At 51.3% G+C, this 461,373-nt stretch carries 414 protein-coding genes, 13 tRNA genes, 2 other RNA genes, 2 pseudogenes, 1 riboswitch and 1 other annotated feature (2 of these 433 only partly in view); of the genes and pseudogenes, 225 read left to right on the top strand and 206 right to left on the bottom strand.

Features of this window, described 5'->3' with window-relative positions; genetic code table 11:
• Together LG384_RS07535 and bssR are read right to left on the bottom strand one after the other, a co-directional pair.
• Positions 1-681, bottom strand: the 5' portion of a protein-coding gene (locus LG384_RS07535; RefSeq protein ID WP_225760695.1) for a PQQ-dependent sugar dehydrogenase. It extends 429 nt beyond the left edge of the window; the window shows 681 of its 1,110 coding nt (coding positions 1-681); the start codon lies at positions 679-681; its stop codon lies off the left edge, out of view.
• A gap of 102 nt (positions 682-783) precedes the next feature.
• Positions 784-1,167 (bottom strand): biofilm formation regulator BssR, encoded by a 384-nt coding sequence (gene bssR, locus LG384_RS07530; protein WP_045441216.1) that lies wholly within the window; start codon positions 1,165-1,167, stop codon positions 784-786.
• Between the two features lie 239 nt (positions 1,168-1,406).
• Between bssR and LG384_RS07525 the strand changes: the two genes are divergently transcribed.
• Positions 1,407-2,354 carry a LysR family transcriptional regulator gene (locus LG384_RS07525; protein WP_045441215.1) on the top strand — a complete coding sequence of 316 codons (948 nt, stop codon included), beginning with the start codon at positions 1,407-1,409 and terminating at the stop codon, positions 2,352-2,354.
• Positions 2,355-2,364: 10 nt separating this feature from the next.
• Here the strand turns inward: LG384_RS07525 and glgP are convergent, their stop codons facing one another.
• Entirely contained in the window at positions 2,365-4,815 is a 2,451-nt protein-coding gene (gene glgP, locus LG384_RS07520) for a glycogen phosphorylase (protein ID WP_200010692.1), read from the bottom strand.
• 68 nt (positions 4,816-4,883) lie between these two features.
• On the bottom strand, positions 4,884-5,054 hold the full coding sequence (locus LG384_RS07515) for a glycine cleavage system protein T (RefSeq protein WP_225760694.1): 171 nt from the start codon (positions 5,052-5,054) through the stop codon (positions 4,884-4,886).
• Between the two features lie 225 nt (positions 5,055-5,279).
• Between LG384_RS07515 and rimO the strand changes: the two genes are divergently transcribed.
• On the top strand, positions 5,280-6,587 hold the full coding sequence (gene rimO / locus LG384_RS07510; protein ID WP_045441212.1) for a 30S ribosomal protein S12 methylthiotransferase RimO: 1,308 nt from the start codon (positions 5,280-5,282) through the stop codon (positions 6,585-6,587).
• 95 nt (positions 6,588-6,682) lie between these two features.
• On the opposite strand, the gene gsiD is transcribed toward rimO, so the two are convergent.
• The 5 genes from gsiD to iaaA are packed head-to-tail and all read right to left on the bottom strand — an operon-like array spanning position 6,683 to position 12,954.
• A complete protein-coding gene (gsiD, locus tag LG384_RS07505) occupies positions 6,683-7,594 on the bottom strand; it encodes a glutathione ABC transporter permease GsiD (RefSeq protein WP_225760693.1) in 912 nt (303 codons plus the stop codon).
• 2 nt (positions 7,595-7,596) lie between these two features.
• Complete coding sequence (gsiC, locus tag LG384_RS07500; RefSeq protein WP_045441210.1) at positions 7,597-8,517, bottom strand: glutathione ABC transporter permease GsiC; 921 nt, start codon at positions 8,515-8,517, stop codon at positions 7,597-7,599.
• A 47-nt stretch (positions 8,518-8,564) separates the two neighbouring features.
• Positions 8,565-10,103 (bottom strand): glutathione ABC transporter substrate-binding protein GsiB, encoded by a 1,539-nt coding sequence (gene gsiB / locus LG384_RS07495; protein ID WP_225760692.1) that lies wholly within the window; start codon positions 10,101-10,103, stop codon positions 8,565-8,567.
• A 27-nt stretch (positions 10,104-10,130) separates the two neighbouring features.
• Entirely contained in the window at positions 10,131-12,002 is a 1,872-nt protein-coding gene (gene gsiA, locus LG384_RS07490) for a glutathione ABC transporter ATP-binding protein GsiA (protein ID WP_048221784.1), read from the bottom strand.
• Entirely contained in the window at positions 11,989-12,954 is a 966-nt protein-coding gene (gene iaaA, locus LG384_RS07485; protein ID WP_045441207.1) for a beta-aspartyl-peptidase, read from the bottom strand. Before iaaA ends, gsiA begins: the two co-directional genes overlap by 14 nt.
• A 201-nt stretch (positions 12,955-13,155) precedes the next feature.
• Here iaaA and moeA point away from each other — a divergent pair, with 201 nt between their 5' ends.
• Together moeA and moeB are read left to right on the top strand one after the other, a co-directional pair.
• The gene (moeA, locus tag LG384_RS07480) at positions 13,156-14,391 is read left to right on the top strand and encodes a molybdopterin molybdotransferase MoeA (protein WP_045441206.1); all 1,236 of its coding nucleotides are present in this window, start codon (positions 13,156-13,158) and stop codon (positions 14,389-14,391) included.
• Entirely contained in the window at positions 14,391-15,140 is a 750-nt protein-coding gene (gene moeB / locus LG384_RS07475; RefSeq protein ID WP_225760691.1) for a molybdopterin-synthase adenylyltransferase MoeB, read from the top strand. The genes moeA and moeB overlap by 1 nt, the downstream gene beginning before the upstream one ends.
• A 50-nt stretch (positions 15,141-15,190) precedes the next feature.
• On the opposite strand, the gene LG384_RS07470 is transcribed toward moeB, so the two are convergent.
• Positions 15,191-16,132, bottom strand: coding sequence for an Rpn family recombination-promoting nuclease/putative transposase (locus LG384_RS07470; RefSeq protein ID WP_225760690.1), 942 nt, complete (start codon positions 16,130-16,132; stop codon positions 15,191-15,193).
• A gap of 177 nt (positions 16,133-16,309) precedes the next feature.
• Positions 16,310-16,972 carry a fructose-6-phosphate aldolase gene (gene fsa / locus LG384_RS07465; RefSeq protein ID WP_200010680.1) on the bottom strand — a complete coding sequence of 221 codons (663 nt, stop codon included), beginning with the start codon at positions 16,970-16,972 and terminating at the stop codon, positions 16,310-16,312.
• A gap of 130 nt (positions 16,973-17,102) precedes the next feature.
• Here fsa and LG384_RS07460 point away from each other — a divergent pair, with 130 nt between their 5' ends.
• The 4 genes from LG384_RS07460 (at position 17,103) to LG384_RS07445 (ending at position 22,918) form a co-directional block, all read left to right on the top strand.
• On the top strand, positions 17,103-18,002 hold the full coding sequence (locus tag LG384_RS07460; protein WP_225760689.1) for a glycyl-radical enzyme activating protein: 900 nt from the start codon (positions 17,103-17,105) through the stop codon (positions 18,000-18,002).
• Positions 18,003-18,007: 5 nt separating this feature from the next.
• The gene (locus LG384_RS07455; protein ID WP_048221788.1) at positions 18,008-20,440 is read left to right on the top strand and encodes a glycyl radical protein; all 2,433 of its coding nucleotides are present in this window, start codon (positions 18,008-18,010) and stop codon (positions 20,438-20,440) included.
• 248 nt (positions 20,441-20,688) lie between these two features.
• Positions 20,689-21,504, top strand: a complete 816-nt coding sequence (locus tag LG384_RS07450) for a Cof-type HAD-IIB family hydrolase (RefSeq protein WP_048221789.1) — start codon at positions 20,689-20,691, stop codon at positions 21,502-21,504.
• 151 nt (positions 21,505-21,655) lie between these two features.
• Positions 21,656-22,918, top strand: coding sequence for a DUF1479 domain-containing protein (locus LG384_RS07445; RefSeq protein ID WP_225760688.1), 1,263 nt, complete (start codon positions 21,656-21,658; stop codon positions 22,916-22,918).
• Here LG384_RS07445 and LG384_RS07440 read toward each other — a convergent pair.
• Positions 22,915-23,988 carry a LacI family DNA-binding transcriptional regulator gene (locus tag LG384_RS07440; protein WP_045441198.1) on the bottom strand — a complete coding sequence of 358 codons (1,074 nt, stop codon included), beginning with the start codon at positions 23,986-23,988 and terminating at the stop codon, positions 22,915-22,917. The genes LG384_RS07445 and LG384_RS07440 overlap by 4 nt on opposite strands.
• 287 nt (positions 23,989-24,275) lie before the next feature.
• Between LG384_RS07440 and LG384_RS07435 the strand changes: the two genes are divergently transcribed.
• On the top strand, positions 24,276-25,577 hold the full coding sequence (locus LG384_RS07435; protein WP_045441197.1) for an MFS transporter: 1,302 nt from the start codon (positions 24,276-24,278) through the stop codon (positions 25,575-25,577).
• 17 nt (positions 25,578-25,594) lie between these two features.
• A complete protein-coding gene (locus LG384_RS07430) occupies positions 25,595-27,958 on the top strand; it encodes a TIM-barrel domain-containing protein (protein WP_225760687.1) in 2,364 nt (787 codons plus the stop codon).
• Positions 27,959-28,044: 86 nt separating this feature from the next.
• Here LG384_RS07430 and LG384_RS07425 read toward each other — a convergent pair whose 3' ends face one another.
• Complete coding sequence (locus LG384_RS07425; RefSeq protein ID WP_048221791.1) at positions 28,045-29,640, bottom strand: ABC-F family ATPase; 1,596 nt, start codon at positions 29,638-29,640, stop codon at positions 28,045-28,047.
• A 221-nt stretch (positions 29,641-29,861) separates the two neighbouring features.
• Here LG384_RS07425 and ldtB point away from each other — a divergent pair, with 221 nt between their 5' ends.
• Entirely contained in the window at positions 29,862-30,782 is a 921-nt protein-coding gene (gene ldtB, locus LG384_RS07420; RefSeq protein ID WP_045441194.1) for a L,D-transpeptidase, read from the top strand.
• A gap of 62 nt (positions 30,783-30,844) precedes the next feature.
• Here ldtB and LG384_RS07415 read toward each other — a convergent pair whose 3' ends face one another.
• Both LG384_RS07415 and mntR read right to left on the bottom strand, forming a co-directional pair.
• Positions 30,845-31,954: an anion transporter gene (locus LG384_RS07415; protein WP_225760686.1), complete on the bottom strand. Its 1,110-nt coding sequence runs from the start codon at positions 31,952-31,954 to the stop codon at positions 30,845-30,847.
• Entirely contained in the window at positions 31,951-32,424 is a 474-nt protein-coding gene (gene mntR, locus LG384_RS07410) for a manganese-binding transcriptional regulator MntR (RefSeq protein WP_045441192.1), read from the bottom strand. The genes LG384_RS07415 and mntR overlap by 4 nt, the downstream gene beginning before the upstream one ends.
• A 186-nt stretch (positions 32,425-32,610) precedes the next feature.
• Between mntR and mntS the strand changes: the two genes are divergently transcribed.
• Both mntS and LG384_RS07400 read left to right on the top strand, forming a co-directional pair.
• A complete protein-coding gene (mntS, locus tag LG384_RS07405) occupies positions 32,611-32,739 on the top strand; it encodes a manganase accumulation protein MntS (RefSeq protein WP_045441191.1) in 129 nt (42 codons plus the stop codon).
• Positions 32,740-33,015: 276 nt separating this feature from the next.
• Complete coding sequence (locus LG384_RS07400; protein ID WP_136345462.1) at positions 33,016-34,602, top strand: phosphoethanolamine transferase; 1,587 nt, start codon at positions 33,016-33,018, stop codon at positions 34,600-34,602.
• Between the two features lie 64 nt (positions 34,603-34,666).
• On the opposite strand, the gene ompX is transcribed toward LG384_RS07400, so the two are convergent.
• Entirely contained in the window at positions 34,667-35,182 is a 516-nt protein-coding gene (gene ompX, locus LG384_RS07395; RefSeq protein ID WP_048221793.1) for an outer membrane protein OmpX, read from the bottom strand.
• A 411-nt stretch (positions 35,183-35,593) separates the two neighbouring features.
• Here ompX and rhtA point away from each other — a divergent pair, with 411 nt between their 5' ends.
• The 6 genes from rhtA to ybiO all read left to right on the top strand — a co-directional run bounded on the left by rhtA (position 35,594) and on the right by ybiO (position 42,262).
• Entirely contained in the window at positions 35,594-36,481 is an 888-nt protein-coding gene (rhtA, locus tag LG384_RS07390) for a threonine/homoserine exporter RhtA (protein ID WP_045441189.1), read from the top strand.
• A 304-nt stretch (positions 36,482-36,785) separates the two neighbouring features.
• Positions 36,786-37,289 (top strand): DNA starvation/stationary phase protection protein Dps, encoded by a 504-nt coding sequence (dps, locus tag LG384_RS07385; protein ID WP_045441188.1) that lies wholly within the window; start codon positions 36,786-36,788, stop codon positions 37,287-37,289.
• A gap of 365 nt (positions 37,290-37,654) precedes the next feature.
• Complete coding sequence (gene glnH, locus LG384_RS07380) at positions 37,655-38,401, top strand: glutamine ABC transporter substrate-binding protein GlnH (RefSeq protein WP_045441187.1); 747 nt, start codon at positions 37,655-37,657, stop codon at positions 38,399-38,401.
• A 130-nt stretch (positions 38,402-38,531) separates the two neighbouring features.
• Positions 38,532-39,191: a glutamine ABC transporter permease GlnP gene (glnP, locus tag LG384_RS07375; protein WP_003035248.1), complete on the top strand. Its 660-nt coding sequence runs from the start codon at positions 38,532-38,534 to the stop codon at positions 39,189-39,191.
• Positions 39,188-39,910, top strand: coding sequence for a glutamine ABC transporter ATP-binding protein GlnQ (gene glnQ / locus LG384_RS07370; RefSeq protein WP_045441186.1), 723 nt, complete (start codon positions 39,188-39,190; stop codon positions 39,908-39,910). Before glnP ends, glnQ begins: the two co-directional genes overlap by 4 nt.
• Before the next feature lie 117 nt (positions 39,911-40,027).
• Positions 40,028-42,262: a mechanosensitive channel protein gene (gene ybiO / locus LG384_RS07365; protein ID WP_225760685.1), complete on the top strand. Its 2,235-nt coding sequence runs from the start codon at positions 40,028-40,030 to the stop codon at positions 42,260-42,262.
• Here the strand turns inward: ybiO and rlmF are convergent.
• Positions 42,259-43,185, bottom strand: coding sequence for a 23S rRNA (adenine(1618)-N(6))-methyltransferase RlmF (gene rlmF / locus LG384_RS07360; protein WP_225760684.1), 927 nt, complete (start codon positions 43,183-43,185; stop codon positions 42,259-42,261). The two genes, ybiO and rlmF, sit on opposite strands and share 4 nt — an antisense overlap.
• 219 nt (positions 43,186-43,404) lie before the next feature.
• On the opposite strand from rlmF, the gene mcbA reads away from it, so the two are divergent.
• The 5 genes from mcbA (at position 43,405) to ybiJ (ending at position 47,869) form a co-directional block, all read left to right on the top strand.
• Positions 43,405-43,665 carry a DUF1471 family periplasmic protein McbA gene (gene mcbA / locus LG384_RS07355; protein ID WP_225760683.1) on the top strand — a complete coding sequence of 87 codons (261 nt, stop codon included), beginning with the start codon at positions 43,405-43,407 and terminating at the stop codon, positions 43,663-43,665.
• Positions 43,666-43,957: 292 nt separating this feature from the next.
• Positions 43,958-46,243: a catecholate siderophore receptor Fiu gene (locus LG384_RS07350; RefSeq protein WP_225760682.1), complete on the top strand. Its 2,286-nt coding sequence runs from the start codon at positions 43,958-43,960 to the stop codon at positions 46,241-46,243.
• Between the two features lie 43 nt (positions 46,244-46,286).
• Positions 46,287-46,964, top strand: coding sequence for a PKHD-type hydroxylase YbiX (ybiX, locus tag LG384_RS07345; protein WP_045441182.1), 678 nt, complete (start codon positions 46,287-46,289; stop codon positions 46,962-46,964).
• Between the two features lie 76 nt (positions 46,965-47,040).
• The gene (locus LG384_RS07340; RefSeq protein WP_225760681.1) at positions 47,041-47,307 is read left to right on the top strand and encodes a DksA/TraR family C4-type zinc finger protein; all 267 of its coding nucleotides are present in this window, start codon (positions 47,041-47,043) and stop codon (positions 47,305-47,307) included.
• A gap of 301 nt (positions 47,308-47,608) precedes the next feature.
• Entirely contained in the window at positions 47,609-47,869 is a 261-nt protein-coding gene (ybiJ, locus tag LG384_RS07335) for a DUF1471 family protein YbiJ (protein ID WP_045441180.1), read from the top strand.
• A 97-nt stretch (positions 47,870-47,966) separates the two neighbouring features.
• Here the strand turns inward: ybiJ and LG384_RS07330 are convergent, their stop codons facing one another.
• From LG384_RS07330 to pcaB, 5 genes are all read right to left on the bottom strand, one after another.
• A complete protein-coding gene (locus LG384_RS07330; protein ID WP_225760680.1) occupies positions 47,967-49,052 on the bottom strand; it encodes a malate/lactate/ureidoglycolate dehydrogenase in 1,086 nt (361 codons plus the stop codon).
• A 163-nt stretch (positions 49,053-49,215) separates the two neighbouring features.
• Positions 49,216-50,184, bottom strand: a complete 969-nt coding sequence (gene ybiB / locus LG384_RS07325) for a DNA-binding protein YbiB (RefSeq protein WP_225760679.1) — start codon at positions 50,182-50,184, stop codon at positions 49,216-49,218.
• A 29-nt stretch (positions 50,185-50,213) separates the two neighbouring features.
• Positions 50,214-52,364: an ATP-dependent DNA helicase DinG gene (dinG, locus tag LG384_RS07320; RefSeq protein ID WP_045441177.1), complete on the bottom strand. Its 2,151-nt coding sequence runs from the start codon at positions 52,362-52,364 to the stop codon at positions 50,214-50,216.
• Positions 52,365-52,541: 177 nt separating this feature from the next.
• On the bottom strand, positions 52,542-53,963 hold the full coding sequence (locus tag LG384_RS07315) for a DASS family sodium-coupled anion symporter (RefSeq protein ID WP_048221798.1): 1,422 nt from the start codon (positions 53,961-53,963) through the stop codon (positions 52,542-52,544).
• Between the two features lie 33 nt (positions 53,964-53,996).
• Positions 53,997-55,349 carry a 3-carboxy-cis,cis-muconate cycloisomerase gene (pcaB, locus tag LG384_RS07310; protein ID WP_200010650.1) on the bottom strand — a complete coding sequence of 451 codons (1,353 nt, stop codon included), beginning with the start codon at positions 55,347-55,349 and terminating at the stop codon, positions 53,997-53,999.
• A 202-nt stretch (positions 55,350-55,551) separates the two neighbouring features.
• On the opposite strand from pcaB, the gene LG384_RS07305 reads away from it, so the two are divergent.
• Complete coding sequence (locus LG384_RS07305) at positions 55,552-56,286, top strand: GntR family transcriptional regulator (RefSeq protein ID WP_048221800.1); 735 nt, start codon at positions 55,552-55,554, stop codon at positions 56,284-56,286.
• 34 nt (positions 56,287-56,320) lie between these two features.
• Here LG384_RS07305 and rhlE read toward each other — a convergent pair whose 3' ends face one another.
• Positions 56,321-57,667: an ATP-dependent RNA helicase RhlE gene (gene rhlE, locus LG384_RS07300; RefSeq protein WP_225760678.1), complete on the bottom strand. Its 1,347-nt coding sequence runs from the start codon at positions 57,665-57,667 to the stop codon at positions 56,321-56,323.
• Positions 57,668-57,895: 228 nt separating this feature from the next.
• Here rhlE and cecR point away from each other — a divergent pair, with 228 nt between their 5' ends.
• The 5 genes from cecR to LG384_RS07275 are packed head-to-tail and all read left to right on the top strand — an operon-like array spanning position 57,896 to position 63,537.
• Entirely contained in the window at positions 57,896-58,573 is a 678-nt protein-coding gene (gene cecR, locus LG384_RS07295) for a transcriptional regulator CecR (protein ID WP_045441172.1), read from the top strand.
• The gene (gene hlyD / locus LG384_RS07290; RefSeq protein WP_048221803.1) at positions 58,570-59,565 is read left to right on the top strand and encodes a secretion protein HlyD; all 996 of its coding nucleotides are present in this window, start codon (positions 58,570-58,572) and stop codon (positions 59,563-59,565) included. Before cecR ends, hlyD begins: the two co-directional genes overlap by 4 nt.
• Positions 59,558-61,294 carry an ATP-binding cassette domain-containing protein gene (locus tag LG384_RS07285; RefSeq protein WP_048221804.1) on the top strand — a complete coding sequence of 579 codons (1,737 nt, stop codon included), beginning with the start codon at positions 59,558-59,560 and terminating at the stop codon, positions 61,292-61,294. The genes hlyD and LG384_RS07285 overlap by 8 nt, the downstream gene beginning before the upstream one ends.
• The gene (locus LG384_RS07280) at positions 61,287-62,420 is read left to right on the top strand and encodes an ABC transporter permease (protein ID WP_200041972.1); all 1,134 of its coding nucleotides are present in this window, start codon (positions 61,287-61,289) and stop codon (positions 62,418-62,420) included. The genes LG384_RS07285 and LG384_RS07280 overlap by 8 nt, the downstream gene beginning before the upstream one ends.
• 10 nt (positions 62,421-62,430) lie before the next feature.
• Positions 62,431-63,537 carry an ABC transporter permease gene (locus LG384_RS07275; protein WP_200010645.1) on the top strand — a complete coding sequence of 369 codons (1,107 nt, stop codon included), beginning with the start codon at positions 62,431-62,433 and terminating at the stop codon, positions 63,535-63,537.
• Here LG384_RS07275 and LG384_RS07270 read toward each other — a convergent pair.
• Positions 63,499-63,909 (bottom strand): YbhQ family protein, encoded by a 411-nt coding sequence (locus LG384_RS07270; RefSeq protein ID WP_045441167.1) that lies wholly within the window; start codon positions 63,907-63,909, stop codon positions 63,499-63,501. The genes LG384_RS07275 and LG384_RS07270 overlap by 39 nt on opposite strands.
• Positions 63,910-64,039: 130 nt before the next feature.
• Between LG384_RS07270 and LG384_RS07265 the strand changes: the two genes are divergently transcribed.
• From LG384_RS07265 to LG384_RS07255, 3 genes are read left to right on the top strand one after another with little or no spacing between them, the layout of a single operon-like run.
• Positions 64,040-64,801 (top strand): endonuclease/exonuclease/phosphatase family protein, encoded by a 762-nt coding sequence (locus tag LG384_RS07265; protein ID WP_200041971.1) that lies wholly within the window; start codon positions 64,040-64,042, stop codon positions 64,799-64,801.
• Positions 64,798-66,039, top strand: a complete 1,242-nt coding sequence (clsB, locus tag LG384_RS07260; protein ID WP_045441165.1) for a cardiolipin synthase ClsB — start codon at positions 64,798-64,800, stop codon at positions 66,037-66,039. Before LG384_RS07265 ends, clsB begins: the two co-directional genes overlap by 4 nt.
• A complete protein-coding gene (locus LG384_RS07255; RefSeq protein WP_225760677.1) occupies positions 66,039-67,001 on the top strand; it encodes a lysylphosphatidylglycerol synthase domain-containing protein in 963 nt (320 codons plus the stop codon). The genes clsB and LG384_RS07255 overlap by 1 nt, the downstream gene beginning before the upstream one ends.
• 55 nt (positions 67,002-67,056) lie before the next feature.
• On the opposite strand, the gene LG384_RS07250 is transcribed toward LG384_RS07255, so the two are convergent.
• The 6 genes from LG384_RS07250 to moaA all read right to left on the bottom strand — a co-directional run bounded on the left by LG384_RS07250 (position 67,057) and on the right by moaA (position 70,506).
• Positions 67,057-67,761: a Bax inhibitor-1/YccA family protein gene (locus tag LG384_RS07250; RefSeq protein ID WP_040230421.1), complete on the bottom strand. Its 705-nt coding sequence runs from the start codon at positions 67,759-67,761 to the stop codon at positions 67,057-67,059.
• A gap of 41 nt (positions 67,762-67,802) precedes the next feature.
• Complete coding sequence (moaE, locus tag LG384_RS07245) at positions 67,803-68,255, bottom strand: molybdopterin synthase catalytic subunit MoaE (protein WP_045441163.1); 453 nt, start codon at positions 68,253-68,255, stop codon at positions 67,803-67,805.
• 1 nt (position 68,256) lies between these two features.
• Complete coding sequence (gene moaD / locus LG384_RS07240; RefSeq protein WP_045441162.1) at positions 68,257-68,502, bottom strand: molybdopterin synthase sulfur carrier subunit; 246 nt, start codon at positions 68,500-68,502, stop codon at positions 68,257-68,259.
• The gene (moaC, locus tag LG384_RS07235) at positions 68,495-68,980 is read right to left on the bottom strand and encodes a cyclic pyranopterin monophosphate synthase MoaC (protein WP_045441161.1); all 486 of its coding nucleotides are present in this window, start codon (positions 68,978-68,980) and stop codon (positions 68,495-68,497) included. The genes moaD and moaC overlap by 8 nt, the downstream gene beginning before the upstream one ends.
• A 2-nt stretch (positions 68,981-68,982) precedes the next feature.
• Positions 68,983-69,495 carry a molybdenum cofactor biosynthesis protein B gene (moaB, locus tag LG384_RS07230; RefSeq protein ID WP_045441160.1) on the bottom strand — a complete coding sequence of 171 codons (513 nt, stop codon included), beginning with the start codon at positions 69,493-69,495 and terminating at the stop codon, positions 68,983-68,985.
• Positions 69,496-69,516: 21 nt separating this feature from the next.
• Positions 69,517-70,506, bottom strand: coding sequence for a GTP 3',8-cyclase MoaA (moaA, locus tag LG384_RS07225; RefSeq protein ID WP_045441159.1), 990 nt, complete (start codon positions 70,504-70,506; stop codon positions 69,517-69,519).
• Positions 70,494-70,639, bottom strand: a riboswitch (molybdenum cofactor riboswitch). It overlaps the preceding gene by 13 nt.
• Positions 70,640-70,903: 264 nt before the next feature.
• Here moaA and yvcK point away from each other — a divergent pair.
• Entirely contained in the window at positions 70,904-71,812 is a 909-nt protein-coding gene (gene yvcK / locus LG384_RS07220; protein ID WP_045441158.1) for a uridine diphosphate-N-acetylglucosamine-binding protein YvcK, read from the top strand.
• 95 nt (positions 71,813-71,907) lie between these two features.
• Here the strand turns inward: yvcK and uvrB are convergent, their stop codons facing one another.
• Entirely contained in the window at positions 71,908-73,929 is a 2,022-nt protein-coding gene (gene uvrB, locus LG384_RS07215) for an excinuclease ABC subunit UvrB (RefSeq protein WP_045441157.1), read from the bottom strand.
• Positions 73,930-74,700: 771 nt separating this feature from the next.
• Between uvrB and LG384_RS07210 the strand changes: the two genes are divergently transcribed.
• Positions 74,701-75,423, top strand: a complete 723-nt coding sequence (locus LG384_RS07210; protein ID WP_045441156.1) for an ABC transporter ATP-binding protein — start codon at positions 74,701-74,703, stop codon at positions 75,421-75,423.
• Here LG384_RS07210 and bioD read toward each other — a convergent pair.
• Genes bioD through bioB form a run of 4 tightly spaced genes read right to left on the bottom strand, consistent with a single transcriptional unit; the run spans position 75,389 to position 79,013 of the window.
• Complete coding sequence (bioD, locus tag LG384_RS07205; protein WP_045441155.1) at positions 75,389-76,087, bottom strand: dethiobiotin synthase; 699 nt, start codon at positions 76,085-76,087, stop codon at positions 75,389-75,391. The two genes, LG384_RS07210 and bioD, sit on opposite strands and share 35 nt — an antisense overlap.
• Complete coding sequence (bioC, locus tag LG384_RS07200) at positions 76,080-76,835, bottom strand: malonyl-ACP O-methyltransferase BioC (RefSeq protein ID WP_048221810.1); 756 nt, start codon at positions 76,833-76,835, stop codon at positions 76,080-76,082. Before bioC ends, bioD begins: the two co-directional genes overlap by 8 nt.
• Positions 76,822-77,976, bottom strand: a complete 1,155-nt coding sequence (bioF, locus tag LG384_RS07195; protein ID WP_200010637.1) for an 8-amino-7-oxononanoate synthase — start codon at positions 77,974-77,976, stop codon at positions 76,822-76,824. The genes bioC and bioF overlap by 14 nt, the downstream gene beginning before the upstream one ends.
• Positions 77,973-79,013, bottom strand: coding sequence for a biotin synthase BioB (gene bioB / locus LG384_RS07190; RefSeq protein WP_200010631.1), 1,041 nt, complete (start codon positions 79,011-79,013; stop codon positions 77,973-77,975). Before bioB ends, bioF begins: the two co-directional genes overlap by 4 nt.
• A 76-nt stretch (positions 79,014-79,089) precedes the next feature.
• Between bioB and bioA the strand changes: the two genes are divergently transcribed.
• The gene (bioA, locus tag LG384_RS07185; RefSeq protein WP_225760676.1) at positions 79,090-80,379 is read left to right on the top strand and encodes an adenosylmethionine--8-amino-7-oxononanoate transaminase; all 1,290 of its coding nucleotides are present in this window, start codon (positions 79,090-79,092) and stop codon (positions 80,377-80,379) included.
• 57 nt (positions 80,380-80,436) lie between these two features.
• A complete protein-coding gene (locus tag LG384_RS07180; protein ID WP_225760675.1) occupies positions 80,437-80,913 on the top strand; it encodes a kinase inhibitor in 477 nt (158 codons plus the stop codon).
• 40 nt (positions 80,914-80,953) lie between these two features.
• Here LG384_RS07180 and hutH read toward each other — a convergent pair whose 3' ends face one another.
• The 5 genes from hutH to hutI form a co-directional block, all read right to left on the bottom strand.
• Positions 80,954-82,474: a histidine ammonia-lyase gene (gene hutH, locus LG384_RS07175; protein ID WP_200010629.1), complete on the bottom strand. Its 1,521-nt coding sequence runs from the start codon at positions 82,472-82,474 to the stop codon at positions 80,954-80,956.
• Position 82,475: 1 nt separating this feature from the next.
• The gene (gene hutU / locus LG384_RS07170; RefSeq protein ID WP_045441148.1) at positions 82,476-84,161 is read right to left on the bottom strand and encodes a urocanate hydratase; all 1,686 of its coding nucleotides are present in this window, start codon (positions 84,159-84,161) and stop codon (positions 82,476-82,478) included.
• 138 nt (positions 84,162-84,299) lie between these two features.
• Positions 84,300-85,025 carry a histidine utilization repressor gene (locus LG384_RS07165; RefSeq protein WP_045441147.1) on the bottom strand — a complete coding sequence of 242 codons (726 nt, stop codon included), beginning with the start codon at positions 85,023-85,025 and terminating at the stop codon, positions 84,300-84,302.
• Between the two features lie 85 nt (positions 85,026-85,110).
• Positions 85,111-86,052, bottom strand: a complete 942-nt coding sequence (gene hutG / locus LG384_RS07160) for a formimidoylglutamase (RefSeq protein WP_225760674.1) — start codon at positions 86,050-86,052, stop codon at positions 85,111-85,113.
• Positions 86,049-87,272, bottom strand: a complete 1,224-nt coding sequence (hutI, locus tag LG384_RS07155; RefSeq protein WP_200010626.1) for an imidazolonepropionase — start codon at positions 87,270-87,272, stop codon at positions 86,049-86,051. The genes hutG and hutI overlap by 4 nt, the downstream gene beginning before the upstream one ends.
• Before the next feature lie 224 nt (positions 87,273-87,496).
• Between hutI and LG384_RS07150 the strand changes: the two genes are divergently transcribed.
• A complete protein-coding gene (locus LG384_RS07150) occupies positions 87,497-88,780 on the top strand; it encodes a putative acyl-CoA thioester hydrolase (protein WP_200010625.1) in 1,284 nt (427 codons plus the stop codon).
• 70 nt (positions 88,781-88,850) lie between these two features.
• Here LG384_RS07150 and LG384_RS07145 read toward each other — a convergent pair whose 3' ends face one another.
• The 3 genes from LG384_RS07145 to pgl form a co-directional block, all read right to left on the bottom strand.
• The gene (locus LG384_RS07145; protein WP_045441144.1) at positions 88,851-89,162 is read right to left on the bottom strand and encodes a CcdB family protein; all 312 of its coding nucleotides are present in this window, start codon (positions 89,160-89,162) and stop codon (positions 88,851-88,853) included.
• A 2-nt stretch (positions 89,163-89,164) separates the two neighbouring features.
• Positions 89,165-89,404 carry a type II toxin-antitoxin system CcdA family antitoxin gene (locus LG384_RS07140; RefSeq protein ID WP_045441143.1) on the bottom strand — a complete coding sequence of 80 codons (240 nt, stop codon included), beginning with the start codon at positions 89,402-89,404 and terminating at the stop codon, positions 89,165-89,167.
• Between the two features lie 126 nt (positions 89,405-89,530).
• Positions 89,531-90,526, bottom strand: coding sequence for a 6-phosphogluconolactonase (gene pgl, locus LG384_RS07135; protein WP_045441142.1), 996 nt, complete (start codon positions 90,524-90,526; stop codon positions 89,531-89,533).
• A 164-nt stretch (positions 90,527-90,690) separates the two neighbouring features.
• Between pgl and LG384_RS07130 the strand changes: the two genes are divergently transcribed.
• On the top strand, positions 90,691-91,509 hold the full coding sequence (locus LG384_RS07130; protein WP_045441141.1) for a pyridoxal phosphatase: 819 nt from the start codon (positions 90,691-90,693) through the stop codon (positions 91,507-91,509).
• Here LG384_RS07130 and modC read toward each other — a convergent pair whose 3' ends face one another.
• The 4 genes from modC to LG384_RS07110 all read right to left on the bottom strand — a co-directional run bounded on the left by modC (position 91,510) and on the right by LG384_RS07110 (position 94,419).
• A complete protein-coding gene (modC, locus tag LG384_RS07125) occupies positions 91,510-92,568 on the bottom strand; it encodes a molybdenum ABC transporter ATP-binding protein ModC (RefSeq protein WP_200010618.1) in 1,059 nt (352 codons plus the stop codon).
• Between the two features lie 2 nt (positions 92,569-92,570).
• The gene (modB, locus tag LG384_RS07120; RefSeq protein ID WP_045441139.1) at positions 92,571-93,260 is read right to left on the bottom strand and encodes a molybdate ABC transporter permease subunit; all 690 of its coding nucleotides are present in this window, start codon (positions 93,258-93,260) and stop codon (positions 92,571-92,573) included.
• The gene (gene modA, locus LG384_RS07115) at positions 93,260-94,033 is read right to left on the bottom strand and encodes a molybdate ABC transporter substrate-binding protein (protein WP_045441138.1); all 774 of its coding nucleotides are present in this window, start codon (positions 94,031-94,033) and stop codon (positions 93,260-93,262) included. Before modA ends, modB begins: the two co-directional genes overlap by 1 nt.
• A gap of 236 nt (positions 94,034-94,269) precedes the next feature.
• Positions 94,270-94,419, bottom strand: a complete 150-nt coding sequence (locus LG384_RS07110; RefSeq protein WP_045441137.1) for an AcrZ family multidrug efflux pump-associated protein — start codon at positions 94,417-94,419, stop codon at positions 94,270-94,272.
• A 130-nt stretch (positions 94,420-94,549) separates the two neighbouring features.
• Between LG384_RS07110 and modE the strand changes: the two genes are divergently transcribed.
• From modE to gpmA, 7 genes are all read left to right on the top strand, one after another.
• A complete protein-coding gene (gene modE, locus LG384_RS07105; protein ID WP_048221822.1) occupies positions 94,550-95,338 on the top strand; it encodes a molybdenum-dependent transcriptional regulator in 789 nt (262 codons plus the stop codon).
• A 67-nt stretch (positions 95,339-95,405) separates the two neighbouring features.
• Positions 95,406-96,878, top strand: coding sequence for a molybdate ABC transporter ATP-binding protein ModF (gene modF, locus LG384_RS07100; RefSeq protein ID WP_045441135.1), 1,473 nt, complete (start codon positions 95,406-95,408; stop codon positions 96,876-96,878).
• 217 nt (positions 96,879-97,095) lie between these two features.
• Entirely contained in the window at positions 97,096-98,112 is a 1,017-nt protein-coding gene (gene galE / locus LG384_RS07095) for a UDP-glucose 4-epimerase GalE (protein WP_045441134.1), read from the top strand.
• Positions 98,113-98,121: 9 nt separating this feature from the next.
• Entirely contained in the window at positions 98,122-99,168 is a 1,047-nt protein-coding gene (galT, locus tag LG384_RS07090; RefSeq protein WP_225760673.1) for a galactose-1-phosphate uridylyltransferase, read from the top strand.
• A gap of 3 nt (positions 99,169-99,171) precedes the next feature.
• A complete protein-coding gene (galK, locus tag LG384_RS07085; protein WP_225760672.1) occupies positions 99,172-100,320 on the top strand; it encodes a galactokinase in 1,149 nt (382 codons plus the stop codon).
• Positions 100,314-101,354, top strand: a complete 1,041-nt coding sequence (gene galM, locus LG384_RS07080) for a galactose-1-epimerase (protein WP_225760671.1) — start codon at positions 100,314-100,316, stop codon at positions 101,352-101,354. Before galK ends, galM begins: the two co-directional genes overlap by 7 nt.
• 232 nt (positions 101,355-101,586) lie before the next feature.
• The gene (gene gpmA, locus LG384_RS07075) at positions 101,587-102,339 is read left to right on the top strand and encodes a 2,3-diphosphoglycerate-dependent phosphoglycerate mutase (protein ID WP_045441130.1); all 753 of its coding nucleotides are present in this window, start codon (positions 101,587-101,589) and stop codon (positions 102,337-102,339) included.
• 60 nt (positions 102,340-102,399) lie between these two features.
• Here gpmA and LG384_RS07070 read toward each other — a convergent pair whose 3' ends face one another.
• The 5 genes from LG384_RS07070 to aroG all read right to left on the bottom strand — a co-directional run bounded on the left by LG384_RS07070 (position 102,400) and on the right by aroG (position 108,654).
• Positions 102,400-103,176 carry an ABC transporter ATP-binding protein gene (locus LG384_RS07070; protein ID WP_225760670.1) on the bottom strand — a complete coding sequence of 259 codons (777 nt, stop codon included), beginning with the start codon at positions 103,174-103,176 and terminating at the stop codon, positions 102,400-102,402.
• Positions 103,173-104,243: a FecCD family ABC transporter permease gene (locus tag LG384_RS07065; RefSeq protein ID WP_370637064.1), complete on the bottom strand. Its 1,071-nt coding sequence runs from the start codon at positions 104,241-104,243 to the stop codon at positions 103,173-103,175. Before LG384_RS07065 ends, LG384_RS07070 begins: the two co-directional genes overlap by 4 nt.
• 17 nt (positions 104,244-104,260) lie before the next feature.
• Positions 104,261-105,247, bottom strand: a complete 987-nt coding sequence (locus LG384_RS07060) for an ABC transporter substrate-binding protein (protein WP_225761287.1) — start codon at positions 105,245-105,247, stop codon at positions 104,261-104,263.
• 11 nt (positions 105,248-105,258) lie between these two features.
• Entirely contained in the window at positions 105,259-107,427 is a 2,169-nt protein-coding gene (locus LG384_RS07055) for a TonB-dependent siderophore receptor (protein WP_225760669.1), read from the bottom strand.
• Between the two features lie 171 nt (positions 107,428-107,598).
• Positions 107,599-108,654: a 3-deoxy-7-phosphoheptulonate synthase AroG gene (gene aroG, locus LG384_RS07050; protein WP_225760668.1), complete on the bottom strand. Its 1,056-nt coding sequence runs from the start codon at positions 108,652-108,654 to the stop codon at positions 107,599-107,601.
• 323 nt (positions 108,655-108,977) lie between these two features.
• On the opposite strand from aroG, the gene LG384_RS07045 reads away from it, so the two are divergent.
• Entirely contained in the window at positions 108,978-109,352 is a 375-nt protein-coding gene (locus LG384_RS07045) for a YbgS-like family protein (protein WP_045449506.1), read from the top strand.
• A gap of 112 nt (positions 109,353-109,464) precedes the next feature.
• On the top strand, positions 109,465-110,406 hold the full coding sequence (zitB, locus tag LG384_RS07040) for a CDF family zinc transporter ZitB (RefSeq protein ID WP_225760667.1): 942 nt from the start codon (positions 109,465-109,467) through the stop codon (positions 110,404-110,406).
• Here the strand turns inward: zitB and pnuC are convergent.
• From pnuC to cydA, 19 genes are all read right to left on the bottom strand, one after another.
• Positions 110,403-111,122, bottom strand: coding sequence for a nicotinamide riboside transporter PnuC (gene pnuC / locus LG384_RS07035; protein ID WP_225760666.1), 720 nt, complete (start codon positions 111,120-111,122; stop codon positions 110,403-110,405). The two genes, zitB and pnuC, sit on opposite strands and share 4 nt — an antisense overlap.
• A gap of 27 nt (positions 111,123-111,149) precedes the next feature.
• Positions 111,150-112,193, bottom strand: coding sequence for a quinolinate synthase NadA (nadA, locus tag LG384_RS07030; protein ID WP_225761286.1), 1,044 nt, complete (start codon positions 112,191-112,193; stop codon positions 111,150-111,152).
• Positions 112,194-112,439: 246 nt separating this feature from the next.
• Positions 112,440-112,565, bottom strand: a non-coding RNA gene (locus LG384_RS07025) — RtT sRNA.
• A 29-nt stretch (positions 112,566-112,594) separates the two neighbouring features.
• Positions 112,595-112,670: transfer RNA gene (locus LG384_RS07020), tRNA-Lys, on the bottom strand.
• Positions 112,671-112,703: 33 nt separating this feature from the next.
• Positions 112,704-112,779, bottom strand: a tRNA-Lys gene (locus tag LG384_RS07015).
• A 148-nt stretch (positions 112,780-112,927) separates the two neighbouring features.
• Positions 112,928-113,003 (bottom strand) — tRNA-Lys (locus LG384_RS07010).
• Between the two features lie 3 nt (positions 113,004-113,006).
• A tRNA-Val gene (locus LG384_RS07005) sits at positions 113,007-113,082 on the bottom strand.
• Positions 113,083-113,218: 136 nt separating this feature from the next.
• A tRNA-Lys gene (locus LG384_RS07000) sits at positions 113,219-113,294 on the bottom strand.
• 165 nt (positions 113,295-113,459) lie between these two features.
• Positions 113,460-114,248: a cell division protein CpoB gene (gene cpoB, locus LG384_RS06995; protein WP_048221832.1), complete on the bottom strand. Its 789-nt coding sequence runs from the start codon at positions 114,246-114,248 to the stop codon at positions 113,460-113,462.
• 9 nt (positions 114,249-114,257) lie between these two features.
• Complete coding sequence (pal, locus tag LG384_RS06990; RefSeq protein WP_006685431.1) at positions 114,258-114,776, bottom strand: peptidoglycan-associated lipoprotein Pal; 519 nt, start codon at positions 114,774-114,776, stop codon at positions 114,258-114,260.
• Between the two features lie 34 nt (positions 114,777-114,810).
• Positions 114,811-116,103, bottom strand: a complete 1,293-nt coding sequence (gene tolB / locus LG384_RS06985) for a Tol-Pal system beta propeller repeat protein TolB (RefSeq protein ID WP_225760665.1) — start codon at positions 116,101-116,103, stop codon at positions 114,811-114,813.
• A 127-nt stretch (positions 116,104-116,230) separates the two neighbouring features.
• Positions 116,231-117,502 carry a cell envelope integrity protein TolA gene (gene tolA / locus LG384_RS06980; protein ID WP_048221834.1) on the bottom strand — a complete coding sequence of 424 codons (1,272 nt, stop codon included), beginning with the start codon at positions 117,500-117,502 and terminating at the stop codon, positions 116,231-116,233.
• 64 nt (positions 117,503-117,566) lie between these two features.
• A complete protein-coding gene (gene tolR, locus LG384_RS06975) occupies positions 117,567-117,995 on the bottom strand; it encodes a colicin uptake protein TolR (protein ID WP_045441118.1) in 429 nt (142 codons plus the stop codon).
• 3 nt (positions 117,996-117,998) lie between these two features.
• Positions 117,999-118,691, bottom strand: a complete 693-nt coding sequence (tolQ, locus tag LG384_RS06970) for a Tol-Pal system protein TolQ (RefSeq protein ID WP_136345302.1) — start codon at positions 118,689-118,691, stop codon at positions 117,999-118,001.
• Complete coding sequence (gene ybgC / locus LG384_RS06965) at positions 118,688-119,092, bottom strand: tol-pal system-associated acyl-CoA thioesterase (RefSeq protein WP_045441116.1); 405 nt, start codon at positions 119,090-119,092, stop codon at positions 118,688-118,690. The genes tolQ and ybgC overlap by 4 nt, the downstream gene beginning before the upstream one ends.
• 271 nt (positions 119,093-119,363) lie before the next feature.
• The gene (ybgE, locus tag LG384_RS06960) at positions 119,364-119,648 is read right to left on the bottom strand and encodes a cyd operon protein YbgE (protein ID WP_045441115.1); all 285 of its coding nucleotides are present in this window, start codon (positions 119,646-119,648) and stop codon (positions 119,364-119,366) included.
• Positions 119,649-119,784: 136 nt separating this feature from the next.
• The gene (cydX, locus tag LG384_RS06955) at positions 119,785-119,898 is read right to left on the bottom strand and encodes a cytochrome bd-I oxidase subunit CydX (protein WP_071828905.1); all 114 of its coding nucleotides are present in this window, start codon (positions 119,896-119,898) and stop codon (positions 119,785-119,787) included.
• Between the two features lie 14 nt (positions 119,899-119,912).
• Entirely contained in the window at positions 119,913-121,052 is a 1,140-nt protein-coding gene (cydB, locus tag LG384_RS06950) for a cytochrome d ubiquinol oxidase subunit II (protein ID WP_045441114.1), read from the bottom strand.
• Between the two features lie 15 nt (positions 121,053-121,067).
• Complete coding sequence (gene cydA / locus LG384_RS06945) at positions 121,068-122,636, bottom strand: cytochrome ubiquinol oxidase subunit I (RefSeq protein WP_045441113.1); 1,569 nt, start codon at positions 122,634-122,636, stop codon at positions 121,068-121,070.
• Between the two features lie 1,218 nt (positions 122,637-123,854).
• Between cydA and glmS the strand changes: the two genes are divergently transcribed.
• The 10 genes from glmS to cobO all read left to right on the top strand — a co-directional run bounded on the left by glmS (position 123,855) and on the right by cobO (position 135,150).
• Complete coding sequence (glmS, locus tag LG384_RS06940; protein ID WP_045441112.1) at positions 123,855-124,304, top strand: methylaspartate mutase subunit S; 450 nt, start codon at positions 123,855-123,857, stop codon at positions 124,302-124,304.
• Complete coding sequence (gene glmL / locus LG384_RS06935) at positions 124,304-125,692, top strand: methylaspartate mutase accessory protein GlmL (RefSeq protein ID WP_045441111.1); 1,389 nt, start codon at positions 124,304-124,306, stop codon at positions 125,690-125,692. The genes glmS and glmL overlap by 1 nt, the downstream gene beginning before the upstream one ends.
• Positions 125,693-125,710: 18 nt before the next feature.
• A complete protein-coding gene (locus tag LG384_RS06930; RefSeq protein ID WP_045441110.1) occupies positions 125,711-127,156 on the top strand; it encodes a methylaspartate mutase subunit E in 1,446 nt (481 codons plus the stop codon).
• Entirely contained in the window at positions 127,156-128,397 is a 1,242-nt protein-coding gene (locus LG384_RS06925; protein WP_045441109.1) for a methylaspartate ammonia-lyase, read from the top strand. Before LG384_RS06930 ends, LG384_RS06925 begins: the two co-directional genes overlap by 1 nt.
• Positions 128,398-128,400: 3 nt before the next feature.
• Entirely contained in the window at positions 128,401-129,771 is a 1,371-nt protein-coding gene (locus tag LG384_RS06920; protein WP_045441108.1) for an acyclic terpene utilization AtuA family protein, read from the top strand.
• On the top strand, positions 129,768-130,085 hold the full coding sequence (locus LG384_RS06915) for a DUF4387 domain-containing protein (protein WP_045441107.1): 318 nt from the start codon (positions 129,768-129,770) through the stop codon (positions 130,083-130,085). Before LG384_RS06920 ends, LG384_RS06915 begins: the two co-directional genes overlap by 4 nt.
• 169 nt (positions 130,086-130,254) lie before the next feature.
• On the top strand, positions 130,255-131,559 hold the full coding sequence (locus LG384_RS06910; protein ID WP_045441106.1) for a dicarboxylate/amino acid:cation symporter: 1,305 nt from the start codon (positions 130,255-130,257) through the stop codon (positions 131,557-131,559).
• Between the two features lie 122 nt (positions 131,560-131,681).
• Positions 131,682-132,683 (top strand): glutaminase A, encoded by a 1,002-nt coding sequence (gene glsA, locus LG384_RS06905; RefSeq protein ID WP_045441105.1) that lies wholly within the window; start codon positions 131,682-131,684, stop codon positions 132,681-132,683.
• A 202-nt stretch (positions 132,684-132,885) separates the two neighbouring features.
• Positions 132,886-134,538, top strand: a complete 1,653-nt coding sequence (locus LG384_RS06900) for a class I fumarate hydratase (RefSeq protein ID WP_045441104.1) — start codon at positions 132,886-132,888, stop codon at positions 134,536-134,538.
• A 9-nt stretch (positions 134,539-134,547) separates the two neighbouring features.
• Complete coding sequence (cobO, locus tag LG384_RS06895) at positions 134,548-135,150, top strand: cob(I)yrinic acid a,c-diamide adenosyltransferase (RefSeq protein WP_045441103.1); 603 nt, start codon at positions 134,548-134,550, stop codon at positions 135,148-135,150.
• Positions 135,151-135,229: 79 nt separating this feature from the next.
• Here cobO and LG384_RS06890 read toward each other — a convergent pair whose 3' ends face one another.
• A complete protein-coding gene (locus tag LG384_RS06890) occupies positions 135,230-136,138 on the bottom strand; it encodes a LysR substrate-binding domain-containing protein (RefSeq protein WP_045449505.1) in 909 nt (302 codons plus the stop codon).
• A 405-nt stretch (positions 136,139-136,543) separates the two neighbouring features.
• Here LG384_RS06890 and cobA point away from each other — a divergent pair, with 405 nt between their 5' ends.
• Entirely contained in the window at positions 136,544-137,332 is a 789-nt protein-coding gene (gene cobA, locus LG384_RS06885) for a uroporphyrinogen-III C-methyltransferase (RefSeq protein WP_225760664.1), read from the top strand.
• On the opposite strand, the gene LG384_RS06880 is transcribed toward cobA, so the two are convergent.
• From LG384_RS06880 to sdhC, 9 genes are all read right to left on the bottom strand, one after another.
• A complete protein-coding gene (locus tag LG384_RS06880) occupies positions 137,311-138,204 on the bottom strand; it encodes a PocR ligand-binding domain-containing protein (protein WP_225760663.1) in 894 nt (297 codons plus the stop codon). The two genes, cobA and LG384_RS06880, sit on opposite strands and share 22 nt — an antisense overlap.
• A gap of 382 nt (positions 138,205-138,586) precedes the next feature.
• Entirely contained in the window at positions 138,587-139,456 is an 870-nt protein-coding gene (sucD, locus tag LG384_RS06875) for a succinate--CoA ligase subunit alpha (protein ID WP_048221836.1), read from the bottom strand.
• Positions 139,456-140,622: an ADP-forming succinate--CoA ligase subunit beta gene (gene sucC / locus LG384_RS06870; protein ID WP_045441099.1), complete on the bottom strand. Its 1,167-nt coding sequence runs from the start codon at positions 140,620-140,622 to the stop codon at positions 139,456-139,458. Before sucC ends, sucD begins: the two co-directional genes overlap by 1 nt.
• A gap of 114 nt (positions 140,623-140,736) precedes the next feature.
• Positions 140,737-141,960 (bottom strand): 2-oxoglutarate dehydrogenase complex dihydrolipoyllysine-residue succinyltransferase, encoded by a 1,224-nt coding sequence (gene odhB, locus LG384_RS06865; RefSeq protein WP_225760662.1) that lies wholly within the window; start codon positions 141,958-141,960, stop codon positions 140,737-140,739.
• 14 nt (positions 141,961-141,974) lie between these two features.
• Entirely contained in the window at positions 141,975-144,776 is a 2,802-nt protein-coding gene (sucA, locus tag LG384_RS06860; RefSeq protein ID WP_045441097.1) for a 2-oxoglutarate dehydrogenase E1 component, read from the bottom strand.
• 315 nt (positions 144,777-145,091) lie between these two features.
• The gene (sdhB, locus tag LG384_RS06855; protein ID WP_045441096.1) at positions 145,092-145,808 is read right to left on the bottom strand and encodes a succinate dehydrogenase iron-sulfur subunit SdhB; all 717 of its coding nucleotides are present in this window, start codon (positions 145,806-145,808) and stop codon (positions 145,092-145,094) included.
• Between the two features lie 15 nt (positions 145,809-145,823).
• Positions 145,824-147,590, bottom strand: a complete 1,767-nt coding sequence (sdhA, locus tag LG384_RS06850; RefSeq protein WP_045441095.1) for a succinate dehydrogenase flavoprotein subunit — start codon at positions 147,588-147,590, stop codon at positions 145,824-145,826.
• Positions 147,590-147,937 (bottom strand): succinate dehydrogenase membrane anchor subunit, encoded by a 348-nt coding sequence (gene sdhD, locus LG384_RS06845; protein ID WP_045441094.1) that lies wholly within the window; start codon positions 147,935-147,937, stop codon positions 147,590-147,592. The genes sdhA and sdhD overlap by 1 nt, the downstream gene beginning before the upstream one ends.
• Positions 147,931-148,335 carry a succinate dehydrogenase cytochrome b556 subunit gene (gene sdhC, locus LG384_RS06840; RefSeq protein WP_045441093.1) on the bottom strand — a complete coding sequence of 135 codons (405 nt, stop codon included), beginning with the start codon at positions 148,333-148,335 and terminating at the stop codon, positions 147,931-147,933. The genes sdhD and sdhC overlap by 7 nt, the downstream gene beginning before the upstream one ends.
• 383 nt (positions 148,336-148,718) lie before the next feature.
• Here sdhC and LG384_RS06835 point away from each other — a divergent pair.
• The 3 genes and pseudogenes from LG384_RS06835 to LG384_RS06825 all read left to right on the top strand — a co-directional run bounded on the left by LG384_RS06835 (position 148,719) and on the right by LG384_RS06825 (position 151,492).
• Positions 148,719-148,826, top strand: a pseudogene (locus LG384_RS06835) (hypothetical protein).
• A gap of 206 nt (positions 148,827-149,032) precedes the next feature.
• Positions 149,033-150,316, top strand: coding sequence for a citrate synthase (locus LG384_RS06830; protein WP_045441092.1), 1,284 nt, complete (start codon positions 149,033-149,035; stop codon positions 150,314-150,316).
• A 129-nt stretch (positions 150,317-150,445) separates the two neighbouring features.
• Positions 150,446-151,492 (top strand): AbrB family transcriptional regulator, encoded by a 1,047-nt coding sequence (locus LG384_RS06825; protein ID WP_048221839.1) that lies wholly within the window; start codon positions 150,446-150,448, stop codon positions 151,490-151,492.
• On the opposite strand, the gene nei is transcribed toward LG384_RS06825, so the two are convergent.
• The 8 genes from nei to ybgI are packed head-to-tail and all read right to left on the bottom strand — an operon-like array spanning position 151,489 to position 157,785.
• Entirely contained in the window at positions 151,489-152,280 is a 792-nt protein-coding gene (gene nei / locus LG384_RS06820) for an endonuclease VIII (RefSeq protein WP_045441090.1), read from the bottom strand. The genes LG384_RS06825 and nei overlap by 4 nt on opposite strands.
• Before the next feature lie 14 nt (positions 152,281-152,294).
• A complete protein-coding gene (pcp, locus tag LG384_RS06815; protein WP_048221840.1) occupies positions 152,295-152,939 on the bottom strand; it encodes a pyroglutamyl-peptidase I in 645 nt (214 codons plus the stop codon).
• 9 nt (positions 152,940-152,948) lie between these two features.
• Positions 152,949-153,944: a DUF979 domain-containing protein gene (locus tag LG384_RS06810; protein ID WP_200010599.1), complete on the bottom strand. Its 996-nt coding sequence runs from the start codon at positions 153,942-153,944 to the stop codon at positions 152,949-152,951.
• Positions 153,941-154,663 carry a DUF969 domain-containing protein gene (locus tag LG384_RS06805; protein ID WP_045441087.1) on the bottom strand — a complete coding sequence of 241 codons (723 nt, stop codon included), beginning with the start codon at positions 154,661-154,663 and terminating at the stop codon, positions 153,941-153,943. Before LG384_RS06805 ends, LG384_RS06810 begins: the two co-directional genes overlap by 4 nt.
• Positions 154,664-154,718: 55 nt before the next feature.
• Positions 154,719-155,453, bottom strand: a complete 735-nt coding sequence (gene pxpA, locus LG384_RS06800) for a 5-oxoprolinase subunit PxpA (RefSeq protein ID WP_048221842.1) — start codon at positions 155,451-155,453, stop codon at positions 154,719-154,721.
• Positions 155,443-156,375, bottom strand: a complete 933-nt coding sequence (gene pxpC / locus LG384_RS06795; RefSeq protein ID WP_045441085.1) for a 5-oxoprolinase subunit PxpC — start codon at positions 156,373-156,375, stop codon at positions 155,443-155,445. Before pxpC ends, pxpA begins: the two co-directional genes overlap by 11 nt.
• Positions 156,369-157,025, bottom strand: a complete 657-nt coding sequence (pxpB, locus tag LG384_RS06790) for a 5-oxoprolinase subunit PxpB (protein WP_045441084.1) — start codon at positions 157,023-157,025, stop codon at positions 156,369-156,371. The genes pxpC and pxpB overlap by 7 nt, the downstream gene beginning before the upstream one ends.
• Before the next feature lie 16 nt (positions 157,026-157,041).
• Positions 157,042-157,785 (bottom strand): radiation resistance protein YbgI, encoded by a 744-nt coding sequence (gene ybgI, locus LG384_RS06785; RefSeq protein WP_045449503.1) that lies wholly within the window; start codon positions 157,783-157,785, stop codon positions 157,042-157,044.
• A 289-nt stretch (positions 157,786-158,074) separates the two neighbouring features.
• On the opposite strand from ybgI, the gene LG384_RS06780 reads away from it, so the two are divergent.
• On the top strand, positions 158,075-159,556 hold the full coding sequence (locus LG384_RS06780; protein ID WP_225760661.1) for an MFS transporter: 1,482 nt from the start codon (positions 158,075-158,077) through the stop codon (positions 159,554-159,556).
• 52 nt (positions 159,557-159,608) lie between these two features.
• Here the strand turns inward: LG384_RS06780 and LG384_RS06775 are convergent, their stop codons facing one another.
• The 4 genes from LG384_RS06775 to LG384_RS06760 all read right to left on the bottom strand — a co-directional run bounded on the left by LG384_RS06775 (position 159,609) and on the right by LG384_RS06760 (position 163,389).
• Entirely contained in the window at positions 159,609-160,523 is a 915-nt protein-coding gene (locus LG384_RS06775; RefSeq protein WP_225760660.1) for an Rpn family recombination-promoting nuclease/putative transposase, read from the bottom strand.
• Between the two features lie 161 nt (positions 160,524-160,684).
• Positions 160,685-162,103, bottom strand: a complete 1,419-nt coding sequence (gene phrB / locus LG384_RS06770) for a deoxyribodipyrimidine photo-lyase (protein ID WP_225760659.1) — start codon at positions 162,101-162,103, stop codon at positions 160,685-160,687.
• Positions 162,104-162,127: 24 nt separating this feature from the next.
• Positions 162,128-163,084, bottom strand: a complete 957-nt coding sequence (locus tag LG384_RS06765) for a DUF523 and DUF1722 domain-containing protein (protein WP_225760658.1) — start codon at positions 163,082-163,084, stop codon at positions 162,128-162,130.
• 98 nt (positions 163,085-163,182) lie between these two features.
• A complete protein-coding gene (locus tag LG384_RS06760; RefSeq protein WP_225760657.1) occupies positions 163,183-163,389 on the bottom strand; it encodes a YbfA family protein in 207 nt (68 codons plus the stop codon).
• 308 nt (positions 163,390-163,697) lie between these two features.
• On the opposite strand from LG384_RS06760, the gene kdpF reads away from it, so the two are divergent.
• Genes kdpF through kdpE form a run of 6 tightly spaced genes read left to right on the top strand, consistent with a single transcriptional unit; the run spans position 163,698 to position 171,479 of the window.
• Complete coding sequence (gene kdpF, locus LG384_RS06755) at positions 163,698-163,787, top strand: K(+)-transporting ATPase subunit F (protein ID WP_001670793.1); 90 nt, start codon at positions 163,698-163,700, stop codon at positions 163,785-163,787.
• Positions 163,787-165,466: a potassium-transporting ATPase subunit KdpA gene (gene kdpA / locus LG384_RS06750; protein ID WP_225760656.1), complete on the top strand. Its 1,680-nt coding sequence runs from the start codon at positions 163,787-163,789 to the stop codon at positions 165,464-165,466. The genes kdpF and kdpA overlap by 1 nt, the downstream gene beginning before the upstream one ends.
• Before the next feature lie 20 nt (positions 165,467-165,486).
• A complete protein-coding gene (kdpB, locus tag LG384_RS06745; protein WP_225760655.1) occupies positions 165,487-167,535 on the top strand; it encodes a potassium-transporting ATPase subunit KdpB in 2,049 nt (682 codons plus the stop codon).
• A gap of 8 nt (positions 167,536-167,543) precedes the next feature.
• Positions 167,544-168,110, top strand: a complete 567-nt coding sequence (gene kdpC, locus LG384_RS06740) for a potassium-transporting ATPase subunit KdpC (protein WP_045441076.1) — start codon at positions 167,544-167,546, stop codon at positions 168,108-168,110.
• 10 nt (positions 168,111-168,120) lie between these two features.
• On the top strand, positions 168,121-170,805 hold the full coding sequence (kdpD, locus tag LG384_RS06735) for a two-component system sensor histidine kinase KdpD (protein ID WP_045441075.1): 2,685 nt from the start codon (positions 168,121-168,123) through the stop codon (positions 170,803-170,805).
• On the top strand, positions 170,802-171,479 hold the full coding sequence (gene kdpE, locus LG384_RS06730; protein ID WP_045441074.1) for a two-component system response regulator KdpE: 678 nt from the start codon (positions 170,802-170,804) through the stop codon (positions 171,477-171,479). The genes kdpD and kdpE overlap by 4 nt, the downstream gene beginning before the upstream one ends.
• A gap of 52 nt (positions 171,480-171,531) precedes the next feature.
• Here kdpE and pgm read toward each other — a convergent pair whose 3' ends face one another.
• Both pgm and seqA read right to left on the bottom strand, forming a co-directional pair.
• Positions 171,532-173,172, bottom strand: a complete 1,641-nt coding sequence (pgm, locus tag LG384_RS06725) for a phosphoglucomutase (alpha-D-glucose-1,6-bisphosphate-dependent) (RefSeq protein ID WP_225760654.1) — start codon at positions 173,170-173,172, stop codon at positions 171,532-171,534.
• A 24-nt stretch (positions 173,173-173,196) separates the two neighbouring features.
• Entirely contained in the window at positions 173,197-173,739 is a 543-nt protein-coding gene (seqA, locus tag LG384_RS06720; protein ID WP_045441072.1) for a replication initiation negative regulator SeqA, read from the bottom strand.
• 195 nt (positions 173,740-173,934) lie between these two features.
• Here seqA and ybfF point away from each other — a divergent pair, with 195 nt between their 5' ends.
• The 9 genes from ybfF (at position 173,935) to LG384_RS06675 (ending at position 181,580) form a co-directional block, all read left to right on the top strand.
• Positions 173,935-174,708 carry an esterase gene (ybfF, locus tag LG384_RS06715; protein WP_045441071.1) on the top strand — a complete coding sequence of 258 codons (774 nt, stop codon included), beginning with the start codon at positions 173,935-173,937 and terminating at the stop codon, positions 174,706-174,708.
• Positions 174,709-174,836: 128 nt separating this feature from the next.
• A complete protein-coding gene (gene ybfE, locus LG384_RS06710) occupies positions 174,837-175,124 on the top strand; it encodes a LexA regulated protein (protein ID WP_045441070.1) in 288 nt (95 codons plus the stop codon).
• 155 nt (positions 175,125-175,279) lie between these two features.
• A complete protein-coding gene (fldA, locus tag LG384_RS06705) occupies positions 175,280-175,810 on the top strand; it encodes a flavodoxin FldA (protein WP_045441069.1) in 531 nt (176 codons plus the stop codon).
• A gap of 210 nt (positions 175,811-176,020) precedes the next feature.
• Positions 176,021-176,107 (top strand): ryhB-regulated fur leader peptide, encoded by an 87-nt coding sequence (locus tag LG384_RS06700; RefSeq protein WP_100247215.1) that lies wholly within the window; start codon positions 176,021-176,023, stop codon positions 176,105-176,107.
• The gene (gene fur / locus LG384_RS06695; protein WP_045441068.1) at positions 176,100-176,546 is read left to right on the top strand and encodes a ferric iron uptake transcriptional regulator; all 447 of its coding nucleotides are present in this window, start codon (positions 176,100-176,102) and stop codon (positions 176,544-176,546) included. The genes LG384_RS06700 and fur overlap by 8 nt, the downstream gene beginning before the upstream one ends.
• A gap of 129 nt (positions 176,547-176,675) precedes the next feature.
• Positions 176,676-177,602, top strand: a complete 927-nt coding sequence (gene tcuR / locus LG384_RS06690; protein ID WP_048221850.1) for a tricarballylate utilization LysR family transcriptional regulator TcuR — start codon at positions 176,676-176,678, stop codon at positions 177,600-177,602.
• A 97-nt stretch (positions 177,603-177,699) separates the two neighbouring features.
• Positions 177,700-179,103, top strand: a complete 1,404-nt coding sequence (gene tcuA, locus LG384_RS06685; RefSeq protein ID WP_045441066.1) for an FAD-dependent tricarballylate dehydrogenase TcuA — start codon at positions 177,700-177,702, stop codon at positions 179,101-179,103.
• A complete protein-coding gene (gene tcuB / locus LG384_RS06680) occupies positions 179,090-180,229 on the top strand; it encodes a tricarballylate utilization 4Fe-4S protein TcuB (protein ID WP_225760653.1) in 1,140 nt (379 codons plus the stop codon). Before tcuA ends, tcuB begins: the two co-directional genes overlap by 14 nt.
• 55 nt (positions 180,230-180,284) lie before the next feature.
• Positions 180,285-181,580 carry an MFS transporter gene (locus tag LG384_RS06675; protein WP_045441064.1) on the top strand — a complete coding sequence of 432 codons (1,296 nt, stop codon included), beginning with the start codon at positions 180,285-180,287 and terminating at the stop codon, positions 181,578-181,580.
• A 50-nt stretch (positions 181,581-181,630) separates the two neighbouring features.
• On the opposite strand, the gene chiQ is transcribed toward LG384_RS06675, so the two are convergent.
• The 4 genes from chiQ to nagE all read right to left on the bottom strand — a co-directional run bounded on the left by chiQ (position 181,631) and on the right by nagE (position 187,686).
• Positions 181,631-181,963 carry a ChiQ/YbfN family lipoprotein gene (gene chiQ / locus LG384_RS06670; RefSeq protein ID WP_045441063.1) on the bottom strand — a complete coding sequence of 111 codons (333 nt, stop codon included), beginning with the start codon at positions 181,961-181,963 and terminating at the stop codon, positions 181,631-181,633.
• A 49-nt stretch (positions 181,964-182,012) separates the two neighbouring features.
• Positions 182,013-183,419 carry a chitoporin gene (gene chiP / locus LG384_RS06665; protein ID WP_045441062.1) on the bottom strand — a complete coding sequence of 469 codons (1,407 nt, stop codon included), beginning with the start codon at positions 183,417-183,419 and terminating at the stop codon, positions 182,013-182,015.
• 436 nt (positions 183,420-183,855) lie between these two features.
• Entirely contained in the window at positions 183,856-185,523 is a 1,668-nt protein-coding gene (gene glnS, locus LG384_RS06660; RefSeq protein ID WP_045441061.1) for a glutamine--tRNA ligase, read from the bottom strand.
• Positions 185,524-185,736: 213 nt separating this feature from the next.
• On the bottom strand, positions 185,737-187,686 hold the full coding sequence (gene nagE / locus LG384_RS06655; RefSeq protein ID WP_045441060.1) for a PTS N-acetyl glucosamine transporter subunit IIABC: 1,950 nt from the start codon (positions 187,684-187,686) through the stop codon (positions 185,737-185,739).
• Positions 187,687-188,030: 344 nt separating this feature from the next.
• Here nagE and nagB point away from each other — a divergent pair, with 344 nt between their 5' ends.
• The 12 genes from nagB (at position 188,031) to LG384_RS06595 (ending at position 194,929) form a co-directional block, all read left to right on the top strand.
• Positions 188,031-188,831, top strand: coding sequence for a glucosamine-6-phosphate deaminase (gene nagB / locus LG384_RS06650; RefSeq protein WP_003022803.1), 801 nt, complete (start codon positions 188,031-188,033; stop codon positions 188,829-188,831).
• A 60-nt stretch (positions 188,832-188,891) separates the two neighbouring features.
• Positions 188,892-190,040 carry an N-acetylglucosamine-6-phosphate deacetylase gene (nagA, locus tag LG384_RS06645; RefSeq protein ID WP_225760652.1) on the top strand — a complete coding sequence of 383 codons (1,149 nt, stop codon included), beginning with the start codon at positions 188,892-188,894 and terminating at the stop codon, positions 190,038-190,040.
• 8 nt (positions 190,041-190,048) lie between these two features.
• Positions 190,049-191,269 (top strand): N-acetylglucosamine repressor, encoded by a 1,221-nt coding sequence (locus LG384_RS06640; RefSeq protein ID WP_048221855.1) that lies wholly within the window; start codon positions 190,049-190,051, stop codon positions 191,267-191,269.
• A 57-nt stretch (positions 191,270-191,326) separates the two neighbouring features.
• Positions 191,327-192,079: a ribonucleotide monophosphatase NagD gene (gene nagD, locus LG384_RS06635; RefSeq protein ID WP_038638796.1), complete on the top strand. Its 753-nt coding sequence runs from the start codon at positions 191,327-191,329 to the stop codon at positions 192,077-192,079.
• A 253-nt stretch (positions 192,080-192,332) separates the two neighbouring features.
• Positions 192,333-193,997 (top strand): asparagine synthase B, encoded by a 1,665-nt coding sequence (gene asnB, locus LG384_RS06630; RefSeq protein ID WP_045441057.1) that lies wholly within the window; start codon positions 192,333-192,335, stop codon positions 193,995-193,997.
• A 224-nt stretch (positions 193,998-194,221) separates the two neighbouring features.
• Positions 194,222-194,298 (top strand) — tRNA-Met (locus tag LG384_RS06625).
• Positions 194,299-194,306: 8 nt separating this feature from the next.
• Positions 194,307-194,391, top strand: a tRNA-Leu gene (locus tag LG384_RS06620).
• Positions 194,392-194,414: 23 nt separating this feature from the next.
• Positions 194,415-194,489, top strand: a tRNA-Gln gene (locus LG384_RS06615).
• Between the two features lie 37 nt (positions 194,490-194,526).
• Positions 194,527-194,601 (top strand) — tRNA-Gln (locus LG384_RS06610).
• A gap of 21 nt (positions 194,602-194,622) precedes the next feature.
• Positions 194,623-194,699 (top strand) — tRNA-Met (locus LG384_RS06605).
• 44 nt (positions 194,700-194,743) lie between these two features.
• Positions 194,744-194,818: transfer RNA gene (locus LG384_RS06600), tRNA-Gln, on the top strand.
• Between the two features lie 36 nt (positions 194,819-194,854).
• Positions 194,855-194,929 (top strand) — tRNA-Gln (locus LG384_RS06595).
• Positions 194,930-195,036: 107 nt separating this feature from the next.
• Here LG384_RS06595 and ubiF read toward each other — a convergent pair.
• Positions 195,037-196,212 carry a 3-demethoxyubiquinol 3-hydroxylase gene (gene ubiF / locus LG384_RS06590; protein ID WP_045441056.1) on the bottom strand — a complete coding sequence of 392 codons (1,176 nt, stop codon included), beginning with the start codon at positions 196,210-196,212 and terminating at the stop codon, positions 195,037-195,039.
• Positions 196,213-196,357: 145 nt separating this feature from the next.
• Here ubiF and miaB point away from each other — a divergent pair, with 145 nt between their 5' ends.
• The 16 genes from miaB to LG384_RS06510 all read left to right on the top strand — a co-directional run bounded on the left by miaB (position 196,358) and on the right by LG384_RS06510 (position 213,575).
• Positions 196,358-197,788: a tRNA (N6-isopentenyl adenosine(37)-C2)-methylthiotransferase MiaB gene (gene miaB, locus LG384_RS06585; RefSeq protein ID WP_045449497.1), complete on the top strand. Its 1,431-nt coding sequence runs from the start codon at positions 196,358-196,360 to the stop codon at positions 197,786-197,788.
• A 266-nt stretch (positions 197,789-198,054) separates the two neighbouring features.
• Positions 198,055-199,101 (top strand): PhoH family protein, encoded by a 1,047-nt coding sequence (locus LG384_RS06580; protein WP_019076268.1) that lies wholly within the window; start codon positions 198,055-198,057, stop codon positions 199,099-199,101.
• On the top strand, positions 199,098-199,565 hold the full coding sequence (gene ybeY / locus LG384_RS06575) for an rRNA maturation RNase YbeY (RefSeq protein ID WP_045441055.1): 468 nt from the start codon (positions 199,098-199,100) through the stop codon (positions 199,563-199,565). Before LG384_RS06580 ends, ybeY begins: the two co-directional genes overlap by 4 nt.
• 98 nt (positions 199,566-199,663) lie before the next feature.
• The gene (corC, locus tag LG384_RS06570; protein WP_045441054.1) at positions 199,664-200,542 is read left to right on the top strand and encodes a CNNM family magnesium/cobalt transport protein CorC; all 879 of its coding nucleotides are present in this window, start codon (positions 199,664-199,666) and stop codon (positions 200,540-200,542) included.
• Positions 200,543-200,566: 24 nt separating this feature from the next.
• The gene (lnt, locus tag LG384_RS06565) at positions 200,567-202,105 is read left to right on the top strand and encodes an apolipoprotein N-acyltransferase (protein ID WP_225760651.1); all 1,539 of its coding nucleotides are present in this window, start codon (positions 200,567-200,569) and stop codon (positions 202,103-202,105) included.
• 404 nt (positions 202,106-202,509) lie between these two features.
• The gene (gene gltI, locus LG384_RS06560) at positions 202,510-203,418 is read left to right on the top strand and encodes a glutamate/aspartate ABC transporter substrate-binding protein GltI (protein ID WP_045441052.1); all 909 of its coding nucleotides are present in this window, start codon (positions 202,510-202,512) and stop codon (positions 203,416-203,418) included.
• A 162-nt stretch (positions 203,419-203,580) separates the two neighbouring features.
• A complete protein-coding gene (gltJ, locus tag LG384_RS06555) occupies positions 203,581-204,321 on the top strand; it encodes a glutamate/aspartate ABC transporter permease GltJ (protein ID WP_045441051.1) in 741 nt (246 codons plus the stop codon).
• A complete protein-coding gene (gene gltK, locus LG384_RS06550) occupies positions 204,321-204,995 on the top strand; it encodes a glutamate/aspartate ABC transporter permease GltK (protein WP_045441050.1) in 675 nt (224 codons plus the stop codon). The genes gltJ and gltK overlap by 1 nt, the downstream gene beginning before the upstream one ends.
• On the top strand, positions 204,995-205,720 hold the full coding sequence (gltL, locus tag LG384_RS06545; RefSeq protein ID WP_045441049.1) for a glutamate/aspartate ABC transporter ATP-binding protein GltL: 726 nt from the start codon (positions 204,995-204,997) through the stop codon (positions 205,718-205,720). The genes gltK and gltL overlap by 1 nt, the downstream gene beginning before the upstream one ends.
• Before the next feature lie 118 nt (positions 205,721-205,838).
• The gene (gene rihA / locus LG384_RS06540) at positions 205,839-206,774 is read left to right on the top strand and encodes a pyrimidine-specific ribonucleoside hydrolase RihA (protein WP_045441048.1); all 936 of its coding nucleotides are present in this window, start codon (positions 205,839-205,841) and stop codon (positions 206,772-206,774) included.
• Between the two features lie 525 nt (positions 206,775-207,299).
• Entirely contained in the window at positions 207,300-207,866 is a 567-nt protein-coding gene (locus tag LG384_RS06535; RefSeq protein WP_045441047.1) for a fimbrial protein, read from the top strand.
• Between the two features lie 95 nt (positions 207,867-207,961).
• Positions 207,962-208,525: a fimbrial protein gene (locus tag LG384_RS06530; protein WP_370637062.1), complete on the top strand. Its 564-nt coding sequence runs from the start codon at positions 207,962-207,964 to the stop codon at positions 208,523-208,525.
• A gap of 44 nt (positions 208,526-208,569) precedes the next feature.
• Complete coding sequence (locus LG384_RS06525) at positions 208,570-209,250, top strand: molecular chaperone (protein ID WP_045441045.1); 681 nt, start codon at positions 208,570-208,572, stop codon at positions 209,248-209,250.
• A gap of 37 nt (positions 209,251-209,287) precedes the next feature.
• Positions 209,288-211,861 (top strand): fimbria/pilus outer membrane usher protein, encoded by a 2,574-nt coding sequence (locus LG384_RS06520; protein WP_225760650.1) that lies wholly within the window; start codon positions 209,288-209,290, stop codon positions 211,859-211,861.
• Complete coding sequence (locus LG384_RS06515) at positions 211,861-212,946, top strand: hypothetical protein (protein WP_048221860.1); 1,086 nt, start codon at positions 211,861-211,863, stop codon at positions 212,944-212,946. The genes LG384_RS06520 and LG384_RS06515 overlap by 1 nt, the downstream gene beginning before the upstream one ends.
• A gap of 17 nt (positions 212,947-212,963) precedes the next feature.
• The gene (locus LG384_RS06510) at positions 212,964-213,575 is read left to right on the top strand and encodes a hypothetical protein (protein ID WP_225760649.1); all 612 of its coding nucleotides are present in this window, start codon (positions 212,964-212,966) and stop codon (positions 213,573-213,575) included.
• Positions 213,576-213,643: 68 nt separating this feature from the next.
• On the opposite strand, the gene LG384_RS06505 is transcribed toward LG384_RS06510, so the two are convergent.
• Complete coding sequence (locus LG384_RS06505; RefSeq protein ID WP_048221862.1) at positions 213,644-214,126, bottom strand: zinc ribbon-containing protein; 483 nt, start codon at positions 214,124-214,126, stop codon at positions 213,644-213,646.
• A 235-nt stretch (positions 214,127-214,361) separates the two neighbouring features.
• Here LG384_RS06505 and leuS point away from each other — a divergent pair, with 235 nt between their 5' ends.
• The 4 genes from leuS to nadD are packed head-to-tail and all read left to right on the top strand — an operon-like array spanning position 214,362 to position 219,226.
• On the top strand, positions 214,362-216,944 hold the full coding sequence (gene leuS, locus LG384_RS06500; RefSeq protein WP_136345292.1) for a leucine--tRNA ligase: 2,583 nt from the start codon (positions 214,362-214,364) through the stop codon (positions 216,942-216,944).
• A gap of 14 nt (positions 216,945-216,958) precedes the next feature.
• Entirely contained in the window at positions 216,959-217,552 is a 594-nt protein-coding gene (lptE, locus tag LG384_RS06495; RefSeq protein WP_048221864.1) for an LPS assembly lipoprotein LptE, read from the top strand.
• Positions 217,552-218,583: a DNA polymerase III subunit delta gene (gene holA / locus LG384_RS06490; RefSeq protein WP_045441039.1), complete on the top strand. Its 1,032-nt coding sequence runs from the start codon at positions 217,552-217,554 to the stop codon at positions 218,581-218,583. The genes lptE and holA overlap by 1 nt, the downstream gene beginning before the upstream one ends.
• Before the next feature lies 1 nt (position 218,584).
• Positions 218,585-219,226, top strand: coding sequence for a nicotinate-nucleotide adenylyltransferase (gene nadD / locus LG384_RS06485; RefSeq protein WP_225760648.1), 642 nt, complete (start codon positions 218,585-218,587; stop codon positions 219,224-219,226).
• Here the strand turns inward: nadD and cobD are convergent.
• Positions 219,201-220,295, bottom strand: coding sequence for a threonine-phosphate decarboxylase CobD (cobD, locus tag LG384_RS06480; RefSeq protein ID WP_225760647.1), 1,095 nt, complete (start codon positions 220,293-220,295; stop codon positions 219,201-219,203). The genes nadD and cobD overlap by 26 nt on opposite strands.
• Before the next feature lie 96 nt (positions 220,296-220,391).
• Between cobD and LG384_RS06475 the strand changes: the two genes are divergently transcribed.
• From LG384_RS06475 to lipA, 10 genes are all read left to right on the top strand, one after another.
• Complete coding sequence (locus tag LG384_RS06475; RefSeq protein ID WP_045441038.1) at positions 220,392-221,003, top strand: adenosylcobalamin/alpha-ribazole phosphatase; 612 nt, start codon at positions 220,392-220,394, stop codon at positions 221,001-221,003.
• A 254-nt stretch (positions 221,004-221,257) separates the two neighbouring features.
• Positions 221,258-221,575 carry a ribosome silencing factor gene (rsfS, locus tag LG384_RS06470; RefSeq protein ID WP_045441037.1) on the top strand — a complete coding sequence of 106 codons (318 nt, stop codon included), beginning with the start codon at positions 221,258-221,260 and terminating at the stop codon, positions 221,573-221,575.
• 3 nt (positions 221,576-221,578) lie between these two features.
• Positions 221,579-222,046 carry a 23S rRNA (pseudouridine(1915)-N(3))-methyltransferase RlmH gene (rlmH, locus tag LG384_RS06465; protein ID WP_003022725.1) on the top strand — a complete coding sequence of 156 codons (468 nt, stop codon included), beginning with the start codon at positions 221,579-221,581 and terminating at the stop codon, positions 222,044-222,046.
• Between the two features lie 30 nt (positions 222,047-222,076).
• On the top strand, positions 222,077-223,978 hold the full coding sequence (mrdA, locus tag LG384_RS06460; protein ID WP_045441036.1) for a peptidoglycan DD-transpeptidase MrdA: 1,902 nt from the start codon (positions 222,077-222,079) through the stop codon (positions 223,976-223,978).
• A 2-nt stretch (positions 223,979-223,980) separates the two neighbouring features.
• On the top strand, positions 223,981-225,093 hold the full coding sequence (mrdB, locus tag LG384_RS06455) for a peptidoglycan glycosyltransferase MrdB (protein ID WP_045441035.1): 1,113 nt from the start codon (positions 223,981-223,983) through the stop codon (positions 225,091-225,093).
• 10 nt (positions 225,094-225,103) lie between these two features.
• Positions 225,104-226,198: an endolytic peptidoglycan transglycosylase RlpA gene (rlpA, locus tag LG384_RS06450; RefSeq protein WP_225760646.1), complete on the top strand. Its 1,095-nt coding sequence runs from the start codon at positions 225,104-225,106 to the stop codon at positions 226,196-226,198.
• A gap of 142 nt (positions 226,199-226,340) precedes the next feature.
• Entirely contained in the window at positions 226,341-227,552 is a 1,212-nt protein-coding gene (gene dacA, locus LG384_RS06445) for a D-alanyl-D-alanine carboxypeptidase DacA (protein ID WP_045441033.1), read from the top strand.
• A gap of 106 nt (positions 227,553-227,658) precedes the next feature.
• Positions 227,659-227,922, top strand: coding sequence for a DUF493 family protein YbeD (gene ybeD, locus LG384_RS06440; protein ID WP_003022706.1), 264 nt, complete (start codon positions 227,659-227,661; stop codon positions 227,920-227,922).
• Positions 227,923-228,146: 224 nt separating this feature from the next.
• The gene (gene lipB / locus LG384_RS06435; protein ID WP_045441032.1) at positions 228,147-228,788 is read left to right on the top strand and encodes a lipoyl(octanoyl) transferase LipB; all 642 of its coding nucleotides are present in this window, start codon (positions 228,147-228,149) and stop codon (positions 228,786-228,788) included.
• A 261-nt stretch (positions 228,789-229,049) separates the two neighbouring features.
• Entirely contained in the window at positions 229,050-230,015 is a 966-nt protein-coding gene (gene lipA, locus LG384_RS06430) for a lipoyl synthase (protein WP_045441031.1), read from the top strand.
• An 85-nt stretch (positions 230,016-230,100) separates the two neighbouring features.
• Here lipA and tatE read toward each other — a convergent pair whose 3' ends face one another.
• Positions 230,101-230,304, bottom strand: coding sequence for a twin-arginine translocase subunit TatE (gene tatE / locus LG384_RS06425; RefSeq protein ID WP_045441030.1), 204 nt, complete (start codon positions 230,302-230,304; stop codon positions 230,101-230,103).
• Positions 230,305-230,431: 127 nt separating this feature from the next.
• Complete coding sequence (locus tag LG384_RS06420; RefSeq protein ID WP_225760645.1) at positions 230,432-231,220, bottom strand: deaminated glutathione amidase; 789 nt, start codon at positions 231,218-231,220, stop codon at positions 230,432-230,434.
• 205 nt (positions 231,221-231,425) lie between these two features.
• Between LG384_RS06420 and crcB the strand changes: the two genes are divergently transcribed.
• Positions 231,426-231,809, top strand: coding sequence for a fluoride efflux transporter CrcB (gene crcB, locus LG384_RS06415; RefSeq protein ID WP_045441028.1), 384 nt, complete (start codon positions 231,426-231,428; stop codon positions 231,807-231,809).
• Between the two features lie 52 nt (positions 231,810-231,861).
• Here the strand turns inward: crcB and cspE are convergent, their stop codons facing one another.
• Both cspE and pagP read right to left on the bottom strand, forming a co-directional pair.
• Complete coding sequence (gene cspE / locus LG384_RS06410) at positions 231,862-232,071, bottom strand: transcription antiterminator/RNA stability regulator CspE (protein ID WP_000034826.1); 210 nt, start codon at positions 232,069-232,071, stop codon at positions 231,862-231,864.
• 188 nt (positions 232,072-232,259) lie between these two features.
• Positions 232,260-232,823, bottom strand: a complete 564-nt coding sequence (pagP, locus tag LG384_RS06405) for a lipid IV(A) palmitoyltransferase PagP (protein ID WP_045441027.1) — start codon at positions 232,821-232,823, stop codon at positions 232,260-232,262.
• 459 nt (positions 232,824-233,282) lie between these two features.
• Between pagP and dcuC the strand changes: the two genes are divergently transcribed.
• A complete protein-coding gene (gene dcuC, locus LG384_RS06400) occupies positions 233,283-234,665 on the top strand; it encodes an anaerobic C4-dicarboxylate transporter DcuC (protein WP_045441026.1) in 1,383 nt (460 codons plus the stop codon).
• Between the two features lie 148 nt (positions 234,666-234,813).
• On the opposite strand, the gene dpiA is transcribed toward dcuC, so the two are convergent.
• Both dpiA and dpiB read right to left on the bottom strand, forming a co-directional pair.
• Positions 234,814-235,494, bottom strand: coding sequence for a two-component response regulator DpiA (gene dpiA / locus LG384_RS06395; protein WP_045441025.1), 681 nt, complete (start codon positions 235,492-235,494; stop codon positions 234,814-234,816).
• The gene (dpiB, locus tag LG384_RS06390; RefSeq protein WP_225760644.1) at positions 235,463-237,124 is read right to left on the bottom strand and encodes a sensor histidine kinase DpiB; all 1,662 of its coding nucleotides are present in this window, start codon (positions 237,122-237,124) and stop codon (positions 235,463-235,465) included. The genes dpiA and dpiB overlap by 32 nt, the downstream gene beginning before the upstream one ends.
• 385 nt (positions 237,125-237,509) lie before the next feature.
• Between dpiB and citC the strand changes: the two genes are divergently transcribed.
• From citC to uspG, 10 genes are all read left to right on the top strand, one after another.
• On the top strand, positions 237,510-238,586 hold the full coding sequence (gene citC, locus LG384_RS06385) for a [citrate (pro-3S)-lyase] ligase (RefSeq protein WP_045441023.1): 1,077 nt from the start codon (positions 237,510-237,512) through the stop codon (positions 238,584-238,586).
• Positions 238,583-238,879: a citrate lyase acyl carrier protein gene (citD, locus tag LG384_RS06380; protein WP_045441022.1), complete on the top strand. Its 297-nt coding sequence runs from the start codon at positions 238,583-238,585 to the stop codon at positions 238,877-238,879. The genes citC and citD overlap by 4 nt, the downstream gene beginning before the upstream one ends.
• A complete protein-coding gene (locus LG384_RS06375; RefSeq protein WP_045441021.1) occupies positions 238,876-239,784 on the top strand; it encodes an aldolase/citrate lyase family protein in 909 nt (302 codons plus the stop codon). The genes citD and LG384_RS06375 overlap by 4 nt, the downstream gene beginning before the upstream one ends.
• A 9-nt stretch (positions 239,785-239,793) precedes the next feature.
• Positions 239,794-241,326, top strand: a complete 1,533-nt coding sequence (gene citF / locus LG384_RS06370; protein WP_048221871.1) for a citrate lyase subunit alpha — start codon at positions 239,794-239,796, stop codon at positions 241,324-241,326.
• A gap of 3 nt (positions 241,327-241,329) precedes the next feature.
• A complete protein-coding gene (gene citX / locus LG384_RS06365) occupies positions 241,330-241,881 on the top strand; it encodes a citrate lyase holo-[acyl-carrier protein] synthase (RefSeq protein WP_048221872.1) in 552 nt (183 codons plus the stop codon).
• On the top strand, positions 241,853-242,758 hold the full coding sequence (gene citG, locus LG384_RS06360) for a triphosphoribosyl-dephospho-CoA synthase CitG (RefSeq protein WP_045441018.1): 906 nt from the start codon (positions 241,853-241,855) through the stop codon (positions 242,756-242,758). The genes citX and citG overlap by 29 nt, the downstream gene beginning before the upstream one ends.
• 23 nt (positions 242,759-242,781) lie before the next feature.
• Complete coding sequence (gene citT / locus LG384_RS06355; RefSeq protein ID WP_045441017.1) at positions 242,782-244,245, top strand: citrate/succinate antiporter CitT; 1,464 nt, start codon at positions 242,782-242,784, stop codon at positions 244,243-244,245.
• Between the two features lie 110 nt (positions 244,246-244,355).
• Complete coding sequence (gene rna, locus LG384_RS06350; protein ID WP_225760643.1) at positions 244,356-245,162, top strand: ribonuclease I; 807 nt, start codon at positions 244,356-244,358, stop codon at positions 245,160-245,162.
• A gap of 146 nt (positions 245,163-245,308) precedes the next feature.
• Positions 245,309-245,719, top strand: coding sequence for a nucleoside diphosphate kinase regulator (gene rnk, locus LG384_RS06345; protein WP_045441015.1), 411 nt, complete (start codon positions 245,309-245,311; stop codon positions 245,717-245,719).
• A gap of 202 nt (positions 245,720-245,921) precedes the next feature.
• A complete protein-coding gene (gene uspG / locus LG384_RS06340; RefSeq protein WP_005120854.1) occupies positions 245,922-246,350 on the top strand; it encodes a universal stress protein UspG in 429 nt (142 codons plus the stop codon).
• Positions 246,351-246,419: 69 nt separating this feature from the next.
• Here the strand turns inward: uspG and LG384_RS06335 are convergent, their stop codons facing one another.
• The 6 genes from LG384_RS06335 to ahpC form a co-directional block, all read right to left on the bottom strand.
• Complete coding sequence (locus LG384_RS06335) at positions 246,420-247,187, bottom strand: DmsC/YnfH family molybdoenzyme membrane anchor subunit (RefSeq protein ID WP_225760642.1); 768 nt, start codon at positions 247,185-247,187, stop codon at positions 246,420-246,422.
• On the bottom strand, positions 247,187-247,744 hold the full coding sequence (locus LG384_RS06330; protein ID WP_045441010.1) for a 4Fe-4S dicluster domain-containing protein: 558 nt from the start codon (positions 247,742-247,744) through the stop codon (positions 247,187-247,189). The genes LG384_RS06335 and LG384_RS06330 overlap by 1 nt, the downstream gene beginning before the upstream one ends.
• On the bottom strand, positions 247,741-250,017 hold the full coding sequence (locus LG384_RS06325; RefSeq protein WP_200010516.1) for a molybdopterin-dependent oxidoreductase: 2,277 nt from the start codon (positions 250,015-250,017) through the stop codon (positions 247,741-247,743). Before LG384_RS06325 ends, LG384_RS06330 begins: the two co-directional genes overlap by 4 nt.
• Positions 250,007-250,567 carry a molecular chaperone gene (locus LG384_RS06320; protein WP_225760641.1) on the bottom strand — a complete coding sequence of 187 codons (561 nt, stop codon included), beginning with the start codon at positions 250,565-250,567 and terminating at the stop codon, positions 250,007-250,009. Before LG384_RS06320 ends, LG384_RS06325 begins: the two co-directional genes overlap by 11 nt.
• Before the next feature lie 225 nt (positions 250,568-250,792).
• On the bottom strand, positions 250,793-252,358 hold the full coding sequence (gene ahpF, locus LG384_RS06315; protein WP_048221878.1) for an alkyl hydroperoxide reductase subunit F: 1,566 nt from the start codon (positions 252,356-252,358) through the stop codon (positions 250,793-250,795).
• A 154-nt stretch (positions 252,359-252,512) separates the two neighbouring features.
• A complete protein-coding gene (gene ahpC / locus LG384_RS06310; RefSeq protein ID WP_002894394.1) occupies positions 252,513-253,076 on the bottom strand; it encodes an alkyl hydroperoxide reductase subunit C in 564 nt (187 codons plus the stop codon).
• Between the two features lie 373 nt (positions 253,077-253,449).
• Here ahpC and dsbG point away from each other — a divergent pair, with 373 nt between their 5' ends.
• The 4 genes from dsbG to LG384_RS06290 all read left to right on the top strand — a co-directional run bounded on the left by dsbG (position 253,450) and on the right by LG384_RS06290 (position 257,298).
• On the top strand, positions 253,450-254,196 hold the full coding sequence (gene dsbG, locus LG384_RS06305; protein ID WP_225760640.1) for a thiol:disulfide interchange protein DsbG: 747 nt from the start codon (positions 253,450-253,452) through the stop codon (positions 254,194-254,196).
• A gap of 202 nt (positions 254,197-254,398) precedes the next feature.
• Complete coding sequence (locus tag LG384_RS06300) at positions 254,399-255,304, top strand: LysR family transcriptional regulator (RefSeq protein WP_045440998.1); 906 nt, start codon at positions 254,399-254,401, stop codon at positions 255,302-255,304.
• Positions 255,305-255,472: 168 nt separating this feature from the next.
• Positions 255,473-256,696 carry a phosphoadenosine phosphosulfate reductase gene (locus tag LG384_RS06295; RefSeq protein WP_045440996.1) on the top strand — a complete coding sequence of 408 codons (1,224 nt, stop codon included), beginning with the start codon at positions 255,473-255,475 and terminating at the stop codon, positions 256,694-256,696.
• Positions 256,681-257,298, top strand: a complete 618-nt coding sequence (locus tag LG384_RS06290; RefSeq protein ID WP_045440994.1) for a ParB/RepB/Spo0J family partition protein — start codon at positions 256,681-256,683, stop codon at positions 257,296-257,298. Before LG384_RS06295 ends, LG384_RS06290 begins: the two co-directional genes overlap by 16 nt.
• Here the strand turns inward: LG384_RS06290 and LG384_RS06285 are convergent, their stop codons facing one another.
• Complete coding sequence (locus LG384_RS06285; protein ID WP_225760639.1) at positions 257,299-258,459, bottom strand: pyridoxal phosphate-dependent aminotransferase; 1,161 nt, start codon at positions 258,457-258,459, stop codon at positions 257,299-257,301. It abuts the gene before it with no gap.
• Between the two features lie 132 nt (positions 258,460-258,591).
• Here LG384_RS06285 and LG384_RS06280 point away from each other — a divergent pair, with 132 nt between their 5' ends.
• Positions 258,592-259,680, top strand: a complete 1,089-nt coding sequence (locus LG384_RS06280; protein ID WP_225760638.1) for an oxidoreductase — start codon at positions 258,592-258,594, stop codon at positions 259,678-259,680.
• A gap of 11 nt (positions 259,681-259,691) precedes the next feature.
• Here LG384_RS06280 and LG384_RS06275 read toward each other — a convergent pair whose 3' ends face one another.
• The 7 genes from LG384_RS06275 to entC form a co-directional block, all read right to left on the bottom strand.
• Complete coding sequence (locus LG384_RS06275) at positions 259,692-259,889, bottom strand: YbdD/YjiX family protein (RefSeq protein ID WP_225760637.1); 198 nt, start codon at positions 259,887-259,889, stop codon at positions 259,692-259,694.
• A gap of 63 nt (positions 259,890-259,952) precedes the next feature.
• Complete coding sequence (gene cstA / locus LG384_RS06270; RefSeq protein WP_225760636.1) at positions 259,953-262,058, bottom strand: pyruvate/proton symporter CstA; 2,106 nt, start codon at positions 262,056-262,058, stop codon at positions 259,953-259,955.
• Between the two features lie 184 nt (positions 262,059-262,242).
• A complete protein-coding gene (gene entH / locus LG384_RS06265) occupies positions 262,243-262,656 on the bottom strand; it encodes a proofreading thioesterase EntH (RefSeq protein WP_045449489.1) in 414 nt (137 codons plus the stop codon).
• Positions 262,657-262,658: 2 nt separating this feature from the next.
• Positions 262,659-263,414, bottom strand: coding sequence for a 2,3-dihydro-2,3-dihydroxybenzoate dehydrogenase EntA (gene entA, locus LG384_RS06260; protein WP_225760635.1), 756 nt, complete (start codon positions 263,412-263,414; stop codon positions 262,659-262,661).
• Complete coding sequence (locus LG384_RS06255) at positions 263,414-264,271, bottom strand: isochorismatase (protein WP_225760634.1); 858 nt, start codon at positions 264,269-264,271, stop codon at positions 263,414-263,416. The genes entA and LG384_RS06255 overlap by 1 nt, the downstream gene beginning before the upstream one ends.
• A 13-nt stretch (positions 264,272-264,284) precedes the next feature.
• Positions 264,285-265,895 carry a (2,3-dihydroxybenzoyl)adenylate synthase EntE gene (gene entE / locus LG384_RS06250; RefSeq protein ID WP_045440980.1) on the bottom strand — a complete coding sequence of 537 codons (1,611 nt, stop codon included), beginning with the start codon at positions 265,893-265,895 and terminating at the stop codon, positions 264,285-264,287.
• 156 nt (positions 265,896-266,051) lie between these two features.
• Positions 266,052-267,227, bottom strand: a complete 1,176-nt coding sequence (gene entC / locus LG384_RS06245) for an isochorismate synthase EntC (RefSeq protein WP_225760633.1) — start codon at positions 267,225-267,227, stop codon at positions 266,052-266,054.
• A gap of 189 nt (positions 267,228-267,416) precedes the next feature.
• On the opposite strand from entC, the gene fepB reads away from it, so the two are divergent.
• Positions 267,417-268,376, top strand: a complete 960-nt coding sequence (gene fepB, locus LG384_RS06240; RefSeq protein WP_045440976.1) for a Fe2+-enterobactin ABC transporter substrate-binding protein — start codon at positions 267,417-267,419, stop codon at positions 268,374-268,376.
• Positions 268,377-268,450: 74 nt separating this feature from the next.
• Here fepB and entS read toward each other — a convergent pair whose 3' ends face one another.
• Entirely contained in the window at positions 268,451-269,695 is a 1,245-nt protein-coding gene (entS, locus tag LG384_RS06235; RefSeq protein ID WP_225760632.1) for an enterobactin transporter EntS, read from the bottom strand.
• Positions 269,696-269,849: 154 nt separating this feature from the next.
• Between entS and fepD the strand changes: the two genes are divergently transcribed.
• Genes fepD through fepC form a run of 3 tightly spaced genes read left to right on the top strand, consistent with a single transcriptional unit; the run spans position 269,850 to position 272,640 of the window.
• Positions 269,850-270,857 carry a Fe(3+)-siderophore ABC transporter permease gene (gene fepD / locus LG384_RS06230; protein ID WP_045440972.1) on the top strand — a complete coding sequence of 336 codons (1,008 nt, stop codon included), beginning with the start codon at positions 269,850-269,852 and terminating at the stop codon, positions 270,855-270,857.
• Positions 270,854-271,846 (top strand): iron-enterobactin ABC transporter permease, encoded by a 993-nt coding sequence (fepG, locus tag LG384_RS06225; protein WP_225760631.1) that lies wholly within the window; start codon positions 270,854-270,856, stop codon positions 271,844-271,846. Before fepD ends, fepG begins: the two co-directional genes overlap by 4 nt.
• Complete coding sequence (fepC, locus tag LG384_RS06220) at positions 271,843-272,640, top strand: iron-enterobactin ABC transporter ATP-binding protein (protein WP_225760630.1); 798 nt, start codon at positions 271,843-271,845, stop codon at positions 272,638-272,640. Before fepG ends, fepC begins: the two co-directional genes overlap by 4 nt.
• A gap of 45 nt (positions 272,641-272,685) precedes the next feature.
• Here fepC and wzz(fepE) read toward each other — a convergent pair whose 3' ends face one another.
• The 4 genes from wzz(fepE) to fes all read right to left on the bottom strand — a co-directional run bounded on the left by wzz(fepE) (position 272,686) and on the right by fes (position 279,508).
• Complete coding sequence (wzz(fepE), locus tag LG384_RS06215; RefSeq protein ID WP_045440950.1) at positions 272,686-273,819, bottom strand: LPS O-antigen length regulator Wzz(fepE); 1,134 nt, start codon at positions 273,817-273,819, stop codon at positions 272,686-272,688.
• A 344-nt stretch (positions 273,820-274,163) separates the two neighbouring features.
• Positions 274,164-278,045, bottom strand: coding sequence for an enterobactin non-ribosomal peptide synthetase EntF (gene entF / locus LG384_RS06210; protein ID WP_225760629.1), 3,882 nt, complete (start codon positions 278,043-278,045; stop codon positions 274,164-274,166).
• Positions 278,042-278,260: an MbtH family protein gene (locus tag LG384_RS06205; protein WP_045440946.1), complete on the bottom strand. Its 219-nt coding sequence runs from the start codon at positions 278,258-278,260 to the stop codon at positions 278,042-278,044. The genes entF and LG384_RS06205 overlap by 4 nt, the downstream gene beginning before the upstream one ends.
• A gap of 30 nt (positions 278,261-278,290) precedes the next feature.
• Positions 278,291-279,508 (bottom strand): enterochelin esterase, encoded by a 1,218-nt coding sequence (fes, locus tag LG384_RS06200; protein WP_225760628.1) that lies wholly within the window; start codon positions 279,506-279,508, stop codon positions 278,291-278,293.
• 251 nt (positions 279,509-279,759) lie between these two features.
• On the opposite strand from fes, the gene LG384_RS06195 reads away from it, so the two are divergent.
• Both LG384_RS06195 and entD read left to right on the top strand, forming a co-directional pair.
• A complete protein-coding gene (locus LG384_RS06195) occupies positions 279,760-282,033 on the top strand; it encodes a TonB-dependent siderophore receptor (RefSeq protein ID WP_225760627.1) in 2,274 nt (757 codons plus the stop codon).
• Positions 282,034-282,083: 50 nt separating this feature from the next.
• A complete protein-coding gene (gene entD / locus LG384_RS06190; RefSeq protein ID WP_048221885.1) occupies positions 282,084-282,707 on the top strand; it encodes an enterobactin synthase subunit EntD in 624 nt (207 codons plus the stop codon).
• 3 nt (positions 282,708-282,710) lie between these two features.
• On the opposite strand, the gene LG384_RS06185 is transcribed toward entD, so the two are convergent.
• Both LG384_RS06185 and LG384_RS06180 read right to left on the bottom strand, forming a co-directional pair.
• A complete protein-coding gene (locus tag LG384_RS06185) occupies positions 282,711-283,646 on the bottom strand; it encodes a transketolase family protein (protein ID WP_225760626.1) in 936 nt (311 codons plus the stop codon).
• On the bottom strand, positions 283,639-284,469 hold the full coding sequence (locus LG384_RS06180) for a transketolase (RefSeq protein ID WP_045440938.1): 831 nt from the start codon (positions 284,467-284,469) through the stop codon (positions 283,639-283,641). Before LG384_RS06180 ends, LG384_RS06185 begins: the two co-directional genes overlap by 8 nt.
• Positions 284,470-284,830: 361 nt before the next feature.
• Between LG384_RS06180 and LG384_RS06175 the strand changes: the two genes are divergently transcribed.
• The 8 genes from LG384_RS06175 to LG384_RS06140 all read left to right on the top strand — a co-directional run bounded on the left by LG384_RS06175 (position 284,831) and on the right by LG384_RS06140 (position 293,676).
• Entirely contained in the window at positions 284,831-285,781 is a 951-nt protein-coding gene (locus tag LG384_RS06175) for a sugar-binding transcriptional regulator (protein WP_045440936.1), read from the top strand.
• Positions 285,782-286,124: 343 nt separating this feature from the next.
• A complete protein-coding gene (locus LG384_RS06170; RefSeq protein ID WP_225760625.1) occupies positions 286,125-287,645 on the top strand; it encodes an FGGY family carbohydrate kinase in 1,521 nt (506 codons plus the stop codon).
• Positions 287,646-287,773: 128 nt separating this feature from the next.
• Entirely contained in the window at positions 287,774-288,709 is a 936-nt protein-coding gene (locus LG384_RS06165; RefSeq protein WP_045440932.1) for a D-ribose ABC transporter substrate-binding protein, read from the top strand.
• Between the two features lie 43 nt (positions 288,710-288,752).
• Positions 288,753-289,373, top strand: coding sequence for a DUF2291 family protein (locus LG384_RS06160; protein ID WP_045440931.1), 621 nt, complete (start codon positions 288,753-288,755; stop codon positions 289,371-289,373).
• 1 nt (position 289,374) lies between these two features.
• On the top strand, positions 289,375-290,919 hold the full coding sequence (locus LG384_RS06155; protein WP_225760624.1) for a sugar ABC transporter ATP-binding protein: 1,545 nt from the start codon (positions 289,375-289,377) through the stop codon (positions 290,917-290,919).
• Between the two features lie 17 nt (positions 290,920-290,936).
• On the top strand, positions 290,937-292,004 hold the full coding sequence (locus LG384_RS06150; RefSeq protein ID WP_045440927.1) for an ABC transporter permease: 1,068 nt from the start codon (positions 290,937-290,939) through the stop codon (positions 292,002-292,004).
• A gap of 53 nt (positions 292,005-292,057) precedes the next feature.
• Positions 292,058-292,855, top strand: coding sequence for an SDR family oxidoreductase (locus LG384_RS06145; protein ID WP_225760623.1), 798 nt, complete (start codon positions 292,058-292,060; stop codon positions 292,853-292,855).
• 35 nt (positions 292,856-292,890) lie between these two features.
• Complete coding sequence (locus tag LG384_RS06140; RefSeq protein ID WP_045440923.1) at positions 292,891-293,676, top strand: SDR family oxidoreductase; 786 nt, start codon at positions 292,891-292,893, stop codon at positions 293,674-293,676.
• Between the two features lie 42 nt (positions 293,677-293,718).
• Here LG384_RS06140 and LG384_RS06135 read toward each other — a convergent pair whose 3' ends face one another.
• A complete protein-coding gene (locus tag LG384_RS06135; protein ID WP_225760622.1) occupies positions 293,719-294,423 on the bottom strand; it encodes a GNAT family N-acetyltransferase in 705 nt (234 codons plus the stop codon).
• A gap of 144 nt (positions 294,424-294,567) precedes the next feature.
• On the opposite strand from LG384_RS06135, the gene LG384_RS06130 reads away from it, so the two are divergent.
• The gene (locus tag LG384_RS06130) at positions 294,568-295,686 is read left to right on the top strand and encodes a YbdK family carboxylate-amine ligase (RefSeq protein ID WP_045440919.1); all 1,119 of its coding nucleotides are present in this window, start codon (positions 294,568-294,570) and stop codon (positions 295,684-295,686) included.
• A gap of 64 nt (positions 295,687-295,750) precedes the next feature.
• A complete protein-coding gene (locus LG384_RS06125; RefSeq protein WP_045440916.1) occupies positions 295,751-295,999 on the top strand; it encodes a DUF1158 domain-containing protein in 249 nt (82 codons plus the stop codon).
• Between the two features lie 22 nt (positions 296,000-296,021).
• Here LG384_RS06125 and LG384_RS06120 read toward each other — a convergent pair whose 3' ends face one another.
• Together LG384_RS06120 and LG384_RS06115 are read right to left on the bottom strand one after the other, a co-directional pair.
• Positions 296,022-296,363, bottom strand: a complete 342-nt coding sequence (locus LG384_RS06120; protein ID WP_045440915.1) for a RamA family antibiotic efflux transcriptional regulator — start codon at positions 296,361-296,363, stop codon at positions 296,022-296,024.
• A 16-nt stretch (positions 296,364-296,379) separates the two neighbouring features.
• Positions 296,380-297,492, bottom strand: coding sequence for an MBL fold metallo-hydrolase (locus tag LG384_RS06115; RefSeq protein ID WP_225760621.1), 1,113 nt, complete (start codon positions 297,490-297,492; stop codon positions 296,380-296,382).
• 190 nt (positions 297,493-297,682) lie between these two features.
• Here LG384_RS06115 and LG384_RS06110 point away from each other — a divergent pair, with 190 nt between their 5' ends.
• The 3 genes from LG384_RS06110 to nfsB all read left to right on the top strand — a co-directional run bounded on the left by LG384_RS06110 (position 297,683) and on the right by nfsB (position 299,406).
• A complete protein-coding gene (locus LG384_RS06110; RefSeq protein WP_225760620.1) occupies positions 297,683-298,264 on the top strand; it encodes a TetR/AcrR family transcriptional regulator in 582 nt (193 codons plus the stop codon).
• Complete coding sequence (locus tag LG384_RS06105) at positions 298,264-298,632, top strand: MmcQ/YjbR family DNA-binding protein (protein ID WP_045440911.1); 369 nt, start codon at positions 298,264-298,266, stop codon at positions 298,630-298,632. The genes LG384_RS06110 and LG384_RS06105 overlap by 1 nt, the downstream gene beginning before the upstream one ends.
• 120 nt (positions 298,633-298,752) lie before the next feature.
• On the top strand, positions 298,753-299,406 hold the full coding sequence (gene nfsB, locus LG384_RS06100; protein ID WP_045440910.1) for an oxygen-insensitive NAD(P)H nitroreductase: 654 nt from the start codon (positions 298,753-298,755) through the stop codon (positions 299,404-299,406).
• A gap of 40 nt (positions 299,407-299,446) precedes the next feature.
• Here the strand turns inward: nfsB and LG384_RS06095 are convergent, their stop codons facing one another.
• Positions 299,447-300,313 (bottom strand): helix-turn-helix transcriptional regulator, encoded by an 867-nt coding sequence (locus tag LG384_RS06095; RefSeq protein WP_048221893.1) that lies wholly within the window; start codon positions 300,311-300,313, stop codon positions 299,447-299,449.
• 107 nt (positions 300,314-300,420) lie between these two features.
• Here LG384_RS06095 and LG384_RS06090 point away from each other — a divergent pair, with 107 nt between their 5' ends.
• Positions 300,421-301,857, top strand: a complete 1,437-nt coding sequence (locus LG384_RS06090; RefSeq protein WP_225760619.1) for an MFS transporter — start codon at positions 300,421-300,423, stop codon at positions 301,855-301,857.
• Between the two features lie 73 nt (positions 301,858-301,930).
• Complete coding sequence (locus tag LG384_RS06085) at positions 301,931-303,175, top strand: mechanosensitive ion channel family protein (RefSeq protein ID WP_045440904.1); 1,245 nt, start codon at positions 301,931-301,933, stop codon at positions 303,173-303,175.
• Between the two features lie 3 nt (positions 303,176-303,178).
• Here LG384_RS06085 and LG384_RS06080 read toward each other — a convergent pair whose 3' ends face one another.
• From LG384_RS06080 to pheP, 5 genes are all read right to left on the bottom strand, one after another.
• Entirely contained in the window at positions 303,179-304,159 is a 981-nt protein-coding gene (locus LG384_RS06080; protein ID WP_045440902.1) for a LacI family DNA-binding transcriptional regulator, read from the bottom strand.
• A 77-nt stretch (positions 304,160-304,236) separates the two neighbouring features.
• Positions 304,237-305,388, bottom strand: a complete 1,152-nt coding sequence (locus LG384_RS06075) for a Gfo/Idh/MocA family protein (RefSeq protein ID WP_225760618.1) — start codon at positions 305,386-305,388, stop codon at positions 304,237-304,239.
• Positions 305,385-306,413 (bottom strand): sugar phosphate isomerase/epimerase, encoded by a 1,029-nt coding sequence (locus LG384_RS06070; RefSeq protein ID WP_225760617.1) that lies wholly within the window; start codon positions 306,411-306,413, stop codon positions 305,385-305,387. Before LG384_RS06070 ends, LG384_RS06075 begins: the two co-directional genes overlap by 4 nt.
• Before the next feature lie 15 nt (positions 306,414-306,428).
• Entirely contained in the window at positions 306,429-307,670 is a 1,242-nt protein-coding gene (locus LG384_RS06065; RefSeq protein ID WP_045440896.1) for an MFS transporter, read from the bottom strand.
• Between the two features lie 163 nt (positions 307,671-307,833).
• Positions 307,834-309,228 (bottom strand): phenylalanine transporter, encoded by a 1,395-nt coding sequence (pheP, locus tag LG384_RS06060; protein WP_045440895.1) that lies wholly within the window; start codon positions 309,226-309,228, stop codon positions 307,834-307,836.
• Between the two features lie 385 nt (positions 309,229-309,613).
• Here pheP and LG384_RS06055 point away from each other — a divergent pair, with 385 nt between their 5' ends.
• From LG384_RS06055 to LG384_RS06045, 3 genes are all read left to right on the top strand, one after another.
• A complete protein-coding gene (locus LG384_RS06055; RefSeq protein ID WP_048221897.1) occupies positions 309,614-310,789 on the top strand; it encodes a DnaJ family molecular chaperone in 1,176 nt (391 codons plus the stop codon).
• Positions 310,790-311,402: 613 nt separating this feature from the next.
• Positions 311,403-311,981, top strand: coding sequence for a LuxR C-terminal-related transcriptional regulator (locus LG384_RS06050; protein ID WP_048221898.1), 579 nt, complete (start codon positions 311,403-311,405; stop codon positions 311,979-311,981).
• A 195-nt stretch (positions 311,982-312,176) separates the two neighbouring features.
• A complete protein-coding gene (locus LG384_RS06045) occupies positions 312,177-321,515 on the top strand; it encodes an autotransporter-associated beta strand repeat-containing protein (protein WP_225760616.1) in 9,339 nt (3,112 codons plus the stop codon).
• Between the two features lie 172 nt (positions 321,516-321,687).
• Here the strand turns inward: LG384_RS06045 and LG384_RS06040 are convergent, their stop codons facing one another.
• From LG384_RS06040 to rclA, 4 genes are all read right to left on the bottom strand, one after another.
• On the bottom strand, positions 321,688-322,455 hold the full coding sequence (locus LG384_RS06040) for a bifunctional diguanylate cyclase/phosphodiesterase (RefSeq protein WP_045440887.1): 768 nt from the start codon (positions 322,453-322,455) through the stop codon (positions 321,688-321,690).
• Between the two features lie 102 nt (positions 322,456-322,557).
• Complete coding sequence (locus tag LG384_RS06035) at positions 322,558-323,139, bottom strand: LuxR family transcriptional regulator (RefSeq protein WP_190284553.1); 582 nt, start codon at positions 323,137-323,139, stop codon at positions 322,558-322,560.
• Between the two features lie 21 nt (positions 323,140-323,160).
• Positions 323,161-323,856, bottom strand: coding sequence for a flagellar brake protein (locus LG384_RS06030; protein WP_048221901.1), 696 nt, complete (start codon positions 323,854-323,856; stop codon positions 323,161-323,163).
• Positions 323,857-324,505: 649 nt separating this feature from the next.
• Positions 324,506-325,834: a reactive chlorine resistance oxidoreductase RclA gene (gene rclA / locus LG384_RS06025; RefSeq protein ID WP_200010473.1), complete on the bottom strand. Its 1,329-nt coding sequence runs from the start codon at positions 325,832-325,834 to the stop codon at positions 324,506-324,508.
• Between the two features lie 233 nt (positions 325,835-326,067).
• Between rclA and rclR the strand changes: the two genes are divergently transcribed.
• Positions 326,068-326,922: a reactive chlorine-specific transcriptional regulator RclR gene (rclR, locus tag LG384_RS06020; protein ID WP_048221903.1), complete on the top strand. Its 855-nt coding sequence runs from the start codon at positions 326,068-326,070 to the stop codon at positions 326,920-326,922.
• 36 nt (positions 326,923-326,958) lie between these two features.
• Here the strand turns inward: rclR and LG384_RS06015 are convergent, their stop codons facing one another.
• The 4 genes from LG384_RS06015 to LG384_RS06000 form a co-directional block, all read right to left on the bottom strand.
• The gene (locus LG384_RS06015) at positions 326,959-330,102 is read right to left on the bottom strand and encodes a CusA/CzcA family heavy metal efflux RND transporter (RefSeq protein ID WP_225760615.1); all 3,144 of its coding nucleotides are present in this window, start codon (positions 330,100-330,102) and stop codon (positions 326,959-326,961) included.
• A gap of 11 nt (positions 330,103-330,113) precedes the next feature.
• Positions 330,114-331,406, bottom strand: a complete 1,293-nt coding sequence (locus tag LG384_RS06010; protein ID WP_048221905.1) for an efflux RND transporter periplasmic adaptor subunit — start codon at positions 331,404-331,406, stop codon at positions 330,114-330,116.
• A 77-nt stretch (positions 331,407-331,483) separates the two neighbouring features.
• Entirely contained in the window at positions 331,484-331,831 is a 348-nt protein-coding gene (gene cusF / locus LG384_RS06005; RefSeq protein ID WP_045440871.1) for a cation efflux system protein CusF, read from the bottom strand.
• A gap of 50 nt (positions 331,832-331,881) precedes the next feature.
• A complete protein-coding gene (locus tag LG384_RS06000; protein ID WP_225760614.1) occupies positions 331,882-333,264 on the bottom strand; it encodes an efflux transporter outer membrane subunit in 1,383 nt (460 codons plus the stop codon).
• A 195-nt stretch (positions 333,265-333,459) separates the two neighbouring features.
• On the opposite strand from LG384_RS06000, the gene cusR reads away from it, so the two are divergent.
• From cusR to LG384_RS05970, 6 genes are all read left to right on the top strand, one after another.
• A complete protein-coding gene (gene cusR, locus LG384_RS05995; protein WP_045440867.1) occupies positions 333,460-334,143 on the top strand; it encodes a copper response regulator transcription factor CusR in 684 nt (227 codons plus the stop codon).
• On the top strand, positions 334,133-335,584 hold the full coding sequence (locus LG384_RS05990) for a Cu(+)/Ag(+) sensor histidine kinase (RefSeq protein ID WP_045440865.1): 1,452 nt from the start codon (positions 334,133-334,135) through the stop codon (positions 335,582-335,584). The genes cusR and LG384_RS05990 overlap by 11 nt, the downstream gene beginning before the upstream one ends.
• A gap of 126 nt (positions 335,585-335,710) precedes the next feature.
• Positions 335,711-336,037 (top strand): copper-binding protein, encoded by a 327-nt coding sequence (locus LG384_RS05985; RefSeq protein WP_370637138.1) that lies wholly within the window; start codon positions 335,711-335,713, stop codon positions 336,035-336,037.
• 380 nt (positions 336,038-336,417) lie between these two features.
• Positions 336,418-336,909, top strand: coding sequence for a hypothetical protein (locus LG384_RS05980; RefSeq protein WP_225760612.1), 492 nt, complete (start codon positions 336,418-336,420; stop codon positions 336,907-336,909).
• A gap of 14 nt (positions 336,910-336,923) precedes the next feature.
• On the top strand, positions 336,924-337,157 hold the full coding sequence (locus LG384_RS05975) for a membrane lipoprotein lipid attachment site-containing protein (protein ID WP_045440851.1): 234 nt from the start codon (positions 336,924-336,926) through the stop codon (positions 337,155-337,157).
• 86 nt (positions 337,158-337,243) lie between these two features.
• Positions 337,244-338,044, top strand: coding sequence for an MBL fold metallo-hydrolase (locus tag LG384_RS05970; protein ID WP_225760611.1), 801 nt, complete (start codon positions 337,244-337,246; stop codon positions 338,042-338,044).
• A 109-nt stretch (positions 338,045-338,153) separates the two neighbouring features.
• On the opposite strand, the gene LG384_RS05965 is transcribed toward LG384_RS05970, so the two are convergent.
• Both LG384_RS05965 and LG384_RS05960 read right to left on the bottom strand, forming a co-directional pair.
• Entirely contained in the window at positions 338,154-340,598 is a 2,445-nt protein-coding gene (locus LG384_RS05965) for a trimethylamine-N-oxide reductase 2 (RefSeq protein ID WP_225760610.1), read from the bottom strand.
• 21 nt (positions 340,599-340,619) lie between these two features.
• Positions 340,620-341,714, bottom strand: coding sequence for a NapC/NirT family cytochrome c (locus tag LG384_RS05960; RefSeq protein ID WP_045440845.1), 1,095 nt, complete (start codon positions 341,712-341,714; stop codon positions 340,620-340,622).
• 447 nt (positions 341,715-342,161) lie between these two features.
• Between LG384_RS05960 and uspF the strand changes: the two genes are divergently transcribed.
• Positions 342,162-342,590 (top strand): universal stress protein UspF, encoded by a 429-nt coding sequence (gene uspF, locus LG384_RS05955; protein WP_045440843.1) that lies wholly within the window; start codon positions 342,162-342,164, stop codon positions 342,588-342,590.
• Positions 342,591-342,738: 148 nt separating this feature from the next.
• Here uspF and LG384_RS05950 read toward each other — a convergent pair.
• Together LG384_RS05950 and LG384_RS05945 are read right to left on the bottom strand one after the other, a co-directional pair.
• Positions 342,739-342,815: transfer RNA gene (locus tag LG384_RS05950), tRNA-Arg, on the bottom strand.
• 39 nt (positions 342,816-342,854) lie between these two features.
• Positions 342,855-343,034, bottom strand: coding sequence for a hypothetical protein (locus LG384_RS05945; protein WP_225760609.1), 180 nt, complete (start codon positions 343,032-343,034; stop codon positions 342,855-342,857).
• Between the two features lie 37 nt (positions 343,035-343,071).
• On the opposite strand from LG384_RS05945, the gene fimW reads away from it, so the two are divergent.
• From fimW to fimZ, 4 genes are all read left to right on the top strand, one after another.
• Positions 343,072-343,665 carry a fimbria biosynthesis transcriptional regulator FimW gene (gene fimW, locus LG384_RS05940; RefSeq protein WP_045440839.1) on the top strand — a complete coding sequence of 198 codons (594 nt, stop codon included), beginning with the start codon at positions 343,072-343,074 and terminating at the stop codon, positions 343,663-343,665.
• Between the two features lie 166 nt (positions 343,666-343,831).
• A complete protein-coding gene (locus tag LG384_RS05935; RefSeq protein WP_225760608.1) occupies positions 343,832-344,557 on the top strand; it encodes an EAL domain-containing protein in 726 nt (241 codons plus the stop codon).
• Complete coding sequence (locus tag LG384_RS05930; protein ID WP_304522403.1) at positions 344,527-345,288, top strand: fimbriae Y protein; 762 nt, start codon at positions 344,527-344,529, stop codon at positions 345,286-345,288. Before LG384_RS05935 ends, LG384_RS05930 begins: the two co-directional genes overlap by 31 nt.
• Positions 345,289-345,880: 592 nt before the next feature.
• Entirely contained in the window at positions 345,881-346,513 is a 633-nt protein-coding gene (fimZ, locus tag LG384_RS05925) for a fimbria biosynthesis transcriptional regulator FimZ (protein WP_045440834.1), read from the top strand.
• A 93-nt stretch (positions 346,514-346,606) separates the two neighbouring features.
• On the opposite strand, the gene sfmF is transcribed toward fimZ, so the two are convergent.
• The 6 genes from sfmF to fimA all read right to left on the bottom strand — a co-directional run bounded on the left by sfmF (position 346,607) and on the right by fimA (position 352,676).
• Positions 346,607-347,143: a fimbria assembly protein gene (gene sfmF, locus LG384_RS05920; protein WP_370637058.1), complete on the bottom strand. Its 537-nt coding sequence runs from the start codon at positions 347,141-347,143 to the stop codon at positions 346,607-346,609.
• Positions 347,136-348,143: a type 1 fimbria D-mannose specific adhesin FimH gene (gene fimH, locus LG384_RS05915; protein ID WP_048221911.1), complete on the bottom strand. Its 1,008-nt coding sequence runs from the start codon at positions 348,141-348,143 to the stop codon at positions 347,136-347,138. Before fimH ends, sfmF begins: the two co-directional genes overlap by 8 nt.
• A 4-nt stretch (positions 348,144-348,147) precedes the next feature.
• Positions 348,148-350,769, bottom strand: coding sequence for a fimbrial biogenesis usher protein (locus LG384_RS05910; protein WP_225760607.1), 2,622 nt, complete (start codon positions 350,767-350,769; stop codon positions 348,148-348,150).
• Between the two features lie 7 nt (positions 350,770-350,776).
• The gene (gene fimC, locus LG384_RS05905; protein ID WP_045440826.1) at positions 350,777-351,469 is read right to left on the bottom strand and encodes a type 1 fimbria chaperone FimC; all 693 of its coding nucleotides are present in this window, start codon (positions 351,467-351,469) and stop codon (positions 350,777-350,779) included.
• A 41-nt stretch (positions 351,470-351,510) separates the two neighbouring features.
• Positions 351,511-352,044: a type 1 fimbrial protein subunit FimI gene (fimI, locus tag LG384_RS05900; RefSeq protein WP_045449483.1), complete on the bottom strand. Its 534-nt coding sequence runs from the start codon at positions 352,042-352,044 to the stop codon at positions 351,511-351,513.
• 77 nt (positions 352,045-352,121) lie between these two features.
• Positions 352,122-352,676: a type 1 fimbrial major subunit FimA gene (fimA, locus tag LG384_RS05895; protein WP_045440823.1), complete on the bottom strand. Its 555-nt coding sequence runs from the start codon at positions 352,674-352,676 to the stop codon at positions 352,122-352,124.
• 574 nt (positions 352,677-353,250) lie between these two features.
• Between fimA and folD the strand changes: the two genes are divergently transcribed.
• The 3 genes from folD (at position 353,251) to LG384_RS05880 (ending at position 354,976) form a co-directional block, all read left to right on the top strand.
• Positions 353,251-354,117, top strand: coding sequence for a bifunctional methylenetetrahydrofolate dehydrogenase/methenyltetrahydrofolate cyclohydrolase FolD (gene folD / locus LG384_RS05890; RefSeq protein WP_045440822.1), 867 nt, complete (start codon positions 353,251-353,253; stop codon positions 354,115-354,117).
• 1 nt (position 354,118) lies between these two features.
• On the top strand, positions 354,119-354,331 hold the full coding sequence (ybcJ, locus tag LG384_RS05885; RefSeq protein WP_045440819.1) for a ribosome-associated protein YbcJ: 213 nt from the start codon (positions 354,119-354,121) through the stop codon (positions 354,329-354,331).
• 123 nt (positions 354,332-354,454) lie between these two features.
• Positions 354,455-354,976: a metal-dependent hydrolase gene (locus LG384_RS05880; RefSeq protein ID WP_200012255.1), complete on the top strand. Its 522-nt coding sequence runs from the start codon at positions 354,455-354,457 to the stop codon at positions 354,974-354,976.
• Between the two features lie 90 nt (positions 354,977-355,066).
• On the opposite strand, the gene cysS is transcribed toward LG384_RS05880, so the two are convergent.
• Positions 355,067-356,452, bottom strand: a complete 1,386-nt coding sequence (cysS, locus tag LG384_RS05875) for a cysteine--tRNA ligase (protein WP_048221915.1) — start codon at positions 356,450-356,452, stop codon at positions 355,067-355,069.
• A 172-nt stretch (positions 356,453-356,624) separates the two neighbouring features.
• Between cysS and ppiB the strand changes: the two genes are divergently transcribed.
• A complete protein-coding gene (gene ppiB / locus LG384_RS05870) occupies positions 356,625-357,119 on the top strand; it encodes a peptidylprolyl isomerase B (protein WP_003021875.1) in 495 nt (164 codons plus the stop codon).
• A gap of 2 nt (positions 357,120-357,121) precedes the next feature.
• Complete coding sequence (lpxH, locus tag LG384_RS05865) at positions 357,122-357,844, top strand: UDP-2,3-diacylglucosamine diphosphatase (protein WP_225760606.1); 723 nt, start codon at positions 357,122-357,124, stop codon at positions 357,842-357,844.
• A 293-nt stretch (positions 357,845-358,137) separates the two neighbouring features.
• Here lpxH and LG384_RS05860 read toward each other — a convergent pair whose 3' ends face one another.
• From LG384_RS05860 to LG384_RS05845, 4 genes are all read right to left on the bottom strand, one after another.
• Positions 358,138-359,487, bottom strand: a complete 1,350-nt coding sequence (locus LG384_RS05860) for a GntP family permease (protein ID WP_225760605.1) — start codon at positions 359,485-359,487, stop codon at positions 358,138-358,140.
• Positions 359,488-359,594: 107 nt separating this feature from the next.
• Positions 359,595-361,562, bottom strand: a complete 1,968-nt coding sequence (gene yjhG, locus LG384_RS05855) for a xylonate dehydratase YjhG (RefSeq protein ID WP_200041953.1) — start codon at positions 361,560-361,562, stop codon at positions 359,595-359,597.
• Positions 361,563-361,572: 10 nt separating this feature from the next.
• Positions 361,573-362,478, bottom strand: coding sequence for a dihydrodipicolinate synthase family protein (locus tag LG384_RS05850; RefSeq protein ID WP_144243052.1), 906 nt, complete (start codon positions 362,476-362,478; stop codon positions 361,573-361,575).
• A gap of 4 nt (positions 362,479-362,482) precedes the next feature.
• Positions 362,483-363,271, bottom strand: coding sequence for an IclR family transcriptional regulator (locus LG384_RS05845; RefSeq protein ID WP_045440798.1), 789 nt, complete (start codon positions 363,269-363,271; stop codon positions 362,483-362,485).
• Positions 363,272-363,929: 658 nt separating this feature from the next.
• Here LG384_RS05845 and purE point away from each other — a divergent pair.
• The 3 genes from purE (at position 363,930) to mnmH (ending at position 366,686) form a co-directional block, all read left to right on the top strand.
• The gene (purE, locus tag LG384_RS05840; RefSeq protein ID WP_045440795.1) at positions 363,930-364,439 is read left to right on the top strand and encodes a 5-(carboxyamino)imidazole ribonucleotide mutase; all 510 of its coding nucleotides are present in this window, start codon (positions 363,930-363,932) and stop codon (positions 364,437-364,439) included.
• Entirely contained in the window at positions 364,436-365,503 is a 1,068-nt protein-coding gene (gene purK / locus LG384_RS05835; protein WP_225760604.1) for a 5-(carboxyamino)imidazole ribonucleotide synthase, read from the top strand. Before purE ends, purK begins: the two co-directional genes overlap by 4 nt.
• Before the next feature lie 97 nt (positions 365,504-365,600).
• Entirely contained in the window at positions 365,601-366,686 is a 1,086-nt protein-coding gene (mnmH, locus tag LG384_RS05830) for a tRNA 2-selenouridine(34) synthase MnmH (RefSeq protein WP_225760603.1), read from the top strand.
• A gap of 54 nt (positions 366,687-366,740) precedes the next feature.
• On the opposite strand, the gene LG384_RS05825 is transcribed toward mnmH, so the two are convergent.
• From LG384_RS05825 to ybbA, 6 genes are all read right to left on the bottom strand, one after another.
• A complete protein-coding gene (locus tag LG384_RS05825) occupies positions 366,741-367,400 on the bottom strand; it encodes a methionine ABC transporter permease (RefSeq protein ID WP_045440727.1) in 660 nt (219 codons plus the stop codon).
• The gene (sfbB, locus tag LG384_RS05820; RefSeq protein ID WP_045440724.1) at positions 367,393-368,409 is read right to left on the bottom strand and encodes a virulence-associated ABC transporter ATP-binding protein SfbB; all 1,017 of its coding nucleotides are present in this window, start codon (positions 368,407-368,409) and stop codon (positions 367,393-367,395) included. The genes LG384_RS05825 and sfbB overlap by 8 nt, the downstream gene beginning before the upstream one ends.
• 62 nt (positions 368,410-368,471) lie before the next feature.
• Positions 368,472-369,302, bottom strand: coding sequence for a MetQ/NlpA family ABC transporter substrate-binding protein (locus tag LG384_RS05815; protein WP_045440722.1), 831 nt, complete (start codon positions 369,300-369,302; stop codon positions 368,472-368,474).
• Between the two features lie 301 nt (positions 369,303-369,603).
• Positions 369,604-370,737, bottom strand: coding sequence for a porin (locus LG384_RS05810; RefSeq protein WP_225760602.1), 1,134 nt, complete (start codon positions 370,735-370,737; stop codon positions 369,604-369,606).
• A gap of 186 nt (positions 370,738-370,923) precedes the next feature.
• Positions 370,924-373,338, bottom strand: coding sequence for a putative ABC transporter permease subunit YbbP (ybbP, locus tag LG384_RS05805; protein ID WP_225760601.1), 2,415 nt, complete (start codon positions 373,336-373,338; stop codon positions 370,924-370,926).
• On the bottom strand, positions 373,335-374,021 hold the full coding sequence (gene ybbA / locus LG384_RS05800) for a putative ABC transporter ATP-binding protein YbbA (RefSeq protein WP_225760600.1): 687 nt from the start codon (positions 374,019-374,021) through the stop codon (positions 373,335-373,337). Before ybbA ends, ybbP begins: the two co-directional genes overlap by 4 nt.
• Here ybbA and tesA point away from each other — a divergent pair.
• Genes tesA through LG384_RS05785 form a run of 3 tightly spaced genes read left to right on the top strand, consistent with a single transcriptional unit; the run spans position 373,989 to position 376,328 of the window.
• Positions 373,989-374,615 (top strand): multifunctional acyl-CoA thioesterase I/protease I/lysophospholipase L1, encoded by a 627-nt coding sequence (gene tesA / locus LG384_RS05795; RefSeq protein ID WP_136345285.1) that lies wholly within the window; start codon positions 373,989-373,991, stop codon positions 374,613-374,615. The two genes, ybbA and tesA, sit on opposite strands and share 33 nt — an antisense overlap.
• Positions 374,616-374,643: 28 nt before the next feature.
• Positions 374,644-375,414: an SDR family oxidoreductase gene (locus tag LG384_RS05790; protein WP_225760599.1), complete on the top strand. Its 771-nt coding sequence runs from the start codon at positions 374,644-374,646 to the stop codon at positions 375,412-375,414.
• A gap of 59 nt (positions 375,415-375,473) precedes the next feature.
• The gene (locus LG384_RS05785) at positions 375,474-376,328 is read left to right on the top strand and encodes a co-chaperone YbbN (RefSeq protein WP_045440715.1); all 855 of its coding nucleotides are present in this window, start codon (positions 375,474-375,476) and stop codon (positions 376,326-376,328) included.
• Positions 376,329-376,394: 66 nt separating this feature from the next.
• Here the strand turns inward: LG384_RS05785 and fetB are convergent, their stop codons facing one another.
• Complete coding sequence (fetB, locus tag LG384_RS05780) at positions 376,395-377,174, bottom strand: iron export ABC transporter permease subunit FetB (protein ID WP_045440713.1); 780 nt, start codon at positions 377,172-377,174, stop codon at positions 376,395-376,397.
• Positions 377,161-377,838 carry an iron ABC transporter ATP-binding protein FetA gene (fetA, locus tag LG384_RS05775; protein ID WP_225760598.1) on the bottom strand — a complete coding sequence of 226 codons (678 nt, stop codon included), beginning with the start codon at positions 377,836-377,838 and terminating at the stop codon, positions 377,161-377,163. Before fetA ends, fetB begins: the two co-directional genes overlap by 14 nt.
• 227 nt (positions 377,839-378,065) lie before the next feature.
• Here fetA and LG384_RS05770 point away from each other — a divergent pair, with 227 nt between their 5' ends.
• From LG384_RS05770 to LG384_RS05755, 4 genes are read left to right on the top strand one after another with little or no spacing between them, the layout of a single operon-like run.
• Entirely contained in the window at positions 378,066-378,983 is a 918-nt protein-coding gene (locus LG384_RS05770; RefSeq protein ID WP_045440701.1) for an SPFH domain-containing protein, read from the top strand.
• Positions 378,980-379,438 (top strand): NfeD family protein, encoded by a 459-nt coding sequence (locus LG384_RS05765; RefSeq protein WP_045440699.1) that lies wholly within the window; start codon positions 378,980-378,982, stop codon positions 379,436-379,438. Before LG384_RS05770 ends, LG384_RS05765 begins: the two co-directional genes overlap by 4 nt.
• Before the next feature lie 20 nt (positions 379,439-379,458).
• Positions 379,459-381,603, top strand: coding sequence for a hypothetical protein (locus tag LG384_RS05760; RefSeq protein ID WP_225760597.1), 2,145 nt, complete (start codon positions 379,459-379,461; stop codon positions 381,601-381,603).
• Positions 381,573-382,289 carry a DUF3142 domain-containing protein gene (locus tag LG384_RS05755; RefSeq protein ID WP_200012234.1) on the top strand — a complete coding sequence of 239 codons (717 nt, stop codon included), beginning with the start codon at positions 381,573-381,575 and terminating at the stop codon, positions 382,287-382,289. Before LG384_RS05760 ends, LG384_RS05755 begins: the two co-directional genes overlap by 31 nt.
• Here the strand turns inward: LG384_RS05755 and cueR are convergent.
• A complete protein-coding gene (gene cueR / locus LG384_RS05750) occupies positions 382,286-382,696 on the bottom strand; it encodes a Cu(I)-responsive transcriptional regulator (RefSeq protein ID WP_045449474.1) in 411 nt (136 codons plus the stop codon). The genes LG384_RS05755 and cueR overlap by 4 nt on opposite strands.
• Before the next feature lie 291 nt (positions 382,697-382,987).
• On the opposite strand from cueR, the gene LG384_RS05745 reads away from it, so the two are divergent.
• The 10 genes from LG384_RS05745 (at position 382,988) to ybaK (ending at position 394,467) form a co-directional block, all read left to right on the top strand.
• Positions 382,988-385,129: a TonB-dependent siderophore receptor gene (locus LG384_RS05745; RefSeq protein WP_225760596.1), complete on the top strand. Its 2,142-nt coding sequence runs from the start codon at positions 382,988-382,990 to the stop codon at positions 385,127-385,129.
• A gap of 2 nt (positions 385,130-385,131) precedes the next feature.
• A complete protein-coding gene (locus tag LG384_RS05740) occupies positions 385,132-385,968 on the top strand; it encodes a hemin ABC transporter substrate-binding protein (RefSeq protein WP_045440690.1) in 837 nt (278 codons plus the stop codon).
• A gap of 6 nt (positions 385,969-385,974) precedes the next feature.
• Complete coding sequence (gene hutW, locus LG384_RS05735) at positions 385,975-387,312, top strand: heme anaerobic degradation radical SAM methyltransferase ChuW/HutW (RefSeq protein WP_048221925.1); 1,338 nt, start codon at positions 385,975-385,977, stop codon at positions 387,310-387,312.
• 12 nt (positions 387,313-387,324) lie between these two features.
• Positions 387,325-387,819, top strand: coding sequence for a heme utilization cystosolic carrier protein HutX (hutX, locus tag LG384_RS05730; RefSeq protein ID WP_045440686.1), 495 nt, complete (start codon positions 387,325-387,327; stop codon positions 387,817-387,819).
• Positions 387,819-388,442 (top strand): anaerobilin reductase, encoded by a 624-nt coding sequence (chuY, locus tag LG384_RS05725; protein WP_225760595.1) that lies wholly within the window; start codon positions 387,819-387,821, stop codon positions 388,440-388,442. Before hutX ends, chuY begins: the two co-directional genes overlap by 1 nt.
• Positions 388,443-388,493: 51 nt before the next feature.
• Positions 388,494-389,486 (top strand): iron ABC transporter permease, encoded by a 993-nt coding sequence (locus LG384_RS05720; RefSeq protein WP_045440681.1) that lies wholly within the window; start codon positions 388,494-388,496, stop codon positions 389,484-389,486.
• The gene (locus LG384_RS05715; protein ID WP_045440679.1) at positions 389,483-390,253 is read left to right on the top strand and encodes a heme ABC transporter ATP-binding protein; all 771 of its coding nucleotides are present in this window, start codon (positions 389,483-389,485) and stop codon (positions 390,251-390,253) included. The genes LG384_RS05720 and LG384_RS05715 overlap by 4 nt, the downstream gene beginning before the upstream one ends.
• 137 nt (positions 390,254-390,390) lie before the next feature.
• The gene (gene copA, locus LG384_RS05710; RefSeq protein WP_225760594.1) at positions 390,391-392,892 is read left to right on the top strand and encodes a copper-exporting P-type ATPase CopA; all 2,502 of its coding nucleotides are present in this window, start codon (positions 390,391-390,393) and stop codon (positions 392,890-392,892) included.
• A 99-nt stretch (positions 392,893-392,991) separates the two neighbouring features.
• A complete protein-coding gene (locus LG384_RS05705; RefSeq protein ID WP_225760593.1) occupies positions 392,992-393,786 on the top strand; it encodes a TraB/GumN family protein in 795 nt (264 codons plus the stop codon).
• 201 nt (positions 393,787-393,987) lie between these two features.
• Positions 393,988-394,467, top strand: coding sequence for a Cys-tRNA(Pro)/Cys-tRNA(Cys) deacylase YbaK (ybaK, locus tag LG384_RS05700; RefSeq protein WP_045440673.1), 480 nt, complete (start codon positions 393,988-393,990; stop codon positions 394,465-394,467).
• A gap of 115 nt (positions 394,468-394,582) precedes the next feature.
• On the opposite strand, the gene ushA is transcribed toward ybaK, so the two are convergent.
• Positions 394,583-396,235 (bottom strand): bifunctional UDP-sugar hydrolase/5'-nucleotidase UshA, encoded by a 1,653-nt coding sequence (ushA, locus tag LG384_RS05695; protein WP_048221930.1) that lies wholly within the window; start codon positions 396,233-396,235, stop codon positions 394,583-394,585.
• Between the two features lie 161 nt (positions 396,236-396,396).
• Here ushA and LG384_RS05690 point away from each other — a divergent pair, with 161 nt between their 5' ends.
• On the top strand, positions 396,397-397,617 hold the full coding sequence (locus tag LG384_RS05690; RefSeq protein WP_045440668.1) for an MFS transporter: 1,221 nt from the start codon (positions 396,397-396,399) through the stop codon (positions 397,615-397,617).
• A gap of 226 nt (positions 397,618-397,843) precedes the next feature.
• On the top strand, positions 397,844-399,520 hold the full coding sequence (ybaL, locus tag LG384_RS05685; RefSeq protein ID WP_045440666.1) for a YbaL family putative K(+) efflux transporter: 1,677 nt from the start codon (positions 397,844-397,846) through the stop codon (positions 399,518-399,520).
• A gap of 64 nt (positions 399,521-399,584) precedes the next feature.
• Here the strand turns inward: ybaL and LG384_RS05680 are convergent, their stop codons facing one another.
• Entirely contained in the window at positions 399,585-400,889 is a 1,305-nt protein-coding gene (locus LG384_RS05680) for an inosine/guanosine kinase (RefSeq protein ID WP_045440663.1), read from the bottom strand.
• A gap of 152 nt (positions 400,890-401,041) precedes the next feature.
• Between LG384_RS05680 and aes the strand changes: the two genes are divergently transcribed.
• Entirely contained in the window at positions 401,042-402,001 is a 960-nt protein-coding gene (gene aes, locus LG384_RS05675; RefSeq protein ID WP_200012215.1) for an acetyl esterase, read from the top strand.
• On the opposite strand, the gene hemH is transcribed toward aes, so the two are convergent.
• The 8 genes from hemH to LG384_RS05635 form a co-directional block, all read right to left on the bottom strand.
• Positions 401,998-402,960, bottom strand: a complete 963-nt coding sequence (gene hemH, locus LG384_RS05670; RefSeq protein ID WP_045440655.1) for a ferrochelatase — start codon at positions 402,958-402,960, stop codon at positions 401,998-402,000. The two genes, aes and hemH, sit on opposite strands and share 4 nt — an antisense overlap.
• A gap of 181 nt (positions 402,961-403,141) precedes the next feature.
• Positions 403,142-403,786: an adenylate kinase gene (adk, locus tag LG384_RS05665; RefSeq protein WP_045440652.1), complete on the bottom strand. Its 645-nt coding sequence runs from the start codon at positions 403,784-403,786 to the stop codon at positions 403,142-403,144.
• 235 nt (positions 403,787-404,021) lie between these two features.
• The gene (htpG, locus tag LG384_RS05660; protein WP_045440650.1) at positions 404,022-405,896 is read right to left on the bottom strand and encodes a molecular chaperone HtpG; all 1,875 of its coding nucleotides are present in this window, start codon (positions 405,894-405,896) and stop codon (positions 404,022-404,024) included.
• Positions 405,897-406,003: 107 nt separating this feature from the next.
• Positions 406,004-406,609, bottom strand: a complete 606-nt coding sequence (recR, locus tag LG384_RS05655; protein WP_045440647.1) for a recombination mediator RecR — start codon at positions 406,607-406,609, stop codon at positions 406,004-406,006.
• A complete protein-coding gene (locus LG384_RS05650; RefSeq protein WP_003021764.1) occupies positions 406,609-406,938 on the bottom strand; it encodes a YbaB/EbfC family nucleoid-associated protein in 330 nt (109 codons plus the stop codon). Before LG384_RS05650 ends, recR begins: the two co-directional genes overlap by 1 nt.
• A gap of 62 nt (positions 406,939-407,000) precedes the next feature.
• Positions 407,001-408,926: a DNA polymerase III subunit gamma/tau gene (gene dnaX, locus LG384_RS05645; protein ID WP_045440644.1), complete on the bottom strand. Its 1,926-nt coding sequence runs from the start codon at positions 408,924-408,926 to the stop codon at positions 407,001-407,003.
• Positions 407,604-407,668 (bottom strand) — a sequence feature (DnaX frameshifting element). (Overlaps the previous gene by 65 nt.)
• 120 nt (positions 408,927-409,046) lie before the next feature.
• Complete coding sequence (gene apt / locus LG384_RS05640) at positions 409,047-409,598, bottom strand: adenine phosphoribosyltransferase (RefSeq protein ID WP_045440640.1); 552 nt, start codon at positions 409,596-409,598, stop codon at positions 409,047-409,049.
• 276 nt (positions 409,599-409,874) lie between these two features.
• The gene (locus LG384_RS05635) at positions 409,875-410,252 is read right to left on the bottom strand and encodes a DUF454 family protein (RefSeq protein ID WP_048221933.1); all 378 of its coding nucleotides are present in this window, start codon (positions 410,250-410,252) and stop codon (positions 409,875-409,877) included.
• Positions 410,253-410,321: 69 nt separating this feature from the next.
• On the opposite strand from LG384_RS05635, the gene priC reads away from it, so the two are divergent.
• Together priC and rsmS are read left to right on the top strand one after the other, a co-directional pair.
• Positions 410,322-410,849, top strand: coding sequence for a primosomal replication protein N'' (priC, locus tag LG384_RS05630; protein WP_200012209.1), 528 nt, complete (start codon positions 410,322-410,324; stop codon positions 410,847-410,849).
• A gap of 13 nt (positions 410,850-410,862) precedes the next feature.
• Positions 410,863-411,018, top strand: coding sequence for a pleiotropic regulatory protein RsmS (gene rsmS, locus LG384_RS05625; protein ID WP_071828900.1), 156 nt, complete (start codon positions 410,863-410,865; stop codon positions 411,016-411,018).
• 78 nt (positions 411,019-411,096) lie between these two features.
• Here rsmS and mscK read toward each other — a convergent pair whose 3' ends face one another.
• Positions 411,097-414,459, bottom strand: coding sequence for a mechanosensitive channel MscK (gene mscK, locus LG384_RS05620; RefSeq protein ID WP_225760592.1), 3,363 nt, complete (start codon positions 414,457-414,459; stop codon positions 411,097-411,099).
• A 125-nt stretch (positions 414,460-414,584) separates the two neighbouring features.
• Positions 414,585-415,229, bottom strand: a complete 645-nt coding sequence (gene acrR, locus LG384_RS05615; protein WP_045440631.1) for a multidrug efflux transporter transcriptional repressor AcrR — start codon at positions 415,227-415,229, stop codon at positions 414,585-414,587.
• Between the two features lie 141 nt (positions 415,230-415,370).
• Here acrR and acrA point away from each other — a divergent pair, with 141 nt between their 5' ends.
• From acrA to LG384_RS05585, 6 genes are all read left to right on the top strand, one after another.
• Positions 415,371-416,564, top strand: a complete 1,194-nt coding sequence (gene acrA / locus LG384_RS05610; RefSeq protein ID WP_045440628.1) for a multidrug efflux RND transporter periplasmic adaptor subunit AcrA — start codon at positions 415,371-415,373, stop codon at positions 416,562-416,564.
• Between the two features lie 22 nt (positions 416,565-416,586).
• Positions 416,587-419,736: an efflux RND transporter permease AcrB gene (gene acrB / locus LG384_RS05605; protein WP_045440626.1), complete on the top strand. Its 3,150-nt coding sequence runs from the start codon at positions 416,587-416,589 to the stop codon at positions 419,734-419,736.
• 486 nt (positions 419,737-420,222) lie between these two features.
• Positions 420,223-420,597: an Hha toxicity modulator TomB gene (gene tomB / locus LG384_RS05600; RefSeq protein WP_003021733.1), complete on the top strand. Its 375-nt coding sequence runs from the start codon at positions 420,223-420,225 to the stop codon at positions 420,595-420,597.
• A 27-nt stretch (positions 420,598-420,624) separates the two neighbouring features.
• Positions 420,625-420,843: an HHA domain-containing protein gene (locus tag LG384_RS05595; RefSeq protein ID WP_002892050.1), complete on the top strand. Its 219-nt coding sequence runs from the start codon at positions 420,625-420,627 to the stop codon at positions 420,841-420,843.
• Between the two features lie 187 nt (positions 420,844-421,030).
• The gene (gene maa / locus LG384_RS05590) at positions 421,031-421,582 is read left to right on the top strand and encodes a maltose O-acetyltransferase (protein ID WP_045440624.1); all 552 of its coding nucleotides are present in this window, start codon (positions 421,031-421,033) and stop codon (positions 421,580-421,582) included.
• A 116-nt stretch (positions 421,583-421,698) separates the two neighbouring features.
• Positions 421,699-422,169 carry a YlaC family protein gene (locus LG384_RS05585; RefSeq protein ID WP_045440622.1) on the top strand — a complete coding sequence of 157 codons (471 nt, stop codon included), beginning with the start codon at positions 421,699-421,701 and terminating at the stop codon, positions 422,167-422,169.
• Positions 422,170-422,235: 66 nt separating this feature from the next.
• Here LG384_RS05585 and ykgO read toward each other — a convergent pair whose 3' ends face one another.
• Positions 422,236-422,376, bottom strand: a complete 141-nt coding sequence (gene ykgO, locus LG384_RS05580) for a type B 50S ribosomal protein L36 (RefSeq protein WP_005125190.1) — start codon at positions 422,374-422,376, stop codon at positions 422,236-422,238.
• Position 422,377: 1 nt separating this feature from the next.
• Positions 422,378-422,638, bottom strand: a complete 261-nt coding sequence (locus LG384_RS05575; protein ID WP_045440619.1) for a type B 50S ribosomal protein L31 — start codon at positions 422,636-422,638, stop codon at positions 422,378-422,380.
• A 187-nt stretch (positions 422,639-422,825) separates the two neighbouring features.
• Between LG384_RS05575 and LG384_RS05570 the strand changes: the two genes are divergently transcribed.
• Positions 422,826-424,379: an EAL domain-containing protein gene (locus LG384_RS05570; protein ID WP_225760591.1), complete on the top strand. Its 1,554-nt coding sequence runs from the start codon at positions 422,826-422,828 to the stop codon at positions 424,377-424,379.
• Positions 424,380-424,434: 55 nt separating this feature from the next.
• On the opposite strand, the gene LG384_RS05565 is transcribed toward LG384_RS05570, so the two are convergent.
• The gene (locus LG384_RS05565) at positions 424,435-424,788 is read right to left on the bottom strand and encodes a DUF1428 domain-containing protein (RefSeq protein ID WP_045440607.1); all 354 of its coding nucleotides are present in this window, start codon (positions 424,786-424,788) and stop codon (positions 424,435-424,437) included.
• An 82-nt stretch (positions 424,789-424,870) separates the two neighbouring features.
• Positions 424,871-425,482 (bottom strand): YitT family protein, encoded by a 612-nt coding sequence (locus LG384_RS05560; RefSeq protein ID WP_200012197.1) that lies wholly within the window; start codon positions 425,480-425,482, stop codon positions 424,871-424,873.
• Positions 425,483-425,570: 88 nt separating this feature from the next.
• Here LG384_RS05560 and LG384_RS05555 point away from each other — a divergent pair, with 88 nt between their 5' ends.
• Complete coding sequence (locus LG384_RS05555; protein WP_200012195.1) at positions 425,571-426,998, top strand: PLP-dependent aminotransferase family protein; 1,428 nt, start codon at positions 425,571-425,573, stop codon at positions 426,996-426,998.
• Positions 426,999-427,051: 53 nt separating this feature from the next.
• On the opposite strand, the gene LG384_RS05550 is transcribed toward LG384_RS05555, so the two are convergent.
• The 3 genes from LG384_RS05550 to ffs all read right to left on the bottom strand — a co-directional run bounded on the left by LG384_RS05550 (position 427,052) and on the right by ffs (position 427,813).
• Positions 427,052-427,270 carry a hypothetical protein gene (locus LG384_RS05550; RefSeq protein WP_045440600.1) on the bottom strand — a complete coding sequence of 73 codons (219 nt, stop codon included), beginning with the start codon at positions 427,268-427,270 and terminating at the stop codon, positions 427,052-427,054.
• On the bottom strand, positions 427,267-427,518 hold the full coding sequence (locus LG384_RS05545; protein WP_225760590.1) for a hypothetical protein: 252 nt from the start codon (positions 427,516-427,518) through the stop codon (positions 427,267-427,269). Before LG384_RS05545 ends, LG384_RS05550 begins: the two co-directional genes overlap by 4 nt.
• 198 nt (positions 427,519-427,716) lie before the next feature.
• An RNA gene (ffs, locus tag LG384_RS05540) (signal recognition particle sRNA small type) lies at positions 427,717-427,813 on the bottom strand.
• Between the two features lie 84 nt (positions 427,814-427,897).
• On the opposite strand from ffs, the pseudogene LG384_RS05535 reads away from it, so the two are divergent.
• Positions 427,898-428,287, top strand: a pseudogene (locus LG384_RS05535) (MGMT family protein).
• 32 nt (positions 428,288-428,319) lie between these two features.
• Here the strand turns inward: LG384_RS05535 and LG384_RS05530 are convergent.
• Positions 428,320-428,889, bottom strand: coding sequence for a YbaY family lipoprotein (locus tag LG384_RS05530; protein WP_045440593.1), 570 nt, complete (start codon positions 428,887-428,889; stop codon positions 428,320-428,322).
• A 212-nt stretch (positions 428,890-429,101) separates the two neighbouring features.
• On the opposite strand from LG384_RS05530, the gene tesB reads away from it, so the two are divergent.
• Positions 429,102-429,962: an acyl-CoA thioesterase II gene (gene tesB / locus LG384_RS05525; RefSeq protein ID WP_048221941.1), complete on the top strand. Its 861-nt coding sequence runs from the start codon at positions 429,102-429,104 to the stop codon at positions 429,960-429,962.
• Positions 429,963-430,022: 60 nt separating this feature from the next.
• On the opposite strand, the gene amtB is transcribed toward tesB, so the two are convergent.
• From amtB to decR, 5 genes are all read right to left on the bottom strand, one after another.
• Positions 430,023-431,309, bottom strand: a complete 1,287-nt coding sequence (gene amtB, locus LG384_RS05520; protein WP_048221942.1) for an ammonium transporter AmtB — start codon at positions 431,307-431,309, stop codon at positions 430,023-430,025.
• 31 nt (positions 431,310-431,340) lie between these two features.
• Positions 431,341-431,679 (bottom strand): P-II family nitrogen regulator, encoded by a 339-nt coding sequence (glnK, locus tag LG384_RS05515; RefSeq protein WP_002891893.1) that lies wholly within the window; start codon positions 431,677-431,679, stop codon positions 431,341-431,343.
• A 244-nt stretch (positions 431,680-431,923) separates the two neighbouring features.
• Complete coding sequence (locus LG384_RS05510) at positions 431,924-433,702, bottom strand: SmdB family multidrug efflux ABC transporter permease/ATP-binding protein (RefSeq protein WP_045440582.1); 1,779 nt, start codon at positions 433,700-433,702, stop codon at positions 431,924-431,926.
• Positions 433,695-435,467 (bottom strand): SmdA family multidrug ABC transporter permease/ATP-binding protein, encoded by a 1,773-nt coding sequence (locus LG384_RS05505; protein WP_225760589.1) that lies wholly within the window; start codon positions 435,465-435,467, stop codon positions 433,695-433,697. Before LG384_RS05505 ends, LG384_RS05510 begins: the two co-directional genes overlap by 8 nt.
• Positions 435,468-435,511: 44 nt before the next feature.
• On the bottom strand, positions 435,512-435,970 hold the full coding sequence (decR, locus tag LG384_RS05500) for a DNA-binding transcriptional regulator DecR (RefSeq protein WP_045440577.1): 459 nt from the start codon (positions 435,968-435,970) through the stop codon (positions 435,512-435,514).
• A gap of 112 nt (positions 435,971-436,082) precedes the next feature.
• Between decR and LG384_RS05495 the strand changes: the two genes are divergently transcribed.
• Entirely contained in the window at positions 436,083-437,138 is a 1,056-nt protein-coding gene (locus tag LG384_RS05495) for a PLP-dependent cysteine synthase family protein (protein ID WP_225760588.1), read from the top strand.
• A gap of 52 nt (positions 437,139-437,190) precedes the next feature.
• Here LG384_RS05495 and cof read toward each other — a convergent pair whose 3' ends face one another.
• Positions 437,191-438,009: an HMP-PP phosphatase gene (gene cof, locus LG384_RS05490; RefSeq protein ID WP_045440571.1), complete on the bottom strand. Its 819-nt coding sequence runs from the start codon at positions 438,007-438,009 to the stop codon at positions 437,191-437,193.
• A gap of 270 nt (positions 438,010-438,279) precedes the next feature.
• Here cof and LG384_RS05485 point away from each other — a divergent pair, with 270 nt between their 5' ends.
• Both LG384_RS05485 and queC read left to right on the top strand, forming a co-directional pair.
• A complete protein-coding gene (locus tag LG384_RS05485; protein WP_225760587.1) occupies positions 438,280-439,980 on the top strand; it encodes an SgrR family transcriptional regulator in 1,701 nt (566 codons plus the stop codon).
• A 64-nt stretch (positions 439,981-440,044) separates the two neighbouring features.
• Positions 440,045-440,740 carry a 7-cyano-7-deazaguanine synthase QueC gene (gene queC, locus LG384_RS05480; RefSeq protein WP_045440563.1) on the top strand — a complete coding sequence of 232 codons (696 nt, stop codon included), beginning with the start codon at positions 440,045-440,047 and terminating at the stop codon, positions 440,738-440,740.
• Between the two features lie 99 nt (positions 440,741-440,839).
• On the opposite strand, the gene fadM is transcribed toward queC, so the two are convergent.
• The 9 genes from fadM to bolA form a co-directional block, all read right to left on the bottom strand.
• Positions 440,840-441,238 (bottom strand): long-chain acyl-CoA thioesterase FadM, encoded by a 399-nt coding sequence (gene fadM, locus LG384_RS05475; RefSeq protein ID WP_045440562.1) that lies wholly within the window; start codon positions 441,236-441,238, stop codon positions 440,840-440,842.
• 252 nt (positions 441,239-441,490) lie between these two features.
• Positions 441,491-441,865, bottom strand: a complete 375-nt coding sequence (locus LG384_RS05470) for a helix-hairpin-helix domain-containing protein (RefSeq protein WP_045440561.1) — start codon at positions 441,863-441,865, stop codon at positions 441,491-441,493.
• A gap of 146 nt (positions 441,866-442,011) precedes the next feature.
• Positions 442,012-443,886: a peptidylprolyl isomerase gene (gene ppiD / locus LG384_RS05465; protein ID WP_045440559.1), complete on the bottom strand. Its 1,875-nt coding sequence runs from the start codon at positions 443,884-443,886 to the stop codon at positions 442,012-442,014.
• A gap of 202 nt (positions 443,887-444,088) precedes the next feature.
• Positions 444,089-444,379, bottom strand: a complete 291-nt coding sequence (gene hupB / locus LG384_RS05460; protein WP_219352570.1) for a nucleoid-associated protein HU-beta — start codon at positions 444,377-444,379, stop codon at positions 444,089-444,091.
• 190 nt (positions 444,380-444,569) lie between these two features.
• Positions 444,570-446,924, bottom strand: a complete 2,355-nt coding sequence (lon, locus tag LG384_RS05455) for an endopeptidase La (protein WP_045440556.1) — start codon at positions 446,922-446,924, stop codon at positions 444,570-444,572.
• Positions 446,925-447,108: 184 nt separating this feature from the next.
• Complete coding sequence (gene clpX, locus LG384_RS05450; RefSeq protein ID WP_045440553.1) at positions 447,109-448,383, bottom strand: ATP-dependent protease ATP-binding subunit ClpX; 1,275 nt, start codon at positions 448,381-448,383, stop codon at positions 447,109-447,111.
• Positions 448,384-448,635: 252 nt separating this feature from the next.
• Positions 448,636-449,259 (bottom strand): ATP-dependent Clp endopeptidase proteolytic subunit ClpP, encoded by a 624-nt coding sequence (gene clpP / locus LG384_RS05445; protein ID WP_003021624.1) that lies wholly within the window; start codon positions 449,257-449,259, stop codon positions 448,636-448,638.
• A gap of 247 nt (positions 449,260-449,506) precedes the next feature.
• Entirely contained in the window at positions 449,507-450,805 is a 1,299-nt protein-coding gene (gene tig / locus LG384_RS05440; RefSeq protein ID WP_045440551.1) for a trigger factor, read from the bottom strand.
• A 346-nt stretch (positions 450,806-451,151) separates the two neighbouring features.
• A complete protein-coding gene (gene bolA, locus LG384_RS05435; protein WP_045440548.1) occupies positions 451,152-451,475 on the bottom strand; it encodes a transcriptional regulator BolA in 324 nt (107 codons plus the stop codon).
• 306 nt (positions 451,476-451,781) lie between these two features.
• Here bolA and LG384_RS05430 point away from each other — a divergent pair, with 306 nt between their 5' ends.
• From LG384_RS05430 to LG384_RS05395, 8 genes are all read left to right on the top strand, one after another.
• Entirely contained in the window at positions 451,782-452,360 is a 579-nt protein-coding gene (locus tag LG384_RS05430; RefSeq protein ID WP_045440546.1) for a lipoprotein, read from the top strand.
• A gap of 46 nt (positions 452,361-452,406) precedes the next feature.
• Positions 452,407-453,882, top strand: a complete 1,476-nt coding sequence (ampG, locus tag LG384_RS05425; RefSeq protein ID WP_225760586.1) for a muropeptide MFS transporter AmpG — start codon at positions 452,407-452,409, stop codon at positions 453,880-453,882.
• A gap of 459 nt (positions 453,883-454,341) precedes the next feature.
• The gene (gene cyoA / locus LG384_RS05420; protein WP_045440542.1) at positions 454,342-455,289 is read left to right on the top strand and encodes a cytochrome o ubiquinol oxidase subunit II; all 948 of its coding nucleotides are present in this window, start codon (positions 454,342-454,344) and stop codon (positions 455,287-455,289) included.
• A gap of 19 nt (positions 455,290-455,308) precedes the next feature.
• Positions 455,309-457,300, top strand: coding sequence for a cytochrome o ubiquinol oxidase subunit I (cyoB, locus tag LG384_RS05415; protein WP_003831008.1), 1,992 nt, complete (start codon positions 455,309-455,311; stop codon positions 457,298-457,300).
• Entirely contained in the window at positions 457,290-457,904 is a 615-nt protein-coding gene (locus tag LG384_RS05410; protein WP_045440539.1) for a cytochrome o ubiquinol oxidase subunit III, read from the top strand. Before cyoB ends, LG384_RS05410 begins: the two co-directional genes overlap by 11 nt.
• Complete coding sequence (locus LG384_RS05405; protein ID WP_045440536.1) at positions 457,904-458,233, top strand: cytochrome o ubiquinol oxidase subunit IV; 330 nt, start codon at positions 457,904-457,906, stop codon at positions 458,231-458,233. Before LG384_RS05410 ends, LG384_RS05405 begins: the two co-directional genes overlap by 1 nt.
• Before the next feature lie 11 nt (positions 458,234-458,244).
• On the top strand, positions 458,245-459,135 hold the full coding sequence (gene cyoE, locus LG384_RS05400; protein WP_144243050.1) for a heme o synthase: 891 nt from the start codon (positions 458,245-458,247) through the stop codon (positions 459,133-459,135).
• A gap of 148 nt (positions 459,136-459,283) precedes the next feature.
• Positions 459,284-460,648, top strand: a complete 1,365-nt coding sequence (locus tag LG384_RS05395) for an MFS transporter (protein WP_045440531.1) — start codon at positions 459,284-459,286, stop codon at positions 460,646-460,648.
• Between the two features lie 47 nt (positions 460,649-460,695).
• Here the strand turns inward: LG384_RS05395 and LG384_RS05390 are convergent, their stop codons facing one another.
• The gene (locus LG384_RS05390; protein ID WP_045440528.1) at positions 460,696-461,187 is read right to left on the bottom strand and encodes a YajQ family cyclic di-GMP-binding protein; all 492 of its coding nucleotides are present in this window, start codon (positions 461,185-461,187) and stop codon (positions 460,696-460,698) included.
• Between the two features lie 174 nt (positions 461,188-461,361).
• Between LG384_RS05390 and panE the strand changes: the two genes are divergently transcribed.
• On the top strand, positions 461,362-461,373 hold the beginning of the coding sequence (panE, locus tag LG384_RS05385) for a 2-dehydropantoate 2-reductase (RefSeq protein ID WP_045440527.1). 900 nt of this gene lie beyond the right edge of the window; 12 of the gene's 912 nt are visible here — the first part of the coding sequence; the start codon lies at positions 461,362-461,364; the stop codon falls past the right edge of the window.

The following is a 461,373-nucleotide window of genomic DNA, read 5'->3' as shown; positions in this document are numbered from 1 at the left end:
CACCTCACTCCAGGGATTCATCGCCATGCCCTGCGGATTACGAATGCCGTACGACCAAATTTCAGGACGAGCACCAGCCTGATTCACAAAGGGATTGTCTGACGGAATTTTGCCCTGCTCGGTCAGACGCACAACCTTGCCTTGCAACTTATCCAGATCCTGAGCGGTAGAACGCTGATTATTCTCTCCCAGTCCAATAAACAGATAACCTTTGCCATCAAATACCATGCGTCCGCCAAAATGGTTTCCGGTTGAGAGTTTAGGCATTTGGCGAAAAATCGCCTTGAATCCCTCCAGATGCTTGAGGTCATCACTCAGTCGTCCGTAGCCTACGGCTGTCCCTGCTTTCCCTTCATGGTTGGCTTCAGCATAACTGAGCCAAACCCGCCGGGAGTGTTCAAAATCCGGCGCTAACACCACGTCGAGTAATCCTCCCTGTCCATTTACCCAAACCTTTGGCACACCGGTCAGCGGATCTGAAAGCCCCTTACCGGGTTGCCAGAGTCGAAGTTGTCCTCCCCGAAGCGTAATGAGTATGCCGCGATTATCAGGTAAAAAAGCAAGTGACCAGGGATGGTCAAGTTTGGTTTGCAACACTTCAACCTTCACAGCAGACAGTTCAGCACCGGCAAAAGGGGAAAGTAACGCAAACGAGGCAACACAGAGAAAGAGTCGACGCATAACACCTCCTTAATGGCTCTGCATAAAGCGTAGCCAGCAGGAGGAGATATCCTGCTACTTTTACATAATATTAACGAAAAGGGGGAGCGTCCTCCCCCTGGTTCAGACGTGTTCCAATGTTGAGTAGCTCTGCAAGCTTTGGATACTCAGCGTCAGCGTTGTCAGGCAGTTTTCAAGTTTCTCTGCGTTAACAGCAATAAAATTTGGACAGTCATGATGTCCACTCATAAGACAAACAGCGGCGGCGGCTAACGCCCCTTCAGCACGATGAAGGGCATTCCACTCTTCCTGATCAAGATGCATACCGTGGAGCTGTGATTGATCGTGTAGTTCGCGATTCAGTGCAAAAAAACCATCACGCAGACGATCGTTCTCGCTGACTGACATGTAGCCTTTCGCCTTCCTCAACAACAGATAAGCGGCGAGGTCGATGCGGGCGTTTATCAACTTGTTGAGAAGATCGGTTCTCAGTCTGTCAACAACCATACTTTGTTCCTCCTCTTTCCAACCATAGTGCAACTTAATAGTATGGTTGTTTTTTGAACAAATTGATGCTCTATATCAATAAACCCTAATTGATTAACATAATTTACAATGTTACAACCTGTAGCTGCGGACAGAGTCGTTGTGCTCACGGAGAGACAACCTCCCTCAGATCTCTGACTTACCGGTCATTTTTTGCTATACCTGTGGGATTACTGCGCGACGCTTAGCATGAGGGGACTATGTCAAAAGCAAATGATGCAGAAAAAATACGCACGCTATCAAAGATAGACCTCAATCTGCTGACGATTTTCTGTTTGATCTATAGCGTAGGCAGTATCAGCAGGGTCGCTGACATGCTGAATATTTCGCCCTCTGCCGTCAGCCAATCATTAAGGAAGCTACGCGAATTAATGGGGGATAACTTATTTGTCCGCAGCGGCAATGCTCTGTTGCCGACAGTCTATTCCGACGAGCTTTATGACAATACGATCCCAATTATCGACAAACTCTCACTGCTGATGCCACATTCGTCCCCGGCAACAAAAAAAAGACTCACTCTGTACACTGAATCTTTTATTTCTCCGATCGTTATTCCCGATGTCACAGCCAAAATAATCAACACTGACGCTGATATTAGCCTCCTGCATCTTACCGCCGATTTAAATGAGCAAAGCATTATTGAGTTGTTAAACATGCGGCAGGCGGATGTTGTTTTTTCAACCTTTTCGGTTGAATCAGGGGGGATCTCCTGTCAAAAAATATGTGATATGCGCCTGGTACTGGCCGCTTCACAGAATAATACGTTGTATGAGAATTCGATTAGTGAAGAAATGTTCCGACGCGCAAATCTCGTCGGCTATAACACAAAAAATGAAAAGATTATTTACCACAGAAGCATCGTTGATAAGAAATTCAGAACTGGAGAGCGCTGCCTGCTAACCTCTTCTTTTACAGCAATACTCACCATTGTATCTAATACACAATGTGTAGGCGTGATCCCGGAAAAAGTATTTAACACTCACGCAAAACTTTACGGGTTAAAAAAAATAAACACACCATTCCCGTTACCGCAATTTAGTATTTATGCTTCATCGCGTAAAGAAACCAGTACCCATAAGATACTGGCTCCCATTCTGGCTGAATTACAAGCGCCTCCCGGTCCTGAAAACCTGGAAGGACACCTGTAGTCATTAAAGGTTAAACGTGTATTTTGGTAATACGCCAGATGTTATCAGCATATTCCTGTACCGTTCTGTCTGAAGAAAAGTAACCCATATTGGCGATATTATGCAGCGTTTTTGTCGTCCATTCACGAGGATTACAATACAAATCGTCCACCGCATCCTGGCAATCTACATAGCTACGATAATCCGCTAAAACCTGATAATGGTCGCCAAAGTTAATCAACGAATCCAGTATATTCTGATATCGCCCTGGTTCCTGTGGACTGAACATGCCAGTACCTATTTGAGTCAGTACCTGGTGCAGCTCAATATCGTTCTCAAAAATAGCTCTGGGGCTATAACCGCTTTGTCGTAAGGCTTCTACTTCTTGTGCCGTATTCCCAAAGATAAAGATGTTATCTTCGCCGACATACTCCCGCATCTCAATGTTCGCCCCGTCCAGCGTACCGATTGTTAACGCGCCATTAAGCCCAAACTTCATGTTACTGGTCCCGGAAGCCTCAGTACCGGCCAACGAAATCTGTTCAGACAGATCTGCGGCCGGAATGATCAATTGCGCCAGGCTGACGCTGTAATCCGGTATAAACACCACTTTCAACCTGCCACCAATTTGCGGATCGTTATTGACCCGCTGCGCCACATCGTTAATTAAGCGAATAATTTGTTTCGCCATGTAGTACGACGAAGCGGCTTTTCCCGCAAAAATATTCACACGAGGTACCCAATTGGCATCCGGCGCAGCTTTAATGCGGTTATAACGGGTGATGATGTGGAGCACATTCAGTAATTGCCGCTTGTACTCGTGGATACGCTTTACTTGCACGTCAAACAAAGCATCAGGATTCACTACCACACCAAATTGTGTGGCAATGTAGTGTGCCAACCGCTGTTTATTTTCCCGCTTCGCCCGATGCACCGCCTCATTCACGGACGGATAATCGATGTACTGCTTCAATTCGCCAAGCTGAATAAGTTTGGTACGCCAGGTATGACCAATATGCTCATCCAGCACGCTGGCAAGTGGAGGATTCGCCAGGGCCAGCCAACGCCTGGCCGTAACACCATTAGTCACATTAGTAAAACGCATAGGGAAAATACGTGCGAAATCAGCAAACAAGGATTCCGTCATCAGTTTTGAATGCAATGCCGACACGCCATTGACTTTATGGCTGACAACTACAGCCAGCCAGGCCATACGCACCACGCGACCATTAGATTCATCAATCAGCGATACACGTTTTAGTAACTCACTATTATCGTGATATTTATCGCTCACCGATTTCAGGAACCGCTCGTTAATTTCAAAAATAATCTGCAAATGACGAGGCAGGAGTCTGCTCAGCATCTCCACCGGCCATGTCTCCAGCGCTTCGCTCATCAGGGTATGATTGGTATAGGAAAAGATCTGACAGGTCACATCAAACGCATCTTCCCAGCAAAACTGATGCTGATCGATCAATAAACGCATCAGTTCAGGGATCGCCAGTACCGGATGAGTATCATTAAGATGGATTGCGATTTTATCTGCCAGATTATGGTAGGTTTTGTGCAACTGATAATGACGACTCAGAATATCCTGAACTGTTGCGGACGCCAGGAAATAAGCCTGTCGTAAGCGTAATTCACGGCCAGCATCGGTAGAGTCGTCCGGGTATAGCACCCGCGAGATCCTCTCAAAGTGGTATTTGTTTTCCACTTCAATAGAAAAATCATCATTCAGATTCAGTTTGCCAGAGTTAACCTCGCTGTTAACCTGCACATTCCACAAGCGTAATGTATTGGTGGTGTCTGTCGCGTAGCCGGGCACAATTTGATCGTGCGCCACAGCCAGAATATCCTCGGTTTCAATCCACCGGGTTTTATTCCCTTCCTGCTGAATGCGACCACCGAAACGCACTTTATAATGCGTATTATGTCGTTTGAATTCCCACGGATTCCCGTATTCCAGCCAATAGTCCAGAGACTCTTTTTGTACTCCATTTACGATATTTTGTTTGAACATACCGTAATTATAACGAATACCATATCCGCATCCCGGCAGCCCAAGCGTCGCCAGCGAATCGAGGAAACAGGCAGCCAGACGTCCGAGACCGCCATTACCTAACCCAGGGTCATTTTCTTCATCGATCAGTTCTTCCAGATCCAGCCCCATAGCTTCAAGCGCGCAGTTCACTTCATCGTACAGACCTAAAGAAAGCAACGCGTTGGAAAGAGTGCGTCCAATCAGAAATTCCATCGATAAATAGTAAACCTGGCGGGCATCCTGAGAAAACTGGGCCCGGTTAGAGCGGTGCCAGCGTTCGACCATTCGATCGCGCACGGCGTATAACGTTGCATTTAGCCACTCCCGTTTTGTCGCGATTGCGGGATCCTTACCAATCGTAAATAAGAGTTTATTCGCAATATCATCTCTAAGTTTATCAACATCAGAATCTGCAGCGACCGGAAGTGGCGAAATATACATATCAACATTACCTTTCAGAATATTGTAGGATGGGACATCGACAGGCGAATTATTTAAAGCTTAGGTTTTCAAGTTTTACTTTTTTGCAGGATAACTTCGTGGCGAGTAATAAAACTTAATTCTGCCATTAAAATACGCCAGGTTAGACCTGTCGCGAGAGAGATATAATATAAACTCACGCCATTAGCATAAAGTGTTTTAGCCATTTCAAGTTTGGCCTGCAAAACAATATCTTTCAAATTTAACCTCATTGATAACGCTCGACGGAATAAAATTTACGCCAATGCCTTTCTATAGCCAAGAAGTAGCACTTAAAGCCGGAATTAGACTCTCTAAACACCTTTCACCAGCAGATATTCTATTAATTCCCCTTTATTCTGTTCGTCTTCTCGCTATCAGATATAGATGTAGCGTGAAGGCATCTGTATAATCCCCCGATTACGAGCAATGTACAGTATAAGAAAATGGCAAAAATTGGTTTTATATCACTAGGTTGTCCGAAAAACCTCGTCGATTCCGAACGCATCCTGACTGAACTTCGTACTGAAGGTTATGATGTTGTACCGAGCTACGACGACGCGGATATGGTTATCGTTAACACCTGCGGCTTTATCGACAGTGCGGTACAAGAGTCACTGGAAGTGATTGGCGAAGCGCTGAACGAAAACGGCAAGGTGATTGTCACCGGCTGTCTGGGCGCGAAAGTCGATCAGATCCGTGAAGTTCACCCGAAGGTGCTGGAAATCACCGGGCCACATAGCTACGAACAGGTTCTTGAGCATGTTCACCACTATGTGCCAAAGCCGAAGCATAACCCCTTCCAGAGCCTGGTACCTGAGCAGGGCGTCAAACTGACTCCGCGTCACTACGCCTATCTGAAAATATCTGAAGGCTGTAACCACCGCTGCACATTCTGCATTATTCCATCTATGCGTGGTGATCTGGTGAGCCGTCCGATCGGCGACGTACTCAGCGAAGCTAAACGCCTGGTTGATGCCGGTGTGAAAGAGATCCTGGTAATCTCCCAGGATACTTCTGCTTACGGCGTGGATGTGAAGCATCGCACTGGTTTTCATAACGGCGAACCAGTAAAAACCAGCATGGTTGACCTGTGTGAGCAACTGTCAAAACTGGGTATCTGGACCCGTTTGCATTATGTCTACCCGTACCCGCACGTTGACGACGTAATTCCACTGATGGCGGAAGGTAAAATCCTGCCGTATCTGGACATCCCACTGCAGCATGCCAGCCCGCGTATTCTCAAGCTGATGAAGCGACCTGGCTCTGTGGACAGACAATTAGCGCGTATTAAACAATGGCGTGAAATCTGCCCTGAGCTGACTCTGCGATCGACATTCATCGTCGGCTTCCCGGGTGAAACAGAAGAAGACTTCCAGATGCTGCTTGACTTCCTGAAAGAAGCTCGCCTGGATCGCGTTGGTTGCTTTAAGTACAGCCCGGTTGAGGGTGCTGGCGCAAATGATCTGCCGGATCAAATCCCGGAAGAGGTGAAGGAAGAGCGCTGGAACCGCTTTATGCAACTTCAGCAGCAGATCTCTGCTGAACGTTTGCAGGAAAAAGTAGGTCGCGAAATTATGGTCATCGTTGATGAAGTTGACGAAGAAGGCGCCATTGGCCGTAGCATGGCAGACGCACCTGAAATCGACGGCGCGGTGTACATGAATGGGGAAACCAACGTGAAACCAGGCGATATCATCCGCGTGAAAGTTGAAAACGCAGACGAATACGATCTGTGGGGCTCCCGCGTCTAAACACACGTAACAGAACCGTAGGCCGGATAAGCCATTTATGCTGACATCTGGCAATGCCTGATAGCAATGCTAAAGCATCTTATCAGGCCTACGGTTTATCCCTTTATCTTAGGGTCCAGCGCGTCGCGCAGGCCATCTCCCAACATATTAAACGCCAGTACCGTCAGGAATATAGCTACTGCCGGGAAAATCGCCACGTGCGGCGCGATCACCATATCTGCCCGCGCTTCGTTAAGCATAGCCCCCCACTCCGGCGTTGGCGGCTGAGCACCTAACCCAAGAAATGACAAACTCGCGGCTGAAATAATCGATGTCCCGATACGCATGGTAAAAAAGACCACAATCGAGGAGACGGTTCCCGGCAGAATATGGTTGAAGATGATAGTTGTATCGCTGGCGCCGATGCTACGCGCCGACTCAATAAACGTCTGTTGCTTAAGTACCAGCGTATTCCCTCGCACCAGACGGGCGAAGGCCGGAATGGAGAAGACTGCGACAGCAATGATGACGTTAGCAATGCCACTTCCCAGCACCGCCACCACTGCAATTGCCAGCAAAATACCAGGAAAGGCGAACAGCACATCGCAGATGCGCATAATCAGCCGATCCCACCAGCCTTCGTAATAGCCCGCCAGCAGTCCCAATACCGTCCCTATCGCCGCGCCAATAAAGACGGCAAAGACTCCCGCAGCCAGCGAGATTTGCGCACCGACCAACACGCGGCTGAAAATATCTCTACCCAATGAATCGACGCCAAACCAGTGCATCATCGACGGGCCGTCATTCAGACGGTCATAATCGAAGTAATTCTCGGCATCAAACGGCGTCAGCCAGCGGGCAAATATCGCGACCAGGATCAAGGCCAGCACAAATATCCCGGCGATCATCGCCACGTGCTGGCGACGAAAACGACGCCAGAACTCATGCCATGGCGTACGGATCTGTTCAGGCTTCACGAGGGGCATCGCATTTAAAATCGCCTGCCGGCGCCAGTTAAAAAATCGCATCCTTACTTGTACCTGATAGCGGGATTAATGGCGGCATAGAGCACATCCACCACTAAGTTAATAAGAATAAACTCCAGAGAAAATAACAGAACCTCGGCCTGAATCACCGGATAGTCTCGCATTTCAACAGAGTCTACCAACAATCGCCCAAGCCCGGGCCAGTTGAACACTTTCTCAACCACAATTGAGCCACCAAGCAAAAAACCGAACTGCAATCCCATCATCGTAACGACCGGAATCATTGCGTTTCGCAGACCGTGTTTTAACACCACCCAGGTTTCACTTACCCCTTTCGCACGAGCAGTGCGCATGTAATCTTCGCTAAGCACATCGACAAACGAGGCACGGGTAAAACGTGCAAGCACCGCCGCCACCGCTGCACCGAGAGTGATGGAAGGCAGGATATAATGCAGCCAGGTGTCTGCGCCAACGGTCGGTAACCAGCCCAGCTCAACGGAGAATATCTGCATCAACAGCATACCAAGCGCAAAGGCCGGGAAAGATATCCCCGTTACCGCCAGCGCCATGCTCACCCTGTCCGGCCAACGGTTGCGCCATACGGCGGCGATGATCCCCGCCGTCATACCAAATAAAACCGCCCACGCCATACTGGCGATCGTCAGCCACAGGGACGGCATAAAGCGGCTGGCAATCTCTTCAGCCACCGGCCGACGGGAGACCATTGATGTCCCGAAATCGCCCTGCAAAACGTTAGTGATGTAATGCCAGAACTGAACATGCAGCGGCTGGTCCAGACCCAACTGCTGGCGCACCAGTTCAATAACCTCAGCGTCGGCCTCCGGCCCGGCAATCAGTCGGGCAGGGTCGCCTGGCAGCAGGTGGACAAATAAAAACACCAGCACCGCGACAATCAACAGGGTTGGAATTAGCCCCAGCAGGCGCTTGAAAACATAGTTAAGCATCAGACTCCCTTCGGCGGCCCCCGTTATTCAGGGGCCAAATGAATAGCTTATTGCAAATCCGCATCATCAAAACTAAATCCGGTATCCGGCATAATCCAGAATCCGGTCAAATTTGTACTGTGCGCAGAGATCAGTTTTTCCACCACTAACGGGATCCACGGCGACTCTTTCCAGATGATATCTTGCGCGTCTTTGTACAACTGCGCTTTTTGCGCCGGATCGTTGGTCTGCAATGCTGCCGATAAATCGCTGTCCACCTGCTTGTTACTGTAGAACGCCGTATTAAACAAGGTTGGCGGCCAGTTTTGTGAAGCAAACAGCGGCGACAGCGCCCAGTCAGCCTCGCCCGTAGACGCTGACCAGCCGGTGTAGAACATCCGCACCCCACTCTCTTTCTGCGCCTTCCCTTCAACTTCGGCGGCTCGCTGTCCGGCATCCATCGCAGTGACCTGTGCTTTAATGCCCACCTGCGCTAACTGCTGCTGCGTAAATTGCAGAACTTTCTGCGCGGTGCTGTGGTTATGCGACGACCACAGTGTGGTGGTAAACCCGTTGGGATAACCCGCCTCTTTTAACAATTCACGTGCCTTTGCCGGATCGTAAGGCCACGGCGTATAGCTTTGTGCGTAGGCAATCGCCGGAGGAAGAACACCTGTCGCTGGCGTCGCGTAACCGGCAAAAGCTACTTTCACCAGCGCCTGACGGTTGATGGCATAATTCAGCGCCTCACGCACCTTCGGGTTGTCGAACGGTTTTTGCGTGACGTTCATACTGATATAACGCTGCATTATTGACGGGCTGGCAACCAGTTGCAGATTTTTGTTCTTCGCCAGTAACGCAGCCTGCTCGTAAGGGATCGGGAAAGCAAACTGGGCTTCACCCGTCTGCAACATTGCCGCACGGGTATTGTTGTCCGTTACCGGACGCCAGGTAATCGTATCAAGCTTTGGCAATCCCTGCTGCCAGTAGCCTGGGAACTTCTTCACCTTAACAAAATCGGTCTGATTCCAGGTATCCAGTTGATAAGGGCCGGTACCAACAGGATGGAAACCAATATCCTTGCCGTACTTTTCCAGTGCTGCTGGTGAAATCATCGCCGTTGCCGGATGCGCCAGGATATTGATAAATGCAGAGAACGGTTGTTTTAGCGTGATCTTCACCGTAGACGGATCGACGGCCTCGGTTTTATCAATATTCTTATACAAATTGTAGCGTTTAAGATGGTTTTCCGAATTACTGGCTCGATCAAGGTTGGCTTTTACCGCAGCGGCATTGAAGTCGGTCCCATCCTGAAACTTCACGCCCTGGCGCAGTTTGACGAGGTACGTCAGGCCATCGGCGGAAACGGTGTAGCTTTCCGCCAGCACGTTTTTCAGTTTCATCTCTTTATCAAGACCGAACAATCCCTGATAAAACGACTTCGCCACCGCCTGTGACAGCGTATCGTTCGCATCATACGGATCGAGCGTAGTGAAATTAGACCCTACCGCCACCACCACATTTTTGGCAGCCCAGGAAGGAGACGCAGCCAGTGCAGAGGCTACCCCCAGAGCAACCAGCCATTTTCGAGCAACAATTTTTGTCATGTTATTCTCCTGAACCCTGCCTGCCTGTTATAAACGCGAAAGCGCATTATCCGCTTGCGAACGCGCAACATAATGCCCCGGCCCAACTAACTGGAGTGAGACGGGGAAGATTTCTTCACCGCGTTTGCGGATATTGCTGGGGATATCATCCGACAGCAGTACGCGCTGCGGCCGGTGATGAGATGGGTCGGCGACTGGTACTGCCGACATCAATTTTCGGGTATAGGGATGTTGAGGATTTTCAAACACCGCCCGCCGGGTCCCAATTTCTACAATTTGTCCCAGATACATCACTGCCACACGGTGACTGATACGCTCTACTACCGCCATATCGTGAGAAATAAACAGGTATGCAATACCCATTTCGCGCTGCAGGTCGAGCAACAGGTTGATAATCTGTCCACGAATTGAGACATCCAGTGCGGAAACAGACTCATCGGCGATAATCACTTTCGGATTCAGCGCCAGCGCCCGGGCAATGCAAATACGCTGACGCTGCCCGCCCGAAAATTCATGCGGATAACGCCAGGCATGCTCAGGAAGCAACCCAACACGCTCCAGCAACCATGCCACGCGTTTTGCCGCTGCATCGCCTTGCAGTAAACCATGAACCCGCAGCGGTTCCAGAATCGAATATCCCACCGTCTGGCGAGGATCCAGTGATGCATAAGGGTCCTGGAAGATAAATTGTATATCCCGGCGCAGCGGCTGCAGCTTGCTGGCCGCCAGCGTATCAATACGTTGGCCGTTGAACGTTATCTCCCCACGCTGGGACTCCACCAGACGCAACAACGCGCGCCCGGTGGTGGACTTACCGCAGCCTGACTCCCCAACCAGCGATAGCGTTTCACCGGGCCAGAGATCAAAGCTGACGTTTTCTACTGCATGAACTTCGCGAGTTACGCGATTAAGAATGCCGCTACGCAATGGAAAACGCGTCACCAGATTGCGTACCCGCAAAATCGGCTCCCCCTCAACCACGGTGTCCTGTTCAGTCTCTGGTTCAATATGGTCAGGATCATGCAGGGAAATAAGCGGAAACCGACGCGGAAGGTCATGCCCGCTCATCGCTCCAAGCTGCGGTACGGCTGCCAGAAGCGCTTTAGTGTAGGGATGTTGGGGAGCGTGAAAAATCTGTTCAACGCTGCCGGTTTCTACAGCTTCCCCCTGATACATTACCAGCACACGATCGGCTATATCGGCAACAACCCCCATATCGTGGGTGATAAATATCACCCCCATGGACATATCCTGCTGTAACACTTTAATCAGCTGAAGGATCTGTGACTGAATAGTGACATCCAGCGCAGTTGTCGGCTCATCAGCAATCAATACCGCAGGACGGCAAGAGAGCGCCATCGCAATCATCACCCGCTGACGCATGCCGCCGGAAAGCTGATGCGGGTAGCGCGATAAAATGGCCCTCGACTCGGGAATACGCACCTGGTCGAGCATTCGTTTGGCCTCCGCCATCGCATCTTCACGATTTGCGCCCTGATGTAAGCGAATAGACTCGGCAATCTGTTCGCCAACGGTAAACACCGGGTTGAGTGACGTCATCGGCTCCTGGAAGATCATCGCGATATCCGCACCGCGTACATGACGCATCTGCGAGGCGCTTTGTTCACCGAGCTCAATTACCTGTCGGTTACGTCGCCGAAGCAGCATCTCATCGCAACTTACTTCACCGCCCGCCTGTTCTATCAGACGCATTAGTGACAAAGCAGTTACTGATTTCCCTGAACCGGATTCGCCAACAATCGCCAGCGTTTCTCCACGCTTCAGGCGAAATGACAGATTACGCACCGCGCTGATACGTTGCTGCTCCTGCTCAAAGGCAATATTCAGGTTGCTGACCGCCAGCACATCGCTGACATCAAGCTCATCACTGTGTGGCAACGGTATCTCCTTTCTCCCGGTAAATACCGGTAGTTGGCGTATCGCCGGCATATCCCCAGGCACGGTACATGCCTTCACTATTAAACGGTAAAGCGACGTTACCTTCATGATCGACGGCGATTAGCCCACCGCTGCCGCCCAACGCCGGTAATTTCTCCATCACCACGCGTTCGCACGCCTCTGATAAGCTCAGACCGCCATAATCCATCAGCGCCGCAATGTCATAAGCAGCCAGCGCACGAATAAATACTTCGCCAGTTCCCGTACAGGAGACAGCAACACTGGCATTATTGGCATAACACCCCGCACCGACCAGCGGACTGTCACCGACGCGCCCCGGCAATTTGTTGGTCATACCACCCGTTGATGTCGCAGCAGCCAGATTGCCGTACTGATCCAGCGCTACCGCACCGACGGTCCCCATTTTATTGCGTTCGTCCAATGGCGAACCACTATGATCAAGTATCGTCTCATCCGCCGTACGCGCCGCCACAAGCTGTGCAAAACGCTCTGGTGTAGAGAAAATATCGGCAGCAACGCGCGTCATTCCCTGCGCAATGGCAAAATTTTCCGCCCCTTCCCCCACCATCATGACATGCGGACTGTGCTCCATCACCAGACGAGCAGCAAGGATCGGGTTTCGCAGGTGGCTAACCCCGGCAACAGCTCCCGCCTTCAGCGTATTACCGTCCATAACGCAAGCATCCAGCTCATGGGTTTCATCACGGGTAAACACCGCACCAATTCCGGCATTGAACAGAGGGCACTCTTCAAGCAGACGTACGGCTTCGGTGACGACATCCAGCGCGTTTTGACCCGCTTCAAGCATCCGTTGCCCCACCTCAACGATATCTGACAGCGCCTGTATATAACGTAACTCCTGCTCCTGACTCAGTTGTGAGCGGGTTATTGCGCCAGCACCACCGTGAATTGCAATGACTGCTTTGCTCATTTTTATCGTCCATTAAGGTGGCTGGTATCGGGGTTATAAATATCAGAAATTCTGTGAGTTATTGATTCGATTTTTGAATATAGAAAGATGCAGACGTCATGTAAAGATAAAGCCCCGCACCTAAGACTGAGGTGGCATACTGTCGACGCCTGTTTTCTGACATAATGGCCAGATTCGATTTTGCCTCGCAGGAGTCTTCTCATGGAATTTACCACCGGACTGATGCCGCTCGAAACGGCACTCACTCAGATGCTGTCGTCTATTACCCCACTCACCGCAGTCGAAACGTTGCCCCTGGTTCAATGCTTCGGTCGTATTCTGGCAACTGACGTAGTCTCCCCTTGTGATGTACCGGGATTTGATAACTCGGCAATGGACGGCTACGCGGTACGTGTAGAGGATCTACAATCCGGTCAGCCGCTCACTGTTGCAGGTAAAGCCTTTGCCGGTCAGCCTTACCATGGTGAATGGCCAGCGGGAACCTGCATTCGTATTATGACTGGCGCACCGGTTCCTGCCGGTTGTGAAGCGGTGGTGATGCAGGAACAAACCGAACAAACTGACGGCGGCATCCGTTTTACTGCGGATGTCCGCACCGGGCAAAATATCCGTCGGCGCGGCGAAGATATTTCCAACGGCGCTGTTGTCTTTCCCGCAGGAACTCGCCTGACGACGGCTGAACTCCCCGTGCTGGCATCGCTGGGTATAGCTGAGGTCCAGGTGGTTCGCAAAGTGCGCGTAGCACTCTTCTCCACCGGTGATGAATTGCAGTTGCCAGGCCAACCACTGGGCGACGGACAAATTTATGACACCAACCGCCTGACCGTGCATCTCATGCTGCAACAGTTGGGCTGCGAAGTAATCAACTTAGGCATTATCCGCGACGATCCAAATGCGTTACGCGCGGCGTTTATCGAAGCTGACAGCCAGGCCGACGTGGTTATCAGTTCCGGCGGTGTTTCTGTGGGTGAAGCAGACTACACCAAAACCATACTGGAAGAACTGGGAGAGATCGCGTTCTGGAAGCTGGCGATCAAGCCAGGCAAGCCATTTGCTTTCGGTAAACTAAGCAATAGCTGGTTTTGCGGCCTGCCAGGCAACCCGGTTTCTGCAGCCCTCACCTTCTATCAACTCGTGCAGCCACTTTTAGCGAAACTCAGTGGTAATACGGCCAGCGGGCTTCCACCTCGCCAGCGCGTGCGCACCGCATCACGCCTGAAAAAAACGCCAGGGCGCCTGGATTTCCAACGCGGAGTATTGCAGCGCACGGCAGAGGGCGAACTGGAGGTCACCACCACCGGTCATCAGGGCTCGCATATTTTTAGCTCCTTCAGCCAGGGTAACTGTTTTATTGTACTGGAGCGCGACCGCGGTAACGTGGAGGCCGGAGAGTGGGTAGAGGTCGAACCGTTTAACGCACTGTTTGGAGGCCTGTAATGGCAGAACTCAGCGACCAGGAGATGATGCGCTATAACCGGCAAATCATCCTGCGCGGCTTTGATTTTGAAGGTCAGGAAGCGCTTAAAGAGGCGCGGGTACTGGTCGTTGGTCTGGGAGGACTTGGTTGTGCTGCTACCCAGTACCTGGCGGGTGCGGGTATCGGGCATTTGACCCTGCTCGACTTTGATACCGTTTCAGTTTCTAACCTCCAGCGCCAGACGCTTCACAGCGATGCTACGGTAGGGATGCCAAAAGTAGAGTCTGCTCGAGACGCACTGGCGCGGATCAATCCACATATTACGATTACGCCAATCAATGCGCTGCTGGATGATGCCGCTATTCATACGCTAATTGCTGAGCATGATCTGGTGCTGGATTGTACCGATAATGTCGCGGTGCGTAATCAGCTAAATGCCGCCTGTTTTGCCACTAAGATTCCACTTGTGTCCGGTGCGGCAATTCGCATGGAAGGGCAAATCAGCGTATTTACCTGGCAGGACGGAGAGCCCTGCTATCGCTGCCTGAGCCGACTGTTTGGCGAAAACGCCTTAACCTGCGTGGAAGCCGGGGTGATGTCTCCGCTAATTGGCGTGATCGGTTCATTGCAGGCAATGGAAGCAATTAAGTTACTGGCAAACTACGGTAAACCAGCGACAGGAAAGATCGTGATGTACGATGCAATGACCTGCCAGTTTCGCGAAATGAAGCTAATGCGTAACCCAGGCTGCGAGGTGTGCGGGCAGTAATATGTAGCCCCCGGTGACACACACTCGCCGGGGCTGCATAAAGCCAGTGTTCAATGCCTCTGTGATTTAACATCATCCTCAGAAAGCCCGGTGATTCTGACGATCAACTCCCGTGGAAGACCGTCTTCCAGCATTGAGCCAGCAATACGCAACGCTTCCTCACGGCGCCCTTCGGCTAAACCTTTTTCAAGACCACGTTGCATACCTTCCCGCAGCCCTTTCCTCTGTCCCGCCCTGCGTATTTTTTCTACAATGTTCATTGTACTCTCCTTGTATCCGGGTACCTGCTGCGCCAGTTTACGCATAAATCGACTAAATCTCGGTTTGTGTCCGTGCTGGATAAGCAGGTAATTAAACAGCGCTTTTAGCTGGCTGTCATTAGTGGTTCCAGTAGTCAGGAGCGAGGCCACTTTGTCTGCCAGCCCCATCAGATCACGCCGACGAATATATTTTTGCATCAGCTCCAGAAGCGCTACGCGTCGGTGCTGCATGATGTCATCATCCGGAACGACTGTGATATCCACTAATGGAAATGCCGACAGGTAAAGCTGATGTGCCAACGCCGGATTATCGAACTCATCCAGCCAGCACAACGAGAAAGGGTAAGGCGTGTCGATGCCGTGATAAAACAGCATCGGTACCACTAACGGTAACGTGTCATGCCCAGCGTCGAGATGGCTTTGCATTGCCGCTATCGCATAACGCATCAGGCGAAACGCCATATGAGTATCGGGACTGCTTTGATGTTCAATCACCACATAGATATAACCATCACCCTCACTGGTTTTCATCGACCAGAGCACATCGGAATAATAGGCGCGCAAGTTTTCTTCGATGAAACTGGCGGGTTTCAGTTCTAATGTCGTAAGATCGCATAATGTACGTAACCTGGAGGGAAGATGAATTTCAATAAAGTCGCGGACAGTCTCCGGATACTTTAAAAATGTTTTAAATAGCGCATCGTGCGGTGTGGAAGTGGGCGATTTCTTCATGGTGGTCCGTCACCTGATTCACATAATGACGCGACTGTACTCGCCATCGTGACGGATAACACCCAGACTTTATCGGATATACGAACACAGTTCGGAGATAAACCGCCTCAACTGTAACGGATTCATTTTTGCGGGATAGTGTACGCAGAAATGCCGGGCCAACCCGGCATATTCGGCTTAAAGAGATGTCCGACCAAACGCCCCCTGCCAGTCGTGCTCAAACTTGGCTACAGCGGCATCAACAGCTGGGGAACTTATCATCTGCTGAGCAACATCCAACGGCAGTGTGATGGCTTCGCAGCCGACCAGCAGGCAATCCAGCGCCTGACGTGGCGTTTTAAAGCTGGCAGCCAGAACTTTGGCGTGCGGAGCGTGCATTTTCAGTAAGTTCTGCAGATCGGCCACCATCTGAATCCCATCGCCCCCCTGCGCATCCACGCGGTTAACATAAGGTGCAACGTATTCTGCTCCCGCCAGCGCAGCTAACAATCCCTGTGCCGCACCATATACTCCCGTGCCCAGCGTCGGGATCCCTTCTTCCTTCAGTAACTTAATCGCCGCCAGACCTTCTGCTGTGACCGGTACTTTCACCACGATATCAGGAATAATGGCCCGAAGTTTACGCGCATCGCTAACCATACCCTCAGCGGTCGTCGCCATTACCTGAGCAAACAGACGCCCCCGGCCTCCCATCGCGTCATACAAAGCCGGTAGTAACATCTCCAGCGTCTTCTTGCCTGCTGCCACAATGCTCGGGTTTGTGGTCACTCCTGCCAGCGGAAAAATACGCGCCAGGGCTTTCACCGCGTCAATGTCAGACGTATCTAAATAGAGTTCCATAACCTTTCCTCAACGAATATTTGCCTGGATAAAAGGTAGCACGGCAAAACCTCGCAGTTAGTTGACGCACGTCAATATAACTTTCATTCGAAAGTAATTTAATCTTTATATGAAAGAAAAGAGGCCGCTTATGATTTTCAATATTCAGCGCTATTCCACTCACGATGGTCCCGGTATCCGTACCGTAGTGTTCCTTAAAGGATGCTCCCTGGGCTGTCGCTGGTGCCAGAATCCAGAGAGTCGCGCCCGTACACAGGATCTGTTATACGACGCGCGTCTGTGCCTGGACGGCTGCGACCTGTGTGCTCAGGCCGCACCCGCGGTGATTGAGCGTGCGCTGAACGGCCTGTTAATCCATCGCGAAAAACTAAGTGATGAAGCGATCACTGCACTGACCCACTGCTGCCCAACTCAGGCACTGACCGTTTGCGGCGAAGTCAAAAGTGTGGAAGAAATCATGTCCACCGTGCTGCGCGATAAACCGTTTTACGATCGCAGCGGTGGCGGGATAACGCTTTCCGGCGGCGAACCGTTTATGCAGCCGGAACTGGCGGCAGAATTATTGAAAGCCAGCCACGACGCAGGTATTCACACGGCCGTCGAAACCTGTCTGCATGTACCCTGGAAGTATATTGAACCTTCATTACCAGACATCGATCTGTTTCTTGCCGATCTAAAACATGTGGCCGATGCGCCGTTTAAACAGTGGACCGATGGTAGCGCCGCACGCGTACTGGAAAATCTGAAAAAACTGGCCGCGGCCGGTAAAAAAATGATTATCCGCGTGCCGTTAATTCAGGGATTCAACGCTGACGAAGCAGCCATCAAAGCCATTACCGATTTTGCCGCCGATGAACTTCACGTCGGTGAGATTCATTTTTTGCCCTACCACACCCTGGGCATCAACAAATACCACTTACTCAGTCAACCCTACAACGCCCCGGATAAACCGCTTGATGCGCCTGCATTGCTTGAATTTGCCGAGCAGTATGCCTGCCATAAAGGTTTAACCACGACCCTACGAGGATAACCGCCATGACCACACTGAAACTGGATATACTCAGCGATCGTATCAAAGCGCACAAAACGGCCCTGATCCACATCGTGAAACCGCCAGTCTGTACTGAGCGCGCCCAACACTACACCGAGATGTATCAGCAACATCTGGATAAGCCTGTCCCGGTTCGGCGCGCGCTGGCACTGGCGCATCATCTGGCGGAACGAACAATCTGGATCAAGCATGACGAGCTGATTATAGGTAACCAGGCAAGCGAAGTGCGCGCCGCGCCTATCTTCCCGGAATATACCGTTTCCTGGATTGAAAAAGAGATCGACGACCTGGCGGATCGCCCGGGCGCAGGCTTTGCGGTTAGCGAAGAAAACAAGCGGGTACTGCATGAAATTTGCCCGTGGTGGCGTGGTCAGACCGTGCAGGATCGCTGCTACGGTATGTTCACCGACGAACAAAAAGGTTTGCTGGAAACCGGTATTATCAAAGCCGAAGGCAACATGACCTCTGGTGATGCGCATCTGGCGGTAAACTTCCCGCTGGTGCTGGAAAAAGGTCTTGATGGTCTGCGCCACAAAGTCGACGAGCGTCGTGCCCGCATTAACCTCACCTGCCTGGAAGACCTGCATGGCGATCAGTTCCTGAAAGCCATTGATATCGTCCTCGACGCGGTGAGTCTGCACATTGAGCGTTTTGCCGACCTGGCGCGTGAAATGGCGGCCACAGAGACCCGCGAAAGTCGCCGCGATGAACTGCTGGCAATAGCGGAAAACTGCGATGTTATTGCCCACCAGCCACCACAGACCTTCTGGCAAGCGCTGCAATTGTGCTACTTCATCCAGTTGATTCTGCAAATTGAATCAAACGGTCACTCGGTATCGTTTGGTCGCATGGACCAGTATCTCTATCCGTTCTATCGTCGTGACGTGGAGCTGAACCAGTCACTGGATCGTGAGCATGCCATTGAACTGCTGCACAGCTGCTGGCTGAAACTGCTGGAAGTGAACAAAATCCGCTCCGGGTCCCACTCAAAAGCGTCAGCAGGCAGCCCGTTATATCAAAACGTTACCATTGGCGGGCAAAATCTGCTTAACGGTCAACCAACAGATGCGGTCAATCCGCTCTCTTATGCCATTCTGGAATCTTGCGGTCGTCTTCGTTCAACTCAGCCAAACCTCAGCGTGCGCTATCACGCGGGAATGAGTAACGATTTCCTTGATGCCTGCGTACAGGTAATTCGCTGCGGTTTCGGGATGCCGGCCTTTAACAATGATGAAATCGTCATCCCGGAATTCATTAAGCTCGGTATTGAACCTCAGGACGCTTACGACTATGCGGCGATTGGCTGCATCGAAACCGCCGTTGGCGGTAAGTGGGGCTACCGCTGCACCGGCATGAGCTTTATCAACTTTGCCCGCGTAATGCTGGCTGCACTGGAAGGTGGTCGTGATGCCACCAGCGGGAAAGTGTTCCTGCCACAGGAAAAAGCACTCTCCGCGGGTAACTTCGATAATTTCGACGAAGTAATGGCTGCCTGGGATACGCAGATCCGCTATTACACACGTAAATCCATCGAGATTGAGTACGTAGTCGATACCATGCTGGAGGAAAATGTTCATGACATTCTCTGCTCCGCACTGGTAGACGATTGTATTGAGCGTGCAAAAAGCATTAAGCAAGGCGGCGCAAAGTATGACTGGGTATCTGGCTTGCAGGTCGGTATTGCTAACCTCGGCAACAGTCTGGCGGCAGTGAAAAAGTTAGTCTTCGAACAGGGGGTTATTGGTCAGCAACAGCTGGCTGCCGCACTGGAAGATGACTTTGACGGTCTGACTCATGAGCAGTTACGCCAGCGTCTGATCAACGGTGCGCCAAAATACGGTAATGATGATGACAGCGTCGATACTCTGTTGGCCCGCGCTTATCAGACCTATATCGACGAACTGAAACAGTACCATAACCCACGTTACGGCCGTGGCCCGGTTGGTGGCAATTACTATGCCGGTACCTCTTCCATCTCCGCAAACGTGCCGTTTGGTGCAGCAACTATGGCGACGCCGGATGGCCGTAAAGCCCATACTCCGCTGGCGGAAGGCGCGAGCCCGGCCTCCGGCACCGATCATCTCGGTCCGACTGCGGTTATTGGTTCGGTTGGCAAGTTGCCTACCGGCTCGATTCTCGGCGGCGTACTGCTCAATCAGAAACTGAATCCAGCGACGCTGGAGAATGAGTCTGATAAGCAGAAACTAATGATCCTGCTGCGCACCTTCTTTGAAGAGCACAAAGGCTGGCATATCCAGTACAACATCGTTTCCCGTGAAACGCTGCTGGAAGCCAAAAAACATCCGGATCAGTATCGTGATCTGGTGGTGCGTGTCGCTGGCTACTCCGCCTTCTTCACCGCCCTGTCTCCGGATGCGCAGGACGATATCATCGCCCGTACGGAACATATGCTGTAGCACCACTCGGATAACTACCGTGTTTATCCAGTCTTGAACCATTCCCCAATGGATTTCAAGTTGCAGGAACGCGGCAAGGCGGTACGTCCCCAGGAGCTTACATCAGTAAGCGACTGGGGCGAACCACCACTGCCAACGCACCTGTGGCGTGAAAGACGAAGTGGAAACTTTCATTCGAAATTAAATTTGTGCTGTAGGTCACATTGTTATTAGAATGTTGCTGGTTGCAGTGAAAGCCAGGAGCATTTATGACCATCAAAGTTATCGTCACCGATATGGACGGAACTTTTCTCGACGACGCCAAGCAATACGATCGTGAACGATTTATGGCGCAGTATCAGCAATTGAAAAAACAAGGCATTGAATTTGTTGTCGCCAGCGGTAACCAATATTACCAGCTCATTTCCTTTTTCCCGGAACTCAAAGATGAGATCTCTTTTGTCGCAGAGAACGGTGCGCTGGTGTATGAGCATGGTAAACAGCTGTTTCACGGCGAGCTTACCCGCCATGAATCCCGTATCGTCATTGGCGAGCTGCTAAAAGATAAACAGCTCAACTTCGTAGCCTGCGGTCTGCAAAGCGCCTACGTCAGTGAAAATGCGCCGGACGCCTTTGTCTCCCTGATGTCGAAACACTATCACCGGCTGAAACCGGTAAAAGATTATCAGGATATCGATGATGTGCTGTTTAAGTTCTCACTAAATCTGCCCGATCAGCAAATCCCGTTGGTAATTGACCATCTGCATACCTCGCTGGACGGCATTATGAAGCCCGTCACCAGCGGCTTTGGCTTTATTGACCTGATTATTCCAGGTTTGCACAAAGCGAATGGTATCAGCCGCCTGCTAAAACGCTGGAACCTGTCTCCGCAGAACGTGGTAGCAATTGGCGACAGCGGCAACGATGCAGAAATGCTGAAAATGGCACGCTACTCTTTCGCCATGGCAAACGCAGCCGAGAGCATCAAATCCATTGCCCGTTATCAGACCAGTGATAACAACCATCAGGGTGCTCTGAACGTGATTCAGGCCGTGCTGGATAACACCTCCCCCTTTAACGCCTGAGCCTGTCTACCGGAGTACTCCACTCCGGTTTTCTCTCTTTTTGCATTCTGCGCCCCTCATCAAATTATTAAACTTGCATTAACTTATTTATAACTTATATTGTCATATGTAAGTTAAATTAGTTTCGAATGAAGATTTATGTGAGGTGGTTATGGCTTTTACTTTTACCAGCGGCACATTGCCTGCTGATCATAAAGCAGCAATCCGTCAGATGAAGCAGGAACTGCGGGCGCAACTTGGTGATGTCCAACAGATCTTCAATCAGCTTAGCGATACCATTGCCACGAGGGTGGCAGAGATCAACGCCCTCAAAGCGCAGGGTGATGCCGTCTGGCCGATGCTCTCTTATGCCGATATCAAAGCAGGTACTGTCACATCAGAACAGCGTGAACTGATTAAACGTCGCGGATGCGCGGTTATCAAAGGCCATTTCCCCCGCGAACAGGCTCTCGGCTGGGATCAGTCAATGTTGGACTATCTGGACCGCAACCGCTTTGATGAGGTCTACAAAGGACCGGGAGACAATTTCTTCGGTACCCTGAGTGCATCACGTCCTGAGATCTATCCGATTTACTGGTCACAGGCGCAAATGCAGGCCCGCCAGAGCGAGGAGATGGCTAATGCGCAGTCGCTTCTCAACCGGCTGTGGACGTTTGAAAGCGAGGGTAAACAGTGGTTTAACCCGGACGTCAGCGTCATCTATCCGGACCGTATTCGCCGCCGCCCACCGGGAACCACCTCTAAAGGCCTTGGAGCACATACTGACTCAGGTGCACTGGAACGCTGGCTGCTTCCGGCCTATCAGCGCGTTTTCGCCAACGTCTTTAATGGCAATCTGGCGAAATACGATCCGTGGCATGCGGCGCACCGCACTGAAGTCGAAGAGTACACGGTGGATAACACGACCAAATGTTCGGTGTTTCGTACATTCCAGGGCTGGACAGCGTTGTCCGATATGCTGCCAGGCCAGGGGCTGTTGCACGTAGTGCCTGTTCCTGAAGCCATGGCCTATATCCTGTTGCGGCCACTTCTGGATGATGTCCCGGAAGATGAACTGTGCGGCGTAGCCCCAGGAAGAGTGCTGCCAGTTTCAGAACAATGGCATCCGCTGCTGATCGAAGCGCTAACCAGCATTCCACAACTGGAGGCCGGAGATTCCGTCTGGTGGCATTGCGATGTGATCCACTCCGTAGCCCCTGTAGAAAATCAACAGGGCTGGGGTAATGTGATGTACATTCCCGCCGCACCGATGTGCGAGAAAAATCTCGCCTACGCCCATAAGGTGAAGGCGGCACTGGAAAAAGGCGCATCACCGGGCGATTTTCCGCGTGAAGATTATGAAACCGACTGGGAAGGACGCTTTAGGCTGGAGGATTTGAATATCCACGGCAAACGCGCACTGGGAATGATTTAATCATCATACAGGCCTTCTCTCTCTACGGCGGTGCGTCGTTTTCCCTGACGTATCCGCCGGACTGATTCACGTATTGTCAACGCGCCATTAAGCAACAGAGTGCCAATCGGGGCATCGGGTCGCACCAGCCGTTGCTGGAGCATATGTACCGCCTCAATGCCCAACTCATCACGTGGAACGTGTACTGCAGTTAAGAGAACATCCTGAACTGCCGCCAGATTAAAGCCATCAATACTCATCACCGAGACATCCTGTGGTACCCGTAGCCCGTGCTTTTGCAGGGCACTGATCGTCCCTGCCGCCATAAAATCCCCGCCAACCAGAAACGCGGTCGGTAGCGTTTTCGCCGACGTCTGCTTCAGCCATTCGCTTATTTGTAGCTCCGTTTCTTTTGCACTGAAACTGGGCACCACCAGTAGATCGCGTTTGTCATTAAATTTCAGATTTCGCGATTGCCACGCATCGCGGATCCCTGCCAGCCGAAGCTCCATGGTGTAACGACGCAGACAAAGCACGTTGATGATTTCCCGATGTCCCATTTCAAAAAGGTATTCGGCCGCCAGTTCGCCAACCGCGCGATGATCGGGAGCGATTGCAGGCAAACGAACATGCCTGTCGCGACAATTGATCAACACACACGGTTTGCCGACATCAACCATAAGATCATGAATATGCGGATCGTCAATGCCCAGCAAAATCACCGCCTGCGTTTCCGGCTCATTGATGCGTGTCAGAAAAAGCTGTGCATCACTATCCAACTCCTCCAGCGCGCAGTAACGCAGCCGTACTTCATGGGAAGCCAAGCCTTTACTTAAACTTTGCAGAACGCGGAAATAAAAGATATCAGACCGCTCATCGAATGCCCGTTGCGGTGCAAAAACCAACAGATTATTCAGCAGCAGTCGACCCGCAGCCATTCCCTCCATCACCCCCAGTTCCCGCGCACATGCCAGCACCTTACTCCGTGCTTTTTCGCTGGTGTTGGCCTTCCCTGCGAGAACGCGGGAAACAGTGCTGATAGAGAGCTGCGTCCGGGCAGCAATTTCTGCGATTTTTAACCTTTTATCCATTTTGTGATCTCGGTCCACCAGGTAAATGAAAAAATTTTCACAGCGTTCAGATTAAGCAGTAACTGACCTCGAAAGCATGATGCCAAATTCAGATGCATGGTTATGAGAAAGCTTGCACAAATTCTGCTATTACCGACCAAATTTCTCGCTTAAGGTTAATTTGCACAACGCTTCCATACTAGTTTGATATCAGTATTAATTAAAAAAACAATTAACTATCAAAGTGATAGATATATATCAATCGAAATGGATTTCCCCCTACATCGTCCGTCTTGTGGAGAGAAAAAATGAGTCAGGACATTAACAACACGGTTGCGGCAAATAAAACTCGCCGGGTGATTAAAAATTTGCGCTGGTATGTGCTGGTGCTTTTTTTACTTGGCGTGACGGTTAACTACATCACCCGAAACTCTTTGGGTATTCTGGCTCCGGAGCTAAAACTGAGCCTGGGTATTACCACCGAACAATATTCCTGGATTGTCGGTGCCTTCCAGCTCGCCTATACACTTTTTCAACCTCTGTGCGGCTGGTTAATTGATGTAATCGGTCTGAAGCTCGGCTTTATGGTCTGCGCATGCTTGTGGGCCATTGCTTGTATCGCTCACGCGGGTGCTGGTAGCTGGCTGCATTTGGCGATCCTGCGCTTCTTTATGGGTGGTGCGGAAGCCGCCGCCACCCCAGCCAACGCCAAAACCCTTGGCGAATGGTTCCCGAAAGCTGAACGTCCTGTTGCTGCCGGTTGGGCTGGTGTGGGTTTCTCGATTGGCGCAATGCTGGCTCCACCAATTATTTATTTCGCGCACGCCTCATTTGGCTGGCAGGGCGCATTCATGTTCACTGGTGTGCTGGCGCTGCTGTGGGTCATTCTGTGGTGGGTGTTCTACCATAATCCGGAACAGCACCCGAATCTTAGCAAAGACGAGCTGGCCTGGATCAAGCAGGATAATGAAGCCGCCCCGGTAAAACTGCCCTTTTTCACCTCTCTGAAAGATGTCGCTAAAAACAAACGTTTTTACGGTATTGCCATCCCTGCTTTTATGGCCGAACCGGCCTGGGCAGTGTTCAGTTTTTGGATGCCGCTCTACTTCGCCAAAGAATACGATATGGATCTGAAGCAGATTGCCTTATTCGCCTGGCTACCGTTTCTCGCCGCCGACCTGGGTAGCGTAGCAAGTGGTTATCTGACCAAACTCTATACCCGCCTGTTCGGCTGTTCACGAGTTAACTCAACCATCGCCAGTTCTGTCACCGGCGCATTCCTGATGATTTCACTTGCCGTGGTAGCGCTCACCCGGGATCCGATTATTGCCGTGATCCTGATGTCCATTGGCGGCTTCGGGCATCAGATCATCTCCTGCATGTTAAGTGCGCTGGTCGTAGAGTCGTTTGATAAAGGCCAGATGGCGACCGTGAACGGCATGCGTGGTTCGGCGGCATGGATCGCCAGCTTCCTGTTCTCCCTTTTAATTGGGGTTACCGCTGACAAAATCGGCTTTAACCCGCTATTCATCGCCATGGGTTTCTTCGACCTGATTGGCGCTATTTTCCTGGTGGCATTTATTGCTGAACGTCGCGCCAAGCGCGCTTGATAGTGGATGTATTGCATATGAAAACCCTGAAGACCTGGACCGTTAATAAGCAGTCGGCTCATCATCTGGAACTGCTGGTGGATAACCAGCACCACCTGTGCCTGTACGTACTGGAAGACAATCTGTTCCGCGTACTGATTAGACGCAAAGGTGAACTGGCGCTGGACAGAACCTGGAGCATCGCCCCGCAGCAAGATGTCCCCTGGGAGGGGCGTCATCGCGATGATTTAAGCGGTTTTACCTGCCCTGCGTGGACTCTGGAACAACAGGATGAAACGGTGACAATCAGCACTGAACAGCTAAGGGTCACTGTACATCACCCCCTGTGGCTGGAATGGCACTATCGTAATGACGCCGGAGAATGGCAACCGCTTGCCAGCGATCGCGCAACCAGTGCCTACCTGCTAAATGCGCACGGAGATGGCGTGGCACACTACCTGAGTCGTCGCAAAGATGAGCGTTTTTATGGCTTAGGTGAAAAAGCAGGTAATTTGCAGCGCAATGGCAAACGCTATGAAATGCGTAATCTTGATGCAATGGGTTATAACGCTGTCAGCACCGACCCGTTGTACAAACATATTCCGTTTACTATTACCCGTCGTGATGATGTGAGCTACGGTCTGTTTTATGACAATCTGAGCAGTTGCTGGCTGGATCTGGGAAATGAAATCGACAACTATCACACCGCGTATCGCCGCTGGCAGGCAGAAGCTGGTGATATTGATTACTACATGTTTACCGGAAAACGCGTCCTGGACGTCACCAAAGCGTTTGTACGTTTGACCGGAAAAACCCTGTTCGGACCTAAGTGGAGCCTGGGGTATAGCGGCTCGACAATGCATTACACTGACGCCCCGGATGCACAGAATCAGCTAATGAACTTCATTCGCCTGTGCGATGAGCATGCAATACCGTGCGATTCATTCCAGCTCTCTTCCGGCTATACCTCGATCAATGGTAAGCGCTACGTCTTCAACTGGAACTACGATAAAGTGCCGCAGCCGAAAGTGATGTCCCGCGCCTTCCATGAAGCTGGACTGAAACTCGCGGCAAACATCAAACCGTGCTTATTGCAAGACCACCCACGCTATAACGAAGTCGCCGAAAAGGGCCTGTTCATTCGTGATTCAGAAACGAATGCGCCGGAACGCTCAAGTTTCTGGGATGACGAAGGGTCTAACCTCGACTTTACCAACCCACAAACCATTCAGTGGTGGCAGGAAGGAGTTACTACCCAACTGCTGGAAATGGGCATCGACTCGACCTGGAACGACAACAACGAGTTTGAAGTCTGGGACGGTGAAGCACGCTGCAACGGCTTTGGTCAGGAGATTGCTATCAAGCACATTCGACCAGTGATGCCACTGCTCATGATGCGCGCCTCGCTGGAAGCACAACAGCGATTTGCCCCGGAAAAACGTCCCTATCTGATCTCGCGTTCAGGCTGCGCCGGAATGCAACGCTACGTGCAAACCTGGAGCGGCGATAACCGTACCAGTTGGGACACACTGCGCTATAACACGCGGATGGGGCTGGGGATGAGTCTTTCCGGGCTGTATAACGTCGGTCACGACGTTGGCGGTTTTTCAGGCAACAAACCAGATGCCGAACTGTTTGTACGCTGGATACAAAACGGCGTGATGCACCCACGCTTTACTATCCATTCCTGGAATGATGACCATACAGTCAATGAACCCTGGATGTACCCAGCCGTCACCCCGGCTATTCGCAGCGCGATTGAACTACGTTACCGTCTGCTGCCCTACTTTTATACGCTGCTCTGGCAGGCGCATGCCGACGACGAACCAATGCTGCGTCCTACGTTCCTCGACCATGAACACGATGAGCAGACATTCGAAGAGTGCGATGACTTTCTGCTTGGCCGCGATATTTTAGTCGCCAGCGTGGTTGAGGCGGGCCAACGCCAGCGTCGCGTCTGGTTACCGGACAATGAAACCGGCTGGTACGATTTCTACACCCACGAATGGTTCTCCGGCGGTCAGTGGATCACCCGCGATGCCCCGCTGGAAAAACTGCCGCTACTGGTGCGTGCAGGTGCCGGTTTGCCAGTCAGCGAACGTATCAGTCACGTCAGTGTAGAGGAAGACAATAAGCGTGAGCTGAAGTTGTTCCCACTCAAAGGTGTGGGAACGGCAACAGGTCTGCTGTTTGAAGACGATGGTGAAAGCTGGGGCTATCAGAACGGTAATGCCTTGTGGGTTGAATGGGAGATGATATGTGACAGTTCAACCATTAACCTCAAGGTTAAATCCCGTGGCGATTATCGTCCGGCGTGGAAAGCGCTGAAAGTTTCGTTACCGATAGGGGAACAACGCCAACTGTTGGTGAATGGTAAAGACGGGAGTGAGTGGGTGGTGTAATTGAATGCCGGGTGGCAACTTCGCCTTACCCGGCTTACAAGGCAGACTATTGGCCCGGTCAGCGTAGCGCCACCGGGCCACAATGTTTAGCCGTCGATCCCTTTACTACGCAGATAATCTTCGTAGTTACCGGTGAAGTCGATTACGCGTTCCGGCGTAATTTCAATCACGCGAGTTGCCAGCGAACTCACGAACTCGCGGTCGTGAGAAACGAAGATCAGCGTGCCCTGATACATTTCCAGCGCCATGTTCAGCGATTCAATCGATTCCATATCCAGGTGGTTGGTTGGTTCATCCATCACCAGAATATTCGGTTTCTGCATCATCAGCTTACCGAACAGCATGCGTCCTTTTTCACCACCGGACAGCACCTTCGCAGGCTTTTTGATATCGTCCTGGCTGAACAGCAGGCGACCGAGGAAGCTACGTACAACTTGCTCATCGTCCCCTTCCTGTTTCCACTGGCTCATCCACTCGAATACGGTCAGATCGTTTTCAAACTCATATTCGTGATCCTGCGCGTAGTAACCTACTTGCGCGTTTTCAGACCACTTCACCGTACCGTTATCCGGCTGCAGTTCACCCACCAGCGTTTTCAGCATGGTTGATTTACCCACGCCGTTAGCGCCCAGGATGGCAATCTTCTCGCCCACTTCCAGAAGCAGGTTGAAGTTTTTAAACAGTGGGCCTTCATCAAAGCCTTTAGCCAGCGCTTCCACTTCCAGCGCGTTACGGAACAGTTTCTTATCCTGCTCGAAACGGATGAATGGGTTCTGGCGGCTGGAGGCCTTCACTTCATCGAGTTTGATCTTATCAATCTGGCGCGCACGAGAGGTCGCCTGACGAGATTTCGACGCGTTAGCACTGAAGCGGCTGACGAAAGATTGCAGATCGGCAATCTGCGCTTTTTTCTTGGCGTTATCTGCCAACAGACGCTCGCGAGCCTGCGTTGCCGCCGTCATATATTCGTCGTAGTTGCCTGGGTAAACACGCAGCTCGCCGTAGTCCAGATCCGCCATGTGCGTACAGACCATGTTCAGGAAGTGACGGTCGTGCGAAATGATGATCATGGTGCTGTCACGCTCGTTCAGCGTCTGCTCCAGCCAGCGGATGGTATCGATATCCAGGTTGTTCGTTGGTTCGTCGAGCAACAGAATATCCGGGTTAGAGAACAGCGCCTGTGCCAGAAGCACACGCAGTTTCCAGCCAGGAGCGACTTCGCTCATCGGTCCGTAATGTTGTTCTACCGGAATACCCACACCCAGCAGCAATTCGCCCGCACGTGCTTCTGCGGAGTAACCGTCCATCTCGCCGTATTTCACTTCGAGGTCGGCAACTTTATAGCCGTCTTCTTCGCTCATTTCCGGCAGCGCATAGATACGATCGCGTTCCTGCTTCACTTCCCACAGTTCAGCGTGCCCCATAATAACGGTGTCCAGCACAGTGAACTCTTCAAAAGCAAACTGATCCTGACGCAGCTTACCGATGCGTTCATTCGGATCGAGTGAAACGTTACCCAGCGTCGGCTCAAGATCGCCGCCGAGAATTTTCATAAAAGTGGATTTACCGCTACCGTTCGCGCCAATCAGGCCGTAACGGTTGCCGCCGCCAAATTTGACGGAAATATTTTCAAACAGCGGCTTACTGCCGAACTGCATGGTGACGTTGCTGGAAACTAACACTGGCGTATCCTGAAAGAAATATGTGACAAACCGCTTATTATGCCATAACTCTAAAATAAGATCGCGCCTTCGTGCTGAAGGGATAAAGTGAAAGCAAACGGAAAAAAATGTGATTTAGTACACATCCGAATTCCTTGTTGCTCAGAATGCACATATAATGCGTGCCCAACACTACATAAATCTCAACCCACTAGCCTGCTTGGCTTCAGAATCTCGCAAAAATGAATATGAAATTGACAACGCTTTTCGCGGCGGCGCTCGCGGTAGTTGGTTTTTGTAATACCGCTTCAGCCGTCACGTATCCGCTGCCTACCGATGGTAGTCGCTTGATTGGCCAGAACCAGGTCATCACCATCCCTGAAGGTAATACCCAACCGCTGGAGTATTATGCGGCTGAATACCAGATGGGTCTGTCCAACATGCTGGAAGCAAACCCAGGCGTGGACACCTTCCTGCCGAAAGGCGGTACCGTACTGAACATTCCGCAGCAGTTGATTCTGCCGGATACCGTACATGAAGGTATTGTTATCAACAGCGCTGAAATGCGTCTGTACTACTATCCAAAAGGCACCAATACCGTGATCGTTTTACCAATTGGTATCGGCCAGTTAGGCAAAGACACGCCTATCAACTGGACCACCAAAGTGGAACGTAAGAAAGCGGGTCCAACCTGGACGCCAACGGCGAAAATGCACGCTGAGTACCGCGCTGCGGGTGAACCGCTGCCAGCCGTAGTTCCGGCAGGCCCGGATAACCCGATGGGCTTGTACGCACTGTATATCGGTCGTCTGTACGCTATCCACGGGACCAACGCTAACTTCGGCGTCGGCCTACGCGTCAGCCACGGCTGCGTGCGTCTGCGTAACGAAGACATCAAATTCCTGTTTGAAAATGTTCCGGTCGGCACTCGCGTACAGTTTATCGATGAACCAGTGAAAGCCACCACTGAACCAGATGGTAGCCGTTACATTGAGGTGCATAACCCACTGTCAACCACTGAAGCGCAGTTCGAAGGCGGGGAAATTGTTCCGATTACCCTGAACAAGAGCATTACCAGCATCACCGGTCAGTCTGATGTTGATCAGTCCGTCGTTGAGCAGGCAGTACAAAACCGTTCCGGTATGCCGGTTCGTCTGAACTAAGCAGACCAGAAACGAAAAAGGCGGATGAATCATCCGCCTTTTTTATTGCCTCTTTGCCGCTATCACATCAGCAACAACAATCCATATCCTACCAGCATCGCCCATATCAGCATCGGCACCGAGTACAGATGAAAACGCCACCAGATACGCCGGTCGTTTGCCATCCGTAATGCAATAATATTCGCCAGCGATCCCTGCAACAGGCCAAAACCGCCAATATTAACAGCCCAGGCCAGCAACTGCGTCGGTTGCACATAGTTCAACAGCAAAATCGTACCGGGAACATTACTGATAAACTGTGACAAGCCGATTGCCGTCAACCATAGCCCCGGCGCTGAGAGCGCCCCAATCTGGTTAGCTATCCCTTGCAACAGGGGTAATTGCGTCAGCAAATGTACATCAATGAACATCGCCATAAACACCAGCAATAACGTCCAGTCCACGCTGAGTATCACGCGACGAGCCAGGACCGTGAACCCCGCAGCCACAATCGCCAGCCCCCAGAGTTCCTGCTTCAATTCCAGAGCCGTCAAAAAGACGATATAGAACACCAGACAACTCCACACCAGCCGAGGTTGCCAGTCAGGCGCAGATGTACCGGTATGATAATGCAAGGCTTTATGCGGAAAACTGAACCAGCAGAGCACCACCAGCGTCAGCATCATGGCGCCAGCAAGCGGTGCCATTTGCCAGGTAAACGCCGCAAATGAAAGGCCAGAGCGTCCCCACATCAGGATGTTCTGCGGATTTCCTATCGGCGTCAGCAACGATCCGGCGTTAACCGCCAGTGCCTCAAAGATGATGAGGCGGTTAACCGGGATAGCGCACAGTTTTTTCAGGGTAATCGTCAGCGGAACGACAATAAATAAAGCAACATCGTTGGTCAAAAACGTCGACAGTAACGCCGCAGCCAGCACCATAAATATTGCCAGCTGACGTTCCGTGTTGAAACGGCGAGTCATTTTTCGCCCTAACACGTCAAAGTAACCGCTTAACTCCACGCCTTTGGTGAGTAGCATCAGACCACTGAGCGTAATGATCGTGTGCCAGTCAATTACCCCCGGCCAGCTCCGGGGCGCAAACGGCGTCAACAGACTTAGAATAATCCCGACGATGATTAGCAACTGGAAAAAGCGATCGCGCTGCAAAGCGCGTAGTAAAGGAAAACTCATTCAGAGCCTGTTCCATGTTGTTGCGTAAACCGGCTAAAAGCCTCCAGCGTTTCCTTGCTCACGTGGTGTTCCATGCCCTCCGCATCACGACGGGCAATTTCTGGACTGATCCCTAACATCAGCAGAAAATTTTCCACAATCTGATGACGCTCGCGACTCTCCTGAGCCAGTTTCTCGCCCTCTGCGGTTAAAAACACACCGCGCCAGGGGATCATTTCAATCAATCCTACTGACGCCAGGCGCTTCAGCATTTTGGCAACGGTGGGCTGGGAAACCCCAAGACGTGCCGCCATATCCACCTGGCGCGCTTCACCGACTTCGATAATGAGATCGGAAATCAGCTCAACGTAGTCATCAATCAGTTCGCGTCGATGCGCCTCCCTGACCTGGCGAAACCCTTCAACGTGTTCTTCAACATTCACCAATTGCGTCACTTTTTTTGTTGTTGGCGTACCTGCGCGACGACTCATTCTGCTTCCTCGTTACTGTGACGCGTTAACGGCATCTGATTAGAGAGCGCTCATTGTAAACCAGAGTTGCGTGGGCACAAAAAATTAACGTTTTAGCAATAGCTATATAATATAGCCTGTGCTATATCTGTATATAATAAAGACATCCCTCAAGGACTGATGGGATCGTGAAGTCAGGAGGTTCATATGAATGAATTCAAGAGGTGTATACGCGTGTTTAGCCATTCTCCCTTTAAAGTACGGTTGATGCTGATCTCTATGCTGTGCGACATGATTAACAGCAAACCAGAGCAGGAAAAACCTTCAAGTAAATAATGCGGCGTCGCGGTACGCCGCTTCATTTTCCTGCTGTAACGTAGTTACGGTGACAGATTACGCCCCAATAACCCTTCTTTTTGTCCGTTTTGCCACTGCCATCCCAAAACAATTTCTTTGTAGTAGTTGACCTTCTCCTGCGCACACTCTATCTTTTCGCAGCCCTGCGTATATTGCGGCTCGCAGATGCGGACCTCATCCCTCTTCTCGCTCTCTCAGGCAGGCAATGACCCTTTGCGCCAGGGTAAGCACATGGCGTTTTTGCAACAGTGGCATATGAATTTAACCCTCAAAGACTCACTTATTGCTCGTAGCCGGGCTATTAGCCCGTGGACTGGCCTTTATTTCTTACAGTCTCTGCTGATCAACCTTGCACTGGGCTACCCGCTTAGCCTGCTCTATAGCGCCGCTTTTACCTGTATATTGCTGCTACTTTGGCGTTATGCGCCGCGCACGCAGAAAGTGCTGATTGGCATTTGTTCATTGATTGCGGCGATGTACTTTCCGTTCGGCCAGGCTTACGGCTCGCCAAACTTTAATACCTTGCTGGCGCTGCACTCGACCAACATGGAAGAGTCCACCGAGATCCTGACGATCTTCCCCTGGTACAACTACCTGGTTGGGGTATTTATTTTTGCGCTTGGCGTTATCGCCGTTCGCCGTAAAAAAGAGATGAACAGACCACGCTGGAATAAGCTCGATAGCCTGTGCTTGCTGTTTAGCATCGTGGCGTTCTTTGTTACTCCCGTGCAAAACCTGGCCTGGGGTGGTGTATTTAAACTGAAAGACACTGGCTACCCGGTATTTCGTTTTGCTAAAGACGTCATCGTTAACAACAACGAAGTGCTCGATGAACAGGAGCGGATGGCGAAACTGGCAAGCGTCAAAGATAGCTGGACAGTGACAGGGGTAAAACCCAAATACCATACCTATGTCGTGGTGATTGGTGAGAGCGCCCGACGCGATGCGCTAGGTGCGTTTGGCGGTCACTGGGATAATACCCCATTTGCCAGTAGCGTTAATGGCTATATCTTTGCCGATTACATTGCCGCGAGCGGTTCAACGCAGAAGTCACTTGGCTTAACACTGAATCGGGTGGTCGATAATAAGCCTCAGTTCCAGGACAACTTTGTCACCCTGGCTAACCGCGCTGGCTTCCAGACATGGTGGTTCTCTAATCAGGGGCAGATTGGAGAATATGATACAGCGATAGCAAGCATCGCGAAGCGGGCCGACGAAGTACATTTCCTCAAAAACGGTGACTTCGAAGCCGATAAAAACACCCGTGATGAAGCGCTGTTGAAGATGACCGCTCAGGTATTGGCAACCGAGCGCACCCAGCCACAACTGATTGTGCTGCATTTAATGGGTTCACATCCGCAGGCCTGCGATCGTACACAAGGGAAGTACGAAACATTCGTCCAGTCGAAAGAGACCTCCTGTTATCTGTACACCATGACGCAAACGGATGACCTGCTGCGCCAGCTTTACGATCAGCTACGTAACAGCGGGGATAGCTTCTCGATGGTCTATTTCTCCGATCATGGACTGGCCTTTAAAGAACGTGGAAAAGAGGTGCAGTATCTGGCACATGACGATCAGTTCCAGCAGAACTTCCAGGTTCCTTTTATGGTACTGTCCAGCGATGATAAAGCACATCGGGTGATTAAAGCCCGTCGCTCCGCGAATGATTTCTTGAGTTTCTTCTCTCAGTGGACAGGGATCAGTGCGAAGGAAATTACCAACAGCTACCGTTTTATCTCAGAGAAAAAAGCCGGGCCGGTTTACATCACCAACTTCAAATTGCAGAAGGTGGATTACAACCATCTGGGTACCGACATTTTCGAGACAAAATCACGCTAGCATCCAGAACCGCACGCAAAAAAAATCCGCCCCAAGAGGCGGATTTTTTATATCACCGAAGTGATTAGAAGCGGTAACCAACACCCGCGATCCAGGTACCTACGTCAACGCTACGAATACGGCTCTGCTCGTAAGAGAAGTCCAGAGCAACGTTTTCGATCGGGTTGAACTGCACACCGGCACCGTAAGAGAAACCGTAGTCGCTGGTGGTGTGGTTGTCAGCAGGAGTTGCTGCATCCTGGAATTTACCGTAACCAACACCTACAACACCGTAGATGCTCGCCCAGTCATTCAGACGGTACGCAGGACCAGCAGTGATGCCGTAGTACTGAGTTTTGTTGTAGTCGCCAGAAGCGTCGGTACGATCTTTTTCAGTGTAAGTGAAGGAACCGATTACGCCCAGCGGGCTGTTGTCCTGCTCGTAGCGATACTTCAGGTTAAAACCGTTCATTTTGTTCGCTGCGCCCTGAGCATCGCTCTGAGCGTAACCACCGGTAACGGTAGAAGTAGCAGCTACAGCGGTACCTGCGGAGAAAGCCAGAACAGCGGCCAGTGCTGAAAGACATGCAATTTTTTTCATAACCACCTCAAATGTGCTTCAAGTAAATCCTAAGTTTTAAATATACCAAAAATTGATGGGAAACTCTTTGCGATTAGCGATGTCTAACGAGGCTTTTCATGTAACAGAACATTTCAAAACACCGCTATCTCTTTCAATTAACATCACTTTTCCAACGAATTATGCCATTATTGCGCGCACAACATGGCACATTCATCCAGATGATTCCTAATCACGCAGATTATTAATCCATCATTTTCATGCCATTGTACGGATCTCAGTAATTTTTTTTTCAACGAATACTCAACCAGCTGAGCGTATTTCCATTACACTCGCTCTTTTACTTTTCTATACACAAACTCATCCAGGCCGCAGTCCAACAGAGGCGGCCCGCAGGAGCAGGTGTATTAACATCATTTGACAGGAGAAAGGATGCCGGGGTCGTCACGTAAAGCGCCAGTATGGTTGCCTATTTTGGTTTTGCTTATTGCTATGTCCTCCATTCAAAGCGGAGCATCGCTGGCGAAATCACTGTTCCCCCTTGTCGGCGCGCCTGGTGTTACCGCGCTGCGTCTTGCACTGGGAACGATAATCCTCATCGCATTCTTTAAACCCTGGCGTTTACGATTTGCAAAAGAACAGCGTCTTCCTCTGCTGTTTTATGGCCTGTCACTAGGCGGGATGAACTATCTTTTCTACCTGTCAATTCAGACCGTGCCGTTGGGTATTGCCGTGGCACTGGAATTTACCGGACCGCTCGCGGTGGCGCTGTTCTCTTCCCGACGTCCCGTTGATTTTATTTGGGTTGCGCTGGCCGTACTCGGACTCTGGTTCCTGTTGCCGCTGGGCCAGGACGTATCACACGTTGACTTAACCGGTGCTGCGCTTGCGCTGGGTGCTGGCGCCTGCTGGGCTGTCTATATTCTGACTGGGCAGCGGGCCGGCGAAGAACATGGACCTGCAACCGTGGCGGTAGGTTCATTGATAGCAGCACTCATTTTTGTTCCGATTGGCGTGATGCAGGCTGGAGATGCGCTGTGGCACTGGTCAATACTCCCGCTAGGTTTGGCGGTGGCTGTTCTCTCCACGGCCCTTCCCTACTCACTGGAGATGATCGCGTTGACCCGATTACCGACGCGTACCTTTGGTACGTTAATGAGCATGGAACCCGCGCTGGCCGCCGTTTCCGGGATGATTTTCCTTGGAGAAACGCTGACGATGGTACAGACGCTGGCCTTAGGGGCAATCATTGCCGCCTCAATGGGGTCGACACTTACCATCCGCAGAGAGCCACAAATTAAGGAACTAGACGTTAAATAACCTTCCATTATTCTGCATGGTTTGCATAACCATGCAGAATATCCTGCTGTTTATCGCAGTAATTATTATTCTTACACTTAATCCATTCTCATAATCATATTCATCTGCATCAGATGCACGCAAAATAAATATCCGATACTGACACAATAACAATATATCCAAATGATTTTATTGAACATTTTATATTCACCTCGCTCTCCACTATTAAAGTGATAGGTAAGGCCAGAAAAATAAATCCAAAATAAGGTCTATACTTACTCCCGTTGAATGACCTGGGACGTAAATATCAAGAGGATATGAAATTATGACTACCGCAAAACTGGTAAAAACAAAAGCATCCACTCTCCTTTATACCCGCAACGATGTATCCGACAGTGATAAAAAAGCTACTGTGGAGCTGTTGAATCAGCAGGTGATCCAGTTCATCGACCTGTCACTCATCACTAAACAGGCTCACTGGAATATGCGCGGTGCCAATTTTATAGCCGTACATGAAATGCTCGATGGCTTCCGTACTGCGCTAACCGATCACCTTGATACCATGGCTGAGCGCGCCGTACAGCTGGGCGGTGTTGCACTGGGTACAACGCAGGTAATTAACAGCAAAACGTCACTAAAAAGCTATCCGCTGGACATCCACAGCGTTCAGGATCACTTAAAAGAGCTGGCCGAACGTTATGCCGTGGTCGCTAACAGCGTGCGTAAAGCCATTAACGAAGCAAAAGACGAAGATACTGCCGATATCTTTACAGCAGCATCACGCGATCTCGACAAATTCCTGTGGTTTATCGAAGCTAACATCGAATAATAACTGTCATAAGTATTCCCTATAACACCCTCGCTCCCGCGGGGGTTTTGCACTTTTATGGTGCACAACATTGATCGTTCGTCACTTCAAAGTAAAATATTTGTAATAATCACCTCACACAATCGTTAACGAAAGATTGTTTTATCTACAATTTTTACGCTAAATAGTCATACCGTTTGTACTGCACTATTCATGCACCAAATCAGTGCCCCGAAACGGTGCAAATCACCAGCATTGCCTTACTTATTGTGCAGTAAAACGAAAGGTCTCCTTTTTAAAACAATAAGTTGCAAAACTGGCACGATTTTTTCATTACGTTTTAAGCTCTCGCAGGGGATCGCCCCGTGGATATAAAAGGAAATGCTATGAAGTCTGTATTTAAAGTTTCACTGGCTGCACTTACCCTGGCTTTTGCGGTGTCATCTCATGCCGCGGATAAGAAACTCGTTGTCGCAACCGACACCGCCTTTGTTCCATTTGAGTTTAAACAAGGTGATAAATACGTTGGTTTTGATGTGGATCTGTGGGCTGCCGTAGCTAAAGAACTGAAGCTGGATTATGAACTGAAACCTATGGATTTCAGCGGCATCATCCCGGCGCTGCAAACCAAAAATATCGATTTGGCTCTGGCTGGTATCACCATCACCGAAGAACGTAAAAAAGCGATCGACTTCTCTGACGGCTACTACAAAAGCGGTCTGTTAGTGATGGTTAAAGCAAACAATAACGACGTGAAAAGCGTGAAAGATCTGGATGGTAAAGTCGTTGCAGTGAAGAGCGGCACCGGTTCAGTGGATTACGCGAAAGCGAACATTAAAACCAAAGATCTGCGTCAGTTCCCGAACATCGATAACGCATATATGGAACTGGGTACAAATCGCGCAGATGCAGTACTGCACGATACACCAAACATTCTTTACTTTATCAAAACCGCGGGTAATGGCCAGTTCAAAGCTGTAGGCGACTCTCTGGAAGCCCAACAGTACGGTATCGCCTTCCCGAAAGGCAGCGACGAACTGCGTGAGAAGGTAAACGGTGCGCTGAAAACACTGCGTGAAAACGGCACCTATAACGAAATCTACAAAAAATGGTTCGGTACTGAACCTAAATAAAACAGCCTGAACATCGGCTCGTCGAGCCCGGTAGCACTTACGCATACCGGGCCTACGTTTTGGCCCCAGGTCGGATAATCCGACACTGCTGGCTGTTTGAATATTTTCACCACGGTAACAGGAACGACATATGCAGTTTGACTGGAGTGCCATCTGGCCCGCCATTCCGCTTTTGATAGAAGGCGCCAAAATGACCCTGTGGATTTCGGTCCTCGGTCTGGCAGGCGGTCTGATCATCGGACTAGCAGCGGGATTTGCGCGTACCTTCGGAGGTTGGATTGCCAACCACGTTGCGCTGGTCTTTATCGAAGTCATCCGCGGTACGCCGATCGTCGTACAGGTGATGTTTATCTACTTCGCCCTGCCAATGGCGTTTAACGACTTGCGTATTGATCCCTTCAGCGCCGCCGTTGTCACCATCATGATTAACTCAGGGGCCTACATCGCGGAAATCACGCGCGGCGCGGTACTCTCAATCCATAAAGGCTTCAGCGAAGCCGGACTGGCGCTTGGCCTCTCACGTACTGAGACCATTCGCCACGTTATTTTACCTCTCGCACTGCGTCGTATGCTGCCACCGTTGGGCAACCAGTGGATCATCAGTATCAAAGATACTTCGCTGTTTATTGTCATTGGCGTCGCTGAACTTACACGTCAGGGTCAGGAAATCATTGCCGGTAACTTCCGCGCACTGGAAATCTGGAGCGCCGTCGCGGTGTTCTATCTGATCATTACGCTGGTGCTGAGCTTCATTCTGCGTCGTCTGGAAAGAAGGATGAAAATCCTGTGATTGAATTTAAAAACGTCTCTAAGCATTTTGGCCCAACCCAGGTGCTGCATAACATTGACCTGAATATTGGTCAGGGTGAAGTGGTAGTGATTATCGGGCCTTCCGGTTCTGGTAAATCCACGCTACTACGCTGCATTAACAAGCTGGAAGAAATCACCTCGGGTGAACTGATCGTCGATGGCCTGAAGGTAAATGACCCGAAGGTAGACGAACGATTGATCCGCCAGGAAGCGGGAATGGTATTCCAGCAGTTCTACCTTTTCCCACACCTGACGGCACTGGAAAACGTCATGTTTGGTCCACTGCGCGTACGTGGAGCGACGAAAGAGCAGGCAGAGAAACAGGCCAAAGAATTATTAGCGAAAGTTGGTCTGGCCGAGCGTGCTCATCACTATCCTTCTGAGCTTTCCGGCGGTCAGCAGCAGCGCGTAGCTATCGCCCGCGCACTGGCGGTGAAGCCGAAAATGATGCTGTTCGATGAGCCGACTTCAGCACTTGACCCGGAACTGCGTCACGAAGTATTGAAGGTCATGCAGGATCTGGCGGAAGAAGGTATGACGATGGTGATTGTGACCCACGAAATCGGCTTTGCCGAAAAAGTGGCCTCTCGTCTGATTTTCATTGATAAGGGCCGTATTGCTGAAGATGGTAATCCGCAAGCTCTGATTGAAAATCCGCCAAGCCAGCGTTTGCAGGAATTTTTACAGCACGTTTCCTGATACAAATACCTCCCTTCCCCGAAGGGAGGTTCTACACCAGAATCCTCTCATTTCAATTTTCTCCCGCACTGACATCTATACTTATCCTTTTGAATTTCTTTTCTCATGGGAGGAGTCATGCGGTGGATCCTGTTCATCTTCTTTTGTCTGCTGAGCGTCCCGGCTCAGGCGGTGACAATACCCGGTGTGACGTCAACAGCGTCCACCAGCCCACAAACAGAACCAGCGCCTGAACCTGACGTTGAACAAAAGAAAGCCGCCTACGGTGCGCTGGCAGACGTTCTGGAGAATGAAGCTTCCCGTCAGGAGTTGATTGGCCAGTTGCGAAAAGTCGCGGCAACTCCCCCTCCCGATCCCGTACCAACTATCGTCCCACCCACACTGACTGAAGAAAAAACGGTTCTGGAAAACGTTACTGATATCAGCCGTCATTACGGTGAAGCTCTCTCCGGCCGCTTTGCTCAGCTTTATCGCAACATCACTGATGCGCCGCATAAAACTTTTAATTCGCAAACGTTCACCAATGCCCTGACCCATTTTTTAATGCTGGCTGTTTCGGTATTCGGATTTTACTGGCTGATACGCCTGTGTGCGTTGCCGTTATATCGAAAAATGGGGCAATGGGCGCGGCGGAAAAACCGCGAACGCAGCAATTGGCTACAACTTCCCGCAATGATCATCGGCGCGTTTATCATTGATTTACTACTGCTGGCGCTCACGCTGTTTATCGGACAGATACTGAGTGACAGAATGAACGCCGGTAGCCGTACCATCGCTTTCCAGCAAAGCTTGTTTCTCAATGCTTTCGCGCTGATTGAGTTTTTCAAGGCTATTCTGCGCCTGATATTTTGCCCGACAGTGGCAGAACTACGCCCCTTCAACATTCAGGATGCGGGCGCACGCTACTGGAATCGGCGTCTGAGTTCATTAAGCAGTCTGATTGGCTATGGACTTATCGTGGCGGTTCCCATCATTTCTAATCAGGTCAATGTGCAGGTCGGCGCCATGGCTAACGTTATCATCATGTTATGTATCACGCTGTGGGCGCTGTATCTGATTTTCAGGAACAAGAAAGAGATAACACAGCATTTGCAGAATCTGGCGGAGCGCTCGCTGGCTTTTTTTAGCCTGTTTATCCGCGCCTTTGCGCTTGTCTGGCACTGGCTGGCCAGTGCTTATTTTATTGTGCTGTTTTTCTTTTCACTGTTTGATCCAGGCAACAGCCTGAAATTTATGATGGGCGCGACGCTACGCAGCCTGGTGATTATCGGTATTGCGGCGTTTGTATCCGGTATGTTCTCCCGCTGGATAGCCAAAACGATTACGCTATCGCCACACACCCAACGCAGCTATCCGGAACTACAAAAACGACTCAATGGCTGGTTGTCGACGGCGTTAAGCGTTGCGCGGATCCTGACCGTCTGCGTTGCGGTAATGCTGCTACTTAATGCCTGGGGTCTGTTCGATTTCTGGAACTGGCTGCATTACGGCGCGGGAGAAAAAACGGTTGATATCCTGATCCGCATCGCGCTGATATTATTCTTCTCCGCCATCGGCTGGACGATCCTCGCCAGCCTGATTGAAAACCGACTGGCATCGGATATTCATGGCCGCCCGTTACCCAGCGCACGAACCCGAACTCTGCTCACACTGTTTCGCAACGCGCTGGCGGTGATTATCAGCACTATCACAATTATGATCGTACTGTCAGAAATTGGCGTCAATATCGCTCCGTTACTGGCGGGCGCAGGTGCACTGGGTCTGGCGATTTCTTTCGGCTCACAGACGCTGGTGAAAGACATTATTACCGGGATTTTTATCCAGTTCGAAAACGGTATGAACACCGGTGATTTAGTTACCATCGGTCCGTTAACCGGTACGGTTGAGCGCATGTCTATTCGCTCGGTAGGCGTGCGGCAGGACACCGGGGCGTACCATATCATCCCCTGGTCTTCGATAACGACCTTCGCCAACTTCGTGCGGGGGATTGGGTCAGTAGTCGCCAATTACGACGTTGACCGCCATGAGGATGCTGATAAAGCCAATCAGGCGCTAAAAGATGCAGTCGCCGCTGTGATGGGCATGGAGGATATCCGGGGACTCATCATCGGTGAGCCGTCATTCGCCGGAATTGTCGGCTTAACGAATACGGCGTTTACGCTACGGGTCTCCTTTACCACACTACCGCTGAAGCAATGGACCGTACGTTTCGCGCTCGACAGTCAGGTGAAAAAATATTTTGATCTGGCCAATGTTCGCGCGCCGGTGCAGACCTATCAGGTACTGCCTGCACCGGGAAATAGCCCAACGCAGTCAGGTGGGCAACTGCCGCCAACTGAGCCTACGATTTAGCGTTTACGCGTCATAAAACGTCGGCGCTGATCGTTATCCATAAAGGTCCAGGCAATAAAGCGACTCTGCTTTTGCCCCTGGGCCATCTCTTTTTTAACCACTTTCACCGCACCTGCGTCCGTTAACGCATGATACAGCGGTGGCAAATTTTCACCGCGCGATACCAGCGTTGTGAACCACATGACCTGCCGACCAAAGGTCTGGCTTTCAGCGATCATTTTCTTGATGAATGCCACTTCACCGCCTTCACACCACAGCTCCTGCTGCTGTCCGCCAAAGTTCAGCGCATCATCTTTGTCCTGCCCCAGATTGCGGCGTTTGCGCTCGCTTCCTGCACGGGCGGAGGCTGCAGAATCGTGGAATGGCGGATTGCAAAGCGTGGCTTCGTACTGTTCATTTTTATGAATAATACCGGTGAAGATAGCCGACGCATCTTTCTGACGACGCAAACGGATAGCTCGGGTTAACCCAGGGTTAGCGTTGATGATCGCCTGTGCGCTACTAAACGCTTCGTCACTGGTCTCACTACCGGTAAATCGCCAGCCATATTCATGCACGCCGATAAGCGGATAAATACAGTTTGCCCCCACCCCGACATCCAGCACGCTCGCATTGGCAGGAATAGTTCCCGTCGTTTCCCCCAGTAGATCGGCCAGATGATGAATGTAATCCGCGCGCCCCGGCACTGGCGGACACAGGAAACCTTGCGGAATATCCCAGTTTGCCACCGCATAATAATGTGCCAGCAATGCTTTGTTCAGCGCCTTCACAGCCTGGGGATTCGCGAAATCAACGCTCTGCTCACCACCCGGTGTAAGGGTGAGAAATTGCGTCAGTTCGGGCGTAACCTGGCATAAAGTCGCAAGATCATAACGGCCATTGTGGCGGTTTCGTGGGGGTAATCCCGGTTTCTGGGGGGGCATAGCTTTCTCCTTTTAACAGCGGCGTAAGATACCCGCATAACGCTAAGTGGTAAACACACACAACAGGGAATCTCGAATTAATTAGGGTATAGCGCTGATTAACACAAAATGAGTTGTTCAAAAAATGCGCAGTTCAACATCAATTTTTTGCGTTAATTGTCATGTGATGACGTCCTAAACTTATCAGGTACTACCTGTTGTTTCTCAGAGGATATCATCATGAAAAAATGCCTCACATTTCTTGCCGCTACCGTACTCACCGGCATGACATTTGCTTCTTTTGCTGCACAGCCCATCACCAGTCCTGCCACCGGTCCACTACAGGCTTCCGGCACAGTATCCGCTACAGGGGCGTCCAACCTGAGCGATCTTGAAGATAAGTTAGCGGAAAAAGCGAAGGAGCAAGGCGCAAAAGGCTTTGTGGTTAATTCTGCTGGCGGCAAAAACCAGATGTATGGTACAGCAACTATCTATAAGTAACTCACCCTCAGCTCAACTGCATTCGCCCTGAATGCAGTTTTCTTTTTGATGTTCTCACCACTACCCGCACAAAATGTGACCATCATGTTGGAATTTTGAATCCAATGTAAATAAATGTATTTATTTTTGAATTAATGAATGCTAAAAAGCTGCACTGATTAGCAATGCTAATCAAAATCATTATCAATTACATCTTTCATTCCGGCGAGACCTGCAGGGCACAACATCCACAGAGATGTCCCTTCGCATGAGTGAAACCTTCTACTCAAAAAATAATAAGTTACTCATTAATATGGATAAAAATCGCAATTTGCCGTCCAGTAGTTTTCACTCCCTCACCTTTTTTGCCGGGTTGTGCATTAGCCTGACTCCGGTAGCTCAGGCTGTCGCCGCGGGTGATCAAGATAAGAAACAGGAAGATACGCTGGTTGTAGAAGCGGCTAAGCCATCGCTGTATGCCCCTACGCAGTCTGCCGATCCGAAATTTTCTCGTCCGATTGCGGATACCACACGCACCATGACGGTAATTTCTGAGCAGGTTATCAAGGATCAAGGGGCAACAAATCTGACCGATGCGCTGAAAAACGTACCGGGTGTGGGCGCATTTTTCGCCGGTGAAAACGGAAACTCCACCACCGGTGACGCTGTTTATATGCGCGGAGCTGATACGTCAAACAGCATTTATATTGACGGTGTTCGTGATATCGGTAGCGTCACACGCGATACTTTTAACACCGAACAAGTTGAAGTGATTAAGGGCCCTTCCGGTACCGATTATGGTCGCAGCGCGCCAACCGGCTCTATCAATATGATCAGCAAGCAGCCGCGCACCGACTCTGGAATTGATGCGTCTGCCAGTGTAGGCAGCGCCTGGTTCCGTCGGGGTACGCTTGACATTAACCAGGTCATCGGTGACACCACTGCGGCACGTTTAAATCTGATGGGCGAAAAAACGCACGATGCCGGACGCGATAACATTAAAAACGAGCGCTATGGCGTTGCCCCATCTATCGCCTTTGGGCTAGGCACCGAAAATCGACTTTACCTGAACTATCTGCATGTCACCCAGCACAACACACCAGACGGAGGCATTCCCACAATTGGTCTGCCGGGCTACTCTGCGCCTTCTGCAGGGACTTCCGCCCTGAACCATTCCGGGAAAGTGGATACAAATAATTTCTACGGTACCGACTCAGATTACGACGACTCGACGACCGACACCGCGACTATGCGGTTTGAGCATGATCTGAACGACAGCACAACCATTCGTAACACCACGCGCTGGTCACGTATTAAACAGGATTACCTGATGACTGCGGTAATGGGTGGTGCGTCAAACATTACGCAACCGACCAGCAGCGTCGATACATGGACCTGGTCACGCCTGTCGAATACCAAAGATGTCAGCAATAAGATCCTGACTAACCAGACTAACCTGACCTCAAAATTTTATACCGGCTCTGTCGGGCATGACATCAGCACTGGCGTAGAGTTGACGCGCGAAACACAGACCAACTACGGCCTGGTTCCACTCACGCCTCCACCGGTTAATATTTACCATCCCAACAGCAACGTGAACCTGGGCGGATTGTCCCGCAATGGCGCAAACGCCAACGGTCAGACTGACACCTTCGGCATTTACGCCTTCGACACCCTGCAAATTACCCGTGATATCGAACTGAACGGCGGTATCCGACTGGATAATTATCGTACCGAGTATGACAGCGCGACTGCATGCGGCGCTTCTGGTCGTGGCGCAGTTGCGTGCCCGGCAGGGGTAGCTAAAGGGTCACCAGTCACCACCATTGATACCGCAAAGTCAGATAATCTGGTGAACTGGAAAGCCGGTGCGCTTTATCATCTGACCGATAACGGCAACGTTTACATTAACTACGCCGTTTCTCAGCAACCGCCGGGCGGCAGCAACTTCGCCCTTGCCCAGAGCGGAACAGGTAACAGCGCAAACCGTACCGACTTCAAACCGCAAAAAGCGAAAACCAGCGAGATCGGCACCAAGTGGGAAGTACTGGATAAACGTCTGCTGTTAACCGCAGCGATTTTCCGCACGGATATTGAGAACGAAGTTGAACAGAATGACGACGGGACCTGGTCCCAGTACGGAGAGAAACGTGTTGAAGGGTACGAACTCTCTGTCGCAGGTAATATCACTCCTGCATGGCAGGTGATTGGGGGTTATACCCAGCAGCGTGCTACGGTGCACAACGGTAAAGATGTTGCCCAAGATGGCTCATCCTCGCTGCCGTATACTCCGGAACATGCGTTCACGCTGTGGAGCCAGTATCAGGCCACTGATGATGTTTCCGTAGGCGCAGGCGCACGCTACGTTGGCAGCATGCATCGCGGCTCTGACGGTGCGGTGGGTACACCATCCTATACCGAAGGGTACTGGGTAGCCGACGCCAAGCTGGGTTACCGAGTGAACCGCAATCTCGACTTCCAGTTGAACGTCTACAACCTGTTCGATACCGATTACGTATCCTCAATCAACAAGAGCGGATACCGTTACCATCCAGGTGAACCAAGAACCTTCCTGCTCACCGCCAACATGCATTTCTGATCCATTACGTGGGGCGCAAGCCCCACTCTCAGGAGAGACACTAATGATGTACCACATTCCCGGCATCCTGTCGGCGCAGGATGTAACCTGGTTTCGCGAACAACTGAGCACCACAGGGTGGGTTGATGGCCGCGTAACCACGGGCGCTCAGGGGGCGCAGGTTAAGAATAACCAACAGGTTGATACACGCGACGAACGCTATGCAGCATTGCAACAAGCAGTGCAGAACGCCGTTAACAACAACGCGCTTTTCTTTGCCGCTGCACTGCCAAAAACACTTTCAACTCCGCTGTTCAATCGCTATCAGAACAACGAAACTTACGGTTTTCACGTCGATGGTGCGGTACGCAGTCACCCGGAAAACGGCTGGATGCGTACAGATCTGTCTGCCACCTTATTCTTAAGCGATCCCGACAGTTACGAAGGTGGAGAACTGCTGGTGAATGACACCTACGGTCAACACGCGGTGAAGCTCCCGGCAGGCGATCTGGTTCTCTACCCCTCCAGCAGCCTGCATTGTGTAACGCCGGTCACTCGCGGCATTCGCGTCGCTTCATTTATGTGGATCCAGTCTATGATCCGTGATGATAAAAAACGCGCAATGCTCTTTGAACTGGATAAAAACATCCAGTCCCTGAAGTCACGCCATGGAGAAAACACAGAGATCCTTTCCTTGCTCAATCTCTACCATAACCTGCTGCGTGAATGGTCCGAAATCTGATGCGTCTCCCTGATGGTCGTTTTTCACCCATAGCATTCGCTATACTTATTTGTATACCGACTATGGGGAGGCATATATGGCATCCGGATGGGCAAATGACGACGCGGTAAACGAACAGATCAACAATACTATTGAAGATGCTGTTGCCCGCGCCCGGGGTGAATTACCCACGGGAGAAAGTCTTTATGAGTGTGAGGAATGTGGTGATCCTATCCCTCAGGCCAGACGTGAGGCCGTTCCTGGCGTGCGCTTATGCATCACCTGCCAGCAGGACAAAGATTCACATGATTCGGCTTTCTCAGGATATAATCGCAGAGGTTCGAAAGACAGCCAGCTACGTTGACCTATCTTTACCGAAAGTTTCAGCGCATACGATTTACTTTACGAGCACGGTTTTTCACACACTGTGTAGCAAAATGTGCCGTCCAGACTTTCTCTGTAAAGTGCAATGGCAAGAACTGTAAATCTCCCCTTCTAATTTATTAATATTCAATAAGTTATTTGTCATTCAATTTATTTGATGGATGCCGTCAATTCTATTCGATTTTCTCTCACATAAAAAAGCGTGATACTTCTCACATCGACAGAACAACGTCTACTTAACAAAACAACTGACTAACAGAACAACCTGCGAGAGATTAATCATGAAAAATATCAAATATGCTGTTGCCGCCATCGCCCTCTCTACCCTGTCATTTGGCGCTTTTGCTGCCGAGCCGGTTACTTCAACCCAGGCACAAAGCATGAATAAAATTGGTGTGGTATCCGCTGATGGTGCCAGTACGCTGGATGGCCTGGAAGCAAAACTGGCTGAAAAAGCTGCTGCCGCAGGCGCTAGTGGTTACAGCATCACCTCCGCTGTCGGCAAAGACAAAATGAGCGGCACCGCGGTTATCTACAAATAACCAACAGAATTTTTGTAGTACCCAATGCTCCAACCCTCATTGACCCTGTTTGTTACCCTTTGTTTGCCCGTCCGTCACTGGACGGGCTTTTTTTTGCCTACTGTTCCAGTTGTTGATGGAATTCCTGCAACACGGCATCCGACATGCCTATTTGCTGTGCCGCTTCGCAAATAGCCTGCCAGCTTCCGGCGTCAAGCGGGATCCCCTGAGCCAGTCGCTCCTGACGGGTATTCACCTCCCACTCACCCGGTAACAGAATGGGCGCATCCTCAGCATGCGGCGACGCTTTTACCCATTCAGCAAAGGCCGAAACCTGATTATCGCAGTCCGGTGCGCCAAATAATTCCGGGTTAATAATGATAGTCGTCATGCAGTTAATAATGGCGTCAGCGCTATCCTGTAAACTTTCTTTGTGCGTTGTTTTACCACCAGAAAGTGCACCACCCATGATTTCGCACATTGCTGCCAGCGCATAGCCCTTGTGCTGGGCGAAAGTCAGTAGCGACCCAAGCGGCGAAACCTGCATGACAGCCGGATCGGTGGTCGGTACACCATCAGCATCGATCAGGCATCCCGCTGCAACCGGCTCCCCTTTATGCCATGCCACGCGCGTTTTTCCGAAGGCAATGGCGCTGGTAGCGTAGTCCAGCAGCAGCGGGAAGGCATTTTTACGCGGAAAAACAACGCAGAAGGGGTTGGTGCCAAAACGACTATCACGACCATTGAATGGTGCGACCATCGGAATCCCCACCACATTCACAAAGTGAACAGAGACAAAACCCGCTTCCGCACATTGCTCCGCCCAGTAGCCAATTCGCCCAATATGATGAGAGTTATGTAGCGCCACAGCTGCAATACCGTACTGGCGTGCTTTTTCAATACCCAGCGTGATGGCTTCATGCGCTGCCACCTGACCAAATGCACAATCGCCATCAAGCGTGATCACTGCCCCCGCATCTTTCACCACTTTCGCATGACGGTTGATCTGCAAATGCCCCTGAGAGAACGAGCGGATATAGCTTGGGATCATCCCAATACCGTGAGAGTCATGTCCGGCCAGGTTCGCGGCAATCAGATGATCGGCAACCAGTCGCGCTTCTTGCTCAACGCTTCCCATTTGGCGGAAAACGGCCTGAATAAAAGCGTGCAACGTTGGCACATGGAAGCGATGTCCACTGTTCATTGTTATCTCCTGTTATGTTGCGTGTTTGTTGTGTTTCTTATTTTTCAACAAACTATGCTGCGCCACGATGACCAGGAGATCAATAAACGTGCAGAAATTTCACGTTACAGGAAGGGGGAAGAGCCGACGGGTCAGGCAACGACCCGTCGGAAGAGTCAGATAATCAGAAGCATTGTTCGACGCGGTTAACCCCTTCAGCCAGCGTCCCGACTTCGCCGGTTGCCACCAGGCAGCACGCCATCTGAATTTTCAACGAGGCCGGTATCGGCTCGCTTCCGGCAAGACAACGCTCAATCCAGCGAGCCGTTGTTTCAGGATCTTTTGCCACTGGCAATGGCACCGGCTCGTCCGGCATATCACTCTGCCTGTCCTGCAATACCCGAACGCCGGAATAGTCTATCAAGCTTATCTGTGGGCAACGCTGAGGGTTGGCATACACTTCACCTTCCGTACCATGCATCAGCAGGCCACGCCCCCCGATATCGCCAAAGAATTTCGCCACCCGCGACACATATTCCGGGTGCGAAACACTGGAAAGGCGCAGCGCAACGTCCTCAGCAAACGGCGTGGCTAATTTCGCCAGCGTATGCGCACTGTTGCGTACGCCCATCCGCCAGCGCATCGCCAGCTGTTTCTCCAGTGGAGGGCATAAGGCACTCACCGGGATAAACACCGGCTCATGTCCATCCAATTTTGCCTGTGCCTGCCCGGCATGCAGCGTTGGCGCAATGCCCAGCAGTTCAAAAATGGTTTCCGTCAGTACGCGAGTCGGATCCTCACTGACACCGTGTACCACCACCGGGAAGCCCAGCTTATGCAGCAAAATGGCCAGCAGCGGGGTCAGGTTCGCCTGCTTACGCGCCCCGTTGTAGGTGGGAATAACAATTGGCATGGGTTTGGCGACAGGCGGTGTCAGACGAATAGTATGGTTTTGCATCGCCTCATAAAAACCGAGCATCTCCGCTTCCCCTTCCCCTTTGATACGCAGCGCAATTAATACGCCGCCCATCTCAAGATCGGGCACGTCGCCATTCAACATGTGGGTATACAGTCCGCGAGCGGTATCCTGGTCCAGGTCACGCGCGTGATTTTTTCCTCGCCCAATCTCTTTAATGATTTTGCGGTAATCCATCGAAAACTCCTTGCCTGTTGCTCACATCGTTAACGCCGCCGACGGCGCGTGGGTTTCGCTTTTTCTTTTGGTTTTACTATAACGTCTGGCACAGCAGGTTGCTCTATAGGAAAAATGGGTAACGCATTCAGTAAACGCTTACCATAGTTTTTGGTCAATAAACGCTTGTCATAAATAACCACTTCACCCCAGCAGCCGTGGCTACGAATGAGTCGCCCGACCTGCTGGATCAAATTGAACGACGCCGCAGGTAAACTCTGCACCTCAAAGGGATAACGATTCAGGCTTTTCAGCCACTCGCCTTCGGTAATCACCACCGGGCTGTCGATAGGTGGAAACGCAATTTTGTGGATATGCACCTGAGTCAGCAACTCGCCTTTCAAATCTAAGCCTTCGGCGAAAGACTGTAAGCCAACCAGCACGCTACGTTCACCGCTTTCCACTCGCTTACGGTGCAGCTCCACCAGACGATAACGCGGTTGATCGCCCTGTACCAGCAACAACAGGCGCAGATCGGTCACATGCTCAAGAAAACGCTGCATCGCGCGCCCGCTGGCAAACAGCACCAGCATGCCCTGATGTTTTTTGCTTTCCAGTTGCTCGCGAAAATAGGCCGCCATTTCCGCTATATGCTGCTCTTCATTATCAATCAATGGCTCATAGCGCATCTGAGGAATAACGATCTTGCCTTGCTCGACATGATTAAACGGTGAATCGAGCGCGACAAACCTGTCTCCTGCTTTTTCTTTCAGGCCGCTCATTTCCTGCAGGCGCGAGAAACTGTTGAGCGAGCGTAAGGTAGCTGAAGTGACAATAATATGCGGTACGCTGCGCCACAGCAGCCGTTCAAGCTGATCGCTGACGCGGATCCCCACGCAGTGGAACCAGACATGGATCTGTCCGTCACGCACATCGCGCGTCACCCATTTAGTCACCGGCGCACCTGATGATTGCGCAAGCGACGCCAGCCGCCACAGTTTACTCTGCGCTTCGAACATACCCAGCGCCCGGTTCATCTGTAAAATGACCCGATGCAGACGCACGATATCGTGGCTGCCGGTCTTTTCACTCAAGTCATTGAGGAACAGTTCCGCCAGACCGCGCAACATTTCCGTCAACTTCGCCAGACGCTGACAAATTTCCATCACTTCCGCAGGCAACTCGCCCATTGCAAAGCGGTGTTCGGCCTCCTGCGTGGCGGGCAGATACAGATTGAGAATGTTGTTTAATGAAGCGATCAGTTCGTACAGTTCTTCGCAGTGGGCGTTCAGCCGCTCAGGATTAGCCAGCGGTGGCGTGGTTTTCGGACGGAACTGCTCCAGGCAGGTAGCGACTAATTTGCTGAACAGATCCAACTGGAGTCGATACCAGGGTGCCGTAATTTCCGCACTCATTTCCAGCGCATCGCGTGCAACATCTGGCAAGTGGTGACCTTCATCAAGAACCAGCAACAGGTTTTTCGGTTCCGGTAAAACGGCCTCGCTTTCCATTGCCGCCATCACCAGTGCGTGGTTCGCCACCACCACTTCAGCTTCCTGAATTTCCCGGCGGGCAACAAAAAATGGACATTCACGATAGTAGTGACAGTTACGGTTCAGACAACTGGCTTTATCGGTGCTCAGACGCTGCCAGAGTCCGTCGTCAATGGCGATATCCGTATGGTCGCGAAGCCCGTCCCACTTGTAGCTGTCGAGATCGCCTTTCAGCCTGGCACAGCGCTTTTGTTCTTCCTGGTTATTTGGCGTCAGTTCATCGTCGAGGAACGCCAGCAGATCCTGCTGATTAGGTTCGGTACTGGCTAATGCAGCTAAATTTCGTGGACAGACATAGCGTCCGCGACCAAAGGCAGCGGTAAAACGCAGATCAGGGATAATTTTTCGCAGCAGCGGCAGATCTTTACTGTAGATTTGATCCTGCAACGCAACGTTGGCGGTGCTGACCACCAGCGTTTTTTGTTCTTCACGCGCAATGGCAATACCGGGTATCAGGTACGATAACGTTTTCCCTACGCCAGTCGGTGCTTCAATCGCCAGATGCCGCCCTTCTTCTCCAGTCAGCGTTTTAGCGACATCAGCAATCATCTGCCGCTGTGGTGCACGGGGAATAAAGTCGGGGATCTGTTCCTGAAGCGCCTTATACCAGGCGGCAATTTGCGCTTTTAGCGCAGCAGTTAATGCCATGAGAAAACCTGAAATACTGTATAAACAGCCACTATTGTGGCACATTTCAGGCGCTGGATGTACCTTTTTCCCCCATACTGGAAAGCGCTTCGCAACTCGGGTTCACTTTGCCGGATGGCGGCTTACGCCTTATCCGGCCTGCATTTATACATATTGCAGGCCGAATAAGCGTATCGGTTAATAGTATCCCAGTAGCTTCCACCACAGCATACCCACGGCAAAAATGATAATCACATTCACCGTCACCACGCAGAGGTTGATTTTGTAAAAGCGCGGTCGTTCAAAATAACCTTGCGCAAAATAGATTGGGCCAGGTCCGCCGCCATACTCCGTATTACCCCACATCAGATTGCTGAAAATACCGAAGCAAATAGCCACCATCATCGGCGGTGCGCCTGCAGCGATCGCGGTGGCCGCAAAAGGTGCGTACAGCGCCGCTACATGTCCGGTCGCGGTTGCAAAGAGATAATGGACGTAAATATAGAGGATCCCCAACATAATAAAGGACTCTATCGCGCCAAATCCCTGAATACCGCTACCCAGTTTGATCGTCATCCATTTAATGAAGCCCAGATCGGCAAGCCCGGTCGCGAGGCTGATAATGACGCTAAACCAGATCACCGTATCCCAGGCCGCATGGTCATTGAGCAGGCTTTTCCAGCTCACGGCGCCCGAGGCGAACAGATAAGCAGCCAACCCCAGTCCGACTGACGTCGCAGACAATCCTGTGATCAAACTGGTGCCCCAGCCAACCAACGCCAGCACAAAGCCGAAAGCGACTTTTTTCTCGTTGCTGCTCATCGCGCCGAGTTCCCCCAGCGCCTGCTTACCCATCGCTTTTGCCTCTGGCGTACGCTTAAGCTCAGGATCCAGCAACTTATAAACCAATAGCGGCATCAGGCAAAAACAAACCATCGCCGGGACCACTGCGGAAACAAACCACCCGCCCCAGGTTATCTCAACGCCTAATGAGGATTTCGCCAGGCTCGCCACCAGCGGATTCGCCGCCATCCCGGTGAGAAATATCGCCCCGGTAATCGGCGTAAACTGAAAGCACACCATGGTTAAGAAATCGCCAATACGTTTGCCCGTTACCCCAGGAGCCGAGCCCAGCACATCATTAATTGAACGCGTGATAGGGAAAATAATCCCCCCGGAACGCGCGGTCACCGACGGCATTGCCGGGGCCATAATCAGATCGGAAACCCCCAGCGAGTAGGCGATACCCAGACTGCTACCGCCAAAAAGCGACAGCATCTTATACGCAATACGTTTCCCCAGACCCGAGGTGACAAACCCCAGAGAAAGGACATAGGCGCAGAAGATGAGCCATACCGTGCCGGAAGCGAACCCGGAAAGCGCTTTCGCCTCTGGCAACGTTTTGGTAAAAATCACCACGCAAAGCGCAATCAACATGACCGCCCCCGAAGGGAGCGGTTGGGTCAAAATGGCGGCAATAGTGGCGGCAAAAATAGCAAACATATGCCAGGCCTGAGGCGTCAGCCCCTCAGGTACGGGATAAAACCAAATGATTCCGCCAATCGCCAGCGGTATCAGGAATGACAGAATGGATTTTCCCGTGACAGAATTCGTTGACATAAAAATATCCTTATTCCGTTAGCCCGAGATAATTCATTTCCGCGACATATATTTGGCCAGCACCTGATCGACCATCGCGGGTGCCATCCCCAGGTAATTTGCCGGGTCGGTCAGCTCCTCAATCAACTGCGGATCCAGACGTTCTGAGACTGACGGCATCGCATTCAGTACATCGGCCAGTCGTCCCCCCTGTTCATTAACGATACGGCAGGCGTCGTACACTACGTCATGCGCATCCTGACGGCCAATATATGGCGCCAGACCCATCATGACCGCTTCGGCCACAATCAAACCATTGGTCATACCTAGGTTACGTTTCATCGCCGCTTCATCAACCACCAGCCCCGCCAGCATAAAGTTGGCCTGATGCAACGCCCCCGCGCTGAGGACGAAACTTTCCGGGATAGCAATCCACTCGGCATGCCACGGCCCGGTTGCCCGTTCCAGGTCCTGTACCATCGCATCCAGCATGAGCCCTGCTTGCTGACGTACGCCTTTGGCACAGGCCAGCATCAGCTCACTGGAGATAGGGTTTCGTTTCTGCGGCATGGTGCTGCTGGCGCCGCGTCCTTTAACAAACGGCTCGTACAGTTCGCCAAACTCGTTTGATGCCATCAGCATCACGTCATAAGCGATCTTGCCCAGAGAACCAGTCATAACCGCCAGCAGGTTTACGGCTTCAGCAAAACCATCGCGCGCGACGTGCCAGGTAGATGTAGGTACATTGAGTCCCAGCTCTTCCATCATGGCTTTTTGTACCGCCAGCCCTTTATCGCCCAACGATGCCAGCGTACCGGCTGCGCCAGCAAATTCACCGACCAGCACACGTGGACGCGCCTGAGCAAGACGCTCGGCATGGCGTTCGAACATATCCAGCCAAATGGCAGCTTTATAACCGAAGGTCACTGGCAGCGCCTGCTGCAGATGAGTTCTCCCCGCCATTGGCGTATCGCGGTACCGACGAGCAAGATCGGCCAGCGCCGCACGAAGTTTGTCCATATCGGATTCGATTAATGCAAAAGCATCACGAATTTGCAGCACTACCGCAGTGTCCATAATGTCCTGGGTGGTCGCCCCCCAGTGCACGTAACCGCCGGACTCTCCGGCCTGTTTTGAAATCTGATGCACCAGCGGCAGGATCGGATAACCCACAATTTCGGTTTCATGACGCAGCAAATCAAAATCAAGCGTATCGGCATTGCATTTCTCAGCAATTTCCTGCGCCGCAGCTTCGGGTATCACGCCACAGCGTGCCTGGGCTTTAGCTAATGCCACTTCCACTTCCACGTATTTGCGCACCAGTTCGCGATCGTCAAACACCGCGCGCATTGCAGGTGTACCGAAAGAATCCCTGAACAGAACAGAATCAAGCACATTCGAAGCCATAAATCCCCCTGGAAAATCTGATAATGATAAGATGCGTGTTTCAGGCCGTTTGTTGGAAGAACAAAGACCGCCACAATGTCCAGACATACAACAATGTCCGTACATTTAAATGTACGGACATTTATAGTATTCACGAGGAATGTATGGAATAGTCCGTACATATTTTTGTGATGAAGATCATTAATTTTTTGATGAAACTGCGATGAAAGAATCTCTGTACAAGCGAATAGCACGTGAACTGGCGCAGCAAATATCGGTGGGTACTTTTGCCCCAGGCTCGCTGTTTCCCACAGAAATGGAGCTGTGTGAAACATGGCAGGTCAGCCGCCACACCATACGAGAGGCATTGAGGGAATTAACGGAACAGGGGTTGATTTCACGCCGTAAAGGCGCAGGAACCCGCGTTTGCGAACCACAGGCAAACGGCGTCAACCACCCATTATCGCATCTTGAAGATCTGTTACTGCTGGCGAAAAACAATCTGCGCGTGATAAAAAAAATCGATGAAATTGTCGCGGATATTGAGCTTTCCCAGATGATTGGTTGTCCGCCGGGCTCCCGCTGGCTGCACATTGCCAGCACCCGCGAAGATGCGCAAAACCCGGACGCGCCAATCTGCTGGACCGACAGTTATGCCAGTACGGATTACGCCAAGCTGCGCGCTTACATCCGCAACGATCCACACTCGTTAATTAGCGATTTGATCGAAACCCATTACGGTATTAAAAGCCATGAGGTACATCAGACGATTACAGCCGTGGGCGTGCCTAAAAAGGTGGCGAAAATCCTCAACGTAGAACCTGATTCACCGGCGATGAGAATTGTGCGTCGCTATATGGACAGGGAAGGAAAGGTATTTGAAACGACGATTTCGATTCACCCGGCAGGACGATATACCTGCTCAATCGTGCTGAAACCGCAGAGTTCAGGTGAGTAAAAAAACCTGCCGACATGGCAGGTTTTTCATTCGATTACTGTGCTGAAGACGGTCTGCGAGGACGACGTGGCGGACGAGGCTTATCGCCTGCCGGTTTGCCTTCACTGCTGCGCGGCTTCGCTTTTGGCGCTCCGCCATCCTGACGACGCGGTTGCTGCCCACGCCCTGCACCACCCTGTCCGCGGCCACCACCACCGCCACGCTGTTGGCGTCCGTTCTGGATCGGCTCAGCTTTGATGGACGGGTCCGGCTCGTAGCCCGGGATAGCAATACGTGGGATCTCTTTTTTCAGTAGCTTCTCGATATCACGCAACAGTTTGTGCTCATCGACGCACACCAGAGATAACGCTTCACCCGTTGCCGCCGCACGGCCGGTACGACCAATACGGTGTACATAATCTTCCGGCACGTTCGGCAGCTCGTAGTTCACTACGTGCGGCAGTTCTTCAATATCCAGTCCGCGCGCGGCGATATCGGTCGCCACCAGAACCCGAATATCACCGGATTTAAAATCGGCCAACGCACGCGTACGCGCACCCTGAGATTTGTTACCGTGAATGGCTGCACTGCGAATGCCGTCTTTATTCAGCTGTTCTGCCAGGTGGTTAGCGCCATGTTTGGTACGGGTAAAGACCAGTACCTGCTGCCAGTTACCCTGGCCAATCATCTGCGACAACAATTCGCGCTTGCGTTTTTTATCAACAAAATGAACGTGTTGAGTAACCTGCTCAGAAGCGGTATTACGACGGGCCACTTCAATTTCCAGCGGGTTATGCAGCAGCTTTTCAGCAAGCGCTTTGATGTCGTCAGAGAACGTTGCAGAGAACAGCAGGTTCTGACGTTTTGCCGGCAATTTTGCCAGTACGCGACGAATGTCATGGATAAAGCCCATATCCAGCATACGGTCCGCTTCATCCAGCACCAGGATCTCAATCTGATCCAGTTTGACCGCGTTCTGATGTTCCAGATCGAGCAAACGACCGGGAGTCGCCACCAGCACATCAACGCCGCCACGCAGTTTCATCATTTGCGGGTTAATACTCACACCGCCAAAAACCACCAGTGAGCGGATATTCAGATACTTACTGTAATCGCGGACGTTTTCACCAATCTGCGCAGCCAGTTCACGTGTTGGTGTCAGAATCAGCGCACGCACCGGGCGACGGCTTTTGCCATGCGGCTGATGGGTAATAAGATGTTGTAGCATCGGCAGGGTAAAGCCTGCTGTTTTACCTGTACCAGTCTGGGCGCTGGCCATCAGGTCACGGCCTTCCAGCACTGCGGGAATTGCCTGCTGCTGAATAGGGGTTGGTTCACGGTAACCCTGCTCGGCAACGGCGCGCAAAATATCAGGATTTAAACCAAGGGAATCAAAAGACATAACTACTCCGAACCGCCCCGACCGTTACCGGTGTCGTTTTCAGGGAGATACTCGCAAAAGAGATGACAAAAACCACAATGTCATGAAGGGGCGGAGTGTAGCAGTTTTTGTGATGTACCGCATAAATTATCCCGCCAGCCGAAAAAACAAAATAAACCACCACACTGGACAATATCGAACATCAGTCATAATCTTAATCAATCGATTGATTAAGATTATGACCGTGCAATGAATACACCAACCATGACAACAAAAGGTGAACAGGCAAAGAACCAGCTCATTGCCGCCGCGCTGGCACAATTCGGTGAGTATGGCCTGCACGCGACGACGCGCGATATTGCCGCCCTGGCCGGGCAGAACATTGCCGCAATTACCTACTATTTTGGTTCAAAAGAAGATTTATATCTTGCCTGCGCCCAGTGGATTGCTGATTTTATCGGTTCACAGTTTCGTCCCCACGCAGAGGAAGCTGAGCGCCTGTTTGCCCAGCCAGAGCCGGATCGGGCGGCAATGCGCGAACTTATTCTGCGCGCCTGCAAAAATATGATCATGCTGTTAACCCAGGACGACACCGTTAATCTGAGTAAATTTATTTCGCGTGAGCAGCTTTCGCCCACCGCCGCTTATCAACTGGTGCACGATCAGGTACTCAATCCTCTACATACACACCTGACACGCCTGATTGCTGCCTATACTGGCTGCGATGCCAACGATACCCAAATGATCCTACACACCCACGCCATACTCGGCGAGGTACTGGCCTTCCGGCTGGGTAAAGAAACCATACTGTTACGCACGGGCTGGTCACAATTTGATGAGGATAAAGCCGCGCTGATTTCCCAAACGGTCATCTTTCACATCGATCTTATTCTGCAAGGTTTAACGCAAAGGAGTCTGGACTCATGAAAAAACCTGTCGTTCTTGGGCTGGTTATCGCGACACTCGTGGCCGTGATTGCCGGTGGAACGTGGTGGTATCAAAGCCGACAAGATAACGGCCTGACCCTGTACGGCAATGTCGACATCCGTAGCGTCAACTTAAGTTTTCGTGTTGGTGGCAGACTGGCCTCGCTGGCCGTTGACGAAGGTGATGCCATTACCGCCGGTCAGGTGCTGGGCGAGCTGGACCATGCCCCATACGAAAACGCACTGATGCAGGCAAAAGCCAATGTTGCCGCTGCACAGGCGCAATACGACCTGATGCTGGCAGGGTATCGTGAGGAAGAGATCGCACAAACCGCAGCAGCCGTGAAACAGGCTCAGGCGGCATACGATTACGCACAAAACTTTTACAACCGCCAGTCAGGATTGTGGAAAAGTCGCACGATTTCCGCCAATGACCTGGAAAACGCCCGTTCTGCACGCGACCAGGCGCTGGCCACACTGAAATCTGCCCAGGATAAACTTTCGCAATATCGCAGCGGTAACCGCCCACAGGATATCGCCCAGGCGAAAGCAACACTCGAACAAGCTCAGGCCCAGCTGGCACAGGCTGAACTTGATTTGCATGATACAACTCTCACCTCACCGTCTGACGGCACGTTGCTAACCCGAGCGGTCGAACCCGGCAGCATGCTGAACGCGGGCGGCACCGTGCTTACACTATCGCTTACCCGTCCGGTCTGGGTTCGCGCCTATGTTGACGAACGTAATCTGAGCCAGGCACAGCCAGGACGAGAAATTCTGCTCTATACCGATGGCCGTCCGGATAAACCGTATCACGGTAAAATAGGCTTTGTATCTCCTACCGCAGAGTTTACGCCCAAAACGGTTGAAACCCCGGACCTGCGTACCGACCTGGTTTATCGCCTGCGTATTGTTGTGACAGATGCGGATGATGCATTACGCCAGGGGATGCCTGTCACGGTGAAACTCAGTGACGAGGCGCGGCATGAATGACGCCGTCATTACGCTTAGTGGACTGGTCAAACGCTTCAAAGGCCTGGAAAAGCCGGCGGTTGCACCGCTCGACTGTACCATTCACGCTGGCTATGTCACCGGTCTTGTAGGGCCAGACGGCGCAGGGAAAACGACCTTAATGCGTATGCTGGCGGGCCTGTTGAAGCCAGATGACGGTAGCGCGACAGTGATCGGTTTTGACCCGATAAAAGACGATAGCGCGTTGCATGCCGTGCTGGGCTACATGCCGCAAAAATTTGGCCTGTATGAAGACTTGACCGTCATGGAGAATCTCAATCTCTATGCCGATTTACGTAGCGTGACCGGTGAAAAACGCAAAGAGACCTTTGCCCGTCTGCTGGAGTTTACCTCACTGGAGCCATTTACCGGACGTCTGGCAGGAAAGCTCTCCGGCGGGATGAAACAGAAGCTGGGTCTTGCCTGTACCCTGGTTGGTGAGCCAAAAGTTCTGTTGTTGGATGAACCAGGCGTTGGTGTGGACCCCATTTCTCGTCGCGAACTGTGGCAAATGGTGCACGAACTGGCCGGGGACGGCATGCTGATCCTCTGGAGCACTTCCTATCTTGATGAAGCCGAGCAGTGTCGTGATGTGCTGCTGATGAACGAAGGTGAACTGCTGTATCAGGGCGAACCGACCCGACTTACGCAAACCATGGCGGGACGTAGCTTTTTAATGAGCAGTCCGCAGGAAAACAACCGGAAGCTGCTGCAACGGGCGTTAAAACTGCCGCAGGTCAGCGACGGGATGATTCAGGGCAAATCTGTTCGACTGATCCTGAAAAAAGAGGCGACAGCGGATGATATTCGTCATGCCGATGGCATGCCGGAGATTAATATCACCGGGACTGCCCCACGCTTCGAAGACGCCTTTATCGATTTGCTCGGCGGAGCGGGAACCTCTGAATCTCCGCTGGGCGCCATCCTGCACACCGTGGAAGGAAAAGCGGGTGAAACGGTCATTGAGGCCAAAGCGCTGACCAAAAAATTTGGCGACTTTGCCGCCACCGACCATGTGGATTTCGCCGTACAGCGCGGTGAAATTTTTGGCCTGTTAGGGCCAAACGGGGCTGGCAAATCCACCACCTTTAAAATGATGTGTGGCCTGCTGGTCCCCACTTCCGGTAAAGCACTGGTGCTGGATATGGACCTGAAAGTCAGTTCAGGGAAAGCGCGCCAACATTTAGGCTATATGGCGCAGAAATTCTCCCTGTATGGCAACCTGACGGTTGAACAGAATCTGCGCTTTTTCTCTGGCGTTTACGGCCTGCGCGGTCGTGCGCAGAAAGAAAAAATTGATCGTATGAGCGAGGCGTTCGGCCTGAAAAGCATCGCCTCCCATGCCACTGACGAGTTGCCTCTGGGGTTTAAGCAGCGTCTGGCGCTGGCCTGCTCACTGATGCATGAACCCGATATCCTGTTCCTTGATGAACCGACCTCCGGGGTCGATCCCCTCACCCGCCGGGAGTTCTGGCTGCATATCAACAGCATGGTGGAAAAAGGCGTTACGGTGATGGTTACCACCCATTTTATGGACGAGGCGGAATATTGTGACCGTATCGGACTGGTGTATCGCGGTAAGCTGATTGCCAGCGGCACGCCGGACGATCTGAAAGCACAAGCCGCCGATAATGATACGCCGGACCCGACCATGGAGCAGGCGTTTATCACGCTTATCAATGACTGGGATAAGGAGCATGCGCATGAGTAACCATACTCTTTCCTGGCGACGCGTGCGGGCGCTGTGTGTGAAAGAAACGCGCCAGATCGTTCGCGACCCCAGTAGCTGGCTGATTGCCGTGGTGATCCCGCTACTGCTGTTGTTTATCTTCGGCTACGGCATTAACCTCGACTCCAGCAAGCTTCGGGTTGGGATTCTGCTCGAACAACAGAGCGAAGAGGCGCTGGACTTTACCCACGCCATGACCGGCTCGCCATATATTGACGCCACCATTAGCGATAGCCGCCAGGAATTGATTGAGAAGATGCAGGCCGGGCGAATTCGCGGACTGGTGGTTATCCCGGTAGATTTTGCTCAGCAGATGGCGCGGCCAAACGACATCGCCCCGATCCAGGTGATCACCGATGGCAGCGAACCCAACACAGCTAACTTTGTGCAGGGCTATGTGGAAGGCATCTGGCAGATTTGGCAAAAACAACGGGCGGAAGATCGGGGAGAATCATTCGAGCCGCTGATTGACGTGCAAACGCGCTACTGGTTTAACCCGGCGGCCATCAGCCAGCACTTTATTATTCCTGGCGCAGTCACCATCATTATGACGGTGATTGGCGCGATCCTCACCTCATTAGTGGTTGCGCGAGAATGGGAACGCGGGACAATGGAAGCACTGCTCTCTACTGAAGTGACCCGCGTCGAATTACTGCTGTGCAAACTGATCCCCTATTACTTTCTTGGCATGCTGGCGATGCTGCTCTGCATGCTGGTGTCGGTGTTTATTCTTGGTGTTCCCTACCGCGGTTCGCTGCTGATCCTGTTTTTTATCACCAGCCTGTTCTTGCTCAGCACGTTAGGGATGGGATTGCTGATCTCCACCATCACCCGCAATCAGTTTAACGCCGCACAGGTGGCACTGAACGCCGCTTTCCTGCCGTCGATTATGCTGTCGGGATTTATCTTCCAGATAGACAGCATGCCGGCAATTATCCGCGCGGTGACCTACATTATCCCCGCCCGTTATTTTGTCAGTACCTTGCAAAGCCTGTTTCTGGCGGGAAATATTCCGGTAGTGTTGATTATCAACGTGCTGTTTTTAATCGCTTCGGCGGTGATGTTTATTGGTCTGACGTGGCTTAAAACCAAACGTCGGCTGGATTAAGGGGACAGGCATGTTTCATCGCTTATGGACATTAATTCGCAAAGAGCTGCAATCGCTACTGCGCGAGCCGCAGACACGCGCAATCCTGATTTTACCGGTGCTGATTCAGGTCATCCTGTTTCCTTTCGCTGCAACACTGGAAGTGACCAACGCCACTATCGCCATCTATAACGAAGACAACGGCAAACATTCGGTGGAGTTAACCCAGCGTTTTGCCCGCGCCAGCGCCTTTACTCATATCCTGCTGCTGAAAAATCCGCAGGAGATCCAGCCCACCATCGACACGCAAAAAGCACTACTGCTGGTGCGTTTTCCGGCCGATTTTTCGCGCAATCTGGATACCTTCCAGCAGGCGCCCATGCAGCTAATCCTCGACGGGCGTAACTCTAACAGCGCGCAGATCGCCGCAAATTATCTGCAGCAGATCGTCAAAGAATACCAGCAGGAGCTGATGGAGGGTAAAGCTAAACCGAACAACAGTGAACTGGTGGTGCGTAACTGGTATAACCCGAATCTGGATTATAAATGGTTCGTGGTGCCGTCACTGATCGCCATGATCACCACTATCGGCGTAATGATCGTCACCTCGCTGTCGGTTGCCCGCGAGCGCGAACAAGGTACGCTGGACCAACTGCTGGTTTCCCCGCTCACCACCTGGCAGATTTTCATCGGTAAAGCGGTGCCTGCGCTGATCGTTGCCACTTTTCAGGCCACCATCGTGCTGGCAATTGGCATCTGGGCGTATCACATCCCCTTTGCCGGCTCGCTGGGGTTGTTCTACTTTACGATGGTGATTTATGGGTTGTCGTTGGTGGGCTTTGGTTTACTGATTTCATCGCTGTGCTCAACACAGCAACAGGCATTTATCGGCGTTTTTGTCTTTATGATGCCCGCAATTTTACTCTCAGGGTACGTCTCTCCGGTCGAAAATATGCCGGTATGGTTGCAGAACCTGACGTGGATAAATCCTATCCGCCATTTCACGGACATCACGAAACAGATTTACCTGAAGGATGCGAGTCTGAAGATTGTCTGGGGAAGTTTGTGGCCGCTTTTGGTTATTGCGGCCACAACCGGTTCAGCGGCGTATGCGATGTTTAGACGCAAAGTGATGTAGTTTCTTGTCTTTCGCCAGCAGTGAGACCACTGCGGGGCCGGCAAGGATAACCAGTCCCGCCAGTGCCAGTAACACGTTATTTTGCAGCACGCGGGACAGCAGCCACAGTACGATCATCGCCGCACCGAAATACCACGTGGTCGTAAGCTCTTCCAGCACATCGGCCACATCGCGCCAGCGCTGCTCATGATGACGCTGTAACGCCAGCATCAGTAAAACTGTTACGCCATAAATGACGCATAATCCCAGACCGACGCGCACCAGCGTGCCACTCATCCAGCCCATTACCAGCAACGCCACTACCAGTAAATGCAACACAATCTGCCAGCAACTAAGACCCGTTGCGACACGAACACGTTGTTGCCACCTCATGGCTTTTCTCCTGAAGGATTTTTAACTAATTATTCAGAGTACCGGACTTTACGGAAAATTCCGTAACACCGCATCCTTTTGTGACGCCGACTACACTATTTAAAAGAAAAATGACGCCGACAGGAGACACATGACCGAACCAACCGATCGATTTTCATTCAATGTGCTCACTATTAATACGCATAAAGGTTTTACCGCCTTTAACAGACGCTTTATTTTGCCTGAGCTACGTGATGCCGTCAGGACGGTCGGTGCGGATATTGTGTGTCTGCAGGAAGTGATGGGAGCGCACGACATTCACCCGCTGCATGTGGAGAACTGGCCGGATACCACACACTACGAATTTCTGGCTGATACGATGTGGAGCGACTTTGCTTACGGGCGTAATGCCGTTTATCCACAAGGGCATCACGGCAATGCGGTATTGTCACGTTATCCCATCGAACATGATGAAAATCGCGATGTTTCAGTCGGGGGAAGCGAAAAACGCGGCGTGCTTTACTGTCGCATCGTGCCGCCAATGTTACCTCGCCCTATCCATGTGATGTGCGTACATCTTGGGTTACGTGAAGCTCATCGCCAGGCACAGTTGTCAATGCTGGCCGATTGGGTGAATGCCCTGCCCGATGACGAACCTGTCGTCGTCGCCGGGGATTTCAACGACTGGCGGCAAAAGGCTAATCATCCGTTGAAAGCCCAGGCCGGTCTTGAAGAGATTTTTACCCGGGCCCACGGACGACCGGCGCGAACCTTTCCGGTGCATCTGCCGCTACTACGCCTCGACAGGATCTACGTAAAAAATGCCAACGCCAGTACGCCAACTGCGCTGGCGCTCCACAACTGGCGACATTTGTCTGACCATGCCCCCCTCAGCGCGGAGATTCATTTATGAAAAATGGCTGGCGTGAAGGCAATCAAATTCAGCTACTGGAAAATGGCGACCAATACTATCCCGCCGTCTTTGAAGCTATTGAGCAGGCACAACAAAAGATAATCCTTGAGACCTTTATCTGGTTTGAAGATGAAGTCGGAATACGGCTGCATGCTGCGCTGCTGAGAGCCGCTCAACGCGGGATCAAAGCAGAAGTGCTACTGGACGGCTACGGTTCACCAGATCTCAGCGATCGTTTTGTCGACGAATTGACCGCCGCCGGAATTGTTTTTCGTTATTACGATCCGCGCCCTCGCCTGCTGGGCATGCGCACTAACCTGTTTCGGAGGATGCATCGCAAAATAGTCGTGATTGACGATCGCGTCGCCTTCGTCGGCGGAATTAATTATTCCGCCGAACATATGTCTGATTATGGCCCTGAAGCTAAGCAGGATTATGCCGTGCGGGTTGAGGGTCCTATCGTGGTCGATATCCTGACATTTGTACTGGAAAACCTGCCAGGACAAAGCGCCGTACGCCGCTGGTGGCGGCGCCATCATCGGGCGATTGAGAATCGTCAACCTGGCGAAGCGCAGGCGCTATTTGTCTGGCGCGATAACGAAGAACATCGCGATGATATTGAACGCCATTATCTGAAAATGCTGACTCAGGCCAGACGGGAAGTGATCATTGCCAATGCCTATTTCTTCCCAGGTTATCGACTGCTGCATGCGCTGCGCAAAGCTGCACGACGCGGGGTACGGGTGAAGCTTATCGTCCAGGGGGAGCCGGATATGCCGATTGTAAAGGTTGGTGCTCGCCTGCTGTACAACTATCTGGTGAAGGGCGGCGTCCACGTTTATGAATACCGACGCAAACCTCTTCATGGCAAAGTGGCACTGATGGACGATCACTGGGCAACGGTTGGCTCCAGCAATCTCGACCCACTCAGCCTGTCGCTCAACCTGGAAGCAAATATCATTATTCATGACCGCGCCTTTAACCAGACCCTGCGTGACAATCTGGACCCTATTATTGCGCAAGACTGCAAACGCGTTGATGAATCCATGCTTCCAAAACGCACCTGGTGGAATCTGACCAAGAGCGTGATGGCATTCCACTTTTTGCGCCATTTTCCGGCGCTGGTCGGCTGGTTACCCGCACACACTCCGCGCCTTGCCCAGGTTGAGCCGCCTGCCCAGCCCACTATGGAAACACAGGATCGCATTCAGGCAGAAGATGCCGGAGGGAAACCCTGATGGCAAAATCTCATCCGCGTTGGCGGTTAGCGAAAAAAATCCTCACCTGGCTATTTTTTATAGCAGTCATCGTGTTACTGGTTATTTATGCCAGCAAGGTGAACTGGGAAGAGGTATGGACGGTTATCCGTGATTACAATCGGCTCGCCCTGCTCAGCGCGATTGGACTCGTGATCGTCAGCTATTTGTTCTATGGCTTTTATGACCTGCTCGGACGGTATTATTGCGGGCATAAACTGTCAAAACGCCAGGTAATGCTGGTATCGTTTATCTGTTACGCCTTCAACCTGACATTAAGTACCTGGGTCGGTGGTATTGGGATGCGCTATCGGCTCTACTCGCGCCTTGGATTGCCGGGAAGTACTATCACGCGCATTTTCTCGCTCAGTATTACCACCAACTGGCTGGGCTACATCCTGCTGGGCGGTTTTATTTTTACCTTCGGCGTCGTTCAGTTACCCGCGCATTGGTATATCGATGAGCTTACGCTACGCATTCTGGGCGTGTCGCTGCTGCTGATTATTGTCGTGTATCTGTGGTTTTGCGCATTTGCCAAACATCGCCACATCACGATTAAAGGTCAAAAACTGGTACTTCCATCATGGAAATTCGCCCTTATTCAGATGGCAATATCCAGTACCAACTGGATGGTCATGGGGGCAATTATCTGGCTGCTGTTAGGCCAGGGCGTGGATTATTTCTTTGTACTCGGGGTGCAACTGGTGAGCAGTATTGCCGGGGTGATCGTGCACATTCCTGCGGGGATCGGTGTACTTGAAGCCGTATTTATCGCCTTGCTGGCAGGAGAAGAGACCTCGCAAGGCTTGATCATCGCCGCCCTGCTCGCGTACCGGGTGCTCTACTATTTTCTTCCGCTGCTGCTGGCACTGGTGTGCTATCTGGTACTGGAGAGTCGGGCGAAAAAGCTGCGGGTAAAGAACGAGAAGGCGATGGCAAAATAGCCGTGAGATTTATTGCCGGATAGCATTGTTAACACCGCCATCCGGCAACAGATATTTAACGACGATTGCCGAAAATACGCAGCAGCATCAGGAACAGGTTGATGAAGTCCAGATACAGCGTTAACGCCCCGAGAATCGCGTATTTACGCAGGTTAGAGCTGTCACGCAAGTCGATCTGCTCGCCGATATTTTTCAGCTTTTGCGTGTCATAGGCAGTCAGGCCGACAAACACGATCACTCCAATGTAGGTCACCGCCCACATCAGCGCTTCACTCTTCAGCCAGAAGTTAACCAACGAAGCCAGCACTATGCCGATCAACGCCATAAACAACATATTGCCGAAACCACTGAGATCGCGTTTGGTGGTGTAACCATACAGACTCATGATGCCGAACATTCCGCCGGTAACCACAAAGGTGCTGGCGATAGACGAGTAGGTATAAACGATAAAGATACTCGACAGCGTTAGACCGGTTAATGCCGAGTAGAGCATGAACAGCGTGGTCGCCATTCCGGCACTGAGCTTTTGCACCATGCCCGAAAGAACAAACACCAGCGCAAGCTGGGCAATAATCAGCCCAAAGAAGGTAATTTTGCTTGAGAAGACAAACATCATTACCGCTGGCGTATTCGCCGCATACCACGCAATAAAGGCCGTCAGTAACAACCCACAGGTCATCCAGCCGTACACCTGCGCCATATACGTTTGCAGACCGGAACGGGCCTGTACAATAGAATCGGATCGTGGGAATCGGTCCATGACAATCTCCTGAATCAGTATGAGCCTACAACAATTGTACTCTACCAGCGTTTTGCTGCTTGTTTATCGCTGTCACGGGCGTCCACCCAACGTTCGCCTTCCGGCGTTGCTTCACGCTTCCAGAACGGCGCGCGAGTCTTCAGATAATCCATAATGAACTGGCCGGCATCAAACGCGCTGCTGCGATGTGCGCTGGTTATGCCGACGAAGACGATTTCATCCCCAGGCCACAGTTCGCCGATGCGATGTATAACCGTTACGCGACCTAACGGCCAGCGTTCACGCGCCTCTTCGACGATTTCTGCCAGCGCTTTCTCGGTCATGCCTGGATAGTGTTCCAGCGTTAACGCCTTTACGCTGTCGCCGAGGTTGTGGTTCCGGACTTTACCGGTGAAAGTGACCACCGCGCCATCTTCGTCGCGCTCTGCCAGCCAGGGATATTCTTCCCCGACGCTAAACGGGGCATGTCCAACAACAATTCGCGTTTCAGCCATCTCAGCCTCCGGTTACCGGCGGGAAGAAGGCGACTTCATCTCCCGCTTTAACGGGATAATCAAAGCTGACCAGCGTCTGGTTAACCGCAGCCAGCAGTTTGCCGTCTTCGAGAGCCAGCGCCCAACGATCGCTTTTGGCGGCCAGATGCTGGCGCAGCGCCTCTACCGTAGGAAATTCTGCTGTGACGTCTAACGCATCCGTGTCCACCAGTTCACGTACCTGGGCAAAGAAAAGAACTTTAATCATGCGCATCCACCTTAAAATCTCCCGACTTGCCGCCGCTTTTCGCCAACAGCCGCACCGGACCAATCACCATATCCTTTTGTACCGCTTTGCACATGTCGTAGATGGTCAACGCAGCCACCGATGCCGCCGTTAAAGCTTCCATTTCGACACCGGTTTTACCCGTCAGACGACACAGCGACTCAATGCGCACACGGTTGTGCTCCGGCTCGGCGCGCAGATTAACTTCAACCTTGCTGAGCATCAGTGGGTGGCACAACGGGATAAGATCCCAGGTGCGTTTGGCCGCCTGGATACCGGCAATTCGGGCCGTAGCGAAAACGTCGCCTTTATGGTGGCTACCGTCGATAATCATTGCCAGAGTTTCGCTGCGCATGGTGACGAATGCTTCAGCACGCGCTTCACGTACGGTTTCCGCTTTGGCGGAGACATCCACCATGTGCGCTTCGCCAGCGGCGTTAATATGAGTCAGTTGCGACATACTTATTTCTTCAAATGTGGGTGGAAATTACACGGACGTGTACGGGCATCAAGCTGCGGCGCAATAATGTTTTCCCAGGCGGTACGACACGCTTTAGTCGAACCCGGCATAGCGAAAATCAGCGTTTTATTGGCGACCCCGGCAATCGCACGGGATTGCAGCGTCGCAGTACCAATCTCTTCAAAAGAGAGCATACGGAACACTTCGCCAAAACCTTCGACTTCTCTGTCAAACAACGGCTGCAGCGCTTCCGGCGCCTGGTCTCCTTCAGTCAACCCCGTGCCACCAGTAATGAGCACTACCTGCACGTCGTCGCTGGCAATCCAGGCAGACACCTGGGCGCGAATAGCGTAACGGTTCTCTTTGACAATTGCCTTATCAACAATCTGATGACCTGCTTCCAGTGCAGAGTCACGCAAATAATGACCTGAAGTGTCGTCTTCTTCACCACGACGGCTGGAAACAGTAAGAATAGCAATGCGTGTCGGGATAAATTCAGCGCTTACCTGACTCATCTTTAATCTCCTTTTTGTAGATTATCCACCGATATATGAGAGGTTCTGGGTTATGCCGGTATTGTTCTGATGCAGGAAGTGGGTTTGCTTTTTCTCTAGCAGCGCGGCAGAGATGCGCTCTTCCAGCGCTTGCTGCTGCGCATCATCCTCCAGCAAATCACGCAGGCTAACGCCGCCTTCACCAAATAAACACAAATGAAGTTTGCCGACAGAAGAAACGCGCAGACGGTTACAGGTGGCGCAGAAGTCTTTTTCATAAGGCATGATCAGGCCGATCTCGCCGGCATAATCAGGATGACAGAAAACCTGCGCCGGACCGTCGCTGCGCTGGCGTAGCTGGTGGATCCAGCCGCGACGCAGCAGTTCATCGCGCAGAACCTGCCCGGAGATATGGTGTTTACGAAAGAGAGAACTGCCTTCGCCGGTTTCCATCAGTTCAATAAAGCGCAACTGGATTGGACGCGGCTGGATCCAGGCAAGGAAGGTATCCAGTTGATGATGGTTCACGTCGCGCATCAGCACGGTGTTCACTTTCACTTTTTCAAAACCGGCATCAAATGCAGCATCAATACCAGCCATTACCTGCTGAAATTTGTCCTGTCCGGTAATGGCGTGAAACTGGCGAGCATCAAGGCTGTCGACGCTGACGTTCAGCGCCGTGAGTCCCGCTTCGCGCCAGGTAGCGGCATCCCGCGCCAGACGGTACCCGTTGGTGGTTACCGCAATCTGACGGATAGCGTCATTTTCACGCACGGCGGCGATGATGTCGGTAAAGTCGCGACGCAAGGACGGTTCGCCTCCCGTCAGACGCACTTTTTCCGTTCCCAGGCTGGCGAACGCACGTGTGACACGACGAATTTCATCAACGGTCAGAAAGCCGTTATTGGTAACGCCGCCGGGCTTATAGCCATCCGGCAGACAGTAGGTGCAACGAAAGTTACACACATCGGTAATCGACAAACGTAAGTAGTAAAACTTACGAGCGAAAGCATCAGTAAGTTGAGAGCCCATGTACACCTTTCCAAATACGGGAGGCGAAGTCATTTCTTCCTGCGCCCTGGTGACAATCTCATATAAGCATTGTCACGGCCAAAGCACCGTATCATTTGACCCAGGTGCAGTGGCTAGAGTGTTTATTGTGGTTATGCCGATACTAGCGTGTAAATGGTAGTTTTGCCATGTACACTTTCGCTGTATAAACATGTATATAACGACATGATCGTGCATTTTCGCTACAGAATAAGTAAAAACCACACTTTTGCATTGATATACATCATCTTGTCGTAAGGTGAGCCTCGTCAGAAAGAGGTAGATCACAGAAAATTTTTTCTCTGAAACCCGCTGGCTAATTGCTGAAAACACGCAATTTACGCTACTGTACGCTGATCAATTGATATCAGGAAAATATATGCGTACTCGCACGCTGGCGGATCTGGATCGCGTTGTCGCTCTCGGCGGAGGGCATGGATTAGGACGCGTTCTCTCTTCACTTTCCCCTTTAGGCTCACGCCTGACGGGCATTGTTACCACCACCGATAATGGCGGTTCCACAGGCCGCATTCGGCGCTCCGAAGGGGGTATTGCCTGGGGAGACATGCGTAATTGCCTGAACCAGTTAATTACCCAGCCAAGCGTCGCATCCGCCATGTTTGAGTACCGTTTTGGCGGTAATGGCGAGCTTTCCGGGCATAACCTCGGAAATCTGATGTTAAAGGCGCTGGATCACCTGAGCGTGCGGCCTCTGGAAGCCATCAATTTAATTCGCAGTCTACTGAAAGTGGATGCACATTTAATTCCGATGTCAGAGCTGCCGGTGGATCTTATGGCTATCGACGATCAGGGACATGAGGTCTATGGCGAAGTGAATATTGATCAGCTCACTATTCCCCCTCAGGAGTTGATGCTTTCGCCAAAGGTCCCGGCCACGCGGGAAGCGATTGAAGCTATCGCGGAAGCGGATTTGATTCTGATAGGACCGGGCAGCTTTTACACCAGCCTGATGCCGATCCTGCTGCTCGATGAACTGGCGCAGGCATTGCGTCGCACTCCGGCACCGATGGTTTATATTGGCAATCTGGGGCGTGAATTAAGCCTGCCAGCCGCCAGCCTGACGCTCAGAGATAAGCTGGCAATCATCGAACAGTACGTCGGGAAGAAGGTCATTGATGCGGTAATTGTGGGGCCGAAGGTGGATGTTTCAGCCGTTACTGACCGCATTGTGATTCAGGACGTGCTGGAAGCCAGCGATATTCCTTATCGCCACGACCGCCAGCTATTGCACACCGCGCTGGAAAAAGTAGTACAGGCTTTAGGCTGAGCGAATTTGCCTGATGACGCTGACGCTTATCAGGCCTAACCGACCTTGACGTTTGTAGGCCGGATAAGGGGTTTACCCCGCCATCCGGCAACGCGTTAAGACGCCGCAATAAACAGCTCGCGAAGCTGATGCAACTGGTCACGGATCTGCGCTGCCTCTTCGAACTCCAGGTTCTGCGCATGCTGCATCATCAGCCCTTCCAGCTCATGGATTTTCTGCTGCAGCGCCTTCGGCGTCATATCCAGCTCAACCACTTCAGACTTCGCCCCGGCGCGAGACTTCCCTCTGCCTTTGGCTTTTGTTTTGGCAATATTCTGACCCAACGCCAGAATATCGACCACTTTCTTGTTCAGCCCCTGAGGAGTAATACCGTGCTCTTCGTTGTACTGCTGCTGCTTCTCGCGACGACGTTCGGTTTCACTAATCGCCTTCGCCATCGAGGCGGTAATTTTATCGCCGTAGAGAATCGCTTTTCCGTTGATGTTACGTGCCGCACGACCAATGGTCTGGATAAGCGATCGCTCAGAACGCAGGAACCCTTCTTTATCTGCGTCCAGAATCGCCACCAGAGAGACCTCAGGCATGTCCAGGCCCTCACGTAACAGGTTGATGCCGACTAACACGTCAAACTCGCCCAGGCGCAGGTCACGGATGATTTCCATCCGCTCCACGGTGTCGATGTCCGAGTGCAGATAGCGTACTCGCTCGCCGTGCTCTTCGAGGTATTCCGTGAGATCTTCCGCCATCCGTTTGGTCAGCGTCGTGACCAGTACGCGCTCATTAATCGCCGCGCGGATACGAATTTCAGAGAGCAGATCGTCGACCTGCGTCGCTACCGGACGCACCTCAATAACCGGATCCAACAGACCGGTTGGTCGTACGACCTGATCGACCACTTCATCACCGGATTTCTCCAGTTCATAATTACCTGGTGTCGCAGACACATAGATGGTTTGCGGCGCCAGTGCTTCAAACTCTTCAAACTTCAGCGGGCGGTTATCCAGCGCAGACGGCAGACGGAACCCGTACTCGACCAGCGTCTCTTTTCGCGCCCGGTCGCCGCGATACATCCCGCCAATTTGCGGAATGGTGACGTGGGACTCATCCACTACCAACAGACCGTCGGCTGGCAGGTAATCAAACAACGTCGGCGGCGGCTCGCCTGGCCCTCGCCCGGACAAATAACGGGAATAGTTTTCAATGCCAGAGCAGTATCCCAGTTCGTTCATCATTTCCAGATCGAACTGCGTACGCTGGCTTAAGCGCTGTTCTTCCAGTAGTTTGTTGTTCGCCAGCAGGTTTTTACGTCTTTCGGCCAGCTCGACTTTAATGTCTTCCATGGCCTGCACAATGCGTTCGCGAGGCGTCACGTAGTGTGTTTTAGGATAGATGGTGTAGCGCGGGATGGTTGATTCAACCTGCCCGGTCAGCGGGTCAAACAGTGACAGACGCTCAACTTCTTCATCAAACAGCTCCACGCGCAGCGCAATATCGTCAGACTCAGCCGGGAAGATGTCGATCACTTCACCGCGCACACGGAAAGTACCGCGCTGGAATGCCTGATCGTTACGGGTATATTGCAACTCCGCCAGACGGCGCAGAATGGCCCGCTGATCGATAATCATCCCCACCGTCAGGTGCAGCATCATTTTCAGATACAAGTCCGGGTCACCCAAACCATAGATCGCGGAAACCGAGGCCACGACCACCACATCCCGACGCTCCAGCAGCGCCTTGGTCGCCGACAGTCGCATCTGCTCAATATGCTCGTTTACCGACGCATCTTTCTCGATAAACGTATCAGAACTCGGCACATACGCTTCCGGCTGATAATAGTCGTAGTAGGAGACAAAATACTCAACCGCATTATCCGGAAAGAACTCTTTCATCTCACCATATAGCTGGGCTGCCAGCGTCTTGTTAGGCGCCAGCACCATTGTGGGACGCTGTAAGTCAGCTATCACGTTGGCAATGGTGAATGTTTTTCCCGACCCCGTTACGCCCAGCAGCGTTTGATGCGCAAGCCCATCCTCCAGCCCTTCTTCCAGGCGACGAATCGCCTCAGGCTGATCGCCAGAGGGTTTAAAAGCGGAATTCAGTTTGAACGGTTTACTCATGAGCAGCTACCTGAAGCAATGGGCGGGCAGGTGTGTAATTTTACTCGCAGTCGTACATTTTGCCAGTAAAATATACTGGATGAAAAAACAGTAACGCGCCAGAATATATCTGTTACGCCATCAGAAAGCCCGTCACTGTGGACGAAAATTTTGGCGCTGACGAGATAAAACACCAGTAAAAATGTGTTATCCCCAGACCAATGACTTTTTTAACATTTGTCAAGCTACCGGATGAAAGTTTTGTGGCAACGCATGACACTTCTGCGACAGCCATTGATTTTATCTAACAATTTGTATTTAAATGACTATTCTCTCGAGACGTCTTTCGCACCAATTTAGTCGCAAGCCGCGTCTTCTCTCGCTTACATTGTGTTTTCTAACTCTAATGCACAAGGTTATCCACAGGAATAGTGGATAACTGCCTCCAGCCCGTACTGACTGCCGCCTGGCGAAAACACATCTATGGTCTTTTCTGGGGTAATAAAAAAAAATTATCGCTAATTTTTGATATTTATCAGCTAACGAAGCGACCTGCAGCAGCCGAGATCTTGCTCGCATTTTCATCATTTTGCTATCTGCACCACTATGACGCTCACAAGCACTGGCAATGTGCACCCTGGTGCAGGAAATCATCTCTGTGCTTTGTCATTTAATGTACGCAAATCGCTTATCACGCTGTTTATCTCCCTGGCTCCTCTTCTGGCAAGAGATTTGCACTTTTCTTCCCACTCCCTGCTCGTGGGGCGGATAACATCATGATGGAGAAAATCTATGCTAAGTCTTCGCGCAGTGAATCACTATTACGGTAATCAGCACACGCTATGGGATGTGGATCTCGACCTGATGCCCGGTAAGTGTACTGGCGTGCTGGGACTGCCAGGTATGGGAAAAACCACACTGGTGAATTGCATCACCGGTAATTTACCTATCGAAAGTGGCACCATGTTCTGGCATCAGGCCGGTGCGCCACCGCGCGATCTGCGTCCAATCCCCGCGGCCAGTCGCATCGCGCTGGGTATTGGCTACGTTTCACAAGAGCGGCGTATTTTTTCGCAGTTGACGGTAGAAGAGAATCTGCATATTGCGCGTAAGGCGGTTGGCGAAAGCGAGGCAATGAGCAGCAGCGATATTTACCGCCTCTTCCCACAGTTGTACGTTCTGCGTCGCAGCAAAGGGGCGATACTGTCAGATGACAATCAGTACCAGCTGGCACTCGCCAGCGCTCTGGTCACGCGCCCACGTCTGCTGATCCTCGATGAACCGACGCGGGGAACGGGCCAAGCGTATATCCACAAGCTGGGAAATTTGATCGTGCGGCTGAGCCAGGAGCTGGGCATCGCGATTATGCTTGCGGAGCAAAGTTTGCCATTCATTCGCCGGGTCGCCGACTGCTATTGCCTGTTGCATCGCGGGCGCAATGTCGCACAGGGAGCGATGACACAACTCAACGATCCGCTTCTCAACGACTGGGGGACGCCAGAGATAAAACGCTAAGATCGATATATTGCCCTGTCGATACCCGCAGCGGATCTTCCGCCAGCCATGGGATCTCTCCTAGCAACGGTGCCGGGAGAGAACGCGTCAGCGTCGCCATATATTCAGCGTGACGTTTACCCGGCGGCATCACGTCATTAGCGACCCATCCGGCAAGCGTCAGGCCAGCCTGCAGCACCGCCTGCGCGGTCAGGATGGCGTGGTTGATACAACCAAGCTTCACGCCAACGACCAGAATGACCGGCAATTGCTCCGTTTGTACCCAGTCAGCAAAACTCAGCGTCGGCGAAAGCGGTGTAAACCATCCACCAGCCCCTTCCACCAGCACCCAGTCAGCCTGCTCTTCAAGCGCACGTAAACCGGCAGACATCACCGGGGCCAAAATCGGTCTTCCTTCGTCAGCGCTGATAATATGTGGCGAAGTGGGTTCAGCGAAGGTATACGGATTAATATCCACATACTCTATCTCCAGCGTACTGTTGCGCTGCAGCGCCAGAGCATCACTGTTACGCAGGCCATCAGCGGTCATTTCACTCCCCGAAGCCACTGGCTTATACCCGACTGCCCGGTACCCCCTCTCTGCGGCTGCCTGTAACAGTGCGCAGCTGGCGACGGTTTTACCTACCTCGGTGTCCGTCCCGGTGACAAAATACGTTTTAGTCACGTTGAATCACTCCCAAAAAAAGATGATACGTCAGCGGATATCTCCCCTGCTGACAGGGCCAGGCTAACTGTAACTGGTGTAGCTGTGAGCGGGTCAGCACACGCTGTTCACGACCTTCATGCAAATGCGTTGCTCCGATACCTTTGAGCGAACGCATCGCGCTCAGTGCGTCGTCAAACCATAACGTCACGGCATGGGTGTGGTAGCCAGCATCCCAGCCATGCAGGGCATTTTTAAGTTGCTCCACAGACAAAAAATTATTGGCATGCGCCCGGTTATCTACAGCCTGCCATGCCTGACGCAACTCCGGCATGGAGCCGTGTACCAGCGTACTAAAAGCCACCGTCCCGCCAGGGCGTACAACCCGGTAAAGCTCGCTTAACGCGCTGCGTAAATCACCACACCACTGCACAGCCAGGTTGCTCCAGGCCAGGTCGAAGGTCGCTGTATCCTGCGGAATGGCTTCGATATCCGCCATCAGATAGTGATGGGCAACATTTTGTCGTTGCGCCTCCGCCAGCATCTGAGGCGAAAGATCCAGGGCGGTGACATCACACCCCCGCTCCCGCCAGTAAAGACTCATGCGTCCGGGTCCACAACCGGCGTCCAGTACATGTGCATATTCACGACCCGCCAGTAGCGCCAGTAACGCATCAGCGCTCTGGCGCTGTAACCCGGCGTGTTGTTCATAATAGGTAGCAGCACGTCCGAACGCAGCCGCAATGGCTTGCTTATTAACCAGCGTCATGCAATACCTCCAGCAAACGATCGATATCCTGGATTTCATGTGCCTGCGTCAGCGTCAGTCGCAGTCTGGCTGTACCGGCGGGTACGGTGGGAGGACGGATTGCTGTCACCCAACATCCCTGCTGGCGCAGGGCATCGGCCAGCCGTAAGGCTTTATGGTTATCACCAACGATCAGCGGCTGAATGGCGCTGTCTGAATTCACCAGTTTTAAATCTGGGGTATCCACTCCTGCCCGAAAACGTTGAATTAGCATCGCCAGCTTTGCTCTCCGCTCATCACCTTCACGGCTGCGGATCACTGCCAGCGCAGCACGCAACGCCTGAGCTTGAGCCGGAGGCATACTGGTGCTGTAGATCAAGTGACGGGCAAACTGCAGCAGATAATCGGCTACACTGTCAGAGCAGAGAATTGCCGCACCGCTGACGCCAAACCCTTTCCCGAACGTCACTACCAACAGCTCAGGCTTAACCTGATGCCGCCAACACGAACCGCGCCCTTCTTCACCGGTCACGCCAATGCCGTGCGCATCATCCACCAACAGCCAGCCATTATGCTGTTGCGCCGCCGCGTGGATTTCCGCCAGTGGTGCACTGTCACCATCCATGCTGAACACACCTTCAGTCACCACCAGTTGCTGCCCCGGACAGGGGGTAGCCAGCAGGCGGGCCAGATGCTGCGGATCGTTATGGCTAAAACGGCGCAACACTGCCGGGCTCAGGCTTGCGGCCTCCAACAGTGAAGCATGACTGAGGCGATCGGCGACGATACGATCGTTTTTTTCCATCAGTGCGGTAATGACCGCCTGATTGGCGGCAAAACCGGAGATAAATAACAGCGCACGTGAATAGCCCAGCCACTGCGCCAGCTCCTCTTCCAGTGCCTGATGCGCGATGGAATAGCCGCTTACGTGACCTGAGCCACCGCTGCCAACGCCAAAGCGTTCTGCTCCCTGCTGCCACGCGCACACAATCTGCGGATGGTGGCTTAAACCGAGATAATCATTACTGGAGAAATTCAGATACTGGCGACCATCGGCCTGTAGCCAGCGTCCTGCCCCCTGCGTCACCGCATAACGGCGGCGCAGGGCATCGGCAGAACGACGCACCGCCAGCGCATCGTCTATTTTTTGCTGCCAGGTCATACTGTCGCCGCATTGTAGTAATCATCAGTGTCCGGCGTACGCAGAGCCTGCTCCAGACGCTGTTGCTGTTCGTTATCGCCCGCCAGTACCGCCGTTTGCTGCGGGTTAAGCCCCAGCTTGCGGAACAGCAGCAGATCTTTATCTTCGTTCGGGTTCGGCGTGGTCAACAGTTTGCAGCCGTAGAAAATAGAGTTGGCCCCGGCCATAAAACACATCGCCTGAGTTTGCTCATTCATCTGCTCGCGGCCAGCGGAAAGACGCACGTACGAGGTCGGCATCATGATCCGCGCTACAGCGATAGTGCGGATAAAATCAAATGCATCCACATCGTCGTTATCCGCCAGTGGAGTACCTTTCACCTTCACCAGCATGTTGATGGGCACGCTTTCCGGCGGCGTGGGAAGATTCGCCAGTTGCAGCAACAACCCGGCACGATCGGTGACCGTTTCACCTAACCCGACGATACCGCCTGAGCAGACTTTGATCCCGGCCTCACGCACTTTATCCAGCGTATCAAGACGTTCCTGATAGGAACGAGTCGTGATGATATTGCCGTAGAATTCTGGCGAAGTGTCGAGGTTGTGGTTGTAGTAATCCAGCCCCGCACGGGCAAGACGTTGGGCCTGCGTTTCATCCAGCGTTCCCAGCGTCATACAGGCTTCCAGTCCCAGTTCTTTCACGCCCTGTACCATCTGCTCCAGATAAGGCATATCGCGCTCGTGCGGATTCTTCCATGCCGCCCCCATGCAGAAACGTGTTGAACCCGCTTGCTTGGCTTTACGCGCAGAGTCCAGTACCTGCTCAACTTCCATCAATCGTTCTGTTTCCAGACCGGTTTTATAGCGGGAACTTTGTGGACAGTATTTACAGTCTTCCGGGCAGGCACCGGTTTTAATCGACAGCAGTGTACTCACCTGTACCTGCCGCGGGTCAAAATGCTGACGGTGGATCTGTTGCGCTTCGAACAGCAGATCCAGCAGGGGTTTTTCAAATAATTCGGTGACTTGCGACATTGTCCAGCGAGAAGAGTGAGCCATATTGTTGTACGTTTCGTTGTTAGTTTGGTGTAGACTTGTAAACCTAAATCTTTTTAATTTGGTTTACAAGTCGATTATGACAACTGACGATATTGCCTTTGACAAACGCCATATCTGGCACCCTTACACCTCCATGACCTCCCCGTTACCGGTGTATCCGGTAGCGCGTGCCGAAGGTTGCGAACTGATTTTATCCAGCGGTGAGAGACTGATTGACGGCATGTCATCCTGGTGGGCGGCAATCCACGGTTACAACCACCCGCAGTTGAACGCCGCAATGAAAACGCAGATCGATGACATGTCACATGTGATGTTTGGCGGCATTACCCATGCCCCTGCCATTTCACTGTGCCGCCAGTTGGTCGCCATGACGCCAGAGGCACTGGAATGCGTTTTCCTCGCGGATTCAGGCTCTGTTGCTGTCGAAGTGGCAATGAAAATGGCGCTGCAATACTGGCAGGCAAAAGGCGAATCTCGCCAGCGTTTCCTGACATTTCGTAACGGCTATCACGGAGACACCTTCGGCGCAATGTCGGTCTGCGATCCCGACAACTCAATGCACAGCCTGTGGAAAGGGTATCTGCCGGAAAACCTCTTCGCCCCTGCCCCGCAGAGTCGGATGGACGGCGAATGGAATGAGCTGGACATCGTGCCCTTTGCCCGTTTGATGGCCGCGCATCGCCATGAGATTGCAGCCATTATCCTGGAGCCGATTGTGCAGGGTGCAGGCGGCATGCGCATGTACCATCCTGAATGGTTAAAACGCATTCGCAGGATGTGCGACCGCGAAGGGATCCTGCTGATTGCCGATGAAATCGCCACCGGGTTTGGCCGTACCGGGAAGCTGTTTGCCTGTGAACACGCCAACATTGCGCCGGATATTTTGTGCCTTGGTAAAGCATTAACCGGCGGGACGATGACACTTTCCGCCACTCTGACCACCCGTCAGGTTGCGGAAACCATCAGCAACGGCGAGGCTGGCTGCTTTATGCACGGCCCGACTTTTATGGGTAACCCGCTGGCCTGCGCCGTCGCCTCCGCCAGTTTGTCTCTGCTGGAAACAGGCGAGTGGCGTGCGCAGGTCGCAGCTATTGAAGAACAATTGCGCAGCGAACTGGCACCTGCAGCTGATTCCGCATATGTCGCCGATGTACGCGTACTCGGCGCCATCGGTGTGATAGAAACCACGCATCCGGTGAATATGGCGGCGTTACAAAGGTTCTTCGTTGAACAAGGCGTGTGGATCCGGCCGTTTGGCAAACTCATCTACCTGATGCCGCCGTACATTATCCAGCCAGATCAACTGCGTCGCCTGACGCAGGCCGTGAACGATGCTGTGCGCAATGAAACATTTTTTAGCCAATAATCGGCGGTAAGTTATGAGGTTTCTGGCTACACTTTTTGGCTAACGAGAGGAGTCAGCATGAAACTAATGAGTAACGATCTGCGCGACGGGGAGAAGCTCCCGCATCGCCATGTATTTAACGGTATGGGGTATGACGGAGATAATATCTCCCCGCATCTGCTATGGGATGATGTACCTACCGGGACCAAAAGCTTTGTCGTGACCTGTTACGATCCTGATGCGCCAACCGGCTCCGGCTGGTGGCACTGGGTGGTAGTCAACCTGCCTGCAGATACCCGTGTGCTGACACAAGGATTCGGCTCCGGTCTGGTTGCGCTGCCGGAGGGAGTCATTCAGACTCGCACGGATTTTGGTAAAGCGGGCTATGGCGGCGCGGCGCCACCGAAAGGGGAAACGCATCGTTATATCTTTACGGTTCATGCGCTGGATGTGGAGCGTCTTGATGTTGATGAGGGCGCCAGCGGAGCGATGGTCGGATTTAACGTCCATTTCCACTCGCTCGCCAGCGCGTCAATCACCGCACTGTTCAGTTAATCTCTGAGCCGGATAAGCGTCAGCGCCATCCGGCATTTTCTTACAGAAACTCGGGCACCAGCTTCAGCAAGGTTCCCTGCGCTAACAACTCGGTCGCGCACTCAATATCCGGAGCGAAAAAACGGTCCTGTGTATAGTGTGAAACCTGTTCACGCAATGCCTGACGCGCCTGTTCCAGCAGCGGGCTTGAGGTCAGTCCTTCTCGCAAATCGATTCCCTGACAGGCCGCCAGCCACTCCACGGCAATCACCCCGCGCGTATTGGCCGCCATCTCCCACAGTCGACGACCGGCCGCAGGCGCCATTGACACATGGTCTTCCTGGTTAGCCGAGGTCGGCAAACTGTCTACGCTGTGCGGGTGCGCCAGTGCTTTGTTCTCGCTGGCAAGCGCGGCGGCTGTGACCTGAGCAATCATAAAGCCGGAGTTGACCCCGCCGTTTTTGACCAGGAAAGGCGGTAACTGTGACATGTGCTTATCCATCATCAACGCAATACGTCGCTCTGATAAAGCACCTATTTCCGCAATCGCCAGCGCCAGATTATCCGCCGCCATCGCCACCGGTTCCGCATGGAAATTGCCGCCAGAAATAACATCGCCCTCTTCGGCAAACACCAGCGGGTTATCTGAAACTGCATTGGCTTCCACCAGCAGCACCTCCATAACCTGGCGCATTTGCGTCAGGCACGCCCCCATCACCTGCGGCTGACAGCGCAAAGAATATGGATCCTGCACTTTTTCGCAGTTATGGTGCGACTGCGAAAGCGCTGTGGAATCGGTCAGCACGTGGCGATAAAGAGAGGCGGCATCAATTTGTCCACGCTGTCCCCGGGCGGCATGAATACGGGCATCAAACGGACGTCGGGAGCCCAGCACCGCTTCGGTGGTCAGCGCCCCGCATACTGTCGCCGAGGCAAACAGTTCCTGCGCTTCAATCAACCCGCGCAGAGCAAAAGCCGTGGATGCCTGTGTACCATTCAGCAACGCCAGTCCTTCCTTCGCCTCCAGCGTGATCGGCTCCAGCCCAGCCTTCTTCAGCGCTTCTGCGGCCGGAAGCCATTCTCCCCGCCAGCGTGCCTTACCCTCACCCAACAAGGTGAGCGACATATGCGCCAGCGGAGCCAGATCGCCCGATGCCCCGACCGAGCCTTTCGCCGGGATCAACGGGTAAACCTCCGCATTCACCAGTGCAATCAGCGCTTCAATCACGCTCAGGCGAATACCGGAGAAACCGCGCGCCAGACTGTTGATTTTCAGCACCATGATCAGACGCACCATCGCATCATCCAGCGGTTCACCGACGCCCGCCGCATGAGAAAGCACCAGCGAACGCTGGAGATTTTGCAAATCTTCAGTGGCAATACGGGTCTGGGCCAGCAGGCCAAAACCCGTATTGATGCCGTAAGCCGTGCGGCCTTCGGCAACAATTTTATTGACGCAGTCCACACTGGCATTAATGGCGTCAACCGCGCTGGTATCCAGTCTCAACTGTACCGGCTGCTGCCAGATATCGCGCAACTGTGCAAAGCTCAGATGGCCCGGCGTTAAGGTAATGGTATTCATATCAGCGTTTCCCCTGCGTTGCGGCAACCATCGGCAAGTTCAGCCCTTCTTCGACAGCACATTCCACAGCAATGTCATACCCGGCATCGGCATGACGCATCACGCCCGTCGCCGGATCGTTATGTAATACCCGGGCGATACGTGCGGCGGCTTCATCAGTACCATCGCAGACAATCACCATCCCGGCATGCTGGGAGAAGCCCATTCCTACCCCGCCGCCATGGTGCAGTGATACCCAGGTCGCACCGCTGGCAGTATTAAGGAGCGCGTTCAGCAGCGGCCAGTCGGACACGGCGTCTGAACCGTCACGCATGGATTCGGTTTCACGGTTAGGGCTGGCAACCGATCCAGAATCCAGGTGATCGCGACCAATGACGATAGGTGCGGAAACTTCACCACTACGCACCATCTCGTTAAACGCCAGACCCAGCTTTTGTCGCCACTCCAGCCCTACCCAACAGATACGCGCAGGTAACCCCTGGAAATTAATCCGCTCACGCGCCATGTCCAGCCAGTGATGGAGATGCTTATCATCGGCCACGATCTCTTTTACTTTGGCATCGGTCTTATAAATATCCTGCGGATCGCCGGAAAGCGCCACCCAGCGGAATGGGCCAATGCCGCGACAGAACAGCGGCCGAATGTAGGCCGGCACAAATCCAGGGAAATCAAAGGCATTTTCCACACCCATCTCTTTTGCCATCTGACGAATGTTATTGCCGTAGTCAAATGTCGGAACGCCCAGTTTGCTAAATGCCAGCATCGCCTGCACATGCGTCGCCATCGAACGTTTCGCTGCCTGAACCGTACCCTGCGGATCGGATATTGCTTTCGCCTGATACTCTTCCCAGCTCCAGCCGGACGGCAAATAACCGTGCAGCGGGTCATGGGCGCTGGTCTGGTCGGTAACCATATCCGGACGCACACCACGCTTGACCAGTTCAGGCACAATGTCAGCGGCGTTGGCACACAGCGCAATGGAAACCGCTTTCCCCGCGCGGGTGTATTTTTCGATACGCTCCAGTGCGTCATCAAGCGAAGTAGCCTGCTCATCCACATAGCGGGTACGCAGACGGAAGTCGATACGGCTTTGCTGACATTCAATGTTCAGCGAACAGGCGCCCGCCAGGGTTGCGGCCAACGGTTGCGCCCCGCCCATCCCCCCCAATCCGGCGGTCAGCACCCAGCGCCCGCTCAGGTTTCCTTGATAATGCTGACGTCCTGCTTCGACGAAGGTCTCATAGGTTCCCTGCACGATGCCCTGACTGCCAATGTAGATCCAGCTCCCGGCGGTCATCTGGCCGTACATCGCCAGCCCTTTCGCGTCCAGTTCGTTAAAGTGCTCCCAGGTCGCCCAGTGCGGGACCAGATTGGAGTTGGCGATTAAGACCCGTGGTGCATTGTCATGGGTTTTGAACACGCCGACCGGTTTACCGGACTGCACTAACAAAGTTTCGTCGGCTTCCAGTCCGGTCAGCGCCTTGATGATGGCGTCATAACATTCCCAGTCACGCGCGGCGCGACCAATCCCGCCGTAAACCACCAGCTCGTGGGGATTTTCCGCCACCTCGGGATCAAGGTTATTCATTAACATGCGCAGCGGCGCTTCGGTCAACCAGCTTTTGGCTGTTAAGTTCGTGCCTCTTGGGGCCCGAATATCCTGCTGACGATACTTGCTTTGGGGCATGGTAAAACACTCCTCACGAACGATCGGACAGATAAGTAACATATACTTGTCTATACAAGTTGTCGCAAGGCTGTATTTAACAATTGAGATACATTTTTGTTATATTGCGTCAGCAATCACGGTTTTTGCGTCCTCGTATCAGGACATAAAACGTCCCTGCAGACGGTAGCGGGAACCCGGAAAGAGCAAGTGGGCATGGGAGACAATATGTGACGCCGACCAGGTCCGGCGACGGATTAGCAGACAGGGATCATGTTCTTTAATGTTCAGTAGCGCACACTCTTCTGCACTGGCTCGCACGGCTTCCACAATATGCTCACCTTCTGTCAGCGGCGCAATCAGCGACAAGTAAGCGTGCGGCGTAGTCTGGCTGTAATCCTGCGTCAGGTATTCCGGCACAATTTCTGCATTCACACAGCGATCTTCAATCTGCACCGGCTGATCGTTTTCATAGTGCACCATGATGGAGTGAAAAATGGACGTGCCCTCTGCAACGTTCAACGCCGTAGCCTGCAGAGCACTTGCCTGAGTTCTTTCCAGCGTCAAAACCTCGCACCGGTGCTGATGCTGCCGGGCAATGATTTCATCCGCGATACTGCGAATTTCGAACAGCGCAGACTGACCTTTTGGCTCGGCGACAAATGTCCCGACCCCCTGCAAGCGCACCAACAATCCTTCATCCGTTAGCTCACGCAGCGCCCGGTTAATGGTCATTCGACTAAAACCATACTGCGCCACCAGTTCCGCTTCCGACGGGATACGGTCGTGCGCTTGCCAGATGCCACTGGCAATTTTGTCGCTGATCTCCTGTTTGACCTTTTCGTAAAAAGGGGCCGGAGCTGAACGGTTGCGGGATGGGAGCATGCGTAAGCCTTCCTTAAGCAGAGAGTTTTAATTGCCAGATAGCGACCACGGCATCGGCCTGATAAGCGAACCACTATCAGGCATGTCAGCGCCACCAGTGCGCGATTTGCCAGCCAAGCCGCGCCGCAACGCGTGCTGCCCTGCCATCATCGTCAAAGCGGGGATTAAATTCAACCATGTCCACCGCCTGTAATTTACCACTGCAACAAAGAGGTTCAATTAAACCCAGTACCGTCGCCAGCGGAACGCCCAGCGCAGCAGGCGCAGACACCGCCGGCATTTCCCAGACCGGTAAAACGTCGAGGTCAATCGTCAGATAGATAACATCTACGCTGGCGACAAACTGTGCTATCTGTGCCTGCGCCTGATGGCAATGCAAATCTTCCACCACAGTGACACCGCGGCGTTGCGCTTCATCCCATAACGCCTGAGTGTTTGCCGCCCGGCTGACACCCACGCAGGCGTAATAAAACTCGCGCTGCTGCTCGTCGCAAAGCTCTGCCAACTGGCGAAACGGCGTCCCTGATGTGGCCTGTTCGGCATGACGTAAATCCAGATGTGCATCGAGATTCACTATACCCACTTTTGAACGCGGGAACGCATCCAGTAGACCTGCACCGTGAGCGAATGCGGTTTCGTGCCCGCCACCTAATACAAAGGTGCGCATCTCTGCCAGCTGACAGCGTTGTATCGCACTGCGTAGCGCCTGCTGTGCACCTTCAAGGTCCGGGGACTGCGCTACAATATTTCCCAGGTCCACCAGTCTGTCATGACCACTGTGACTGGCTAAATTTGCCAGCGCCTTACGCAGCGCGTCGGGTGCACCGGCCGCCCCCGCACGCCCCTGATTACGTTTCACACCTTCGTCGCAGGCAAATCCAAGCAGCGCAATCTGTTCACGATACATTTCAGGGGCGAACGCTGGACTGAGCGTGATGGTTTGAAACAGACGCAACGCATTCGCTGACTCAACACGATCATCGCGTCCCTGCCAGAGCGCAGGTGATGCGGGTTGCCAGTTCATCATGATATTTGCCCTCTGAATACACGTTGATAAAGTGGGTTGCGGCCAGGTTCGTAGAGAATTTCCACCGGCAGTTGCGCATCCCAGACCACAAAATCGGCAACGAATCCGGCCTTCAGTTGTCCGTGAGTGTCATGACGACCAAGCGCACGAGCCGCATGACGGGTTACGCCAGCCCAGGCCTCCTCTGGCGTTAAGCCAAACTGTACGCAGGCCATATTCATCGCCCAGTGCAGGCTAATAAACGGACTGGTGCCAGGATTGAAATCCGTTGCCACCGCCATTGGCACCTGATAGTGACGCAGCCATTCCACTGGTGGGCGCTGCTGTTCTTTGAGGAAGTAAAATGCCCCCGGCAACAGAACCCCGACCGTACCACTTTGGCTCATCGCCACCACTCCGGCTTCATCCAGGTATTCAATATGATCGGCTGACAAACCGTGGTAGCGGCTTACCAGTTGCGCACCACCAAGCAATGAGAGTTGCTCAACATGACCTTTCACCGGGATGCCCAGTGCCTGAGCGGCCTGAAATACACGCTCACTCTGTGTCAGCGTGAACCCGACGCTTTCACAAAACAGATCGACGGTCTCAAACAGACCTTTTTTCCACAACTGCGGCAAAATAGTCTCGCATACCAGTGTAATGTAGCCATCAGGGTCGTCACGGTACTCCACAGGCGTGGCATGCGCAGCCAACAGCGTAGGGCTGATTTCGATGATATTTTCCGCCGCCAGTGCTGACACCACGCGTAATATCTTCTCTTCAGTCGCTAAATCCAGGCCGTAACCTGATTTAATCTCCAGTAGCGTAACGCCTTCGTTTTTTAGCTGCGCCATCCGCGCCTGCGCTACGCGAAAGAGTTGTTCGGCTGAGGCTCGACGAGTCGCAGAGACGGTAGCATTGATTCCTCCCCCCTGGGCGCTGATTTGCTGATAGGAAACTCCGTTCAGTCTCTGTTCCCATTCGCCTGCGCGATTCCCGCCAAACACCAGGTGCGTATGACAGTCAATCAGACCCGGTGTAATCAGCCGCCCCTGCATATCAAATGTATTATCGTGGGTAAGGTATAACGATGATTCAGGCACAATATCTCGAATCTTACCCTGACGGACGATCAGCGCATGGCCATCCACCAGGCCATACGGTGTATCACGTTCAGGATCCATGGTCGCCAGGCGGACATTGCGCCAGATAGCATCATCAGGGAAAAACTGCTGCATTCGACTCACCACTTGTCATAGGTTGTATAGACATTTATTTTGCATCCTGCGGATGTTGTCAACCTGATGGACCACAATTGTTATCTAATTGTGATATAAGGACTCTCAACGCCAGACATTGCTGCGATAAAAAACAACTTTTTACCTTTTCGCCTTCCCGTTTCGCTCAACTTAGTATAAAAAAGCAGGCTTCAATGGATAACTTTCAAAGCCCGGAGCAACCTGTGAACATATCATCAGTTTCCCGTCTGGCGCTGGCTATGGCTTTTGGCGTGACGCTGACTGCCTGTAGCTCAACCTCGCCCGATCAAATTCCTTCCGATCAGACCGCGCCTGGCACCTCCTCGCGCCCGATTCTGTCGGCGAGTGAAGCCAAAAATTTCGTTGCCGCACACTATTTTTCAGCACTGACGCCAAATACTGCGCCGTGGACCCCTTCTTCTATTTCCCTGCCAGCGCAGCCTGATTTTGTTGTCGGCCCGGCAGGTACGCAAGGCGTTACCCACACCACCATTCAGGCGGCGGTTGATGCAGCAATCATAAAACGTACCAATAAACGTCAATATATCGCCATTATGCCGGGTGAATATCAGGGCACGGTCTACATCCCTGCTGCCACGGGTAGCCTGACCTTATACGGTACAGGCGAAAAACCGCTTGATGTGAAAATCGGCCAGGCCATTGACGGTGATATGAGCACCGCAGACTGGCGTCGTTCAGTGAACCCGGGTGGTAAATATATGCCAGGCAAACCGGCGTGGTATATGTTCGATAACTGCCAGAACAAGCGCGGTCCGAATATTGGCGTGATGTGTTCTGCGGTGGTTTGGTCACAAAACAACGGCCTGCAATTGCAGAATCTGACCATTGAAAACAATCTGGGTGACAGCGTTGATGCAGGTAATCACCCGGCAGTTGCGCTGCGTACCGATGGCGATAAAGTTCAGATTAACAACGTCAATATCCTGGGTCGCCAGAATACCTTCTTCGTTACTAACAGCGGCGTGCAAAACCGTCTGGAAAACGATCGTCAACCGCGTACACTGGTCACTAACAGCTACATTGAAGGCGATGTGGATATCGTGTCTGGTCGCGGTGCGGTGGTGTTTGATAATACTGATTTCCGTGTGGTGAACTCACGAACTCAGCAGGAAGCTTACGTATTTGCCCCGGCAACGCTGTCGAACATTTACTACGGCTTCCTCGCCACCAACAGCCGCTTTACGGCAAGTGGCGATGGTGTGGCGCAACTGGGCCGCTCGCTGGATGTTGATGCGAACACTAATGGTCAGGTGGTTATTCGTGACAGCGTGATCAACGAAGGCTTTAACATGGCGAAACCATGGGCTGACAGTGTTATCGCCAAGCGTCCATTCGCGGGTAACACCGGTGCGGAAGATGATAAAGGTGAAATTCAGCGTAACCTGAACGACACCAACTTTAACCGCATGTGGGAATACAACAACCGCGGTGTCGGTAGTAAAGTGGTTGCAGAGCCGAAGCAGTAATTGTTTAGCGCGATCAAAAAGAGGGCCTGGAGCCCTCTTTTTGATTTCTGTACACCATTCTTACGTCTGCTTACTGAATCCCATAGAAAAGAAAATTCAGCGCTGATTTAATCGTATTTTCATAATCTGCCGCGCTACAAAATTCACAGCCCAACACATGCTCAGGAATGCTGGCAAGCTCGTGTGTCATAAGCACAAAATCTTCCCCCTCTAAATTGAGCATCGGCGTCAATTGTTCACTACGTGGACCTATGTAGTTTCCAGCTGGAAATAAAGGAATCACAACGCGTGTATTTCTCCGCCCTATAATATCGCTCTGAACATCAAGCAAATAGGGGTAGGCTGTCGGTTTCCCCGTATTTTTGTAGGCCATAAATTGCATCGTCAAAACGTCCTGTAGGTATCCGATAGCAGTCCATTCTCTTCCGTTAACTGGTTAAGATAGTCAATGGCAGACTCATTCTCTTTCTTCCAACGGGCAACTTCCAGTTGGTGAATTTCAGCTTTGAGTGCATTCGTCAGGGTCTTTGACATATTGATCCCCGCCGCGCGCGCTTCCTGAATCAGTTGCGGCTCAATTGTTACAGTCACCGTTTTTTTAGTGCGCATTTTCGCGACTGGCATACGCCCCCCTAATACGTGTATTGATATGTGTCTCCTACACACAATATTATCACATATTGCAACGCTTACAGAAAAAAAGCCAGCCCCGAACCAACGGGACTGGCTTAAGATAAGTGATGCGAATGCTTAATACGCGTTAACCACTACCCACATTGGGCCTTGTCCTACCGCATAGCGACCTTTCTCAGTCAGAAGTCCCTGCTCACCAGCGATTTCATACACCGCAATATGGTGTGACTTCTGCCCGGCAGCAATCAGGTATTTACCACTGTGATCGATATTGAATCCACGCGGCTGCGCTTCGGTTGGCTGGAAGCCCTCTTTATTCAGCACGCTACCGTCTTCTGAAACGCTGAACACAGTAATCAAGCTGGCGGTACGGTCACAGGCATACAGATGGCGGCCATCCGGCGTAATATGGATATCCGCAGCCCAGCGGGTATCAGAAAAATCAGCAGGCATCATATCCAGCGTCTGTACACACTCAATTTTGCCGTGCGGATCTTTCAATTCCCAGACGTCAACCGAACTGTTCAGCTCATTGACACAGTAGGCATATTGCTGATTCGGATGGAACGCCATATGGCGTGGCCCTGCACCTTCGACGGTGGTCACTTCCGCGGGATCCTGCGCTATCAGTTTGCCATCATCACAGAGGCCAAACAGGCAGATACGATCCTGCTTCAATGCGGGAACCCACAGAGTGCGATTATCCGGTGAGATATTAGCCGAGTGGCATCCGTCCAGACCTTCCACCACATCCACCAATTCAACCGGCAAACCATCCTCCAGACGCGTCACACTAACGCTACCGGCGTTATACGATCCAACAAAGACAAAACGCCCCTGATGGTCGGTGGAAATATGCGTCGGGCTTCCCGGCAGTGCGGATTCCGCAGCGAAGGTCAACGCACCGTCATCTGGCGCAATACGGTACGCCAGCACACGAAACTCCGGGCGCACACCAACATAGAGGTAGCGCTTATCCGGGCTGACAACCATCGGCTGTACCTGACCCGGTACATCAACCACCTGCACAAGCGTTAGCGAACCTTCGTGATTCAGGCTCCAGACATGGATTTGCTGACTCTCAGGGCTGGCGGTATAAACGGTTTGCTTCATGAATACTCCTTTGCTTTTGGCAAGTGGCTGCAATTGCCTGATACACGCCTAAAGTAGACGCTTTTAACGGGGAATGCTTAATTAAGGCTCATAATTTTGTCCGGCTCCCGACTCGGTGTACCATTCCTGCAGACAAAATTATCAACCTTAATCTGGAAAAACCTATGACCGCACGCGTGATTGCCCTGGATTTAGACGGTACCTTGCTGACACCGAAAAAAACCTTGTTACCATCCTCCCTCGAGGCCCTTTCTCGTGCAAGGGAAGCAGGCTACCAACTTATCATTGTCACAGGTCGCCATCACGTTGCTATTCATCCTTTTTATCAGGCACTGGCGCTGGATACACCTGCAATTTGCTGTAACGGTACTTACTTGTATGATTATCAGGCAAAAAACGTACTGGAATCCGATCCGCTTCCTGTGGAGCAGGCATTGCAGCTGATCGATATGCTGGATGAGCATCAGATCCATGGTCTGATGTACGTAGATGAGGCCATGTTGTATGAGCGCCCGACCGGGCATGTGGTTCGTACCGCTAACTGGGCGCAAACCCTGCCGCCGGAACAGCGTCCAACATTCACTCAGGTGTCGTCGTTGGCACAGGCCGCACGTGACGTTAATGCCGTGTGGAAATTTGCTCTGACCGACGAAGATATTCCAAAACTGCAGCAGTTTGGTAAACACGTTGAGCAACAACTGGGGCTGGAATGCGAATGGTCCTGGCACGATCAGGTCGATATTGCCCGTAAAGGCAACAGCAAGGGAAGACGCCTTACCCAGTGGATTGAAGCGCAAGGCGGCTCAATGGAGAATGTGATAGCTTTTGGCGATAACTTTAACGATATCAGCATGCTGGAAGCAGCAGGAACCGGTGTTGCGATGGGTAATGCAGACGATGCCGTCAAAGCTCGCGCCAATATTGTGATTGGCGACAACACCACTGACAGCATCGCGAAGTTTATCTATTCTCACCTGTTGTAATCAGGCGGTAATCGATACGCTCTTAATTTGCGCGTACAACCACAGGCCAGGTTTGATGCCCAGCTCATCTCTGGCCCATGGGCTGATTCTTGCCCACAACGTTTTACCGCCCACCTCAAGCTGAACTTCCACCTGCCCGTTATCGTCATAACACTGCGCGACCTTCGCGCGTAATACGTTGCGAATACTGGTTTGCTGCGGCGGTTGTAATACCAGTGAAACATCAGATGCCTGAATGCGGATACGCAGCACGCTTTGCAGCGGCTCATCGAGCTTGTTTACCCACAGATGCTGATCGCCGAGCGCCAGCGCGGTCATGGCATAATGCGGGTGGTGCTCCAGCACACTGACTTTCAGAATACTGCTCTGTTGTTCCTTTGGCAGCCAGGGGTGCATAACGCTACTGCCCCAGACATCTTCCAGCGAGCCAAACGCTTTTACCTGCCCGTTTTCCAGCACCATCACTTTATCGGCCAGATGCAAAATCTCATCCAGAGAGTGGCTGACATATAGCATAGGAATATTGATTTCACGCGCAAGGCGTTGCAGGTAAGGCAACAGTTCCCGTTTACGCGGAATATCCAGCGACGCTAACGGTTCATCCAGCAGCAACAACTCCGGTGCGGTAAGCAACGCCCGACCAATAGCTACACGCTGTTTTTCACCGCCGGAAAGGCTACCCGGCAAACGGTCAAGCAACGGCTCAATTCCCAGCAGCGCCACCAGCTTATCAAACTGTCCGGTCATGCTTTTCGCCATGCCGTAGCGCAGATTACCGCGTACCTTATAATGCGGGAACAGTCGCGCATCCTGGAAAACGTAGCCCACCCGGCGTTTTTCAGGAGTTAAGCAGACTCCCTTTTCAACGTCATTCAACACCCGACCGTTGAGTACAATGCGTCCGGATTGCGGCTTAGTCAGTCCGCTAATCGCGTTAATCAGCGATGTTTTACCTGCGCCGGAAACGCCAAAAATAGCCGTAATACCGCTGGCAGGCAGCGTTTCATTGAGCGTCAGACAGTGGGTTCCTAACGTCTGAGAGAAATTAAGTTCCAGCATGATTATCGCCCCGTCCGCTCGCGGCTAATCCGCGCCAGCCATTCAGAAATAAGCAGTGAAATCAGGGCCAGCACAATAGAAATAATGCATAACCTTGCCGCCGCGCTTTCGCCACCAGGCGTCTGGATTAGGGTATACATCGCAGAAGGGATCGTGCGAGTTTCACCTGGAATGTTGGAAACAAAGGTAATGGTCGCACCGAACTCACCGAGTGATCGGGCAAACGCCAGTACTGTACCAACAATGATCCCAGGCAGCATCAATGGTAATGTGATGGTCAGGAATACGCGCCAGCGTCCAGCGCCCAACGTTCGAGCCGCCTGCTCCAGTTTGACGTCGACTGCCTCAAGCGCCAGACGGATAGCCCGCACCATGAGTGGGAAGGACATCACTGCCGCGGCAAGAACTGCACCGCGCCAGCTAAACGCAAAGGTAATACCAAACCAGTCATACAACCGCTCGCCGATAAATCCGCGCCGCCCCATGGCGATCAACAGCAGATAACCCACTACCACCGGCGGCAGAACCAGAGGCAAATGCAAAACGCTGTCGAGCAGCGCTTTACCTGGAAACTTGCATCGCACAAGCAACCAGGCAAAGAAGATCCCAAACGGCAGACTAAACAGCACGGCCAGGGAAGAAACTTTCAGGCTCAGTATAACGGCCTGCCATTCAGGATCGCTGAGTATCATTACTTGGTCGTAAATCCATAACGTTTAAAGATTTCAGAAGCCTGCGGTCCTTTCAGATAGTCATAGAACGCGCTGACCGTTGCGTTTTTGTGCCCATCAACAATCGCGACAGGGTATTCCACTTTTTTGTGTGAATCTTCCGGGAAAGTCGCCACAACTTTTACGCCTTTGCTGGCAACAGCATCGGAACCGTAAACGATCCCCAGCGGCGCTTCATTACGCTCTACCAGCGCCAGCGCACCACGGACGTCTTCAGCAGGCGCCAGTTTTGGTGCCAGGGTATCCCATGCTCCCAGTTTTTGCAGCGCTTCTTTGGCATAAATGCCCGCCGGAACATGTTCCGGGTCACCAACAGCCAGACGTCCACCGTTCAACAGACTGGTCCAGTTAGTTTTACTGTCGATGGTAAAGTCTTTCTGTTCACTAGCTTTAGGAGCCACAACAACCAGGCTGTTCCCAAGCAGCGTCTTACGCGTTGCAGTATCGATAGACTTCTTCTCTACCGCATAATCCATCCATTTCTGGTCGGCAGAAATAAATAGATCGGCTGGTGCTCCAGCTTCAATCTGACGCGCCAGCGTAGAAGATGAGGCAAAAGAGGAGACAACATCGACATTCTTTTCTTTTTTATAAACCGCTGCAATGTCCTGCATCGCGTTTGTCAACGAAGCCGCTGCGAACACCGTAATTTTACCTTCATCCGCCAGCGCATGCCCGGCAACAGAAAGAGAGAGCGTTGCCCCTGCAAACAAGCGTAACCATGAACGTGCCATCTGTAACTCCTTTGAGTTTCGTTATGTATGCAACAATATAACGATTAAACCAGGGTTTTCCCAGTGGTTATTGATACCAATTAGAGGTTACACAAAGAAAATATCGGCAAGAAAAGCAGGATCTTGAGGAACGATGCACAAAGGATTTCGAGTGATATTGAGCGGAGGCAAATAACAAAAATGCGACTTAAAGGACGAAGAAGATAAAACGCCCGACTGAGCGGGCGTTTGGGGAATCAATGATTCTGTCTGGACTGGTCTTTCTGACCGATACCGGAAAAAATGTTGAACACTTCACCCAGTCCGTAAATCAGACCCAGAATGACGGCCATTACCACAGGTACCATGATTACGGCGAATACCAGACTTTTCAATAACTCTAACATGGTCAACTCCAGATATAGTCCTTAGTTGTATTCTAACCACATAACGTAGAAAAGCACTCCCCTTTTGTGCTGTCGGCTTTGCGCGCGCGCGGTTTTCCGTCACAATACCCTTTTTTGCCAGGAGCTCGTTATGCAGGCCGAAATCCTCCTTACCCTGAAACTTCAGGAAAAACTGTTTGCCGATCCCCGCCGCATTTCTCTGCTAAAGCACATTGCGCTTTCCGGCTCCATCAGCCAGGGCGCGAAGGATGCGGGCATCAGTTATAAAAGTGCCTGGGATGCCATTAACGAAATGAACCAGCTCAGCGAGCAGACGTTGGTTGAGCGTGCTACTGGTGGCAAAGGCGGCGGCGGCGCGGTATTGACCCGTTATGGTCAGCGCCTGATTCAACTGTATGATTTACTTGCACAAATCCAACAAAAAGCGTTTGATGTTCTGAGCGATGACGATGCGCTCCCGCTCAATAGCTTGCTGGCGGCTATCTCCCGTTTTTCACTGCAAACCAGTGCCCGAAATCAGTGGTTTGGCACTATTACCGCTCGCGACCACAATCAGGTTCAGCAGCATGTCGATGTCCTGCTGGCCGATGGCGAAACGCGGCTAAAAGTCGCACTGACGGCGCAAAGCGGTGAACGTCTCGGGCTTGAAGAAGGCAAAGAAGTTCTGGTTCTGCTTAAAGCACCGTGGGTAGGGATTACGCAGGATAAACGCGTGGCTCAGGCCGCTGACAACCAGTTGCAAGGGACAATTAGCCATATTGAGCGCGGGACAGAACAGTGCGAGGTGTTAATGACCCTACCCGATGGCCAAACGCTATGTGCCACCCTGCCACGTGAAGAGGCGGCAGACCTGACAGAAGGCACCGCTGTGACAGCGTATTTCAATGCCGACCGAGTGATTATCGCCACGTTGTGCTAAGTCGATTGACATCGACCCGCAGAACACGTATCCCTGTTATTAATCGCTGCAATAAATGGGATACAAAATGTCATCGTTGCAAATTTCGCAAGGCACGTTTCGTCTGAGTGACACGAAAACGCTGCAGTTGAATACCTTTGTTTTGAACGCAGGTGATAGCTGGGCGTTTGTTGGCTCTAATGGCAGCGGGAAATCCGCACTGGCCCGGGCACTGGCGGGAGAGCTACCGCTACTCAAAGGTGAACGCCAGTGCCACTTCACGCGTATAACCCGACTCTCATTTGAGCAGCTACAAAAGCTGGTCAGCGATGAATGGCAGCGTAACAATACCGATCTTCTTAGTCCGGGTGAAGACGATACCGGACGAACCACCGCAGAGATTATCCAGGCTGAAGTTAACGATCCCGCCCGTTGTTCAACGCTGGCGCAACAGTTTGGTATTACCTCCCTGCTCGACCGACGTTTCAAATACCTCTCTACCGGTGAAACACGCAAAGCTTTACTTTGTCAGGCGCTGATGTCGGAACCGGAGTTACTGATACTTGATGAACCGTTTGACGGGCTGGACGTTGCGTCACGTCAACAGTTAGCGGATCTGCTCGCTTCGTTGCATCAGACGGGCTATACGCTGGTACTGGTCCTCAACCGCTTTGATGAAATTCCAGACTTCGTGCAGTTTGCAGGCGTGCTTGCCGATTGCACATTGACAGAAAGCGGCGAGAAAGCCGACTTACTGCAACAGGCGCTGATTGCCCAACTTGCTCACAGCGAACAACTTGACGGTATTACGTTGCCCGAGCCTGATGAACCTTCAGTCAGCCTCGCACTTCCCACAGACGATGCCCGCATTGTGCTCAAAGATGGCGTAGTCTCTTATAATGATCGTCCTATTCTCCATGGCCTGAGCTGGCAGGTAAAGCCGGGTGAACACTGGCAAATTGTCGGCCCTAATGGCGCAGGGAAATCGACCCTGCTCAGTTTAATCACCGGCGATCATCCGCAAGGTTACAGCAACGATCTGACCCTGTTCGGCCGCCGACGTGGCAGCGGTGAAACCATCTGGGATATTAAAAAGCACATTGGCTATGTCAGCAGCAGTCTGCATCTGGATTACCGGGTGAGTACCACGGTGCGCAACGTTATTCTCTCGGGTTTCTTTGATTCAATCGGCATCTATCAGGCGGTTTCAGACCGGCAACATAAGCTGGCGCAACGTTGGTTAGACATTTTGGGAATGGATAAACGCACTGCGGATGCCCCGTTCCACAGTCTTTCCTGGGGACAGCAACGGCTGGCACTGATTGTCCGCGCGCTGGTCAAGCATCCTACTCTGCTGATCCTCGACGAACCGTTGCAAGGGCTGGACCCGCTAAATCGTCAGTTGATCCGCCGTTTTGTCGATATCCTTATCAGTGAAGGAGAAACTCAGTTGTTGTTTGTTTCTCACCACGCCGAAGATGCGCCAACCTGTATAACTCATCGACTGGAGTTTATCCCTGAGGGCGATATCTATATCTATCGACAAACATCCCTGCGTTAGTTTTCATTCGCTGGCATTTAGAGGCGCCTTTTTTCACGATCTTTTTCGGATAAAAGGCGCAATCATTAAGAAACTCTATGAGTTACAATCAAATAATTGACGTCAATTTGTGATTTTATCCAAGTGTAAACGATTCCACTAATTTATTCCATGTCACACTTTTCGCATCTTTGTTATGCTATGGTTATTGCATACCATAGGCTTAACGGAGCGAATTATGAGAGTATTGGTTACAGGTGGTAGCGGTTACATAGGAAGCCACACTTGTGTGCAGTTACTGAAAAACGGTCACGACGTCGTGATCCTTGATAACCTCTGCAACAGTAAGCGCAGCGTCCTGCCGGTGATCGAACGTTTAGGTGGAAAGCATCCGACCTTCGTTGAAGGTGATATTCGTAACGAAGCACTGCTCACCGAAATTCTGCACGATCATGCCATTGATACGGTCATTCACTTTGCTGGCCTGAAGGCTGTTGGTGAATCTGTCACCAAACCGCTGGAGTACTACGACAACAACGTGAACGGTACTCTGCGTCTGGTAAACGCTATGCGCGCTGCTAACGTGAAGAACTTCATATTCAGTTCCTCCGCAACAGTCTATGGCGATCAGCCAAAAATTCCTTACGTTGAAAGTTTCCCCACTGGTACTCCGCAAAGCCCGTACGGCAAAAGCAAACTGATGGTGGAGCAGATCCTGACCGATCTGCAAAAAGCACAACCAGAGTGGAGCATTGCCCTACTGCGCTACTTCAATCCGGTTGGCGCACACCCATCAGGTGATATGGGTGAAGATCCGCAAGGTATTCCAAATAATCTGATGCCTTACATCGCTCAGGTTGCCGTTGGCCGCCGCGAGTCTCTTGCCGTATTTGGCAACGACTACCCTACCGAAGATGGCACTGGCGTTCGTGATTATATCCACGTGATGGATCTCGCTGACGGTCACGTTGCCGCCATGGAAAAACTGGCTGGTATTCAGGGCGTGCATATTTACAACCTCGGAGCCGGCGTCGGCAGCAGCGTTCTGGACGTGGTCAACGCCTTCAGCAAAGCCTGCGGTAAACCAGTTAACTACCATTTTGCGCCACGCCGTGACGGCGATCTTCCTGCTTACTGGGCTGATGCCAGCAAAGCTGACCGCGAACTGAACTGGCGGGTTACCCGTACGCTGGATGAAATGGCACAGGATACCTGGCACTGGCAGTCACGCCATCCGCAAGGATACCCGGACTAAGGATTTGTCATGACACAATTTAATCCCATCGATCATCCACATCGCCGCTTTAACCCACTTACCGGGCAGTGGATCCTCGTTTCGCCACATCGCGCTAAGCGTCCCTGGCAAGGGGCGCAGGAAACACCGTCTAAGCAGGTTTTGCCCGCTCATGATCCGGACTGTTTCCTGTGTGCGGGCAACACACGCGTCACTGGCGATAAAAATCCGAATTACACGGGTACCTTTGTCTTTACCAATGATTTTGCTGCCCTGATGTCCGATACCCCGGACGCGCCAGACGGCCACGATCCATTGATGCGTTGCCAGAGCGCACGCGGTACCAGCCGCGTTATTTGCTTCTCGCCCGATCACAGTAAAACGTTGCCGGAACTCAGCGTTCCTGCGCTGACGGAAATAGTGAAAACCTGGCAAGAACAGACAGCAGATCTGGGGAAAACCTACCCCTGGGTTCAGGTGTTTGAAAATAAAGGCGCGGCGATGGGCTGCTCAAACCCGCATCCACACGGGCAGATTTGGGCCAATAGTTTCCTGCCCAACGAAGCCGAACGCGAAGACAGGCAGCAAAAAGCATATTTCACCGAACAGGGCACGCCAATGCTGTTCGATTATGTCCAGCGTGAACTGACGGATGGCAGCCGTACGGTTGTGGAGACCGAACACTGGCTGGCGGTAGTACCTTACTGGGCAGCATGGCCGTTCGAAACGCTACTGCTGCCGAAAGCACATGTGCTGCGTATTACCGATTTGACCGACGAGCAACGTACCGACCTGGCGCTGGCACTGAAAAAACTGACCAGTCGATACGACAACCTGTTCCAGTGCTCTTTCCCCTATTCCATGGGATGGCACGGTGCGCCATTTAATGGCGAAGAAAATGAGCACTGGCAGTTGCATGCGCATTTTTATCCGCCCCTGCTGCGTTCCGCTACCGTACGTAAATTTATGGTCGGTTACGAAATGCTGGCGGAAACCCAGCGCGACCTGACGGCAGAACAAGCCGCTGAACGTCTGCGTGCGGTCAGCGACATCCATTTTCGCGAATCCGGAGTTTAAATAATGAGTCTGAAAGAAAAAACACAATCTCTGTTTGCAGAAACTTTTGGCTACCCTGCCACCCACACTATTCAGGCTCCGGGTCGCGTTAATTTGATTGGCGAACATACCGATTATAACGACGGTTTCGTCCTGCCTTGCGCCATCGACTACCAAACCGTTATCAGTTGTGCGACGCGGGACGATCGCAAGGTCCGCGTGATCGCAGCTGACTACGACAATCAGATTGATGAGTTCTCTCTTGATGCACCGATTATCGCCCATGACAGCCAGCAATGGTCAAACTATGTGCGTGGCGTCGTGAAACATCTGCAAAAGCGTAATAACACCTTTGGCGGTGCCGATCTGGTGATTAGCGGCAATGTGCCACAGGGCGCGGGCTTAAGTTCCTCCGCCTCGCTGGAGGTGGCCGTAGGCACCGTGTTCCAGCAGCTTTATCATCTGCCGCTCGATGGCGCACAGATTGCCCTGAACGGTCAGGAAGCCGAAAACCAGTTTGTTGGTTGTAACTGCGGCATCATGGATCAGCTAATCTCCGCACTGGGCAAAAAAGATCATGCGCTACTGATCGACTGCCGTACGCTGGGCACTAAAGCGGTTTCCATGCCTGAAGGTGTTGCTGTCGTGATCATCAACAGCAACTTTAAACGTACGCTGGTTGGCAGTGAGTACAACACCCGTCGTGAACAATGCGAAACCGGCGCGCGTTTCTTCCAGCAACCAGCACTGCGTGATGTCAGCCTTGAGACATTTAACACCGTCGCGCACGAGCTTGATCCGATCGTAGCCAAACGCGTTCGCCACGTGATCACAGAAAATGCCCGCACCGTTGAAGCGGCAGACGCACTGGAAAAAGGCGACCTGCTGCGTATGGGCCAACTGATGGCAGAATCTCATGCTTCAATGCGCGATGACTTCGAAATCACCGTGCCGCAGATTGATACGCTTGTCGAGATTGTTAAAGCGACCATCGGCGATCAGGGCGGTGTGCGCATGACCGGCGGCGGTTTTGGCGGCTGCATTGTGGCGCTGATCCCGCAAGCTCTGGTTCCTGCCGTACAGCAGGCTGTCGCCACACAGTACGAAGCAAAAACAGGTATCAAAGAGACCTTCTACGTCTGTAAACCTTCACAAGGAGCCGGACAGTGCTGAATGAAATTCCCGTACTGGCCCCCGACGGCCAGCCGTTTCGCCTGCTAACCCTGCGTAATGACGCAGGGATGGTTGTCACCTTGATGGACTGGGGCGCGACTCTTTTGTCTGCCCGCATTCCGCTCAGCGATGGTAGCGTGCGCGAAGCATTGCTTGGCTGTGCCAGCCCGGAGCAATACCCGGATCAGGCCGCGTTTCTGGGCGCTTCAATAGGTCGCTATGCTAACCGTATCGCTAACAGTCGTTACACTTTCTCTGGTGAAATTATCGAATTACTGCCAAGCCAGGGTGAAAACCAGCTACATGGCGGGCCAGACGGTTTCGATAAACGACGCTGGCAGATAGTGAATCAAAACGACCGTCAGGTGTTGTTTGCATTAACGTCTGAAGATGGCGACCAGGGCTTCCCTGGCCATCTTTGCGCAACGGCGCAGTACCGTCTGACTGACGATAACCGCATTTCGATCACCTACCGCGCGACGGTCGATAAGCCCTGCCCGGTGAATATGACGAATCACGTTTATTTTAATCTCGACGGTGACAAAACCGATGTTCGTCAACATAAGCTACAGATTTTGGCCGATGAGTACCTGCCGGTTGATGAAACAGGGATCCCACGCGCTGGCCTGAAATCCGTTGCGGAAACCTCTTTTGATTTCCGCGCACCAAAAGTTATCGATAGCGAATTTTTGGCCGACGACGACCAGCGCAAGGTTAAGGGATACGATCATGCCTTCTTGCTACAGGCACAGGGCGATATCCGCAAACCGGTCGCTCACCTGTGGTCGCAGGATGAAAGACTGCACATGGAGGTCTATACCTCTGCTCCGGCATTGCAGTTCTACTCCGGGAATTTCCTCGGCGGCACCCCCTCTCGTGGACCAGAAGCTTATGCCGACTGGCAGGGTCTGGCGCTGGAAAGTGAATTCCTGCCGGACAGCCCGAATCATCAGGAATGGCCTCAACCAGACTGCTTCCTGCGCCCTGGCGAAGAGTACGCCAGCGTGACGGAATATCGATTTATTCCTGCCTGATAATTAACCGTAACGAGTCCGATAGCGTAAGTTTATCGGGCTCGTTGTTTATTACCCACATCAAACCCGCTCATAATCCCACCGTTCAAAGACAAAATAGCAACCTTGAGTTCACAAGAACCTTACACTGTGTCGCTATTTTCGCTATGGTTATGCGTAAGCATTGCCGCTGACGCATCACGGCAATATAATGAGAATTATTATCATTCGATAAAGCTTGAGGAGTGAGAGTATGGCTGTAACTAAGCTGGTTCTGGTACGTCACGGTGAAAGTCAGTGGAACAACGAAAACCGCTTCACCGGTTGGTATGATGTCGATCTGTCAGAGAAAGGCGTGGGCGAAGCAAAGGCAGCAGGTAAACTGCTGAAAGAGGAAGGCTACAGCTTCGATTTTGCTTACACCTCTGTGCTGAAACGTGCCATCCACACCCTGTGGAACGTGCTGGATGAACTGGATCAGGCCTGGCTGCCTGTTGAAAAATCCTGGAAACTGAATGAGCGTCACTACGGTGCGCTGCAGGGTCTGAACAAAGCAGAAACCGCAGAAAAATACGGTGACGAGCAGGTTAAACAATGGCGTCGTGGTTTTGCGGTAACCCCGCCAGAACTGACCAAAGACGATGAGCGCTATCCGGGTCACGATCCGCGTTATGCACAACTGACCGACAAAGAGCTACCGCTAACTGAAAGCCTGGCGCTAACCATCGATCGTGTTATCCCATACTGGAACGAAACCATTCTGCCGCGCATGAAAAGCGGTGAGCGCGTGATTATCGCCGCTCACGGTAACTCCCTGCGTGCGCTGGTGAAGTACCTGGATAATATGGGCGAAGATGAAATTCTGGAACTCAACATTCCGACCGGTGTACCGTTGGTGTATGAGTTTGACGAAAACTTCAAACCAATCAAACATTACTATCTGGGTAACGCCGACGAAATCGCAGCAAAAGCTGCTGCCGTTGCCAACCAGGGTAAAGCGAAGTAATGTATTTTGCCCGGTAGCGCAAGCTTACCGGGCCTACTATTGCTTATTCTGCTGTTCTTTTTATACGTCAATCACGCCGTCGAGTATCACCTGCGGCCTTCCCTGTGAACACCGTTCCACACGACCCCGAACATTGTACACTTCAGCCAAACTCTCTGCGGTAATGACCTCCTCAGGCTCACCGCTGGCAACCAGTTTCCCGTCTTTGAGCATTAACACGTATTCGCTATGGCGCAGCGCGATATTAATATCATGTACCACAACTACGGTGACCATATTGCGCGCCAGTGTTTCGCGATGGATTAAATCCATCACGTGGAACTGATAGTTTAAATCCAGTGCACTGAGTGGTTCATCTAACAACAGCAGGTCAGGTCGACGGATCAAAGACTGCGCCAGACCGACCAGTTGTCGCTGCCCACCAGAAAGTTGATCGAGGTAGTGCAGCGCCAGATGCGCAATCCCAAGTTGTTCAAGTATTGCCAGCGCCTGAGCGTTTCTGCTTTCATCATCTCTTCTACAGGACGCCCGCTGTGCAGCGATAATTGACTCCAGCACATGCAAATGAACACCCTGCGGCAGCGACTGTGGTAAAAACACCACCTTCTCAGCACGTTTAGCAAACGGCAACGATGTTAAATTCTCATCGTCAAGAATCACCTCACCGCTGGCTTTATTCAACCCTGCCAGCGAACGTAGCAATGTTGACTTCCCGCAACCGTTAGGTCCCAGTAATACAGTGATTTTACCGCGTGGCAGCTCGGCGACATTGAGATTATGAATCACTGGTTGTTTAGGATATCCCGCGTCCACTCCCCGGAGAATTAGTCCACTCATGACATGCTCCCCCGATGCCGCAGAATAATGCTCAGGAAAAAAGGGACCCCCACCAGCGATGTGACTATTCCAACAGGGATAATGATACCGGGAATAATGTTCTTCGACGCAATAGAGGCCAGCGAGAGCACCAGTCCCCCCGTCAGTACACTTCCGGGCAGGTAAAAACGATGGTCTTCACCAAATAACATGCGTGAAATATGCGGTGCAACCAGCCCGATAAAGCCGATGGGGCCTACAAAAGCCACCGACAACGCCGACAATAAGCTGATGCGCAGAAGCGATGACAGGCGTAGCCGCCGCACATCAATGCCAAAACTCATCGCCCGATCTTCGCCCAGGCGCAGCGCCGTGAGTTGCCAGGCGCTACGCATTGACCATGGAAAGACAATGACAACAGCGACGGCCAGTACGCCAAGTTTTTCCCACGAAGCGCGGGCCAGACTACCCATTGTCCAGAAAACCAGTCCCTGTAGTGTGTCTTCATCGGCAACAAACTGCATCATTGACACCAGCGCGTTAAAGGTAAAGACCAGCGCAATGCCAAACAGCACCACACCGGATGTTGCTACACGGGTCCAGCGGGTGATGCCGTCAAGCAGTAAGGCGGAGAGCAGCGCAAAAATAAAGGCATTCGCAGGGATAAACCACGTGGCGGATACCCCCGGAATACCAATACCCAATACAATCGCCAGTGCCGCACCAAAGGCTGCCGCAGACGAGACACCAAGCGTAAACGGGCTCGCCAACGGGTTATTTAAGATAGTTTGCATCTCCGCCCCCGCCAGTCCGAGCGCCATTCCCACCAACAACGCCATTAGCGCGTAAGGTAAGCGGATATCCCAGACTATTACGCGGGTTCCGGCGTTGACACTTAGCGGATGGAGTAGCGCTTGCCAGAGATCGGCAAGAGCCAGGCCAGACGGGCCAAGGGTCGAATCCAGCACCAATGAGGCTGCTATCGCCAAAATAATCACCAGCGCCAGCACCCATCGCTTACGGATAACAAGACGATAGCGTTCGTCAATTGACTCCCGCATCTGTATATCAGCAGATGACGACATCATTTTCCTTATCTGCCGAATCATTTCGGCGGAGTGAGCACATCACTGACCTGTGAGTCACTGAGCGAGATACCAAAAAAATCGTGATAAAAATCACGAACTTCCTGGCGCATATCTATGTCAACAAAACGTTGTGGGTAAAGCGTTTTAGCCAGCCAGAGAAATTGCAGCGCCTCTTCGCTGGTCTCCCGACACCACCAGAACATACCTTTCGGATTAACATAGACTCGATGATGAATCACTGCATCGACTTGCGCCCACTGAGGGGAAGCCATAATGGCTTCTGCGTCGCGTTTATTCATTGCTACAATAACCGCCGGATTAGCCGCAACGATCTGTTCCAGCGCCACCTCCCCCGTTCGGTTTGATTTGCTGTCAAACCAGTGCTCAGCAATATTCCTTGCCCCAGCCAGATCCATCCAATCCTGATTAAGAGAGGGGCGACCGCTGGTTGTCAGCGGGTTGCCCATACTGTGATATATCGTCACTCGCTGATTGTCAGAGAGATCTTTTAAACGGTCCTTCACCAGCCCCACGTTATGGTCAAAATAGCGTTGGTAACGCAAGGCTTTCTGCTGAGCATCAGGTCCAAGAACATCCGCCGTTTTCTGTACCCGGGACGTTAATGCAGTCATGGAATTCGCTTCGAAGGCAAGAATACGCACACCAGCCTGCTGGAGTAATGATTCGCCTGGTACAGTCATCGATTTCGGCACGAATAAAAGTTGCGTACCAAGCGAGATAATTTGCTCCGGATCCAACTCATGACCGCTGTTAACACTGACGACAGCGACATCATCAATACGCGGTAAACTCTGGCGGAGAAGCGGTATTTTCTTCGCTATCATTGATGTACCAACAATATTTTCGCCATAACCTAACATAGTGATAATGGTGTTTTGTGCGGGCCATGGCGATGCGATACGGACATCGCTTTGCGGTTGCGCGGCAAATAAGCTCCCCGCAACCAGACAGATCAGTGCGGGCAAAATACGGGTTAACGTCATCATTCCAGCCTTTAGAAATCTAACGTCACGGAAGCACGAACTTCGCGTCCGCTGCCGATAAATGCGCTCGGCGAACCGTTATCACCATCAGTCCCTGACGGGAAGATGGAGGCCCAGTAATGCTTATCGAACACGTTGTTCACGACAACCCGGAAGGTGGTAGGCACATTGCTGATTTTGGTTGTATAGCGAGTTCCTAAATCCCACGTGGTGTAGCTGCCAGCCCACGCGGTATTAGTGTCGTTAGCCGCTCGCTTACCGGTGTAGTGAATATTCGCGCTATAAACCCATTGCGGTATAGAAGGTAAACTGTATTCAGCCAACATATTAGCCTGTACTTTGGGAACCCCGACCACCTGCTTGTCGCTGGTTGAATCGCTGGCCGTATCTTTCAATTTTGGATTGAGGAACGTCACACCACTATAAACGTTTAATCCCTGCCAGACGTTTCCGGATGCAGTCAGTTCCAGACCATTATTTACCTGATTACCCTGTTCTTTATAGACATCATCATTGGGATCTACATAGGCAAAAGGACGTTCGAGCCTGAACAGAGCCGCGCCCAAATTCAACCCTGAAACATCCGCTTTAAGCCCTACTTCATATTGCTTACTGCGGTACGGATCCAGCGTTTGTCCGGCATTTTTCACATCGCTGTTGATTGGTGCGGTTCCCCCCTGTTCCAGGGACTCTGCATAGCTAATATAGGTCATCACATTTGGCGTAATTTTATACATCAGCGCCGCATTCGGACTTAATCCATCCTCATCAATCTGGCTGGTTTTATGCCCGTTCTTATTATAACTCTGTGACTGGATCCAACTCTGGCTGAGGTAAAACATTGTTGACCATTTCGGTGTCAACGTGATCGTATCGCCCACGGTAATACTCTGTTGTGTATTCACTCCGGATTTATAGCGGTCACCGCTGGTTCTGATTTTTCCGTCGCCTTTCTCCGTCATCTCCGAAGGGTCATACATGTTAGTGGTGCCCCAGTTATAAGAAGAGCCGGTGCCTTTTGCACTGTACAAAGACCAAACATAACCCGTAGTTGAAAGTGCAATATCGTGCCCAATGGAGCCAGTATCCACATGACCATTGAGAGTGGCAGTATTGCTCAGTACACGAAAACGCCCCGCTGCAGTGGAGTCTTTCATCGTGCGGCTGATATCACCCTGATCATTTATTATTTTGCTCGATACGCTGCGCATCGCGCGATCCGCCTGCTGCCAGCCAACACCAGCCGTTACCGACCAGTCATCATTCAGATAATGAATCAGCCGTGTACTGACGGTATCCGTCGTCAGATCGTTACCGGCAGTACTGAGTGCAAGATTCTTATTTTTGGGATCAGGCGCAGAAGGTAATTTAATACCTGGACCATAGCTGAAGCTGCCCGGATATCCTTTCTGGACAAACTCATAGTGACTGGCATCCAACTGCAACTGCGTACCGGGTTGAATATTCCAGTCCATCGCCACAGAGAGAAGCTTACGACGCAACGTACTATCGTCCAGGTTTCCTTCCCCTTCCTCATTCAGGATATTAACGCGATAGCCAAAACGGTTGTCATCATCAATATGCCCTCCCAGATCAATGTGCCCGGTGAACGCACTGCGACTCTGATAACCCAGAGTCACTTCACGTAGCGTCTCTTCCGTCGGACGTTTTGCAATAAAATTAAATTGCCCCGCCGGGCTGGCCGGGCCATACAATGCCCCCGTCAGGCTATTCAGTACATCCAGACGTTCCAGTGTTTCAACCGGGAACGCAGTTGTTGAAACAATATTCAGGCCATCCAGGCGACTGTTGGCAACGACGCTACCCTGCATACCACGGCTTTGCGGCCTACCAACATCCATACCGCCACGTGCCTGCATTTGCGTACTGGGTGAATATTTCAACAACTCACTCACGCTTTGCGCCTGCTGATTTTCAATCATCATTTTAGTGACCGTGGTCGTCGAATATGGCGTATCGACCCAGGCTTTATTTCCCTGCGGACCAACATCAATATCATTCGTTTTAAATCCTGCACCGGAAGGCGCAGAAGCTGGATTGCCGGAAGGCTGACTGGTGACGACAATTTCATCTTCAGACGCCGCTTCAGCGTGGACACTTTGGGATGCCAGAGTAATGAGAACAGGCAACAGTGTTGCTAAGTAAGTAGGTTTATTCATTTGTATTATCAATCGTTATGTAAAAATTTATATTACGATCGATATAGGTGTAAAATTTTGATCTCAGTCACGTCAAAACTTTTAAGAGCGTATCTAACTCTTTGTGATTATGAGAAATCAGAGATAAAAAAACCGGCCTGTTTAGCCGGTTTATAAATAAAGAAAAGGGTATTACTCGCCGCGACGAACCTTCACCGCTTTTGCCAGTTGGCGCAGCACAGAGTCAGTATCTTCCCAGCCAATGCAGGCATCGGTAATGCTCTTACCGTAAGTCAGCGGTTCGCCGTTATCCGGGTTCTGATTACCTTCAACCAGATGGCTTTCAATCATCACGCCAATAATCGCTTTTTCGCCATCGGCAATCTGCCCGCACACGTCTTTAGCAACATCCATCTGCTTTTTAAATTGCTTGCTGGAATTCGCATGGCTAAAGTCGATCATGACCTGCGGAGACAGACCCGCTTTGACCAGCCCTTCTTTCACGTCAGCAACGTGTTGAGCACTGTAATTCGGCTCTTTGCCCCCGCGCAAAATGATATGGCAATCGCCATTACCACTGGTATTCACAATTGCGGAGTGACCCCATTTGGTCACAGACAGGAAACAGTGCGGCGCACCTGCGGCATTGATTGCATCAATGGCGACTTTAATTGTGCCATCGGTACCATTTTTGAATCCAACCGGGCAGGAAAGACCAGAGGCCAGCTCACGGTGCACCTGGGACTCGGTAGTTCGCGCACCAATCGCGCCCCAGCTCATCAGGTCCGCGAGATATTGCGGGGTGATCATATCAAGGAATTCACCCGCAGCCGGTAAGCCGCTATCGTTAATATCCAGCAGCAACTTACGCGCTATGCGCAGACCGTCGTTGATCTGGAAGCTGTTGTCCATATGCGGATCGTTGATTAGCCCTTTCCAGCCCACGGTAGTACGCGGCTTTTCAAAATAGACGCGCATGACGATTTCAAGCTCATCTTTCAACTCTTCACGCAGTGCCAGCAGGCGAGCAGCATACTCTTTGGCTGCGGCCGGATCATGAATAGAACACGGTCCGATAACGACCAGCAAACGATCGTCGCTCCCTTTCAGGATCTTATGGATCGCCTTACGGGCGTGAGCAACCGTATTTGCGGCATTTTCAGTAGCAGGGAATTTTTCCAGCAGTGCGACTGGCGGTAATAACTCGTTGATCTCTTTAATACGTAAATCGTCGTTCTGATAATTCATGATTATTCCAGCGTTGCCATACTTATATAAATGAATGCAATCCCTCCAATCTATATCTTCAATCATAAAGTGTAAACGGGGTTTTACAGTTTGGACGGATTAATCCTGGAATCAATCAAAAAAACGCAATAAAGTAGCGAAAAACGAGATCTAAACTACAATTTTTAACTGTAACAACTTACTTTTTCATTATTTTCAAGATTCTATGCTGGTTTTTATTTCCATACTGAAACATTAAACCACACCCTGACGATTTAACTGGCACATGCACTGTTGGAAGAGGTTATCCGACATATTGACCATTACAGGAGCATATTATGCAAATGACAATGACAAAGCTGGCCTCACTCTTTCTTACTGCAACTCTTAGCCTCGCCAGCGGCGCAGCGCTGGCTGCAGAAACAAACGCTCAGTCCAATAACGGCCAGGCAAATTCTTCGGCGGATGCTGGTCAAGTAGCACCTGACGCCCGTGAAAACGTTGCACCAAATAACGTCAACAATAACAAAATCAATTCGGGTGGAACCATGCTGCACCCGAACGGTTCATCGATGAACCATGAAGGAATGACAAAAGACGAGGTGCACAAAAACTCTATGTGTAAAGACGGTCGCTGTCCGGATGTGAATAAGAAGGTCGAGACCGGAAACGGCATCAATAATGATGTCGATACCAAAACTGATGGTACCACCCAGTAAAGCTAAAATATGGCTAATAACAGGAGAGCAAAAGCTCTCCTTTTTAATTTTGTCAGCCCAAACCCGGTATGATGTCATACAGTAAAGATGAGAATAACAAAGGGATGACACTATGGCTCACTCGCACACTCATACTTCCCCGGACCAGCACAAAGATAACAATGCCCGTCGACTGCTGTTCGCATTCTGTATTACAGCAGGATTTATGCTGGTTGAGGTGGTGGGAGGAATACTTTCAGGCTCTCTGGCGCTACTGGCGGATGCCGGGCACATGCTTACCGATGCGGCTGCGCTACTTTTCGCACTGCTGGCCGTCCAGTTTTCCCGTCGTCCTCCCACTATCCGCCACACATTCGGCTGGCTGAGACTCACCACACTGGCCGCGTTTGTTAACGCTATTGCGCTGGTGGTGATCACTATTTTAATCGTCTGGGAAGCGATTGAGCGCTTCCATACGCCCCGACCAGTAGCTGGCGGAATGATGATGGTTATCGCCGTCGCGGGTTTGCTGGCTAATGTACTCGCCTTCTGGGTTCTGCATCGCGGAAGTGAAGAGAAAAACCTCAACGTCCGCGCCGCTGCACTACACGTGATGGGCGATTTACTCGGTTCGGTAGGTGCGATTATCGCTGCGCTGATCATTATATGGACCGGCTGGACGCCTGCGGATCCCATTCTTTCTATCCTGGTTTCCGTGCTGGTACTGCGCAGCGCCTGGCGTTTATTGAAAGATAGCGTGAATGAATTGCTGGAAGGTGCGCCACTTGCACTGGATATTGCTGCACTACAGCGCCATCTTAGTCGGGATATTCCTGAAGTTCGCAATGTGCATCACGTGCACGTCTGGATGGTGGGAGAAAAACCGGTAATGACATTGCATGTGCAGGTGATCCCACCGCACGATCATGATGCCTTGCTGGAGCGCATTCAGCACTTCCTGACGCATCACTATCAAATTGAACACGCGACCATTCAGATGGAGTATCAGCCATGTAATGGACCGGACTGTCACCTTTATCAGGGACTGTCCGGTCATTCACATCACCATCACTAATGGGAAAGCGCGCGTGAGCCGCGTTCGCGCGCGCTGTTTATCCACATCCTGCTACCGTTGAGGGCGATAACCGTCAGGATCATATATTCCAGCGACATGGCATACACGCCTTGCAGGGCAAAGATCACCACACTAATAACGTTAATGATCACCCACAAAAGCCAGTTCTCGACGTATTTGCGTGTCATCAGGATCATCGCCACAATTGACAGCACCATCATGCAGGAATCCCAGAACGGGAAAGCGTCGGGTTGAAGTTCTGGTGCGGCAACCTGTAACCCCAGCCCCTGCATAATATTCACTGCCGTGCGGGTCAAAAACGCAAACACCGGATCGATATACACCGTCATCAAACCAATCGCCACCACGCAAGCAGCCAGCCAGCTTAGCGCTTTTGGTAACGGCAGCCAGCGAATTTTCAGTTCAGCCTCATACTGACTGGTTTGCCGGGACCATGCATACCAGCCGTAGATGTTGGCGGCAAAAAAGAACACCTGTAACAACAGGCTGGCGTAGAGTTGGATCTGAAAAAAAATAATCGCAAATAACGTAACGTTGATCAGACCAAAGAAATAATTGCTGATTTTCTCCAGGCTAGCCAGGCCAATACACAGTAAACCAGCGACAGTACCTACCGCTTCAATCCATGACAGGTCGTAACCACCTGCACCAATCGGAATATGAACCAGAATATTCTGCGTGCTAAAAAAATCCATCTTTCCCCCCAGAGCGAAACGCGATAATTAAGCTCGTAGTGTAGCCGCAAATTCCAGCATGCGGTTTAACGGCAATAGTGCCCCTTCTCGCAGTGCTGCATCAACCTGTATCTCATGAGCCACTCCACCCTGCTCAAGACCTTCAGCGATCGCCTTAAGGCCGTTCATCGCCATCCACGGACAATGTGCACAGCTGCGACAGGTTGCCCCCTCACCAGCCGTCGGAGCCTCGAGCAACTCTTTATCAGGAACAGCCTGCTGCATTTTGTAAAAAATGCCCCGATCAGTCGCCACAATAAGTTGTCTGTGCGGTAACGTTTTAGCTGCGTTAATTAGCTGACTGGTTGACCCCACTGCATCGGCCATATCAACAATCGACTGAGGGGATTCAGGGTGTACCAGAACAGCCGCGTCAGGATAAAGCCCTTTCATGCGCGTTAATGCCTGGGTCTTAAATTCGTCATGGACAATGCAGGCTCCCTGCCAGCAGAGCACATCCGCACCGGTCTGTTTTTGCACGTAGTTGCCGAGATGTCTGTCCGGTGCCCAGATGATTTTTTCACCTAAACTATCAAGATGTTCAATAAGTTCAACGGCGATACTGGATGTTACCACCCAGTCAGCACGCGCTTTAACGGCGGCTGACGTATTAGCGTAAACCACTACTGTGCGATCCGGGTGAGCATCACAAAATGCGCTGAAGGCGTCGATCGGACAGCCCAAATCTAATGAACACTCCGCCTGCAACGTTGGCATCAGGATAGTTTTTTCCGGGCTAAGAATTTTGGCCGTTTCTCCCATAAATCTGACGCCCGCAACCAGCAGTGTGGATGCTGGGTGTTTTGATCCGAATCGCGCCATCTCAAGTGAGTCAAAAATACAACCGCCGGTCTCTTCAGCCAACTGTTGGATTTCAGGATCGGTATAATAGTGCGCAACCATCACTGCATCGCGCTCTTTCAACAGGCGCTTGATTTTTTCGCGATAGAATTGCTTTTCATCCACACTCAGCGGTGCAGGCTTCGGCGGAAACGGATAGATTGCAGCTTCAGGGTCAAACATCACGCTCATCATGCTTTCTCGTTTTACTGGCTTAACGAAACAACCGACTTAAAGCGAGATGCACGCTGCAATCGGCTATATTTGTTTTATATGCTAAACAAGATAGCGGATTGGCGTATAAAAGTCACAATAATTGCGTTTGATGAATGCCAGATATGTTTTGTAAGCCTGATAAGCGAAGCGCATCAGGGAAGCAGGTTCGAATCTTATAAATCGCAGATAGTAAAAAGGCGCCTTTAGGGCACCTTTTTACACTGGTGGGGCGTGCAGGATGACTCGCTTCGCTCGCCCTCCGGGCCGTCGCCGCAAACGGCTCCGTTGTCTCACTTCGTGAGACCCGAACCTGCTGCAGGTTCGAATCTTATAAATCGCAAATAGCAAAAAGGCGCCTTTAGGGCGCCTTTTTACACTGGTGGGGCGTGCAGGATTCGAACCTGCGACCAATTGATTAAAAGTCAACTGCTCTACCAACTGAGCTAACGCCCCCATATGGGGTTTACTACTTTAACCTTTTCAGGATGGTGGGTCGTGCAGGATTCGAACCTGCGACCAATTGATTAAAAGTCAACTGCTCTACCAACTGAGCTAACGACCCTTTCGGGTATCACCTGAAATATTTTTACTCGACACCAATTTAATAAATTGGTGGGGCGTGCAGGATGACTCAACTTCGTCTCGCCCTACGGGCCGTTGCTGACGCAACGTTATCCTTCACGGCTAACATCTGAGTACGATGTTAATATTGGTGGGGCGTGCAGGATTCGAACCTGCGACCAATTGATTAAAAGTCAACTGCTCTACCAACTGAGCTAACGCCCCGAGTGGTGGGTGATGACGGGATCGAACCGCCGACCCCCTCCTTGTAAGGGAGGTGCTCTCCCAGCTGAGCTAATCACCCGATACTACGCTGGATACTGCTTACTGCTAAGTTAGTGGTGGGGCGTGCAGGATGACTCGGCTTCGCCTCGCCCTTCGGGCCGTTGCTTACGCAACGTTATCCTTCACGTTTTACTACCACTACCTACTTCAATTGTTGGTGGGGCGTGCAGGATTCGAACCTGCGACCAATTGATTAAAAGTCAACTGCTCTACCAACTGAGCTAACGCCCCACTTTTCTCGCCGCTTTCGGGCTGTTTGATATCCCTTGGCAACGGCGGCATATATTACTGATTTCAGATTTTAGCGCAACAAAAATTTCGATGTAAATAACTCAACTGCTTAGGAATCACACGACGCGACCAGAAATAACGCGATTTCTGGTCGCATGGTGTGCATTACATCGCGCCAAGGCGTTTTTGCGCTTGTTTAGCGCCATCAGTGCCAGGATATTTAGTGATAACCTGCTGATAAACTGCTTTAGCTTTTGCTGTGTCGCCTTTGTCCTGCATGATGACGCCAACTTTATACATTGCGTCTGCAGCCTTTGGTGATTTCGGGAAGTTTTTAACTACCGAAGCAAAATAGAACGCCGCATCATCTTTTTTACCCTTGTTGTAATTCAACTGACCCAGCCAGTAATTTGCATTAGGCAGGTAAGTCGAATCCGGATATTTTTTGATGAAGTTCTGAAATGCCACAATCGCGTCATCCTGGCGGGATTTATCCTGCACCAGAGCAATTGCTGCATTGTAATCGGTATTAGCATCGCCAGTTTGCGCGGGCACACCTGACGCTGCGGTAGCACCTGCATCAGGCGCAGGGGTTGCTGCCCCGCCCTGATCGCTATCCACAGACTGCGCTGCCGGCGCACTACCGCTGCCAAGATTATTCATCTGCAACAAAATCTGCTTCTGGCGCTCAACAACCTGATTCAGCTGATACTGACTTTCCTGAATTTGACCACGCAGGGAATCAATATCGGACTGATTATCGGAGAGTTGTTGCTGGAGTTGGGTTAAAAGCTGACTGTGAGCGTTAGAAATACGCTCGAGTTGAGTGACACGGTCTTCGACCGAGCCTGAGCCGACACTACTGATTGGCGCCTGAGCAAAAGCGGCCCAGGGGGCCGCTATGCCAACCAGTAACGACAGACTCAACAGGTGATGTCTGAAGTTACTGCTCATGCAATTCTCTTAGTAAACCAGTACGGCACGACGGTTTTTGGAGTAAGCCGCTTCGTCATGACCCAGTACTGCAGGTTTTTCTTTACCGTAAGAAACGATGGAGATCTGGTCAGCAGAAACGCCTTTACCCTGCAGGTACATCTTAACGGCGTTAGCACGACGCTCACCCAGGGAGATGTTGTACTCAGGAGTACCACGTTCGTCCGCATGACCTTCTACGGTGACTTTGTAAGACGGGTTGCTACGCAGGAAGTTAGCGTGCGCATCCAGCATTGCAGCGAAGTCAGAACGGATATCGTACTTATCCAGATCGAAGTAAACGATGTTGTTCTGCTGCAGCTGTTGCATCTGCAGACGCGCTTGCTCTTCGGAGGACATGTTGCCGCTGCCGTTTGCATCCATACCAGTGCCGGCACCCAGCATGCCTTCGCTGCCGTCATTGCTGGCGTTCTTGTTAGAAGAACATGCCGCAATTGCCATAACAGGCAGAGCGATCATCAGCCCTTTCAGCACTTTGTTCAGTTGCATTTCAATGATTCCTTTATTAATCAATTATTTATTATCACAGATACGGCGACCAGGCAGGGAATTTAACCTGTCCATCGGTTGCCGGAAGACGCGCCTTGAAACGCCCATCTGTAGAAACCAAATTCAGCACGGATCCCATCCCCTGAGAAGAGCTGTAGATTACCATAGTGCCGTTAGGTGCCAGACTTGGCGTTTCATCCAGGAACGTTGACGACAGAACTTGTACGCCACCCGCTACCAGATCTTGTTTGGCAATGTGTTGCTGCCCACTATTTGAGCTTACCATTACCATAAACTTACCGTCACTGCTTACATCAGCATCCTGGTTTTGCGAACCTTCCCAGGTAATACGCTGCGGAGCACCGCCGTTAACGTTAACTTTATACACTTGCGGACGACCTGCCTGGTCAGAGGTAAAGGCCAGGTTTTGGCTATCCGGGAACCAGGTCGGTTCGGTGTTATTGCTACGACCATCAGTCACCTGACGGATTTGGCCTGAGCCAATATCCATCACATACAGGTTCAGGCTACCCGTTTTAGACAGAGCAAACGCCAGTTTGCCGCCATCCGGAGAGAATGCCGGAGCACCGTTGTGACGCGGGAACGAAGCCACCTGACGAACCGCACCGTTAGACAGCGTCTGGATAACCAGCGCAGAACGTCCGCTTTCAAAGGTTACATAAGCCAGTTTAGAACCGTCCGGAGACCATGCCGGCGACATCAAAGGCTGCGGAGAACGGTGAACAACGAACTGGTTGTAACCATCGTAGTCAGAAACACGTAATTCGTACGGGAACTGGCCGCCGTTGGTCTGAACGACATAAGCAATACGGGTACGGAACGCGCCCTTAATACCGGTCAGTTTTTCAAACACTTCATCACTGGCAGTATGGCCCGCGTAACGCAGCCACTGCTTGTTCACTTTATACGTGTTCTGCGCCAGTACGGTACCCGGTGCGCCGCCAGTGTCTACCAGTTGATAAGCAACACTGTAGGAACCGTCCGGATTAGGCGTAACCTGACCCACAACCACAGCATCAATACCCAGCGCAGACCATGCAGCCGGCTGAACTTCTGCCGCAGTACCCGGCTGCTGTGGCAGACGAGACCTGTCTAACGGGTTAAATTTACCGCTGTTACGCAGGTCTGCACCTACGATACCACCGATATCTTCGGGAGCAGCGCCCGGCCCAGCCCACTGGAACGGGACTACACCAATCGGGCGCGCCGAGTCCACCCCTTGGGTGATCTCGATACGTACTTCTGCATGCAGCACCGCTGCCCACAGCATCAGAAAACCAAATGCTACTCGTAATGCCTGCTTCATCATATCTCCCTTATCTGGACGGAAAGCCCACGATAATTTAGCAGAATGTTAACAAACTCAAATACACAAAACTACCAGAACTCTGTCTCAACCTTAGACCGTTTTCCCCGAAATCTCGGGGAAATGATTACAGTTTAAAGTCCAGTTTGGCATCTTTTACTTTTTCATAAACAGCCTGGCTAGGCGGTTTAGGAATTCTGGCTGTTTTTGCAGCCGTCAACGCAGCCTGACATAATGCTGGATCGCCACCTTCTTCGGTCACATCCAATAACAGTCCATCTGGTGCCAGCTTGATATGCAACACACAAGATTTGCCTGCATACAAATCAGCACCATACAGACGGCTCTGAATCGCATTACGAATTTGAGATGCGTAAGCACTGATATCAGCACCTGATGCGCCACCGTTTGCACCACTTGTACCACTATCTTTCGCTGGCTGACCGTTTCCTTTCGCTCCACCGCCCGATTTCGGCGCATTCTTACCGGAGCTTAAGTCACCTAACAAGTCGTCAACACCAGAGGCTGCGGCGGCTTTCTCTGCTGCAGCTTTTTTAGCGGCAGCCGCTTTATCTGCGGCGGCTTTTTTATCAGCAGCCGCTTTTTCGGCAGCAGCTTTCTTGTCTGCTGCAGCTTTTTCCGCAGCCGCTTTCTTATCGGCAGCGGCCTTTTCAGCGGCAGCAGCTTTTGCAGCAGCGGCTTTTTCTGCTGCAGCGGCAGCTTTCTCAGCAGCAGCCTTCTCGGCTGCAGCTTGCTTAGCGGCCTCAGCCTGTGCTTTCTTCGCAGCTTCAGCGGCGGCTTTAGCAGCCTGCGCCTCAGCGACTTTCTTGGCATCTGCAGCTGCTTTTGCAGCGGCTTCAGCCTCGGCTTTCTTCTGTGCGTCAGCAGCCGCTTTCTTCGCGGCTTCAGCGGCTTGTTTCGCCTGAGCATCAGCTTTGGCCTTCGCATCCGCAGCAGCCTTCGCTGCAGCTTCTTCAGCCTGTTTCTGTTGTTCTTGCGCTTTCGCAGCCGCGGCTTCCGCCTGCTTTTGCTGTTCCGTCTGCTCGCGCACTTTTTCCTGCGCGGCTAAACGTTCTTTCTCCAGCTGCTTCAGTCGCTCTTGCTCTGCCGCCTGCTTCTCACGAAGCTCTTCGGCTTGCTGCTGCGCCTGTTTTTCACGCTGTTCTTCTGCACGTTTCGCACTTGCCTGCTGTTGCTGCTGGCGATCGTACTGTTGGACAACGGCGCCAGGATCGACCATAACGGCGTCAATGGACGAACCGCCACCACCGCCGGCTGAAGCATCAATGTGCTCATCGAACGAACTCCAGATCAGTACTGCAAATAAAATAACATGCAGCACCGCTGAAATAATTATCGCCCGTTTGAGCTTGTCGTTTTGTTCGGTTGCCTTTGACACTCTCGGTTCCCAAAAAACTGTTCGCCTGTTACGCGCTATCTTTCAAGCCAGGAATACGCAGACATCAGATTGGCTGCGTCATCAAGCCAACAGATTTCACGCCCGCACTGTGTAACAAGTTCAGCGCTTTAATTATTTCATCATAAGGCACGTCTTTCGCACCACCGATTAAAAAGACCGTTTTCGGATTGGCCTGCAGGCGGCTTTTCGCTTCTGCGATAACCTGCTCTGGCGGCAGTTGATCCATACGATCTTTTTCAACTACCACGCTGTATTGCCCAATACCGGAAACTTCAATAATGACCGGCGGCTCGTCGTTGCTGCTGACGGCTTGCGATTCAGTCGCGTCCGGCAGATCGACTTCCACACTCTGGGTAATGATCGGCGCTGTTGCCATAAAGATCAGCAGCAGCACCAGCAATACGTCGAGCAGCGGTACAATATTGATTTCGGACTTGAGTTCGCGACGACCTCGTCCACGCGTTCTGGCCATGGCTTACCCCTTGTTGCTCTCGCTAACGGTAAACGCCTGGCGGTGCAGAATCGCGGTGAACTCTTCCATAAAGTTGTCGTAATTCTGTTCCAGCTTGTTTACGCGCTGATTCAGACGGTTATAAGCCATAACCGCCGGGATTGCCGCAAACAGGCCGATAGCTGTTGCAATCAACGCTTCCGCGATACCCGGAGCGACCATTTGCAGGGTTGCCTGTTTTACAGCACCGAGTGCGATAAATGCGTGCATGATCCCCCAAACCGTACCGAACAGACCGATATATGGGCTGATAGAGCCCACGGTTCCCAGGAACGGAATATGCGTTTCCAGCGTTTCGAGCTCACGGTTCATGGAGATACGCATCGCACGGGACGCCCCCTCAACAACCGCTTCCGGCGCATGATTATTTGCCCGGTGCAAACGAGCAAATTCTTTGAACCCGCTGTAGAAAATTTGTTCCGATCCCGCCAAATTATCACGACGACCCTGGCTTTCCTGATACAGGCGCGACAATTCAATACCAGACCAAAACTTGTCTTCAAACGCTTCCGCTTCACGCGAAGCGGCATTAAGAATACGGGTTCGCTGGATAATAATGGCCCAGGATGCGATTGAGAAACCAATCAAAATCAACATGATAAGTTTAACCAGAAGGCTTGCCTTCAGGAACAAATCAAGGATATTCATGTCAGTCACTGCTTAAACTCCGCGACAATAGACTTGGGAAGCGCACGAGGCTTCATCTTGAGTGGATCAACGCAAACAATCAGAACTTCGGCTTCATTCAGCACGGTGTTCTCTGCGTTGACAATGCGTTGCGTGAAAACCAATGAGGTGCCACGCATTGACGTAATTTCGGTTTGGACTTCGAGCATATCGTCAAGCCGGGCAGGCGCAAAATACTCCAGGGTCATCTTGCGCACCACAAAGGCTACACGTTCGGCCAGCAGTACCTGCTGGCTGAAGTGATGATGACGCAGCATCTCTGTGCGTGCTCTTTCATAAAAAGCGACATAACTGGCGTGGTAAACCACCCCACCGGCATCGGTGTCTTCGTAGTAGACACGAACCGGCCATCGAAATATATACTTATTCATTCCTGCTACCTCTTTGGCTTTGTCCACTGCCCCCGGGCACTTACTTCTGTAAGCGTCTGGAGATTCCTGACCTTGCCGTCTCGATGCTTCAAGAATGCTGTTGTATATAGCGTTGTATTCACTTTACATCCCGGTAATGCAACAAAAGTTAGTACTTTTAACCGGTGCTACTATACGCGCGGGAATGATGCTTTGGAATGGGGGAAAGTAAACGGAGAGTAAAAAATTATGGGCTTATGCAAGCCCATAAATATTTAAGGATGTTTCTTATTCAAAAGAAGAAGAAAATCAGACCAGCAACAAGCACGATATCCGCTATCAGCGGGCAGAAGATGCCCTGCCAGTGAACCGCACGAGGACGAAATCCAACGCCGTGGATTACGCCAGTACAAACCGCCCACATCAACAAAAATCCATGCCAGATTTCCAGCTCACTGGTTTTTGCCGCGAAGCGTGTGGGATCCCAGAATATGCAGCCAGCCAACACGATTGCCAGCACAAAGGAAAGCGCCCGCAAGGGGCGCTTATCCATTACCGCATAAATATACTTTATCATCCTTTAAGCTGCCTCTTTGTTGGCTGCACCTGCTCACCCCAGTCACTTACTGATGTAAGCTCCTGGGGTTTCGCAGCCTTGCCGCCGCGATGCACCTAAAACGATGTTGTATATTGCATCGCGATAATGTTGATCATTAACTTTCTTCTTGTCCGGCCTTGCCTGCTTCAACGTGCTCAAGCGCCAGCGCTGTGATTATCCCAAATGCACAGGCAAGAAGCGTTCCCAAAATCCATGCGAAATACCACATTTTTAGCTCCTTACTTAGTACAGAGAGTGGGTGTTGCTTTCAATATCTTCTTTGGTGATGCGACCGAACATCTTCCAGTAACACCAGCTGGTGTACAGCAGAATGATTGGTACAAACACCGCCGCAACCCAGGTCATCAGGTTCAATGTTCTCTGGCTGGAGGTAGCATCCCACATGGTCAGGCTCGCGTTCATCATGGTGCTGGATGGCATTACAAACGGGAACATTGCAATACCAGCAGTCAGGATGATGCAGGCCAGGGTCAGTGAAGAGAAGACAAACGCCCAGGCCCCTTTCTCCATACGAGAAGTCAGGATGGTCAACAGTGGCAGAACCACACCCAGAGCCGGAACCAGCCACAGGATTGGTGCATTGTTAAAATTCACCATCCAGGCACCCGCAACACGCGCCACTTCTTTAGTCATCGGGTTAGAAGCGGCATGGTGATCCAGTGCAGAAGTCACAACATAACCGTCAATACCGTAGATCACCCAGACTCCAGCCAGAGCGAAGCAGACCAGAGTGACCAGCGCAGCAACCTGAGAAGTCGTACGTGCACGCAGGTGAAGCTCGCCTACGGTACGCATCTGCAGATAGGTCGCGCCCTGGGTGATGATCATCCCAACACTCACGATACCTGCCAGCAGACCAAACGGATTCAGCAACTGGAAGAAGTTACCGGTGTAGTACAAACGCATGTACTCATCCATGTGGAACGGAACCCCTTGCAGCAGGTTACCGAATGCCACACCAATCACCAGAGGCGGAACAAAGCTACCGATGAAGATGCCCCAGTCCCACATGTTGCGCCAGCGCATATCTTCAATCTTCGAGCGGTAATCGAAACCGACCGGACGGAAGAACAATGCCGCCAGTACAAGGATCATCGCCACATAGAAACCGGAGAACGCAGCGGCATAAACCATCGGCCAGGCAGCGAACAATGCGCCACCAGCGGTGATCAACCAAACCTGGTTACCGTCCCAGTGCGGGGCGATGGAGTTAATCATAATTCGACGCTCGGTATCATTACGACCGAGGAAACGGGTGAGCATGCCCACCCCCATGTCGAAACCATCGGTGACCGCAAAACCAATCAGCAGAATGCCAACCAGCAGCCACCAGATAAAACGCAATACTTCATAATCGATCATTTGACGACTCCTGTCTTAGCGTGCCGGCTGAGAAGTCACAGTGGACTGCTCGTAGTGATAACGACCGGTTTTCAGGCTGCTCGGACCACGGCGTGCGAACTTGAACATCAGGTACAGTTCAGCCACCAGGAACAGGGTATACAGGCCGCAAATCAACAGCATCGAGAAGATGAGGTCGCCAGCAGTCAGCGAAGAGTTCGCCACGGCTGTCGGTAACACTTCACCAATCGCCCACGGTTGACGGCCGTACTCTGCCACAAACCAACCGGACTCAATGGCAATCCACGGTAATGGAATCGCATACAGCGCCGTGCGCAGCAGCCATTTTTTCTCACCGATACGGTTACGGATTACGGTCCAGAAGGATACAGCGATAATCGCCAGCATCAGGATGCCGCACGCCACCATGATACGGAACGCGAAGTACAGCGGAGCAACACGAGGAATGGAATCTTTCGTTGCCTGCTGAATTTGCGCTTCGGTCGCATCGGTAACTTTATCGGTATAGCGTTTCAGCAGCAGACCATATCCCAGATCTTTCTTCATGCTGTTGAACTGGTCGCGAACGGCCTGATCGGTGGAGCCAGCACGCAGTTCTTCCAGCAGCTGATACGCTTTCATCCCGTTACGGATACGCTCTTCATGCTGCACCATCAGATCTTTCAGACCAATGACGGGTGTATCAACAGAACGGGTGGCAATGATGCCCAGCGCATAAGGAATTTGGATAGCGAAATGGTTCTCCTGCGCATCCTGGTCCGGGATACCGAACAGCGTAAAGGATGCAGGGGCAGGCTGAGTTTCCCATTCAGCTTCAATTGCGGCAAGTTTGGTTTTCTGCACGTCACCCATTTCGTAACCGGATTCATCACCCAGAACGATAACAGAGAGAATGGCAGCCATACCGAAGCTGGCAGCGATAGCAAAGGAGCGCTTAGCAAACGCGAAGTCACGACCGCGCAGCATATAGTAGGAGCTGATCCCCAGAACGAACATCGCGCCACAAACATAACCAGAAGCCACGGTGTGTACAAATTTCACCTGTGCAACCGGGTTAAGCACCAGTTCGGAGAAGCTCAGCATCTCCATGCGCATGGTTTCAAAGTTGAAATCTGCTGCAATTGGGTTCTGCATCCAGCCGTTCGCAACCAGAATCCACAGAGCGGACAGGTTAGAACCCAAAGCCACCAGCCAGGTGACGCACATATGCTGGACTTTACCCAGACGGTCCCAGCCGAAGAAGAACAGACCTACAAAGGTGGATTCGAGGAAGAAGGCCATCAAGCCTTCGATCGCCAGTGGCGCACCGAAGATATCCCCTACATAGTGGGAATAATAAGACCAGTTAGTCCCGAACTGGAACTCCATGGTCAGACCGGTAGCCACACCCAGAGCAAAGTTGATACCAAACAACTTGCCCCAGAACTTGGTCATATCTTTATAAATCTGTTTGCCGGAAAGGACGTAGACCGTTTCCATTATGGCCAACAAAAACGCCATACCCAGCGTTAGTGGCACAAACAGGAAGTGGTACATCGCGGTCAAGGCAAACTGTAAGCGCGACAGTTCGACTATATCTAACATCATGACTCCTTGCTCATCGCATGAAGACTCCGAGAGTGAACCCCGTTAGAAAGGGTCACACGCATGCCCCAATACAAATTTATTTGCTTCCATCCGCCGTTGCTCTTTCTTCTCATTTGAAGAAAAGGCAATGCCGAAAAGTTACAAACATGTTAATAAAACACTCAAATTGATCCCGCAATTATATTACGCCGTAAAATCCTTACAATAAACAGGTTTTTATCGAGGTAAATTTGCATTTTTCGATAGTGATCAATTTATAGCTAATTTATCACTTCCAGACCAATTTGATCTGCAGCAATTTAACCTCATTTTGTAGTGTTTACCAAGTTTTAAACATTGATTTAAATCAATTTTCAATTTTAATGTTAACAATGTTTACCACGAGAGTAACTAGTAAACATCATGTTAACGATTTGTTTTTCAATGAGTAATTGCCGTTACTACAAATGATAGATTATTTATTTAAATCTACACGATCTTTTAACCAGCTCAGACGGCAAAATGCGGTAGCAGATAAAGAGTAACTATTGTTAGGTAGCTCACAGATTTTTTTTAGCAAGTCGTGGAATTTTAAATTTATACAAATTATTCATTTTAATTTTACCTATAATTAACACCCAAATGTAACTATCTCAGCTGGAAGAGAAACTCACTGCATTCTCAACCTCAATGAAGATACCTCCCCTTCTCAAATGCCATGCTTTCCTGTCCGAATCATCACCGCAAGTTATCACTCCCTCCCCTTTTGCGCATATGGTCCAAAGATTAAATATGTTCTGAACAATCTATTATCATTTTTATCTTAAATTTAACAAATAATATTTTTGACATATAAGATCAATAAATAAAAAACCGTTAGGTTGTTCACAAGTTATTTAGTAAGCATAAGTTTTTAAATTATTTAAAACGACACTTAAAAAAGGCTCACAACAAAATAAGATTTCGATCACAAACATAGCAAGTCATTTATTAGCGAATTCGCAAACAAATTAAGAAAACCTCAAAAGACAAAACTCAATGTATTGTTTTTAAAGCCATTTATTAAAAACGAAATATAACAATCATTTTATGAAGGTTATTTTGAAAATAGATCAATTGCTTCCTTTTTCGCTTACACAGACACTCCAATCCTATTAAGAGGTTGCCACAATCCATGCTTTAAATATTAAAAAATAATTTTTACTTATTGACCATCAGCCCTACAGAGGATTACCCATGAAGAAATCTACACTTGTTATTGGCGTCATCGGTGCTGACTGCCATGCAGTAGGCAATAAAGTTCTGGATCGCGTTTTTACTGCTCATGATTTTCACGTAATCAACCTTGGGGTGATGGTGAGTCAGGATGAATATATTGATGCTGCGATTGAAACCGGTGCCGACGCCATCGTGGTGTCATCCATCTACGGTCACGGTGATATCGACTGCCTCGGTTTACGTGAGCGCTGCATCGAACGCGGCCTCGGCGACATTCTGCTCTATGTCGGCGGCAACCTGGTCGTAGGTAAGCATGACTTCGCCGAAGTGGAAATGAAGTTTAAAGAGATGGGCTTTAACCGCGTCTTCGCACCAAGTCACGATCTCGAAGATGTCTGTGCGCTTATCACCAATGATATCCATCAACATAATGGCCTCGAACAGCGTTGCCTTGAAGAGGCCATCTGATGCAAACAGTTTCTGTCGATATCGGCTCGACATGGACCAAGGCAGCCCTCTTCGCGCATGAAGGAGAGGAATTAACCCTGGTAAACCATGTCCTGACCCCAACCACCACACATCATCTGGCAGACGGTTTTTTTGCCAGCCTGAATCAGGTGCTGAATGTTGCCGATGCTCGCCCGTTACTGAAAAGTGGTGAAGTGCAGTTGAAATACTCCTCGTCTGCCAAAGGTGGGCTCGCCGTTGCAGCAATGGGGCTGGTGCCTTCCATTACGCTGGAATCGGCGAAAGTTACCGCTCATTCGGCAGGAGCAAAAATCGCGCAATATTATTCATACAAGCTGAACCGCCATGACATTCGGGAGCTGGAGTCATCACCGCCAGACATCCTGTTGTTTACCGGCGGCACGGATGGTGGTGAAGAAAGCTACGGCCTGGCTAATGCGCATGCGCTGGCAGAGTCCACGCTTGACTGCGCCATTATTTACGCCGGAAACCGGGACATCCAGGACGATATACAAACGATTCTGGGGCATAAGGATCTGACCACGGTAGATAACATTCTGCCGGATCTCGATCACCCGAACCCGTTTGCCGCTCGTCAGGCTATCTGTGATGTGTTCTTGTCTCGCATCGTTAAAGGCAAAGGTCTGGACGTCATCGTTGGAGAAACCGGCGAAGAACCCATGCCGACGCCGTGGACAGTCTATGAACTGGTAAAAGCGATTAGCGATTACGACAGTGCATGGAAAGAATTCATGCTGATTGATATGGGCGGCGCCACTACGGACGTCTATTCAGCCAGCGCGAATATCCTCTCTCCCGACACCGTCCTGCATGGTGTTCCTGAACCTTTCGTCAAACGTACCGTTGAAGGCGATTTGGGAATGCGCGTTTCCGCCGTCGTGGTCGGAGAAAGCACGCAGGATATGGTGAAAGTTATCTTTGCCCAGCAGCCACAACGTGAGGAAGCATTTTATCGCTACCTGCGTCATCTGGTTGGGCATCCGGATTACCTGCCACTCAGCGAGGAGGAGAAATATTTCGACACTCTGCTGGCAGGTTTGTGCGTGGGCTATGCCACTGAGCGCCACGCGGGCACTAAAAAGCAGGTTTGTACCTGCGTAGGTAACGTGGATTTACAGATGGGTCGCGATCTCACCACCGTACGCAAAGTTGTCGGTTCAGGTGGATGGCTCTCGCGCGCCAGCCAGTTCGATATTCATAACTGGCTCAAATACCGGGAGCTGGACGACCAGGGTAAAAGAATTTTGTTACCTAATCAGTTTGAGTATTACCGCGATTCAAATGGCCTGCTCCCGCTACTGGCAAACGTCGCCAGGCTGTACCCGCAAGCCGCAGCTCGCACCAGCATTCAGTGTTTAACCCTATAACAATTAAGGCAGCTACGAATGGAACTTCGAAATAAAAAATTGACCCATGACGAATTCATGACCGAAAGGCATCAGGTGCTGCAAACCTGGGAAACCGGCAAAGACGTTGAGAACTTCGAAGATGGCGTGAAATACCAGCAAGCAATTCCAGATAAAAAACGCTTCTCCCTCGCGCTATTGAAGGCCGATCAGGAAGGTAAAACCCTGAGCCAGCCACGTGCAGGTGTTGCATTAATGGATGAGCACATTGAGTTGCTCAAAACCTTGCAGGAAGAGTGCGACCTTCTGCCAAGTACCATCGATGCCTATACCCGTCTGAATCGTTATGAAGAAGCTGCCGTCGGGATCCAGAAATCCATCGAAGCAGGAACCTCCAAGCTTAATGGTTTACCGGTGGTCAATCACGGGGTTGCTGCCTGCCGCCGTATGACTGAATCGCTGGAAAAACCTATCCAGGTTCGCCACGGTACCCCGGATGCACGCTTGCTGGCAGAGATCGCGATGGCCAGTGGCTTTACCAGCTACGAAGGCGGTGGTATCTCCTACAACATCCCTTATGCCAAACGTGTCACCCTGGAAAAATCCATCCGTGACTGGCAGTACTGCGACCGTCTGATGGGGCTGTACGAAGAAAACGGCATTCGTATTAACCGCGAGCCGTTTGGCCCATTGACCGGCACCCTGATCCCGCCGTTTATGTCTCACTCGGTCGCGATTATCGAAGGTCTGCTGGCGCTGGAACAAGGAGTGAAATCCATTACCGTCGGTTACGGCCAGGTGGGTAGCCTGACTCAGGATATCGCGGCGATTCAGGCTCTGCGTGAACTGTCCCACGAATACTTCCAGAATTATGGCTTCGATGATTACGAGTTGAGCACCGTATTCCACCAGTGGATGGGCGGTTTCCCGGAAGATGAAGCAAAAGCGTTCTCCGTTATCGCCTGGGGTGCTGCGGTTGCAGGTATGTCCGGTGCAACTAAAGTCATCACCAAAAGCCCGCATGAAGCGTTCGGTATCCCAACTGCTGCGGCTAATGCCCAGGGACTTAAAGCTTCACGCCAGATGCTCAACATGGTCAGCGACCAGAAATTCCCGCAATGCGCAGCTGTAGAGCAGGAAGTCGATCTGATTAAGAGCGAAGTTCGCGCGGTACTGAAAAGAGTATTCGAGCTGGGTAATGGCGACATTGCACGCGGCACCGTACTGGCTTTTGAAGCCGGTGTGCTGGATGTACCTTTCGCCCCTGCCGCCTGTAACGCCGGCAAAATCCTGCCAGTTCGTGATAACACTGGCGCAATTCGTATTCTCGAAGCCGGTGCGGTTCCGCTGCCGAAAGATATTCTCGCCCTGCACCACGACTACGTCGCAGAGCGCGCACATTTTGAAGGTCGTAAACCTTCTTTCCAGATGGTCATTGATGACATCAACGCCGTATCCCACAGTAAATTAATAGGAAGACCATAATGAAAATTAAACAGGCCCTTTTCACCGCTGGCTACTCCTCATTTTATTTTGACGATCAGCAAGCTATTAAAGACGGAGCTGGTCACGATGGGTTTATCTATACCGGCTCTCCGGTGACGCCTGGGTTTACCTCTGTTCGTCAGGCGGGTGAATGCGTTTCAGTGCAGTTGATTCTGGAAAACGGCGCGGTGGCCGTTGGTGATTGCGCGGCCGTACAGTACTCCGGTGCAGGCGGTCGTGACCCACTGTTCCTGGCTGAGAACTTCATTCCTTTCCTGAACGATCACATCAAACCGCTGCTGGAAGGTCGTGACGTAGATTCGTTCTTACCGAACGCCCGTTTCTTTGACCAACTGCGTATTGACGGTCATCTGTTGCATACCGCTGTACGTTACGGTTTGTCTCAGGCGTTGCTTGATGCCGCAGCACTGGCCACAGGACGCCTGAAAACAGAAGTTGTTTGCGATGAATGGCAGTTGCCATGTGTACCGGAAGCAATTCCATTATTTGGTCAAAGCGGTGATGACCGTTATATCGCCGTCGACAAAATGATCCTCAAAGGCGTGGACGTACTGCCGCATGCGCTGATCAACAACGTAGAAGAGAAGCTGGGCTTTAAAGGCGAAAAACTGCGTGAGTATGTGCGTTGGTTGTCTAACCGCATCTTAAGCCTGCGTACCAGCGATCGTTATCACCCAACGCTGCATATTGATGTGTACGGCACTATCGGTCTGATTTTTGATATGGACCCGGTTCGTTGCGCCGAATACATCGCCAGCCTGGAGGCAGAAGCACAAGGTCTGCCGCTGTACATTGAAGGTCCGGTTGATGCTGGTAACAAGCCGGATCAAATCCGCATGCTGACCGCAATCACCAAAGAACTGACCCGTCTGGGATCCGGCGTGAAAATCGTTGCTGATGAATGGTGTAACACCTATCAGGATATCGTGGACTTCACTGATGCTGGCAGCTGCCACATGGTGCAGATCAAAACTCCGGATCTCGGTGGCATTCATAACATTGTTGATGCCGTGCTCTACTGTAACAAACACGCAATGGAAGCCTACCAGGGCGGAACCTGTAACGAAACCGAGATCAGTGCTCGCACCTGCGTACATGTCGCGCTGGCTGCGCGTCCAATGCGCATGCTGATCAAACCGGGTATGGGCTTCGATGAAGGTCTCAACATCGTGTTTAACGAAATGAACCGCACCATCGCGTTGTTGCAGACTAAGGATTAAGAAATGGCTCGCACATTTAAGATCTTATCGCCTACAGCTATTCTGGGTTATGGCTTCCCGGAAGAGAGTTTTCGTAAAGCCATGGAAGAATCGCCGGATCTTATTGCTGTTGACGCAGGCTCCTCCGATCCTGGCCCCCACTACCTGGGGGCAGGTAAGCCTTTCACTGACAGGGCCGGTGTGAAACGCGATCTGCGCTATATGATCGTGGCAGGCGTTAAGAATAACATCCCGGTCGTGATCGGTACCGCCGGTGGTTCCGGCGCAGCTCCGCACCTGGAGTGGTGTCGCCAGATAATCCATGAGATCGCCCAGGAAGAAAAACTGTCTTTCTCCATGGCGTTGATCCCGTCCGATGTCGACAAAGAAGTCGTTCATCAGGCCCTGGATAACGGCAAAATCACCGCACTGGATTTTGTGCCTGAACTGACTCACGAAGCTATCGAAGATAGCACCTACATCGTTGCACAGATGGGCGTTGAGCCTTTCCAGCGCGCACTGAAAGCCGGTGCACAGGTTGTACTGGGCGGACGAGCCTACGATCCGGCATGCTTCGCTGCACTGCCGATTATGCAAGGCTTTGATGAAGGTCTGGCGCTTCATTGCGGTAAGATCCTTGAGTGTGCTGCCATCGCCGCCACCCCGGGTTCTGGCTCGGATTGTGCGATGGGAATCATCGACGACAACGGCTTTACGCTGAAAGCGTTCAATCCGAAGCGTAAGTTCACTGAAACTTCTGCTGCGGCACACACCCTGTATGAGAAGTCAGATCCGTACTTCCTGCCGGGACCGGGCGGCGTGTTGAACCTGAAAGCGTGTACCTTTACAGCGGTTAATGAAGGTGAAGTGTACGTCAGCGGTTCGCGTCATGAAGAGACACCGTATGCGCTGAAACTGGAAGGTGCGCGTCAGGTTGGTTTCCGCTGCCTGACCATCGCCGGAACGCGCGATCCGATTATGATTGCCGGTATCGACACCATTCTTGAAGAGGTACAGGCCAGCGTGGCACGTAACCTTTCACTGAATGACGACAGTATCCGCATGACGTTCCACCTGTATGGTAAGAACGGCGTGATGGGCAATCATGAGCCGATGAAAACTGCCGGTCATGAGCTGGGGATTTTACTGGACGTGGTCGCGCCAACCCAGGATATCGCCAACAGCGTTTGCTCACTGGTGCGTTCTACGTTGCTGCACTACGGCTATGAAAATCGTATTGCGACTGCGGGCAACCTCGCCTTCCCGTTCTCACCATCTGACATTCAGAGTGGGCCTGTGTATGAGTTCTCAATCTATCACCTGATTGAAGCAAGCGATGCACTGCGTTTTGATTTCCACATTGAACAGGTGACGCCAGAAGGAGTTCAGGCATGAAACAGTCTATTTGCTCACTGGCGCAAGTAATTCGCTCCAAAAACGCCGGACCGTATGAACTGGTATTAGATATTTTATTTAAAACCAGGGAAGACTATCAGCGAGTAAAAGCCTCGGAGCAATTAACACCGCAACTTATTGCTGGGTTATATAATGTCAAACCTGACTTTATTCATAATATTGTGTGGTTCGACCCAGCGAATGCAGTAAAAATCGTCATGCCGCGCGATATTATTTCCGGCAATGTCGGTGACAATGATGTTTATGGTGCGCAACAACACGCTCCATTATTAAGTATTGAGTTCGATCTGTAACAAAAAAACACAATAACAGCCATTGGAGCACAGAATTCAGCTGTATCACAGTGCTTCGAATTATTCATGCGGTTGGTCACAACAGGCGTGCATCTGAGCTGCTGTCCAGGCTCAGGTGCTCGCCACCCTACACAATTTCAATTACCAGCCTTTATCCGATGGAGTAAACATGAAGAAAATTAGTTTAACGAAGATGATCATATTAGGCCTGTTACTCGGCATGGTTGCCGGGGTGCTCATCAATAATATGGCCGCAGCTGAAACAGCTAAATCATATGCTCAGGATATTTCCATTTTCACCACTATATTTTTACGTATGGTGAAAATGATTATCGCTCCATTAGTTATATCAACTCTGGTTGTCGGCATTGCCAAAATGGGTGATGCAAAAACGCTGGGACGTATATTCTCCAAAACCTTTTTCCTGTTTATTTGCGCCTCACTGCTGTCAATCGCATTGGGTCTGGTTATTGTTAATATCTTCCAGCCGGGCGCAGGCATCAACTTTGTTCCGCATGATGTCGGCGCTGTCGCCGCCGTTAAGTCAGAGCCGTTTACGCTGAAGGTATTTATTTCGCACGCAGTACCGACCAGTATCGTTGATGCGATGGCGCGTAACGAAATCCTGCAGATCGTCGTGTTCTCGATTTTCCTGGGTTGCAGCCTGGCTGCGATTGGCGAAAAAGCTGAGCCTATCGTTAAGGTTCTCGACTCACTGGTCCACGTCATGCTGAAGCTGACTGGCTACGTAATGCTGTTCGCACCTCTGACCGTTTTTGCCGCTATTTCAGGTCTGATTGCCGAACGTGGTCTGGGTGTGATGGTTAGCGCCGGGATCTTCATGGGTGAGTTCTACCTGACGCTGGGTATGTTGTGGGCAATTCTGATTGGCCTGTCGACTATGATCGTCGGTCCTTGCATCAGCCGTCTGACTAAAGCCATCCTCGAACCTGCTCTGCTGGCCTTTACCACTTCCAGTTCTGAAGCAGCCTTCCCAGGCACGCTGGATAAACTGGAAAAGTTCGGCGTTTCTTCAAAAATCGCCAGCTTTGTTCTGCCTATCGGTTACTCCTTTAACCTGGTCGGTTCCATGGCCTACTGCTCATTTGCCACCGTGTTTATTGCCCAGGCGTGCAATATCGAGCTGAGCATGGGCGAACAAATCACCATGTTGCTAATCCTGATGCTGACCTCTAAAGGGATGGCGGGTGTGCCTCGTGCCTCTATGGTGGTTATTGCCGCAACCCTGAACCAGTTCAACATTCCGGAAGCCGGTCTGATCCTGCTGATGGGCGTCGATCCATTCCTCGATATGGGTCGTTCAGCCACTAACGTAATGAGTAACGCAATGGGTGCTGCCATTGTGGGTCGCTGGGAAGGCGAACACTTCGGCCAGGGTTGTCGCGGCACTGCGCCAGTAAAAACCCCGGAACAGGAACGCCCGGTTACCGAAACGGAAGTTGCTTTGTCTTAATACCACAGTGAAACCGGATAGCGGCCGCGCTATCCGGTTTTCGAGACGGTTAATAACCCGTAAGCCGGAAGGTGGTAAGCCGCCCTCCGGCACCATGATGAGCACACCAACAGGAATGCACCATGAATAAAACTCTTCTCGGCGTGGGTATTTTTTCCTTCAGCGTATTATTTAGCGCAACCACATTCGCGCAAACCACGCCGGACTACGCCAGACTTATCGAACAGGCGCATCAGAAATACAAAAGTAACAATGACGGAAAAGTCGCCGACTATATCCCTGCCCTCGCGACCTACAGCCCCAACAATTTTGCTATCACCATCGCAACGGTTGACGGAAAAATCTTCCAGGTTGGCGATGTTAAAAAAGCATTCCCGATGGAATCACTGAGTAAAGTTTTCACCATGGCGCTCGCCATGGAACAGCACGGCCCTCAGGTTGTTCTGGATAAACTCGGTGCCAATGCCACCGGCATGCCATTCAATTCAGGCTTAGCCGTCGAACTGACCAAAGGCGCGCCGGAAAACCCACTGGTTAACGCAGGCGCGATGAGCACCGTTAGCCTGATTGAAGCCAAAGATAAAACCGACCGCTGGAACAAAATCCTCGACAACCTGAACGCGTGGGCAGATGCAAGTCTCACTGTTAACGAACCTGTTTTCAAATCCGAAATGGAGACCAATCAGCACAACCAGGCACTGGCCAAACTGATGGAATCCTATAACAGCTTTTATGGCAACACGGATGAAGCCGTCGAAATTTATACCCGTCAGTGTTCCGTGGATATCACCGTTGAGCAACTGGCCAAAATGGGTGCCGTACTCGCCAACAAAGGTAAATCTCCGTTTAACGGCAAGCAGTTACTGAATGAAAGTTATGTACCTCAGGTGCTGGCGGAAATGGCGATTGCCGGGCTGTACGACGGCAGTGGTAAGTGGCTGTACACCGTCGGCGTCCCGGCAAAGAGCGGTGTCGGCGGCGGAATGGTTGCGGTCGTCCCAGGTGAATATGCGATTGCCGTCTATTCCCCACCGCTGGATGAAGCGGGCAACAGCGTTCGCGCCCAGAAAACCATCGAATATGTCGCCGACGCGACAAAAGCCAATGTCTTTTTAGCGCATTAAGCCAACGTCAGATAACGCTTATCTGGTATTGAAATCAGGCTCGAAATTTATACACAAAATAATTCAAGCTGCATCAAAGCGGCAACTACGTGAACCCCGGGAGCTTACATAAGTAAATGACTGGGGTGAACGCAGACAGCCAACAAAGAGGCAGCGTGAAGGATGACGTGTATCGGCAAAACACGAAAAGGTGAGAAGTACTATGTCTAAACCATTTGTCTGGCAGGAACTCTTTGTTCAGAGTAAAGATAATACAGAATACGAATTACTCAGTAACCAACACGTTACGGTAACAGAGTTAGACGGAGAGGAAGTGATCAAGGTTGCGCCCGAGGCGTTAACCCTGTTGGCACAGCAGGCATTTTATGAAGCTTCATTTTTCCTGCGCGCCGGACATTTGAAACAGATCGCCAGTATTCTGCACGATCCGCAGGCCAGCAGTAATGATAAATACGTCGCACTCCAGCTACTGCGCAATGCAGAGGTTTCGGCTAAAGGCGTATTGCCTAACTGCCAGGATACAGGGACCGCAACCATTGTGGCAAGCAAAGGGCAGAATGTCTGGACCGGGTGTGATGATGCCGAAGCATTAAGCCATGGCGTATATGCCACATTCACGGAAAACAACCTGCGCTATTCGCAAAACGCACCGCTGGATATGTATTCCGAGGTCAATACTCAGACTAACCTGCCCGCCCAAATCGACATTAGCGCCACCCCGGGTAATGAATACCGGTTCCTGTTCGTCAACAAAGGTGGTGGCTCAGCTAACAAAGCAGCGCTGTACCAGGAAACCAAATCAATTTTACAACCGGAAAAACTCACTGCCTTCCTGATTGATAAAATGAAATCACTGGGAACAGCCGCCTGCCCGCCATATCACATTGCATTTGTCGTTGGCGGTCTGTCTGCCGATCAGGCGCTGAAAGTCGCAAAACTGGCATCAACTAAATATTACGATAACCTGCCCACCAGCGGGAACGAACTGGGTCAGGCGTTCCGCGATACGGCACTGGAAGCCACTCTTCTCAATGCCAGCCGTGAGTTTGGCATCGGCGCACAATTTGGCGGCAAATACTTTGCGCACGATATTCGTGTTATTCGCCTGCCACGCCACGGCGGCTCCTGCCCTATCGCTATGGCACTCTCCTGCTCTGCTGACCGCAATATTAAAGCCAAGATTAATAAACAGGGTATCTGGCTGGAAAAACTCGAACATAATCCGGGCAAATTCATTCCCGATTCTCACCGCGTAGAAAATGGTGCTCAGACCGTACAGCTCAATCTGGACCGCCCGTTGCGCGACATTCTGCATGATCTGTCCACACTGCCGATTGGAACCCGACTATCGCTAAGTGGCCCGATTGTCGTCGCCCGTGATATCGCCCACGCCAAAATCAAAGAACGTCTGGATAACGGCGAACCGATGCCGGAGTACATGAAAAACCATATCGTTTATTACGCTGGCCCGGCAAAAACCCCAAATAATCAGGCTTGTGGCTCAATGGGTCCCACCACCGGCGGGCGCATGGATGGGTACGTCGATGCCTTCCAGGCAGCGGGTGGCAGTCTGATCATGTTGTCAAAGGGCAACCGCAGCAAGCAGGTAACCGATGCCTGCCACACGCATGGCGGATTTAACCTTGGCAGCATAGGAGGCGCAGCAGCCTTACTGGCACAGCAGTACGTGAAAAGCCTGCGCTGCCTTGAGTATCCGGAACTTGGCATGGAAGCGGTCTGGATGATGGAAGTCGAAAACATGCCGGCCTTTGTGCTGGTGGATGACAAAGGCAATAACTTCTTCAGTCAGTTTGAACAGCAACATCGCTGCTCAACCTGTCCGGCAGGGAAATAAGGAGCAACAATGGAAGCGCGAGTCAACAATGACAGACACCGCCAGCGCCAGCAGAAACTGAAAGAACAGGTTGATACCCGCGTGGCGGCGGCAACGGAGAAGAAAGGAATTCTGATAGTCTTCACCGGCAACGGTAAAGGTAAATCCACCGCAGCCTTTGGGACGGCAACGCGCGCGGTAGGTCACGGAAAAACCGTTGGCATCGCGCAGTTTATTAAAGGCCAGTGGGATAATGGCGAGTACAACACGTTACAGCCGCTCGGTGTTGAATTTCATATTATGGGTACCGGTTTTACCTGGGAAACCCAGAACAGGGAAGCCGACATCGAGGCGGCAACAGCGGTCTGGCAGGAAAGTAAGCGCATGCTAGCCGATGCACATTACGACCTGGTGGTGCTGGATGAACTCACCTATATGCTGGCTTATCACTATCTGGATACGCAGGAGGTTATCAGCGCTATCGAGAATCGCCCTGCAGAACAGAGCGTGATCGTCACAGGACGTGGATGCCACACGCAATTACTGGAACTTGCCGATACGGTGAGTGAAATTCGCCCGGTTAAGCACGCGTTTGATAGTGGTATTCAGGCACAGGTCGGGATCGACTGGTAACGAGACTTTTGCCGGATAACATGTTCGCTTATCCGGCCTACCATTTCTTCAGATAGCAGACCGGCGTTATCATCCGGTATCAGCAGCCCACTTTAGAGACCACGGATTTATTCAATAACCAGTTGCGGAAAATCTGTAAATGCAGGGACTCCGATTTTTCTTCACGCCACGTCATAATGAAACGGTTCCCGGTACGCATAGGAACGTCGCAGGGAATGACCATATCACCACTGTCCAGATCGTGCTGAATAGCAAAACGGGGTAACAGAGCCACGCCCAAATTAGAACGCACGGCGGCGATCAGCATCGACAATAAATCAAAACGCGGACCTTTATTCACCAGTGGGCTACTGACATTGGACAGCGCAAACCACTCCTGCCAGCCTTTGATACGCGTGCTTTGGTGCAACAGGGTAAACTCATTTAGCAGATCATCGACAGCCAGTTTCTGATTGGATTCAGAGAGCAGACATCTGCTGCATACCGGCAAAATTTCCTCTTCAAAAAGATACTCAACCTCTGACCATGGCGAGTAAAAATCTTCCCGCATGATCGCGGCATCATACTCACGATTGAGAAAATCACCGATATTCGCCAAAGAATGGATATTAACGATAATATCAGGGTTAAGTTTGTTGAATTCGCGCAGGTTGGGGATCAACCAATGTGTACTGAAGGTAGGATTAACCGCCAGTTCGATAACCTGCACGGTCGGTTGCCAGGTCATTATTGTTGTCGTATCACGTTCAAGTTTGTTTAGCGTTTCCTTAACAATACTTAAATAATGTTTCCCAGCCGCATTTAAAAAAATGCGCTTTTTGGCATGATTAAATAACGATGTATTGAGAAAATCTTCCAGAGCATTAACCTGGCGGAAAACTGCGCTTTGTGTCAGAGCAAGCTCTTCTGCCGCCCGGGTATAACTTTCATGACGCGCAACCACTTCAAAAGTTACCAGCAACTCCGTCTTGGGTATTTTTCCTCTCATAACCTCTTCCATATGCAGCGTACAAAAATAGTTTAATTTATAAAAAATAATTCGATTCACCCAGATGAGCATCGAGAGTTATATTTTATTTTGTCCATTGATGTCATTGATCCAATCCATGATTTACTCACACTGGCGGCGGATAAATATTAACCAATAATACTCAAGCGCAGCAATAAACACAATTTAAATAAGGTTAAATCCAGGCAAATAGTGCCAATAAGTTCTTAATAATTTTTCATGTTATCTTGTTTATTGCAGAAAAAACTTTGCGAGTTTAATCAATATTGTCCCTGCGATAATTTAGGACAATTTAGCGTTATAACTTATGGGCAAACGACTGCTTTTAATCATTCCGCAATGTAGTTTCTGCCATTTTTTGTTAGCCGTGATAAAGGACACAATGTGAAAACTTTCGGAAAGGTCTGGCTCGTCGGAGCAGGTCCCGGTGATATTTCATTACTCACCCTCAAAGCGATGATGTGCATTAAACAAGCTGATGTCATTATTTACGATCGTCTGGTCAATCCTAAAATTCTGGAATGGGCATCCGCTGAGTGTAAACTTGTCAATGTCGGAAAAAACCCTGGCTTTCATTGTGTGCCACAAGATGAAATCAACCTACTGCTTATTCAGTACGCTGAAACGCATGACAACATCGTGCGTTTAAAAGGCGGTGATCCTTACGTTTTTGGTCGTGGAGCTGAGGAAGTTGAGGGACTCGTAGAGATCGGGATTCCATTTGAAGTCGTGCCCGGTATCAGTTCCACCATTGGCGGCCTTGCCTGCGCCGGTATTCCGGTCACTCATCGCGATTTCGCATCCGGGTTTCACGTAGTGACAGGCCATACACGAGAAGGCAACCAGCAGCAGGACTGGCGTCAGTTAGCCAGACTCAACGGTACGCTGGTTATCGTGATGGGTATCGCCAACCTGGCATTTATCTGCGAAGAACTGTTGATGGGCGGAAAATCGGCAGACACGCCCGCCGCCGTTATCATGTCTGCCACGCGGGAAAATCAGCGCCGCCTGACCTGTACGCTCGGTGCATTATTGAATAAAGCACAGGAAGCAAACGTTGTGCCACCTGCGCTTATCGTCATAGGTGATGTCGTCACCCTCAGCGATCGACTCTCTTTTATTCCCGAAGCCATCACGCTGCCGAAAAACCTTTACTGCGAGAGTCTGGCGTGACGAAAAGACTGAGGTGACGTTTGATGCGCTGCCCGGAATACGCGGCAAAAATAACTGGTTTGTGCGTAGTGAAGTTTCCGGGCAATGCTGTCTATCGAATGAACAGGGTCGTGCAATAACTCCCCCGCCTTTTGCATTTTTTTCTGATTCACCCAGGTTTTAAAATTAACACCCTGACGTTTCTTAAAAAAACGACTGAAATAATTCGCACTTAAACAAACGTGCGCAGCCACAGTCTCCAGAGATAATTCACCATATAAATTATCATCAATATAGCGAAGTGCCGCTGATAGTTTTCTCTCGTGACGAGAAAGCTCCGTATAATATGGGCGAATAGTATTAATTTGCGATCCGAAGGAAGCATCAACCTGTTGTTCCTGATGTTCAAAGTTATCAACAATAAACCTCAGTAAATTTGCCGATGCCACCAGTGTGTTATTATCCACTACAGTAACCCGTTCCCACTCAGCTTTTATCCGAGGTTCATTCATCCATTGTGGTTTGTCATCAACTACGATTGTTTTATATTCCTGATGTTTTGCCCGTACCTGACCACAAATAATAAAGCCGTACAGATTGCCCTCATGGATTAACGGCATTGAGAATAGGCTTAATCCTGCATAACAGCAGAGTATTCTGGGTTTAACCTGCTTTAACCCCTCAAAAGCACAATACTTATCACACTTTTGACAACTCGGGCGATACAGTTCATTGGTACGCATTAATGAACAAAATGAATTGAAGCCATGACAATCAGATATTGCCTTACCTGTAACATCAACGACTACCGTTGCTAATCCGGTCGCACCAGAGAAGATCTCAGCTATAGAGAAAAAACTCTGCAAGTAGTCATCCTGAATTTTCAGCGGCACGCCTTCCTCCGACATTCATGATATTTAAGCCGGTAATATGCAGAATTTAGCCTAAAGAAAGAATGATGCTTACCGCAAAAAATAATCTTATTTATGAAGATGATTATGATCAAATTGCAAGATGAATAATGTGTCGTCTTAACCACAATAGCGCGGTGAGTACGACTGCGTCACTGGGCCATCTTTTAATTTATTATATTCTGCCTTCAGAGAACGGGTGACGGGTTACAGATATTCGGCAGGAACAAAAAACGAAAAAGACATAAAAAAGGCCATCATCAGATGGCCAACCATGTCGAAAACGGACCAGCCCTGCGTCCTTCGCACAACGCATACAGCCGGTTGCACGAAGGGGTCGGGCTTTATTACTACTTTTTGAGAATTACTTAATCACAGTTTTCAGCGCTTCACCGATATCGGCCAGGCTGCGCACGGTTTTCACCCCCGCTGCTTCCAGTGCGGCGAATTTCTCATCAGCCGTACCTTTACCACCAGAGATAATCGCACCCGCGTGCCCCATACGTTTGCCTTTCGGCGCGGTCACGCCCGCGATGTAGCCAACAACTGGCTTGGTCACATGATCTTTAATGTACGCCGCCGCTTCTTCTTCCGCGCTACCGCCGATCTCACCGATCATCACGATCGCTTCAGTCTGCGGATCTTCCTGGAACAATTTCAGGATGTCGATAAAGTTTGAGCCAGGGATCGGGTCACCACCGATACCTACGCAGGTAGACTGGCCAAAACCATAGTCAGTCGTCTGCTTAACCGCTTCATAGGTCAACGTACCAGAACGAGAAACGATACCCACTTTACCCGGCTTGTGAATGTGACCCGGCATGATGCCGATTTTGCATTCGCCTGGGGTGATAACGCCAGGACAGTTCGGCCCAATCATGCGCACGCCCGCTTCATCAAGCGCCACTTTCACGGTCAGCATATCCAGCGTCGGGATGCCTTCAGTGATGGTGATAATCAGTTTAATACCTGCGTTGATGGCTTCCAGAATGGAGTCTTTGCAGAACGGAGCCGGTACATAAATAACAGACGCAGTCGCGCCAGTGGCTTCAACCGCTTCACGCACGGTGTTAAACACTGGCAGGCCCAGGTGAGTTGTACCGCCTTTACCCGGCGTTACACCACCAACCATTTGCGTACCGTAAGCAATCGCTTGTTCAGAGTGGAATGTCCCCTGGCTACCGGTGAAGCCCTGGCAGATAACCTTGGTATCTTTATTAATTAAAACTGACATTATTTCCCCTCCACTGCGGCAACAACCTGCTGAGCTGCATCCGTCAGACTTTTCGCTGCAATAATATTCAGGCCGCTGTCAGCCAGTTTTTTCGCGCCGAGTTCGGCGTTGTTACCTTCCAGACGCACAACCACCGGAACGTTAACACCAACTTCCGCTACCGCGCCGATGATACCGTCAGCGATCAGGTCGCAACGAACGATACCGCCGAAGATGTTAACCAGAACGGCTTTCACGTTGTCATCAGAGAGGATAATTTTGAACGCTTCGGTCACGCGCTCTTTGGTTGCGCCGCCGCCCACGTCAAGGAAGTTAGCCGGTTCGCCACCGTGCAGTTTAACGATGTCCATGGTGCCCATTGCAAGGCCAGCGCCGTTAACCATACAACCAATGTTACCGTCCAGCGCGACGTAGTTCAGTTCCCACTGTGCAGCCTGAGCTTCACGCGGATCTTCCTGAGACTGGTCGCGCATTTCACGCAGATCCGGCTGGCGGAATAGTGCGTTGCCGTCAGCACCCAGTTTGCCATCGAGGCAGATCAAGTCGCCTTGTTTGGTCACCACCAGCGGGTTGATTTCGATCAGCGCCAGGTCGCGCTCAAGGAAAATGGTCGCCAGACCCATGAAGATCTTGGTGAATTGCTGAACCTGCTTACCTTCCAGACCCAGTTTGAACGCCAGGTCACGGCCCTGATACGGCATTGGACCCGTCAGCGGATCGAGCGCCACTTTATGGATCAGGTGCGGGGTTTCTTCCGCCACTTTTTCGATTTCCACGCCGCCTTCGGTAGAGGCCATAAAGACCACGCGACGGGAGCTGCGATCAACTACTGCACCGAGGTAAAGTTCTTTACCAATGTCGGTCGCAGCTTCAACCAGAATCTGATTTACCGGTTGACCGTTGGCATCTGTCTGGTAGGTCACCAGACGTTTGCCCAGCCAGTGTTCAGCAAAAGCGCGAATGTCTTCTTTGCTGTTAACAACCTTCACACCGCCCGCTTTACCACGGCCACCAGCGTGAACCTGACATTTCACTACCCACGGGCCTGCGCCGATTTTTGATGCGGCTTCTTCGGCTTCACGCGGAGTAGTACAGGCATAACCCACCGGTGCCGGTAAGCCATAGCGGGCAAAAAGTTGTTTTGCCTGATATTCATGTAAGTTCATGTGTTCTGTCCATCCTTCAGGTAATCGTTATCTTTAAACCTGTAGGCCGTTGCGTTTTTCATGCCGGATGGCGCAACGCTTATCGGCCTACAGGGCAGGTGATACTCTCAGGTACTACACGTCCAGCAGCAGACGCGTTGGATCTTCCAGCAACTCTTTAATGGTCACCAGGAAGCCTACTGACTCACGACCATCGATCAAACGGTGGTCATAAGACAGCGCCAGATACATCATCGGCAGGATTTCAACCTTGCCGTCTACAGCCATCGGACGATCTTTGATGGCATGCATACCCAGGATGGCGCTCTGCGGCGGGTTAATGATTGGCGTAGACATCAGGGAACCGAACACACCACCGTTAGTGATGGTGAAGTTACCCCCCGTCAGATCTTCAACCGTCAACTTGCCGTCGCGACCTTTTACTGCCAGCTCTTTAATGTTTTTCTCGATGTCAGCCATACCCAGCAGATCCACATCTCGCAGAACCGGAGTTACCAGGCCGCGCGGCGTAGATACCGCCATGCTCACATCAAAGTAGTTGTGGTACACCACGTCATCGCCATCGATAGAAGCGTTCACTTCCGGATAGCGTTTCAGCGCTTCAACAACCGCTTTAACGTAGAAGGACATAAAGCCCAGACGGATACCGTGACGTTTTTCGAACGCGTCGCCGTACTGCTTACGCAGATCCATAATCGGCTTCATGTTGACTTCGTTGAACGTCGTCAGCATTGCTGTCGAATTTTTCGCTTCCAGCAGACGCTCAGCTACGCGCTTACGCAGACGGGTCATCGGTACGCGTTTTTCACCGCGAGCACCCAGTGCAGGCTGTGCTGCAGGCGCCGCTGCCGGGGCTTTCGCTTCCGCTTTTGCTGCCGGAGCTTTAGCCAGATGTTTTTCAACATCTTCACGCGTGATACGACCACCGACACCGGTACCATTGATGGCACTGGCTTCAAGATTATGCTCACCCAGCAGGCGACGGATCGCCGGGCTCAGGGCATCGTTATTCTGCTCGGCAAGAGACGCCTGTTGACGCTGTGCCGGGGTAGAATCTTTCTCTTCAGATTTAGCACTGGTCTCTTTACCACTGCTATTGCCTTCACGCAGGCGACCAAGGATCTGGCGAGAAGTAACAGTGGTCCCTTCATCTTCCAGAACTGCATCAAGAATACCGTCCGCTGATGCCGGTACTTCCAGTACCACTTTGTCAGTTTCGATTTCTACCAGTACTTCGTCACGACGTACTGCATCGCCCGGTTTTTTGTGCCAGGTTGCAACCGTTGCATCTGCTACGGATTCAGGCAGGTCGGGAACAAGAATATCTACGCTACTCATTATTTATCCTTTATTTAATCGACGTTCAGCGCGTCATTGACCAGATCTTGTTGCTGTTTCTGGTGAACGGACATATATCCTACTGCCGGAGAGGCAGAGGCCGGGCGACCTGCATAACGCAGAGCAGACCCAAATGGAATCACTTCACGGAAATGATGCTGGCTGCAGTACCATGCGCCCTGGTTGAGCGGCTCTTCCTGGCACCAGACAAAATCATGCACATGAGCAAAAGGTTTCAGCGCTTCCTGTACCGCTTTATGCGGGAACGGATAGAGCTGTTCGATACGCACAATGGCGACATCTTTCTGGTTGTTCTTGCGGCGCTGCTCCAGCAGGTCGTAATAAACCTTACCAGAACACATCACGACGCGCTTCACGGCTTGCGGATCAAGTTCATCTATCTCGCCGATGGCTGGCAGGAACGTACCATTAGCCAGTTCGTCGAGCGTAGACACTGCCAGCGGATGACGCAGCAATGACTTCGGCGACATCACCACCAGCGGACGACGCATACCGCGCAGCGCCTGACGACGCAGCATGTGGTAAACCTGTGCTGGGGTAGACGGAACGCACACCTGCATGTTTTGCTCAGCGCAAAGTTGCAGATAACGCTCAAGACGTGCGGAAGAGTGCTCTGGTCCCTGCCCTTCGTAGCCGTGTGGCAGCAGCATCACCAAGCCACACATACGACCCCATTTCTGCTCACCAGAGGAGATGAACTGGTCGATAACAACCTGCGCACCGTTGGCAAAGTCACCAAACTGCGCTTCCCAGATAGTCAGCGTGCGCGGCTCTGCTGTGGCATAACCATATTCGAATGCCAGTACCGCTTCTTCAGACAGCACGGAGTCCCAAACGCGGAATGTGCCCTGACCGTTATGCACATGCTGCAGTGGCGTGTAGGTAGAACCGTTTGCCTGGTTGTGAATAACTGCATGGCGGTGGAAGAAGGTACCGCGACCTGAGTCTTCACCAGACAGTCGTACCGGAATGCCCTCGTCAACCAACGTTGCGTAAGCCAGGTTCTCAGCACCACCCCAGTCGAACAGCTTCTCGCCTGCTGCCATCGCCTGACGGTCGCCGTAAATCTTGGCAACGCGCGACTGCATTTCAACCGCTTCTGGTACAGTACTGATGCGTTTTGCCAGTTCCTGCAAACGCTTCATTTCAACCTTGCTCGGGTAGTTTTCATCCCATTCATGGTTGAGGTACGGCGACCAGGTGAAGGAGTGCATATTCATTGGACGCCACTCTTTCACTACGCATTCGCCGGCATCCAGCGCGTCACGATAGAGGTTGACCATTTCGGTGGCGTCTTCCAGCGTTGCGACTTTATCGGCTTCCAGCTTATCAGCGTAGATTTTGCGCGGAGTCGGATGCTTTTTGATTTTCTGATACATCAGCGGCTGGGTCGCACTCGGCTCGTCGGCTTCGTTATGGCCATGACGGCGGTAGCACACCAGATCGATGAAGACATCACGTTTAAAGGTATTACGGAAATCCAGTGCCAGACGGGTCACGAAAGCGACGGCTTCCGGATCATCCGCATTGACGTGGAAAATAGGCGCCTGGACCATCTTACCGATATCAGTGCAATACGGCGTAGAGCGTGCATCCAGTGGGTTAGACGTTGTAAAGCCGACCTGGTTATTGATAACGATGCGAACGGTACCGCCCACTTCGTAACCACGCGCTTTCGACATGTTCAGGGTTTCCTGAACTACGCCCTGTCCGGTCACTGCGGCGTCACCGTGAATGGTGATCGGCAACACTTTATTGCTGCTCGGCTCGTCCAGTCTGTCCAGACGCGCGCGAACGGAACCGATAACCACCGGGCTGACGATTTCCAGATGCGACGGGTTAAACGCCAGCGCCAGGTGAACCAGACCGCCTTCGGTTTCGATATCAGATGAGAAGCCCATGTGGTACTTCACATCACCCGTACCGAGGTGTTCTTTATGTTTGCCTGCAAATTCGTCGAACAGATCCTGTGGTTTTTTACCCAGCACGTTGACCAGCACGTTCAGACGGCCACGGTGCGCCATGCCCAGAACCACTTCGCGCGTGCCGCTGTTACCGGCATGGCGAATCATCTCTTTAAGCATCGGAATTAACGCATCGCCGCCTTCCAGCGAGAAGCGTTTTGCACCCGGGAACTTCGCGCCCAGATAGCGTTCCAGGCCTTCTGCTGCGGTCAGTTCGCTGAGAAAACGTTTCTTCTCTTCGCTGCTGAATGCGGCACGACCAGATTCGATACGCTGCTGAAGCCAGCGTTTTTCTTCGGTACTGGTGATGTGCATATACTCGGCGCCAATAGGGCCGCAGTAGGTTTGTTTCAGCGCCTCAACCAGGTCGCTCAGCTTCATGGTGTCTTTGCCGCCGGCAAAAGAACCTACGTTAAAGCTTTCCTGGAAATCAGCATCGGTCAGATCGTGGAAAGTTGGGTCCAGATCGGCCACATTCTCTTGCTGCCACAGTCCCAGCGGATCGAGATTCGCATGCTGATGACCACGGAAACGATATGCGTTGATGAGCTGCAGGACTTTAACCTGCTTCACATTGGCATCAGGGTCGGAGATAGAAGAAGAATAACGTGGGGTAACCAACGCCTGTCGACGGAAATAATCACGTGTTTTTGAGTGGAGTTGATCCGGTTTGACTCCGGTACCAGGTAACTGCTGGAACGTCGAACGCCAGTTAGCATCTACCGAGTCAGGGTCGGTTAAGAAGTCTTCATAGAGCTGTTCTATCCAGCTCTGGTTTGAACCAGAGAGGTAAGAAGAGTCCAACCAGGCTTTCAAAGCGCTGTTCTGCATCGTGATCCCTTAAGCATCTATATGCTTATTTCGCCGTGGATACTACCACGCACACCGCTGTGCGTGCCGGGGTTCACTTGCGAGCTCTTGTTTAATCTGGCTCGCGAAGGAACCTTTAAAAACTGTCTAATAATCTTCGTCGTTCAGACCGCGCCTTGTATCGCGCCGAACGCCTCGATTATTGCTCTCTAATTCATGGCAGTTTTTAGAGGTTTCCTGCATATATCATGCCTGATGACGCTGTGCTTATCCGGCCTACAGTGACTCACCTGTAGGCCGGATAAGGCATTTATGCCGCCATCCGGCATCTGTTACTTACGCACTACGTTTCAACAGCATCGACTTAATATGGCCGATGGCGCGCGTCGGGTTCAGCCCCTTAGGACATACGCTGACGCAGTTCATGATGCTATGGCAGCGGAATACGCTGAAAGCGTCACTTAAACCTTCGAGGCGGCTGTCGGTTTCGGTATCGCGACTGTCAATCAGGAAGCGATACGCGGCCAGCAGTCCTGCCGGGCCAATAAACTTGTCCGGATTCCACCAGAATGACGGGCAGGACGTTGAGCAGCATGCACACAAAATACATTCATACAGCCCATCGAGCTTCTCACGCTGCTCTGGCATTTGTAAATGCTCACGAGCAGGAGGATTTTTCCCATTATTCAACAAGTAAGGCTTAATCTTCTCATACTGTGCGTAGAATTGTCCCATGTCTACCACCAAATCGCGTACGACCGGTAAACCTGGCAGCGGGCGAATGACAATTTTCTTGCCCGGCTGATTCAGCGCAGAAATAGGAGTGATACACGCCAGCCCATTTTTGCCGTTCATATTCAGACCATCAGAACCGCACACCCCTTCACGGCAGGAGCGACGGAACGACAGCGACGGATCTTTTTCTTTCAGCTGCATCAATGCATCCAGCAGCATCATGTCGCGCCCTTCTTCCGCTTCCAGGGTGTAATCCTGCATACGCGGAGCATCATCGATATCCGGGTTATAGCGATAAATCGAAAACTCGAGTTTCATTGTCCTGTCTCCGCATTAATAAGTACGAATCTTCGGCGGGAATGCCGGGCGCAGTTTCGGTTCCATATTGACCTGACGTCGAGTCATGGATTCCGATTCTGGCAGGTACAGGGAATGGCACAGCCAGTTTTCATCATCACGTTCCGGATAGTCGAAGCGGCTATGCGCGCCGCGGCTTTCGGTACGGAAGTTGGCGGACACCGCCGTGGCGTACGCGGTTTCCATCAGGTTATCCAGCTCCAGACACTCAACGCGCTGGGTGTTGAACTCGCTGGACGTATCATCCAGACGGGCGTTTTTCAGACGCTCGCGAATTGCTTTCAACTCTTCAAGCCCCTTCGCCATCGCATCACCTTCGCGGAAGACCGAGAAGTTATGCTGCATACATTCTTGCAGCGCTTTGCGAATAACTACCGGATCTTCGCCGTCGCGGTTACCGTTCCAGCGGTTCAGACGGGCCAGAGAAGCATCGATCTCTTCTTCGGTGGCATCCAGCAGGTCACCCTGCTCAGTGATAGATTCCTGCAGATGCAGGCCAACCGCACGACCGAATACCACCAGGTCCAGCAGCGAGTTGCCGCCCAGACGGTTAGCACCGTGGACCGATACGCAGGCGATTTCGCCAACCGCAAACAGCCCAGGAATCACCACATCTTCACCCTGCTCATTCACAGTCAGTGCCTGGCCGGTCACTTTGGTCGGAATACCGCCCATCATGTAGTGGCAGGTAGGGATTACCGGAATCGGCTCTTTCACCGGATCAACGTGGGCAAAGGTGCGGGACAGTTCCAGAATGCCCGGCAGACGGGATTCCAGCACTTCTTTACCCAGATGGTCAAGTTTCAGCTTGGCGTGTGGACCCCACGGACCGTCACAGCCACGCCCTTCACGAATTTCGATCATGATGGAACGCGCCACCACGTCACGACCCGCAAGGTCTTTCGCATTCGGGGCATAACGCTCCATAAAGCGTTCGCCATGTTTATTTAACAGATAACCGCCTTCACCGCGGCAACCTTCTGTTACCAGTACACCTGCACCGGCGATACCGGTTGGGTGAAACTGCCACATTTCCATATCCTGCACCGGCACACCGGCACGGATAGCCATACCAACACCATCACCGGTATTGATGTGGGCGTTGGTGGTGGACTGATAAATACGGCCTGCCCCGCCGGTTGCCAGCACGGTAGCGCGGGCTTTGAAGTAGACGACTTCACCGGTTTCGATACACAGTGCGGTACAACCCACCACTGCGCCATCGGCGTTTTTCACCAGATCCAACGCATACCACTCCGAGAAAATGGTGGTGTGGTTTTTCAGGTTCTGCTGATACAAGGTGTGTAACAACGCATGACCGGTACGGTCCGCCGCCGCTGCGGTACGTGCCGCCTGCTCGCCGCCGAAGTTTTTCGACTGACCGCCAAACGGGCGTTGATAGATAGTGCCATCGTCGAGGCGTGAAAACGGCAGCCCCATATGATCCAGCTCCAGAATCGCTTCCGGACCGGTCTTGCACATATATTCAATAGCGTCCTGGTCACCAATGTAATCCGACCCTTTTACGGTGTCGTACATATGCCATTCCCAGTTATCTTCATGGGTATTACCGAGCGCAACGGTGATGCCACCCTGCGCAGAAACGGTATGGGAACGGGTTGGGAACACTTTGGAAAGCAGCGCACAGGTCTGGCCGCTTTGGGAAATTTGCAGCGCCGCGCGCATACCTGCGCCGCCGGCACCAATCACAACAGCATCAAATTCTCTGACTGGCAGTTTCATTACACACCCCACACCACAACAAATCCATAAATGACGTAAACCACCAGCGCAACGACAATTGCCAGTTGCAGAATCAGGCGCACGGCCAGAGGTTTAACGTAGTCGGTCAACACCTGCCACATGCCGATCCAGGCATGAATCAAGATGGAGAAAAGTGCCAGCAGGGTGAAGACTTTGGTGAATGCCGATGAGAAAAAACCGGTCCAGACTTCCCAGGTCAGCTCGCCGCTGGTGGCGAAGAAGCCGACCATATAGATGATGTATAACGTCAGAACGATAGCGGTAGCACGGACCAGAATGAAGTCATGTACGCCGTTGCGTCCTAATGCGGAGGCGTTGCTTACCATACGAGGACTCCTGCGAGAAGTGAAAGCACGACAATGATAACAAAAGAAATTTTGGCGGAACGCGTCCCTGCTTCGAGGGTTTCTTCAAGGTAGCCAAAATCCATCAACAGATGGCGAATGCCCATTACAGCGTGATATGCCAGCGCGACCAGAATTCCCCACATAATTAACTCCACAAAGAAGTTATTCATAATGGATGACGCCGCGAGGAAACCTTCAGGGGAGGAAAGGCTGGTACCCAATAACCACAACAGTATCCCGACCGCCACGAAGGTGATCACTCCAGATACGCGATGGAGAATGGACGCTATCGCCGTGATTGGGAACCGGATCGTTTGCAGATCCAGATTGACAGGTCTTTGTTTTTTCACATTTCTTATCATGAATAACGCCCACATGCTGTTCTTATTATTCCCTTTGGACTTCGGGTACAGAAGATGAAGACACCTGTAGCCTGAAAGACGACGGGATTTCCTTCCTCCGGTCTGCGTGCGGGTCAGACAGCGTCCTTACTATAACTACGCGTCATATAAAACACTGCTTCCAGTTGCTAAAACGACACGTTACAACGCTGGTTGGCTCGGGATTGCAGGGTATTCCGGAGACCTGGCGGCAGTATAGGACGTTCACAAAATCATTACAATTAACCTACATATAGTTTGTCGGGTTTTATCCCGAACAGTGACATAGGTCACGATAACAACATTATTTTAATTTTTAATCATCTGATTTGACAAACATTAAACAAAGTTGTTACAAACGACACCAGAAAAGGCATATAATGCGTAAAAGTTATGGGGTCACTCTTTCACCGGAGATTTAGTTATGCAACAGTGTGGAAGTATTGACCAATACCTTCAGGACAGTTATTAGTGATAGACAGGTTTAATAATTCGGATTGCTAAGTTCTTGATTTGCTGTTTATTCGCCATGAACAGACCGTTTTACCTGCAAGCGCCCATAGCTCTGTACCCAGGTTGTCCCCTCTTCCACAGAGCGGCGAGCCAAATAACAAACTGGTAACGGTTCACCAATGTACGAAGGCAAATGTAAGTTCCGGCAGTCTTAAGCAATAAGGCGCTAAGGAGACCGTAAATGGCTGATACTAAAGCAAAAATCACTCTAAATGGTGACTCTGCTATTGAACTGGATGTGCTGAAAGGTACGCTCGGTCAAGATGTTATTGATATTCGTAGCCTTGGCTCAAAAGGGATGTTTACTTTTGACCCAGGTTTCACCTCTACTGCATCCTGCGAATCCAAAATTACTTTCATCGACGGTGACGAAGGTATTTTGCTGCATCGCGGCTTCCCGATTGACCAGTTGGCGACCGAGTCCAACTATCTGGAAGTGTGTTATATCCTGCTGTACGGCGAAAAACCGACGCAGGAAGAGTACGACGAGTTCAAAACCACGGTCACTCGCCATACCATGATCCATGAGCAGATTACCCGTCTGTTCCACGGTTTCCGCCGCGACTCTCACCCGATGGCCGTCATGTGCGGTGTTACCGGCGCACTGGCCGCGTTCTACCACGACTCGCTGGATGTGAATAATGCGCGTCACCGTGAAATCGCTGCTTTCCGTCTGCTGTCCAAAATGCCTACCATGGCAGCGATGTGCTACAAATACTCCATCGGCCAACCGTTTGTTTATCCGCGTAACGACCTCTCCTACGCCGGTAACTTCCTGCACATGATGTTCTCCACGCCGTGCGAAAAATACGAAGTGAATCCAATCCTGGAACGCGCAATGGACCGTATCCTGATCCTGCACGCCGACCACGAGCAGAACGCTTCTACGTCTACCGTACGTACGGCGGGTTCTTCTGGCGCTAACCCGTTTGCCTGTATCGCAGCAGGTATTGCTTCCCTGTGGGGACCGGCACACGGCGGTGCAAACGAAGCCGCACTGAAGATGCTGGAAGAAATCAGCTCGGTTAAACACATTCCGGAATTTGTTCGCCGCGCGAAAGACAAGAATGATTCTTTCCGTCTGATGGGCTTTGGTCACCGTGTCTATAAAAACTATGACCCACGCGCAACCGTTATGCGTGAAACCTGTCATGAAGTCCTGAAAGAGCTGGGCACCAAAGATGACCTGCTGGAAGTGGCCATGGAGCTTGAGCACATCGCACTGAATGACCCGTACTTCATCGAGAAGAAACTCTACCCGAACGTAGACTTCTACTCCGGTATCATTCTGAAAGCGATGGGTATTCCGTCCTCCATGTTCACCGTGATTTTCGCCATGGCGCGTACCGTTGGCTGGATTGCTCACTGGAACGAAATGCATACTGATGGCATGAAGATCGCCCGTCCTCGTCAGCTGTACACCGGCTACGACAAACGCGATTTTAAGTCTGACATTAAGCGTTAATTCCTGTTGCCGGATGGCGATGCGTCACCATCCGGCATATTCCCTTTTTCTTGACATGCATTGTGTTAATCCTCTCATCCTTTCTCTATGATTTACTGAGACTTGCTTAATTCTACTCAGGAGTATGGGATGCCTGTTTTGCAGTGGAGTGCACTGTTTTTACTGTCACTTCTTCTTTCCCTGCTCTTTCTGTTTATCCATCTTCCGGGGCCATTACTGCTCGGGTCGATGATCGTCGGTATTATTTTCAGTATGCGCGGTATTTCGCTGCATCCCCCTCGCTGCACGTTTCTTGGTGCGCAAGCCATCCTCGGCTGTATGATTGCGCAAAACCTCACTGGCTCCATTTTTACGACGCTGGCAGCGCATTGGCCGGTGGTGATTGTCATTCTGCTGGCAACCCTTATCAGCAGTGCAGCAATAGGCTGGTTGTTAGTACGTTACAGTAAACTTCCCGGTAATACGGGCGCGTGGGGCTCATCTCCAGGCGGAGCGGCGGCGATGGTTGCCATGGCGCAGGATTATGGCGCTGACATTCGTCTGGTGGCATTCATGCAGTATCTGCGGGTTTTACTTGTGGTAGGCGCGGCGGCGCTGGTCACCCGACTGGTGATGGGTGACCTGGCGCAAACGGTCAGCGAGCAAATCATCTGGTTTCCGCCACTGAGTGTTAACCTGTTCAGTACCCTGGCACTGGCCGCCGTTGCCGGAATTGCCGGGCGCGTACTGCGCATCCCCTCTGGCGTCATGCTGCTGCCAATGCTGGTGGGTGCATTGCTGAACGCTGGCGGTGTAATGGTGATTGAACTGCCGGAATGGCTACTGGCCATAGCGTACATGGCCATCGGCTGGCAAATTGGTCTGGGTTTTGACAAGCAAATCTTTTTTATGGCACTACGTCCCTTGCCACAGATCCTGTTGTCTATTTTTTCACTGATGGCGATTTGCGCGGCTATGGCCTGGGGACTGGCGCATTACATGCGGATCGACTTCCTCACCGCTTATCTGGCTACCAGCCCGGGAGGGGTGGACAGTGTCGCGGTGATTGCCGCAGGAAGTCACGCCGATATGGCGCTGATCATGGCGATGCAGACCCTGCGGCTGTTCAGTATTTTATTGACTGGTCCGGCGGTGGCGCGGTTTATTTCACAGCATGCCCCCAGGCAGCCAGCTTAATGCTGACATCCCGGACACCAGTAAAAAGGTCGTGAAGAGAGCATCGTTTTCTCGATAATACCGCCACAACGTTCGCATGCTTCACCGTCCCGATGGAAAACCTTAAAGCGAAACAGCGCGCCGTGATGTTTATTCTCATCAACCAGACCGCGCGTATTGTAAGATAAACGCGGAATATCGAGCAGTGCATGCGCCAGCCTGTCGAGCTGTTCATCGCTGAGTTGCGAGGCTTTATGTTGCCCTGTCAGTTCCACCTGCCAGAGAATTTCTACCCGTAAATAGTTACCCAACCCCGCGAGAAACGCCTGATCCAGGAACAGACCGGAAAACTGCCGATTGCGAAAACGAGGTGAAAGCAGACGCGCTTTCACATCATCAGGCGTTAAGCGCAGATCCAGCACATCAGGTCCAACCCGTTGCAGGAACGGATGGTTGGTTAGCTGTTCAGGCGTAAGGATTTCAATGTCAGAGGCGCTGTAGAGCAGAATAGTTTTATCGAGCGTTTGCAGCCTGACGCGTAATACCCGGTTGGTTTCCGGGATTTTCCCCGTCTCAATCACTCGCCATACGCCATAAAGCTGATTATGGCTATATAACGTCAGACCATTCGAAAAGTGGGTCAGCAATGCCTTACCCCGGGTTTCAATATGGGTAACCCTCTGTCCAGTCAGTCGAGATTGATACGGTTTTAACTGCTCAAAGGCAAACCAGACATCCGTCAGAGGTTTGCCTTTGACTGCCGCCTCCAGGTTATCCGCCGCACGGCGGATCTCCGGGCCTTCAGGCATAATACTGTCCTTTGTTAATGAGTTGCTCCGCCCGTCACTGCGATATCACGATCCACCTGCAAGGCGGTAACAATCGCAATCTCCAGTGCATGACGCACCGTTTCTGCCGCCATACTCGGCGCACCTGGATGCGCCGCCGCTTGTTCCGGCAGATAGGGAATATGAATAAATCCCCCCTTCACTGTCGGCGTGTTACGTAACTTATGCAGCAGCCCATACATCACGTGGTTGCAGACGAAGGTACCCGCAGTCTGAGAAACCGATGCAGGAATACCTGCGCTGCGCATGGCAGCAACCATCGCTTTAATCGGCAACGTGCTAAACCATGCCGCCGGGCCATCCGCTACGATCGGTTCATCAACGGGCTGCTGCCCGTGGTTATCCGCAATACGTGCATCGTCAACATTGATCGCCACGCGCTCAACGGTGATATCTGTACGGCCTCCAGCCTGACCTACCGCCAGTACCAGCGACGGCGACAGCGCGTCAATCGCAGCATTGAGTACGGCAAGAGACTCACCAAATACGCACGGAAGCTGGCGTGCCACAACGCGACATTCACCGATAATAGCATTGTCGAGACCCGAGACCACTTCCCAGGAAGGGTTAACTGATTCGCCGCCAAAAGGTTCAAATCCGGTGATAAGTACCGTTTTCATCCTTCCTCCTTACAGGAACATCAGGAAATACATCAGGAATACGTTGACCAATAGCAACAGCACGCCGGTTGGCACCTGTGCTTTAATCACTGCGTTCTTATCCGGCAGTTCCAGCAATGCCGCCGGCACAATGTTAAAGTTCGCCGCCATCGGTGTCATCAGCGTACCGCAATACCCGGAGAACATGCCGATTGCCGCCATCACCGCAGGGTTACCTCCATGCTGCAACACGAGTATCGGAATACCAATCCCGGCGGTCACAATCGGGAAGGCCGCAAACGCATTACCCATAACCATCGTCAGCAGTGCCATACCGATGGTATACACCGCCACCGCGATAAAGCGGCTATCCACCGCGAGGTATTCCTGAGTCAGATAAGAGATACCACTGCCGACGCCTGCCGCCGTAAACAACAACCCCAGCGTGGCCAGAATCTGTGGCAGGATGAACGCCCAACCAATAGAGTCCAGCAGACGACGAGCTTCCTGAATTGGCTGATGTACCCGTTCATGGGTCATTTTTATCGCCATTGCCAGGCCGATCAACGAGCCAGCTGTCATCGAAAAGAGTGTCACCAGCGTGGCGTGGTTACCCGGCCCAAACAACGCATCCTGTAAGCCCGGAATATGATTAAACATCAACACGCCAATCACGGTAACCACCGGAATGGCCAGCGCCGGGAAAAACAGACGATTGCCCAACCGGGTGGCGCTTTCTTCGCGCTGTTGTTGCGTACGTTGATGATAGCTACCCAGTTTGACGCCGCCGAAACCGGCGATTAGAGCCAGTAACACGACCGCGACACCGACAGCGATATGCACAGTGCGTTTATCGCCAAAAAGTGAATACGTCCAGTCACCCAGCAGAAACAGCAGACCGTACACGCCCCAGAACAGACCGGTGGTTAAACGCCGGGGGTTCGCTTTGTCCTGCCAGGACATGACGGCCACAATCAGTAATACCGCACCCGCCAGCCAGTAGAGATAGCTTTGCTGAAAATTCATTTCGCTTCTCCTTTTGCTGCGGCATTCGCTTTCGCCACTTCGCGTTGCAGGTAGTTATCAAGGCGCCATAAGCGAGCACCGTGGATCAGGAACGCACAAATCGCCGTTGGGATCCCCCACAGGGCAATATGCAACGGCTCCGTCTGGATCCCGCCTGACTCCAGCATAAAGTTGTGCATGAAAATGATCGCGCCAAAGGCAACAAAGATATCTTCACCAAAAAACAGCCCGACGTTATCGGTCGCCGCCGACATTGCACGCAACCGATAGCGCACTGACCCGGGCAATTCACCATGGTTTTTCTCAGCGGCCCCTTCAGCCATAGGAGCCAGCAGCGGGCGAACCATTTGCGGATGGCCACCCAGACTTGTCAGCCCCAGCGCCGCGGTCGCTTCACGAATAAAGAGATAGACAATTAACAGACGACCGCTGGTGGCGCTGCGGATTTTCGCGATCCATGCCTGAGCACGTTCTTTCAGACCGTGGCGCTCCAGCAGACCGATAACCGCCAGAGGGATCAGCAGGATAAACGGCAGGTTGCGGGTGTTGAGAAAACCTTCTCCCAACTTTTCGAGGATCGTGGCGATCGGCATATGCGCCGCCAGCCCCGTGACGATCCCGGCAATGATAACCACCAATACCGGGTTAAAACGTAAAAGAAATCCGACCACAATGACAGCAATCCCCGTCAATGGCCAGAGAGAAATGACCTCTCCCATAATATATTCCCGTCTATGTTGTTGTGTAATATGTTATTGTTTTGTATGTAAAAAATTATGCGCTAATTTGAATCTTCTCTGCTTCGAACGCGGTACGTAAGCGGCGGGCAAAAGCGAGTGCGTGCTCACCATCACCATGAATACATACCGTCTGCGCAGTCACGCTCGCCCATTCTCCGGTCTGGCTTTTCACTCTGCCGGACTGCACCATTTCTAAGGTTTGAGCCAGTGCCTGTTCTTCATTTTCAATCAGCGCGCCCGGCTGGCTACGGGGAACCAGACTGCCATCTGCCTGATAGCCTCGATCGGCAAAAACCTCCTGGCGTGTCACCAGGCCATAATGTTCCCCGGCCCGAATCAGCTCGCTCCCCGCAAGTCCCACCAGCACAAGTGATGGATCGCAGGCATGAACCGCTCTGGCAATCGCGTCAGCCAGTTGTGGGTCTTTCGCCGCCTGGTTATAGAGCATCCCGTGTGGTTTGACGTGGCGCATGACGCCGCCTTCAGCCCGAGTGATGGCAGCCAGCGCGCCGATTTGATACAGCGTCTGCGCATATACCGTTTCAGTGGGCAAAGTCATGGCACTACGACCAAAGTTTTCCCGATCCAGGAAACCTGGATGAGCCCCCACCGCCACCCCATTTTTTAGCGCTTCACGCACGCTTAAAAGCATGGTTTGCGCGTCCCCGGCATGGAATCCACAGGCAATGTTGGCTGATGACACCAGTTGCAACAGCGCGGCGTCATTTGCGCAGCCTTCGCCGAGGTCTGCATTCAGATCAATTTTCATCGTTAAGTCGCCATGTTAACTGTTCCAGATAACGTTGCTGATCGGCACGCGCCTTCAGCGCCTCCTCCAGCGAACACTGAACAAAATGAATCGGCTGGCCGAGAGGGATTTGCGCCAGATGGTACATATCCGCCTCGATGATACAGGCAATTCGTGGATAGCCACCCGTCGTCTGAGCATCGTTCATCAACACAATCGGCTGACCATTGTGCGGTACCTGAACCACGCCGGGGAGCAGACCGTGCGACAACAGCTCACGATCGGTGGTACGTGTAAGTGGCTGACCCTGCAATCGATACCCCATCCGGTTACTCTGTGGGCTGAGCTGCCACGGAGATCGCCAGAATGATGCCTGTGATGCATCATCAAATTCGTGATATTCAGGTCCGGGTAACGCGCGAATACGGTTGCCCCACAAAAGCTGTTTGACCCCCTGCGGCCCGCTGAACTGTCGCGTTGAAACACCAATCGCCAGCCGATCGCCATCGCGTAACAGACGCCCTTCCAGCCCACCGATACCTACTTTCAGATCGGTACTGCATGAGCCCATCACCTCGGGAACATCAATGCCACCCGCCACCGCCAGATAACTGCGCATCCCGCGATGCGGGCGTTTTAGCATCAGGCGTTGCCCGGCTTTAACCGGCAGTCGCCATCCGCTCCACACAGGGGTACGGTCTAAATGCGCTTCACACCCCGCGCCGGTTAATGCAAACCAGCCATCCGCCTCAAATTCCACCACCAACTGACCGAGCGTCACTTCAAGTGCTGCGGCATTTGCGTCATTACCCACCAGCAGGTTGGCTACGTTCAGCGCCGGTTTGTCCAGCGCCCCACAGTGGCTTATTCCTGATTGCCGAAAACCGTAGCGGCCACCGTCCTGCACGGAGGTATACATGCCCGCACGAATGATTTTTAACATACCCCCTCCTTCTGCGGGACAAATCGCACGGTATCCCCTGGCCGTAACAGGATCGGCTCATCCCGCTGCGGATCGAACAACTTAACCGAGGTATGCCCTATCAGTTGCCATCCTCCAGGTGTTGATAGTGGGTAGATACCGGTTTGTGAGCCACCGATGCCAACTGAACCTGCCGGAACAAGCAGGCGCGGTTCAGCACGTCTTGGTGTATGCAGTTGCTCCGGTAAGCTCCCGAGATAGGGGAATCCCGGCTGAAAGCCGATAAACCAGACTACATAGTCAACTGACGCATGCAGTTCGACAACCTGCTTCTGGCTTAATCCACTGTGCTGCGCAACTTCTGCCAGATCCGGTCCGCACGTACCGCCATAAGTAACCGGTATTTCAATAAAGCGCGAATCCGGTTCCAGCGCTTCACTCTCTTCCCACCAGCGCTGCAGACGTTCAATTGCATCCAGCGCCAGCGTTTGTGGGTTGCGCAGAGTCACCGTGATGTTGTTCATTCCAGGAATGACTTCCAGCACATTCGGAGCATCTACCAGACGCTGGGCCAGGCCCCAAATACGTTTCTGACTCGCCAGCGTAATCGGTGGTTCCAGTTCCAGAACCACCGCAGTTTCACCTAACAGATAACAACGCGCTCGCTGCACTTTCGCCCCTCTTTAATTACGCCGGATTGGGTATATCAATGAAAGAAACATCCAAATCAGTATTTTCATTCAGCCATTCACTTAACGCGCGAATACCGCCACGTTCGGTGGCATGATGTCCGGCTGCATAAAAATGCAGCCCCTGCTCACGGGCTGAGTGAATGGTTTGTTCGGAGACTTCACCGGTAATAAAAGCATCGACGCCAAAACGGGCCGCGCTATCAATGAAACTTTGGCCGCCACCGGTACACCAGGCGACGCGCTGAACTTTTTCCGGCCCTGTATCACCACACCATAACGGTTTACGTCCCAGGCGCGCCTCTATCCAGGATGCCAGCTCTAACCCCGGAACCGGCATAGCGAGTTCGCCCCACGGCACCAGAGGCTCAATTTCCCCCATCACGGTAATGCCTAGCAGCGCAGCTAACTGCGCGTTATTCCCCAGTTCCGGGTGCGCATCCAGCGGCAGGTGCCAGCCATACAGGTTAATATCATTTTCCAGCAGTGTTTTCAGACGATGGCGCTTCATGCCGCGAATAACCGGGGATTCGCCTTTCCAGAAGTAACCGTGATGAACGATGACCGCATCAGCCCGCAGACGCACTGCCTCGTCCAATAATGCCTGGCTTGCGGTCACGCCGGTCACGATTTTATGCACCGTCTCTTTGCCCTCAACCTGCAAACCATTCGGCGCGTAGTCGCTAATGGCCGCGCTGTTCAGTTTGTCGTTGATCAGTTGTTCCAGTTCGGTGTTTTTCATCATCGCCCTCGTTGTCAAAAATTCTGCATGCCCAATCAGCAACACAGCTTAAGCTAAAATAGCGTCCCCGCCTCCGTTCGTCGATAGCCATTTCACTGACACATCAAGAAACAATCACATGGACTTTGAAGGTAAATTGCTTACCACCAGGAGATTTTATTCATGTATATTTATGCAATCAGACAGCATATTGCAAAAATAATCAGATCTGTATCAAAGTTACCATTTCAAGGAAACACGCTCACACAGTACGTTCATCCTGTCGTGAGGCATTCACTTCGAGAATAGAATGAATAAACAAGCATCTCAGCCGCGCGCTATCTATTACGTCGTCGCACTGCAAATTTGGGAATACTTCAGTTTTTACGGCATGCGTGCACTGCTGATCCTGTATCTCACTAACCAGCTTAAGTACAACGATAATCATGCATATGAACTCTTCAGTGCCTACTGCTCGCTAGTGTATGTCACCCCAATTCTGGGGGGATACCTGGCGGATAAAGTGCTCGGCAACCGTATGGCAGTCATGATTGGCGCATTTTTAATGGCAGTGGGGCACCTGGTGCTGGGTGCCAGTGAAATGGCGCCGGCGTTCCTCTATTTGTCTCTGGCAATTATCGTCTGCGGTTACGGTCTGTTTAAATCCAACATCAGTTGCCTGCTGGGCGAACTGTATCAGCCGGAAGATCCGCGTCGCGACGGCGGTTTCTCTCTGCTTTATGCCGCAGGTAACATCGGTTCGATTATCGCCCCTATCGCCTGTGGCTATGTGCAGGAAGAGTACAGCTGGGCCATGGGCTTCGCGCTGGCCGCAATCGGCATGCTGGCAGGACTGGTGATTTTCTTATGCGGAAACCGCCATTTCGCCCACACCACTGGTGTCAACAAAGCTGTCCTGTGCGCCAGAACGTTTATTCTGCCAAACTGGGCCTGGTTGTTGGTATTACTGGTGGCAGCTCCGCTGCTGATTACCGTCCTGTTCTGGAAAGAGTGGTCCGTGTATGCACTGATCGTTGCCACCTTCATTGGTCTGGCTGTTCTGGCAAAAATCTACCGTCAGGCACAAACACAGAAGCAGCGTAAAGAACTGGGGCTTATCGTTACTCTGACTTTCTTCAGCCTGTTGTTCTGGGCCTTTGCTCAACAGGGCGGCAGTTCTATTAGCCTCTATATCGACCGCTTTGTTAATCGCGACATTCTGGGATATTCCGTTCCTACCGCGATGTTCCAGTCGGTCAACGCCTTCGCCGTGATGCTGTGCGGCATCGTGCTGGCCTGGGTGGTTAAAGAAAGCGTGGGTGGCAACCGCACTGTGCGTATCTGGGGTAAATTTGCCCTCGGTCTGGGATTAATGAGCGCAGGTTTTTGTATTCTGACCTTAAGCGCCCGCTGGTCAGCAGCTTACGGGCATTCTTCTATGCCACTGATGATCCTTGGGCTGGCGGTGATGGGATTTGCCGAATTGTTTATTGATCCGGTCGCGATGTCGCAAATTACGCGCATTGAGATCCCGGGCGTTACCGGCGTATTAACCGGTATTTATATGCTGCTTTCGGGTGCCATTGCCAACTACCTGGCGGGAGTGATTGCCGACCAGACATCCCAGGGCACATTTGATGCCTCCGGGGCCATCAACTATTCCATCAATGCCTATATTGATGTCTTTAGCGAGATTACCTGGGGAGCCCTGGCCTGTGTCGCGCTGGTACTGCTAATTTGGTTGTATCAGTCACTTAAGTTTAGAAACCGTCCACTGGCGGTAGAGTCCTGAGTTTACAGGCCCGATGATGTACTACGACTCGGGCCTGTTTTTTATCAAGAGATTACGAATTATTAACTGCCAGATCCTCTTCCGACAGACCTGTAACCAGTAACACCATTTCACGAGCTATTCCTTGCGCCAGCATTGTTTGCGCTATACGTAATGCAGCCTCGTGTTTACCTTGCTGTAACCCTTGCTGTACCCCTTCCTGTAATCCCTCTAACCGTAATCGCTCCGCAATAGTCATCAGCCTCTCCTTGTGTTGGGGGATCCGTTGCGCCATCTCTTGCATAAATTCATTAAAGCGAGATGCATCGCCGGATTGCAGAATGTAATTAAACATCGCCTGTAGTTGCGTGTCATTAGCGCATCCTGTAAGTAACAGCGTAGCCAGTTGTTCTACCAGTCCCATCAAATCCCGCTGACGGATATATTTTTGCATGAGTTCCAGCAACGCCATTCGCCTGTGCGTCAGGATTTCATCATCGGGTACTACCGTTATATCCACCAGTGGAAATGCACTGGCATAGAGTTGCCTTGCCGCCACAGGATCTGCAAACGCATCCAGCCAACACAGTGAATACGGGTACGGGCTGCGGTTACCGTGATAAAACAACATCGGTATTACCAGCGGCAGTTCCTTGTGTCCGGCGTCCAGATGGCGCTGCATGGCCGTCATCGCATAACGCAGCAAACGAAAAGCCATATGCGGATCGGCTGAACTCTGATGCTCTATAACAACATAGACATACCCGTCACCGTCGCGTGTGTGCAGCGACCAGAGCACATCGGAGTAGCAGGAACGTAAATCCGCTTCAATAAAGCTCTCTGACTCCAGCTTCAACGTATTAAAATCGCAAAGCTTTTGCAGACAAGCCGGAAGGTGAATCTCGAGGAAATCCCGCGCAGTTTCGGGATGGTGTAAAAACGTTTTGAATACCGCATCATGCGGAGTGGAAGTCGTTGCCGTTGTCATCGTGTTCCGTCACCTGAAAGAAGATGACGGGACTTTACTGCCCAGGCGTAACTGGTGCATTCAGGCAGTAACGGTCTTACGCACACGATTCAGCGCTAAATGCGCCCGCTAGCAACATGTGCATTCTGCTGGAATGCATTACGCAGAAATCCACCACGCACTCACCCTTTTCGCGCCGCCTCATAGGCCGCGAGCGTGGCTAATCTCGCCTGCTTATGGTCGACAATGGGGCGAGGGTAATGGAGAGTCACCTGCGCTTTTTCCGCCCAGTTCCACGGCTCGTGGATTGCTTTTCCTGGCACCTCGCGTAATTCCGGCACCCACTGGCGGATAAACTCACCGTCACGATCGAATTTTTCCCCCTGAGTCGTTGGATTAAAAATACGAAAATACGGCGCGGCATCAGTTCCGGTTGACGCCGCCCACTGCCAGCCACCGTTATTGGCTGCCAGATCGCCGTCGATCAGTTGCGACATGAAATACTGCTCTCCTTTACGCCAGTCAATCAGCAGATCTTTCACCAGAAAGCTGGCGGTAATCATGCGTAAACGGTTATGCATCCATCCTGTGGTGTTAAGCTGGCGCATGGCGGCATCCACAATGGGATATCCCGTTTGCCCCGTCTGCCACGCCTGAAAATGTGCAGGATTATCCTGCCACTGAACACGATCGGTCCAGCGAATAAAGGGACGATGACGACACAGTGCCGGGTGGTATGTCATTAAATGGCGGTAAAACTCGCGCCAGATAAGCTCATTCAACCAGACGCTTCCGCTCCCGCCCTCAAGTGCCTGCGGCTGTTCTGCTAACAACCGGTTCAGGCATTGACGCGGCGATAATCCACCGGTTGCAAGACTTGCGGATAACCGGCTGGTGCCATCAATTGCCGGAAAGTCACGCTGTTGTTCATATTCCGCGACAGCCTGCTGGCAAAACTGACGTAATTGCGCGATAGCCGATTTTTCTTCCGGTTGGAAATGTCGCACATCAAAATCCTGCTGCGGATAACTCAGCGTAATTGCGGTTAACAGTGTGGAAATAGTGCTGCTGTCTCGTCTCTTTGGCGCGGCAACACTCTCAGGAACACCGTCTTTTAGACGTTTCAGCCAGGCATTTTTAAATGGCGTAAAGACTTTATACATTTCATGATTGCCGGTCATCACCGCCCCCGGAGGCAGGATCACGCTGTCGTCAAAACCCTCACAGATCACGTGTGGCAATGACTTTTCCACACTTACATCACGCTGTCGTTCGTTTATTTCATACTGATAGTTATAAAAAAGTCGGCTGACATCATGCTGCGCACAGACGTTTTTTACTGTATCCACGCTGGCGGAAAAATCGGTAACTTCATGAAACAGAAGGGGAATGCCTTTTTCTGCCAGTGCCGTTTGTAGCATATTTAATTGAGCGCTAATAAACGCCGCCTGGCGTGGAGCCATGTTATGTGACGTCCACTGTTCGGGAGTGGCAATATATAACGCCAGTACCTGAGCAGAAGGATCACGGCACGCGGCGGCGAGGGCGAGATTATCGTGCAGACGTAAATCACAACGAAACCAGACCAAATGGGTGGTCATAAAGCTCCCAAATCAATAAGACAATTAGCTTCCATAGCGCAAACGTAACGTTGCGGGCCAGGGATCAAAGTAGCGCTGTCCGGAAAGCCAGGTATCCGGGTATTCTGCCATATAGTGTTTGAGCAGCGTCACGGGAGCAAGTAGTGGCTGCGTTGCGCGCCGATAATCATCAATCAGCGTTGCGAGTTCCTGACGCTGACGAGCATTGAGCTGCTTACGAAAATACCCCTGAACGTGCATCAAAACATTAGTATGGTTACGCCGGGTAGCCTGATGCGACATCAAAGCCATCAACTGCTGGCGATAAGCGATAAAAAAGGCATCCAGACTTTCCCATTCGTGAACCGCTGCCACAAAACGCCCGAGCTCCCGATATGCTGGCTGAGAATGCGTCAACAGCAGCAGCTTATAGCGACTGTGATAGTCAATCAGTGCTCCGCGTGTCAGTCCTTGCTCACGAATACCATTTAGTTCATTCAGCGCATACATTCGTTCAACAAAGTTTTCGCGGATTTGCGGGTCATGCAACCGCCCATCCTCTTCTACTGGCAACCACGGATATGCGTCCATCAATAATGATGTGTAGATACCGCGTCCCGCTTTGCGGTTATTTTTACCGTCAGCATCGTACACGCGGACACGTTCCATTCCGCAGGTGGGGGATTTTGCGCAGACGATGTAGCCGCACAGATGTTCAAACTGCCCGATCTGTTGGTTACTGAAAACCGTCATGGCATCAGTAAGGTTCCCTTCCCGCTTATCGCTAAAACGCAGAGAAATAGCACCATCATCGTTTTTTACCAGACGTAACGCAGGACGAGGCACTGGCAATCCAATGGCCATTTCCGGACACACTGGCTCAAAGCGCACCCACGGAGACAGGTCTTCCACGGCAAAAGCCAGCCGTTTATGTCCGCCATCAAAGCGAACGTTAGCACCTAGCAAGCAGGCACTGATACCCACCGGGATTTTCTCGTTCATCACAACTCCTTATCCGTTATCTGAATAAGTGTAGACGTCGGAGCATAAAAAAAACCGCTACATTACTGTTAGCGGTTTTCTTGAGCAATTTCGATAAATTAATAGAAATCGCAGGTCGCTTTTTCAGCCTGATCCATCCACACCGGCTTATCGCTGGTTTTCGACCAGACGCGGTGCAGGTAGCTGAAAAAACGGGCGCGGTCTTTCCAGAACAGCATGACCGGTAGCGCCAGCACGCCCGCCACAACGGCGAAAGTACGGCGTAATAAGACAACATGTGCTGGATATTCTTTGTAAAGATCCATACTTTTCTCCCCTATATCTGTTCGGTGAATCGCACCGGAAAAATAAACTTGGTTAACTGATGAAAATAATACCGCCTTGTGTGTAATTTTACTACTCATCCGACCACTTATTTTTATCTATTGATGCTTCGTTTAACTTAAATTCGTAATTTAGTTACATAAAAGTTAAATTAATACTAATCATTAGTTAAATAATGGCCTTTGCCATTTTTATACTTTTTTTACATCCCGCCCGCCGATTTTTGCGAAATCTTTGCAACCAAAAAACTACGCTCTGGTTATCACATTTATGCCACTGGAGGTGCACCGTGAGTGCAGGCGTGATAACCGGCATTGTGCTGGTGTTTTTATTATTAGGTTATCTGGTGTATGCCCTGATCAATGCGGAGGCGTTCTGATGGCGGCACAAGGATTTTTACTCATCGCCAGTTTCTTACTGGTTCTTTTTGTTGTAGCCAGACCATTGGGCGCAGGGCTGGCAAGGCTTATCAATAACGCATCCTTGCCGGGCGTGACCGGCATTGAACGTGTGCTCTGGCGTGGGCTGGGCATTTCGCAACACGAAATGAACTGGAAGCAGTATCTGCTGGCAATTCTTGCACTCAATATGTTGGGTCTGCTGGTGCTGTTTTCGATGCTGATGGCGCAAGGTTTGCTGCCACTGAACCCTCAGCAATTGCCGGGACTCTCATGGCATCTCGCGCTGAATACCGCCGTGAGTTTTGTCACCAATACCAACTGGCAGTCATACAGCGGCGAAACCACCTTAAGCTACTTCAGCCAAATGGCCGGGCTGACCGTACAGAATTTCCTGTCAGCGGCGACCGGCATCGCGGTGATTTTCGCCCTGATCCGCGCCTTCACACGCCAAAGTATGAACACGCTGGGTAACGCCTGGGTGGATCTGGTGCGCATTACGTTATGGATCTTGCTGCCCATTGCTCTGCTCATCGCCCTGTTTTTTATACAGCAAGGCACGCTGCAAAACCTGTTGCCTTACCAGGCGTTCACCACGCTTGAAGGCGCTAAACAACTGCTGCCGATGGGTCCGGTCGCCTCGCAAGAAGCCATTAAGATGCTCGGCACTAACGGTGGCGGCTTCTTTAACGCTAACTCATCACATCCGTTTGAAAATCCAACCGCACTGACCAACATGGTGCAGATGCTGGCGATCTTTTTAATTCCCGCCGCCCTGTGCTTTGCTTTTGGCGACGTCGTGGGCGATCGCCGTCAGGGACGTACTCTGCTGTGGGCAATGTCGCTGATTTTTGTCATCTGCGTGGCGGTCGTGATGTGGGCTGAGATTCAGGGTAATTCACATCTGATGGCGTTTGGCGCAGACAGCAATATCAACATGGAAGGTAAAGAGAGCCGCTTTGGCGTGCTGGTCAGCAGTCTGTTTGCGGTCGTCACGACGGCAGCATCCTGCGGGGCGGTCATCGCTATGCATGACTCTTTCACCGCACTGGGCGGGATGGTGCCAATGTGGTTGATGCAGATTGGCGAAGTGGTGTTTGGCGGCGTGGGTTCAGGTTTATACGGCATGCTGCTGTTTGTTCTGCTGGCCGTATTTATCGCCGGACTGATGATTGGCCGTACCCCGGAATATCTGGGTAAGAAAATCGACGTGCGCGAAATGAAAATGACAGCGCTGGCGATTCTGGTTACCCCTGCACTGGTGCTGCTTGGTACAGCGATTGCCATGATGAGCGACGCCGGGCGCAGCGCGATGCTCAACCCTGGGCCACACGGTTTCAGTGAGGTGCTGTACGCCGTATCGTCTGCAGCGAACAACAACGGTAGCGCCTTTGCCGGGTTAAGCGCCAACAGCCCATTCTGGAACTGCCTGCTGGCCTTCTGCATGTTCTTCGGGCGCTTCGGCGTCATTATTCCGGTGATGGCAATTGCCGGGTCGTTGGTCGGTAAAAAGAGCCAACCCGCAAGCCCAGGCACTCTGCCCACACACGGTGCGCTGTTTGTCGGGTTGTTAATCGGTACGGTGTTACTGGTTGGCGCTCTTACCTTTATTCCTGCTCTGGCGCTTGGTCCGGTCGCAGAATACCTCTCTTTACGTTGAGCGATGCGGAGCACATTATTATGAGTCGCAAGCAACTGGCGCTGTTCGAACCCTCTCTGGTCGCGCAAGCGCTTATGGACGCCGTCAAAAAATTAAGCCCACATACCCAGTGGCGCAATCCGGTCATGTTTATCGTCTGGATCGGCAGCCTGCTGACCACGCTGATAACCGTAGCGATGGCAACCGGGCACATGATCGGGAACCCAATGTTTACCGGGGCGATAAGTCTCTGGTTATGGGTGACCGTTCTGTTCGCCAACTTTGCCGAGGCGCTGGCGGAAGGACGTAGCAAAGCACAGGCCAACAGCCTGAAAGGGGTGAAAAAAACAGCTTTCGCACGTAAATTACGCGAACCCAAATACGGCTCGTCAATGGATCATGTTCCTGCCAGCGAACTGCGTAAAGGGGATGTGGTGCTGGTTGAAGCAGGCGATATTATCCCCTGCGACGGCGAAGTCATCGAAGGCGGCGCATCGGTGGATGAAAGCGCCATTACCGGTGAATCTGCGCCGGTTATCCGCGAATCCGGCGGTGATTTCGCATCAGTTACCGGAGGAACTCGCATCCTCTCCGACTGGCTGGTGATCGAATGCAGCGTGAACCCCGGCGAAACATTCCTCGACCGAATGATCGCAATGGTCGAAGGCGCCCAACGGCGGAAAACGCCAAATGAAATCGCGCTGACGATCCTGCTGATCGCCCTGACTATCGTCTTTTTGCTGGCAACCGCTACGCTGTGGCCGTTTTCCGCCTGGGGCGGCAGCGCGGTCAGCGTCACAGTTCTGGTTGCATTGCTGGTCTGCCTGATCCCCACCACTATCGGTGGCCTGCTCTCCGCAATTGGCGTCGCCGGAATGAGCCGCATGCTGGGTGCGAATGTCATCGCCACCAGCGGGCGAGCGGTAGAAGCAGCAGGTGACGTGGACGTACTGCTGCTGGATAAAACCGGCACCATTACGCTGGGCAACCGTCAGGCTTCAGATTTTCTTCCCGCCCAGGGCGTTGATGAAAAAACGCTGGCCGACGCCGCACAGCTTTCGTCACTGGCGGATGAAACGCCAGAAGGTCGTAGCATCGTGGTGCTGGCAAAACAGCGCTTTAATCTGCGCATACGCGACGTGCAATCGCTGCACGCCACATTTGTACCGTTTACCGCACAAAGCCGGATGAGCGGTATCAATATCGACAACCGCATGATCCGCAAAGGTTCAGTAGACGCCATTCGTCGTCACGTCGAAGCCAACGGAGGGCACTTCCCTGCCGATGTTGAGCAGAAGGTCGAAAACGTCGCTCGCCTTGGTGCGACGCCGCTGGTCGTTGCCGAAGGTTCGCACGTACTGGGTGTGATTGCGCTGAAAGATATCGTTAAAGGCGGGATCAAAGAACGTTTTGCCCAGTTGCGCAAAATGGGTATCAAAACGGTGATGATCACAGGCGACAACCGGCTAACCGCCGCCGCGATTGCGGCAGAAGCCGGGGTGGATGACTTTTTAGCGGAAGCCACACCGGAAGCCAAGCTGGCACTTATTCGTCAGTACCAGGCGGAAGGTCGTCTGGTGGCGATGACCGGCGACGGAACCAACGACGCCCCCGCACTGGCTCAGGCAGATGTGGCGGTAGCCATGAACTCCGGGACCCAGGCCGCGAAGGAAGCGGGCAACATGGTCGATCTGGACTCTAACCCCACTAAACTGATTGAAGTGGTGCATATTGGCAAACAGATGCTGATGACACGTGGCTCGCTGACCACCTTCAGTATTGCCAACGACGTAGCGAAATATTTCGCCATTATCCCGGCTGCGTTTGCCGCAACCTACCCGCAGCTCAACGCACTTAACGTGATGCGCCTGCATTCGCCGGATTCGGCAATCCTGAGCGCGGTCATCTTCAATGCGCTGGTTATTGTCTTTCTGATCCCACTGGCGCTGAAGGGCGTGAGCTATAAACCGTTATCGGCTTCCGCCATGCTGCGCCGTAACTTGTGGATCTACGGTCTGGGCGGTCTGGTTGTGCCATTTATTGGTATCAAAGTGATTGATTTATTGCTGACCCTGCTGGGTCTGGTGTGAGGTTTCAGATGAGTGGATTACGTCCTGCACTATCAACATTGATTTTCCTGATACTTATCACCGGCGGAGCATATCCATTGCTGACAACCGCACTGGGGCAATGGTGGTTTCCCCATCAGGCTAACGGGTCACTGCTCCGTGAGGGTCAGGTCGTTCGCGGCTCTGAACTCATCGGCCAGAACTTTACCGCCGCCGGTTATTTTCAGGGACGCCCTTCAGCGACGGCGGAAATGCCCTATAATCCAATGGGTTCAGGCGGCAGTAACCTGGCGGCCAGCAACCCGGAGCTGGATAAACAATTGCAAAGCAGGATTGCCGCGCTGCGTGCTGCAAATCCGCAGGCTAACCCAGTTGTTCCGGTGGAACTGGTCACGGCGTCTGCCAGTGGACTGGACAATAATCTGACACCGAACGCGGTAGCCTGGCAGATCCCCCGCGTGGCGCAAGCCCGTAACCTCAGCGTTGAAGAGGTAACGCAGTTAGTTGCACAATACACGCATAAGCCGCTGGTCGGGTTTATCGGCCAGCCGGTAGTGAACCTGGTGGAACTTAATTTAGCGCTGGATAAGCGCTGAGAAAAAGGTCATGACAGAAGAACCCTTGCGCCCCAATCCGGATCGCTTACTGGAACAGACCGCCGCCCCACACCGGGGAAAACTAAAAATCTTCTTCGGTGCCTGCGCTGGAGTCGGGAAAACCTGGGCTATGCTGGCTGAGGCCCAGCGGTTACGGACGCAAGGGCTGGATGTGTTGATCGGCGTGGTGGAAACTCACGGGCGTAAAGAGACCGCCGCACTGCTGGACGGACTCGCCGTGCTGCCGCTGAAACGCCAGTCACACCGTGGGCGGCACATCAGCGAGTTTGATCTCGATGCCGCCCTTGCCCGTCGCCCGGCCCTGATTTTAATGGATGAACTGGCGCACAGTAATGCGCCAGGCTCGCGTCACCCTCGCCGTTGGCAGGACATCGAAGAACTGCTGGAAGCTGGCATTGATGTCTTTACCACTGTTAACGTTCAGCATCTGGAAAGCCTGAACGATATCGTCAGCGGCGTTACCGGTATTCAGGTCCGCGAAACCGTCCCCGATCCGTTTTTCGATGCGGCTGATGATGTGGTACTGGTCGATCTCCCCCCTGACGATCTGCGCCAACGTCTGAACGAAGGCAAAGTCTATATTGCCGGTCAGGCAGAACGGGCTATCGAACACTTCTTCCGCAAAGGCAATTTGATCGCACTGCGCGAACTGGCCCTGCGACGTACAGCTGATCGGGTAGACGATCAAATGCGCGCCTGGCGAGGTCACCCTGGAGAGGAAAAAGTCTGGCACACCCGCGATGCCATCCTGCTGTGTATCGGACACAACACCGGCAGCGAAAAGCTGGTGCGTGCCGCCGCACGTCTGGCTGCACGTCTCGGTAGTGTCTGGCATGCCGTGTATGTCGAAACACCCGCACTGCATCAGTTACCCGAAAAGCAACGTCGCGCAATTCTTGGCGCCTTGCGACTGGCACAGGAATTAGGAGCAGAAACAGCCACCCTCTCCGATCCCGCAGAAGATAAAGCGGTCGTCCGCTACGCCCGGGAGCACAATCTGGGAAAAATCGTGCTGGGGCGTCCGACAACTCGACGCAGGTGGCGCAGTGATTCTTTTGCCGACAAGCTGGCCCATCGCGCACCGGATCTCGATCTGATGATTGTCGCGTTGGACGATCCCCCTCCACGTCCGGCGGTTCAGGCTGCTGACACGCGTACCTTTAAAGATAAGTGGCGGGTACAGATTCAGGGCTGTCTGGTTGCAGCTGCACTGTGCGCCTTCACAACGCTGATAGCCATGCAGTGGCTGGTTGCCTTTGATGCCGCCAATCTGGTAATGCTCTACCTGTTAGGCGTGGTAGTGATCGCCCTGTTCTACGGACGCTGGCCGTCTGTGGTGGCGACCTTTATTAACGTCGCCAGCTTCGATCTGTTCTTTATTGCCCCGCGCGGTACGCTGGCCGTTTCGGACGTCCAGTATCTGCTCACATTCGCCGTTATGTTGACGGTCGGTCTGGTCATCGGGAATCTGACCGCAGGAGTGCGCTATCAGGCACGAGTCGCTCGCTACCGGGAACAGCGCACGCGGCATCTGTACGAGATGTCCAAAGCCCTGGCCGTGGGGCGGAGTCAACAAGATATCGCTGCCACCAGTGAGCAGTTTATTACCTCAACCTTTCAGGCCCGCAGTCAGGTTTTATTGCCCGATGAGAACGGCAAACTGGCTCCGCTGACGCATCAACAAGGCACGACGCCCTGGGATGATGCCATTGCCCGCTGGAGCTTTGATAAGGGACAACCGGCCGGGGCCGGCACCGATACCTTACCGGGCGTACCGTATCAGATCTTACCGTTAAAAAGCGCCGACAAAACGTATGGACTGTTGATAGTAGAACCGGGGAATCTTCGACAGTTGATGATCCCGGAACAACAACGACTGCTGGAAACCTTTACCTTGTTGGTTGCCAGCGCCCTGGAGCGACTGGCGCTGACTGCCAGCGAAGAGCTGGCGCGATTTGCCAGCGAACGCGAGAGCATCCGCAACGCCCTGCTCGCCGCCCTTTCTCATGATTTACGCACGCCGTTAACGGTGCTGTTCGGTCAGGCGGAGATTTTAACATTGGATCTGGCAACGGAAGGCTCGAAGCACGCCCGTCAGGCCAGCGAAATTCGCCAGCATGTCCTTAACACGACCCGGCTGGTAAATAATCTGCTGGATATGGCGCGAATTCAGTCTGGCGGCTTTAATCTTAAGAAAGAGTGGTTAACGCTGGAGGAAGTGGTGGGCAGCGCCTTACAGATGCTGGAGCCTGGCCTGGCTGCACCAATTAATCTGTCACTTCCTGAGCCATTGACGCTGATACACGTTGATGGGCCACTCTTTGAACGAGTGCTGATTAATCTGCTGGAAAACGCCGTCAAATACGCAGGCCCGCAGGCACAAATAGGAATTGAAGCACAGGTTGAGGGCGAACACCTGCAACTGGACGTGTGGGATAACGGGCCTGGCATTCCGTCAGGCCAGGAACAACGTATTTTCGACAAGTTTTCCCGGGGGAACAAAGAGTCATCAGTACCGGGCGTTGGGCTGGGACTGGCAATTTGCCAGGCTATTGTCGACGTGCATGGCGGGACCATTACCGCCCATAATCGACCGCAGGGTGGCGCTTGCTTCCGTGTTACACTGCCGCAAGAATTACCCCCTGAACTTGAAGATTTTCATGAGGATATGTGACAAACGTATTGATTGTTGAAGATGAACAGGCCATTCGTCGCTTTCTGCGCACCGCGCTGGAAGCCGATGGTCTGCGCGTGTATGAAGCAGAAACGTTGCAACGTGGCCTGCTGGAGGCCGCAACGCGTAAACCCGATCTCATCATTCTCGATCTCGGCCTGCCAGACGGTGACGGCACTGATTTTATTCGCGACCTGCGACAATGGAGCGCTATTCCCGTTATAGTGCTTTCAGCTCGCAGTGAAGAGAGCGACAAAATCGCCGCACTGGATGCCGGTGCTGATGATTATCTCAGCAAGCCGTTTGGCATTGGCGAACTGCAGGCGCGTTTGCGTGTGGCATTACGCCGCCACGCTATTGGACCCGCACCCGAGCCAGTCGTGCATTTTTCCGATGTGAAAGTGGATATTGCCGCGCGTCTGGTACATCGTGGCGAAGAGGAAATTCACCTGACGCCAATTGAATTTCGCCTGCTGGCGATACTTCTCAATAACAGCGGGAAGGTGCTGACCCAGCGTCAGCTGTTGAATCAGGTTTGGGGTCCCAACGCCGTCGAGCACAGCCACTACCTGCGAATTTATATGGGGCACTTGCGCCAGAAACTGGAAGTAGACCCGGCGCGCCCTCGTCACTTTATAACCGAAACCGGGATTGGCTATCGGTTTATGCCGTGATATTTCACCGGGTACCAGATGTAAAAAAGGAGCCTTTCGGCTCCTTTTCTGGTTACGCGTTTTTCAGCACTTCGCTGACAATCTCAACCGCTTCTTTTTCAATCTGCTTGCGGTGTTCTTCACCCAGGAAGCTCTCGCAGTAGATTTTATAGGCGTCTTCAGTACCTGACGGACGTGCGGCAAACCAGCCATTGTCAGTCATCACTTTCAGACCGCCGATAGAAGCACCATTGCCTGGCGCCGCCGTCAGACGCGCGGTGATCGGATCACCCGCCAGCGTGCTGGCACTGACCATCTCCGGAGAGAGTTTAGACAGCGCTGCTTTCTGCGCGGAGGTCGCTGCTGCCTGCAAACGGTTATAGCTCGGCGCACCAAAACGCGCGGCCAGCTCGTTGTAATGCTCTTGCGGGTTCTTACCGGTCACGGCAGTAATTTCGGCCGCCAGCAGACACATAATGATCCCGTCTTTGTCGGTCGACCACGGTGTACCGTCGAAACGCAGGAAAGAAGCCCCCGCGCTCTCCTCGCCGCCGAAGCCGAAGCTACCGTCGAACAGGCCATCAACAAACCATTTAAAGCCAACCGGTACTTCAACCAGTTTACGTCCTAAATCATTCACCACACGGTCAATCATCGCTGAAGACACCAGCGTTTTGCCAACGGCAACGTCTTCGCCCCACTGCGGGCGATGCTGGAACAGATAGTTGATCGCGACTGCCAGATAGTGGTTCGGGTTCATCAACCCGGCCGGAGTGACGATGCCGTGACGGTCATAATCTGGATCGTTAGCAAATGCCAGATCGAACTTATCACGTAGCGCCAGCAGACCCGCCATCGCACACTCGGAAGAGCAGTCCATACGGATAGCACCGTCTTTGTCGAGATGCATAAAGCGGAAGGTCTGATCAACCTGATCGTTAACAATGGTCAGATTCAGTTTGTAGTGCTCGGCAATACGCTTCCAGTATTCGATACCGGAGCCACCCAGCGGATCGACACCCAGCGTCAGACCCGCTTTTTGAATCGCTGCCATATCGACAATATCTGCAAGCCCTTCCACGAACGGCTGCACAAGATCCTGTTCTTTCACATGACCCGACGCCAGCGCCGCATCCAGTGAAATTCGCTTAACACCGTTAAGTCCATCAGCCAGCAGCGCGTTGGCACGATCTTCCACCACTTTAGTGACGTTAGTATCTGCCGGACCACCGTTTGGCGGGTTGTATTTAATGCCACCATCTTCCGGCGGGTTGTGCGACGGCGTGATGACAATGCCATCAGCCAGCGGGCCGCCTTTTTTGTTATGGACCAGGATTGCATTTGACACGGCAGGGGTTGGCGTAAAGCCGTTATTTTCCTGCACGATGACATCAACACCGTTTGCCGCCAACACTTCCAGTACAGAGATAAATGCCGGTTCAGACAGCGCATGGGTGTCTTTGCCCACATAACAAGGCCCGGTAATCCCGTTTTTCGCACGTTCTTCGGCAATGGCCTGGGCGATTGCCAAAATATGCGGCTCGTTAAAACTGTGACGACCTGCACTACCACGATGCCCGGATGTCCCGAACTTAACGGCATGCTCAGCATTCCCGGCTGTTGGTTTAAGTACATAGTACTGTGCCGTCAGTTGGGCGACGTTAATCAAATCACTCTGTTGTGCAGGCTGACCTGCACGCTTGTGGATTGCCATTGCCTGGTCCCTCTAATGCAAGGATTAAATTGTTCCGCAAACCTTTTCAATCAATTCCGCAGGGAATTGCATTGACTGCATGATGTGTTCAACCATGCTGCATTTGCGGCCGGTATTCGTGTTGGTGATCACCCAGTACGGTGTGCCAGGCACATGTTTCGGCTTGGTTTGATTACCATTTTTCAGCAGCGTCTGTTCATCCGCTGCAAAATAGACGCGTGTGCGACCGTGTAACGACTCCGTTGCTTCAGCAAACGCGTGCTGATCCAGTGAATAGAGTGTAGACAGCACCAGCATAAAGCGATTCACTGCTTTTTTCTGTTCCGCATATTCATCGGAAAGCAGCAGTTCACGCATGGCGCGCACTTTATCTTTAACGGGGTCGACCGGCTTGGCTTCCACGACAGGTTGCACGGCGCGGACTTCTTTTACCACCGGAGTGGCAGGCTGTGATGCGGCAGAAAACTTCAACATACGCCGTAAAATGTCGGATGCGCTCTCGCCGATATGCTTGGTGTGGCTGGCAATATAGCTATAGAGTTCATCATCAACTTCAATCGTTTTCATCTTAATCCAGTGCGGTGTCTTAGCTGAATACAAGTTGTTGGGATTATTACACCTAGTGTAAAGGCAAATCCCAACAGCGGATAGCGTCAAGCCTGATGGCCAGAAAAACTCGGAGTAACCGTAGTTGTTGCAGCCCTGTGGCAGAATGGTCAACATGATACCCTAACCCGCTAGTGTGAAAAAAAGAACTTTGCCATGAAATTGAATATCCGAGCGCAATCTGCACAAAACCTGCACAATAATTCCCCCATCGTCCTGGTTCACGGTCTGTTTGGCAGCCTGGATAACCTGGGCATACTGGCACGTGACCTGGTAGTCGATCACGACATCATTCAGGTTGATATGCGAAATCACGGGCTCTCCCCTCGTTCGCCAGAGATGAATTACCCGGCCATGGCGCAAGACCTGTTGGATACACTGGACGCCCAACAAATAGAAAAAGCGACTTTTATTGGTCACTCAATGGGGGGCAAAGCGGTGATGGCGTTAACCGCGCTGGCACCTGAACGTATCGATCAACTGGTGGCTATCGATATTGCACCGGTTGACTACCATGTCCGTCGTCACGATGAGATCTTTGCGGCGATTAATGCCGTGACGGATGCACAAGCCGCATCACGCCAGCAGGCGGCAAGCGTGATGCGCCAGTACCTGAAAGAAGAAGGCGTAATCCAGTTTCTGCTGAAATCCTTTGTTGACGGCGAGTGGCGTTTCAATGTCCCCGCATTGTGGGACCAGTATCCTCATATTGTGGGCTGGGAAACCATACCTGCATGGGATCATCCGGCGCTGTTCATCCCTGGTGGAAACTCGCCGTATGTTACCGAAGCGTACCGTGACCAATTACTGGCGCAATTCCCTCAGGCAAGGGCGCATGTTATTGCAGGTGCAGGTCACTGGGTACACGCAGAAAAACCAGATGCGGTCCTACGCGCCATCCGTCGTTATCTGACGGACAAGGCCAACTGATTAAAAACTCAGCGTCCGCGCGCGATTACGTGCGTGGGCGTTGGCGCGCCCCCCCTGCTGATGTATGATGGCGCGCTATCCATCCGGGCAGACGCCTGGCTGATTGTTTCCCCGAAGTCACCAAGATCATGGCCAAAGAACAAACGGACCGTACGACATTAGATCTGTTCGCGCAGGAGCGTCGCCCGGGACGACCCAAAACCAATCCGCTTTCGCGTGATGAACAGTTACGTATTAATAAACGTAATCAGCTTAAACGCGACAAAGTTCGCGGGCTTAAGCGTGTCGAACTGAAACTGAATGCCGACGCCGTTGACGCTCTGAACGAGCTGGCGGACGCACGTAACATGAGTCGCAGTGAACTCATCGAAGAGATGCTGATGAACCAACTCACCACGTTGCGTGGTCAGGCATAGTCTTAATTTCTGCTCTAAATCATAAATCGTGTAGCACAGAGTGCAGTCCCGCGTGTTTGCTGTTTCCGCATGCCTGACTGTTCTGCTATGATTGCCCTTATCCGTGGGCATTGCGCCACCACCATTTCAATAAGTTTCAAGAGGTTATTTTACTCATGGCAATCACTGGCATCTTTTTCGGCAGCGACACCGGTAACACCGAAAACATCGCAAAAATGATTCAAAAACAGCTTGGTAAAGACATTGCCGATGTACATGACATTGCAAAAAGCAGCAAAGAAGACCTGGAAGGGTATGACATTCTTCTGCTCGGTATCCCAACCTGGTATTACGGTGAAGCGCAGTGTGACTGGGACGACTTCTTCCCTACTCTCGAAGACATTGATTTTAACGGTAAACTGGTTGCGCTGTTTGGCTGCGGCGACCAGGAAGACTACGCAGAATATTTCTGTGATGCGTTAGGTACCATCCGCGACATCATCGAACCACGCGGCGCAACCATCGTCGGTCACTGGCCAACGGCGGGTTATCACTTTGAAGCGTCTAAAGGCCTGGCTGATGATGACCACTTTGTCGGTCTGGCTATTGATGAAGATCGCCAGCCTGAGCTGACCGCTGAACGCGTAGAAAAATGGGTTAAACAGATTTCTGAAGAGCTGCATCTCGACGAAATCATTAACGCCTGATTTCATGCGGCGTAGAAACGTATCTACGCCGCATCAATAGATAAAACCAATCAAAATAATTGCTACAAATTTGTAACTTTCTCGCCTGACCCTGTACAATGGCTGGATGCCAATCGGGTATTGCACAGAGTGTTTGTCGGCGATACCACGTTTTGATTAACAATATTTGCCAGAGACTTGCTGTTTTCATTTAGACATGGCAGTTCTATAATGATACGCATTATCTCAAGTGCAATTTCTGTCACTTCTGTTAATGAAGTGAACCGCTTAGCTACAGGACAGATTCCGCATGACTGACAATAATACCGCATTAAAGAAGGCTGGCCTGAAAGTAACGCTTCCTCGTTTAAAAATTCTGGAAGTTCTTCAGGAACCGGATAACCATCACGTCAGTGCGGAAGACTTATACAAACGCCTGATAGACATGGGTGAAGAGATTGGTCTGGCGACCGTGTATCGCGTGCTGAACCAATTTGATGATGCCGGTATCGTAACCCGCCATAATTTTGAAGGTGGCAAATCCGTCTTCGAATTAACCCAACAGCATCATCACGATCACCTGATTTGCCTCGACTGTGGCAAAGTGGTCGAATTTAGCGATGATTCCATCGAAGCGCGTCAGCGTGAGATTGCGGCTAAACATGGTATTCGCTTAACCAACCATAGCCTCTATCTGTACGGTCACTGCGCTGAAGGCGATTGCCGCGAAGATGAGCATGCGCACGACGCCAAATAATATGATGTTTTCTGAAAAGCCAACCCTGCGGTTGGCTTTTTTTATGAGCTAAACCTGGCCGGGGGCCTCTTCCTTTCGAGTCAATGCAGCTTTAATGTAAAATTCACCCTACCTCATCGGAGAGCCGAAATGGAGCTTCGCCAGCTACGCTATTATGTTCGTATTGTAGAAACCGGCAGTATGGGCAGCGCGGCGCTCGATCTCAATATTGGTGTTTCGGCTCTCAGCCAGCAAATGACCCGGCTGGAAAACGAACTCGCTATTCGCCTGCTGCAACGAACCTCTCGTGGCGTGACGCCCACCAGCGCCGGACTGGCTTTTTACTCCCAGGCACAACTGGCATTACGTCACGCAGACGATGCGATCCTCGCGGCTCGAGAGGCCCGGCTTTCCGGTCACGTCAGCGTCGGAATGGCTCCCAGTACCGCATCCGTGCTCGGTGTGCCTTTCATTAATGCAATGCGGGAAAACTATGCAGATGTCCGCCTGCATGTGGTGGAAAGCCTCTCCGGTAACCTGGAGCGGATGATTAATACCCGCCAAATTGATTTAGCAGTGGTGTTTCAAAAGGAAAAAATCCTGCGCTGGAGTGCCAGACCGATTCTCGAAGAACGGCTATTTTTGATTGGCACCCATGCTTTACTGGATGATATTACGGATGACAATATCGCCCCTGCCCAGCTGGTTAATATTCCATTGATAATGCCAAGCCCGGGTCACGGCCTGCGTGGCAGACTGGATGCCATCTGCCAGGAACATGCTCTGAACATTGAGATCACTACAGAAATTGATGGTCTGACGCTGTTGATGAGCGCCGTTCGCAGTGGAATCGGTGCCACACTACAACCCGGCGCGGCGATTTCGCATCTCGATAAAGAGACGCTAAGAGTGATCGGCGTCCATAATCCAATACTTAGCCGCCCTAATTTTCTTGTCAGCCTTTCTGATGATGAACTTACCCCCGCAGGTCTCGCTGCCCGCGTGATACTGACCAAAGTGATGTGTCAACTGGTGGAAGCGGGAAGCTGGCCAGGTGCGATTCTTTACAATAACTAAAGGGCTATTTAGCATCACAGCGTAGCGCCCACACAACTTACACGTATACATTTCAATTACAAATTTAACAATTAGTTAAATGGTAATGGAGTATACGATGGTTGATGTTCTGGTGATTGGCGGCGGCAATGCCGCATTATGTGCCGCCTTAACCGCCCGGGAGCAAGGGGCTTCTGTATTACTGCTCGAAGCAGCCCCCCGAGAATGGCGCGGAGGGAATTCCCAACACACGCGTAATTTACGCTGTATGCATGATGCCCCACAGGATGTCCTGGTGGAGAGCTATCCAGAAGAGGAGTTCTGGCAGGATCTCTGGCGTGTAACTGAAGGAAATACCAACGAAGCACTGGCGCGGTTGGTGATACGTACCTCTTCGCAATGTCGCGACTGGATGCGCCAGCACGGCGTTAATTTTCAACCCCCTCTTTCCGGTGCTTTGCATGTGGCGCGCACTAACGCCTTCTTTATGGGCGGCGGAAAAGCTCTCGTGAATGCCTATTATCGCAGCGCAGAAAAGCTGGGCGTGCAAATTCGCTATAACACACCGGTCCAGGCGCTAGAACTGCATAATGGCGAGTTCGTAGCGGCACTGGCAGGCAAAGAGCGCATTGTGGCTAAGTCCTGCGTGCTTGCCGCCGGGGGGTTTGAATCTAACCGCGAATGGCTGCGGGAGGCGTGGGGCAAGAATGCCCGCGGCGAGTGGCCTGCGGATAACTTTCTTATTCGCGGCACACGCTTTAACCAGGGCGTACTGCTTAAATTTATGATCGATGCCGGGGCGGACATTGTCGGCGATCCCTCCCAGTCACACTGCGTGGCGATTGACGCCAGAGCACCATTATACGATGGCGGAATTTGCACCCGTGTGGACTGTGTCTCGCTGGGCATAGTGGTAAATCGTGATGCTGAACGTTTTTATGATGAAGGCGAAGATTTCTGGCCAAAACGTTACGCTATCTGGGGACGGCTGGTTGCCCATCAGCCCGGACAAATTGGCTACTCCATTATCGACAGTAAAGCGATCGGCCACTTCATGCCTCCGGTCTTTCCTGGCGCACAGGCCAATACGCTGACAGAGCTTGCTCGCCAGTTGGGACTGGATGCCGAACGCTTTACCCACACCATCATGCAGTACAACAGCGCCTGCCTGCCTGGGCAATTCGATCACACCACGCTGGATAACTGCGCAACACAAGGTCTGACACCGGCGAAAACCCACTGGGCACGACCATTAGATACGCCACCTTACTATGGCTATGCCTTACGCCCGGGGATCACCTTCACCTATCTGGGGCTGAAAGTGGACGAACATGCCGCAGTACACTTTGCCGGACAGCCAAGCCGCAACCTGTTCGTTGCCGGAGAGATGATGGCGGGCAACGTGCTGGGTAAAGGCTATACCGCTGGTGTAGGAATGTCTATCGGCACAACTTTTGGCTGTATTGCCGGAAAAGAGGCCGCCCTGGCTGCACAAAAGGAGGCTCATCATGAAGCAGCTTGAGAAATTGATCATTGAAGCGCAAATTCTCACCGAGCCGGAAGCAGAGGTTGAACGTGTGATGCAGGTCTGTAATGCCTGCCGCTATTGCGAAGGTTTTTGCGCAGTTTTTCCGGCGATGACTCAGCGCCTGGAATTTGGTAAAGCGGATATAAACTATCTGGCAAACTTGTGCCATAACTGTGGTGCTTGTCTGCACTCCTGCCAATATGCTCCGCCCCATGAATTTGCTCTCAATGTACCGAAAGCGATGGCGGAAGTACGGCTGGAAACCTATCAGCACTACGCCCAACCCGCGGCCTTTGGCGCGCTTTATCATCGGGCAGGCGTAACCACGACGCTGTCGCTGGTTTTCGGCCTTATCGTGTTTCTGCTCCTCGCCATGGGTTTAAAGGGTTCATTACTCCATCCTCCACTGGCCGGGGATTTCTATCAAATTTTTCCGCATAACCTGCTGGCATGGATGTTTGGCTCTGTTTTTATCCTGGCAATAGGTTTGCTTATGGCAGGCGTGATCCGCTTCTGGCGAGAGATCTCCCCGGGTATGCCGCGTTCCGCGGAAATTGCTGAAGCCTCACACAATGCGCTGACGTTGAAATATCTCGACGGTGGGCACGGCAAAGGTTGTAACGAAGCGGATGATGCCTTCACTCTGATGCGTCGCCGTTTCCATCACTTCACCTTCTACGGTTTTATGCTCTGCTTTGCCGCCACCATCGTAGCGACGGGCTATCACTACTTCGCAGGTATAGAAGCACCCTACCCGTTCTTCAGTCTTCCAGTGATCCTTGGCACCTTGGGCGGTATTGGTTTAGTTGTGGGCCCTGCTGGCTTGTTATGGCTGAATCTTAAGCGCTCACCGCTACATGGTGACGCGCGGCAAAAACCAATGGATCGCGGTTTTATTTTGCTGCTGCTACTGACCAGCCTGACTGGTTTAGCGTTGCTGGCAGGTAGAGACACCTCCTGGATGGCTATTCTGCTGGCCATTCATCTCGGCGTGGTCATGGCACTCTTTCTGACCATTCCTTACGGAAAATTTGCCCACGGATTTTACCGCTGCGCTTCCTTACTCAAGTGGGCAATAGAAAGACGGCGCGGAAAACAGGCGGGAGTCGCAGGCGACTAACCCACACACTCTTACCTCTATAAAAACAAGATAAAGACAATGGAGAGCAAACCCAATGACACAACAACCATCGCGCGCTGGTACTTTCGGCGCAATACTGCGGGTAACCAGCGGTAATTTCCTCGAACAGTTCGACTTTTTTCTGTTCGGTTTTTACGCCACCTATATTGCAAAAACGTTCTTTCCCGCAGAGAGTGAATTTGCTGGCCTGATGCTGACCTTTGCCGTTTTCGGTTCAGGCTTCTTAATGCGACCTGTTGGTGCAATTGTACTGGGAGCTTACATAGACAGAATTGGTCGCCGTAAAGGGCTGATGGTGACGCTCGCGATTATGGGCTGCGGTACCCTGCTGATTGCCCTGGTTCCCGGCTATCAAAGTATCGGTCTGTTGGCCCCTGCGCTGGTATTACTGGGACGATTATTACAGGGATTCTCTGCTGGTGTGGAGTTAGGAGGCGTCTCTGTTTATCTTTCTGAAATTGCCACACCGGGGAATAAAGGCTTCTACACCAGTTGGCAGTCTGCCAGTCAACAGGTTGCCATTGTGGTGGCGGCTCTGATTGGTTACGGTCTGAACGCCACGCTGGCGCACGATGAGATCTCTGAATGGGGATGGCGCATTCCATTTTTTATTGGTTGCATGATTATTCCTTTGATTTTCGTTCTCCGCCGCTCGCTTCAGGAGACTGACGCATTTTTACAACGCACGCACCGTCCCGACACCAGGGAAATTTTCACCACTATCATCAAAAATTGGCGTCTCATCACAGCGGGTACGCTGCTGGTGGCAATGACCACTACCACATTTTACTTTATCACCGTTTATACCCCGACCTACGGCAGAGCCGTGCTACACCTCAGCGCCCGCGACAGCCTTATTGTCACCATGCTGGTCGGTATTTCTAACTTTATCTGGCTGCCAATTGGAGGTGCAATTTCAGACCGAATTGGCCGTCGTCCGGTGCTGATGGGTATTACCGTGCTCGCATTGATCACCACCTGGCCTGTAATGCACTGGCTGACTGCCGCGCCAGATTTCACCCGTATGACGTTGGTACTGCTTTGGTTCTCGTTCTTTTTTGGCATGTACAACGGGGCAATGGTTGCAGCGCTCACTGAGGTGATGCCTGTTTATGTACGTACAGTGGGTTTTTCACTGGCTTTCAGTCTTGCCACTGCTATTTTTGGCGGTCTGACGCCAGTAATATCAACGGCGTTGGTTCAGTTAACAGGAGATAAAAGTTCACCTGGATGGTGGCTGATGTGTGCAGCACTTTGCGGGCTCTCCGCCACGGCAATGCTGTTTGTCCGTTTAAGCCGAAATTATCAACCGGCAGACAATAAACTCTGAAATGCAGACGGGCGGAGAAATATCTCCGCCCGTTTTGTTCGAACCGCGTTTTATTTTGCCGAGTTCTTGCTGCGAATTTCCTGCCAGACCTTGTCACAATCGGCAGAGACAGCCTGATCGTTGCCCGTGCGCGTAGCCTGAATACACTGCTGGTAATCCAGCACGCGAACACTTTCTTCATTGGCAAACTGCTGGTGCTGCTTTTCTTTCTTCAGCACGTTTAACACGCTTTGGCAGGCCTCTATTTTCTCCGGTGAGCCCTGCGCGGTATTAATGCATGCGCTGTAGGCTTCTTTAAGACGGCTATCTTCTTTCGGTGCCGGTGATTGTGCACAGGCCACCAGCCCCGATGCCATAACGGTGATGAGTATCAATTTTTTCATAGCACACTCCTCAACAATGCGGCAGGCACCAGGCCCGCCGCTGTTGGCATTAGAAGATGGTGAACGGAGCAATAACGATGAACTTCACGTCACGCTCATCCTGGAAGATGTTGCCGTAACCACCACCCCAGCTCGGAATGTTTGAATGGTTGTCGTACTCGGTGAAGTGCAGTTTAAACATAGTGCCCTTCGCACGACCGTCCTGCAGGGTGTAGACCGCATCCAGGCTGTAAGATGATTCTTCGATGGTACGATTTTTGTCGTAGTACGCATCCGGGTTGATCTGCCAGGTAGATGGCTTAGCATCCCATGCGTAAACGTATGATGCACCCACAGCCCAGCCAGGCAGGTTCCAGTTCTTCAGGTCGTACATCGCACCGAAGAAGACGGCCTTTTCACCGTTGGCGTTGAAGTCAGAACGGTTATCCCACCAGATATCCAGACGACCGTTTGAAGACGCATACGTCGGGGTCATACGCTGCAGGAAGTAACCTTGCTGCCCGTCTGCTTTAACCCAGGTTCCTTCCAGTCGCAGATCAACCACTTCCGCCACTTTGTAGCCGAAGGTCAGCGCCTGCAGCCAGGCTGTACCGTCATAAATGTTGCTAGCGGTGCGGTCATCAACCTTGTCACGCGCACCATAGAACTGATAGCTGGTAGTAAACGGATTGCCGCCTAAATCAAATTTGTAACTGGCTTTCGCGAAGTATTGATCAACATAGCCTTCGGACTGACCAAATGCCGCTTCAAGCAACAGGTTATTTTTGAAATCATATTTAGCGCCGATGGAATGGAGGTAATCAACTTTAGTCTTTTTATCGGCCTGATAGAATTTATCGACTTCGGTGTGCCACGGAGCCTTATATTCGTTTGCCCACATATAGGAGAAGCTCAACGCGCCAGCATCGCCGTAGTCAAAGTTGGCACCAGCTTCAGCACCCTGATAGGTCCCTGGCATAAAGCTCCAGTGCGGAGCCAGCAGAGTCTGCCCGGTAGGTTGAATATAACCGGCGCGCGCCCAGGTCGGGCCAAACTTAAATTTCGCCGCCGCTTTATACAGACTTATTCCGCTCTTATCGCCGGAATAATCTTCGTCATAGCCTTTATTTTTTTTCGAGAATGCAATTTCGTTTGGATGCCCGCTGTCGCCATTTTCCGCCATTTCAATTGCGGTAAAAGCAGCCACATCAAGGCCGAACATATCGGCCACATAACCGGACTGGAAATCGAGGTTAGCGTTCCAGGTGGCGTGAGAAAGGTTGGTTTTGTATTTGTCGTCATCGGTAACATCTTTACGGTCACGCTCACGCTGCCAGTAATAGATGCCGCCAGTCAGTGTTGAATCATCAAAAAAACCTTCGGCTTGCGCCTGGGGAACGACAACCAAACCCGACATTGCTGTAATACCGGCGATAGCCAGCGCCAGCGTACTACGTTTGCCACTAAACGTACGCATATGTTAATCCTCTTTGACGTATAAAATGCTGCCGACTAAAAGCGAACAGCGAAAAAACAAAAATTAAAAAAGTAGCGCTGAGAAAACCTCATTGACTACAATGGATAGACTATTTTTCGCGACGCGAATTATCAATCTCTTTTTGTAACCATTATGTAAGAACATGAGCAACCGCACATATTTCATTGCTTTCTGTTACATTTTCATCGAGAAATAAAAAAGCGTTGAAAAAATGAAAAAATGCTTGTTTTCCATGAAGATGAAATCGGTTTCAGCCCAGAGAAGCTCTTCACTCAAGGTTTTGATTCAAAAATAAGAAATGGAAAAATTCATTCCTGAATAATAATTATTTTGCTCCGCAAACAGAGTTGTTACGTGTTTTCTGGCAAAAAAAACGCCGCAGAATGCGGCGTTTGAAAGGATGTATTGCTGCGGTTTATTCGCCCGCTTTCGCCCACGTATCACGCAGACCAACGGTACGGTTAAATACCAGCTTGTCCGCTGTTGCGTAGCGGCTGTCGAGGCAGAAGTAACCTTCACGTTCAAACTGGAACGCTTTGCTTGCAACTGCAGACTTCAGCGACGGCTCGCCGTAACCCTGTTTGATAACCAGTGACTCAGGATTAATGACGGACAGGAAGTCGTCCGCGGCGCCTGGGTTTGGTACGCTAAACAAACGGTCATACAGGCGGATTTCAATCGGCAGCGCATGTGCAGCGCTAACCCAATGAATAACGCCTTTTACTTTACGCCCATCAGCCGGATCTTTGCTCAGCGTATCAGCATCATAGGTGCAGAAAATAGTGGTGATATTACCTTCTGCATCTTTCTCTACACGCTCGGCTTTAACAACATAAGCATTACGCAGACGGACTTCTTTGCCCATTACCAGACGCTTGTACTGCTTGTTAGCTTCTTCGCGGAAGTCAGCACGATCGATCCAGATTTCACCGCTGAACGGCACTTCACGGCTGCCCATTTCCGGTTTATTCGGATGGTTCGGCATGGTAACCAGTTCGCTTTCACCCTGCGGATAGTTTTCGATAACCAGTTTCACTGGATCAATAACTGCCATCGCGCGCGGAGCGTTTTCGTTCAGATCTTCGCGAATACAAGATTCCAGAGAGGCTATCTCAATGGTGTTGTCCTGCTTGGTCACGCCGATGCGTTTGCAGAACTCACGAATAGCAGCGGCCGTGTAACCACGACGACGCAAACCAGAGATAGTCGGCATACGCGGATCGTCCCAGCCTTCAACATGCTTGTCGGTAACCAGCAGGTTCAGCTTACGCTTGGACATCACGGTGTATTCCAGATTCAGGCGCGAGAATTCGTACTGGCGCGGATGAACCGGAATAGTGATGTTATCCAGCACCCAGTCATACAGACGACGGTTGTCCTGGAATTCCAGCGTACACAGTGAATGCGTGATACCTTCCAGCGCATCGCTGATGCAGTGGGTAAAGTCGTACATCGGATAGATGCACCACTTGTTACCGGTCTGATGATGCTCGGCAAACTTAATGCGGTACAGCACCGGATCGCGCATAACGATAAACGGTGAGGCCATGTCGATTTTCGCACGCAGGCAGGCTTTACCTTCTTCAAAGCCACCGGTACGCATTTTTTCGAACAGTTCAAGGTTCTCTTCGACGCTACGATCGCGGAACGGACTGTTTTTGCCCGGCTGGGTCAGCGTACCGCGGTATTCACGGATTTCGTCAGCAGACAGTTCGTCGACGTACGCCAAACCTTTGTTGATAAGCTCTACCGCATAAGCGTGCAGTTGATCGAAGTAATCCGAAGAGTAGCGAATATCGCCAGTCCAGTGAAAACCTAACCATTCAACGTCATTTTTAATCGATTCAACGTACTCGATGTCTTCTTTAACCGGGTTCGTATCATCAAAACGCAGGTTGCACTGGCCCTGGTAGTCTTGCGCAATACCAAAGTTCAGACAGATGGATTTCGCGTGGCCAATGTGCAGATAGCCATTTGGCTCCGGCGGAAAACGGGTATGGATAGTGGTGTGCTTACCACTGGCCAGATCTTCATCGATGATCTGACGAATAAAGTTACTCGGGCGGGCTTCAGCCTCACTCATCGTGGATTCCTCAAAGCGTAAACAACGTATAACGGCGTATGATCTTATAACCCGGACAGACTGACAACCCTTAGTTACGCAAAATACGTATCAGACAGGCATTATGGGGGCAATTGCTGCAAAAAAAAGCGGCGGAGGATAATCCCCCGCCGCTTAAATATCGCGTGTTAGTTGTCGGATCGCGGCGCTTTGCGCCTTATCCGGCTACAGCGATTATTTACTTTTAATTTCGTACAGTGGCGTTTGACCTGCAACCACATGACCTTCGGCTTTGATCACCAGACCACCGAAATCATCGCTGTTGCTGCAAACAACCGGGCTAATCATTGAACGTGCATTGGCGTTCAGATACTCCAGATCCATTTCCAGAATAGGTTGACCTGCAGTAACTTCCGCACCTTCTTCAACCAGACGTTTAAAGCCCTTGCCTTCCAGCGCGACGGTATCGATACCCATATGGACAACGATTTCCGCGCCTTTTTCTGTTTCCAAACAGAACGCATGGTTGGTGTTAAAGATCTTCACGATGGTGCCTGCTGCCGGGGATACAACGATTTTATCCGTCGGTTTCACTGCCACACCGTCACCAACCGCTTTGCTGGCGAAAGCTTCATCAGGAACTTGCTCCAAGGCAACCACATCACCGGTAATCGGAGAAACCAGTGCTTCGACAGTTACCGCATTCGCGACCGCCTGCGGTTTGACAACCGGAGCCGCTGCTGCTGGTGCACTTTCACCAGACGCTGCTGCAACCGGACCACGGGCCACAACTTTCTTCATCTCGTCGCCGATGGATTCTGCTTTCGCACCCACGATGACCTGGATAGTTTGCTTGTTCAGTTTCACCACACCGGATGCGCCTAAACGTTTACACATCGCATCGTTGACGCGACCAGAGTCGACAACGGTCAGACGCAGACGAGTGATACAGGCGTCAATCGCTTTCAGGTTATCCGTACCGCCAACCGCAGCAATGTAGTTGGTGGCCAGTTGCGCTAAACCTTCTTCGGTATTGCTGTTTGCTTCGTCAGTAACAATTTCGTCTTCTTTATCTTCGCGGCCCGGCGTTTTCAGGTTAAACATGCGAATAACCGCGCTGAACAACACAAAGTAGATGACGAAGAACACCAGCCCCATCGCTACCAGCATCCAGACGTTCTGGCTTGCTGCCGGCAAGTTGTACATCAACACGTAGTCGATAGCACCTGCGGAGAAGGAGAAGCCCGCGTGGATCCCCAGCAGCGTTGCGACGAACAGGCTGATACCCGTTAACAGTGCGTGCAGGAGGTACAGCAATGGTGCCAGGAACATGAACAGGAATTCCAGCGGCTCGGTAACACCGGTCAGGAACGCAGTGATCGCCACAGACAGCAGCATACCGCCAACCATCGGACGACGTGCTTTCGGTGCTGCAAAGTACATCGCCAGCGCCGCACCCGGCAGACCAAACATCATGATCGGGAAGAAGCCTGACATGAACATACCCGCAGTGCCGTCGCCCGCATAGAAGCGGTTGATGTCACCGTGGAATACTGCGCCTGCCGCATTGGTGAATTCACCAATCTGGAACCAGGCAATGGTGTTCAGAACCTGATGCAGACCGGTTGGGATCAGCAGACGGTTGATGAAACCAAAGATACCGGAACCCAGCGCGCCAGCGCCCACGATCCACTCACCACCTGCATGGATAGCGTTCTGCACCGGCGGCCACACGTAGCCGAAGATAGCAGCCAGCACCAGGCAAAAGAAACCGGTGGCGATTGGCACAAAGCGTTTACCGCCGAAGAAGCTCAGGAAGTCAGGCAGTTTGATACCAGACCAGCGGTTATACACCGCACCACCGACCAGACCGGTAATAATACCTGCCAGCACGCCCATGTTGATCGCCGGGTTGATGGTAACCATTGCTTTGGTCAATATGAAATAACCGACCGCACCTGCCAACGCTGCAGCACCTGCGCTGTCTTTAGACCAGCTGGATGCCACACCGATGGCAAATATTAACGCGAGGTTATCAAAGATGGCCCCACCCGCTTGCGCGATGAAGGGTACGTTAAGCAAATCTGGTTGGCCAAATCGCAGCAACAGTGCCGCGACAGGCAGCACAGCGATGGGGAGCTGTAACGCCCTACCCAGCCGCTGGAAAAAACCTAAAATATTCATTTTATTCCCCCTACGAGACCCCGATTAGGCTCCTTTGAAGCCATATTTTTATTGTGCGACCATTACCAACAACAAGATTTTCTGGAACAACGATATTAACCATTCATCTACATTCAGAGTGTGTGAAAAATTAATTCGTATCGCAAATTAAAAGCATGTTTTTTGTGATTCCAGTCACCAAATATCGTTATAAACCCTCCCTTTCACTGGCTAACTACGAAAACTTATTTTATCATTCAAAAAATCGAAACGGATTGATCCTTACCGATGCAAAACCAGGTTACGCTTAATACAGCACAGCGACTCAATCCGCCAATTGCTTACATTTACTTTTGAGGTGAAGAATGAGACTGATCCCCCTGAATACCGCTGAACAAGTCGGCAAATGGGCTGCTCGCCATATCGTTAACCGTATTAACGCGTTTAAACCAACGGCAGATCGTCCGTTTGTTCTGGGCCTGCCAACTGGTGGTACACCGCTGACAGCCTATAAAGCATTAGTCGAAATGCACAAAGCGGGCCAGGTGAGCTTCAAACATGTTGTCACTTTCAACATGGACGAATATGTAGGTTTGCCGAAAGAGCATCCGGAAAGCTACCACAGCTTCATGCACCGTAACTTCTTTGATCATGTTGATATTCCAGCAGAAAATATTAACCTCCTCAATGGTAACGCGCCGGATATTGATGCAGAATGCCGTCAGTATGAAGAAAAAATCCGTTCTTACGGTAAAATCCATCTGTTTATGGGTGGTGTAGGCAACGACGGACATATCGCGTTCAACGAACCTGCCTCTTCTTTGGCTTCCCGCACACGTATCAAAACGCTGACTCATGACACTCGCGTAGCTAACTCACGCTTCTTTGATGGCGACGTAAGCCAGGTGCCTAAATATGCGCTGACCGTAGGTGTTGGCACCCTGTTGGATGCTGAAGAAGTGATGATCCTGGTGCTGGGCCATCAAAAAGCACAGGCGCTGCAAGCAGCCGTTGAAGGTAACGTCAACCATATGTGGACCATCAGTTGCCTGCAGTTGCATCCGAAAGCCGTCGTTGTCTGCGATGAGCCTTCAACAATGGAACTGAAAGTGAAAACGCTGAAATACTTCAACGAGTTAGAAGCGGAAAATATTAAAGGTCTGTAATGGTATCTCCGCCCTGCCGAAAAAGTTGCAGGGCGGCATTTTTTGAAATCGGGGGTCGGAATGTATGCTTTAACCCAGGGCCGGATTTTTACCGGTCACGAAATTCTTGATGACCATGCGATTGTTGTCGCTGATGGCCTGATAGCCAGCGTCTGCCCACTGGCGGAATTACCGTCCGGGATTGAACAACGCTCACTGAATGGGGCCATTATTTCCCCCGGTTTTATTGATGCGCAGTTAAACGGCTGCGGCGGCGTACAGTTTAACGATACGGCAGAAGCCGTCACCGTTGAGACGCTGGAAATCATGCAGAAAGCCAATGAAAAATCAGGCTGCACTAACTACCTGCCCACGCTTATTACCACCAGCGATGACCTGATGAAACAAGGCGTTCGCGTAATGCGCGAATACCTGGCGAAACACCCCAACCAGGCATTAGGACTTCACCTTGAAGGTCCGTGGCTGAACCTGGTGAAAAAAGGTACCCATAATCCGGGTTTTGTCCGTCAGCCTGACGCTGCGCTGGTCGATTTCCTGTGCGATAATGCGGACGTCATCACCAAAGTGACGCTGGCACCAGAAATGGTCCCAACCGAAGTGATAACAAAGCTGGTAAATGCAGGTATTGTCGTTTCAGCAGGCCACTCTAACGCAACGGTAAAAGAAGCCAAAATTGGATTCCGTGCGGGTATCACCTTTGCAACGCACCTGTTCAACGCGATGCCTTATATTACTGGCCGCGAACCAGGTCTGGCAGGCGCAATACTTGATGAGGCCGATATTTATTGCGGTATCATCGCCGACGGTCTGCATGTTGACTACGTTAATATTCGTAACGCCAAGCGCCTGAAAGGTGACAAACTGTGCCTGGTGACCGACGCAACCGCCCCGGCAGGTGCAAATATTGAACAGTTCATTTTCGCTGGTAAAACAATATACTACCGCAATGGACTGTGTGTGGATGAGAACGGCACGCTGAGCGGCTCTTCGTTAACCATGATCGAAGGCGTACGTAATCTGGTTGAACATTGCGGTATTGCACTGGATGAAGTCCTGCGCATGGCGACTCTCTACCCTGCTCGCGCAATCGGCGTCGACAAACAACTCGGCAGCATCGCGCCAGGCAAAGTAGCCAACCTGACCGCGTTCACGCACGACTTTAAAATTATCAAGACCATCGTTAATGGCAACGAGGTCGTTACTGAGTAAGAGAAAGAATGACACCAGGCGGACAAGCTCAAATAGGTAATGTTGATCTCGTAAAACAGCTTAACAGCGCGGCAGTTTATCGCCTGATTGACCAGCATGGGCCAATCTCGCGAATTCAGATTGCCGAGCAGAGTCAACTTGCCCCCGCCAGCGTAACAAAAATTACGCGTCAACTGATTGAACGCGGGCTGATCAAAGAGGTTGATCAGCAGGCCTCCACTGGAGGCCGCCGCGCTATTTCTATCGTCACCGAAACCCGCAATTTCCACGCTATCGGCGTACGCCTGGGCCGCCACGACACCACGCTCACACTCTATGATATGAGCAGCAAAGTGGTCGCAGAAGAGCATTATCCTCTTCCCGAGCGCACACAGGAAACGCTGGAGTATGCGCTGCTCAATACGATTTCCACCTTTATTGATAGCTGCCAACGGAAAATCCGTGAACTGATTGCTATCTCTGTCATTCTGCCAGGGCTGGTTGATCCCGAAAGCGGCGTTATCCGCTACATGCCGCATATTCAGGTTGAAAACTGGGGGTTGGTCGAAGCGCTGGAGAAACGTTTTCAGGTAACCTGCTTTGTCGGCCACGACATTCGCAGTCTGGCGCTTGCCGAGCACTATTTTGGGGCAAGTCAGGATTGCGAAGACTCCATTCTGGTGCGCGTCCATCGCGGGACCGGGGCTGGGATCATCTCAAATGGCCGAATTTTCATTGGTCGCAACGGCAACGTCGGTGAAATTGGTCATATTCAGGTTGAGCCGCTGGGTGAACGCTGCCACTGCGGGAATTTTGGCTGTCTGGAAACTATTGCAGCTAACGCATCCATTGAGCATCGCGTACAAAACTTACTCAAGCAAGGCTATCCGAGTCGACTGACGCTGGATGATTGCAACATTAAAACCATCTGTAAGGCTGCGAATAAAGGCGATAACCTGGCGTCGGAAGTCATTGAGCACGTTGGTCGCCATCTGGGTAAAACCATCGCTATCGCCATTAACCTGTTTAACCCGCAAAAAATCGTCATTGCCGGTGAGATTACTGAGGCAGATAAAGTGCTGCTTCCGGCAATAGAAAGCTGCATTAATACCCAGGCGTTGAAGGCGTTTCGCCACAATCTGCCCGTGGTTCGCTCCACGCTGGACCACCGCTCAGCCATTGGCGCATTTGCGCTGGTGAAACGCGCTATGCTCAACGGTTCGTTGCTGCAACGTTTGCTGGAAAATTAATGCTCTCATAGAATATTGGGTTACTATCAGACTCCTGACAAATTCCCTGGGTAGTTCATGACCATCAAGAATGTAATTTGTGATATCGACGGCGTGCTGATGCACGACAATGTTGCCGTACCGGGTGCGGCAGAGTTTCTGACCGGCATCCTAGAAAAAGGTTTGCCGTTAGTCCTGCTGACTAACTACCCTTCTCAGACCGGGCAGGATCTGGCGAACCGCTTCGCCACGGCTGGTGTGAATGTCCCCGATAGCGTCTTTTATACTTCCGCCATGGCCACTGCCGATTTTCTGCGTCGCCAGGAAGGGAAAAAAGCCTACGTCGTGGGTGAAGGTGCGCTGATCCACGAACTGTATAAAGCCGGCTTTACCATTACCGATGTTAACCCCGACTTCGTGATTGTCGGCGAGACGCGCTCCTACAACTGGGACATGATGCATAAAGCGGCATATTTTGTTGCCAATGGCGCGCGCTTTATCGCGACCAACCCGGATACCCATGGCCGCGGTTTTTATCCCGCCTGTGGTGCGCTCTGCGCCGGTATCGAAAAGATCTCCGGGCGTAAACCATTTTATGTCGGCAAACCCAGCCCATGGATTATTCGCGCGGCACTCAACAAAATGCAGGCGCACTCCGAAGAGACCGTTATTGTCGGTGACAACCTGCGTACAGATATTCTGGCAGGCTTCCAGGCTGGCCTTGAAACCATCCTGGTGTTGTCTGGCGTATCCACGCTTGACGATATCGACAGCATGCCGTTCCGACCAAGCTGGATCTACCCTTCCGTTGCCGAGATAGATGTTATCTAAGCACTTCTGTGCCGGAGATCAGCGTAAACGCGCCATCCGGCACACAAAATCACTCCATTCAATAAAACTGCCGATTTACTGATAATTCATCAATAAATACGCTTATTACGTAATCTTTTTTCACCATTCAATAATCATCATTGAGTTTTTTACTTTCAGTACGCCAAACTCCTTGCGCCCCCACCGCCTTTGCGGCATTTTCTTAATCAAGCAAACACAAAAAGCATCACGCAACAGGTTAACGGAGAAGGTTATGTGTTCTATTTTTGGCGTATTCGATATTAAAACAGACGCAGTTGAGCTGCGTAAAAAAGCCCTGGAATTGTCCCGTCTGATGCGTCATCGTGGCCCGGACTGGTCGGGTATTTACGCCAGTGATAACGCCATTCTGGCACATGAGCGTTTGTCGATTGTCGACGTCAACGCAGGTGCTCAGCCGCTGTACAACATGAAAAAAACACATATTCTGGCGGTGAACGGTGAAATCTATAACCACCAGGCGTTACGCGCTGAATACGGCGACCGCTACCAGTTCCAGACCGGTTCTGACTGTGAAGTTATCCTCGCGCTGTATCAGGAAAAAGGGCCAGAATTCCTCGACTCCCTGCAGGGTATGTTTGCCTTTGCGCTGTACGACAGCGAACAAGACGCCTACCTGATTGGCCGCGATCATCTCGGGATCATCCCGTTGTATATGGGCTATGACGAACACGGTAACTTCTATGTTGCCTCAGAAATGAAAGCGCTGGTTCCGGTGTGCCGCACGATTAAAGAATTCCCGGCCGGTAGCTATCTGTGGAGCAAAGATGGCGAAATTCGTCAATACTACCAGCGCGACTGGTTTGAATACGATGCGGTAAAAGACAATGTGACGGATAAAAACGAACTGCGTCAGGCGCTGGAAGACGCCGTCAAAAGCCATCTGATGTCAGATGTCCCTTACGGTGTACTGCTGTCCGGCGGCCTGGACTCCTCCGTTATTTCTGCCATCACCAAAAAATACGCGGCGCGTCGTGTTGAAGATCAGGAACGCAGCGAAGCCTGGTGGCCTCAGTTGCACTCCTTCGCTGTGGGTCTGGAAGGCGCACCAGATTTGAAAGCCGCGCAAGAAGTGGCGAACCATTTAGGCACCGTGCATCACGAGATCCACTTCACCGTGCAGGAAGGTTTGGATGCGATCCGCGACGTCATCTATCACATCGAAACCTACGATGTAACAACAATTCGCGCCTCAACGCCGATGTACCTGATGTCTCGTAAAATTAAAGCGATGGGCATTAAAATGGTGCTGTCGGGTGAAGGTTCAGACGAAGTCTTTGGCGGCTATCTCTACTTCCATAAAGCGCCAGACGCGAAAGAGCTACATGAAGAAACCGTGCGTAAACTACAAGCGCTGCATATGTTTGACTGTGCTCGTGCCAACAAAGCGATGTCTGCCTGGGGTGTCGAAGCCCGCGTTCCCTTCCTGGATAAAAAATTCCTCGATGTGGCGATGCGCATCAACCCGCAGGATAAAATGTGTGGCAACGGGAAAATGGAAAAACATGTCCTGCGCGAATGCTTTGAATCTTACCTGCCAGCCAGCGTGGCGTGGCGTCAGAAAGAGCAGTTCTCTGACGGCGTCGGTTACAGCTGGATTGACACGCTGAAAGAAGTGGCAGCAGAGCAAGTTTCCGACCAGCAACTGGAAACCGCCAGCTTCCGCTTCCCGTATAACACGCCATCATCGAAAGAGGCGTACTTGTACCGTGAGATTTTCGAAGAACTGTTCCCGGTAGCAAGCGCTGCTGAATGCGTGCCTGGCGGCCCGTCTGTCGCCTGTTCTTCAGCAAAAGCAATTGAATGGGATGAAGCGTTCAAAACCATGAACGATCCATCAGGCCGTGCAGTTGGTGTGCATCAGTCAGCTTATAAGTAAGCAAATCATCAGAAAAGAGCCCTGCGGGGCTCTTTTTTTATGTCGATTTAACGTGCGGAAAAACAATTAATAACTAATAATTGCCGAATATTGCGTCATGCTGTTCGCAACCTAACCAAACAGTCACATTCCAGCTATTTTCCATGAAAAAGGGGTTGACGCTTCAAAGCTCAATACGCATAATGCGCCCCGCAACGCCGATAAGGTAACGCGAAAAAAAAGATGGCTACGTAGCTCAGCTGGTTAGAGCACATCACTCATAATGATGGGGTCACAGGTTCGAATCCCGTCGTAGCCACCATCTTTTTTGCGGGAGTGGCGAAATTGGTAGACGCACCAGATTTAGGTTCTGGCGCCGCAAGGTGTGCGAGTTCAAGTCTCGCCTCCCGCACCATTCACCCGTAAGCGTTGCACGGATGGGGTATCGCCAAGCGGTAAGGCACCGGTTTTTGATACCGGCATTCCCTGGTTCGAATCCAGGTACCCCAGCCATTTTTTCTTCGATATAGCGGTTCACCGCGACGGTCATTGGGGTATCGCCAAGCGGTAAGGCACCGGTTTTTGATACCGGCATTCCCTGGTTCGAATCCAGGTACCCCAGCCATCGAAGAATATGATAATATATGGCTACGTAGCTCAGCTGGTTAGAGCACATCACTCATAATGATGGGGTCACAGGTTCGAATCCCGTCGTAGCCACCATATTAAGGACGTATCGATTTAATTCGGTAAATCCAAAAAATTGTTGGGGTATCGCCAAGCGGTAAGGCTCTGGTTTCTGATACCAGCATTCCGAGGTTCGAATCCTCGTACCCCAGCCAATTTCAAAAAGTCGTCCACTTTGTGGGTGCACCCGTTGGGGTATCGCCAAGCGGTAAGGCTCTGGTTTCTGATACCAGCATTCCGAGGTTCGAATCCTCGTACCCCAGCCATATTAAAAAAGCTCGCTTCGGCGAGCTTTTTGCTTTTCTGCGCTCTCAATATCGTATGGCAAAAGGCTTATCGGGCCTACGGCGAATTGCGTAGGCCCGCATACGCACTACAACCCTAACGCATACTTCAGCGCCTGACGCTTCAACACACCGGCTCGTTCTGCCGCCATTAACCCGAGGTTACGCATAATACGCAGCGGCTGCAGATTGTTGCTAAACCCGGCGTAGAACAGATCCATCCCACTCTGCATAATGAAGTTATCGGTCATACGACGGTTTTGGTAGCGTTTCAGCACCTGTTGACTGGCCCAGGATTCACCATAGCTACGGGCATTAACCAGCACATCAATCAGGGCATCAACGTCGCGGTATCCCAGATTAACCCCCTGCCCTGCCAGCGGATGAATGGTATGCGCGGCATCACCCACCAGCGCCAGACCTGGCTGCACATATTGCAACGCATGGCGACGAGTAAGCGGAAACGCGCCCGCTGCGACTGGTGTAACGTGTCCGAGCCGTGCAGGAAAGTGTTTGGTGATCTCGGCCTGTAGCTGCGGCATGCTGAGACTCTGCAACTGGCGGATCCTTGCCGGAGAGTCATACCACACCAGCGAAGCCCAGTTATCGAACAGCGGTAAAAACGCGCGAGGACCGTCAGGGGTAAACTGCTGCCAGGTGCTGTCTCCTGGTGAGTTCTCGCATTTAACGGTTATCAACATACAGGATTGCGCATACTGCCAGGCATGAATGCCAATTCCGGCCATTTGGCGTACCTGAGAATTCGCTCCATCGGCACCGATCACCAGCTTCACAGTGATCTTTTCACCGCCTGCCAGCTCAAGCTCATGCCGGTCATTATGGCGATGCAGAGAGATCAGTGATGCCGGCACGCGCAAAGTCACCTTTGGATGGGCTTCCAGCGCCTGCCAGAGCGCCTGTTGCAGGACATTGTTTTCCACCATATAGCCCAGCAATGGCAGTTTAAGCTCAGCGGCATCAAACACCACATGAGCGTTTTCCCACTCCCAGGTTTCCAGGCGACGATAAGGATGACTGCGCATACCCTGTACCGCATCCCAGACGCCCAGCCCTTTCAACAGCGACACAGATGCCGAGCTAATCGCCGAAATACGCACATCAGGTTGTCCGTCAGCCACGAACGGCGCAGGAACGGCATGTTCAATAACCGTTACCGAGAATCCATGCTGCGCCAGTCCAAGCGCCAGCGCGCCGCCGACCATCCCCCCGCCGACAATGGCAATTTCCGTTGGTTGATTTGTCATGGTCAATCATCCTGTTACATGTATTGTGTAAGTTTACAGGATTTTTTACCCCTTGAGGCTGACATCGGTCATACTGGTCACAACCGCGCCAAAGCAGTACACTATGCGCCCTGCATTTCAGCCACAATTTCGCAAGAGCAAGTCGATGACCAAAAAACTCCATATTAAAACCTGGGGCTGTCAGATGAACGAATACGATTCATCGAAGATGGCCGATCTGCTGGATGCCACTCACGGATATCAACTGACCGACGTGGCGGAAGAAGCGGATGTGTTGCTGTTGAATACCTGCTCAATCCGCGAGAAGGCTCAGGAAAAAGTTTTCCACCAGTTAGGTCGCTGGAAACTCTTAAAAGAGAAAAATCCCGATCTTATTATTGGTGTCGGTGGCTGTGTTGCCTCTCAGGAAGGTGATCACATTCGTCAACGTGCACACTATGTCGATATTATTTTTGGGCCACAAACGCTTCACCGCCTGCCGGAAATGATCAATAAAGTGCGCGGTAGCAACACCCGTAGCCCGGTGGTGGATATCAGCTTCCCGGAAATCGAAAAATTCGACCGTCTGCCTGAACCGCGTGCTGAAGGTCCAAGCGCGTTTGTATCCATCATGGAAGGCTGTAATAAATATTGTACTTACTGCGTGGTGCCGTACACCCGTGGTGAAGAAGTCAGCCGCCCGGCGGATGACATTCTGTTCGAAATCGCCCAGCTTGCAGCTCAGGGCGTACGTGAAGTGAACCTGCTGGGGCAAAACGTCAACGCCTGGCGTGGTGAGAACTACGACGGCACAATTGGTTCGTTTGCCGACCTGCTGCGTCTGGTTGCCGCTATCGACGGGATCGATCGCATTCGCTTTACCACCAGCCATCCGATCGAGTTCACCGATGATATCGTTGAAGTCTATCGTGACACCCCGGAGTTGGTGAGCTTCCTGCACCTGCCGGTACAGAGTGGTTCGGATCGCGTCCTGAACCTGATGGGCCGTACCCATACCGCGCTGGAATATAAAGCGATCATCCGTAAACTGCGCGCCGCGCGCCCGGACATCCAGATTAGCTCTGACTTCATTGTTGGCTTCCCTGGTGAAACCACGCAAGATTTCGAGCAGACCATGAAGCTGATTGCTGACGTCAATTTCGACATGAGCTACAGCTTTATCTTCTCTGCGCGTCCTGGCACACCAGCCGCCGATATGGTTGACGACGTTCCGGAAGAAGAGAAAAAACAGCGTCTGTATATTCTGCAGGAACGTATCAACCAGCAGGCGATGGCCTGGAGTCGCCGTATGCTCGGCACGACTCAGCGTATTCTGGTTGAAGGCACGTCGCGTAAAAGCATTATGGAACTGTCTGGACGTACCGAAAATAACCGTGTGGTGAACTTTGAAGGCACCCCGGAAATGATTGGTAAGTTCGTAGACGTTGAAATTACCGACGTCTGGACCAACTCTCTGCGCGGTAAAGTGGTACGCACTGAAGACGAAATGGGCCTGCGCATCGCAGAAAGTCCTGAGTCAGTCATTGCACGCACCCGCAAAGAAAACGATCTCGGCGTAGGTATTTATCAGCCTTAATCTTAAGGCATCACCTCCCCTGAATAATTCGAGCTGCAGAAAGGCGGCAAGAGCGTGAATCCCCAGGAGCATAGATAACTATGTGACTGGGGTGAACAAGCGAAGCCAACGCATCTGCAGCCTGAAGTATGACAGGCGGCCTTGCAATTCCTTACCCAATCCCCATATTTATCGCAATGCTTGCGCCTTTTCTCTGTGGCGTGAATAATTTCCTTACATGCCGGTGAATGTTCAACGTCCGGCGATACATGCATAAGAGGAACGGTTTGAACATAGACACTCGAGAAATCACCCTTGAACCCGCAGACAACGCCCGTTTGTTGAGTCTTTGCGGTCCGTTTGATGACAACATCAAACAGCTGGAACGTCGCCTCGGCATCGAAATTAACCGCCGCGATAACCACTTTAAACTGACCGGTCGTCCGATTTGCGTCACCGCTGCGGCAGATATTTTACGCAGTCTCTACGTTGATACCGCCCCGATGCGCGGCCAGACGCAGGACATCGAGCCAGAACAAATTCACCTGGCGATCAAAGAAGCGCGTGTTCTTGAACAGAGCGCAGACAGCGTGCCTGAGTTTGGCAAAGCGGTGAACATCAAAACCAAACGCGGGGTGATTAAACCGCGTACGCCGAATCAGGCGCAGTATATCGCCAACATTCTTGACCACGACATCACCTTCGGCGTTGGCCCTGCAGGGACGGGTAAAACTTACCTTGCCGTTGCCGCGGCGGTAGATGCGCTTGAGCGTCAGGAAATCCGCCGTATTCTGCTGACCCGTCCGGCGGTTGAAGCCGGTGAAAAGCTGGGCTTCCTGCCAGGCGATCTGAGCCAGAAAGTCGACCCGTATTTACGCCCGCTGTATGACGCTCTGTTCGAAATGCTCGGTTTCGAGAAAGTAGAGAAGCTGATTGAGCGTAACGTCATTGAGGTCGCACCACTGGCTTATATGCGCGGTCGTACGTTGAACGATGCGTTCATCATTCTTGATGAGAGTCAGAACACCACCATCGAACAAATGAAAATGTTCCTGACTCGTATCGGCTTTAACTCCAAAGCCGTTATCACTGGCGACATTACCCAGATTGACCTACCGCGCAGCACCAAATCCGGCCTGCGTCATGCCATCGAAGTGCTGGCTGAAGTCGACGAGATTAGTTTTAATTTCTTCCATAGCGAAGACGTGGTGCGCCACCCGGTAGTTGCCCGTATCGTGACGGCGTATGAGGCCTGGGAAGAAGCAGAACAAAAACGAAAAGCCGAGCTGGCTGCGGAACGTAAACGCGAAGCTCAGGAACAGGAACAAAAATGAGTCAGGTTATCCTCGATTTACAGCTGGCATGTGAAAATGAATCCGGCTTACCGCAAGAGAGTCAGTTTCAGGCATGGCTGGATGCAGTGATCCCGCAGTTCCAGGAAGAATCAGAAGTGACTATTCGCCTGGTTGATGACGCCGAAAGTCACGAACTGAACCTGACCTATCGCGGAAAGGACAAGTCTACCAACGTGCTTTCCTTCCCGTTTGAAGCGCCTCCGGGGATTGAGCTGCCGCTGCTGGGTGACCTGATCATCTGCCGCCAGGTGGTTGAAAAAGAAGCGCAGGAGCAAGGCAAACCGCTGGAAGCCCACTGGGCGCATATGGTGGTGCATGGTAGCCTGCATTTGCTGGGTTACGACCATATCGAAGACGACGAAGCGGAAGAGATGGAATCCCTTGAAACAGAGATTATGCTTGCTCTGGGCTATGAGGATCCGTACATTGCCGAGAAAGAATAAGCTGCCGGGCTAACGCCCGGCGGTTGTTGTTGCCGTCTGACGCAGAGTATTTGCTCGACGTGCTTAATATTAACTAACATGAGAACCCATACGACGCCATGAGCGACGACAATTCACACAGTAGTGACACCTTAAACAGCAAAAAGGGATTTTTTTCCCTGTTACTGAGCCAACTTTTCCACGGTGAACCTAAAAACCGCGACGAACTGTTGGAGCTGATCCGTGATTCCGGGCAGAACGACCTTATCGATGAAGATACGCGCGATATGCTCGAAGGGGTGATGGACATTGCGGACCAACGCGTTCGCGACATCATGATCCCCCGCTCCCAGATGATTACCCTCAAACGCAACCAGACCCTGGATGAATGCCTCGATGTTATTATCGAGTCTGCTCACTCGCGTTTCCCGGTGATCAGCGAAGACAAAGATCACATTGAAGGGATTCTGATGGCCAAAGACTTGCTGCCGTTCATGCGCAGCGATTCCGAAGCCTTCAGCATGGAAAAAGTGTTACGCCAGGCAGTTGTCGTACCTGAGAGCAAGCGTGTTGACCGCATGCTGAAAGAGTTCCGTTCTCAGCGTTACCATATGGCTATCGTCATCGACGAATTCGGCGGAGTGTCTGGTCTGGTGACTATTGAAGACATCCTTGAACTGATCGTCGGTGAAATCGAAGATGAGTACGACGAAGAAGACGATATTGATTTCCGTCAGCTCAGTCGCCATACATGGACTATCCGAGCGCTCGCGCCAATTGAAGACTTCAACGAAGCCTTTGGCACCCACTTTAGCGACGAAGAAGTGGATACCATTGGCGGGCTGGTCATGCAGGCCTTTGGTCATCTGCCCGCTCGCGGTGAGACTATCGACATCGATGGTTACCAGTTCAAAGTAGCAATGGCCGACAGCCGTCGTATTATTCAGGTTCATGTCAGAATTCCGGACGACTCACCCCAGCCCAAACTGGACGAATAAACCCGATACTGGATCAAAGACTACATGGCATTTGCCCCATTAATTGAACGCCAGCGCATTCGCCTGCTGCTGGCGTTATTATTCGGTGCCTGCGGGACGCTGGCTTTCTCTCCGTATGACATCTGGCCTGCAGCGATTGTTTCGCTGATGGGCCTGCAGGCTCTCACCCTCAACCGCCGCCCACTCCAGTCTGCCGCTATTGGCTATTTATGGGGAATGGGGCTTTTTGGCTCCGGCATCAACTGGGTCTACGTCAGCATCGCGCAATTTGGCGGTATGCCGGGACCGGTTAACGTTTTCCTCGTGGTACTGCTTGCCGCGTACCTCTCGCTCTACACCGGTCTGTTTGCCGGTATTTTGTCGCGATTGTGGCCGAAAACCACCTGGCTACGGGTGGCAATCGCCGCACCGGTTGTCTGGCAGATAACCGAATTTCTGCGCGGTTGGGTGCTGACCGGCTTCCCGTGGCTGCAGTTTGGCTACAGTCAGATTGATGGCCCGTTGAAAGGGCTGGCACCGGTAATGGGCGTTGAGGCGATTAACTTCCTGCTGATGATGGTCAGCGGTCTGCTGGTACTGGCGTTAGTCACGCGTAACTGGCGTCCTCTGGTGGCGGCCGTCGTGCTTTTCGCCCTGCCCTTCCCGCTACGCTACATTCAGTGGTATACCCTCGAACCGGAAAAAACTACCCAGGTTTCCATGGTACAGGGCGACATTCCGCAGTCACTGAAGTGGGATGAGGGCCAACTCCTCAACACGCTGAAGATTTATCTCGATGCTACCCAGCCCGAGATGGGTAAATCACAGCTGATTATCTGGCCGGAGTCCGCCATCCCGGATCTGGAAATCAATCAGCAGCGTTTCCTCAGCATGATGGATGACCTGTTAAAATCCAAAAACAGTACCTTAATCACCGGGATTGTTGACGCTCGCCTCAACAAACAGAATCGTTACGATACCTACAACACCATCATCACGCTGGGTAAAGACAGTCCGTACAGCTACGATTCCACAAATCGCTACAACAAGAACCATCTGGTACCGTTTGGTGAATTTGTTCCGCTGGAATCGATTCTGCGCCCGTTAGCGCCGTTCTTTGACCTGCCAATGTCCTCGTTTAGCCGTGGCCCGTATATCCAGCCACAGCTGCACGCACACGGTTTTAAACTGACTGCGGCAATCTGCTACGAAATTATCCTTGGCGAACAGGTACGCGATAACTTCCGTCCGGATACGGACTACTTGCTGACCATCTCCAATGATGCCTGGTTTGGTAAATCCATCGGCCCGTGGCAGCACTTCCAGATGGCACGTATGCGTTCCCTGGAGCTGGCGCGTCCGCTGCTGCGTAGCACCAATAACGGGATTACCGCGGTGATTGGTCCGCAGGGTGACGTGCAGGCCATGATCCCGCAGTTTACCCGCCAGGTACTGACCACCAGCGTCACGCCGACAACGGGTCTCACACCTTATGCCCGTACCGGCAACTGGCCGCTGTGGCTTATCACCGCACTGCTTGGTTTTGGCGCAGTGTTGATGAGTCTGCGTCAACGTCGTAAGTAAAGCGGCTGTACCGTCGGATGACGGCGCGAAAACATTTTATCCGGCTTACAACCTCACTGTAGGCCGGATAAGCTAAATACTATCTTGCATCGAAACCCACCGAACTTCCCATTCTGGCACGTCAATTGCTTTATTAAATAACACAATAGCAATTTGGATGAATGTGCAACCTGGTCGCACCAAAGCGGATCACTGGTAGCACCTAAAAAGTGCAACAAGATATTTTTGCCCCTAAACGGTGCGGCGCACTTCGCAAAAATAAACAATAACACAGCAAATTCTTTACATTCATCCAAACTAAATGTTAACAAACACACACAAGACTGCACATTTAAGTTGCAAACAATAACAACATCACAATGGGTATCAATGCGTCCCTGGCGCAGACGATAAAGGAGTTGGATATGCAATTACGTAAGCTCGCCACTGCCATGCTGGTTATGGGAATGTCCGCCGGTCTGGCGCATGCAGAAGACGCAGCGCCCGCAGCAGGCAGCACGCTGGACAAGATCGCAAAAAATGGCGTGATCGTCGTCGGGCACCGTGAATCATCGGTTCCGTTTTCTTACTACGATAATCAGCAAAAAGTGGTCGGTTATTCACAGGATTACTCCAACGCGATCGTTGAAGCCGTGAAGAAAAAGCTGAACAAGCCTGACCTGCAGGTAAAACTGATTCCGATTACCTCGCAAAACCGTATTCCCCTGCTGCAAAACGGGACCTTCGACTTTGAATGTGGCTCCACCACCAACAACGTTGAACGCCAGAAGCAAGCTGCTTTCTCTGACACCATTTTCGTTGTAGGCACGCGTCTGCTGGCGAAAAAAGGCGGCGATATTAAAGACTTCCCGGATCTGAAAGGCAAAGCCGTGGTCGTTACTTCCGGTACTACCTCTGAAGTGCTGCTGCACAAGCTGAACGAAGAACAAAAAATGGATATGCGCATCATCAGCGCGAAAGACCACGGTGACTCTTTCCGTACCCTGGAAAGCGGTCGTGCCGTTGCCTTTATGATGGATGACGCACTGCTGGCTGGCGAGCGCGCGAAAGCGAAGAAACCGGACAACTGGGAGATCGTCGGTAAGCCGCAATCTCAGGAAGCTTACGGCTGTATGCTGCGTAAAGACGACGTCGCATTCAAGAAGCTGATGGATGACACCATCGCTCAGGCTCAGACCTCCGGTGAAGCAGAAAAATGGTTTGATAAGTGGTTTAAAAACCCAATTCCACCGAAAAACCTGAACATGAATTTCGAGCTGTCAAACGAGATGAAAGCCCTGTTCAAAGAACCGAATGACAAAGCACTTAACTAACTAAAATAAATGGGGCGAGTTTACCTTGCCCTCTCGATTGTTTTTCAGCACGGACAGACTATAAGCCTGATGGTCGTTCCCCATCAGGCTCGAAAACCGAAAAACGCTGGATAACAATCTTCGAGGGTAGCGCTGCTACCCTTTTTTTTCTGGAGTAGATTTATGTCTATAGACTGGAACTGGGGCATTTTTTTACAACAAGCCCCGTTCGGCAACACCACCTATCTCGGCTGGCTCTGGAGTGGTTTCCAGGTTACGGTCGCGTTATCTATCACTGCCTGGATTATCGCTTTCCTGGTGGGTTCTCTCTTCGGTATTTTACGTACTGTTCCCAACCGCTTCCTTGCCGGGCTCGGCACGCTGTATGTTGAACTGTTTCGCAACGTTCCGCTAATTGTACAATTCTTCACCTGGTATCTGGTGGTCCCTGAATTGCTGCCGGAGAATCTCGGCATGTGGTTCAAGGCTGAACTGGATCCCAATATTCAGTTCTTCCTTTCATCGATGATCTGTCTGGGGCTGTTTACTGCCGCTCGCGTCTGCGAACAGGTTCGCGCTGCGATTCAGTCTCTGCCTCGCGGGCAGAAAAATGCAGCGCTGGCGATGGGTCTGACTCTGCCACAGGCATACCGCTATGTTCTGCTGCCTAACGCCTACCGCGTGATCGTTCCGCCGATGACTTCAGAGATGATGAACCTGGTGAAAAACTCAGCCATCGCCTCGACCATCGGTCTGGTCGATATGGCGGCACAGGCAGGAAAACTGCTGGATTACTCAGCCCACGCATGGGAATCGTTTACGGCCATTACCCTGGCCTATGTACTGATTAACGCCTTTATTATGCTGGTGATGAATCTTGTCGAACGTAAAATCCGCCTGCCTGGCAACATAGGAGGCAAATAATGTACGATTTTGACTGGAGCTCGATTGTCCCTTCCCTGCCGTATCTGTTGGATGGGCTGCTCATCACGCTGAAAATTACCGTTACGGCGGTCATCATCGGTATCGTCTGGGGAACCATCCTGGCGGTCATGCGTCTGTCCAGCTTCGCGCCAATTGCCTGGTTTGCGAAAATATACGTTAACGTATTCCGTTCCATTCCGCTGGTGATGGTGCTGCTGTGGTTCTATCTGATCGTGCCTGGCTTCCTGCAAAACGTGCTGGGTCTGTCACCGAAAACCGATATTCGTCTGATCTCAGCAATGGTCGCGTTTTCGATGTTTGAAGCCGCCTACTACTCGGAGATTATCCGCGCAGGGATCCAGAGTATTTCCCGCGGGCAATCCAGCGCTGCGCTGGCACTGGGGATGACCCACTGGCAATCGATGAAGCTCATCATATTGCCACAGGCATTTCGCGCCATGGTTCCGCTGCTGCTTACCCAGGGCATCGTTCTGTTCCAGGACACCTCCCTGGTCTACGTATTGAGTCTGGCAGACTTCTTCCGCACCGCCTCCACCATTGGCGAGCGTGACGGCACTCAGGTTGAGATGATCCTGTTTGCTGGCGCCGTCTATTTTGTATTCAGTCTGAGCGCATCGTTGTTGGTCAGCTATTTGAAGAAAAGGACAGTTTAATGATTACCCTGAAAAATGTTTCTAAATGGTATGGTCACTTTCAGGTGCTGACCGACTGCTCCACAGAAGTGAAAAAAGGTGAAGTGGTGGTGGTCTGCGGCCCGTCAGGTTCCGGTAAATCAACGCTAATTAAAACGGTAAACGGGCTGGAGCCTGTGCAGCAGGGTATCATCACCGTTGATGGTACCGTTGTGAATGATAAAAAAACCGATCTGGCAAAACTACGTTCCCGCGTCGGCATGGTGTTCCAGCACTTTGAACTGTTCCCCCATCTGTCGATCATTGAGAACCTGACTCTGGCCCAGGTAAAAGTGCTCAAACGCGATAAAGCGCCCGCTCGAGAAAAAGCGCAAAAGTTGCTCGAACGCGTAGGGTTATCAGCCCATGCCAATAAGTTTCCGGCGCAGCTCTCCGGTGGTCAGCAGCAGCGTGTTGCTATCGCCCGCGCGCTGTGTATGGACCCTATCGCCATGCTGTTTGACGAACCCACATCGGCACTTGATCCTGAAATGATCAACGAAGTACTGGACGTTATGGTTGAACTGGCCAATGAAGGCATGACCATGATGGTGGTGACTCATGAAATGGGCTTCGCGCGTAAAGTGGCTAACCGGGTTATCTTCATGGATGAAGGGAAAATTGTTGAAGACTCGGAAAAAGAGGCCTTCTTCGCCAACCCGAAATCAGACCGCGCCAAAGACTTCCTCGCTAAAATTCTGCATTAATTCTTCCTGCGCGCACTCGGTAGAGTGCGCGTTACATCACGCTTTAGCATTTCTATTCTCGTTCATTTCATTAGTCAGCTTTAACCTTGTTGCAAAATCACGCGAACAAGGAATTGCTATGGCACTGCCGATCATTCTTGATTGCGATCCCGGTCATGACGACGCGATCGCCATTGTTCTTGCACTCGCCTCTCCCGAACTTGAAGTGAAAGCCATTACCTCCTCTGCCGGTAACCAGACGCCGGAGAAAACCCTGCGTAACGTGCTAAGAATGCTGACGCTGCTGAAACGCCCTGATATCCCAGTGGCGGGCGGTGCGGTAAAACCGCTGATGCGTGAACTGATTATCGCCGACAACGTTCACGGCGAAAGCGGTCTTGACGGCCCAGCTCTGCCGGAACCCTCATTCGCACCGCTTAACTGTAACGCCGTCGAACTGATGGCAAAAACACTGCGCGAAAGCCACGAACCGGTGACGCTTGTATCAACCGGACCACAAACCAACGTCGCCCTGTTGCTGAATAGCCACCCGGAACTGCACGATAAAATCGCGCAAATTGTGATCATGGGCGGTGCAATGGCGCTCGGTAACTGGACACCTGCCGCCGAGTTCAACATCTACGTTGACCCGGAAGCCGCAGAAATCGTCTTCCAGTCTGGGATCCCTATTGTCATGGCCGGGCTGGACGTCACGCACAAAGCGCAGATTTATCATGAAGACACCGAGCGCTTCCGCGCTATCGGCAACCCGATTTCCACCATCGTGGCCGAATTACTGGATTTCTTCCTCGAATACCACAAAGACGAAAAATGGGGCTTTATCGGCGCGCCATTGCATGACCCGTGTACCATCGCCTGGCTTCTCCAACCCGAATTGTTCACCACCGTAGAACGATGGGTTGGCGTGGAAACGCAGGGGAAATACACGCAGGGCATGACGGTCGTAGATTACTACTTCCTGACGGGGAATAAACCGAACGCGAAGGTGATGGTCGATGTTGATCGCCAGGGGTTTGTCGATTTACTGGCGAAAAGATTGAAATTTTACGCGTAATGAATGTCTTGATTAAGACCATCGTAATAAAATGCGATGGCCTTGTTTCGTATTAGTCGAGAGAATACATAGCTTAATGAATCGTTTTTCCGGATCTTAGCCCGAAGAGAAAAGAAGGCCAAAAGGTACGAAGCTATCCTACTTTTACCTGTAATCTCATTATCAAGAACAAAGACCTACAGGGCCAGAATCTAAATATATTCTTAAAAACAACTTTCTGATATGTTCTTAAAAGCGTTCATATTACATCGATTAATAAACATATCATCTACATAGCCTTGTTTTCTTGTGGTATCAACTCAGAAAAAAGCCAAATTCCTTTTCACGGTGAATATTATTTCTTTTTACCTAATTGCTGTGTGCGATATATTTGGTTAAACAATTTTATTGTATGAATCTCCATGGCTACAATCTTTTCGTTGCAGATTTACTATTTATTATCTGCATCAATATATTTACGAGAAAGATAAATATCTTTTTGCATCGTTAGTACCATGTTTTTGACATGAAAAAATGGAGTTTTAATTGAAAAAGGTACTTTTAGCAGCATCCGTAATGGCCGCACTGATTTCTGGTCATGTTATGGCAAGCGACACCATCACCATTAACGGTGAAATCATCGAAAAAGGTTGCACCATTGGTGAGAACGGTAATGCGAATATCGATCTGCGTACCGTGACCGTTGCACAGGTGAAAGAAACCGGTATAGGTAGCGAACTGGCAAACCAAGCTGACTATTTCATGATTAAAGATTGCCCGGCAGGCTACGAAGTTGAATTAAACTTCATTGCTGACATCCCGCCAGGGTATGATAACGGTATTGTGAACACTGAAGCACCATCAAATACAGTTGTTGCGCATTACCTGCGAGATGCGCGTCCTACTCATATATCAGACCACGTATATTTGACTAACCCATCCAGAAACCAGGTATACCTTGATAACGATGAACGCACTAAAGCACAATCAAGTACGGGCTTTAGTTTCCCGATTGAATCAGGTTATCTGAAAACGGCTGAAGTTGATGGTGAAAATACGCCAGCCGGTCTCACCAAATCTGTGGTAACGCTGAACGTATATTATCGTCAGTAATTTGCACAAACGGGTGTAATCAATATATCCCCTCCTTGAGGGGATATATCCGCAACATTGTGTTTTCACACGCCTGTTTGAGGGAGATATCCAGGATGATACAAACCAGGAAAATTGTTCTCGCGACGATTATTCCCCTAATGCTGATAAGCAATTCACCAGCATGGGCTGAAGAAGAAGTAGATTCTATCAGGTTGGATGTATACGCCAGGTTGGTAGCATCAGCTTGCAAGATCATATTAGAGGGCGGGCCGGTGATTGATCTTGCCTCCGTCAGCAAGAAAGATGTCAATGAAGTGAGCTTAGGCGCGCCTGTCCCTGAAGGTCGCGAGACGATTAATGCATCCATCAGCCAGTGTGGGCAAAACGGTCAGTACACATTGACGTTTAGCGGAATGCCGGTCAGTAATTACCCAAATGCAATAGCCAGCAGCGGCGAAGCCGAGGGCGTAGCGCACTACCTGAAATATGTTGACTCCACCGGGGCTTTTTATCCGGACGGCACATTTCTTGGCGATGGTGAGCCATCGTCACTGCACTATATAGATACCACCAAAGACGTTAAGTTTCAGCTTGAGGCCGGATATATGCGCATTGGTGACACAGTTACCAGCGGGAAAACGGCCACTACCGTTACCGTTGAAATCAAGCAAAATTAACGAGCTTTGGTGTAATTATATTTTGGTTTTCGAGGAAATAAGCAATGAAGGGAATTCAAAAAATCATTATCGGTATGCTATTAGGCGCATTCACCTTATCCAGTGCCTATGCCAACGTGTCGTTAATGGGAACGCGGGTCATTTATAACGGCGCGAAAAAAGAGGCATCCATTAACCTGGAAAACCCTGACAGTTCTCCTTATTTAGTACAGTCATGGGTTGAGATGCCGGATGGTAATAAAGCGCAGAAAGCGCCATTTATCATTACACCGCCGTTGTTCCGCCTTGACCCTAAGCAAAAGAATGTACTGCGCATTATTCTCACCACCCCACTGCCAGAAAATAAAGAATCTTTATTCTGGCTGAATGTTAAAGGCATACCCAGCGAGTCAAAAGCGGACAACAGCATTCAGATCGCGATAAATACGGTAATTAAATTAATTTACCGTCCAAAGTCATTAGATAACTTCATTCCGGCTAACCAAAAAAATAAACTCACCTGGCAACGCAGCGGAAATCAGATTCAGGTGAACAATGCTTCCGCCTACTATTTTAACTTCAGCAAAATAACCGTCGCTGGCAAAAAGGTGGAACACGTCACCTATGTGGCCCCAGGCGAAAGTGCCCGTTTTGATTTACCGAAAGGCGTAACCGGGGGAGATGTATCGTTCGCAATAATAAATGACCAGGGTGGTGTTGGCGAAGATTTCCATACACATATTTGACTGATGGATTAGTTATCCTTATTGATGGATGGTTGACATGAAAATAATAACCACATCTGCGCCGCTTCATAAAACCCAGCTGGCGCTGGGAATTATGCTGGCCTGTGGATTAAGCTGTACACCTATTTACGCGGCTGAAAACAACACGGATACGAAAAAGGCGATGTCCACGCCTTCGCGTTTCAACTCGGCATTTTTTAAGCACTCCGGCTCCGGCGAGATGCCGGTAGATCTCTCGGTATTTGAAAAAGGCGGTCAGCCTCCTGGCAACTATCGCGTTGATATTTTGGTCAACAAGCGTCGGGTTGATACCCAGAATATAAACTTCTCCGTTGATAATGACGGCCAGCTAACCCCTTGCCTCAGCGTCGCGCAGCTAAAAAAATACGGCGTCAATGTTTCCGCCTACCCTGCGCTGACGCAGAAAGGCAATGACTGCGCGAATCTGCTGGCGATTGAAAGCCTCTCCACCCTCTTTGATTTTAATAAACAGCAATTACAGATAAGCGTTCCGCAGGCAGCGCTGGCCAACGACATCCGGGGATATATTCCACCGGAAGACTGGGATGAAGGTATCAACGCGCTGATCCTCAACTATGACTTCACCGGCGATGAAACCCGCCAGCGACACGGCGGCGACATATCTGATAGCCGGTACGCCAACCTGCGGCCGGGGATGAATATCGGTGCCTGGCGTATCCGCAACTACTCGACGTGGAACCACAATGACGACGGCAGCGAGGAATGGGATTCTGCGTACACGTATGCCCAGCGCAATATTCCGGCCTGGGGTAGCCAACTGACCCTTGGCGAGAGCATGACCAATTCCGATGTGTTTACCAGTGTGCCGTTTACCGGTGCGCAAATCGAAAGCGACGATAGCATGCGGCCCGACTCGCAGCGTGGCTACGCACCGGTAGTACAGGGGATTGCCCGTACTAACGCGCAGATTATCGTCCGGCAAAACAATTACGTTATTTATCAGAATTATGTCTCTGCGGGTGCATTCTCCATCAAGGACTTGTACTCAACGGGCGGCTCCGGGGATTTATACGTTACGGTAAAAGAGCAGGATGGCTCAGAACAGAACTTTGTCGTGCCGTACGCATCGCTGGCCAACCTGCAGCGTGAAGGCACGCTGGATTATGCAATAACCACCGGGCGCTATCGCCCGGATGATTCAGGGGTGAATGAAACGTCGTTTACCCAGGCCTCGGCGAGCTACGGCCTGCCCTGGGGGCTAACCCTGTACGGCGGTGGGCAGTTCGCCAGCCATTACCAGTCGCTGGCCATTGGGCTGGGTAAAAATATGGGGGGCTGGGGGGCGCTGTCTGTGGATGTCACGCAATCCTGGGGTACGCCAGAAGAACCGATTGATGAAGAGGTAAAAGAGAGCGGGCAATCATCACGCATTCGCTACAGCAAATCTATCCAGGAAACGGGCACAACCCTCACCATGGCAGGATACCGCTACAACAGTGACGGTTACTATGAGATGGCGGACATCCTCGATACCTGGGGTAACAGCGGCCCTATCCTTCCTGACCGGCGTCGTAACCGGGGTGAAATCAGCCTGAGCCAACCGTTTGGCGGTAACTTTGGTTCAATATCCGGCTCGCTGGTACGCGAGGATTACTGGAACACCGGGCAACAGATGAACTCCTGGCGGGTAAGCTGGAACAACCACTGGCGCGCGGTGAGCTACAGCCTGGGCTACAGCTACAACAAGAACACCCAATCCTATGACCGGCGCGAACGCTACAGCAAAGATGAAGTCTTCTCGCTGAGTATCTCCGTACCGCTGGAAAAACTGCTGCCGAAGTCATGGGCGACCTACAGCATGAACTCAACCAAAGGTGGCGACACGGTTCACTCTGCCACACTTAGCGGCTATGCCCTGGAAGGCGACGCGCTGAACTGGAGTGTGCAACAAGGTTACGTCGACGTTGACGACGACGATAACACCTATAACGGCAGCCTGCGCGCAACCTACAACGGGACCTACGGTACGGTTCAGGGCGGCTACAGTTACGATGATTATAGCAAAAGGACCGACTACGGTATGTCGGGGTCGGTGATCGCTCACGCCAACGGGGTAACGCTGGCACAGGAGCTGGGTGAAACCAACGCGCTGGTGAAAATTCCAGGAGCGTCCGGTGTGCGGGTAGCGAATAACGACGGGGTTCGTACTGACTTCCGGGGGTATACGGTGGTGAACACCATGACGCCATACCGTGAAAACGAAGTGAATCTGGATACCGAAACGCTGCCGGAAGATATCGATCTGACAGAAACCAGCCAGACGCTGGTGCCAACGCGAGGCGCGCTGGTGCGGGCAGAATACAAGGCAAATGTCGGTGAAAGAGCGCTGGTTACCTTGCTGCGCAGCAACGGCAGCGTAGTGCCGTTTGGTGCGATGGTGACGCAGGAAAGCGGCGCCGGGCAAAGCGCGATTGTCGGTAATGACGGCGAGGTGTACCTCGCAGGGCTGAGTGATAACACCACGCTGCTGGCGAAGTGGGGCAATAATCAATCCTGTCGCATGGTGTACCACAGTGCGGCGACACCGCCGGTCACCGGGGTAACGATGGCCAAAGGAGAATGTAAATAATGAAAGGGAAGCTGGTTTTACTCATGGTGGGCGCGCTGGCAGTAGGATGCTCCCAGAGCGCGTTGGCGGACTGTCAGATTGATCCGGTATCAGATGCAGGCTTATTTTATGGGGGGGTGTGGCTGGATTATAACAAGTACGACGAGCCGAGCCCGGGGATAGTCTCATATGAAGTGGGTGACGGCTTTGCCGGTAGTGTCAAGTGTAATAAAGATGGCGGGTGGATAGAGCTGGAGATGGTGTCCTCCTACGCCCCTGCGGGGGTGTACGATGCGCAGCAAACGTCGATTTCCGGCATCGGGGTGAAGCTTACGGCGGATATTGCAATGAATAACTTTTCCGGTATGGAAAAGGACGTGGTGTTAACCAACGGGTCATTTACCTCCAGGCGTTGGGAGATTCCTGCCTCAGAGGACACCCTACCTCGGTACTTCACTGTTGCCAAATACCCGAAGTATGAGTTTTTGGCTATTGGCCCAAAGGACCCAAAAGGCGGGGTTTTTAGCGAGCAACCCATACTTAAATTGCGCGCTGGGGGAGCTGGGGGAGAGGAGGGTACCCCTTCTGAATCGGTTATCTTTGGTATTAGCGGCGGCTCCCGTGCTGTTGCAACATGCAATGTACCATCAACATCGGAGCTTAGCTTTACTATGCGAACCGCCATGGCCAACCATTTGGCAGAGGACCCAGGCGAACACGGTGGTCTTGGAAGGCTTAGCTCAACGAAGGTACGTCAATCGATAGGACCTATTAGGTGCGACAGCGATCTGAATGTGCAATTCACAATCAGTGATACGGGCAATCTTCATCCGGGGATGGATAACGTTCTGGATTCAGTAAAAGGTGACGGTTACACAGAGGGGCTCGGCGCCACATTCCAGTACAACATTACTGAGGATGGAAATACGAGCGAAGAGAACAAAGTCGATGTGATATTCGGCCAACCGATCTATTTGCGGGATGGCGATATCGACTCTGTCTCACCGAAGCTTGTGTTTAAGCTCTACGCCTACTACTACCGATTTGGCGACATAAAACCCGGCCAGTTTCAATCCACTGCGGTGTTGAACATTAAAATTCAGTAATGCGCGAGGGACACGCTATGAACAATTATTTATTCAAATACTCTGGCGCTGCGCTTCTTCTGTGGGTCAGTTGTCTGCCCCTGGCGGCTGGGGAGTTTATGGGTGGGGCGTATATGCAAAAGGGGGAGAGTGTCGATATTCCCATCAGCGTCACTGGGGTGATTAAGGCCTCCTGTGAAATTAAGGGCAATGTAGAAATTATGAATCTCGATATGGGCGAGGTGGCAATACAGCCAACCTTTAATTGGGTCTCATTTAACAACAGCACGCTCACCATAACCGGGGACTGTGTGAAAAACGGTCCGGATGGCAACGGGGCTATTATCCGTTTTGAAGGCGAAATGGTTGACGGCTATAATGGCACTGTTTTCGCCAATGAGCTGGATGATGCGTATGGTGAGAATCCGGCGAAAGGCGTCGGGGTACAAATGAAGGTGATGGGCACGGGAGGGGATATTAGTGACGGTGCGATTCGCAATCTCGCTGCTTACACGCTACCGGCCGCGAGCGGAAGCGATGATTCTATCGTGTTAACCTTTGCCGGGAAATTAACCTATCTGACCGACCAGTCGGCGGCGGTACCGGGAAATGTCAGAACCAATATTTACATGACGCTGATTGTTCCCTGAACCCGGTTAGCGTCCCCTCGTATAAAACATATGGCCCGGAGAGTATCCGGGCCATTTTTTACGCCGCATTACGGCTCAAATGGCCGCCGCTGGAATTGGTCATGCCCGCACTTCGGGCATAACGGCAGCACGTCCGGCGTGTACACCGCCAGATGATAATGACATTTCTCGCACACCAGATTGCCCAGCCCCACCACTTCACCGCTGTGATACACGCCGTGATGGCTCAGATCCTGGAATACCTCACGCCACTCCAGCTGCGTTTTATCAGTAATATCCGCCAGCTCCTGCCAGATGCTCTCTTTAATCACTCGCATAAAGACGCTGTCAGTCTCCTCGTCGAGACTCTCTTCATAACTCAGCGCAAACTCTTCCAGATCGCGCCTGACCGCCCGCGTCAGCTCATCGATTTCGGTTCGCGTTAACTCCCCGGTCTGCATAACGCGCTGGCGCGCCTGGTCTACCAGCGCATCAATGTCGCGTTCGCCATTGCGCAGACGTTCGCTAAGTGACGCCACCAGTTCACGGTAATATTGAGCAACCTTGTTCATCGCTTCGCCTCCTGGGTCGTTAACTGTCTATAATAATAGACGTTATTTACGAAACGCTTTGCAAGACTGTCCACAGAGTATGTAAATTCGTGCAAGATTTATCCTTGCGAGAATTCAATGCTGAATGCGCGAAAGGCTGTTTTGACGCGGGCGTTTGGGCTATGCTATGCGGATCTGAAACACCACATCTAAAGCTACGTTTGTAGCTGTATTGAAAACAGGACCACTGGCTGCCATGCAAGAGCAATACCGCCCGGAAGAGATAGAATCCAAAGTACAGCTTCACTGGGATGAGAAGCGCACATTTGAAGTTACCGAAGACGAGAGCAAAGAGAAGTATTACTGCCTGTCTATGCTTCCCTATCCTTCTGGTCGACTACACATGGGCCACGTACGTAACTACACCATCGGTGACGTGATTGCCCGTTACCAGCGTATGCTGGGCAAAAACGTCCTGCAGCCCATTGGTTGGGATGCGTTCGGCCTGCCAGCTGAAGGCGCGGCGGTTAAAAACAACACTGCCCCGGCACCATGGACGTACGACAACATCGCCTACATGAAAAACCAGCTCAAAATGCTGGGCTTCGGTTATGACTGGAGCCGCGAGCTGGCGACCTGCACCCCGGAATATTACCGCTGGGAACAGAAGTTTTTCACCGAGCTGTATAAAAAAGGCCTGGTGTACAAGAAAACCTCTGCGGTCAACTGGTGCCCGAACGACCAAACCGTACTGGCGAACGAGCAGGTTATCGACGGTTGCTGCTGGCGCTGCGATACCAAAGTTGAGCGTAAAGAGATCCCACAGTGGTTTATCAAAATCACCGCTTACGCTGACGAACTGTTGCGCGACCTGGATAACCTGGATCACTGGCCTGACACAGTGAAAACGATGCAGCGTAACTGGATCGGTCGTTCTGAAGGCGTGGAAATCACCTTCGATGTCACCGGTTATGACAACACGCTCACCGTTTACACCACCCGCCCGGACACCTTTATGGGTGCCACTTACCTGGCGGTTGCAGCGGGTCACCCGCTGGCGCAGAAAGCGGCGGCAAACAATCCGGAACTGGCGGCTTTCATCGACGAATGCCGCAACACCAAGGTTGCCGAAGCCGAAATGGCAACCATGGAGAAGAAAGGCGTCAACACTGGCTTTAAAGCGATTCACCCGCTGACTGGCGAAGAGATCCCGGTATGGGCAGCGAACTTCGTGCTGATGGAATACGGCACGGGTGCTGTAATGGCCGTTCCTGGCCACGATCAGCGCGACTACGAATTTGCCACCAAATACGGTCTGAACATTAAGCCGGTCATTCTGGCTGCTGACGGTTCAGAACCGGATCTGTCCGAACAGGCTCTGACTGAAAAAGGCGTGCTGTTCAACTCAGGTAAATTTGACGGTCTGTCCTTTGAAGACGCGTTCAACGCCATTGCCGACGAACTGGTCGCTAAAGGGGTTGGTGAGCGCAAAGTCAACTACCGTCTGCGCGACTGGGGTGTTTCCCGTCAGCGTTACTGGGGCGCGCCGATCCCGATGGTTACTCTGGAAGATGGCACCGTACTGCCAACCCCGGAAGATCAACTGCCGGTTATTCTGCCGGAAGACGTGGTCATGGACGGTATCACCAGCCCGATCAAAGCCGATCCTGAGTGGGCGAAAACCACCGTTAACGGTATGCCTGCGCTGCGTGAAACTGACACCTTCGACACCTTTATGGAATCTTCATGGTACTACGCGCGCTATACCTGCCCGCAGTATCAGGAAGGCATGCTGGACTCTAAAGCCGCGAACTACTGGCTGCCGGTTGACATCTACATTGGCGGTATTGAACACGCCATCATGCACCTGCTCTACTTCCGCTTCTTCCACAAACTGATGCGTGACGCGGGCATGGTGAACTCTGACGAACCAGCGAAACAGTTGCTGTGTCAGGGCATGGTGCTGGCAGATGCCTTCTACTACGTTGGTGCAAACGGCGAACGTAACTGGGTTTCTCCGGTTGACGCGATCGTTGAGCGCGACGAAAAAGGCCGTATCGTTAAAGCGAAGGACGCGGAAGGTCATGAGCTGGTGTATACCGGCATGAGCAAAATGTCCAAGTCTAAAAACAACGGTATCGACCCGCAGGTGATGGTTGAGCGTTACGGCGCGGACACCGTACGTCTGTTTATGATGTTTGCCTCTCCGGCTGATATGACCCTGGAATGGCAGGAGTCTGGCGTTGAAGGGGCAAACCGCTTCCTGAAACGTGTCTGGAAACTGGTTTATGAGCACACCTCCAGGGGTGATGTTGCCAGCCTGAACGTTGAAAGTCTGAGCGAAGATCAGAAAGCTCTGCGCCGTGACGTTCACAAAACTATTGCTAAAGTTACCGATGATATCGGCCGTCGTCAGACCTTTAACACCGCGATTGCGGCAATTATGGAACTGATGAACAAGCTGGCGAAAGCACCGACCGAAGACGAACAGGACCGCGCCCTGATGCAGGAAGCGTTGCTGGCCGTTGTACGTATGCTGAACCCGTTCACCCCTCACGTTTGCTTCACCTTGTGGCAAGCGCTGAAAGGCGAAGGCGATATCGACAACGCGCCATGGCCTGTTGCTGACGAAAGCGCAATGGTCGAAGACTCTACGCTGGTTGTTGTCCAGGTTAACGGTAAAGTACGTGGCAAAATCACCGTTCCGGTAAACGCCACTGAAGAGCAGGTTCGTGAACGTGCTGGCCAGGAACACCTGGTGGCAAAATATCTTGATGGCGTTACCGTACGTAAAGTGATTTATGTACCAGGTAAACTCCTCAATCTGGTCGTTGGCTAAGCGCGGGAGGAAGCGTGCGACATCTGACAACATTGTTGTTATCCCTGGTGGTGCTGGTCACCGCCGGGTGTGGCTGGCATCTGCGTAGTACCACGCAGGTGCCCCCCACGATGAAAACTATGATTCTGAACTCAGGCGATCCGAACGGCCCCTTAAGCCGCGCGGTACGTAATCAGCTGCGTCTTAACGGCGTGGAGTTGCTTGAAGACGGTTCAATGCGTAAAGATGTCACGTCCTTACGTCTTGGTACGGTCAGCATCTCTCAGGATACGGCGTCTGTGTTCCAGAACGGTCAAACGGCTGAATACCAGATGGTGATGTCAGTCAATGCCTCGGTATTGATCCCTGGACATGATATTTATCCGATCAGCGCTAAAGTCTATCGTTCGTTCTTTGACAACCCACAAGCGGCACTGGCGAAGGATAACGAGCAGGATATGATCATCAAAGAGATGTATGACAAAGCAGCCGAACAGTTGATTCGTAAGCTGCCAAGCGTACATATCGCCGATGCTCAGTCATCCAGTGATGATGTACAGCCTGCTGTGACGAAAACAGCAGCGCCAGCATCTTCTCCGGCGCGTGTTTCCACCACGCTGGGTAACTGATGCTCAAGTTGTACCCTGAACAACTCCGCGCACAGCTCAAAGAAGGGCTGCGCGCGGCGTATTTACTACTGGGCAACGATCCCCTCCTGTTACAGGAAAGCCAGGACGCGATTCGTCTGGCTGCCGCTACGCAAGGGTTCGAAGAACACCACGCTTTCACCATCGACACCAGCACCGACTGGGGCGCTATTTTTTCACTGTGCCAGGCAATGAGCCTGTTTGCCAGCCGTCAGACCTTGCTCCTGCAGCTGCCCGAAAATGGTCCAAATGCAGCGATTAACGAACAGCTTGCCACGCTCGTCACCCTGCTCCATGACGATCTGCTGCTGATTGTTCGCGGCAATAAGCTGACCAAAGCGCAGGAAAATGCCGCATGGTATAGCGGACTGGCAAGCAATGCGGTCCAGATCAGTTGCCAGACACCAGAGCAGGCACAGCTTCCGCGCTGGGTTGCTGCAAGGGCGAAGCAAAATAACCTGCAACTGGATGACGCCGCCAACCAGCTATTGTGCTATTGCTATGAAGGCAATCTGTTAGCGCTGGCACAGGCGCTGGATCGATTATCATTACTCTGGCCCGATGGCAAACTCACGCTTCCGCGCGTGGAGCAAGCCGTTAACGATGCCGCGCACTTTACCCCCTTCCACTGGGTGGATGCGCTGCTGATGGGCAAAAGCAAACGCGCGTTGCACATTTTGCAGCAGTTGCGCCTTGAAGGTAGTGAACCGGTCATTCTGCTGCGAACTCTGCAGCGTGAACTATTGCTGCTGGTAAATCTTAAACGCCAGTCTACCCATACGCCGTTACGCACATTGTTTGATAAACATCGGGTGTGGCAAAATCGTCGTGGCATGATGGGAGATGCGCTAAATCGGCTGTCTCCTGAGCAGCTACGTCAGGCAGTGACGCTGCTAACACGTACGGAAATAACGCTTAAACAAGACTACGGTCAGTCAGTATGGGCTGAGCTTGAGGGACTTTCCCTTTTGCTGTGCCATAAACCACTGGCCGATGTATTTATTGATGGTTGATATGAAATCATTGCAGGCTCTGTTCGGTGGCACCTTTGATCCGGTGCATTATGGTCATCTTAAACCCGTTGAAATTCTGGCTAATCTGATTGGCCTTTCCCGGGTCATCATCATGCCTAATAATGTGCCGCCCCATCGTGCACAACCTGAGGCCTCCAGTGCACAGCGTAAGCATATGGTTGAACTGGCAATCGCCGATAAGCCATTGTTTATCCTGGATGAACGTGAATTGAAACGTGATACCGCCTCCTATACCGCACAGACGCTAAAAGAGTGGCGCGCGGAGCAAGGTCCGGAGGTTCCGCTGGCCTTTATTATTGGTCAGGACTCGCTGCTCACCTTCCCTTCCTGGCACGACTCCGACACCATCCTGGACAATACCCACCTCATCGTATGTCGACGTCCGGGGTATCCGCTGGAAATGGTTCAGGAACGGCATCAACAATGGCTGGAACGTCATCTGACCCACACGCCAGATGACTTACACAGCCTTCCCTCAGGAAAGATTTATCTGGCAGAAACGCCGTGGTTCAATATTTCCGCCACGCTTATTCGCGAGCGTATCGAAAAGGGCGAGCCATGCGACGACTTATTGCCCGGTTCCGTTCTGGACTATATCAATCAGCAAGGGCTGTACCGTTAAGCGTGAGGCTTAATGCCGCCAGCAGACGGTTATTCTCCTCCTCTCCACGAACAGCTACCCGGTAATAACGCGCATCCAGCCCCGGGTAGTTAGCGCAACTGCGGATCAAAATATGCTGCTCGAGTAGCGATCTTTGCAGATCAATACCAGCCCGATCGCAACGCAACAGGCGATAATTTGCCAGACCAGGATAAACCGTTAAACCGGGCTGATTTTTCAACTGCTGATCAAAACGCTTCCCTTCTTGCTCCAGCCATTTCCATGTTGCCTGTTGATAGGCGCTATCCCGCAGGATCATCTCTCCCGCAAGGGCGGCAAATGCATTGATTGACCAGGGCATTTGCCGACTGCGCATGTGCGCGACGGCCTGCTCATTGCTGTTGATCAGATACCCCAAACGCAGTCCAGGGATCGCATAAAACTTGGTTAGTGAGCGCAGTACCCAAATATGTGGATTCGCTTGCAACAGCGGGATGAATCCCTGCTCACCGGCAATAAAATCAATAAACGCTTCATCAAGGATCAGGGCAATTCCGAGGGTTTCACAACGTTTTGCGATCTCTTGTAGCAGGTGGTTATCGGGCAACAGCCCGGTAGGGTTGTTGGGCGTACAGAGAAAAAGGCAGTCCAGTTGCGGCGTTAACGCATCAAGAATGGCATCAGTAAGCTGCCAGCCGTCTTCTTCACGCAACGCAAATTCATGTATTGCGCATTCACCCCATTGCAGCGCCCGGCGGTATTCAGCAAATCCTGGGATAACGATCATCGCATGGCGCGGCTTCAGGCTATTAACCAGCGTAAAGATTGACTCTGTTTCACCATTTCCGGCGAGGATCCACGAGGACGGAATGTGGTGATGCTCCGCCAGTGCAGCGTGCAGATGGGCGTATTCGACATCCGGGTAACGTTCAGCGCAATCCAAATTGTCGATCAGCGCGCGTTTTAAACTTGCTGGCATACCCAGCGGATTAATATTCGCGCTAAAATCCAGCAATTGCTCAGGCGGGATGCCCAACAATGCTGCGGCTTCTCGTGTGTTCCCGCCATGCGCGCTCTTCAATAAAGACATCGTGCCGCTCCACTTAAAAAAGAGTATTTTATTGAAAAATCTCTGCGCAATCAGGGCAAACATCATATTTTGTGCGAATAGCCTCACGAGGAAACAATGAGACTTTGGTTAGTACGCCACGGAGAAACCGAAGCCAATGTGGCCGGGTTATACAGCGGCCATGCGCCTACGTCGTTGACTGAGCGGGGAATTGCTCAGGCCAAAACGTTATCGACGCTGTTACGCAACGTTCCTGTTGAACACGTGCTGTGCAGTGAACTTGAGCGAGCTCGCCATACGACACAGTTGATCCTGGCGGATCGCGACGTTCCGCTACGTATCATGCCTGAGCTAAACGAGATGTTCTTTGGCGACTGGGAAATGCGTCATCATCGCGACCTTGCGCGTGAGGACGCAGAGAATTACGCCATATGGTGTAACGACTGGCAAAATGCAACGCCGACCAATGGCGAAGGATTTCAGGCGTTTTCACAACGCGTTGAACGGTTTATTGCACAACTGGCTGATTATAAAGAAAGCGAGAACCTGCTTGTGGTCAGCCATCAGGGTGTTTTGAGCGTGTTGATCGCCCGTCTTCTGTCAATGCCTGCGGCGTCAATGTGGCATTTTCGCGTCGAACAAGGTTGCTGGAGCGCGATTGATTTCTGTGACAATTTTGCCGTGCTGAAAGTCCTGAATAGCCGGGCAGTTTGGCACGAAGGTGAGTGAAAGCTCTGTTTTTTCTGCTCAGGAGCCTTTCGCCCATTGACACCCCATGACAGGCTGCTATTCTCCGCAGCCTGACTTTTCCCGCCCTTCAGAGCTTTGCAGAAATTGTTTTACAAAAATGGCGATGCATTCTGTTGCGTGGGGTGGGATGATAGCGCACTTCAAAAGCGCTTTCGGAGACATTTGTCCCGATATCGCCTCTGGTTCAGGTATACTAACAGACGTTTTTAACTCTTTTCACCCAGGGGGAACACTTGCAGGGTAAAGCACTCCAGGATTTTGTAATCGACAAAATTGATGACCTGAAAGGTCAAGACATCATCGCCTTAGACGTTCAGGGCAAATCCAGTATCACTGACTGCATGATTATCTGCACTGGCACGTCCAGCCGCCATGTCATGTCTATCGCTGACCACGTTGTTCAGGAATCCCGCGCAGCTGGCCTGTTGCCGCTTGGCGTAGAAGGCGAGAACGTAGCTGACTGGATCGTTGTTGACCTCGGCGATGTGATTGTCCACGTTATGCAGGAAGAGAGCCGTCGCCTGTACGAACTGGAAAAACTCTGGAGTTAATGCGTGAAGCTGCAACTTGTCGCTGTGGGTACAAAAATGCCTGACTGGGTGCAAACCGGGTTTACGGAGTATCTCCGCCGGTTTCCAAAAGACATGCCCTTTGAGCTTATCGAAATCCCGGCAGGAAAACGCGGCAAGAACGCGGATATAAAACGCATTCTCGACAAAGAGGGTGAACAGATGCTGGCTGCCGCAGGCAAAAATCGCATCGTCACCCTCGATATTCCCGGAAAACCCTGGGATACGCCACAGCTGGCAACCGAGCTGGAACGCTGGAAACTGGATGGTCGTGATGTCAGTCTCCTGATTGGCGGACCGGAAGGACTGTCCCCAGCCTGTAAAGCCGCAGCGGAACAAAGCTGGTCACTCTCTGCATTAACCCTTCCTCACCCGCTTGTTCGGGTACTGGTAGCAGAGAGTCTGTACAGGGCGTGGAGCATTACCACCAACCATCCATATCACCGTGAGTGATCATTGAGTCTTGAGTAGATTAAGCAGCGGATGAAACTACAGAATTCTTTTCGCGACTATACGGCTGAGTCCGCGCTGTTTGTGCGTCGGGCGCTGGTTGCTTTTTTGGGGATTTTGCTGCTCACCGGTGTGCTGATCGCCAACCTTTATAATCTGCAAATCGTTCGTTTCACTGATTATCAGACCCGCTCAAACGAAAACCGTATCAAACTGGTGCCTATCGCGCCCAGCCGCGGCATCATTTATGACCGCAACGGCATTCCCCTCGCCCTAAACCGCACCATCTATCAAATAGAAATGATGCCGGAGAAGGTCGATAACGTTCAGCAAACACTGGACGCGCTACGGAGCGTGGTTGATCTGAATGACGACGATATTGCCGCCTTTAAGAAAGAGCGTTCACGTTCCCATCGCTTCACTTCAATCCCAGTGAAAACAAACCTGACGGAAGTGCAGGTGGCGCGATTCGCCGTTAATCAGTACCGTTTTCCTGGCGTCGAAGTAAAAGGCTACAAACGCCGTTACTATCCCTACGGCTCAGCGCTGACTCACGTTATTGGCTACGTATCAAAGATCAACGATAAAGACGTTGAACGCCTGGATAAAGACGGCAAGCTGGCCAACTATGCTGCCACCCACGATATTGGCAAACTGGGTATCGAGCGCTATTACGAAGATGTACTTCACGGCCAGACCGGTTATGAAGAAGTTGAAGTAAACAACCGTGGTCGCGTCATTCGCCAGTTAAAAGAGGTCGCACCGCAGGCCGGGCATGATATTTATCTCACGCTTGATTTGAAGCTTCAGCAGTATATCGAAACGCTGCTGGCGGGTAGCCGCGCCGCCGTTGTCGTAACAGACCCGCGCACCGGTGGTGTACTGGCGCTGGTTTCAATGCCCAGCTACGATCCTAACCTGTTTGTAGATGGTATCTCCAGTAAAGATTATTCAGGGTTACTTAACGATCCCAATACCCCGTTGGTTAACCGCGCGACGCAAGGTGTTTACCCCCCTGCTTCAACGGTTAAACCTTACGTGGCGGTTTCCGCGTTAAGCGCGGGCGTGATTACCCGTAATACCGGCCTGTTCGATCCAGGCTGGTGGCAGTTGCCCGGCTCTGAAAAACGCTACCGTGACTGGAAAAAGTGGGGCCATGGTCATCTGAATATCACCCGCTCTCTGGAAGAGTCGGCAGATACGTTTTTCTATCAAATCGCCTATGATATGGGGATAGATCGACTTTCGGAGTGGATGAGTAAATTTGGCTACGGCCATTACACTGGCATCGATCTCGCCGAAGAGCGCGCAGGTAACATGCCTACCCGCGAATGGAAGCAAAAACGGTTTAAAAAGCCGTGGTACCAGGGTGATACAATTCCGGTCGGTATCGGTCAGGGCTACTGGACAGCAACCCCTATCCAGATGAGTAAGGCGCTGATGATCCTTATCAATGACGGCATGGTCAAAGTCCCACATCTGCTGATGAGCACAGCGGAAAACGGCAAGCAAGTGCCGTGGGTACAGCCGCATGAACCTCCCGTCGGTGACATTCACTCCGGTTACTGGGAAATCGCCAAAGACGGTATGTACGGCGTAGCGAACCGCCCCAACGGTACCGCACACAAATATTTTGCTGGCGCACCGTACAAAATTGCCGCGAAATCCGGTACTGCGCAGGTCTTTGGTCTGAAAGCCAACGAAACCTATAATGCGCATAAAATCGCCGAACGTTTACGCGACCATAAGCTGATGACGGCATTCGCGCCCTACGATAAACCAGAGGTCGCCGTCGCGATGATCCTCGAAAACGGTGGCGCCGGTCCGGCTGTAGGTACGCTCATGCGCCAGATCCTTGACCACATTATGTTGGGCGACAACAACACCAATCTGCCTGCGGAAAACCCAGCGGTTGCAGCAGCTGAGGACCAATAATCGTGACGGATAATCCGAACAAAAAGACATTCTGGGATAAAATTCATATCGATCCCACTATGTTACTCATTTTGCTGGCGCTGCTGGTTTACAGCTCGCTGGTTATCTGGAGCGCCAGCGGCCAGGATATTGGCATGATGGAGCGCAAGGTAGGCCAGATCGCGATGGGTCTGGTGATCATGGTGGTAATGGCGCAAATCCCCCCCAGGGTTTATGAAGGCTGGGCGCCCTATCTCTATATCATCTGTATCATCCTGCTGGTCGCGGTGGATGCATTCGGCGCGATTTCCAAAGGCGCGCAGCGTTGGCTCGATTTGGGCATCGTGCGTTTTCAACCCTCTGAAATTGCCAAGATTGCCGTTCCACTGATGGTGGCTCGCTTTATTAACCGTGATGTTTGTCCGCCATCGCTGAAGAATACCGCCATTGCGCTGGTATTGATTTTCATGCCTACCTTGCTGGTTGCCGCGCAACCTGACCTGGGAACCTCTATCCTGGTTGCCCTTTCCGGTTTGTTCGTTCTGTTCCTGTCAGGCTTAAGCTGGCGTTTAATCGGCGTCGCCGTTGTACTGGTCGCAGCGTTTATCCCGATACTCTGGTTCTTCCTGATGCATGATTACCAGCGCCAGCGTGTAATGATGCTTCTCGATCCAGAAACCGATCCGCTGGGTGCGGGTTATCACATTATTCAGTCTAAAATTGCTATTGGTTCCGGCGGTCTGCGCGGTAAAGGCTGGCTACACGGAACGCAGTCGCAGCTGGAGTTTTTACCTGAGCGTCATACGGACTTTATCTTTGCCGTTTTAGCCGAAGAGCTTGGCCTGGTCGGGATATTAATACTGCTGACGCTGTACATTCTGCTGATTATGCGCGGATTATGGATCGCTGCCCGAGCGCAAACGACCTTTGGTCGCGTCATGGCTGGCGGTTTAATGTTGATATTATTCGTTTATGTCTTCGTAAATATTGGTATGGTGAGCGGTATTCTGCCCGTTGTAGGGGTTCCACTCCCACTGGTCAGTTACGGAGGCTCTGCACTGATAGTGCTGATGGCCGGGTTCGGGATTGTCATGTCGATCCACACCCATAGAAAAATGTTGTCGAAAAGCGTGTAAGGGGTACGCAATGCGTAAGCAGTGGCTTGGAATCTGCATCGCAGCAGGAATGCTCGCGGCATGTTCGAATGATGATGGTCAGCAACAGGTTGCTGTCGCGCCGCAGCCTGCGGTGTGTAATGGTCCGATTGTTGAAATCAGCGGGGCCGATCCGCGCTTTGAACCCCTGAACCCGACGGCGAATCAGGATTATCAGCGTGACGGTAAGAGTTACAAGATAGTCCAGGATCCCTCTCGCTTCAGTCAGGCCGGCCTGGCTGCTATTTACGATGCGGAACCTGGTAGCAATTTAACCGCTTCAGGGGAAGCGTTCGATCCGATGCAGTTGACTGCGGCGCATCCGACACTACCGATCCCAAGCTATGCCCGGGTAACTAACCTGGCCAATGGCAGGATGATCGTGGTGCGCATTAACGATCGCGGCCCTTATGGTAACGATCGCATCATCTCTCTTTCGCGTGCATCCGCCGATCGCCTGAACACCTCGAACAACACCAAAGTGCGCGTAGATCCTATTATCGTCGCGCCGGATGGTTCTTTGTCAGGACCCGGTATGGCCTGTACGACTGTTGCGAAACAAACATACGCCCTGCCCTCACGTCCGGATTTGAGCGGTGGTGGCAGTATGCCTTCCGCGCCGGATGCAGGTCAGCCGCAAACGGATATCCGCCCTATCAGTAATTCAACGCTGAAAAGCGATGACCCAACCGGCGCGCCGGTTAATAGCGGTGGTTTCCTCGGTGCACCAACGACGCTCGCCGCTGGTGTGCTGGAAGGCAGCGAACCAACGCCTGCTCCACAGCCCACTGTCGCTACGCCAGTCACCTCAACCGCTCCGGTATCTGCTCCCGCTGCCGCCATCACTCCTGCGGCAACAGCCAACGGGCGTTACGTGGTTCAGGTTGGTGCCGTCAGTGAGCAGAGCCGCGCGCAGCAGTATCAGAAACGTTTAAGCCAGCAGTTTGGCGTTCCGGGCCGTGTGGTACAAAACGGTGCCGTTTGGCGTATTCAGATGGGGCCGTTCGCCAGCAAAGCTGAAGCCTCTACGTTGCAGCAACGTCTTCAATCCGAAGCACAATTACAGTCCTTCATCACCGGCGTGTAGTAACGTAAACCAGGTATCCGAGTTGTCAATTTCTGTAAATGACATTAACAAAGTCACGCGGAAAGTCGGATGCCTGTAAGTTACGCATTTGCTATAGTAGGGCACTTTTTTTAATTTCATCACGGACGTCGTAGTTCAGACCATGAAGACCACTTTTTCCGCTCGTTTCGTGCAGCGCATGGCGCTCACCGCGGCTCTCTGCGCAGCCTCTCTCTCTGCTGCCCATGCCGATGACCTGAATATCAAAACCATGATCCCGGGCGTTCCGCAGATCGATGCGGAGTCGTATATCCTGATCGATTACAATTCAGGCAAAGTTCTGGCAGAACAAAATGCTGACACACGCCGCGATCCCGCCAGCCTGACCAAAATGATGACCAGCTACGTCATCGGCCAGGCAATGAAAGCAGGCAAGTTCAAAGAAACCGATCTGGTCACCGTCGGCAATGACGCGTGGGCTACAGGAAACCCGGTATTTAAAGGTTCATCCCTGATGTTCCTCAAGCCGGGTATGCAGGTTCCCGTTTCACAGCTGATCCGTGGGATTAACCTGCAATCAGGTAACGATGCCTGTGTAGCAATGGCCGATTTCTCTGCCGGTAGCCAGGATGCTTTCGTCGGTCTGATGAACAGCTATGTGAATGCACTGGGGCTGAAAAACACCCACTTCCAGACCGTTCATGGCCTGGATGCTGAAGGTCAGTACAGCTCTGCACGCGATATGGCGTTGATTGGTCAGGCACTGATCCGCGACGTGCCTAATGAATACTCTATCTATAAAGAAAAAGAGTTCACTTTTAACGGCATCCGTCAGCTAAACCGTAACGGTCTGCTGTGGGATAACAGCCTGAATGTTGACGGGATTAAAACCGGTCACACCGATAAGGCTGGTTATAACCTCGTGGCATCGGCAACCGAAGGTCAGATGCGTCTGATCTCCGCAGTCATGGGTGGTCGCACCTATAAAGGCCGTGAAACCGAAAGCAAAAAACTGCTAACCTGGGGCTTCCGTTTCTTTGAAACCGTAAATCCGCTGAAAGTCGGCAAAGAGTTCGCTTCTGAACCAGCCTGGTTTGGTAATACCGATCGTGCATCGTTAGGCGTTGATAAAGATGTCTACCTGACTATTCCGCGCGGCCGTATGAAAGACCTGAAAGCGAGCTATGTTCTGAATACAACTGAACTGCATGCTCCGCTGCAGAAAAACCAGGTTGTCGGCACTATTAACTTCCAGCTGGATGGGAAAACCATTGAACAACGTCCACTGGTTGTACTGCAGGAAATCCCGGAAGGTAACTTCTTTGGTAAAATCATTGATTACATTAAATTAATGTTCCATCACTGGTTTGGCTAAAAATTGAACACTTGAAAGTGTGATTTACGTCCCCATATACTAGGTATCCAGATAACTCCCACTCAGCGTGGGAGTTATTATTTTTTGATGTAACGCCGGAGCTGACATGAAAACCAAACTTAACGAACTGCTTGAATTCCCTACTCCATTTACTTACAAAGTAATGGGGCAGGCGTTGCCTGAGCTGGTTGATCAGGTGGTTGAAGTGGTACAGCGCCATGCGCCAGGTGATTACTCCCCAACGGTAAAACCGAGCAGCAAAGGCAACTACCACTCGGTCTCTATTACGATCACTGCTACGCACATTGAGCAGGTTGAAACACTGTACGAAGAATTAGGCAATATCGACATCGTTCGTATGGTGCTGTAAAAGCCTGTCGGTTACCCGGAGCACTCCGCTCGGGTAACCTCTCTCCCCCACCCCTGTGATATACTTTTCCCCTCTTTTACATTCTCTACTCTGAATTTCGAGTTGCAGCAAGACGGTAAGACAGCGAATCCCCGGGAGCTTATTCAAGTAAGTGACTGGTGTGAGTTAGCGCCAACACCCTACCTGCCACTTGAAAGACGACGAGTATCTACGGAGATGCCGTTTTGTATCAGGATAAAATTCTTGTCCGCCAGCTTGGTCTTCAGCCTTACGAGCCAGTCTCTCTGGCCATGCACGAATTCACCGATACCCGCGATGAAAACAGCCATGACGAAATCTGGCTTGTAGAGCATTATCCTGTCTTTACTCAGGGTCAGGCAGGTAAAGCAGAGCACGTACTGATGCCGGGGGATATTCCGGTTATCCAGAGCGACCGTGGCGGTCAGGTGACATACCACGGACCAGGCCAGCAGGTTATGTATGTTCTGTTGAACCTGAAGCGACGTAAGCTGGGTGTACGCGAACTGGTCACGCTGCTGGAAAACACTGTTGTTAACACCCTTGCTGAAATGGGCATCGACGCTCACCCGCGAGCCGACGCGCCAGGCGTTTATGTTGGTGAAAAGAAAATCTGCTCGTTAGGGTTACGTATCCGTAAAGGATGTTCATTTCACGGTTTAGCGTTAAATGTGGATATGGATTTGTCACCTTTCCAGCGCATCAATCCTTGCGGCTATGCCGGGATGGAGATGGCGAAGGTATCGCAGTGGGATAGTAATGCAACAACAGAGAGCGTCCGCCCTCGCTTGTTAGCAAACATCTTAGCGCTGCTGGGCAACCCGCCTCATGAATATATATCGGACTAAACGGGCGCATTGAAGGACCTGGATATGACAGGTCATACGATCAAAGTGACGTCTGAAAAGCGGGGCATACTTTGCCACAGCAAATGTTGGGCAAATGGCACAAAACAACAACTATTTTACATTTTGCCAGCCTGTCAGGCTGCTTTATGGCCCGTTTCAATGATATACTGCGTATCACTAATTCAAAAATAGTTGATAAATACAACATTCCCTTGAATTGAAACGCTTTCCTTCGTTATTCGCAACTGGAACACGCACGCTATGAGTAAACCCATTGTGATGGAACGCGGTGTTAAATACCGCGATGCCGATAAGATGGCTCTTATCCCGGTAAAAAATGTGGCAACAGAGCGCGAAGCCCTGCTGCGTAAACCGGAATGGATGAAAATAAAACTTCCAGCGGACTCCACTCGCATCCAGGGCATCAAAGCAGCAATGCGCAAAAATGGCCTGCACTCTGTGTGCGAAGAAGCTTCCTGCCCTAACCTGGCTGAATGTTTCAATCACGGAACCGCAACCTTTATGATCCTCGGCGCAATTTGTACCCGCCGGTGTCCGTTCTGTGACGTTGCCCATGGACGTCCGGTTGCCCCTGATGCCAACGAACCATTAAAACTGGCTCAGACAATTGCAGACATGGCGCTACGCTATGTCGTCATCACCTCAGTCGACCGTGACGATCTGCGTGATGGTGGCGCTCAGCACTTTGCTGACTGCATCACTGCTATCCGTGAGAAAAGCCCTACGATTAAAATCGAAACGCTGGTACCGGACTTCCGTGGTCGTATGGATCGCGCGCTGGATATCCTTACGGCAACCCCGCCAGATGTATTCAACCACAACCTCGAGAACGTGCCGCGTATTTACCGCAACGTTCGTCCGGGTGCTGATTACAACTGGTCGCTGAAACTTCTGGAACGTTTCAAAGAAGCGCATCCGGAGATCCCAACCAAATCAGGTCTGATGGTGGGTCTGGGTGAAACCAATGCCGAAATCATTGAAGTTATGCGCGATCTGCGCCGTCATGGTGTAACGATGTTGACGCTGGGGCAGTATTTGCAGCCAAGCCGTCACCATTTGCCGGTTCAGCGCTATGTTAGCCCGGATGAGTTTGATGAAATGAAAGCCGAAGCAATGGCGATGGGCTTTACCCATGCCGCCTGCGGTCCGTTTGTTCGCTCTTCTTACCATGCAGATATGCAGGCAAAAGGGCTGGAAGTTAAGTAATCGCGTAATACTCGCTTACATTTCAGCAATAAAAAACCGGCAAATTGCCGGTTTTTTTTCATCCAGAGCAATGGTCTTCCAGACATTACTCTTTATGAGAAAGCTTCTCAGCCTGAACGCTACCGTCAGCATCTTTCTTCGCATCGGCATTTTCATCGTTCATCGCTTTTTTGAAGCCTTTAATTGCCGTTCCCAGGTCTCCACCCAGTGTACGTAACTTCTTGGTACCAAACAGCAGAACGACCAGTGCGGCAACCACCAGCAGTTTGGTAATACTAATCTCACCCATAGATACCTTCTTGACTTAAACCAGGCTGCATAAGCGCCATATTAACCTGAGAATATTAACGGCCTTTCGACGCGCGCACACAATAGCAATCTGTAACAAGGTGAATCAAGCCTTGTTTAAAAAAACGTCATAATAATTGCGGTGGCGCAAAGCGCCGGTTACGTAACACCGGAAGTTGCGCCCTGACTTGCCTCACCCGCTCAGCAGAAACCTCAGTCATAATCAGCGCGGGTGTCTCTGCAGCGGCAGCAATGGTCACGCCAAAGGGATCGATCACCCGGCTTTGACCGATATTCTTATTACCGCACTCTCCTGCCGCAATCAAGTAGCAGGTGGCATCCAGCGCTCTTGCCGCCAGCAGCGTAGCCCAATGATGTTCTTTCATAGATCCCCTAACCCATGCCGCAGGTAAGACGAGGATTTCTGCCCCCTGCAAAGCGAGGGCTAACGCCAGCTCAGGAAAGCGTAAGTCATAACAGGTCATTAACCCTACCTTTAACCCGTCTACGTCCAACAGCGGCGCTATGGCGTCGCCTGCATCCACATTACGCGACTCCTGAATCGAAAAGGCATCGTAGAGATGCAATTTCGCATAATGGGCAACAACCATTCCTCTTCGTAACGCAACTAACATGTTAAACGCCCGGGCAGGCAATGAAGGTACATGAATGGTCAGAATCGTTGTCATATCGTTTTGTGCGCTTTCACGTAACAATCGCGTCAGAAATCCCCCCTCTAATAGTTGAGCAGACTTCACGGACAGATCCGGGTCAAGATCGTCACGAGCCAGCAGTGCTTCAGGCAGTACCAGCAACGATACGCCCTCTCTGGCAGCCTGTGACATCAATAAGGCGCACGTTTCTGCATTTTTCTCCCATGAGGGACCGACGGCAAATTGCCCTGCTGCAACGAACATATTCCCTCCAGAAAAATTTGTTAAGCTCATCAACAATAATGACTCAGCGTTACATTCGCCCTGTATACTCTACATACTTCAGGTTGCGGCAAGCGCACGAGTCCCCTGGCGCATTGACAACTATGTGACTGGGATGAAAGTACGCAGTCAACGCATCAACAACCTGAAGTATGATGAGTATAAAATCAAATAGCAGGATTATGCCGTGTTACAACTTCTATTAGCTGTTTTTATAGGTGGTGGTACAGGTAGCGTTGCAAGATGGATGTTGAGTATGCGGTTTAACCCGCTTCATCAAGCCATTCCCTTAGGTACGCTGGCTGCAAACCTTATTGGCGCGTTTATCATTGGTATGGGGTTGGCGTGGTTCAATCGCATGACCCACATTGACCCAATGTGGAAAGTGCTAATTACCACGGGCTTTTGTGGAGGGCTGACAACATTCTCTACATTCTCCGCAGAAGTGGTGTTTTTACTGCAGGATGGACGCTTTGGCTGGGCGATGGTGAATGTGCTGATTAATCTGCTGGGGTCGTTTGCGATGACGGCACTGGCATTCTGGTTGGTTTCTGCCTCCACCGCACATTGAAGACAAAAAAAACCCGCAATTAAGCGGGTTTTGAATTCTTGCTGTCGTATGCTTACAGAGCGGTTACGTTTGCAGCAGAAGGGCCTTTGGCACCGTTAGTGATTTCGAACTCTACACGCTGACCTTCAGCCAGAGTTTTAAAACCATTGGTCTGGATTGCAGAGAAGTGTACGAACACGTCTTTGCTGCCATCTTCCGGAGTAATGAAACCGAATCCTTTGGACTCATTAAACCACTTAACGTTACCTTTAATCTTAGACATCAAAATTACCTTTACATGAAAAATAGACACAAATGCTGTGTCGGGTATCAGTACAACAATTGTGGTGCTGTTTGTCCAGTCAAACCTTGCCAAAAAGTGATAAATGTCGCGTTATTTTTCAGGTAAAGTTCATATCATTTTGTTATTAAAGGGATTTTAATATTCCAACTGACAATACAGGTAGCCCCTTAAAACTGGAAACGTAGCCAGGCAAAGTAGACATTTCCGTTGTTATACGTTCCTGGAATGTAGGTCATCTGAAACGTTGCCGGGCCATAACCGATTGATGCCAGCGGCAGCAACACGGGCACCGGGATGTAGTTCCAGTTATCACGAGCAGTCATGCCCGCCGTAAAACCCAATCCCATATGGAAGTTATCATCAACCAGTGGTCGCCAGGTTTTTTCCCAGCCATAGCCGCCAATCGGCTCCCACTTATTGTAGGAGTCCTTAAAGGCCATAATATAAAGTCCGTGCCAGTTGCCTTTATCGTCCCAACGCGACTGACCAAATCCAGCCCCCCAGGGACGTTCATTGTAGCGATCTGTTTTATCTTTATCGTAGGCAAAGCGCGCATGCCAGGTAATAGCGGGCACATACAGCTCATAATGTTCCGGCTGCTGCCAGGTTTCACTGACATTATCTTTAAAAGTATCAAACCAGCCTTTATCTTCCGCATAGGCCTGAGGAATAATAGTTAACTGAATAAAAAGAAATGAAAAAATGAATAAATATCGTTTAGCGACAATCACAACTTAATTACCGTCCAGAAATTTAAGATTAATTGTAGCAAACTCAACCTTAATGACAGCTTAACAAAAAATACTATTTTAAAAAATCAGATTATTCTATAGCGTATAATTTAATGGTTATTATCCATATATTTACTAAGCCTTTTCGCATGTAACTCGTAACTTTTATTAACCTGGATTGCTTGTTTTACGAGTACCCTCCAAATAATTCTACAATTTATTAACACAATAATATCAATAACGCATCAAATAACGTACAACAACTGCACCTCACTCTTTTTTTATTGCGATATTCCCTTTTCATCGGCTATGTTTGAAAAATGCCTTGGCCATCGGTTTAATCCGTATCTTTATTGATTTTAATCAGCAAGAGATGACCGTTTATTAGGCACATTCTGACTCCACTTTATGCTCTTTTTTATTTTTTACTTTCTGGGCGTTTACGCGACAGGGGAAACAATGTTGACATTTATTGAACTCCTTATTGGGGTTGTGGTTATTGTGGGTGTAGCACGCTACATCATTAAAGGTTATTCGGCGACCGGTGTACTGTTTGTCGGTGGTCTGGTTTTACTGATTGTCAGCGCCCTGATGGGACACAAAGTTCTGCCTTCCAGCGCGGCAACGACTGGCTATACAGCGACAGACATTGTTGAATATATTAAAATTTTGCTGATGAGCCGTGGTGGCGATCTCGGCATGATGATTATGATGCTATGCGGTTTTGCCGCCTATATGACGCATATTGGCGCGAACGATATGGTCGTTAAGCTGGCCTCGAAACCTCTGCAATATATCAACTCGCCTTATATTCTGATGATTGCCGCTTATTTTGTTGCCTGCCTGATGTCACTGGCGGTCTCCTCCGCGACAGGGCTGGGTGTATTATTGATGGCGACGCTATTTCCGGTCATGGTTAACGTTGGAATCAGCCGCGGTGCTGCAGCAGCCATTTGTGCATCTCCTGCCGCCATCATTCTTTCTCCAACCTCAGGGGATGTGGTTCTGGCAGCAAAAGCAGCAGAAATGCCGCTGATCGACTTCGCGTTTAAAACAACATTGCCAATTTCCATCGCCGCCATTATCGGTATGGCGATTGCGCACTTTTTCTGGCAGCGCTATCTGGATAAAAAAGAGAACATCTCACACGAAATGTTAGACGTGGCCGAGATCACCACAACTGCTCCGTCTTTTTATGCCATTTTGCCGTTTACCCCTATCGTTGGCGTACTGATTTTTGATGGCAAATGGGGCCCACAATTGCACATCATCACTATTCTGGTCCTCTGCATGCTCATCGCTGCGGTTCTGGAGTTTGTGCGTGGATTCAATACCCAGAAGGTGTTCTCAGGTCTGGAAGTCGCCTATCGCGGAATGGCGGATGCCTTTGCTAACGTGGTTATGCTGTTAGTCGCGGCCGGTGTTTTTGCCCAGGGTCTGAGCACTATCGGCTTTATCCAGAGTCTGATTTCTATCGCTACATCGTTTGGTTCAGCAAGTATTATTCTGATGCTGGTACTGGTTATTCTGACCATGTTGGCAGCAATGACCACCGGCTCCGGTAACGCGCCATTCTATGCCTTCGTTGAGATGATCCCTAAACTGGCACACTCTTCCGGTATTAACCCGGCATACCTCTCCATCCCGATGCTGCAAGCATCAAACCTTGGACGCACAATTTCCCCGGTATCTGGCGTGGTTGTGGCTGTCGCGGGCATGGCGAAGATTTCACCGTTTGAAGTGGTAAAACGGACTTCTGTTCCGGTCATGGTCGGGTTGTTGATTGTGATTATCGCAACTGAAGTGATGGTGCCTGCAACGTCCGCTGTAATTGGTGGTTAACGCGATCAGTTAATATCCGACCTTGATACGCAAAATCATTTAAGCTGCATTGAGGCAGCAAGTGAGGACATCCCCAGTCACATAGATAACGATGTGACTGAGGTTTCTAAAGGCAGCCAGCAAAGAGGCAGCTTAAAGGATGACGGTATCAGCCACCGTGGTAAATACGCTGCGGCCTTCCTACCTTACCGTGAATAATCTCCGCAATAATCAAATGGCGGCCGGCACAATATTCCAGGTAACGTCTTGAGGTTGTGCGACTGATGGTTAACGCCTGTGCTACCGTTTCCGCTGTATGATGTACCGTTGGGTCGGTAAATAATTTCAACACCGCATTCAGCGTTAAGGCATCAATACCCGTGGGCAGATCCCCTTTCGGCTCTCCGCGCGCGTAGGCATTAAACATTTCATCAATCTGTCGCTGACTGGCGCTGTCGTTGCCTGCCAGCATGCGTCTGCGCTGCTGATAGCGCGTAAGCGTCTGTCCCAGGCGCTCATAAGCAATCGGTTTAACCAGGTAATCAAAAGCCCCGCTACGCACGGCTTCTGAAACTGTGTCCATATCGCTGGCAGCCGTCGTAAACACCACACCGCCAGGATAACGCGCCTGGGTCAGCTCATGTAGTAAGGTGATGCCCTTGCCGTCCGGTAAATAGTTGTCCAGAAGAATCAACCCCGGCTTGAAACGCTCAATCATCATCCTCGCCTGCTCAAGATTACCCGCCAGCCATATCTGGCTGAAGCCAGGTATATGGCGAATATATTCAGCATGCATTTCCGCCAGTAGCGTTTCATCCTCAACGATCAATAGCGTTAATGGTTCCGTCATCGTTTTTTTTCACTTTCGGAAGAAATAGAGAAAATAAAGTACCGCAGGGATCATTATCTTCGAGTGTAATAACCCCGTCACAGCGCCTCACATAACTTGCAATCAGATACAAACCGATGCCATGTTCACCTGGTTCATCGGTACGGGTACTCACACCCTGTTCAAATATTTTTTCACGCAATGCTTCCGGCACACCGCAGCCCTGATCGGCCACTTCTATGATCACCTCATCCCCTTCATCGCTCAAAAAGAGTTCGATGACCTTATTCCCTTGCTGGGTACGTAAGCTGGCCTCGAATGCATTATCAAGCAGATTACCAACAATTGCTGCAAACTCTGTGCTATCCAGCCCCTCAGGGAGTTGATGTAGTTGACTACCGGGAACAATGATCATTTTTAACCCTAATTCCCGCGCACGCTGCACTTTACCAAACAGCAAACCAGCAACCTGACGATCGGCAAATGAGCCGCGTAAACTATCGATGAGCTGCTGCTGAGCCTGAGATTCTCCCTGAACCATCTCCAGCACCCGATCGTACTCTTTCATCTGCAGCAGGCCGTTGAGCGTAGACATCCAGTTCAGGTGTTCATGGCGTAGCGTTCTCAGGCTCTCAACGTATTGTTTAATTTGCGTTAATTGCGCATTGAGGGTAGCAATTTCATCTTTGCTGCGAAAACTGATAATCGCCCCAAGTAATTCGTCACCAGAGCGGATAGCTTCACGGTTGGCAATAACGCTCAACCCATTAAAATTCACCATCGCATCCTGACGTTTCTCCGCAATCTGCTGAGTAAAGAAATCCGCGGGCTGAACAACCTCATCAATCGGTTTTCCCAGCCATTGCCGTCCTGGCGATGACAGCCCCAGCATTTTTCTCGCACTGCGATTAATTGCCGTGATGAATCCTTCAGGATCAACGGCAATCAAACCTTCATACACTGAGCTAAACAGCGCTTCCTGCTGACGGACCACGCGAGCAATTTGCTTGGGTTCCATACCGAGCATCTGACGGCGGATGTGTGCAGCAAAAAACCAGGAGAGCAGCATGAGTAACAGTAGCAGCAGAATAAACACCCCGGCCATCGGCAATAAGAAATCCGAACGCCAACTATCAATTTTGCTAATCAGGTATCCTATTGAGACAACACCAATAATCTTGCCATCCTCATCAAAGATGGGGGTTTTCGCTCGCATCGCCATCCCGATAGATCCTTTACCGGTAATGAAATAGCTTTCCCCTTTTTCCAAAGCTCCCGGCTTGGTGAACTGCATCGGGTAGCCAATCTTTTCCGGGTTCGGATGGTAAAGGCGAATCGAGTGATTGTCTCCGATTACGACATAGTCAAAATCCGTTCCACTTTGCAGTTTGTCGGCAATGGTCGCAAGACGCTGATAATCGCGGTGTTTGACTGCGGCGATAACGCTGTCATTGGAAGCGATGATCTTCGCCTGGTTCATCGCCATGTCGCGGACATGCGTCGCCAGATAATCTTCAAAGCTGGCGGTGAAGTATTTTGCCAGTGCCGCAATGATAAGAATGGAAACTACCAGGATAAGCAGAAAAATACGTAATGGAAACGCCAGCCTGCGAAAAAAAGAAAACCGTGTTTTATTTTTCTGGATTGCCATAAACTTTCCTTGCCGACGTTAACCAACAACTTATTTTGTATTTGTAATAAAAATGTTCTATTCACAAGTTGAAGAATAAAGCAGGATCGTTACAGATTCCCCACCTTAAATCAATTAAACAAATAAAAACCACACCGCAAATGGTGATTAAATTAATTAAAAAACTTAAAACCATAAAACACATTAAAACCTTCTAACTTATTGTGAAATAAATCAAAATTTGCCTCCAAAATACTCCTTACGATGTATACAGCAGGGAAAAAAAGAAATACTCCGTAATAAAAAACAATTCCCTTCAATTGCAAAAAAAACGTTATCAGGTTGCTAAACAGAGCAACAAAAACAGAAACCCAGTAACAAATATAGCATCGGGGCTCTTTTTACTATGTTAGGTAATAATATATTCACGCAAGTTAAACGCTCAGAAAATAAAAAGATGGCGGTTATCGCTCAATTTCTGAAAGAGAATGATTTGAGCGTTGACACTACCGTTGAAGTATTTATCACCGTCACCCGTGAAGACCGCCTCATTGCCTGTGGTGGCATCGCTGGAAATATCATTAAATGCGTCGCGATCTGTGAATCCGTACGCGGTGAAGGCTTAGCGCTGACGCTGGCTACTGAGCTAATCAATCTCGCCTATGAGCGGCACTGCACTCACCTCTTCATCTATACCAAAACCGAGTATGAGTCGCTGTTTAAACAGTGTGGTTTTTCTACGCTCACCAGCGTACCAGGCATTATGGTGCTGATGGAAAACAGTACCACTCGCCTGAAACGTTACGCCGAATCGCTGGCCAAACAGCGCCATGAAGGGCAAAAAATTGGCTGCATCGTCATGAACGCCAACCCGTTCACCAACGGCCACCGTTTTCTGATCCAGCAGGCAGCCGCGCAGTGCGACTGGCTGCATCTGTTTTTAGTAAAAGAAGACACCTCACGCTTTCCCTATGAAGATCGGCTGGACCTGGTACTCAAAGGAACCAAAGATATTCCGCGTTTAACCGTGCATCGCGGATCGGAATACATCATTTCCCGTGCCACTTTCCCATGCTACTTCATTAAAGAGCAGAGTGTTATTAACCACTGCTACACCGAAATAGACCTGAAAATCTTCCGCCAATACCTGGCCCCGGCACTTGGCGTCACGCACCGCTTCGTCGGTACTGAACCGTATTGCACCGTCACCTCCCAGTACAACAACGATATGCGTTACTGGCTGGAGACCCCAACGCTCCCCGCCCCACCGATTGAACTGGTGGAAATTGAGCGGCTGTGCTTCCAGGAGATGCCGATTTCCGCCTCCTGGGTGCGCAAGCTGCTGGTTAAAAAAGATCTCACGGCTATCGCCTCCCTGGTACCAGAAGCCACTCTGCACTATCTGCAAAGCATGGTTGAACGGGCCTCATCGGGCGCGGTAGTCCGCCAAAATACCCCCGCATTAGCAACAGGTGAAAAATGAAAATAAAGCAGGCAGCCGTCGCAGGCACTCTTGAGTCTGGTGATGTGATGATACGCATCGCCCCTCTCGATACGCAGGATATTGACCTGCAGGTCAACAGTAGCGTTGAAAAACAGTTTGGCGATGCCATCCGCACCACCATTCTGGACGTACTGTCCCGCTATAACGTAAGCGGCGTGCAATTAAATGTTGATGATAAAGGCGCACTGGACTGCATTTTACGTGCGCGACTGGAAGCTTTACTGGCCCGCGCCAGCGGTATTCCGGCACTGCCATGGGAGGATTGCCAGTGATTTCCGCTTCTTTGCAACAACGTAAATCCCGCACACGCCGCAGTATGCTGTTCGTGCCGGGCGCCAATGCCGCAATGGTCAGCAACTCGTTTATCTATCCAGCCGATGCGCTGATGTTCGACCTTGAAGATTCCGTCGCGTTACGTGAGAAAGATACCGCGCGTCGTCTGGTGTATCACGCTTTGCAACATCCGTTGTATCACGACGTTGAAACTATCGTACGTGTTAACGCCCTTGACTCCGAATGGGGCATTAACGACCTGGAAGCGGTCGTTCGCGGCGGCGCTGACATTGTTCGTCTGCCGAAAACCGATACCGCCCAGGATGTTATCGATATCGAAAGCGAAATCCTGCGCATTGAAAAAGCCTGCGGTCGCGAGCCAGGCAGCACCGGTCTGCTGGCCGCTATCGAATCGCCTTTAGGTATTACCCGCGCAGTGGAAATTGCCCATGCTTCCGAACGCCTGATCGGTATTGCTCTCGGTGCGGAAGACTACGTGCGTAACCTGCGAACTGAACGCTCACCGGAAGGTACCGAACTGCTGTTTGCCCGTTGCTCAATTTTGCAAGCCGCGCGCTCTGCGGGCATTCAGGCTTTCGATACCGTCTATTCCGACGCTAACAACGAAGCCGGTTTTCTGCACGAGGCCTCGCACATTAAACAGTTGGGTTTTGACGGTAAGTCGCTCATCAACCCACGTCAGATTGAACTCCTGCACAACCTGTATGCGCCAACGCGCAAAGAACTGGCTCATGCACGCCTGGTTGTAGAAGCCGCTGAAGCTGCTGCCCGCGAAGGCCGTGGCGTTGTTTCCCTGAACGGCAAGATGGTCGACAGCCCGGTAATCGAGCGCGCCCTTCTGGTTATCTCCCGTGCAGAACTTTCCGGCATTCGCGAAGAATAAGGCAAAAAAATGACGCAGAAAATCGAACAATCTCAACGACAGGATCGCGTGGCGACCTGGAGTCGTCATGCAGAAAGCGAACTTTCCGCTTATCAGAGCACCGCAAAACGGGATTTGCAGGCGCAAAAACCGCGTGACAAAAAGCTGTGCGCTAACCTGGAAGACGCCATTCGTCGTTCCGGTTTACAGGATGGGATGACCATCTCTTTCCACCACGCATTCCGCGGTGGCGATCTGACGATCAACCTGGTGATGGATACCATCGCCGCGATGGGCTTTAAAAATCTGACACTGGCTTCCAGTTCCCTGAGCGACTGCCACGCTCCGCTGGTTGAACATATTCGCCAGGGTGTAGTTACCCGCATTTATACTTCCGGTCTGCGCGGACCGCTGGCTGAAGAGATCTCCCGCGGTCTGCTGGCTGAACCCGTACAGGTCCACTCTCACGGCGGTCGTGTACATCTGGTACAGAGCGGCGAGTTAAGCATTGATGTGGCATTCCTTGGCGTACCGTCCTGCGATCAGTTTGGTAACGCTAACGGCTACACCGGTAAAGCGTGCTGCGGTTCACTGGGCTACGCCCGTGTTGATGCTGAAAACGCCAAACAGGTTGTCCTGCTGACCGAACAACTGCTGACCTATCCGCACAATCCGGCCAGCATCGCACAGGATCAGGTCGATCTGATCGTACAGATCGAAAGAGTCGGCGATGCTGACAAAATCGGCGCCGATGCAACTCGCATGACCACCAACCCGCGTGAACTGCTGATTGCCCGTAGCGCGGCGGACGTCATTGCCAACTCCGGTTACTTCAACGAAGGCTTTTCCTTGCAGACGGGAACCGGCGGGGCTTCACTGGCCGTTACCCGCTTCCTGGAAGACAAAATGCGCAGCCGCGACATCCGTGCTGACTTTGCCCTGGGCGGCATCACTGCCACCATCGTTGACCTGCATGAAAAAGGCTTAATCCGCAAACTGCTTGACGTACAGAGCTTCGACCGTAACGCCGCAGAATCCCTGGCGCGTAATCCGAACCACATCGAAATCAGTGCCAACCAGTATGCCAACTGGGGTTCGAAAGGTGCATCGGTTGACCGTCTGGACGTTGTGGTACTGAGCGCCCTGGAAGTAGACACCAACTTCAACGTTAACGTGCTGACCGGCTCTGATGGCGTACTGCGCGGCGCATCCGGTGGTCACTGCGATACCGCCGTCGCTGCAGCGCTTTCAATCATCGTCGCGCCGCTGGTGCGTGGTCGTATCCCGACGCTGGTTGATAACGTACTGACCTGCGTAACGCCCGGTTCCAGTGTTGACATTCTGGTCACTGACCACGGTATTGCCGTTAACCCTGCTCGTCCGGAACTGGCTGAACGCCTGAAAGAAGCCGGTATGAAAGTGGTATCCATCGAATGGCTGCGCGAACGCGCGCTGCAGCTCACCGGTCAACCTCGTGCCATCGAATTCACCGACCGCGTGATTGCCGTTGTGCGTTATCGCGATGGTTCGGTGATTGACGTTGTGCATCAGGTGAAGGAATAAGCCATGCACCTGCTCCCTGAACTGGCCACCCGCCATGCTGTTTCTATTCCCGAGCTGCTCACCAGCCGTGATGAGAGACAAGCCCGGCAGCATGCCTGGCTGGCGCGCCATCGTGCGCCGCTGGTCTCATTTACTGTGGTAGCGCCAGGTCCGATTAAAGACAGCGAATTAACCCGCCAGATCTTTAACCACGGTATGACCGCCCTGCTCACGCTGGCGGAGAAATCAGCCTGGACGGTCAGGGAGCAAACCGCACTGGTCTCAGCCAGTGGGCCGGAAGGCTTATTGTCCATTGCAGCACCGGCCAACAACCTCAAGCTCGCCACTATCGAGCTTGAGCATTCGCACCCGCTGGGACGGTTATGGGATATCGATGTCCTGACCCCTGAGGGGGAAATACTGTCTCGTCGTCACTTCGCGCTCCCTGCCCGCCGCTGTCTGCTGTGCGGACAAAGCGCTGCCGAATGCGCGCGGGGTAAAACCCACGCGCTTTCTGACTTACTTATTCGCATGGAGGAACTGCTACATGATGCCGATTCCCGCAACATCGACTGATACCGCAGTCCTTCCTGTAGATTTACCCGACGCCTACGCCACGCTGGCGTGGCGCGCCATGCTGACTGAAGTCAACTTATCGCCAAAACCCGGTCTGGTGGATCGCATTAATAACGGCGCACATAAAGACATGGCGCTGGAGGATTTTCACCGTAGCGCACAGGCCATTCAGGCCTGGCTGCCGCGTTTCGTTGAATATGGGGCATTTAGTGCTCAGTCGGCGTCTGAAGATGTGCTGAAAGGACTGCGTCCATTAGGCATGGCCTGCGAAGCCGATATGTTTCGCGCCACCGCAGGGGTGAACACCCATAAAGGCAGTATTTTTTCACTGGGATTGCTGTGCGCCGCCATCGGCCGCCTGCACCAGCGGAGTGAGGCTGTTACAGCAGAAACCATTTGCTCTACGGCGGCAACTTTTTGCCGCGGCCTGACCGAGCGCGAACTGCGCCATAACAATCAACAACTCACGGCTGGCCAACGTCTTTATCAGCAACTGGGATTAACCGGCGCACGGGGTGAAGCCGAAGCGGGATATCCGCTCGTCATTGAGCATGCCCTGCCACATTACCGCGCACTGCTGGCTCAGGGTCGCGATCCTGAACTGGCGTTACTCGACACATTATTGCTGCTGATGTCTATCAATGGCGACACCAATGTCGCTTCACGTGGTGGCGCTGAAGGTCTGCGCTGGCTACAGCAGTACGCCGCCAAATTATTGCAGCGAGGGGGAATTCGTACCTCCGCCGATCTCTATTACCTGCACCAGTTCGACCAACAGTGCATCGAACGCAATCTCAGTCCTGGAGGCTGCGCCGATCTGCTGATCGTCACCTGGTTCTTAGCCCAGATTTCGCAAGTTCATCATTATCACAATTAAAGATCCTTTCCGGAGAATCATTCATGTCTTTATCAAAAGATAGTATATGGAAGTTATTCGCTCCATTGATTGTAATGGGCGTCATGTTTCTTATCCCCGTCCCAGATGGAATGCCTCCACAGGCCTGGCACTACTTTGCCGTGTTTGTGGCGATGATTGTCGGTATGATCCTCGAGCCAATCCCGGCAACGGCGATTAGCTTCATTGCCGTCACAATTTGCGTTATCGGCAGTAATTACCTGCTTTTTGATGCCAAAGAGCTGGCTAACCCGGACTTCAACGCCGGTAAACAGGCTCTGAAATGGGGGCTGGCAGGCTTCTCCAGCACCACTGTGTGGCTGGTATTTGGTGCTTTCATTTTCGCACTGGGTTATGAAGTCACCGGCCTGGGCCGTCGTATCGCGCTGTTCCTGGTGAAATTCATGGGTAAACGTACCCTGACGCTGGGCTATGCGATTGTTATTATCGACATTCTGCTGGCACCGTTTACACCGTCCAACACCGCGCGTACCGGTGGTACCGTATTCCCGGTTATCAAAAACCTGCCGCCGCTGTTTAAATCATTCCCGAACGATCCTTCCGCTCGCCGTATCGGCGGATATCTGATGTGGATGATGGTTATCAGTACCAGCCTTAGCTCCTCTATGTTCGTTACCGGCGCTGCGCCGAACGTGTTGGGCCTGGAGTTCGTTAACAAAATCGCGGGCATTCAAATCAGCTGGCTGCAGTGGTTCCTGAGCTTCCTGCCGGTCGGGATTATTTTACTGATCGTAGCCCCGTGGCTGTCCTACGTTCTGTACAAACCGGAAGTAACGCATAGTGCCGAAGTTGCCGCATGGGCCGGTGACGAACTCAAAACTATGGGTAAACTGACCCGTAAAGAGATGACCCTGATCGGTCTGGTTCTGCTCAGCTTAGGGTTGTGGGTCTTCGGTGGTGAACTGATTGATGCGACTGCAGTAGGTCTGCTGGCAGTCTCCCTGATGCTGGCTCTGCACGTTGTTCCGTGGAAAGACATCACCCGCTATAACAGTGCATGGAACACGCTGGTTAACCTCGCTACACTGGTGGTGATGGCAAACGGTTTAACCCGTTCTGGCTTTATCGACTGGTTCGCCAATACCATGAGCACCCACCTGGAAGGCTTCTCGCCTAATGCGACTGTCATCGTACTGGTGCTGGTGTTCTACTTTGCTCACTACCTGTTTGCCAGCCTTTCTGCGCATACCGCGACCATGCTGCCGGTTATTCTGGCCGTCGGTAAAGGTATTCCGGGCGTGCCGATGGAACATCTGTGTATTCTGCTGGTTCTGTCCATCGGTATCATGGGTTGTCTGACTCCGTATGCAACCGGCCCTGGCGTAATTATCTACGGCTGCGGTTACGTGAAGTCAAAAGACTACTGGCGTCTTGGCGCGATCTTCGGCGTAATTTATATCTCTATGCTCCTGCTGGTCGGTTGGCCGATTCTGGCAATGTGGAGCTAATCTCCCCGCTCAACGCATAGCTAAAATGATGCCAGTCAGCTAAACCTGACTGGCATTTTTTATGGTTAAATAGATGACATTCAGAAATCATATAAGTATCCGAATTCATCATGACATCAAGATGGCGTTATTGTTCTTTACTGGCTGCGCTTGTGCTCCCGGTTTCAGTGGCTCATGCCGACGAGCTTCAGGCAAAACAGTACAGCGATTTTAACAGCTACGTGCTGGCACTCTCCTGGCAGACTGGGTTTTGTCAGAGTCAACATGAACGTAACCGTCAGGAACCCGACGAATGCCGCCTGCAAAAAGAGACCGCAAACAAAGCGGATTTCCTGACCGTTCACGGCTTGTGGCCAGGTCTGCCTAAATCAATCGCCGCGCGCGGTGTGGATAATCGTCGGTGGATGCGTTTTGGCTGCGCAACTCGCCCTATTCCCAACCTGCCGGAAGCCCGTGCCAGTCGTAAATGTGCCGCACCACAAACCGGTCTGTCACCGGAAAGCACGGCAAAACTAAGCACTGTGATGCCCGGTGCCGGTGGTAAATCCTGCCTGGAGCGTTACGAATACGCCAAACACGGGGCCTGCTTTGGTTTTGACCCTGACGCATACTTCGGTACGATGGTGCGTCTGAATAGTGAAGTAAAGAACAGCGCATTGGGCGTCTTTCTTGCGGACAACTATGGAAAAATGGTCAGTCGCGATGATTTTGACGCAGCAATTGCCAAAACATGGGGCAAAGAGAGCGTGAAAGCGGTGAAATTAAGCTGCCACGGTAACCCGGCTTATCTGACGGAAATTCAATTTACGCTTAAGGCCGCTATGATTAACGCCCCGCTTTCTGCGACATCGTTCCTGTCACAACCGCATCCTGGTAACTGCGGTAAACGATTCGTACTTGATAAAGTCGGTTATTGATCGCCTGAATGTGAACTAAATCACTTCAAACCTGGGGTAAGTCTCAGTATCATCGGTGAAGTTAAACCCTTGCCGCCTGACGGTGAGGGTTTTCTTTTGGGATTATTTACCTGCGCACCCGCAGTATCGACGACATGGAGTAATAAATGTCCAGACCAACTATCATCATTAACGACCTCGATGCCGAACGCATTGACCGCCTGTTGGAGCAACCTGCGTTTGCTGGTTTACCGATTGCCGACGCTTTAAACGCCGAGCTGGATCGTGCCCAAATGTGTTCTCCAGAAACCATGCCGCACGATGTGGTGACCATGAACAGTCGTGTGAAGTTCCGCAATCTGAGTGATGGCGAAATCCGTGTGCGTACTCTGGTGTATCCGGCCAATATGACTGACAGCAATACTCAGCTTTCGGTAATGGCGCCCGTTGGTGCCGCCCTGCTGGGTCTGCGCGTTGGCGACACTATCCACTGGGAGCTACCAGGCGGTACATCAACTCACCTTGAAGTCATTGCGCTTGAGTACCAGCCTGAAGCTGCGGGCGACTACCTGCGCTAACTCTGTCTTATCAAAGCACCCGCTTTATCTTACAGGGGATGCATCCGCATCCTCTTTCCGGTTTCATTCCTATCACCGTTGCATTAGCTTTATTGCTGTTTCCCGCACTTCTGTTGGCAAAACATAAATCTGTGTCGTGACTGACAGAATCATATTTAATAGTATGCTGTTATGTATTCATGTAATGACAAGGAGAATGCTTATGTACAACACAATCATAATGCCTGTTGATGTATTTGAAATGGAACTGAGCGACAAGGCTGTTCGCCATGCAGAATTTCTGGCACAAGATAAAGGTGTGATCCACCTGCTGCATGTGCTTCCGGGTTCAGCCAGCTTAAGCCTGCACCGTTTTGCCGCTGACGTTCGCCGTTTTGAAGAGCATCTGCAACACGAAGCAGAAACTCGTCTGCAAACTATGGTCGGCCACTTCAGCATCGATCCTTCGCGGATCAAGCAGCATGTCCGCTTTGGCAGCGTGCGTGACGTCGTCAATGAGTTGGGTGAAGAACTGAATGCGGATGTAGTGGTCATTGGCTCACGCAATCCGTCAATTAGCACGCACCTCCTCGGTTCTAACGCCTCCAGCGTGGTTCGCCATGCAACTCTACCGGTACTGGTTGTGCGTTAATTCGAACTAAGATAAGACAGAAAACCCCAGCCAGGATTTTACCTGGCTGGGGTTTATATTTTATGGCCCTCAGTACAAATGACCAATATTCACGATGGTGCTGACGGTATCACCAAAGAAGGTCAAACGACTCAAAAACACGCCAATGAACAGCAGTACAAAGAGTGTTTTCGCTCTACGTTCACCAATGCGGCTCAGCACGAACGCCACCGCCAGGCACACCAGACTTGCCAGGTAAAGCGGGGATGTAAGCCAGGCATGAGCCGTCATCTGCATGATTGTTCCACCACTTAGCCAGATAATCGGCGCGGCAATCAGTACCGCCATGCAGACCAGGATCCCCTGACGCAATGCAGTAACTGCCGGCGTGAGATTCAACAGTGGGATCGCCGCACAACCCATTACCCATACAGTGATAAAGAACAGCAGCATCGTCAGACCATTGGCGATAGCGACCATCGCTGGCGCGGCATAGGTCATGCCCTGCACCGCCACCAGCGCCATACCGAGAAGGGATGCCAGTACAGCCGGGATCTTATGCCCTTTAGCCAAAAACGTTACGCCGACCGCCGCGCCGTATAACGTTGCGCCGAGAATTTCGCGGCTCAGCCAGGCGTGCTGTAAGTTAATCAGGGCATTGTAGGCACGCTCCGGATGCGCGAGGTGTAATACCGCCGCAACGGATGCCGCCGCCAGTAACAGTCCGCTGACCAGCCAATAAAGACGTTTACTTTCCAGTTCTCCACGCAGCGTACGCAACGTCAGGATTAACGTCATCCCCACCGACATCTGGCTGAGTACGGTAAAGACCACCAGAGGAAGTTCGTATTTTTCCATTACTTGCCCTCCGGTTGCTTCGGTTGACGTGCCAGTATGAAACGCGTCCCGGGGTTAAGCTGCGGCATACGCGGGAATCCCGGCGGGTACTGCACCGCATTATTTGGTATGGGGTCGGCATCCAGGTCAATAAGCGTTAGCGCCCCCACCGGGCAGGCATTCACACACGCCGGATTCATACCGATATCAAGACGCTCGTAACACATACTGCATTTTTCCGCTTTTTTCGTTTCCTCATTAAAGCGCGGAGCGCCGTAAGGACAATTGCGGATACAGTTTTTACACCCGATGCAGCGCTCCGGGTTATGCACAACCACGCCGTCTTCACGTTTGGTGTATGCCTCTACCGGGCAGGCTGCAAGACAGGCCGGGTTTTCACAATGGTTGCAGGCCAGCGAGTAAAATGCCCGCTCCTCATGCGGATAAATTTCTTTATCCAGCGGATAGACATAACGCCAGTACCGCTCCGGCTCCAGTTGGTTAAAACTTTTACACGCCATCGCGCAGCCACGGCAGCCGATGCACTTATCGCTATTGACTAAAAACGCGCGTCTCATGCTGCGGCTCCTTTACTTCCCAACAGAGTAATATCAACAAATTGACTGTGAATGGCCGCACCTGGCGCACCGGTCGCCATTTTGCCCATATCGGCCGGAGTGTCCTTAACCACGTTCTGGACGTTGTAACTAAGCTTATTGAACCAGGATTCATACATCACAAGGAAATCTTCCGGGACGTTGGTAGTGATTTTGGCGCGCAGCTCAACGTGACCCGCCTCGTTGAAAACTTTGACGAGATCGCCTTCAGCAATACCCTTTTTCTGTGCGGCAAACGGATGGATATAAACGAACGGTTCAGGCCAGAAAACCTGCATCCAGTCCAGATTTACGAACTGTGAATGCAATCCGTACTGGAGGTGAGGTGTAAACAGGTGGAACGGCAGCGTTCCCATGGCACCAGCTTTATATTCAGGCAAGGCAGTGTGGCCATTTTCCGCACAGCGCTCAGATTTAAACTCGTACTTGCCAGATGGCGTTTTGAATTTGCGATCATACCAGGCCGCAGAGCTGACCATTTTCGCTTTGCGAGGCCCTTCAAGCAGGTCGTCCCAGCCAGCAATCCCAAATTGTTTGCCCATCGCCTCATTGAATTCCTGATCCAGCCAGCTTTTGGTATCAAACTCTTGCGGGAAGGTACACGAACCAGGTTCCAGTTTATTGATGGTTTTAGATAACAGTGCGGCTATTTCCGGGTCACTTTTACACTCATACAACGGTTTAATCGCCGGTTGGTTGACGGATAACCAATAGTGCCAATAAGACGAAGATACATCCCATTGCTCAAAGGTTGTGGTGACGGGTAATACAATATCCGCATGCTGAACAGTCTCGTTAAAGAACTGATCGACGCAAACCACCATTTCCAGTTTGTCGAACGCTTTAACCATCTTGTTGCGATCGAAATCCTGGGCAAACGGGTTTTTAGAGGCCACCCATAACATTCGTACCGGTGGTTCGCTGGCGTCGAGAATGCCCTGTGCCGTCTGGTTGATATTCAACGCACGATCAGAGTATTCGCTTTTTTCACCGCTATCGCTGACAAACTCACCCACCGGGCCACCAGCACCTTTCATCCCCACAGAACCCTCTGGCGGTTTCTGCATCATGCCGTGGTAACTGTAGCCCCAGGTTTGCAAATGTCCGTAGCGAGCGCCGCCACCTTCAATACCGATATTGCCAGTCATCGCCACAAAGGCATCGATCGCTCGCACGTTTGCACCGCCATTGACGTGCCGCTGCATACCGTAGCCAATCCACACGGTGGCAGGATTAACAGCGGTAAACTCCTCCGCCAGCTCGCGGATAACTTCTGCTGACAGACCACAAATTTCTGACGCCCACTCAACAGTGACGTTATTACGCAGGTAGTCTTCAAATTCCGCGTAGCCATGGGAATAGTTGTTCACAAAATCCTGATCAACCAGCCCCTTATCCACCAGATGCCGTGCCATGCCGAGGGCCAGCGCGCCATCTGAACCAGGGCGAACACGCAGGTACAGGTCGGCTTTTGCTGCCGTTTGCGTCAGCAGCGGATCAATAACGACAATCTTCGCGCCTTTTTCCCGAGCCTGGTAGATGTACTTCATTGTGTGCATGGAGCACCACGCCGGGTTTGCCCCCCAGATGATAATGTATTTTGCTTTCACAAAATCTTCCGGATCGTTACACCACATATCCCCCATATCGTAATTCTGAGCATCAATACCCGCAGGCCAGCACGGTGTACCGGCGAAGCGCGTGGTGTACCCCAGAGAAGACATCATCCCTTCAACGGCATACCCCATCACTCCGAGGTTGCCGGAATATTTAGACAAAGCCAGCCCCAGCATTGAGCCGTCTTTCTTTTTGATTTCCAGCATTTTTTTGGCAATCCGTTGCATCGCCTCATCCCAGGAAACCCGACGCCATTTGCCGCTACCACGGCCATCCTGAACCATTGGATATTTAATGCGATCGGGGCTGTACACCCGGCGAGGATAAGTCAGTCCTTTCACGCAAGGCGTCCCGTGGGTAAATGTGGACTCCGTAGCCCCTTCCACAAAGGTGATCACATCATCTTTCACCCAGGTTTTCAGGCTGCAGGTGTCGTAGCAGTTACGTGGGCATGCATTGCGGTGAATAGTGTAAGTTTTAGGGTTAAATGGAACTGGCGGTTGCGCGTAAGCACAGCGCGATGACAATAATCCCCCCGGTAAGGCGGCTACAGCACTAAGTGCAGCCAATCCCTTTAAAAAAGAACGTCTGTTCAGAAGTCCCTGTTCATTGCTCATATGATACTCTCGTTATTAATTCACCAAGCCAATAAGATAATTTTTCCGCTATTTTTTGCAGTGCGGCGGTTTGTGCATTTATTTTGATTTTATCGATATAATCCGGCACCCATTTCGCTATATATTCCATTACATACTGATTAAATGCCGGCATATATTCAGCAGATTTTCTGGCATTGGCACTCAGTAAAACTGCCAACTCCAGGACATAAGAAATATGATCATCTGGCATGCTATTTTCTTGATTTGCAGACAATCCGAGTTTTTCCATGAACTCCCGGTGGCACAAGGTGGCTTTTCCCATCACCAGCGCCTCGTCTTCCAGGTACACCGAGGCGTAGGGTGCAGCTTTCAACGCTAACGGGCCGACAAAAAGCGCATTGAAATCGTATTCGATATCCAGCCAGTCCTGACCAGTGAAATTACCCGATTCATCAGCCAGTGAAATATAAGCAGACTTAAGTGAACCCCCGTCATAAGAAATAAAAAAATCACGTAACAACAACCCTGCCGACTCAAATTTCGTCAGAGCTTCATAATTTAAATCCATGAATGAAAAGCCCCTCATTCACATAATGAATATATGTAACAAACAGAGGCGCTATAATATCGAAAGGTCTAAATCATTCTTTGATTAAATAAATCATTCGCTACGTTAAAAACGATGTCTTATCAGATTTATTGTTTCAAGAATTGACAATAGGGGACGGGGAAAATAAAAAAACCGCCAGTGGGTAACTGACGGTTTTGGTTTTGCAGGTGAGTCTTACTTTTCTTATGCTGTAGTTGTACGAATCAGATAATCAAAGGAGCTCAGCGATGCTTTCGCGCCCTCGCCGGTGGCGATGATAATCTGTTTGTACGGTACGGTAGTGCAGTCGCCAGCCGCGAAAACGCCCTTCACGCTGGTTTCACACTTGGCATCGATGATAATTTCACCCATGCGGTTACGTTCAACGGAGCCTTCCAGCCAGTTGGTATTCGGCAGCAGGCCAATCTGAACAAAAATACCTGACAATTCGACATTGTGGACATCGCCACTGACGCGATCGCGATATTCCAGACCGGTAACCTTGCTGCCATCGCCTTTCACTTCGGTTGTTTGTGCATTCAGAATGATATCGACATTTTTCAGGCTGCGAACTTTATTCTGCAGAACCTGGTCAGCCTTCATTTCCGGAGCAAACTCCAGCAAAGTCACATGCTCAACAATACCAGCCAGATCGATAGCCGCTTCAACGCCAGAGTTACCACCGCCAATGACTGCTACGCGTTTACCTTTAAACAGCGGGCCGTCACAGTGTGGGCAATAGGTAACGCCTTTGGTGCGATACTGGTCTTCGCCTGGAACGTTCATGTTGCGCCACTTAGCACCGGTCGCAATGATTATACTGCGCGCTTTCAGTACCGCGCCGGAAGCGGTTTCAATCTGATGCAAGCCACCTTCCGTCGCCGCCGGAACCAGTTTGCTGGCGCTCTGGCTATCAATGACATCAACATCATAATCATCAACGTGTGCTTTCAGTGCACCTGCCAGTTTCTGACCCTCTGTTTTCGGCACCGAGATATAGTTTTCGATATCAACGGTATCAAGTACCTGACCACCAAAGCGTTCGCCCATCAGGCCGGTTCGAATACCTTTACGCGCAGAATAAACTGCAGCAGCAGCCCCAGCAGGACCAGAACCGACGATCAGCACATCGTAAGCGTCACGCTTATTCAGCTCTTCTGCTGCACGTTTCTCTGCGCCAGTGTCCACTTTTGCCACGATTTCAGTCAGCGTCATACGGCCCTGACCAAACTCTTTACCGTTCATATACACCGCCGGAACGCCCATCACGTTACGATCGGTAATCTCATTCTGGAATGTGCCGCCATCAATCGCCGTATGTTTGATACGCGGATTCAGAACCGCCATCAGGTTCAGTGCCTGCACCACGTCCGGACAGTTATGGCAGGACAGAGAGTAATAGGTTTCGAACTCAAAATCCCCGTCGAGGGCGCTGATCTGCTCCAGCAGAGACTGCGCCTCTTTAGACGGATGACCACCGGTCCACAACAGTGCCAGTACCAGTGAGGTAAACTCGTGGCCCAATGGGGAACCGGCAAAACGCGGCCCCTGGCTGGAGCCCGGATTCGTAATCAGGAACGAGGGCTTACGTACTGCCAGAGTGTTGTCTTCTTTGAAGGTGACTTTCTCTGAAAGCTCAGCAATTTCAGTCAGCAGTTCCTTGATTTCTGCCGATTTAGCGCTGTCATCCAGCGTTGCAATCAGCTCAACAGGTTTGGTCAGTTTCTCAAGATAAGCCTTGAGCTGGGTTTTCATATTTGTGTCGAGCATTGTTCTTCCCTCTCTGAAAACATCATCATGCAAGCCGACTTCGCGGGACTGCATTAATGCAACTTGCGTCATGGTGCTGGAATGAAACAGGCGCAAATTTGCGCCTGTGGAATGCCGGATGCACTGCGTTTATCCGGCCTACAAATTATGCGACTTAAATCTTACCAACCAGGTCCAGAGATGGAGCTAATGTGGCTTCGCCTTCTTTCCATTTCGCCGGGCAAACTTCGCCTGGGTGAGAAGCAACGTACTGAGCTGCTTTAATTTTACGCAGCAGGTCAGACGCATCACGGCCGATACCTTCAGCGGTAACTTCGATTGCCTGAATGATGCCCTGCGGGTCAACAACGAAAGTTGCGCGGTCAGCCAGACCTTCATCTTCACGCATGTTGTCAAAGTTACGGGTCAGGGCGCCAGTCGGGTCACCGATCATCGCATATTTGATTTTGGCGATGGTTTCAGAGCTGCTGTGCCATGCTTTGTGAGTAAAGTGGGTGTCGGTAGAAACAGAGTAAACGTCTACGCCCAGCTTCTGCAGTTCTTCATAATGGTCTGCAACGTCACCCAGTTCGGTCGGGCAAACGAAAGTAAAGTCAGCCGGGTAGAAGAAGAAGACACTCCAACGACCTTCGGTATCTTTCTCGGTTACTTCGATGAACTCACCGTTTTTGAACGCCTGGTTTTTGAAAGGTTTAATTTTTGTATTAATCAAAGACATCTGTACTTCCTCCGTGTTTTCGTTGAGGGATAAGTTAACGAAAATCTCTTCTCAGGGCTAATGCGTTTCCTTTATCAAATCAATAAGCGTTAACTAACAACCGACTCAACCCATTTTGATAACTCTAAGCCAAAAGTAAAAAAGGCCCCCTTTGCAGGGAGCCCCATTACCCGAGTTACCCGCAGATAACTTCAGTGCCAGCAGTGCTGGCTAAGTGTTGCGCTCTACATTACCTTAACAAAGGTTGTAACAGCGATTGGGATTACATCACCCAGCGAACGAAAGGGCAATCGACAGACTGTCGGTCTTACCTATGGCTGTGATAGGTTTTACAACTCAGCCCCCTTTCCTTCTGATTTTATAAGGAAAATCAATGTTCAAACGTACATTACTCTTAGCCCTGTTACCTGCCGTCGTACACGCCGAAGACCTCCCGGACGCCGTTAAAGCGATTGAGAAACAAGGCATTACAATCCTGAAGCCGTTTGACGCGCCGGGTGGAATGAAAGGCTACCTGGGAAAATACCAGGACATGGGCGTGACTATCTATGTCACACCAGACGGAAAACATGCTATCTCCGGCTATATGTATAACGAAAAAGGCGAAAACCTCAGTAATGAGCTGATAGAAAAAGAAATCTATGCACCTGCAGGACGCGAAATGTGGCAGCGTATGGAAAAAGCACACTGGATCCTGGACGGCAAAAAAGAGGCTCCGGTTGTCGTCTATGTATTTGCCGACCCTTTCTGCCCGTACTGCAAACAGTTCTGGCAGCAAGCGCGTCCATGGGTTGAATCTGGTAAAGTTCAGTTACGAACGCTGCTGGTAGGCGTGATTAAACCCGAAAGCCCGGCTACTGCGGCGGCAATTCTGGCAACCAAAGATCCGGCTAAGACCTGGCACGACTATGAGGCCTCCAGCGGTAAAATGAAACTGGACATGCCGGCATCTCCCCCTTCAGAGCAACTGAAGGCACTGAATATCAATCAAAAATTAATGGACGATTTGGGCGCTAACGTGACACCGGCAATCTATTACATGAGTAAAGACAATACATTGCAACAGGAAGTAGGTTTGCCAGATAAGGAAAAATTGAACATCATTATGGGCACTGAATAAAGATAATACGATGAGTGATTATTATCATTTTCATATCGATCGCTCATCACACTTTTTCCTCGTACAATTAACACAGGCTGTGCTACTTTAGTTTTAGTTAACTGTTCATTAAGATTTAAATGGATATGTGCTAAGAATGATTAATAACTTAGACATAATGAAACGGAATATTTCAGAGCAAAGCTAAGACAGGAATGGATATATGGCTAACCTTTACGACCTCAAAAAATTCGATCTCAACCTGCTGGTTATTTTTGAATGCATCTATCAACATTTAAGTATTAGCAAGGCAGCTGAAACGCTGTACATTACGCCATCCGCAGTCAGCCAGTCGCTACATAGATTACGCACTCAGTTTAATGACCCTCTGTTTATCCGCTCCGGAAAGGGAATTACCCCTACCGTGACAGGGATAAACCTGCATCACCATCTCGAAAATAATCTCAATAGTCTGGAGCAGACAATAAATATAATGAATAACTCCACGCTGAAGAAGAAATTTATCATTTACAGTCCGCAAATTATTACCACCACAGGCGTGATGAAGTTAGTTCAATATCTCAGAGAGGATTCGAACGTTGAAATTGAGCATCGGGATATCTTAATGTCTGCAGAAACAGCTGAAGATTTATTGGCTTACCGAAAAGCTGATCTGATAATCACGCTGTCACAGATTGCTAATCGCTCAATTATATGCACCCCATTCAAAACCATCGAAAACGTGTTAATCTGCAGCGGAAATCACCCAAGGATCAATCAATCCAGTACACTTGAACAAATACTGGAAGAGCAATTTACATTATTTCTCTCCGATGACTCAGGCATTAAAGAATTTCAATCAAGAGCGAGTTCTTTTTTAACCAATCGTAAAATCGGTTTCTACAGTGACTCTTTAATTTCCATAACTAATATCATAGCCACTACCGATATTATTGGTCTGGTACCGCGAGAGGCTTACGACTTTTATGCAGCACCGCTTAATCTTAAACAGATTAAAATTGATGTGGCATTACCCAAAGTACAGCTTTTTTTAATGTACAACCGAGCATCACTTAATAATCAGGGATTCGCTAATACCATTAAAAAAATAACGGATAGTGGAATGTGATTTGATACAACAGGTTTTTACACAATACATTCATGGAGAAAATGTCATTACGTAACAAATACAACATTTGAATATTTATATATAAAGATTGCACGATACGCAAAATAGCATATCTTATTACGAGCATTTATTATGAATGTCACCCGTAATATCTCATATGGATTTGATATGTCTGTTTACAAAATCCCGCTTAAACAAAACGTACTTGAAGCGGCCCAGGAACGCATATCCTGGACGCTAGAGACTTTACCTCGCATATGTGTTTCGTTATCAGGAGGTAAGGATTCCGGGCTAATGCTGCATTTAACAGCAATGCTTGCACGCCAGTTACATAAAAAAATCAGCGTCTTGTTTATCGACTGGGAGGCACAATTTTCATGCACAATCAATCATATAGAGGAGTTACGCGAACTTTATTCTGATGTTATCGAAGCGTTTTATTGGGTGGCGTTACCGCTAACAACACAAAATTCACTCTCACAGTATCAACCCGAATGGCAGTGCTGGGAACCGAATGCACAGTGGGTTCGTCAACCTCCCGCAGATGCTATTACCGATCCGTCTTATTTTCCCTTCTATCAATCCGGCATGACCTTTGAGCAATTTGTTCGCGAATTTGCTGATTGGTTTTCTGAAAAACGCCCAGCAGCCATGATGGTAGGTATACGTTCAGATGAGTCATATAACCGCTTTGTAGCGATAGCTAACTCGCGAAAACAGCGCTTTGCCGATGATAAACCCTGGACCACCTCAGCGCCTGGGGGGCATACCTGGTATATCTATCCCATTTATGACTGGAAAACTGCTGACATCTGGACGTGGTTCGCTAAAACGCAAAAGCCGTGTAATCCCTTGTATAACCTGATGTATCAGGCTGGCGTTCCTACACGTTACATGCGTATTTGTGAACCGTTTGGACCGGAACAACGCCAGGGGCTATGGCTGTATCATGTTATAGAGCCTGAGCGCTGGGCAGCCATGTGCGCCCGCGTTAGCGGCGTGAAAAGTGGTGGTATTTATGCCGGGCAGGACAACCATTTTTACGGTCACCGGAAAATATTGAAGCCAGAGCACTTAGACTGGAAAGAGTATGCCCTGTTACTGTTGAACAGCATGCCAGTGCCAACGGCAGAACATTACCGCAACAAAATTGCGGTCTACTTACAGTGGTACAGGAATAAGGGAATAGATGACATTCCTCTGATGCAAGAGGGTGATATTGGTTCAAAAGATATTCCGTCGTGGCGGCGTATTTGCAAAGTGCTCCTGAATAATGACTACTGGTGCCGCGCCCTTTCATTTAGTCCCACTAAACCTAAAAACTACCAACGTTATAGCGATCGTATGAAAGCAAAACGTCACGAATGGGGACTCTTATGCAACATCGATTAACTCAGGAACTTACCGGGTTTCTTTCTGGACTGTCAGAAGAAGAACGAATTGATGCCATCAATGAATTCAGAATGGCAATTCACAGCGTCAGTCCATTTCGTAATGAACCGGTAGATTGCGTGTTATGGATAAAAAACGAACATATCTCTCCGAATGATTACAACCCGAACAACGTTGCTCCTCCGGAGAAAAAACTGCTACTGAAATCCATTGAGGCAGATGGATTCACACAACCTATTGTCGTCGTTGAATCAAGCGCAGAAGAGTATGAGATTGTCGATGGTTTTCACCGCCATGAAATAGGCAAAAACAAACCTTCACTGAAAGCACGGTTAAAAGGTTATCTTCCCGTCACCTGTTTACATCGTGAACGCCATGAACGTATGGCGGCGACAATCCGCCATAACCGTGCCCGCGGGCGGCATCAAATTCACGCCATGTCTGAAATAGTGAGAGAGTTGTCGCAACTGGGCTGGAGCGAAGAGAAAATAAGCACAGAGTTGGGAATGGATAATGACGAGGTGTTGCGACTGAAACAAATCAACGGCCTGCAAGAGTTATTTACCGACCGTCGATTTTCCAAAGCCTGGACTGTGAAATAGCTACAGCGAAGACAGGCGTTCTGCCGCCGCCAACAGCGTCGATTCTTGCTTGGCAAAACACAGACGAATCAGTTTATGTGGGAAAGGATCGGCGCAGAAAACAGACAGCGGGATTGCCGCGACACCTACCTCTTTGGTCAGCCACTGGCAAAACTCAACATCGTTGAGTTCAGAGACTGCACTGTAATCGATCAGCAGAAAATAAGTCCCTTCACAGGGCAAAATTTCCAGCCGACTGTCACGCAGCGCATCCACCAGAACATCACGTTTTTTCTGATAAAACGTCGGCAGGTCACGATAATGCGCTGGATCTGCCCGCAGCATATCCGCCAGCGCCAGCTGTGCCGGCGTGTTGACTGAAAAGGTCAAATACTGATGCACTTTGCGTAACTCTGCGCTGATGGCCTGTGGCGCAACGCAGTACCCGACCTTCCAGCCGGTCATATGATAGGTTTTTCCAAACGACGAAACGGCGACAGCTCGCTCCCGCAACTGCGGATGCGCCAGCACGCTGGAGTGCCCGTGCGCGGCAAAGCAGATATGTTCATAGACTTCATCGCTAACGACAAAAATCTCATGCCCTTTAATCGCCTGCCACAGCGCGTCGAAATCCGCATTGCACCAGACTGTCGCGGAAGGATTATGCGGCGTATTGAGAATAACCAAGCGGGTACGATCGCTGAGTAACCCGGCAAACTCCTGCCAGTCCACACGAAAATGCGGCGGTTGCAACGCAATGCGTATCACTACGCCACCGGATAACGCCACTGCAGGCGCATAGCTATCGTAGCTGGGATCAAAACAGATAACCTCATCTCCGGGTCGAACCAAAGCTGTAATAGCGGCATACAACGCTTCTGTCGCACCTGCGGTGATCGTAACTTCGCTATCAGCATCTGGCTTGTAGCCGTACAACCCGGCGGTTTTGTCAGCGATGGCTTCGCGAAGCGGCTGTACACCCGTCATCGGCGCATACTGGTTCGCGCCCTGCGCCACATGATATGCCAGGCGTTGTTGTAAATAGTGCGGGCCGTCAAAATCAGGAAAACCCTGGGAGAGGTTAATCGCCTGATAAGCCTGCGCCAGCGCGCTCATTTGCGTGAATATAGTGGTACCTAAATTTGGCAGTTTGCTTTGCACAATCAGCGGGTTATTACTCATTATTGTTATCCCAGCGGGTGATGTTGTTGTTGAAGCCACTATAACACGATGCTAGTATTTGGCAATCAAGACGTTCAGACGTCTATATAAAAATAACCTGCCTCGACAGGACAGCCAAAAGGACAACACAACATGAGTAATACCGAGATTCGCGTCGTCACCGGCCCGGCCAATTATTTTTCCCATACCGGTAGCCTTTCCAGGCTGGAAGATTTTTTCTCTGCCGGGCAACTCGCGCGCGCCGTCTGGGTTTATGGCGAACGGGCCATCGCCGCTGCCCGTCCCTGGCTGCCCGAGGCGTTTAATCTCACCGGTGCAAAGCATCTGCTCTTTACCGGACATTGCAGTGAAACAGATGTGTGCCAACTGGCAAAAGATGCGGGAGATGACCGCAGCATAGTGATTGGCGTGGGCGGCGGAGCACTGCTCGACACGGCTAAAGCGCTGGCTCGTCGGTTGAATTTACCTTTCGTGGCAATCCCAACCATTGCCGCCACCTGCGCGGCCTGGACTCCCCTCTCTGTCTGGTATAACGATGCCGGTCAGGCACTGCATTTCGAAATATTCGATGATGCCAATTTCCTGGTGCTGGTGGAGCCGAGGATCCTACTCAATGCACCGGAGGAGTATTTACTGGCGGGTATCGGTGACACGCTGGCGAAGTGGTATGAAGCCGTCGTACTTGCGCCACAACCCGAAACCTTGCCACTAACCGTACGTCTTGGGCTCAACGGCGCACTGGCGATCCGCGACGTCCTGCTCGAAAACAGCGAACAGGCGCTGGCAGATAAACAGCGCGGCGAACTGACCCAGGCTTTTTGCGATGTGGTGGATGCGATTATTGCTGGTGGTGGAATGGTTGGTGGTCTGGGTGAGCGTTACACTCGCGTGGCAGCAGCACATTCGGTACATAATGGCCTGACCGTGCTCCCACAGACGGAGAAATTTTTACATGGCACCAAAGTGGCGTACGGCATACTGGTGCAGAGCGCGCTGCTGGGACAAGACGATGTGCTGGCGCAATTGATTGCCGCTTATCAGCGCTTCAATTTACCTACCCGGCTGGCCCAGTTAGAAGTAGATATCACTAACCACGCCGAGATCGATAAAGTGATTGCGCATACTCTGCGCCCGGTGGAATCTATTCACGCGCTGCCGGTGACATTAACACCAGCAACCCTGCGTGCCGCATTTGAAAAGGTGGAGTCGTTTAGCGTGTGAGATGAAGAGCATTAACAGCAGCGTGCGCCGCCTTTCCCACCATAGCGCGCATCCTGCCGCTCACGGAAGAATTCCTCATAGCTCATAGGTGCCAGGTCCGGATGTGTGACGCGCATATGCTCAACATAATTGTCGTAATCTGGCACGCCAATCATTAATCGGGCGGTTTGGCCTAAATATTTGCCGGCTTTTGAGAGCGTTTCAAACATAGTAATTCCCTGTCGTACAAACGCCCTCCCCGTTCAGGAGAGGGCTTATTGGTTAAGAGAATTTTAGTGCGCGCCTTTCGCCTGCGCCACAATCTCTTCAACATTCTCTGGCATCGGTTCGTACGGTGTTTCTTTCGATGTTGGTTTGTCCTCTTTCAGTGCTGCCAGCGCTGTTTTGATGGAGAACAGACCCAGTACCACCACGACAACCATGAAGAAGACAGTCAGCCCGGCGTCAAGACGGTTGTTAAACACCAGTTGCGTAAGCTGTGACTGAGTATACTGTGCCGGAATGTTACCGCTGTCGATCATAGCCTGGAACTTGTTAGCGATAGCCAGGAAACCAATTTTCGCATCAGGGCTAAACGCTTTCTGCCAGCCAGCGGTCAGCGTACAAATCAGCAGCCACGCCGTTGGTACCAGGGCTACCCATGCGTAACGCTGGCGCTTCATCTTGAACAAGACCACGGCACACAGCATCAGCGCCATACCTGCCAGCATCTGGTTGGCGATACCAAACAGCGGCCACAAAGTGTTGATACCACCTAATGGATCCACCACGCCCTGGTGCAGGAAGTAACCCCAGGCCAGTACGCATAGCGCCGTCGCCAGCAGGTTAGCAGGTAGCGAGTCGGTACGCTTCAGGCTCGGCGACACCACGCCCAGCAAGTCTTGCAGCATAAAGCGCGCGGCTCGTGTACCGGCATCAACCGCCGTCAGAATAAACAACGCCTCAAACAAAATGGCGAAGTGATACCAGAACGCAACATCCATCATGCCACCCAGCGCACCGTGCAGAATGTACGCCATCCCCACAGCCAGCGTTGGTGCACCACCTGCGCGGGAAATAATGGATTGCTCCCCGACCTCATTGGCGATTTGATGCAGAGTATCCGGGGTGATCGCAAAGCCCCAACTGCTCACTACCTGTGCTGCAGAAGCCACCACATCTACTGTACCCGCCGGAGCCAGCACCGCCATCGGGCTGTTCATCGCAAAGTAAACGCCCGGATCGATGATACAGGCGGAGACCAGCGCCATAATGGCGACAAAGGACTCCATCAACATCCCACCGTAGCCGATAAAACAGGCCTGCCCTTCATTCGCCAGCATCTTCGGCGTAGTACCGGAAGCGATCAGCGCATGGAAGCCAGACACCGCCCCGCAGGCAATAGTAATAAACAGGAACGGGAACAGGTTACCTGTCCACACCGGACCGGTACCGTCAACGAACTTGGTTAACGCAGGCATGGTCAGCGTCGGGCGCATGATCAAAATACCCACCGCCAGGCCAACAATCGTCCCGATTTTCAGGAAGGTAGAGAGGTAATCACGCGGAGCCAGCAGCAGCCATACCGGCAGCACGGCTGCCACAAAACCGTAGCCCACCAGCATCCAGGTCAGTTGCACGCCGGTAAAGTCAAAGTACGGTGCCCAGGTCGGGCTTTCAGCAACCCAACCGCCGGAAATAATGGCAAATACCAGGAACACCAGGCCAATGACTGACACTTCACCAATGCGACCTGGACGCAGATAGCGCAGATAAACGCCCATAAAGATCGCCAGCGGGATGGTGAACGCCACGGTGTAGGTTCCCCACGGGCTGTGAGTCAGCGCTTTGACGACGATCATCGCCAGTACCGCGAGGATAATCACCATAATCATGAAGCATGCCACCAGCGCAATAACGCCTGCCGTCGGCCCCATCTCTTCTTTCACCAGTTCGCCAAGGGAACGGCCATCGCGACGGGTTGAAACGAACAGCACCATAAAGTCCTGCACCGCGCCCGCCAGAACTACCCCGGCCAGCAGCCAGATCATCCCCGGCAGATAGCCCATCTGCGCCGCCAGCACCGGACCGACTAGCGGACCTGCCCCGGCGATTGCCGCAAAATGGTGACCAAACAGCACTTTTTTATCGGTGGGAACATAATCCAGACCGTCGTTATGGCGCACGGCTGGCGTCATACGCGTCGGGTCAAGCGCCAGTACATTTTTAGCGATGTACAGGCCATAAAAACGATAGGCAATAAGATAGACACAGACCGACGCTACCACTATCCACAGCGCGTTGATCTGTTCACCACGGTTTAACGCAATATATCCCAGGACAAATGCTCCCATGACGGAGAGCAATGTCCAGACGAGGTATTTCCCTGATTTGTTCATAGTTGTTATCCGTTTGCGTGTTCCAGAAAGATGTTACATTTTGTTTCTATAACATCTTTTCCGGATTTAACAACCTGACAACCACATAAACCCGAGACACTACTGACTATTTACATTGCATTGTTAACTAGATCACTTCATTTACCTGTTAACAATGCAATTTCATTTTACTCTGTCGGCAACTTCACCCCATCACCGCAGTTCCTAAACGACAGGTACAGCAGCGGCGTCCCTGCTCATCGAAAATCACGATTTCCCAGCTTTGGTTTTGACGACCGAGATGCAACGGCTGGCAAACACCACGCACTTTTCCCTGCGAAACCGCGCGATGGTGCGTCGCGTTCAACTCCGTGCCCACCACACATTGTCCGTCGCGAGTCATCAGGTAGCCCGCCATCGATCCCAGCGTTTCCGCCAGCGCCGCCGACGCGCCACCATGCAGCAGACCAAACGGCTGATGGGTACGAGCATCCACCGGCATTTCGGCTTCCAGTACATCATCACCCAGTCGGGTATAGTTGATACCTAAATGCGCAACCAGCGTGTTCTGACTGGTTGCATTCAGTTCATCAAGGGTTAAATGTCGTTTCCAGATCATCGTCATGCTCCCAGCGTAGAGCCGCCGTCCACCACGATATCCTGCAAAGTAATATGGCTGGCCAGATCGGAGGCGAGGAATAAAATGGTGTTGGCAATTTCCTGCGGACGGGCGATTTTCCCTAACGGAATACCGAGCTTAAACTGCTCGCCAAACCCACGAATACGCTGCTGTTCGGCGTCATCACTGACCCACAACGTACGCTGCATATCAGTATCGGTCGATCCAGGAGAAACCACATTACAGCGCACACGGCTGCCTGCCAGTTCCAGACCGACAGTCAGTGCCAGGCTTTTCAGCGCGGCTTTTGACGCCCCATAAGCACTCATACCGATCCGCGGCGTGTGCGCTGCATCAGAAGCTACGGTCACTATCGCCCCGCCCTGCTGGCGACGAAACTGCGCCATCGTCTGCTGAAACAGATTAAACGCGCCACCGACATTGACAGCAAACGTCTGCTGCCAGTCTTCCTGGCTCAGTGCGTCGGTTGGCCCCATACGCAAAATCCCAGCGGCATTGACCAGCACATCCAGCCGCTCACTCTTTTGCAACACGCGCTGACACACCTCAGCCACCTGCCCGGCATTTGCCACATCCAACACTTCAGTGGCAAACGGGTACACATCCTGAGAAAACTCACGATCAAACCCTGTTACCCGCGCACCGGCGTCAACAAACGCCAGTGCCGTGGTGTAACCAATACCTTTACCTGCGCCAGTCACCCAGACAGTTTTACCTGCGAAATCAAACCCGGCCATTACTTCACCTCGCGGGAAAGCAGTTTCCACCAGGCGTCAATCGTCGGATTTTTCGCCAGCATCACGAAGTCGATATCGCTATGCACTTTACGCCAGCGTGCCGCCAGCGCCATCATACGCACTGAATCCAGACCGTAGTCGATTAGATTTTCATCATCCATCGGCTCATCGGACTCATCCAGCAGCGGCAGAATAACGCTGCGTAGTGCCTCTTTACTGGTGGGAACAGGTGCCGGCAATAACTCCTGCGTCATCACCACGCGACCGGAACGCCCTGCCACATATTTCAGCGACATCATGTGTTCGTCACGACTAAAGTCCGCCAGCGCATCGGCCACCATAAACGGCTTGATATCGCGCATAAAGGCATCCGTTGCCGTAGTCATACACCCGATATGGGCATAAACGCCGGTAATAATCAGCTGATTACGTCCGGTCTCTTTCAGCATCTGTTCCAGCGGAGAGCGATGGAATGCGCTGTAACGCCATTTCACCAGAATGGTATCCGCTTCGTCCGGCGCCAGCGCATCAACGATTTTTTGCTGCTCAGGCGAGCGTGTCAGACCCGGTCCCCACATATCATTAAGCAGGGCCCGATCTTCATCGCTCTGATCTTTCGGCTGTGCGGTGTAATAGACGGGGATATTGTGTTCTTTGCAGTACTGGCGCAGCGCGGCGATGTTCGCCACCACCTGCTTCATCATCGGGCAATTTTCGCCCCAGAAGCTGATAAAGTAATCCTGCATATCGTGTACCAACAGCGCAGCACGCTCTGGTTCAAACGCCCAGTCGACTTTGTTCACCGGAACATCAAGCGCTGTGGGCAGTGCATAAGCCTGCAGTTTAGGAATCGCCATCTTTTATTCTCCTTCAGGCCAGTGAGCGTGATGCCAGCCACTGACGTAATTGTTTTTTATCCACTTTACCGACCGGGGTCAGCGGCAATGACTCAACGCACTCCACACGGTCCGGTAATTTGAACTCCGCCACGCCCTGCTCGCGCAGAAAACGACGTACCTGTACCGCACGCAGCGGCTCTTTAACCACCAGCCAGGCACAGCTTTTCTCACCCATCAGCTCATCATCCATACTGACCAGCGCAGCGTGGATCACCGCCGGATGACGCAGTAACAGGTTTTCAATCTCTTCCGCGGCGATCTTCTCCCCACCCCGGTTGATCTGATCTTTCTCACGCCCTTGCACGGTGATGTAACCATCCTGATCGATAGAGATCAGATCGCCGGAGCAATAAAACCCGTTAGCATCAAACGCGCTGGCATTGTGCTCGGGGCTTTTGAAATAACCACGGAAAGTGTACGGGCCACGCGTCATCAGGCGTCCTGTTTCGCCCTGTGGTAAAGGGTTACCATCAGCATCCGCTACCCAGACTTCATCATCCGGACACATTGGCCGCCCCTGGGTATTGATGATGCGTTCCGGGCTGTCGTCCAGACGGGTGTAGTTCACCAGCCCTTCCGCCATACCAAAGACCTGCTGCAACTGGCAGCCAATTTCCGCCGGGATACGTGCCGCCAGCGTTGCGGAAAGTCGCGCCCCCCCCACCTGAAGCAGCGTCAGGGAAGCCAGTTGCGCATTGCTGCCCCACTCTCCAATCGCCTGTAGCCAAAGACTCACCGCAGGCGGCACCAGCGCCGTAACGTTAACCTGATGCTTTTCGATCAGCGGGAAGCACAGCGTCGCGCTCGGATCGGCCGCCAGTACCACGGTTCCACCCGCCAGGAATACGCCCAGCGAACCTGGTGAACTCATGGCGTAGTTATGCGCCGCCGGAATAGCGCACAAATAGCGCGTTTGCTCAGTAAAATGACAAATCTCATTACTGCGACGCACGCTGTAGTAGTAATCGTTATGAGTACGCGGGATCAGCTTTGGTGTGCCGGTGGTACCACCGGAAAGCTGGAAATACGCCACTTCATCGGCAGGCGACGGCGTGGCGCTAAAATCAGCAGCAGGCTGGCTTATCGCATTTTGCAGGTTGTGCTCACCCTCATCATTGAGCAACAGCACCACGCGCACGGAGTTGTGCTGCGCTACAAACGTGTTCAGAAAATCGTCACCGGCGAACAGCGCGTGCTGGCGATCGGCAATCAGCAGCGCTGGCTCAATTTGTGTCGCATAAGCATTAAGCTCTGTTCTCTGATGGCTGAACAATGCAAAAACGGGCGCAACACCCAGCTTAAGCAGCGCAAAGAAAGTGATATACAACTCGGCCACATTGCCCAACTGCACCAGCGCAGTTTCTCCGGGTTTGATCCCCTGACGACGCAAACTGCAGGCGAGATTGTCAGCCGCCTGGTTAAGCTGTCGGTAACTAAGATGGCGTTCCCCATCAATGACTGCCGTGTGATCGCTGTCGGCATGGCGGGTTAAAATGTCAGTCAGTGGCAGATCCTGCCAGTAGCCTTTTTCACGGTAGCGACGGGCAAATTCTTCCGGCCAACGGGTGAAAGGAATACTCATCATCACTCCTTAGAGCCTGTCAATAAGGCGTATATTGTTGCAGCCAGTTTGCCCCTGGGCAGTGCTCACAATCCTCACGTACTACAAGTACAATCCGGTTGCTCCGCGCTGTCCGTGTCCAAACTGGCAAATAAAATAACCTGATGGACCAGGCTCTTAATGCAGTCCAAAAACATTCAACATAGTCGAAAGCTTGGCGCCAGTTTCGCGCCACTCCGCAACAGGAGATGAGGCAGGGACAATTCCGGCACCAGCGAAGAAACGCACCTGATTGCGCAGCAGTTTCGCGCAACGGATCGTGACCACCCATTCGCCATTACCTTCGGCATCACACCAACCGACGATGCCGCCAAACAGTTCACGGTCAAATGGCTCCAGTTCCGCGATCAATTTCGTGGCGGCCTGATGCGGGAAGCCGCTCAGCGCAGGTGTTGGGTGCAGCAGGCATGCCAGCGTCAGCGCATTCTCCTGGGCGTTGGCTTTACCTTCAAACGGTGTACCGAGGTGCCAAAGCGTTGGTGTCGTCACCAGTTGAGGAGATGACGGGAGTTGCAGTTCACTACTGCGTTCGCGCAGAACCGTTTTCATCGCCTGCGTCACCAGTTCATGTTCATGTCGGTCTTTCTCGGAGGCCAGCAGGCGGATACCCGCTTCCCGATCCAGTACATCATCCGGCTGACGACGAGCAGAACCCGCCAGCGGCAGTGAGCTAAAATGTTCGCCTTCTTTACGTAACAGCAATTCAGGGCTGGCCCCGAGCAGGACGCCACCATCTTCTAATGGCACATGGAAGTTGTAGCTCGCCGGATTTTGCGCCACCAGACGTTCCAGCAGCGCACCGCTGTCAATGACAGCATCCGTCTCGATATCGATCAGGCGTGACAGCACCACTTTGTCAACTTCCGGGGTTGCCGTCAGCGCTGCCGCCCGGGAAACCATCTGTTCAAAAAAGTCCTGTTCCGGGATCGATTTACGCTCAATGACGCTCAGTGACTGATGCGCGGTAAAGTAACGTGATGATTTTTGCTTCTCCGTGCGGGAGAAAGTCTGCCATGACTCAGGAATAAACAGTGATGACGGCTGGCGGGTGTCAAAAGGAATAGCTCCAACCATGATGGGGTTTGCGATACCGTGCGATTTAGCATCGGCAAACAGTGCGTGCATTTTCTGTTGGAAAGGGCTGTCTGGCGAATCGCCATCAATTGCCGGTTCCGCATAGCGGGCAAAGCATCCTGACGTCGTAAAGCTACGATACGGCGACATAAAGAAAAAATTGTCGGGAGCGAGAGTTGCCATAGTCTGCGTTTTTTCCTCGGCCAGTGACGTATCCATATCATCCTCCAAAAAAATGATAAAGGTTTTAATAATGATTATCATTTATATTTTCGGTCGCTAACCTAAAAGCAAAGCGACAGCATGTCAACTCTTGCGGTAGCACAATGTGCGACTTAGGCTTGCATACCTGTCCCGTAACAATGAAAATGAGAAGCATTAACTACATTGATAACAGGAAGCTTATTTGTGAGACTCCCCGCTTTTTACCGCACTGCGCTCTTACTGGTTGGACTGTCTATTTCAGGAATTTCTTTAAGTCATGCCGCTGACTGGCCGCGTCAGGTTACCGACAGCCGGGGGACGCACACGCTGGAACAAAAGCCTCAACGTATTGTTTCCACCAGCGTCACTCTGACCGGCTCTCTGCTGGCCATTGATGCGCCCATCATCGCCAGCGGCGCTACCACGCCAAACAATCGCATTGGTGACGCTCAGGGATTTTTACGCCAGTGGAGTGACGTGGCAAAAGCCCGCAAGCTGAGCCGCCTGTATATTGGTGAACCGAGCGCCGAAGCCGTTGCGGCACAAATGCCCGACCTGATTCTGATCAGCGCCACCGGAGGAGATTCCGCTCTCGCGCTCTACGATCAACTTTCCACCATTGCCCCAACGCTTATCATTAATTACGACGACAAAAGCTGGCAGTCACTGCTGACGCAGTTAGGTGAAATCACCGGTCATGAGGAACAGGCAGCGGCGCGTATTGCCGAGTTTGATAAACAACTGCTGGCGGTCAAACAGCGTATTACCCTGCCGCCGCAGCCTGTTAGCGCACTGGTGTATACCGCTGCCGCGCATAGCGCCAATCTGTGGACACCAGAGTCTGCGCAGGGCAAGCTGATGGAACAATTGGGATTCACGCTGGCACCACTGCCTGCCGGACTGCACACCAGCCAGAGCCAGGGTAAACGTCACGATATCATCCAGCTTGGTGGTGAAAACCTGGCGACAGGTCTGAACGGTGAAGCGCTGTTTCTGTTTGCGGGAGACAGCAAAGACGCTGACGCCATTTACGCGAATCCCCTGCTTGCACACCTGCCTGCAGTGCAAAATAAACGCGTTTACGCGCTGGGAACCGAAACGTTCCGTCTGGATTACTACAGCGCCACACTGTTACTACAACGTCTCGCTGCACTGTTTAGTTAAGTCGAAGCCGCTTTACATCATTGCCGGGTGAAGGCTTTGCCTTACCCGGCTTAGGGCACAGGTCAGATAAACCCTCAGGCGATATCGGGTTCTGGCGGTGCCTGACGGAATCGACGTAGTTCCCCCAGTAACAGCAGCAATAACAGGCCAACAATTACCAGACCAAATCCACTGACGCTCGCCGATGCTACCGGCGTCATCATCGCGCCCAGGCCGCCTAACAGCGCCGCACCAATGGCATCTCCGGTCACATTTTGCGCGGTCCACAAACCGTTAATTCTCCCGAGCATCGCTTCCGGCGTCTGCGTCTGTAACATCGTGTACTGCAACAGAGAACTGACCGCACTCAGCCAGCCGAACAGCGCGAGGCAGATAACGCCCAGCGCCCAGACCGGCATCAACGCAAACAATCCGATGGCGAAGAAAGAGGCCACGGTAGAGGCCAGCATGATTAAACCAGGGCGAACGCTGTGCGCCAGTTGCCCACTGGTCAATGCCCCCACTGCGGCACCCAGCGGAATGGCGGCATACAGCAGACCAATCTGTGCGGCAGACATCTGCCAGCCGATGGCCAGCGCGGGGTAAAGGACACGCACCGCACTGGCCATCGTCAGAAGGCCGCCAAGCAACGCAATGCCGCCGATCAGCGGGCTGGCGAGCAGAAAGCGAAACGCCGCCAGCAGCGATTTGAGCGGGTGTTCACGTGGTTGCGGTGGCGGTGGCAATGCAGGAAGACTGAGCAGCGGTAGCAAGGTAATAAAGGTTCCCACGGCTGCCAAACCATAGTTCCACTCAACGCCGCCGGTGGCGAGTAATACCCCGCCAATCATCGGTGAAATAACCGACCCGAGACGTACCGTCAGCATGGTAATCGCCCCGGCCTGCATCAGATTTTCACGCCCAACCAGCGCTGGAGTCGCCGCCAGCAGCGCCGTCACACCCAGCGAGGCAAAAAAACCGTCCCATAAGCCCAGAATATAAATAGCCAGCAGTGAAGGCTCCGGGAGTAGCGCATTCAGGCACAGACCAATAAACCCGATACCACAGGTTCCGCGTGCCAGCAGGATCACCTTTTTGCGCTCATAACGATCGGCCAGTACACCACCAACCATCAGACCAATAAACATTGCGCTACCAGTTAACGTCACCGACAGACCGACCTGCCAGGTAGACTGGGTCATCATCTGGATCTGTACCGGAACCGCGACACCGAGTAGCCCCAGAGAGACGATGGAAATAAAACGGGCAAGGAAGACTGCGCGAAATGCAGGATGAGTCTTTAACAGGCTGAGATTCAGCAGCCAGGGTTTTCTATTCATTACAAAGCCTTAAGATACATGCTCTCATTGAGGTCGCAGCCTGAAGAATGAGGTGCATACCTGTTTTTTTAAATATCCATTCTGTGGCTGCACATGCTAACATACCCAAATAAGATCGATAACGATAATTACTATCATTATCAGGGAAGTTGATATGTCATGCTCTGTTTCCGTGACACGCGCCTTTGCCGTGCCCGGACTATTGTTATTACTTGTTCTCTCCACCGCATTAAGTCTGGTTATTGGCGCCAGGTCGATACCCGCGTCTGTGGTTCTGGATGCGCTGACCGGCACCTGTCAAAGTGCTGATTGCACCATCGTGCTGGATGCGCGACTTCCGCGCACGCTGGCAGGACTCCTTGCAGGCGGTGCGCTGGGATTGGCTGGCGCATTAATGCAGACGCTCACACGTAACCCACTTGCCGATCCAGGCATTCTCGGTGTCAATTCCGGGGCCAGCTTTGCCATTGTGCTGGGTGCATCGCTGTTCGGTTTTTCCTCCCCGCAAGAGCAGTTGTTGATGGCCTTTTCCGGAGCGCTGGCCGCGTCGCTGATTGTGGCATTTACCGGCAGTCAGGGTGGAGGACAGTTAAGCCCGGTGCGTCTGACGCTGGCAGGTGTCGCGCTGGGGGCAGTGCTGGAGGGATTATCCAGCGGTATCGCCCTGCTCAACCCGGACGTCTATGATCAGCTGCGTTTCTGGCAAGCGGGATCGCTGGATATTCGTAGCCTGCAAACGTTGAAAGTGGTGCTGGCTCCGGTGCTTATTGCCGGTGCTGTCGCGTTGTTTCTGAGCCGTTCCCTGAACAGCCTGAGCCTGGGAAGCGACACCGCTACCGCGCTGGGTAGCAAAGTCGCCCGCACCCAACTTATTGGTCTGTTGGTGATTACCGTACTGTGCGGTAGCGCAACCGCTATTGTCGGTCCTATCGCCTTTATCGGCCTGATGATGCCACATATGGCACGCTGGCTGGTGGGAGCCGATCATCGCTGGTCGCTACCAGTGACCCTACTGGCAACCCCCTCTTTGCTGCTGATTGCCGATATCATCGGTCGTCTGATTGTCCCCGGCGAATTGCGCGTCTCCGTAGTCAGCGCGTTTATCGGCGCACCGGTACTGATCTTCCTGGTTCGGCGTAAACAACGCGGAGGTGGTGCATGATGCATTTTCCCCGCAGATTACTTATCAGTTGTCTGCTGCTGATTGTGGGCTGCCTCGCCGTCGGATTGTGGAGCCTACGTAGCGGCGTCGTAACGCTGGAAACCCAACAGATTATTGCCGCTCTGCTGGGCGATGCGCCGCGCAGCATTACACTGGTTGTGACCGAATGGCGTTTACCGCGCGTATTGATGGCGCTGTTGATTGGTGCGGCCCTGGGCGTTAGCGGCGCGATATTCCAGTCGCTGATGCGTAACCCACTGGGCAGTCCGGACGTAATGGGCTTCAATACCGGAGCCTGGAGCGGTGTTCTGGTAGCAATGGTGTTATTTGGTCAGCATCTTACCGCTATCGCGCTGGCGGCGATGCTCGGCGGGATCCTGACCTCACTGGTGGTCTGGGCGCTGGCATGGCGTAATGGTATCGACACTTTCCGACTTATCATTATCGGTATCGGCATTCGTGCCATGCTGGTGGCGTTTAATACCTGGCTGCTGCTGAAGGCGTCTTTAGAAACCGCGTTGACGGCTGGATTGTGGAACGCCGGATCGCTCAACGGTCTGACCTGGGCTAAAACCTGGCCTTCTGCACCGCTGATTATCGTGATGTTAGTGTGTGCCGCACTGCTGGTGCGCCGTATGCGCTTGTTAGAAATGGGCGATGACAGCGCCTGCGCGCTGGGAGTCAGCGTAGAACGCTCGCGTCTGATGATGATGCTGGTTGCGGTTGTTCTGACCGCTGCAGCCACTGCGCTGGCTGGCCCAATTTCTTTTATTGCACTTGTCGCACCGCATATTGCCCGTCGGCTTAGCGGCACGGCACGTTGGGGATTAACCCAGTCAGCACTGTGCGGCGCATTGCTACTGCTGATGGCCGATTTATGCGCCCAACAGCTATTTATGCCTTATCAGCTTCCGGTTGGCGTTGTCACCGTAAGCCTCGGCGGTATTTATCTTATCGTCTTGTTAATTCAGGAGTCCCGCAAAAAATGACCGAATCAGTAGCCCGTTTGCGTGGCGACCAGTTAACGCTGGGTTATGGCAAATTTACCGTGGCAGAAAACCTTAATGTATCAATTCCCGACGGCCACTTTACCGCAATAATTGGCCCTAACGGCTGCGGTAAGTCGACGCTGTTACGCACGTTAAGCCGCCTGATGACGCCTGAACACGGTAAGGTATGGCTGGACGGGGAGCATATTCAGCACTACGCCAGTAAAGAGGTCGCGCGCAGAATTGGTCTGTTAGCACAAAACGCCACCACGCCTGGCGATATTACCGTACAGGAACTGGTTGCCCGCGGTCGCTACCCGCATCAGCCGTTATTTACCCGTTGGCGCCAAGAAGATGAAAACGCAGTGGTAAATGCTATGCAAGCCACGGGCATCACCCACCTGGCGGCACAAAGCGTGGATACCCTTTCCGGTGGACAGCGTCAGCGCGCATGGATAGCGATGGTGCTGGCACAGGAAACATCCATTATGTTGCTTGATGAGCCAACCACCTGGCTGGATATCAGCCATCAGATCGATCTGCTGGAACTGCTGAGCGAGCTAAATCGTGAGAAAGGATATACGCTGGCCGCTGTTCTGCACGACCTTAATCAGGCCTGTCGCTATGCCACGCACCTGATTGCACTTCGTGATGGAAAAATCATTGCCGAGGGTGCGCCAAAAGAGATTGTCACGGCGGAACTCATCGAAAAAATCTATGGATTGCGTTGTATGATTATTGATGATCCCGTTGCAGGAACACCGTTAGTAGTGCCGCTTGGGCGCAAGAAATAACGGGATGTAGTGTATGGCGACATTTCTGCCGCCATACAAAATCACTCACACCAACGACTGCCCCAGGAATTCTGCATTGTGTTTACGATGCATCATGGCATGGCTCAGCAACACCCCACCGCACGCTATCATTCCACCAAGCAAAGCTGCCAGAATAATGATCATCGATTTAGCCGGTCCATCTTTTTTCACCGGTAGTGAAGGTGAACGTTGATATTTAAACGGCGTAAAATTGACGTCATTCACATTCGTCGATAACAGCTGTTCAACGTGATATTGGCGATTACGTAATTCACCGTTAATTTCCGCAACATCTGTTACCGATTTTTCTATTTCTAATTTACGCGTAATGCCATCAGCACCCAATGAAATAGAGAAATCAGGGTCATCCTTCACCGCCTGGCCATTGCTGTAAACGGGTTTTTTAATTCCCGCAGCATTAGCAATCTCCAGCGAGTAGTTTAGTCGCTGAATATTCGCTTCCAGTTGATTCTTGAGCCTTACCCGATCCATTTCGAGTCTTTCTTTCTCAAAGCTGGTTTTAATGGCCAGTTTGTTGCGAATATCCTCAAGCGTTTCTTTCTCAGTAAGATCGGAAATGTACTGGATATAGCCTGTCAGTACCGCCTGTGCTTCTTCTGCTAATGGTGCAGTAAAACTCAACGTCCATGCGGTATAGAGCGCGGTTTCATTTTTTTTACTCAAATTGCTGTCAACCGCTGTCATTTTTTCACTGAGCCTTACGATCGCCCGATGAAGATCCATTTCGTCGAAATCGGCACCCTTCAATTGTTCTAATACATAGGGTGAAGAGCGCAGATATTCTTCCAAAAGTAATGGAGACTGGAATTTTTTGATAAACAGGTTAAACACATCCCCACGGCTGACGCTAATGTCCATGTCGAGCACACGTAATTTGGTTAACGTATTCTCAAGTTCCTGCCACTGAACAGGTTCTGCTGGCGTTACAACCGCCTCGCTGGTCCATTTTTGAGGAAGCAGAAAAGACACCAGAAGGCCTATGCAGGCAAATGCGAAAACGGTAGCGATGATTTTCGTCCTGGCTCGCCATAAAATCTCGATCAGGCCCACTAAATCAATTTCATTTCCATTTACTGTGGTTTGAGGATAAGCAGTGAATTCCGAATCTCTATCTTGCTTTATATTGAGTGATGACATTCTGTATAACCTGAAATCTTTGCCAAAAGAAAAATACTTCCTTAGCCGGAGTCTAACAGCTACTCAGAATTATCTGAAACAATCTTTACACGTAAATGCCTACCAAATGTTGTATTAGAAATTAATATCCTTTCCATTTACGTTTGAGACAAACAAAAAAACACACAAATTAATAACATATTTTTTACATTATGAGTTTATTCAAATATCTCCCCCCAAAATTATTCGAGTTGCTTGAAGCCAGCAACTTATCGAACCCCAGTCACTTACCTGATAAGTGACTGGGGTAACCAACACCCAAACAACTTGAAGTATGACGGGTATCTATCGCAATGCTGATTTGTTTACCGCTTATTGATCAACGCATTTATAACGGGACCTATCCTTTCAAATGCTGTCGGGGAAATAATATCGACATGCGCACAATCCTGGCTATATACCGCTAACTCCCCAACCCACGGAGCCCAGGCTGTTTGCGGATCGGCCTGGCGCGTTTTCTCGGCGACAAATAACGTTGCTCTGCCATCAAATTTTGCGCTGTGTGCCGTAGTTAACAAACGAACCGCATCGGCGTAATTACCTTCGATAGCGCTGAATAATGCCTCCGAAGCATTCCCTTGTTGTGCAGCAAGAAAGGCCTCACGCTCACGATCGATTTCCGCCAGCACGGCAGGATCCAATCCATTAGCCTCTTTTTCCTGCCAGTTTTGCGTCTCCGGTGGCCAGGTATCCAGCAGGCCAAGGAACGCGACGGTTTCCCCCCGGGCTCGCAAACGCGCCGCAATGCCCTGCGCCAGCGTGCCACCCAACGAGTAGCCCAACAAATAGTAGGGACCATGAGGCTGTTGGTGCAGTAGCGTTGCCAGATGATGTTCACAGACCTCGTCGAGGTTTTCCGCCGTCTGCATTGGCCCATCCGGTCGCGGCGACTGGATACCAATAATTGACCACTGCGACGTGAGATAACGTGACAGCACGCTAAATTGCCAGGCAAAGCCCGATGCCGGATGGAAGCAGAACAGCGTCGGACCATGACTCTCGCGCAACGGTAGCAACGCTTCAAACCCCAGGCGCTGCGACTGTTCGTCATCAGCACCGTCCAGCAATGCGCTCAGTTGTCCGACTGTGGAGGCAACCATAATCTGCCCCGGCGTAACCTGACGTGCAAAGAGCTGGCTCAGTTGCGCTGCCAGCTTCATTGCCAGCAACGAATGGCCACCAAGCGCAAAGAAGTCAGCGTCAACATCATTGACCTCACAGGCCAGCAACGCTGAGAAGGCCTGGGCAATCATTGATTCCGTGCCAGGCTGCGGCGCACGTCCTGGCGTACGAGCCGCTAACTGCGGCATTGGCAGCGCTTTACGATCCAGCTTACCGTTAGCGCTAAGCGGCAATTCAGCCAGTTGTAACAGGACCGTCGGCACCATATGCGCAGGCAGTTTCTCGCGCAGACGCTCCTGCAAGGCAGGAATATCTAATGGTAAACCCGATTGAGAAACCAGATATCCCACCAATTGTCGCGCATCGCCACCTGTCGCCGCTGCCTGGTTGAACACGCAGGCATGGGCAACAGCATGTTCAACATCGGGTAGCATCTGCATCACCCGGTCAATCTCGCCCAGCTCAATGCGCTGCCCGCGAATTTTTAGCTGGTCATCACTGCGCCCAAGATACTCAACCGCTCCAGACTCAAGCCAGCGCGCCACGTCACCGGTACGATACATACGTTCACCCGGCGCAAACGGATCGGCGATAAAACGGCTCGCCGTCAGATCCGGTCGACCCAGATACCCTTGCGCCAGTTGGATCCCCGTCAGATACAGATCCCCCGCTACGCCGACAGGCACCGGGCGCATCATGGCGTCGAGGATCCGCAAGCCGGTGTTCCAGACCGGATAGCCAATCGGCACGCTGTTGCCGGTCACTGCGGCGAGTTCTTCACCCCAGGCCGGATACCAGCTCACATCGACTGCTGCTTCAGTTGGACCGTACAAATTGTGCAACGGAGCATGCGTCAGTTGTTCCCACTCGCGGCATAACTCTGCCGGCAGGGCTTCACCGCTGCAGAATACCTGTTTCAGCGTGGCGCAGCTCTCCCGCGCCGTTTCCGGCGTCAGCGAAGCGACAAAAGCCGCCAGCATTGACGGCACAAAGTGCGTTGTCGTTATGCCATATTGCGCAAAGAAATGTTGCATCGCTATCGGGTCACGATGAGCCTCAGGCTCAGCCATCACCAGTTTTGCACCGGCAATAAATGGCCAGAAAAACTCCCATACCGAAACATCAAAACTGCATGGCGTTTTTTGCGCCACCACATCGTCTGCCGTCAGCGGATAGTGATTTTGCATCCATAGCAGGCGGTTAACGATAGCGGTCTGCCCTACCATCACGCCTTTTGGTCTGCCCGTCGATCCGGAGGTGAAAATGATATAGGCCGTATGGTCTGGTTGTGATAACGCCAATGGCGTGCAATCGCGTGCTGGCAGAGGCGCGTTGTAGCACAGGCTTTCCAGCCCAGGAATATCGCTAAAGCGCGCCAGCTGTTCATCGGTAGTAATTAACAGCGTGGGTTTAGCGTCTTCCAGCATCATCCGCAGACGATCGTCCGGGTATCCGGTATCAAGCGGTAGCCAGGCGGCTCCTGCTTCGACAATACCGTGCAGCGCCAGCGTAAGGAAAACGGAACGTGGTAAGGCCACCGCCACGCTGTCTCCCGGCCGCACGCCGTGTTCGCGCAGAAGTTTTGCCAACGCAACCACCTGCTGGCGCATTTCGCGATAGCTGAACTGATAGCGGGCATCGGCCAGCGCCGGGGCATCCGGTGTTTTATCGCTTTGTGTCGCAATCAGCGCACTTAGCGTAGTGGACGGGATCTCAACTTCAGTATCGTTAATCTTCGCCAGCTGTGCGTGTTCTGTCGGCAGCAGCATCTCTGCCTCGCCGCAGCACAGCGCCGGATTTTCAGCAAACTGGTCGATAAGACCTGCTAAACGCGAGGCATGCTGTGTCAGCGTGGCTTCATCGTAACGCTGTTTATTTGCCAGGATTTCAATGCTCAGGCCACCATTTTCATCCGGAAATAGCGCCAGTTCGAGATCGTTAACCGGCCCCGTCGCCAGCGTATGGGTTTGCGCCTGTACACCGGGAATGTCTAACTGATAGTCGAAAATTTTCACGTTCAGTACAGGACCAAACAACGGCTCCTCACCGGCGGCTCGCCCGCTGTCACGCACAATTTGCTCCGCATCGTAGCGCTGATGTCGGCGCATTTTCTTTAGCTGCCCGGCAAGGCGTTTCGCCAGTTCAGGCAGGCTTTCCGCCGCATCAAGACTGACGCCGAATGGCAGAACATTCAGTACCGGACCGGTTGCCGTTAACGCTGCTGACCCCATGCGTCGCATGAAGATAAACCCGGCGGCATAATCCATCCGGCTGCATAAACGTCCCAGCCATAATGCAACCAGAGCCAGTGTTAAATCCGCGCGCTGAACGTCGGGCATACGAGCGGCAAGCTGACGGAATGAGCCGTCATGTGCTGACAATTTCATGCGAATAATATCCGCAGTGGTCGCCCGTCCCGGCAGCGGTTTACTTGACAGCGATGCCGGCGGCGGTAACTGCCGTCTCTGCTCGTTCCAGAAAGCGCCGTCGCGTAGATACGCGTCACTGTCGCGATATTGTTGATACTCTTCCACCACTTCGACAAATGGCGTAAAAGGCGAGTCAGGCGTCTTTTCGCCACGCTGCCATGCACTGTAGATTGCGATTATATGGCGAGTAATTGCCGGGAAACTGAAGCCATCGACCAGCAAGTGATGGTAACGTTGATACCAATACCAGCGGTTATCTTCCACCTGAATGAGCTGATGAAAGACCAGCGATTTCCCACTGTCGACGCGTAAGTCCTGCTGCAGATCGGCCTGCATTAACGCGCATGCAGCCTCATGCGGAGCGGATTTTCCGCGCAGATCGATAATCTCAGGTTCGGCAAAAGTCAGAGCAGGATCAACCCATTGCCAAACATCACCGTTATCTTCAGTAAAGCGCATGCGTAGAGTATCGGCATGCTGCTGTCCCGCAACTACGGCCTTCGCCAGCAACGGCGCATTCAGTTCCCCGGTTAATTCTACGTAGTGCGCTACGCTCCATGCCGAGGGTAATGTGGAGAGTTTTTCTGCCATCCAGATACCCGGCTGAGCCGCAACTAACGGTAAACGCTGAGTCATTCTGCCTCCTGTCGATCGGCATAATTTGCAGGCGTCAGCGTGGTCCAGTGCGCCTCCAGCCATTGTTGACATACTTCCTGAGATTGCGGCTCGCATATAACCTGCCAGCCAACAGGAAGTGAGCACTGCTGCGGCCAAAGGCTAAACTGACGTTGTGGGTTTTGCAGAATGTAAAACTGCCCCTGCGGATTATCGAAGGGATTACTGAATTCCATACTCAACTCCTGTCGTGGAACATCGTCCGGTTAAATCGTGTCGATAAGCGGTTGCCAGAGCGTCATCAGCCCCTGCATCAATCCGCCGCGCCAGCAAAGCGCATCGTGTCCACCATCAACCTGACGCCAGAAAAAAGACCTTGAATCGGGAGGGAACTGGGCGTAAAGCCTCTGATTCGCGCGAAAAATAATCGGTTCGCGAGTACCGGCTTCCAGAACAATACGCAGGCCCCGAGCGCTTAACGCTCCCGCCTTTAGTTGTTCAATAATCACCCCATCCTGATGACTATCACGATGAGGCCACCAGTAGGAGCCGGACTGGCTGAGCACGCAGCCAAAACGTTCGGGCCAGGTCAATCCAGCGTACATCGATGACAATCCGCCAAAACTTTGCCCGGCCACCACGGTGCGCTGCGGGTCATCGCTGAACGCGGTAGTCGCCTTCACCAGTGGCAGCAACTCCTGCTGTACTGCCAACCAAAAATCCGCATTACACGGCAACTCATGGCTGCGATGAGACGTGTCGATGGCATCGATCAGGAGATAAACGGCAGCTGGAAGCTGATTGCGGTGAGTAAGTGAAGTCAGTGCTGGCCAGACGGGCATACTTTGCGCCCAAAACTGGCCATCCAGCAGAATAGCGAGCGGGCGATCCTCAGGGCTGGCCTCGCCAGTGGTAAATACCCACACGCGTCGCGTATTACCCAGCCGTGCGCTACGCCATTGCAGGCATATCGCGGGTGTGTCAGGGGGTTCAGGATAATCCCAGCCTGGCTGGACGGGCGCATCAGGCATTTCCAGCGCCGAAACCGCATGACCACGCCCGCCTTGCCAGCTTTGGGGATTGAGGGGATCGGCAATCGCCTGCGGCAACAGTTGGCGCCAACCTTCCCGAAGAGTCGCTCTGTCTGGCGTATCACCAGCAGATAACGCGGCAAAAATATCGTTTCGTTCAGAGGGGATAAAGCAGTAGCTACCGCGCCAGTGAGCGCTCATAGTGGTGCTCCAGCACCAAACATTTGTACCATCAATGCGTTGCATCGACTGGGGAATGGCATTTTGATGGTGATCGGTCACACCGGTAATGTAGACCCACACATGACGAATTGCCGACGTTTTCTCCGTTCCCTGCGGATCACGCCACCAAAAGGTCACACGGTAATCACCGCTATCCTCGCGCACCCACTCAGGGCCTTGTTTTGACTGCCACCACGCTTCGCTTCCCATCATTAACGTCGTCACCGTCATAACCCCATGTTTATTGTGCAATTTTTTATTTAGGCGTGAAATATATTGATAATATTATTGATAACTATTTGCATTTGCAATAGCGTATTACCGCGCTGTGGGAAGCGCGCGCATTATTTCACCACTTATAAACCGACCTGGCGCTGTGAACTTTTCTGGAATGGATAGTTTTCGCAGATGCGGGCGACATCAGGCCTGGTGCTTCAAAACGGCACATTGGTACTCGTGGCTAAAAGAAAGCAGGACATACAATGAACAACAAGATTCATTCACTGGCCTTATTGGTCAATTTAGGTATTTACGGGGTAGCACTGCCAGCAATGGCAGAAGATAACACCGACAGCGCCGCCGTCTCTCATGAAGACACCATCGTCGTCACTGCCGCCCAACAGAACCTGCAGGCGCCAGGCGTTTCAACCATCACTGCTGATGAAATCCGTAAGAATCCTCCCGCTCGCGATGTCTCGGAAATCATCCGTACCATGCCTGGTGTTAACCTGACCGGTAACTCAACCAGCGGTCAGCGTGGTAACAACCGTCAGATCGATATTCGCGGTATGGGACCAGAAAACACCCTGATCCTGATCGACGGTAAGCCGGTCACCAGCCGCAACTCCGTACGTCAGGGCTGGCGCGGCGAGCGCGATACCCGTGGTGATACCTCCTGGGTACCCCCGGAAATGATTGAGCGTATTGAAGTACTGCGTGGCCCTGCTGCTGCACGCTACGGCAACGGTGCGGCGGGCGGGGGGGGGAATATCATCACCAAAAAAGGCAGCAACGAATGGCACGGTTCCTGGGATACCTATTTCAACGCCCCGGAACACAAAGACGAAGGCTCGACCAAACGTACCACCTTTAGCCTTAATGGCCCGATGGGTGGGGATTTCAGCTTCCGCCTGTACGGTAATCTCGATAAAACCCAGGCCGACGCATGGGATATCAACCAGGGACATCAGTCAGAGCGTACCGGCACCTATGCCAACACGTTACCTGCCGGTCGCGAAGGTGTGATCAACAAAGACATCAACGGCGTTGTACGCTGGGATTTCGCTCCACTCCAGTCACTGGAACTTGAAGCCGGTTATAGCCGCCAGGGCAACCTGTACGCTGGCGACACCCAAAACACCAACACCAACCAACTGGTGAAAGATAACTACGGTAAAGAGACCAATCGTCTGTACCGTCAAAACTACTCCCTGACCTGGAACGGCGGCTGGGATAACGGCGTTACCACCAGCAACTGGGTGCAGTATGAACATACGCGTAACTCCCGTACGCCGGAAGGTTTAGCCGGGGGTACAGAAGGGATCTTTGACCCGAACGCATCGCAAAAATATGTTGATGCCGATCTGAACGATGTCATGCTGCACAGTGAAATCAGTATTCCGCTGGATCTGCTGGTTAACCAAAATCTGACGCTCGGTACCGAATGGAACCAACAGCGTATGAAAGACATGCTGTCCAACTCGCAAACCTTTATGGGCGGCAACATCCCTGGCTTCAACAGCACCGATCGTAGCCCGTATTCCAAAGCGGAAATTTTCTCCCTGTTTGCTGAAAACAATATGGAGCTGACCGACAGCACCATGCTGACACCGGGCCTGCGTTTCGACCATCACAGCATTGTGGGCGATAACTGGAGTCCTTCTCTGAACCTGTCACAAGGTCTGGGTGATGACTTTACCCTGAAAATGGGGATCGCTCGCGCCTACAAAGCACCAAGCCTGTACCAGCTCAACCCGAACTATATTCTGTACAGTAAAGGTCAGGGTTGCTATGCCACCGGAGCCGCCAGCGGCATTGGTTGCTATATGATGGGCAACGATGATCTAAAAGCAGAAACCAGTATCAACAAAGAGATTGGCCTGGAGTTCAAGCGCGATGGCTGGCTGGCCGGCGTAACCTGGTTCCGCAACGATTACCGTAACAAGATCGAAGCCGGTACCACGCCATTTGACAGAACGTCCATCACCAATAAAGGCAAGACAACTTACACCGATATCTATCAGTGGGAGAACGTGCCTAAAGCGGTGGTCGAAGGTCTGGAAGGGACGTTGAACGTACCAGTGAGCGAAACCGTTAACTGGACGAACAACATCACTTACATGCTGCAAAGCAAGAATAAAGAGACCGGCGAGCGCCTGTCGATTATTCCAGAATATACGCTGAACTCTACCTTAAGCTGGCAGGCTCGCGAAGATTTGTCATTGCAGTCTACCTTCACCTGGTATGGCAAACAGCAGCCGAAAAAATACGATTACCAGGGTAAACCGGTTACCGGCAGCTCCGCAAATGAGGTGAGTCCGTACAGCATTGTCGGCCTGAGCGCGACCTGGGATGTGATGAAAAATGTCAGCCTGACCGGCGGCGTGGATAACGTCTTCGACAAACGTTTGTGGCGTGCAGGTAATGCCCAAACCACTGGCAGCACGACCGACGTTTCTTATATGGCAGGCGCAGGTGCGTACACCTATAACGAACCGGGTCGTACGTGGTACATGAGCGTTAACACGCGCTTCTGATAATATTTTTCCCTCTCCTCCTGGTGAGGAGAGGGAATTTGTCAAAGACAATGCGCACAACACACACACCACTTCCCTTTGCAGACCACACGCTGCATCTTGTCGAATTTGAGCCCGACAGCTTTCACGAGCACGATTTACTCTGGCTCCCCCATCACGCACAGCTAATCTCTGCCGGACGGAAGCGAAAATCAGAACACCTGGCGGGGCGTATTGCCGCAGTCCATGCCCTGCGTGAATATGGCATCAAAAACATCCCCGGCATCGGCGACCGTCGCCAGCCCCTGTGGCCAGAAAGTTTGTTTGGCAGTATCAGTCATTGCGAACACACGGCGCTTGCCGTCGTATCTTCATATCCGGTTGGCGTGGATATGGAACGCATTTTTACGCCACAAACCGCAGCGGAGCTGGCAAGTAGCATAGTGACTGATGAAGAAAAAGCATGGATGGTAGAGAGTGGACTGCCCTTTGAACAGGCGCTCACACTGGCTTTTTCCGCCAAAGAGAGCGCCTTCAAAGCGACCCCAGCTTTACAACAGGTAAACGCCGGGTTTTTGCAATATCAAATTGTCAGCGTTCAGAAACAGCAGTTGCTCCTGCTGACACCCGCCCGGACATACCGTGTGCAGTGGCTGTTTTCAGATAGCTACGTTATCTCCCTGGCGGCAGATTAGTATTCAAAGTATTTCACGTGCCAGAGTGGCAATCGCCTGCGCGTCAAATCCGTGGTACTGACGCAGCCAGCCACGATCGGCTGCTGCTGCATACTCACCATTAGGGATCCCTAACCGCCTCAGAACCGCTCCCCCCCCTGCTTCAGCCAACACTTCTGCCACCAGACTTCCCAGACCACCATTAACGTTATGCTCTTCCACGGTAATCACCGCTTTACAGCCCTGTAATGCAGATAAAAGCGCTTTCGTATCACACGGTCGAATTGAAGGTACACTGACCACCGTCGCCTGAATACCGGAATCAGCCAACAGTGCGGCAGCATCAACGATTTCATGAACTGTCGAACCTGTCGCCACCAGCGCTACATTGCCTCCTTCACGCAGCGTCACCACAGCCCCTGGAACAAAACGATAACTCTCGTCATGGAGCTCCGGAAGTGCTTTCCCGTCAAGACGGATATAAACCGGCCCCTGATAACCGATGGCGTAGTCGATAACCTGACGACATTCACGCGGCGAAGATGGGGCAAAAATCTGAATGTTGCCGAAGCCACGCATAATGGCAATATCATCAATCGAGTGGTGAGTACTCGCCAGCGGACCATAGCTGGCACCCGCGTTAAGACCAAATAACTTCACATTAGTATTGTTGTAACAAACGTCGACCTTAATTTGCTCATTGGCACGTGAGATCAGGAATGGCGCGGCATTACAAGTGACAGCCACCTTGCCGCCGAGGGCCAAACCAGCCGCCGTTCCAACCATGCTTTGTTCGGCAATACCCACATTCACCAAACGCCCTGGAAACTGCTTAATGAAGGGGGCGATTTTTGCGGTTGATGTAGAGTCGGCGACTACCGGCACCAGATCGACACCACGTTCTACTGCGTCAATAAATGCCTGGACCATAACGTTTGCGAGGTGCTCTGCATTACTCATCTTTCAGTTCCTCCAGTGCCAGTTCAATCTCTTCACCTTTCGGTACGCGGTGGTGCCATTCGGGGCGCCCCTGAATAAAGGAGATACCTGCGCCTTTCGTGGTATTGGCAATAATGACATTAGGTTTCCCCTCCTGCTTCAGGCCATCCAGCGCAGCGACAACAGACGTCATGTCATTCCCCTGACATTCCATAACATTCATGCCAAAAGCCAACCATTTATCTGCCAGAGGATCGGTATTCATAATTTCTCGGGTCGGCCCAGCCAACTGGAGATTATTTTTGTCGTTGATAATGATTAGATTATCCAGACCATAATGAGCCGCAGCCAGTGCCGCCTCCCAGTTACTTCCCTCAGCTAGTTCACCGTCACCGGTAATTAAAAAGATACGGCGGGTGCTGTTGCTCTTCTTCGCTGCTAACGCCAATCCGACCGCAACAGGTAAACCATGGCCCAACGCGCCTGTATTCAGTTCAATGCCCGGTGTTTTCTGGCGAACGGGGTGTCCGGGGAGATGGGAATTGGCATGTTGATACGTTTCCAGCCAATCGATGGGGAAATAACCCGCCTCCGCCAGGACACAGTAGTAACACCCTACCGCATGCCCTTTAGACTGGATATAAACGTCGCGCTCTTCATCATTGATACGATCCGGGGCAACATTAAGAATTCGGAAATAGAGCGCTGTCAGCAGTTCGACCTGAGAGAGGTCTGCGCCAGTATGTCCCCCTGCAGGGCTGTTAGCATTCAGTCTAACGATGTGGCGGCGTACAGCTCGCGCTTTGCGCTCAAGTGTCTGGACATCATAGTTGTAGGGATTCATTTAATACCTCTGAATTTATTTTCAATATGGAATATTTATTCCATCAGGGACTAAAAAAACCAGAAATCCCCAGGCGTTGCATCACAAGGCTTGCGCGCTGCGTCATACTCAGGAACATTCTGCCTCCTTACCGCATGCAAACTGATGCCGGGTAATATTCAGTTGACCTGAAATCATCATGAATATATATTCATTAATGACTCTTTATTCAATTATGCGACCCATTTTCCATTTTTGTCCATAGCTGTTTTTGAGTATTGGTTAAAGTTAGAGCTTTATCACACTTAACTGTCTTCATTTTTCGCGTATGATAAAACACTCTAAGATAATGGCGGTACGTAAATGATTTTCGGGGAAATATATGGCTAAGCAGGATGAACAACGGCTATTGGTTAAAATCGCAACCCTTTACTATCTTGAGGGACGCAAACAATCCGATATTGCTCAGCTTCTCTCGCTTTCTCAGTCGTTTATATCCCGAGCCATCACTCGCTGCCAAAAAGAAGGTGTGGTAAAAATCAGCGTCGTCCAGCCCTCAAATATCTTCCTGAATCTTGAGAAAGGCATCGAAGAACGCTACGGGCTGAAGCAGGCAATTGTGGTGGATACGGAAGAGGATGCCAGTGATTACACCATCAAGCGGGCCATCGGCTCTGCCGCCGCACACTACCTGGAAACACGCTTGCGGCCCAAAGATCTGGTAGGGGTATCTTCATGGAGTTCAACAATTCGCGCCATGGTTGATGAAGTCCACACCCAAAATCTTAAAGCAGGCGGTGTTATTCAACTACTGGGTGGTGTAGGACCTAACGGTAACGTACAGGCTACCATTCTGACACAGACACTTGCTCAACATTTGAACTGTGAAGCCTGGTTACTTCCATCACAAAGCATCGAAGGCTCGGTCGAAGAGAAAAATCGCCTCATCGCCAGTAAAGACGTCGCTGACGTCATTTCTCGCTTCGATAATGTCGATATCGCTATTGTTGGTGTCGGTATTCTGGAACCTTCTCAGTTACTGAAAACCTCAGGTAACTACTATCACGAAGATATGCTGCAAGTCCTGGCCGATCGCGGTGCCGTTGGCGATATTTGTCTGCACTACTATGACAAAAATGGTCAACCGGTATTAACGGATGATGAAGATCCGGTTATCGGTATGGCCCTCGACAAAGTGAAAAAATGTCCGAATGTGGTGGCACTGGCAGGAGGAACGGATAAGGTTGCCGCGATTAAGGGTGCGCTGAATGGCGGCTATATCGACGTTCTGATCACCGACTATCCTACCGCCCGCATGTTGATAACAGGCTAATCTTAACTTCCAACCAGGCCTGTGTGTTGTGAGCACCTGACACAAAGGCCATCATAAAACTCTTTAATTTCAATAAACTGAAAGGATTCACCTTCTCATAATTTTTGCTGCGAGTGGGTATTCCCTGGTCAGGCTAAGTGTGATTACCAGCACAATTGATGATTTTTTCTGTAGCTCAACAGCCAGATTGTGGCTAAGGTATTAAATAAATAATCAATACCGAATATATATTCACAAGTTAAAGATTCGATATGTCACAACTGAACCTGATGAAGTAATGACGCGACAATGAGGGAGAATTTCCCTACAACGCCGGGACGCAATGTGACTCAGGAGATAATCTATGTGTGCAGCGAAGAAAGAGTTCATTATTGCGCTGGATGAAGGCACGACCAATGCGAAAGCAATAGCGCTTGATGATCAGGGCAATGTCGTCGCAAAGTTTTCCCAACCACTGGCCATTCATACTCCGCGAGAAGGTTGGGTTGAACAATCCGGCGAAATGTTGATTGACGCTTCTATTGACGTCATTGCCAAAGCGATGAATCACGTTGGGGCAGAAAACGTGGCGGCACTGGCGATCAGTAATCAGCGAGAAACCGCGATTGGCTGGTATCGTCATACAGGTAAACCACTGAATTCAGCCATCACCTGGCAATGTACCCGCAGTGCAGCTTACTGCGAGGCACTGCGCCAGGATAATAAAGAGCAGTTGATTAAAACAACGACAGGCCTGCCAATAGCCCCATTGTTCTCAGCATCTAAAATGCGCTGGCTGCTGGAATCGGTGACTGATGGCCCACTGCTCGCGAAACAGGGACTGATCTGTCTTGGAACAATCGATAGCTGGCTGCTGTGGAACTTAACCGGCGGTGAAGCTTTCTCCTGCGACTATTCCAATGCTGCACGCACACAGTTACTCAATCTGCACACCGGAGAGTGGGATGACACCATGCTGTCATTGTTCCATATTCCTCGCGCCGCATTGCCGGAAATCAAACCATCGAGCGGGTTATTTGGTCACACCCGTGGACTGAATGGGATCCCGGACGGCATTCCGGTGATGTCGATGGTCGGTGACTCACACGCCGCTTTGTTCGGCCATGCTCTCGGTGAGATGGGATGCGTTAAGGCCACGTACGGCACAGGTTCTTCTGTAATGGCTCCGGTGAAATCCGCGCAGAGTGATATTGGTGCGCTGGCTACCACTATCGCCTGGCACGATGGCGACAGCATCATTTACGGCCTTGAAGGAAATATTCCACACACCGGCGATGCAGTTGCGTGGATGGCGGAAAGCACCGGACTCAGCGAACTGCCTGACGCCGAACTAACTCACGAGCTGAATACCCTTCCAGAGTCTGTTGAATCAACGCTCGGCGTGTACTTTGTCCCTGCCCTCACCGGGCTAGGCGCGCCCTGGTGGAATGACAGCGCCCGCGGCGTTATCTGCGGACTCAGTCGGGGTGTAAAGCGGGCGCATTTAATTCGCGCCGCGCTCGAGTCGATTACTTACCAAATCGCCGACGTCGTGGTCACTATGCAACAGCATAATGATTTTAGCCTGTCAGCATTGATGGTTGATGGCGGACCAACCAGGAATGACTGGTTAATGCAATATCAGGCAGATCTATTGGGTTGCCCCGTGATGCGCAGCGATGTACCGGAACTTTCGGCCATTGGCGCAGCATTACTGGCGCGTAAAGCACTTCACCCTGGATCGCTCACTGATTTAAAAGCCTTTTTAACCGTACACAGCAAATTTCAGCCCGACATGGCCCGTCATCACCGTCTGCAAAAAAGGTGGCAAGAATGGCGTCATGCGGTAGACAGAACATTATGGAAACCGGCCTCGTCCGTCTGACGCCTTACCAGGGAAAATACGTGACGATTTTTTACCAACGATAAAAGGAGAACTCCGGCCCATAAAAGAATTAAGGCTTTACGTTGTTTCACCGTACCCGACAATAACAACACAGAGAGAACATTGTCATGAAATTACGTTTAACGCTGCTCACCGCTGCAACCCTGACTGCTTTGTCTTTTACTGCCCATGCCGCAGATAAAGGGACAATCATGATTATGGTTAACTCACTGGATAACCCTTATTACGCCTCTGAGGCAAAAGGTGCCAGTGAAAAAGCGCAAGAGTTAGGTTACAAAACCACGATTCTTTCGCACAGTGAAGATGTTAAAAAACAGAATGAATTAATCGATACCGCCATCGGCAAAAAAGTCCAGGGTATTGTGCTGGATAATGCAGACTCAACCGCCAGTGTTGCGGCAATTGAAAAAGCAAAAAAAGCAGGTATTCCTGTCATATTAATCAACAGGGAAATTCCGGTTGATGATGTTGCGCTTGTACAAATCACCCATAATAACTTCCAGGCTGGTTCTGAAGTGGCCAACGTATTTGTTGAGAAGATGGGCGAAAAAGGCAAATATGCCGAATTGACCTGTAACCTGGCTGATAATAACTGCGTTACTCGCTCTAAGTCCTTCCACCAGGTTATTGATCAGTTCCCGGACATGACCAGCGTCGCCAAACAGGATGCAAAAGGTACGCTTATCGACGGTAAACGTATTATGGACAGCATTCTGCAGGCACATCCGGACGTTAAAGGTGTCATCTGCGGTAACGGTCCTGTAGCGCTTGGCGCCATCGCCGCGCTCAAAGCAGCCAACCGTAGCGACGTTATTGTCGTTGGCATTGATGGCAGCAACGACGAACGCGATGCGGTAAAAGCAGGAACACTACAAGCCACGGTGATGCTTCAGGCTCAGGCGATCGCTGCACAGGGCGTCACGGACCTGGATAACTACCTGCAAAATGGCGTAAAACCAGCTAAACAACGCGTCATGTTCCGCGGCATTCTCATCACTAAAGATAACGCAGATAAAGTACAGGATTTCAATATCAAATCCTGATCTCGGGTTATTGCGCCTCTCGCGAGGCGCAAAGGAGAATATTATGACTAAAAAAGCCTGGCTGGCGCTGGCCGTATTGACCGTCGGAGGATGTCGCATCGTCTCTCAGCAAGAGCTGGCGGATCTCAAATCTCCACCAAACCCAAATATGGCGAATATAGACCAAACGTGGCAAAGCAAAATTGTCCCACAAATTGTTGGACAGGCTCGTCCGGTAGCTGAATTAATGGCCGCGTTGCAAACCGAGCCAGACATTGATAGCGCCTGTAAAAATCTTGGCTACCGTTCCCAGGAAGAAAACCCCTGTATCTTTTACGTGAAAGTAGAGGGGCCAATTAGTCATCTTGATACCACTTCCCGCAGTGGAAAAATGACTATCACGGATAAAAGCGGCAGCAATATTATCGTACAGATAGGCCCAACCCTGCGTGGTACGCAATTACGCGATGCCTATAAAGGTGCCAGCTATGGCGACTTCAACGACCAGGTATTATTTGGCGAATATGGTCGGGCCATTAACGAACAAGCGATAAAGATGATTCAAGCGTCGCAACTTAAAACTGGTGAATTAACACAAGTCTATGGTGTTTTTTCTTCATGGGATATTCCGCAAACGCTCCCGGATATTACACCGGCAAAAATAGAAAAGATGAGGGGACAGTAAAATGCAACAGCAAGATATCGTCGCTCCCCATCCAGTCGAATCAGAAGTTATTATCGAAACCCGCGATCTGTCACGCGTCTACCCTGGGGTAGTCGCATTAGATAGCGTTAATTACCGGGTATATCGTAATAAAGTAAACGTGCTGATCGGAGAAAATGGTGCCGGTAAATCCACCATGATGAAAATGCTTGCTGGTGTTGAAAGCCCATCGTCCGGTCAAATCTATCTGGACGGCAAGCCAGTTTCCCTGAACTCAACTCATCAGGCTGAAAAACAGGGTATTAGCATTATTTTCCAGGAATTGAATCTATTCCCAAATATGAACGTCATGGACAACATCTTCATGGCTAATGAGTTCTTTCAGAAAGGGAGAATTAACGAAAAGTACCAGTATGCATTGGCTAAATCTTTACTGGAAAGACTTGAGCTGGAAGTTGATCCGTATACGCCCCTGGATGAACTCGGGATTGGCCACCAGCAACTGGTTGAGATTGCCCGTGCCCTTTCAAAAGATACGCGCGTTCTAATTATGGACGAACCAACGTCAGCCCTCAGCCAGTCTGAGGTAAAGGTGTTGTTCAATGTGATTGAGCAGCTCAAGCGGCGTGGCGTTACCATCATCTATATATCTCATCGTCTTGAAGAACTGATGGAAATTGGTGACCACATCACTATCTTCCGTGATGGTCGATTTATCAGTGAAAGAACGGTCAGCGATGCCAGCATTCCATGGATCATTGAGCAAATGGTTGGCGATAAGAAAAAACATTTCGATTATCAGCCTGCACCAAAAGGTGACACGATCCTTTCTGTTCAGGGACTCACAGCGCTCCATCCCAGCGGCGGCTATAAGCTCAATGACGTAACATTTAGCTTAAGTAAAGGTGAAGTGATTGGAATCTACGGTCTGCTGGGCGCAGGACGTACAGAACTGTTCAAAGGCCTGGTTGGACTGATGCCTTGCCAGAGTGGGAATGTTCAGCTCAACGGTGAATGCATTAATAAAGCCCACTTTCAGTCCCGACTGAAAAAAGGGCTGGCGCTGGTACCAGAAGACAGACAGGGCGAAGGAGTCATTCAGATGATGTCAATTCAGTCCAACATGACGCTGTCTGACTTCAGCCTGAAAGGATTTCGCCGTGCCTGGAAATGGCTCAACCCGCATAAAGAACAGGCCAGCGTGAAGAATATGATCCAGCAGCTGGCCATCAAAGTCAGCGATCCCGAGCTGCCTATCACCTCATTGAGTGGAGGCAACCAGCAAAAGGTTGTGCTCGGCAAAGCATTAATGACGCAACCACAAGTGGTCTTCCTCGATGAACCTACTCGCGGCATCGATGTAGGCGCCAAAACTGACGTATATCACCTTATCGGCAAAATGGCTCAGCAAGGGCTGGCGGTGATGTTCTCCTCATCAGAGCTGGACGAAGTGATGGCGCTGGCGGACCGCATTCTGGTGATGGCCGATGGCCGCATTACCGCAGATGTCCCTCGCCATGCGGTCACTCGCGAGAAATTGATCGCAGCTTCTACACCTCAAGATTAATCAGGCTGGAATCCATCATGAACCAGAAATATATGATTTATATGTACCTGCTGAAGGCCAGAACGTTTATCGCTCTGCTGCTGGTGATCGCATTCTTCAGCGTGATGGTACCGAATTTCCTGACCACATCTAACCTGCTGATTATGACCCAGCATGTTGCGATCACCGGGTTACTGGCGATTGGTATGACGCTGGTGATCCTGACAGGAGGCATTGATCTGTCAGTCGGAGCCGTCGCCGGGATCTGCGGCATGGTCGCCGGAGCCTTGCTTACCAATGGACTGCCCATCTGGGGCGGCAATATCCTCTTTTTCAACGTGCCAGAAGTTATTCTCTTTGTCGCTATCTTCGGCATCATTGTTGGATTTGTTAACGGCGCGGTAATCACTCGCTTCGGAGTTGCACCCTTTATCTGTACCCTCGGCATGATGTACGTCGCCAGGGGTTCCGCCTTGCTGTTTAATGACGGTAGCACCTACCCCAACCTTAACGGTATAGAAGCACTGGGTAACACGGGCTTTGCCACGTTGGGTTCAGGCACGCTACTGGGGATTTATCTGCCCATCTGGTTGATGATTGCTTTCCTGATATTGGGCTATTGGATCACCACCAAAACCCCGCTTGGTCGCTATATCTACGCTATCGGGGGGAACGAATCTGCTGCGCGCCTGGCTGGCGTACCTATCGTAAAAGCAAAAATCTTCGTGTACGCCTTCTCCGGGTTGTGTGCCGCTTTTGTCGGTCTGATTGTGGCATCGCAACTGCAAACTGCACATCCTATGACCGGAAACATGTTTGAAATGGATGCCATTGGAGCCACCGTCCTGGGCGGAACCGCTCTTGCTGGCGGACGCGGACGGGTATCTGGCTCCATTATCGGTGCCTTTGTAATCGTCTTTCTGGCGGATGGCATGGTGATGATGGGTGTCAGCGATTTCTGGCAAATGGTGATTAAAGGCGTTGTTATCGTCACTGCTGTGGTCGTCGACCAGTTCCAGCAAAAGCTACAGAACAAGGTCATTCTGATGCGTCGCCATGAAGAAAAGCAGACGGCGGCACCCTCGGCAAACACGATATCCAGCTAATCAGCATCATTCCGCCGGGCATCTGATGCCCGGCTTATACAGGGGAAAGAAATATGCAACGTGATTTTCATGGTAAGACAATCGTCATCACAGGCGCATGCCGGGGAATTGGAGCCGGTATCGCCGAACGTTTCGCCCGAGACGGCGCAAATCTGGTGATGGTATCCAATGCCGAACGTGTCCACGAAACGGCTGAACAACTGCGTCATCGTTACCAGGCCGACATTCTGTCTTTGCAGGTTGATGTCACCAATGAGGCGCAGGTGCAATTACTGTATGAACAGGCCGCCGCGCGCTTTGGCACCATTGATGTATCCATCCAGAACGCAGGTGTTATCACTATCGATTATTTCGACCGCATGCCGAAAGCGGATTTCGAAAAGGTCCTCGCCGTAAACACTACCGGTGTGTGGCTCTGCTGCAGGGAAGCCGCAAAATATATGGTTAAACAAAACCAGGGCTGCCTGATTAACACGTCCTCCGGTCAGGGACGCCAGGGTTTTATCTACACCCCACATTATGCCGCCAGCAAGATGGGCGTGATCGGTATTACTCAAAGCCTGGCGCATGAGCTGGCACCGTGGAATATCACCGTCAATGCTTTCTGCCCGGGAATTATCGAAAGTGAAATGTGGGATTACAACGACCGCGTATGGGGAGAGATCCTTAGTACCGATGAAAAACGCTATGGTAAAGGTGAACTGATGGCGGAATGGGTTGAAGGCATTCCCATGAAACGAGCGGGCAAACCTGAGGATGTCGCCGGACTGGTCGCTTTCCTGGCCTCTGACGATGCTCGTTATCTCACCGGACAAACCATCAATATCGATGGCGGCCTGATTATGTCGTAACGCCCGCAAGGGTATTCGCAGGGAGAGTCATCACTATGATCGCAAAAGATTTTGCTCAACAACTGTTTAACCTTGAAGGGCGCGTCGCTTTCGTGACCGGCGCAGGCAGCGGTATTGGTCAAACTATCGCGTATGCCCTCGCCAGTGCGGGTGCTCGCGTAGTTTGCTTTGACTTGCGCGAAGACGGCGGACTAAAAGAGACCGTCAATAATATCGAAGCAATTGGCGGGCAGGCTGCACTCTATTCGGGCGATGTCCGGCAGCTTAACGACCTGCGCGCCGCAGTTGCGCTGGCGAAAAAGCAATTCGGTCGTCTGGATATTGCAGTGAATGCGGCAGGTATCGCTAACGCCAATCCCGCGCTGGAAATGGAGAGCGAGCAGTGGCAACGCGTAATTGACATCAATCTCACCGGCGTATGGAACTCCTGTAAAGCCGAAGCAGAACTGATGATTGAATCCGGCGGCGGTTCGATCATCAACATCGCTTCCATGTCCGGGATTATCGTTAACCGTGGACTTGAACAGGCGCATTACAACAGTTCCAAAGCAGGCGTCATTCATCTCTCAAAAAGCCTGGCGATGGAGTGGATTGAAAAAGGTATTCGCGTGAACTCAATCAGCCCAGGCTATACCGCCACGCCGATGAATACCCGTCCGGAGATGGTTCATCAGACACGGGAGTTTGAAAGCCAGACGCCCATTCAGCGAATGGCTAAGGTGGAAGAAATGGCAGGCCCGGCGTTATTTCTTGCCAGCGATGCCGCCTCATTTTGCACCGGTGTAGATCTGGTGGTGGACGGCGGCTTTATCTGTTGGTAAATGCCAATTCGCCCGCAGATATCACAGACTGCGGGCGTTAACTTAAATCGCTCTACATGCCGCCAGCGTTTTTCGCTGCCGCCCTTTTTCGTCAAAGTTTTCCGGGGCCAGCCAGCGCTGCAAAACGGCGTCACATTGCGGCCACTCGCCGTCAATCATCGATAGCCAGTCGCTGTCGCGATTGCGTCCCTTACGCACAATCTTCTGGCGAAAGCGTCCTTCGTGAACAAACCCTAAACGCTCCGCCGCCCGACGGGACGCGACATTCAGCGAGTCACATTTCCACTCCACGCGACGGTAGCCCATAGCAAATGCCTGGTTCAGCAACAGCCAGATGGTTTCGGTGCCCAGCACCGTATTTTTCATGCGTGGCGACCATGTCACATGACCAATTTCCACCGAGCCGTTTACAAGATCGATCGCCATAAAACACACCAGACCCACGGCACGTCCTGAGCGTAAATCAATCACCGCATAGGGAACCAGAGACGCATCTGCTGATTTCCCCATAATCCAGCGCACGGTCTCCTCAACGTTCGATGGACGTGTGCTGGCAAGCCAGGTCCAGTCACGTTCATCAGGAGCCTGCGCGTAGGCGTCAAACAGATCGGCTGCATGGCTGTCGGCATCCAAAGGCTCAAGACGGCAATAATGCCCTTCCAGCAAAATCCGAGTCAGTGCTGACGCGCCATTCCAGTCTGGAAGTGCGTCTCCTACCGTCTGCCCATAAACATTTATTTCCGGCACAGTTCACCCCTGTATAAAAAGTAAAAAACAGTTATAGCATCGGCCATTTTACGGTCAAAGCGCAGGTGCGCGATTTCTGACACTGAACGAAGAACCCCCTGCCCTTCTATACTGATTAAAAATCAACGCAGAAGGGAAAGCGCTATGTCACTACCCGATTTTCACGTCTCCGAACCGTTTACGTTAGGGATTGAACTGGAAATGCAGGTGGTCAACCCTCCAGGTTTCGATCTGAGTCAGGACTCTTCTCGGCTGATCGACGATGTTAAACCACAACTCACCGCCGGAGAGGTGAAACACGATATCACCGAAAGTATGCTGGAGATGGCGACCGGCGTCTGTCGCAACATTGATCAGGCAGCGGCGGAATTTTCCACTATGCAGCAGGTCATTATGCGATCTGCCGGTAAATACCACCTCGAAATTTGCGGCGGGGGTACACATCCCTTTCAAAAGTGGCAGCGCCAGGAAGTGTGTGATGACGAGCGCTACCGGCGTAACCTGGAAAACTTTGGCTATCTCATTCAGCAGGCGACTGTGTTTGGTCAGCATGTCCACGTTGGCTGTGAAAACGGTGATGACGCGATTTACCTCCTGCACGGCCTGTCGCGGTTTGTTCCCCATTTTATTGCACTCTCAGCCGCCTCACCTTACATGCAGGAAGCCGACACACGATTTGCCTGCGCGCGCCTTAATATTTTCTCCGGATTTCCCGATAACGGCCCCATGCCATGGGTTAAAACCTGGCAGGAATTTGAAGGACTGTTTCGCCGACTGTCCTGGACCAGCATGATTGACAGCATTAAAGATCTGCACTGGGATATCCGCCCAAGCCCACACTTTGGCACAGTAGAAGTTCGGGTGATGGACACCCCACTGACCCTTGACCATGCCGTTAATATGGCAGGATTAATTCAGGCCACCTCCCACTGGTTATTAACCGAACGTCCGTTCAAACACCAGGAGCGTGATTACCTGCTTTACAAATTTAATCGTTTTCAGGCCTGCCGTTTTGGTATGGATGGGGTATTAACCGATGTGAACACCGGGGATCATCATCGTCTGGCGGATGACACGCTACGGCTGCTGGAAAACGTTGCATCCTCGGCGAAAAAAGTGGGCGCTACCAGCGCGATTACCGCCCTACGACAGCAGGTGAAAAATGGTCATAATGAAGCGCAACAGATGCGTGATTTCGTCGCGAAAGGCGGGTCATTAAGCGGTCTGGTGAAGAAACATTGTGAGATCTGGTCTGGGCTTTAAGCAGGGTTTGCGTTAGCGGAAGATATCCCGGACAATGGGTTTTTAACTCAAGTTTAACAATGTTATGAAACACCCGCTTGAATCACTAATGACCGCCGCCGGGATCCTGCTGATGGCGTTTCTTTCCTGCCTGCTGCTACCTGCGCCCTCGCTCGGCCTGGTGCTGGCACAAAAGTTCGTCGCCGCCTTTCATTTAATGGATCTCAATCAGTTTTATACTTTGCTGTTTTGTCTGTGGTTTTTACTGCTGGGGGTGATTGAGTATTTTGTTCTGCGCTTCATCTGGCGACGCTGGTTCTCGCTGGCAGATTAATCCCGCGAGAACCCTTGCTGCGCTAGTGGGTGCGACTGTGATTTTCTTTACGATAAGCGCCGGGCGGCTGGCTAAACGTACGAGTGAAAATCCGTGTAAAAGTCTGTTGTGAATCGAAGCCATACTTCAGACAAATATCGTACACTTTCTGGTCGGTATCACGCAGGTCACGCGCCGCCAGTAATAGCTTACGTTCACGGATGTAACGCCCGAGGCTTTCACCTTTGTACTGCATAAACAGACGCTGCAAGTGCCATTTTGAATATCCCGCGTGGCGGGCAATATCATCAATGCGCAATGGTTGATTTAAATTATCATCAATCCATTCGACAATTGTTTCGATAACCTGAGCAGAAATCGTCATCGTCATCTCCCTGTGTTCATTGGGCCGTTTGCTGCCACCAGGCCGTAAACTGTTGGTCTGGTTCGGACAGTACTACCTGCTCACCCAGCATAGGCGTCAGCAAACGGTAATCTTTGAGGCGACTGGCAAGCGCCAGGCGTTTGTAGGGATCGTCCCAGGTGTGTTTTGCCAGAACGAAGCGACCGGCATGTCCCGGTAAAACGGCTTTCGCACGGAGATCCGCTGCCGCCTGCGCAGTCTCTTCCGGCATCATGTGGATAAACTTCCAGTCCTGGTCATATTGACCATTTTCCATGATGGCTAAATCGACCGTACCAAACTGCTCGCCAATCGCTTTAAAATGCGGTCCGTAGCCGGAGTCTCCGCTGTAATAAACGTTCTGTTCTGGCGTTTCAAACATGAAACTTGCCCACAACGTTTGATTACGTTTAATGCCTCTCCCCGAAAAATGGCGCGCCGGCAGTACATGGACAATCAGTGAATCAGTCACTCTGACGGACTGATTCCAGTCACGCTCCTCTATTATCTCGCTGTTCATTCCCCAGTAACGCAGGTGTGAACCAACGCCAAGCGGGGTAATCACCCGTTTAATCTTTGGCATCAACGCCTTGATGGTTGCATGATCCAGATGGTCATAGTGGTCATGTGAGATGATCAGCAAATCGATTTCCGGCATGTTCTGCGCCGTCCACGGGTAATCCCCGACAAAGGCTTTATTCAGAAACGAAAACGGCGCTGCGTAATTGCTGAACACCGGATCAATAAGGATTCGTTGGCCAGCCAACTGTAAGTACCACGAGGAGTGGCCCAGCCAGACCAGGGTATCTTGCTCCGGTGATAAACTCGCGAGATGGGTCGCCACCAGCGGTAGCGGTTGTGCAGGCCGCGCATTTTCACGTTTAGCAACCAGAAACTCCCACCACGCCGCCAACATACTTTTGTTGCCGGTATAGCCCGGTGTAGGCACCTGGTTATGAAACTGTCCATCACGATAGTATGGCGACTGTTCAACCTGGTTTAGTTGTGCCCCTTGCGGCGCCTGACCAAATCCAGCATTGAGTACGAATGGTAAACTTGCAGTAGCGGCAATGAGCATAATAACAACCACACAAACTGTGAGACGCTTCATATCCTGACCTTAAACGCGCCTCCTTTCCGTTGGTTTGCGCGACTGACTCTTGATTATGAGTGAGTAAGCACTCATTATAGAAATCGAAAGTTCGCCGTCAAGATGATTTTCAATCTTTGACATTCGCCGTTGCGGTACTGCAAAGGCCGTGATTCAATCGTGTTTTTTACAGACTTAAGGGTAAAGTGTAGTGGCTCGTCCGAAGAGTGAAGACAAAAAAATGGCATTACTGGAAGCTGCAACCACAGCATTTGCACAATCTGGCATTGCGGCCTCTACCGCCGTCATTGCCCGTAATGCTGGGGTTGCGGAGGGAACGTTGTTTCGCTATTTCGCGACAAAAGATGATCTCATCAACGAGCTTTATCTCTATCTAAAGCACGATCTCTGTCAGTCGATGATGGCTAATCTGGACCGTTCGGTGACCGATGCCAAAACTATGACTCACTACATCTGGAACAGCTACATTAGCTGGGGTTTGAATCACACTACCGGGCACCGTACCATTCGCCAGCTTGCCGTCAGCGAGAAAATCACCAAAGAAACCGAACAACAGGCTGACGATATGTTCCCGGAACTACGCGATCTTTGTCATCGCTCCGTGCGGCCCGAGTTCATGTCTGACGAGTATCGCGCCTTCGGTGACGGGCTTTTTCTGTCGCTGGCGGAAACAACAATGGAATTCGCCGCCCGCGATCCTGCCCGTGCAAATGAATACATTGCTATGGGGTTTGAAGCTATGTGGCGTGCGCTCACCCGCGAGGAAAAATAATGGACGGTCAGACATTACACGCTTGTGCGAAACGTGTTGCGCTTGAACTCCCTTTTACCGAGCTCTGCTGGCCATTCGGCCCTGAGTTTGACGTCTTTAAGGTCGGCGGCAAGATTTTTATGATTGTCTCCGAGCAACGCGGACGCCCTCTGGTCAACCTGAAGTCTGAACCGCAAAAATCGCTGTTAAATCAGCAGATTTACCGCAGCATCGAGCCAGGCTATCACATGAATAAAAAGCACTGGATCTCGGTCTATCCTGGTGACGATATTAGCGAGTCATTACTAACAGAGCTGGTGAATGACTCATGGCATCGGGTTGTTGACGGTCTTCCTAAACGGGATCAAAAACGCCTGCGCCCCACCTGATTTATCGTTAGCGCCGATAAGTGTTTTTGCATTTTTCCGTCTTATCTTTTTTTCGCTAACCCTGTACCCTGCTGAAACTAAAACGCACCCGCAGGGTACGAAAAACCACCAGGAGTTTTTATGGATATTGTTTCTGTCGCCTTAAAACGTTACTCCACTAAGGCATTCGATCCGAGTAAAAAACTGACCGCTGAGCAGGCAGAAAAATTAAAAACGCTGCTGCAGTTCAGTCCGTCCAGCACCAACTCCCAGCCGTGGCATTTCATCGTTGCCAGCACTGACGAAGGGAAAGCGCGCGTAGCAAAATCCGCCGCCGGTAACTTTGTGTTCAACGAGCGTAAAATGCTTGATGCTTCTCACGTCGTGGTGTTCTGCGCCAAAACAGCTATGGACGACGCGTGGTTGGAGCGTGTCGTGGATCAAGAAGAGATCGATGGTCGTTTTGCGACCCCGGAAGCCAAGGCGGCTAACCACAAAGGGCGCACATTCTTTGCTGACATGCACCGCAAAGAGCTCAAAGATGACAACCACTGGATGGCAAAACAGGTGTACCTGAACGTAGGTAACTTCCTGTTGGGCGTTGCGGCGATGGGCCTGGATGCCGTGCCGATCGAAGGTTTTGATGCCGCAGTTCTCGACGCAGAGTTTGGCCTGAAAGAAAAAGGCTACACCAGCGTGGTTATCGTCCCGGTGGGCCACCACAGCGTAGAGGACTTCAACGCCGCACTGCCAAAATCACGCCTGCCACAGGAAACAACGCTGACGGAAGTCTGATTTCCCCATACAGCCCGGGAGGCTTACGCCATCGGGCTTTTTACTGCTTATCCAGCCACGCTAATGCTTGCTCCCCGGCTGCATCCATCGGTAAATAAACCAGCAGTCGCGAACCGTTACGAGGTGCTGAATACCAGTACATCTGCTGCAAACTAAAACGCCCCAACTGCGGATGGTGAAAGTTTTTCACCTGATTTTCCACGCCCCGAACCTCATAACGCTGATGCCACAACGCTTCGAACTCAGAAGATGCGGCAAAAAAACGCGCCAATTTATTCTCCCAGATCGGATCGCCCCGATGCTCCGCCATTGCTGCACGAAAGTACGAGACAAACGTCGGTAATACATCGCAATTTTCGATACGGCTTCGCCAGGTTTCATTGGTGAGATAGAGGTAAATACAGTTGCGGTCTTCGTCCGGAAGCGTAGCAAAATCAATCCCCATTAAGCGGCAAAAACTGTCATTCCACGCCACAATGTCAAAACTGGGTTTCTGGATGCTGGCAGGCTGCGGCATCAGACTGTCTAGCATCCGCCGGGTGCCTGGACTGATGCCTTCACACACCGTAGCCGCCGTCGATTCCGGCGGTGTCAATCCTGCCAGCACAAACAGGTGACGAGTTTCCAGAGGGCTGCATTGCAGTGCATTCGCCACGCTCAGCAGTACCGTTTGCGACGGGTTCACCTCGCGCCCCTGCTCCAACCAGGTGTACCAGGTTACACCAACATTAGCCAGCATCGCGACCTCTTCGCGGCGCAGGCCGGGTGTTCGCCGCCGCCCGACTCTCGGCAGCCCCAGTCGTTGCGGGTCAAGGCTTTCTCGTCGCGCACGCAAAAACGCACCGAGCTGTTTGCGGCTGTCATCAGGAAGGATAGCCACAGATTCAGGTTGTGCCATTACCGCCATATACACTCCAGCATGGTAGTACCAATACCCGTATAACCAGGAACTGGTACCCGTTTAATTATTCAGTGATGCTACGTCCATCTGCTGAATGACGCAATGGAGTTACCATGAATACCTCAGTTGTTTCACCCGGTCGCGTAGGGTTACTGCTGTTACTCACAGGCCAAATGCTGCCGCTTATTGATACATCAATTACCAATGTCGCGTTGGATTCCATTACGCAGTCGCTACAGGCTACCACGACCCAGCTTGAGTTGATTGTTGCCTTGTACGGTGTGACCTTCGCCGTCTGTCTGGCGTTAGGAAGCAAACTCGGCGATAACTACGGTCGCCGCCGCCTGTTTATGTGGGGCGTCGTCGTGTTTGGGTTAGCATCCCTGTTTTGCGGTTTGGCAAACTCCATAGACATGTTACTGAGTGCCCGTGTTTTACAAGGTGCGGGGGCTGCGCTAATCGTACCGCAGATTCTCGCCACCCTTCACGTCACGTTGAAAGGTACAGCACATGCGCGAGCCATCAGTTTGTACGGGGGTATTGGCGGTATCGCTTTTATCGTAGGCCAGATGGGTGGGGGATGGTTAGTTTCAGCAGATATTGCCGGACTGGGCTGGCGCAACGCGTTTTTTATTAATGTCCCGATCTGCCTGTTGGTGCTGATTTTCAGCCGCCGTTATGTCCCCGAAACTACCCGAGAAACCCGGGCCGATATTGACTGGCTGGGAACCACCGGTCTGGCAGCTATCCTCTGTTGCCTCCTTTTTCCGATGGCATTAGGCCCGGAAACCGGCTGGCCATGGCAGACACAGGTAGCACTTGTCGCGATCCTGCCGTTGGGGTGGTGGATGCGGAGCAATGCATTACGCCAGGAACAACGTCAGCAACAGCCTCTTTTGCCACCACGCCTGTTGAGGCTCAGCAGCATCCGGTTCGGTGTTCTGATTGCATTACTGTTTTTTAGCGCCTGGTCAGGTTTTATGTTCTGCATGGCTCTGACCCTGCAAGCAGGTCTTGGTATGGCACCGTGGGAATCCGGCAACAGCTTTATTGCCCTCGGCGCGGCCTATTTTATCTCAGCGTGTTATGCGCCGCGATTGATTGCCCGCTATAGCACAGGGCGTATTCTGTTAACCGGCCTGGTCATTCAAATTACAGGATTAACAGGGCTCATACTGACCTTCTGGCATTCGGGCCTGCAAACTTCAGTGTTCACGCTGATCCCGGCGACAGCGCTTATCGGTTACGGCCAGGCGCTGATTGTGAACAGTTTTTATCGTATCGGTATGCGCGATATCACCACACATGATGCAGGTGCCGGAACGACCATTTTGAGTACGCTACAGCAGGCTACACTCGGGCTCGGCCCCGCCGTGTTAGGCGCGTTGTTTTTGCATCTGCAGCAGCATAACCACGGTGATTACACGCGGTCGGTTATCGGTTTTTTGGCCGTCGAAGCCGCAATGATGATTGTTCTGCTTCTGGCAACGTTATTTTTCCGTCGCACGCTGAATGTCGTACAACCCCGTGCCTGTGTCGCCTCAAAATAGAGAGTGAGGAGTACGCATTTGCATAACCTCTGCACAGCGGTCATCATAGACCGCTGTTTATTAAGGAGACGTTATGCAGGAATTGATATCTCAGGTAGAAGAACTCGGCATTGAAATGAATCACACCACTTCGCTGGTGATGATTTTTGGCATTATTTTTATCACCGCCATTATTGTTCACGTTATTTTGCACTGGGTGGTACTACGCGCATTTGAAAAACGTGCCAACGCCAGCTCCCGTCTGTGGCTACAAATCATCACGCAGAACAAATTATTTCATCGTCTGGCGTTTACGCTGCAAGGTATCATCGTCAATATCCAGGCTGCGCTCTGGTTACAAAAAGGAAGCGAAGCCGCCGAAATATTAGTGACCTGCGCACAGCTGTGGATCATGATGTACGCTCTGCTATCCTTATTCTCCCTGCTGGACGTTATTCTCAATCTGTCGCAGAAACTCCCTGCCGCATCACAGCTACCGTTAAAAGGTATATTTCAGGGCATCAAGTTAATCGGTGCAATTATCATCGGTATTTTGATGATTTCCCTGTTGATTGGCCAGTCACCAGCAATACTCATTAGTGGCTTAGGTGCAATGGCCGCCGTCTTAATGCTGGTATTTAAAGATCCAATCCTCGGTCTGGTCGCCGGAATACAACTTTCTGCCAACGATATGCTCAAACTGGGCGACTGGCTGGAAATGCCGAAATACGGCGCAGATGGCGCGGTGATCGATATCGGTTTAACCACTGTCAAAGTACGTAACTGGGATAATACCATTACCACTATTCCAACCTGGTCGCTGGTATCGGACTCCTTTAAAAACTGGAGCGGGATGTCAGCGTCCGGCGGTCGCCGAATTAAACGCAGCATCAATATTGATGCCACCAGCATTCATTTTCTCGATGAGGATGAACGCCAGCGACTGCATAAAGCGCACTTGCTTAAACCGTATTTAACGACACGCCATCAGGAAATTAATGAATGGAACCAGCAGTTAGATGCGCCTGAATCCGTACTAAATCACCGTCAGATGACCAATATCGGGACGTTTCGCGCCTATCTGAACGAATATTTACGTCACCATCCACGCATCCGCAAAGATATGACGTTGATGGTTCGCCAGTTGGCCCCGGACGATCACGGTTTACCTATTGAGATTTATGCCTTCACCAATACGGTAGTGTGGCTGGAATACGAAAGTATTCAGGCTGATATCTTCGACCATATTTTTGCCGTGGTCGAAGAGTTTGGTTTACGCATTCATCAGTCCCCTACCGGGAATGATATTCGTGCGCTGTCAGGCGCATTTCAGCGGTAGTCCTCAGGTGCTGGCGCGTGAAATATAGCGCCAGTCCATCATGACCCTTTCGGCAGGGGCATCTGGATTTTCAATTCTATTTAGCAATAACCCTACCGCCTTGCGGCCAATATCGCGCGAGGGTTGCTCAATGGTCGTAAGCTGTGGGGAGACCATTTCCGCCAGTTCCGTGCCGTCAAATCCAACCACGGCAATGTCCTGTGGGATCTGTAACCCGGCGTTGATAATCGCGCGCATGGCTCCGGCTGCCAGCGTGTCGGACACGGCAAATACCGCATCGGGTTTCACCTCTGCCGCCAGTAAGGTTTCCATCGCGGCAATACCAGCGCTGGAACTTAATTCACTGGCGTACTCCACCGCCTGATACTCAAGCGACAGCGCATGCAGCGCCGCTTTGTATCCCCGTTCACGCAAACGCGCGTATTTATAGCTCAGATCATGGTTGATCAACGCAATGCGCCGGTAGCCCTTGTCCACCAGATGCGATATCACCGACTGCGCGGCATCCACATCGTTGATACCCACACAGGAAACCGCACCTTTATCGGCATATTCCGCACACTGCACCCAGGGCGCATCGCCAATCAACGTAGTCAGTTCTGGTAATTTAGAAAACGCATCCATGGTGATGATGCCGTCAACGATTTTACCTGACAGCAGTTTCAGTGCTGATTTCGAGCGGGCCGTATCAGAGCCAGAATTACACAGCAAAATGCGATAGCCGTTCTTCTCAGCCTCCTCCTCAATGCCTTTCACCACCTCGGCACAAAAAGGGTTGGCTATGTTGGAGACCATCACCAGGATCATCGAACTTCGTGCCGTGCGTAGTTGGCGGGCAAGCAGGTTGGGCTGATAATTGCTTTCCTTGATAGCCTGTAGCACGCGCTCGCGGTTTTTGGCTTTGACGGTATCACTGTTATTCAGCACTCGTGATACCGTCGCCACCGATACACCGGCAAGCTGGGCGATTTTTTGAATAGACATAACGACGACACATCCTGCGGTTTTCGCTTTGTGTTGAGGCTACCATAAAATCACCGCCCGGCGAACCGGGTGCGTATTTAACGCTGTACCGACACCCAACGCTGCTGCTGATGGCTTTTTATAATAGCATCAATGATATACATCACATCAGCGCCATCCGTGAACGAAGCAAAACGACGGGCCTCAGGCGCAGGCATTTTCCCTGCCTGCACCGCCTGGTAAAACTGCAGCATCATATTTTTGAACGCATCTGGCCACCCCTCAATATGTCCGCCCGGAAAATGCGCACTTGCGGCTACCTCGGCATTCATCAGTCCCGGATCATCCGTCAGGATCTGATTCGCCTGCTGGCGATGTCCCACCCATAGTTGCTGCGGTGTTTCCTGGTCCCAGCTCAAAGAATGTTGGCTGCCGTTAATCTCAAAACTCAGATGGTTCTTTCGCCCGGCGCTGACCTGAGAAATACTAAAACAGCCCTTGCTACCATCCTCAAAACGCACCAGCACCGATCCACAGTCTTCGGTAGTAACCGGTTTATCTTCAAGCTGTCGGTCTGCGGTCTGCTGATTAAAGGTCGCACCACCGGTAATGCTGGCTTTGCGTGTTGGCCAGACGATAGCAAGATCGGCCATCACCTCCACAATGCGCTTGCCAGTAACGAACTGCACCGTGTCGCACCAGTGCGAGCCGATATCTGCCACTGCCCGCGAGCCACCGCCAAGTGCTGCATCGACGCGCCAGTTGTAGTCAGTTTCCAGCAGCATCCAGTCCTGCAAATAGCAGCCCTGTACGGCAAACAGACGCCCAACGCTGCCGTTGCGTACCATGCTGGCCGCCTGCTGTACCATTGCGAACTGGCGATAAACAAAGCTAACACCATGCACCACGCCCGCCTGCTCAGCCAGCTCCACCAGTTCATGAGCCTCATCAGGCGTCATACAGAGCGGCTTTTCAGAAAATACATGCAGCCCGGCACGCAAAATCTGTCGATTGATGTCAGCATGCAGATGATTCGGCGTGCAGTTATGCACCACCTGTAGCCCCGGATGCGCCAGCAACGCTTCAACGCTACCGTACGCATGGGGAACATGTAACGAACGAGCCCGTTCATCAGCAACGGCCTGTGAGCTGTCGCAAAGTGCCACCACGTTCACATTACCCAGCCGACGCAGCGCCTCAATATGCGCAGGCCCAATAAATCCGCTACCAATAATACCAACCTGTATCATTTGCGTACCTCATCGCCAGCGGCGAAATCATCAAATGCGCGAGATGAAACCGGAATAATATGGCGTTGAATAAACCCGCTACCTTCACTGGCCCCCGTTTCTGCCTCTTTCAAACAGCATTCCCACTCCAGGACTGCCCAACCAGGATAATCATATTGCGTGAGTTTGCTGAAAATCGTTTTGAAATCAACCTGTCCATCCCCCAGCGAGCGGAACCGTCCGGCGCGGTCAATCCATGGCTGATAGCCGCCGTACACGCCGCTTCGGCTATTGGCACGGTATTCAGCATCTTTAACGTGAAACGCTTTGATGCGCGAATGGTAGATATCGATAAACCCGAGATAGTCCATCTGTTGCAGTAGCAGGTGGCTGGGATCGTAAAGGATATTGCAACGCGGATGATCATCAACCAGCGCCAAAAAACGCTCGAAAGTGACACCATCATGCAGATCTTCGCCTGGATGGATCTCATAACAAACATCCACGCCGTGTTCATCAAAACAGTCAAGAATGGGCCGCCAACGACGTGCCAGTTCCTGAAATGCCTCCTCAAAACGCTGGCGATTATGCGGTGGCCACGGATAAAAATAGGGCCAGGCGAGAGAACCAGAAAACGTCGCGTGCGCCGTCAGCCTCAACCTTTGTGAAGCGGCCGCAGCCTGTTGTAACGTCTGTGTCGCCCACGCCTGGCGGGCCTGGGGATCGGCGCGTAATGACTGTGGTGCAAATCCGGCAAAAGCATCATCGTAGGCAGGATGGACCGCAACCAGTTGACCTTCGAGATGAGTGGATAACTCGCTGATCGCCAGCCCATGTTCCGCCAGCATCCCGCGAATATCATCGCAGTAGGTCTGGCTTACCGCAGCCTGTTCGACATCAAACAGCGACTTGTGATTACACGGGATCTGTAATGCCTTATAGCCTAATCCCGCCGCCCACTCAGCCAGCCCTTTCAGGGTGTTAAACGGAGGTTGCCCACCGATAAACTGTGCCAGAAAAATCCCCGGTCCCTTAATGGTTCTCATAACCCCTCCTGAATATTACGCGCGCTCTTTCTCGTCATACTTGAAAGAGAAAAGGAAAATCACAGCAATTACTGCGGCGGCGACTGCCGGGATCCACCAGAATGTAGTCCATGCCTGAGGCACGGTCTGTCCCGCGACCAGTCGGTTATACAGCGCACCGGAAATTTGCGAACCCAGCAGCATGCCAATCCCGTAGGTAAACATGACGATCATGCTTTGCGCCTGACCTTTTACTTTTTCCCCGGCAATACGGTCGGTGTAGATAAAACCAACCACAAAGAAGAAGTCGTAACACACCCCATGTAACAAAATACCGAGATAAAGCAGGAAACGCCCCTCTTCACTGATGCCAAGCGCAAAGAAGGCATAACGCACAAACCAGGCGCACATGCCGATAAGCAGCATGTATTTCACGCCCAGTCGTCGGAACAGGAACGGGATCACCAGCATGAAGAAAATTTCAGACATCTGGCCGAATGACATGGCCGTGCTGACATCACCAACGCCCGCATCCGCCAGAAACGACGCGGTGTACGCATAGTATGTCCCCAGCGGCACTGAGATTAACGTCGCGCAGAGAGAGAAGACAAAGAAGTGGCGAGTTTTGAGTAAAGCAAAGGCATCTGCGCAAAACAGATCACGCACTTTTACCGGCAGCCCTTTCGCCGGAGCGGGTGTATTGGGCAGCGTCAGACTATAGAGCGCCAGAATCACTGAAATAACCGCAGCCAGCGTAAAGATGCCTGTCGTATCTGAAATGCCGGTTACGCCGATGAAGATCCCCGCGACAATCCAGCCAATAGTGCCAAACACCCGCACTACCGGGAAAGTTTTGTCTTTATCGGACAGGCTATGAAATGCGATATTGTTGGTCAACGCCAGCGTTGGCATGTAGCACAACGTGTAGCCAAACAGCAGACCAATCAGCAGTGCGCCGTTTTGCGCCACCAGCGCCTGCGGCACAAACCAGAGGATCGCAGCCCCAGCAAGGTGCATCACCGCCATCACCTTTTGCGAAGCAAAGAAGCGATCCACCAACATCCCCAAGACAAACGGCGACAAAATCGAGGCGATTGGTCCGGCGGAAAACGCATCACCAATCAGCAGCGACATGTTGTGCTGGCTCATCACCAACCCCAACGTGACAGACCAGCTTCCCCAAATAAAGAACTGTAAAAACATCATTAGCGAGAGCCTCGGCACCAGCAGTCTGTACCGTACGCTCTGTTTTCCACTACTTTCGGTTGTCGACACCATTTTTTGCCTCACCTTTAAAAAGTAATCGATTACAAACAGGTTCAAATAAAAAGTAATCGATTACAAAACAAAGATCCTGTGAAGCGATTCAGAACTGCGAGTTCAATCACGATAAAGATCGAGAGATGACCGATCTCATCATCAGGATGAGATCGGTTAGCGATTAGCGGGCTTTACGGCGCAGCAGTTTGAAGGCAACAAACAGGAACAGGATCCATGCCGGCAGCAGCATGGCCGACAAGCGCATATCATCCATGGTACACATCAGCACCAGGATCAAAGCAAGGAAGGCAATACACAGATAGTTTCCGACCGGATATAACAGCGCCTTGAACTGGGTATCACGCCCCTTGCGACGCATCGCCGCACGGAAACGCAGATGCGCCAGACAAATCATAATCCAGTTCAGCAACAGGGTCGCAACCACCAGCGCCATCAGCAAACTAAACGCTTTTTGCGGCAGCACGTAGTTGATCAATACCACCAGCGATGTGATAGCGCCGGAAAGAATCAATGAGTTAACTGGCACGCCGCGACGGCTGACACGGGTTAGAAACTTCGGTGCATTCCCCTGTACCGAAAGGCCAAACAGCATACGGCTATTGGAATACACGCCACTGTTATAGACCGACAGCGAAGCTACCAGGATAACGAAGTTGAGCGCTGAAGCCACCACGTTGCTGTCAAGATTATGGAAAATCATGACAAACGGGCTGCTGTTTGATTTCACTTCCACCCAAGGATACAGCGCCAGCAATACCACCAGTGAGCCGATGTAAAACAGCAAAATACGATACACCACCTGGTTTACTGCTTTCGGGATACTTTTTTGAGGATCCTGTGCTTCAGCCGCTGTAATGCCGATCAGCTCCAGTCCACCAAAAGAAAACATAATCACTGCCAGCGACAGGATCAAACCATTCCAGCCGGTAGCAAAGAAACCGTTGTAGCGCCAGAGATTATCGATGCTCGCATGTTCACCGCCGTTGCCGGAAAACAGCATCCATATACCAAAACCAATCATGCCGATAATCGCCAGCACTTTAATCAGTGCGAACCAGAATTCCGTTTCACCATACAGACGAACGTTGACCAGATTGACGGCATTGATAATAACAAAGAAAGCGGCGGCCCAAATCCAGGTCGGGACATCGGGCAGCCAGTACTGCATGTAGATCCCGGCTGCGGTAAGCTCCGCCATGCCGACCAGTACAAACATTACCCAGTAGTTCCAGCCAGACAGAAAGCCGGCAAAGGGTCCCCAGTATTTATAGGCAAAGTGGGCAAACGATCCGGAAACGGGTTCTTCAACCACCATTTCGCCCAACTGACGCATAATCAGAAACGCGATTATTCCGGCGACACCGTAGCCCAGCAGGACCGCAGGTCCCGCCATCTGAATTGCCGGGCCAATCCCCAGAAACAGGCCCGTGCCAATTGCGCCACCCAGCGCAATTAATTGAATATGGCGGTTTTGCAACCCCCGCTGAAGCGTCGGTTCATTAGTCGACGCGGCATCGGACACACTAGTGTCAGATGCAGTTGACGCGTTTTTCACGCCCTACCCCTGTGTGGTTTTTATTGAAGGGGCTTCTTTTAACATTTCAACCTGGTTGTCGCAAGGCGCAATCGTTTGGATACGCCGGGCTGCCTTAACTCAACGCGCCGGGGCTCAGGATAAACAATCAGAAGTCATCGCTCACGAAAATCTTCAATACCAGAGTTCGCGCAGCTTGCGGACGATATAAAAGATGAAACGAGGCTTTGAACACCCGAACAAATGCGCGTTACTGCCGCTTTTTTATAATTACCGTGAATTATTCTGGACGAAAAGGCATCGCAGGCCACAGAATGCGCTTTACTGTTTTTCCAACATTTTCAAACGGGTGAACCCACTCTGGTATCGGTCACTCGTTTTTGAGCCACGCCAGGCAACGACTGTCATGAATAAGATCATTAAACGACTCGAAATCGTCAAAAGCGCCATCGAACTGGAAGATGAGGAGATTATTTTCCAGCAGCTGGCACATCTGAAAAATGAACCATTGGCAGTCATTCCTGGTGCGATAGTACAGGCTATCGAAGAGCGACGTTTCAACGATGCCCTACGCGAAATTTCCGGCTGGTTACAATCTCAGCGAGCGGTATCAACGTGGCAAGACCCTGGCATCGCAGCCAGTAAACTCGAGCTAAAAGCGCTCGAGTCACAACTGCGAGACCTTATTGATAAGCGCAACACACACATTCAAATCCTGGATGAATTTAACGACCTGTACCATCTTCGCCTCGGCCCGTTAATGAGCCGGATTCTGGAACTGCGCAAACAACTGGCCGCCAGCGCACTGCGCAAACAGGAAGCGGAGAGAAAACGACGGGAAAAAGATTATCAGTCCTGCCAGCACTATATTTCACAGGCCGTTGATCAACTGGCAAAACTCAAGCAGCACTGGGTGAACCTGAGTTCTGACTCCCGTGAGTCCGTGGAAACCCGTCAGCGTATTCAGCAACAAACTGAGCTTATCACCGCCCTGCTGGCAGAAATCCGTGAACTGGAAAACGATTTTTCTCGTCAGGACGACCGCGCTACCCGGCAGGCTCAGGAAGAGGCCAGCCATGAATATGATGAATACCAGGAACAACAGCAGGATGCTCAGCATCGCTTTACCCGCGATCAGCGGCTATCTCCGAATGAACGTAATGAGTTAAAACGCCTGTGGCGTCAGGCCAGCCGCCTTTGCCACCCGGACGTCGTGGCAGATGATTTAAAAGAAAAGGCACATCAGATGATGGTGCAGCTTAATCAGGCGCGACAAAATGCCGATCTGGCAGCCGTTCGGGCATTGCTTACCCAACTGCAAAGCGGCCTTGAACCAATGATGGCAAGTGACCGACTGAACGATCTGGAGCATTTACGCAGCAAAATACAGCAGCTCAGAGAGCAAATTAGTGCTCTGCTCAAAGAGATTACCGAACTGGAAGCTGAAAACGCCTGGCGCCTGGCCACTTCAGTGACGGATAAAGAGGCTTATTTTTCAGATCAACAACGGGCATTAACGGAGATCCGTAACACGCTGGAAGTACAGGTACAACAAGTGGAACAAGAGCTGTTGGCCAGTTGAGGATTCTCGGATTGCGTGATGAACACAGTGGTGATGGCATGAGTGATTTGCGCATTAAGCACGAATAGCTCATTTTGACATTAAATTTTAAGATTTACATAAAACTAAGGATAAAATCATAAAATATAAATAATTAAAGACATTTAATTCAAATATGACAATATTTTCATCTACCAACAACCCTCATACTTTACTGCCCTGTCGCTGGTTAAGAATTCTCTCACCCCCTTCCCTATCTGTTAAGAACACTACATATCTTATTGTATTAAAAAGATTTTTATAAAATAGCCATCTATAACCCTAAGAATACCCTGTCTTTGTCACACTGGCTGACAGGAAACCCCGACGATTCATAAGCGAAATCTATCAATCATCTGCTCAGAGGTGAAATAAACGATTTATCTTAAATTTTCACAAAGAGTAATATCTACTTTAAGAATAGTTAATTATTTAAATCAATACAGAGAATATCTGTTAAATCCGAATAAATAAGGATGCGTTCAAACCGAAGAACGGAATACGAAATTTAATTAACACTTCACGCGTCGTAAAAAACTCTTTTTTAGCATAAAAAAGAGGCGATTGCTTGCACCAAAATTTCAAGGAGATCGTTATGTCTAAGGCTGTTTTTTTGGGTGATTCAATTTACCCCTGGCTAGGCATGCGAGAAATCCTACGTGGCTCATCATTATTAATTGATATCGCGTACTTTTCCTCACAGACGCTTTCTGCCGTCAACAAGCTATCTCATGAAACAGATTGCATCATTATTAACCCCGGCAATTCAGATTTATTAAAATATGCCCGGATTATCCGCAATATGGCTTTACATCCCTCCACGAAAATTATCGTTCTGGCAGATGAAGTCACCTTCTCTATATTTCAAACTGTTTGCGGGATGAACATGCAGTTTCTGGATCAAGACGCCAGCCTTGATCAGCTACTGCATACAATAACTCGTATCACACAAAACAAAAAATCACGCAATATCAAAGAACTGAACAATAAAATTACAGCTAACGAATTCAACGTAATGATGATGCTTGCCCGAGGCTGGTCGCTGACACAAATCGCCGGAGCATCACAAAAAAGCGAAAAAACTATTGGAGCGTACAAAAGCAACATCGCCAGAAAACTCGGTAAACATAATACCCGGCTAAAGTACACTATCTCCCACTATAGCCAGTCGTAACTTACTTATTTAAGGATACTGATAACGGTTATTTTTTAAGAGGCTTACTTTCGGCTCTTTTTTTATTCCGCATAGCCCGGAAGGGGTCTCTATTTCCGAAAATTAATTTACCCGGTAGCACACCCGCGTGCCAACCATAGCCAACAACTCAACGTAATAACACATGCAATACAGAAATGCAGACGAGGGTTATATATGAACAAGGTTTACAGCATTATTTGGAACGCGGCGCTCGGTATCTGGGTTGTCGTTTCCGAATTAACCAAAGGTAAGAAAAAAAGCAGTTCGCGTAAAACTGTCGCGGTACTCGCGGCTACAGCCTTAATTAGCACCTCGCCACTCGTGGCGGCGGATGACATCGGCAACCATGATATTTCTGTCGATTATAATAATATTGTCATTCAACCTGGTACAAATGACGACGTTCACAATGATGGCTTCCTCTACCAGAACACCACTAACGGTGCGGTGTTAAACGTCACTGGCGCATTGCCGAAGATTGAGCAAGGCCAAACCGGCCTTGTCGAATCGGCGACTATTGAGCAGTTGCTAGAGCAAAAGAAAATCACCCTCACGGCGACCATTGGGGGCGTTACCACTCCGATTACAACCGTTGAAGAACTGGAAAAGTATTACTACAACCAGCCGACGACGACGCCTGCTCAGGATGACAAAATCACCGTCATTGACCCTGCATTACAAACCCCGGCAGATATGCAGGTCTACAACACCGATGAACTGGTTCACTATCTGACCGAAACCCCGTTAGAAGGCATTACGTTAAACACCTACGACGCAGCCCTTTCAAAAATCTATAACAACTTTGGCATTGCGCAGGCCAGCAACGGTTCGACGGCCAATCTGAACATTGGTAACGATCAGAAAAATGCCCGTGATGATGAAAACACCATCAAACTCCTGGCTAAAAACAGCTCGTTACTCGAAGCCAGCGGCGCAGATAGCAAGGTTAACTGGATATCCGACAACTACATCTCATTTGGCGCCGCCCCCGTTGTCCCGAATAAAAGCTTTAACGGTTCTCAGACAATGGACCAGTTCGGCAAAGTGTTGACGATCGATACCTACGGATACGACAGCGAAGGGAATGCGGTGAAAACCGGTACCCAGGAGTTCGATATCACCAATACCGAAGAGCTTGGCGACCTTAATGACTGGCTGCTGGGCGAAAGTGATACAACGGTCTTAAATGCACAAGGGAACAAGGTAAGCCAGCTGCAACTGATGCTGGACGCCAATCGCGCCACCATGTCGCTCAAAGATGTTGAAGACTGGTATGCGAAGTTGATTACCAGCGTTTTACAGTCCGATACGGTAACCGGCTCGGTTGACTGGGACTATAAAGTCTGGACTGATGGCGAGGGTCATACTAATAACGCCACGATCGGTAATACCGAGCTGCACGCTGTCTACGCACATGGCGCGGGCGCAACAGGCACAGTGACACAAGATTCTGTACTGGCGGTAGACGGCAGCATTAATGGCGTGATGAAAGGCACGGAAGGTGCCGTTATAACGAACCAGGGCTCCCTCAACGTACTACGTACTTCCACAGGCCACAGTCTGGCGATTGGTATGCTGGCGGAAAACGCTACGGCAACCAACACCGGTACCATCAACTCCGGCTTGTTCATCGATAAAGATGGGCGACAGGCTCTGAATAGCTACGGCGCTATCGGTATGCAGGGCAAAGGGGCCAGTACCGTTACCAACGATGGCATCATTAACCAGGCCATCACGACGAATAACTATGGCACCGCCTCAGCTGCCAACCCATGGGATACCAACACCACGGTAACAACGCCAATTACGCTGGCCATCGGTATGCAATTATCGGGGAACTCTACCGGGGTTAACAACAAAACCATCAATATTGTGGACGGTAACGCCAACGGTGCCTCTTTCGGGAAAGGCACAGCCTACGGCGTTGAAGTAACTGATGGCGCAACCTTCACTAACAGCGCTGGTGCATCTATTTATCTGGGCCGTGATGGTTCCAATACCTCTCAGGATGTTGCGATGGCTGGCGGGTCAAACCTTAGCGCCGGCATCCACGCGCGAGGGACTGGTACCGTGACTAACGCGGGAGATATTACCCTCGGTACAGGCGTACGTAATGCTGCAGGTATTCTGGTTGCTGGTGCGGCCGGGAATGTCATCAACTCCGGCAAAATTTCGGTTAATGGTAAGACATCCGGGCTACCAAACTACGGGATGTCGGTACATAACAGCGGCGCCAATGCGGGTCAAACTATCCGTAATGATGGCGAGATTAATGTTAACGGCAAGAATAATATCGGCATTCATGTCCGCGCAGACAGCACGGATGCCAAAGTGACCACCAGCCAGGCCGGTCAAATTACGGTGAACGGTGAAGGAGGAACCAATGAGCGAAACTACGCCATTTGGGTTGAAGGCTCCTCCAGCAAGCAGGCAGTTGCTGATATCTCTTCCGGCATTACGCTGAATGGTACCGGGGACATCGGCGTTCACGTTCGCGGTAGCGCAACGGCGAATATTAATAACGACAGTAGCCCTGTGTTTAACAGCACCGATCAGATAGGCTATTATTTGTACGGCGCCAATGCGGTCGCTAACATTGGCAAGACGGAGATGAATGATAATGGCCAGACCAATACCACTATCTTCCGTATTGCTGAGGGCGCTAAATTTGCCGGTAACAGCAATGATCCGGTAACCGGCACGGCTTCTGATCTTAAACTGACACTCAGCGGTAAGAATTCTGTTGGTGTACTGGGTACCGGGAATAATACCCTCGTTCAAACAGGTGAAGCGACGTTCAACGTCGGTGGTCAAGGCGCATCGGCCATTGTGATTGAAGGCGGTGCAAGCGGTAATATCAGCGATAAAACCACCATTAATTTGACCGGTGTCGAAACCACTGCCGGCATCGTCGACGGCCAGGCGCATAATTTAAACGGCTCCAACCAGGGCAATCCTGTCGAAACCACCCTCATCTCTGACGCCAGCATCACCTCCGAAGCCAGCGGGAACAAGGTTATCGCGTATGTAGCGAAAAATCTGGGGAATATTATTCTCAACGCGAAAGCACTGGTGGATCTCGACAGTATCGACAGCATCGGTGTCGATGTGCAACAGGGCGGACGTTTAACAAATAACTCGTCCAGCGCTTTACATGTCAGTAACGGTATTGGCGTACGCGCCTCCGGCTCTGATGCGCAGATCAAAAGGCTCGGACAGATCAAGGTCGACGATGGTACCGCTGGCGTTCTGCTGACAAACGGTGCCGTACTGGACATTACCGCCGCGGCCGGTGACTCCATCATCACGAATGGCACCGCCGACGGTATTCGCCTGGATGCCGGTGCAGGCTCTCTGACAGCCAAAGGGGTTTCCATCAGTGCCTTGGGCACTGGCGCGGGGATCCAGAACGACGCCAACAGTAGCGACATCACGCTCAATGATGTCACCATTAATGCCAACGACGGCTCAGGTATCCGTACCAGCGTTGCGCTGAATGTAAAAGACGGTGCGGGCAATAAGCTGAATGTCACCGGCAGCGGTACCGGTTTTGCTTTTGAAGAACGCGACGGTAGCCCTGTGAAGGGCGATCTGAATATTGGTACGGGTTACACCGTGCTCGTCCATAACGCAGCAGGTAATGCCACAGGGAGCGGGATCCGCGCCAATACCAGTGGTAATGTCACCACCAGCGCCGACATTACCGTTCAGGACAGCACGGGTGATTCAGCCGTTATCGCGAAAAATGTTAACTCTCTGACCAACAACGGGAAAATCATCTCTAATAGCGTCAATGGTCCGGTGATTGATGCCAGTGGCGCTAACGGTAAAACCATTACCAATACGGGAACTATCCGCGCCGCCAGCGACACAGCCGTGGCAATTCAGTCCGGTAACGGCAATGACACCATCAATATCAACGGCGTTGAAACGGTAGGTGTCATCAATACCGGAGCTGGTACGGATACCGTTAACTGGTCGAAAGGCACCTTTGCAGGTGAGATGAATTTCGCTGGAACCAGTGGAAACAATAAAGCCAATATCGGTAACGTCGAGCTGGGCAATACGCGCCATATCATCACCGCAGCAGGTGCAGGTAACGCCCTCACCTTTACAGATACGCATGGCACGGGTGCCAAAATTGGCAGCCTGGGCAGCGATAATCTGGGCACAGGCACGAATATCGGTACCGGTTGGGACTCACTCACGCTTACCGGCTCTCAGGCCGATATGCGCATCGTGGATCGTCTGACACTGGCGAGCGAAACGATCGCCGTTAATAACGGGGCAACTCTGCGCACTGGCGACCACGGTGAGTCCAGCAGTAATGCCGCCACCATTGGCGATTACAACATCACTACTAACAACGCTGCCAGCAAAGTCATCTTTGATACAACGGGCGACAATAACCAGGCTCAAATCTATAACGGCATCATCAGCGGCAGCGGGAATTTTGAACGTGCGGCGGGCGGCACTACGATCTTCACCGCCAACAACACCTATACCGGATCCACCACCATTGATCAGAGTGGCACGCTGCAGTTAGGTTCAGGCGGGAATACCGGGGAAGTCAGCGCAGTGTCGAATATTCTCGACAACGGCATACTCACCATTAATCGTGCCAATAACGTGCTGCTTAACGGCATCATTTCCGGTATTGGCGCGCTGCAGCAAATCGGTGGCGGGACTACGCGTCTGGGCGGGAACAATGCCTATAAAGGTGATACTACCGTCACGAGCGGGGCTCTGTTGGTTAATGGTAACCAGAGTGCTGCTACTGGCATAACCACTGTCAGCAACGCTGCCACACTGGGTGGTAACGGTGTGATCGGCGGTCACGTGGTGATGAACGATGCCTCGACAATCAGCGCCGGTGACGGTGGCGCAGGCACGTTATCCATTAACGGCAGTTTGCAACTCGGCAACAAAACAACCTCCGCCTTCGAGCTGGGTCAGGCCTACACGCCTGGCGGCAAACTGAACGACCTGATTAACGTTGCAGGCGATCTGCAACTTGACGGTACGCTGGATGTCACCACTTCGCAGGGCGGTAATTTCGGACCGGGTGTATACCGTATTTATAATTACGGCGGCACGCTAGATAACCAGGGGCTGGATCTGGGCGCGATCCCGGACAGTCAGGATAAGAGCAACGTTTTTGTCCAGACCTCTATCGATAAACAGGTAAACCTGGTTAACGCCAATGGCGTCACCCTGCAATTCTGGGACGGTGCGACCGTCAGCCAAAGCCACGGCGCAACGGGTATCGAAGGCGACAGCAAAATTGACGGTGGCGATGGTAAATGGATGGCGATCGGCAACCAGGGTGATAACAACTGGACGACGGCAACCGGCGAAGGCAACGCACCATGGGCACAAAAATCTTTCGCCGTGTTCACGGGCAATGCCGGTACGGTAACCGTTGATAAAGCTGCGGGTGAAGTCAACTTCTCCGGGGCGCAGTTTGACGCTGATGGCTATGTCGTCAAAGGCGATGCGCTCAACGCCTATGCCACCACAGAAAATGCGACGCATGCGGGTCAAACACCCGGGACTGGTGAACTGCTGCTGCGCGTAGGGGCCGGCGGCGCGGGGCAAAATTACACCGCCACCATAGAATCCATCATCCGTGAAGCCAGCACGAGCGATAAGCTAACACTGGTGAAAACGGACCTTGGTCGTCTGATCCTGAGCGGCGACAACGAGTATCGTGGCGGTACACGAATTGATGGCGGTACGCTGCAAATTTCTTCTGACAATAACCTCGGACAAAGCGGCACAGGTCTGGAGATCAACAACGCTTCGACATTGCAATTAGGCGCGGATCTAAGCACCGATCGTACCATCACGCTGGGTGCGAATACCGATGCAGAAGTGTTTGACCTGAACTCACATCACTTCACCCCAACCGGAGATATCACCGGTGATGGCAAACTGAAAATCACCAGCAGTACAAGCGATGCGAGCAGTACCCTGACGCTCGACAGAGCAAACAGCTACAAAGGGGAAACCGAGGTCGCAGGTACGGGCAATGCTAACAATGTTACCGTCAACGTCAGCAAAACCGGCGCATTTGGTAGCAATGACAGCAGCACAGTTACCGTTAATAAAGGCGCGACAGTTAACGTTAGCGGGACGGATACCAGTCTGCAATCGCTCACCATGAACATTGCCGACAGCCTGCTAACCCTGGCTGACAATGTGACAGCCGCGAGCGCGAAGCTGAATCTGACCGGCAAAGCGAAAGCAGTATTAACTCAGGATTCCACTGCAGGTGACGCAACGGTTAACGTCGGGAAAGACAGTACGCTGGCGCTGGAAGACAACGCCAGCGGCGGCAGTGCCGATGTGACCAACAGCGGATTGATGACCTTTGCTGACCTGGCGATGGCAGAAAACGCTGTCGTCAAAAACCAGGCTGGCGGTATGGTCGACATCAGCGCGGTAAACAGCGCAACGTCTATCGGTTCGCTGTCTGGCGCAGGTAACGTTGAGCTGGGTAATAAATCCCTGTCTCTGGGCAATCTGAACTTTGATGACACTATCAGTGGTGTCATCAGCGGGAATGATGGCAACCTGGTGAAAATCGGTACCGGCACGTTAACGCTGGAAGGCGACAACACCTATACCGGCACCACGGATGTCAATCAGGGCGTGCTGCTGGTGAACGGTAATCAGTCCGCCGCAACAGGTCAGGTCACCGTGAAATCCGGGGCTACGCTCGGTGGTAACGGTATTATCGGCGGTGCAGTCGATGTGCTGGATAACGCCCATATTACCGCCGGTGCAGCGATCAACAGCGTGGGTAAACTAACGACTGGCTCTCTGACGCTCAGTGATAACGCCCAACTGGATTATCAGTTTGGTCAGGCTTTTACCCCAGGCGGGGCCTTCAACGACCTGATTGATGTGAACGGTGATCTGACGCTTGACGGTAAACTCAACATTGAGACATCGCCAGGCGGAAGTTTCGACGTTGGTGTCTATCGCGTCATTAACTACACCGGTACGTTAACCAACAACGTGATGGACATTGCTAACGCGCCGGAAGCTGCAGACAGCCTGTATGTACAAACCTCGGTGAAAAATCAAGTCAACCTGGTCAACCATGCAGGACTGACACTGCGCTTCTGGGACGGCACCGGCGGTGAGAATGGCGAACTGAAAAACAACGGCGTCATCAACGGTGGTGACGGTATCTGGCAATCCAGCCAGGGCAACGACAACTGGACAACCGATGAGTCCACACCAGAAGGCGCATTAAACGCACCGTTTACCGATGCCGCATTTGCTGTCTTCCAGGGGGAAGCAGGCAACGTTACCGTTGATAACAGCAAAGGCGACGTGATCATCAGCGGTGCGCAATTCGCTACCGATGGCTATCGCGTAGGTGGTGAAGCCATCACTACCGATACGGCCGATACGTTGATTCGCGTCGGCGATGGTACTGTAGACGGTATCAACTACACCGCGACCATCGACAGTGTGATTCGCGGAACCGGTGGTTTGAACAAAGGTGACCTCGGAACGCTGATCCTCACCGGTGACAATACCTACAGCGGTGGAACCACCATTACGTCTGGTACGTTACAAGTGGCTGGTGATACCAACCTCGGGGCGGCAGATACCGGGATCACCTTCAATGGCGGTACGCTGAAATATGGCGACGCATTTGATACCGCGCGTCAGGTCACTCTGGAATCCGGCGGCGGGACATTCGACACAAATGGGTATGATGTTTCTCTGCTGACGGAAGTCGAAGGTTCCGGTCAATTGACCAAAACCGGTAAAGGCATACTGACACTGACGCTGGACAATACCTACACCGGCGGTACGACTATCGAGCAAGGCGTGTTGCAACTGGGTAACGGCGGTAATATCGGCAGCGTACAGGGGGATATCGTTGATAACGGCATTCTCAATATCGATCGTGCCGATACGCTGGCATTAACCAGTAATATCAGCGGCGAAGGCCAGTTGTATCAGACAGGCAGCGGCACCACTGTTCTGCAAGGTTCCAATACCTACAGCGGAGCGACCCTGATTGCCAACGGCGTACTCGAGGCAGGTAATACCGATACCCTGAGCGCATCATCACACCACTATGTTGCTACAGATACCGCGCTGAATACGCAGGGTTACAACCAGACGGTGGCAGGACTGGATAACGGTGGTGATGTATCGCTCCGTGGTCAACAGGTCGGTTCAACCATAACCGTCAAAGGGGATTACCGTGGTGAAAATGGTACGTTGCAAATTGCTGCAGCGCAGAACACCAGCGGAACAGGCATTGCGGATCGCTTGATTATCGATGGCGGTCAGGCTAGCGGCAGTACCCTGCTGGATGTTGACGGTTCCGGTCTGGGCGCTCCGACAGTTGGTGATGGTATCGAAGTGGTTACCGCGCTCAATGGTGCAACTACCACGGCGCAAACCTCACAGGATGCATTCCATCTGGCCAGCGCGCACATGGCTGCGGGCGCCTTTGAGTACCAGTTGCATGCCGGGAACACACAAGGCCAGGGAGAAAACTGGTATCTGAGAAGCGAATACCGTCCGGAAACAATGCTGTACTCCGGCCTCGCCAGCGTCGTTCGTCAGGGAGACATCAGCCTGTTGGGTAACATGCACCAGCGAATGGGGGATGATGTTAAACCGGGTATTGATGAAGACAACCGCGCCTGGGCCAGAATGATCGGTTACTCCGGTAAAACCAAACTGGATGATGCGGCAGGTACGCAAACCAGTTCACATACCACGGGTATCCAGGTCGGCGTCGATATGTATGCTACTGAAAGCTGGAAAGCCGGTATGTATGCCAGCGTTCTCGACATTGACAGTAACGTTCAAGGGACGAAAACGGGGAGCAATGGTAAAGGCGGCAATATCGACGACAACGCATTTTACGTCGGCGGTTATGCTACCTGGTTCTCTGACGATGGTATGTACGTCGATAACGTCCTGCAGTACGGTAACCATAAATCCCGTCTGTCCGCATCAGGTAATAATGGTTCATATAGCGTGAGAGGCAATACCCTGACGGCTTCGACGGAAGTGGGTAAATCATTCCGTTTAGGCGCCAGTGCCTGGAGTCTTGAACCGCAGGCGCAGTTGATCTACCAATACAGCGACTTCGACAACAGTACGCTGGATGGCGAAACCAAAACGAAGGTTAATCTGGATACCGCAGATTCATTTACCGCTCGTCTGGGTGTGCGCCTGGTCGCCGACTACGATACCAACCATGGCAAATTCCAGCCTTATGGCCGGGTAAACGTCTGGCAGGGTCTGGGTTCAAAAGACAAAACGCACTTTAGCAACGCGGTCGCAACCACTACGCTGGAATCATCACAGCAGTACTCCAGTACTGAAGTTGCAGCCGGCCTGAGCTGGTCTATCGACAGGAATTTGCAGGTCTACGGTGAACTGGGAACCCAATTCAGCAATGGCAGCAATAAGTCGCAGGTTGAAGCCCCGGTGAATGCATCGATTGGCTTTAAGAAATCGTTCTAACCCAGCATAAACTTAACCAGCCTCCTGTTTTCACAGGAGGCTTTTTTATGCCCGCTGACTATCAGTTCTACAGGTATGGAGCGGGAAGTTAAAACGAATGTTGCGAGCAGGCCGGATAAAGCGTCAGCGCCGCCATCCGGTGAAAATCAGGGGGTAATGAGACATTGACAGGTTAACGGTTATTTTGCGTTAACAGTGCGGGGATCTCTTCGGCCATTACCGGAGGAGAAATAAGAAAACCTTGAATTTTATCACAGCCAATATGCTTCAAACGTTCTAACTGCGAGGGAGTTTCCACCCCTTCCGCCAGCACCTCAATACCAAAATTGTGTGCTAATGAAATAATACCTTCGACGATCTTTGTTGATCGGGTGTCCGGTTCAATTCCTGCGACAAATTCTTTATCAATTTTTAAGGTATCAAAAGGATATTTCAACAGGTAATTAAGATTAGCATGCCCGGTGCCAAAATCATCCAGAGCTAACTTCACCCCTATCGATTTCAACTCTGTCATATTTTTAGCTGCTATATGGCAGTCACGCAAAGGTGAGGTTTCCGTGACCTCTATTTGGCATCGGCGGGCCGGGAGTCCGCAAGCAGCAAGGTTTTGCCTGATACGTTGGGGTAAAAGGGGATCGCAGAACTCAAGTGCGGAAATATTTACTGATAACGAAAGGGGATCGGGCCAGGCTGCTGCAACGTCCCACGGAGGATTGGTAACCATATCTTCAATTGAAAATATATTGCCGCGGTCTTCCAGTAGCGTAATAAAAACATCGGGAGAAATCATGCCCATTTGCGGACTATTCCAACGCATAAGTGCTTCAAACCCGCTAATTTTCTGGGTGGGCAAGTCAAATATAGGCTGATAAACCATATAAAGCTGAGTGGTATTCACCGCCTTTTCAAGCGCATTTAGCAGCTCACTGGAATTTAACATCCCCCCTTCCCCCTTTGTAACCATATAAATTAAAAACCAGTTAAAGTCACTCCCAGGTTGTATCTACTTTTATGCGTGTGATATCAGAAAAGAACGGATAGGTTAGGGTAAAAAAGACAAACTATGTGTAAACCTGACAATCAACTTGTTCAAATCAGATGTATTGCTCAGCCCCAGTTTGGTGACGGCCTTCATCTTGTGAGCCTGAATAGTTTTATAATTCAGGCTAACTAACTCCGAAATTTCTCTGGCTGTATAACCATTTACCAGCAGATTCAGAATCTGCTGCTCTCTTTCGGTTAATCTTTTTTGCGAACGATACAGTCGGGGATTCCATTTCCCTACTGCTAACGTGGCTAATTGAGAAAAATCACGCAATGAAGACTTTTCAGTCAAGACAATCACTTTCTCAATATATAATAACTCAACACATAATTTCGCCACCAAACTATCGGCAACAATCACGATAACGTTATTATAAAATTTAAATCTGTTTTTATTCAAATACTGCACAATTGCGGAACATGGCTGTTCATTGTTAATGATATTAAAAACCATGGTTTGATGCTGGCCCAATGATGATTGATGCAACATGTCCTCAAACTGGTAGGTTTTGATCGGTACATGTTTGCTAGTCAGATAGGCGAACATACCGTTGCCTACAAAATTATCACTGCCACACATCAACATCCTGTTCACCATTCCTTATAAACTTCTGATCTTGTTGCTCATTAAAAATTTGATGATTATTTTCTCAACTTCTGCCTCTTCACGACGGTTCCTGAAATCAAACCCGCATGAAATCTGATAGCAGGAATACAATTGATTATCCTCATCAAATTCGTTGATCATGACGACATCAATAACTTTTAAATCGAGCTGCAAATTTCCAAACGTATCAAAATCCAGAGAGGCACCTTTAATCACTGCATCTTTATAAAGAAAACGTGCATTCACATCTTTAACAATTAATGCGCAACCGCCCTGTGAGATGTTTTTTATCTTAAATGAGTAGTTTTCTCCGTTTTTGTAACGACCAAAACAGAAAAAATCATAGCCCTTCAAAAAAGAGAACCGCTGATTCTGTCGCTGCTGGGCAAAGAAAATCATATCCGGGATGGCATAAGATAATCCTGCCTCCGCACCTGCTGTCGGACTCTTTTCGAGTCTGGCGCTGAATTTGATAATCCCGCTATCGCTGTGCAGGATAAAGTATTGGACCTTTTCAGGGATGATGTCTTCGTGCCAGGAAATCATAAAGTGTTCAAAATCAATCTTTTCTAACTGCGTGATAACACTGCTGTTTTCACATAAGACTTCCAGCTTCGTCTTCTTGTGCAACTCCTCACGAAGGATGGCGATGATTTCAAACTTGTTTTCCTTGGCTAATCCAAAACTCATACAAAAACCCTTATTTCCATATTTAAGATATGTCTCGGTCTCAGTCTCGATTACCGACAAAACACGAGATCAGCATCCACCCCTGGTGCTTAATAACCTTAGTGGATTCCATGTCAAACTGTTGATGCGAACTTAAGTTTTTAACTATCTTTAATCTTACATTGATATGTAAAAACGTTTGATGAGAATTAATTCTAGCTGAAGCCAGGCCTAAAACCATGTGAAGTTGCGCATCAACAATAACAAAAAGGAATAAGAAACAAATCTATAATTCCATTTAGAGATAAAAATAACGTAAATTTAGCCGGGTATAATAGATAACAATGGGTGGGCAAGGCGGAACGACTAAGCTGAGCGCCAGCTATGGTTTAATCGCTGACAGGAAAATGGATGCTTACGGCGTTATATCATTAGCAAATGAAATAATCATGATGGATTATTTTAATAAAGCGAATGATTAATATTGCAGGCGTGTAAATAAATTTAACTTAAGTTAAAAAAGGCCAGCATTAAGCTGACCCCGGTAATTACCGTATTAAACTATAATGGCATACTATCTTACAGAGGGTATAACGTTAGAAAATAAGTACTACTGATTAATTTCTGTCCGGGCTGAATGCAAAATCCCCCTTAAGGCAGATCCCTGGATTTATGACTTTATGAGAGAAAAAAGATCGTTGAGTGATTCACTCATCGTCGGGTGCGTAAATATTTGATCACGCAATACGGTATAAGGTAACCCTGCATCCATAACGGTTTTGACGATATTAATCATCTCATGAGAGTCCGCACACAGTAGTGATACTCCCAATATACGTTGAGTGTTTACATCAATCACGGCTTTGAGGACGCCGCGTGTATCATCCATCACCCGCGCTCGTGGGATTGCCGCGACAGGTAACGTTACCACCTGGACCATTGCCCCGCTGGCACGAGCCTGTTCTTCACTCATCCCTACACGAGAGAGCGGCGGCGTCATAAAAACGGAATACGGCACATTCTGGCGATCGCCTGAATTGCGTAAACCTTCGCCAAATAAGCTGTCGCGGACAATGCGGAAATCATCCAGTGAAACATAGGTAAATTGCAAACCACCGGTTACATCACCCATCGCCCAGATGTTATCTGCAGAAGTCCGCAGATATTTGTTCACAATAATCCCACCGCGCTCGTTCACATCCACCCCGGCGTTCTTTAGCTGCAGATGCTCAGTCGCGGGTTTTCGCCCTGAGGCAACCAGCAGCGCATCCACAGTTCGAAGACCTTCCGGCGTCTGTAGCTGCACCATGCCGTCATGGGACGATACCGACTGTACATTGGCGTTGAGAATTAATTCTACGCCCTGGTCACGCAAAATTTGGGCGATGGCCTCGGCGATATCCCGATCTTCACGCGGTAAAAACAGCGGTGCCGCTTCAAAGATTGTTACCTGGCTGCCAAAGTTGGCGAACATGGACGCGAACTCGAGGCCAATATATCCCCCGCCCAAAATACCAAGACGCTGTGGGCGCTGCGTCAGATTCAACAGCCCGGTACTGTCAAAGACTCCAGGAGTGTCGGACAGGCCTGCAATATCAGGAATAATTGACTGCGCGCCAGTATTGATAAAGATCTTCTCGCCGCGAACCTCGAGTGTTCCGGTCGGCTGAATCACCCGCACGGTATGGTTGTCGATAAACTCAGCGCGCCCTTCAATCACATCCACATTGTCCAGATCAGCGAGATTATGGAAGTTTTTATCACGCAAGAAGCTCACAACAGAGGCTTTACGCTGCATCGCTGCGGCAAAGTCATGCTGCAATTCAGCATCATGCACCAGGGTTTTGGTTGGAATGCAGCCGATATTGATACATGTTCCACCGTACATAGTATTGGACTGCTCGATGATAGCCACCTGCCAGCCCTTTTGTGCCAGGGCCGCCGCCAGCGTCTTACCCGCTTTACCAAAACCAATAATGATTGCCTGGTATTGATTCATGCTGTCTCTCCGCAAAGTCACTGTTCATTTGTTAATCCAAAGTATACGGAGCGATATGCCAGAAAAGCCTATCCATAACGCGATTGTTTTTGTCCAATCGTCTAAACAGCAATAAATAACTTACTCAGTCGATATATTGAAAATACACTAACTATTTGACATTAATAATTTAATATAAAAGTATGTTATTAGTGCTGCCATCCCCCAACAATAAAAATTGTTCAGGAGTCTTTATGGATACCCTTAGCCGATTACTGATGCTTAACGACCCGCAGGGATCTATTGATAAAAATTGCCTGCTCAGCAGAGACTGGCAATTGCCACACGCTGCGGGCGAATTGTCGGTTATCCGCTGGCACACCGTGACCCAGGGAGCTGCCCAACTGGATATGCCTGATGGAACCTCGTTTACGCTTCGTGCTGGTTCGATTGTGATCCTTGCGCAAAACTCAGCGCATCGGCTTTGCCAGTCTGGTGAGGAACAAACGCATATCGTCTGCGGCAGTTTACGGCTACCGCCCTCCTCTCGTTATTTTTTAACCACGCTGCCAGAAGCACTAATACTGGCACCGGATGAAAATAGCCACGTCGGCCACTGGCTCAGGGCGATGATTGTGCTACTTCAGGAAGAATCCTCAACCGACCTGCCGGGATCGGATGTGGTATGCAGTCAGCAGTGCGCAACGCTGTTCACACTCGCCGTTCGGCAATGGCTGACACAGGCTACGCCCGCAAAGAACGTACTAAGTTTGTTGTTGCACCCCAGACTGGGGGGCGTGGTTTTCCTGATGCTGGAATCGCCCGCGCATCCCTGGACTGTGGAAGAACTGGCACAACGCGCGCATATGTCGCGGGCCAGTTTCGCGCAGTTATTCCGCGAGGTCTCAAACTCTACTCCACTCGCGGTATTAACCACATTACGTCTGCAATTCGCCGCTCAGATGTTGTCACGTGGATCTCAGCCACTGATTGTCATTGCCGAATCGGTAGGCTATGCCAGCGAGTCATCGTTTCACAAAGTCTTTCTCCGACAATTCGGCTGCACGCCGGGAGAATACCGAAAACGGGTAAAAGCGCTGGAGTCATAGCGCGCGCCCCGGTCAGAAGCGCGCGCTTTCAGGACGCTATTTCTGAGAGCGATGTCGATGTAGCCACATCAGTTTATACGCCGCAGGAATGATAAACAGCGACAATAGCGGCGCGGTTATCATGCCGCCAATCATCGGCGCAGCAATACGACTCATTACTTCCGACCCGGCCCCTGTTCCCCACAATATTGGCAACAAACCGGCGATAATCACCGCCACGGTCATCGCCTTGGGACGAACACGAAGTACTGCCCCGTGGTAGAGCGCTTCATCCAGCTTATCCGCTGTAAAAGTTTGTGGATTTTCCAGAGCCGGTTCGGCTTCTATGGCGTGACGCAGGTACATCAACATCACTACGCCAAACTCAGCGGCTACTCCTGCCAGCGCGATGAATCCGGTTCCGGTCGCTACCGACAGATGGAACCCCATCCAGTAGAGGAACCAGATCCCCCCCACCAGCGCAAATGGCACGCTGGTAATAATCAGCAGCGCCTCTCCAACGCGACGGAATGCCAGATAAAGCAGCACGAAAATAATCATTAGCGTCATCGGTACCATCAGTTTTAGCTTATGGCTGGCTCGCTCTAAAAGCTCAAACTGACCGGAGAACGCCACGCTAGTCCCCGACTTTAACTGTACATTTTCGGCGATCGCTTTTTTTAGATCGTTAACCACCGAGACCATGTCGCGATCGCGTGCGTCGATATAGATCCAACTGGTGGGCCGTGCATTCTCGGTTTTCAGCATCGACGGTCCGGAAACGACCTTCACATCCGCCACATCAGCCAACGTGATCTGCTGTTTCATTGGAGTCAAAATCGGCAGTTGACGCAACGTTTCAGGGCTATCGCGGAAGCTTTGCGGATAGCGCAAATTGATCGGATAGCGTGCAATCCCTTCAACCGTTTCCCCCACCATAGCGCCCCCCACTGCCGAGGTAATAAACAGCTGCACATCACCTACGGTCATGCCATAGCGCGCGGCCTTCTCACGGTGAATATCCACACTGAGATAGCGACCACCTTCCAGTCGCTCCGCCAGTGCCGAAGCCACACCTGGTACGGTTCTGGCCACTTCTTCGATTTGCTCAGCCGTGGCGTCAATATCTGACAACACGGTCCCCGACACCTTAATACCGATTGGGCTTTTGATCCCTGTGGAAAGCATATCGATACGGTTACGAATCGGCGGCACCCACAGATTCGCCAACCCAGGCAAGCGTACGGTTTTGTCCAGCTCCTCGATGATTTTGTCCATCGTCATCCCCGCACGCCACTGATCCTGTGGCTTCAGTTGGATCGTAGTTTCGACCATCTCCAGCGGCGCGGAGTCAGTTGCCGTTTCAGCCTTGCCGGTCTTACCAAACACGCGCGCTACTTCCGGAACTGTCATGATCAGCTTGTCGGTTTTTTGCAACATGTCCGCCGCTTGCGCCGCCGAAATCCCCGGTAGGGTTGATGGCATATACAGCAGGTCACCTTCATTAATCTGCGGTAGGAACTCGCCACCGACTTTATTAATCGGCCAGATAACCGTAAGAATCGACAGCACCGCCACCAGCAGGGTGGTCTTCGGCCAGTGCAGTACTTTCAGCAGTAGCGGATGGTAAATACGAATCAAGAAACGGTTGAGCGGATTACTACTTTCCGCCGGAATTTTGCCGCGGATCCAGAACCCCATCAGGATCGGGATCACCACGATTGCCAGAAACGCCGCCCCCGCCATGGCATAGGTTTTGGTAAACGCCAGCGGCCCAAAGAGCCGTCCCTCCTGCCCCTCAAGGGTGAAAATGGGAATAAACGACAGAGTAATAATCAGTAAGCTAATAAACAGCGCCGGACCAACTTCTACCGAGGCGTTAGTGATCACCTGCCAGCGTGTTGCGTTATCCAGCTTTTCACCCGGATGCTGATGTTCCCACTCTTCCAACCGCTTATGCGCGTTCTCAATCATCACGATCGCGGCATCAACCATCGCGCCAACCGCGATGGCAATCCCACCAAGCGACATAATATTGGCGTTCAGTCCCTGAAAATGCATCACGATAAATGCAATACACAGGCCCAGCGGGAGAGAAATAATCGCGACCAGTGCCGAGCGGATATGCCACAAGAACAGAGCACAAACCAGCGCCACGACGATAAACTCTTCCAGAAGCTTGTAGCTCAGGTTATCAATCGCACGATCAATTAGCTGACTGCGATCGTATGTTGTAACTACCTCAACGCCTTCCGGCAGGCTGCTTTTTAGCGTTTCAAGTTTGGTTTTAACGGCAGAGATCACCTCACGCGCATTTTTACCTGAACGCAGAATGACGACTCCGCCAGCCACTTCGCCTTCACCGTTCAGCTCAGCGATCCCACGACGCATTTCCGGTCCGATTTGTACGCGCGCAACATCACGCAGGTAAACCGGCACACCGTCTGCCCCTGACTTCAGTACAATGTTATTGAAATCATCGAGTGTTTGCAGATACCCGCTGGCCCGAACCATGTATTCCGCTTCCGCCATCTCCACGGAAGAACCACCGGCTTCCTGGTTAGACGCATCCAGCGCAGACTTCACTTCAGACAAGCTGATGCCATATTGCGTCAGCTTCATTGGGTCAATAACGACCTGATACTCTTTGACCACTCCCCCAACCGAGGCGACTTCCGCCACGTTAGGGATGGTTTTCAGTTCATACTTTAAAAACCAGTCCTGAAGAGAACGTAATTCGGCCAGATCGTGTTTTCCGCTGCGATCCACCAATGCATATTCAAATATCCAGCCAACACCCGTAGCATCCGGTCCCATTTCCGCACTGACACCCGCTGGCAATTTCCCCTGCACCTGGTTGAGATATTCCAGGACGCGGGAGCGCGCCCAGTAAGGATCAGTGCCATCTTCAAAAATGACATATACGTAGGAGTCGCCAAACTGCGAAAAGCCACGGACTGTTTTAGCCCCCGGCACTGACAGCATGGTGGTGGTCAGTGGGTATGTAACTTGGTTTTCAACAATTTGCGGGGCCTGGCCGGGGTAGCTGGTTTTGATGATCACCTGAACATCAGAGAGATCCGGCAAAGCATCCACGGGCGTGTTGATGATGGTCCACGTTCCCCAGATGCTGAGAAATAACGCCCCCATCATCACCAGAAAACGATTAGCTACCGAGCGACGGATAATCCATTCAATCATTTGTCATATCCTCAGTGTGCATGGGTCGCCGGAGCGGGCATTGCTGCGGCATCTGGCGCATCACTTTGCCGGGCCCGCATACGATCCAGCGCACCGGAGATATTCGCCTCGGAGTCAATCAGGAACAGACCGCTGGAAACGACTTTTTCACCTTCAGCCAGACCAGAGCGAATAGCCGTTAGCCCCTGAGATTCATGGAATACCGCAACCTGCTTCGGTACAAACCGTCCTTCGTTATCAACGGTGATCACCCGCTGCTCCGTGCCGGTATCAATCAGCGCTTTAGATGGGATAAGCAACATCGGTTCACTTTGCGTTTTCAACTTCAGATAAGCATTCATCCCCGGTTTAAGCGCCTCGTCAGGGTTATCAACCTGCAAACGTAGCTGGAGAGTTCGTGTGGTAGCATCGACGCTCGGCAGAATACTCCACTTGCTGATGGTAAAGGGTTTATCAGGCCAGGCTGGCACGGTGATAGAAAACTGCGAGGCATCTTTAAGCAGCCAGGCGATAGACTCCGGGACCGACGCGCTGACCCACACCGGATCCATACCCTGAATTTTCGCCACAACATTGTCTTTTGAAATGTTCATGCCGGTACGCAAATCAAATGCGGTAATCACCCCATCAATAGGTGCTCTCAGGGTGAAGCGTGTCTGAATTCTGCGGGTAGATGTTAAACGCTGAATGTCCGCCTCTGGCATACCGGCCAGACGTAACCTTTCCAGAATACCTTCAACCTGTGTGGCGGTACCGCCGGTCTCACGTAACAGCAGGTATTCACTCTGCGCCTCAACCCAATCCGGGATTGTCAGGTCGATTAGCGGCGCGCCTTTTTTAATTTTGTCACCCACGGTGAGCGGATAGACCTTTTCGATAAAACCAGCGGAACGCGCCTGCACAATGACAAACTGATATTCGTTATAACTGACGTTTGCTGGAAATGTTTGCGCATACAGTAATGGCCCACGGCGCACAGGTTCCGTTTTTAATCCCAGATTCTGAGTCTGAGTCGGATCGATACGCACTCCCGGCGCAGAAGCGCTCGCAGTCTCTTCATCGGCATACTTCGGGATCAGATCCATATCCATGAACGGCGATTTACCTGGCTTGTCAAAGCGTGTATTCGGATACATTGGGTCATACCAGAACAGAACTTTACGGGCTTCTTTTGGCGAAGGTGACGCTGTATCGGCCGAAACGTTTGCTGATGAAAAATAGGTATAAACACCGACAGAAATAATCCCACCGGCAATCATGCCTGCGAGTATAAGCGCGGTATTTTTAATTTTTAAAGACGCCATAGTGATTTCCATTGCGCGAGTGTCTTACCCGCGTGCAAAACAACCCGGGTAAGAACAGAAGAGACCTGCGGACTTCGTTATTTACTGATGTGAATATCTCGTAAGACAGAGAGATTTCCCTGCTGCACAAAAGTAAACGCCACTTTATCGCCTGGTTTAATATCATCAGCACGTGTATCTGAGACTTGCGTAAAACGCATCGTCATTGCGGGCCAGTTCACCGCCGGAATAGGCTCGTGTTTAATGGTGATTTTTTTATTTTCTGTATCAATAGATTCAATCACACCGGTTGCGCTAATTGTTTGTTCCTGTTGAGCCGTTGGCTCCATATTCATCATGGAACCATGCTGATGCTCATTTGCCTGAGCATTAAACATAACCACAGATAAAAAACTAAACAGAGCGGCTTTGGCGGTAATATTCATAAATCATTCTCCTGACAGTTTAATGCAACTTAAATATGACGAATATAGGGTTATTCCGCCCAACCGCCGCCTAAGGCAGCAAACAGTTTAATTTCATTAACCTGTTGGGCGTAATTAAGATCGAGCAGCGATTGCTGCGTTGCGAATAAAGAACGTTCCGCATCCAGCACCTCGATATAGCTCACTGCACCATTCTGATAAAGTGCTCTGGCGCGTTGCAAAGTGATCTGCAGGGACTCCAGATAGCGTTGCTGGGCGGTAATCTGATCGGCGAGGCTTTGACGTAACGCCAGCGCATCAGCCACCTCTTTAAACGCGTTCTGAATTTTTTGCTCGTAATTTACTACCGACTGTTGCTGGCGAATTTCTGCCAGATCGAGATTTGACTGATTACGCCCGGCGTTAAAAATCGGAATATCGATTTTCGGGACAAAGTTCCACATGCCGCTGGCGGCATTAAATAAGCTGGAGAGGTCGCTGCTGCTGGCGGATACTGAACTGGTTAGCGTAATTGACGGGAAAAATGCCGCTCGCGCAGCGCCAATATTGGCATTTGCCGCCATTAAAGCATGCTCAGCTTCCATAATATCTGGCCGCTGGAGCAGTATTTGCGAAGGGAGCGCTGGCGGCAACGTCACTGCTTTAATATCGCCATGGCTGCGCGACCGATCGTCTGGTAATTTTCCGTAGGTTCCGAGCAACAGCTGCAATGCATTATTCGCCTGCGCCAGTTCACCTTTACGTTTTGCGATATCGCTGCGCGTACTTTCAATCACGCCCCGAGCCTGTTCCAACGCCAGAACATTGGTGCTTCCGGTTAATAACTGTTTCTCGACAAAGGCGTAAGAACGCTGATAATTTTGCAGCGTTTCTTCCGCAATTTTCAGCTGCGCATAAGCCAGACGCTGATTGAAATAACTTTGCGATACATTGGAGATTAACAGGATATGCACCGCCCGACGTGCTTCTTCACTGGCAAAGAAGTTCTGCCGGTCGGCTTCACTCATATTTTTTAGCCGACCGAAAAAGTCCAAATCGAAACTGAGATTCAGCCCGGCCTCAAATTCCCGGTTAGTGCTGGTATTGCCTTTTAATTTTCCGCTATACGTGCCGCTGGAGCCTGCATTAATCTGCGGATAACGGTCAGCATCCGTCACGCCATATTGTGCCCTCGCTTCCTGAACCTTGAGGGTTGCCATGCGTAAATCACGGTTATTGAGCAGCGCCTCACCTATCAACGCCTTTACCTGCTCGTCCACAAAGAAGGTGCGCCACCCCGTATCTTGATACCCCGCTGGTGCAGAAACCAGCGTGTTCTGGCTTAAAGAGAATTGCTGCGGCACCGGCAAGGCCGGGCGCTGATAGTCCGGAGCCAGAGAACAACTGGCGAGAACAAAAATAGCGCTGAGGGTAAGAAGTTTAAATTTGCACATAGCTCTTCTCGTCCGGACCGGACTGATAACCGTAAAATGAGTGTGAATTTATCGACTTGTACCTTACCTAATTGACTCTGTTTAACCGGTGACAGGTAAATGACAAAACTGTCATTTTCCCAATAACTCATTGCTATCCGATCCGGCTCCTCTAGAATTGAAAACCCGCACAGCCAGTGCGTGAAGGAGAATGTGATGAAGATTTTGATAGTCGAAGATGAGAAAAAAACTGGCGAATACCTGACCAAGGGCCTGACAGAATCAGGTTTTGTTGTGGATTTAGCAGATAACGGTCTGAACGGATATCACCTGGCTATGACCGGCGATTACGACTTGCTCATTCTTGACATCATGCTGCCTGACGTAAACGGCTGGGATATTGTACGTATGCTGCGCACCGCCAACAAAGGTATGCCAATCCTTCTTCTCACTGCGCTAGGTACGATTGAACATCGGGTCAAAGGCCTGGAATTGGGTGCCGATGACTATCTGGTTAAACCGTTCGCCTTTGCCGAGCTTCTGGCGCGGGTCAGAACGCTGTTGCGACGAGGGGCTGCAGTGATTGTTGAAAGTCAGTTTCAGGTTGCGGACTTAATGGTTGATCTGGTCAGCAGAAAAGTGACCCGCAGCGGGACGCGCATTACCCTCACCAGCAAAGAGTTTACGCTGCTCGAATTTTTCCTTCGCCATCAGGGTGAAGTCTTGCCCCGGTCACTTATCGCTTCTCAGGTCTGGGATATGAATTTTGACAGCGACACCAATGCGATTGATGTCGCCGTTAAACGGCTGCGCGCCAAAATTGATAATGATTTTGAACCGAAGCTGATTCAGACCGTGCGCGGCGTGGGGTATATGCTTGAGGTACCGGATGGTCATTAAACGATTGCAACGCCCTTTTTCGCTGGCAACGCGTCTGACCTTTTTTATTAGTCTGGCCACTATCGCCTCGTTTTTCGCCTTTGCCTGGATAATGATCCACTCAGTGAAAGTTCATTTCGCCGAGCAGGATATCAATGACTTAAAAGAAATAAGCACCACGCTGGAACGCATTCTTAATCATCCCGACGAGCCGGAATTTCGACGACTGGAAACATTAAAAAACGTGGTTGCTGGATATTCAAACGTCATTATTTCACTTGAAGATGCCAATCAAAAAGCGATTTTCCATTCGCCAGGTGCGCCGGATCTCCGCCAGTTTATCGCCAGCGCTAAGCCGGATAAAAATGCCCATAGTAATAACGTCTTTTTATTATCCGGCCCAATGCTGCATTCACAGGAACATGCCCACGGGCAAAAAATGTCCTCCAACTGGCGAATGATTCGTTTGCCAATTGGCCAACTACCTGACGGAAAAGCAGCCTATACGCTGTATATGGCATTATCGATAGATTTTCATCTGCACTACATTAATGACTTGAAAAACAAACTGATTATGACGGCATCGTTGATCAGCATGATGATTATTTTTATCGTGCTGTTCGCTGTTTATAAAGGCCACGCACCAATCCGTAACGTCAGCCGCCGAATCCAGAATATTACCTCTAAGGATCTCGACGTCCGCCTGGATCCACAGGCTGTACCTATTGAACTGGAGCAACTGGTAGCTTCGTTTAACCATATGATTGAACGAATCGAGGATGTGTTTAAACGTCAGTCCAATTTCTCAGCAGATATTGCCCATGAGATCCGCACCCCAATAACCAATCTGGTCACGCAGACGGAAATTGCGCTCAGCCAGCCCCGCAGCCAAAAAGAGCTGGAAGATGTGCTCTATTCGAACCTTGAAGAATTTGGTCGAATGTCGAAGATGGTGAGCGACATGCTGTTCCTGGCGCAAGCGGACAATAATCAATTGATCCCGGAAAAGACTGCACTAAATCTGGCGGATGAAGTCAGCAAAGTATTCGACTTTTTTGAAGCGTGGGCGGAAGAGCGTGAAGTCAGTTTGCGTTTTGAAGGCCGCGCGTGTTGGGTATCCGGCGATCCTTTAATGTTACGCCGGGCCATGAGTAACCTTATTTCTAACGCCATGCGTTACACCCCAAAAGGCGAGTCTGTGACTGTGCGGGTGAAAGAGGCTGATGGGCAGGTACAGATTATCGTCGAGAATCCCGGCCCCCCCATTGCCGCAGAACACCTCCCCCGGCTCTTCGACCGTTTCTATCGGGTGGACCCATCGCGACAGCGTAAGGGCGAAGGTAGCGGTATTGGACTGGCTATTGTGAAATCAATCGTCACTGCTCATCAGGGCAAGGTCTCTGTGACATCTGACCCACGCGCCACCCGCTTTATTTTGACGCTACCAAAACATGCGATTTAATCATCTGCAATGGCGCTGAGGCACCATTGCAGATTTATTCTCTGACACAACCGTCATAATCCTGTCACGTCGTTGAGCGTACCTGTTTATTATAATTCCCTCCGTCAAACCAAACCGGAGAATATGATGAATAAAATATCGTCTTTTTTAGCTATTGCATTTTTTATCTCAGCTGGCGTTAATGCGGCAGAATCTTCAGGAACCCATCAGCAAGCGGCGACGGCTCATCAAATGATGAATAACAGCGATGCTCCAGCCCATCAAAAAATGGCTCAGGCACATGAGATGCAGGCGTATAACAGCAAATCCAGGCAGACTATTGCTCCATCCTTCTCACACATGAATGAACATGAACAAGCGATGGTCGTTCACCAGTCGATGAATAACAGCCATTCATATTCACATGAACTGCAGGCAGAAAAACACCGTGAACGTATCCCGACACAGGGATAATTGATACCAGTTTTTTTAAAAAAAACCTAATAACTATAGGTTACAATCACAAAACTGCCCCTTCACAGGCTTGTCTATCAACAGGCCTGTATTTTCGTTTATCCTCACCGAATTATTAATGTCAATATTAATATTCTATTAAACTCCTCATTAAAAAGTAAAATAACACCTAAGACATAAAGCAACTTGTATAAAATACGTAAATATCCAGCTCATGATGTTGCTTTTATCAATAACAACAACCTTTCGATGAATATAAATTAGGAATCCCCCTAGTATGTTTTATTAATATTTAGTGGGAGACTGCTTCCGTCATAAACATGACGTAAAGAAAGTTAGTATTCCTATAAATAAATTCAATGATGATAGTGAGTAACAGAATGAAAAAACGTCTGCTGGCCGTCTTTGTCCTGGGTCTGACAACCGCCACCACTGCATGCGCAATTACTCCTGCAATGCAGAAAAAATATGAACGCTCGGGCTGTACGCAGATGAGCGAACTCAACGGCTGCGATGTTAATAAATCCTATGAGTGGAATCGTGATCATGGATTTATCGACAACACAGAAAACCATCAGAATCGACATCACCGACATGGCGAAGATCAGCCGCGCAATCATGATCAGGCCGGAATTTATGGCAAGTTCTCTGGGAATTACGCTGCAAATTTTGAGAATGGTCAGCGCAGTGTAGATATTCACATCGAAGACTCCACCGTCTACGTAAATGGTAACGAAGTGCGTGATATCAATACTTATAAAGATACGATGACCTTCCGCGTTGGGTATTCAACATACACCATTAAAGCGAATGGTCGTGGTAGCTGGATTGATCCTGATGCCGGTAACGCTGGCAAAATTGTGCGTGAATAACGGATTACACCATAATGAAAAAGCTGATATCCGCAATGGTCATCATGGCCAGCCTGTCAGGCTGTGCTGAACATCCGTACCTTTCTGCTGCCGCCGCTGGAGTCGGTGCTGCAGCTGTTGCTACGGCGATAGCTAACCACAAAAATCACGAAAAAGAGCATGACCGCCAGGAGCGTGAGCAGAGAGAAAACCAACATGCATGGCGGCATAATCACCATCATAACGATGATGACAACCGCTACTATTAACGCTGATTAACAGCAAAGAGCGCTGAGATCACAGCGCTCTTAAATTCCGCGCGTTACAGTATGGCGCTTTAACGCTGGAGTCAGCTATGGCTTTAACCATCACAGTGTTGCTGGAAAACAGGCGCGCTGCCGGTGCAGAAACATCATTGCAGGCAAAACCAGGGCTCAGTCTGTTAGTCCAGGATGAAACGACCACAATTCTGTTTGATACCGGGCCAGACGATAGCTTTAAGCTTAATGCCGCGCTGATGGGCGTAGACCTGTCTCAATTAACGGCTACGGTACTCTCACACGGTCATTATGATCACTGCGGCGGTGTGTCCTGGCTGGCGGACAACACTCGCGTCATCTGCCATTCCCAAATAGCCTGTGAGCGTTATTCTGCAATATCCCTTTTTGGATATACCTCAAAAATCAAGAAATTATCACGCGATAATGATTACTCTCGCCTCAGTATGGAGTACACCCAGGAACCGCTATCCATCAGCGAACGTTTTCTGTGGTCTGGAGAGATAAGCGTTCCCACACCGCGAGCCTATGGTGTTATTCGTGAGCGCACCATGCGACAGGACTACATCGCTGACGAAGGTGTATTGATTTATAAATCTGATCGCGGCTTAGTTATTATTACCGGCTGTGGGCATCGTGGGATAGAGAACATCGTACGCCATTGCCAAAATATAACCGGAATCACGAAGATCCACGCCCTGATTGGCGGCTTTCATCTACGTTGTGCTTCGCCGTTTAAACTATGGCAAGTCCGGCAATTTCTGAATCAACAGAAACCAGAAAGACTCCTTGGCTGTCATTGTACCGGATCGTGGGGGCGCTTGTGGCTACCTGAAATAAGCGCACCTGCAACTGGGGATGTGATTGTTCTGGAGTAGATATTCATGACTGCAGGTACAGATGCAGCAGCAAGAATGCGGCCAGAAAGATTAGGGCTTTAAAACGGGAACCTTGCGGTTCCCGTTTGACTTAGCAGCACAGGCGAACCTAGATGGTTACGATTTCAGGTTCATCAAATACGGTCAGTTTTGGTGCTTCGCTAGTATATTTTTCCGCGTATACCAGGCTTGTGTTCCCCGCACAGCCATTCGCCAGTCTTGAGGTTGGAATGTCCGCAGTCAGTACGTTAGCACCGCCATTTTTACAAATACCATTCTCAATATCAGGCCAGGCACCTTCGTGGATACAGATGATCCCTGGTTTGATCCCGTCGCTGACATGCGCCCCAACCAACACCTGTCCGCGATCATTCCAGACACGCACCAGATCTCCCTCGGCGATACCTCTCGCTTTTGCATCATCCGGATGAATAGTCACCGGCTCACGATTTGCAATAGCGTATTCTTTACGCAGCGAAGCGTAGTTCAGCTGGCTGTGCAGGCGATGTGCCGGATGCGCCGTTAGCAGCTGTAGCTGATCCTTATCCGCAGACCCTTTCCACTCATCCGGTTCAATCCACGAAGCATGTGGCGGACAGTCTTTATATTTGTAGCCTTCAATCGTTTTCGAGTAGATTTCAATCTTACCGCTTGGCGTTCCGAGTGGATTCATAACCGGATCATTGCGGAAATCAGCATAACGCACGTATTTGTTGTTCTTTTCGTTCTCACGCATTTCGATCAATTTATTCTGCTGCCAGAACGCATTGAACTGAGGCATGGCAACGCGCTGGGCACGGGCGGCTTTTTGCGCAACATCATAGAATTGCTTCAACCACGCCATTTCATCTTTGCCTTCGGTATAGACCGCTTTTCCGCCAGGCTTAAGCATTTCAGCGAGATCGGCAAACACATCAAAGTCATTACGTGCTTCAAACTGCGGTTCAATAACCTGCTTCATCGGCACCAGATGCTGGTTGCTGTAATCGCCGGTCATGGTCAGGTCGTTGCGCTCAAACGATGTAGTGATGGGCAGAACAATATCGGCATGTTTAGCCGCAGCAGTCCAGTAACACTCGGAGATAACAACCAGTTCTGGCTTCTGCCAGGCTTTAATTAAACGATTTGTATCCTGGTGATGGGTAAAGTTAGCGCCACCAGCCCACCAGATCATTTTGATCTCCGGGAAGGTCTGCTCTTTACCATTGTGCTGATATTTTCCACCCGGATTCTCCAGCGCTTCGACAATTCGCGCCACGGGAAGATTTGTCACGGCATCGGAAACCGCCCAGTCATTTCCAGCTGACGAACCGCCTTCCACTTTGGCCGAGATAGCCGGTAATCCCCCACCAGTACGTGTCGGGTTCCCGCCATTGGAGTAATGATAGGAGAAGCCGAAGCCACCGCCTTCTGTACCAATTTGCCCCAGCATCGCCGCCAGTGTCACCAGCATCCAGTGTTTTTGCTCACCATATTGCTGGCGCTGAATCCCCCAGCCTGCCATAAGCATGGTTTTGTTACTGGAGAAAATTTCCGCCAGCTTCTCCAGTTGTTCTGCAGGTACACCACAGACGCCTGATGCCCACTCAGCAGTTTTCTCAATATTGTCGCTCTTGCCGAGCAGGTATTCCTCAAATTGCGGATATCCGGTGGTGTATTTTTCCAGGAACGCTTTGTCATGGAGATTTTTCTTCACCAACGTATGTGCAATACCCAACATCATGGCGACGTCTGTCCCCATATGCGGTGCAATCCAGGTGGCATTATCACCAAAGAATTCAATTGTTTCTGAACGCATTGGATCGATAGCGATAACGCTTTTTCCTGATTTTTTCAGCAGATTGAAATACTCGAGTCCTTGTTCATCCGTACTGCTCCAGGCAATTTTTAACGTATTGAGCGGGTTCATTCCCCACAACACCACGACCTGGCTGTGCTCGAGTACCATTGGCCAGGTAGTCTGTTGTTCATATACCTCAACTGAGCCTACAACGTAAGGCATGATGACCTGGGCCGCTCCGGTTGAATAATCCCCGGTATGTCCGGCGTATCCCCCAGCCATACTCATGTAACGTTGCAGTAAGGTTTGCGCTTTGTGCAGCACACCACTGGAGCGCCAGCCATAAGAACCAGCAAACACTGAAGCCGGGCCATAGCTGCTACGGATCCGGCTATGTTGTTCATGAATGAGTTTCAGCGCCTGCTCCCAACTGACACGCACGAAAGGATCGCTCCCTCGTTTGCCATCCGCTTTACCTGGGTTTTCCAGATAGCTTTTGCGCACCATCGGATATTTCACGCGGATATTGGTATGTACCTGGTCGGGCGCGGTTTGCTGCAATGAGTTAGGCACCGTTTTAGGCAATGCGCCTTTTGAAGAAACGACTTTGCCGTCTTTAACTTCCACATACACCGCTCCCCAACGTGCAGCTGTCAGGATTGCCCCACCATTTTGGCCTTCAGCCCAGGCTGGCATCGGGATCACCGAAGAAATCGCCATAGTCCCGGTTGCCGCGCCAGCCGTCTTGATAAAGTCACGTCTTGTGAGTTTCATGATTTCTCCTGGTGTTATCGCTTATTTATTTATGTCTTTTGCGTTGTACTGGAAGTAACGGCTCAGGATATCCAGTTCGTTTTCACTGATGTTGGTACGAGCGCCCATCCCTTTTGCCACTGAAGGCCAGGCATTGAGCGTAAAATGGTTCGCAGGAATAGGCGCATGGCAACCTGCGCAGTACACATTGTCGAGTTTGCGAGCGTAGTCCCACATTGGCTCACGACTGGCGAGAGCAGAACCACTCCACTCTCCCTGTAGAGCCACGTCCCGCCATGTATTACCGTAATCATCGGTTTTCCAGTCGGAGAGAATGTTAAGTGACTGCTGTCCCTTTTCACTTAGGCTGGCCAGAATTAAACGCTGACCTGCTGCGTAGTAAATCACCTGTTCAGTTCCCTGCATCTGGCTTCCACGGATCTCAACCAGCCGCGAGTTTTCTGTCGATTTCAACACCTGCATTTTTGTAGCGGGATAGACAGTTCCCAAATCACCGAGTGCGGTATTAGTTACGACATAAAGCTCTTTTGCCGTAGCAGGAGTGGAGGCCGACTGTGCTTCAAGTCCTTTGAGAGCGCTGTCATCCATTTTGATTTCAGGTGGGAAGTGGGCAACGCCCTTGTGGCAATCAATACAGGTTTGCTTTTCCTGAATGCCCATTTTATGCATTTTTTGGGCATCAGCGCTTTGCGCTTCAAGATCCATCGCATCCATACTGTGACAGCTACGGCAGGTAGCAGAATCATTGGCTTTCAGCTGTGCCCAGACGGTTTGTGCCATCTCCAGTCGATGTTCTTCGAATTTTTCCGGAGTATCGATTTTTTTGGTAACAAACTGATGATAAACATCTTTTGTTGCTCGCAGCTTAGCGACGAGGAAATCCAGTCCACCTTCCGGAATATGACAATCCGCACATTCTGCCCGAATTCCTCTTTTGTTCTGAAAATGAACCGATCCTGTATATTCCTCATATGGTGCCTGCATCGTATGGCAAGACAGGCAAAATTCAGTGCTCGAAGTTTTATGCAATGTCCATTGCCCAGCTAAAACAATAACCGCACCAAGAACAATGCACAGCAGCATCGTCCAGAGGATGGTTTTATTTATTTTTCTCATTTTAAATTCCCACAAGACACCTACTCTTTAATGGGTAGACAATAATTATACTAAGTCTATTACTTATTGATATTTATCAAGCGCAGAAGGAAATGAGAATCAGCATTCAGGCAAATTTGAAGACCGTCGCATATTTGATAAGAACAAAATAAAAATATATGGTTTGGTTAATAATCAATGACTTAACAAGGATTATAAGTTTAATAATCTATTATTTAATAAAATGTCAGAGTAAAAGGCGGGAAAAGCAGCGCTGAGATGAATATAAGCTCTGGACGTCATTCGTTATATAAAAAAATATACAATGAAATGATGTAAAAAAGAAAGAAGTTCGTCGCATTATTTTTCATAGAGATTTATTCACAAAACCTTGATCTGGTCACTTCTTATACAGAACATAAATTCGCTACACTCAATACAGAGGTAAACAAACAGGAGGTGGTGAATATGTATCGCTCAATTCTGGTGCCGATTGATATCTCTGAAGCCGATTTAACTCGCCATGTTATTCCTCAGGTAAAGGCGCATGCCAAGACCGCCAAAGTCCATTTCTTAGCTGTTATACCTACCGTACCGTTCTACGCATCGCTGGGGCTGGCCTACTCCAACGAATTTCCAGACAGAAGCGGCCTCCAGGCCAAGGCGACCGAAAAGCTGGAAGAAATAATTAAACAATTCAATATCCCCACCGGCAGGACTCAGTCCCATGTGGTTTATGGTCCGCCAAAAGATCAGATTCTCAAACTGGCGGAAGCAGTGGATGCCGAACTCATCGTCATCGCTTCACATAAGCCAGGTTTTAGTACCTATCTGCTGGGCTCAACGGCGTCAGCCGTGGTTCGCCATGCGAAATGTCCCGTACTTGTTGTGCGGTAATTCTGGCGGAGTAGTAATCAAAAACGGGAGCCAGCAAGCTCCCGTTTTACATTCTTAATACATCCAAATATTTCCAGAAAAAGTAAATCGCAATCCGGCTGGTTTAATGCTGTGGATGCAACAGGAGTAAGGAGTGATTTTGTCGAAATGGTACGCCCTGTAGGATTCGAACCTACGACCTACGGCTTAGAAGGCCGTTGCTCTATCCAACTGAGCTAAGGGCGCATTGTGAAGTGATGACTTCATGCGGATGAAACGCGTGAATTATACGGTCAGTGCCTGCTGAGTCAATGCCTTTTGTTCTGGTTGCTGACGAAGTGTACGAATGTTGATTTTTTCCGGACATACACAGGTATCCAGGAAATCACCTGGTAAGAACTCAGGCACCGTAAAGCCTGGTTTAAGGTTAAATGTATTTAGAAAATTAATGATTTTGCTTAACATTCTCCTATCCCCTCCCCTGCGGTTTAGGACCTCTTTAATGTTAAGTATCGCCATCAAAGAAGAAAATAGTCACTTCGAACATGGACTGAAAATCATTATTACCCGCCTGGCAGCTCAGTGGCATCAGGAGATTTGCTTCTTACCAGTCGAAGATATCGATCGCGCGGATATCGCATTTATATCGCTGGACGAAGATTGGGCAAGCGCAGGATGTTACCAGGTTCCTGTCCACACCCGACGCCAGCATCGTGTCGTCATTTGTAATGAACACGATAAAGATAAACTGATGTTTAGGCCCTGCCTGTACATGCTGCCACTGATTTACCGGGAAGATGATGTCGAAGAGATAACCAGAAAAATGGTGCTCATTTTACAAAAACGCGCGCTCCGACACAGCGTACCAGCCACTGTCTGTCACTACTGTACCACCCGCAATTTTTCCATTGCAGAACGCCAGTTCTTAATGTTCCTGGCCAGCGGTTACACACTGGCTGAAACAGCGCACTTGCTCTCAATCAGCGACGTCCAGGCTAAAGCGACTCGTCGAAGCATTATGAAAAAGCTACATGTCAAAAACGATCAGCAATTCTTGAGATACATCAGGGCTAATCTGAGTTTTCTGCAAAACTAGAGAGTTTCTCATTGATTGTTTTTTTATTGCGAAATGTCTCATCAGTAATTAAGTATCGGCGCCTACTGTACCGATTTCTATGCTGCCACAATGCCCTATGTATATTATTTCCGGGGAAACAAAAGGACACTCTCGGTAATATTTACTCAGCTCCCGGGGGGATATCGTGACACCGAGCCTGTTATTATGGAATGATAAATCTGAGCGTACTGTAGTTTCCTCAAAAAACAGCGATGCAACCCCTCTGCAATTCGCGCTCAAATGTGAGCCAATTGTAGATTTATCTACCGCATGCCGCTACGGCTTTGAAGTTCTCACGCATCTTCCCGCTCACATAAACAGCGAAGAATATTTCACTCAACTGTCCTTGCAGCGCAGACAGAACCTGTTCTTCCAACAAGTTACCAACGTCAGACACTTTCGACAGGATCAACATTACTCGTTGAATTTACCCATGAAGGCCTTGGCGGATTGGCCATTTTTTCATGCCCAAATTACGTCTTATCCTCCAGGACTCATCATTGAAATACAGGATCCGGAAACTTTTCTCTCTCTCAGCGCATGCCAACGCACAGCTGTATTAGACGCAATTCAACGCGTTGAGACCTGCGGTATCCCCATCTGGTTGGATGACGTTAATGAAGACCTGATGGCAGCATTCATCGCAGCTAAATGGCACCTGTCAGGTATTAAACTGGATAAAAATACCTTTTGGGCAGTGAGTAAAATTCCTGGCAAACTCCATCAACTCATTCAGATGGGGAAAAAAATTGCGGATCTGGTGATCATTGAAGGTATTGAAACCGAGAAGCATAAGAAAATTGCCCTTCAAGCTGGCGCAAATCTGGGTCAGGGATATTTATGGCCAGCAATCTATCCAGACAAAGCATAATAAAAACGGAAAGGAAACAGGAAAGGATGCGCAGGGAACGACATCGCCGTTTACGAAAGACTGACTGTACCCATCAATATCATCACTGTACGCCACAGGTTTTTGACAGGATTGAATATCTTGCACAAAAACTCAATTACACATTACCGGGCGATACTATATCTCAGGCGATTATCACAGCCGATTACTATCTCGCCTATACGCTGAATCGTTATTTATTTTCTGGTACACGCACTGCTGTCTTTCAGACTATTGACTCAGCCCAAAACTGCCTGCAGGACCCAGGCTTTCGTCAGTTGGTCGTTGATATGGACGGCATTGTAAGTTCTTATTTCGATACCCTCGAATGCCTACGCCAACTCGCCAGACAGCGAAATGACATGCAAATTTTTTTATTACTTGCCAGTGAAAACCAGAGCTTGAGGAATTTTATTGCAATGGCTGGGCCGTTTTATATCCTGTCACGTCGCCAGCATCTCCCAGACCTGCGTCACGCTTTATTATCTCCGACTTTTATTCGAGCAGAACGCATAAGTCAGGCTGACTGGGAGATGGTTTCATTACTATTACAAGGTACCTCCTTAAAGGAAATTGCTCATTTGCAGAAGCAACCGTATCACCGCATTATCTATCGACTGAATCAACTGATTACGCATCTGGGATTGCCTCATCGCCAACGTTTTTTGCATCTGATACATCGGTTGGATGTTACCTCCCCTCATTTTATTTAACATCTTAACTTGCTGTGATATAAGATTTTTTAAGAAATTACTTATTACAAACTAAGAAACAATGCGTTAATTTCACAATTTCTTAATATTTACAACTATTCCTGGTATTATGTTTACCGTGCATAATCAGCTAAGCCTTACGGATTCTGTGCTTAACTCGTCATAAATGAGCTTCATATTCTTCTTAACAAACCCTAAACAATTAGTGGGTTGTGTTGTTTTTAGTATTTAAAAAAAATTTTCAATCTGCCATAATTCAAATAGCAGGAAAATAATACCAATAGCCATTAACATACTCGAATCTTTCAGAATATCCTAACAGGCATTAATAAGTTATGTGTCGTAAGTCTTTTCCGAAAGAGCAGAGCAGGTATAATCACTACTGTCTTCTGATTATTTGCAAATTTTTCCTGGTGTGAAATGGATATTCCACAAACTCATTGTTCTGATAAAGAGCAACCGAATAAACAAGGATGAAACAATATTTATTCGGTTCTCCTCCACGAACAATTGATGGCTATTTGACAATACTAATAACGCCTGATGTTTTATCAAAATCGCAAGATACACGAACAGTTTGAGGCATACTAAAATGAAACCAGCATCCGTTATAATTATGGACGAACACCCTATTGTCAGAATGTCTATAGAAGTACTGCTCGAAAAAAATAGTAATATCGAGGTTGTCTTGAAAACAGATGACAGCCGCGTGGCAATAGACCACTTGCGTACGTATCCTGTTGATCTGGTAATTCTGGATATTGAACTACCAGGTTCTGATGGGTTCACGTTACTCAAAAGAATAAAATCTCTGCAGGAGCAAACCCGGGTCCTTTTTCTGTCCTCAAAGTCTGAATCTTTTTATGCAGGACGCGCTATCCGCGCCGGAGCAAATGGTTTTGTCAGTAAAAGAAAGGATCTGAATGATATCTATAATGCGGTAAAAATGATTTTATCAGGATATTCATTTTTCCCCTCTGACACCCTTAACTTTATTAATAACATTAATATACGAAAAGGAGTTCTGAATGACATGCCACTTTCCAATCGTGAGGTGACGGTTTTGCGGTACCTCGCAAACGGCTTATCCAATAAAGAGATTGCTGAACAACTTTTACTCAGCAATAAAACCATTAGTGCTCACAAAGCCAATATCTACTCCAAGCTTGGCTTGCATACCATTGTTGAGCTTATCGATTATGCGAAAATGCACGAACTAATGTAATAACACTCCCGACGAGATGTCGTTCGGGAGTGTATTATCAGTATGTGCCGTAAATAATTCGAGTTGCAGGCAGGCGGAAGGTAACAGGTTAATTTAATTATAGTTAATCATAAACGTAGCATCTGCCCTGGCGAGCCCTGGCTGTACCCCTTCCGCTAAAGCAATATAGTTTGCGAAAAAGGTCAACGTGGCATTGCCATTTTCGTCAATGCTCACAGCCTGACTGGCCTGTTCCAAAGGCAATCGCGTACGGTCGCTGTCGCGCAGCTCGATGGCTACCTTTTGCCCCATTACCGCATCATCCAGCGCCAGCAAGCTTGTGCCCGACGCAGGGGTACCAGAAAAGGTTATTGACGCAGACCCAGGCGGACAACCTTCAAGTTTTAGCGTGAAAGAGACCGGTTGAGTGGTATCACCAGTGGTTTTCAACTGTTTTGTTGGCCATTTTCCCAATTCAACGGTTTTGTTACTGTCACTGGCAATCGCCACACAGGTAAAATCCACCACATTGCCACGCAGCTCAATATTGATCTCACCCAACGAAGTGTCCGCCCAACACCGGGAGCTAAATGACAGAACAGACACCATCACGATAAGTGTACGAATCACTCTTTCTCGCGTCTTAGTCATAGTCCACTCGCAGATATCCACGGGCAGTGAATGGCCCTTCTGTCGGTTTATTGCCCGTCACGCTGACCGGCCACGCCCGAATCCCAACGCTCGCAGCGGCGTTATCATCAAGACGAAACGGAATAGTACTGGACAGATTATTGGGCGTCAGTGGTACGCCACTGCTGTCAGCAACGATGAAGCCTAAATCCGGGTTATCCGATACCATCATCTGGCCGGAGGCTTTCTCAGCTTCTACGCGCATGGACAAATAGGCTTGTGCTGCCACGTTGGTGCATTTAATAGCAACCGTTTTAGTCTGCGGATTTATACCTTCCGGTCGATTACCCACCCCTGCCTTGCTAAATAGCGAGGCGCCAATATCGCCAAAGTCAAACTCGACAACCTGCCCGGCATTCACTTCGCAGTTTTGCGGTACTTCTACCTTCCCGCTATAGCTGATGGTGTAAACCGGCATACTCAGGGCATCACCGGTACTGGTCGTGACATAGACGCTGAACATAGTTTGCCGCGGGATCGGCACCATGTTAATGAATGAACGAATCACTTTTAATTTGAATACCAGTTTTGAATCCATCACACCAAACGGCTTCTGATTTGGCACGTTAGGGTGAGTCCCCATACGGATGTAATTACGCGGCGGATAAAATAATCCTGCGTAGCTGTCGGTAATACTCATTGCCCCCAGCAGGTAATCATTGAGTTTCAGATACTGGAAGCCACCTTCCGTGCTTTGGACAGGAAGTTCAGTCACATAGCTTCGATAGGTATAATCAACATGCGTTCCTGCCGGACAGGTTGCATTGACGCCAACCCAGCCGGATTTTTCCGGTAACGTCACCACCTGTCCTGGTCGATTATTACTGCTATTGAAGACATTCGACAGATCGTAAAAAACATCCGTTGGCGTGCCAGTAGAATTCTGGCAAACCGTTGCCGATGCCGAATTAGCCAATAGCAGTAAAGCGCCCCCCAGTAACAAACCCGTTTGTCGTCTCATTGTTTTAATCCTGTCGTCCCGACGCGCGTTCGCATGTCACATTAGTGAGCGTTACCGCCTGTTTCAGACTCTCTTCAGGCAAGGTATAACGCGCTGTGCAACGCGCATTTGCTCCTTCCCCCCATTGGATCAACAATTCCCCTTTCAGCGGCAGCCCGCTCAGGTAGATTTGCCCATCTTCGCCCACCATGCTGGTAACACCGCTTATGGATTCACGTACCACCGAGCCGAATGGCACAGGTTTTCCGGCAAGCTTCGCCGTCATAAGTGCCCGCACGCCGATACGTGTATCAAACGCCGCACGAACCAGCGCCCCCTGCGTCGGCACCACGCTGCTAACGTTATTTTCTACATCGGTATTGTTGTTCATTGAATTGGTATCGAGCGCAACACGGTTGTAGCGGTAGACGGTGGCATACGGCATAACCGCATAGCCGCGCCAGTCGGTTTGAACACCTGTCTGGTTCTCTATCCGTACGCCCTGAGCGCCCGGTGCTTTAATCAGGACATTGGTATCACCCAGCGGCTGGCTAAGGGTAATGCCGTCCGCATGTCCTACAACACCGCCGGAAAGTTGCCAGTTATAGTCATGCTGATCGCGATCGTAGTTATATCCCACGCCCAAGGTGCCATAAGCCGCCTGCCAGTTCGCGCTGGCGCTTCCACTATAACCATTGGTGCTGCTGTGTCCCTGATTCACGCTATAGCTCAGATTACGCCCATCCAGCAACGTACCGCCGATACCGCTCTGCCAGCTATTTTGTCCGTTGCTGTTGCGGTTCGCATTAAAGGTGGCGTAGGTACGATCGAGAGCGTTATCACGCGAGTAGCGTCGTCCGGTCAGCAAGCTGAACGGCACCGACATATTGAACGCCAGAATGCGATCGGTATCGGAGATCCCTACCGATTCGTTCCACGACCAGGAGAGCGAATAGCTAATTCCCTGCCAACCGCTGGCATATCCCAGTTGATACCAGGTGTTGGTATCTGAGGTATTCCAGTATGTTTGCTGGCTACCCGAAACATACAGTGACCCGTAATCCCCCAGATTCTGCGAGATATTGATCTGGAACCGGCCCTTTTTGCTGTAGCTCAAATTGTGATAGCTCTTCACTTCCGGAACTTCGTGGCGATTACCCTCGCTGTCGTATTCGTACTCATAGCCTTCCATACTGTGATAAGCCACATCGTCGAGGGTATAGAACCCACGCGTCGAATAGCGATATCCCAGCAACTGGAAGTTGGTACCAAAATTGTTCAATGACTTCGCGTACAGAAAACGCAGAGATTGTCCCTGATGCGTGCTGTCATCCGCCAGTTGGCTACGCGCATGGGTTAAATCGACGGAGACCGCGCCCCAGTCTCCCAGATTTCTCCCCGTTCCCAGCACTACCGAACTGTAGCGTGACGCCAGTTGCGTACCACCATAGGCGGTATAGCCTTCAGGCAGTCCGGCGATTAACGTCCCCTGGAAGAAGAACGGTGAATCCTGCTGGCTATTTCCACTCCGAAAATCCCCGGCGACCAGATCATACTTAATGCGCCCTTCACGCTGTAACAGCGGAACCGTGGAGTACGGCACCGTATAGCGTTGCTGACTACCATCTCTTTCATCCACCGTCACCTCAAGGTCACCGCTGGAGGACGTTGGGTTCAGATCGGTAATAGAGAAAGCTCCGGGTGACACATAACTTTGATAAATAACGTAGCCATTCTGACGAATGGTTAGCTTCGCTGCGGTACGCGCAATCCCGCGCACGGTTGGAGCATATCCCTGCAAACTGTCAGGATACATACTGTCTGACGAGTAAAGGCGCGCACCACGGAACCCGACGCTGTCAAAAACGTCATTGCCGGTGTTGCTGTCGCCCATCACCAGTTCGCCCTTTAGCGGAATAATGGAGCGCTGAAGCCATGTGCCTATATTTTTCCAGCTTTGCGAGTGGTATCCGTCGCCTTTGGAATAGCTCCACGCACCATTGTTTCTAAGCCGCCAGGGACCATAATTCAGGCCACTCAACATACTTAAAAAATAGCTGTCAGAGTCACTCCCGCGGCTACCGGTGAAACTGTAGTTAACAAGCGCGGCGGGGATCCCCTCATCCCACTCATCTGGTGGAATGTAACCGCGTGCACTGTTCAACATCGAGGCCTGCGGCAGACTGACATTTAAGCGCAGAGTAGAAAAATCAAAGGTGATTTCGCTGCCAGGGATCGCCGCAGGCAAATTAATGCATGTGTTGTTTGGGTCCTGATTGAGTTCTGGAAACGCGGCAATATTGACGCCCAGCCGCTTAATCCAGTCGAGACCAAAGCACGGCATCAGCCCCCCGGATTTATCACCCGTCTTTTCCGTACTCGGTGCAAAATGAATATCCTGAGTGGCGATAAATTCATCATTGCGCCAGATATCTACGCGATAGACGCCTTCTGGCTGATGATTGCCTTTTTCAAAACGTGACAAATCCGCTACGGATGCCGTATCTGCAGATAAAAATGCAGGATTAAAATAGCTTTCTCCGTAGCTCAACATCGGAAAGAGCGCTGCCAGCGTGGACAACGCCACACCCGCCAGCGGTGGCGTAAACCCCGGTAACAGGCCAGGTAAATACGTTGTCTTGTTCATCGCTTTCTCAACGCACGCTAACCGTTTTGGCAGTGGTCACTGCGCCGTAATCATTGACCGTCTGGAACGTCACATTTCCCTGAGCGCCAGCGGGCAAAAGGATCTGCGTATCGTTCTTAGGTGCCACCATGACGTTATCAACCTTCGTTTTTCCTACGTTAAGGTTGACCAGCGTGACGTAATACGCCGACGGATTCGTGATTTTCAGGTGGTTGCCGGAACGAGAAAACTGCAGCATGCCGGGTGCATCTTCCGATATATGCGAAAGATTATTCGGTCGGACAAAGAGTTTGATACGCGACAGGATCGCCAGTTGCAGAACGTTTTTACCCTCAAGGCTGTTTTTATTTACCGACGGAATCGCCTTCACATTCATCCAGAACAGCGACTCGCGATCTTTAGGCAGCGGTTGACCGACATAGATGATACGCAGCGTATTTTCACTTTTAGGTTCGCTGACAAACAACGGTGGCGTGACAACAAATGATTTGTCTTTAACGCCAGCGCTGTTCTCAATCCATGAATTAACCAAGTAACGCTCTTTTGTATCGCTATTACTAATAGCCAGAGAAGTTTGTTTGGCTTCGGCAGGATAAATAACACGAGTTGCGCCTAATGCAATTCCCCCGGCAGCTTGTGCACCGGCAACTGAAAATAAGGCCAGTAAAATGATAACGCCTGATTTTAGATAATTAAACATAGCTACAAATACCTTTAGTGCGATTATCGTTGGGAGTTAAATCAGGGATACACCAACGTAAACCACACATCTGAACGAAGCGTTCCCGGCGTAATATGTTCCGAGACAGCCCGATAGCGAGCGGTGAAATGAAAAGTCATCTCTTGCGTTAAAATCGGAGCGTAATGAAGCGGCAGCGCATTCGGGATAATTTGCCTTTGCCCTTCATCAAATAATGCCAGACCGATCCCCGAAGCCGCAGAAGCATCGCCGCTGGCCAGGAAAACCTGCGGATCTTCTGCAGGAGTCACTCCGGCAAAGGCAATCCCAACATGGTCATAAACATCGGAACTGCACGACGTTAACCGCAGCGAAAATGGTACGCTGGTAGAGGCAAAGCTTCCCGGTTCGGCAAATGCATTCGTGCGATATTGCCCCATCTGCACCCGCAAACTCTGGCTGTCGGTGGCGACCGTACAAGCCCCGTTGACAAGCTGCCCACGCAGGTGAAGGCTACCGCTTTCCAGTATTACCGTCTGTGCAAACGCAGGCAGTACGCAGAGCAATCCAGCCAGCGCCATGCCTTTCCTTATCATCTGCCACATCCCTCTTCATCCCCGGATATTGCCTCATCCAGTGAGGCGATCATCTTCCTTGTGCAAATCAGAACGGCTTATTCGTACTTCATGATGAAGGTGGCATCAGCATTTGCCTGACCTGGCGTTGTGCTTGCTACAGTCGCTTTATAACGCGCAGAGAAACGCAGGGTGTTAGTACCTTCAACCAACGCCTGGGCAGTAGAGAAGGTCGCACCATCAGGCTTCAGTGCAGTGGACTTACTGTCAAGAATTTCGATACCTACGCCAGTCGCCGTGGTGCTGTTATCCGAGGAAGACACAGCCAACAGACTGTTGTTGGTGAGGTCCGACTGACCAGAGAATGCAACGGCAGCAGTAGCTGCAACTGTTGGGTCGCAGTCGTTCAGCACGATGGAGAACGGAATTTGTGCTGTGGTATCACCAACAGCAGCAAAGCTGGCGGTACGATACTGTCCTAAAGTAACAATCTGATCGGCTGACTGAGTACTTACCGCACAGGCTGCATTGACCAGTTCACCTTCAAAGTGAACGGTACCACCGCTAACACTTACCGGATCTGCCGCTACCGCTGACCCGGCAACTAACATCAGGCTGGCAATAACAGAAGAGGTTATTAATTTACGTTTCATGGAGTTCCCTTGAATTACACACATCCGGCTCCAGCATCCTGCGGGATCCGTTTGAATCATTATCGACATTAAATGTCAGGCAAATTATCTCTGCATCCTGTAAAGATATATATCGTAAAAGAATTAGCTAACCTTTTACTCCCACTATCCCGAGCCGTAAGTTCACTAATTTATCTTCACGAATATGACAATTCGTCACAGGGATAAATTAAACATTTCAATTAATGAAAAATACCTGCAAATCCTTTAAATGCACCTGGCTAATTCTTAATGGGATCCAGGAAAAATCTGTGTAAAAATACGTTGAATATACTCATAATGGGACGTAACAGTCTGGTTTCTTAAGCATTAACCATGAAAACATCAGGGTGATGAATTGTTTAATTAACGTTAATTTTAATTAGCACGCGCACTATTTATTTCGCTGGATCCTGTGTCTTGCGCCACCCTGCTCTCTGACAGTACTCCCGTAATCGCACGTAAAATCGCAAACGAAAACTGACAGCACGCCCCGCTTCTGACAAAATAGTCACATCCCCTTCGGTTTAACGTAACAGACGGAATCCTCTCTCTGATGGCAGCAAAGATTATTGACGGTAAAACGATTGCGCAGCAGGTGCGCTCTGAGGTTGCTCAAAAAGTTCAGGCACGCTTAGCGGCTGGATTACGCGCCCCAGGATTAGCTGTTGTGCTGGTAGGTAGCAACCCGGCTTCGCAAATTTATGTAGCAAGTAAACGCAAAGCCTGCGACGAAGTGGGGTTTGTCTCCCGCTCCTATGACCTGCCTGAAACCACCAGCGAGGCGGAGCTTCTTGAGCTGATCGATACGCTCAATGCGGATACCACCATCGATGGTATCCTGGTACAGCTGCCGTTACCGGCGGGTATCGACAACGTTAAAGTGCTGGAACGCATTGCGCCGGATAAAGACGTCGACGGGTTCCACCCGTATAACGTCGGACGCCTGTGCCAGCGCGCGCCGCGCCTGCGCCCGTGTACCCCGCGCGGAATAGTGACCTTGCTTGAGCGTTACAACATCGACACCTATGGCCTGAATGCCGTGGTTATTGGGGCATCGAATATTGTTGGTCGCCCGATGAGCATGGAACTGCTGCTGGCGGGTTGTACTACCACGGTCACCCATCGGTTCACCAAAGATCTGCGTCGTCACGTTGAACATGCAGACCTGCTGATTGTAGCCGTCGGCAAACCTGGCTTTATTCCCGGTGAGTGGATCAAAGAAGGTGCAATTGTGATTGATGTCGGCATCAACCGTCTGGAGAATGGCAAGGTTGTTGGCGATGTGGTGTTCGACGATGCGGCTGCGCGGGCATCGTACATCACACCAGTACCCGGCGGCGTAGGCCCAATGACTGTCGCAACACTTATCGAAAACACGCTGCAAGCGTGCGTTGAATATCACGATGTAAAGGAAGTTTAAGATGGCCACATTTTCACTGGGTAAGCACCCACACGTTGAACTCTGCGATTTGCTGAAGCTGGAAGGCTGGAGCGAAAGCGGTGCCCAGGCAAAAATTGCCATTAGCGAAGGGTTAGTGAAGGTCGATGGTGCAGTGGAAACGCGTAAACGCTGCAAAATCGTTGCCGGACAGACCGTCAGTTTTGAAGGTCACAGCATTAACGTCGTCGCGTGATCCCGAGTGCCGGATGCGGTTTACACCTTATCCGGCCAGTTTTCTCCATTGTCAGGTAACTGACTTCATCATCTCTTCACAGTAAACTTCTAACATGTTGTTTTCTCATTCGAAGTGAACCTCATGCCAACCATTATTACCCACGCTGCCGTTCCGATTTGTTTAGGTTTAGGCCTGGGACTCAACGTTATTCCACCACGTTTACTGTTCACCGGGATCGTACTGGCGATGCTACCGGATGCGGACGTCCTGTCATTTAAGTTCGGCGTCGCCTATGGAAACGTGTTTGGCCATCGCGGATTTACCCACTCGTTGTTGTTTGCCTTTGTCGTACCGCTGCTCTGCGTGATGATTGGCCGACGATGGTTTAAAACCGGCTTGATTCGCTGCTGGCTATTCCTGACAGTTTCACTGCTGTCGCATAGCCTGCTGGATTCAGTCACTACCGGTGGCAAAGGTGTAGGCTGGCTTTGGCCATGGTCAGATGAACGCTTCTTTGCGCCGTGGCAGGTGATTAAGGTCGCGCCGTTTGCGTTGTCACGCTATGCCACGCCGTACGGATATCAGGTCATTATCTCGGAACTAATATGGGTATGGCTGCCGGGATTGATAGTGATGAGTTTATTGTGGTGGCGCAGACGTTAAAAAGCCGGGTGGTGACTAACACCTTACCCGGCCTGAGAGCGGCTCATATTTTCCAGGCCGGATAAGCGTCATCGCCATCCGGCAATACGATTATTTACGACGCCAGGTGGTTCCCTGCGGACCATCTTCCAGCACAATACCCATCTCGTTCAGACGGTCACGCGCAGCATCAGCTGCTGCCCAGTCTTTCGCTTTACGGGCATCTAAACGCTGTTGGATCAACGCTTCGATTTCAGCAACTTCACCGTCATCCGCCTGTGCGCCACTTTGCAGGAACACTTCCGGCTCCTGCTCCAGCAGTCCCAGAACACCGGACAGTTTACGCAGATGTGAAGCCATCGCGTTAGCTGCAGCCATATCTTCGCCTTTCAGACGGTTAACCTCACGCGCCATATCAAACAGCACAGAGTAGGCTTCCGGAGTATTGAAGTCATCGTTCATGGCTTCAATGAAACGCGCTTCAAAGGCTTCACCACCGGCTGGCGCAACGGATTTATCAGTACCACGCAGCGCAGTGTACAGACGCTCCAGCGCTGAGCGAGCCTGTTTCAGGTTCTCTTCGCTGTAGTTCAACTGGCTACGATAGTGACCGGACATCAGGAAGTAGCGAATGGTTTCGGCATCGTAGTATTTCAGAACATCACGTACGGTAAAGAAGTTGCCCAGCGATTTGGACATTTTCTCGCGATCAACCATCACCATGCCAGAGTGCATCCAGTAGTTGACGTATTCACCGTCATGCGCGCAGGTGGACTGAGCGATTTCATTTTCATGGTGTGGGAACATCAGATCTGAACCACCGCCGTGAATATCGAAATGGTTACCCAGCTGTTTGCAGTTCATTGCCGAGCACTCAATGTGCCAGCCAGGGCGGCCCGCGCCCCACGGCGACGGCCAGCTCGGCTCACCCTCTTTGGACATCTTCCACAGAACGAAGTCCATTGGGTTACGCTTCACATCGACCACATCAACGCGAGCACCCGCCTGCAGTTGATCCAGATCCTGGCGCGACAACTGGCCGTAATGCGGATCGGTGGGTACATCGAACATCACGTCACCATTATCCGCCACGTAGGCGTGACCTTTAGCAATAAGTTGCTCGGTGATTTCAATAATTTCAGCGATATGATGTGTCGCTCGCGGTTCGAGATCCGGACGCAGAATATTCAGCGCGTCGAAATCCTTATGCATTTCCGCGATCATTCTATCGACCAGCGCCACAAAGCTTTCGCCATTTTCATTAGCGCGCTTAATGATTTTATCATCGATATCAGTAATGTTACGCACGTACTTCAGCTTGTAGCCGAGAAAGCGCAGATAGCGCGCCACGACGTCGAAAGAAACAAAGGTACGCCCGTGACCAATATGACAGAGATCGTAAACGGTAATACCACACACGTACATGCCGACTTCCCCGGCATGAATAGGTTTGAATTCCTCTTTTTGGCGCGTCAGTGTATTAAAGATTTTTAACATCGAAGATTCCGTGTAGACGTGTGTGGATAACAAAGCCCTATAATACCTATAAATTGGCCTCGAAGCAGCACACTTTGCAAGGTGATCGAACCTTGCGGTTATGCTATAACAAGCCCCTATATGTGACCCTGACCAGGGTCGAAGCACTACTCTATCGGAACAGGATGCAAAAATGGTTACTTTCCACACTAATCACGGCGATATCGTAATCAAAACTTTTGATGATAAAGCGCCTGAAACAGTTAAAAACTTCCTGGACTACTGCCGCGAAGGTTTCTACAACAACACCATTTTCCACCGTGTGATTAACGGTTTCATGATCCAGGGTGGCGGTTTTGAGCCAGGCATGAAACAAAAAGCCACTAAAGAAGCGATCAAAAACGAAGCCAACAACGGTCTGAAAAACACTCGTGGTACGCTGGCAATGGCCCGTACTCAGGCTCCGCACTCCGCGACTGCCCAGTTCTTCATCAACGTTGCAGACAACGACTTCCTGAACTTCTCCGGTGAAAGCATGCAGGGTTGGGGTTACTGTGTGTTTGCTGAAGTTGTCGAAGGTATGGACGTGGTTGATAAAATCAAAGGCGTTTCCACTGGTCGAAGCGGTATGCACCAGGACGTACCAAAAGAAGACGTTATCATCGAAAACGTGACCGTCAGCGAGTAATCGTGGCGACACTGTTTATTGCAGATCTTCACCTCTGCACGGAAGAACCGGCGATCACCGCCGGTTTTCTGCGTTTTTTATCCGGTGAAGCACGCCAGGCTGATGCGCTGTACATTCTTGGCGATCTCTTCGAAGCCTGGATAGGCGACGACGACCCCAATCCCCTGCATCAGCAAATCGCCGCCGCGATAAAAGCGCTGGCTGATTCAGGCATCCCCTGCTTTTTTATTCACGGCAACCGAGATTTTCTGCTCGGCAAACGTTTTGCCCGTGAAAGCGGCATGACCCTATTGCCGCAGGAAAAAGTGCTCGATCTGTATGGCCGAAAAGTATTAATCATGCACGGAGACACCCTGTGCACCGATGATACGGGCTATCAGGCTTTTCGCGCCAAAGTTCACCAACCCTGGTTACAAACTCTGTTTCTTGCCCTGCCTTTATTTATTCGCCAGCGTATTGCCGCGAAAATGCGCGCCAACAGCAAAGCCGCTAACAGCAGTAAATCACTGGAGATCATGGATGTGAATCCACTGGCCGTCGTTGCCGAGATGGAAAAACATCAGGTTCAGTGGCTGATTCATGGTCATACTCATCGCCCGGCAGTTCATAAACTGACCGCCAATAAACAACCCGCTTTCCGCGTGGTTCTCGGGGCATGGCACACTGAAGGCTCGATGGTCAAAGTCACCCCAGACAATGTCGAACTGATCGCTTTCCCGTTTTAAATTATCGCGACCATTTGCTGTAACGTTTACTACACAACGTGATAATGCAAAGCAGAAGCGTCCTTCCACAATAATAAAAATGCCCTGTCGTGTTTAAGAGAGTGCGTATGGCTGCTTCAGCATCAATATCCAGGCCCCTCTTTTCCCAACGAAACGACAAAGACACCGACCGTTAAATCTGTGAGTTGGCATATAAGATAAGGCGACAACCAGAAGGTCTGAGTTTTGTCTTGTTGTTGTGAGATACAGGGGAGCCAGTAAACCGGCAAAGCGGTTCACTGGCGAACACACTATTATAAAATAATGCTGGCAACCAGAATAAACAGCAACCCGCATATGGATAATAGGGTTGACATCAGCGTCCATGACAACAGCGTCTCTTTGGTGGTCAGACCGAAGAAGTCTTTGATCATCCAGAAGCTGGCGTCGTTTACGTGGGAGCAAATACAGGATCCCGCACCGGTAGCCAGTGTAATCAAGGCCAGGTTGGTATTAGGATGTACCGCCAGCAGCGGAATGACCAGCCCGGCGGTAGAGATCGCCGCGACGGTGGCAGAACCCAGACAAATACGTAAGAATGCGGCTACGCCCCATGCCATCAGGATCGGGTTGATATCCGTGCCCGACACCAGGGTGGAAATATACTGACCGACGCCAGAGTCGATGAGAACCTGCTTGAATGCACCACCACCACCGATAATCAGCAGCAGACCGGCAATACCCGCAATCGCTTTCCCGCAGGAATCCATCAGGTCAGGGATTGTTTTCCCACGGCCCAGTCCCATGGTATAGATCGCAAACAGCAGTGAAATCAGCATGGCGATCGTCGAGTTACCTAAGAACAGCATCACGTTGTAGAACAAGCCTGAGTCCGCGGCGCTTTTGGCATGGGCCATCTGGATGATAGTGACTACCGCCATCAGGATCACTGGCAGCATTGCCGTGAGAAAACTGATCCCAAAGCCAGGCATTTCGCTTTCGCTGAATCGGCGGGTTGCACCCAGGGAGGCAATATTACCCTCTTTTTTAAAGGCGTCCGGAATAATGCGCTGGCAGAATTTATTCAGCACCGGGCCGCAAAGAATAAAGGTTGGAATGCCGACAATAATACCGTATATCAATACCAATCCTACATCCGCACCATATTCACGGGCGATCACCGTCGGGCCGGGGTGAGGTGGTAAAAAACCGTGCGCGACCAGCAAACCGGAGAGCATCGGCACACACATAAACATCGGCGATATTTTGGCTTCACGGGCAATAGCGAATAAAATAGGTACCAGAAGGATTAAACCGACTTCAAAAAAAAGTGCAATACCGACAATAAATGCTGAACAGACTACCGCCCAGTCAAGTTTATTTTTCCCGAAATAATTCAGCATGGTCAGAGCTATTCGCTGCGCACCACCCGCGTCAGCCAGTAATCGACCGAGCATAACGCCGAATCCGAATATCAAGCCAATATGTCCCAGCGTACCGCCAAGACCAGACTCAACCGAGGTTACGACTTTATTCAGTTCCATTCCACTGGCGATGGCGACAGCAATCGAGACAATAATTAAAGATACAAACGTATTAAGCTTAATTTTTATAGTCAAAAGCAGGAGTAAGGCAATCCCTGCCACAACGATAATTAGCGGCATAATGTCCTCTCATTGTAGGGTAACGACCCCTAATAATCTGGCTACGCAAATGATTTATAACGCATAGTCAAATTATTAGGGTGTCTGGATTTTTTTATTTTTTACTATTAGTTCTTATTAATATAATCTCGCAGCGCAGCACCGATTTTATTCACATCATAAATACAACCCATCCATGTGCCGCCGCTAACTGCCTGGAGCATTGCCCAAAGCCGGGTATCATCGGGCAGTTCAGGATCAGGAAGTAAATCCTGATGACTGAGTCTGGCGTTTAATATTGCTGTTGCCTCCTCCCTTGAGGGTAATTTTTCATCGTTACGGGTTCCGAGGAAATTGACTTCGCCCTGAAGCTCGCGGCAATCAATTTTAATTTCGATAATATCTCCAGTGCGTAATTTACCGACTGGTCCTCCGGCCAGCGCTTCTGGCCCCACATGACCTATACACGCGCCAGTGGAAACGCCCGAGAAACGCGCATCGGTAATCAGTGAAACATGCTTACCGTATGACAGGTGTTTCAGCGCGCTGGTAACCTGGTAGGTTTCCTCCATCCCGGTACCGGAAGGACCAACACCGATAATGACCAGAATATCGCCCGCTTTAATTTTGTCGTGCTTGATATCGTAAATTGCACTTTTCTCGGACAGATAGACCTTCGCCACACCTTTATGGTAATAGACTCCCTGATCATCAATCACCGATGGATCGATGGCTGTGGATTTGATCACTGACCCTTCCGGAGCAATATTACCCACTGGGAAGGTAATTGTTGAGGTTAAGCCACGTGCCTTCGCTTGCTGCGGCGACATGATCACCTCGTCAGCGTCGATCTGTTCTTGTTCGCGCAGTAGCTGTTTGAATCGCTGTCGGCGTTCTGAGTGCTCCCACCAGTCCAGGTTCTCCTTCAGTGTACTGCCGGTTACAGTCATAACGTCTTCATGTAGCAATCCAAGATTGCGCAAATGCAGCATCACTTCCGGCACACCGCCCGCCATGAAGGCATTAACAGTTGGATGGTAAATAGGGCCATTGGGCAGCACACTCACCAGTCGGGGCACCCGCTTATTGATGCGGATCCAGTCGTCAACGGTTGGGATATGGCAGCCTGCCTGATGGGCAATCGCCGGGATGTGGAGCAGCAGGTTTGTCGAGCCGCCAAACGCCGCATGGACAGTCATCGCATTCTCAATCGCTTTATCGGTGAGTATCTCCCGGGTGGTAATGCCTTGCTGGCACAGGTTCAACGCCGCCCTTGCGGAAGCTCTGGCGATCTCCTGCCACACCGGCTCACCAGAAGGGGCCAATGCCGAGTGCGGAATCGCCAGCCCCAATCCTTCGGCCACAACCTGCGATGTCCCGGCAGTACCCAGAAATTGACAGCCACCTCCGGATGAGGCACAGGCCTTGCAGCCGGCACGGCGTGCGTCCTGTAGTGATAACTCACCATTAGCAAAGCGTGCGCCTATGGTCTGCACCTTACCGTTATCTTCCCCATCTCTTGCAGGTAGCGTCGCACCACCAGGCACCAATACCGTCGCTTTATCATGCTGCGCGGCGAGTGCCATCATGGTAGCCGGAAGCCCCTTGTCACAGCTAGCCACGCCAATGACTGCTTTCACATCGGGCAGAGAGCGGATAAGACGGCGCATCACCATTGAGGCATCGTTACGGTACGGTAGCGAATCAAACATCCCGGTCGTGCCCTGCGTGCGTCCATCACAAGGATCGGAGACATACACAGCATAGGGCAAGGCACTGTTCGCTTTAATAACCTCAGCCGCCGCTTTCATCTGGATATCCAGCTCGTAGTGCCCCTGGTGCAGCGCCAGTGCAACAGGCTTACCGTCTGCGCCGCGTAAGCCACCGAGCGTACTGAGCAGTAAAATACCATCCCGATCCAGCTCATCCGGAGACCAGCCCATTCCGGCATTCATGGTCATACCAAACAGATCCCCACTCGGGCGGTTGATTAACATCTCCGCCGTCAGCGGCAGTTCACCATCAGGGCCATTGGCGTGCGTTCTGACGGTGTAGATATCGTGACTCTCGTCAGCAAAAATATTGCGTACAGACATGAGATTCTCCTCAGACCGGTAAAATACCCTGCGCAACCAACAGTGCATGGACTTTTTCTTTGGCTTCTTCTGACACCTCAAGAATTGGCGGCAAGCAATAAGTCTCTACTGGTAACCCTACGCATTGCATACCGTATTTGATTAGCGAGACAAACGGCGTTTCCAGAGCGTAAATAGATGGCAGTTGCAGTAGCTTTTTGTTCAGGTTGGCGGCGGTTGCCAGATCACCTTCGCGCCAGGCACGGTAGATACCAACGGAGAGTTCCGGTGCAAAGTTAGCACTGGCTGAAATCGCGCCGTCCCCCCCTAACAGCAAGGTGTTCAGTAAATGGTCGTCATAGCCGCAAAATACAGAAAACGACGGGCGCACTGACTTAACTGCGTTAATCATCGTGCGCAAGTGACCGACACTGTCGATGGTGTCTTTGATGCCAACGATATTCTCATTTTGCAAGGCCAAACGTTTCACTGTCTCCGGGGTTAAGTCCTGGCCCGTCAAATCCGGAAAGTTGTACAGGATTACCGGCAAAGTGACGCTACGAGCGATCTGCTGGTAATAGTCGTCAAGATTTCGTGACGCGACCTTCCAGTAGTAAGGGTTGATGGCGACGACACCGTCAGCACCGCAGGATTCGGCATGCCGCGCCAATTTGACCGCTTCATCAGTGGAAGGCGAACCGACGCCAATCAATACAGGAACCCTCCCACCAACAACGGATATGGCTTCTTCGGTGAGCGCCATGCGCTGGGCGGTATTCATCTGGCTAAATTCACCACCGGTGCCAAGGTAAAACAGCCCGTCGACTCCTTTATTAATCAGGAAGTCGGCAACCTGGCGCATTGCCGTTTTATCAATGGTTCCGTCACGATGAAACGTACTGGATACCGGTGGAATAATGCCGCTGAATTTTTTCATTACTTCAATTTCCTTTTCGTAAATATTCATTTTCGCTTATGTATCCCAGTCCATATGATATTTGCCCGGCACACTTTCGGAGCAGTTCCAGATAACCGTCGATCTTATTTCCTGAGTAAACCACCGGATCGCCTGATAGCGAGATCGCATAATTAACCCGGTTATACATATTGAATACAGGCATACTTAAACATACTGCACCATAGGTCGATTCTTCGTTATCTATGGCCCATCCCCGAAGCCGCGTTTTTTGCAGTTCTTCCAGAAATAATTTTTTATCAGTAAATGTATTGCGCGTATGTGGAGTCAACGTAAGAGCATCTAAAAAATAATCCAACTCTTCTCTCGTTTTCCAGGCCAATAACGCCTTACCCAGTGCGGTAATATGTAATTCAAGTTTTTTGCCAATCCAGCTTTTGCTGGTCGGCACCGAATCCGGGCTTTCAATCTTGTCAAGATAGATAGCAGAATAGCTCTCCATCGCGCCCAGATGACAAACCAGGCCGCTTTTCAACGACAGCTCCTGCATTGGCCGCTTCGTCACTTCAAAAATATTCTGGCGGTGCAGTGCCTGACATCCCAGTTCGTAGTTTTTTATCCCCAGTGAATAATGGCCATTTTTATTTTTAATTAAGAAACCACATTCCACCATCACATTCAGTAAATTAAGCAGGCTACTTTTGGGATACTGAAATTTTTTTAATAATTCCATATAACTCGCCACACCTACCCACGCAATATGGGTTAATATTTTTTCAGCACGGACTAATGAATTACACCCTTTGCGAACCATAATGGCTCCCTCTTGCTATTGGAATAAATGATATCGGCATTGTGTAGTGGAAAATATACCTTGTTCAACATGCTGAACCGTAATAAGGCGATTAAATGTGATCCTGTGCTCAATTTGAATAGCAGAATTATCGTACCGACATTCGGTGAATGCGAATGGATGCCAAATACGAAATTGTGTTATCAAGGCATGGTGGCGTGTGAGCGACTGAAAGAACGATCCGCAGGTTGCACTATTCATAAAAAATTGTTTACAGGGTCGGTATCTTTAGCACTGCTACTTTTGTAAGCGATACCGCTGGAGAATGTCCGCTTCGCGCCCCACGATGACACCTTTATCTACGCGCTTCTCAAAAAAGAGTGGAAAGAAGTAACTAAGCCACCGATATATGAACGCTCCTCGCCGACATAACGAAGAAACGCACTTTGACCGGCGGCTAATAACAAAACCCAATGCTTCAATAATCGAAAATCTGCCACTTCCCTACAGCCCAGCGTAACGGCCTGTTTGACCATGAAAAATCTCCCAGTAAACCCTCCAGGGGATTACATCCAGGCGTTAACATTTCGCTGCGCAACCGTTTTCCTTGCTTGTATATCATGCTATTCTCTCTCGCCTCGAAAGCAGTGTGTTTCGCACCACAGGAGTTTTAAGACGCATGTCTTCCCGCAATAATCCGGCGCGTGTCGCCATCGTGATGGGGTCCAAAAGCGACTGGACTACCATGCAGTTCGCCGCCGAAATCTTCGAAATCCTGGATGTCCCGCACCACGTTGAAGTTGTCTCTGCTCACCGCACCCCCGATAAACTGTTCAGCTTCGCCGAGAGCGCAGAAGAGAACGGCTATCAGGTGATTATTGCCGGTGCAGGTGGTGCAGCACATCTGCCTGGCATGATTGCGGCGAAAACGCTGGTACCTGTTTTAGGTGTTCCGGTACAAAGTGCTGCCCTGAGCGGCGTAGACAGCCTCTATTCCATCGTGCAGATGCCGCGCGGCATTCCGGTTGGCACGCTGGCGATTGGCAAAGCGGGTGCGGCAAATGCGGCACTGCTGGCGGCGCAAATTCTGGCAACCCACGATAAAACGCTACACCAGCGTCTGATCGACTGGCGTAAAGCGCAAACCGATGAGGTGCTGGAGAACCCGGACCCGCGAGGTGCGGCATGAAGCAGGTTTGCATACTTGGTAACGGTCAGCTAGGGCGCATGTTGCGTCAGGCAGGCGAGCCGTTGGGCATTGCAGTCTGGCCCGTTGGCCTGGATGCCGAACCTGCGGCCGTCCCCTTTCAGCAAAGCGTGATTACCGCTGAAATTGAGCGCTGGCCGGAAACCGCACTCACTCGCGAGCTGGCCCGCCATCCGGCGTTTGTTAACCGCGATGTGTTCCCGATTATTGCCGACCGTCTGACGCAAAAGCAGCTTTTTGACAAGCTCGGCTTGGCGACCGCGCCGTGGCAACTGCTGGCGGATAATAACGAGTGGTCTGCAATATTCGACAAACTGGGCGAACTGGCAATCGTGAAGCGTCGTGTCGGCGGCTACGACGGTCGTGGTCAGTGGCGTTTACGCGTCAATGAAACTGAACAACTTCCAGACGACTGCTACGGCGAATGCATTGTCGAACGAGGCATAAACTTCTCAGGTGAAGTGTCGCTGGTGGGCGCTCGCGCTCATGACGGCAGCACAGTCTTTTATCCGCTGACCCATAACCTGCATCAGGACGGCATTCTGCGTACCAGCGTGGTATTTCCGCAAGCCAATGCGAAACAGCAGGAACAGGCTGAAGCGATGTTGTCCGCTATTATGCAGGAGTTGGGCTATGTCGGCGTAATGGCGATGGAGTGTTTCATCACCCCGGAAGGCTTGCTGATTAACGAACTGGCCCCGCGCGTACACAACAGTGGGCACTGGACGCAAAACGGCGCCAGCATCAGCCAGTTTGAACTGCACCTGCGCGCCATTACCGACCTGCCATTACCCACGCCGGTAGTGAACAATCCTTCGGTCATGGTGAATCTTATCGGTACTGACCTGAACTACGACTGGCTGAAGTTGCCACTGGTGCACCTGCACTGGTATGACAAAGAGGTGCGCGAAGGCCGTAAGGTCGGTCACTTGAACCTGACGGACAGCGATACCGCTCGCCTGAGCGCAACGCTGGAAGCACTCATTCCCCTTCTGCCGCCGGAATACGCCAGTGGGATTATCTGGGCGCAAAGTAAGCTGAAGTAACACATAAAATGTCGGGGAAAGAATCTTATCCTTCCCCACTCCCTCTATCAGCGCGTAAAATCCCCTCCATTGCTGTTTTGTATTTTCAGGATTCAACATGAACGATGGAACGGACTATCGTGCGATTCTGCTCGCCGGTACGCCTTTAATCGATGTACGCGCGCCCGTCGAATTTCAACAAGGTGCCATGCCTGGCGCAATTAACCTGCCTTTAATGGATAACGAGGAACGTACCGCGGTCGGCATCTGTTACAAGCGTCAGGGACCGGAAGCGGCACTCGCGCTTGGGCATCAACTTGTCAGTGGTGACATCCGTCAACAGCGGATGAAAGCCTGGCAAGATGCCTGTCGTCTACATCCTGAGGGATATTTATGCTGTGCGCGCGGCGGTCAGCGCTCACATATTGTGCAGCAATGGCTGCGCGAATCCGGCATCAATTACCCATTGATAGCAGGCGGGTATAAAGCGCTTCGGCAGGCGGCGATGCAAGTGACCGAAGAACTGGTACAAAAACCCATCATCTTAATTGGCGGCTGTACCGGGAGCGGTAAAACGCAGTTGGTGCAACAGCAGCCGAACGGCGTAGATCTTGAAGGCTTAGCGCACCATCGCGGCTCTTCTTTTGGTCGCACGGTAGAACCCCAACTGAGCCAGGCCAGTTTTGAAAATCTGCTGGCGGTCGAGATGCTGAAAACCGATAGCCGTCAGGACCTGCATCGCTGGGTGCTGGAAGATGAAGGCCGCATGATTGGTGCCAATCATTTGCCCGAATGCTTGCGTGAACGCATGAGCCAGGCGTCTATTGCGGTAGTGGAAGATCCCTTTGAGCTACGTCTCGAGCGGCTTCGTGAAGAGTATTTTGTGCGCATGCACCACGATTTTACGCAAGCTTATGGGGAAACCCAGGGCTGGCGAGAGTACAGCGAATATCTGCACCACGGTCTGTTCGCTATTCGCCGTCGTCTGGGGTTACAACGCTTCGCAGAGCTCACCGCATTGCTCGATGTTGCTCTGACGGAACAGCAGACTAATGGCGGTACCGATGGTCACATGGGCTGGCTGGTGCCATTACTCAACGAATATTACGATCCGATGTATCGCTATCAGCTGGAAAAGAAAGCCGCAAAAATTGTTTTTCGCGGCACATGGCAGGAGGTTGCCGACTGGGTTCAGACGCAGTAATAGAATTCGCATGCCGGGCTTAGCTACGCTTGCCCGGCCTGTTATTAGCGCGTATTAATGCCTGTCACGCTTGTCGGCACGTTTCGCCAGCCAGTCGCCAAATACCTGTACGACCTGCACCAGAATAATCAGTGCCACCACGGTGACAATCATCACCTGGGTTTCGTAACGGTAATAACCGAAGCGAATAGCCAGGTCGCCAACGCCACCGCCGCCAACAATTCCGGCCATTGCGGAGTATCCAATCAAACTCACCAGCGTTATCGTCAGTCCACGCAGCAGACCCGCGCTGGCCTCCGGTAACAGAACCGTACAGATAATACGCATCGGGCTGGCGCCAAAGGCTTCTGCCGCTTCAATGATTCCTTTATCAACCTCACGCAGCGCGCTGTCCACCAGCCGGGCATAGAACGCAATTGCCGCAACAGAAAGCGGTACCGAAGCCGCAATCGGTCCGATGGTATTACCGAGCAGAAACTGCGTTAGCGGCAGCAACAGCACCAACAGGATCACAAACGGCACCGATCGGATGATATTCACCAGCACGGAGCTGAGCAGATAGACAAAACGGTTCTGCCAGAATAAATGCCTGTCAGTAACGAAAATGAGAAAGCCCAGCGGCAGACCGCCAATAATCGCCAGCACCGTCGAGATGCTAAGCATCTGGAAAGTTTCATTGAACGCCAGTGTCAAATCCGGCAATAAATCATCCACGAATCACCTCCACCTGTGCAGTACGTTGACGAATATGTTCCACGGCGGCATCCACCGCGCCAGGATTATGCGGTGCAGTTAGTTGCACCACTAAGATCCCCAGCGCACGCTCACCGATATACTCAATTTTGCCGTGCAGGATATTCACCGCTACACCAAACTTTACCGCCACTTCAGACAACACCGGCTGTTCTGCCGAGTCGCCGATAAACAAGATTTTCAGCAATTGACCGGGCAGATGTTCCCGCAGCCGTTCCGGGAGCGTCAGATTGAGCGTATGCGATACCAGTTGCTGCGTGAAAGCATGCTGCGGGTGGGCAAAGACATCAAACACTTCGCCTGTTTCCACCACTTTCCCGCCTGACATCACTGCCACACGATCGCAGATAGATTTGATCACGTTCATTTCATGAGTGATCAGCACGATCGTGATCCCCAACTGTTGGTTGATCTGTTTGAGCAGAGCCAGAATAGTGGCTGAGGTTTCCAGATCCAAAGCAGAGGTGGGTTCATCGCACAGCAGCACATCCGGGTGGTTGGCAATAGCGCGGGCAATGCCAACACGCTGCTTTTGCCCACCACTAAGCTGTACGGGATAACGGTTAGCCTTATCGGACAGCCCAACCAGTGACAGAATTTCCGTCACGCGCGGTCCGATTTTACTGCGCTCCCACCCGGCTGCTTTCAGGCTGAAGGCGACGTTTTGCGCAACGGTTCGGGTATGCATCAGATTAAAGTGTTGGAAAATCATTCCAATACGCTGGCGGGCCTTACGTAAATGCCCCCCTTCGAGCGCAGAGATTTCTACTCCGTTAACCTTTACGCTTCCCTGACTTGGGCGTGTTAAGGCGTTCAGGGTGCGCAAAAGCGTACTCTTTCCCGCACCGCTGGTACCGACAATGCCAAATATCTCACCCGCGCCGATACGCAGGCTGACGTCATCAACCGCCCTTGTTGACGGCCCACGGCCTGCGGTGAAATCCACGCAAACCTTATCTATCTCAATCATAGCCACCTCAGAAATGCGAAAAGGGCAGTCATCGCTGCCCTGTTAAACCTTTTGCGCAGCGATTATTTGGCTGCCGACATCCATTCCGGTTTCTGGAAGGCACTGTAGATATTTTTCGGATCGTCAATCACCGCACGATAGGCCGGAGATTTCACCGCCTCAACGATATCTTTAGCGAACGGTTTATCCGCATCTTCAGTGCGTACCGCGATGATATTTTTCAGGTTCTCATCCAGATGTTCCTGCTTAATGGCACTGGAGAGATCCAGTTTTGCCGCGACAGCAAAGTTGCCGTTGACCAGCGCCCCGGTTACGCCATCCAGCGTACGCGGCAGTTGCGCGGCTTCCAGCGGCTTAAAGATCAACCCCTTCGGGTTGCTGGCAATATCGCGCTCGGAAGCTTTGGTCGGATCGATATTGTCTTTAATGGTGATCAGATCGATTGATTGCAGGAAGCGCAGACCACGAGCCAGGTTGGTCGGATCGTTTGACAGGGTGATGACATCCCCTTTCTTCAGCTCATCCAGGCTTTTGATTTTATGCGAGTAAAAACCCATTCCGGCCGTAGGGACCACAATGAGCTTGCTCAGTTTCAACCCTTTATCAGCGGTGAATTTGTCAAAATAGAGCGAGTGCTGGAACAAGTTAGCGTCAATGCTACCGTTGGAGAGTGCCATATTCGGCTGGACATAGTCACTGAATTCGCGCACCACTACCTTGTAGCCTTTCTCTTTCAGCGTCGGGGCAATGGCCTGTTTCACCATATCACCATATGGACCCGGCGCAACACCGAACACGATGGTGTGCGGATCGCTATTCGCATGAGCAAACTGTAATCCACAGGCCAACAACAGTACCCCGCTCGCGACGCGTAAACTCTGACGCAATCCCATAACTTCTCCATTTTAACGTTGTGATGTAATGTCCCACGCCGTTCATGCGGCGTTGTTTTTTTTGGCCTGCTTAACAGGCTGATTCTTAACATGACACAGATCACAGCCTGCTGTCCTTGAAATTATTTCATGATGTTGCGAAGTATGTCGTTGAATGAGTAAGGAAGGCGCTTATGCAAGTTTCAGGAATGAATAGTTGAAAAACGAAAAAGCCGGATAGCATCATCCGGCTTATAGGCGGCGCCTGGTCAAATACCCGATTAGCATCGCACCATCGGGTATCTGTTTTAGCAGGGCGTTCTTAGAAATCGTAGCGCAGACGCACCAGGTTCATGTCGCCCAGGTTGTCGGTGCTGGAGGTAAAGACGTGTTCGTAATCCACACGGAAACCATAATCCAGCTGGAAGCTGATACCCAACCCATTGTCGGTACGCAGATAGTTACGACCATTCACGTATTCGATACGGTCGCCCATGAAGTAAGGCTGGATGGATTTAACCGCATACTGACCAACCGGGAATGTGTAACCAGCAAAGTATTCCAGACCCCATGCGTCACCAGCAAAGTAGTCGTTAACCGATACTTTTTTGGTGGTCATGAAGTTTTGGTACCAGCCGCCACCCAGTGAGAAGGTCCAGTTGTCCGGTTTCCAGCTCAGTGCGGTACCAATAATGTTCTGATCGTAAGTTTTGCTACTGTTGCCGCGCATTTCCGCACGGGTGTAGTTCCACGCGGTACCCCAGGTTAAGTCATCAGTGATGTGGTAATCCACGCCCAGAGAGCCACCACCTTTACGCTTGTAGCGCAGGCCGTTATTCGGGTTGTAATCATCGCTGAACAGATAAGAAGCGTAGAGATCAACATCCCCAACAGCTTTCTTATACTTCAGAGACTTACGCGTGCGATATGAGCCATCGTAGTCGCCATTAATACCGTTACCTGGCGCCTGACCGATCATGTCGTAGTCCCAGATATCCGTTTTCGCACCGACCACATCATAGTAAATGCTGTTCTGTTGACCGAAGGTCAGTGTACCCCAGGTCGCGCTTTTCAGACCGGTGTACAGCATACGACGCGTGGTATCGTTGGCGCCGTCAGCGTAGTGATTATCCCAGTTGAACATGGCCGGGAAGTTAACGCCCAGCTCGTAGTAGCTCACCCAACTGATGTCATCAAACAGATAGTAGTCAGCAGCGAAGCGGAAACGCGTGCCGCCGTCAAAACCATTACGTTTGTAACCATTCTTACCATCATCGCCAGCCATATTCTGGAACTGTGGACGAATACTCCCGCCGACGGTGAAGTTAAGACGGCTCAGCGGATTGCCCGCCTGCGGATCTTGTTTCAGGACCGTGATTTCCGCCTGAGAAGCGAAAGTCGTTAATGCCACTGCTGCGCCGATCGATACCGCCAGCGCTGTTTTTTTTATAGTCATGGTTTTACCTTGATAGATAGCCTGCCAATTATTCAGCATGCAAATATTAACTTTTATTAACCCCGTCGTGTTGGCGGTTTTTTATTGATTTGTGCTGTTAAATATCAAGGAGTTATCAATTTGTGCCCTATAGAAAAAAATACGCACCGATATAAAAAACCGGTGCGTAATCATCACTGAAATGAATTAATTACTGAATTGTCGGAAGAGTGCTTTACCTTTTAACAGGCGTGCGCCGAGCCATCCGCCACATAATGAGAGCAGCAGCGCCCCGCAAAACGGCAATACTACCCACAGTCGCCAGTCAGGTTCCCATGGGAAGTCAAAGACTTTGGTTTGCAGAACCGCCAGCGCCGTTTCGGCACCAATGGCCGCCACCAACCCAGAGACCATCCCCAGCATGGCGAACTCGCACCACAGCGTGGTACGCAAAAGTTTCTTACCCGCCCCGAGCGTACGCCAGACCACCAGTTCCTGATGACGCTGGCGCATCCCGACCTGAACCTGGGCCAGGAGCAACAACATGCCGCAGGCAGTTACCAGCACTACCATCACCTCCAGCGCCCGACTGACCTGCTGCAGAACCTGACCAACCTGCTTGAGGATTGCGCCGATATCCAGCAGGCTGACGGTCGGAAACTCGCGATTAAGCTGTGTCAGCATGCCGTTACCGTTCTCCCAGCGAAAACTGGTCAGCCAGCTTTGCGGCTGTCCGTCCAGTGCGCCGGAAGGGAAGATAAAGAAGAAGTTAGGCCGCAGACTTTCCCAGTCCACTTTGCGCAGGCTGCTGACCGTGGCACTGAAATCCTGGGTATCCCCCATAAAGGTCACACGATCGCCGAGCTTCACGTTCAGCCGTTTTGCCAGCCCCTCCTCCATCGATACCTCACCAGCTTTTGGCGGCCAGGTTCCGGCGGTAATCGGGTTATGATCCGGTCGGGTATCCTGCCAGGTCAGGTTCAATTCACGGTTGAGCGCTTCATCCTGATTGCCCTCGGTCGCCTTATCATTAATTGCCGTCAGACGCGCCCGCACAATCGGGTAGAACGACTCAGGAATTATCTGATGCTCAGACAGGAAACCCTTCAGCGGTACAACCTGTTCAGTCGCGATGTTGATAAGGAAGTAGTTCGGGCTTTCCGGCGGCATTTGCTGCTGCCAGCGATCGAGCAGATCGCCACGCAGTACCAGCAACAACGCCAGCAGCATAAAGGAGAGTGAAAAGGCTGAGAGCTGGCTCAGCGTTGACCAGGGCTGACGCAACAGTCGGCTGACCGCTAAACGCAGCGGCAGCGAGGTTAACGTCATGCCACGCAGCACGTTGAGCAGCATCCAGCCCAGCACGCCGCACAGTAGCGCCAGTACGACCGCACCAGCCAGCACCGCCCACAGCAGCATACTGCCACCCATCAACCCCGCGAGGAGCGCAACAACAACAACCGAAACCAACGGGAGATAAAATTTCAGCGGCCAGACATTTGCCACCACGTCACGGCGCAGCACCCGCAGCGGCTGCGTGGCCAGTAACAGACGATAAGGACGTAGCCCCACCAGCAGAGAGATAACGGTCATGGTGCCTAATGCCCACAGCCATGGCCACAGACTGGCTGGCGGCAATTCGCCGGGTAATACGGGCCTGAGCAACACCACCAGAACACGCTCAAACAGTAGCCCACATGCTCCGCCGGTTATGCCAGACAGCGCCAGTACCATCAGCCACTGTCCGACAATCAATTTACGCAACTGCGCCCTGCCCGCACCGAGCGTTTTCAAAATCGCCACCAAATCGTACCGACTGCGGCAATAATGACTCATCGCCACCGCAACGGCGGCAACCGCCAGCAGCAACGTTAACAACGCCGACAACAGGAGGAACTGCTGCGAGCGTTCGAGCGATTTCCCTAACGCCCCTTCATCCTGCTCCAGCCCGTACCAGCGTTGTTCCGGCTTTAGCTGCGGCAACAGCCATTGCTCATACTCTTCCAGTTGCTGCGGCGTACCGCCAAATTTATAACGCCATGTCACGCGGCTTCCCGGCTGGACCGCGCCAGTTTTTGCAACATCCGCCATATTCATCATCAGGCGCGGCGCTATCTGGAACGGGTTAAAGCCGGAATCCGGCTCCTGTACCACTTCTCCGGCAATATGCAGGGTGACGTCACCAACATCGATGGAATCACCGATTTTTAAATTGAGCAGCGCCATCAGGCGCGGAGCCAGCAGTACAGATCCTGGTTGTGGTTTGAGTCCCGGAGGGTTGGTTTGCAAATTACCATACATCGGGTAAACGTCATCCACCGCTTTGACATTCGCCAGTTGCGGAGTATCGGCCGCAAAGGTCATAGTAGCGAAGGTCAGCTGTTCGCCCACCTTCAGGCCACGTTGACGCGCCTCATCAATCCATGATGTTGGCACTTCCCGCGAGCTTTGTAGCGCCCGGTCACCCGCCATAAACTCGCGACTTTGCTGACTCAGCCCTTTTTCCATACGGTCGCTGATGTTGCCCAGCGCCAGCACGCAGGCCACCGCCAGACTCAGCGCCAGCCAGACGATTAATAATGAAGGTGAGCGCCATTCGCGCCAGAACCAGCGTGCGATCATGCCTCCTCCTGCAACTGCCCGTTCACCAGACGTAAACGCCTGTCACAGCGTGCCGCCAGTTGCGGATCGTGAGTCACCAGAACCAGAGTCGTGCCGTGTTCACGGTTGAGGGAAAACAGCAGATCGGCAATTTTGTCTCCGGTTTGTCGGTCCAGGTTGCCTGTTGGCTCATCGGCAAACAGTACGTCAGGGCGCCCGTTAAACGCCCGCGCCAACGCCACGCGCTGCTGCTCACCGCCTGAGAGTTGAGCAGGAAGGTGGTCGAGACGTTTCCCCAACCCCAGTTGCTCAAGCAATGCTTTCGCACCGTCGCGGCTTTTCCCGCTATTTTCCCCCCGCAATAACGCGGGCAACTCAACGTTCTCCAACGCATTCAGGGTTGGAATTAACATGAAGGACTGGAAAACAAAACCGACATGCTTCGCCCGCAGTTGTGCCCTGGCCTCTTCATCCATAGTATGCAACGGCTGTCCTACCAGGCAGACTTCTCCGCCAGAGCCATCGTCCAGACCGGCGAGGATTGCCAGCAGTGTCGATTTTCCCGAGCCCGACTCGCCAATCAACGCAATGGTCTCGGCGCGTTTGACAACCAGTTCAACTCCGGTAAGGATGGATAGCTCGTGATCACCCTGACCGACGGATTTCTTAAGATGATGAACTTCAACAATGTTTTCCGCTGGCATTTGCCCTTCCTGTTCCTGGTCCTGTTAACGTTCCGCGCCGCCGCAGCGGACACGTTATTAATTCTGGGTGACAGCCTGAGTGCCGGATACCGTATGTCAGCCAGCGCGGCGTGGCCAGCGCTACTCCATGATAAATGGCAAACCAAAACATCTGTGGTGAATGCCAGCATTAGCGGCGACACCTCACAACAGGGTCTGTCCCGTCTGCCCGCATTACTGCAACAGCATCAGCCTCGCTGGGTGCTGGTAGAACTTGGCGGCAACGACGGACTACGCGGGTTTCAACCTCAGCAAACCGAACAGACTCTGCGCAAAATATTGCAGGACGTGAAGGCCGCGAATGCCGAACCGTTATTGATGCAAATTCGTCTGCCGGCAAACTACGGTCGCCGTTATAATGAAACCTTTAGCGCTATTTATCCAAAGCTCGCCAAAGAGTTTGATATTCCTCTGTTGCCCTTTTTTATGGAAGAGGTCTATCTGAAACCCCAGTGGATGCAGGATGATGGTATTCATCCAAATCGTGACGCCCAGCCGTTTATTGCCGACTGGATGGCGAAACAACTCACTCCTTTAGTTAACCACGACTCGTAAATCAACGGAGATCCTGACAGGTAAAGTTATGCAAAAATCGGTCTTAATAACAGGATGTTCCAGCGGTATCGGCCTGGAAAGCGCGCTTGAGCTAAAGCGCCAGGGTTTTCAAATTCTGGCAGCCTGCCGTAAGCCTGACGATGTCGCACGTATGAATGGCATGGGATTCACCGGCATATTGCTGGATCTGGATTCGCCAGAAAGTGTGGATCGTGCTGCCGATGAGGTGATCGCCCTGACCGATAATCGTTTGTATGGGATCTTTAACAACGCAGGATACGGCGTGTATGGTCCGCTGACCACTATCAGCCGTGAACAGATGGAACAACAGTTTTCCGCCAACTTCTTTGGCGCGCATCAGCTCACTATGCGCCTGCTGCCTGCCATGTTACCGCATGGCGAAGGGCGGATTGTGATAACCTCTTCAGTAATGGGATTAATCTCCACGCCTGGACGTGGGGCGTACGCCGCCAGTAAATACGCGCTGGAAGCATGGTCCGATGCATTGCGCATGGAACTACGCCACAGTGGAATCAAGGTCAGCCTGATTGAACCCGGCCCCATACGTACCCGTTTTACCGAAAACGTTAACCAGACCCAAAGCGATTCTCCTGTCGAAAACCCCGGCATTGCCGCGCGTTTTACGCTGGGCCCAGAGGCTGTTGTCGCCAAAGTGCGCCATGCTTTTGAAAGTGATAAACCGAAACTGCGCTACCCCGTCACCCTGGTGACCTGGGCAGTTATGCTGCTGAAACGCCTGTTGCCAGGTCGCGTAATGGACAAAATTTTACAGGGCTGAGTTGAAGCCAGCACGTCTGCCCCCATGTAAAAACAAATAGACGAATAGAGAGTGACTCCATGTCCGTACAAAATATTGTCAATATTAACGAATCTAACCTGCAGCAGACCCTTGAACTGTCGATGACCACACCAGTCCTGTTCTATTTCTGGTCTGAGCGTAGCCAGCATTGTCTGCAACTAACGCCGGTACTGGAAAGTCTTGCCGCGCAGTACAACGGTCAGTTTATTCTCGCCAAACTGGACTGCGACGCTGAACAGATGATCGCCTCCCAGTTTGGCCTGCGCGCTATCCCAACGGTATATCTGTTCCAGAACGGTCAGCCGGTAGACGGATTCCAGGGGCCGCAGCCGGAAGAAGTCATTCGCGCACTGCTCGATAAAGTGCTCCCAAGTGAAGAGGAGCTGAAAGCGCGCCAGGCCATTGAGTTTATTGAAGCCGGCAATCACGCCGAAGCGCTGCCTTTGCTGAAAGAAGCCTGGCAGTTATCTAACCAAAGCAGCGAAATCGGCCTGCTGCTGGCAGAAACACAAATCGCGCTTAACCGTTCGGAGGATGCCGAAGCGGTACTGAAAACCATTCCGTTGCAGGATCAGGACACCCGTTATCAGGGGCTGGTCGCGCAGATTGAACTACTGAAACAAGCGGCAGATACGCCGGAAATCCAGCAGTTACAGCAGCAAGTAGCGAGCAACCCTCAGGATGCGGCACTGGCAGCACAGTTGGCGTTACAACTGCACCAGGTCGGACGTAACGAAGAGGCGCTGGAACTCCTGTTCAGCCACCTGAGAAAAGATCTTGCGGCCGCAGACGGTCAGGCACGTAAGACCTTCCAGGAAATTCTCGCTGCGCTGGGAACCGGTGATGCGCTGGCATCGAAATATCGTCGCCAGCTGTACGCGTTGTTGTACTAATCTGCGTGATTTTGCCCGATGGCGCTTACGCTCATCGGGCCTAGAAAAAACGCATCCGGCATCACATCACGGCTTTTTCAAATGCGTCACCACCAGTTGGTGGCGCGAATTGTAGAATTTCCGGTAAGTGAGATAACAGGCAATAATGGTCGACAGGCTGGCGGTAGAAAGCAGCATAAAGGTCACCATTATCTGATACTTAATTGCTTTTACCGGATCGATACCAGCAAAGATCAAGCCCGACATCATCCCTGGTAAGCTCACCAGTCCCACAGTTTTCGCTGAATCGATCGTCGGGATCAATGACGCACGAATGCTGTCGCGAATAAGCGGCGCAGACGCCACTTTCGGCGTGGCACCGAGGCTCAATTTCTCCTGGATTTGCTGCTGCTCGCTGTTAAACCGCTGCCCCAGGTTGTTGTAACATAACCCGACCGCCACCATCGCATTACCTGCGATCATGCCGGAAATTGGGATCACCTGCATTGGCGCGAATTCGATGGAACCGGACAGAACCAGAACAGCCAGCGTCACTCCCGCTCCCGACGTAATGGCGATAAACGACGAGATAAAGGCTTTATCAATATATTTACTGCGTTTTTGCGCGTTATACGCAGCGTTAAAGCAGATAAACAGCACCATCACTAGAGTCAGAATGCTGTGGTTAACGCCAAAGATATATTTCAGCACATAGCCGACGATAATAAGCTGGATCACCGCCCGGCAAACGCTCCAGAGAATATCTTTTTCCAGCGCCAGTTTTTCTTTGTGACTAATCAGTATCGCCACTACCACCAGCATCATCGCTAACGCCAGTGATTCATTGGTAATATTATGCTCGTTCATTGCTTGCTTCCTGCATCTCTCCGGCATGCGGCTGAAGGGTAATGATATTATCCGCATGATTAATTTCATCTTTGTCGTGCGTAACCCACAGCACTGCGATATTTTTCTCGCGAACGTAACGGTGAATTAATTCATTCACGTTGCGTTTATTGGCCTCATCCAGTGCGCTGGTTATTTCATCCAGCAACAGGATTTTGGGCAGAAACTGCAAATTGCGAATTAATGAGATACGCTGTTTTTCGCCTCCGGAGAGTTCATTAATATTTTTTTTGAGGATCTCCTCAGGCAGTTCAAAGCGGGCCAGATCGGCCAGAAACGCATCAGGTTCAGGACGTTTATTGCGGATTTGCCACGGGAAAATAAGGTTATCGTAGACAGTATCGCCAAACAAAGCGGGGGTTTGCGCGCAATAAGAGACCTGCTGACGATAAGCTTCGGGTTTGAGGGTAGTTATCTCCTTTCCCTCAAAAATAATCTCACCGGCACTCGGGCTAATTAACGACGCCACAATCTTCAGTAACGTACTTTTACCGCAGCCGGACTGACCGGTAATCAGCTTAAATTCCCCGGCGTTGAGATTAAAACTGATGTTATTGAGAATTTTCGTCGTTCCCGCCTGCCAGGCGACATTTTTTAACTGAAGCAACATTCTGCTTTCTTCCATTACAGATCCCTTTTTTACATCTTTCGTGCAGACAGTCTATACCCAAAATAATTCGAGTTGCATGAAGGCGGCAAGTGACTGAGGTGAACGAACGTAGCTAACGCACATGCAACTTGAAGTATGACGGATATATCCCTGTAATTTATTATAGGGGAGCCCACCCTGATTAATCGGGTATAATTTGATTAATCAGGTAGTAAAGGACAGCACAACAGGAGGTTTCATCAATGCTCATTTTTATCCCCATTCTCATTTTTGTCGCGCTGGTAATCGTCGGCGCAGGCGTCAAAATCGTCCCGCAGGGATACCAGTGGACAGTGGAGCGTTTTGGCCGTTACACCAAAACCCTGCAGCCAGGCTTAAGTCTCGTGGTGCCCTTCATGGATAGAATTGGTCGTAAGATCAATATGATGGAGCAGGTTCTCGATATCCCGTCGCAGGAAGTTATCTCCAAAGATAACGCCAACGTTTCTATCGATGCAGTGTGCTTTATTCAGGTGATCGACGCGCCGAAAGCAGCATATGAAGTCAGTAATCTTGAACTGGCGATCATCAACCTGACCATGACCAACATTCGTACCGTTCTCGGCTCCATGGAGCTGGATGAAATGCTCTCCCAGCGTGATAACATCAACACACGTCTGCTGCATATCGTTGATGAAGCCACCAATCCCTGGGGCATCAAAATCACCCGAATTGAGATCCGCGATGTACGCCCACCGGCTGAACTTATCGACGCGATGAACGCCCAGATGAAAGCGGAACGTACCAAACGCGCCTACATTCTTGAAGCCGAAGGGATCCGCCAGGCGGAGATCGTCAAAGCGGAAGGTGAGAAGCAGTCGAAAATACTGAAAGCGGAAGGTGAACGCCAGTCCGCGTTTTTACAGGCAGAAGCGCGCGAACGTTCCGCCGAAGCCGAAGCTCGCGCAACTCAGATGGTTTCGGAGGCGATTGCCGCCGGGGATATTCAGGCGGTGAACTACTTCGTGGCTCAGAAATACACCGAAGCGCTGCAACAAATCGGTTCGTCAAATAACAGTAAAGTGGTGATGATGCCACTGGACGCCAGCAGCCTGATGGGCTCGATTGCCGGCATCAGCGAATTAATTAAGGACAGCGCCAGCGAACGGAAAAAATCATGATAGCGATGATTCTGGTTCACCCACATATCTTCTGGCTTAGCCTCGGTGGTCTGTTACTGGCCGCCGAGATGCTGGGCGGTAACGGTTATCTGCTGTGGAGCGGCGTAGCAGCGGTGATCACCGGTCTGGTGGTCTGGCTACTTCCGCTCGACTGGGCGTGGCAGGGTGCGATGTTCGCCTTGTTAACGTTGCTGGCAGCCTGGCTGTGGTGGAAGTGGCTGGCAAAGCGCGTACAGGAGCAGAAACCAGCTGACAGCCACCTCAATCAGCGCGGGCAGCAGCTGGTCGGTCGCCGGTTTATTCTGGAGACCACGCTGGTGAATGGTCGCGGGCATATGCGCGTTGGCGACAGCTCCTGGCCGGTCAGTGCGAACGATAATTTGACTGCCGGTACGCAGGTCGAAGTGGTTGCCATTGAGGGTATCACCCTGGTTATCAAAGCCGTATCACAATAAATCATACAGGAAATAAGATTATGGTCAGGAAGACATCCCTCGCTCTAGCCCTTTGTTCATTGTTGGCAGGAGCCCCTCAGGCATTTGCTTCTTTTGATATGGAAGATTGCAAATGGAGTGATGACCACTGTCTGCTAAAAGGTATCCCGGTATTCAGCCCGCAAAACGACAGCCGGGATAACCTGCTGCGATTGTTAAGCCAGGAAAAATCATTCGCCCTGCCCGTTCAGTCGATGCCTGAGGATATCACCCGCTCCCGCGATTTCTATTTTGCGTATCACCCGCAGTGGGATGAAATCACGTCGCCAGCCGCCGCTACGCCGGAGCAACGTGCAGATGACACGCTTGCTCGCCAGATGGACAAGCTGCAGATCGCCGCCGAAGAGATAAATGCCGACGACACAGAGAATGAAAACCGCCATGTTTCAAATAACAGGGACAGCGTCAGTCAGTTTTTTGCCGCGCTACTGGCCGATACCTCGTTAACGGTTGAACAACGCCAGGCGTTAGCCCGGGCGCGGTTGGGGTTATTGTCCGGCGCGACCGGCGAGCAGATTACGTCCTCCCTCACCTCAATCCCAGCCGATTCATCCGCGCAACAGTATAAAACCTATCTGATCGCCGCCTCGCGTTTCTATGAAGGCGACTACGTCAATGCGGAACAGAATTTCACGCAGCTTGCCACCAGCGATCGTCCGTGGCTGGCAGAAACCGCGCAATACATGTTGATGCGCACGGCGCTGAATAAAAGTAGTCAGAACAGCGTCGGTGAATACGGTGATTTTGATATCGCCAGAATCAACCGCCAGGATGCCGCTCAGGCACAGACTCTGGCACAAACTTATCTGCAACACTTCCCGCAGGGACTTTACGCCGATTCTGCGCGCGGTATGCTGCGCCGTATTAACTGGTATCTGCAATCGTGGGCGCCGCTGGCAACACTGTATGAGCAAGGCTTCCAGCAGGCAGCCGACGCACCGCAACTGCGTAGCGCGGTCATCGAATACGATAATGTTTTTGGCATGCAGTTCCTGGAGCAATCTGCAGTTGAGACCTTCCCTGACGCCCCATGGGTCAGCTATATCGAACTGCTGCGCGCCCTGCGACTAAACAACGACGACAAACCGACGCTGACGCAGGCGCAGTTCGACGCCAGCAAGCCCGTTTTCGAGAAGAGCGGAAAACTGCCGCTGTGGCACAACCTGCAACTAAATCTGTGGATGGCGACTGGCAACTACACAGCCATTGTTCAGGCAGTAACCCCGGCGCAGAAACTCCCCGCAAACGACACTCTCGCCTTCAGCGAACAAGTGCTTTATGGCGAAGCACTGATGGGGCAAAAGCAGTGGTCTGCGGCGCGTGAGTTCTGGCAGCAACTATTGAAACATAGCCAGAATAACGAACAGCAACAATATGTGCAGGCTAAACTGGCGGCAACGCTGGTCTACAGCGGCGATGTGGCGGCAGTTTTCGCCCCGAACAGCATGGTTACAAACCTGCGTTTTCGTTCACAGGTGCTGAAAACACAAGCCTCTCCTGAACTACTGCGCCAGCAGGCAACCCACGGACCAAATAATGAAGAGCGTACCATCGCGCTGCATACGCTACTGGTGCGGGATTTAACCGAGAATCGCTTTGGCGACTGGCTGAATGACAGAAAACTTGCCAGCGCAATTACGCAACCGGTATCCGCAGATGCGTTTGCTGATGTCAATCTGAACACCTTTGACTGGAACGGCGATGCTGCTCAGGCCGGTTACGCATGCCGTAGCCTGACTGAAACAGTCACAGTGCTAAGCAAAAAAGCGGATGATGCCCACGCTCTGAACTGTCTGGGTGAGTTTTTCCGTACCACGCAAACCCGTGTTGATCTGTGGGCAAACAGTACAGGCAATGATGTGCTGGAAGTGGCAATTTCACGTAAAGAACCGTTCGGTCAGTACGACAGACAGCGCTACTATCAGCAGGTTATTGCTGCACCAAAAGCGGAACTCGAGGATAAAAGCTTTGCGTTGTATCGCGCCATCATGTGCTATGCACCATCAGGTTCGAACGAATGCGGTGGCGCAGAGGTGGATAAATCACAGCGTAAAGAGTGGTTCACGCAACTGAAGACACAGTATCCAGGAAGCCCGTGGGCGCAAAAACTCAAATATTACTGGTAGCTGCGCTGCTGGCCGGACAGGTACAGGCTACGGAAATTGTCACCGCCCGCGACCATCCGGCCTTCTGGTTGTGGTCAGGGGTGAAAGCCAGCAACGAACTCCAGAACGCGCAAACGGTCTATTTGCATCAGGGTGAAGTAGTCATTCAGTCAGGGGAAGTAATCTTTCAGCGGCTCGGCTTGCCGGTCAGTCGTCTGACATTTCCAACAATCTGGCTGACCGTACGCTTCACCACCCTCGACGTGCCGGAAGAGATTCCGGCGCGTATCACACGGCTGTTGCAACGCTGGCAGTCTGCAGGGAATCACGTCGTCGGTTTGCAGGTTGATTTTGACGCCGCAACTCATCAGCTCACGGATTACGCTCACTTTCTGCGTCAGCTTCGCCAACAGTTACCGCCAGAGTTCGCCCTTGGCGTTACCGGGCTGCTGGACTGGGCGAAAACCGGCGATATCGCCACGCTGAACGCATTGCCGGTCGATGAACTGGTAGTTCAGAGCTATCAGGGACGTCACACTGTGGCAAATTATCAGGCGTATTTGCCCGCGCTCATCCGGTTACGCATACCATTTAAGCTTGGGCTGGTGCAAAACGGTAGCCGGGATCCGCAGGCTGAAGCTCAGCTTGAAAAATCCCCGTGGTATCGCGGCACGGTAGTATTTATGCTCAATCCCTCTCGCCGCTAAACCTTTGCTTTGTGATGACAACAGCCGGAGAGATTATCAATAATTGGACATTCGGCGCTGTCATCGCCAGGGCAACTGTTTGCCAGCGCCAGCAAATGTCCCCGCATCGCCTGTAATTCGCTGATATGCCGTTCGATTTCAGCCACCTTCTCGAGAGTACGTTTTTTTACATCTGCGCTGTGACGTGCCGGATCGTTAAACAGGTTCACCAGCTCACCGCACTCTTCGAGATTAAACCCAACCTGCCGCGCTTGTCGCAACAACGTCAGTTCATTCAGATGTTGCTGGGTATAAGTGCGGTATCCGTTCTCGCTACGCAGCGGCGGAGTCACCAGCCCTTTCTCTTCATAAAAGCGAATAGCTTTACTGGTTAATCCGGTTTTTTTCGCCACATCACTAATATTCACATCATCCCCCACAGCTCTCTCAATGCAGAGCCACATTATAGCCCAGATTGCAGTAATCCCTTATCCGGCGAAACGCCCAACAGGTACATCAGCGATTAATTTAAAAAGCCAGCCTATTCACAAGGTTATGCGCCATCCCGATCACAATTCCACCCGCATCAACGATACAAAATTGATTCAAATCAAAAGATGCATTGGTTTTACACCTTTTGTATTGAACATCTGGATACAATTTTATATACAAACGCGAATGATAATGATGATCATTAACATTCAATAAAAGGTTCTCTTATGTTGCCACGGATTAGCCAAAGGCCGTTTATTCTTTCAGCTCTGACATTATGTGTTTCAGGGGCTGTTTCAGCATCGACAACTACGACCACACACACATCAGCCGACGACACGGTGATCGTCACGGCAAACCGTTCGGAAAGCAGTCTCTGGGAAAGCCCGGCGACGATTCAGGTTATTGACCGCCAGACGTTGCAAAACTCCACCAACGTTTCTATTGCCGACGATTTAAAGGATATACCCGGCGTTGAAGTCACTGATAACGCCCTTGCGGGACGAAAACAAATCCGCATCCGCGGTGAAGCCTCTTCACGCGTACTGATACTCATAGACGGTCAGGTCGTCAGTTACCAGCGCGCCGGTCAAAACTACGGCGCTGGCCTGCTTATTGACGAATCAGCCCTGGAACGTATCGAGGTTGTCAAAGGCCCCTACTCCGTACTCTATGGTTCGCAGGCTATTGGCGGGGTGGTGAACTTTATTACGAAAAAAGGCGGCGATAAGCCCCTTGCCGGGAGCATTAAAGCAGTCTACAACTCCGCGACGGCAGGATGGGAAGAATCGGCAGCCGCCTGGGGTAGCATTGAAAATTTTGATTACCGTATCAATGGTAGCTATTCCGATCAGGGCGATCGCGATACGCCTGACGGAAGGTTATCGAATACCAACTTCCGCAATAACGGCCAGGGCGTCTGGCTTGGCTATAACCTCGATCGCCATAAAATCGGTCTGTCACTCGACCGTTACAAACTGTCCACACAAACCTGGTTTAACGATCCGGAAGGTCAGTTCGACGACTTCAGCGTCAAAATACCTAAACTGGAACGCGAAAAAGTAGGTCTGTTCTATGACTACGCGGCAGACGGGGATTACCTGAAGAAAATCCATATTGACGCATACAATCAGACGATAGAGCGTAAGTTTGAGAACCGGGTCAAAACCACTCAGGTTATTCCCAGCCCATCGATCAAAGCGCTGACGGTGAATAATCAGACCAATACCAACGATAAACAATACACCCAGGGTGTCACGCTTCAGGGTAATTTCTCCCTTCCGGCGAACAATGAACTGGTCATTGGTACTCAGTATCAACACGACAAAGTGAAACAAGACACAGACGGAAATACGCGTCAGACGGCGGCGACCGGCTACTTTGATATACAAACCCGGACGCTATCTCATATTGAAGCCGAACAAAGCAACACCTCTCTGTTTGCACAAAACGACTGGCGTTTTGCCGATAACTGGACGTGGACCGTTGGTGCTCGCCAATACTGGCTCTCTTCAAAACTCAATCGTAACGATACGCAAACGACGCAAAGCAGCGGGACCACATGGCAATCAGCAGGAGGAAACTCAGTACATGACGATGAACTGGTCACCTCTACCAGCCTGCGTTATTCCGGCTTTAAAGATCTCGAGCTACGTGCAGCCTATGCGCAGGGTTATGTCTTCCCGACGCTCACTCAGCTGTTTATGCAGACATCTGCGGGTGGCAGCGTCACCTACGGTAATCCAGACCTGAAAGCGGAACACTCCAATAACTATGAGCTGGGAGCCCGTTATAAAGGGGGGATGTGGCTGATTGACGGCGCGATTTACTATTCAGAAGCCAAAGACTATATCGCCAGCCTGGCTTGTGCCGGCAACCCCGTGTGCAACGGCAATAGCAACTCTTCACGAGGAGGCTATTTCTACTACGACAACATCGATCGCGCCAAAACCTGGGGCATGGAGTTAAGCGCAGAGTACAACGGATGGGCAGTTTCCCCCTATCTGAGCGGCAACATTATTCGCCGCCAGTATGAAGGCGACACCATGAAAACCTGGGATACCGGCGAACCAACACTGACTGGACGCGTGGGTCTGAAACATACCTTGCTGCTGAATGCCGCTAACGTGACCTCAGATGTGTTTATCCGCGCGGCCTCCAGCGCCAAAGATAACACCGGAAGTACGGAAATAAATTATCCGGGCTGGGCAACGCTTAATCTCGCCTTCAATACCGAATTCGGTCCGCAGGATCAGTATCAGGTCAATCTGGCACTCAATAACCTGACCGATAAACGTTACAGAACCGCACATGAATCTATTCCGGAAGCGGGTTTCAATGCCGCGGTTGGCTTTGCGTGGAATTTCTGACAATGAAGAAACTCATTATTGGTTTACTGAGCCTCGCCTGCATCTTCAACGCGCAGTCCGCCGAACGTCTGGTGGCGGCGGGCGGATCGCTGACCGAACTGATCTACGCCATAGGTGCCGGGAACTACGTGGTTGGCGTCGATGAAACCACCTCTTATCCGCCAGAAACTGCAGCGCTTCCACATATCGGTTACTGGAAGCAACTGAGCAGCGAAGGCATTTTATCGCTGCATCCGGACAGCTTTATCACCTGGCAGGACGCTGGCCCACAGATCGTACTGGATCAACTGCGGGCACAAAAAGTGAATGTTGTCACCTTGCCGCGTGTACCGGCCACGGTTGAACAGATGTACGCCAATATCCATGAGCTGGCAAAAACACTGCGAATGCCTGAACAAGGCGATGCGTTGGTCAAGCGTATTCATCAGCGTCTGGATCGCGTTCAGCAGAGTGTGGCGGCAAAAAAAGCGCCGGTTAAAGTCATGTTTATCCTCTCCGCCGGTGGCAGCGCGCCACAGGTCGCCGGGAAAGGCAGCGTTGCCGATGCCATTTTGACGCTTGCCGGGGCACAGAATGTCGCCTCACATGCCCAGTATAAAAGCTACAGCGCAGAGTCGTTGATTGCCGCAAATCCGCAGGTCATCGTCGTGACGTCACAAATGGTGGATGGCGATCTTAATCGTCTCAGCGCTATTGCCGGTATTACCCGCACCGCCGCCTGGAAAAATCAGCGCATTGTGACGATAGACCAAGCGCTGATCCTGGGCATGGGTCCTCGCGTCGCTGACGCGGTTGAAGCGCTACACCAGCAATTCTGGCCACACGAAAGGGATTTATAAAGAAGTATGAAAACTCAAGACACGCTGGATCTCACCCCACATTTTGCTCTGGAGGGAAACCAACCATTTAAGGATCGCCGCGCCACGATGCCGTGGCGCGGGGCTATCCCTGTTGCAAAAGAGTTGTTGTCACAAACCTGGCAGAATGTCATCAGCCAGACCGTCCCTCCACGTAAACGACTGGTGTACCTGCATATCCCTTTTTGTGCAACACACTGTACTTTCTGCGGTTTTTATCAAAACCGGTTTGAAGAAGATCACTGCACTCGCTATACCAACGCACTATTGCGTGAAATAGAGATGGAGGCCGACAGCCCATTACACCAGTCAGCACCGATTCACGCCGTCTATTTTGGCGGCGGTACACCATCGGCGCTGTCGGCACGGGATCTGGCCAGAATCATCACTGCGCTGCGTGAAAAGCTACCTCTGGCTCCGGATTGTGAAATAACGATTGAAGGTCGGGTACTCAACTTTGACGATGCCCGAATCGATGCCTGCCTGGATGCCGGGGCTAATCGGTTTTCGATCGGTATTCAGTCTTTTAATAGTCGGATCCGCAAAAAAATGGCCCGAACCTCAGATGGCCCAACCGCCATTGCATTTATGCAAGGGCTGGTTCAGCGGGATCGTGCTGCCGTGGTATGCGATCTGCTGTTTGGTCTGCCGGGACAGGACGCAAAACTGTGGGGCGAAGATCTGGCAATCGCACGTGATATCGGTCTCGACGGTGTTGACCTCTATGCACTAAACCTCATTCCTAATACCCCTCTTGGCAAAGCGGTTGAAACCGGACGTACGACCGTGCCCTCCCCAGCCGAGCGCCGCGATCTCTATCTACAGGGCTGTGAATTTATGGATAACGCGGGCTGGCGCTGCATCAGCAACAGCCACTGGGCGCGTACAACGCGCGAGCGCAACCTGTACAACCTGCTGATTAAACAGGGGGCCGACTGCCTGGCGTTTGGCTCTGGCGCGGGGGGATCGGTTAATGGCTACTCCTGGATGGTCGAACGCAATCTGACCACCTGGCATGAATCCATTGCCGCCGGGAAAAAGCCGCTAATGATGATGATGCGTACCGCCGAGCGCGGTTTCCAGTGGCGACATACGCTACAGGCAGGCATTGAAACAGCCCGCGTCCCGCTGGATGAACTCACGCCTCATGCTCGGAAACTACTCCCCTTACTGAGCCAATGGCACCAGGCTGGCCTGACGCGCGATGCCAGCACCTGTCTGCGCCTGACCAATGAAGGACGCTTTTGGGCAAGCAATATTTTACAGTCCCTTGATGAGCTTATTCAGGAACTTAACGCACCGCGTATTGCGGTAGAGCAACCATAACAGGAGTGATTTATGAGCCATGTCTCTTTACAGGATTTTTTAAAAACTGAACCGGACGGTACGCTGGAAGCCATCGCCGCCCAGTACAACACCACGCTGCTGGAAGTAGTGAAAAACCTCCCTTCCCTGACGCTGGTTTCCGGCGATAAGTTTGATACCGTCTGGGAAACGGTCAGCGAGTGGGGAAAAGTCACAACCCTGGTCCATACTGCTGATGTCATTCTGGAATTCACTGGCGAACTGCCATCCGGATTTCACCGTCACGGCTACTTCAACCTGCGCGGGAAAAAAGGAATGACCGGTCATATCAAGGCAGAAAACTGCACGCATATTGCCCTGATTGAACGCAAATTTATGGGTATGGACACCGCGTCCATCCTCTTCTTTAACCAGGCGGGTAGCGCAATGTTCAAGATATTCCTCGGCAGGGATGAGCATCGCCAGCTACTGGCCGAACAGGTCAGCGCCTTTCACGCGCTGGCTTCAACGCTAAAGGAACTTGCCTGATGTCTCCATGGCTTATTTTCGGCGCGGGTGGTAACGGTGTCGGAGCAAAAACACTTGAACTGGCGCTGGCAGAACAACGCCCGGTGATTGCTGTTATTCGCAACGCACAGGTTGCTGCCGGATTACAGGAAAGAGGTGTGCAGGTTTTTATTGGCGATGCCTGCGATAGCCAGGTAGTCGCCTGCGCCTGCCGTGCTGCAGGTCCACATGCCACGCTGATCTCCTCAATGGGCGGCGCTCAGGATTATCTGGCGCACAGAACCGTGATTGATGAAGCCGAGAAAGCGGGCATCAAACGGATGATCCTCGTGACATCGCTGGGCTGCGGTGACAGTTGGCCTTTTTTATCCGCCCGGGCAAAGGCCGCCTTTGGTCAGGCTGTACGGGAAAAATCGCTGGCTGAAAGCTGGTTGCAAACCAGTCAACTGGACTACGCCATTCTCCGCCCTGGCGGACTGCTTAATGGTGAAGCAACAGGCAAGGCGCAGCGAATACAAGGCCAGGAGTGCCACGGGTTTGTAATGCGTGCGGATGTTGCCGCACATATTCGCGAACTGGCCAATGCGCCTGCACTTAACAATCAGATCTACAGTCTGGTTGAACCTGAATTGAAACCTGCGTAATCCCCTCGCGGCGCGGGAGCTCCGCGCCGCAAAGACGTTATGGAGTTTTGCGTGCTCAAGGACTCACTTTCGTCCGTCAGCATATTGACGGGCCTGTCACTATTATTGCTCGCGCTGATGCTTTTCGGTGCCAGCCAGGGAGCGCTGAACATTAGCTTCAGCGCTCTGTTCGATGAAGAATATCGTGATATCTGGTTAAATATTCGCCTGCCGCGCGTCTTACTGGCCGTCCTCGTTGGTGGTGCGCTGGCAACAGCAGGTGTCATCATGCAGGGACTTTTTCGCAATCCGATGGCCGACCCTGGTCTGCTGGGCGTCAGCAGTGGCTCTGCGCTGATGGTTGGCATCGCGATTGTGATTCCGTTTTCGTTCCCTGTTGTGCTGGTGCTGTATGAGCAGATGATTTTTGCCGTTGCAGGCAGCATGGTGGTTTGCACGATAATTTTCCTGATAAGCCAGCGCCACCACCACGGCGGTATGATGCAACTGCTGTTAGCCGGGATCGCCATCAATGCCCTGTGCGGCGCAGCAATCGGCGTGCTGAGTTACATTGGCGATGAACAGCAGTTACGCCAGCTGACACTGTGGATGATGGGTAATCTCGGGCAGGCGCAGTGGCCAACGCTGCTGGTAGCCAGCTCCTTTGTACTTCCTGCCGTTGCGGTAACCGCCTGTCTCGCCGGAACGCTAAATTTGCTGCAGTTAGGTGATGAAGAGGCACACTACCTGGGAGTGAACGTAAAACGTAAACGGCAACAGCTGCTGTTGCTAAGCTCACTGCTGGTGGGCGCAGCCGTTTCGGTGAGCGGAGTGATTGGCTTTATTGGTCTGGTGATTCCACATCTGATCAGAATGACCACTGGTGCCGATCATCGCTGGCTTATTCCCTGCTCCACACTGGCAGGCGCATGTTTATTACTGGTTGCCGACACCCTGGCCCGTACATTGGTGCAGCCAGCAGAAATGCCCGTCGGTTTGTTGACCAGCCTGATTGGCGGGCCATATTTTCTGTGGCTGATACTGCGCAGCCGGAGGGTGTCATGATTATCGCCGAGAATCTGGTTTACAGCATTCATGGGCGTCGACTCACTGATAACGTCTCTCTGACGCTACCAGGCGGCGAAATCATCGCCATACTTGGTCCCAATGGAGCAGGGAAATCAACGTTGTTGCGTCAGCTCACGGGTTATCTGAAGCCACAAAGTGGACGCTGCTCGCTGCTCGGCAAACCGCTGAATGAATGGTCAATAACCGAGCTGGCAAAAACTCGCGCGGTGATGCGCCAGAACAGCCATATGGCGTTCCCGTTTAGCGTTCAGGAAGTCATTCGTATGGGCAGACATCCGTATCGCACGCGCAACACGGGTGATGAAACTGACCATATCATGAACTTATGTGATTGCCAGAACCTGGCTACACGCGATTATCGACACTTGTCGGGAGGAGAGCAGCAGCGAGTACAGTTAGCGCGTCTGCTGGTACAGCTTTGGGAGCCGGAACCTGCACCAAAGTGGCTGTTTCTGGATGAACCTACTTCCGCACTGGATATTCACCACCAGCAGCACCTTTTTCGTTTACTGCGGCATCTGGTACGTGAACGGCAGTTTAATGTCTGCTGCGTACTGCATGATCTCAATCTTGCTGCACGCTATGCCGACCGTGTCGTGCTGATGGAACACGGCAAGATAGTCGATAACGGTAGCCCGCAGGAGGTACTGAAACAGCAGCCGTTGAATGCGCTTTACGGCGCCGATCTCACGGTGATAAATGAACCGGCAAATCAAACGCCACTCATCGTCCTCAATCAATAACTTACCGGGAACGCCGGTCGCTGCGTTCCCGACTTTCTGCCTTTTTTCATCTTTTCTAAAAACTCCCTTGACCTTCCCCTTGCTGGAAGGTTTAACCTTTATCACAGTCAGTTAATCCCGTAAGAAAGGAGTTTGTTATGTCTCAAACGATCGACCTGACCCTGGACGGTTTGTCCTGTGGTCATTGCGTTAAACGCGTAAAAGAAAGCCTGGAGCAACGTCCGGACGTTGAGCAAGCGGATGTCACCGTGGCTGAAGCGCACGTCACTGGTAGCGCCAGCGCTGAAGCACTGATTGAAACCATCAAGCAAGCCGGTTATGGCGCAGAGTTAAGCCACCCAAAGGCTAAACCGCTGGCGGAGTCATCAATCCCGTCGGAAGCGCTGGCAGCGGTCCCTCCTGAGCTTCCGGCAGCTACGGCTGAAGATGACAGCCAACAGTTGCTGTTAAGCGGCATGAGCTGCGCCAGCTGTGTCTCTCGTGTACAAAATGCGTTACAAAACGTACCGGGCGTCACGCAGGCACGGGTGAACCTGGCGGAACGTACTGCGCTGGTCATGGGCAGTGCGTCCGCCGAACAATTAGTTCAGGCCGTGGAAAAAGCGGGCTACGGCGCAGAAGCCATTGAAGATGATGTTAAACGTCGTGAGCGCCAGCAGGAAACAGCCGTTGCCACTATGAAACGCTTTCGCTGGCAGGCTGCGGTCGCACTACTGCTGGGCATACCTGTCATGGTATGGGGAATGATTGGCGATAACATGATGGTCACCGCCGACAACCGCAGCCTGTGGTTGGTAATTGGCCTCGCCACGCTCGCCGTAATGGTATTTGCAGGCGGCCATTTTTACCGCAGCGCGTGGAAAAGCCTGATGAACGGCACCGCGACAATGGATACGCTGGTGGCGCTGGGTACAGGTGTGGCATGGCTCTATTCCATGAGCGTTAACCTCTGGCCACAATGGTTCCCGATGGAAGCGCGACACCTCTATTATGAAGCCAGTGCGATGATTATTGGTCTGATTAACCTCGGACATATGCTGGAAGCGCGCGCTCGTCAGCGCTCCTCTAAAGCACTGGAAAAACTGCTCGACCTCACCCCACCAACAGCACGCGTGGTCACTGAGAAAGGTGAAAAAAGTATCCCTCTGGCAGATGTTCAAACAGGAATGCTATTGCGCCTGACCACTGGCGACCGTGTTCCGGTAGATGGCGAAATCACCCAGGGTGAAGCCTGGATGGATGAAGCCATGCTGACCGGTGAGCCGATCCCGCAACAAAAAGGAGAAGGCGACAGTGTCCACGCGGGTACCGTGGTTCAGGATGGCAGTGTACTGTTCCGCGCCAGTGCCGTTGGCAGCCACACCACACTGTCACGCATTATTCGCATGGTGCGTCAGGCACAAAGCAGTAAGCCAGAAATTGGCAAACTTGCCGACAGAATCTCCTCCGTATTTGTGCCGGTTGTGGTGGTCATCGCACTGGTAAGTGCCGCTATATGGTACTTCTTCGGTCCGGCGCCGCAGATTGTATATACGCTGGTCATTGCCACCACCGTACTGATTATCGCCTGCCCTTGCGCGCTGGGCCTGGCAACGCCGATGTCAATTATTTCGGGTGTCGGTCGTGCCGCAGAGTTTGGCGTCCTGGTACGTGATGCCGATGCACTACAACGTGCCAGCACACTTGATACCGTCGTGTTTGATAAGACCGGGACGCTGACCGAAGGTAAACCGCAGGTTGTTGCCATCAAAACGTTCGGTGATATCGATGAAGCTCAGGTGATACGTCTGGCAGCGGCCCTTGAACAAGGTTCCAGCCACCCGCTGGCCCGCGCAATTCTGGACAAAGCCGGTGATGCCGTGCTGCCACAGGTGAATGGCTTCAGAACGCTGCGCGGATTAGGGGTCAGCGGCGAAGCGGAAGGTCATTCACTACTTCTGGGGAACCAGGCCCTGCTCAATGAACAACAGGTCGTCACCATAGCAATGGACGCCGAAATCACAGCACAGGCCTCTCAGGGTTCAACCCCTGTGCTGTTGGCCATTGACGGGAAAGCAGCAGCTCTGCTGGCAGTACGTGACCCACTGCGCAGTGACAGCGTGGCGGCACTTCAGCGTCTGCACCGCGCTGGGTATCGTCTGGTAATGCTCACAGGGGATAACCCGACCACCGCCAACGCCATTGCTAAAGAAGCGGGTATTGATGAAGTGATTGCGGGCGTCCTGCCTGACGGCAAAGCCGATGCGATTAAACGCCTGCAAAGCCAGGGGCGTCAGGTTGCCATGGTTGGTGACGGTATTAACGATGCACCCGCACTGGCCCAGGCCGATGTGGGGATTGCGATGGGTGGCGGTAGCGATGTCGCCATTGAAACCGCAGCAATTACGCTAATGCGCCATAGTCTGATGGGCGTTGCGGATGCGCTGTCAATCTCGCGGGCGACGCTGCGTAACATGAAACAAAACCTGCTCGGCGCATTTATCTACAACAGCATCGGCATCCCCGTTGCCGCCGGGATCTTGTGGCCCTTCACCGGAACCTTGCTTAATCCTGTGGTTGCCGGTGCTGCGATGGCGCTCTCTTCGATTACCGTAGTGAGCAACGCTAACCGATTACTGCGCTTTAAACCCAAAGAGTAATCGCCTTGCCGGATACCATTAGCAACACGTATCCGGCATTTCACTCATTGCACCTTCCATGACCACGCGCTAGCATGAGATTTTTCAACGGGAGGTCGTATGGATCTGTTATACCGGGTAAAAGCATTATGGTCTGCACTACGCGGCAACCATTATACCTGGCCTGCCATTGACATCTCTTTGCCCGGCAATCGCCATTTTCATCTCGTGGGTAGTATCCATATGGGCACCCGCGATATGGCCCCACTCCCGGCAAAACTGCTCAAAAAACTTCGGCAAGCAGATGCCTTGATCGTTGAAGCCGACGTTTCCGGCAACGATTCCCCTTTTAGCGATCTCCCCTCCTTTGCGCCGCTTGACGAGCGGATAAGTGAAGATCAACGTCAGCAACTGCATAAAATTACCGATGAACTGGGTATTTCCCCTTCCCTCTTTTCGACTCAACCGTTATGGCAAATCGCTATGGTGCTACAGGCAACACAAGCGCAACAGTTGGGGCTACGAGCAGAATACGGAATTGATTACCAGTTGCTAAAGGCGGCAAAACGGGAGCAGAGGCCAATCGTTGAGCTGGAAGGCGCATCCAGCCAAATCGAGCTGTTGTGTCAGTTACCGGATAATGGTCTGGCTTTACTGGACGACACCCTGACACACTGGCATACCAACGCCAGACTGCTGCAACAGATGATGGGGTGGTGGCTAAAAACGCCACCGGAGAATAGCGATCTTAAGCTACCCAATACCTTCAGCCAGTCGTTGTATGACGTACTGATGCACCAGCGAAATGAAGCCTGGCGGGATCGACTCTGTGCAATGCCAGCTGGCCGCTATGTGGTGGCTGTGGGCGCGCTTCATCTATATGGAGAAGGAAATTTGCCGGAGATGTTGCGATAAAAAAATGGCCAATATTTCTATTGGCCCGTCAAAGAGGAATTTCATCGTTATTATTATGCCGATGCTTAATGCATCGATCCAGGTTGATTGTCGCTCAAAGTCAGCATCCTGCCAATACTATTGCGCAAGATGGTACTATTTTTTACACCATCATCAGGCGTATGCTTAAAGCGTATTTAGTGTTAGTCAGGAATAATTGCTATGACACCCGCCGTTAAATTACTCGAAAAAAACAAGATTTCTTTTCAGATCCACGCCTACGATCACGATCCGTCGGAGACAAACTTTGGCGACGAAGTGGTACGTAAATTAGGTCTGAATGCAGATCAGGTCTACAAGACATTGCTGGTTGCTATGAATGGCGATATGAAACAGCTGGCGGTCGCCGTCACGCCGGTCGCCGGACAATTGGATCTGAAAAAAGTCGCGAAAGCGTTAGGGGCTAAAAAAGTCGATATGGCCGACCCCATGGTCGCACAGCGCGTTACCGGCTATCTGGTTGGCGGCATTAGTCCGCTGGGACAGAAAAAACGCCTGCCTACGGTGATCGATGCACCAGCCCAAACCTTTGACTCCATTTATGTCTCCGGTGGTAAACGCGGGCTGGACATCGAACTGGCCGCAAGCGATCTGGCAAAAATTCTGGATGCTAAATTCGCTGATATCGCACGTCGTGACTAACTCTCTTTTGCCCGGTAACGCAACGTTTACCGGGCCTGCTACTGATACAGGGCGCAACTCTGCACATTCTGTCCGAGCAGTGCCCGGGTTCAAAATGGCGAACAAAATAGCCCTGTTACTGCCAGCTCACTTCACCTTTCGGTTCATACGCGCTGGCATCCAGCGGTGAATTCTTCTGTACGAACTCTTTCAGCACTTCCGCATCGATAAACCCGGTATTCACGTATCCCGGTTTGTTATCAATTCGCGGATACCCATCTCCCCCCGTGGCGTTGAAGCTTAGCGTTGCCATGCGATAGGTTTTTGCAGGATCAACAGGTTCGCCCTTGATCTGCAAATCATTCAGCTTGCCGTCTTTCGCCACAAAGCTGACGTTAGCAAACTGAGGATAAGCACCGGAGTCAGGCTTCATTTGCGCTACCGCGGTCAGATAGTCAATGGCCTCTTTACCGCTCATATCGGCATACACCACTATGTTGCCAAACGGTTGTACCTTCAGCACGCTCTTATAAGTAATATCACCGCCTTCAATGGAGTCACGAATTCCCCCCCCGCTCATCACACCAAAATCAGCGCTGGTACGCGCCATTTGTGCGGCCAGAAGCAAACGCCCCATATTGGTCTGCACAAACCGCACTTTGCTACGGTCACCTTCGAGACGCGCATTTACGCTACCAATTTTAACTTCCAGTTGCGCTTTGCCTTTATTCTGGAAAGGCGTCAGCAGAGAGAGCATCTGCTGATTTTCAACGATTTCCGGGGTGTAAAGTACGCGCTCACTTTTACCGTTATCCCAGGTGACTTTTTTCTTCAGGTTTACCGGAATAAGTTGGTAGTTCACCATTTTCATTTCGCCGTTACGGAATTCAAAGTCTGCACGACCAACATATTTCCCCCACTCATGCGCCTGTACAATCCAGATACCATTTTGCTTGTCTGGCGCACATGGTGTTCCCGGCACGTAATCAACCTGCTTTTTATTCTCCGACGCCATACACACTGGATCCTGTGAGTGACCACCCACAATCATCGCCAGCGCTCCCGCAGGCAGGCTGCGCGCCATTTCCACATCACCTGGAGCGTTTGAACCATGGTTGCCGTTGTCATAATGCCCCATATGTGTGGTAGCAATAATGACATCTGGCTTTTCACCCATATTGAGTTCTTGGATCACCAGTTTGGCTTCGTCCGCAGGCTTACGAAACTCAATATCGGTGAAAAATTCCGGGTTACCAATTTTCGCCGTATCGTCAGTAGTCAGACCAATAACGGCAATTTTTAAATCCTGACGCTTAAAGATGGCCCACGGCTTGAATAAACGCTCACCGGTACTTTTCTGGTAAATATTGGCAGAAAGAAACGGGAATTTTGACCATTTTTCCTGCTGTCGCAATACGGTCAATGGATTATCAAATTCGTGGTTTCCCACCGCCATTGCGTCATAACCAATCAGGTTCATACCACGAAAATCAGGCTCCGCATCCTGGAGATCAGACTCCGGTACGCCGGTATTTATATCGCCGCCGGATAACAGCAGTACGCTACCGCCTTCTGCAGCAACCTCATTACGAATGCCATCCACCAGCGTTTTTTGCGCTGAAAGTCCGTATTCACCATATTCGCTGCGCCAGAAATGGCCGTGGTGATCGTTGGTATGCAGAATAGTAATTTTGTAGGTTTTATCTTTTTCGTAAGCCTGAGCAGGCTGACCTGCCACCGCAAATGCGGCCAATAACGCCAGCGCCACGCCCCGTTGCAAAAATTTCATGTTTCTCTCCCTGACTCAATATCAACCGCTGAAATTACAATGATATGAAATAATAGCCGAAAATGTTTTCAGAAATGAGACTTCCTTCAAACACCAACCGCAGGTATGTTAGTCGGATAATAATTTCATCTGCACCCTCTAATAATCATTGAAGTGAACCTATGGCAACGAATCAAACCGCTCAACCGATCCCCGGCTCCGCTGCGCCGTCGCAAAAAGCACGCACCTCATTTGGCATTTTAGGTGCCATCAGCCTCTCCCACCTGCTTAACGATATGATTCAGTCGCTGATCCTGGCGATTTACCCGCTGTTGCAGTCAGAGTTCTCGCTGACGTTTATGCAGATCGGGATGATTACTCTGACCTTCCAGCTGGCCTCCTCTCTGCTTCAGCCTGTTGTCGGCTACTGGACGGATAAATACCCGATGCCGTGGTCGCTCCCCATTGGAATGTGCTTCACACTCAGCGGGCTCGTCTTACTGGCCATGGCGGGCAGTTTCCACATGGTGTTGCTTGCCGCAGCGCTGGTCGGTACCGGTTCATCGGTATTTCACCCAGAATCGTCCCGTGTGGCGCGTATGGCCTCCGGTGGTCGCCATGGACTTGCTCAGTCGATCTTCCAGGTCGGGGGCAACTTCGGGAGCTCTCTGGGGCCCTTACTGGCGGCTGTCATCATCGCGCCATATGGAAAAGGTAATGTGGCGTGGTTTGTTCTGGCGGCATTATTAGCGATTGTGGTACTGGCGCAAATCAGCCGCTGGTATGCAGCACAGCATCGAATGAGTAAAGGTAAGCCGAAAGTCGCTATTGTGAATCCACTACCACGTAATAAGGTGGTGTTGGCCGTTGGCATTCTGTTGGTGCTGATTTTCTCCAAATACTTCTATATGGCGAGCATCAGCAGCTATTACACCTTTTATCTGATGCAAAAATTCGGATTATCGGTACAAAATGCCCAGTTTCACCTGTTTGCTTTCCTGTTTGCCGTTGCGGCCGGAACGGTTATTGGTGGACCATTAGGCGATAAGATTGGCAGAAAATATGTTATTTGGGGCTCTATCCTTGGTGTAGCGCCATTTACCCTCGTTTTACCCTATGCAACGCTCCACTGGACCGGGATTTTAACCGTGATTATTGGTTTTATCCTCGCATCGGCCTTTTCGGCCATTCTGGTCTATGCGCAGGAGCTACTTCCAGGGCGTATCGGCATGGTTTCTGGGCTATTCTTCGGATTTGCCTTTGGCATGGGGGGCCTCGGCGCTGCGGTGTTGGGGCTGGTTGCCGACCATACCAGTATCGATTTGGTCTATAAAATATGTGCTTTCCTTCCACTTCTTGGGATACTGACCATATTCTTACCTGATAACCGACATAAAGCTTGATTTTCCTGCGGCCAAAAGTACTTTTTGGCCGCTCACACTTACAGAGACCATCAGCCTTTACCCCGAATATACCCCTCAGCTTTTCCGATCCGTGCTTTTTTATGTCTAAAATCCTGTTTTCATCAAAATTCAATAATTATTCATAAACATAATCATCAAAATTGTCATAAACTATTACCCGGAGTTAGTTTTTTTCAGGATCAACACAGCAATCAAAGGAGACGGAATGCATCACGCCACCCCGCTTATCACCACCATTGTTGGCGGCCTTGTGCTCGCTTTTATATTCGGCATGCTTGCCAATAAACTGCGTATTTCTCCTCTGGTGGGATATCTGTTAGCGGGCGTTCTGGCCGGTCCATTTACACCTGGTTTTGTTGCTGATACCAAGCTTGCGCCGGAGCTGGCGGAACTTGGCGTTATTTTGCTGATGTTTGGCGTCGGGCTGCACTTTTCTTTGAAGGATTTGATGGCGGTAAAGTCCATCGCCATTCCCGGCGCGATCGCCCAGATAGCCGTGGCGACGCTGCTGGGTATGGCGCTTTCAGCTGTGCTGGGCTGGTCGCTGATGGTCGGTATCGTCTTTGGACTGTGTCTTTCAACCGCCAGTACCGTGGTGCTACTGCGTGCTCTTGAAGAACGACAACTGATTGACAGCCAGCGCGGGCAAATCGCCATCGGCTGGCTTATTGTAGAAGATCTGATGATGGTTCTGACGCTGGTTCTCCTGCCAGCCGTCGCCGGAATGCTGGAAAAAGACAATGTCGGCTTTGCTTCGCTGGCCGTAGATATGGGCATCACCATCGGCAAAGTAGTGGCGTTTATCGCGATTATGATGCTGGTTGGCCGTCGCCTGGTGCCGTGGATTATGGCCCGCAGTGCCGCAACAGGCTCACGTGAGCTGTTCACCTTATCAGTACTGGCTCTCGCCCTGGGTATCGCTTTTGGTGCCGTGGAGCTGTTTGATGTCTCCTTTGCGCTTGGTGCGTTCTTCGCCGGGATGGTATTGAACGAATCTGAATTGAGCCACCGTGCGGCGCACGACACCCTGCCGCTGCGCGATGCATTTGCTGTGCTGTTCTTTGTTTCCGTCGGGATGCTGTTTGACCCATTAGTTCTGATCCAACAGCCGCTGGCGGTACTGGGTACCCTGGCCATTATCATATTTGGTAAATCGGTTGCCGCATACTTCCTGGTACGCCTGTTTGGTCACTCACAGCGCACGGCATTAACCATTGCCACCAGCCTGGCGCAAATTGGTGAATTCGCCTTTATCCTGGCAGGGCTGGGAATGGCGCTTAACCTGTTGCCGCAGGCCGGACAAAACCTGGTGTTGGCCGGGGCGATCCTCTCCATTATGCTCAACCCGGTACTGTTCGCCGTGCTGGAAAAATACCTCGCAAAAACCGAAACGCTGGAAGAGCAGACACTCGAAGAAGCTATCGAAGAAGAGAAACAAATCCCGGTCGACATCTGTAATCATGCCCTGCTGGTTGGTTATGGCCGCGTCGGCAGTCTGTTGGGTGACAAATTGATGGCAGCGGGTATTCCTCTGGTAGTTATCGAAACCTCTCGTACCCGCGTGGATGAACTTCGTGCACGAGGGATCCGCGCCGTTCTCGGAAATGCTGCTAACGAAGAGATTATGAATCTGGCACACCTGGATTGTGCTCGCTGGCTGTTGCTGACGATCCCGAATGGTTATGAAGCGGGTGAAATTGTCGCTTCATCGCGTGAGAAATGCCCGACGATTGAGATTATCGCCCGCGCACATTATGACGATGAAGTAGAGTACATCACCGAGCGCGGAGCCAATCAGGTAGTGATGGGCGAGCGTGAAATTGCACGTACGATGCTCGAACTGATCGAAACGCCGCCTGCCGGTGAAATGGTCACGGGTTAATGCTCCGGATGTCAGTCAGTTAAACACGCAGGCCCGGTAAACTCAACGCTACCGGGCCCTTCGATTAACGATCCCAGTAAGACTCTTCGAGGCTGTCTTCACGTTCAGGCAGACCCCGCGTCAGGCGCGGAGAATGCTGATTCAGCACCTGATAACTCACGCGATTAGCATATTTACATACCTGAGCTAACGATGAATAAGTCAGCCAGGTGTATTTGTGTTTACTCGAGTTCGGTACATTGCTGCGGTGGTAGCTGTTGGCGGTAATATCATGCAGCAATGCCGCCAATGCACCATCACCAGCCCCGTTGGTGTTCATAATTTTTTCCGGCCCGCCCATGTACGGCGCAATGTGCGAATAAACGCGCAGCGGATTCGTACAATCTTTATAGCGCATCGCGCGGCTGAACTCGTACTGATTGAATTCGGCAATGGCCCCCGGCAGCAGCGGATGCTGAGTTTTGCGTTTGACCTCATCTTCCGTGAAGCCGGCCATATACAGCCCCACAGGTCCCGCAGTACACAGCACCAGATCCACCCAGTCCAGCGCCTTGTCAGAAGCCAGTAGCGGATCATTTTCACCGGTCAGCGCCTCAGCCTCTTCTTCATTCATAGCCAGAATTGAGACATTCTCTTTCAGGAATTCCTGCCACCATTGCGGGTTATCAGCAATAACGAATTTCGTTCCCAGGGTCAGTACCACCGGAACATTGTGCTTTTTAGCAAACTCAATCGCCTTCATGGTTGCTTCCGGCATCGGCTCACCCGGCTCACAGCGCACCAGATACGATGTCAGCACCAGCGCAGAAGCACCGGCAATCACTGATTCAGGAATGCTATCCGCACGCAGCTTATTCATATGCCCGGGGCTTATTGCAAAGGTACGCTCACCGGATTCGCCAATCAGAGTGAAGCAGCGACCGATAGGGCCATCAACACCCTGGAGGTAGTTCAAATCTGTGCGGCTGGAGGTATTGCATAAATAGCGATACGCGTAGCTGCCAATTTCGATATTGCTGCACATGACGCCCAGCAGTACTGAGCGATCATCCGCCAGCACCGAGTAGTTGTGCATAGTGTTGCCGATGGTTCCACCTGCAAACTGATGGGTGATCAAATTTTCACGTACCAGCTCCTGGTAGAGCGCTTCTGCGACATCATCACCAATCACCAGAGAATGCCCGGCGCTTAATCCATAACGTTTCACAAAGTCGTCATCAACTCTGGCTTCAATATCCACCAGCGTTTGATCAATACCGACCACCCAGGCTGCGCTGGTCTCGTTTTCAGTTTGAATTTGTTGCAGCAACGGATCGCGCGCGTTGACAGGAAAATAGTGTTTGGATTTACGTTTACCGGGAAATTTCATGGTCGATTTTACGGGTGGTTAACTAAGCGGTGCATGGTAGCACATTCCTGACTGCGCATGCGATGAGGCATAAGTTTCAATATCAGACGGTGAGATCTCAGTTTATCCGGCATCAGTTTCTACAATAAATCACCCTTCACAAGGAGCGTTTTATGAAGCCAGATAACAAGATCCCCGTACTTGACAGAATTTCAGACGAAATGAAAGCCGTGGTGAATTTTCATCGTGATGATCTGCCGCCGTGGCCCGCCGCCGATGATTTTGTGGCCCAACGTCAGCATTATATCCATGAACGGCAGTTCTGGAATGCCGATGGTCCACAAATGAGTACCAGAGAGTGTGTCATTTCTACCGCACAAAGCCCCGTTACCACACGCATCTATTCGCCGCAGTCCTATAGCAAGGCCACGCTGTACTACCTGCATGGCGGGGGTTTTATACTTGGCAATCTCGACACACACGATCGCATTATGCGTCTGCTGGCGCACTACACCCAGTGTACCGTGATTGGTATCGACTATTCGCTGTCACCGGAGGCTCGCTTCCCGCAGGCCATCGAAGAAATTGTCGCCGTGTGTCAGTACTTCCATCTTCACGCCCGTGAGTACTCACTTAATGTGAGTAACATCGGTTTTGCTGGTGATTCTGCCGGCGCAATGCTGGCGCTCGCCAGTGCACTATGGTTGCGTGATAAGCAGATAGAATGTGGCAAGGTGACAGGCGTGCTGCTGTGGTACGGGCTTTACGGTTTACGCGATTCACTTAGCCGCCGGCTGATGGGGGGAGAGTGGGATGGCTTAACTCATCAGGATCTGGAGATGTACGAGAACGCGTATCTGCGTAGCACTGAAGATCGTGAATCACCCTATTATTGCCTGTTTAACAATGACCTGACGCGCGACGTGCCGCCATGTTTTATCGCAGGTGCGGAGTTCGATCCGCTGATCGACGACAGTCGGTTACTCTATCAGACGCTACAGGCGCACCAGCAGCCTTGTCAGTACAAAATGTACCCCGGCATGCTGCACGCCTTCCTGCACTATTCGCGGATGATGAAAACCGCCGACGATGCCCTGCAGGATGGCGCGCATTTCTTTAGGGCGCAGCTTTAGCGGTACGCTTCAGTCAGTTTCAGCATCATCTCGATATGTTCCGGTGCGGCATTCAACGCCGGAATATACTCATATTTCTTACCACCTGCCTCGAGGAATATTTCCCGGTTTTGCACCGCGATCTCCTCCAGCGTTTCGAGACAATCTGCCGCAAATCCCGGACACATAACCTGGATATGACCGGTACCTTTCTCCGCCAGCATTTTTAGCGTTTCGTCGGTGTAGGGCGTCAGCCACGGCTCCCGGCCAAAACGGGACTGGAAAGTCATCATCACTTTTTCCGGCGCCATACCGAGGGCCGACACCAGCTCACGCGTGGTGTCGCGACAGCGTTGCGGATAATCATCACCTTCATCGGCGTAACGTTGCGGAATACCGTGGTATGAAAGCAGCAGCAAATCGGGTTCGCCATGTCGTGCAAACGAGTCGCGGGCACTTTTAGCCAGCGCATCAATATAGGCGCTGTCATCGGCATAATCGCGAATAAAGGAGATACCGGGAATGCCCCGCTTACGCGCTAAAATTCGCGCCAGTTCGTCCCACACCGCCGCCACCGTAGAGCAGGAATATTGCGGGTAAAGCGTTAAAACTACGATGTGCTCGACCCCATTCGCCAGCAGTTCATCTACTGCACTTTCCAGCGAGGGGGAACCGTAGCTCATACCCAGGGCAACGGGGGTATCCGGCAACTGTGCAGCCAGAGCCTGCTGCTGCGCCCTGCTGTATACCATCAACGGCGAGCCATCTTCCATCCAGATGGACTGGTACAACTTTGCCACGCGCGGCGCGCGCAGCGGCAGGATCACACCGCGCAACAATGGCCACCATAACAGGCGGGAAGTATCGACCACGCGTTTATCGCTTAAAAACTGACGCAGATAGCGTTTAACGGCTTCGGGGGTTGGGGCATCGGGGGTGCCAAGATTAGCCAGCAGGATACCGGTTTTCGTCTGACGCATTACCGCCTCTTATCGGTTCAAATTGTTGATAATTGTAGCGGAAAAGCGAGGAAGAAGAACTAATTGCTGTAAGAGGTAAAATAAGAATATGCCTGATGGCGCTACGTTTATCGGGCCTACACGAAAACGGTAGGCCGGATAAGGTGTTCACACCGCCATCCGGCACTGACTGCAGTAAAACTTAACCGAGGATTTTTTCAAGAGAAGCGCGAACGGCGGCAACAGCCTGAGTACCGTCTACTTTCGCATATTTAGTATTACCCGCTTCCGCTTCTTTCTGGTAGTAACCAATCAGCGGAGCAGTCATCTGATGATATTCAACCAGACGCTTACGCACAGTCTCTTCCTGGTCATCTTTACGGGTGGTCAGCTCATCGCCGGTCACGTCGTCTTTACCTTCAACTTTAGGCGGGTTGAATTTGATGTGATAGACACGACCAGAGGCCGCATGAACGCGACGACCTACGATACGGTCAACGATCAGTTCGTCCGGTACAGCGAATTCCAGAACGTAATCAACAACAATACCCGCTTCTTTCATGGCGTCAGCCTGCGGAATAGTGCGCGGGAAGCCGTCCAGCAGGAAACCATTGCGGCAGTCTTCCTGAGCGATACGCTCTTTTACCAGCGCGATCACCAGCTCATCAGTTACCAGTTTACCGGCATCCATGATGTCTTTCGCTTGTTTGCCCAGCTCGGAGCCAGATTTCACGGCAGCACGCAGCATGTCACCGGTGGAGATCTGCGGAATACCGTACTTCTCCATGATGAACTGAGCCTGAGTTCCTTTACCCGCGCCCGGAGCGCCAAGCAGAATGATACGCATTACGAAAATCCCCTTAAAGGTTGTCGATATTTTTAAAAAGCGCTAAACGATACCACCATCACGCAATTGGCTCAAGAAAGGTGCTTGCCGCTGAAACGGTTAATGGCGGGGAAATTAAGAAAAGAGCGGTTTCAGAAGGTAAAAAGCCGGATTAAGGTGCTCGCACCTTAATCCGGCTTACAAAAATACTCGGCATTGTGCCGGATAATCGCCATCCGGCACTAAAGAACAGCTATCAGGAAACCAGCAGCTGATTCATACGACGGATAAACTGGTTAGGATCTTCCAGCGTGCCGCGCTCAGCGAACAGCGCCTGATCCAGCAACAGTTCAACCCACTCTTTAAACTGTGCTTCGTCCTGGGTATCTGCCGTGCGTTTTACCAGCACGTGATCCGGATTGAGTTCAAAGATATATTTCACTTCCGGTACGGCCTGGCCCGCAGCGGCAAACAATTTCGCCATCTGAGTGCTCATTTCGTCCGCGTCGGTAGTGACAATCGCCGGAGTGTCGGTCAGACGGTGCGTCAGACGCACTTCTTTTACACGATCGCCCAGCAGGGTTTTCACGCGCTCAACGAACGGCGTCAGCGCTTTTTCCGCCTCTTTTGCCGATTCGTCAACTTCGTCCGCCAGCTTGTCGATGGACTCGTCAGCTTTAGCCACAGACTGGAACGCTTTACCGTCGAACTCGGTCAGGTAGTTCATCATCCACTCATCGATGCGGTCAGAAAGCAGCAGGACTTCGATGCCTTTCTTACGCAGCAGTTCCAGGTGCGGGCTGCTCTTCGCTGCCGCATAGCTGTCTGCAGTAATGTAGTAGATTTTCTCCTGCCCTTCTTTCATGCGTGACACGTAGTCTTCCAGCGACACCGTTTGTGCAGAGGAATCGGTATGTGTGGACGCAAAGCGCATCAGTTTAGCGATAGTTTCCTGATTGGCGTGATCTTCCGCCGGACCTTCTTTCAGTACCAGGCCAAACTGTTTCCAGAAGGTCTGGTATTTTTCTGCATCGTCTTTCGCCAGTTTTTCCAGCATTTGCAGCACACGCTTGGTCAGCGCACTGCGCAGGTTACGGGTGACGCTGCTGTCCTGCAGGATCTCACGGGAAACGTTGAGCGGCAGATCGTTGGAATCTATCAGACCGCGCACAAAACGCAGGTAGTTCGGCATGAACTGCTCAGCGTCGTCCATGATAAATACACGCTGTACGTACAGCTTCAGACCGTGTTTATGATCGCGGTTCCACATATCCCACGGCGCCTGAGACGGGATATACAGCAGGCTGGTGTACTCCTGCTTACCTTCCACACGGTTGTGGCTCCAGGTCAGTGGGTCAGTGAAATCGTGCGCGATATGCTTGTAGAACTCGTTGTACTCGTCGTCTTTGATTTCCGACTTGTTACGCGTCCACAGCGCCTGCGCCTTGTTGATTTTCTCCCAGGAAACGACGGTTTCACCGTCTTTCTCTTCCTGTTTCTCAATCTCTACCGGCAGTGCGATATGGTCGGAATATTTGCTGATGATGGAGCGCACGCGCCAGTCATCAAGGAATTCATCTTCACCTTCACGCAGGTGCAGAGTGATTTCCGTACCGCGATCGTCTTTGGTAATGTCCGCAACGGTATACTCGCCTTCGCCAGCAGATTCCCAAAACACGCCGTTTTCCGGTTTGTCGCCCGCCGCACGGGTCCGCACGGTAACTTTGTCAGCAACAATAAATGCAGAGTAGAAGCCCACCCCGAACTGGCCGATCAGTTGGCTGTCTTTAGCCTGATCGGACCCCATGGATTCGAGGAAAGACTTGGTACCGGATTTAGCAATGGTCCCCAGATGATCGATAACGTCATCACGGTTCATCCCCACGCCGTTATCGGCAATGGTCAACGTACGCTTATCTTTATCGAAGGAGACACGCACACGCAGTTCGCCGTCACCTTCATACAGGTCCGGGTTAGACAGCGCGCGAAAACGCAGCTTGTCTGCCGCATCAGAGGCGTTAGAGATAAGCTCACGCAGGAAGATTTCTTTATTGGAATACAGAGAATGGATCATCAGGTGCAGAAGCTGTTTTACTTCTGACTGAAAACCACGAGTTTCTTGTCCTTTCATGTCGAAAATACCTCAATGCCAATTACAAGGTAAAAAAGCGTTGAGAGGGAGATGGGGATAGCGGAGGGGTATTTCAAGCGGGAGCAAAAATTTTTGCTCCCGATTGATTAAAAACGAATCTTATGCCGTCCGGCAAGAGAATGGGACAACGTAGTGCCGTCAACCATTTCCAGCTCGCCGCCTACCGGTACGCCATGAGCGATACGGCTGGCTTCAACGTCATACTGCATGCAAAGCTCGGCAATATAGTTGGCGGTAGCCTCTCCTTCGACCGTCGGATTGGTCGCAAGGATAACTTCATTGATTTGCTCAGACGCCAGACGCTGTTCCAGACGGTCAAGCCCGATATCATCAGGCCCGATACCATCCAGCGGCGACAGGTGTCCCATCAGCACGAAATAACGCCCGGAAAATTGCCCTGTTTGCTCAATGGCATAGATGTCCGCCGGACTCTCAACCACGCAAATTTGACCATTTTCCTTGCGACGCGGATTCGCGCAGATGCTACATACTTCTTGCTCTGTGAAGGTGCGGCAATCAGCACAGTGACCGATTTCCGACATCGCCTTCGTTAACGCTTGCGCCAGACGCATCCCGCCGCTGCGATCGCGCTGTAGCAGCGTGAACGCCATGCGCTGCGCTGACTTCGGGCCTACGCCCGGCAGACAGCGCAGTGCTTCCATAAGCTGAGTTAACAGCGGGCTGGTTTGCATCAGAACGGCATCTTAAAGCCAGGAGGCAGTTGCATACCGGAAGAAACAGAGGCCATTTTCTCTTTCTGGGTCTCTTCAATGCGACGTGCCGCATCATTGAATGCCGCAGCAACCAGATCTTCCAGCATCTCTTTGTCGTCTTCCAGCAGGCTAGGATCGATTTCCACGCGACGGCAGTTGTGCGCGCCATTGATGGTCACTTTAACCAGACCTGCGCCTGATTCGCCAGTCACTTCCAGCTTGGCGACTTCTTCCTGCATCTGCTGCATTTTTTCTTGCATCTGCTGGGCCTGTTTCATCAGGTTACCCAGACCGCCTTTACCAAACATAGGCTTCTCTCTCAATCACGTTAAGGGATGACGACCATAAAACCATGAGATATGGCTTACGATCAAATGGGGCGAATACTCTCTTCGTCCAGGTCCGCATCAAAAAAACGACGCAGCGTCTGAATGTTATTATCCGCAATAATCGACTCACGCGCCTGCGCGAGTTTCTCTTCATAAATGGCCTGACGCCACTCCAGCGGCGTTCGCACCGCAGGATTATCATCTTCAACGATGGTCAATTCAACCGCTGAGCCCATTAAGGCGCTCAATGCTTCCGTAAGTTTCTGCTGTGCGCCACTGGAATTGAGGTGCCGCTGCGTGGAACGCAAGTGCAGGCAAACGACATTGCCATTCTCTTCTTTCCAGGCATTAAGCGCCACCTGCTCTACCAGCTTGGGTAGCGAAAGCTGGCTAACCTGCGCGGCCCAGGGGTCGCGCTCAATCGCTTCTGCTGCCAGCTTAGCGGCCAGCTCCGGCGTTTTTTCATGCTCCAGCGCTTTTTTCAACGCTTTCGGTGTGGCAACAACCTCTTTTACTTCTGCTACCGGATTGGTTGCTTTCCAGCGATAGGCTTCTTTTTTTGCCGGAGTCTGCTCCAGCGCAGACGCTGCCGGACGAGCCTGAACACGTTCCGACACCGAAGCCAGTCTTTCCAGCGCAGCATTATTCACCGGCCGCGCGCGGGGAGCGGCTGCCGGTTCACTCTTTTTTGTTTTGGTTGCTCCCTGAGCTCGCTGCAGTTGGTTGCGCGCGGCAAGAACCCGGCTGGTAGCGTCAGATAACGGTACATCCGAATGTGCAGGTGCAGGCTGCTGTACAGGGACCTGCGTCGGTGTCATCACCGCGGTAGGTGCAGCGGGCGCAAATGACTGTTGCGGCACTTCAGGTTCCGGTAACGGAACTCGCGGATGAAAAGCTAACGCACGCAGCAGCGTCATTTCTACACCCATTCGTCTGTCCGGCGCATACGGAAGCTCTTTGCGCCCGATTAACAGGGTCTGGTAATAAAGCTGCACATCGGTCGGCGGTACAGTGCGTGCCAGATCACGCATACGCTGTTCAATGGCAGCCATATCGCTGCTCAATGCCGCAGGCGATAGCTGAACCATCGCAATACGGTGAAGCAGGGTCAACATCTCAACCAGCAACGTTTCCCATTCAATTCCGCGAGCGGCGGCATCATTCACCAGCGCCATAACACGCTCGCCATTCCCTGCCACAACAGCTTCAACCAGAGAAAGCGCCTGGTCGTCATCAAGCGTGCCGAGCATCGCGCTCACTGCCTGAGTCGTGACCTGCCCATCACCGCTGGCAATCGCCTGATCGGTCAGACTCAGCGCATCGCGCAGGCTACCGTCTGCAGCACGAGATAACAGTTGCAGCGCGCGTGGTTCGTGGGTGATGTGTTCCTCATTGAGGATATGTTCAAGCTGATGGCGAATTTGTTCGACATCCAGCGCTTTAAGGTGGAATTGCAGGCAGCGAGACAGAATAGTAACCGGCAACTTCTGCGGATCGGTAGTCGCCAGCAGGAACTTAACGTGTGCAGGCGGTTCTTCGAGCGTTTTAAGTAGCGCATTAAAACTGTGGCGCGACAGCATGTGCACTTCATCGATCAAATAGACCTTAAAGCGGCCACGCGCCGGCGCATACTGAACGTTATCCAGCAGATCGCGAGTGTCTTCGACCTTAGTACGAGACGCGGCGTCAATTTCAATCAAATCGACAAAACGCCCCTGCTCAATTTCACGGCAGTTGTCACACACACCGCAAGGTGTAGCGGTAATGCCGGTTTCACAGTTGAGTCCCTTCGCCAGCAGACGGGCGATAGAGGTTTTTCCGACGCCACGGGTGCCGGAAAAAAGATAAGCATGATGAATACGCCCTAACGACAAGCCGTTCGCCAGTGCCGTCAGCACATGTTCCTGGCCGACGACGTCAGCAAAGGTTTGTGGGCGCCATTTTCGGGCTAAGACCTGATAACTCATTGGCAGGCTCTGAAAGGCTGGAGGGTGGATTCACAAGGGGGTAATGCTAACACAACCTCGCGCAGACGGCGAGGTTGTGTGTCTCGGTATTACTTTGGCCGATAAAAAGATCGTCCGAAATCAGTGTCCCGGGAACGGAACCAGGCTGTAGCAGGTCAATCCCTGTTTTTCCAGGCGCTGTTCACCGCCCAGATCGAACAGGTTGATGATAAAAGCCGCATCGGTGACTTCACCACCCAGACGACGGATCAGCTTCACTGTTGCTTCAATTGTTCCGCCGGTTGCCAGCAAATCGTCCACTACCAGTACTTTGTCACCCGGCTTGATGGCATCAACATGGATTTCCAGCTGATCGGTGCCGTATTCAAGCTCATAGCTCTCAGCAATCACTTCACGTGGAAGCTTACGCGGTTTACGTACGGGTACAAAACCAACGCCTAACCCCAACGCTACCGGTGCGCCAAACAGGAAGCCACGCGCTTCGGTGCCGACAACTTTAGTAATGCCCGCATTTTTGTAGCGTTCAACTAACAGTTCAATGCTGAGTGCATACGCTTTCGGGTCTTCCAGCAAGCTGGTGACATCACGAAAAAGAATGCCAGGTTTTGGGTAGTCGTTGATGCTTTTGATGCTATTTTTGAGAAACTCAAGCTGCTGTGCAGTCGCGGTCATAAGTTTGTGCCTGATTAATACAGTATTGCTTCACGGCGCACTATACACTTTATCCTTCAAGCTGCCTCTTTGTTGGCCGCCTTCATTCATCCCAGGCACTTACTGATGTAAGCTTCGGGGATTCATTCAGTTGCCGTTTCGACGCAACTTGAATGATTTTGTGTCTATATAAGAGCAAAGGTTACATTTGTTTAACCTTTGACCGCCTGCGCCTGTGCTCGAAAACGGTCAAATTTACTGGCTGCGTGAGACAATTGCAACTGGCATTATTGCGCTTCAGTGCTTTTGTTGCTTTTCATCAATCACCGGTATCCGCCACATGAAAATCAATAAACAGGCGAGAATAACCAACAGTAATCCACGCACCCACATCATATTAACCAGCCACAGCGAGATGCCAAATGTAACCAATATCAACAATATAGCGCGCGGCTTTGCCCCCGGAGGCATCGCACGGTGTTTTTGCCAGTGGCGCAGATAGCCGCCAAACCATGAACGGTAGAGCAGCCAGTCGTGAAAACGCGGCGATGAGCGGGCAAAACACCAGGCAGCCAGCAGGATAAACGGCGTAGTGGGCAATAATGGCAATACCACACCCAGCGTTCCCAGCACTACCGCTATCCAGCCAATGATGATTAGAATAATGCGTTGCATAGTTTAAGTACTTAACACAGAGAATCGCTACTTTAGCATAACAGTTCTCATTTTCATCGGAGTGTTATCGTGAAAACCGTCATGCTGTTACAGAAGCTCGAAAGCCAGTTCAACAGCCTGCAACAACTTTGCGCACCACTGGCGCACCACGCAACACTCAGCGCCCGTTTTGATCGCCATCTTTTTCGCACGCGCAGTACGCTGTTGCAGGCCTGTCTGGATGAAGCTAGCGCGAATCTCACCGCACTGCGCCACGCGGTTGAACAGCAACAACTACCACAAATTACCTGGCTTGCGGAACACCTTGCCTCACAGTTAGAGGCTATTATGCGCGAAACTGCTACCTGGTCGCTCAGGGAGTGGGACAGTGCCTCCCCTGGGCTCGCTCGCTGGCAGCGCAAGCGCGTCCAGCACCAGGAGTTTGAGCGCCGTCTGGTCGAGATGACGCGTGAACGCAAAGAGCGTCTGGCTCAGGCTACAGGCTTTGAAGAACAGCAAAAACTGCATCGTGAAGTGGAAGCTTTCGAAGCGCGTCTGGCACGCTGTCGTCATGCGCTGGAAAGAATAGAAAACGTGCTGGCGCGTTTAACCCGTTAACCCCGGAGAAATTATGTCACTTGAGAACGCCCCGGACGACATCAAACTGGCTGTCGATTTAATTATGCTTCTGGAAGAGCATCAGGTTGCGCCTGAAACCGTACTGAAAGCGCTGGAGATTGTTAAGCGGGATTACGAAAAGAAAATACAGCAGCTCCCTGCATCATAAAAAGAGCTGAATCTGTTGGTATCGGGCCTACGAGTCCAGAATTATTGCACTTCGTAGGCCAGATAAGGCGTTTACTTATCACCCCACAGCCGGTGTCGGGTCATCACCTTTGAAGTCACGTTTAACTTCAGTCACTGTGTCACCTTTGGCGTTATGCAGGTGAACTTCGAGTTGGTTAAAGGCGATATCAATATCGTTTTCACGGCACAGACGGTCAACCGCGCGGTTAAGTTCATCCACCGTATGGCTGCGATCGCGCAGTTCACGAACATATAATCGCAGCTCATGATCCAGCGTGCTGGCACCAAAGGCGGTAAAGAACACCGCCGGTTCCGGATCATGCATCACTTTCGGATGTTCCTGCGCCGCCTGCAGCAGCACCTTCTTCACCTTGTCCAGATCTGAGCCATAAGCAACCCCAATACGGATCACCAGGCGTGTGGTGGTATCAGAGAGCGACCAGTTGATCAGACGTTCCGTTACAAACGCTTTGTTCGGAATGATCACCTCTTTGCGATCAAAGTCGGTGATGGTGGTTGCACGAATGCGAATCTTACTTACCGTACCAGAGAACGTCCCAATCGTGACCGTATCGCCAATACGGACCGGGCGTTCAAACAGAATGATCAGGCCCGAGACAAAGTTACCGAAGATCTCCTGCAAGCCAAAACCGAGACCGACCGACAAGGCCGCAGCCAGCCACTGTAGTTTATCCCACGACACCCCGAGCGATCCGAACACCGTCATCGCGCCGATAGCAATGATCGCGTAATTGAGGATCGTAGTGATGGCATAAGATGCGCCCTGACGCATTTTGAGTCGTGAGAGCACTAACACTTCTAACAGTCCGGGCAAGTTGCGGATCAGCGCCCATGCCACCATTGACGCAATTATCGCAAACAGCAGGCTGCCCATGGTGACATCTTTCACGACTGCGGCCCCGGCCTCTGTACCGTTGTAATGCCAGAGCGTGATGCTGTCGAGGTAGCTGAACACGGTGATCAGATCGGACCAAATTGCCCAGAACAGAACGCCAAACAGAGCAACCATCAGTAGCATCGTAATACGCAGCGTTTGCTGGTTAACCTGCTCCAGCGCAATGGTCGGTTCTTCCTGCGGTTCAGCGCCTTCGGCCCCTTCTTTTACCAGGTTCTGACGGCGCGCTAATGCACGGCGCCAGGCAATGCGACGTGCGGCCACGCTCAGCCCACGCAGTATAGTCTGATACAGCAGGTTCCAGACAATGACCAGATAGACCGTTTCAATCCAGCGCCCAGACAAACGCAGCGTGGTATAGAAATAACCGGTAGCCGTCAGCACCATTAACGCAATCGGGATAATCGACAGCACGGTAATAGTGACCAGGCGCAGACCATGCGACTCTTTATCACGCCAGCTTTCGCGACACATTGGCCATACAAGGAAGGCGATCAGCAACAGGTTCAGGAAAATGACGACCTGTCCGAGAACGTCGTCCATCAGATTAAGCGGCGAGAGTTCAGCAACCACTGACCAGAAGTTCAGCGGCAATAATGCCAGACTAATGCGCACAATCTGGCGACGCCAGTGGCTGGTCTGTTTCGCAGGCATACCGAAGTGACGGATCGCCACGCCATCTTTTTCCAGTACTTTCCAGCACAAACCAAACACCAGCCAGAAAATAGCCATCTTCTTACTGAATGCCCACAACAGATCGCTGACGTTCAGTTGCATGGTAAGCAGGATCAGACCAACGGCAAGGATAATCAGGCAGGCAGGTAACGCTCTAATCAGATCAATCAGTATCGCTTTTGGCGTATTTAGCTGACTGTCATTACGCAAGTTACCTACCGCAGCAGCGAGTTTTTCCTGGTACGCTTTCAACCATTTCAAACGCCAGCGAATTAGTCCGGCAATCAACAGCAGCGGTAGCCCCGCCAGAAAAGCAATAAATACCGCTGGCCAGGCTTTCTCCCAGTTCACCGTGATTTTCATCGACTTGAACTGATCTTTTAACGTTTGAGGGAAGGCTTTGATCCAGTCCCAGTCCATCGGACGGTTACTGTTAACCCAAAAGATTTGCTGGGTCAGGATCCCTTTCAGATTTTTCGATACGCTCATTAACTGCTGCTGGTTAATCTGCAGGTTAATGGCCATCATCAGCTGATTACCCAATTGCTTATTCAGTTGGTCCAGCAGCTCACGGCGCATATCCACGACCTGGAGCAAGGCATCATGAACTTCAGTGTTCACTTCGCTGGTGTGCCCTTCCTCCAGTTTGGCGACAAAAGCGTCATTCTGGAACAGCGCGTCACGCTGCTGGTTAACCTCGAATTGTTCCAGACGCAAATCGGCGATCCGATTGGTCATATCAGCAAGTTCATCCGCTGAGGGTAATGTTTGCTGTTGTTGATACAGAATACGCGACAGCAGCAGACTACCTTTCAGAACAGCAATTTGTTCTTTAATGTTGCGTTCAGACTGCATCGCCCGATCAAGCCAGTTTTTGACCTTGATATTTTGCTGCATCAGCGCATTGCCGTTTTCGGTGGCGGAAATCAGACGCTGGCTTAGCTGATGGTTGACCTCAAGTTCCTGTTTGACTAGCGGATTGGTCTGGATACGTTCAGCTTCATCGGGCGTTACCGCTTCCTGCGCCGTCTTTTCGGTGAGCGTCAGCCGTTTGCTGTTCACCGCTTCCTGCAGGAGCTGTAACTGATGTTCAAGTCGGTTGCTGTTGGCTGTCACATAATCACGTTGTTTCTGCAAGGTGTCCTGCAAAACCGTGTTGCCTTCCAGACTTTTACGCTGCTGATCGATCTGCGCATTGAGTAGCGCTTGCTGCGCCTGCAGCAGAACCTGCTGGCTGGGGCGTAATGCCGCTTCACCGACGTTGGTACCATCCAGGCGATTGCGGATTTGCTGCATTTGCTGTGATGCGGTGTACATCGCATTTTGTACACGCTCAGGCTGCGTCTGCAACGAGACCAGTTGGCTGTTGTAAGCCGCCAGATCGTTTTGCGAGCTTTGCAGGTCATCCAGCACCTGAGCGACGCGTGTTTCAAGTTGTCGTAAAGAGAGCGTGCTCAGCGTTTTTCGCGTTTCATCGTCATTATCGACATCACTGAGCGAATTTAACGCCTCCGTCGCCTGGCGCATTTTCTCTGGCGCCTGGGCAACTTTCTGGCGAAGCTGAACGGTCTCATCCTTCACGCGGTCAATCTTATCCAGCGTGGCGAGGGTCTCGATAAGATCCTGCTGAACCAGTTTATCCTGCGCGGAAAGATCTTTTTGCTTACTCAGCGCATCCAGTTGGCTCTGGATATCCGCTTTCGTCGGCAGTTCACCATTCTGTTGCGCTCGCGCAAATGCGGATGACTGACAAGACAGCAAAATAATGAAGAATAAAGTGGTAATAGCAATAAGATGCTTTGAGCGTTTATAAAGCTGCAACATAGTCATGAGAATGAACGTTTCTAACCGGAAAGTGACCGAAAATAGTCAAGCGGCTAGAATATCACGGCGCTGACAGACAGAATAGCGCCAGGGAAAATGTCCAGGAAAATTCCTGGACTGAAATCGAGAGGTTAGCTTGTTTCCGGCACTCGCAGCGTTGGGCAAAGAAGGCACATTTCCAGCAGCACTGCGACGTATTCACGTGCGTTTTTTTTCAGATCAAAAGATTCCGGGGCGAACAACCAGTTTTCTATAATCCCGGAAAGGTAGCTGCGCATTAAGACCGCTACACGGCGCGTGTTCAGATTCTCTGGCAGCATTCTTGCGTTCATACAGTGACGTAGCGTTTGTTCAATACGGTCATAGTTTTCAAGACACAGGCTGCGTTGCGCCATTTGAAAAGCAGCTATTTCCCCGACAAATTCGCATTTGTGGAATATAATCTCCATCAATAAACGCCGGCGTTCTTCTGTCACGGTAGCTTCAAGAACGTAAACTAAAATTTCTCTTAATACTGATAGTGGATCGTCGGGGAATTTTGCCTGATACTCAGTCTCTAGTTCATCAATATTGGGTTTTGCCAGATCCCAGATTTCACTGAATAAATCCGACTTGTTTTTGAAATGCCAATAGATTGCACCGCGAGTGACGCCAGCAGCTTTTGCGATCTCCGCGAGCGAGGTGGATGATACCCCTTGTTGCGAAAACAGACGCAGAGCGACATCCAGAATGTGCTGACGTGTTTCCTGCGCTTGTTGTTTGGTTTTTCGTGCCATATGTCGGTGAATTTACAGGCGTTAGATTTACATACATTTGTGAATGTATGTACCATAGCACGACGATAATATAAACGCAGCAATGGGTTTATGGGCTTTAAGCCATTGATCAATTTGAAATCGGACACTCGAGGTTTACATATGAACAAAAACAGAGGGTTAACGCCTCTGGCAGTCGTTCTGATGCTCTCAGGCAGCTTAGCGCTAACAGGATGTGACGACAAACAGGCCCAACAAGGGGGCCAGCAGATGCCAGAAGTTGGAGTTGTGACGCTCAAAACTGAACCTCTACAGATCACAACTGAACTCCCGGGTCGCACCAGTGCTTACCGCATTGCGGAAGTTCGCCCTCAGGTCAGCGGCATTATCCTGAAGCGTAATTTCACAGAAGGTGGTGACATCGAAGCGGGTGTGTCTCTCTATCAGATTGATCCTGCTACTTACCAGGCCGCGTATGAAAGCGCAAAAGGCGATCTGGCCAAAGCACAAGCAGCGGCAAATATCGCTCAGCTGACGGTTAAACGTTATCAGAAATTGTTGGGTACCAAGTACATCAGTCAACAGGATTACGATAGCGCGCAGGCAGATGCACAACAGGCGAATGCCGCCGTTGTTGCAGCTAAAGCGGCAGTAGAAACTGCTCGTATCAATCTGGCCTATACCAAAGTCACATCGCCAATCAGCGGCCGCATTGGTAAGTCATCGGTCACTGAAGGTGCTCTGGTGCAAAACGGTCAGGCGACCGCACTGGCAACCGTTCAGCAGTTGGATCCAATCTATGTCGACGTGACGCAGTCAAGCAACGATTTCCTGCGCCTGAAACAAGAGCTGGCGAATGGCACGCTGAAACAAGAGAACGGTAAAGCAAAAGTCGAACTGGTCACCAGCGACGGAATTAAATTCCCGCAGTCCGGTACGCTGGAGTTTTCTGACGTGACGGTTGATCAAACCACCGGGTCGATTACGTTACGCGCAATCTTCCCTAACCCGGATCACACCTTACTGCCGGGTATGTTTGTCCGTGCACGTCTGGAAGAAGGGACCAATCCGACCGCATTACTTGTACCTCAGCAGGGCGTTACCCGTACGCCGCGTGGTGATGCCAGCGCATTAGTTATCGGTGCGGATGACAAAGTGGAAACCCGCCAAATTGTGGCAGCACAAGCGATTGGCAATAAATGGCTGGTCACTGAAGGACTTAAGCCGGGCGACCGCGTGATTGTAAGTGGGCTGCAAAAAGTACGTCCTGGCGCACAGGTAAAAGCGCAGGAAGTCACCGCTGATAATAACCAGCAAGCCGCAAGCGGTAACCAGCCTGAACAGTCCAAGTCTTAACTTAAACAGGAGCCGTTAAGACATGCCTAATTTCTTTATCGATCGCCCCATATTTGCGTGGGTGATCGCCATAATCATCATGTTGGCAGGGGGGCTCGCGATCCTCAAATTGCCGGTGGCGCAATATCCTACTATTGCACCACCTGCAGTGACGATCTCCGCGACCTACCCTGGCGCAGATGCAAAAACAGTACAGGATACTGTTACGCAGGTTATCGAACAAAATATGAACGGTATCGATAACCTGATGTACATGTCCTCAAACAGTGACTCCACGGGTACCGTGCAGATCACCCTCACCTTCCAGTCTGGTACTGATGCGGATATCGCCCAGGTACAGGTGCAGAACAAACTGCAGTTGGCGATGCCGTTGCTGCCTCAGGAAGTACAACAGCAAGGGGTTAGCGTTGAGAAGTCATCCAGTAGCTTCCTGATGGTTGTTGGTGTTATCAACACCAACGGCACGATGACGCAGGAAGATATTTCGGATTACGTCGCCGCTAACATGAAAGACGCTATCAGCCGTACCTCGGGTGTTGGTGACGTACAGCTGTTCGGTTCTCAGTACGCAATGCGTATCTGGATGGATCCGACTGAGCTGAACAAATACCAGCTTACGCCGGTTGATGTGATTACCGCGATTAAAGCACAGAACGCCCAGGTTGCAGCCGGTCAGCTTGGTGGTACGCCACCGGTGAAAGGCCAGCAACTGAACGCCTCTATTATTGCTCAAACGCGTCTGACCTCTACCGATGAGTTTGGCAAAATTCTGCTGAAAGTGAACCAGGACGGTTCCCAGGTTCGTCTGCGCGATGTAGCGAAGATTGAGCTGGGCGGTGAAAACTACGACATCATTGCGAAGTTCAACGGTAAACCTGCGTCTGGTTTGGGTATCAAACTGGCAACCGGTGCGAACGCTCTGGATACTGCTGCGGCTATTCGCGCTGAACTGGTGAAGATGGAACCGTTCTTCCCATCAGGCCTGAAAATTGTTTACCCGTATGACACTACACCGTTCGTAAAAATCTCTATTCACGAAGTAGTGAAAACACTGGCAGAAGCAATCATCCTCGTGTTCCTGGTTATGTATCTGTTCCTGCAGAACTTCCGCGCGACGTTGATTCCGACTATTGCCGTACCGGTCGTATTGTTGGGTACCTTTGCGGTCCTTGCCATTTTCGGCTTCTCGATAAATACCCTGACGATGTTCGGGATGGTGCTCGCCATCGGCCTGCTGGTGGATGATGCCATCGTTGTGGTCGAGAACGTTGAACGTGTCATGTCCGAGGAAGGACTACCGCCAAAAGAAGCGACGCGTAAATCAATGGGCCAGATTCAGGGCGCACTGGTGGGTATCGCGATGGTGCTGTCAGCGGTATTTATTCCGATGGCATTCTTCGGTGGCTCTACCGGGGCGATTTACCGTCAGTTCTCCATCACCATTGTTTCTGCAATGGCGTTGTCGGTACTGGTGGCACTGATCCTGACCCCTGCTCTTTGCGCAACCATGCTCAAACCGATTGCTAAGGGCGATCACGGAGAAGGAAAGAAAGGTTTCTTCGGTTGGTTCAACCGCATGTTCGACAAGAGCACGAACCACTATACCGACAGCGTAGGCGGCATTCTGCGCAGCACGGGTCGTTATCTGGCGCTGTATCTGATCATCGTGGTGGGCATGGCCTATCTGTTCGTTCGTCTGCCAAGCTCCTTCTTGCCGGATGAAGACCAGGGGGTATTCCTGTCCATGGCTCAGTTGCCTGCGGGTGCAACGCAAGAGCGTACCCAGAAAGTGCTGGACGAAATGACGGATTACTATCTGACCAAAGAAAAAGCGAACGTTGAATCGGTCTTTGCCGTTAACGGCTTCGGTTTTGCGGGACGTGGTCAGAACACCGGTATTGCGTTCGTGTCATTGAAAGACTGGAGTGAACGTCCAGGCGAAGAGAATAAGGTCGAAGCGATTACAAGTCGTGCGATGGCGGCATTCTCGAAGATTCAAGACGCAATGGTCTTTGCCTTTAACCTGCCGGCGATTGTTGAGCTGGGTACAGCAACAGGCTTTGACTTCCAGTTAATTGACCAGGCCGGACTGGGCCATGAAAAACTGACCCAGGCTCGTAACCAGCTGTTCGGTGAAGTGGCGAAACATCCTGATCTGTTAGTTGGCGTACGTCCTAACGGTCTGGAAGATACTCCGCAATTCAAGATCGATATCGATCAGGAAAAAGCGCAGGCTCTGGGTGTTTCCATTAGTGATATTAATACAACACTGGGTGCAGCATGGGGCGGAAGCTACGTGAATGACTTCATCGACCGTGGTCGTGTGAAGAAAGTTTACGTCATGTCTGAAGCCAAATACCGTATGTTGCCGGAAGATATTGGAAACTGGTATGTCCGCGGTAGCGATGGACAAATGGTACCGTTCTCCGCGTTCTCTTCCTCGCGTTGGGAATATGGCTCGCCGCGTCTGGAACGCTATAACGGTCTGCCTTCCATGGAAATTCTGGGCCAGGCCGCACCAGGTAAAAGTACGGGTGAAGCTATGGCGATGATGGAGCAACTGGCCAGCAAATTGCCATCCGGTATCGGTTATGACTGGACTGGTATGTCCTACCAGGAACGACTGTCTGGCAACCAGGCTCCTGCCCTGTATGCCATTTCACTGATTGTCGTCTTCCTGTGTCTGGCGGCGCTGTATGAGAGCTGGTCAATTCCGTTCTCTGTTATGCTAGTGGTTCCACTGGGGGTTATCGGTGCGTTGCTGGCAGCGACTTTGCGCGGCTTAACCAACGACGTTTACTTCCAGGTAGGCCTGCTCACAACCATTGGGTTGTCGGCGAAGAACGCGATACTTATCGTCGAATTCGCCAAAGACTTGATGGATAAAGAGGGTAAAGGTCTGGTTGAGGCGACGCTGGATGCTGTTCGTATGCGTTTACGTCCGATCCTGATGACGTCACTGGCCTTTATTCTGGGTGTTATGCCGCTGGTTATCAGCTCTGGCGCGGGTAGTGGCGCGCAGAACGCCGTTGGTACAGGTGTAATGGGCGGGATGGTAACTGCAACCGTGTTGGCTATCTTCTTCGTTCCGGTGTTCTTTGTGGTGGTCCGCCGCCGCTTTAGCCGCAAGAATGAAGATGTTGAACACAGCCACCCGGTTGATCATCATTGATTCATTGCTAAAGATAAGGCCGCGCAAGCGGCCTTTTTTTTGAAAAAATCATAAATTGAGCTTATTGTGATTTCGTTTATTTTCTGTAAGGTAAATAAGCGATATAATCCCTGTAGGCTTAAAGGCTATTCTTAAAGAATCCTGAGGTTTCTTATTTACTTTAATAAATATTAAGATTAATCCTAGTCACTCATTGCATTGTAGACTGTTGCCTTTTGTTGCTAAACCTAAACAAGATAACCTGATGATTGCCCGAACAATAAAGAAATTGTTCCATTTCGAATACCTGTATTTATCAGTTAAAGTGTAAAAATGGAACTGCATCATAATTTGCCGTAAATGTAATTTTTCGTGATACGACGATGAAATCTTTTTTAGAGTAGATTATAGTTAAACCATCAGGAGTCGCGGGCAAGTTCCAGGTAGTTTGTTGTATCCATCCCGAAAGGTGTTCGGTTAGTTAAGCCTCTAAGAAGGGGATGCGTTATGGATGAATACTCACCCAAAAGACATGATATCGCACAGCTTAAATTTCTCTGTGAAACCCTGTATCATGACTGTCTTGCAAACCTTGAACAAAGCAACCATGGTTGGGTTAATGACCCGACTTCAGCAACCAGCTTGCAGCTCAATGAACTGATAGAGCATATTGCAACCTTCGCACTTAATTATAAAATTAAGTACAATGAGGACAATAAGCTGATCGCTCAGATTGATGAATACCTGGATGACACTTTTATGTTGTTCAGCAGTTATGGTATTAATACGCAGGATCTACAGAAATGGCGAAAGTCCGGTAATCGGTTGTTTCGCTGTTTTGTCAATGCCACCAGGGCTAATCCTGTAAGTTTGTCTTGTTAAAAATTATTACAATCATAGGTAAGAGTTATGTCCGATAAACCATTAACTAAAACTGATTATTTGATGCGCCTGCGACGCTGCCAGACAATAGACACACTTGAACGCGTTATTGAGAAAAATAAATATGAATTGTCTGACAATGAACTGGCTGTATTTTACTCAGCAGCAGATCATCGTCTTGCTGAATTGACCATGAATAAGCTGTACGACAAGATCCCAACTTCCGTTTGGAAATTCATTCGCTAATTGCTCACGAGGTTAAGTCAGGTATAGCGGTACATTTGTTTGTCTGACTGACCGTTTTCTCGTTTCTAACTATTACTTAACTCTAATCATGTGACAGTGATCACACAGAAGTATCGGGAACGTTCCCCTTGATTGCATTGCGTTTTAGTGTACTGAGATTAACCATCAGCAAACAGGAAAATGCGCAATGAGTGAGGAAAAGCAAAAGATGATCGCCGGCGAATTGTATCGCCCGGCAGACGATACTTTACGCAAAGATCGGCTTCGCGCACGCCAACTGATCCATCGATATAATTTCACCGCCCCCGATGAACAACATGAGCGGCAGGCTATTCTGCATGACCTGTTGGGTCAAAGCGAGGGAGCTTATATCGAACCTACATTTCGTTGCGATTACGGCTATAACATCTACCTCGGCAAAGAATTCTATGCCAATTTCGACTGCGTCATGCTTGATGTCTGCCCGATCCATATTGGCAATAACTGTATGCTTGCACCGGGAGTCCATATCTATACCGCAACCCACCCGCTGGATGCCGATGAGCGCAACAGTGGTAAGGAACTGGGAAAACCGGTGACTATCGGGAATAACGTCTGGATAGGTGGGCGAGCCGTGATAAATCCTGGCGTAACTCTGGGTGACAACGTCGTTGTTGCATCAGGTGCCGTAGTAACCAAAAGCGTCCCGGCAAATACCGTAGTTGGGGGTAATCCTGCGCGGGTCATCAAAACGTTGTGAACAGAAATGTAACTGTTATGCTAAATTGTGGTTAATCTGTTACTTTTTTCAGACAGGATCCCCTCTTAAAATAGGCCGATCCCTCCTGATTATTGAAGACATCACGAAGGCAAGAAATGACAGAAATACAGCGTCTGCTTACCGAAACAATCGACGACTTAAATATTCGCGAGAAGCGCGACAACAGACCGCGCTTTAGCATCAGCTTCATTCGCAAACATCCTGGGTTATTTATCGGCATGTATATTGCCTGGTTTGCTACGCTGGCGGTTATGCTGCAATCAGAAACACTGGTCGATTCAGTATGGTTGCTGGTGGTACTGTTCGTAATACTGAATGGTTTTTTCTTTTTTGACGTGGCACCGCGTTATCGCTTTGAGGATATTGACGTACTGGATTTTAGAGTCTGCTATAACGGCGAATGGTACAACACACGTTTTGTTCCATCCTCACTCATCGATACCATACTGCACTCTCCTCGGGTAGATAGTGAGCATAAAGCACAACTGCAAAAAATGATGACACGTAAAGGCGAACTCTCTTTCTACGACATCTTCACCCTGACCCGTGCACAGACCAGTCAGTAATCGCTGATAAAAAAAGTGCGTACCCGAATGGCACGCACTTGAGTCCCAGTGATGTTGGCAAAATAACTAACGTCTTTTCTTCCGACCCTGTACCGCTTTAAATCGCGGATTCGTTTTGCAGATGACGTACAAGCGCCCTTTGCGTTTGACAATCTGGCAGTCAGGATGTCGTTGTTTTGCGCTACGAAGTGAATTGAGTACCTGCATCTTAACCTCGCTTAGCGCCAATGAAATGGCCAAAACGTTTCTGGAAACGCGCCGCGCTACCTTCGTTATCGAAGGTTTTTTGTTTTCCGGTATAGTACGGGTGAGACTTAGAAGAGATATCAAGGGTAACGTATGGGTACACCTGGCCCTCAAACTCAATCTCACGTTCTGTTTTAATGGTCGAACCAACCTTAAAGTACTCATTGGCACTGGTGTCGTGAAACACCACGGTACGATAAAAAGGATGGATATCCGGTTTCATGATTACCTCAAACTGTTACGTTATAACATAACTGACAAAATACACCACTCCCGCACATATCTCAACCTGATTTGTACTATGGGTAATTAACAAGATGATAAATGGCCCTAAATATATGATACCCATCGAATAGGTTTTTTGGCTTTCAGATATACTTTCCATACGCTGTGTTAATAAGGACATCACTGTGACAACACGATATCTGATAGGTCTGATGACAGGTGTGCTTATTCTGTCCATCCTTGCGCCTGTTGGTTTAAGCCTGTGGCTGGCGCATCGTCAGGTCGAAACGAAATTTATTGATGAACTTGACTCCTTCACCAACAGGGTCGCTTTACGTACGGAAAGAGTCGGCGATCAGGCGAAAAAAGCATTACGCAAAATTGAAACTTTTCAGGGAGTACCTTGCGGAGAAGAACATTTGCTGGAAATGCGTCGATTGTCATACAGCTACCGTTATATTCAGGAAGTGCTGTATCTCAAGAACAACGTTCCACAATGCTCTTCCCTGGAGAAAAGGAGTCGGGCTGCCGCATTCCCACCGGCAATGAAAATCACGCGTGATGGTTACCAGGCATGGTTAACCACCCAAAACGATTTGGGCATCCAGCGTTTTATGGCGGCATTAGGCAGCGAGCATTATGTTGTGATGATCGATCCCAATTCCTTCATTGACGTCATTCCGTTTGGCTCATGGCCGATTGATGTCGCCATAATTGGCACCACGCGCAAAACGGTCGTCGCCAGTAGCGATAATCTCCCACCAGACATCTTGCATAACCTTCAAATAGAGAATGCCATTACGCACTTAGAAAAAAATGGCGTTATCTATAATGCCCGCCCCTTCCCCGAATTAGGCATCACTATCGTAAGCTGGGCATCGACACTGCCTCTGCAAAAAATATGGCACAGACAGGCGCTTATCTGGCTCCCGGCGGGGATTATTATTGGTCTGTTAACTGCCGCATTTATTCTGAGCATTTTTCGTCGCTTACAGTCCCCTCGTCACCAGCTGCAGGAAGCTATCCGTCATCGGGATATTAAAGTTTATTATCAGCCGATTATTTCGCTCAGGACCGGAAAAGTGGTCGGAGCCGAGGCGCTGGCCCGTTGGCCACAGGCTGACGGGAGTTTCCTCTCACCGGAGATTTTCGTCGGACTGGCGGAGCAAACCGGGCTGTCAAAGCAACTTACTCAGTTGATTATTGAAAGCGTATTCGACGATTTGGGTAAATGGCTACACCAGCATCCAGAACAGCATATATCCATCAATCTTGAGTCAGACAACCTGACATCAGAAACCCTCCCAACCCTGTTAAGCCAGAAGGTAAATCACTGGCAGATCAAACCTTCGCAAATCGCCCTGGAACTGACCGAACGCGCATTTGCCGATCCGAAAACCAGTGCACCGTTTATCGCCAGATACCGCCAGGCGGGGCATTCTATTTACATTGATGACTTTGGCACCGGCTACTCCAGCCTAAGTTATTTACAAGATCTGGATGTGGATATTCTGAAGATAGACAAATCGTTCGTGGATGCACTGGAATACAATAACGTGACTCCGCATATTATCGAGATAGCCAAAACGCTGAAGCTGGAAATGGTGGCGGAAGGTATTGAGACCGCAAATCAGGAAAGCTGGTTACGTGATCATGGCGTGCAGTACGGTCAGGGCTGGCTTTACAGCAAAGCTCTGGTGAAACAAGAATTTATATTGTGGGCAGAAAAGCGGCTTTAGCGTGGCGCTGATAAGCGGTTGAGATGGCTGGCGGCACGCCGCACAGCCAGTCACGTCAGTCATCCATAATGGGCGAGAATCCACCGTAGATCATGCGTTTGCCATCAAATGGCATGGACTCACCGAACTCCTTCATACGGGGATCGGACATCATCTTCTGATTCGCCGCGTCACGCACCTCTTTTGAAGGATATTCAATCCAGCTAAATACCACTTCTTCATGATCCTGCGCTTGCACTGCCATGCGAAAATCGGTCAACTTGCCGTCGGGGACATCATCCGCCCAGCACTCCACAACGCGCAATGCACCGAACTCCTTGAAAAGCGGAGCAGCTTTTGCCGCCATCGCGATATACGCCTCCTTGTTTTCAGCGGGTACGGCAACAACAAAACCATCGACATACTTCATGAGAAAAACCTCCGAAGTGTACTGCGCGGCAAGCCGATTCCGACCGCGTCAGTAGAGGTTAAGTTTAGTCGCCCACGTGGGATCATGCCGCAGGCTTATCGCGAACCCGAATACGAGATTGCGGTTGATGCCGAAACCACGGCAGGCAAAGCTGAATTAACGGACCAATAGCCAGCGCATACAATACCGTCCCTACCCCCACGGTCCCACCGAGTAGCCAGCCTGTGAGCAAAACCGACACTTCGATTGCGGTACGAATGGTTCGGACTGACCAGCCAGTACGCGCATGAATACCCGTCATCAGACCATCACGCGGCCCAGCACCAAAACCAGCGCCAATATACAGGCTGGTCGCCAGCGCATTCAGTATCACTGCGGAAACTAACAACCCGCTGCGCGTAAGAAGAGATTCAAATTGCGGAATAACCATCAGCGCCACATCTGCAGCCAGTCCGATCATAATGACATTACTCAGTGTGCCAAACCCCGGGCGCTGACGCAGTGGTATCCACAGCAGGAGCACCAGAACTCCAACGGCAATGATCACCACACCGATATTCATCTTCAGTAAATTCGCCACACCAAGGTGGAAAACGTTCCAGGGGTCGGCCCCTAAATCCGCACGCACAAACATGGCTGTCGACACACCATAAAGCGCCAGCCCTATATACAGTTGAAGTAAACGACGCAGCATACTTTTCCCCTGTCTCCGCTCAGATAACCTTCATCTTCGCTGCAATTGGCACTATGATTAATGTCCAGTTTTCAAAAAGTGGACTGCTATGTCATCTCGCCGCTACGGAAGTCAGTCTCTTCAACGCCTGCTTGGTCACTGGCAGGAAGTCCCTTCGCGGATGCCTCTCTGGCGGCAGCTGGCAGAAGCGCTGCGTCTACTTATACTCGACGGTCGGCTGGCACTGGATAGTCGATTGCCCGGCGAACGCGAACTCGCTGCCGTTTTGGAAGTGAGCCGGACAACCATCGCCAGCGCCCTGGCGCAGCTACGTGAAGAAGGGTATCTCGAAAGCCGCCACGGTAGTGGTTCAAGGGTGATCCTACCGGAACATATTCGCCTGGTCCCAACAAGGATGCACACCAGTACAGCGCTCGATCTCTCTACCGCGGCGCTCAGCGCCGGTCCGGAAATTCATCAGGCTTACCAGCAGGCGCTGTTTGCTATGCCGCAACACCTGCTGAGTTCGGGCTATCTGCCGCAGGGATTACCTTCTTTGCGTGAATCCATCGCCCAACATTATTGCGAACGCGGATTACCCACGCAGGCTGATGAGATAATGGTAGTGAATGGTGCGGTCAGCGGATTGGCGTTGATCCTGCGATTGCTCACGGGGCCAGGCGATCGCGTACTGGTTGATCATCCCACGTATCCGCTTGCCATTGCTGCGATTCAGGGTGCATCCTGCCGCCCCGTCGGTGTGTCACTGCCTGAACACGGCTGGGATACAGCCGGTCTGGTCGCCACTATCGCGCAAACTGCCCCGAGAATGGCCTACCTGATGCCAGATTTTCACAATCCAACCGGACGCTGTATGGATGCTGCAACTCGCCAGGTCGTGGCCGATATCGCCGCCAGAACACATACAACACTGGTTGTGGACGAAACCATGGTCAACCTGTGGTACGACGCACCACCGCCACCTCCGCTCGCCGCATACAATCGCGACGCCCCCATCATTCTGCTGGGTTCCGCGGGTAAGAGCTTCTGGGGAGGACTACGTCTGGGCTGGGTTCGCGCATCGTCACGTACTATTGCCGCGCTGGTACAGACCCGCGATACATTTGATCTGGGTTCACCCGTTCTTGAGCAACTCGCCACCGGCTGGCTGTTGGATAACGCAGCCACTTTTCTTCCCGACAGAAGACAGTTGCTCACGACAAGACGTGATTTGTGCCGTGCTCTGATGAGCTCGCATTTCCCAGAGTGGCGTTTTACCCACCCAGAGGGAGGATTATCTTTCTGGGTCGAATTACCTGACACGCTGGCGACATTATTTGCCACTCGTGCAGAAAATGCAGGCATTCAGCTTGGTATCGGAACGCGTTTCGGTCTGGCTGGCGCATTCGATCGCTTCTTACGCATGCCTTTCGCGCTACCGGATGACACAATGCGTTCAGCCTTTAAGACGTTACAACCAATTTGGGATGACCTGCGCTTACAGGCCAGTAGTGGAAAACTACGCAAAATAATCTAAGTAACGAGCCTAAAGGCTCGTTACTTGCCATTGCCCATTAGAGGCAGACAACATTACTGTTGGCGGGGAACCGGGAAGCCTTTCAGGGAGATAATAAAATTATCGCCGTCTTTTTTAATCTTTGCCCCGGCATCACACCAGTCAGAAGCGATACGGAAAAATTCATCACTGCCGACATTCCAGCTCAGGCGAACATGCTTCACATAACCGGAACGCAGCAATTCACAGGCTTCGCCATAATTACAGGCGCTTGAGAGCGGTTGTTGTTTCATTTTTTCTTCTTCAGTAATCTGCGCAATGCTTTGATTTCTTTAGGAGTCAGTGCATCAACCACGGATTCTTCCGTATGCTGGCTGTCAATATCATCAGCGGAGACTCCCGCCTCTTCTACTGCGGAAAATGCAATAAGCAGCAGCTTTTCCGTTGATATACTTAAATTTTCATTATTCGCTTCAGCGTAATGGCGAAGTTTTTCTTTTAGCGCTTCATCAATTTTGACGTTCAATACTGCGGTAGGCATCGTAATAAATCCTTGTGGTCAGCCAAAGCATAGCGGGTACAAGACCCATATCTTTCCGGCGAGATTGAGGCAGTAAAAACATCAAATAACATCCCTGAAACACAGTGACAGCATTTGATGACAATAAAATGACATTACGATGACAAGAAAGAGAAGATTAAGAGAAGGAGATTGCAGTAAAGCAGAATTGGGTGGGGGCCCTGCCAGCTACATCCCGGCACACACGTCATCTGCCTTGGCTGCTTCCTTCCGGACCTGACCTGGTAAACAGAGTAGTGTTGCGGGAGAACCAACAGAGCCCCCATTGAGAGCGTTGTTAACCAACGCGCAGGCGCATTATCACTGCTGCACCCTGTAATTGCAACCCATCCAGCATCGGATGCTGTTTTCTTGTGCAATGAGGCTTCACTCCCTCGCCATTCCGGATTATGCTGGAAGATTATTGCAGGAATAAATGATGGATATACAAGACTCTTTCCCCCAACGCGTCTGGCAAATCGTCGCCTCAATCCCGGAAGGATTTGTCACCACTTATGGTGATGTCGCCCGGCTCGCTGGTTCACCGCGAGCAGCGCGCCAGGTGGGAGGTGTGCTAAAGAGACTCCCGGAAGGCAGCACCCTGCCCTGGTATCGAGTTGTCAATCGCCATGGCGCAATATCCCTGACCGGTCCCGATCTACAACGACAGCGTCAGGCATTGCTGGCGGAAGGTGTGGTGGTCTCAGGTAGCGGGCAAATCGATTTGCAACGGTATCGCTGGGTGTATTAACCCTCTCCTGACGGAGAGGGTTATAAACTGCATTAATACTGCGTGGGAGCAGGAACGGCAGAAGAAGGATTCACCTGGGTCGGAGAAGTCGAAGGAACCGTAGTCGCTGCCCCGCCACCTGCCTGCACCGGTACTTCCGTATGCTGAACAGGAACCAGCGTCAGATCGGCTTTAGTTCCGCCCTGATTGATGACTGGTTGAACAGTATCGGTAATAAAGACCAGCTTATCATTCACCATGATAGCCGCACTCAGCAGGATGCGTGCATTGGGCTGAATATCTGCCGGGTTAAACGGGAGCACGAAGCTGAATGGCGCTTGCTTGCCCTCGGTTCGAACCGCTTTTTGTGACAGCACTTTTGACGGAGCATCGGCCAGTGAAGCATCCGACAACGTGACGGTCAGCACAGCATCCGGTGGCAAAGCGACTTTCTGGCGGATCCAAACTGTACCAGAAACATTCGGCTGTTGAATTTTTGACTGTGTGTCAGCAATTGACGTATTAGGGCTTGGCGCAGGTGTCTGAATATCTGCACTTTTATCAGCACAGGCCGCCAGCGCGACCGCAACCGCTAAACCACTTACCATGTGCACGAGTTTCATTAAATTCTCCTTATCATCTATGCACCAGCGAGAACTTTCCCCGCCAGAAGAGTGGTTAACAAAAACATAACGTGACTAAGTGTGGCACAAATCAGCTATTTTTGCCTGTAATAGACCTGTTATTCAGACAATTGCACCCATCGGACCACTTTCAAAATTGCGTTATACTCTGCCTACCTCGCTGCGACATCGATATCACCTGGAGAGCACGTATGAGTCTGGCACTGAAAAATTTGCTGACATTGTTGAATCTGGAAAAAATTGAAGAAGGACTCTTTCGGGGCCAAAGTGAAGACTTAGGGTTGCGTCAGGTTTTTGGGGGACAGGTCGTCGGCCAGGCGCTGTACGCCGCAAAAGAGACCGTGCCGGAAGAACGTCTGGTGCACTCTTTCCATAGCTACTTTTTACGCCCGGGAGATAGCCAAAAACCGATAATCTACGATGTAGAAGTTCTGCGCGATGGTAACAGCTTCAGCGCTCGCCGCATTGCCGCTATTCAGAACGGGAAACCCATTTTTTATATGACCGCCTCTTTTCAGGCGCCGGAAGACGGGTTTGAACATCAAAAAACCATGCCTGCCGCACCGGGCCCAGAAGAGCTGAAATCGGAAACGGAAATTGCCCGCTCTGTGGCTCATCTGCTGCCGCCGCTGTTGAAAGAAAAGTTTATCAACGACCGTCCGCTGGAGGTTCGTCCAGTAGAGTTTCATAACCCGTTAAAAGGTCATGTGGCCGAACCAACCCGTCAGGTGTGGATCCGTGCCAACGGCACGCTGCAGGACGATTTGCGCGTACATCAATACCTCCTTGGCTACGCTTCTGATCTGAATTTCCTGCCCGTTGCGCTGCAACCGTACGGCATTGGTTTCCTGGAGAAAGGTATTCAAATAGCCACTATCGACCATTCGATGTGGTTCCATCGTCCTTTCAATATCAATGAATGGTTGCTGTATAACGTGGAGAGCACTTCCGCCTCCGGAGCCAGGGGCTTTGTTCGTGGGGAGTTTTATACTCAGGACGGCGTGCTGGTAGCTTCTACCGTACAGGAAGGGGTCATGCGTAACCGTAATTAATAAATGCCGGTTTCGGCCTACAAGCATACTCTTTGTAGGCCGAAACCAGCAGTCGAGGGATCACGCGTTGTAGGCGTTTTCACCGTGGCTGTTAACATCCAGCCCTTCACGCTCCTGCTCTTCCGGTACACGCAGCCCCACGGTCATATCTGCCAGCTTATAACCGATGAACGCTACCACACCGGACCAGACGATGGTAATCGCTACACTTTCCAGTTGAACCAGTAGCTGATGCCCCATTGTAACGCCTTCAGCAAAGCCCACTCCCCCCAGCGAGCTGGCTGCAAATACCCCTGTCAGGATACAGCCTACAATGCCGCAGACACCGTGGACACCGAACACGTCACAGGGGTCATCGACACGCAGAAAACGTTTCAGCATCGTCACACCCCACAAGCCAGCCAGACCGGCAATGACTCCGATGATCAGCGCACCACCAACTCCGATATAGCCACAGGCAGGCGTCACGCCAACCAGACCTGCAATAGCACCGGAGCATGCACCTAATAAAGATGGTTTGCCACGCAATGCCCACTCACCGAAGATCCACCCCAGGATGGCAGCAGCAGTGGCAACAACGGTATTCACAAATGCCAGCGCAGCGATTTCATTTGCCGTTCCTGCAGAACCGGCATTAAAACCAAACCAGCCGATATAGAGGATAGCGGTACCGGTAAAGACCATTGGCAGGTTATGCGGTTTAAAGGCTTCTTTGCCAAACCCAACACGTTTGCCAATCAGATAAGCCCCAACTAAACCGGCAATCGCCGCGTTAATATGTACAACCGTTCCGCCAGCAAAATCCAGAGCGCCATGGGAAGCCAGCAGTCCACCGCCCCATACCATATGCGCGATAGGGATGTAGGAAAGCGTTAGCCACACCACCACAAAAATCAGTACCGCAGAGAAGCGGATTCGTTCAGCCAGTGCACCAACGATAAGCCCAACGGTAATGCAGGCGAACGAACCCTGGAAAGCAACGTGGATATACTGATAGAAACTCCCCGTAACCGCCGTCAGCGCGATGCTTTTCAGCATTACCCAGTTGAAGTTACCGAAGAAATTATTCCCCTCGCCAAAAGCCAGCGAGTAGCCATAAACAACCCATAAAATGCAGACCAGCGCGAACGTCACTGTGACCTGAGTCAGCATCGATAAGACGTTCTTACCGCGAATCAAACCGCCGTAGAACAGCGCGATGCCCGGAATGGTCATAAACAGCACCAATGCGGTGCAAATCATCATAAAGGCATTATCGGCTTTATCTGCGACTGCCGGTGCCGCCATCGCCAGCCCCGGCAGCAACGCCAGTGAAGCAATACCCGTTTTCATCGTTGCTATCTTCATTTTTTGGTTTCCTATCACTGTGTGCCAGAAGTTACAGTGCGGCTTCGTCGGCTTCGCCGGTACGAATGCGAATCACACGTTGCAGCTCGGCGACAAATATTTTGCCGTCGCCAATTTTTCCGGTGTAGGCCGCCTTACTGATGACATCAATAACTTCATCAAGCTGGTCGTCGGCAATTGCCACATCAATCTTCACCTTCGGTAAAAAATTGACGCTGTATTCGGCCCCCCGGTACAACTCGGCATGGCCCTTCTGTCGTCCAAAGCCCTTCACTTCGGTGACGGTCAGCCCCTGAATACCAATAGACGACAGTGCTTCACGGACGTCTTCCAGTTTGAACGGTTTGATTACCACGGTAACCAGCTTCATAGATCCCCTCCAGTCAGAATTCAGTAGTGGCTGCAGATACACGGGATGAATATTGCAAGGGGTGTGCCAGGAATCGAAAAAACAGAAATGGACCGTTATTTAGTGCAGAAAACAGGGGATCGAGTTGAAAGGCTGAAACGTGATGTACATCAGAAACAATAAATGGAAAGAAAAACGCACCATGACAGTGCATGATGCGTTATTTTTTTGCACCAACAGCGTTGGCTACAGCGAAGCTGGTGCATCAGGCGATAAGCGAGTCCTCTTGCGCGCTGGCCGCCAGCTCTTCACCGGCTAACTGCAGTTGATACATCTGCCAGTATCGCCCTTGCGCCGCCAGTAATTGCTGATGCGTACCGCGTTCAACGGCCTGACCACGGTGCAGCACCAGAATAGTGTCTGCATCCACAATCGTTGATAACCGGTGCGCAATCACCACCAGCGTAGTGTGTTCACGTACCGCCGCCAGCGCCTGCTGAATTGCCTGTTCCGTTCCCGAGTCAATACTGGCGGTGGCTTCATCCAGGATCAGTACCTGCGGCGTTTCAACCAGTACCCGCGCCAGCGCTAACAGCTGTTTCTGCCCGACGGACAAATTATTCCCTTGCTCACCCAGTCGGGTGTGAATGCCATCACTCAGGCCACGAGCCAGTTCCGCCAGTTGCACGGTCTCAAGTGCCTGCCAGACCCTATCTTCTGAAATATCACGCCCCAGCGTGACGTTAGCCAGAAAGGTATCTGCCATCACCACCGGATCCTGTTGCACCATCGCTACACCCTGACGCAGGACGTCATGACTCAATGAGGAGAGAGGTCGTCCGTCAAGACGGATTTCCCCTTGAGTCAGCGGGTAGTAGCCCATCAGCAGGCTGGCGAGCGTACTCTTGCCGCTTCCGGTATGTCCGACCAATGCCACAAAACTGCGCGAAGGAACAGACAGGTTGATATTTTGCAGGACCAGATTGTCATCGCGATAAGCAAATGACACATTATCAACCTCAATATTTCCACTCCTCAGAGGCTGCTCATCCTTGCCATATTGCTGGCGCGGCCCATCCATCAGTTCAAAAACACGTTCACCGGCGACAACTGCTTGTTGCAGCATCGATTGCTGAGTCGTCAGCTCGATCAGAGGTTCGTTCAGACGCCCGAGATAACTGATAAACGCATACAGAACCCCGACTTCAATTGTGCTGCCAGACGTGAAGCTGAACAGCATTAATAAGCCACAAAGGATCAGCGCAGAAAAAAGGCTAAGCAACGGTCGTAATAAAAAACCGTCCAGTCGCAGGGTCTGCATTCGCGCCATATAGTGCGAACGGCTGGCCTCGCCCATTCTTTCACCAAAGCGCGCCTGCTGGCGGAACTGCTGGATCACGCTCATACCGTTAATGACTTCGTTAAAGCCATCGTTAATGTCCGCCAGATAGGCGCGAACGCGGCGCACAATAGGTGTGCTGTAACGCTGATAGATCACCATCACCACCAGCACAGCGGGGAAAATAGCCATTGCCACCAGCGCCATACGCCATTCCAGACTGAACATTGCCACCAGCATGGCGCCAATTAAGGCGGCACTGCGCAGAACCGTCGCCACTACCGTCACGTACAGGTCGCGAATAACTTCAGTGTCGTTGGTTACGCGGGAGATAAGCTGCCCGACTGGCTGGGTGTCAAATTCGCTCAGTGGCTGGCGCAACGCGGCATCCATAACATCCGTACGTAGCTGCTGCACCACACCGACAGCGGCCTGGTTAAACAACAGCGACTGCGCGTAGTGCAAACCCGCAGCCAGCAGTTGCAGACCTATGTAAGCCGCGACCAACCCGGCGACCATCGCTAACGGCAGGTTGTTTTTCGCCACCATGTTATCGATGAAATAGCTAATCAACAGCGGACCACTGACTTCGGCCGCCGCGGCTACCCACAGCATGACCACCGCAATGGCCAGCGGTTTTCGCCACGGTGATCCATACACCAGCAGCCTTTTCAGGGTCGGCCATAATTGCCCAAAGCTACGCATTAGCCGCCTCCTCATTTATTTCCGGGGCGTCAGACAGCGCCGCTTCCAGCTGTTGATAACGGTACATATCACGATACCAGCCAGGTTGCTGCACCAAATAATCATGTTCTCCACGCTGGGTAATATGTCCATGCAGCATCACAATAATCTCGCTGGCTTCCGTCAAAGCAGACAGGCGGTGAGCGCTGATAATAACGGTTCTCCCTTCGCCCCACTGCCGCAGGTTGTGCAGGATCTGATGCTCAGTACGACCATCTACCGCCGACAGGGCATCGTCCAGAATCAGGATTTCCGCATTGAGCAGCAACGCGCGGGCGATGGAAATACGCTGTTTTTGCCCACCGGACAGCATAACGCCACGCTCACCGACTTCGGTGTCATACCCCTGGGGAAGACGTAAAATATCCTCGTGTACGCTGGCTAAGCGCGCCACATGTTCAATCTCGTCCTGCGTCGCCTGCGGGCGTCCAAGCGCAATGTTGTTGGCGACCGTATCCGAAAACAAAAATGGTGTCTGACTAACAACTGCCAGCCGACTGCGCCAGCTATCAAGCTGTAAGCGCGTTAACGGAATATCATGAAAACGCACATCGCCCTGCGTAATATCGAAGTGGCGCTGGATCAGCGCCAGAATGGTACTTTTTCCTGCACCTGTCGGACCACAGATACCCAGCATCTGCCCAGGCTTAAGCTGAAAGCTGACGTTTTCAAGAGTTGGGTGAGTCATTAACGGATAGCTGAATTCGCGGATCGCTACCGACAATTCTCCACGACCTTCCGGCACCGACTCCACGCCATCATCTACCACAGGAGCTTCGGCAAGCATGGCACGAATGCGGCTGTACGCAGCGCTACCGCGCTCGACGATGTTAAACATCCACGCCAGCGCCAGCATTGGCCAAATCATTAAACCGAGATACATCATAAAACTGGTCAACTGACCTAGCGTTAGCGATCCGTGAACCACCATCCAGCTTCCGCCGCCAATTGCCAACAGGTTCGCCATGCCAATAGCGATATAAATTGTTGGGTCGAAGCGGGCATCAATACGCGCAACGCGCATATTTTTCTTCCCGGTATCTTCGGCGTCTGCCGCAAATAAGGCCGACTGACGGTCTTCCAGGCCAAAGGCTTTAATCATGCGAATGCTGGTCAGGCTCTCCTGAGTACGATCGTTAAGGCTGGAGAATGCCGCCTGCGCCAGTTTAAAGCGGTTATGCAACCTATCGCCGTAACGTTTAATCATCAGTGCCATCACCGGCATCGGCAATAAGGCGATTAGCGTAAGCTGCCAGCTAATTTGCGTCGACATCACGATCAATACCGCACATCCCATCACCAGTGAGTCCACCAACGTCAGTACACCTTCCCCGGCAGCAAACACCACCCGGTCGACATCGTTAGTGGCGCGCGCCATCAGATCACCCGTGCGATGGCGCAGATAAAACTCAGGATGCTGGCGGCTAAGCTGGCGGTAATAATCTTCTCGCAGCTCGACAGCAAGTTGATAGGAAGCACCAAACAGCAGTACGCGCCAGACATAGCGCAGCAAATAGACCACCACAGCGATCAGAGCAATCGTGCCGATCCACAAGAGCACTTGTTCAGTCGTGAACTGCTGAGTGCTGACGCCATCCACAATAATACCCACAACTTTTGGTGGAATAAGCTGAAGGATAGCGATGATGATAAGCAAGGCCACTGCCCCGAGGTAGCGACGCCACTCCCGACGAAAGTACCAGCTTAATTGAGCAAATAATCGCACGCGTTATGTCCTGACTTGATTTTCGGCAATGACCGCCGGAAGAATTATTCAATAGGTAGAGCAGTAGTATATTTAATCTGTTCCATGGCAAAGCTTGAGGTAACGTCCGATAGCCCCGGTACGCTGTTCACCAGGCGCTTGTAGAAATCGTCATAACGTTTCATATCGGCGACCTGAACCCGCATCAGGTAGTCGTACTCCCCCGCCATACGCCAGAAACCCAGTACCTCCGGCATGCCGGTGACTTCAGTGACAAAGCGGCAATACCATTCACTGCTGTGATGCTGGGTCTTAATCAACACAAATGCGGTTAAACCCAGCCCCAGTTTTTCCGGATCCAGTAGCGCGACTTTACCGAGGAGTACGCCGTCATCCTCCAGCCTCTTGAGTCGCTTCCAGCAGGGAGTGGTGGTCAGATTAACGGCATCCGCCAATGCCTGCAAAGAAAGGGTGCAGTCCTGTTGCAGTAAGCCGAGCAGCTTACGGTCAATTTTGTCTAACATATCCACTCCACAGAGAAGAATTTTCTCCTTACATTCTATTTTAAAGGCTAAATGGCAACAATTTTTTCCGTGCTTTTCGCTAATCTAGGCACAAAATGACAAATGGATATTAATGATGAATAGATCCTGGGTTAAAAACGCCATTAATGAAATCAATGCGGATTATCAGCGCTCCGCAGATACGCATCTCATTCGCCTGTCACTCCCGGCGTTTCCAGGTATTCAGCTCTACCTGAAAGATGAGAGTACGCATCCAACTGGTAGCCTGAAGCATCGACTGGCGCGTTCATTGTTCCTGTACGGATTGTGTAATGGCTGGATCAAAGAAGGCACCACCATTATTGAATCGTCTTCGGGGTCAACGGCGGTTTCAGAAGCCTATTTCGCCCGGCTGTTAGGACTGCCGTTTATTGCCGTTATGCCTTCCTGTACGGCAAAACGTAAAATTGAACAGATTGAGTTTTACGGCGGCCGTTGTCATTTTGTGGAAAGCGCCTGCGAAATTTATGCTGCGTCCGAGCAACTGGCACGTGAACTAAACGGTCATTACATGGATCAATTCACCTACGCCGAACGCGCTACCGACTGGCGTGGCAATAACAACATTGCCGACAACATCTTCCGCCAGATGGAATGTGAACCCAACCCCGTTCCCAGACATATCGTGATGAGCGCCGGAACCGGTGGTACATCAGCAACGATAGGCCGCTATATTCGCTGCCAGGGTTATGACACTCATCTGATGGTAGTTGACCCGGAAAACTCTGTCTTTCTGCCATACTGGCAGGATCGTGATGCCACGTTACGCAGCCCTGTGGGAAGTAAAATTGAGGGTATCGGTCGCCCGCGCGTAGAACCGTCTTTCATTCCCGATGTCGTCGATGAAATGCTGCGCGTACCGGATGCAGCCAGCGTTGCCACTGCACATTGGCTGGAAACACAGTTGGGCCGAAAAGTCGGTGCCTCAACAGGAACCAATATGTGGGGAACGTTACAACTTGCCGCCCGCATGCGCGATGCAGGAGAAACTGGCTCGTTGGTGACGCTTCTGTGCGACAGCGGCGAACGCTATCTTGAGACTTACTACAACCCGCAATGGGTCAGTGTGCATATCGGTGATTTAGCGCCATGGAAAGCGGAAATATCCCGGTTACTGAATATCAACTAAAGCAGATAAAAAAAAGCCAGACCTAAAGGTCTGGCTTGCTGGAAGGGATCTCTCATTCGGGGGAATAAGGTAGATGCGGATTATCCAGCCAATGCGTCAAAAAGTGAGATACAGCCTGATTGCGGCAATGCCCAATCACCGATAAATGAGGAAGTTCAGCAATCAATTGCGGCATGGCGTTCCCCATAATCAGCCCGCGCCCGACGCTGCCCAACATTTCACGATCGTTCATGGCGTCACCAAATGCCATGCACTCTGCCATTGAAAAACCTAAATGATCACTCAACACCGCCAGCGCGGAGCCTTTATTGCAGCCCAGCGGCAGAACCTCCAGACAATCTACGGCGGAAAAACAGAGATTTGCCTGCTCGCCCAGCACCTCATTTAATTGAATACGCAGGCGGATGAGATCGTCATGATCGCCGCAGAAACAGATCTTCGTTACCTGATGGGCCGGAATTCGTTTCACATCAACTATCTGATAGCGAAATCCACTGTATACATGCGCTTTCAGGATCGACGGGATCTCTTGTCCGGTAAACCAGCCGTTATCGTTGAAGACATGCATGCTGGCCTGCGTATCCCACACATGATGCAGGAGAATATCAGCCACAGCGGGGTTCAGATCCTGACGGTGAAGTACATCGCCTTCCAGCGAATGAATGCGCGTCCCGTTGCCCGTTATCAAAAAGGCATCCAGCGAGATCGTACCTAAAATATGGCGCATCTCCAGGACATGGCGACCGGTGGCAAACGTCAGAGTGATATCGCGTTCACGCAGGCGTGCCAACGTTGAGAGCGTTTCATCACCTAAATGGTGATTCGGCATCAAAAGGGTGCCATCCATATCAAACGCAGCCAGACGAGCCATTTCTTTCTCCACACTGTGACGCAGTTAACTTGTGGTTCAGTATCACCTGAGATATACGGAAGTAATAGTGAATAGATAAAACAAATTGTTCCGGGTTTCTTTACACAACATCATTCGAGAAGCATCGAGGCGGCAAGTGAAGGAATTCCCAGGAACATATATTCCAGTATGTGACAGGGGCGGAGCAGATTTGAACTCTACCTGTAGCGGCCCCTTAAGGGGCGGGTAATGTGCAGCCAACAAAGAGGCAGCTTGAATGATGAAGTATAAATGCGACTTTTAAATCGCCTGAACCAGTACCAACGCCTCTGGCAGCCGTCGAGCGGAGAACCCCAGTCGGTCACCGTTGGCGAACTGGCTGAGCGATGTTTTTGCAGCGAGCGCCATGCAAGAACGTTACTGAAACAGGCGCAGGATGCCGGGTGGCTGATATGGGAAGCACAGCCCGGCCGCGGAAAACGGGGCCTGTTGCGCTTTTTGGTAACACCCGACTCACTGCGCAACACGATGATGGAACAGGCACTACAAAAGGGAGAACAACTCAGCGTACTGGAACTGGCCCAGCTGGCTCCCGGAGAGTTAAGAACTCTGCTGCAACCGTTTATGGGGGGGCAGTGGCAAAACGATACGCCGACATTGCGTATCCCCTATTACCGCCAGCTTGATCCGCTACATCCAGGCTTTCTCCCCGGTCGTGCTGAACAACACCTCGCCGGGCAGATATTCTCTGGCTTGACCCGCTTTGATAGTTATACCCAACGCCCCTGTGGAGATTTAGCTCATCACTGGGATATCTCCGCCGACGGCCTGCGCTGGGATTTCTATATTCGCTCCACGCTGTACTGGCATAATGGTGATGCGGTAAATACTGCACAGCTACATCAGCGCCTGTTAATGCTGCTCGAACTTCCTGCGCTCAATAAATTGTTTATCAGCATTAAACGCATTGAAGTAACGCATCCTCAATGTCTGACCTTTATTCTCCATCGTCCTGATTTCTGGCTGGCGCACCGTCTGGCAAGCTACAGCAGCCACCTTGCCCATCCTGAACAGCCACTCGTCGGCACCGGTCCGTTCCGGCTGACGCTGTTTACACCCGATCTGGTACGCATAGAGAGCCATGAGCACTATCATCTAAACCATCCGTTACTGAAAGCTATTGAATACTGGATCACCCCGCAACTTTTCGCCCAGGACCTGGGTACCAGCTGTCGTCATCCGGTGCAAATTGCGATTGGTAAACCTGACGAGCTTGCCATGCTAAGTCAGGTTAGCAGCGGGATCAGCCTCGGATTTTGCTATTTGACGCTGCGGAAAAGTTCTCGTCTGAACACGCTCCAGGCTCGCCGGTTGGTCAATATCATTCATCGTTCTTCCCTGTTACAAACTCTTGATGTGGATGAAAATCTCATTACCCCAAGCAATGCGCTGTTGCCAGGGTGGACCATCCCACAATGGGATAACCAGGACGAAGTACCACTGCCGGAAAAACTGACATTGGCCTATCACCTTCCGGTTGAACTGCACGCCATGGCCGAACAGCTTCGCCAGGCGCTGGCAATACTGGGCTGCGAATTAACGCTGATTTTTCATAATGCGAAGAACTGGGATGGCGACCATCCTCTGGCCCAGGCTGACCTGATGATGGGTGACAGGCTAATTGGCGAGGCGCCAGAATATACCCTCGAACAGTGGTTGCGCTGCGATCAGCTATGGCCGCATGTTTTGGACGCTCCAGCGTTCTCCCATCTGCAAGCGACGCTGGATGCACTGCAAATTCAGGCTGATGAGGGCCATCGACACGCGGCTTTACAACAGGTTTTTGCCAGCCTTATGAATGACGCCACGCTAACGCCGCTGTTCAATTATCACTATCGCATTAGCGCTCCACCAGGCGTAAATGGCGTACGCCTGAACCCACGAGGCTGGTTTGAGTTCGCCGAAGCCTGGCTCCCACCCCCTTCAGTGTGAAGAAGCTGGTCGGCGCCACGCCCAGGCGCTACCATAGGATTTTTGTTATTTGTCAGGAAAAGCCATGAAACGTGCCGTTGTAGTATTTAGTGGAGGTCAGGACTCCACCACTTGTCTGGCGCAAGCGCTGCATCAGTATGATGAAGTGCACTGCGTGACCTTTGATTATGGTCAGCGCCATCGCGCTGAGATTGATGTCGCACGTGACCTGGCCTTAAAACTTGGTGCCCGTGCACACAAAGTCCTTGATGTCACGCTGCTCAGCGAACTGGCTGTCAGTAGTCTGACCCGGGATAATATTCCGGTTCCGGATTATGAACCGGATGCTGACGGCATCCCCAATACCTTTGTGCCAGGGCGCAATATTCTGTTTTTAACGCTGGCGGCTATTTATGCTTACCAGGTGAAAGCGGAGGCTGTCATTACCGGCGTCTGCGAAACCGATTTCTCCGGTTATCCGGATTGTCGCGATGAATTTGTCAAAGCGCTGAACCATGCCGTTAGTCTGGGGATGGCAAAAGACATCCGCTTTGAAACCCCGCTGATGTGGATTGATAAAGCTGAAACCTGGGCGCTGGCCGATTACTGGGGCAAGCTGGATCTGGTGCGTAATGAGACACTGACCTGCTACAACGGAATTAAGGGCGACGGTTGTGGTCATTGTGCCGCCTGTAATCTGCGCGCTAACGGTCTGAACCATTATCTGGCGGATAAATCCGAGATTATGGCTGCAATGAAGCGCAAGACCGGGTTAAAGTAATTTTTGAATTGAGCCGGATTGCGGCATAACCGCCTAATCCGGCTTACAAATAATGAACTTCTGGGCCTGATAAGAAAAACGCCATCAGGCAACCGACAATTACTGCACCATCTGCTCCAGCTTTTCTCGCAACTCTCCTTCCAGCGGTAGCGCTTTCTGAGTTTTCAAATCAATGCAGACAAAAGTAATTAACGCATCGGCTACGACCTGCCCTTCCGGCTCCAGAGTGATTGTCTGGTTTAAAACTCCACTTTTTCCGTTTAACTGTTGTACCTGGCTGGTTATGGTCAGCAGATCGCTCAGCACAGCAGGACGCCGGTAGTTAATATTGATGTTAACCACCACAAAAGCGATGTTGTGTGCGGTCATCCACTGAAAGCTGTCACTGTTTTCAAGACCGTCCCAGCGGGCTTCTTCCAGAAACTCAAGATAACGGGCATTGTTGACGTGCTGATAGACATCGAGATGATAACCACGGACTTTAATCTGTGTTTGCATAGCGCGGGAACCCTAATTTTTTTATAAGAACATACTCTAAGGATTTCGAGTTGCAGGACAAAACACGCTGTGTTTTGAACAGCGCTTGCGCTGGCCCCTAAGAGGGAGGTCGCAGACCGAGTAACGCAGCAAGCGTATAATTCGGGCAAGTGAGCGTAACCAACGCATCTACAGCTTGAAAGGCGACGAGTATAGAGGTCATAACTGGTATGACCTCTATAGTCTGGCAAATTTTTGCCACTGCGCAAGTTATTAAAGTGTTAAAAATGCCAGATTACGTTCCACCAGTGAACTTCCCATTCCCGGCACCTGCTTTAAATCATCGACGGTTTTAAACGGTCCGTACTCCTCCCGATAACTGACTATCGCCTGCGCCTTCTTCAATCCCACACCATTCATAACCCGCGCTAAATCCTCCGCAGAGGCTGTATTGATACTTACCCTGGTGCCTTCATCATCGCTGGATTTTGCCGGTGCAGTTGCTTTTCCATGCGCCGCACCAGAGGTATCTGCTTTGGTCTGGGTCATCTGACTGTTTGCGACAGGTTCCGCCGCCAGCGCACTTTGTGTCATACCCACACAAGTCAACGAAAGGGTAATAAGCAGTGCTTTGATTCCATGTTTCATACTGTTTGCTCCTTGTTTGTTAACAGTAGAGTCACGATAGCGAGGTGAAGAACAGCAGACAAATAGCAAATATCAGAAATGGAAAAGGCCGCGAAAGCGGCCTTTGGGGAATACAATTTTTTGCAATTTTTTGCGAAGAGCCTCGGTTACTGCTGCTGTTCCAGCGCATCACCGACTTTAATTTTTGCAGCTTTACGCAGGTTGCTCATCAGCGCTTCGAAGACAATCTGTGCGTTATTCTGGGTAATCCCCTGAACCATCGCTTTCTTCTGCTGCTCAGGCATAGAACCCGCTTTCACTTCTTCCAGCGCCAGCAGAACTACATTGCCCTGCATATCGTTCGCCACGCCGTAGCTCGGCTTGTCTTTCGCAGGCAGCCCCAGGCCAAATGCAGCCTGACTCACGGGATCCTGGCCAGTTCGGCTCAGCGTCTTCTCTTCGCCGAAGCTAAGACCGGCTGCTTTCATTGCTTCATCACCTTTACCGGCTTTCAGCTCAGTCAGCAGTTTGTCTGCATCCAGTTTCGCCTGTTGCTCAGCTTTATTATGCTTAACGAGCGCGATGACCTGCTCTTTCACATCCGCCAGTGGCTTAACAGCCTCTGCTTTATGCTCCGCAATACGCAGCACAAACGCACGATCGCCATCCACTGTGATGATGTCAGAATTACTGCCCGGAGAACCATTCTCACCAATCAGACCACCGTTAAAAATGATGTCAGAGACAGGTTTGAAATTCAGCTCTTCCGGCAGGGTGTCACGGCTAAACCAGCCCGTTTCGACCGCTTTCATGCCAGCAGCCTGCTCAGCCCCCGCCAGGGATTCGTTATCGTTACTTGCAGCATCGCTAACTTTCTGTTGCAACGCATAGTAAGCATCCAGCGCTTTTTCCTGCTTCACTTTCGCCGCGATATCATCACGCGCTTCGCTCAGAGGTTTAACCTGTGCTGGCTGGATATCGTCCAGGCGGGCAACGAGGAAACCAACCGAAGATTTGATCACACCTGACAGCTGACCTTTTTCTTTCAGGCCAGCATTTTTCAACTCATCCGGCGTAGTAGATTCTTCCAGCCATCCCATATCACCGCCGTTACGGGCAGAGATAATGTCGGCGGATTTTTCTTTGGCCAGAGCGGCAAAATCACCGCCTTTGTTCAGCGCATCCAGTACCGCTTTGGCTTCATCTTCCGTTTTAGTCTGAATGATGCTGTAACGGCTACGCTGAGGTTGGGTGAACTGATCCTGATGCTGGTCATAGTAAGACTGAATATCAGCATCGCTGGCTGTTTCCTGCATTGCTGCAGCATCCAGCTTGATGTAACTCACACGGAACTGCTCCGGCGTCATAAAGCGATTTTTATTCTGCTCGTAGTAGCTGGCTACTTCCTGGTCGGTCACCGATTGCTTCGCAGCAAGGGCGTTGACGTCAATCGTCGCTTCACGCACGACACGTTGTTGTGCGACCAGCGCCGCCAGCTCATCCGTTTCACCTTTCAGCATGAAATCTGTCCCGGCAACGCCGTTGATCAGTTGCTGCGTGGTGAGCTGGTTACGCAGTGCCTGAGCATACTGGTCTGCAGTCATCCCCATCTGATTCACAATCGCGTTGTAGCGGTTGTTATCAAATTTGCCATCAACCTGGAAAGCAGGAGTAGCAAAAATAGCCTGTTTAACCTGCTCGTCGCTGATGCTGAGCTTAAGCTCACGGGAGTACTGATCCAGTAGAGCCTCGTCCACAAGACGATTCAACACCTGCTGACGCAGCGTTTTCATGTAGCCTTCGTTTGCCGCCAGTTCAGAGTACTGATCGCCCAACTGCTGCTGCATGCGATTACGTTCGCTGTTAAACGCATTCTCAAACTGCCCGCGGCTAATTTCCTGGCCATTCACTTTTGCGGCGTAGTTGTTGCTTCCGCCAATCAGGTAACCACTCACGCCGGTCAAAATGAACGACACGATAATGATACCGAAAATAATCTTGAGCACGAGACTGTTAGCAGCCGTGCGTAAGCTGTCCATCATGGTGTAACCACACTCCGCTGTAGGTGACTGTATACCTCACGCAGCATAGCGTTTTCTGAACGCTGCGCGGAAAGGTCTATTGTGACAAGAAACAGGGGCAATTGTCAGCCCACAACACGTAGAAAGTCCCGGAATGGGAAATAAAAAAGGCACATCAGTTGATGCGCCCTTGTACTTTGTCACATCCCCAAGGGGATCACTCTTAGTTTACCGCGTCTTTCAGTGCTTTACCTGCACGGAAACCCGGTACTTTTGCCGCGGCGATGGTGATCTCTTTACCAGTTTGCGGGTTGCGACCAGTACGGGCAGCACGCTCTTTAACGGCAAAAGTACCAAAACCTACCAGCGCTACGTCATCACCCTCTTTCAGAGATTCGGTAACAGAAGCAATAATTGCATCTAACGCACGGCCAGCCGCAGCTTTAGAGATATCAGCCCCTGCAGCAATTTTGTCGATCAGTTGAGATTTATTCACTCTTCTCTTCCTCTTTATAATTTATATCGCACCTGAATCCTTCAAAGTGCGAACGCGCAGCAGTTATATCAGGCCTGCCATGCCCTTACAACACCCGTTAATGATGGCAGACCTAATCCGTCATCTAAATTAGCTATACAAAAAAAGGCTGGCAAGTCCGAAATGACCTGCCAGCCCTGTTTTTATTAGTGCTCTTTGCGCGAGGTCACTATTTTGCCGCTACAACCTGCATTCCAGACGGTTCATTTTGCAGTGCGAGAGTCAGAACTTCCTCAATGCGTTTCACCGGATGGATGTCCAGATCGGCAATTACGTTGTCCGGAATCTCTTCCAGGTCACGTTTGTTTTCATCTGGAATTAAGACCGTTTTGATGCCGCCACGGTGTGCTGCCAGCAATTTTTCTTTCAAACCACCGATAGGCAGAACCTGACCACGCAGAGTGATCTCGCCGGTCATTGCTACATCTGCACGCACCGGGTTACCAGTCAGACAAGACACCAGCGCAGTACACATGGCAATACCCGCACTCGGACCATCTTTCGGTGTTGCCCCTTCAGGTACGTGGACGTGGATGTCGCGTTTTTCGTAAAAATCCGGATTAATGCCCAGTTTTTCCGCACGCGCACGAACCACGGTCAGCGCTGCCTGAATGGATTCCTGCATCACTTCACCCAGAGAACCGGTGTAGGTCAGCTTGCCTTTACCCGGTACACAAGCGGTTTCAATGGTCAGCAGATCGCCACCTACTTCCGTCCATGCCAGCCCCGTAACCTGACCAACGCGGTTTTCGTTGTCCGCACGACCGTAGTCAAAGCGCTGTACCCCCAGGTAATCATGCAGGTTATCGCCATTGATTTCGATATGCTTCAGTGACTTATCGAGCAACAGTTGTTTAACCGCTTTACGGCACAGTTTGGAGATTTCACGCTCCAGACTACGTACGCCTGCTTCACGAGTGTAGTAACGAATAATGCCCACAATGGCGCTATCGTCGACCGTCAGCTCGCCTTTTTTCAGCGCGTTACGCTCAATCTGCTTCGGCAGCAGGTGACGTTTGGCGATATTCAGCTTCTCGTCTTCGGTATAACCGGACAGACGGATCACTTCCATACGATCCAGCAACGGCGCCGGAATGTTCATGGAGTTAGAGGTCGCAACGAACATGACGTCGCTGAGATCGTAATCCACTTCCAGGTAGTGATCGCTGAACGCCACGTTCTGCTCTGGATCCAACACTTCAAGCAGTGCGGAAGCCGGATCGCCACGCATGTCGGAAGACATTTTGTCGATCTCATCAAGCAGGAACAGCGGGTTTTTAACGCCCACTTTGGCCATTTTCTGGATCAGTTTACCCGGCATCGAACCAATATAAGTCCGGCGGTGACCACGAATTTCAGCCTCATCACGCACGCCGCCCAGCGCCATACGAATGTATTTACGCCCGGTCGCTTTAGCGATGGACTGGCCCAGAGAGGTTTTACCCACCCCCGGCGGTCCAACCAGGCACAGGATCGGCCCCTTGATTTTGTTCACACGGCTTTGAACCGCAAGATACTCGAGAATACGGTCTTTCACGCGCTCCAGACCGTAATGGTCGGTATCAAGGATTTCCTGCGCCTGACGCAGGTCTTTTTTGACCTTGCTACGCGCATTCCACGGAACCTGTACCATCCAGTCGATGTAGCCACGTACTACAGTCGCTTCTGCCGACATTGGAGACATCATTTTCAGCTTCTGCAGTTCAGCTTCCGCTTTCTCTTTTGCCTCTTTCGGCATTTTCGCCGCGTCGATCTTACGTTTCAGCGCTTCGTTTTCATCCGGCGCATCGTCCATCTCGCCGAGCTCTTTCTGAATGGCTTTCATTTGCTCGTTCAGATAGTACTCACGCTGGGACTTCTCCATCTGCTTTTTAACGCGGTTGCGAATGCGTTTCTCAACCTGCAGCAGATCGATTTCAGATTCCATCATCGCCATCAGATATTCCAGACGTTCGTTAACGTCGGACATCTCCAGAACGGACTGTTTATCAGCCAGCTTCAGCGGCATATGCGCAGCGATGGTATCCGCCAGACGCGCAGGATCGTCAATGCTGTTAAGCGACGTCAGCACTTCTGGTGGGATTTTCTTGTTCAGCTTGATATAGCCTTCGAACTGGCTGATTGCGGTCCGCACCAGCACTTCCTGTTCGCGCTCATCAATGGCTGGCGAATCAAGGTACTCCGCTTTCGCAGAGAAATGCTCGCCGTTATCAGACAGCGCAGAAATACGCGCGCGCTGTAACCCCTCGACCAGCACTTTTACGGTGCCGTCAGGCAGTTTCAGCATCTGCAAAATAGAGGCCACGGTCCCGACGGTGAAAAGATCGTTTACACCCGGCTCATCCGTTGAAGCTTCTTTCTGCGCGACCAGCATGATTTTTTTATCATGGTCCATAGCCGCTTCAAGGCAACGGATAGATTTTTCCCGCCCTACAAATAAGGGTATGACCATGTGCGGATAAACCACCACATCGCGCAACGGCAATACGGGGATTTCAATGCGTTCAGAACGCTCAGGATTCATAGAGCTCTCTCTTAGTTTAGTGTCCGCCAGGTAATCGGATGGCATTGCTGTGCTTCATACCACCTTTAACATGTATGTCAGTATATGGGGATGTTTCCCACACATTCAACGCCATGTTTACGGAAAAATAAAAGGGGAGATAAAATCCCCCCTTTTTGATTAACCGATTGTATAAAATGGTTAATTATTCACCAGATGCCTGCTGTGCTTCCGGCTTACCGTAAATCAATAACGGCTTGCTTTGGCCACTGATCACGGACTCGTCGATCACTACTTTTTCGACGTCTTCCATAGAAGGCAGATCGTACATTGTGTCGAGCAGCGCAGCTTCCACGATAGAACGCAGGCCACGGGCACCGGTTTTGCGCGCCATCGCTTTTTTAGCAATCGCATCCAGAGCTTCTTCACGGAATTCCAGATCGACACCTTCAAGATTGAACAGCGCCTGATACTGTTTGGTCAGGGCGTTTTTCGGTTCTTTCAGGATCTGGATCAGCGCTTCTTCACTCAGTTCGCTCAGAGTTGCCACAACCGGCAGACGACCGATGAATTCAGGGATCAGACCAAACTTGATCAGATCTTCCGGTTCGACCTGCGACAGCAGTTCACCTTCGCTGGCTTTATCAGACTGGGCTTTTACCGTCGCACCAAAACCAATGCCGGAGCCGGTTTCAACACGGTTAGCAATCACCTTATCCAGCCCTGCGAAAGCACCACCGCAGATAAACAGGATCTTAGAGGTGTCAACCTGCAAGAACTCCTGCTGCGGATGCTTACGTCCCCCCTGAGGCGGAACTGCAGCAACTGTCCCTTCGATCAGTTTCAGCAGCGCCTGCTGTACGCCTTCGCCGGAAACGTCACGCGTAATAGACGGGTTGTCTGATTTACGCGAGATTTTGTCGATCTCATCAATATAGACAATCCCGCGCTGCGCTTTCTGTACGTCGTAATCGCACTTCTGCAACAGTTTCTGAATGATATTTTCAACGTCTTCACCCACATAACCGGCTTCGGTCAGGGTGGTGGCATCAGCCATAGTGAACGGAACATCCAGCAGGCGCGCCAGCGTTTCAGCCAGCAGCGTTTTACCGGAACCCGTCGGGCCAATCAGCAGGATGTTACTTTTGCCCAACTCGACGCCATTGCTGGTGTCGCCATTGCGCAGACGTTTGTAATGGTTGTATACCGCGACCGCCAGCACTTTCTTCGCCTGTTCCTGACCGATAACGTAATCGTCCAGGTGGTTGCGAATTTCGTGTGGCGTCGGCAGCGCACTGCGTTCACGGTGCGGTGCTACTTCCTTAATCTCTTCGCGAATGATGTCGTTACATAAATCAACACATTCGTCGCAGATATACACGGATGGACCGGCAATCAGCTTGCGCACTTCATGCTGGCTTTTGCCGCAAAAAGAGCAGTACAACAATTTGCCCGAGCCATCTTTGCGTTTATCTGTCATGGGTCAAAACCTCTTCTTTGTTCTTTGTGCCGCACACGACGACGCAAATGCCATTCTCAGGCGCAAGGCCGCTTGTCAGCGTTGTGCCGCCCTTCATTAGTATATACACAAAATCATTCGAGCTACATCGAGGCGGCAACTAAGCAAATCCCCGGCCGCTTACATAAGTAAGTAACAGGGGTAAGCGCTGGCAGCCTACAAAGAGGTAACTTTAAGGATAAAGTGTGTAGCGGCACACCTGCACCTCAGGCATCAATTACGATGGGTCAAAATCGAGTCGACCAGACCATACTCCACCGCTTCAGAAGCGGAGAGGAAGCGATCGCGCTCAGTATCACGCTCAATCTGCTCAAGAGATTGACCCGTATGGTGCGCCATAAGTTCATTCATGCGCCCTTTCACTTTCAGAATTTCACGGGCATGAATTTCAATATCCGTCGCCTGGCCCTGGTAACCGCCCAGAGGCTGGTGGATCATGACGCGAGAGTTAGGCAGGCAAAAACGCTTACCTTTTGCCCCTGCAGTCAGCAGGAACGCGCCCATTGAGGCCGCCTGGCCCATACAAATGGTGCTGACGTCCGGCTTAATAAACTGCATGGTGTCATAGATAGACATCCCTGCGGTAATCACCCCACCCGGGGAGTTGATGTACAGGTAGATATCTTTTTCCGGGTTTTCCGCTTCCAGGAACAGCATCTGCGCCACAATCAGGTTAGCCATATGGTCTTCGACCTGGCCAGTCAGAAAAATAACGCGTTCCTTAAGTAGACGAGAATAGATATCAAAAGAGCGCTCACCACGTGAGGTCTGTTCAATGACCATCGGCACCAGCGCCATATGGGGTGCAAAGTTATCTCGTTCGCCGCTGTATGACATTTCCGTCTCCTGGATAAAATTTGAAAAAACCTGCTGTGCTGATTGTAACCTTATGGACGGATTATCAGCTAGTCCCTCTGTAATGGGTACGACATCGCCATAATTCAAGCATAACAATCTTTTGTTGTAACGCTAACACTGAAACGCTGTTTTCGCACTCTTCCCATGCAAAATCCATGACAAAAAAAAACCCGCCACCTGAAGGTGACGGGCTTGCGTATATATTTCGTGCTAAAAAAGCGACGAATTACGCCTGCTGGTTCATCAGCTCGTTGAAAGAAGTGGCTTTTTCAGTCACTTTCGCTTTCGCCAGAACCGCTTCAACAGCCTGTTCTTCCAGAGCGACGTTGCGCATGTTTTCCATCAGCTCTTTGTTTTTGCTGTAGAATTCAACAACTTCTTTCGGATCTTCGTAAGCAGAAGCCATCTCTTCGATCAGGCCCTTAACACGCTCTTCGTCAGCTTTCAGCTCATTGGTACGAATCACTTCGCCCAGCAGCAGACCAACAACTACGCGGCGTTTAGCCTGTTCTTCGAACAGTTCACGCGGCAGTTCCAGAGCTTGTTTCTCGTTGCCACCAAAACGCTGAGCAGCCTGACGACGCAGAACATCGATTTCGTTGTCAATCAGAGCAGCAGGAACATCGATGTCATTGGCTTTCACCAGACCTTCGATCGCCTGAGTCTTAACGCGGTTACGCACGGCACCTTTCAGCTCGCGTTCCATGTTTTTACGCACTTCAGCGCGCAGACCGGCAACGGAACCATCTTCAACGCCGAAACGTTTGATGAATTCTTCAGTCAGTTCCGGCAGTTCACGTTCTTCAACTTTTTTCAGGTTGATAACGAATTTAGCGGCTTTACCTTTCAGGTTTTCAGCGTGGTACTCTTCCGGGAAGGTCACGTCGATAGTGAACTCTTCGCCAGCTTTGTGACCTTTAACACCTTCTTCAAAGCCCGGGATCATACGACCCTGGCCCATCGCCAGTACGAAATCAGATGCTTTGCCGCCTTCGAACTCTTCACCGTCTACAGAACCGGTGAAGTCGATGGTTACACGGTCTTCTGCATCAGCAGCGCCGTCTTTGTCTTTCCAGGTTGCCTGCTGCTTACGCAGGGTGTCCAGCATAACGTCAACGTCAGCGTCGGTCACTTCAACAACTGGTTTTTCAACTTCAATAGCTTCCAGACCGGTCAATTCAACTTCCGGGTATACTTCGAATTCTACCGCGTAAGTGAAATCTTCACCCAGTTTGTATTCGCCCGGAACGTAGTTCGGTGCGCCAGCCGGATTAATTTTTTCTTTAATGATTGCGTCAACGAAGTGACGGCTCATCAGGTCACCCAGAACGTCCTGGCGAACAGATGCGCCATAACGCTGAGCAACAACATTCATCGGTACTTTTCCCTTGCGGAAACCGTCAATACGCACTTTCTTCGCTACGTTGACCAGCTCGCTTTTCACAGCGGTCTCGATGCTGTCAGCAGCGATAGTAATCGTTACACGGCGGCCAAGGCCTTGAGTGGTTTCAACTGAAACTTGCATCTTGTTACCTCAAAAAATCACAGTGCTCGGTCAACTCTTCTCCGCAAGCACAGGTTGTTGGCTTCGCGGAACCGGGATGTTCTCATAATCAATCACATTCCCTGTCGTCAGAATCATCCCGAAGACATTCCGAAAAATAAGACGCGCATTATAGCGGCATCACTTTTATGAGTCGAGAACGGTTATCGCGCGTTGCTGCGGCTTTTTTCACAATTCCCGGCTAATTTTTGTCTGAATACTATACGACTCGCTCAGAATTCAGACAAAACAAAACGGCCCGTAGGCCGTTTTCACATAATCTGTAGCAACATACTGGAAAAGCGCCGGTTGTTGCAAATCCGTTTTTCTACGCGATGCTTCCCGCTCCACCTCCACGACAGGGAGGAGAGGCAAAAACAGTATCCTGCAACCCTTCCCACTCCTTAGTCGTGTAGGTATGCAGGGCTAGTGCATGCACGGTTGTGGAGAGCTCCGCCGTTAACGTACCGTAAATCATCCGATGACGATTAAGAAAACGCTCACCTGCAAAGCGATCGCTGACCAGCACAACCTTAAAGTGGCTTTCAGAACCTGCCGGAACATTGTGACGATAGCTTTCATCCACAACTTCGAGGAACACGGGTTGGAACGCTGCCCTTAATTTTTCTTCTATTTGCTCACGAATCATCATGAAATATTTCCTCCGACAACGCTGAGATGTCACCCATCCCTTTAAATACTAGCCGCTTTTACCGTTTTCATTACACCTAAGCAACAAATAATTAGCGTTTGTCTGATTTTCTCATTCAAACGAATGAAGTTCACTGGTTCATCTGTTCGTTTGATTGCAAAAACTCCACTTATGGTATCTACAAAGTAACTAAACGGACAACGCGATGAATTTACATGCGTTACCCACTTCCCCTCGTCGTTGGCGATGTTATGATGGCGGGAAATTTCTCTAACCATACAATTTAGATTCGCTGAGAGCCCTGGCATGTTTAAAAAAATCCTCTTTCCTTTAGTCGCGCTGTTTATGTTGGCTGGCTGCGCAACTCCACCCACCACCATTAACGTTTCTCCGAGAATTACCCTGCCGCAGCAGGATCCTAGCCTGATGGGTGTGACTGTCAGCATCAACGGCGCCGACCAGCGTCAGGATCAGGCACTGGCGAAAGTGACCCGCGACAATCAACTGGTTACTCTGACTGCTTCCCGCGATCTGCGCTTCCTGCTGCAAGAAGTACTGGAGAAACAGATGACCGCGCGCGGTTACATGGTAGGTCCGAACGGTGCAGTTAACCTGCAAATCATCGTTAGCCAACTGTATGCTGATGTGTCTCAAGGTAGCGTGCGCTATAACATCGCCACCAAAGCCGACATCGCTATTATCGCAACCGCGGCAAACGGCAACAAGATGACGAAAAACTACCGCGCAAGCTACTCTGTTGAAGGCGCATTCCAGGCCTCTAACAAAAATATTGCGGACGCCGTTAACAGCGTCCTGACAGACACCATCTCTGATATGTCTCAGGACACCAGCGTTCATGATTTCATCAAGCAGAACGCACGTTAATTTCTGCATCCTGACCCGGCTAACGCCGGGTCAGCTTTAAATACTCATGCCCAGTCACTATTTACGCATTTTCCAGCAACCGAAATCAGCTATTCTGCTGATGCTAGGCTTTGCCTCCGGTTTACCACTCGCACTGACCTCCGGTACGCTCCAGGCATGGATGACGGTTGAGAATATCGACCTTAAAACCATCGGCTTCTTTTCTCTGGTCGGCCAAGCCTACGTCTTTAAGTTCCTCTGGTCCCCGGTTATGGACCGCTACACGCCACCTTTTTTAGGGCGACGTCGCGGCTGGCTGCTCACTACCCAGCTATTACTACTCATTTCTATCGCCGCAATGGGACTCCTGGAACCTGGCTCGCAACTACGCTGGATGGCTGCACTCGCAGTAGTCATCGCGTTCTGCTCAGCCTCACAGGATATCGTCTTTGACGCATGGAAAACGGACGTTTTGCCCGCAGAAGAGCGAGGAACCGGCGCGGCAATCAGCGTGCTGGGTTACCGCCTGGGGATGCTGGTTTCCGGTGGACTGGCCCTGTGGATGGCCGATCGCTGGTTGGGCTGGCAAGGAATGTACTGGTTGATGGCAGCACTACTCATTCCTTGTATTATCGCCACCCTGTTGGCCCCCGAACCCACAGATACTATTCCGGTTCCCAAAACGCTGGAACAAGCGGTTGTCGCCCCACTACGTGACTTCTTTGGGCGTAACAACGCCTGGCTTATCCTGCTGCTCATTGTGCTGTATAAACTTGGCGATGCCTTCGCCATGAGCCTGACCACGACATTTTTAATTCGCGGCGTCGGATTTGACGCAGGCGAAGTCGGCGTCGTCAATAAAACGCTGGGGCTGCTGGCCACAATTGTTGGCGCACTCTACGGCGGGATCCTGATGCAGCGTCTGTCGCTGTTCCGTGCATTGCTGATTTTCGGCGTTCTGCAAGGGGCGTCAAATGCAGGCTACTGGTTACTTTCCATTACTGATAAGCACATGTTCAGTATGGGCGCGGCAGTATTCTTCGAAAACCTCTGCGGCGGCATGGGGACAGCGGCGTTTGTCGCCCTGTTAATGACGTTGTGTAATAAATCTTTTTCTGCAACGCAATTCGCCCTGCTCTCAGCCCTTTCCGCAGTTGGACGCGTTTACGTAGGTCCGGTAGCGGGTTGGTTTGTCGAAGCGCACGGCTGGCCAACATTTTATCTGTTCTCTGTGTTTGCCGCGATCCCAGGCCTCGTGTTGTTGCTGGTTTGCCGTCAGACGCTGGAACATAGCTGGCAAAACGAAAGTTTTATCCCGCGCACGGAATTCCGCGGAGCATACAATCTGGCATTAATGACGCTATTGGTGGGCTGCTGTCTACTGGCTGTATGGCTGTTACTGCTAACGATGAACGCCCTCGATTACACCAATTTCTCCTTCCTGTCGGAACTCCTTGAAGTTGCGGTCCTGATCGCCGTCTGTGGGATCGTATTCGGTGGACTGCTGGATTACCTGGCTCTACGCAAAACGCGTCTGGCGTAATTTGACCGGTTTATTTGGCCGTTGTAATCACCCTGCGTAATTATAACGGCTAAATAAACAACGATTGATAAAAATAATATTTGTTGTTTTGTGCCCCATAGAATTTGGAAATTATTGACGCCTTTTATAAATTCTATTTTCCTTACTCGATTCAGCCAAGACAGATTTATTTTCCGCCCTTCAATTGTCTCTTTATTGATAATCAATTGTTAAACAATTGTTTTATTTTACCATTGGTTATACCAATTGCCCTCTATGCCTTCTCCATGAACCCGCTTTCGTTATAACATGATGTTGCAACAGGTTCTTAAAGCCAACCTGACATATATTGCAACATATGTGACACGCACGGCAGAACCCGGTAACACAGATCCAATGATGTTTACAGTAATGTAACCTTCCCGTAAAATGCCCTCACACTTTAAACGCCACCCGGTCCCGTGGAATTGAGGTCGTTAAATGAGACTCAGGAAATACAATAAAAGTTTGGGATGGTTGTCATTAATTGCAGGCACTGCATTACTCAGTGGCTGTAATTCTGCGCTGCTTGACCCTAAAGGACAGATTGGACTGGAACAACGTTCACTGATACTGACGGCATTTGGCCTGATGTTGATTGTCGTTATTCCTGCCATCTTGATGGCTGTTGGTTTTGCCTGGAAGTACCGTGCAAGCAATAAAGATGCGAAGTACAGCCCGAACTGGTCACACTCCAATAAAGTGGAAGCTGTGGTCTGGACGGTGCCGATTCTGATCATCATTTTCCTTGCTGTACTCACCTGGAAAACCACTCACGCACTTGAGCCAAGCAAACCGCTGGCGCATGACGAGAAGCCCATTACCATCGAAGTGGTTTCCATGGACTGGAAATGGTTCTTCATCTATCCGGAACAGGGTATCGCTACCGTGAATGAAATCGCCTTCCCGGCGAACACTCCGGTTGAATTCAAAGTGACATCCAACTCCGTGATGAACTCCTTCTTTATCCCGCGTCTGGGTAGCCAGATTTATGCCATGGCCGGTATGCAGACTCGCCTGCATCTGATCGCTAACGAAGTCGGTACTTATGATGGTATCTCCGCAAGCTACAGCGGACCAGGCTTCTCCGGTATGAAATTCAAGGCTATCGCAACAAAGGACCGCGCCGAATTCGACCAATGGGTTGCTAAAGCGAAACAGTCCACGAACACCATGAGTGACATGGCGGCGTTCGAGAAAGTGGCTGCGCCAAGTGAATACAACCAGGTGGAATACTTCTCCAACGTGAAACCGGATTTGTTTAAAGACGTTATTAACAAATTTATGGCTCACGGTAAGAGCATGGACATGACCAAACCAGAAGGTGAGCACAGCGCACACGAAGGGATGGAAGGCATGGACATGAGCCACGCGGAATCCGCTCACTAAGGGGCCGAGGAAGAATACGATGTTCGGAAAATTGACACTGGATGCAGTCCCGTTCCATGAACCAATCGTCATGGTTACGATCGCTGCCATTATCATCGGTGGAGCGGCCTTACTAGGCCTTATCACTTACTTTGGTAAGTGGACCTACCTGTGGAAAGAGTGGCTAACTTCGGTTGACCACAAACGCCTTGGCATCATGTATGTCATCGTCGCAATCGTCATGTTGATCCGTGGCTTTGCTGACGCCATCATGATGCGTAGTCAGCAAGCGCTGGCTTCTGCGGGTGAAGCGGGCTTCCTGCCTCCTCACCACTACGACCAGATCTTCACGGCTCACGGCGTGATCATGATCTTCTTCGTAGCAATGCCATTTGTTATCGGTCTGATGAACCTGGTGGTTCCACTGCAGATCGGCGCACGTGACGTTGCATTCCCATTCCTGAACAACCTGAGCTTCTGGTTCACCGTTGTCGGCGTAATCCTGGTTAACCTGTCTCTGGGCGTAGGTGAATTCGCACAGACCGGTTGGCTGGCGTATCCGCCACTCTCGGGAATAGAGTACAGTCCAAGCGTCGGGGTCGATTATTGGATATGGGCGGTCCAGCTGTCCGGTATCGGTACAACACTGACCGGTATCAACTTCTTTGTGACCATCATTAAGATGCGTGCACCAGGTATGACTATGTTCAAGATGCCAGTATTTAGCTGGGCATCTCTGTGCGCAAACATACTGATTATCGCCTCCTTCCCAATCCTGACCGTCACCGTCGCGTTGCTGACCCTGGATCGCTATCTGGGTACCCATTTCTTTACCAACGATATGGGCGGCAACATGATGATGTACATCAACCTGATTTGGGCCTGGGGCCATCCGGAAGTGTACATTCTGGTTCTGCCGGTCTTCGGTGTTTTCTCCGAAATCGCTGCAACCTTCTCGCGTAAACGCCTGTTTGGTTACACCTCGCTGGTGTGGGCAACCGTGTGTATCACCGTACTGTCGTTCGTTGTTTGGCTGCACCACTTCTTCACCATGGGTGCGGGCGCTAACGTAAACGCCTTCTTCGGTATCACCACGATGATTATCGCCATCCCGACCGGGGTGAAGATCTTCAACTGGTTGTTCACCATGTATCAGGGCCGCATCGTATTCCACTCAGCAATGCTGTGGACGATTGGCTTCATCGTAACCTTCTCAGTCGGCGGTATGACCGGCGTGCTGCTGGCGGTTCCGGGTGCAGACTTCGTACTGCACAACAGTCTGTTCCTGATTGCGCACTTCCATAACGTTATCATCGGCGGCGTCGTGTTCGGTTGCTTCGCGGGTATGACCTACTGGTGGCCAAAAGCGTTCGGCTTCACGCTGAACGAAACCTGGGGCAAACGCGCATTCTGGTTCTGGATCATCGGCTTCTTCGTGGCATTTATGCCGCTGTACGTGCTGGGCTTTATGGGGATGACCCGTCGCCTCAGCCAGCAGATTGACCCTCAGTTCCATCCGATGCTGGTCGTTGCCGCTTGCGGTGCCGCGCTGATTGCACTGGGTATCCTGTGCCAGCTGATTCAGATCTTCGTTTCTATTCGCGACCGCGAGCAGAACCGTGACCTGACCGGTGACCCATGGGGTGGCCGTACACTGGAATGGGCAACCTCTTCCCCGCCTCCGTTCTATAACTTTGCCGTTGTGCCGCACGTTCACGAGCGTGATGCCTTCTGGGAAATGAAAGAAAAAGGTGAAGCGTACAAACAGCCTGCGCACTATGAAGAGATTCATATGCCGAAAAACAGCGGTGCAGGTATCGTCATTACCGCCTTCGCAACACTGTTTGGTTTCGCCATGATCTGGCATATCTGGTGGCTGGCGATTGCAAGCTTCGCAGGCATGATCATCAGCTGGATTGTGAAAAGCTTTGATGAAGACGTGGATTACTACGTGCCGGTACCGGAAGTCGAAAAACTGGAAAACCAGCATTTCGATGAGATTACTAAGGCAGGGCTGAAAAATGGCAACTGATACTTTGACGCACGCGAATGCCCACGCGCACGAACACGGGCACCACGATGCAGGCCAGACCAAAATCTTCGGATTTTGGATCTACCTGATGAGCGACTGCATTCTGTTCTCTATTCTGTTTGCAACCTATGCCGTTCTGGTGAACGGCACCGCAGGTGGCCCAACAGGTAAGGACATTTTTGAACTGCCGTTCGTTCTGGTTGAAACATTCCTGCTGTTATTCAGCTCCATTACTTACGGCATGGCGGCTATCGCCATGTACAAGAACAACAAGAGCCAGGTTATCTCCTGGCTGGCGTTGACCTTCTTGTTTGGTGCCGGATTTATCGGGATGGAACTCTATGAATTCCATCACCTGATTGTTAACGGTATGGGCCCGGATCGTAGCGGCTTCCTGTCAGCATTCTTCGCGCTGGTCGGTACCCACGGTCTGCACGTCACCTCCGGTCTTATCTGGATGGCAGTGTTGATGGTGCAAGTTGCTCGTCGTGGCCTTACCAGTACTAACCGTACCCGTATCATGTGCCTGAGCCTGTTCTGGCACTTCCTGGACGTGGTGTGGATCTGTGTGTTCACTGTTGTTTATCTGATGGGGGCGATGTAATGAGTCATTCTAACGAGAGCGGCGGCGCATCCCATGGCAGCGTAAAAACCTACATGACAGGTTTTATCCTGTCGATCATCCTGACGGTCATTCCGTTCTGGATGGTAATGACAGGTTCTGCCTCTCCGGCCGTCATTCTGGGGACTATTCTGGCGATGGCAGTGGTACAGATTCTGGTGCACCTGGTGTGCTTCCTGCACATGAATACCAAATCTGATGAAGGTTGGAACATGACGGCCTTTGTCTTTACTGTGCTTATCATCGCCATCCTGGTTGTGGGCTCCATCTGGATTATGTGGAACCTCAACTACAACATGATGATGCACTAAGAGCGGCGATTATGATGTTTAAGCAATACCTGCAAGTAACGAAACCAGGCATCATCTTTGGCAACCTGATCTCGGTGATTGGGGGATTCCTGCTGGCCTCTAAAGGCAGCATTGACTATCCCCTGTTTATCTACACGTTGGTTGGGGTGTCACTGGTTGTGGCGTCGGGTTGTGTATTTAACAACTACATCGACAGGGATATCGACAGGAAGATGGAGAGGACCAAAAACCGCGTATTGGTTAAGGGTCTGATTTCCCCTGCGGTCTCGCTGGTATACGCCACCCTGCTGGGTATTGCTGGCTTTATGCTGCTGTGGTTTGGCGCTAACCCTCTGGCCTGCTGGCTAGGGGTTATGGGCTTCGTCGTGTATGTTGGCGTATATAGTCTGTACATGAAGCGTCACTCGGTTTACGGCACGCTGATTGGCTCACTCTCCGGCGCTGCGCCGCCGGTGATTGGCTACTGTGCGGTAACTGGTGAGTTCGATAGCGGTGCACTGATTCTGTTGGCTATTTTCAGCCTGTGGCAGATGCCGCACTCTTACGCGATTGCGATTTTCCGCTTTAAGGATTATCAGGCAGCCAACATCCCGGTACTGCCGGTGGTAAAAGGCATTTCAGTCGCGAAGAACCATATCACTCTGTATATCATTGCGTTTGCCATCGCTACGCTGATGCTCTCACTGGGCGGTTACGCTGGATACAAATATCTGGTGGTTGCAGCAGCAGTGAGTGTCTGGTGGCTAGGCATGGCGTTGCGTGGTTATAAAGTGGAAGATGACCGGGTCTGGGCACGTAAGCTGTTCGGTTTCTCCATCATCGCCATTACTGCGCTGAGCGTGATGATGTCCGTCGACTTTATGGTGCCAAACTCGCAGAACCTGCTGACTTACGTCTGGTAAAATCTGCTGATGCGAAAAAGGGTGCTTAGGCACCCTTTTTTATGTGCGTCACAATCCCTCCTGAAACGTAATATTTACTCATTAACCGTGTATTTACCCCGCCACCATACCGCTTTACACTAGGCGCGAAATTAATACAGAGGTGGGAATGAACGATTATAAAATGACGCCTGGTGAGTTGCGCGCCACCTGGGGTTTAGGGACCGTATTCTCGTTGCGCATGCTTGGCATGTTTATGGTCCTGCCGGTTCTGACCACATACGGTATGGCGCTACAGGGTGCCAGCGAAGCGCTTATTGGTCTTGCCATCGGCATTTATGGCCTGGCGCAAGCCGTTTTCCAGATCCCCTTTGGTTTGGTCTCTGACCGCATTGGTCGAAAACCGCTTATCGTTGGCGGGCTGGCGATATTCGTTTTTGGCAGCGTGATTGCTGCACTTTCAGACTCCATTTGGGGAATTATTCTCGGTCGCGCGCTGCAGGGTTCCGGGGCGATTGCTGCCGCCGTGATGGCGTTACTGTCCGACTTAACACGTGAGCAAAACCGCACTAAAGCGATGGCGTTTATCGGCGTCAGCTTCGGTATCACTTTTGCCATTGCAATGGTGTTAGGTCCGATCGTCACCCATGCGCTGGGATTACACGCGCTGTTCTGGATGATTGCAGCCCTCGCCACCACCGGCATCGTGCTGACGATTTGGGTAGTCCCCAATAGCACCACCCATGTGCTGAACCGCGAATCGGGCATGGTAAAAAGCAGCTTCCGCAAAGTGCTGGCAGAGCCTAAACTCCTGAAGCTCAATTTCGGCATCATGTGCCTGCACATCTTGCTAATGTCCACCTTTGTCGCGTTGCCTGGCCAGCTTGCGAAAGCGGGTTTCCCCGCAGCGGAACACTGGAAAATTTATCTGGTAACGATGCTGCTGTCTTTTGTTTCTGTGGTGCCATTCATCATCTATGCCGAAGTAAAACGTCGGATGAAACGGGTTTTCCTGTCGTGTGTGGTACTAATTCTTGCCGCAGAGATTGTATTGTGGATCGCAAACATTCATTTCTGGGGCCTGATTGCGGGTGTTCAGTTATTCTTCCTTGCCTTTAACCTCATGGAAGCCCTCCTCCCTTCGCTTATCAGCAAAGAGTCTCCCGCAGGTTATAAAGGGACGGCAATGGGCGTTTACTCCACCAGCCAGTTTCTCGGTGTCGCGATTGGCGGCTCACTTGGTGGATGGGTTGTCGAGATGTTTGATGGCCAGGCTGTATTCCTCGCCGGTGCATTGCTGGCAGCGGTCTGGCTGCTGGTCGCAAGCACAATGAAAGAGCCGCCGTATGTCAGTAGCCTGCGTGTCGAAATTCCACCGGAAATTGCCGCGGATGACACACTTAAGCAGCGTTTGCTGGCCAAAGAAGGGGTGAGCGAAGTGTTGATTGTGGCGAATGAACATTCGGCCTACGTGAAAATCGACAGTAAAGTGACCAATCGATTTGAAGTTGAGCAGGCGATAAGCCAGGCGTGATCGTGAGCTTGCCGGATAGTGAGTAACCCACCATCCGGCATAAGAACTTAATCGCGGAAGTTCTTGAACTGGAATGGCTGCCCCAAATCGCCACCGCGAACCAACGCCATAACGGCTTGCAGATCGTCACGAGCCTTACCAGTCACACGAATTTCTTCGCCCTGAATCTGCGCCTGCACCTTCAGCTTGCTGTCTTTAATCAGCTTCACAATTTTCTTCTGCACTGCGCTTTCAATGCCCTGCTTCAGTTTCGCTTCCACAAACCAGGTTTTGCCGCTGTGCACGAAGGTTTCCGGCACGTCCAGCGAAGTCCCTTCAATACCACGCTTCAGGAGCTTGGCACGCAAAATATCCAGCAACTGATTAACCTGGAAATCAGATTCGCTCAGCACCTTAATGGTCTTATTTGACTCGTTCAGCTCAAAAGTAGCCTCTACGCCACGAAAATCAAAACGTGACTCTACTTCGCGACTCGCATTATCGACCGCGTTACGGGCTTCCTGAAGATCAACTTCAGAGACAATATCGAAAGATGGCATCTTTTCTTCTCCCTTCATTTTTGATGCGAAGCATAATACCTGCAAAGTTACTCAACAGACAGCGCTATACTAGGCTGTACCTTTTAATTGTACGTGGTACTGATATCCGCGAACAATAATAGGGTGCGGCCGATATGGATTAACACCTGGTGCTGTTGCAGGTGAGGAGGAAGAATGAAAATTACC

This window comes from Citrobacter sp. Marseille-Q3906, assembly GCF_916618775.1.
Classification (GTDB): Bacteria; Pseudomonadota; Gammaproteobacteria; order Enterobacterales; family Enterobacteriaceae; genus Citrobacter; species Citrobacter murliniae.
This window is presented reverse-complemented; position numbering and strand designations above follow the sequence as displayed.

What these genes read in the sequence shown, in the direction of transcription:
- ybiJ (WP_045441180.1), top strand. Translation starts at nt 47,609, where the DNA reads ATGAAAAATATCAAATATGCTGTTGCCGCCATCGCCCTCTCTACCCTG.
- LG384_RS06170 (WP_225760625.1), top strand. Translation starts at nt 286,125, where the DNA reads ATGTGTGCAGCGAAGAAAGAGTTCATTATTGCGCTGGATGAAGGCACG.
- ybiB (WP_225760679.1), bottom strand. Translation starts at nt 50,184, where the DNA reads ATGGATTACCGCAAAATCATTAAAGAGATTGGGCGAGGAAAAAATCAC.
- LG384_RS05745 (WP_225760596.1), top strand. Translation starts at nt 382,988, where the DNA reads ATGTTGCCACGGATTAGCCAAAGGCCGTTTATTCTTTCAGCTCTGACA.
- LG384_RS06890 (WP_045449505.1), bottom strand. Translation starts at nt 136,138, where the DNA reads ATGAGAGGAAAAATACCCAAGACGGAGTTGCTGGTAACTTTTGAAGTG.
- nagA (WP_225760652.1), top strand. Translation starts at nt 188,892, where the DNA reads ATGTATGCTTTAACCCAGGGCCGGATTTTTACCGGTCACGAAATTCTT.
- LG384_RS06280 (WP_225760638.1), top strand. Translation starts at nt 258,592, where the DNA reads ATGAGTAATACCGAGATTCGCGTCGTCACCGGCCCGGCCAATTATTTT.
- kdpD (WP_045441075.1), top strand. Translation starts at nt 168,121, where the DNA reads ATGACAGAAGAACCCTTGCGCCCCAATCCGGATCGCTTACTGGAACAG.
- LG384_RS06825 (WP_048221839.1), top strand. Translation starts at nt 150,446, where the DNA reads ATGCCTGTTTTGCAGTGGAGTGCACTGTTTTTACTGTCACTTCTTCTT.
- LG384_RS06510 (WP_225760649.1), top strand. Translation starts at nt 212,964, where the DNA reads ATGAACAATTATTTATTCAAATACTCTGGCGCTGCGCTTCTTCTGTGG.
- bioF (WP_200010637.1), bottom strand. Translation starts at nt 77,976, where the DNA reads ATGACCTGGCAGCAAAAAATAGACGATGCGCTGGCGGTGCGTCGTTCT.
- ykgO (WP_005125190.1), bottom strand. Translation starts at nt 422,376, where the DNA reads ATGCAGGTACTCAATTCACTTCGTAGCGCAAAACAACGACATCCTGAC.
- hlyD (WP_048221803.1), top strand. Translation starts at nt 58,570, where the DNA reads ATGAAAAAACCTGTCGTTCTTGGGCTGGTTATCGCGACACTCGTGGCC.
- LG384_RS05650 (WP_003021764.1), bottom strand. Translation starts at nt 406,938, where the DNA reads ATGTTTGGTAAAGGCGGTCTGGGTAACCTGATGAAACAGGCCCAGCAG.
- citG (WP_045441018.1), top strand. Translation starts at nt 241,853, where the DNA reads ATGATGCCGATTCCCGCAACATCGACTGATACCGCAGTCCTTCCTGTA.
- LG384_RS06040 (WP_045440887.1), bottom strand. Translation starts at nt 322,455, where the DNA reads ATGTTAAATTCCAGTGAGCTGCTAAATGCGCTTGAAAAGGCGGTGAAT.
- fetA (WP_225760598.1), bottom strand. Translation starts at nt 377,838, where the DNA reads ATGGAAGAAAGCAGAATGTTGCTTCAGTTAAAAAATGTCGCCTGGCAG.
- LG384_RS06780 (WP_225760661.1), top strand. Translation starts at nt 158,075, where the DNA reads ATGAATAAACAAGCATCTCAGCCGCGCGCTATCTATTACGTCGTCGCA.
- sfbB (WP_045440724.1), bottom strand. Translation starts at nt 368,409, where the DNA reads ATGATTGAGATAGATAAGGTTTGCGTGGATTTCACCGCAGGCCGTGGG.
- cydB (WP_045441114.1), bottom strand. Translation starts at nt 121,052, where the DNA reads ATGATCGATTATGAAGTATTGCGTTTTATCTGGTGGCTGCTGGTTGGC.
- pnuC (WP_225760666.1), bottom strand. Translation starts at nt 111,122, where the DNA reads ATGGATTTTTTTAGCACGCAGAATATTCTGGTTCATATTCCGATTGGT.
- glmL (WP_045441111.1), top strand. Translation starts at nt 124,304, where the DNA reads ATGCAAACAGTTTCTGTCGATATCGGCTCGACATGGACCAAGGCAGCC.
- kdpC (WP_045441076.1), top strand. Translation starts at nt 167,544, where the DNA reads ATGAGTGGATTACGTCCTGCACTATCAACATTGATTTTCCTGATACTT.
- LG384_RS05965 (WP_225760610.1), bottom strand. Translation starts at nt 340,598, where the DNA reads ATGAAACTCACAAGACGTGACTTTATCAAGACGGCTGGCGCGGCAACC.
- LG384_RS05760 (WP_225760597.1), top strand. Translation starts at nt 379,459, where the DNA reads ATGGTCAGGAAGACATCCCTCGCTCTAGCCCTTTGTTCATTGTTGGCA.
- LG384_RS06090 (WP_225760619.1), top strand. Translation starts at nt 300,421, where the DNA reads ATGAATACCTCAGTTGTTTCACCCGGTCGCGTAGGGTTACTGCTGTTA.
- odhB (WP_225760662.1), bottom strand. Translation starts at nt 141,960, where the DNA reads ATGAGTAGCGTAGATATTCTTGTTCCCGACCTGCCTGAATCCGTAGCA.
- lon (WP_045440556.1), bottom strand. Translation starts at nt 446,924, where the DNA reads ATGAATCCTGAGCGTTCTGAACGCATTGAAATCCCCGTATTGCCGTTG.
- LG384_RS05765 (WP_045440699.1), top strand. Translation starts at nt 378,980, where the DNA reads ATGATAGCGATGATTCTGGTTCACCCACATATCTTCTGGCTTAGCCTC.
- entH (WP_045449489.1), bottom strand. Translation starts at nt 262,656, where the DNA reads ATGATCTGGAAACGACATTTAACCCTTGATGAACTGAATGCAACCAGT.
- cobO (WP_045441103.1), top strand. Translation starts at nt 134,548, where the DNA reads ATGGAAGCGCGAGTCAACAATGACAGACACCGCCAGCGCCAGCAGAAA.
- LG384_RS07305 (WP_048221800.1), top strand. Translation starts at nt 55,552, where the DNA reads ATGAAAGAATCTCTGTACAAGCGAATAGCACGTGAACTGGCGCAGCAA.
- LG384_RS06700 (WP_100247215.1), top strand. Translation starts at nt 176,021, where the DNA reads ATGATACGCATTATCTCAAGTGCAATTTCTGTCACTTCTGTTAATGAA.
- decR (WP_045440577.1), bottom strand. Translation starts at nt 435,970, where the DNA reads ATGTTAGACAAAATTGACCGTAAGCTGCTCGGCTTACTGCAACAGGAC.
- LG384_RS06775 (WP_225760660.1), bottom strand. Translation starts at nt 160,523, where the DNA reads ATGACAACGGCAACGACTTCCACTCCGCATGATGCGGTATTCAAAACG.
- acrR (WP_045440631.1), bottom strand. Translation starts at nt 415,229, where the DNA reads ATGGCACGAAAAACCAAACAACAAGCGCAGGAAACACGTCAGCACATT.
- cspE (WP_000034826.1), bottom strand. Translation starts at nt 232,071, where the DNA reads ATGTCTAAGATTAAAGGTAACGTTAAGTGGTTTAATGAGTCCAAAGGA.
- bssR (WP_045441216.1), bottom strand. Translation starts at nt 1,167, where the DNA reads ATGGTTGTTGACAGACTGAGAACCGATCTTCTCAACAAGTTGATAAAC.
- moaA (WP_045441159.1), bottom strand. Translation starts at nt 70,506, where the DNA reads ATGGGCTCTCAACTTACTGATGCTTTCGCTCGTAAGTTTTACTACTTA.
- LG384_RS07165 (WP_045441147.1), bottom strand. Translation starts at nt 85,025, where the DNA reads ATGCTCCCATCCCGCAACCGTTCAGCTCCGGCCCCTTTTTACGAAAAG.
- fldA (WP_045441069.1), top strand. Translation starts at nt 175,280, where the DNA reads ATGGCAATCACTGGCATCTTTTTCGGCAGCGACACCGGTAACACCGAA.
- lnt (WP_225760651.1), top strand. Translation starts at nt 200,567, where the DNA reads ATGGCATTTGCCCCATTAATTGAACGCCAGCGCATTCGCCTGCTGCTG.
- LG384_RS07045 (WP_045449506.1), top strand. Translation starts at nt 108,978, where the DNA reads ATGACAATGACAAAGCTGGCCTCACTCTTTCTTACTGCAACTCTTAGC.
- LG384_RS05810 (WP_225760602.1), bottom strand. Translation starts at nt 370,737, where the DNA reads ATGACTATAAAAAAAACAGCGCTGGCGGTATCGATCGGCGCAGCAGTG.
- LG384_RS06475 (WP_045441038.1), top strand. Translation starts at nt 220,392, where the DNA reads ATGAGACTTTGGTTAGTACGCCACGGAGAAACCGAAGCCAATGTGGCC.
- LG384_RS06180 (WP_045440938.1), bottom strand. Translation starts at nt 284,469, where the DNA reads ATGAATCCCTACAACTATGATGTCCAGACACTTGAGCGCAAAGCGCGA.
- fadM (WP_045440562.1), bottom strand. Translation starts at nt 441,238, where the DNA reads ATGCAAACACAGATTAAAGTCCGTGGTTATCATCTCGATGTCTATCAG.
- citT (WP_045441017.1), top strand. Translation starts at nt 242,782, where the DNA reads ATGTCTTTATCAAAAGATAGTATATGGAAGTTATTCGCTCCATTGATT.
- LG384_RS06910 (WP_045441106.1), top strand. Translation starts at nt 130,255, where the DNA reads ATGAAGAAAATTAGTTTAACGAAGATGATCATATTAGGCCTGTTACTC.
- ushA (WP_048221930.1), bottom strand. Translation starts at nt 396,235, where the DNA reads ATGAAATTTTTGCAACGGGGCGTGGCGCTGGCGTTATTGGCCGCATTT.
- LG384_RS06295 (WP_045440996.1), top strand. Translation starts at nt 255,473, where the DNA reads ATGTCTGTTTACAAAATCCCGCTTAAACAAAACGTACTTGAAGCGGCC.
- LG384_RS06195 (WP_225760627.1), top strand. Translation starts at nt 279,760, where the DNA reads ATGAACAACAAGATTCATTCACTGGCCTTATTGGTCAATTTAGGTATT.
- LG384_RS05405 (WP_045440536.1), top strand. Translation starts at nt 457,904, where the DNA reads ATGAGTCATTCTAACGAGAGCGGCGGCGCATCCCATGGCAGCGTAAAA.
- uspF (WP_045440843.1), top strand. Translation starts at nt 342,162, where the DNA reads ATGTATCGCTCAATTCTGGTGCCGATTGATATCTCTGAAGCCGATTTA.
- aes (WP_200012215.1), top strand. Translation starts at nt 401,042, where the DNA reads ATGAAGCCAGATAACAAGATCCCCGTACTTGACAGAATTTCAGACGAA.
- bioA (WP_225760676.1), top strand. Translation starts at nt 79,090, where the DNA reads ATGACAACTGACGATATTGCCTTTGACAAACGCCATATCTGGCACCCT.
- clsB (WP_045441165.1), top strand. Translation starts at nt 64,798, where the DNA reads ATGAAAAATGGCTGGCGTGAAGGCAATCAAATTCAGCTACTGGAAAAT.
- LG384_RS07455 (WP_048221788.1), top strand. Translation starts at nt 18,008, where the DNA reads ATGACCACACTGAAACTGGATATACTCAGCGATCGTATCAAAGCGCAC.
- cydA (WP_045441113.1), bottom strand. Translation starts at nt 122,636, where the DNA reads ATGTTAGATATAGTCGAACTGTCGCGCTTACAGTTTGCCTTGACCGCG.
- yvcK (WP_045441158.1), top strand. Translation starts at nt 70,904, where the DNA reads ATGCGTACTCGCACGCTGGCGGATCTGGATCGCGTTGTCGCTCTCGGC.
- nadA (WP_225761286.1), bottom strand. Translation starts at nt 112,193, where the DNA reads ATGAGCGTGATGTTTGACCCTGAAGCTGCAATCTATCCGTTTCCGCCG.
- pgm (WP_225760654.1), bottom strand. Translation starts at nt 173,172, where the DNA reads ATGGCAATCCACAAGCGTGCAGGTCAGCCTGCACAACAGAGTGATTTG.
- rhtA (WP_045441189.1), top strand. Translation starts at nt 35,594, where the DNA reads ATGCCGGGGTCGTCACGTAAAGCGCCAGTATGGTTGCCTATTTTGGTT.
- LG384_RS06805 (WP_045441087.1), bottom strand. Translation starts at nt 154,663, where the DNA reads ATGGGAGAGGTCATTTCTCTCTGGCCATTGACGGGGATTGCTGTCATT.
- LG384_RS07250 (WP_040230421.1), bottom strand. Translation starts at nt 67,761, where the DNA reads ATGGACCGATTCCCACGATCCGATTCTATTGTACAGGCCCGTTCCGGT.
- tomB (WP_003021733.1), top strand. Translation starts at nt 420,223, where the DNA reads ATGGATGAATACTCACCCAAAAGACATGATATCGCACAGCTTAAATTT.
- LG384_RS06120 (WP_045440915.1), bottom strand. Translation starts at nt 296,363, where the DNA reads ATGACGATTTCTGCTCAGGTTATCGAAACAATTGTCGAATGGATTGAT.
- LG384_RS05585 (WP_045440622.1), top strand. Translation starts at nt 421,699, where the DNA reads ATGACAGAAATACAGCGTCTGCTTACCGAAACAATCGACGACTTAAAT.
- LG384_RS05715 (WP_045440679.1), top strand. Translation starts at nt 389,483, where the DNA reads ATGATTATCGCCGAGAATCTGGTTTACAGCATTCATGGGCGTCGACTC.
- rlmF (WP_225760684.1), bottom strand. Translation starts at nt 43,185, where the DNA reads ATGCCCCCCCAGAAACCGGGATTACCCCCACGAAACCGCCACAATGGC.
- LG384_RS05705 (WP_225760593.1), top strand. Translation starts at nt 392,992, where the DNA reads ATGGATCTGTTATACCGGGTAAAAGCATTATGGTCTGCACTACGCGGC.
- acrB (WP_045440626.1), top strand. Translation starts at nt 416,587, where the DNA reads ATGCCTAATTTCTTTATCGATCGCCCCATATTTGCGTGGGTGATCGCC.
- fetB (WP_045440713.1), bottom strand. Translation starts at nt 377,174, where the DNA reads ATGAACGAGCATAATATTACCAATGAATCACTGGCGTTAGCGATGATG.
- asnB (WP_045441057.1), top strand. Translation starts at nt 192,333, where the DNA reads ATGTGTTCTATTTTTGGCGTATTCGATATTAAAACAGACGCAGTTGAG.
- LG384_RS05850 (WP_144243052.1), bottom strand. Translation starts at nt 362,478, where the DNA reads ATGAAAAAATTCAGCGGCATTATTCCACCGGTATCCAGTACGTTTCAT.
- cysS (WP_048221915.1), bottom strand. Translation starts at nt 356,452, where the DNA reads ATGTTAAAAATCTTTAATACACTGACGCGCCAAAAAGAGGAATTCAAA.
- LG384_RS05785 (WP_045440715.1), top strand. Translation starts at nt 375,474, where the DNA reads ATGTCCGTACAAAATATTGTCAATATTAACGAATCTAACCTGCAGCAG.
- dps (WP_045441188.1), top strand. Translation starts at nt 36,786, where the DNA reads ATGACTACCGCAAAACTGGTAAAAACAAAAGCATCCACTCTCCTTTAT.
- rna (WP_225760643.1), top strand. Translation starts at nt 244,356, where the DNA reads ATGACATCAAGATGGCGTTATTGTTCTTTACTGGCTGCGCTTGTGCTC.
- cpoB (WP_048221832.1), bottom strand. Translation starts at nt 114,248, where the DNA reads ATGAGCAGTAACTTCAGACATCACCTGTTGAGTCTGTCGTTACTGGTT.
- LG384_RS06530 (WP_370637062.1), top strand. Translation starts at nt 207,962, where the DNA reads ATGATACAAACCAGGAAAATTGTTCTCGCGACGATTATTCCCCTAATG.
- cusR (WP_045440867.1), top strand. Translation starts at nt 333,460, where the DNA reads ATGAAGATTTTGATAGTCGAAGATGAGAAAAAAACTGGCGAATACCTG.
- LG384_RS05945 (WP_225760609.1), bottom strand. Translation starts at nt 343,034, where the DNA reads ATGTTAAGCAAAATCATTAATTTTCTAAATACATTTAACCTTAAACCA.
- hutX (WP_045440686.1), top strand. Translation starts at nt 387,325, where the DNA reads ATGAGCCATGTCTCTTTACAGGATTTTTTAAAAACTGAACCGGACGGT.
- LG384_RS06515 (WP_048221860.1), top strand. Translation starts at nt 211,861, where the DNA reads ATGAAAGGGAAGCTGGTTTTACTCATGGTGGGCGCGCTGGCAGTAGGA.
- nagB (WP_003022803.1), top strand. Translation starts at nt 188,031, where the DNA reads ATGAGACTGATCCCCCTGAATACCGCTGAACAAGTCGGCAAATGGGCT.
- rsmS (WP_071828900.1), top strand. Translation starts at nt 410,863, where the DNA reads ATGTCACTTGAGAACGCCCCGGACGACATCAAACTGGCTGTCGATTTA.
- LG384_RS05390 (WP_045440528.1), bottom strand. Translation starts at nt 461,187, where the DNA reads ATGCCATCTTTCGATATTGTCTCTGAAGTTGATCTTCAGGAAGCCCGT.
- fepG (WP_225760631.1), top strand. Translation starts at nt 270,854, where the DNA reads ATGATGCATTTTCCCCGCAGATTACTTATCAGTTGTCTGCTGCTGATT.
- gltJ (WP_045441051.1), top strand. Translation starts at nt 203,581, where the DNA reads ATGTCTATAGACTGGAACTGGGGCATTTTTTTACAACAAGCCCCGTTC.
- LG384_RS06155 (WP_225760624.1), top strand. Translation starts at nt 289,375, where the DNA reads ATGCAACAGCAAGATATCGTCGCTCCCCATCCAGTCGAATCAGAAGTT.
- LG384_RS05990 (WP_045440865.1), top strand. Translation starts at nt 334,133, where the DNA reads ATGGTCATTAAACGATTGCAACGCCCTTTTTCGCTGGCAACGCGTCTG.
- sfmF (WP_370637058.1), bottom strand. Translation starts at nt 347,143, where the DNA reads ATGACTAAGACGCGAGAAAGAGTGATTCGTACACTTATCGTGATGGTG.
- glgP (WP_200010692.1), bottom strand. Translation starts at nt 4,815, where the DNA reads ATGTATATTTCGCCACTTCCGGTCGCTGCAGATTCTGATGTTGATAAA.
- moaB (WP_045441160.1), bottom strand. Translation starts at nt 69,495, where the DNA reads ATGAGTCAGGTAAGCGCTGAATTTATCCCGACACGCATTGCTATTCTT.
- LG384_RS06105 (WP_045440911.1), top strand. Translation starts at nt 298,264, where the DNA reads ATGGACGGTCAGACATTACACGCTTGTGCGAAACGTGTTGCGCTTGAA.
- gltL (WP_045441049.1), top strand. Translation starts at nt 204,995, where the DNA reads ATGATTACCCTGAAAAATGTTTCTAAATGGTATGGTCACTTTCAGGTG.
- sucA (WP_045441097.1), bottom strand. Translation starts at nt 144,776, where the DNA reads ATGCAGAACAGCGCTTTGAAAGCCTGGTTGGACTCTTCTTACCTCTCT.
- cyoB (WP_003831008.1), top strand. Translation starts at nt 455,309, where the DNA reads ATGTTCGGAAAATTGACACTGGATGCAGTCCCGTTCCATGAACCAATC.
- LG384_RS06520 (WP_225760650.1), top strand. Translation starts at nt 209,288, where the DNA reads ATGAAAATAATAACCACATCTGCGCCGCTTCATAAAACCCAGCTGGCG.
- dsbG (WP_225760640.1), top strand. Translation starts at nt 253,450, where the DNA reads ATGTTCAAACGTACATTACTCTTAGCCCTGTTACCTGCCGTCGTACAC.
- mntS (WP_045441191.1), top strand. Translation starts at nt 32,611, where the DNA reads ATGAATGAATTCAAGAGGTGTATACGCGTGTTTAGCCATTCTCCCTTT.
- LG384_RS07285 (WP_048221804.1), top strand. Translation starts at nt 59,558, where the DNA reads ATGAATGACGCCGTCATTACGCTTAGTGGACTGGTCAAACGCTTCAAA.
- sdhA (WP_045441095.1), bottom strand. Translation starts at nt 147,590, where the DNA reads ATGAAACTGCCAGTCAGAGAATTTGATGCTGTTGTGATTGGTGCCGGC.
- LG384_RS06930 (WP_045441110.1), top strand. Translation starts at nt 125,711, where the DNA reads ATGGAACTTCGAAATAAAAAATTGACCCATGACGAATTCATGACCGAA.
- chuY (WP_225760595.1), top strand. Translation starts at nt 387,819, where the DNA reads ATGTCTCCATGGCTTATTTTCGGCGCGGGTGGTAACGGTGTCGGAGCA.
- LG384_RS06640 (WP_048221855.1), top strand. Translation starts at nt 190,049, where the DNA reads ATGACACCAGGCGGACAAGCTCAAATAGGTAATGTTGATCTCGTAAAA.
- tatE (WP_045441030.1), bottom strand. Translation starts at nt 230,304, where the DNA reads ATGGGTGAGATTAGTATTACCAAACTGCTGGTGGTTGCCGCACTGGTC.
- LG384_RS05545 (WP_225760590.1), bottom strand. Translation starts at nt 427,518, where the DNA reads ATGCCTACCGCAGTATTGAACGTCAAAATTGATGAAGCGCTAAAAGAA.
- LG384_RS06085 (WP_045440904.1), top strand. Translation starts at nt 301,931, where the DNA reads ATGCAGGAATTGATATCTCAGGTAGAAGAACTCGGCATTGAAATGAAT.
- LG384_RS06010 (WP_048221905.1), bottom strand. Translation starts at nt 331,406, where the DNA reads ATGGCGTCTTTAAAAATTAAAAATACCGCGCTTATACTCGCAGGCATG.
- mnmH (WP_225760603.1), top strand. Translation starts at nt 365,601, where the DNA reads ATGAACGATGGAACGGACTATCGTGCGATTCTGCTCGCCGGTACGCCT.
- tesA (WP_136345285.1), top strand. Translation starts at nt 373,989, where the DNA reads ATGATGAACTTCAACAATGTTTTCCGCTGGCATTTGCCCTTCCTGTTC.
- LG384_RS05530 (WP_045440593.1), bottom strand. Translation starts at nt 428,889, where the DNA reads ATGAAACTCGTGCACATGGTAAGTGGTTTAGCGGTTGCGGTCGCGCTG.
- chiP (WP_045441062.1), bottom strand. Translation starts at nt 183,419, where the DNA reads ATGCGTACGTTTAGTGGCAAACGTAGTACGCTGGCGCTGGCTATCGCC.
- modF (WP_045441135.1), top strand. Translation starts at nt 95,406, where the DNA reads ATGTCATCGTTGCAAATTTCGCAAGGCACGTTTCGTCTGAGTGACACG.
- purK (WP_225760604.1), top strand. Translation starts at nt 364,436, where the DNA reads ATGAAGCAGGTTTGCATACTTGGTAACGGTCAGCTAGGGCGCATGTTG.
- dpiB (WP_225760644.1), bottom strand. Translation starts at nt 237,124, where the DNA reads ATGGCAATCCAGAAAAATAAAACACGGTTTTCTTTTTTTCGCAGGCTG.
- LG384_RS05410 (WP_045440539.1), top strand. Translation starts at nt 457,290, where the DNA reads ATGGCAACTGATACTTTGACGCACGCGAATGCCCACGCGCACGAACAC.
- fsa (WP_200010680.1), bottom strand. Translation starts at nt 16,972, where the DNA reads ATGGAACTCTATTTAGATACGTCTGACATTGACGCGGTGAAAGCCCTG.
- LG384_RS06255 (WP_225760634.1), bottom strand. Translation starts at nt 264,271, where the DNA reads ATGGCGATTCCTAAACTGCAGGCTTATGCACTGCCCACAGCGCTTGAT.
- sucC (WP_045441099.1), bottom strand. Translation starts at nt 140,622, where the DNA reads ATGAACTTACATGAATATCAGGCAAAACAACTTTTTGCCCGCTATGGC.
- LG384_RS06675 (WP_045441064.1), top strand. Translation starts at nt 180,285, where the DNA reads ATGACACAACAACCATCGCGCGCTGGTACTTTCGGCGCAATACTGCGG.
- ybaL (WP_045440666.1), top strand. Translation starts at nt 397,844, where the DNA reads ATGCATCACGCCACCCCGCTTATCACCACCATTGTTGGCGGCCTTGTG.
- citD (WP_045441022.1), top strand. Translation starts at nt 238,583, where the DNA reads ATGAAAATAAAGCAGGCAGCCGTCGCAGGCACTCTTGAGTCTGGTGAT.
- gsiC (WP_045441210.1), bottom strand. Translation starts at nt 8,517, where the DNA reads ATGCTTAACTATGTTTTCAAGCGCCTGCTGGGGCTAATTCCAACCCTG.
- purE (WP_045440795.1), top strand. Translation starts at nt 363,930, where the DNA reads ATGTCTTCCCGCAATAATCCGGCGCGTGTCGCCATCGTGATGGGGTCC.
- LG384_RS07460 (WP_225760689.1), top strand. Translation starts at nt 17,103, where the DNA reads ATGATTTTCAATATTCAGCGCTATTCCACTCACGATGGTCCCGGTATC.
- chiQ (WP_045441063.1), bottom strand. Translation starts at nt 181,963, where the DNA reads ATGAAAAAATTGATACTCATCACCGTTATGGCATCGGGGCTGGTGGCC.
- LG384_RS06185 (WP_225760626.1), bottom strand. Translation starts at nt 283,646, where the DNA reads ATGAGTAATGCAGAGCACCTCGCAAACGTTATGGTCCAGGCATTTATT.
- folD (WP_045440822.1), top strand. Translation starts at nt 353,251, where the DNA reads ATGGCAGCAAAGATTATTGACGGTAAAACGATTGCGCAGCAGGTGCGC.
- entD (WP_048221885.1), top strand. Translation starts at nt 282,084, where the DNA reads ATGCGCACAACACACACACCACTTCCCTTTGCAGACCACACGCTGCAT.
- LG384_RS06065 (WP_045440896.1), bottom strand. Translation starts at nt 307,670, where the DNA reads ATGGTGTCGACAACCGAAAGTAGTGGAAAACAGAGCGTACGGTACAGA.
- ampG (WP_225760586.1), top strand. Translation starts at nt 452,407, where the DNA reads ATGCCCAGTCACTATTTACGCATTTTCCAGCAACCGAAATCAGCTATT.
- citX (WP_048221872.1), top strand. Translation starts at nt 241,330, where the DNA reads ATGCACCTGCTCCCTGAACTGGCCACCCGCCATGCTGTTTCTATTCCC.
- LG384_RS05845 (WP_045440798.1), bottom strand. Translation starts at nt 363,271, where the DNA reads ATGGTTCGCAAAGGGTGTAATTCATTAGTCCGTGCTGAAAAAATATTA.
- zitB (WP_225760667.1), top strand. Translation starts at nt 109,465, where the DNA reads ATGGCTCACTCGCACACTCATACTTCCCCGGACCAGCACAAAGATAAC.
- glnS (WP_045441061.1), bottom strand. Translation starts at nt 185,523, where the DNA reads ATGAGTGAGGCTGAAGCCCGCCCGAGTAACTTTATTCGTCAGATCATC.
- LG384_RS06275 (WP_225760637.1), bottom strand. Translation starts at nt 259,889, where the DNA reads ATGTTTGAAACGCTCTCAAAAGCCGGCAAATATTTAGGCCAAACCGCC.
- hutI (WP_200010626.1), bottom strand. Translation starts at nt 87,272, where the DNA reads ATGCAGCAGTTTTTCCCTGATGATGCTATCTGGCGCAATGTCCGCCTG.
- LG384_RS07340 (WP_225760681.1), top strand. Translation starts at nt 47,041, where the DNA reads ATGGCATCCGGATGGGCAAATGACGACGCGGTAAACGAACAGATCAAC.
- LG384_RS06055 (WP_048221897.1), top strand. Translation starts at nt 309,614, where the DNA reads ATGAATAAGATCATTAAACGACTCGAAATCGTCAAAAGCGCCATCGAA.
- LG384_RS07435 (WP_045441197.1), top strand. Translation starts at nt 24,276, where the DNA reads ATGAGTCAGGACATTAACAACACGGTTGCGGCAAATAAAACTCGCCGG.
- LG384_RS05470 (WP_045440561.1), bottom strand. Translation starts at nt 441,865, where the DNA reads ATGAAACATGGAATCAAAGCACTGCTTATTACCCTTTCGTTGACTTGT.
- LG384_RS06285 (WP_225760639.1), bottom strand. Translation starts at nt 258,459, where the DNA reads ATGAGTAATAACCCGCTGATTGTGCAAAGCAAACTGCCAAATTTAGGT.
- sdhC (WP_045441093.1), bottom strand. Translation starts at nt 148,335, where the DNA reads ATGTGGGCGTTATTCATGATAAGAAATGTGAAAAAACAAAGACCTGTC.
- LG384_RS05740 (WP_045440690.1), top strand. Translation starts at nt 385,132, where the DNA reads ATGAAGAAACTCATTATTGGTTTACTGAGCCTCGCCTGCATCTTCAAC.
- LG384_RS05860 (WP_225760605.1), bottom strand. Translation starts at nt 359,487, where the DNA reads ATGCCGCTAATTATCGTTGTGGCAGGGATTGCCTTACTCCTGCTTTTG.
- LG384_RS06035 (WP_190284553.1), bottom strand. Translation starts at nt 323,139, where the DNA reads ATGTGTGGCAGTGATAATTTTGTAGGCAACGGTATGTTCGCCTATCTG.
- glnH (WP_045441187.1), top strand. Translation starts at nt 37,655, where the DNA reads ATGAAGTCTGTATTTAAAGTTTCACTGGCTGCACTTACCCTGGCTTTT.
- moeB (WP_225760691.1), top strand. Translation starts at nt 14,391, where the DNA reads ATGGCAGAACTCAGCGACCAGGAGATGATGCGCTATAACCGGCAAATC.
- LG384_RS07065 (WP_370637064.1), bottom strand. Translation starts at nt 104,243, where the DNA reads ATGATGTCGTCATCTGCTGATATACAGATGCGGGAGTCAATTGACGAA.
- rnk (WP_045441015.1), top strand. Translation starts at nt 245,309, where the DNA reads ATGTCCAGACCAACTATCATCATTAACGACCTCGATGCCGAACGCATT.
- LG384_RS06925 (WP_045441109.1), top strand. Translation starts at nt 127,156, where the DNA reads ATGAAAATTAAACAGGCCCTTTTCACCGCTGGCTACTCCTCATTTTAT.
- aroG (WP_225760668.1), bottom strand. Translation starts at nt 108,654, where the DNA reads ATGAATTATCAGAACGACGATTTACGTATTAAAGAGATCAACGAGTTA.
- gltK (WP_045441050.1), top strand. Translation starts at nt 204,321, where the DNA reads ATGTACGATTTTGACTGGAGCTCGATTGTCCCTTCCCTGCCGTATCTG.
- htpG (WP_045440650.1), bottom strand. Translation starts at nt 405,896, where the DNA reads ATGAAAGGACAAGAAACTCGTGGTTTTCAGTCAGAAGTAAAACAGCTT.
- cyoA (WP_045440542.1), top strand. Translation starts at nt 454,342, where the DNA reads ATGAGACTCAGGAAATACAATAAAAGTTTGGGATGGTTGTCATTAATT.
- LG384_RS07110 (WP_045441137.1), bottom strand. Translation starts at nt 94,419, where the DNA reads ATGTTAGAGTTATTGAAAAGTCTGGTATTCGCCGTAATCATGGTACCT.
- bioB (WP_200010631.1), bottom strand. Translation starts at nt 79,013, where the DNA reads ATGGCTCACTCTTCTCGCTGGACAATGTCGCAAGTCACCGAATTATTT.
- LG384_RS07470 (WP_225760690.1), bottom strand. Translation starts at nt 16,132, where the DNA reads ATGAAGAAATCGCCCACTTCCACACCGCACGATGCGCTATTTAAAACA.
- rclR (WP_048221903.1), top strand. Translation starts at nt 326,068, where the DNA reads ATGGATACCCTTAGCCGATTACTGATGCTTAACGACCCGCAGGGATCT.
- entS (WP_225760632.1), bottom strand. Translation starts at nt 269,695, where the DNA reads ATGAATAGAAAACCCTGGCTGCTGAATCTCAGCCTGTTAAAGACTCAT.
- fimI (WP_045449483.1), bottom strand. Translation starts at nt 352,044, where the DNA reads ATGATAAGGAAAGGCATGGCGCTGGCTGGATTGCTCTGCGTACTGCCT.
- uvrB (WP_045441157.1), bottom strand. Translation starts at nt 73,929, where the DNA reads ATGAGTAAACCGTTCAAACTGAATTCCGCTTTTAAACCCTCTGGCGAT.
- ompX (WP_048221793.1), bottom strand. Translation starts at nt 35,182, where the DNA reads ATGAAAAAAATTGCATGTCTTTCAGCACTGGCCGCTGTTCTGGCTTTC.
- bolA (WP_045440548.1), bottom strand. Translation starts at nt 451,475, where the DNA reads ATGATGATTCGTGAGCAAATAGAAGAAAAATTAAGGGCAGCGTTCCAA.
- ppiB (WP_003021875.1), top strand. Translation starts at nt 356,625, where the DNA reads ATGGTTACTTTCCACACTAATCACGGCGATATCGTAATCAAAACTTTT.
- ybfF (WP_045441071.1), top strand. Translation starts at nt 173,935, where the DNA reads ATGAAATTGAATATCCGAGCGCAATCTGCACAAAACCTGCACAATAAT.
- LG384_RS06015 (WP_225760615.1), bottom strand. Translation starts at nt 330,102, where the DNA reads ATGATTGAATGGATTATCCGTCGCTCGGTAGCTAATCGTTTTCTGGTG.
- galT (WP_225760673.1), top strand. Translation starts at nt 98,122, where the DNA reads ATGACACAATTTAATCCCATCGATCATCCACATCGCCGCTTTAACCCA.
- phrB (WP_225760659.1), bottom strand. Translation starts at nt 162,103, where the DNA reads ATGACCACCCATTTGGTCTGGTTTCGTTGTGATTTACGTCTGCACGAT.
- LG384_RS07430 (WP_225760687.1), top strand. Translation starts at nt 25,595, where the DNA reads ATGAAAACCCTGAAGACCTGGACCGTTAATAAGCAGTCGGCTCATCAT.
- adk (WP_045440652.1), bottom strand. Translation starts at nt 403,786, where the DNA reads ATGCGTATCATTCTGCTTGGCGCTCCGGGCGCGGGTAAAGGAACTCAG.
- mntR (WP_045441192.1), bottom strand. Translation starts at nt 32,424, where the DNA reads ATGAGTCGTCGCGCAGGTACGCCAACAACAAAAAAAGTGACGCAATTG.
- LG384_RS06050 (WP_048221898.1), top strand. Translation starts at nt 311,403, where the DNA reads ATGTCTAAGGCTGTTTTTTTGGGTGATTCAATTTACCCCTGGCTAGGC.
- fepD (WP_045440972.1), top strand. Translation starts at nt 269,850, where the DNA reads ATGTCATGCTCTGTTTCCGTGACACGCGCCTTTGCCGTGCCCGGACTA.
- LG384_RS07265 (WP_200041971.1), top strand. Translation starts at nt 64,040, where the DNA reads ATGACCGAACCAACCGATCGATTTTCATTCAATGTGCTCACTATTAAT.
- modA (WP_045441138.1), bottom strand. Translation starts at nt 94,033, where the DNA reads ATGGCACGTTCATGGTTACGCTTGTTTGCAGGGGCAACGCTCTCTCTT.
- tolR (WP_045441118.1), bottom strand. Translation starts at nt 117,995, where the DNA reads ATGGCCAGAACGCGTGGACGAGGTCGTCGCGAACTCAAGTCCGAAATC.
- LG384_RS07440 (WP_045441198.1), bottom strand. Translation starts at nt 23,988, where the DNA reads ATGGATAAAAGGTTAAAAATCGCAGAAATTGCTGCCCGGACGCAGCTC.
- cecR (WP_045441172.1), top strand. Translation starts at nt 57,896, where the DNA reads ATGAATACACCAACCATGACAACAAAAGGTGAACAGGCAAAGAACCAG.
- LG384_RS06420 (WP_225760645.1), bottom strand. Translation starts at nt 231,220, where the DNA reads ATGTTCGTTGCAGCAGGGCAATTTGCCGTCGGTCCCTCATGGGAGAAA.
- hemH (WP_045440655.1), bottom strand. Translation starts at nt 402,960, where the DNA reads ATGCGTCAGACGAAAACCGGTATCCTGCTGGCTAATCTTGGCACCCCC.
- pxpA (WP_048221842.1), bottom strand. Translation starts at nt 155,453, where the DNA reads ATGAAAATTGATCTGAATGCAGACCTCGGCGAAGGCTGCGCAAATGAC.
- LG384_RS05815 (WP_045440722.1), bottom strand. Translation starts at nt 369,302, where the DNA reads ATGGGATTGCGTCAGAGTTTACGCGTCGCGAGCGGGGTACTGTTGTTG.
- entE (WP_045440980.1), bottom strand. Translation starts at nt 265,895, where the DNA reads ATGAGTATTCCTTTCACCCGTTGGCCGGAAGAATTTGCCCGTCGCTAC.
- tolB (WP_225760665.1), bottom strand. Translation starts at nt 116,103, where the DNA reads ATGAAGCAGGCATTACGAGTAGCATTTGGTTTTCTGATGCTGTGGGCA.
- ybbA (WP_225760600.1), bottom strand. Translation starts at nt 374,021, where the DNA reads ATGCCAGCGGAAAACATTGTTGAAGTTCATCATCTTAAGAAATCCGTC.
- LG384_RS05495 (WP_225760588.1), top strand. Translation starts at nt 436,083, where the DNA reads ATGATGAATAGATCCTGGGTTAAAAACGCCATTAATGAAATCAATGCG.
- gltI (WP_045441052.1), top strand. Translation starts at nt 202,510, where the DNA reads ATGCAATTACGTAAGCTCGCCACTGCCATGCTGGTTATGGGAATGTCC.
- miaB (WP_045449497.1), top strand. Translation starts at nt 196,358, where the DNA reads ATGACCAAAAAACTCCATATTAAAACCTGGGGCTGTCAGATGAACGAA.
- copA (WP_225760594.1), top strand. Translation starts at nt 390,391, where the DNA reads ATGTCTCAAACGATCGACCTGACCCTGGACGGTTTGTCCTGTGGTCAT.
- LG384_RS05510 (WP_045440582.1), bottom strand. Translation starts at nt 433,702, where the DNA reads ATGCGTAGCTTTGGGCAATTATGGCCGACCCTGAAAAGGCTGCTGGTG.
- LG384_RS06205 (WP_045440946.1), bottom strand. Translation starts at nt 278,260, where the DNA reads ATGGAATTCAGTAATCCCTTCGATAATCCGCAGGGGCAGTTTTACATT.
- nagE (WP_045441060.1), bottom strand. Translation starts at nt 187,686, where the DNA reads ATGAATATTTTAGGTTTTTTCCAGCGGCTGGGTAGGGCGTTACAGCTC.
- LG384_RS07140 (WP_045441143.1), bottom strand. Translation starts at nt 89,404, where the DNA reads ATGCCAGTCGCGAAAATGCGCACTAAAAAAACGGTGACTGTAACAATT.
- rihA (WP_045441048.1), top strand. Translation starts at nt 205,839, where the DNA reads ATGGCACTGCCGATCATTCTTGATTGCGATCCCGGTCATGACGACGCG.
- glnP (WP_003035248.1), top strand. Translation starts at nt 38,532, where the DNA reads ATGCAGTTTGACTGGAGTGCCATCTGGCCCGCCATTCCGCTTTTGATA.
- gpmA (WP_045441130.1), top strand. Translation starts at nt 101,587, where the DNA reads ATGGCTGTAACTAAGCTGGTTCTGGTACGTCACGGTGAAAGTCAGTGG.
- LG384_RS07180 (WP_225760675.1), top strand. Translation starts at nt 80,437, where the DNA reads ATGAAACTAATGAGTAACGATCTGCGCGACGGGGAGAAGCTCCCGCAT.
- LG384_RS06000 (WP_225760614.1), bottom strand. Translation starts at nt 333,264, where the DNA reads ATGTGCAAATTTAAACTTCTTACCCTCAGCGCTATTTTTGTTCTCGCC.
- queC (WP_045440563.1), top strand. Translation starts at nt 440,045, where the DNA reads ATGAAACGTGCCGTTGTAGTATTTAGTGGAGGTCAGGACTCCACCACT.
- citF (WP_048221871.1), top strand. Translation starts at nt 239,794, where the DNA reads ATGACGCAGAAAATCGAACAATCTCAACGACAGGATCGCGTGGCGACC.
- ybbP (WP_225760601.1), bottom strand. Translation starts at nt 373,338, where the DNA reads ATGATCGCACGCTGGTTCTGGCGCGAATGGCGCTCACCTTCATTATTA.
- fimC (WP_045440826.1), bottom strand. Translation starts at nt 351,469, where the DNA reads ATGTTTAATTATCTAAAATCAGGCGTTATCATTTTACTGGCCTTATTT.
- LG384_RS06130 (WP_045440919.1), top strand. Translation starts at nt 294,568, where the DNA reads ATGTCACTACCCGATTTTCACGTCTCCGAACCGTTTACGTTAGGGATT.
- glmS (WP_045441112.1), top strand. Translation starts at nt 123,855, where the DNA reads ATGAAGAAATCTACACTTGTTATTGGCGTCATCGGTGCTGACTGCCAT.
- nfsB (WP_045440910.1), top strand. Translation starts at nt 298,753, where the DNA reads ATGGATATTGTTTCTGTCGCCTTAAAACGTTACTCCACTAAGGCATTC.
- fepC (WP_225760630.1), top strand. Translation starts at nt 271,843, where the DNA reads ATGACCGAATCAGTAGCCCGTTTGCGTGGCGACCAGTTAACGCTGGGT.
- LG384_RS06075 (WP_225760618.1), bottom strand. Translation starts at nt 305,388, where the DNA reads ATGATACAGGTTGGTATTATTGGTAGCGGATTTATTGGGCCTGCGCAT.
- modB (WP_045441139.1), bottom strand. Translation starts at nt 93,260, where the DNA reads ATGATACTCAGCGATCCTGAATGGCAGGCCGTTATACTGAGCCTGAAA.
- LG384_RS05930 (WP_304522403.1), top strand. Translation starts at nt 344,527, where the DNA reads ATGGCCAGCAATCTATCCAGACAAAGCATAATAAAAACGGAAAGGAAA.
- cusF (WP_045440871.1), bottom strand. Translation starts at nt 331,831, where the DNA reads ATGAATATTACCGCCAAAGCCGCTCTGTTTAGTTTTTTATCTGTGGTT.
- ubiF (WP_045441056.1), bottom strand. Translation starts at nt 196,212, where the DNA reads ATGACAAATCAACCAACGGAAATTGCCATTGTCGGCGGGGGGATGGTC.
- bioC (WP_048221810.1), bottom strand. Translation starts at nt 76,835, where the DNA reads ATGACGCTGGTTAATAAGCAAGCCATTGCGGCTGCGTTCGGACGTGCT.
- LG384_RS05770 (WP_045440701.1), top strand. Translation starts at nt 378,066, where the DNA reads ATGCTCATTTTTATCCCCATTCTCATTTTTGTCGCGCTGGTAATCGTC.
- moaE (WP_045441163.1), bottom strand. Translation starts at nt 68,255, where the DNA reads ATGGCTGAAACGCGAATTGTTGTTGGACATGCCCCGTTTAGCGTCGGG.
- glnK (WP_002891893.1), bottom strand. Translation starts at nt 431,679, where the DNA reads ATGAAGCTGGTTACCGTGGTAATCAAACCGTTCAAACTGGAAGACGTC.
- LG384_RS05985 (WP_370637138.1), top strand. Translation starts at nt 335,711, where the DNA reads ATGAATAAAATATCGTCTTTTTTAGCTATTGCATTTTTTATCTCAGCT.
- LG384_RS07060 (WP_225761287.1), bottom strand. Translation starts at nt 105,247, where the DNA reads ATGACGTTAACCCGTATTTTGCCCGCACTGATCTGTCTGGTTGCGGGG.
- LG384_RS06765 (WP_225760658.1), bottom strand. Translation starts at nt 163,084, where the DNA reads ATGAACGAGAAAATCCCGGTGGGTATCAGTGCCTGCTTGCTAGGTGCT.
- LG384_RS05880 (WP_200012255.1), top strand. Translation starts at nt 354,455, where the DNA reads ATGCCAACCATTATTACCCACGCTGCCGTTCCGATTTGTTTAGGTTTA.
- seqA (WP_045441072.1), bottom strand. Translation starts at nt 173,739, where the DNA reads ATGAAAACGATTGAAGTTGATGATGAACTCTATAGCTATATTGCCAGC.
- LG384_RS06325 (WP_200010516.1), bottom strand. Translation starts at nt 250,017, where the DNA reads ATGAGCAATGAACAGGGACTTCTGAACAGACGTTCTTTTTTAAAGGGA.
- LG384_RS06900 (WP_045441104.1), top strand. Translation starts at nt 132,886, where the DNA reads ATGTCTAAACCATTTGTCTGGCAGGAACTCTTTGTTCAGAGTAAAGAT.
- LG384_RS05910 (WP_225760607.1), bottom strand. Translation starts at nt 350,769, where the DNA reads ATGAACAAGACAACGTATTTACCTGGCCTGTTACCGGGGTTTACGCCA.
- LG384_RS06335 (WP_225760642.1), bottom strand. Translation starts at nt 247,187, where the DNA reads ATGGAAAAATACGAACTTCCTCTGGTGGTCTTTACCGTACTCAGCCAG.
- nei (WP_045441090.1), bottom strand. Translation starts at nt 152,280, where the DNA reads ATGCCTGAAGGCCCGGAGATCCGCCGTGCGGCGGATAACCTGGAGGCG.
- LG384_RS07145 (WP_045441144.1), bottom strand. Translation starts at nt 89,162, where the DNA reads ATGCAATTTATGGCCTACAAAAATACGGGGAAACCGACAGCCTACCCC.
- cyoE (WP_144243050.1), top strand. Translation starts at nt 458,245, where the DNA reads ATGATGTTTAAGCAATACCTGCAAGTAACGAAACCAGGCATCATCTTT.
- tig (WP_045440551.1), bottom strand. Translation starts at nt 450,805, where the DNA reads ATGCAAGTTTCAGTTGAAACCACTCAAGGCCTTGGCCGCCGTGTAACG.
- LG384_RS07280 (WP_200041972.1), top strand. Translation starts at nt 61,287, where the DNA reads ATGAGTAACCATACTCTTTCCTGGCGACGCGTGCGGGCGCTGTGTGTG.
- fimH (WP_048221911.1), bottom strand. Translation starts at nt 348,143, where the DNA reads ATGAGACGACAAACGGGTTTGTTACTGGGGGGCGCTTTACTGCTATTG.
- dpiA (WP_045441025.1), bottom strand. Translation starts at nt 235,494, where the DNA reads ATGACGGAACCATTAACGCTATTGATCGTTGAGGATGAAACGCTACTG.
- ybcJ (WP_045440819.1), top strand. Translation starts at nt 354,119, where the DNA reads ATGGCCACATTTTCACTGGGTAAGCACCCACACGTTGAACTCTGCGAT.
- clpX (WP_045440553.1), bottom strand. Translation starts at nt 448,383, where the DNA reads ATGACAGATAAACGCAAAGATGGCTCGGGCAAATTGTTGTACTGCTCT.
- dacA (WP_045441033.1), top strand. Translation starts at nt 226,341, where the DNA reads ATGAAGACCACTTTTTCCGCTCGTTTCGTGCAGCGCATGGCGCTCACC.
- pxpC (WP_045441085.1), bottom strand. Translation starts at nt 156,375, where the DNA reads ATGTTAAAAATCATTCGTGCGGGCATGTATACCTCCGTGCAGGACGGT.
- galK (WP_225760672.1), top strand. Translation starts at nt 99,172, where the DNA reads ATGAGTCTGAAAGAAAAAACACAATCTCTGTTTGCAGAAACTTTTGGC.
- glsA (WP_045441105.1), top strand. Translation starts at nt 131,682, where the DNA reads ATGAATAAAACTCTTCTCGGCGTGGGTATTTTTTCCTTCAGCGTATTA.
- LG384_RS07415 (WP_225760686.1), bottom strand. Translation starts at nt 31,954, where the DNA reads ATGAGTTTTCCTTTACTACGCGCTTTGCAGCGCGATCGCTTTTTCCAG.
- kdpB (WP_225760655.1), top strand. Translation starts at nt 165,487, where the DNA reads ATGAGTCGCAAGCAACTGGCGCTGTTCGAACCCTCTCTGGTCGCGCAA.
- LG384_RS05485 (WP_225760587.1), top strand. Translation starts at nt 438,280, where the DNA reads ATGCGACTTTTAAATCGCCTGAACCAGTACCAACGCCTCTGGCAGCCG.
- fimW (WP_045440839.1), top strand. Translation starts at nt 343,072, where the DNA reads ATGTTAAGTATCGCCATCAAAGAAGAAAATAGTCACTTCGAACATGGA.
- LG384_RS06160 (WP_045440931.1), top strand. Translation starts at nt 288,753, where the DNA reads ATGACTAAAAAAGCCTGGCTGGCGCTGGCCGTATTGACCGTCGGAGGA.
- ybgE (WP_045441115.1), bottom strand. Translation starts at nt 119,648, where the DNA reads ATGATAAAGTATATTTATGCGGTAATGGATAAGCGCCCCTTGCGGGCG.
- moaD (WP_045441162.1), bottom strand. Translation starts at nt 68,502, where the DNA reads ATGATTAAAGTTCTTTTCTTTGCCCAGGTACGTGAACTGGTGGACACG.
- rclA (WP_200010473.1), bottom strand. Translation starts at nt 325,834, where the DNA reads ATGAATCAATACCAGGCAATCATTATTGGTTTTGGTAAAGCGGGTAAG.
- LG384_RS05430 (WP_045440546.1), top strand. Translation starts at nt 451,782, where the DNA reads ATGTTTAAAAAAATCCTCTTTCCTTTAGTCGCGCTGTTTATGTTGGCT.
- yjhG (WP_200041953.1), bottom strand. Translation starts at nt 361,562, where the DNA reads ATGTCTGTACGCAATATTTTTGCTGACGAGAGTCACGATATCTACACC.
- modC (WP_200010618.1), bottom strand. Translation starts at nt 92,568, where the DNA reads ATGCTGGAACTTAATTTCTCTCAGACGTTAGGAACCCACTGTCTGACG.
- ybgI (WP_045449503.1), bottom strand. Translation starts at nt 157,785, where the DNA reads ATGAAAAACACCGAACTGGAACAACTGATCAACGACAAACTGAACAGC.
- corC (WP_045441054.1), top strand. Translation starts at nt 199,664, where the DNA reads ATGAGCGACGACAATTCACACAGTAGTGACACCTTAAACAGCAAAAAG.
- hutG (WP_225760674.1), bottom strand. Translation starts at nt 86,052, where the DNA reads ATGATGAACTGGCAACCCGCATCACCTGCGCTCTGGCAGGGACGCGAT.
- mcbA (WP_225760683.1), top strand. Translation starts at nt 43,405, where the DNA reads ATGAAAAAATGCCTCACATTTCTTGCCGCTACCGTACTCACCGGCATG.
- modE (WP_048221822.1), top strand. Translation starts at nt 94,550, where the DNA reads ATGCAGGCCGAAATCCTCCTTACCCTGAAACTTCAGGAAAAACTGTTT.
- LG384_RS06095 (WP_048221893.1), bottom strand. Translation starts at nt 300,313, where the DNA reads ATGGCGGTAATGGCACAACCTGAATCTGTGGCTATCCTTCCTGATGAC.
- LG384_RS07315 (WP_048221798.1), bottom strand. Translation starts at nt 53,963, where the DNA reads ATGTCAACGAATTCTGTCACGGGAAAATCCATTCTGTCATTCCTGATA.
- LG384_RS07275 (WP_200010645.1), top strand. Translation starts at nt 62,431, where the DNA reads ATGTTTCATCGCTTATGGACATTAATTCGCAAAGAGCTGCAATCGCTA.
- acrA (WP_045440628.1), top strand. Translation starts at nt 415,371, where the DNA reads ATGAACAAAAACAGAGGGTTAACGCCTCTGGCAGTCGTTCTGATGCTC.
- LG384_RS06045 (WP_225760616.1), top strand. Translation starts at nt 312,177, where the DNA reads ATGAACAAGGTTTACAGCATTATTTGGAACGCGGCGCTCGGTATCTGG.
- LG384_RS07330 (WP_225760680.1), bottom strand. Translation starts at nt 49,052, where the DNA reads ATGAACAGTGGACATCGCTTCCATGTGCCAACGTTGCACGCTTTTATT.
- pcaB (WP_200010650.1), bottom strand. Translation starts at nt 55,349, where the DNA reads ATGGCTTCGAATGTGCTTGATTCTGTTCTGTTCAGGGATTCTTTCGGT.
- LG384_RS05690 (WP_045440668.1), top strand. Translation starts at nt 396,397, where the DNA reads ATGGCAACGAATCAAACCGCTCAACCGATCCCCGGCTCCGCTGCGCCG.
- LG384_RS06030 (WP_048221901.1), bottom strand. Translation starts at nt 323,856, where the DNA reads ATGAGTTTTGGATTAGCCAAGGAAAACAAGTTTGAAATCATCGCCATC.
- LG384_RS06505 (WP_048221862.1), bottom strand. Translation starts at nt 214,126, where the DNA reads ATGAACAAGGTTGCTCAATATTACCGTGAACTGGTGGCGTCACTTAGC.
- LG384_RS06145 (WP_225760623.1), top strand. Translation starts at nt 292,058, where the DNA reads ATGCAACGTGATTTTCATGGTAAGACAATCGTCATCACAGGCGCATGC.
- moeA (WP_045441206.1), top strand. Translation starts at nt 13,156, where the DNA reads ATGGAATTTACCACCGGACTGATGCCGCTCGAAACGGCACTCACTCAG.
- mscK (WP_225760592.1), bottom strand. Translation starts at nt 414,459, where the DNA reads ATGACTATGTTGCAGCTTTATAAACGCTCAAAGCATCTTATTGCTATT.
- tcuB (WP_225760653.1), top strand. Translation starts at nt 179,090, where the DNA reads ATGAAGCAGCTTGAGAAATTGATCATTGAAGCGCAAATTCTCACCGAG.
- entA (WP_225760635.1), bottom strand. Translation starts at nt 263,414, where the DNA reads ATGGCCGGGTTTGATTTCGCAGGTAAAACTGTCTGGGTGACTGGCGCA.
- LG384_RS05980 (WP_225760612.1), top strand. Translation starts at nt 336,418, where the DNA reads ATGAAAAAACGTCTGCTGGCCGTCTTTGTCCTGGGTCTGACAACCGCC.
- LG384_RS05970 (WP_225760611.1), top strand. Translation starts at nt 337,244, where the DNA reads ATGGCTTTAACCATCACAGTGTTGCTGGAAAACAGGCGCGCTGCCGGT.
- LG384_RS07450 (WP_048221789.1), top strand. Translation starts at nt 20,689, where the DNA reads ATGACCATCAAAGTTATCGTCACCGATATGGACGGAACTTTTCTCGAC.
- pcp (WP_048221840.1), bottom strand. Translation starts at nt 152,939, where the DNA reads ATGAAAACGGTACTTATCACCGGATTTGAACCTTTTGGCGGCGAATCA.
- LG384_RS07070 (WP_225760670.1), bottom strand. Translation starts at nt 103,176, where the DNA reads ATGAGTGGACTAATTCTCCGGGGAGTGGACGCGGGATATCCTAAACAA.
- LG384_RS05395 (WP_045440531.1), top strand. Translation starts at nt 459,284, where the DNA reads ATGAACGATTATAAAATGACGCCTGGTGAGTTGCGCGCCACCTGGGGT.
- sdhD (WP_045441094.1), bottom strand. Translation starts at nt 147,937, where the DNA reads ATGGTAAGCAACGCCTCCGCATTAGGACGCAACGGCGTACATGACTTC.
- gsiD (WP_225760693.1), bottom strand. Translation starts at nt 7,594, where the DNA reads ATGCGATTTTTTAACTGGCGCCGGCAGGCGATTTTAAATGCGATGCCC.
- hutW (WP_048221925.1), top strand. Translation starts at nt 385,975, where the DNA reads ATGAAAACTCAAGACACGCTGGATCTCACCCCACATTTTGCTCTGGAG.
- LG384_RS07270 (WP_045441167.1), bottom strand. Translation starts at nt 63,909, where the DNA reads ATGAGGTGGCAACAACGTGTTCGTGTCGCAACGGGTCTTAGTTGCTGG.
- ppiD (WP_045440559.1), bottom strand. Translation starts at nt 443,886, where the DNA reads ATGATGGACAGCTTACGCACGGCTGCTAACAGTCTCGTGCTCAAGATT.
- kdpA (WP_225760656.1), top strand. Translation starts at nt 163,787, where the DNA reads ATGGCGGCACAAGGATTTTTACTCATCGCCAGTTTCTTACTGGTTCTT.
- LG384_RS05635 (WP_048221933.1), bottom strand. Translation starts at nt 410,252, where the DNA reads ATGCAACGCATTATTCTAATCATCATTGGCTGGATAGCGGTAGTGCTG.
- cydX (WP_071828905.1), bottom strand. Translation starts at nt 119,898, where the DNA reads ATGTGGTATTTCGCATGGATTTTGGGAACGCTTCTTGCCTGTGCATTT.
- rimO (WP_045441212.1), top strand. Translation starts at nt 5,280, where the DNA reads ATGGCAAAAATTGGTTTTATATCACTAGGTTGTCCGAAAAACCTCGTC.
- ybeD (WP_003022706.1), top strand. Translation starts at nt 227,659, where the DNA reads ATGAAAACCAAACTTAACGAACTGCTTGAATTCCCTACTCCATTTACT.
- ahpC (WP_002894394.1), bottom strand. Translation starts at nt 253,076, where the DNA reads ATGTCTTTGATTAATACAAAAATTAAACCTTTCAAAAACCAGGCGTTC.
- LG384_RS06290 (WP_045440994.1), top strand. Translation starts at nt 256,681, where the DNA reads ATGCAACATCGATTAACTCAGGAACTTACCGGGTTTCTTTCTGGACTG.
- rlpA (WP_225760646.1), top strand. Translation starts at nt 225,104, where the DNA reads ATGCGTAAGCAGTGGCTTGGAATCTGCATCGCAGCAGGAATGCTCGCG.
- LG384_RS06125 (WP_045440916.1), top strand. Translation starts at nt 295,751, where the DNA reads ATGAAACACCCGCTTGAATCACTAATGACCGCCGCCGGGATCCTGCTG.
- LG384_RS05555 (WP_200012195.1), top strand. Translation starts at nt 425,571, where the DNA reads ATGTCATCTCGCCGCTACGGAAGTCAGTCTCTTCAACGCCTGCTTGGT.
- nadD (WP_225760648.1), top strand. Translation starts at nt 218,585, where the DNA reads ATGAAATCATTGCAGGCTCTGTTCGGTGGCACCTTTGATCCGGTGCAT.
- pgl (WP_045441142.1), bottom strand. Translation starts at nt 90,526, where the DNA reads ATGAAGCAAACCGTTTATACCGCCAGCCCTGAGAGTCAGCAAATCCAT.
- LG384_RS07445 (WP_225760688.1), top strand. Translation starts at nt 21,656, where the DNA reads ATGGCTTTTACTTTTACCAGCGGCACATTGCCTGCTGATCATAAAGCA.
- LG384_RS07400 (WP_136345462.1), top strand. Translation starts at nt 33,016, where the DNA reads ATGAATTTAACCCTCAAAGACTCACTTATTGCTCGTAGCCGGGCTATT.
- ybaK (WP_045440673.1), top strand. Translation starts at nt 393,988, where the DNA reads ATGACACCCGCCGTTAAATTACTCGAAAAAAACAAGATTTCTTTTCAG.
- clpP (WP_003021624.1), bottom strand. Translation starts at nt 449,259, where the DNA reads ATGTCATACAGCGGCGAACGAGATAACTTTGCACCCCATATGGCGCTG.
- LG384_RS07350 (WP_225760682.1), top strand. Translation starts at nt 43,958, where the DNA reads ATGGATAAAAATCGCAATTTGCCGTCCAGTAGTTTTCACTCCCTCACC.
- cof (WP_045440571.1), bottom strand. Translation starts at nt 438,009, where the DNA reads ATGGCTCGTCTGGCTGCGTTTGATATGGATGGCACCCTTTTGATGCCG.
- LG384_RS05565 (WP_045440607.1), bottom strand. Translation starts at nt 424,788, where the DNA reads ATGAAGTATGTCGATGGTTTTGTTGTTGCCGTACCCGCTGAAAACAAG.
- gsiB (WP_225760692.1), bottom strand. Translation starts at nt 10,103, where the DNA reads ATGACAAAAATTGTTGCTCGAAAATGGCTGGTTGCTCTGGGGGTAGCC.
- entF (WP_225760629.1), bottom strand. Translation starts at nt 278,045, where the DNA reads ATGACTCAGCGTTTACCGTTAGTTGCGGCTCAGCCGGGTATCTGGATG.
- sdhB (WP_045441096.1), bottom strand. Translation starts at nt 145,808, where the DNA reads ATGAAACTCGAGTTTTCGATTTATCGCTATAACCCGGATATCGATGAT.
- recR (WP_045440647.1), bottom strand. Translation starts at nt 406,609, where the DNA reads ATGCAAACCAGCCCGCTGTTAACTCAGCTTATGGAAGCACTGCGCTGT.
- LG384_RS07210 (WP_045441156.1), top strand. Translation starts at nt 74,701, where the DNA reads ATGCTAAGTCTTCGCGCAGTGAATCACTATTACGGTAATCAGCACACG.
- LG384_RS06150 (WP_045440927.1), top strand. Translation starts at nt 290,937, where the DNA reads ATGAACCAGAAATATATGATTTATATGTACCTGCTGAAGGCCAGAACG.
- LG384_RS05975 (WP_045440851.1), top strand. Translation starts at nt 336,924, where the DNA reads ATGAAAAAGCTGATATCCGCAATGGTCATCATGGCCAGCCTGTCAGGC.
- ybiX (WP_045441182.1), top strand. Translation starts at nt 46,287, where the DNA reads ATGATGTACCACATTCCCGGCATCCTGTCGGCGCAGGATGTAACCTGG.
- LG384_RS06070 (WP_225760617.1), bottom strand. Translation starts at nt 306,413, where the DNA reads ATGAGAACCATTAAGGGACCGGGGATTTTTCTGGCACAGTTTATCGGT.
- ybiO (WP_225760685.1), top strand. Translation starts at nt 40,028, where the DNA reads ATGCGGTGGATCCTGTTCATCTTCTTTTGTCTGCTGAGCGTCCCGGCT.
- LG384_RS07525 (WP_045441215.1), top strand. Translation starts at nt 1,407, where the DNA reads ATGTCAAAAGCAAATGATGCAGAAAAAATACGCACGCTATCAAAGATA.
- tcuA (WP_045441066.1), top strand. Translation starts at nt 177,700, where the DNA reads ATGGTTGATGTTCTGGTGATTGGCGGCGGCAATGCCGCATTATGTGCC.
- LG384_RS05560 (WP_200012197.1), bottom strand. Translation starts at nt 425,482, where the DNA reads ATGCTGCGTCGTTTACTTCAACTGTATATAGGGCTGGCGCTTTATGGT.
- LG384_RS05550 (WP_045440600.1), bottom strand. Translation starts at nt 427,270, where the DNA reads ATGAAACAACAACCGCTCTCAAGCGCCTGTAATTATGGCGAAGCCTGT.
- ybgC (WP_045441116.1), bottom strand. Translation starts at nt 119,092, where the DNA reads ATGAATAAGTATATATTTCGATGGCCGGTTCGTGTCTACTACGAAGAC.
- hutU (WP_045441148.1), bottom strand. Translation starts at nt 84,161, where the DNA reads ATGCCCCAAAGCAAGTATCGTCAGCAGGATATTCGGGCCCCAAGAGGC.
- LG384_RS05680 (WP_045440663.1), bottom strand. Translation starts at nt 400,889, where the DNA reads ATGAAATTTCCCGGTAAACGTAAATCCAAACACTATTTTCCTGTCAAC.
- holA (WP_045441039.1), top strand. Translation starts at nt 217,552, where the DNA reads ATGCTCAAGTTGTACCCTGAACAACTCCGCGCACAGCTCAAAGAAGGG.
- LG384_RS06115 (WP_225760621.1), bottom strand. Translation starts at nt 297,492, where the DNA reads ATGAAGCGTCTCACAGTTTGTGTGGTTGTTATTATGCTCATTGCCGCT.
- LG384_RS06330 (WP_045441010.1), bottom strand. Translation starts at nt 247,744, where the DNA reads ATGAGACGCGCGTTTTTAGTCAATAGCGATAAGTGCATCGGCTGCCGT.
- uspG (WP_005120854.1), top strand. Translation starts at nt 245,922, where the DNA reads ATGTACAACACAATCATAATGCCTGTTGATGTATTTGAAATGGAACTG.
- cobD (WP_225760647.1), bottom strand. Translation starts at nt 220,295, where the DNA reads ATGTCTTTATTGAAGAGCGCGCATGGCGGGAACACACGAGAAGCCGCA.
- LG384_RS06760 (WP_225760657.1), bottom strand. Translation starts at nt 163,389, where the DNA reads ATGGATCTTTACAAAGAATATCCAGCACATGTTGTCTTATTACGCCGT.
- moaC (WP_045441161.1), bottom strand. Translation starts at nt 68,980, where the DNA reads ATGTCGCAACTGACTCATATTAACGCCGCTGGCGAAGCGCACATGGTG.
- ldtB (WP_045441194.1), top strand. Translation starts at nt 29,862, where the DNA reads ATGAATATGAAATTGACAACGCTTTTCGCGGCGGCGCTCGCGGTAGTT.
- maa (WP_045440624.1), top strand. Translation starts at nt 421,031, where the DNA reads ATGAGTGAGGAAAAGCAAAAGATGATCGCCGGCGAATTGTATCGCCCG.
- cstA (WP_225760636.1), bottom strand. Translation starts at nt 262,058, where the DNA reads ATGAACAAATCAGGGAAATACCTCGTCTGGACATTGCTCTCCGTCATG.
- tcuR (WP_048221850.1), top strand. Translation starts at nt 176,676, where the DNA reads ATGGAGCTTCGCCAGCTACGCTATTATGTTCGTATTGTAGAAACCGGC.
- mrdA (WP_045441036.1), top strand. Translation starts at nt 222,077, where the DNA reads ATGAAACTACAGAATTCTTTTCGCGACTATACGGCTGAGTCCGCGCTG.
- sucD (WP_048221836.1), bottom strand. Translation starts at nt 139,456, where the DNA reads ATGTCAGTTTTAATTAATAAAGATACCAAGGTTATCTGCCAGGGCTTC.
- LG384_RS07130 (WP_045441141.1), top strand. Translation starts at nt 90,691, where the DNA reads ATGACCGCACGCGTGATTGCCCTGGATTTAGACGGTACCTTGCTGACA.
- tesB (WP_048221941.1), top strand. Translation starts at nt 429,102, where the DNA reads ATGAGTCTGGCACTGAAAAATTTGCTGACATTGTTGAATCTGGAAAAA.
- dcuC (WP_045441026.1), top strand. Translation starts at nt 233,283, where the DNA reads ATGTTGACATTTATTGAACTCCTTATTGGGGTTGTGGTTATTGTGGGT.
- citC (WP_045441023.1), top strand. Translation starts at nt 237,510, where the DNA reads ATGTTAGGTAATAATATATTCACGCAAGTTAAACGCTCAGAAAATAAA.
- fes (WP_225760628.1), bottom strand. Translation starts at nt 279,508, where the DNA reads ATGACGGTGACGACGTTAATGATGGGAAGCGAAGCGTGGTGGCAGTCA.
- LG384_RS06830 (WP_045441092.1), top strand. Translation starts at nt 149,033, where the DNA reads ATGGCTGATACTAAAGCAAAAATCACTCTAAATGGTGACTCTGCTATT.
- entC (WP_225760633.1), bottom strand. Translation starts at nt 267,227, where the DNA reads ATGGATACGTCACTGGCCGAGGAAAAAACGCAGACTATGGCAACTCTC.
- amtB (WP_048221942.1), bottom strand. Translation starts at nt 431,309, where the DNA reads ATGAAGATAGCAACGATGAAAACGGGTATTGCTTCACTGGCGTTGCTG.
- LG384_RS05575 (WP_045440619.1), bottom strand. Translation starts at nt 422,638, where the DNA reads ATGAAACCGGATATCCATCCTTTTTATCGTACCGTGGTGTTTCACGAC.
- fimA (WP_045440823.1), bottom strand. Translation starts at nt 352,676, where the DNA reads ATGAAACGTAAATTAATAACCTCTTCTGTTATTGCCAGCCTGATGTTA.
- LG384_RS07055 (WP_225760669.1), bottom strand. Translation starts at nt 107,427, where the DNA reads ATGAATAAACCTACTTACTTAGCAACACTGTTGCCTGTTCTCATTACT.
- apt (WP_045440640.1), bottom strand. Translation starts at nt 409,598, where the DNA reads ATGACCGCGACTGCACAGCAGCTTGAGTTTCTCAAAAATAGCATCAAA.
- LG384_RS05595 (WP_002892050.1), top strand. Translation starts at nt 420,625, where the DNA reads ATGTCCGATAAACCATTAACTAAAACTGATTATTTGATGCGCCTGCGA.
- LG384_RS07255 (WP_225760677.1), top strand. Translation starts at nt 66,039, where the DNA reads ATGGCAAAATCTCATCCGCGTTGGCGGTTAGCGAAAAAAATCCTCACC.
- LG384_RS06920 (WP_045441108.1), top strand. Translation starts at nt 128,401, where the DNA reads ATGGCTCGCACATTTAAGATCTTATCGCCTACAGCTATTCTGGGTTAT.
- LG384_RS05960 (WP_045440845.1), bottom strand. Translation starts at nt 341,714, where the DNA reads ATGAGAAAAATAAATAAAACCATCCTCTGGACGATGCTGCTGTGCATT.
- LG384_RS05790 (WP_225760599.1), top strand. Translation starts at nt 374,644, where the DNA reads ATGCAAAAATCGGTCTTAATAACAGGATGTTCCAGCGGTATCGGCCTG.
- fimZ (WP_045440834.1), top strand. Translation starts at nt 345,881, where the DNA reads ATGAAACCAGCATCCGTTATAATTATGGACGAACACCCTATTGTCAGA.
- LG384_RS06175 (WP_045440936.1), top strand. Translation starts at nt 284,831, where the DNA reads ATGGCTAAGCAGGATGAACAACGGCTATTGGTTAAAATCGCAACCCTT.
- dnaX (WP_045440644.1), bottom strand. Translation starts at nt 408,926, where the DNA reads ATGAGTTATCAGGTCTTAGCCCGAAAATGGCGCCCACAAACCTTTGCT.
- LG384_RS06080 (WP_045440902.1), bottom strand. Translation starts at nt 304,159, where the DNA reads ATGTCTATTCAAAAAATCGCCCAGCTTGCCGGTGTATCGGTGGCGACG.
- fur (WP_045441068.1), top strand. Translation starts at nt 176,100, where the DNA reads ATGACTGACAATAATACCGCATTAAAGAAGGCTGGCCTGAAAGTAACG.
- rhlE (WP_225760678.1), bottom strand. Translation starts at nt 57,667, where the DNA reads ATGTCTTTTGATTCCCTTGGTTTAAATCCTGATATTTTGCGCGCCGTT.
- ahpF (WP_048221878.1), bottom strand. Translation starts at nt 252,358, where the DNA reads ATGCTCGACACAAATATGAAAACCCAGCTCAAGGCTTATCTTGAGAAA.
- lipA (WP_045441031.1), top strand. Translation starts at nt 229,050, where the DNA reads ATGAGTAAACCCATTGTGATGGAACGCGGTGTTAAATACCGCGATGCC.
- dinG (WP_045441177.1), bottom strand. Translation starts at nt 52,364, where the DNA reads ATGGCATTAACTGCTGCGCTAAAAGCGCAAATTGCCGCCTGGTATAAG.
- ybeY (WP_045441055.1), top strand. Translation starts at nt 199,098, where the DNA reads ATGAGTCAGGTTATCCTCGATTTACAGCTGGCATGTGAAAATGAATCC.
- LG384_RS06320 (WP_225760641.1), bottom strand. Translation starts at nt 250,567, where the DNA reads ATGGATTTAAATTATGAAGCTCTGACGAAATTTGAGTCGGCAGGGTTG.
- galE (WP_045441134.1), top strand. Translation starts at nt 97,096, where the DNA reads ATGAGAGTATTGGTTACAGGTGGTAGCGGTTACATAGGAAGCCACACT.
- LG384_RS06915 (WP_045441107.1), top strand. Translation starts at nt 129,768, where the DNA reads ATGAAACAGTCTATTTGCTCACTGGCGCAAGTAATTCGCTCCAAAAAC.
- LG384_RS06300 (WP_045440998.1), top strand. Translation starts at nt 254,399, where the DNA reads ATGGCTAACCTTTACGACCTCAAAAAATTCGATCTCAACCTGCTGGTT.
- ybfE (WP_045441070.1), top strand. Translation starts at nt 174,837, where the DNA reads ATGGCCAAAGAACAAACGGACCGTACGACATTAGATCTGTTCGCGCAG.
- pal (WP_006685431.1), bottom strand. Translation starts at nt 114,776, where the DNA reads ATGCAACTGAACAAAGTGCTGAAAGGGCTGATGATCGCTCTGCCTGTT.
- nagD (WP_038638796.1), top strand. Translation starts at nt 191,327, where the DNA reads ATGACCATCAAGAATGTAATTTGTGATATCGACGGCGTGCTGATGCAC.
- leuS (WP_136345292.1), top strand. Translation starts at nt 214,362, where the DNA reads ATGCAAGAGCAATACCGCCCGGAAGAGATAGAATCCAAAGTACAGCTT.
- hutH (WP_200010629.1), bottom strand. Translation starts at nt 82,474, where the DNA reads ATGAATACCATTACCTTAACGCCGGGCCATCTGAGCTTTGCACAGTTG.
- LG384_RS06525 (WP_045441045.1), top strand. Translation starts at nt 208,570, where the DNA reads ATGAAGGGAATTCAAAAAATCATTATCGGTATGCTATTAGGCGCATTC.
- iaaA (WP_045441207.1), bottom strand. Translation starts at nt 12,954, where the DNA reads ATGAGCAAAGCAGTCATTGCAATTCACGGTGGTGCTGGCGCAATAACC.
- LG384_RS06165 (WP_045440932.1), top strand. Translation starts at nt 287,774, where the DNA reads ATGAAATTACGTTTAACGCTGCTCACCGCTGCAACCCTGACTGCTTTG.
- LG384_RS06810 (WP_200010599.1), bottom strand. Translation starts at nt 153,944, where the DNA reads ATGAATTTTCAGCAAAGCTATCTCTACTGGCTGGCGGGTGCGGTATTA.
- LG384_RS06140 (WP_045440923.1), top strand. Translation starts at nt 292,891, where the DNA reads ATGATCGCAAAAGATTTTGCTCAACAACTGTTTAACCTTGAAGGGCGC.